This window comes from Methylophilus sp. DW102 (genome assembly GCF_037076555.1).
GTDB classification, from domain to species: Bacteria; Pseudomonadota; Gammaproteobacteria; order Burkholderiales; family Methylophilaceae; genus Methylophilus; species Methylophilus glucosoxydans.
This window is the reverse complement of record NZ_AP029023.1, coordinates 1726396-2187768: the sequence shown is the minus strand read 5'-3', so window position 1 is coordinate 2187768 and position 461373 is coordinate 1726396. Positions and strand designations below refer to the sequence as shown.

Sequence of the window (461373 nt, the reverse complement as noted above, 5' to 3'; positions counted from 1 at the left end):
TCCATAGCATCGGCGATGATCTGACCAATGGCGGTATCCGAGTTGGCAGAAATAGAGCCTACCTGGGCAATCTCTCTATTGGTGGTGATGGCTTTAGACATGACTTTGAGCTCATCCACCAACGCAGCCACCGCTTTATCTATGCCGCGTTTGAGGTCCATCGGGTTCATGCCTGAGGCGACCGACTTCATGCCTTCTTGCACTATCGCCTGCGCCAGTACGGTGGCGGTAGTCGTACCGTCACCTGCGACATCCGCGGTTTTAGACGCGACTTGTTTCACCATTTGCGCGCCCATATTCTCCAACTTGTCTTGCAACTCGATTTCTTTGGCGACCGAAACACCATCTTTGGTAATCACCGGGGCGCCAAAACTGCGTTCCAGCACCACATTGCGGCCTTTGGGGCCCAGGGTGACCTTGACCGCATCGGCCAGGATATTCACGCCTTTTACAATTTTTTGACGGGCGTGGTCATGAAACTTCACATCTTTAGCTGCCATTGTTCAATTCTCCTTTCTCTCTTAGCAACAAAGTGATTAAGCGACTTTTTTGAGATCGGCAGAGGCGGGTTCAATCACACCGAGAATGTCTTCTTCGCGCATGACTAATACCTCTTCGCCATTGAGTTTGACTGTTTGTCCGGCATATTTGCCAAATAAGACATGGTCACCGACCTTCACTGCCAGGGCTCTCAGGCTGCCGTCTTGAAGGGACTTGCCGCTCCCGACAGCGATGACTTCGCCTTGCTCGGGTTTTTCTGCAGCTGTGTCTGGTATCACAATGCCGGAAGCGGTCGTACGTTGTTGTTCGACTCGCTTGACTATGACGCGGTCATACAGGGGACGAATATTCATGTTCAATTCTCCTTAGCGAATAAGTTCAACAAAAACCACCACTGGAGACGTTTGCAGACGCAACTGGCAATCATGCCTCCAGTGGCGAAAAGGTATCAGCAGAGTTGCTGATACCGTGAAAATAGGGATGCGCAAAAAAATTTCAAGAGGGCTAGAGCGCTCTTTTTTTGACTAGAAACTGATTCACCAATTGGCTGATTTCAAACTTGCGGAAATGTTTTTTGATCGTGACTGCATAGAAATTCTCAAAAATCCCTTCCAGTTGCGTGAAGGATTTGAGCACACCATTTTTTAACTCGTCTTTAACCACCACCTCCGGCATGACGGTGAGTGCCCGGCTGTCGCGCGCTAACAGCCGCAACATCGCCATGTCATTCGCTTCGGCCACGATGTGAGGTTCTAGGTGATGCAAGGCGCACAAGCCATCAAAGGCCGCCCGAATCGGGCTGTCCTGATTGGGCAAAATCCAGTTGTACTCCGCATATTTGGCCGAAAATCCGTGTTTGATCTCAATCTCTGCCGGGCCGATCACACTGATGGGTTGCCGATCTAGCAGAATACACTCCCATAACTGGTCAGTATTGCCTCTCACCTCGATATTGGTGAGCGCCAGGTCTATCTGGTGATTCGAAAGCGCATTGAGCAAGTTGGTTTGCCCGCTGGCAGAAATTTCGAGTTTGATCTCCGAGTGATTCAGTAATGGCTCCACAAAGCTCTCGATGAAGTTTCTGGACATGGTAGAGAGCACACCAATCCGCAACGTTTGACTCTCAGACGCAATACCTTTTCTCAGCAGGTTTTCGAGTTCTATGCCTTTGGTAAAAATAGAATCTGCATAGGAAAACGCCAAATTACCGAACTCCGTCAACACCAGTTTACGCCCTTGTCTTAAAAACAATGCGCAGTCCAGGCTTTCTTCCAGTTGCCTGATCTGTGAAGACAGCGCGGATTGCGAGATATGCAATTTTTCTGCTGCCTTGGTCAAGCTACCCACTTTCACGATATGCCAAAAATATTGCAAGTGATGATAATTGAGTCTCGCCATATATAAATAAAATAGAACATAAAATTAATATTTATATATTTTACCTAATTAAAATCATCCGTCAAAATCTGCATCACCCGCTATTTGGTTTTTTAATATAGTTAGATAGGTGAAATGGTGATGATGAAGCGGCTTGAAATTGATGGTCGAACAGTGACGGTTTATCCCAAGAACGTAGAAATAAATGGTGAGGAGGTGGTTACCCAGGGCGAAATCCTAATTGAATTACTGCCTGAAGTCTGGGCGCCAATAGAGGGTGAGCCGACGACAAGCGCGTCGGTGCAAGAGGTGGTCACCCAACAATCTGTAGCGATTGATGGGCCTACCTCCGGTTAATCTTTATCTTCTATTAAAGTGTGTTTTATGTTCTGTTTTATCAATGTATTTTTTGGTCATGAAAGGCCGTGTTAATGGACGTTGTCATTTATTTTGCACTGGTACCCGGAGCCATTATGTGGCTGGCTGGGCTGCTGAGTGGAGTGCTACCGTGGCAACATGACCGTGGCTGGCAACTGTTTAAGCATCTGCTCAGCGTGGCGCTTGTGGCGGCGGGTATATCCGCCGCAGTCGTGTGTCTGCATGTCCAGTCGTTGCCTGGCAATTTTTTCAGTGCGTTTGCCATTGCTGTTTCCCCGCTGCAGGCGCTGATGGCTTGTTTGGTGCAATTGCTGGGGTGGGTGATCGGACATTTTTCTGCCAGATACCTCGAAGGTGAGGCCAATCAGAAAAGCTTTGTCACCGCTTTAAGCCTGGTCCTTGCCAGTGTGCATGTGCTGCTGATTGCTGATCACTGGTTGTTGTTTGTCGCGGCATGGTCAGCCATTGGCGTGTGTTTAAAGCACTTGCTGTGTTTTTATGCAGACCGTCCGTTTGCACTGTTGGCTTCGCACAAAAAGACCGTGGCGGATGTGTTGGCGGATAGTCTGTTGCTGCTGACGGCCATGATCGCCTATGTTGAAACCGGAAGCGTACAGATTTCAGTCTTTCTTTTACATGTCAGCATGCATGGCTTGTCGCAGCTCAGTAGCTGGTGTGCCATGCTGCTGGTGGCGGTGGTAATTTTAAAAACGGCATTACTGCCGGTGCATGGCTGGTTAATCCAGGTGATGGAAGCACCGACGCCTGTTTCTGCCTTGTTACATGCCGGTGTGGTGAACCTGTCTGGTTATGTTTTGATCCGCTTTGCCCCCTTGTTCGAACAGGCAACACTGGCCAGACATGTATTGTTAGCGGTTGGGCTGGTGACATGCCTGTTTGCCTCGCTGGTCATGTTTACCCGGGTCAGTATCAAGGTCAGGCTGGCATGGTCCACCGTGGCACAAATGGGCTTCATGATAGTGGAATGCGCGCTGGGGCTATACACCTTTGCGGCGCTGCACCTGATCGGACACTCGATTTACAAGGCTTATGCCTTTTTGTCCGCCGCCGACATTGTCACACACACACGCTTGCAGCAGATGGCGGGTAAAGCGGCCTTTGCCAAGTTGAGCATGTTGCTTGCCCCGGTGTTGACCATGTTGATTGTGTTCGGGGTACAGGCGGTCTCGGGGACCCAGCTGTGGCCAGCCTGGTGGAGCCTGATACTGGCGCTGGCCTGGGCTCCAGTGTTGTGGCAGCAGGTCGGGCAGGCAGTGACTCTGCGCCTGCAACTGCAAGCCTTGCTATTTGGCAGTGTGCTTGCCATGGGGTTGACCGCCGTTAGTGTGGTATTTCACCTGCTTCCCCTCGGGATACACGATCAGCCTTCCCCTACGGGCGGATGGATAAGTGTGCTGGCCATGCTCATGCTGTACCTTGCCACGACCATGATCCAGCAGATGCCTGCGCGGTTGGCTGTGCTGCATCGCTCAGTCTATGCCGGGTTTTATCTGGATGAGTTTTACACGCGATGGGTCTTGCGTTTATGGCCGGTTAGTTGGGGCAAAAGCACGCATGCCAATGACTAGGCGCGCTTCTGAAATGAATGGATAAGGAACCAAAAGATGTTTTTTATTGAAGACCAAGTATTCCCAGGGCGTCACCATGGGCAAGCACAGTCTATCCGTGAGCAGGTGATAGACCAGGCCTGCCAGCGTGCGTGCGACAGTATTGCCCCTAACTGGCCGCTGGATCAGTCGATTGCAGTCAACCCGCATTGGAAAAGAGTCCACTTGCCAGTGAGAACTGTAGCGGCACGCATGGCTGTGCTAGGCGATCTGCAAGTGTTTCCGGCCAGAGGTCATCTGTTACATGCCTGGCAGCAAGGACGCATGTCTGCACAGGACTTAACCCAGGCCATAACACAACTCGGGCTCAGGCAGACCACTATTGCAGAGGCAGTGGCCCAGCTATCGGCGCCGCTTGCCATTACCCAATTACCGCTATTGATTGATGTGCTCGATGACGATGCCCAGCGGTTTCAGCGCTTGACCTGGCGCGATGCGATTACGCATCAGGTCAGCCAGACTTGTGCCGCGTATTTTGACCGGGACCAGTCAGACTGGCAGCCTGAGCGTGCAGGTGGCTTGTACCAGTTCTGGCGTGACATGATCGTGCATGACCATGGCATCGGTGTGTTGATGGGCTTGCCCAACATCCATCAGTTTCTGGATTATTTGCCACGCAATCGCCAACAGGCTGAGCGCTGGGTGGTCGAGGCGCTAGGCCTGGATGAGGCCGTGCTGGCCGATTATTTTGAGGCGGTATTGCTCACGGTGAATGGCTGGGCATCCTGGTGTGCTTATCTGGATTGGCAAGCCAGATTACAAGGCCAGAGTGATGACAGCTTGCGTGATTTGCTGGCGATTCGGTTGGCATGGGGCGTGATTTTAATGCAATGTAAAGGTCTCAATGCAACCAACAGCGCCATTAGGGTCATCCAGCAAAAATGGCAGCATGTGGCTGAAAAAATTCAAGCTGCAGAACAGGCATTGCAAGTGGATGAGGTCTGGCAACTGGCACTGGAAATCGGTTATCAGCGCCAGCTGGCGCAACAACTGAGCCAGATGCCGGAGGCTGCAACACCGACACCCACGCCACTGATTCAGGCCGCATTTTGTATTGATGTGCGCAGTGAACCGATCCGGCGGGCAATAGAATCATTGTCACCCAATATACAAACGCTGGGCGCGGCGGGCTTTTTTGGCTTGCCGATTGCCTATCAGCCTTTTGCTTCCGACTATCAGCGTCCACAGTTGCCGGGCCTGCTGGCCCCTAGCTTAACTGTCCGTGATCAAGTCCTTGCCGGTTCAGAGGCGATAAGCGAAGTGGCACAGGCCGGTAGCAAAGCGCTACAGCTAAAAGTCGGCCAAAAGCGGCTCAGCAATTTTATGCTGTCTGGCCAGGTCAGCCGACTGAGCAAATATCCTGGAGCGGCCTTTTCGCTGGTAGAGAGCGCAGGCCCCCTGTTTTTGAAACCCTTGTTAGCCATGATCAAGCCGCAATTGCATGCCCGCAGTTCGCTTGATCAACATGGCTTGCCGAAAAAATACCGCGCATTGACCCGGCCTCAGTTACAAGCGGTGAGCGTGGTCGAAAAAGCCGAGCTTGCCGCGCGGGTACTCAACAGTTTAGGCCTGACCAGCGGGTTGGCGCCGCTGGTATTACTGGTGGGGCATGCCAGCCAGAGCAAAAACAATGCGCATGCCTCCAGCCTCGATTGCGGCGCATGTTGTGGACAGTCTGGTGAGGTAAACACGCGTGCCTTGGCTGCCGTGCTCAATGATGCCGAGGTGAGGGCACAGCTGGCTAGTATGGGTATGACGATCCCCGCCGAAACCTGGTTTGTTGCCGCCTTGCACAACACTACCACACAAGCGTTGCAAGGCTTTGATCTTGATCTGCTGCCAGCCGCAACGCACACTCGCTGGCAGCAAGCGGCTGAGCTGTTTACCGCTGCCGGTGAAGTTGTACGGGCACAGTTAGCCTCTACCTCAATGCAGTCAACACAAGCCAGCGATGCCGGTCGTTTGTTCAAAGCCTTTCGCCAGCGTGCCAATGACGCTGCGCAGACCCGGCCGGAATGGGGCTTGGCCAACAATGCGGCATTTATTCTGGCCCCCCGGGCGCGTACCAGACATTTGAATTTGGCCGGGCGGGCATTTTTGCATGAGTATGATGCGGCGGCGGATATTGAAGGGGCGTTATTGGAACAACTTATGACGGCCCCGATGCTGGTGACGCACTGGATTAACTGGCAGTACCATGCCTCGACCTGTGAGCCAGTCAAGCTTGGGAGCGGAAACAAGCTGTTACACAACGTCGTCGGTGGCCGCATCGGCGTGTTTGAAGGCAACGGTGGTGACCTCAGAATCGGTCTCTCCAAACAGTCATTGCATGATGGCCAGCAGTGGATGCATGAACCGCTCCGCTTGACGGTGGTCATTGTGGCAAGCTGCAGACAGATTGACCAGATTATCGGCAGGCATGCGGTCATTAGCCACCTGGTCAACCATGGCTGGTTACATCTGTGGTGTGAAGAGGATGGGCAGCGTTGGCGGTATGTTGCCGGGCAATGGCAGGCACTGGATTTTGCTGAAATGACGCAGCCCGTTTGAGTCTGTCATCATCTTGTCAGTGTGCATGCCTGAGGTCGTTTACTAAAGACCGGTCATGGATGCATGCTGGCAAGTGAGTGATTTTTTAGCTATCTTGGGTCAGGTGAGCGAGCCAGGCTAAAACAGTCTTCAGCCACGGTTGGCAGCCCTTCAAACAAGGGCTTGGCAAAATAATAGCCTTGAAACAGGTCGATGCCAAAATCGACCAGTACCGTCAGTTCAGCGCGGGTCTCGACGCCCTCTGAAATCACCTCGATATTGAGTCCGCGACACACATCCAGGATGCTTTTCATAATCAGTTGTTTGGTTTTATTCTGGTCTATGTCGCGGATCAGGTTCATGTCCAGCTTGATAATATCTGGCTGCCATTCAGCCAGTAAGTTCAGGCCAGAATAACCCGCGCCAAAATCATCAATCGCAGTCAGAAATTGATGTTTTTTGTATTCGGTAAAAATGTTTTTTAAATGCGCATGGTCGGTGATTTTTTCTGCCTCGGTCACCTCAAACATGATGCGCTTTTTATCAAAACCGAGTTCATCACACACGGCGAGCGTGGATTGAATACAGTTTTCAGGGTTGTAGACTGCGTTTGGTAAAAAATTGATGGACAGAATCTGGTCAAAATGTAACTGATTGGCGAGCCTGATGGCTTTTGAGCGGATGGTTTGATCAAAGCTATGAATACTGGAGGCGTCAATTTGATCCAGAATGAACGCCGCTGGCTGGTTTTCCAGGCCACGTACCAGTGTTTCATATCCCCAAATCTGTTTGCGCTCGAAGGCAATAATGGGTTGAAACGCCATTGAAAAGTCTATCCCCAGGTGTTGAGGATTACATTTTCCACATTGCATTTAGGGTTCTCCTGTACGCAGTCACCAGCTTCTTGCTACCTGATGGGATGCGGTCGTTCCAGCTAGGCGATGAAACTCAAAAATAAATTTAATACTTTAGGGATATTAATACGCACCGTTGCAGCTTGATCAGTTGAAAAGCATTATATTTGATGCTCATATAATTCAACAAAGCTTGTATATGTATGCTTTGTTGATCCGCTCACGACAATTCCTACGCACTGCAATCTCCATTCAAATAGGCGAGCTCAATATCGGTGAAGCCGGCAAGCTTGCGTGCTGCAAGATTGAAGGGTGGGCGCAGTTTGGGCGCATGGTATTGTTGGCGTAATTGCTCAAAGGTATCCACCAGGTCGAGCTGGCGTTGATCACACAAATAGCCAAACCAGCGATTGCCTATCGCGACATGGCCGATTTCATCGCGCAGGATAATATCGAGGATGGCGGCGGCGGCCTGGTCGCCAGCTTGTAACAGTTTTTGTTTGAGCGGTGGGGTGGCATCCAGGCCACGGGCTTCCATGGTGCGTGGAACGAGCGCCATGCGGGCCAGGACATCGACCTGGGTTTTTTCGACCATCTCCCACAGGCTGTTGTGACCATCAAAGTCGCCGTAATCAAAGCCCAGCTGCTGCAGATGTTGGCGCAGTAGCGAAAAATGATAAGCCTCTTCTTTGGCCACTTGCAGCCAGTCGCGGTAATACGCTTCAGGCATGTCGGCAAATCGCCAGACCGCATCCAGGGCCAGGTTGATGGCATTAAATTCGATATGCGCCAATGCATGAATCAAGGCGGCGCGGCCTTCGGCCGTGTTCATGGCTCGCCGCTGAACTTTGGCCGGCGCCACCAGGGCCGGGCGCTCAGGCCGGCCGGGAATACTCTGGTCGTCTGCGGATAATGCCTGCTGTGGCCGGATTTGCAGCGCGCCAGTGAGGCAGGCTTGCCACAGGGCAGCGACCTCAAGACATTTTTGTTGCGGGTCCCTTAGGGTCAGAGTTTGCAGGGCGCGGGTTCTCAGGCAGTCGTTCGTCATAGCGCTCGAATTTTACCGTGAATTGGCTGCCAATGTGACCACTGACAGGATGTGCCAGCCCCGGGGTAACCGTGATGCTGGCGTTATGGTGTTCGGCAATTTCGGCCACGATAGCGAGCCCCAGGCCGCAGCCATTGCCCTGATTCGGGTCCAGCCGGTGAAAACGCTCAAAAACCAGGGTGGTTTGATCGGCAGGAATGCCGATGCCACTGTCTGCCACTTCAAGCACCAGAAATTTGCCCGCTTGCAATAAACGGATCTGCAACAGGCCTTGTTTTGGGGTGTATTGAATGGCGTTTTCCAGCAGGTTGTTTAAGAGTTCAGAGAGCATGAGCGCATCGCCCAGCACCTGATCCTGCTGGGTTTCAATCATGACATCGAGCTCTAACTGTTTGTTACTGGCTGGCCCAATCCAGCGCGCACATTCATCTGAAATGATTTTGGTGAGTGACACTGGCTGAAATTGCAGCTGCGAAACAGCAGCATCGGTTCTGGCCATGGTCAACAGCCGCTGTATCAGGTGTGACAAGCGGGTGGTGCTGCGCAGCATGTAATTAAGCGGCTCTTGAATGGCCTCAGGCGGCTGGCTGCGCAAGGCCAGTTCAGCCTGGGTTTGCAGCCCGGCAATCGGTGTGCGCAACTGGTGTGAGGCATCGGCAATAAATTGCTGCTGCTGTTGCAAGCCTGCCTTGACCCGTGCGAGCAGCGCATTCATCGCTTGCAGCAAGGGTTGCAGTTCGTTTGGCGTCGCTTGCGTATCCAGCGCGCTCAGGTCACGGTAAGAGCGTTGGTGCAAAGATTCCCTGAGGTCTTGCAAGGGTTTGAGGGCAAAATAAATGCCCAACTCAATCACAATGGCAGCCAACAGCATCATGAGCACTTGTGGCAACAGCATTTCTTCGACCATTTCGGCCACCATGGCATCCCGTTTGCCCGTGGTCTCGGCCATGCTGATCAGAATGTTGCGCGCATTGGCCGCCTCGCTCTCTGGCAGGCCAAAGGTCACGGCGCGGATCGCTTCGCCCTTGTAGTGGCTGTTATAGTAAACCTGCTGGTTGCCCGCAGGCAGTTGCTTGGGTAAGGGTAAATGCGCTTCGCCAAACACCAGTTTACCCTTGGGGTCGCTGATTTTGATGTAAATGTGATCGCCTTCGTTATAGCTGAGCAAATGGCTGGCGACCTCGGGGATCTCAATTTTGACTTGATTGTGGCTGTCAATAATCACCTCATCTGCCAGCGCGAGCACGGTCCGCAACAAGGCCTGGTCGTAGGCCTGTGTGGCGTAGAGCAGGGCGCGCGAGTAAGACAAGGCGGCAGAAACGCCCAGCACAACCAGCATGGGCAGTAACAGCCACAAGCGTAGCTGGCTTTTGAGTGAAAGCGGGGGCATCATGGTCTGCTCACCCTTTAGGACTGCGCATGTTGTTCGGCTTCCAACATATAGCCCAAGCCACGCACTGTGCGGATATTGGCGCCACTGGGCTCAATTTTTTTGCGCAGGCGATGGATATACACTTCAATGGCATTATCGCCCAGTGTCTCATCCCAGTTGCATAACGATTCCATGATCTGCTCTTTGGCAATGATCTTACCCATGCGCATCATCAACGTTTCTAGCAAATGCAGTTCGCGTGCAGACAGGGTGACTGGTTGGTCATTGATGGTCGCCAGTTTGTTGGCGACATCCAGTTTCAGGTTGCCGCATTGCAGTGGCAGGTTATTACCCAACTTGCTACGACGGATCAGGGCACGCACCCGCGCTTCGAGTTCTTCAAGGTGGAACGGCTTGGTGAGAAAATCATCGGCGCCGATATCGAGCGCTTGTACGCGTGTCGCGACATCTTCTCGCGCGGTTAAAATGAGAACGGCAATCGGGTTGGCTTGCTGGCGCAGGTGCGACAATATCGTCATCCCGTCCATGGTGGGCAAGCCTAAATCCAGAATTACCAAATCATACACATCATCATTAATTGCCCGTAAGGCTTGCTTGCCGTCTGTCACGTGGTCAACGGCATATTCCGCTTGCGTCAATGCACGTACCAGACCGTTTGCAATCACCAAATCATCTTCCACTATTAATAGACGCATCGCTTTCACCTGCTGGTTTGAATACGCTCAGTTTACCTCAATGCAAGCCGGATTGACGGGTTGTAAGCTTGGTGCAAGGCGCGCGTAAGTTAGCTGTAAGGCCCGAGGCGTATCGTGTGAATCGTTGACAGCGCAGAAGTAAAGACGCTGACCAAGAAACACTAAGGATCAACGGGTTGGAACCTGATAAGGAGTGATCATGAAAAAACGCATGTTGCTGATCATAGGAATGACAGGATATTTACTTTCGATGCCCGTGTGGGCGGGGACAAATCCCTCACCACATGATCAGGTAGAAATGCAAAGGCATCTGAAAGTCGCCAAACACGCTGGTGCGCAGCCAGCGGTCAGTTCCCAAAAGGAGATTGACAAAAAAACTGCGCAAACCAAGTAACTGTGAAGTTGCCTAAGCGCGCTGAATTCCCTGCAGCGTCGTTTAGGCAATCAGCGGTTTCGTGTGTATCCTCTCACTTTAACCACGCTCTGCGTGGTTTTTTTTGCCTGTTACAAGCCACAAAAATGCCAGGCCACGGCCTGGCATCCGTGCTGATTAGCGCAAAGGCAGAATATCCAGTTCGCCTGCTTTCATATCCGGCACTAGCAGATGATGGTCATCCTGGCTAAGCGCGATATCGGCTGCAGATTGGTAACCTTGTTTGATCAAGGTAACTTTATGTTGTGCATCCACCTTGAAAATCTTGCCGGATTTCCAGTCGCTGACATAAATCGTACCATTGGCCTGCCTGACCAGGCCATCGCCGCCGCCAAATCCGCGTGCCATCTCTTGCAGTGATTTGCCTGCCAGATCGTAGCTGTATAGCACCCCAGAGGTAAAGTCGACCAACAGCAGGTGTTCGCCCTTGGCATCGGCTAGCAAACCATTTGGCGCCAAAATGCGCTCATCGATCTTGCCATCCAGCAGCAGAGTCACCTGGCGTTGCGGGGTCACTTTGTAAACGGCACCACCTTTTCCTGTGCCCAAAATGTCGCCGCTATCGCTGATATACAGATTGCCATTGGCATCTGCCGCCAGATCGTTGAGGAATTGTGGCGGTTTGGTGAACTCGTTGGCAGATAAAAACACTTCTGCAACCGCGCCCGGCTGATTGAGCGCGACGCGCAGTACCCGCGTTTTGTCCGCAATATACAAGTCATTGGCAATGATCACCAGGCCTTTGGGGTCATCCAGCCCTTGCACCAGGACGGAGGACTGGCCATGGTCCAGTACACGGATTTGCCCGTCGCCATCCTGGCCAAAGCCATTGATTTCTGACACATAAATTTTGCCATCGGCCGCTTGTACGACGGACTCGGGCGTCAGCAGACCTTTGACCGGCTCCAGGGGGTGCGCATGGCTGGCCAGGCTGGTCAGGGTTAGGCTGCTGGCCAACAGCCATTGTATCCATGACGGTGTGTTCGAGATGAATGATTGCATATTTTCTTTCTAGAACAGGGCTTTAGGTTGTGATAGCGTATCAATGCTGTTGCACAAGGCTTGGTAGGTTTGAACGGGCGCGGCTACGACAGAGGGCTCATAAGCCGGGTTTTGCTGGATTTTCTGGATCACTTGCTCAAATGCCTGCTGGTAGGACTGTCGGGCAAAATTCTCTACATTGTAGGTCAGCCAGCCACGCGACTGGCCTTCGCCTTTCACCGTCATCAGTGGTTTGCCTAGCGCGCTATCCGCAGCCGGGGTGTTATAAACTCTGGCCGTAATCTCGCTATAAAACACCCCAGTTTGCGGGTTGTAAAACATATTCGGTTCGATCACGACCAATGCCTGGCCTTGTGCTTCGGCTTGGCAGCTGGATGTGGTGTAATGTTGTGCCTGAAAGCTGTTCAAGCCAACCGACTCTGCAATTTCAGCGCGATTGTGCCAGTAAACTAAATAGGGGTTGAGCAAACGCACCGGATGCTGGTAAAAAGACTCTGGCACCTGAATGACCAATGAAGGCTGGGCACCTGCCTGGGTAACAGGCGTCAAAGCCAGGCACAGGGCGCCGCTTAAGTACGTTAAAAGACGTTTCATTTCAATCTCCTCAAACAATTCACCCAGACCAGAACGGGTCTGTGGCATAAATTTTTTATTGCAGCGTTTTCTCACGGATACGGTAAATCCAGCCGGTCAGGTCATCACTCACATAGAGCCAGCCATCGGCACCGACGATCACGTCTACCGGTCGGCCCCAGGCCTGATTGTCTTGCAGCCAACCCTCAATGAATGGGACGGTTGCGACAGGTTGTTGGTTCCTGAATTGTACACGCAGCAAGGCGTAGCCGCTGGGCTGTTTGCGATTCCATGAACCGTGCAGCGCGACAATGGCATCCTCACGCATTTCTGCGGGAAGCCGGCTGTGCTGCAAAAAAGTGATGCCTATCGGTGTGCTGTGGGCGGGGAGTTGCAGGGCGGGCGCCTGCGATTGTTGGCAGGCTGCTGCGGCGCCTGGCATATTTGGGTCTGCAAACAGCTTGCCTGGTTGTGCCGGATCGCCCCAGCAATAGGGCCAGCCATAGGATTTTCCGCCTTCAATCTGGTTCAAGTGCTCTGGTGGCAGGTCATCATCAACGGCACCATGAGCCTGGCTGCTGCGATTGTCGGCACCATTGTTGGTGGCAAACAGCGCACCTGTTTGTGGATGCCAGGTGAACCCCTGCGTGTTACGCAGTCCGGTCGCCCAGACCGCGCTTTGGGCATGCCAGCCCAGCGTGACCAGCGCACCGGCAGGTCGGCCATCTGCGGCAAAGCGCAGTAATGTGGCGCGTAGCGGGTTGTCTTCCACACAGACATTACAGCTGGAGCCCACGTTGACAAAGACATAGCCATCTGGCGACACCTTGACCGTTTTGAGGGGGTGGCCGCCACTGGGCAAGTTGCGGATAAATGGCTGTGGCGGCCCCCAATGGCTGTCTTGCCAGGGCAATTTCACCACGCCGGTTTGCTCTGCAACCAGCAGGTCTTTTCCTAGCAGGGTGAGGCCTTGCGGGCTATTGAGTCCTTGTGCGATCACCTCGGCATGACCCGCTTGGTCCAGTCTCAGAATACGGCCAGTGTCCGCCAGACTCACCAGTAACTGACCTTGCGGATCCAGCGCCAGCATGCGAGGCATGCCCCAGGCGCTCACATCACTAAAGCGCTCAATTTGCAGCCCGTCAGGCGCCTTGAGATTGCGCAGGGCGTCTGTCGCCAGAGGTTGCGCGGTGGCGTCATGTAACCCGGTTGCCATGCCCAGGCTAATCAGCATCAGGCCAGCCAACAGTGACCGCTGTTCTCTGACAGCACTGAGCGCGGCAGTCATCATGTCAGCGTATCTGCCCAGATATTCTGCGCCCAGGCCTGGGCATATTCCCCTTCCTGCACGCTGGCCTTGGCTGAAACGCCGCCGCCCTCCGCAGACGCCATGCTTTTCTTAACAGAGTCATAACGATAAACATTGGCGACATGCATGGCCTGCTGGTCATCGACAAAGCTGTAGCAGGTATTGGCAAACACCGGCAATGGATTGGGCACGTGACCGCTTTGCATGGCGATGATGGCTGCCGCACACACCTTGGCCTGTGAGGTCGCCATATGGGCGGATTTGGGCAAGCCGGCAGAAATACTGTCACCGATAATATGCACGTCCGGTTGCAGCGTAGAGGCATAGGTGACAAAGTCCACCTCACACCAGCGCTGATCCACATTGACCAGCCCAGCCACTTGCGCAACCTTGCCTGCCAGCTGCGGCGGGATGACATTCAGGACATCGGCCTTGACCGATTCAAAGTCAGTTTTGACTGTTTTGCTCACCGGATCCAGCTGCAGAATGGTACTGTTGTTGTGGTATTCGATCAGGTCTTTGTATGCGCCCTGAAAACTCTGCAAAAACAAGCCTTTTTTCGACACGATGTCTGCATTGGCATCCAGAATAACGACTTTGCTACGCGGTTTGTGTTGTTTGAAGTAATGCGCCACCTGGCAAGCGCGCTCATAGGGGCCGGGCGGGCAGCGATAAGGGCCGGGCGGGATGGTCATCACAAATACGCCGCCATCCGGCATCTGCTCCAGTTGCTGCCGTAATTGCAAAGTTTGCAGGCCGGCTTTCCAGGCATGGGGGATGTCGGTCACTGGCGTGGTCATGCCGGTGATGCTTGCGTAATTGAAATCAACTCCGGGGGCCAGAACCAGGCGGTCATAATGCAGATGACCGCGCGTCAGCTGTACTTGTTTGTTGGTCAGATCAACACTGGTGACCGTATCTTGTACCCAGTCGATGCCATGCTGTTTGCGTGACAACGCATAGCTAAAACTCAAGTCGTCCAGTGTGCGGCTGCCACCCAAGACCAGATTGCTTTGCGGGCAGGAAATGAACTGTGGATTCGGTTCGATCACAGTGACTTTAAGATTGCCCATGCTCCAGTCGCGTAAATATTTGGCGGCCGTGAGCCCTGCAAAGCCTGCACCAACCACGACGACATGGCCAAGCGGTGGTTTGCTCGCGCGTGCAAACGCAGGCAGACCATAAAAGGCCAGACCGCCATAGACGATGGAACGTACAAATTGTCTGCGGCCATTGGGCGTCAGTGGGGGGTGTTCAAATGCGGCGGTCATCACTGTCTCCCTAAAAAAGATTGCTTGGGCAAGGCGGGAGGCGTCTGTCTGGGTTGTTGTGCAAAATAGGCCGCCAAGTCCGCAATCTCTTCTGTTGTGAGTCCTTTGGCATGATGGTGCATCACCGTCGCGCTGACCGAGCCGTCTTTAAAGCCCTGCATGCGCTGGATAAAATAGGCTTGATTGAGCGCAGCCAGTGTCGCTGTGCCGCCCAGGCTGTTGCCGGCCGGGCCATGGCAGGCGGCACAAGATGCTGCCAGCGTTCGGATCGCCTGCGGGTCTTGCGCATGCGCGCCGAGGCCGGCGCAGGCAAGATAAATGAAAAACACACTGCTGAATAATGACTTCATGCTACCCCCGTCACACATGATGAATTTGAGCCCACATTATTCTGAATGGGCATGGTGATGTGAGTGACTGCGGTTACACAGCGGATGCCATGATCACCCATACTGGCACCTGACCCGCAAACAAAAAAACGGCCATGAAACTCATGACCGTTTTTATCAACACCCCCTCGCCAGTTCGAGGATTAGAAGCATTTTTCTTCCTGGCAGCCATCATCTTTGGTGCCTAACTGGGTCAGTAAATCTACCATTTTCTGGTTATTTTCTTCTCTGAAGTAACGAATCAGCGAAACATCGCCTTTGAGTTTCTTGTTTACATCTGCGCCTGCAGAGGCCAGATATTTCATGGTTTCAGTATCGCCAATAAATGCGGCCATATGAAACGCGGTATTGCGGCTGGCCGGATGCACATAGTTCAGATCCGCCCCTTTGGAAACCAGGTATTTCACCACATCCAGCTTGCCTTTGGATGCGGACATTTGCAGGGGTTCCCAGGCAAAGAACTTCTGGTTGACCAATGAAGGGTCAGCTTCGACAAACTTTTTCACGACTTTGATATTGCCACCCGTCAGCGCCTCGGTAAACTCCATATATTCATCATCGGTCAATGCAAACGCTTGCAAGGCAAATGACAGTGAACACAAGGCCAGTAAAAACTTAATTGATTTCATAATCTCTCCAAACACCTGATTTTCATTTTTTAAAAATAACCACTTTTTGGGCCTCGTGAAGTCGCCGGTAAGGGCCGGTCGACTCCGCTTAACCTACAAACTTACGTGCGTTTCTGAACATGCGCATCCAGGGACCATCTTCCTGCCAGCCATCTGGCCGCCAGGAATGCTGTACCGCTCTAAACACACGTTCAGGATGTGGCATCATGATGCTGAAACGACCATCTTGCGTAGTAAACCCGGTCAAGCCCTGAGGAGAACCATTCGGGTTAAACGGGTAAACTTCGGTCGCTTGCGCAGCATGGTCCACATAACGCACGGTTGCCAGTTGCTGTTGTAGCACACTTGTGACCGCGCCCGCATCAGTAAATTCCGTAAACCCTTCGCCATGTGCCACAGCAATCGGCATGCGGCTGCCTGCCATGCCGTCAAAGAAGATAGACGGCGAGGCCAGAATCTCGACCAGGGCAACGCGTGCTTCAAACTGTTCGGACTTGTTGCGCACAAAGTGCGGCCAGTGCGCGGCGCCTGGAATAATGCTGTGCAGGTTACTCATCATCTGGCAACCATTACAGACGCCCAGTGCAAAGGTGTCTGCACGGTTAAAGAAGGCGCTAAATTCATCGCGTGCCCGCGCGTTGAACAGGATGGACTTGGCCCAGCCTTCGCCTGCACCAAGTACGTCCCCATAAGAGAAGCCACCGCAAGCCACCAAGCCTGCGAAATCCTTGAGTGCCACACGGCCGCTGATGATGTCGCTCATATGCACATCGACGCTGTTAAAACCTGCGCGGTCAAACGCAGCCGCCATTTCGGTCTGCCCGTTGACACCTTGCTCACGCAAAATCGCCATGTTGGGGCGTTTGCCGGTGTTGATATATGGTGCCGCAATATTGTCGTTGAGGTCAAAAGTCAGCTGCGCATGCAAACCGGCATCGTCGGCATTCAGGATGCGGTCATATTCCTGCTGGGCACAGGCCGGGTTATCACGCAGGCTCTGCATGCGGTAAGTGGTTTCAGACCACATACGGTGCAGGTCGATGCGTGATGCCTGGTAGCGTGCCTGTTTAAGCGCGATGACAATGTCCTGGCCGGCAGTGACGTGGCCGATGGCGTGCACACAGTCACCCAACTGCTGTTGCAATTGCTGGACGATGGTTGCCGTATCGCTGGCGCGCACTTGCAGTACCGCCCCCAATTCTTCGTTAAACAGCAGGGCAATGTTGTCGCCAGCCAGGGCGCTGAGGTCAAGATTGAGGCCACAATGACCGGCAAACGCCATTTCTGCCAGTGTGACAAACAGGCCACCATCTGAGCGGTCATGATAAGCCAGTAGTTTGCCTTCGTGATTCAGTTGCTGGATCGCGGCAAAAAATGCTTTCACTTGTGCCGGTTGGTCGACATCGGGCACGCTGTTGCCTAACTGTTGATAGACTTGAGCCAAAGCCGAGCCGCCCATGCGGTTTTTGCCATTGCCCAGGTCGATCAGGATCAGCTGACTGTCGCCGAGATCAGTGCGCAGTTGCGGCGTCAGGGTTTTACGCACATCTGGCGTGTTGGCAAAGGCAGAAATTACCAGTGAGATGGGGGCTGTGACTGCTTTGTTTTCACCTTGATCTTGCCAGACCGTTTTCATACTCATGGAGTCTTTGCCGACCGGGATGCTGATGCCGAGCGCCGGACATAATTCCATGCCCACGGTTTTCACGGTGGCATACAGCGCGGCATCTTCACCGGCATGACCGGCAGGTGCCATCCAGTTAGCGGACAGCTTGAGGTTGCCAATGTCACTGATTGCGGCGGCGGCAATGTTGGTGATGGCTTCACCAATGGCCATGCGGCCGGAAGCCGGTGCGTCGATCAGCGCCAAGGGCGCCTTTTCCCCGATGGCAAATGCTTCGCCGATATTGGTTTCAAACCCGGCACAGGTCACCGCCACGTTGCTGACGGGCACTTGCCACGGGCCGACCATTTGATCGCGGGCGATGAGGCCGGTCACGCTACGGTCACCAATGGTAATCAGGAAGGTTTTATCTGCCACACCCGGTAAGCGCAGTACACGCGACACGGCATCATGCAATACCACGTTGCCGGTATCAAACGCTGGCAGCGTCTTGTTCACGGATTTGACATCACGCAGCATTTTTGGGGGTTTGCCCAGCAGAACAGACAGATCCATATCCACCGGCTTGTTGTCAAAATGACGGTCTTCCACCGTCAGATGACGTTCTTCCGTGGTGACGCCGACGACGGCAAACGGACAACGTTCGCGTTCACAAATTGCTTCAAATAAGGGCAACTGGTCTTGCGTGACGGCGAGAACATAGCGCTCTTGCGCTTCGTTGCTCCACAGTTCGCGCGGACTCATGCCAGGCTCTTCATTATGTACATCACGCAACTGGAACACGGCGCCGACTTTGGCATCATTGACCAGCTCAGGGAAGGCGTTGGAAATACCACCGGCACCCACGTCGTGGATGCTCAAAATCGGGTTGTTATCGCCCATTTGCCAGCAACGATCAATCACCTCTTGCGCACGGCGTTGCAACTCCGGGTTGCCGCGTTGTACAGAGTCAAAGTCCAGGTTTTCCGTGTTGGCGCCGGTATCCATACTGGAGGCCGCGCCGCCGCCAAGGCCAATCAACATGGCCGGGCCGCCCAGCTGAATCAGGGCTGAGCCGGGGGGAATGCTGTTTTTATGACTGTGGCTGTCAGAGATATTGCCGACCCCACCCGCCAGCATGATCGGCTTGTGATAGCCACGCATTTCGCGCTTGCCATCGGCGGCAGGCGTTTCGAGTTCAAAGGTACGGAAGTAACCGGCAATATTGGGGCGGCCAAATTCGTTGTTATAAGCAGCCCCGCCTAAAGGACCGTCTATCATGATTTGCAACGGGCTGGCGATACGGCCAGGTTTGCCGTAATTGGTTTCCCAAGGCTGTTTAAAGTCAGGCAGGTTCAGGTTGGAGACCGAGAAGCCGGTCAAGCCTGCTTTCGGCTTAGAGCCTATGCCGGTGGCGCCTTCATCACGGATTTCACCGCCTGCCCCAGTCGCAGCCCCGGCAAAGGGTGAAATGGCAGTGGGGTGGTTATGCGTTTCCACCTTCATCAGATAATGCATGTCGTCTTCGACAAACTGGTAGCTGTGATCGGCTGCCGGATAAAAACGCTTGGTTTTCTGGCCTTGTACAATTGAGCTGTTGTCAGAGTAGGCAACCACGGTGTTGCCAGGATTGAGTTTGTGTGTGTTGCGGATCATGTTGAACAGCGACAGCTCTTGCTGTACGCCATCAATCACCCAGTCTGCATTGAAAATCTTGTGGCGGCAATGCTCGGAGTTCGCTTGGGCGAACATCATCAGTTCGACATCGGTCGGGTTGCGGCCCATTTTGCGGTAGTTTTCCAGCAGGTAATCCACCTCGTCTGGCGACAAGGCTAAACCCATCTCGCTATTGGCAGCTTCAAGCGCCGCTTTGCCGCCAGCTAAAATATCCACACTGGATAAAGGTTTAGGGTCGGCATGGTGGTAGAGTTTTTCTGCATCCGCCAGCTGGTAGACCACCGTTTCTGTCATGCGGTCCTGGATGGCAGTGCGCAAGGCTTGCTTCTCAGCTTCGGTCAATGCCTGTCCGTTCGCAGTGGTCACGTAATAGGCAATGCCACGCTCCAGACGCAGCAGATGACCCAGGCCACAGTTGTGTGCAATATCCGTCGCGCGTGAGGCCCAGGGCGAAATCGTGCCTATCCTCGGAATCACCAGCAGCAACTCGCCTGTCGGGGACTCGATATCCGTGTGCGGTCCGTAAGTCAGAATCTGGCGCAGGGTGTCTTGCTCGCTCACGCTCAAGGCGGACTCGCTAAACGCAAAGTGCACGAATTCGGTGTAAATATGGGCGATATTCGGTGCGCTGGCTTTGAGGGCGCGATACAGTTTATCGAGACGGAATTGAGAGAGGGCGGCGCTGCCGCGCAGGCTAAGGAATTGCGCTTGACTAGACATGAGGCGGTTGGATTTTTCAATGAAAATTCAAACCGCCATTTTAACAGAAAGCGCGTCTGATATCGAATGCGCCAAAGCGCCTGCCCAAATAAAAACAGCAACCATGCGGTTGCTGTTTGACTGACTGCGGGGACGATAAAAAATTAGTCTTTGCCGATTTCGTAGACTTCTTCTTCGGTTTCACCAATTTTGCCGGTCACTGCATCAACTTCGACTTCAATTTCCTTGCCGTTGGCTTGCTTGATATCAAACTCATAGACAGGGTTGCCGTTTTCAAGCTCATATTCGATGCTTTCCACGTCACCTGGATATTTGTCCAGCGCAGTTTTCTTGGCTTGTTCCATCGTCACTTTGGCTTTGGATTTGAATTCGTCGCTGTTAGGGTCAACATCCACTTCTTCTTCAAATACCTTGCCAGTTTTGGCTTCACATTCTACTTCCCATTCTTTGCCATCGGTGCCGACAATGTCGAACTCATAAATCGCACCACGGCCTTTTTCAATCTCGGCTTCCAGTGAGACGACTTTGCCCGGATGTTTGGCCAATGCGGCTTTCATGCATTTTTCCATCGGGCCATTATGGCTGTGGTTGTTAGCCTGTGCAGACAGGCTGAACAAAGCGGCAACGGCTGCAATCACTAAAGACTTGTTCATGGGTAGAGTCTCCTTATTTTTAAGTGGAAGATTCACTTTAACATAGATTATATTTCCCTGTTTCTGTTTGAAATCAAGAAATTTCAATAGCCAAGTGCACGAGCCGTTTGGTAAAAGGCAAAGCTGACCAGCCATGCCAGCATCAGGGACCACGCCAAAGACAGCCACATAAAACCGCTGCTTTTACTTTCGGATTTAAGTGTGGCGATGGTCGACAGGCAGGGCGTATAAATCAGTGTAAACAGCATAAAGCTCATGCCTTGTACCCAGTCGATATTGCTGGCAATTTGTTGGCTGAGCGCATCCCCTTGCAGGCCATAAATCACGGCCAGTGAGCCGACCACGATTTCTTTGGCAACAAAACCAAAAATCAGGGCAATCGCCAGTTGGGTGTCAATGCCAATGGGGTCCAGCACGGGCGCGAAAAAGCGGCCTATGCTCCCGGCCCAGGTTTCAGGGCTGGCTGGCGTGGCAGAAAAAGGTAAATGCGTGAGTAGCCAGACCAGCACCACCCCAATCACAATAAACTTGGTGGCGCGTGCCAAAAAGTGTTTCACCTCTTGCCAGCCACGCATCCAGATTTGTTGTGGGGTAGGGAAGCGATAAGGCGGCAGCTCAAGCACAAAGGGCTCGCGGCTTTGAAAGCTGCGTTTGAACAGGACCGCCGTGATAAAAATGGTGGCAAAACTGACCAGATACAGCGAAAACAGGACCAACGCGGCTTGTGACGGCGGGAACAGAATGGCGATGATAAATAAAAATACCTGTAATCTGGCTGAGCACAGTGACAGCGGTATCGTCAGCATGGTCAGTAAACGCATGGGGCGGCTGCGCATGACGCGAGTCCCCATGAGTGCGGGCACATTGCAGCCAAACCCCATCAGCATCATGACAAAGCCACGGCCATCCAGTCCCATTTTGGCCATCAGCGTATCCATGAGAAAAGCCGCGCGTGAGAGATAGCCGCTGTCTTCCACCATGCTCATGACCAGGAAAAATAGCACAATGATGGGCACAAAAGCGGCCACCGTACTAAACCCGGTATACAAGCCGTCCAGCAACAGCCCGTTGAGCCAGCCCGGCAAGAAGGCCAAAGCTGGTTCCAGCGCCTGGCTACGCAGCGTGTCAAACAGCCAGCCCATGCCTTCTTGCAAAGGTGCGCCTACACTGAAAATAAACTGGAACAGCAAAAATACGGACAGCAAAAACAGCGGCAGCCCAAACCAGGGATGGAGCAGAACCTTATCGAGACGGTCGGTGAGTGTGTGGTTCAGTTGAATAGGAAACTGCACGCTCTGATCGATAATGTGGTGCATTTCCTGCTCAATGGCATTCTCGAGTTCGAGCTTGCGGGCAATACTGTCAGGCGAGGTCAGATTAGGGTGTTGCAGCATGGTCTCTGCTGCCAGCTGTAGCGCTTCTGGGCAGCCTTGCCCGTACTTGGCGCTAATGGTACGCACCGGCATGCCTAGCTGCTTGCTCATGGCCTGGGTATTGATGGTGATGCCGGCCCGTTTGGCCTCATCCTCCATATTGAGCAACAGGACTGCAGGCAAGCCCAAGGCGCGGATTTGCAAGGCCAGTGAAAGCTGGCGGTCGATTTGCGCACTGTTGAGGATAATCAGCACCAGGTCAATCTGGTGATGGCTCAGGAAATGCCTGACCACGTGTTCATCATCAGAAAAGCCGTGCAAATCATACAGGCCGGGTAAATCGATGAGCTCGGCAATATGTCCCCCCAGCAGCAGCTTGGCACTCATCAGGTCGACCGTGATGCCAGGCCAGTTGCCGACGCGCGCAGACGCACCACTCAGGCGGTTAAACAGGGTGGATTTGCCGGTATTCGGCATCCCAAGTAAGGCGACACGTTTCATACGGCAGGGGAGTCTAACAGGTCAACGGGGTGTAAATGAATGGCACTGGCATCGTGCAGACGAATGATCACATCCGTGGAGCCGATACGGACATGTAACGGCCCATTAAACGAGGCCTGTCTGATCACCTCTATGCGCTTACCGCTACGAAATCCAAGGGCATTCAGGCGTTGGGCCAATGCTTGCTCTGCATGAATGCGGTCTACGATGGCAGTCTGCCCTGGTTTCAGTGCGTCTAGATGCATGGTTGCGTTCAAATGAGAATAATTCTTGATTGTAGCTTAGAATGACAATGAAAGAAATTGTTCATTCAATCTTTTCTCAAGTTGCGCGCTCAATCGCGACATCCATCACACACAACAAAAAAGCCAGCAATGGCTGGCTTTTTGCAGACTCAAAACAAATCCGGCTTATTTTTTCTCAAGGCCGCTCACGTCAATTTTGGCTTTGTCTTTGAGGCTCAACATGTATTTTTCGAGTTTACGTTGTTGAATGGTGCGCTCAAGACCTTCCTGAACTTTATCATAAGCAGGAGCTTGCAGAGCTCGGGTGTCTACCAGCTTGATCACATGCCAGCCAAACTGCGACTGCACTGGCTCAGGCGTTGTTTCCCCTTTCTTGAGGGAAACCAGCGCGTCGGCAAAAGGTTTGACCATGCCAGCTGGTGAGAACCAGCCCAGATCGCCCCCTTTGTCTTTGGAGCCTGGGTCCAGAGATTTTTCCTTGGCCACTTTGGCAAAGTCAGTCCCTTTTTTCAGGTCAGCAATAATGGCTTTGGCTTCGGCTTCTGTTTTCACCAAGATGTGGCGTGCATTGTACTCTTTATCACCCAGTTCTTTTTTGTATTGCTCGTAAGCTTCTTTTTTCTCGGCATCGGTCACAGGATTTTTCTTGATGAAATCTCCCAGGAAAGCATTCACCAGTAACTTGCGACGAGCCAATTCTTCACTGACCACAAAGTCAGGCAATTTATCGATGCCGGCTTTTTGCGCTTCCTGATAGGCCAATTCAGAGCCAACCAGTTCATTCACCACGGCTGCTTTCATGCCATCGTTGGCTTTTTGGCCTGTACGCGCTTCAGCATCCTTGAGGATAAACTCTACCCAGGATTTCTTGATCGGTTTGCCATTGACGGTGGCTACCGCGTCGGCATCCGCCGCATACACATGTGGCATTGCGCTTAAGCAAGCAATTGCCAACAATACTTTCAAAAATTTCATGCAATATCCTTAAAATAACGTTTTGAATTAGGTGCGATATTAAAAAACAGGATTGTTTCAAATAAATGACTCATCGGTCGATAAGGCCGTAATACTGAGCGCGTGGATGCGATGAGGCATTAAATCTTGCAAACATTGATATACCATGCGATGGCGCATTATCTGTGATTTTCCTGAAAATAGCGAGCTTTTTACCGTGATGGTAAAGTGTCCGCCGCCAGTATTTCCTGCATGTCCGCGATGCAAATCACTGTCATCCTGAATCTCGATGTGTTCCGGTGTCAGGCTTTGCAACCGCTGCTCTATTTCAGCGCGCAGCATCACGGCAAAGTCTTTCTAAACGGTTTGACGGTCACTTGGCCATAGACGCCTGCATGAACAAACGGATCGTCATTGGCCCAGTCTGTGGCCGCCTGCAATGAGTCAAATTCAGCGACAATCAGGCTACCACTAAAGCCCGCTTCACCAGGGTCTACGCTGTCTATGGCTGGCAACGGGCCTGCTAAAACCAGGCGGCCCTCGTTTTGCAATTGTTGCAATCTGGCCAGATGCGGCGGGCGATGTTGCAGCCGCAATGGCAAGCTGTTCGGGGTGTCCTGTGCGTAAATCATGTAAAGCATGATGGCATTCTTTCGCTGCGGCAGTCGATAAAGTCTGGCTAAACATTTAGTCAGGCGGGCGGCTGATTTTGTTCAACCCAATGCGCTCTTAGCGCAAAGACTTGCACGATCATAAAGATAAACATAAGGCTGGTGGCCCCAAACAACTTGAAGTTGACCCAGTCGTCTTCGCTGTAGTGAAAGGCAACGTAGAGGTTCAATATGCCCATGCCGATTAAAAAGGCAATCCAGTAGAGGTTTAGCTTGTCCCAGGTGACAGCAGGCGGCGACATCATTTTGCCCAGCATGCGCTCAATCAGGTTGCGCTTGAAGGCATAGCGACTGAAAAGCAGGGCCAGTGCCCCGATCCAATAGATGGCAGTCGGCTTCCACATGATGTAGGTTTTGTCATGTAACAACAAGGTAATGCCGCCGAGAACGGTAATCACGGCGCCGTTGATGGCCAGCATCTTGTCTATTTTGCCGCGTTTGAGCCAGATCACACCGATCAGCAACAGCGTACTAATCATGGCGACGGCTGTGGCTGCAAAGATGCCTGCTTTTTTATAAGCGATAAAGAACAGGATGACGGGGAGTAAATCGGTGATGATTTGCATGCTTGGCTTCAGTACACTGAATTCTTGCTATCTGTGAGGGCACTATTTTGCTATGATTCTTGTCATAAAGTAAAGTTTATATGTAGACAATCCTGTCCCCGCACAACAGCGTAGTCTCTCTCATTCAATATGTCCGTTCCGATAGATTTGCATTGCCACTCCACACTCTCAGATGGCCTGCTCTCGCCAGAGGAGCTGGTTGCCCACGCCGCGAGCAAAGGCGTGCGTGTGCTGGCGCTGACGGACCATGACGAAGTCGGCGGCCTGGCGCGCGCACGGATTGCCGCTGAGCAGCATGGCATTACACTGGTGAATGGTGTCGAAATCTCGGTGACCTGGAAAAAGCGGACCTTGCATATCGTTGGCTTGCGCATTGATGCGAGCGACCCGCAATTAATCACCACCTTTCAGCAAGTACATGCAGCGCGCGATACGCGTGCCCGGCAAATGGCCGAAGGCCTGGCTAAGGCTGGTATCGCTGGCGCCTACGAAGGTGCCAGGCAGATTGCGGGCAATAGTGTGATGACACGCAGTCATTTTGCCCAGTTTATTGTCAAGCAAGGGCATGCTAAAAACATCAAGTCTGTCTTTAAAAAATATATGGTCAAAGGCAAGCCAGGGTTCGTCAACCATGAGTGGATGAGTCTGGAACAAGCAGTGACCTTGATTCGCCAGGCTGGCGGTGTCGCCGTGCTGGCACACCCTGGCCGTTATGACCTGGGCTTCGTCAATATGCATTTGCTATTGCACGAGTTCAGGGGCTACGGCGGACAGGCTATAGAAGTCGTGACTGGTAGCCATCAGCCGCCGCAGTTCGATCAGTTCGCAAAACTGGCCCATCGCTTTGACTTGAAGGCATCTCAAGGCTCTGACTATCATGGCCCGGGACTTTCGTTCATGGAAATGGGCCGCTTGCCCGCCTTACCGGCCAATTGTGTCCCCCTCTGGCAGGATTGGCCCGAGGCCAGTCTGCTGCAGTAGTGCTTGATGGCCCAGTTCTTTATTATTCATGCGCAAAACCCGCAGGCGCGGTTGATTCAACAAGCGGTACAGCTGTTGAAGCAGGGCGGTATTCTGGCTTGTCCGACTGACTCCAGTTACGCCTTGGTGTGCCTGATGGAGTTCAAGGACGCGCAAACACGCATCCGCCGGTTGCGTGGTGTGGATGATGATCACCCCTTTACGCTGATCTGCCGTGACTTGGCCGAGATTGGCACCTATGCCAAAGTGAACAATAGCCAGTTTCGGCTACTGAAAGCCTTGACCCCTGGCGCTTATACCTTTTTGCTTGAGGCTAGCAGAGAGGTGCCGCGCCGCCTGCATCACCCCAAACGTAGCACCATCGGTTTGCGCGTGCCCAAGCATATTGTCACGCAAACCTTGCTGGAAGCGCTGGATTCGCCCATGCTGAGCATGACCTTGCAATTACCCGGTGACGAGGCGCCCCTCTCGGTCGGATGGGAGATTCGGGAAGCGCTGGAACACCAGATTGATGCGGTGATTGACAGTGATATCGTGCACGTGGGGCCCACCACGGTGCTGGATTTGACCGAAGATCCGCCGTCGCTGGTCCGGGCAGGTGTCGCACCCTGGCCTTAATGTTGTCTGAAAGCTATTTGCATGGAAGAACTGACCGTCGTACAAAAAATTGCTGCCTACGCACTGCCTATCCTGTTTGCGATTACAGTGCATGAAGCTGCCCATGGTTACGCCGCCAAATATTTTGGCGACTTGACCGCCGAGCGCATGGGCAGGATTACGCTTAATCCCTTCAAACATATTGACCCTATTGGCACCATTTTATTGCCTGCCATCAGCATTATATTTGGCGGTATCCTGTTTGGCTGGGCAAAACCGGTGCCCGTGAATTTTGGCCAGTTACGCCGTCCCAAGCAGGATATGCTATGGGTGGCCCTAGCCGGCCCCGCGTCCAATTTTGTCATGGCATTGCTTTGGGGCTTGGTGTTGGCGAGAGTGGGACAATTTCCAGACGCTGCCCAGGCATATGTGTCGCAAATGAGTCTTGCGGGCGTACAAATTAATCTGGTTTTGCTGGTGCTTAACCTGTTTCCACTGCCACCACTGGACGGTGGCCGCATTGCGGTGAGCTTGTTGCCCATGTCCGTGGCCATCAAATTTGCCCAGCTTGAGCGTTACGGCATGCTGATACTGATTGCACTCCTGTTTACCGGTATTTTGGGGATAGTGCTGTCGCCGGTACTGCGCTTTTTTCAGCATTTGCTCACTGTGCTGGTGTTCTAACAGCGAGCCCAGCTTGGTTGATTCGTTGCGGCTTGAGTCCTGTCTCTGCCTTTCAAGTCCGAGTTAAAGCAGGTTTTGATCATTAATCTTTGCTATATTTTTAAGCCACTGAGGACTCAGAGGGCACAATAGCCAAATCGACTCGCTTTGGGAGTAAATTCAACGTTTCAGCCGTCATGACACCGCTCACATTAATGCTTGATCGCCTCTAGCGTTAGCTTGGTTGGTACCAAAGCGCGCTCTGCTTTTGCGGCGACTGGCGGTGCGAGGGCGATGCGATCCTGGCTCAGGCCCGCGGCCAGCAATTGCTGCTGAATTGCGTTTGCTCTTGATTTGGCTAAGGCCTGTAAGTCCGCTTCTGAAACCGGGATACTGGTCGTCAAGGTCTCTTGTGCCTGTTCATAAAATCCGGACGGTGTTTTTTCCAGCTTTGAAGCAAGCCGCTTTAGCAGGCCTTTGTTGGTTAAGCGGTCATGCAAGGCCTTGAGCGCAGATTGCACCTTGGGGTTGTTGAGGTCTATCGGTCCCGGTGTCTGGTCTGCCTTCAGGACGATGCCCATTTCCGCAGCCACTTGCTTACGCAGGCTGCTTTCCTGCAGGGCGCGCGTATCTGCAGCGATATCGTAAGCCGGCACCACCCCCAACTTCAATTGCTGGCGTTTGTTAAGCGCGCTGCTCACTGCCTGCAGTTTTTCCTGCTCAGGCGGGGATAAAGCCGCCGTACCGGGATCAAACACGATGGCCTCCAGCTTTTCACTGCTGCCAAACAGCTTGCCCAAGGCGCTAAATGGCGCTGTTACGATTTTGGTCAGGATATTGGTAAAGGCTTTCCAGACAATCCCGCCAACGCTGAACTTGGGGTCATCCAGGCTGCCAGTGACTGGCAGGTCGAGGTCAATGACGCCATTGCTGTCTTCAAGAATGGCAATCGCCAGATCCAGGGGCAGGTTGGCGGCATCCTTGCTGTCTACGCGCTCGCCCAAGGTCAGTTTGTGGATGACGAATTTGTTTTCTCCAGCCAGCTTGCGCTGCTTGATCTTGTATTCGAGATCGACAGACAGCTTGCCTGAGGTGATCTTGCGCCCGGCAAATTTGCCGGAATAGGGGGTTAGCCGGTTCATTTCCAGATTAGTGAACGCCAGTTTAAGGTCGGTAAATTCGCCGGTGTTAAATGGCTGCAAGCTGCCACGGATGCGGGCAGCGCCATAGTCATCCACCTTGCCATCCATCTCCACCTGAGCTGTAGAGGCAGGATTGCTCGAAATGCCGTTAATTACTCCGCCCAGATTGTTAATATGCGTGCCAAACGGTTGCGGCAATGACAAATCGGCAAAGTCCAGTTCGGCATTGTTGATTCGCACACTGTCTATATTGACCGGAAAATCACTCTGTTTACTTGCGTTTGCCACCGTGGGTGCTGCGCTTGTACTGGTCGATGTTGTTGCATTGCTTGCAGGCGGGTGGTCAGAAGCGGGCGCAGTACGCATGAGCTTGCTTACGTTCAGGCTGCGATCGGCAGCAATCATAAACTTGGTCTGCGGTTGGTTCACACTCAAGGTGTCGATTTGCAATTTGTTCGGTGCCACTGATAGCGATACACCGTCTGCCTGTAAGGTTTGCCAGCGCAAGAATGGTTGCTGGCTTTCTTCCTCAATAATCGAGAGCTGGTTGACGGTGAAGCCGCCATCAAAGCGGGTTGAGCCTTGCGTGGATTGTTGTAACCTGCCTTCTAAACCGACTGCGCCATCTTCCAGTTTGAGTAAGGCGACTTGTGCTAGGTAGGGCGCAAAGGGTTTTAAAGATAACTGACTGAGCTGTGTTTGCAGGTCTGCTTTAAACGGGGCCGCCGCGATCTTGCCTTGCAGGTTCAATTGACCGCCTTGTTTGACCTTGAAACCAGCCTTGACCGGAAGCCAGCGTGTCAGATTCTGGGTCAAGTCAGTCAGCGAGAGTTGACCATCGGTCACATCCAGGATCATGGGGCTTGAGGTCGATTGATCCTCAATATGCACCTCAGCCTGCTGCAAGGCTAGCTGTTTGAGACTATAGGTCCATGCAGTTTTCTGCGTTGTCGCGGTGGGTGAAGTCGCCGTGTTCTTGGGGGCTGCTGCCGGGGGTGTTGCGAGCAGGGTTTGCCAGTTCAAGCGCTGGTCGGCCTGGCGAATCACCGAGGTTTTCAGACCGCTTAACTGGATCGCCGCGACCTCGGCTTTTTGTTGCGCCAGTGCCAGATGTACTTTGCCTACCGATAGCTTGCCGAGTTGTGCCAGCGTTTGTTTATCTGATTGCAGCGCGAGTTGGCTGGCATCCAGTTGCATGTTACTGAGCGTCAGGTCTTCAGCATGATCCAAGGCCAATTGCAGATTCATGTCGCCTACCGTTGCCTGCAGCGGTTTGACGAACTGGTGGCTGGTATAGGTCAGGTGCCAGTGCGCGAGGGCTAATTCGTCAATGCTCAAATGGAACGGCTTGCTTTCAGTTGTTTGAGCTGTTTGCTCGGCTGTGGGTTGGGTGGTTGACGTATTTTTTGCGACGGTTGGTTCGAAGCTCTGTTGCCAATCCAGCAAGCCAGAGGCAAGTTGCGTGGCAGATAATTGTCCCTGATTAAGATGGACTAGCCCGATCTTCGCACGACGGTCAGCCAGGTTGAAACTGGTGTGTTCCAGCGCCAGTTCGGGCAGGCTGAGCAAGGTTTGCTGGCCATGCTGTACCTGCGCCTGTTGCAGATGAACATCCAGATTTTCAAACTGAAGCTGTGCTTGTTTATCCAGCGTGAAACTGAGACTGGGCAGTGACAGCTGGCTGCTGGCCATTGAGACGACCGCTTGCGGCTTTTGTAGCTTGAGCTGATTCAGGGTCATGTCGATACCATGACCCTGCAGGCTGAGTTGCGCAGCAGGGAGTAGCGTCAGCTGTTTGGTGGTAACCGTGAATGAGGCCCAGGTAAGTTTGTCCGCTGGCGCCATTGTCGCCCCCAAGTCCTCAATGCGTAGCTGGACATCACTGAGCTGCAGTTTTGGTTGTTGCTGATGCATGGAAAATGCATAGTTCAACTGACCAGAAAAAGCGCCGGTCTCAACTTTAACGGGCAGCGCCGCTGTGTTGACCCACTGCATCACCTTGGCAATTTGTAACGCCTCAATCGCCAGTTGCCCTTGCGATGCGAGGGGATTGACGCCGAAATTACCTTTCCACTTCACGGTGCCGCCCTGATAGGGCAGTTTTGCCGCGATCAGGTAGTCGCCGCGGTCTTGGGGCAGGGTAGAAAAGCCTTCCAGTTCAAAATCCAGCGGCTTGAGGGAGGCGCGCAAAGGCTGGTCGTGCTGTGCATCCAGGTATTCAATATTGCCCTGGCTCAGGATGATTTTTTCAATGATGACTCGGGGCAGGTCCTGATCTGGCGGCGAGGGATTTTCATTGAGTTTGGCGATCAGGTCTGCCCAGTTGAGTTTACCTTGTTTGGAGACCATGACATTCACATGCGGGCCTGTCAACTGGATCTGCTTGAGCTTCCATGCCCATTTAAACAGCCCGCTGGCGTCAAGATCGACTACCAGTCGGTCAAACGCAGCCAGGGGCGCGCCTTGCTGATCAGTCAGTGAGAGTTTTTCGATGGTGGTGGTCAGGCTGAAGGGGTCAAACGTGACCTTGTCGACGCTAGCTTTGCTGGCCAGCTGTGTTTCGGCAACCCAGGGCAACAGCCATTTGGCCAGCGGGTTCACAGCCAGCCAGGCAAACAGCAGGTAAAAAACCACCAGTCCGGCGACGATCCTCAACGGTACTGATAATGCGATTTGCGCCAGTCGGCCCGAATGAGACAGGCGAAAACGAGAAGAATAGGAACGCAAGCGATTGAGCATAGGCGATAATTTAGCAGAATTTAAATGTTTATAGCGTGATCGCGACTGGCCTGGGCAAATCTTGCGCCAAATCAGAGGGCTGGTGAGGTGAAGGTGACATGGTCATCTGTTTTCATGTATGCTTAAGTCATCTCGTTATACAGGATGCTGTTTTCAGCAGTAAATATGGCTTCGGAGCCGGATAAGTTATCTCATAAACCCTCTCTTTTAGAACGATTAAGTCATTTTCTGCTGCGTGAGCCAGAAGATCGAGAGCAGCTTGTTGAATTGCTGCATGGCGCTTATGAAAACCACCTGATGGATGGCGATTCACTGGCCATGATCGAAGGTGTTTTGCAAGTCAGTGAAATGCAAGTGCGCGACATCATGATTCCGCGTTCGCAAATGGATGTGATTGATATCGCTCAACCGCCAGACAGTTTCCTGCCGTTTGTGATTGAAACGGCACACTCCCGCTTCCCCGTGATTGAAGACAACAAGAATGATGTGATCGGCATCCTGCTGGCCAAAGACCTGCTTCGTTACTATGCAAATGAGTCTTTTGAACTGCGCGACATGTTGCGTCCGGCCGTGTTTATCCCCGAATCCAAGCGCCTGAATGTATTGCTCAAGGAGTTTCGCAGCAACCGCAATCATATTGCCATTGTGGTGGATGAGTACGGCGGTGTGGCGGGCATGGTGACCATTGAAGACGTGCTGGAGCAGATTGTTGGGGATATTGAAGACGAATATGATGACGACGAAGGCGAGGGCAATATTATCCAGCAGGCGCCGGGTAAATACCGTGTCAAAGCCTTGACTGAAATCCCTGAGTTTAATGAAGCCATTGGCACCACGTTTAGTGACGAAGAGTTTTCAACCGTGGGTGGGCTGGTGGTCAACCATTTTGGTCATTTGCCCAAGCGCGGCGAGCATATCCGCATTCAAAATCTGAGTGTGACCGTGGTGCATGCTGACAGCCGTCGTGTACATGTGTTATTGATAGAGCTATTGCCAGAAGAAGCCTATCCTATTGAGTCGGTCTAGGCCACAGCGCCGCCGCCAGCCTATGCGTAGCGGCTGCAAATGGAACCTAATGATCGTTTTGATTGCCTGAGTGTTTGAACATAAGGAGAGTGATGATGAGAGCACAAACTTGGTTGCACGGGGTGTTGGCAGTTGGATTGTTATCAGTGAGCAGTGCATTATGGGCAGGGGCGACGCCAGGGATCGCTACGACGGGAGCGATTCCAGAAGACGAGCAGGCCTTTGTGGATAAAGTCGGCAAGATGAGCCGGGCCGAATTGATTGCATTGCTGGGCGAACCTGCCCGCGCAGAAGATGTGAAACTCAAGGACAGTGGACGGGTGGTTGCCTCCATCTGGCATTATCACAACATCAACAAGGATGCGAAGGGGGCTTACTACCCAACGACCGAGCTGGATATTGTGGAAGACCAGGTCAGCGTGGTGGTGTTTTTGAATAATGATGGGTCTGACGCCAGCAGTGGTCAAACCTACGAAGTGCCCAATCCCAATCCGGCAGGCATTTAATTCTTTATTGCGGGATCAAAAACAAAGGGCGCTCAGGCGCCCTTTGTTTTTTAACCCCGATAAACCCTGATTTAATTGATTATTTTTTCAGGCTATCACGGATTTCGCGCAGTAGCACAATATCTTCCGGGGTCGGCGCAGGTACGGCAGGGGCCGGTTCATCCGCGGTTTTCAGGCGGTTCATGAATTTCACCATCTGGAAAATAATAAATGCCAGGATAATAAAGTTGAGCACGATAGTCAGAAAGTTGCCGTAGGCCAGCACTGCACCCAGTTTTTTGGCTTCTGCCAATGCCAGGTCAGCCGATTGGCCGTTAAGGGGCACATACAAATTGCTAAAATCAAAGCCGCCAAAAATCTTGCCGACCACGGGCATGATGACATCATCTACCAGTGAGGCCACAATTTTGCCAAAGGCCCCACCAATAATGACACCGACTGCCAGGTCCATGACATTGCCTTTAAGGGCGAACTGCTTGAATTCTGAAATGACGCTCATGACTTCTCCCACCATTGTTATTAAAGATTAAGATTGTAAGGGGCACTTTTATAAATTCAAGTCGCAAAGCAAGACGAGGTGCGATTAAAAAAGGAGATCCAGTCTCTGGTTGCGAGGGCAGGAAATTTATTTATAAACAACACCGTATGATGACGTTAGTGGTTTCAAGAGGCCCTGCGTGAAACGCAGGCTCGCAAACTGAGTTTATAGAAGTGCCCTAAAGCGACTATAGGCAATGAGGGATGTGCTTGTCAATGCTTGGGTTAAACGCCAGGTGATGGGCCGCTGGTGCGAGAGGCCTGTGATATATTGCCGGAATTGTGTTTTTGTTGGATGAATGATTGATGCAAGTGTGTCACAGTGTGCGCGAGTTACGCGCCTTTTTAGCCCGTCATCCGCAAGCAAAGGTGGGCTTTGTCCCGACGATGGGCAATTTGCATGCAGGACATTGCCAATTAGTGACGCAGGCCAAGCAGCTCGCGGAGATTGTGGTGGTGAGTATCTTTGTCAATCCCTTGCAGTTTGGGGTGAACGAAGATTTTGGTAGCTACCCGCGTACCTTGGCGGCAGACTGTGAACAGTTGGAAGCGGTAGGGGCGGACGTGGTATTTGCGCCTACCGTCACTGAAATGTACCCGGATTTTGATGGGCAGGATTTGCGGCAAGCCGTTGTGATACAACCGCCCGCACTGGTCAATGAATTATGCGGGGCCAGCCGGCCCGGGCATTTTGTCGGCGTGGCAACGGTGGTCGCCAAGCTGTTTAATATGGTTCAGCCGCAGGTGGCCGTGTTCGGCAAAAAAGATTACCAGCAATTGATGGTGATCCGCGCGCTGGTGCGGCAACTCAATTTTAACGTCGAGATTGTGGCGGGCGAGACTGTGCGCGAGCCTTCTGGCCTGGCCATGAGTTCTCGCAATGGCTATCTTTCTGCCACAGAAAAAACACAGGCAGCGCAACTTTATCAGCAACTGCAGCGCATTAAACAGGCGTTGCTGGCAGGCCAGCGGGATTATGCAAGCTTGTGTGCACAGGCGGTGGCTGGGTTAAACCAGCAAGGCTGGCAGGTCGATTATGTAGACGTTCGCAGGCAAACAGACCTGACCTTGCCCGATGCGAGTGACCAGGCCTGGGTGATTCTGGCGGCTGCCAAGCTTGGTGGTACGCGCCTGATTGATAATTGCGAAGTAAGTCTGTAGACCAAATGCGCCACTTCTAACCATAAATTTATTTTGCGCTAAGCCCTTGATAACTTTATAATTACGTCCTTTTCCGCGCGAGCGGGTGTTCGAGTTAAGGAACGCAATGCAAAGAACCATGTTGAAATCAAAGCTGCATCGGGTACGTGTGACGCATAGCGAGTTGCACTATGAAGGCAGCTGTGCGATTGATGAGGCCTTGCTGGAAGCGGCCAATATTCATGAGTATGAGCAAATCCAGATTTACAACATCAACAATGGTGAGCGTTTTACCACCTATGCGATTCGTGCCGAGCGCCATTCCGGCGTGATCTCTGTCAATGGCGCGGCTGCCCACAAAGCCGATCCTGACGACTTGATTATCATTGCCAGCTATTCGCAATATACAGAAGCTGAGCTGGCAAACTACCATCCACAACTGGTTTATGTCGATGCGCAGAACCGCATCGTCCAACAGAAAAACCACATTCCAGCGCAAGCTGCCTGAATTTGAAACCCTCTATGCAACCAAATACTTCATTAATGTCTCTTGAAGACATGAAACTGGCCGTTGTTGACGCGCTGGAAGACATCAAAGCCTTTGATATCACCGTGATGGACGTGCGCGACATGACCGCCATGACCAGTTACATGATTGTCGCCAGCGGTAATTCCACCCGCCAATGCAAAGCCATTGCGGACAATGTGCGCGAAAAGCTCAAAGAAAAAGGCATGGATGCGCGTGGCATTGAAGGCGAAAAAGAAGGCGAATGGGTGCTGGTCGACTTGGGCGACATTGTCGTGCATGTGATGGTGCCTGCCACACGTGCCTATTACAATATCGAGCAGCTGTGGAGCGAATCACAGTCGCGCCGCGCCGCCTCGGCCGCCTGATTCTGACACAAGGTCATTCTTTTTATCCCGCATGAAACTCAATATCATCTCGGTCGGCCACAAAATGCCCGACTGGGTGGAGTCTGCCTGCGCGGAATACCTTAAGCGCATGCCGCGCGAACTTGAGACGCGCATCATTGAAATCAAACCTGACAAGCGCGCTTCGGGCAAAAACAGTGAAGTGGTCCAAGAAGCGGAAGCCAGGCGCATTCTCGAGGTGGCCGGTAAAGACTATCTGGTGGCACTGGATGAGCGTGGGCAGGCTGTCACCACCTTGCAACTGGCAGATAAACTCAAATCCTGGCAGGAAATGGGGCGTGATGTGGCTTTGGTCATAGGCGGCGCTGACGGCTTGCATCCGCAACTGAAAACTCAGGCGCAATGGTTGTTTAGTCTATCCAAGCTCACGATGCCGCATGGCATGGTCAGAGTGATGCTGACCGAGCAACTTTATCGTGCGCATACGGTTCTAAGCAATCATCCTTACCACCGAGAATAAGAATGTCCAATGCCCTGGTCTGGCTGCGTCGCGATTTGCGCGACCATGATCATGCTGCCCTCTACCACGCACTCAAACAACATGCGCAAGTCTATCTCGCATTTGTTTTTGATACTGAAATCCTGGATGCCCTGACCGATAAAGTCGATCGCCGGGTCGAGTTTATCTGGGAGAGCGTACGTGAACTCAAGCAGGCGCTGCAAGCAAGAGGTGCGGATCTGATTGTGTTGCATGGCGCTGCCAGAGAAGAGATTCCTGCCTTGGCAGCACGCCTGAAAGTCTCTGCCGTCTATGTAAATCGTGATTATGAGCCCACCGCGATTGCGCGTGATGAGGCCGTCAGACAATCCCTGGCGGCTTTAGGTCAGTCACTGTTTTTGTTTAAAGATCAGGTCTTGTTTGAACAAGACGAGATCCTGACACAGGCTGGTAAGCCGTATGGTGTTTTTACGCCCTACAAGAATGCCCACCTGGCAAAACTCAGCCCTTTTTATCTGCAAGCGTATCCAACTGACAAGTATCTCGGTCAACTGGCGCCACTGCCGCCGCAAGCGATGCCCACTTTGACCTCACTGGGGTTTGAGGAGACTAATCTGAAAGCCATGCGTTTGCCGACCGGAATGGCTGGTGCGCAGCAGCTGTTTGATGACTTTCTGCAGCGGATCAGCCAATATCACGATGCGCGTAATTATCCTGCCATCAAGGGCGTGTCTTACCTGTCTGTACATTTGCGTTTCGGCACCATTTCAATCCGCCAATTGGCGCGTGCGGCCTGGCAATTGACGCAGACTGGCAATGAAGGCGCGGCCATCTGGCTCAATGAACTTATCTGGCGCGATTTTTATTTCCAGGTTTTGTATCATCGGCCAGACTTGCAGCAGGGCGCGGCTTTCAAGGCTGAATATGAAGGGCTGGCTTTCCCCAATCATCAGCCCTGGTTTGAAGCATGGTGCGCTGGCCAAACCGGTTTCCCGATTGTGGATGCGGCCATGCGGCAGTTGAACCAGACCGGCTATATGCATAACCGGTTACGCATGATTGTCGCCAGTTTTCTGGTCAAGGATTTGCTCATCGACTGGCGTTGGGGCGAGCAATATTTCGCGCAAAAGCTGATCGATTTTGATTTTGCTGCCAACAATGGTGGCTGGCAGTGGGCGGCCTCCACCGGTTGCGATGCGCAACCGTATTTCAGGATCTTCAATCCACAGTCGCAATCTGAAAAGTTTGATCCGCAAGGCAAATTTATCCGCAAATATGTGCCAGAATTGGCACACCTGAATGATGATCAAATTCATGCGCCATGGGCAGCGAAATATCACAAGCAAAGCTTATTTAATCAAGGCGTTGCATTGAATTATCCTCGGCCTGTTGTAGATCACGCAATACAGCGGGAACAGGCGTTGCGCCTATACAAAAATAATGTGAAGCCCAAATGACATTTGAGGTAGAATGAAGAACATTTTAATCGGGATTGGGGCGGAGTCTGGATCAAGGCAAAACACAGCCAAGTGGTGGCTGTATCTCAGATATCTTTGTCAAACGCGCTTTAGTTTTTAAAAAGTGATTCCGTTAAGAATAAGCATTGCTTGGTGATTAAATGCTATTGCAAGATAAAAAACATGCAGTGTTGGGGATACAAAAAATTTAATACGCCTGAACAGCTTCTGAAATAATGACGAATATGAAAAAATTAAGAGCGATAGTACTGATTGCAACACTGGCAAGTGTGTCTGGCTGTGCAACAACCAATAAGGATCCGCTTGAAGGCCTCAACCGTGGCATCTACAAATTTAATGATGTTGCGGATCGCTATGCGATGAAGCCGGTGGCAAAAGCCTACAAAGCCATCGCCCCTTCGCCGGTACGTACTGGCATCAGCAACTTCTTTAGTAACCTGGGCACCTTGACCACGGTGGTCAACGATCTGTTGCAATTGAAGTTTGCCCAGGCATTCAGTGATGCAGGTCGCTTTGTGATCAATACCACTTTTGGGGTGGTTGGCTTGATTGATGTGGCCAGTATGGACAACATTCCCAAACACCAGGAAGATTTTGGTCAAACCTTGGGCTATTGGGGTATGGGGTCGGGTGCCTATCTGGTGCTGCCAATTTTGGGGCCAAGTACGGTGCGGGATGCCAGCGGGTTGGCGATTGATACCGTGACTTCTGACCCGATTCAATATTTGCACAATATTGGCCAGGTTCGTACTTATTATCAGGTGCGTGCGGTGCAGTTGCTGGATAAGCGTACACAATTGCTTGATGCGACTGATCTCGTCGATAATGCGTCGATTGATCCTTATGCCTTCATGCGTGATGCTTATTTGCAGCGCCGTGCCAGCTTGATTCAGGATGGCTTGGTGCCTCAGGAATTGCTGCAAGACGAGTTTGAGCCCGCTGACGAAGATGTGCCGGCCAAACCAGCGGCGTCTTCCTCTAACAATGGCGAAACCGTATTGCTGCAGTCAGTGACCTCTGTGGATCAGGCTGAACCCGGCAATATGGCTGCGGTCGTCGTGTCTGAGAGTCAAGCCGTAGAATCAATCGCTGCAACGACATTGGATGAGGTGGATGCCTTAGCTTTTGAGGCAACTGCGCAACCTGAAGAGGTTTTGCCGCCATTACTCGAGCAAACGAGCGAAACTGGCGACGAAATGCCTGTGGTTGAAAAAGAGGCGGCAGAGGTCGTGGCTGCCATAGATGAGACGCTGATGGCATTACCGGCTGAGACTGCACCACAGTAATCCTGTCTGGAAATATAAAAAAGGCTTTGCATTTGCAAAGCCTTTTTTATTGGTGACAACTTGTTTACTGATGGTAATTGGGATGAGCGAACAAGTTTATTCGGATGAGGCGACGGTCATGCGCTCTATCAAGATCGAGCCCGTCAGTTTGGAACTGTTGGGAATGATGTCATTACCAATGGCGACGATACTTTTCAGCATGTCTTTCATGTTGCTGGCGATGGTGATTTCTTCGACCGGGTGCACAATGACGCCGTTCTCGACCCAATAGCCAGACGCGCCGCGTGAGTAGTCGCCAGTGACCATATTCAGGCCGTGCCCCAGTAACTCTGTCACCAGCAGCCCCGTGCCCAGTGTTTGCAACAGCTGTTCAAAGGACTGACCAGTGGATCGGACCAGAATATTGTGCGCGCCACCGGCATTGCCTGTCGTTTTGAGCCCCAGCTTGCGGGCGGAGTAGCTGCCCAATAAATAGCCTTGCAGGACGCCATTTTCAACCAGTGTTCTGGTTTGGCAAGCGACGCCTTCACTATCAAAGGCACTACTGGCCGCCCCTTTGAGCAGAAATGGATGATCTTCAATCTGTAACAGCGGGCTGGCGATGGTTTGGCCCAGGCTATCAAGCAGGAAAGAGGATTTTCGATACAAGTTGCCACCAGAAATGGCACTCATGAGGGTACCAATCAGGCCACTGGCCAGCGGTGCTTCAAACAGTACCGGGTATTGCCCGGTTTTGATCGGGCGCGCACCCAGTCGTCTGGCGGTGCGTTCACCAGCGACCTGGCCCACCTGTTCAGGGCTGGCCAGGTCTAGTGCATCGCGTGCACTGCTATACCAGTAGTCGCGTTGCATCAGGCCATCGGCCTCGGCAATCACCGAGCAACTGATACTATGACGTGAACTGGCATAGCCCCCGATAAAACCGTGACTGTTGGCATAGGCGAAGGCGCCGCTTTGCGTATAGACACTGGCTCCCTCGCTGTTACTGATTCTGTGATCTACTGCCAGTGCCGCGCTTTCGCAACGTTTGGCCAGCGCCAGCGCTGCATCGACATCGACTTGCCAGGGATGATGCAGAGACAGGTCAGGAAACGAGGTTGCCATCAAGTCAGCGTCAGCCAGACCACAGAAGGGGTCCAGCGCGGTATACTTGGCGATATTGCAGGCCGCTTCGACCGTATCACGCAAGGCTTGCGGACTCAGGTCTGAGGTGCTGGCATAGCCTTTTTGCTGACCAAAATAGACCGTGACCGAGCAGCCCTTATCGCGGTTATACTCAATATTTTCAGTCTCGCCCTGGCGCACAGACACACTCTGACCCATGCCAAAACTGACTTCGGTTTCGGCGCTGCTGGCACCGGCTGTTTGCGTCAAACGAATAATGTCTTGCGCGATTTGTTGTAGTTGGTCTGCTTGCATGCTGGCTTGCTTGTTTTTAGCTTGGCGGTTAAAGCTGTTATCATACCGTGATTTGGCAGAGATTGCTTTTAACATGACATCTGAAACCTTTGATGATTCCCAACCCAGTAAAACCCGCCTCAAGGCTGAGGCGGATGCCGCGCAGGACATTGGCCGACAACTGGTGGCGCTCCCCAAGGATAAACTGAAAAAACTGGCGCTGGAAGAATCCCTGATGGATGCGATTGCCGAAGCCAAGCGCATTACCTCGAATGGTGCCATCCGTCGTCAAATGCAGTATATCGGGCGCCTGATGCGTGAAACAGATTTGGCCCCGATTGTTGAGCAGTTGCAAAAGTGGGAAGGCAAGCATCAGGAAGAAAATGCCCGCTTTCACCAAATGGAACGGTGGCGGTCACGCTTGCTCGAAGACAGCAAGGCCATCGAATTATTTATTGCTGAATATCCGCAGACCCCTGTGCAGCAAATGCGTACCTTGATCCGTAATGCGAATAAGGAGCATGCTGCCGGCAAGCCGCCTAAAAGCAGCCGCGAATTATTTAAAATAATCCGCGAATTGATGGAAGGTGTGGCGGTAGAGGATGACTTGCAGGCGATAGCGGGTACTGAGGAGGACGAGTTGGATGAAGATTGAACGTGATTGGCGGTCGCCAACACAGCTTGATCATGCTGACATAAGCAGCTTTTGAAAAGGGGGACAAGTATGCACACCACACCAATAGATATCGAACTCGACCTGATGGGCCTGGACAGTCCGTTGCCCATGCTGAAAACCATCGAAAAACTGGAGGAGTTGTTGCCCGGTCAGGTGTTGTCCGTGAAAACGACCTCTGCGGGCAGCGAACAGAATATCCGCAACGTGATTAATCATCACCCGGTCAAGTTGTTGTCTGTGCACAAAGAAGGCGGTGTCTTTCACTTTTTAATCCAGAAAGAAACCACTCTGGCGGCTGACTAGTCACTGAGCGGGTGGCCTTGGGCTCCGGGCTTCGGCTGACCCGCTCCAACACACGGCGCGCGCCGTGTGTTTAATGATCTGTATTGGTTTTCTTAGGGGGTAACAAGAACTTGCCTGGCTGGCGATACAGTGCACTTAACAATTCCAGCCAAAAAGCCTTCCAGTGGCGATAGCGCACTTTTCGTGACTTCATTGCAACGTAGATTGCCAGGCCGAAACTGGTAATGAGGTTGATGGTGCCGACCAGGGCAATGCCCAAAATGGTGGTGCCCACAATGTATTGGCTGACCTGAAAATCAAGCGCCGGGAACGAGTAACCGGCAAAAGCCGCAACAAAGGTCACGTGACGGATGTCGAGCGGCAATCCCAGCATGACCCCCAGCCCTGAGGCAAATCCCAACAGGCAACCAAAGTAAAAATTCCCCGCCAGTGCGCCCAGATTATGACGAATATAGTCGGTAATGCGCCCCAGACGTTCTTTGCCCAGCAAGGACTGCAACCAGCCCAAATGTTGCAGGCGTTCTGGAATCCGGTTGTAGGCGGCCAGGTTGTCGTGGTAGCCGGCAATCAGACCTGACAAAAACAAACATACCCCGGCGACTGCCGCATAAAGTGCGGTCAGGCTGATCAGCGGGTTATTGTTGTCCAGCAGGCTATGTGCTTTTTCGCTGCCAATAAAGTGATGGCCAGTGCTTTGCATAAACAGCCAGTCAATCAGTATGGCCACCGGAATCACCACCACCACGTTGCCTAAAATCGCAATCGTCTGGCTGCTCGTGGTTTGTGCCACAATATTGATCAGATTGTGTATGTTTTTACTGTCATGGCCATGGTCATCTATGGTTGAAGCAATGGTCGCAGCGGTCATCGCCGGCTGCTTGGTGGCCACCGTGAAGTGCAACAGGTGAATGATGACAAAGCCCAGGCCATAATTGAGGCTAAACAAAATGGCCTCGGTCAGCGGTGGCAGATGATAGCTGGCAATCATGATTTTAAACATCGCCATAAAGGCAATGATGAGGCCCGCGCCCATTGCCGAGCCCATGAGCTTGAAATATTCACCGCGATGTTGCGCTATGTAATGCTCGCCGGTATGGCTGGCATTTTCAGTGACGCGCAAGGCCAGCAATTCCGTATTTTGGCGCCAGTAATCCGACAGGTTGTTTTTCTTGCATTCGGCATCCACCAGCTGTTTCAGCAAGCTGGTGATTGCTTGGCTCACATCATGCTTGAGAATGAGCCCATGCAGAATGTCTACCACCAGTTGCATGCGCTGAATCTGTTGCAAAATTCTTTGCATCAGCGCCGTCAGCGAGATGCTGGTGCCGGTTTTGGCATTCGCCTTGCGGATTTCATAGGTCAGTTGCTCGCAACGCTTGAGCACACTGTAGAGATGTTGCACATCTTCAGCCTGGATGCTGCCCAGCGCCAAAAACTTTTGAATTTCAATATTTTGCGTGATAAAGGGCGAGCTGTTTGATTCGAGATCCTCATGCTGCAAAATCAGCTCGGGATCCAAGCCAGATGCAGAGAGCCTGAAAGACAGCACTTGCAGGGCATCCTTGAGCTCCTGGATGCAGTTTTGCTGCAATTGCCAGTCGCCTCGGCTGATGTCCAATGTCTGCATAAAGTCTCGCCAGACCTGGTCGGGCATGCCGGTGACCCAGTCAGCATCATCGTTTTGATGAAAAATCTGGCCAAAGATATCCTTGAGATATTTAGGGTCCGGTACGTCTGGCAGGATTTTATGCGAAAGCCGACGATAAATTTCGGTAAAAAAGCCGAGGTCTGATTGAATGCCGTGGTCTGAATACAGCGATATCACGCTCTTTTCGTTGAGCAGTCTCAGTACGCTGTTGCGCAATAACAAGGCAAACTGTGGATGCTGTTGTAGCAGGAAGCACAAGGCCTGCAAGGCATTGCTCGCACTTTCAATATCCGAAGAGTCCTTAGGACGGATATTGTCGAACAACGCTCGAATAAACTGAATATCGTCAATATCACCGGCCGCTTCGCGTGCGGCCTGGTGGTCAAAAATCGGTTGAAACATGTAAAGCGCTTTCTTGGATGCTTGATTTGGCAAGGATAACACGCCAAACGTTTAGAGCTGGGCCTCTAGCGAGAGGGGTTCACTTTGACGTTCCATCTCTAACTTAACCGCTTTGCCGCGGTATTTGCGCACGAGGGTGGAGAGCGTGGCTGCATCTTCTACTTTTTCCTGGTTGATGCTGAGTAGCTGATCGCCACGTTGCAGGCCTGCTTTTTCGGCAGACGAGCCATGAATCACGGCAATCACGCGCACGCCGGGGGTAGGCAGGCGTTCACTCTCACCACCAGATTGTTTTTGCACCAGTTTGATCACATGGATGCCTAGTAAAGGAGGCGGCAGTTTTGCCCAGAAACTTGCGTAATAACGATATTTGCCCGGGCTGGCAGCCATGTCTTTTTCCGTCAGAGACTGACCTTTTTTCACGGCTTCCTTGATCATCTCCATCTTGGAGGCTGGCGAAGTGTTGCCCGCTTTTTTCACATAGACCAGAATGCTATCGGCTTGGAGGCTGCGGCCATGTTCTAGTGCCAGTTCTGGCGGGACTTCCCCCGCTTCAAAACTGCTAAAGCCCATCAAGTCATAGCCATCTTCGAGCATTCTGATGTTGTCGTCATCCCGGCGCACGCCACTGAGCAACTGCGGCTCAGGATTGGCTTGCAAGGAGTGCAGGTTCCCCTGGTTTTGTGCCTGGTAATGTGTGACGTAGGGGTTTTCTTCGGCAGAGACGCGTTGACTCGTGAGCATACAGGCGAGGGCCAAGCACATGGACAACCACATGAGCCCGCCTAGGATGAGCGGACGTTTTAAGGGGGGGGAATGCCTGCTTGCATGCGCTTGGTTCATCTCGTTCTCCATGATCGATTGTCACATTGTAATGTTATGATGTATTGGTACATTAACACAGACCAACTTCTGATAGACCACGTTATGCAACAACAATTCACGCGTGTTGGACTTGTTTCCATCAGTGATCGCGCTTCACAGGGCATTTATGAGGATAAGGGCATTCCATCGCTGACTGCGTGGTTGCAACAGGCGCTCACTTCGCCTTACCACGTCATCCCCCGGCTGATTGCCGATGAGCAGGCCACCATTGCCGAGACGCTCAGGCAATTGGTGGATGAAGAGGCCTGCCACCTGATTTTGACTACCGGTGGCACGGGTCCGGCCTTGCGCGATGTCACACCTGAAGCTACCTTATCGGTCGCTGATCGTGAGATGCCGGGCTTTGGCGAACAAATGCGCCAGATCAGTCTGAGGTTTGTGCCTACGGCGATTTTGTCGCGGCAAGTGGCGGTGATCCGCAAGCAATGCCTGATTATCAATTTGCCCGGGCAGCCAAAGTCTATTCAGGAAACGCTGGAAGGCCTCAAGGATGGCGAAGGTAAAACGGTAGTGCCGGGCATCTTTGCGGCGGTGCCATATTGCCTGGACTTGCTGGCAACCCCTGATGCGCCCATGCCTTATTTGGAAACAGATGCACGCGTGGTTCAGGCGTTCAGGCCCAAGTCGGCGCTCAAGCCCCAGGCTTGATCTCTTCATCTTCATTCAGGATACCCATGCGTTTTTCTCTGATTGCCAAAATCATCTTTATTGCCTGCTTGGCACTACTGACTTACCTGTTGCTGATAGAAATGGCGCCTGCCGAGCAGCGCTTTCCTTATCTGGACAAGATACAGCACATCGTCGCGTTTGGCGGTGTCACTTTTTGGGCAGGATTGGCCTATCCCGCCCGCCAACAATGGCTGATGCTCGGCTTGTTGATTTATGGAGGTCTCATGGAGGTGCTACAGGGGCTGCTCACCGTGACCCGTCAGCCCAGCGTCTATGACTGGCTGGCTGATAGCGTGGGTATCTTGCTGGCATGGGGCGTTGTCATCTTGTGTCTGCGCTGGTGGCAGCATCGCCGTGGCTGAATTTGATCTGATTGCCCAATATTTTACCAGGCAAGCAGCGGTTGATCTGGGGGTCGGGGATGACGCTGCGCTAGTTAGCGTGCGTCCAGGCTATCAATTGGCGGTTTCGGCCGATATGTCGGTTTCAGGCACGCATTTTTTTGCCGAGGCACAGCCCTTTGCCATTGGTTGGAAGTCCATGGCAGTGAATATCAGTGATATGGCGGCGATGGGGGCCGAGCCTAAATGGGCCACGCTGTCCATCGCATTGCCCGGGGTGGATCATCCGTGGTTACGCCAATTCAGTGACGGCCTGTTTGCCTGTGCGGATGCCTTTGAGGTTGCTTTGATCGGCGGCGATACCACCCGCGGCCCACTCAATATCGCCATTAACATCCTGGGTGAAGTGCCTCGTGGCCAGGCCTTGCAACGTAATGGTGCTAAGGCAGGCGAGGATATCTGGGTCAGTGGTTGTTTAGGGCAGGCGGCACTGTGGCTACAAAACCGTTTAGGGCATCTGCCTCTGCATGCCGATGATATTGCGATGCTCGCCACTGCCATGCATCATCCGCAACCAAGAGTGCGTCTGGGCTTGGCCTTGCGTGGCATGGCAAGCGCTGCACTCGATATTTCGGATGGTTTGCTGGCCGATTTGGACCATATTTTGCAGGCCTCCAGGGTTGGCGCTGAACTGGATTGGCGCGCGTTGCCGTTGCCACGACTGAAAACGCCAATAGACGAAGAGACAATGCAGAAAGCCGTGCTGGCAGGCGGGGATGATTATGAATTATGTTTTACTGCCGCTCCCCAGCACCGGGAGGCGCTGCTGGCCTTGTCGCAGCAATTTAATCTGCCGCTGAGTCGCATTGGTAAAACTACTGCCAGCCCCGGTTTAACCGTGCTGAACGGCAATGTGTCTCTGGATATTGCAAAGAAAGGATATCAGCATTTTGGCTAAGCATAGTCAGTCATCTTTACCGAGTTGGCGGCTGCTGTGGTCACACCCGCTGCATTGTCTGAGTTTGGGTCTGGGCACGGGTTTGTCACCCAAAGCACCGGGTACCGTGGGCACGCTGCTGGGCTTTCCCTTGTACTGGCTGTTGATGCATTTACCTTTAACCCAGCAATGGCTTGCTTTGGCCGCACTTTTCTTGCTGGGCGTCTGGTGCTGCGCGTTTACCGGACGTGCGCTCGGGGTCAGTGACCACGGTGCGATTGTCTGGGATGAAGTTGTGGCTATGGCTGCGGTTTTGGTCACGGTCCCCTCGGGGTTCGGCTGGGGAGCGGCTGCATTTGCACTGTTTCGACTGTTTGATATCTGGAAGCCGTTCCCGATCAGCTGGGTGGATCAGCGCGTGAAAGGCGGCCTGGGGGTCATGCTGGATGATGTGCTGGCCGCGTTCATGGCAATAGTGGTACTGCAATCGTTACAAGGGATAATGTAATGCCCACCATGCTGGAACTCAGTGCAAGCCTGGGGCAGGCCTTACAGGCCAGAGGGTGGCAATTGGCGCTTGCCGAGTCTTGTACTGGCGGCCTGATTGCACAATCGATGACGGCCGTTGCCGGAAGCTCAGCCTGGTTTGACCGCGGTTTTGTTACCTACAGCAACGCTGCCAAAACCGACATGTTGGGCGTCCCGGCTGAATTGATAGACGAACATGGAGCTGTCAGCGAAGCGGTGGCACAGGCCATGGCCGTCGGCGCGTTAGAACACAGTTTGGCCAATATCAGTGGTGCGGTAACTGGCATTGCCGGGCCGAGCGGTGGGTCTGCTTACAAGCCGGTGGGGATGGTATGTTTTGCCTGGGGCACCCGGCAACCGGGACCGCCTCATGTGCTGGTGCACACCCAGTATTTTACCGGCGATCGCCAGCAGATACGTGAACAGGCCGCCAGTTATCTATTGACGGCCCTGTTACGTAGCGTGACGTCAGAACTGTGATCAATTAATCGTCGTGGTGGTGATGGTGGTGGTGACCACGTCCCCATCCGCCACCATAGTAGTTGCGCGGGCCATAGTTGTAACCGCCGTAGCCACCATTGCCATAAGAGAACTGAATAAACCCGGGACCTGGTGGCGGTACTGGTGCGGAATAGGTCACTGCAGGGGGGCTGTAGTAGTAACGGCTTTGTGGATGTGGGTAAATGACCACTGGCGGCGGTGCATAAACTACGGCAGGCGGCGCGTAGTAAGCGGGTGGGTAAGGGTTGCCTACCACCACGCCCACCGACCAGTTATCTTGTGCTTGCGCGCTGACTGCCGCGATACTCGCCAGCGCCAACGTCAGAATCAGTTTAAAGACTTTCATAAATGCTCCTCTAGCGGAAAACAAATGCATGCTCCCTGATCTATTTAACGCAGTTGCCGGGCCGCGGTTGACAGCACCATTCACGCATGCAGCTACGCAATTGCCTCAGGCCAGAATGGCTAGGCATTTATTCATGGCAACGCCATTTCACTGATGGTCGATTTATGAAATAATTAGAGGTTATTGTTTGGATTATATCGCGTTTGTGCAAGCAACGCATTTTATCGCTAAAAGAAGGTAATCAGCATGGATGACAACAAAAGCAAAGCGCTCGCCGCCGCACTCTCTCAAATTGAAAAGCAGTTCGGCAAAGGTTCCATTATGCGCATGGGCGATGCTGATATCGGCGAAGACCTGCAAGTCGTTTCCACCGGTTCATTGGGTCTGGATATCGCACTCGGCGTAGGCGGATTGCCACGCGGCCGCATTGTGGAGATTTATGGCCCGGAGTCTTCCGGTAAAACCACCTTGACCCTGCAAGTGATTGCCGAAATGCAAAAATTAGGCGGCACCGCTGCTTTTATTGATGCGGAGCATGCGCTGGACCCGCAATACGCCTCTAAATTAGGCGTGAATGTCCCTGATTTGCTGATTTCGCAACCCGATACTGGCGAACAAGCCTTGGAAATTGCCGACATGCTGGTACGTTCCGGCTCAGTGGATATTGTAGTGGTCGACTCGGTGGCAGCGTTGACGCCACGCGCTGAGATTGAAGGTGAAATGGGCGACAGCCACATGGGCTTGCAGGCGCGCTTGATGTCACAAGCCTTGCGTAAACTCACCGGCAATATCAAACGTACCAATACGCTGGTTATCTTCATTAACCAGATTCGGATGAAAATTGGTGTCATGTTTGGCAACCCAGAAACGACCACCGGCGGTAACGCGCTTAAATTCTACGCCTCTGTGCGACTGGATATCCGCCGCACAGGCGCGATCAAGAAAGGTGACGAAGTCATTGGCTCCGAAACCAAAGTCAAAGTGATTAAAAACAAAGTCGCGCCACCATTTAAACAAGCCGAGTTTGACATTATGTATGGCGAAGGCATCTCGCGGTTGGGTGAGATTATTGAGTTGGGCGTCAATCTGAAAATGGTGGAAAAAGCTGGCGCATGGTTTAGCTATAACGGCGAAAAAATCGGCCAAGGCAAAGAAAATGCCAAAGAGTTCTTGCGTGAGCATCCAGAAATCGCAGCGGAAATTGAAGCGAAAATTCGCGCCAATGCCAAAGTGCTGGCGGATATTCTGCCTTCAGCACGCGGCGAGGATGATTAAGGTTTTTGCGAGCCTGCGTGAGGCGCGCTTTTGACGTTTGGTTTTTCTCTGTGAGCGCTACTCGCGCTGAGGCCTAAAAATTCGATGGCTAATCTGGAAAAAACCTTACGCCAACGCGCTTTAGAATACTTGGCCAAGCGTGAGTACTCATACGCGGAGTTGGGGCAAAAGCTAAAGGCTTATGCAGAAGAAGCAGATGACCTCCCAGCCTTGTTGGATGATTTTAAACAGCGTGGCTGGTTGAGTGATGCCAGATTCACCGAGCAATTGGTCCATGCCCGTAAAGCCAAATTTGGCAGTGCGCGTGTCGCCAACGAGCTACGTGAAAAAGGGGTAGACGATACCTTGATAGCAGAAGCGGTTGCAGGCCTGCAGGACAATGAAGTTGCACGCGCCCGCGAAGTCTGGCGCAAAAAATTTAAAGCGGCCCCGACAACACGCGAGGAATGGGCAAAACAGGCCCGCTTCTTACAGAGTCGGGGTTTTACGTTTGATGTAATTAAACACATTTTGAATAGACACGCAGAAGATGACAGTTAAGTACGGGCAAAAACCTTCCAGCAAACAAATTCGCCAGGCGTTCCTGGATTTCTTTGCTTCTAAAGGCCACCAAGTGGTACCTTCCAGTTCACTGGTGCCGCATGGTGACCCCACCTTGCTGTTTACCAATGCGGGTATGAACCAGTTTAAAGATGTGTTCCTCGGCTTTGACAAGCGTGCCTATACGCGTGCGGCGACCGCACAAAAATGTGTACGCGCCGGTGGTAAGCACAACGATCTTGAGAATGTGGGCTATACCGCGCGTCACCATACCTTCTTCGAGATGCTGGGTAACTTCAGTTTTGGGGATTACTTCAAGCGCGATGCCATTACCTTTGCCTGGGAGCTGTTGACTGAAGTCTACGCTTTACCCAAAGAACGCTTGATGGTCACCGTCTACGCTGAGGATGACGAAGCCTACGAGATCTGGAACAAAGAAGTGGGCGTCCCTGCAGACAAGATTGTCCGTATTGGGGACAACAAGGGCGCGCGTTATGCCTCAGATAACTTTTGGATGATGGGCGACACCGGTCCTTGCGGGCCCTGTACAGAAATTTTCTATGACCACGGTGCGCATATTCCAGGCGGCCCTCCAGGCTCGCCCGATGAAGATGGAGACCGCTTTATCGAAATCTGGAATAACGTGTTCATGCAGTTCAACCGCGACGAAGCGGGCGTGATGCATCCGTTGCCTAAACCGTCTGTGGACACAGGCATGGGCTTAGAGCGTATTTCTGCCGTGTTGCAAGGCGTGCATGCGAACTACGAAATTGATTTGTTCCAAGCCTTAATCAAAGCCGCAGCGCGCGAAACCAACACCGCTGACTTGGACAGTCCTTCTCTCAAAGTGCTGGCTGACCATATCCGCGCCTGTAGCTTCCTGATCGCCGATGGCGTGATCCCAGGCAATGAAGGCCGTGGCTATGTGCTGCGCCGCATTATTCGCCGCGCGATTCGTCATGGGTATAAACTGGGTTGTCGTGCTGCTTTCTTCCATAAGCTGGTGCCAGATCTTGTGGCTGAAATGGGTGAGGCTTACCCTGAGTTGACTAGCAACCAGGCGCGTGTTGGGGAGGTGCTCAAGCAGGAGGAAGACCGTTTCTTCGAAACGATAGAGAACGGCATGCAGATTCTGGAAGCCGAACTGGCGACCAAGCCAGCCGTGTTCAACGGCGATCTCGCCTTCAAATTGCACGATACCTTTGGTTTCCCGCTGGACCTCACCGCCGACATCTGCCGCGAACGTGGCGTGACGGTGGATACCGCTGGCTTTGATGCGGCCATGGCGCGCCAAAAAGAGCAGGCGCGTGCGGCGGGCAAGTTCAAAATGGCGCTCAATCTTGAATATGACGGCGCTGCGACCACATTCCACGGTTATGACGAGCTGGAAACCGCTGCTAAAGTCTTGGCGTTATATAAAGATGGCAGTGCTGTACAAACGCTGAATGAAGGCGATTTGGGTGTGGTCGTGCTGGACCATACACCGTTCTATGCTGAATCCGGTGGCCAGATTGGCGATAGCGGAGAGCTCAAGTCTGCCAACGGTATTTTTGCCGTAGAAGATACACAAAAAATTCAGGCAGCCGTGTTCGGCCATCATGGCGTACTCAAAACCGGGTCTTTGTCTGTGGGAGATGCGTTGGCGGCTAAAGTCAATCTGCAGGCGCGCGCCAGCACCATGCGTAATCACTCGGCAACGCATCTGATGCATAAGGCCTTGCGTGAAGTGCTGGGTGAGCATGTGCAGCAAAAAGGCAGCCTGGTCGATACGGAAAAAACCCGTTTTGACTTTGTGCATAATGCGCCGATGACTCATGCCGAGATTGACAGGGTAGAAGCGTTGGTCAATGCCGAGATTTTGGCCAATGCGGCGACACAAGCGCGCTTGATGGATATTGAGTCTGCGCAAAAAACGGGCGCCATGATGCTGTTTGGCGAGAAATATGGCGATGAAGTACGCGTGCTGGATATCGGCTCTTCGCGCGAGTTGTGTGGCGGTACCCATGTCAGCCGCACTGGTGATATTGGACTGTTTAAAATTACCTCCGAGAGTGGCGTGGCGGCAGGCGTACGCCGTGTCGAAGCCACTACCGGCGAGGGCGCGTTGAAGCTGGTGCAATCCCAGCAATCGCTGATTAATCAGGTTGCAGGCGAGCTCAAAGCCCCCGCGCATGAAGTTCCTGCCAAAATTGCGCAAGTGATGGATCACGTCAAGTCACTCGAAAAAGAGTTGGCGCGTTTGAAATCCAAACTCGCCTCTTCACAAGGCGACGATCTGGCGACGCAAGCCCTGGAAGTCAATGGCGTTAAAGTATTGGCTGCTGCCTTGGACGGTGCAGATGCCAATGCCTTGCGCGAGACCATGGATAAACTCAAGGATAAACTCAAATCTGCCGTCATTGTTTTGGCGAGCGTGGCAGAGGGCAAGGTCAGTCTGGCTGCGGGCGTGACTGCTGACTTGACTGGCAAAGTCAAGGCGGGCGAGCTGGTGAATCATGTTGCAGGCCAGGTGGGTGGTAAGGGTGGTGGCAAGCCAGACATGGCCATGGCCGGCGGCACTGAACCCGCAAATCTGCCACAGGCACTGGCGAGCGTCAAAGCCTGGGCAGAAGCTAAACTAAATTAACTCAATTGATTAACAGAGCAAAATAATGGCATTAATCGTACAAAAATATGGTGGCACCTCAGTCGCCAATCCCGAGCGTATCCGCAATGTGGCGCGTCGTGTGGCACGTTACAAGGCCATGGGCCATCAAGTGGTGGTCGTGGTGTCAGCCATGTCAGGTGAAACCAATCGCCTGATTTCACTGGCCAAGGAAATCATGCCGGATCCAGATCCGCGCGAGCTGGATGTGATGGTGTCTACCGGTGAGCAGGTCACCATAGGGATGACCGCATTGGCGCTGATGGAGCTTGGCATCAAGGCCAAGAGCTATACCGGCACCCAGGTGAAAATCCTTACGGATGATGCGTTTACCAAAGCGCGTATTCTGGACATTGACCAGCATAACCTGAAACAAGACCTCGATGACGGCTATGTCTGTGTGGTCGCCGGTTTTCAGGGCGTGGATGCCCATGGCAACATCACCACGCTGGGCCGTGGCGGCTCCGATACGACAGGTGTAGCGTTGGCAGCAGCGCTCAAGGCCGATGAATGCCAGATTTATACCGATGTGGATGGTGTGTATACCACTGACCCGCGTGTGGTGCCAGAAGCGCGCCGGCTGGAAAAAATTACCTTTGAAGAAATGCTCGAACTGGCCTCGCAAGGCTCCAAAGTACTGCAAATCCGCTCGGTTGAATTTGCTGGCAAATACAAGGTTAAGTTACGTGTGCTCTCCAGCTTTGAAGAAGAGGGTGACGGCACGCTGATTACATTTGAAGAGAATGAGGAAAACATGGAAGATCCAATTATCTCCGGCATCGCTTTTAACCGCGATGAGGCGAAAATTACCGTAGCAGGCGTGCCTGATAAGCCAGGGATTGCTTATCAGATTCTTGGTCCTGTTGCCGATGCCAACATTGATGTGGATATGATTATCCAGAACGTGGGCGCAGACGGCACGACAGACTTCACGTTCACCGTACACAAAAACGAAATGAACAAGGCGCTGACAATTCTGCGCGACAAGGTTCAAGGCCATATCCAGGCACGTGAAGTGACTGGCGATGACAAGATTGCAAAAGTGTCCGTAGTCGGCGTGGGCATGCGTTCGCATGTGGGGATTGCTAGCCAGATGTTCCGTACATTGGCCGAAGAAGGCATCAACATTCAAATGATCTCTACCAGTGAAATCAAGATCGCAGTGGTGATCGAAGAGAAGTATATGGAACTGGCTGTGCGCGTGTTACATAAGGCGTTTGGCCTGGAAAACGCATAATCGCAAACGCACGAATAAAGAAATAAAACATTCTTCTTTTTTGCGTTGATTTTTGAAGGGTTTTCACGTAGTATGGCGCCCTTCAATGCAGTAGCAATACTGCAAAGAAAACAGCATCAGCTGTGTTGGTATTATTAAGGCGTCATTGTTTTAATAAGGTGAGCTGGCCGAGTGGTCGAAGGCACTTCCCTGCTAAGGAAGCATACGGGCTTAAACCTGTATCGAGGGTTCGAATCCCTCGCTCACCGCCAAATACCTGGGTTTAACGATTCAAGGGTTTGGTAAATTAGGGTGTCATCGTTGCGTAGACCCCTCCACAAAGCTGAAACTTATGTTATAATGCTGTTTTTGTTGCAAAGCAACAAACCTTGGCGCCCGTAGCTCAGTTGGATAGAGTATTTGGCTACGAACCAAAGGGTCGGGCGTTCGAATCGCTCCGGGCGCGCCAAAAATAAAAGCCTTGTTTCTTTCAGAGAAACAAGGCTTTTTTCTTTTATTGATCCCTGTTCAACATTACATTTCTTAAAGCTCATCAGTGCGTTGATACATCGCTGATACGCGCTGAACATAGCGATGATGATGGCGGTATGATATGCTTCAGCTTTTCATTTAATTGGTGTTTCAGTGTCTCTTCAGGCTTGTTTGGCGCGGATTGCAGGCGATATGCAGCAGGTGGATGCCGTTATTCGCCAGTCTTTGTCATCCCAAGTTCCGCTGATTAATCAAATTTCGGAATATATCATTCATAGTGGTGGCAAACGCTTGCGTCCAACGTTGGTATTGATGGCCGCTGATCTGGCCGGGCGTGTAACACCGGACCACCATGCTCTGGCAGCCATTGTCGAATTTATTCATACAGCCACTTTATTGCATGATGATGTGGTTGATGCTTCCGAACTGCGTCGTGGCAAATCTACCGCCAATCATGTGTATGGCAATCCTGCCAGTGTGCTGGTCGGCGATTTTCTGTATTCGCGTTCCTTTCAGATGATGGTCAGGCTGCAAAACATGCGTGTGATGGAAATCCTGGCCGATGCCACCAATGTGATTTCCGAAGGCGAAGTGCTACAGCTGCTCAATGTGCGCAATATTGGTGTTAGCGAGCAGGATTACTTGCAGGTCATTCATTTTAAAACCGCCAAGCTGTTTGAAGCGGCGACCCGTCTGGGAGCGGTGCAGTGTCAGGCCAGCGTCGCGCAAGAAGAGGGGCTGGCCAAGTATGGCATGCACTTGGGCACGGCCTTTCAGCTCATAGATGATGTGCTGGATTTGACTGGAGACAGCGAAAAAATTGGCAAAACCTTGGGCAATGACCTGGCCGAGGGAAAAGTGACCTTACCGATGTTGTATGCCATCCAGCAAGCGCCAACCGCGCAAGCGGACTTGGTCAAGCAGGCCTTGTTAGAAGGGCAGGTCACGCAGCTAGATGCCGTGCTGGAGATTTTGCATGCTGTGAAGGCATTTGATTATGTACGCGCCGTGGCGCAAAAAGAAGCAGAACAGGCCTGTGAATCACTGGCCATTTTTGAACTGACGCCCGCCAAACAGGCTTTGCTGGATTTGGCCCAGTTTTCGGTCAACCGGCAACATTAAGGTGTTGCCTGCTTGTACGCAGGCGACAACACTTAAAAAATACCGGCTGAACCAAACACCGGGTTAATTCAGGGCGATAGGCTCGCCACTCATGTGGTAGTAGCTGAGTCGCGCGCAGTCGTTGGTCGCATGGGTCAATGCGCCATCAAACAAGGATTTTCCATTGACATCGACGACGGCATAGCCGTTGTGATACAAGGTCACCTCTGCCTGCAGGTCGCTCTCTGCTGACGCCATCGCTTTTTGCAAACGATGATGATTCGAAGAGCGCATCGCAAAGCTTACGCAGTTTTCCTCTTCTTCTTCACTGTAGACTTCCCAGTGTGATTGTCCGGTCAGTTTGGTGAGCCATCCAGGTAAATCGACTTCTACTCGACAAATCACTGGCTCATCCCAGGCAGGATGTTCAACCTCGTTCAACTCAACTTCGGTTGGCGATGTAAATTTGATTTGATCAGACATAGGCAACTTCCTTCTATAGATAACAGATGCCACTTCACACAGACGCAAACCACTCAAGTTGCTGTGTCATGACCATCTTACACATAAATGGTGACTTGCAAACAGTTTTCAAGCCAGAAGAATGCGCTTTTAAAGCAGTTTTGCACTTTGTCAGCCTTGCCTATGGGCATCAACGATGAGATGATGCAGCAACCTTATTCTTTGTTATCGGCATCATGCACGAAATCCTTGAACCTGTTTTAAGTCTGCTGCGCACGCAGCCTCATGCCCTGCAAGCCGCCTGTCTGGTATTTGGTTTGCTAGTTGGCAGCTTTCTCAATGTAGTGATTCATCGTTTGCCCAAAATGATGGAGCGTGAATGGCAGGCAAGCTGTCTCGATTTGCAGGGGCAAGAGGTGCCTGATCAACCCAAATACAATCTTGTGGTGCCACGTTCGATCTGCCCGCATTGCGGACACCAGATTACGGCATTCGAGAATATTCCTGTGATCAGCTATCTATTCTTACGCGGACGCTGTAAAGCCTGTCATGCGCCGATTTCAATGCGTTATCCATTGGTTGAATTGCTGACCGGCGGTCTGTCGGTTGCGGTGGCTGTGCAATATGGCTATAGCCATTTGACCTTGTTTGCACTGGCATTTGTATTCGCGCTGGTCGCATTGACCTTTATTGATTTTGATACACAACTGTTGCCTGATGACATTACCTTGCCGCTGTTGTGGCTGGGGCTGTTGCTTAACCTTAAAGATGGGTTTACCGATCTCTCGTCAGCCGTGATCGGTGCCATGGCGGGTTATCTGGTGTTGTGGGCGGTCTACTGGCTGTTTAAACTCGTGACAGGCAAGGAGGGCATGGGGTACGGTGATTTCAAGCTGCTGGCTGCGATCGGTGCCTGGTTCGGCTGGCAACTGCTGCCAGCGGTCATTTTATTGAGCTCGGTGGTTGGTAGTGTGATCGGCATCGGCTTGATTCTGCTCAAAGGCAAAACCCGACAAACTGCGATTCCTTTTGGTCCTTTTTTAGCCCTGGGCGGCATCGCCGCCCTGTTTTATGGGCAAACTCTGGCCGCTTATTATTTAGTGCCTTAACGGGAGCAGCACATGGCAAAAGTGGTGGCCGTGACCGGCGGTATCGGCAGTGGTAAAAGCGAGGCGTGTGCAGCATTTTCTGCCTTAGGCGTGCCTGTGGTGGATCTGGACCACATTGCGCACGCCATGAGTGACCCCGGCAGTCCTGCCATGCAAGCGGTGAGGGCGGCTTTTGGCGACCACATGTTTGAGGCAGATGGACGTCTCAGCCGGGCCACACTGCGCGCGCACGTGTTTGAGCACCCAGAGGCCCTCGAACAACTGAATCAGATCATGCACCCGGCGATCCGTGCTGAGGCCGTACAGCAAATTGCCCAGTATGCCAGTCATCCGTATGTGATTCTGGCGATCCCATTACTGGTCGAGAGCCGCGAGGATTGGTCCATGATAGATCATGTACTGGTGATCGATTGCGATGAAGAGACGCAGTTGCAGCGGGTCATGCAACGCAGTCAGCTCTCTGCCGAAATGGCACAAGCCATCATGGCGTCGCAAAGTCCGCGAGAGGCGCGGCTGGCGATTGCGGATACCGTGATTGAAAACCAGCTGACACTCGCCGATTTACAGCAAAAAGTGCTTCAATTTCACAAAAATTTCTCTAAAACTTGCCTCTGAGTTAAAAGGGTTTCATAATCAAACTTTTATTGCATACTTTTCAAGTATCAGCTGACAGAAAAGGCTGCCGTGTCGAGCTACGAATTTCCATTTAACGAGCGCATCAGAACCTATCTTCGTCTTGAAGACCTGTTCAACAAGATGCTGCATCACATTGCCATTGGTCACGAGGTCAGTCATCATGTGGCGCTGATTTCCATGCTGCAAGTGTTGGATGTCATTGATCGTGGTGATCTCAAGGTAGATTTGCTGCAAGAGCTGGACCGTCATAAAGTCCAGCTTTCCCTGCTGCAACATAATCCCAATATCGACCAAGAGGCGCTCGAAAGCACCGTAAACAATCTGGACCGTTGCGCCACCACCCTGCGAGCCGATCATCAAAAGCTCGGCCAAACCTTGCGCGACAATGACTGGCTCATGAGCGTCAAGCAGCGGACCAGTATTCCAGGCGGGGTCTGCGAGTTTGACTTGCCCTCATACCGCCACTGGCTCTACCTGAGTGTAGAGCGCCGCAAACAAGATTTTACGCAGTGGTTATCCCGCTTGATGCCGATGTACGAAGCCATCAGCCTGATTATGCAGTTGTTGCGTGGCAGTGGCCAGGTGTTATCCCTGGTTGCCCACCATGGCGCCTATCAGCAACAGCTTTCCGGACACAAACCTGCCCAGTTATTGCGCATTGAAATTGACCATGAAGAATGCTTCCCGGAAGTCAGTGCCAACAAATATGCGATCAACATCCGCTTTCAAAAGCTGGACTTTGTGCAACGCCCCAAAGGCTGTGAACAGGATATCCCATTCAAGATGATCGTCTGCAACTTTACCGGAGCCAGTCACAATTGACGCAAGCAGTAGTCAAACCGCGCAAGGTGGCCTGTCCCGCCTGCGGAGAAACCACCGAGTATTCCCCTAAAAATCCATTCCGGCCTTTTTGTAGCGAACGCTGCAAACTGATGGACCTGGGCGATTGGGCTTCGGAAAAGTTTCGCATCCCCGATAGCACGCCGCCAGACTTATACGAGCCAGAATAATTTGAGACTGGATTTAAGTATGCAAACAAAACACCTCTGCCTTAAATTGCTCGCGAGCTTGTGCCTGTTAGCCTCCACGGCCTTTGCACATGCAGAAGTCAAACTCACCGATGCCTGGGTGCGCGCCTCCAATCCCGGCCAGTCCGTCGGCGCCGCCTACCTCACGCTCACCAGCCCGCAAGACGTCACTCTGGTCTACATTGAAACCGAGCGTGCAGAGAGCGTAGAAATGCACAGCATGACCATGCAAAACGGTGTCATGAAAATGCGCAGTATGGAAGCGTTGCCTGTCCCTGCGGGCAAGCCCATCAAGCTGGCGCCAGGTGGATTGCATTTGATGCTGTTTGAGTTGCCCACCCCGTTTAAAGCCGGTGAGCAGGTCAAGTTCAGGCTGTGCTTTAAAGATAAACAAGGCAACATCACCGATCAGTTTGTCACCATGCCCGTGAAGGCAGCGCCCTAAACATACTTATCTGCGATATGACAGAATCACCAGCAAAAAAGCCAGCATTTGCTGGCTTTTTTATAATGAGAACATCGGCAGTAACACACTGCCAACTCGGGCAGGCGTAAGAATCGTTTAGTTTGAAAATGTCCGCAAAAACAACGCCTCCACCTCAGCCCTTGCCCAAGGCGTTCTGCGCAAAAACTTCAGGCTAGATTTAACTGAAGGGTCATTTTTAAAACAGTTGATATTAATCCTTGTCGCCAGCGCCTCCCAGCCGTAATGCGCCACTAATTGCTCAACCACTTTTGCAAGCGTGATACCGTGCAATGGATTGTTCGGTTGTTCTGTATTCATTTGATAAAAGCCATATCTGGGTCAGTCGATAGCCCCATGGTAGCACTTTATGTGGTTAATCCCTTGATAACCTTATTTCTAATGCAAGTAGATGCATCAGAGCTGAACTGCCAGAGTTGATACCTGGGGGCTGAGAATAGTGCCTGATATTACCGTTTGTAATAATGCAGTCCTTCTCTTTTTTACTTAACATTTTCTATAGCAAAGGATACTTAATCTTCTGAAAAACTTAACACAAAAACATTTCATATAGCTATTGCTTAAAATGGGGATGCCCTTGTTTTAGGTATTGGGCGCCCTGCAGTTTGGCACGTCCAGTGTGTGTAGCTTGTAAGCATGACCGACGTCTTAACCCTGGAGAATGCCATAAACTTTGAAGATAACTCGCCAAACGAACAGAAAAGACGGCGCATTTATTAATGTTACGTCAACAAATAAGTACACCCCATTATTTTTGATTTACTCCAAATCCATTCGGCCCCGACAGGAAATCAAGGAAACTCCGTACCTTAGCTGGAAGGTAATTTCGGTCTGGATAAATAGCGTAAAGCGGTGTAGTTGGGCACAAGGTGTCAGGCAGTACAAGTTCGAGTCGCCCATCAGTAATATAATCGTTCACCAACCAGTGTGGCAAGAACACAAATCCCATACCTTCGCATGCTGCAAGTAATAACAGTGTTTCATTTTCGCTTTGCATGATCTGGCGAAAATTGATATTAACGGCATCAGCTCCCTCACCGAAGCGAATGTGGCCGCCATTTGCCATCGGAGCATAAGCAAGGAATGGCGCACCGGAAAGGTCGGTGACCGTTGTCGGTCGCCCAATCTGGTTGAGAAACTCAGGCGATGCGACTAGGTAAAAGCGCACCATACTGAGCTTACGCGCAATGAGCCCCTCGCCCAGTGCCATCGTCACACGCAGTGCAAGATCGAAACCATCCTCCACTAAATTCACCATTCGACCACTCAGGTCGAAGTCTAACGTCACTTTGGGATTTTCTGCCCGATAGACAGCGATCAAGCGAGCGAAAGCGGAGTTGGCCATCCAGACAGGCATGCTCGCCTTTAATACGCCATGCGGGGCCAGCGTTGCATGAGATACCTGAGCTTTAGCTTCTGCAAGCCCTTCTAGAAGCGGGCGAACTGCGGCTAAGTAACGTTCACCGGCTTCAGTAAGACTAACGTTGCGACTATTACGATTCAGAAGCCTCGCACCCACTTGCCTTTCGATATGCTGAATATGCTTACTGGTCATGGCAGGTGACAGACTGAAGCGGTCTGCCACAGCCGAAAAACTCTTGCGTTCGGCCACCGCGTCAAGTAGATGCAGACTAAGAAGCGTATCCATAATTGTTTACTCTCAAGAAATTCAGTATCAACTTTTTAGTTGATGATACACCATGTAGAAAGATGTAGGATGCGAATCATCATCAATCGCACCCATTAACGGAGAAGACTATGCAACAACAATCATCAATACATTACGTGCCAAGCAAGGCTTTGCGTATAGGCCTGTGGGTTGCCCAAGTGGCGGCCTTCGGTATTTATGTGTTTTCCGGTATCACTAAATTTACAACTCCTATTCCTGAACTTTCACAGATGATGCCGTGGACAGGACAGTATTCTGAAAATTTTGTAAGATTTATCGGATTGGTTGATCTTGCAGGTGGCATTGGCATTTTACTCCCATCGTTGACACGGATACTGCCAAAGTTGACGGTACTCGCTGCTCTTGGTTGTACGGTACTACAAATACTGGCTATTGCGTTTCATGCATCACGTGACGAATTCATGGTGCTGCCTTTCAATGCTGTTCTAATTTCTCTATCGATTTTTGTCTTATGGGGTAGACACAACAAAGCACAGATTGCGGCACGCTAAAATTAATCAATGTGGAGCAAAAAATGCAAAAGATGCCTGTTTATTTTCTCTCGCATGGTGGCGGTCCATGGCTATGGCTGATGGATGAAATGGGCGACAGCTATGGATTGCTCCATCGATCGCTACAGGATATTCCCGCGCACTTACCGAAGAAACCAAAGGCTATGCTGGTTGTTTCTGGTCACTGGGAAGAGGAGGATTTCACCGTTATGGCTCATCCTAACCCACCGATGATCTATGATTATTCTGGGTTCCCAGAAAAAACCTATCATATTCACTACAAAGCTCCTGGTGCACCAACCTTTGCCCATCGGATCATGGGATTGCTCGCATCAGCAGGGATAGGCGCATCTGAAAATACCATGCGTGGATATGACCATGGTGTCTATACGATTGCCTACCCCATGTACCCAGATGCAGATGTCCCCATCATTCAGCTCTCTATCCAGCGGGATTATTCACCTGAGGCACATATGGCGGTTGGCCGCGTCTTAGCTCCACTGCGTGAGGAAGGCATACTCATCATTGTCAGTGGTATGAATTACCATGATTTATGTTTTCCGAGGGATGCAAAAGAAAAATCACGTTTGTTTGACAGATGGATAACGCAAACTCTCACTGGGCAGACAGGGCAAAAGCGCAGTAAATTACTGACTGCTTGGGAGAGTGCGCCAGCAGCGCGCTTTGCACATCCGCGCGAAGATCATTTTATTCCGTTAATGATTGCTACTGGTGCTGCGGAGGATGATACGGCGACAGTAATTTATAATGAATTGCTGATGGGGATGGTATTCACATCAAGTTATCGTTTCGATGCGAAGTAATTAAATTGTTAAAGAATACGGTACAGACGGTAAGATAATCCTATAATTAAGTTGAACAAGTGCGCGGCTAAGGAGCTGTGTTGAAGTATGCCCTTGTGGTGTGTTTTAAATTCGCCTCATCGAAAGAGAGAGTTATAAGCGACTCTAATTAATTTCGAAGCTAAAGAACTTTGTGTATTCCGGAAAGATTTCTTGAGTTGTTATTCCTGATGCGTGACATGCCTGCGCGCTCTGCATCAAAGCGTGCCCTTTATACAGCGTTGACAATGAATGTCATGAAATTTTAATTAAGTAACACGTTTTACTAGACCAACCGTATTCCATAGTTGCCAACTTACCGGTTTGCCTCATTGGGATGTTGGTGTGTACAGGCGCACATCACTTGGCACTTTGTATTCTGTTGAAAACACATTGATATGGATAATTCAATCATAGCTGAACTCCCAGCTTTGATGTGTAGCTGTTTGGACCCTGCCGAACGAGCCCAATATGATTAGGTGTATTTACCTCAGTCCTTCGACTTCTAGCTTACCACTGGCTTCAGCAAATGATACTTATGCGCTAAAAAACTTAAACACACACAAAGATTGCTGATGGCTAGTGTTTAAAATGGGGAAGCACTTACAGTTTGAATTAAGGTGCTCAGCTAGGCGTCCCGCTGGATGATGAGTTAGGAAAAAACCTTATTTTTCACGAATGACTTTACCTGCAAGAACATAACGTTCTTTACCGTCAATAATGGTTGAATAGACCTTCATTGTTTTTAAGTTAATCACCTGAGAGACGCTAATGCCTGTTTTTTCTACCCATGAGGCAAAGTAAATTTTTTCGGCGACTTTAAAGCGTTCAGGTTTTTCTATACCATTCGCGCCTTTTTCAGAGCCCTCAATACACACCCACGACATTGATCTAGCATCATTTACCTTTACACGGTAAATACTGCCGCTGTCGTATTTGTAAAGAAACTGACCTAGGTAATCTGCAGCTTGTGCTGTAGAAAATGAGGCTAAGAGCAATAAGTTAATAAATGAAAACTGTATCATCTTTATTATTTTCCTGGCATCTAAGTAGAAGGACCGATCAAAATCTTAGGCATGCACATGATTTGAAACCTCAATCAGATTCATATCAGGATCGCGAAAATACACAGAAAGAATTTTGCCTGTTGCTCCTGTGCGCTGTACCGGGCCCTCGATTACAGCAACATTGCACGAAGATAGGTGGATTGCCACATCAGAGAGCGGAACTGATGTGATAAAGCACAAATCAGCCGAGCCAGGCATAGGCTGTTGGGCTTTTGGCTCCAGCTCTTTCCCGACCTGATGTAGGTTAATTTTCTGCGTGCCAAAAGACAAAGCTTTACGACCGCCACCGAAAGTAATGATGTCCATGCCTAAGACTCTCGAATAGAAAGACGCGGTGGTTTCGATGTCTTTCACGGTAAGCACCAAGTGGTCAAGGCTGTCTATTTTCATGGGCGGTGTGAAATGCCTAACGGACGAAAGGTACTTCCCTGCCTCGGGCTTGTGTTGGAAGCCGCGAGAAGTTAAACCTGCAATGATTGAGTTTCCACACTTCATCACGCCATTGATATAGGAAGTCCATGAATATTGTCACACTCGGGATTGATTTAGCCAAGAATATATTCGCTTTGCATGGCGTTGACAACCAAGGTCATGTGGTTTTAATCAAGCCATGCGTGGCACGGGATCAACTGCTCTCGATTGTCGCCAACTTACCGCCTTGCCTCACTTGGATGGAGGCTTGTACAGGTGCGTATCACTGGGCACGTTTGTTTAGCCAGTATGGGCATACGATGCAGCTGATGGCGCACAAGTTTGTTGCTCCCAGATCGCACGTTGCATGGCAATGCCACGCGCACCAAAGGATTGCGCCTGCGATACATGTTCAAAATGCATCCCACCCAGTGCATACACTGGAATCTCAAGCCCGTTTAACATTTCACCAAATTGCTCCCAGCCTAGTCCAGTTGCTTCAGGGTGACTTTTTGTCGGTAGCACAGGGGAGAGCATTGCAAAGTGTAGTTGTAATGATTGTGCTTGCGCTAACTCTACGCGGTTATGGCAAGAGGCACCTACTAACAAGTTATCCGGCTTTTTCGTGAGGGTCATCAGGCGCTGGCTATTTAAATGCACGCCGTGGTAGCCGAGTTGTAATGCTTGTTCGGGGCTACCATTGAGTAAGCAGCGGCAGTCATAAGGCGCACATAGCTGTAATACTTCCTCGCTCAATTTGGCGAGGGCTGCGTCATCAAGCTGTGATTCGCGTATTTGCAGCAATTGCAGGCCTTGGTCGAGCTGCTGCTTTAACGCTTGCAAGAATGCGTGTTCACCCATTTCCTGGATATTGCTGATGGCATACACAGGTGGCAGACTGAGTGCTTGCATGATTGGTGCATTGGCAGGTAGCACGGGGCTGACGTTGAGTGTGCGTGGGTGCTGCCAGGCAAACTGCTGGCCTTCGCGCGCTTGTAATTCGCCTTGCCAGGTATGAACAAAAAAGAAATGCAGCAGCACGGTTTTGGCTTCGGCGTCATGCGTGGCCGGGTAGTCGTAGCGGCGTTTGATCCATGGCTGGATTTGTGTGGGCGTAATGCCGAGTTCTTCCTGTGATTCACGGATCAGTGCCTGTTCCGGGCTTTCACCAGATTCGATTTTGCCGCCGGGGAATTCCCACCAACCAGCCCAGCCTTTGCCATTGGGACGGCTGGCGAGCAAGTATTCGCCATTGGGGCGGATCAGGATAGCGACGGCGACTTGGACGAGTTTTGTCATGGCTCAGGATTTCAGTTGCAGTTGGCCGGCGTAGTCTTTGGCAAACTGGTAGGCGACACGGCCGCTGCGGGCGCCGCGCGTATGGTAAAACTGCAGGGCGGCATGACGGGCTGTCTCATCCATCGTGATGCCAAAAGTCTGCAGCCAGTGGGCGGCAATATTGAGATATTCATCCTGGTCGAAACTGTAAAACGAGAGCCACAAACCAAAGCGCTCTGCCAGTGAGGTTTTTTCGTCTATGGTGTCGTTCTGGCGGATTTCGCCGTTATCTACAATCGGTTGATTGTCAGACATATATTCCGGCATCAGGTTTTTGCGGTTAGACGTGGCGTAGACCAGCAGGTTGGACGAGGCGTTTTCAATCGAGCCATCGAGGATGACTTTAAGGGCTTTATAGCCGATGTCGTTGGCTTCAAAGGTGAGGTCATCACAAAAAATAATAAACTTTTCCGGGCGGTTGCGTATCAATTGAGTGATTTGTGGCAAGTCTGTGAGGTCTTGTTTTTCGACTTCTATCAGACGTAAGCCTTGGCTGGCGTAAGCGTTGAGCACGGCCTTTACAAGCGACGATTTACCGGTGCCGCGTGCGCCTGTCAGCAACACGTGGTTGGCGGGCAGGCCTTGTAAAAACTGGCGTGTATTTCGCACCACCTCATTTTTTTGCCGGTCTATAAAGCGGATATCGTCCAGCAGAATCTGGTGTGGATGCCCGACGGCTTGTAACTGGCCTTGTCCGTTGTGCTTGACCCAGCGCCAGGCCACGGCTTGCCAGTCTGGCTCAGCAGGTGGGGTGGGCAACAGGTGCTCAAGTCTTGTAATCAGTTGGTCGGCGCGCTGTATCAGCTGTTCGATGGTATTCATGGCGAGGCTGCAAGTGTGAAACGAGGGGGTATTGTACACAAAGCGGCCGGGGCTAGCGAAACTTGCAAAGTCTCGCTAAACCAGGGTTGGAATAAGCCATAATACCGTTTTAATAATTGTGGTACCCAGCACTGGATGTCGTGCATTTGATAAAGATACAGAATGATGAACAATCGCAAGATTATTTTGGCCTCGCGTAGCCCACGCCGCGTCGAGTTACTGGCGCAATTGGGCATAAGCTGTGACATCATGCCCGCGGATATTGATGAGTCATGTTGGCCGGGTGAAGATCCTGCCCGTTATGTGCAGCGGCTGGCGGTAGCCAAGGCACAAGCGATCCATGCAGAGCATGGTCACCGCGGGTTGCCGATTCTGGCGGCAGATACCACGGTCGCGCTGGGCAACGAAATATTGGGCAAGCCGGCGGATGCGGCGGAAGCGCTGGCCATGCTGACGCGGCTAAGTGGCAGCTTGCATGAGGTGCACACGGCGGTAGCGGTGATGCACGAGGGTAAAGCGCAGTGCTTGTTGAGTACCACGCGGGTGCATATGATGCCTGTGCCATTGGCGGTGCTACAAGACTATGTGGCTTCGGGGGAGCCCATGGACAAGGCCGGGGCGTATGGTATTCAGGGCCGTGCCGGGGCCTGGATTGCGCGCATTGAGGGCAGTTATAGCGGGGTGATGGGTTTGCCGCTGCATGAAACGGCGCAGCTGCTGAACGCATGGTAAACTGCTATCAAAAAAATAGATTCGGGATTGGATAAGCACTATGTCGTTGGCACAGGAAGTATTGATTAACGTCACGCCGCAGGAAACGCGCGTGGCGATTCTGGAGCAGGGCATCGTTCAGGAGTTGCACATTGAACGCGCCTCTTCGCTGGGGATTGTCGGTAATATTTATCGCGGCACTGTTGTGCGCGTGTTGCCTGGCATGCAATCTGCCTTTGTCGAAATCGGCCTGCCGCGTGCGGCCTTTTTGCATGCGGCCGATATCATGGAGTGCCATACCGAGGAGGGCGCGGTGAAAACCGACCGCCCGATTCAGGAAGTGTTGCATGAAGGCCAGTCGATTATCGTCCAGGTGATTAAAGAGGCGATAGGCACCAAAGGCGCACGCCTGACCACTGAAATCAGCATTGCCGGCCGTTTTTTGGTGTATTTGCCTTACCAGAAACATATCGGCGTATCGCAGCGCATTGATCACGAAGAAGAACGCGAGTTTTTGCGCAATCGTTTGCTGGGCTTGTTGCCTGAAGCACGCGAAGGCGGCTATATCATCCGCACCATGTCAGAAAACGCCACCGATCAGGAGTTGTTGGCCGACATCGAGTATTTGCGCAAAGTGTGGCAAAAAATCCAGACCGAGAGCACCAAGGTCGGTGAACGCTCGCTGATTTTTTATGACCTGAGTTTGCCGCGACGCATTTTGCGCGATGTGGTGTGTACCGAAACCACCAGCATCCGTGTCGATTCGCGCGAGATGTTTGAGCGGCTAAAAGAGTTTGCCGAGCTTTATGTTTCGCACGCGGTAAAACCGCTGACGCACTACAAAGGCGAACGCTCGCTGTTTGAGTTTTACGATATTGAAAACGAAATCGAAAAGGCGCTGGCGCGCAAGGTGGAGCTCAAATCGGGTGGCTACCTGATCTTTGACCAGACTGAAGCGCTGACCACGGTGGATGTGAACACCGGTAGTTTTGTCAGTGGTAAAAACCTGTCCGATACCATTTTCAAAACCAATCTGGAGGCGGCGCAAGCGATTGCCCGTCAGCTACGCCTGCGTAACCTGGGCGGCATCATTATCATCGACTTTATTGATATGGATGAGGATGCACAACGTGCGGCAGTGCTGGAAGAGTTGCGCAGTGCTGTGACGCTGGACCGTGCGCGGATTAATGTGAACGGGTTTTCTGCCCTTGGGCTGGTGGAGCTCACGCGCAAACGGACGCGCGAGAGCCTGGCGCATTTGCTGTGTGAATCGTGTCAGGTTTGCCAGGGGCGTGGTGAGCTCAAGACCGCCCAGACCATTTGCTATGAAATCATGCGTGAGTTATTGCGTGAGTCCAAGCAGTTTAAAAATGCCAAAGAGTTCAAGATTCTGGCCTCGCCCGAGGTGATCAATATGCTGGGCGATGAAGAGTCACAAAGCCTGGCCAATTTGTCAGACTTTATCAAACGGCCGGTGTCGCTGCACCCGGATACGCAATACGGCCGCGAAGAGTTTGATATCGTTTGGGTCTAGAAAATTGTTGTTCTGGAGAGGACGGCCAGAGGTAAGGCCGTCCCCGCGATGCGCAGCACTGCGTATGCGTGTTACAGCATGCCGCCCGCCAAGCCTGGCAGCACGATACGGCTGATCATTTGCAACAACAGCAAGGCGACCAGCGCGGAAAAATCGAATCCCTGAATCGAAGGCAAGACATTACGCAACGGATTGAGGATAGGCGCTGATAACTGGTTCAGCACGCCATAAATCGGGCTGTATGGATTGATCCAGCTTAAAATGGCCATGAGCAAAATGGCGTAAAAAAACACATCCAGCATTTGCCCCAGGACGGCGACAAAGGCCTGCCAGAACCAAAACACCGGGGACACTGGGGCGGCTACAAGCAAGGTCAGCAAGGCGAACAGAATTACTTGTACCAGCCAGGCCAGCAACAGGGTTGATAAATCCAGCTGTCGGGCAGGGGGAATCAGTTTGCGGGCAGGCTTGACCATAAAGTCAGTCAGCGCCATGGCCATTTGCCCCAGCGGATTCTGGAACGAGGTCCTTGTCCACTGCATTAAAAAACGCAATACCAGTAAAAAAGTCAGAATACCAAATACTGCATTCAGTAAAAAAGTTGTCATGTTTTGCAACATTATTGTGCTCCCAATTGATCGCCGAGTTCTTTGGCGCGGCGTGCTGCTTGTGCCGCGGCATGTTGCATCATGCCATGAATATCGTGCTCACGCATACTGAGCAGGCCTTGTTCGGTAGTGCCGCCCTTGGAGGTCACTTGCTCACGCAGGGTCGCCACAGGGGTAGGGCTCGAGGCTGCGAGCAAGCTGGCGCCTTTGAATGTGGCCAGGCTGAGTTGTTGTGACTGGGCTTCGCTGAGTCCTAAAGCGACCCCTGCCGCGGTGAGTGCTTCTATCATCAAAAAGACATAAGCCGGGCCACTGCCCGAAATCGCGGTCACCGCATCCAGCTGGTCTTCAGCTTCTAGCCAAACCACTTCACCCGCCGCTTGCAACAACTGGTCGGCAACGTCACGCTGGCCTGCTGAGACGGCTGGCAGGGCATAAGCGCCAGTAATGCCCGCCTGAATTTGCGCAGGCGTATTGGGCATGGTGCGAATCAGCGTCTGGTAGCCGCCTAACCAGCGGCACAAGTCGCCGGTGCGTATGCCGGCGGCAACTGAGATCACCAATTGTGATTGTAAGTAGGGAGCCAGCGAGTGTGCCACCGCCTGCAATTGCTGTGGTTTGACCGCCAGCACCACAACTTCAGCCGCCAGTGAGGCTGCCGACAGCGCCGCGCTGGTTTGCACGCCTAATTTGGCTTGTAGCGAAGCATGCTTGCTGGTGTCCGGGTCAATCACGGTAATGTGTGACATGGCAAAGCCTCGTTGTTGCAGGCCTATCATCAGGGCTTGTGCCATATTGCCGCCGCCAATAAAGGCGATGCGGGTGGCTGACAGTGATTGCATGGTATTCAAGTTCCTTCTTTAAACTGAGTCGTTATCGGGTTTACGCGGGCGGGCGCCAAAAATGGCTGTGCCGATGCGCACCAGCGTCGCGCCTTCGGCAATGGCTGCGGCAAAGTCACCACTCATGCCGATGGAGAGGGTATCCAGCTGCAAGCCATGCGCATTCAGGTGATCAAACAGGGCCCGTACCTGCCGAAATTGGTCACGTTGCTGGTCGAAATCTTCCACGGGGGCCGGAATCGCCATCAGACCGCGCAAATGCAAGCGTGGTAACTGCCTGATATTTAAAGCCAGATCCAGCACCTCTTGAGCGCTGGCACCACTTTTGCTTGATTCCTGGCTAATATTGACTTGCAGGCAAATATTCAAAGGCGCCATGTCTGCAGGGCGCGCGTCAGACAAGCGTTGTGCAATTTTAAGGCGGTCCACCGAATGCACCCAATCGAAATGACAGGCAATTGGCTGTGTTTTGTTGCTTTGAATCGGGCCAATAAAATGCCATGCTATCGCACAGTCTTGCAGTTGCTGTTGTTTGGCGAGCGCTTCTTGCAGGTAGTTTTCACCAAACACCGTTTGACCGGCCTGATAGGCCTCCCTGAGAGCTGAGGCAGGTTGTGCTTTACTCACCGCACATAAAGTGACCGTTTGTGTGGCCTGGTAGCTTGCACGTGCCTGGGCCAGTTGTTGGCGGATGAGTGCCAGATTGTCAGCAATATCAGTCATGGGAAGCAACACGGTGCCGGGTAGAGGTAAAAAATAACATTATATAAATAATCACTGGAGTGGATTGTGGATATTTCAGATTTATTGGCGTTTTCAGTTAAAAACAAAGCCTCAGACTTGCATTTGTCAGCCGGGTTGCCACCGATGATACGCGTGCATGGCGATGTGCGTAAAATCAACTTACCCGCCATGGATCATGCTGAAGTACATAGCATGTTGTACGACATCATGAATGACAGCCAGCGCAAAGTGTATGAAGAAAAGCTGGAATGCGATTTTTCATTCGAGATCCCTGACCTGGCGCGTTTCCGGGTCAATGCATTTAACCACCAGCGCGGCGCCGGTGCGGTATTCCGTACCATTCCTAGCAAGGTGTTGACGCTGGAAGAGCTTAACGCCCCACGCGTGTTCAAGGACCTGGCCGATACGCCGCGTGGCATTGTGCTGGTGACCGGGCCGACCGGTTCAGGTAAATCGACCACACTGGCGGCGATGATTGATTACATTAATGAATCCCAGATGTCGCATATCCTGACCGTGGAAGACCCGATCGAATTTGTGCATACCTCGAAAAAGTCATTGATTAACCAGCGTGAAGTCGGGCCGCATACCATGTCGTTTGAAAATGCGCTGCGGTCAGCCTTGCGTGAAGACCCGGATGTGATTCTGGTGGGTGAAATGCGTGACCTGGAAACCATCCGCCTGGCGCTGACTGCGGCCGAAACCGGTCACCTGGTATTTGGGACCCTGCATACCAGCTCTGCGGCCAAGACCATAGACCGGGTAGTCGATGTGTTCCCGGCGGCAGAAAAGGAAATGGTGCGCTCCATGCTCTCAGAGTCTTTACGCGCCGTGATCTCGCAAACCCTGTGTAAAACCAAAGACGAGCAGGGCCGGGTGGCTGCCCATGAAATCATGATCGGAACCCCCGCCATCCGTAACCTGATTCGCGAAAACAAGATTGCGCAGATGTATTCGGCAATTCAGACGGGCCAAAGTGTGGGCATGCAAACGCTGGACCAGAATCTGCAAGATCTGGTGCGACGCAACGTCATCAGCGCCGATGAGGCGCGTACCAAAGCGGCTAACCGTGATGGCATTATCGGATAAATATTAAAGATGGATAGCAGCATGCAGACCGGCGCCGATCACGCGCAAACCGAGAAATTTATTAATGACCTGTTGAAGCTCATGGTCACGCGTAAAGCCTCGGATTTGTTTATTACCGCAGGCTTTCCGCCGGCCATGAAGATTGATGGCAAGCTCACACCGATTACCTCACAAACTTTGAGTACCCAGCAAACGGCCGAAATTGCGCGTACTGTCATGAATGACAAGCAAGCGCAAGAGTTTAAAGAAACCATGGAGTGCAATTTTGCGATCAGCATGCCATCGGTGGGCCGTTTCCGCGTCAATGCCTTTGTGCAGCGCAGTGCCGTAGGTCTGGTGATTCGGGTGATCAATACCAATATCCCCAAATTTGATGATTTGAACTTGCCGCCCGTACTCAAGGATGTGGTGATGGCAAAGCGCGGCCTGATTATTTTTGTTGGCGGCACGGGATCAGGTAAGTCGACCTCAATGGCCGCCATGCTGGGGCACCGCAATGAAAGCAGTTATGGCCACATTATCACCATTGAAGACCCGGTAGAGTTTGTGCATAGCCACCGCAACTGCATTGTCACCCAGCGCGAAGTGGGCGTGGATACGGACAACTGGCATGCCGCGCTCAAGAACACGCTACGTCAGGCACCGGATGTGATCATGATCGGTGAAATCCGCGACCGTGAAACCATGGATTACGCGATTGCCTTTTCTGAAACCGGCCACTTGTGTCTGGCCACCTTGCACGCCAACAGCACCAACCAGGCGCTGGACCGCATTATCAACTTTTTTCCCGAAGAACGCCGGCAGCAATTGCTGATGGACCTGTCGCTCAACCTGCGCTGTATTGCCTCACAACGGTTGATTCCTAAAGTGGATGGTTCTGGTCGTGTGGCTGCCGTCGAAGTTCTGCTGCACTCGCCGCTGATTTCAGACCTGATTTATAAAGGTGATGTACACGGCATTAAAGAAGTCATGGCCAAATCCCGAGAGCTGGGCATGCAGACCTTTGATCAGGCCTTGTTTGACCTGTTTGAAACCAGCCAGATCAGTTACGAAGACGCCTTGCGCAATGCCGACTCGGTCAACGACTTGCGACTCAAATTTAAACTCAACAGCAAAGTCGCCAACCCGGAAAATCAGGAACGCAGCAAGATTTCTGATCTGGATATTTTGTAAACCTTATTCAACATGCATGCCGGGTAGGCATCCGGCATGCATGCAACACTCATCTTGTAAGCTGCACGGTTTCCTGCTGAAACACCAGATTGCCCTGCGTAATGGTCGCAGTGACCTTGCCGGTCAGGCTGTGATTCACAAATGGCGTATTCTTGCCCTGGCTGAGCAGGGCGCGGCCATCTACGCGCCATTCCATTTCCGGGTCGTAAATCACCACGTCGGCCGTGGCACCCGTTTGCAAAGTGCCTGCATTAACACCCAGAATCCGCGCGGGGATTTGCGTGACTTTGGCCAGGGCTTGCAAGGGGGCCAGTTTGGCCTGCGCAGACCATTTCAAGGTCAGTGGCAGCAAGAGTTCAAGCGCTGAGGCACCAGGGTGCGACTCGGCAAAAGGGAGTGCTTTGGCGTCATCATCGACTGGCGTATGATCCGAACAAATTGCATCTAGCGTACCGTCCAGCAAGCCAGCACGTAGTGCGTCACGGTCGCGTTGGGTGCGTACAGGCGGTTTCAGATGTACCATGCTGTCAAAAAAGCCGATATCCATATCGGTCAGGTGCAGGTGCTGGATGCTGACATCTGCCGTGACCGCCATGCCGGCCTGTTTGGCTTGCCTGATCAACTCAACCGATTCAGCCGTGGATACCCGGGCGATATGCAATTTGGCGCCTGTGGCCTCGGCGATCCGCAGCATGGTTTGCAGCGCAATGCTTTCTGCCGCCGCCGGGATGCCTTTGAGCCCCAGTCTGGAGGCGACTTCGCCATCGTGGGCGACCCCGTTTTTTGCCAGGTACGGATCTTCGGCACGCATGAACAGCGTATAGCCGAAGGTTGCGGCATATTCAAATGCCCGCCACAGGACCTGGGTATCAACAATCGCTGTATCGGCCTGTGAAAAGCCCACACAACCGGCAGTGGTCAGGGCGAACATTTCTGTGAGTAAATGGCCTTCAAGCTGCCGTGTGACTGCGCCCAGTGGATAGACATGGGCGAGGGCGTGCGATTTCGCTCGGTGCTTGAGCATCTCGACCAGGCCAGGCTCGTCCAGTACCGGGTCAGTGTCTGGCGGGCAGGCCAGACTGGTGACGCCACCCGCCATGGCGGCGCGTAACTCACTTAGTAAGGTTGCTTTGTATTCGCTGCCCGGTTCCCGCAGGCGCGCACACAAATCCACCAGGCCAGGTAACACCCATTTGCCTTCGGCATCCAATGTCTGGTCTGGTTGGAAACCTTGGGGCGCTGCACCCATGCCAACAATCTTGCCTGCGCTGATATAAAGATCTTGCACCTGATCCAGCTGCTGGCTGGCATCCATCAAGCGGCCCTGTGTAATCAGGATATTCATGCGGCGTTGCCTCCTCCAAGAATTGCCATCACCGCCATGCGTACTGCAATCCCATACGTGACCTGTGGCAGGATCACGGACTGTTTGCCGTCCGCCACTGCCGAATCAATTTCTACGCCCCGGTTCATCGGGCCTGGGTGCATCACAATGGCATCCGGCTTGGCCAGTGCCAGGCGCTCAGGGGTCAAACCAAAGGTCTGGAAAAACTCCTGTGAGCTGGGCAACAAGGCGCCGGACATGCGCTCGTTTTGCAGGCGCAGCATCATGACGACGTCTACGTCTTTGAGGCCTTGCTCCATATTGTGGAACACTTGCACGCCCAGCTTTTCCACATCGGCAGGCAACAGGGTGCGCGGTGCGATGACGCGGATTTCTGGGACGCCCAGCGTGGTGAGCGCATGGATTTCACTGCGGGCGACGCGCGAATGCAAGACGTCACCCACAATCGCCACGCGCAGGTTGTGCATCTCTGGCTTGTATTTGCGGATGGTGAATACATCCAGCAAGCCTTGGGTCGGGTGCGCATGGCGGCCATCGCCGGCATTGATCACGCTGATGTGTGGCGGCACGTGTTGCGCAATGAAATGCGCGGCACCGCTTTGCTGGTGACGGACCACAAACATATCCGCATGCATGGCAATCAGGTTGTTCACCGTATCAAGAATGGTCTCGCCTTTGGATTGTGACGAGGTGCTGACATTGAGGTTGAGCACATCGGCCGACAGGCGTTTGGCGGCGATTTCAAACGTGGTGCGCGTACGCGTACTATTTTCAAAAAAGATATTGCAGACGGTTTTGCCACGCAGCAGCGGCACTTTTTTCACTTCGCGTTCAGCAACGCCGACAAAGTTTTCGGCGGTGTCCAGAATATCGGTCAGAATGCGCTTGGGCAGACCTTCGATGCTTAGCAAGTGTTGCAGCTGGCCCTGGGCGTTGAGTTGCGGGTTATACATTGGCATCCACTCCATTCGCTGCCGAGGTGGCAATGCTCAGGTGCAGTTTGCCCTGAGTATTGATTGCCAGTTCAAACGATTGATTGGCCTGCAATGGCAGATCGGCGCCAGTCATATCGGGGCGGATCGGTAGTTGGGCGCCACCACGGTTAATCAGTACCGCCAATTGCACCGAAGCCGGACGGCCATAATCAAATAATTCATTCATGACGGCACGTGTGGTGCGGCCGGTATAAAAAATGTCATCAATCAGGATGATGTGCTTGCCGTTTACATCAAACGGAATTTGCGCGGGCTGCGCAGCGGTTTTGAGGCCACGTTGCGCATAATCATCGCGATACATGGCTGCATCCAGCTTGCCATGCACAATGTCTTGCCCCAGCTCGGCCTGCAAGCGCTGCAACAGTTTTTGCATGAGCCAGACGCCGCCCGTATAAATGCCAACCAGAGCCGTTTCCGCCTGAATACGCGGTTTGAGTTGAGCGTACAGATGATCAAGTAATTGTTCGGGATCAGGTAAAGTCATGAGTATCCAGTGCTACTTACGTGCATGATAAGCATCAAAATAAGATTGTAATATAGTTTGGGCGGCAACTTGATCCAGCATCTGCTTTTGCGCACGGCCACGAATGCCTGCTTCGCGCAGGGATTGTGAGGCCTCCGCCGACGACAGGCGTTCATCCACCATCACCACCGGCAAGTTAAAGCGGCCCTCGAGACGCTGGGCAAACTTTTGCGCCAAGGCCGTCATGGCATGCGCCTCGCCATCCAGGGACATGGGTAGCCCAACCACCAGCAGCGCCGGTTGCCATTCTTTTAGCAAGGATTCAATTTGCGCAAACTTGGCGGCGTTTTCTTCAGCCTCTATGGTCAGCAGTGGGTGTGCCAGTTTGAGCAGGGTGTCACCGACGGCCACCCCGATGCGTTTTTCACCAAAATCAAATGCCAGCAGGGTGCCTGTGATATCGGGATAGCGACGCTGGGTGATCGGTAAATGGCTTTGGTTCAGTGGCTGTTTGCCAAGCCTGGTTGCATCAGGCATGCCCGGCAACCTCGGACAAGGTGGCAAAGTCCACCCCTAATTGCTGCATGGCCCAGAACAGCTTGTCATCGCTGGGTAATTTAAAAATCAACTTGTGCAGCTGGTGGTGATCTGCCAGTGGCAGGGTTAGCCAGGCATTGGCCTGGATTTCCTGTTCCAGCTGACCGGCTGCCCAGCCGGTGTAGCCGAGCGCAATAAACATGTCTTGTGGCGCTTCATCACGGGCGGCGGCTTCGAGGATATCCTTGGATGAGGTCATGGCCAGCCTATCCGATAAGCCCATAGTGGTATTAAATTCAGTGGCTGGCGCATGCAGGACAAAGCCACGCTCTACCTGAACCGGCCCGCCAAAATGCACCGGGCGCGCCTGTTGTTGCGCAACATGGCACTCCATCTCCAGCTGTTCAAACAGGTCGCCCACATTCAGTTGCAAGGGATGGTTGAGGATCATGCCCATGGCGCCATCTTCGTCGTGATTGCAGATCAGAATCACGCTTTTGCTGAAGTAGGGGTCCTGCATGGCTGGCATGGCAATCAGGATTTGGCCGGTCAGGTCCAGACGGCTTGTCTGGTCATTCAAAGTCAGTTGCTCACTCATTGGGGATAGGCTTTATGGCTGCGTTTCATGCATGCGCTTCCTCAGCGCTCAAATATCCGGTAATTTCAAAACCAAAGCCATCCATGCTCGGCATTTTGCGCGGGGCAGCCATCAGGCGCATTTTTTTCACGCCAAGGTCGAGCAAGATTTGTGAGCCGATACCGTAATTACGTAATTCCTGATTGAGGACCAGTTTCTGGTCTGCCCGCAAAATACGGTCAGTCAGGCCGAGGCCATCTTCATCATGGTTGATGAGTACGATGACGCCGCACGCGGCCGTGCTGATGGTACGCATGGCCTGGAGCAGATTCCAGCTATGTGATTGGTGGCTGCTATCAAGCAGGTCTATCATCGACAGCGGCTCATGGACCCGCACCAGCACTTCATCGCTTTGCTCGGGCTGGCCCTTGATCAGCACCAGATGGGTTTCCTGGGCAATATGATCGCGATAGGCGATAAGTCGCATCGTGCCAAACACGGTTTCTATTTCGCGTTCTGCGCTACGTTCTATGAGTCTTTCGTGTGCCGCACGATAGTGGATCAAGTCGGCAATGGTGCCGATTTTGATATTGTGCTCGGCGGCGACCTGCATCAGGTCTGGTAACCTTGCCATCTCCCCATCGTCTTTGAGGATTTCGCAGATGACGCTGGCGGGCTCACAGCCTGCCAGTTGTGCCAGGTCGCAGCCTGCCTCGGTATGGCCTGCGCGCACCAGTACACCGCCATTCATCGCCGATAACGGGAAAATATGCCCGGGACTAACAATGCTGCTTGCATTGGCCTGCTTGGCAATGGCGGCACGGATGGTGGTGGCGCGGTCTGCGGCCGAAATACCCGTGGTGACGCCCTCAGCAGCCTCAATCGAGACGGTAAAGTTGGTGCCCAGGCGCGTGCCATTTTTTTGCACCATAGGGGGCAGGTTTAATTGACGGCAACGCTGTTCGGTCAAGGTCAGGCAGATCAGACCACGGCCATATTTGGCCATAAAATTGATATGCTCAGCGGTGACAAATTCTGCGGCGATGACAAAGTCACCTTCGTTTTCACGGTGTTCATCATCGACCAGAATCACCATTTTGCCAGCACGGATATCGGCAATAATGGCCTCGATAGGACTGATTTGCGCCGACATTATTCCTGCTCCCAAGCTTGCATCCGCTCGACATAGCGCGCAATCACGTCAATTTCAAGGTTCACCGGGTCGCCCGCTTTGGCATGCTGCATCATGGTGTGCTGCATGGTATGCGGGATCAAATTGATACTGACCTCATCCTGCTGAATCTCATTGACGGTGAGGCTGATGCCATTCACGCAGAGTGAGCCTTTTTTGGCAATGTATTTGCTGATGGCATGTGGCGCGCGCACTTTGAGTAGCCAGCATTCGCCGACGGACTCCAGTGCCGTGATGCTGCCTATACCATCCACATGCCCGGTCACCAGATGGCCGCCCAGGCGATCAGCCAGTCGCATGGCTTTTTCCAGGTTGACAGGCCCAGGTTGGCTTAGGCCGGTGGTGACCTCTAGCGTGACTTTGGATACCATGACCTGAAAGCTGCGTGAATTAAAATCAGTGACGGTGAGGCAGACACCGTTGACGGCGATGCTGTCTCCCAACTGCACATCCTCCATGCCCAAAGACGGCGCTTCTATGCGTAATGCACAATCTTCGCCATGTGGAACAACTTCGGCAATCCTGCCGACGGTTTGAATAATCCCAGTAAACATGGTGTGATTTTATCAGTGCTGCATGCTAAAGTAATCACATTCCCGCAACATTTTTCATTCATACGGATAGAGGATTTCTGTGCGCCTGGACGATTTGGAAGAAAGTCAGCATGTTGAAGACCGCCGCGGTGGCGGCTTTGGTGGGCGCAGTATCGGCATAGGTTCCATTGCACTGGTGCTGGTCGCCATGTATTTTGGCGTCGATCCCCAGCTGGTGTTAAATCTGGCGCAGCAAGCCCAACCTGTGGCCGAGTCGCCGCAGCGTCCTGAGCAAAGCCAGGACCCCAAGGTGAAGTTTGTTTCTCAGGTGCTGTGGAGTACCGAGAAAATCTGGCAGCAACAGTTCTCCGCCAGTAGACGGCAATATACGGCGCCCAATCTGCAACTGTTTAGTGGCATGACCAGCACTGCGTGTGGTCAGGGGCAGTCGGCCATGGGGCCGTTTTATTGCCCGGCAGACCAAAAAGTCTATATTGATTTGAGTTTTTATCAGGAGTTGCAAGACCGCTTTAAAGCGCCTGGAGATTTCGCACAGGCGTATGTGATTGCGCATGAGGTGGGGCACCACGTGCAAAATCTGCTGGGGACTTCAGCCAAGGTACAACAAGCCAGGCAACAGGCCGGGTCTGAGGCTGCATCCAACGCCTATTCGGTCAAACTAGAGCTACAGGCCGATTGCTATGCGGGCGTCTGGGCCTATTATGCTGATCAACAGTATCATGTGCTGGAAGCCGGCGATGTGGAAGAAGCGCTGCAGGCGGCAACGGCTATTGGCGATGATGCCTTGCAAAAGCAGGCCCAAGGCTATGTGGTGCCAGATAGTTTCACCCATGGCAGTTCTGCACAGCGGGTATATTGGTTCAAGCAAGGCTTGCAGTCTGGCGACCTTAATCAGTGCAATACCTTCAACAGTTAAGTAGTCAATCAACCTTGAATATAAAAATAGTGTTAATCAGTAAAGAGAAATATGACAGAAGCAACAGTACTCAATGAGGATGCACATTTAATTGAAACAACGGTTTCCAGTGCGGTGATGGCGCAGGGAAAAATGCTCACTGTCCGCTACGACGAAGCACGCTTGCCAAACGGCGTGATCAGCGGTCGCGAGTATGTTGTGCACCCTGGTGCTGTCGTCGTAGTCGCTCTCACCGATGCCGGTGAGGTTGTACTAGAGCGCCAATTCCGCTATCCCCTCAAGCAGGTGTTTATAGAGTTACCGGCTGGCAAGATCGATGCAGGTGAGCCGGTATTGACCACAGGCCAGCGTGAGTTGCTTGAAGAAACCGGCTATGCGGCCAAGAACTGGACCAAGCTGGGGATACAGCATCCTTGCATCGGCTATTCCAATGAGGTGATTCATATTTATCTGGCGACAGACCTCTCACTGGGTGATCATGCCAGAGATATCGACGAAGCGATGGATGTGATGGTCTGGCCGTTTGAACGCATTATGCAAGCGATTGAAGACGGTGAAATTACTGATAGCAAGACGATGTCCGCCATGCTGATGGCCGAGCGTTACTTGCGCAAGCATCCTCTGCCTGGCCTGGCGCGGTAAAGGCCCACGATGCGTGTTTTGCAGATAGGCTGTGGTGCATTGGGCAAGCTGATTGCCCAGGCGACCCTGGCCCAAGGGTATGCATTGACAATCGTCAGGCGCTCTCAGCAGTCTGTGCCTGACGGCGCAGCCGCCCTCTACCTGGATGTCGTCTCTGCAAATGGCCTGTCTGCCCTGGCAGACCAGGCCCCGGAAATCCTGCTGTATTGCCTGGCGCCCGTGGCAGGGCAGAGCTACCAGCAAACTTATGTCGATGGCTTGCGGCATGTGCTGGCCAATGTGGATCAGCGCGCGTTAAAGCATGTGTTTTTTATTTCGAGTACCAGTGTGTATGGCGAGCAGCAAGGGCAGTGGGTTGATGATGATACGCCTGCCATGCCGGCTGAAGAAAATGGCCAGACGATCCTGGCAGCCGAGCAATTGCTGGACGGCTTGCCTTGCTCGCATACCGCGTTACGCGTGTCCGGAATTTACGGTCCGCAACGGCTCTATCTGCTCAAGTTGCTGCAAACCCCTGAGCGCTGGCCACAACATATCCAATGGACCAATCGCATTCATGAGCTGGACGTTGCAGGTGCGGTGGTGCATTTTTACCGCCAGATTGAACACGCACTGCCCTTGCCAGCGCATATTATTTTGACAGATGGTGCGCCAGTGCCACAACATGAGGTGTTGCAATGGCTGGCACAGCAACTGCAGCGGCTAGGGCCAGTGACCCCGACCACTGACTTGCAGCGCGGTAAACGGATTCGCAACCCGTTTTTGCAGCAATCCGGTTACCCGTTTTTATTTGCCGATTATCAGGCAGGCTATGCAGCCATACTCTCTAAAATGGATCATGTATAAAAAAAATATTCTCACACTGTTTCTTGGCTTGCTGCTGACAGCGTTTGGCCTGTCTGCACAGGCGGGTATGGCGCAAGAGGCGTCGCCGGAAGGCTTTCAGCCCTGGTTAACGGCATTGCGTCAGGAAGCGTTAACGATGCAGATTGCGCCGGCCGCGGTTGACGCGACGCTAACAGGCGTCGTCTATTTGCCAAGGGTGATTGAGCTTGACCGCAAGCAACCAGAATTCGTCACCAGTTTTTCTGCCTATGTGAACCGCCGTATTAATCCGCGCGTGGTGAGCAAGGGCAAACTCATGATGCAGGACTATGGTGGCGTTCTCTATGTGGTCGAAGAGTTGTATCAGGTGCCCAGGGAGGTGCTGGTGGCCTTCTGGGGGCTGGAAACCAATTTTGGCGGATTTACCGGGGATATCCCGTTAGCGTCTGCCTTGGCGACCTTGTCATTTGAAGGGCGACGCGCTGCGTTCTTTAAAAAAGAACTGCTGAACCTGATGCGTGTGGTCGAGCGTGATCAACGCTATGATAGCCCGGTGGTGGGGTCATGGGCGGGCGCGACCGGGCATATGCAATTTATGCCATCCACTTTGCTCAAATATGGGGTGGATGCCGATGCGGATGGCAAGATTGATATCTGGGACTCTTATCCAGATATCTTCAGTTCTGCCGCCAATTATTTATCGCAGGCGGGCTGGCAGCCTGGCCAGCCCGTTAGCTTTCAGGTCGCCTTGCCTGCGGGCTTTGATTACAGCCAGGCGCAATGGCAACAGACCAAAGCTGTCAGTGAGTGGGTGAAAGCCGGAGTGGCGGGCGTTCCAGCCAGCGCGCTGGCGTTGCCAAAAGCGTCGATTGTATTGCCTCAGGGCTTTGATGGTCCGGCATATATGGTATTCCCCAATTTTGACGTCATCATGCAATGGAACCGTTCCATTAATTATGCGCTGGCTGTGAGTCTACTCAGCCAGCAGTTGCGTCAGGACAGTTATACCTTACAGCTGCCGCCTGAGCCACCTGCGCTCAGCTATCAGCAAATGTGGCTGTTGCAGGAGTCATTAAACGCGCAAGGGTTTGATTGTGGGGCCCCTGATGGCTTTCCAGGGGCCAAAACCCAGGCCGCGATCCGTCGATATCAAGCGAGCAAAGGGTTGCCACAAGATGGCTATGCAGGCGCCGAATTGTTTAGCCGTTTAACGACACCCGTGCAAACGGCACAGTAATTTAGCGTGTTTTAAACCAGCCCGTCACGCTCACTCTTGGCTGGATGGCGGGCAATACCTGGTGCCAGAATCTGGCGGATAAAAACAGCACGAGTCGGCCGCCTAGCGGCAAGATATCCAGATGTCTGGCATCTTGCTCCGGGGTCTGGTGATGTTCATCCAGATATAGGCGCAAGGCACCTCCTGCTTGTTCTGGCCAATCCTCGTTGAGATAGATAATTGCGGTCAAGCTGCGGACGCCGCTTGGTATTTGGGTGGCGTGTTGGCGGAACTGGTCGATGTGCGTGGCGTAGCCGTTGGAGCCGGCAGGGTAGAGGGCAAAATGGGTTTCGTAAGTGGCCAGTCCCATCATCAGGTGACGGTTCGCCATTTGTTGCACCTCAGCCATCAGGCTAAAGTAGGCTTGCAAGGCAGGGTCGGGGTCGTCGGTTTCCAGCCAGGCAATCCGGTCAGCACGAAGATTGGGGTTGGTAATGGCGGCTTTACTCGTGCCCGCCTGATGCATCTGCCCCTGCTGGTCGCGCGCCAATGCCAGCGTGCGCAATGCGGCGATGGTGTCGGACGGCAAGCATTGATCGATCAGGCAATATTGGTGTTCACTGAGGGACTCTACGAGCGTGTCAGTCAATGTGGTGATCGGTGCGCCCATGGGCAACTGAAAAATCTGCATGGCAATATTATAAGCGTGATCCCATTGCCTAACGACTGGCTTTCGGATAGAATGCGCAACCTTATTGATTGCAGTCCATGTGATCAATCTTAAAATAGTCGCGTAGCTCAGCTGGTTAGAGCACCACCTTGACATGGTGGGGGTCGATGGTTCGAGTCCATTCGCGACTACCAAAATTCAAAAAGCCGTTATAATTAACGGCTTTTGTTGTTTTTATCAAATGCTTTGTATAGGCCTTGTTTCAAGGTTGTTCGCTAAAATTTTGACGGATCTGGCATGCCAAATATTCGATTACCCGATGGTTCTGTAAGACAGTTTGAACACGCTGTAACGGTGGCGGAGGTGGCTGCCAATATTGGCACCGGTTTGGCAAAAGCCGCGCTTGCTGGCAAGGTGACTTATCCCGGTCAGGAAGCAAAGCTGGTAGATACCAGTCATCAGATTGCGCAAGATGTTGAGCTGGCCATTATCACGGACAAGAACGAAGAGGGGCTGGAAATTATCCGCCACTCAACGGCACACTTGTTGGCCTATGCGGTCAAAGAGCTGTTCCCGGATGCTCAGGTGACGATAGGTCCTGTCATTGAAAATGGCTTCTATTACGACTTTAGCTATAAGCGCCCATTTACGCCGGATGATCTGGTGGCCATTGAGAAGAAAATGGCAGAGTTGGCAAAGAAAGACGAAAAGGTCGAGCGCAAAGTGTTGCCGCGTGATGAAGCGGTGGCTTACTTCAAAAGTATTAACGAGCACTACAAAGCCGAGATCATTGCCAGCATTCCCAGCAATGAGGATGTTTCGCTGTATTCAGAAGGCGCGTTTACCGACTTGTGCCGTGGCCCGCACGTGCCGAATACCGGCAAGCTCAAGGCATTTAAATTGATGAAGCTGGCCGGCGCCTACTGGCGCGGTGACAGCAATAATGAAATGCTGCAACGTGTGTACGGCACTGCCTGGCGCAATAAAGAAGAGTTGGAAGCGTATCTGCATATGCTGGAAGAAGCTGAGAAGCGCGACCATCGCAAGCTCGGCAAGCAGCTGGATTTTTACCATATGCAGGAGGATGCGCCGGGGATGGTGTTCTGGCATCCGCGAGGCTGGGTCATCTGGCAAGAAGTCGAGCAGTACATGCGTGCCAAATTCAGGGAGTACGATTACCAGGAAGTACGTACGCCGACAGTACTGGACAAGACCCTGTGGGAAAAATCCGGCCACTGGCAAAACTACCGTGACAATATGTTTGTCACCCAGTCGGAAAACCGTGATTATGCCGTGAAGCCGATGAACTGCCCCGGCCATATCCAGATTTTCAACAGCAGTTTGCATAGCTACCGCGATTTACCGTTGCGGCTGGCGGAGTTCGGTTCTTGCCACCGTAACGAGCCGTCTGGTTCTTTGCATGGCTTGATGCGCGTGCGTGGCTTCACCCAAGATGATGCCCATATTTTCTGTATGGAATCGCAAGTCGAAGCCGAAGTGGCGGACTTTATCAAAATGTTGTACGAAGTCTATAAAGACTTTGGGTTTGACGATGTGATCGTTAAATTGTCTACCCGCCCAGAAAAGCGTGTGGGTACTGAAGAAGCGTGGGACATGGCAGAAAATGCCTTGGCTAACGCGATTAAGGCGAATGGCCTTGAGTTCGAGTATCAGCCGGGCGAAGGCGCTTTTTACGGCCCGAAAATTGAATTCACCCTCAAAGACTCGCTCGGTCGTATGTGGCAATGCGGCACCATCCAGCTCGACCCAAACCTGCCAGAGCGCCTGGGCGCGGAGTATGTGGCTGAAGATAATACGCGCCAGCGGCCTATCATGCTGCACCGTGCGATTGTGGGTTCCATGGAGCGTTTTTTAGGCATCTTGATCGAAAACTTTGCGGGTGCCATGCCGGTCTGGCTGTCGCCTGTGCAGGTGATGGTGCTTAATATTTCGGACAATCAAGCCGATTACGTGCGCCAAGTAGTTGAAAAATTGAAGAAAAATGGCATTCGATGCGATTTTGACTTGAGAAACGAGAAGATTACCTATAAAATACGCGAACATAGTTTGCAAAAATTGCCTTATCTGATTGTTGTTGGCGATAAGGAAATGCAAAATGGTCATGTGGCCGTACGTACCAGAAAAGGTGAAGATCTGGGTGCGATGTCGGTAGATGCGTTTGTTGCGCGTGTACAGCAAGACATCCAAAACCGGGTCTAATTTTTTAGGTGCCGTGCGGCTTTGTTTATTGTTAGGGGATTGTTATAGCTCAGGATAAAGATACACGCATTAATGGCGATATTACCGCGCCACAAGTGCGTCTGATTGGTGTAGATGGCGAACCGTTAGGTGTGATGAGTCTCAAAGAGGCCTTTGCCAAAGCGGAAGAAGCTGATATTGATATTGTTGAAATTGCACCAAATGCTGCACCGCCCGTGTGCCGTTTGATGGATTATGGCAAATTCAAATACGCCGAGAGCAAGCGTCTACACGAGCAAAAACTCAAACAAAAACAGGTGCAGATCAAAGAGGTCAAATTTAGACCTGGCACCGATGATGGCGATTACAACATCAAGTTGCGTAACATTATTCGCTTTTTGGGCGATGGTGACAAAGCCAAGATTACTTTGCGCTTCCGTGGCCGTGAAATTACGCATCAGGAGTTCGGTTTGGCGCTGTTGAAGCGTCTGGAAGCGGATCTTGCTGAGCATGCAGCGGTGGAGCAATACCCGAAAATGGAAGGCCGTCAAATGGTGATGGTACTGGCGCCCGCTAAAAAGGTGCCACCGAAAAAAGCGGACAAGTCCGCAGAAGAATAAGTTTTTTGGAGTGATATGGCTAAATTGGCTGCCTACTCACTCTTTACTCAACCTCTAAGGAGACCAAAATGCCAAAGATGAAAACGAAGAGCAGCGCCAAAAAGCGCTTCAAGTTCTTGGGTAACGGCAAAGTGAAGCGTACACACTCTCACTTGCGCCACATCCTGACCAAAAAAACTACCAAGCAAAAACGTAAACTGCGCGGTACCGCAATTATTTCTGCGACCGACGTGAAACGCGTTCGCGCAATGATGCCAACACAATAAGGAGAACGACATGCCTAGAGTAAAACGTGGTGTCATCGCACGCGCAAAACACAAAAAAGTATTAAATGCTGCTAAAGGTTACCGTGGTCGTCGTAAGAACGTCTACCGTGTTGCCAAACAGGCGGTCATGAAAGCCGGTCAATATGCATACCGTGACCGTCGTCAGAAAAAACGTCAATTCCGCGCATTGTGGATTGCCCGTATTAACGCGGCAGCCCGTGAAGCTGGTTTGACCTACAGCCGTTTCATGAATGGCTTGAAAAAAGCTGCGGTTGAAGTTGACCGTAAAGTGCTGGCTGATCTGGCCGTGTTCGATAAAGCTGCTTTTGCCAAATTTGTAGAATTGGCTAAAACAGGTTTAAGCGCCTAATCAGACCTACCAAAAAAAGAGGCTGCGGCCTCTTTTTTTATTTTAATGTTACTTAAACCCTAAAAGAATACCGACGATGGCTGATCTTAATCACTTAATCGCAGAAGCAGCACAGGACTTTGCCGCTTGTCATGATATCCCTGCACTGGAAAACGCCAAGGCTAAATTTTTGGGCAAGTCAGGCGCTATTACTGATGCACTGAAGGGCTTGGGCAAGTTGAGTGCCGAAGAACGTCCTGCAGCCGGGGCAGCGATTAATGTGGTCAAGCAGGCGGTCGAGCAAGCCTTGAATGACCGCCGTGACAGTATTTTGGCTGCAGCCCAGGCCAAGCAGCTGGCGAGCGAAACCATTGATGTGACCTTGCCTGCGCGTGCGCAGTCCAAAGGGGGTCTGCATCCTGTGACGCTGACTTTGCGTCGTGTGGAAGAGCTGTTTCACTCTATCGGTTTTAGTGTGGCCGATGGCCCTGAAATTGAAACCGATTTTTATAATTTCACCGCTTTGAATATCCCTGACAACCACCCGGCGCGTGCCATGCACGATACGTTTTATGTGGAAACCGGTGGGGATAACATGGAATACGTGCTGCGCACACATACCTCGCCAGTGCAGGTCCATTACATGCAAGACAATACGCCGCCTTTAAAAATTATTGCGCCAGGGCGAGTGTATCGCGTGGACTCGGATGCGACACACTCACCGATGTTTCATCAGGTGGAAGGCTTGTGGGTAGATGAGCAGATCAGTTTTGCTAACCTAAAAGGCGTTGTGCAGGATTTCCTGCAAAAATTCTTTGAGCGTGACGATTTAACCGTCCGTTTCCGTCCGTCTTTCTTTCCGTTTACCGAGCCGTCAGCCGAGATGGACATGAGCTGGAATGGCGGTTGGCTGGAAATCGGTGGTTGCGGTATGGTGCATCCCGAAGTACTCAAGCACGTCAATATCGATAGCAGCAAATACCGTGGTTTTGCTTTTGGTTTGGGTGTCGAGCGCCTAGCCATGTTGCGTTATGGCGTCAATGATTTACGCCATTTCTTTAATAATGATCTGCGTTTTTTGCAGCAGTTCATCAAGTAATTTCAGCGCACGCGCACTTTAAACAGCAGAATTAAGACAAGGTAAGACAGATATGCAGTTCTCCGAACAATGGTTACGATCCATGGTGAATCCAGCGATGGATACCGAGCAGCTTGGTCATGCGCTGACAATGGCAGGACTGGAGGTTGAAGCGCTCACGCCTGTTGCGCCAGCGTTTAGCCGCGTCGTTGTGGCCGAGATTTTGGAGGCGGCCAAACATCCAGACGCTGATCGCCTGCAAGTGTGCAAGGTGAAAGTCGGCGAGGAGACTTTGCAAATTGTCTGCGGTGCGCCTAATGCGCGTGCCGGTTTGAAAGCCCCATGTGCGCTGGTTGGCGCACAGTTGCCAGAAAACAATGGGCAACCAGGCATTCAAATCAAGCAAGCCAAAGTACGTGGGGTTGAGTCTTTTGGCATGATGTGTTCTGCCAAAGAGCTGGGCATTGCTACAGAAGCCAATGGCATTCTGGAGCTGCCAGCAGACGCGCCGGTTGGTCAGGATATTCGTGAATATCTGGATTTGAACGACCATGCCTACACGTTAAAGCTCACGCCTAACCGTGCGGATTGCCTGAGCATCGTCGGTATTGCACGCGATGTGGTTGCGATGACCGGCGCGCCAATGACTGCACCAACTGTTGCCCCTGCTGCGGTGACAGGGACCCTGACCAAAAACGTGACGCTGCAAGCCAGTACGGCTTGCCTGGCCTATTATGGCCGGGTGATCGAAGGCTTGAATGCACAAGCTAAAACGCCAGACTGGATGGTCCGCCGCCTTGAGCGTAGTGGTATTCGTAGCATCAGTGCGCTGGTGGATATCACCAATTATATTTTGCTGGAGCAAGGGCAACCGTTGCATGCCTTTGACCTGAACCTGCTGCAAGGCGATATTCAGGTACGTTTTGCCCAGGCAGGTGAAAAACTGGTATTGCTTAATGACACAGAAGTCACCCTCAAAGGCGATGATTTGGTCATTGCCGACAGTAACGGCCCCGTGGCGTTGGCAGGCATCATGGGGGGTAACCCCAGCGCAGTCAGCGATACTACGCAAGCGATCTTTTTAGAAAGCGCATTCTTCACGCCAGATGTGATGGCTGGTAAAGCCCGTCGTTTGGGGTTGAGCACCGACTCCTCTTACCGTTTTGAGCGTGGCGTGGATTTTGGTAACACACTGAATGCGCTTGAACGTGCGACGGCATTGGTGCTCGAAATTTGTGGTGGTCAGGCCGCCGCCGTCACCGCAGTGACTGCCGACTTGCCGGTACGCAATCAAGTCAGCTTGCGCTATGCCTACCTGCTGTCAGTGTTAGGCATAGAAATCAGCCTGGCGCGTGTAGGGCAGTTGCTCACACAATTGGGTTTCAGCTATACCGAAAGCAATGGTGTGTTCCAGGTCAATGCACCCAGCTTCCGATTTGATATCGCGCGTGAAGAAGACCTGATTGAAGAAGTTGCCCGTTTGCATGGCTACGAGCATATCCCGGCACTGACCCCCGTGGCACCGCAAGGCATGCTGGCCTCGCCAGAAGCGCAGCGCAGCAAGCATTGGTTGCGCGATGTCATGGTTAATCAAGGCTATCAAGAAGTGGTCACCTACAGCTTTGTTGACGCAAGCTGGGAGCGTGATTTGTACGGGAATGAAGCACCGATTACACTTAAAAACCCGATTGCCAGCAATCTGAGCGTGATGCGCTCCGGTTTGTGGGGCGGTCTGCTGGATGCCCTGGACTACAACCTCAAGCGTCAGCAAACCCGTGCCATGCTGTTTGAGCTCGGTGCGCGCTATGAACAAGGTAACCAGGGCTTTATCGAAACATTGACACTGTCTGGCCTGATCTATGGCAGCGTCCAGCCAGAACAATGGGCAGCAGAGGCCCGTGCTTTTGATTTTTATGATGCCAAGGCCCACGTCGAGTCGCTGTTCGCGCAAACCGTGCGTTTTGTGGTCGAGCAGCATCCCGCCTTACATCCAGGCCAGTCAGCGCGTATTTACCTGGGCGATCAAGCTGTAGGCTGGCTGGGCAAATTGCATCCGCAATGGCAACAACAGTATGGCCTGACCAGCGCCTGTTATCTGTTTGAGCTTGATGCGGCCGCTGCGCTGGCGACGCAAGTGCCGGCGTATAGCGAGGTAAGCAAGTTCTTACCTGTGCGCCGTGATCTTGCCGTGATTGTTGATCAAAATGTGTCAGCACAAACCATGATTGATGCCATTATTGCCGAGCAAATTCCGCAATTACAAACCCTAAAATTGTTTGATGTTTATCAAGGCAAAGGGGTGCCAGAAAACAAAAAAAGCCTTGCATTTCTTGTACTTATGCAAGATACTTGCAAGACAATGGTCGATGAGGAAGTCGATACCATCGTGGCGCGAATCCTCAATAACTGGTCATCCAATTTTGCTGCATCACTAAGATAGTATCACTTAGGGACAACATCATTTAGGTAATTCATCAGGATAATGCCATTTAAATCATCATTGCATTACTCCAAGGATTAACAGTTGATACAACTCAAGCGTCATCTCGCATAATAAGAAGGTTCAGGGGATCGTTAATGACACTCACAAAAGCTGATTTAGCCGATTTGTTGTTTGAACAAGTCGGGCTGAACAAGCGCGAAGCCAAGGATATGGTCGAAGCGTTTTTTGAAGAAGTCCGGAATGCGCTAGAAGAAGGGGACAGCGTCAAACTATCCGGTTTCGGTAATTTTGAACTGCGTACCAAATCCGAGCGCCCAGGTCGTAACCCAAAAACCGGTGAAGAAATCCCGATTTCTGCACGCCGTGTGGTGACCTTTCATGCCAGCCAGAAATTGAAATTACGCGTAGAAGAACACTACGCAGAACATCCATTACAAGCACAAGCCTGATCTGATTACACCCTATGCTAGAAACGCAAAAAGTGTCGTTGCCCCCCATTCCCGCCAAGCGCTACTTCACGATTGGTGAAGTGAGCGAACTATGCGGGGTGAAGCCACACGTCTTGCGTTACTGGGAACAAGAGTTCACTCAGCTCAAGCCTGTCAAACGCCGCGGCAATCGTCGCTATTACCAGCATCACGAAGTCCTGCTGATCCGTAAAATTCGCGAACTCCTATACGAGCAAGGCTTTACCATCAGTGGCGCCCGCAATCGCCTGGATGGTGTGGAAGAAAAAGCAGATAAACCGCGCAGCAACACCGAATCAGCGGTTTCAAGCAGTCCACAATCTCAGGGCTTGATGGCAGAAGAAATATCGCAATCCGCTATTGATGTGGCGGCGCTTAGAGAACAAATTCAACAAGTGCTGCAATTGCTCAAAGTGCCTGCATAAGCGCACAACGTAGCCATAAAAACCGCATATTCTGCTTAGCGAATATGCGGTTTTGCTTTATAATGCCACCTTCTTTTTCAAACGGTTTTATCGTTTGATTTTGAATCTTCGGGGCGTAGCGCAGCCTGGTAGCGCACTTGCATGGGGTGCAAGGGGTCGCGAGTTCGAATCCCGCCGTCCCGACCAAACACATATCCAAGGTGGTTCAATACCATCCAAAGAATAGCCTTGAAACGACCTTTCAAGGCTATTTTTTTTACGTATCAGCCATCCAAAGTAGTTCATTGATATCCACGAGTAAAGTGGGGTAAATGACGGGGTAACAACACTTAGCCCCAGTGTGAGTTACCCCAACATTAGCAAGTGGTGGCGGCTCTAGTGTCGCTTTGCAGCAAAGAAAAGCTGTTTTCCCCCTAGGTACTTATCCAGATATCTCCCTACAGCAAGTCAAGCAAAAGCGTGAAGAGGCCATAAAGCTAGTGGCTGAGGGCATGGATCCCAGCTTGGAGCAGTAGCGGAGCAGAGGCTTTTTATTGGGTTCAATCCAAGGGTAAGTTTAATTCGACAGTGTTGGTGGGGGAGTACTTTTTAAATAGTGATTTTGATTGCATCCAATCATCATTTGCAGTTCATCTTGGCTTGTTTCTGCATGCCTCAAGTCTTAAGAGTACTGCAGCACCTAATACTGAAGATTTACGTCATTTCAAGCTGTCAACGAGGTTGATCATGTGAGGAGATCAAACTCTCTGAGGCTGCGTAGATTGCGGCTTTAAGTCTGATCCAGATCGTCTTGGGTGTGCAATTAAACTGCTAGATCGGGGGCAATGGTTACTGCTACTTGAGGTTGTTGGCTGATGGTCCCAATATGGCGGGCCAGGGCTTCGTTGAGTGGCATCGGGCGGTTTAAGTAGAAGCCTTGTGCATAGGCGACGCCCATTTCTTTGAGGCAGTCCAAGGTGGCTTGGTCTTCAACATATTCTGCAATGTTCTTGATTTCCATGGATTGGGCAACGCTTTGAATGGCTTTGGCCATGGCTAAGTCTACCTTGTTGCTGGTGATGTCTTTGACATAGGCACCATCCATTTTGAGGAAGTTGACGGGCAGGTGCTTGAGGTAGCTGAATGAGGACATGCCGCTGCCAAAGTCATCCAGCATGAAGCGGGTGCCCATTTTTTGTAGTTCTTTGATCAGTTTGATCGTGTTGTCGATATTGATAATTGCCGAGGTTTCAGTAATTTCGAAGCAGACATGGCCGGGCGAAATCTCGTAGGTTTCAAAGCAGTTTTTGATGTAGGGCAGTAGCTGTGGATCTCCAAGAGACATGCCCGAGAGGTTAATGCTGACAATAAACGGTTTGATGCTGGATTGCAGTTTGAACAGGGGTTGTAATGCCATAAAGGCATGTTGAATGACCCAGCGATCAATTTTGGTCATGAGATTGTAACGCTCTGCCGATGGCAGAAACTCGGCAGGCGGGATAATGCCGCCGTTTTCGTCACGCTTGCGGATCAGGATTTCATAGAAGGGGGGCAGTTCTTTTTGCTGTAGCGGAAAAATACCTTGGCAATACAATACAAATTCGTTATGTTCGATGGCTTCGTTGATGCGCAGTACCCACTCCATTTCCGCATGGCGCTTGAGCATCACGTCATCTTCATTATGGAACAGGTGAATCTGGTTGCGGCCGTTGTCTTTGGCAACGTAGCAGGCGGCATCCGCATGGCGCGTAATCTGGCCAACATCCTTGAGGTCTGCGGTGATTTCAACGATGCCTATGCTAATGCCAGTTTGAAATAGCCGACCTTCGTGCATGAAACGAAAGGCCTCGACCATTTGCCGCAGCTGGGCGGCGATTTCAATGGCTTTTTCAACCTGGCAATAACTCAGTAACAGGCCAAATTCATCGCCACCCAGGCGGGCAAAGGTGTCTTCGGCACGAATGCGTTGGCTCAGGATCATGCTGATCTGCCTTAGCATTTCGTCGCCTGCCAGGTGACCGCAGGTGTCGTTAATGACGCGGAACTGGTCGAGATCCATGTAACAGAAGACATGATTGGCACGATGCTGTTTGACGTCTTGCAAGGCTTGCTGCAACCGTCTTTCGAGTTCTTGACGATTGACCAGCCCGGTTAAGGCGTCGTGCCGCGCCTGATAACGCAATTGCGCCTGTGCATCTTGAATGCGGTGACGCATGTCTGCCTCGACGTGCTGCATCTCACGAGAGATCTGGTTGATCGTACTTTGTAGGGATTTGATCTCTGGCAGGGTGTTTTTAACCTGGCTGACCTGCTGGCTACCGATCACAAAGCGCTTGAGTGCCGCGGTCATATCGCGAATTGGCTGACTGATAGAGCGGCTGACCCAGCTGACAAGGATGGAACACAAGATCAGGGTCAGCGTGATATAGCCGACATTTTTAATAAATGCCTGCCTATGGTCTTCGATGAGGGCGGCTTTGTCTACGGATACAAATACATACCCCAAAAGCTGATGCGCGGGCGTGGTGGAAAACACTTTCACCATGGTGATGTCGTGCGTGGCTTGCTGCATCACCATCGTGTCTTGCTGGAGCAGGCCGTCTTGCATAGTGAAGACTGCACCTACATTGGCGATCGGTTGTTTATTGGCGTCTGCAATGATCAGTGAAAGATAGGGCTCGCGGTTAAGCTGGCTTGCCTTGAGCAAGCGATCAATATAAGGCTTGCCATGTAATTGATCTTGATTATGGATGACCGCAGACAAAAATTTTGCAGTGGTCAAGGCATGCTGACTGAGTTTTTCTTCTTCATGTTGCAGTTGTTCTTTAAAGTCGAACAACAGAAAAATGCAGGAAAGCGCGAAGACGGGGCCGATGACTAGAAGCAGTAGTCTGGACTGTATACTCAGGTTTTGGAAGAATTGCATGGATTCCAGGTCAAATACTAAATAACATCAGCACAAATACAAATGGGTTGCACTGCCGTCGCCGGTGATTCATGACATCCCCCCCAATTTCGTGTATAAGTTTAATGTTTGTCACTGCAAAAATTGCTTACTCACGCGTGTTCAGCCTAGGTTTGACTCATTCCGGTGACATCCGCAAGCATTCAAGTTTTCGATTCGTTCTAGTGTATTGGTTTTCTCATGATTCAGCAAATTTATATCACAGATTACTTGTCTGGAGCGGCTGCGCAGCCTGTTGCGCAAGTTGAATCACTCTTGAATCAGTGTCCGTCGTTGCAATATGCAAGCTGGCAAACAGTTGCACAGCCACCCTTAAATGCCTTATTTACGCAGTTGGTCGCGCCTGATTCCCGCGCACCACACGCTCCAGTCAGTCGCGTATTGTCGTCAAGAGTGGAGGAGACTGTCCTGCCGGCTTTTTGTCTGCTGCCTGTCCATTTGGCAATGCGACGTGATACGTTTAGTTTGCAGTCTGTCGTGCCCTTGTCGTCAGCGATTTATCAAGCGCTCACAACGCGGCTACAAGCCCATTTTGCAGCCGATTTTGAGCTGCATATTGATTCAGGTCAGCGGTACTGGTGGCTACAACCTTTGCGACAGGTTCAGGCGCAGTGCCCCTGGCCACAGGATTGTCTGTTTCAGCAAGCCATGCACTGGCAGCCGCAAGGGCCTGATGCCGGCCTGATCCGGCAATGGGCCAACGAGATGCAAATGCTGCTGCATCAACTGGCCACCGAGCCATCCATGGCTGACTGGCCAGGAGCGCTCAACAGCCTTTGGTTTGCCAGCGTGGACCCTGTGCCAAATTGGCAGCATAGGTTTGATTTGGTTGCCGGGCAAGGCGAGGTCTTTGCTGGGTTGAGTGCCTTGCAATTACCCAGATGCAAAGCGACCACGCTGGCTGAGGTGATGCAACTGCCGCGTACGCAAGAGACGCTGTGGATCACCGATGAGCTTGAAACGCTGGATTGGCCTGCGCTCAACCAGGCCTTGCAAGCTGGCACGCTTCAAGCACTTCACATCGTGATCCCATTTGCTGAACGCAGTGTGCAGATTCATTACCAGAAACGTCCGCGCTGGCAGTTCTGGCGCAAGCCCACCACGTTAAACAAGCTATTGCAGCAACTCGAGCAATCGCTATCTTCCGCCACTGAGCAAGCGGGATTCAACCCATGAAGATTCAACAGAGAGCTTATGACATCGCTGCGCTGGAGGGCTTGCAAGCGCAGGGCTTGCCGCCATTAATGGCGAGATTGCTCGCAGCGAGAGGCGTGACAAGTGCTGACTGGAGCCTGCAAGACATGCCGCATCTGCTTAAACCGGAGGCCTTGACCGGCGCAGCGGAAATGGCAAGGCAATTGGCTGATGCGATTGCGCAACAACAGCGCATTTTAATCATCGGCGATTATGACGCGGATGGTGCAACAGCGACCAGTGTCGCCATGCGCGGCTTGCGCATGATGGGCGCCGAGATCGACTTTCTGGTGCCTAACCGCTTTGAATATGGCTACGGACTCACGCCGGAAATTGTCGCACTGGCAGCCACGCGGCAGCCGCAGGTGCTGCTGACCGTGGATAACGGCATCGCCAGTATAGAGGGCGTGGCCGCGGCCAAGGCACTGGGCCTACGCGTTCTGATTACCGATCATCATTTGCCCGCCGAGCAAACGCCTGCTGCAGATTGCATCGTGAATCCCAACCAGCGTGGCTGCGGTTTTCCTAGCAAGCATCTGGCTGGTGTTGGCGTGATGTTTTATGTGCTGATTGCCTTGCGTGCTGAGCTCAAGCAGCGCGGCCAGTTGGCTGAAGACCAAGTTCACTTGGGGCGCTTGCTCGATCTGGTCGCGCTGGGCACCGTCGCAGACCTCGTGCGGCTGGATGCCAATAACCGTATTCTGGTTAGGCAAGGCCTCAAGCGTATCCGTCAGGGCCAAGCCTGCCATGGCATTCAGGCCATTCTTAAGCTCGCCGGGCGTGATCCGCAACAAGTGAGTGCGCAAGATTTGGGCTTTTATGTCGGCCCACGTCTGAATGCTGCTGGTCGCCTGGATGATATGACCATCGGCATTCGCTGTTTGCTTGCCGAGAACCCGCAAGAAGCCATGCAATACGCGCAGCAGTTACATCACCTCAATGCTGAGCGCAAGCAGATTGAAGCCGAGATGCAATTCGATGCCATGGCTGATTTGAATCAGGACTTTCGTCCAGAGCAATACACGATTAGCGTATTCCAGCCAGACTGGCACCAAGGGGTGATTGGCATTCTGGCATCACGCATCAAAGAGCGCTTTCACCGCCCCGTCATTGTCTTTGCCGATGCCGGAGATGGCTTGATTAAAGGCTCAGGCCGCTCTATCGCCGGCTTGCATTTGCGCGATGCGCTCGATTTGGTCACCAAACAGCAACCCGATCTCATCGTCAAATTTGGTGGCCATGCCATGGCCGCCGGCTTGACTGTCCGCGCTGAAGATTTTTCACGTTTTCAGCAGGCATTTGAGCAGGTCGTGCAAAGCCTGATCAGCGCAGAAGTCTTGCAAGAGATGCTGGAAACCGATGGCGGCCTTGCGCCAAATGAGATGTCTTTGCAAACGGCAGAATTACTGACCCAGCATGTCTGGGGCCAAGGCTTTCCGCAACCGGTGTTTTATGATCATTTTGACGTCTTGTCACAAAAATTATTGGCCGAAAAGCACTTAAAACTGCGCCTGCAAAAACATAACCAGCAATTTGATGCGATTTATTTTCAGCACGCTGAACCGTTGCCAGAACAGGTCGCGCTTGCATACTCTCTACAAGTGAATGAGTACAACGGTCACCGCAGCGTGCAATTGCAAGTGGTGCATGCAGTCGTTTGAAGAAACTTGGTGATGCAATGAAGTGAAAGTAACCAATAGCTTATGTAAAATTAAATTTTGAAATATATAGTTTCTTTGCGCCCAAGAAATAAATATGAAATTTAATAGAGATAGAGTTGATTAGTGAATCCTAATGACGAATTTTTCAGTAATCAACTCTGCTCAATCGACTGACTTTACTTATTTCAACGGCAGGTAAATATCTGTGATGAGGTCAGCTTCAGCAATATCCGGCAGTAGATTCAAATAGTGAAAGTAAAGAGGAAAATCACGTAACTCTTCACCACTCTTGGGCAGCCAATCTCTGTATATTGGGTAAATTGATTCCCCGAGACGGGCGTGAGAACCTAAATGTCTAACCACTGCGCAACGACCACCAGGAATCGTTTTAGTGACAATTCCGTAGGAGTTTTCTGGAATGTCACTTTTCACTTCTCCTCCAATATCAAAACGAAACTGCATAGGCTCGGTTGTGTCTGGATTATCGTATGCAATACCGAATGTCCTACTCGTGTTTTTGGGAGATAAGCCGGTTTCTTTGCGCCATTCGATGAATTGACTCACTGCGTTGTTTAACTTTTCTACAGGGCCAATATGTTCTTTGACTGCAATGCGTGTCATTTCAACATTTATAGTATCAACCTTCACTTTGTTATTCCTTTCTGGTAACCGAAAATCAAATACCTTGTGCCAACTATCCCAATCTGGATTTTTTCTAAAAGCAGATGGGGATTGTCCAAATGTGTTTTTGAAAGCACGGGTAAATGACTCTGGGGTTTCAAAACCGGCATTCAGTGCGACATCAATAATTGTTACTGAATCTTGAAAAGCGATCTTAAACGAAGCTTGTTTTAATCGAAGCAGTAATACATACCGAGCGACATTAATACCAACATAATCGGCAAATTGCCGATGGAAATGGAATTTAGAGAAGTGAGCAATAGCGCAAAGTTGATCCACATTTAACGGCTTATCAAGATTATGCTCAATGTAATTGAGTACCTCTTGAAATCGTGCAGCGTACAACTTTTCTTTTTGCTTGTTCATGTTTTTTCCTTATCCACGAACAGGAGTATGCTTATTTATATGAAGTAAAGCCTGACGAAAATTGCTAACTTCACAATATTTTTTATAAGCTGATTTCAATCTTGGCGCAGGCTTGTACATGTCAACAACCCAGCAAGCGTAACCTGTACCAAGTAGGGCGACACTTGCACAAGGCGCAGGGCGCTGAATGTTACTTTGCTTTAGTCAACAGTCATTGGAATCTAAGTAAAATGAAGCTTTCTTTATCATTACTCAACGTCAGTTCAATGACCCAAGCATTTGCCCAACTGTCTGTCCTAAGCATAATGCGATACCAGCCGTGTTGCGTCTTAGTTTACGCACTAAGTGCGAAATGCATATGGTGTAAAGCCTCTAATTATCTTGCTAAAGCCGCTGGTATCATTTCTGGGTAGGGGGCTGTGGCTACGTTAAACCAGCTTTAGGCCCTTTACCCTAAATCAGTTAAAATAGAGCCTTCATTCAAGAGGTTGAAGTATGGCCCGTCCGTTTAAAGCTCCCAAAAGTCCGATTCGTCCGCCACGTGCACCCAAAGTTACTCCGCCCACAGTAGAGGACGGCGAAGAAGGAGTGCCTGCGCCGCGTGAAGGGCAGCGCTTGCATAAACTGCTGGCGATGGCCGGGTTTGGCTCACGTCGCGACATGGAGGCTTTGATCGAAACCGGCCGCATTACCATTAATGGCCAGGTGGCGCAGGTGGGCGCGGTGGTTGATGAGCATGATGTGGTGCGCATGGATAGCCGGATTCTGCATTTGCCGTTTGAGGCGGAGTTACCGCAGGTGTTGCTGTACCACAAGCCGGAAGGCGAGATTGTGAGTCAGGATGACCCGGAAGGGCGTGCCACGGTATTTGACAAGCTGCCACGCATCAAACAGGGCAAGTGGATTGCCGTGGGGCGTCTGGATATGAATACTAGCGGTTTGCTGATGTTTACTAATTCCGGCGAGTTGGCCAACCGGTTTATGCATCCACGCTATGAGGTGGAGCGCGAATATGCGGTACGTATTCTGGGGGAACTGACTGAAGAGCAGATGGCGCAACTCAAACACGGTATTGAGCTCGAAGACGGCCCAGCCAACTTTGAAAGTATTTTCCCTAACGGGGGCGAAGGCGCCAACAAGTGGTACCAAGTGGTGATTAAAGAGGGCCGTAACCGTGAAGTCCGTCGCCTGTTTGAGGCATTTCACCTGCCGGTGAGCCGCCTGATGCGTGTCCGCTTCGGCCCGGTTGCGTTGCCGCCCCGCCTCAAGCGCGGCACCATGCTCAAGCTGGAACAAAAACAGGTGGTGGCCTTGCTGGAGTGGGCTGGCTTGCCTGTGCCGCGCAAACCGCTCAAGCAAATGAGCCCGCATGACCGTGACCGTGCGACGCGCGTGTTTACGCCTAAAGTTCGCAAGCAGCGCCGTAGCTTGCTGGATACTGTGAATAATCCCGTTGATACGCAGCAAGAGCGTCCCGCACGCGCGCCAACTGGCAACCGTCGTATTCGTCAGGATTCAGATTTGAAGCAGGCCTCCATGCAAAATGCGCGTATCAATAGCGGTGCTAAAAAACGCACTGACCGTAATCGGGGGCGTGGTTAATCTGCGCGTCGTGTGTTGACGGAAAAGCCGATCGCATGACTGACAGTCGTATGCAGGAAACTCTGGTCACGCACCGATATCCGCGTGTGCTGTCCATCGCTGGCTCTGATAGTAGTGGTGGTGCCGGGATTCAGGCCGACCTCAAAACATTCTCTGCCCTTGGTTGCTATGGCATGACGGCCATTACCGCGCTGACGGCGCAAAATACGCAAGGGGTGCGCGCCATTCATAGCGTGCCGGTCAGCATGTTGCGTGACCAGATTGATGCGGTGGTTGAAGATATCGGTGTCGATGCCGTCAAGATCGGTATGCTGCATTCTCCTGAAGTGGTGGAGGCGGTGGCACAAGCGCTGGATGCTCATGGTCTCAAGCAAGTGGTGCTGGACCCGGTGATGGTGGCAGCCAATGGTGCCAAACTGATTTCTGATGAGGCGATTGCCGTTCTGGTATCCGAGTTGTTTCCACGGGCATTGGTGGTGACCCCGAATCTGGATGAGGCGTCGTTGTTGCTGGGCCGTCCGCTGACGCAAAGCGATGCACTTGCCGAGGCCGCGCAAGCCTTACTTGCACAAGGCGCGCATGCCATTTTGCTCAAAGGGGGGCATCTGCCTGGCCATGACGTGCTGGATATTCTGGCGCAAGCCCATGCCAATGGGCAGGACAATATATTGCAGCGCTTACATTCAGTGCGTATTTCTACCCATAACTTGCATGGCACCGGATGTACGCTTTCATCCGCGATCGCTGCCTATCTTGCCTTGGGCTGTAACCTGTCAGAGGCTGTGTTGGCGGCCAGAACCTATGTGCGCGGTGCCTTATATGCGGGCGCGAATGTGCGCACAGGCGAGGGCGTCGGGCCACTCAATCATGGCTTTGCACCCGAAGCAATGAAGGTTTACGGCGAATAGCGTTTAATCGCTACCAAGCCAAGAAGAGCAGCGTAGGCCTCAGTATTGCTGTGTGCCTACGCTGATAAAACGTTATTCAGTGTGCAGCCCGGCTTCCAGCAAGTCTTCTTTAGTGAGCATAAACACAAACTGGTCGCCGCCGCTGGTATCCAGCCAGGTAAAGGGTAAGTCTGGATAGGCTTCATGTAAGGCGTCACGGTTGTGGCCGATTTCTACCACTAACACGCCGCCATCATTCAAGTATTCAGCTGCCTGCGTCAATAGGACGTGGGTATGGTCCAGCCCGGCAACACCGCTGCCCAAAGCCAGTTGCGGCTCTTTGCGGTACTCTTCTGGTAACTCAGCCATGCTAGGGGCATCTACATAAGGCGGATTGCTGATAATCACGTCATATTTACGGCCTTTGAGTGCGGTAAACATATCGGATTGCACCGCTTGCACCTGATGTTCAAGGCCGTAGCGCTGGATGTTGATATTACAGACCTCAATGGCATCAGAGGAGATATCCACCACATCAATATGCGCATTGGGAAAGGCCTCGGCCAGTAACACGCCCAGGCAGCCCGAGCCGGTACAAATATCCGCCGCGGATTCCACCATTTCCGGAAACTCTACCCAGGGCTGCAAGCCATCTTCAAGCAATTCGGCAATAAATGAGCGTGGCACGATGACCCGCTCATCGACGTAAAACTTGAACCCGCGCAGCCAGGCTTCATTCACCAGGTAGGCGGTTGGCGTATGTTCTGTGACCCGCTTGTCGATCAAGGTTGCCAAGTGTTGGCTTTCCTCTGTGGTTAAACGCGCATCCAGAAAGTTATTCAGGGTGTCATGCGGCAAATGCAGTGCGCTCATGATCAGCCAGACAGCTTCGTCATAGCTGTTATCGGTGCCATGACCATAAAAAATGTCAGAGTTTTCAAAACGGCTGACGGCATAGCGCAGCCAGTCGCGGATGGTATGTAGGTTAGTTGTCATTATTTTAGCCACAGATAAACACGGATAGACACAGATTAAACCCTTAACAATTAGACTCAATAGCCATTTACAACACGTTTAACTTCTACTTTTGGTTTGCCAAAATTGATAATTAAACCAAAACGATGTTGACTGGCTTTAAGGTAGTTCATACATTGCACAATATGTGCGTTATCAATGCCAGAGCAAGCCTTTAGTTCAACAATCACTGACTGATTGACACGTAAATCGCATACAAAATGTCCGACGATTGTCGACTGATAAGTAACATCAAGAGGGACTTGTTGTTCTACTAACAAATTTGCATTTTTAAGCTCGATAGTGAGTGCATTTTCATAGACCTTTTCTAAAAAACCTACCCCCAATGTATTACTCACTTCGTAAGCACAGCCGATTATCCTATTTGTCAACGCAGTTTCTAACAGCATCTTATCTGTGTCCTTCTGTGTTTATCTGTGGCTTAATCAGCTGTTAGCAATAATTCCATGGTGCGCTTGTAGGTTTCCTTGAGAGGCTCGATATCGGCCACGGCGACGCATTCGTTCAATTTATGGATGGTGGCATTTAACGGCCCGAATTCAATCACTTCTTTGCAGATATCGGCAATAAAACGCCCGTCGGAGGTGCCGCCAGTGGTAGACAGCTCGGGCGTGACCCCGTAACTCTGCACAATCGCGTTGCTGATAGCTTCTACCAGCTTGCCGCGTGGCGTGATATAGGACTGGTTATGTTCCCAGTCCAGGCTATATTCAAAGCCGTGGCTGTCCAGAATCGCGTGGACGCGGGTACGCAAACTTTGCTCAGAGCTGCCTTGCCCATCGACTTCAGGGCAGTAGCGGAAGTTAAACAATATCTCGACATGCCCAGGCACCACATTGGTCGCGCCGGTGCCGCCGTTAATGTTAGAAATCTGCCATGAAGTCGGCGGAAAATATTCGTTGCCGTTGTCCCATACGGTTTCAACCATGTCTTTAATGGCCGGAGCTGCCAGATGAATCGGGTTTTTCACCAGATGCGGATAGGCAATATGGCCCTGAATGCCTTTGACGATGAGTTTGCCGGACAGGGAGCCACGTCTGCCATTTTTAATCATGTCACCGACCACTTTGTTGCTGGTGGGCTCACCCACAATGCAGTAATCAAAGCTTTCGCCGCGGGCTTGCAACGCCTCCACCACTTTGACGGTGCCCTCAATCGCAATACCTTCTTCATCTGAGGTGATCAGCAGGCCAATCGAACCAGGATGGTCAGGATGTTCGGCGATAAATTCTTCGATGCTGGTGATAAACGCAGCGAGCGAGGTTTTCATGTCTGCCGCGCCGCGTGCATACAGCATGCCGTCTTTAATCGTAGGCTCAAACGGTGGCGTATGCCATTGGTCCAACGGGCCAGTGGGGACGACATCGGTATGGCCGGCAAACACGATCAGTGGGCCGGTGGTGCCGCGTCTGGCATAAAAGTTATCGACCTCGCCAAAACGCATGCGCTCAATTTTGAACCCTAGTGGCGCCAGGCGGGCAATCATGGCCTCCTGACAGCCAGCATCTTCTGGCGTCAGCGAGCGGCGTTTAAGCAAATCAATGGCAAGATCCAGTGTTTTTGACATAGTGGTTATTCTTGAGCAAACAGTTGGCGGTAATCGGCTTCATTAAAACCGAGGGCGATGATTTTATCGGCATTGACCAATACCGGGCGTTTAATCACAGAGGTTTTGGACTGCATCAGAGCAAGTGCAGAGGCAGCATCTACTACGCTATTTTTTTCCGGTTCGGCCAAGTTGCGCCAGGTCATCCCGCTGCGGTTCACCAGTTTTTCCCAAGGATATTGTTGCAGCCAGGTTTGGCCGGTGACGCTATCCAGGCCCTGTTTCTTGAAGTCGTGAAATTCGTATGCAATGGCGTGTTGGTCCAGCCAGTCACGCGCTTTTTTGACGGTATTGCAATTGGGGATGCCGTATAGTTTCATGGCTGATCATCAAGCTAAAAAACTTATTTTACCAGCCACGGCAGATGGCGTCGCCATTTATTGCGGTGTTCACATAACCTCAGAACAGGTTTTGGGTTGCTGACTGCGATTGCAGTTTGCTAAATACATCAAACAGGTATTGTTGCTCTACCGGTTTTGAGAACAGGAAACCCTGCATTTGGTCACAGCCGATGTTGACCAGCGCTTTACGCTGCTCCTCGTCTTCCACGCCTTCGGCGACGACGTTCAGATTGAGGGCATGCGCCAGTTTGACGATAGCCTCAACAATCGAGAGCGAGGTGTGCGAAACCGCCACGTTTTTGGTGAGGGAGCGATCCAGTTTGACTTCGCTGACTTCCAGGTCTTCTAAATGTGTGAGGCTGAACGGATGCAAGCCAAAATCATCCAGCGAGATTTTAAGGCCCTGCTGTTTAAATTGGCGCAAGGTGTCCTTGAACTGGCCCTGATGATGAATGGCGTTAGTTTCAGACACTTCAAGAATGAGGTTGCGGGATTCTACGGCATGCGCTTCAAGAATCGATTGAATCAGCGCGCCCAACTGTTTGTTGCGGAACTGCTGGTTGGACATATTGACTGAAATGCTTAGGTCTATGCCGCGATCGCGTGCCTGGCTAATCGTGCGGCAGGCCTGGGAGATGACCCAGGCGTTGATTTCTTCAATCATGCCAAAGCGCTCCGCCGCCTCAATAAAACTGTTGGGGGAGAGCAGTCCGCGGGCCGGATGCTGCCAGCGTAACAGCGCTTCGGCACCATGGACCATGCGCGTGATGGCATCCACTTTGGGCTGAAACAGTAGCCTGAACTCTTGCTCGCTAATGGCTTGCTTGAGCTCAATACGGGTTTGTTGCATCTCGTCAGAGGCTTGCTCGATCTCGGCATCAAAGAATCGATACTGGTTTTTGCCGTTTTCCTTGGCCTTGTACATGGCGGCGTCTGCATTCAGTTTGAGTTTTTGCAGGTTGCCGTCTTGTGGATACATGGACACGCCCACCGAGCACGAAATCTCAATCACGTGATCTTCAATCACAAACGTTTCGCGTAACGCATCCACCACACGCTGAATCACGGTGACCACGCTCTGGTGATTTTCAATCTCACTCAACACGGCAATAAACTCGTCGCCACCGGCACGTGCCACATAATCACAATTGCGGATGGCATTGCTGATACGCTTGGAGACTTCAATCAGCAGCAAATCGCCAATATGGTGACCAAACTGGTCATTGACCGGTTTGAAGTGATCCAGGTCGATATAAGCCAGGGCCAGCGACTCCCCGTTACGGTCACAGCGCTTGGCACTCAGGATCAGGTGCTGGTTCAAGGCATCCCGGTTGGGCAAGTGCGTGAGTGGGTCATAGGCCAGGAATTTTTTATTGACGGTTTGCGTATTGCGGAAGGTCAGTTTGCTTTGCGCTAGATCGATGTTGCGCTCATAAAAAATCACCAGAATAAATGAGGTGATAAATAGAAAGACCGGGACCAGAACCAGCAGCAGCATTAAATAATTATCGGCTTGATCGCTGGGCTGCCCAATCAGCATATTGTTATGCACAATACTGAGGTTGATGGCCGTGTGCGAGGCTAAAAAGCCCAGTGCAATTTCTATCGAAAACATCCACTTCAAACGTTTTTCGAGTTTGCCGCTATAGCCTTTGAGCCAGAGGATGGTGACAATCGCCAGGGCGGCGGTCAGGCAGGCCAGGAACAGGGAAAACAGGGCGGTCCAGCTGTCTATACGGATATTGATGGCCCCGGCACTGATCTGATAAAAATAAGACAGCAGGTAGCCACTGATGCCGGTGGCCGCAGAAGCGGAGAGCAGATCACGTAAGGGCAGTCTTTTTTTATGGACCGTTTTGAGGATAGCGGCGGCCAACAGATAGCTGCACAACATGCAGCCAATCAGGTCGATGGGGTGTTGGCTAACCTTAGGGATATTATCTGCGAGAAACTGGTAGCCAGCATGCAGGCTGAAGATACCAGTTGCCATGACGACGGCATATTTTTTGAGCATGAAGTCATGCTCTTTGGGAGTGGCAACACGCAAACGATCAACCAGTTTGAACGCAAAAAAGCATCCAACGACGCTGGATGTAAAGAGTGCGACCAATAGCATTTGCGTTGTTATCATAAGTAATTGCACGTTTATTTTGATTGTTTAATGTGTGGCACGACTACTTGTTCTTTGTGCTTGCTCTGTATTGCTCATTGCTTTACTGCTGGGATTGCTCGGACTACTGACTCTCCAACGGGTTAATACTCAACTATTCAAGAATGCTCACGCTGTCTTGCTTGCGGGACATCTTTACGGTATTGAGAGTCACTCCTTTATCGGAACCGGCGCGCAATAACTTGAGCAGGCCGGTTGAAGTGACTCTTTATTTTATGTCGCCAGGCGTATTAAATGCCGCGCAACAACTCGTTGATGCCAACCTTACCCAAGGTTTTGGCATCCACTTTTTTCACGATGACGGCGCAATACAGGCTGTACTTGCCATCGCTGGAAGGCAGGTTGCCTGAAACGACCACAGAACCTGCAGGCACGCGACCATAATGCACTTCGCCGGTTTCGCGGTCATAGATTTTAGTGGATTGGCCGATGTAAACGCCCATGGAAATCACGCAGTTGTCTTCAACCACCACGCCTTCAACCACTTCTGAGCGCGCACCGACGAAGCAGTTATCGCCAATGATGGTTGGACCGGCTTGTACAGGTTCCAGTACGCCACCAATGCCAACACCGCCGGATAAGTGCACATTTTTACCGATTTGTGCGCAGGAACCTACGGTTGCCCAGGTGTCTACCATGGTGCCTTCACCAACGTAAGCGCCAATGTTGACGTAAGACGGCATCAAGACAGCATTTTTTGCAATGAAAGAGCCTTTGCGCACTATGGCGTTAGGCACCACGCGGAAGCCACCTGCCTTGAAGTCTTCTTCGGTGTAGTTGGCAAATTTTGGATCCACTTTGTCGAAGTAGCGGGTGACGCCATCATCCATCAAATAGTTGTCTTTGAGGCGGAAGGACAGCAAGACCGCTTTTTTGATCCACTGATGGGTTTCCCATTGCTGGCTATCGCCAATCCGGGTAGCTACACGCAGTTTGCCCGCATCCAGATCATCCAGAATAGAAGCCACGGTGGCTTTGACGTCTGCCGGAGCATTGGCAGGGTTGATGTTGGCGCGGTCTTCAAAGGCCGCTTCAATAATGCTTTGACGTGGATCCATAATCTTCTCTTGTTCGATTGAAAAACAGTAAACCCGAAATTTTAACCTAATTTTGAAAGGGCAGGGGCCGTCGATGAAAGACGGCCCTTTACGCCAGCACTTACTTGCCTTTGGCAGCTAAGTAGAGCGGCATGACCTTGGGCACCAGTGCCTGCAGGTCTTTAATACGGTTTTCACTGGAAGGGTGCGTACTTAAGAATTCCGGGGGCGCTTCCTTGTTGGCCGCCATCATTTTCTTCCATAAGCTGACTGCGGCTTCCGGGTTGTAACCGGCGCGCGCCGCCAGCTCCAGCCCTATGCGATCCGCTTCACGCTCCTGTTCACGGCCATTGGGCAAGGAGAAGAACAGCTGGCTGCCCATGCTGGCGCCTTGTGCCGCCATATTGCCCGCGGTGCCGCCTATGTAGGCCGCGAGTGCCTGTAAACCGAACTGTTGTACATAGGCTTGTGACATACGCTCACGGCCATGCTCACGCAAGGCATGCGAGATTTCGTGGCCAATCACCGCGGCTAACTCATCATCGGTAGCATTGAGTTTTTCGGCCAGACCGGAAAACACCATGATCTTGCCGCCAGGCATGCAATAGGCATTGAGCTGGTCATTTTTTTCGACATTGATTTCCCATTTCCATTTGGTGGCATCTGGCCGGAACACGCCGACCTGGGCGATCAGGCGGTGAGAAATGGTAGTCACGCGATTCAGCAAGGCCTTATCCGCGTTAAGGGTATGGTTCTTTTGCGCATCTTGCAGGGTTTGCGTATACGATTGCGCAGACATTTTATCCACGGTCGCTGAGGGCAACAGCAATAGTTGACTACGCTGTACGCCCGAGACGCTATTGTTGGTGGTGCTGGCGCAGGCAGACAACAAGGCGCACAGGCAGGCGATTCCCAGGGTTTTAATGGTCGGCATGTGTTTCTCCTCTTGTTTCTAGGTCACGTATTGGCAGTGACCATTCGTTTTTATGATCATTCCATTCAGGTGCTGCGATCAGTCTACCCATTCAGTGCAGAATGCATGTCGTTGCTGATCGCTGAATGCCTGGTTCTTAAGTATCAGTCATTCCGGTTAAATTTTGACTTGCGAGCCTAGCTCTACCACCCGGTTAGGCGGTAATTTGAACTGGTTGGTAATCGACTCTGCTGTTCTAAACAAGCCAATAAAGATTTTTTTACGCCAGAATGCCATGCCGGGTTTATCCGAGGCCAGCAGGATTTCCTTGCCGATAAAGAACGAGGTATCCATGGTGTCCAGCGTGAGGCCGAATGGTTCGGTCAATGGCAGGTCACGTGGCAAATCTGGTTCGTCCATATAACCATAACGCAAGGTCACACGGTAAAAACCGTAAGGCAGCACCTCCATCGAGGCGCGCTCTTCCAGCGTGGTGTAGGGGTAATCAACAAAACGCACCGTCAGGATCACCACTTTGTCATGCAGTACCTTGTTGTGTTTGAGATTATGCAGCAGCGCATGCGGCACGCCATCCGGGTTGGGGGTCATAAACACGCCTGCACCATTGACGCGGGCGGGCGGGTGCGCCCCAATCGCTTGCACAAACGGGATCAGCTCCATGGATTCGGACTTGAGAATTTGGTAAAGCAGTCTGCGCCCGGTTTTCCAGGTGCGCATCAGTGTGAAGATGATGATGCCGATCAGCAAAGGCACCCAGCCACCATCTGGGATTTTGAGAATGTTGGCCGCAAAAAACGAGAGGTCAATGACAAGAAATAGCGAAATCAGGCAGGCCGTTTTGAGTTTGCTCCAGCCCCACAGGTGGTGGAACACCACGGCCGCTAGCAAGGTTGTGATGACCATATCGCCGGTCACGGCAATACCGTAGGCTGCCGCCAGGTCACCAGAACTGCCAAAAATCAGCACCAGGCCCATAACTGCGACCATCAGGCCCCAGTTGACACGCGGCATGTAGACCTGGCCCTCTGTTTGCTCTGAGGTGTGCGAAACATGCATGCGCGGAATAAAGCCAAGTTGCAAGGCCTGGCGCGAAACAGAGAACGCGCCGGTAATCACGGCCTGCGAGGCAATCACGGTCGCCAGGGTTGCCAGGATAATCAGCGGGAACAAGGCCCAGTCTGGGGCCAGGTGGTAAAACGGGTTTTGAATGGACTCTGGCTCGGCCAGAATAAGTGCGCCTTGCCCAAAGTAGTTGCAAATCAGTGCAGGCAACACGAACAAAAACCAGGCCAGGCGAATCGGTTTACGGCCAAAATGACCCATGTCGGCATACAAGGCTTCGGCACCGGTCACGGCCAGCACCACCGCACCGAGCGCAATAAACGCAATTTTGGGCTGGGTGGCAAAAAACTGATAAGCGTAGAAGGGGCTTAAAGCCTTGAGAATTTCGGGATGATGACTGATATTGAGGATGCCCAAAATGCCTAATACCGAGAACCAGGTCAGCATGATAGGACCAAAAAAAGCACCGACGACAGCGGTGCCTTTGCTTTGTGCCCAGAACAGTACAAACAGGACGCACAAAGTAATGGGGACGATCCAGCTATCCAGTTGCGGTGCTGCCACCTCGAGGCCCTCAACCGCTGAGAGCACGGAAATGGCGGGGGTGATCATGCCGTCGGCATAAAACATGCAGGCCCCGATAATGCCTAGCAGCATGATGCGTTTGCGCTGGTCGGGTTCGCCGCCCGCATAGCGGCTAGCCAAAGACAGCATCGCCATGATGCCGCCTTCACCACGGTTATCTGCCCGCATGATAAAGGCCACATATTTGAACGACACAATCAGCAATAGCGCCCAGGTGATTAGCGACAAGATGCCGTAGACATTGGCTTGTGTCAGTAACAGCGGGTGGTGCCCGACTGCAAAGACTTCTTTCATGGTGTAAAGCGGGCTGGTGCCAATGTCACCGAAAACGACACCTAGCGCGGCGAGAGCCATGGTATGGAGCGCCGTTTGCTGATTTTTTGTATGGTCCATTGTGTGAACAGCTAAAGACAAACGATTATTATCGGGTAATTTTAGAGCTTCACCAAAGATTTTGACGCAAATTATCTTGATGACCTAAATGCATGTGGACGATTACACGAAAAGTGGAGCGCCTAGTCGAGGCTGATTTGCGTCACCACTACCTCTGCCTGACCTTGATGTAAGGTCAGTCTCAAGGGCGTCTGCAGACTAAGTTCACTGGCAGTGGTCACTGCGCGGCCATCAGCTTTTTGCACAATGGCATAGCCCCTGGCCAACACCTGATGCGGATTGAGTTGTTGCAGGCTGGCGGACAGGTATTGCAGTTTGCGTTGTTGCGTTTGTAAACCTTGCTGCATGGCCAGTTGCAGTCTGTGTTGCCATTGCTGCAGACCGCGGCGCTGTTGTTGCAGATGCTGGGTGGGGGAGATCAGGCGTCTGGACAAATAGTCCAGGGTCTGGCTTTGCTGGCGCAAGCAAGATTGCATAGCCCGGCCCAGCCTTAATTGTAATTGCCTGAGTTGATCGCGAAGCTGCGCCTGATCCGGGCAGGCCAATTCGGCTGCCGCTGTCGGTGTGGCCGCGCGCAAGTCAGCGACAAAATCGGCAATGGTGAAATCTGTTTCATGGCCCACCCCGCTAATGGTCGGCAGGCGACAAGCGGCGATTGCACGTGCAACCACCTCTTCATTAAATGACCATAAGTCTTCTATGCTGCCACCACCGCGGCAAATCAGCAGCGTATCAACCTCTTGCCGCTGATCAGCCAGATGAATGGCTTGCGCAATCAGTTCGGCAGCGCCTTTGCCTTGCACCGGCGTCGGGTAGATGATGACAGACATGGCCGGCGCACGGCGGCGGATGGCGGTTAACACATCGCGTAAGGCGGCGGCATCCGCTGAGGTCACCACGCCTATGCGTTGCGGATTGGCCGGAATGGCTTGTTTACGCTCGGCAGCAAACAGCCCTTCGTTTTGTAAGCGCTGCTTGAGTTGTTCATAAGCTTCATACAATTTGCCCAGGCCAGCGGGCTGCATAAATTCCACCGTCAGTTGTACATCGCCTCTGGCTTCATACAGCGTGACCGTGGCACGCGCCTCAATCAGGTCCCCTTCGCGCGGCACCATGCCTAATACGCTATTGCGCCCTTTAAACATCACACAACGGATTTGTGCGCGTTCATCCTTGAGCGAAAAATACCAGTGGCCACTGGCGGCACGGGTGAAGTTTGAGAGCTCGCCCGAGATCCAAAAGAGGGGAAAACTGGTTTCCAGCAACTCTTTGGTGAGTCGGGTGAGGTCGCTGACACTCAAGATTTGTTTGAATGATGTCGATAACAAGCTAGCCATAGCTGCACATTATCCCTCAGCCCCGCTGGATTTGGCTATGTCTTTCATCGAATGGCCGGTGTCTGAGCAGAGGCGCTCTGTGGGGATGCTGAACACTGATTCAATATAGAGGGGCACTTTTGGGTAAAAGCGGCGTCTTGATATGAGCAGCATGGGAATGGTTGATGACTGTCTGACCTTGAAGCAAGGTCATTTCCCTCAGGATTGTATGCGAATGAAAAAATATTTATTTTTTGCGCGATCATTTTTTATGTGTTGTCTGTACACAAGTGCTGTGCATGGCTTGGGACTTGTTGCGCAGGCGCAGGCGGATGAAACGTCTGACAAATCGCCGCCCGAGACGGAAGTAGCCGCGGTCGAGACCACGAATCCTGTCATGGCCAGCTACAAGCGCGAGCAGGCGGTGATGCAGAATGACGCCTACAAGCAATTCATTAAATTACAGGTGAGTCTGGCGACAGGCACAAAAAATGCGCTTGGGATCAGCAGTTATGCCGAGGCGCACGCCCATTACTGTGCGTTGGCTGCAGAAACCCGTGATCCTGATGCGCAATTTGCCATGGGCTGGTTTTACAGCATGGGCAAAGGCGTGGAGGTCAATCATGATATTGCCGCGCGTTTTTTCAGCCTGGCGGCGATTCAAGGCCATCGCGATGCCCGGATCTGGCTGGACCAGGGCACTGGTGATGCCTCCGTGGCCAAGCTGCCCGCCTGCATGCAAAATCAGGGGCAGTCAGCGGCTGAGGTGCTGTTCCGTAAACGCGGCCCCATTTACACGCTGGTCAAAAAACATGCGCCTGCTTATGGGGTAGACATTGATTTGGCGATGGCCGTGATTGCAGTGGAGTCCGGCTTTAATCCTAAAGCAACTTCACGCAAAAAGGCCCAGGGCCTGATGCAATTGCTACCCGAGACGCAGGCCAGGTTTCACGTCAAGGATGCTTATGATCCCGAGCAAAATATCAAGGGCGGCTTGTCCTACCTGCGCTGGTTGATCAATTACTTTGATGGCGATGTCGAGCGCGTTGTAGCGGCTTACAATGCGGGGGAACATGCGGTGTCCAGGCATCAGGGCATCCCGCCTTACCCGGAGACACGCGACTATGTGAAGCGCGTGGCGCGGTATTACAAGAAAAAACATCACGAAATCAGGCAAACTGCGGCCATGCGTGACGGGCAGAGCCCGGCGGCCAACTCCTGAATCTTTCTGCTGGCTGTTTGTGCTGTTTGACCGGGAGATCCCGGCCAACTTAAAAAACCGGGAACCACCCACACCCAGGCTGCCTCTTAGCTGCGTTATCCATTACAATTTGCATTTAATCATTAGGCAGGAGCGGGCAATGGCAGCATGGTTTAAAGGGCGTGGCGGCTATGTATTGGGATTTTTGGCCGGATTTGGCATTGTGGCACTCGCTTTGTATATTCAAGTACAAAACCAGCTTGAACCCTGCCCCTTGTGTATCTCGCAACGCATCATTTTCATGAGCCTGGGCATGTTGTTTTTGCTGCACGTCTTTGTCTCCCCCAGATCTTGGCTACATGCCGGATTGGCCCTGATCGAGGTGTTGACGGCGCTTGGCGGCGCGGGGGTGGCGATACGCCACTGGTGGCTACAGGCACACAAAGAAGAAATCTTTGCCGATTGTGGTGTCGGCTTTGATTACATGTTTGAAAACTTCCCGCTGAAAAAAGCACTTACCCTGGTATTTCGTGGTACGGGCGATTGTGCCGCCATAGACTGGACGTTTCTGGGCTTAACCTTGCCCCAATTGGGTCTGATCAGTTTTATTCTGTTTGCGGTGTATGCTGGCTGGTTATTTCGTAGCCGTCGCGCTGGATAGCAAAAGTCTCGATCTCAACTTCGGGTGTGCTTTCATCCAGCATGGCCGCTTGTTTTTCAATCGCGTCATGCCAGGCTTTAAAATGCGCTTCGCATGACTGTTCGGCGTGTTGCGAGATGCTCTCTGCTGGCACGCTGGCGGCCTTAAGCTTGGCTGTCTCGCGCTTGAGGCAACCCAGATATTTGGCTTTGGCATACACCTCTTCGGTTTGCAGACTGGCGATTGCCTGATCCGCCTGATTCAGCGATTGGCACAAGGGTATGGGTTCGCTGGGGATGGTCCAGGGCTTACCTGAGGTCTTTTGCATATGGATCACACTGGCAATATCGCGGCCACGCTGGTTAATCCAGTATTCCAGAATTTCGTTGCCACAGCGTTCATCCTGACAGCGCATCACGCTTTTTAACAACCAGGCCGCCTGCTTGGTCATGCGTTCGTCAGAAATGCCACAGTTATGGATGACGTCGTGCGAGCGGGATAGATACAATTTGTAATTGGCCCGCCAATTGGGATGGCTGGCACAGGCGACTTTATACAGCGGGTTAGAGACGCTGCACTGGTCTTGCTGCATGCTTTGCAGACGTTCCGGTGCGCGATTGCCCGTCATGCGGCATGCCAGCGAAATGGCCTGGCCGTAGGCTTGCGTCACCCCCCAGAACGACAGTCTGGCAGAGGCATAATCTGGCCGTTGCTTGAGTGTCTGATCGTTTTTCCAGTCCAGGGTCTCTGAGGCAAGTTCGGACTTGTGAAACACCACTTCGCGTTCAACTTCCATCGAAAACTCGCTGCAGGAGGCTTGTACCAATTTGGTGGCAATCGTATCGTCATGATCGTCTGTACGCAGCTTGAAAAGGATAATGTCTTCGTGCTGGCCGACTTGCATGGAGTCTAAATCAACCGACACCGTCAGAAACTTTTCCCGTCCTTGCACCGTATGCCATTGTTCGGCATGCAGGGGTGGGCTTGTAAACAGGCAGCTTGTAAACAGCGTCAGACAGGCGGGAAGTGCGTTTTTGAATAGCATAAAATCAATGGTCATAAATAGAAAGCAGCGGCAAGTGGCCGCCATTGTAATGATTATTCTGCGGCGGAGATAGCGACCTGATTGCGTCCGGCCTGCTTGGCCTCATATAGTGCCTGGTCTGCTCGATGCAGCAATTGTGTCAAGCTGTCCCCCATCCGCAACATTGCCACGCCGCAACTGATGCTGATCTGGCCAATGTCGGGCAAAGATCTGGCGTGTACCTGCTGCCGGATTTTTTCGGCCAGCTTTGCCGCCTGAGCAAGGGTGATGCGGGGCGCATAAATCATCATTTCATCGCCTCCCCAGCGCACGGCAATGTCAGACAGGCGCGTATTTTTCTTGATGCATTCGGCGACGGTTTTAATGACCTGGTCACCGATGACATGGCCGTGCGTGTCATTGATGGATTTAAAACGGTCTATATCTATCAGAATCAGCGCATCCGAGATTTTCCTGCCGACCGTGTGGGTATGCTCAGCAAAGACTGTTTCAAAGTGCTGACGATTGCTCAAACCAGTTAAAAAGTCGGTGCTGGACAGCGTTTTTAAGTTTTCTTTTTCAACTTGCAGGGCCGTATTGGCCGCAGCAAGTTGTTCGGTCCTCTGTTTGACCAGTGCTTCGAGATCGGTATTCAGGGCTTTTAAATGATTGGTCTGGCTTTCACGCAGGCATTCGTAATTGCGGATAATGAAAAACTGTCCAAGCAGGTAGAGGCACAAGCTCAGAATATCCAAATGACCATATTCTGAGGGGAAGAGATGCGTTAAGTGATTGCCCACCACCAGCAACAGTAAAATCGCCAGCATCTGGTAGCCCATCTGCCTGCCTTTGAGGTAAAACGCTCCAGCAAGAATAAGGAGCAATAATCCGCTCCGGGTACTGTTGCCAGTCGCCAGAAAATAGACCGTCAAAAACTGGAGAAAGCATAACCAGAGGGCAATGCCAGAGATCAGCTCGACGCGCTGTTTGTTGCGGCGCAAGGCCCATAGCAAGACAAACGCAATCAGACCAAACACAATATCCACGATGCCGATGAGCGGATGCACGCGCCAGCGGATGATGCCCATGCTAAAAGACACGATGCCAAAGAAGGTGAACACGTTGTTTAGGAAAACCACCTTGTAACGCATGTGGTCCGCATCGCCGGACACTGGAAAAAGCTTGATGGGATGCAACATCATGACAAGCACTTGGCTAAACCACTTTTTCAACATCCGGTATCCTAAAGAATAATTGTTTTTGTGATGCGATCAGATTATGTAAAATTGAGACTTTGTCGTTAGCTGTACATTACCGCTGAATTTTACATATATTAAGCTGTTGCGTGTCATCGTACGCGCGCATTCACAAATTTTTATGTTTCGGGGTGGTCTTACTTCATCCCCGAAAACAGATTATCGGTCCCTATGAAACCTTACCTGACCCTGGACAATTTTGTTGGAAACACGCCGCTGGTGGCTTTGCAGCGTATGAACCCTAATCCGAGCAATACGATCTTGCTCAAGCTGGAAGGCAATAATCCGGCCGGGTCAGTCAAAGACCGGCCTGCCTACAGCATGATTGTGCGGGCAGAGCAACGCGGGCAAATCAAGCCAGGCGATACGCTGATTGAAGCGACCAGTGGCAATACCGGCATTGCACTGGCCATGGTGGCGGCCATGCGCGGTTACAAAATGGTGTTGGTGATGCCGGAAAACCAGTCCGTTGAACGCCGTCAAAGCATGAAGGCATATGGTGCTGAGCTGATCTTGACACCCAAAGACGGCAGTATGGAGTTGGCACGCGATGTGGCACTGAAGTTGCAAGCAGAGGGCGAGGGCATTGTACTGGATCAGTTTGGCAATCTGGATAATCCGCAAGCGCATTATGAAGGGACCGGGCCGGAAATCTGGCGTGATACCGACGGAGCGGTGACACACTTTGTATCCAGCATGGGCACCACTGGCACGATTATGGGCACTTCGCGCTTTCTCAAGGAGCAAAATCCTGCCATTCAGATCATCGGCGTGCAGCCGGAGGAGGGGGCGCAAATCCCGGGGATCCGCAAATGGCCAGAAGCCTATCTGCCTAAAATTTATGACCCCAAACGCATAGACGGGTTGCGGTATGTGAGCCAGAAGCATGCGGAAGAGACCACGCGCAAACTGGCAACCAAAGAAGGCGTTTTTGCCGGGATTTCCAGCGGCGGTGCCTTGTATACGGCAATGCAACTCTCCAAAGAAGTGAACAATGCGGTGATTGTCACCATTGTGTGCGATCGTGGCGACCGCTACTTGTCTACAGGTGTGTTTCCCGATTGATGCGCCTGTGGGCACTGCTGCTGTGCTGTTGGTCTATGCCGCTTTGGGCCATGACCGAGCTTAGCCTCAGTGCCGAGAGCATCCAAGGCGATTTCTTTCAACTCGACCACCCGCATGCGGTGGTCAACTTGCAGCGCAAACAGCATGTACAAATTCATGCCGAGCGCTTGCAGTTGGGCAATGCCAGCATTGATCACCCGGATATGACACTGGAGATCAGTACGCGCCCCAGCCTGCTGATTACCTCCGAGCAGTTAAAAATGCCTGATTACCAGGTACGCCGCCCGCGCATCTATCTGGATTACCGTCTGCAAACTCGGCAACCGTTGATGACGGTTGATGCTGAAGTCAAAGCGATGCAAGATGAGGTCTGGGGCAAATTCCACGTGTATTGCCAATTGCCGACACAAGCCAGTCAGGAGACTTGGCTGTGTAATGATGGCTTGTATCATGATGTCCGTTCACATATCCCGTTTAATCTGACGGTGATGCCGACCTGGCACACTGCATCGAACACAAAGTCCAGCAGAGGGCTTGAGCTGCAACTGGCGGTGAAAGACGCCAAATTCAGTGATGCCGCAGGCTTGCATGCGGCGGAGAGACTGACCGGCGTGATGCATATTGCTGCGCATGAGGTACCGAATGGCTGGCGCTGGCAAGGCGTATTTGAATGGCAACAAGGCGAGTTGTTCTGGCAACCATTTTATTTTGCCGAGGGCAACAAGCGATTTGAAATCCGTGGCCTGTATGCATCGCCCATTCTGGAGATTGAAGCAGCGACCTTGTCATTGCAAGGCGTAGGCACTTTACACAGTCAAAGCCGGTTTAATCTGGATAGCCAGCGCTTTGAGTTTTTAAAGCTGGATGCCAAAGACGTCGATTTTAACGGCCTTTACCAGTCGTTTATCCAGCCTTTGCTGCCTGATTCCGTGTTCGGACAGCTCAAGGTGAATGGCAAAGCCGACTGGTCTTTTGAGGCCAAAGGCCTGCAGCCGGTGAAGTTTCAGCTGGATGTTGCGGATGCCACGGTTGAAGATCAACGTGGCAAGTTTGGCTTTGCCCATCTGAATGCGCATATTCCCTGGGATTACGATCAGCCGCAGCAGATCAGCATGGGCTATGCCTCTGGCCATGTGCTTAAGATTCCGCTCGGAAAAACGCAATGGCAGGCAAACGTGAATCGGTTCTCGATTACCAGTCCAACTTTGAGATTGCCTGTGCTGGATGGCGCCTTGATCTTTGAAGACGTGTCTGCCGCCTGGATACATCAGAGCATGGTCTGGCACCTGAAGATGGACATGCAGCCCATCAGCATGCGCACCTTTAGCCAGGCGCTCGGCTGGCCTGCCATGCGTGGTGAGATCAAAGGCCAGATTCCACTCGTGACTTATGCCAACCATGCCTTGCGCATGGATGGGGAGATGCAGCTGAGCTTGTTTAAAGGGCAAGTCGCGCTCTCTGATCTGGAAGTCGATGATCCGCTGGGGGCTGTCCCCAAGCTGCATGCCAATCTGCGCATTCGAGAGATTGATATGGGCGAGATCACGCGGACGTTTAATTTTGGTTCGATTACCGGCAAACTGGAAGGTGATGTCCAGCATTTGCGCTTACAAAACTGGAAGCCTGTCTCTATGAATGCTGTCATACAGACTGCGGATGGCCCTTTTGAGAAAAAAGTGTCTCAACGCGCGGTCGAAAACATCACTGCCTTGGGTGGTGAGGGCACGGCGGCAGCCCTGCAACGGACGTTTTTGCGTTTTTTCAAACAGTTTGGCTATGAAAAAATGGGTTTAAGCTGCGAGCTGCGTGGGGATGTTTGTAAAATGGGCGGTGTTGAGCAGATTCCGGGCGGATTCGTCATCGTCAAAGGTGAGGGGATTCCCTCAGTCAACGTGAATGGCTATACCGAATATGTCAGCTGGAAAGATATGCTGGCCCGCATGCGGCGGATCACTGATAGCAATAGCAAAATGATCGTCAAATAAGCGCACTCAATGGCGATAGTTTTAAAGAAAGGAATTCGCGTGATGGGTAGGCAACAACAAAACACGGTTCAAAGGCACAGCGTCGTTTTCAAGCGTTTGATACTCAGCCTGGCCATGCTGCTCAGTGCATGTGTCACCATTAATATTTACTTTCCCGCCGCTGCCGCTGAAAAAGCGGCTGACAAGGTGATTGATGAGGTCTGGCAACTGCCAGCCAGCTCGACCGCACCGACCCCGCCTGCGACGACTCAAGACTCTGTGTCACCCTCTGTTCAGGAGATCAAACCATGATCCATGCACTGTTTAATGCGTTGTGCCGTTATCGTCAGTCTGCAATCTCTGTGCTGACTACCATTTTGCTGGTTGCCGCACCGACTGCCGCACTGGCAGCCGCAGATTTGGATATCAACACGCCTGCACTGGCCGCAGTTAAAGCCAGCATGCAAGCGCGCCATCCGCAATTACTGCCTTACTACCAGTCAGGCGCAATTGGCTTTACCGCGGATGGCTATATTGCCATCAAAGAGGCTAGCGGAGTGCCATTATCACAACGTAACATGGTCACCAGCTTGGTCAATCAGGAGAACAATGATCGCACCCAGCTCTACCAGGGCATTGCTGCCGCCAATGGTCATCCAGAATGGACAGGCGAGATTCAGCGCACCTTTGCCCAACGCTGGATGGATAAAGCGCAAGCGGGCTGGTTTGTGCAGAAGGATGGACAGTGGCTTAAGAAATAAGCGGTCTGAACATGCAAAAGCCGAAATGGAAAGCTCCATTTCGGCTTGATTGTTTTGTGCAGACGATGTTAGCCGCCTGCCAGCAGAAGCTTAAAAGTGATACTGGAAGCCCAGAGACAACAGGTTCAGGTGTGAGTCACTGTCGCCAGCCACTCTGCCATAGTAGGCATAGGTCGCTTTAATATCGACCACTTGATTGATCGGATACTTGTAGCCAAAGCCGGCGACATAGCCCCAGCCTTTATCGTTTACTGAGCTACTTCCTACATTGTTACCCGCCGATGCGCTAATACGTGCATCCAACTCTGAGTAAATGGCACCCGCTTTAACAAAAAAATTGGGGAATTGGCTAGGGCTGAATAAGCCTGATAACTCAACGCCTTTGGCATCGTATTTGATGCTCGCTGATCTGATGTTATCAGAGGCGTCGATTTTTTCTTTAGTGGTCTTGAAGTACGCAAGTTCCAGGGAAAGATTTTCATTGACGCTATAGCCCGCAAATATCCGTCCTGCGCCTGCATTTCTATCCTGTTTTACCGAGGGGGTTGTGCCAAACTCATCAAACCACGCTTCCTTGAAGTCACGTGTTTAATTTTTTTGTCGAAGGTAAGCGACATCCAAACCAAAATAAAACGGTGTTTGTTGCAAGCCATGCTGACTTTCTGGCTCAGCGGCACTCACAGCGCTGGCGGTTGACATCAGCAATAGTCCCAAGAGAGAAGTTGTACGCAATAGTTTCATAGAAGTGCCTTTACGGTCTGATTGAGGAATGATTTGTTTTTTTGTGACTTTAGCAGAAAAGGTTAAATTACGTAACTTTTGGTATGACTATGTTTGTAGGTCTGGGCTGTCACAAATCGGTCATCTAAGACCAAAGAGAGATAAAGTGTCAGGATGGTGCATAAAGCCGCGCTAAATGACTAAAAAGGCAACTTATCTACTGCCATAGATGGTCACAGTGGTGCTGTGGCTGCACAGGCCGGCTCAAAATGACCACGATGCTTATTTTTGGCTTGCCTCGTGGTGAACCGTAGGTATGTCATCAATCAAATCAATTGCTTAAAGCAAATCACCACTGCCAATAGCGCCCCCAAAGTGTGCCGCATTGAACAACTCCGGCAGGTTGCTTCTCTCATCTAGATTGAGAACAAACAGGTAAAAGTCATTGATTTCAGTTTCAGGCATGTTCATTGCATACAATCAAAGTGCGTGTCCCAATGAAAGGAGTTTGTTGTGCCAACTAATCTTTTCGTTCTACCCCGTCTGGGTGAAAGCATTCATCAGCAAGACCTGGGGATTTACTACATTCTGAATCATCACACCGGTCGGGTGCGATCATTGATCCAATTAGCGCGCGAAAACGTGCACTGGTATTTGATGCAGCTGCAACCGATTGCGGATGGACTGGATTATCGCTGGTCGGTGCTGTCGCGTGAGCAAGACTGCGCGCTCAAGGCCGCCTCCGACAAGCAAATTGCACATTACTTTTCCAAGCCTGAATACACTGAACCCTCTGGTGCATGGCAAGTCATGCGCAATGCGCACTTTGGCTTTGGTAAATTCACGCCGATGGCCGCGCCCCAGGAAGTCAGTTACGCGATTCTAACGTTTGACGGTGAAGAAATGCAAACGCCTATCCGATTGCATAAAGCGCCTGCGGAATGGCTGGAGGAAGATTCTGAGACGGATATTATGCAACTGGAATTTGCCTGATCGCGCTTTAATCAGGGGGCAAGCTTGATTCCAAATTATCGGAATCAAGCGACAACTACCACCATTACAGAGTCTCTCACAGTGGTAGTTGCGGTGGATCTGGGGCCAGATGCTGTTATCTCTAAGCCTCAGTGCTGACGACGTTCCCTGCTGGACCACGATTTTGCATGTTGGAGGATAAGGCCTGCAAAAAGCCACTCAAGCTGGCATTGCTGCTACTGCCACCGAGTGCGCTAACCAGTGACTGAAAACTGCTCTCCAGCGCACTGTTCTGGTTTGTTGATCCACTGGAGGTCGTGTTACTGGCCGTTGTGTTGCTGGAATCACTACTTGTATTTAAAGCGCTAATCAAGCTTTGTAGTTTTGCTTCCATATCTTGTTTGCCATGGCCGCCGAAATGACGGTGTACGCCTGCTGTTGTGTTGGCATCAACACTCGTCTTGTCTGTACTGTCACTCGTACTTTCTGTATTGGTGCCAGCCGTCCCCTGTGATTGCAGGGCGCCCATCAGGTTTTGTAAAAAACTGCTCAATGCATCACTGGCATCTGTACTCGTGCTTGTTGTGCTACTTGTATCTGTGCTCTCTGTGCTGGTACTTGCACTGTTAGTCCCCTGACTGCCGAAGAGAGATTCCAGACCGCCTGAAATGCCAGCACTTTTCAGCGCTGCGTCTATCGCCCCCAAAAATCCGCCGCCATCCTTACCTTGTTTGTCGCCATCTGGGGGCGGAGGCGGCGGTTGCATGCCATTACGCTGCCCCACTTGCGAAAGCGATTGAATGTAGTTGTTACTGCCGATTGAACTGATAGATGTCATGATGAGTACTCCGTAAGTTTTTAAAGGTTCAGGGCTCAAGCATTGCTTCCTGGCAATGCTCTTGTTGACTGAACGGATACAGAGTAATACGGCATCTCTAGGTTTGATAGACTGAAAAAACATAAAAAACCTTTATAAATCATATATTTAAATGTATCAATTGATACAAAAGTGCACTGATTGTATCTTTTGATACAAACGCAGTCTTTTTTCTACAAGCTGACTGCATAGATTGCTGTCAGCACTGGCGCTGTGCTATTTTAAAAGCGACTCTTTAACAGGAAATCCGATGCTTAGTTTGGTGTTTGATATTGAAACGATTCCCGATGTTGCCGGGATCCGCCAGTTACATGATCTGCCAGCCAGTTTGAGTGACGACGAGGTGGCGAATATCGCTTTTCATCAGCGGCGCCAGCACAATGGCACGGAGTTTTTGCCGCATCATTTGCAGCGCGTGTGTGCGATTTCCTGCGCCTTGCGTGAAGGGAACCAATTTCGTGTCTGGACGCTGGGCGATGAGCAAGCCAGTGAAGCTGAAATTATCCAGCGCTTTTTTGACGGGATTGAAAAATACACCCCTAACCTGGTGAGCTGGAATGGGAGTGGTTTTGATTTGCCGGTGCTGCATTACCGCGCCATGGTGCATGGCATTGCTGCGCCACGCTATTGGGATCTGGGCGAAGACGACAAGGATTTTAAATGGAATAACTACATCAGCCGTTATCACATGCGCCATCTGGATTTAATGGATGTACTGGCCATGTATAGCGGACGTGCCAATGCCCCACTGGATGACATGGCCCAGCTGTGTGGCTTTCCAGGCAAGCTTGGCATGGATGGCAGCAAGGTTTGGCAGGCCTATCTTAACGGTGAAGTCAAGGCGATCCGCGATTATTGCGAAACGGATGTTGCCAATACGCATTTGGTGTACCTGCGCTTTTTAAAAATGCGTGGGCATTTGAATGAGGCCGGTTACCAGTCAGAAATCCAGCTGGTGCGGGATACGCTGGCAGCCTATCCTGGCGAACACTGGCAGCAGTTTATGGCTGCCTGGGACGCAATGGATTCCACTGTTTAAGGCGTCGCTGTCGGTGCGGGTTCTTCAGCGCTTTGATCGTCAGTCACCGGCTCGACAGTATCCTCATCAATCTTGTTTTTCCAATTAAGAATGATGCGTTTAGATTTTTTTGCGTCGTGCACAAAACGGTAGCGCTGCTCGCTACCCAGATAGCTGGCAACCGCCTGATATTTGCCACTCGGCAAGTTGAGCAACAGTCTCGGTGCGGCATGGTCTAGCGTAAATACTTCCTGATTTTTACTGTCCAGAATGGCCAGCTGGATATCATCAATGACGCGACCCGCCTTGCCCTCGGAAAACAGAAAATACAAATTGAATTGTTTTTTAAAGGCTTCCATGGCCTCTACTTCTTCTGAGCCTATGCCGCCAGTGACGTATTGCACCCCATGCACATCCTGCTGGATGGAAATCTCATCGGCATGGCACACCCCGGCCGCGAATAGCGAGAGGCAGATGGCGGGTGAAAGGCAATATTTTTTTAACATGGTGACCTCCTCATTTTGATTAGACCTTGAAACGATTGTATGCCCAAATCAGGTAAAATAACAGGTTATGAGAAATAGCCGTCAACGATCATCCAATTTATCCCCCGCTGCCAAGGCAGCGCAAACTCCGCGCCGTGCCAGCATTGAATCACTCGACCAGGAAGGACGGGGCGTTGCCCATGTCGATGGTAAGGTGATTTTTATCGAAGGGGCCCTGCCATTTGAAGAAGTCCTGTTTGTTTCGCACCATGTCAAATCGACTTATGAGCTGGCGACCGCGACTGAGGTGCTGAAAGCTTCGAGTCAGCGCGTAACCCCAGGCTGTGCTTATTTTGGCATTTGCGGTGGCTGTGCCATGCAACATCTGGAGTTTTCGGCACAGGTCGCAGCCAAGCAACGCATGCTGGAAAATGATTTATGGCATATTGGCCGCGTCAAACCAGCCAAGATTTTACCGCCTATTCAGGGCACCCCTTGGCACTACCGGCACAAAGCCCGTTTACGCGTGCGCTATGTCGAGAAAAAGGGTGGGGTGCTGGTGGGCTTTAATGAAAAGGGCAGCAGCTATGTCACTTTTATGGACAGCTGTGAAGTCCTGACCCAACCGGTGTCGGATTTGATCTTGCCGTTGAAAGCGTTGATTGGACAGCTCTCAGTTAAACAGTCGCTGCCACAGATTGAACTGGCGGTAGGTGAAGATGCTACGGTACTGGTGCTACGCATTCTGGAAGCGCTGACCGAGGACGATGTGGCCTTGCTGAAAACCTTTGAAGAGGCGCATGGTGTGCAAATGTGGACGCAAACCAAAGGTCCCGACACGGTCAAGCCTTTGTTTGATCATGGCGATAAATTGCACTACAGCCTGCCTGAGTTTGGTTTGGAGTATCCCTTTAATCCGACGGAGTTTACGCAGGTCAACCCTGCCATCAACCGCGTCATGATCCGTCGTGCCATGCAGTTGTTGCAGCCGCAGGCGGGTGAGCGTATCGCCGATTTTTTCTGTGGGCTCGGTAATTTTACCTTGCCGATTGCGCGCAGTGGCGCCACGGTATATGGGGTGGAAGGTGCGCAGGCGCTGGTGAAGCGGGCGATTGAAAACGCAGGCCTCAATGGCGTGACCAATGTCGAGTTTGCCGAGTCTGATCTGTTTGATATGACGCCTGAGTCATTATTGGCCTTGGGCGCGTTTGACAAATGGCTGATTGATCCACCGCGTGATGGTGCGATTGAACTGATCAAGGCATTGCCCGAGGCTGAGGATCCGAATGACAGTCACGCGCCCTCGCGCATTGTTTATGTCTCTTGTAACCCTTCCACGCTGGCACGCGACGCTGCCATTCTGACTCAGGTCAAGGGTTACCGCTTAGAGGCGGCCGGGGTGATGAATATGTTTCCGCATACGGCGCACGTTGAATCGATTGCTGTGTTTGAGAAGGATTGATGTGCTAGCTGTTCCTCTGCGCTGGCTCAAGCTGGCGCACCTTTTGGCGTTGATCTGTTTAGGGGTAGGGGTGGCCAGCTGTCATTCCTCCAATGCACCGAATACACTGGTGTTTGCAGTGGCGCAGGCGCCACTCAATCTGGATCCGCGCTATGCCACCGATGCGGCTTCAGAGCGGGTCAATCGCCTGGTTTATCAGCGTCTGGTCGAGTTTGATGCGGCTTCACACGAGGTCGCCGGGTTGGCTTCGTGGCAGCAACTGGATGCCCTGCATTACCGTTTTCACTTGCTGCGGGCCCCAGTATTTCATGATGGCCAGCCCTTGACGGCTACCGATGTGAAAGCGACGTACGATAGCCTGCTCACACTCAAAGACTCGCCCCATACTGCCGAATTCAGGCATATTCGCAACATTAGCACCCCGGATGCTAAGACCATAGACTTTACGTTGGCGCATGCTGATCCCCATTTTGCGGCGCGTATGATTGTCGGCATCCTCCCCGCACGATTAATTGCGGCTGCGCATGACTTTAGCCATGCGCCAGTGGGCAGTGGGCCGTTCAAGTTCGATGGCTGGTCATCTGCGCTGGTGCTGGAGCGATTGGGAGATGGACTCAAGGTGCGCTTTGAAGAAGTCAAAGACCCGAATGTGCGCGTGCTCAAGCTCAAGCGTGGTGAGGCCGATTTGATTCAGGGCGATTTACCGCCTGAGCTGGTCAAGTATCTGCAAACACAAGCGAATATCACGGTGAATACCGGGGTGGGTGCCAATTACTCTTATCTGGGCATTAATGCCCAGGCAGCTTTTTTAAAGGATGCGCGCGTGCGGCAAGCGATTGCGTATGCGATTGATCCTCAGGCCATCATCGATAAAGTCATGGTCAGTCAAAGTCGGCAAGCCAGTGCTATCCTGCCGCCCGAGCATTATGCGGGCAATGCGCAATTGCAGCCATATCATTACGATCCTGCTCGCGCCAGGGAGTTATTAGCAGCTGCCGGGGTCAAGCTGCCGTTGACGCTGATCTATAAAACCAGCACAGACCCGCAACGGGTGCGGCTGGCGACGATTTTGCAGGCACAGATGCAAGCCGCAGGCATAGACTTGCAAATCAAGAGCCTGGATTGGGGCACTTTTTTTGCCGATGTGCAAAAAGGCAATTTTCAACTTTACGGCTTAACCTGGGTGGGCATTAAAACCCCGGAAATCTACGGCAAAGTCTTTGGTTCCAAGAGTATTCCGCCCACAGGCTTTAACCGAGGGCGGTATCAGGATGCCCAACTGGATGCCTTGCTGGAGAAAGAAGACTGGCCTGCCGTCACGCAACGTGTCCACCAGCAGTTGCCCGTGATTCCACTCTGGTATGAAGGTCAGTTTGCCGCCTATCGAGGATCAATTAAACGCTATACCCCGGCGCCGGATGGCAATTGGGATGGGTTGACCAAAGTGGCTTTTCACGCTGCGCCACATTAAGCTTGCTTAAACCGGGGCCTGAACACCAAACCAGTGGCCAATCAGCGCCGTGGCGACCATCGCCAGCGCGCCCCAGATCACCACGCGGATGACGCTTTTGCTGACACTGGCCCCGCCAGTACGTGCGGCCACCATGCCTAGCAAGGCCAAAAATGGCAAGTTGCTGAACATCAGCCACGACTGCACTTGTGCATGCGGGGCGATCAGCGTGGTCAGCAATGGCAATAGCGCCCCGCTAGAAAAGGCTAATGCGGAGGCAAATGCGGCTTGCAGTGGTTTAGCCTGGTTGATGTCATGCAAGCCTAATTCGTCACGCGCATGTGCCCCTAAAGAATCATGTTGTGACAGCTCCTGGGCGACCTGTTTTGCCAGCGCAGGCGACAAACCGCGCTGGATATAAATGCCAGTGAGTTCGCGTAACTCGCTTTCAGGGTTTTGTGTGAGCTCTTGCGCCTCACGCGCTAGGTCGGCCTGTTCAATATCGGTTTGCGAGCTCACCGAGACATATTCGCCCGCAGCCATGGATAGCGCCCCCGCGACCAGCCCGGCAATGCCCGTCATCATTAATGCCTGTTGCGCAGTCCCTGCTGCTGCCACGCCCATCAGCAAACTGGCGGTAGAGATAATGCCATCATTGGCGCCTAATACGGCTGCACGTAACCAGCCACTGCGCTGTAAAAAATGTTTTTCATGATGTTGCATGGCGCACCTGTACGATTGAGGGGTTGCGATAGAGGGTAGAGTTTAAAAGCATTGGTGCAACGATTGTAATGCAATTTATATTGCCCCAGACGCTCGACTTGCAAATCTGCGGTCAACGGCCATGCAATTGCGATTAAATGGCTTAGAATAATAACTATGCATATTGATATTTCAATTCCGGCGCAAACGCTGACCTTGTTTGATGATCAGGGCCAGCCGCGCAAACAGTACGCAGTGTCAACGGCGGCGAATGGGGTAGGCTGTGTCAAAAACAGCGGTTGTACACCGCTAGGTACCCATATTGTTCGCGCCAAAATTGGCGAGGGCGCGCCGGAAAACACCGTATTCGTTGGCCGCCGGCCCACGGGAGAGATTTTTACACCAGCCTTGAAACAGGCGTTTCCTGAACGTGACTGGATTCTGACCCGCATTTTATGGCTCAGTGGTACCGAGCCAGGTAAAAACCGCCTCGGAGAAGTAGACACCATGCAGCGGTATATTTACATTCATGGCACGCCTGACAGCACCGAGCTCGGCAAGCCCGGTTCGCACGGCTGTGTACGCATGCGTAATACTGACCTGATTGAGTTATTTGATCTGGTGCCTGTGGGTACCCCAGTCCATCTGCACGAGGCGGATGATTAAGCGTTTATTGACATTGCTGCCTGTGGTACTCGGGGTGCTCTGCCTGACATTCCTGCTACTACATCTGGTGCCGGGCGATCCGGTGGATGTCATGCTGGGCGAGTCTGCCAGTGTGGCCGACCGCGAGGCACTCAAAGCAGAACTCGGCCTGAATCAGCCAATGCGGCAGCAGTTTTTGCAATATACCGCCCATCTCTTGCACGGTGACTTTGGTGTCTCCATACACACGCATACCGATATTTCAACCTTGTTGCTGCAAACCTATCCAGCGACCATGCTATTGGCGGTGTCGGCCTTGTGCATAGGCATCAGCATTGGTGTTCCGCTGGGCGTTTGGTCTGCACTCAAGGCAGGACATTGGCAAGACATGATGATCACCTTGTTCAGTATCCGTGTCGCGGCCATGCCGGCATTTTGGCTAGGACCGTTACTCATGCTGGTGTTTGCCGTCTGGCTGGGCTGGTTGCCCGTGAGCGGGATGGAAAGCGCGGCAAGTGTAGTGTTGCCCGCGCTGACTCTGGGCTTGGGCTTAAGTGCCATTCTCACGCGCATGACACGCACCAGCTTGCTCGAGGTCTTGCATGAAGACTATATCCGCACGGCGCGCGCCAAAGGCTTAAGTGAGCAACAAGTGATCCTTAAACATGCCCTGCGGGCGGCCTTGTTGCCGCTGGTGACCATTGTTGGTCTGCAAATGGGCAGTTTGCTGGCCGGGGCGGTGATCACAGAAACCATTTTTGGCTGGAATGGCGTCGGCCGCCTGCTGGTGGATAGCATAGAAAAACGCGACTACCCGGTGACGCAAGCCTGTGTGCTGGTGATTGCCTTGAGCTATGTACTGATTAACCAGGGCACAGATTTGGCCTATCGATGGCTGGATCCTCGCACGCGAGGTCAGGCATGAAGACCTTTTCGCTGCTGACCCTGGCGTTTTGGCTGCTGGCGGTACTACTTGGTCGCCTGGTCGAGATGAACCCCAACCAGATTGATCTGGATGCGATTTTACAATGGCCAAGTGCACAACACTGGCTGGGGACTGATGATCTGGGCCGTGACATTCTGGCGCGCGTATTACATGGCGTAGAAGTGTCATTCATGGTGACGGTGATCGTGACGACCATGACCATGGCGATAGGACTGACGATAGGCTTGCTGGCCGGGTATCATGGCGGCAGGCTGGATGACGTACTCATGCAAATCACCAGTATTTTTCTGGCGTTTCCCGGGATCTTGCTGGCGATTGCGTTTGCCGCCGTGCTGGGTGCGGGTCTCAATAACCTGATCCTGGCCTTGTGTCTGACCGGCTGGGTGACCTACGCCAGACTATCGCGCGGGCAAGCTCTGGCACTACGCCAGCGCCTGCATGTGCTGGCGGCTGAGTCATTAGGTGCTGGCGCATGGCGTATCATGTTGCGCCACATCTTGCCGCTATTGCTGTCGATTTTAATGGTTGAGGCTGCCTACAGCATGGCCAGTGTCATGATTGCCGAAGCTTCGCTGTCCTTTCTTGGCCTGGGGATTCAGGCCCCGGAAGCCTCCTGGGGTGCCATGTTGCGTGATGCGGTGCGCTTTATGCTGGTCGCCCCCCATTATGTGTTGACCGTAGGCCTGTGCATGATGAGCCTGATCCTGGCAATTAACTTGGGGGGGGATGTCTTGCGGGACAAGCTGGATGTGCGTCAGGGAGTGCAAGCATGAAAAAACAATACCGTTATTACGACCTCATTATGGCCGCATTTGCGGTTGTGCTGGTTTGTTCCAACCTGATCGGTCCCGGCAAAATCACCGAAGTCCATGCGCCGTTGCTGGGTGCGCTTACATTCGGCGCGGGCATCATGTTTTTCCCCATCAGTTTTATTTTTGGCGATATCCTCACTGAGGTGTATGGCTATGCCGCCTCGCGCCGCGTCATTTGGACCGGTTTTATCTGCCTGGCTTTTGCCAGCCTGATGGCCTGGGTGATTGTGGCCTTGCCACCCGCCCCGGACTGGCATGATCAGGCGGCCTATCAATCTGTGTTTGGTTCGACTGCCCGCATTGCGCTGGCCTCGCTGGTGTCTTTTGTGGCTGGTGAGTTTGTGAATTCCTTTGTCATGGCCAAAATGAAAGTGTTGACCAGTGGCCGCTGGTTATGGAGCCGCACCATAGGCTCGACCATTTTTGGCGAGGCGGTTGATACCATGTTATTTTTTCCGCTGGCCTTTTATGGCTCAGGCGAATTCCCAGATGCCATGATGCCGCAAATTGTGCTGGCGCAATTTACGGCCAAAGTGCTGGTAGAAGTCGCTTTTACGCCCGTCACCTATAAAATCGTCGCTTTTCTCAAACGGGCAGAAAAAGAAGACTATTACGATACCCATACCGACTTTAGCCCGTTTAAGCTTTAAACTGGCTACCTTTGACAACTTCTGATTATCGGAACCCCATTGACCCTGATTAACTGGTACGAAAAAAACAAAACACAAGCCGCTGACTGGCAGTCAGAAGCGGGTAACCCTGCGCCCAAAGCCGTGGTGATTGCAGACGACACCACCAAAGCGGATGAAGCCTACCGTCTGGCGTGTGAGGGCACCGCCTTGCTATATCGCGGTGACTTTCAAAACGCCAAGCAATTGCTGCAAGCGATTACGCGGCGTGTAGACCGGAAACCAGTGAAGCCAGCGGCTAGCCTGCTGGAAGCATTTCACCAGCATCGCGCGCGCCAGATCGGTCGTGCCAATATTACGAATAAAGTATTAATCGAGCTTAAATATGGTGCCTGCGATTTACCGCGTGCGCCAGACGTCAAAGCGGCTGTGCAGGCGGCTTTGATTGTGGATGACAACACAGGCAAACTGCCTGCAAGGCTTGTGCTCTCATTGCGTGAGTTGCTAGGCATGGTGGGCGCGCATGAGTGGCGTAAAAAAGGCGTGCCGATTCATGCGCTGAATGCCAATATACATGCGCATTACGGGGTGTATTCGCCCGTACGTGGTGAGTATCTCGACCTCATTGACCAGGCGCCGCTTAATAGTCCGCAGGTGGCCTGGGATATTGGTACCGGCACGGGGGTGATTGCCGCCATTTTAGTGGCGCGGGGCGTCAAGCAAGTCGTCGCAACGGACAACCAGCCGCGTGCATTGGCGTGTGCCACCGAAAACATCCAGCGGTTGAATATGCAAAGCAATATTCAAGTCATGCAGGCAGACTTGTTTCCAGCGGGCAGTGCGGACCTGATTGTCTGTAATCCTCCCTGGCTACCTGCCAAAGCGAATGCGCCGATTGAGCATGCCGTGTATGACCCCGAAAGCAAGATGCTGAAAGGCTTTTTAAGTGGCTTGAAAGCGCATTTAAATCCTGAGGGCGAAGGGTGGCTGGTGATGTCTAATTTGGCTGAGCAGATTGGCTTGCGCCAGCCTGAGGCCTTAAATACATGGATCCATGAAGCAGGGATGCAGGTGGTCGACAAGCTGGATATTGCGCCAACACATGCCAAGGCCAGCGATCAATCGGATCCGTTATATGCTGCCCGTGCCAAAGAAGTAACCAGTCTTTATCGGTTAAAATGCGCTTGAATTTTGAATAATAGGAATTTGTTATGTCTTTAGGTCCCGTCATGCTGGATGTGGTCGGCAAGGAACTCACCGCCGACGATATCCGCCGCTTGCAACATCCGCTAGTCGGCGGGGTGATACTGTTTGCGCGTAACTTTGAGAGTTGCGCGCAGCTCAAGGCGCTCACTGCCAGTATACATGCGGTGCGCCAGCCGCCGCTGCTAATTGCCGTGGATCATGAAGGCGGCCGGGTGCAGCGCTTCCGAGAAGGCTTTACCAAAATCCCGCCCATGCGCGAGTTTGGCCATATTTGGGACAAACACCCACGCAAAGCGAAAGAGCTGGCGGTTGAGGCCGGGTATGTGCTGGGCGCAGAGTTACGGGCGCATGGCGTGGATTTCAGCTTTACGCCAGTGCTGGATATGGACTATGGCGACAGCCTGGTGATTGGGGATCGCGCGTTTCACCGTGATCCGCAGGCGATTAATGAGTTGGCGTTTAGCCTGATGCAAGGCCTTAAAAAGGCTGGCATGGCTGCGGTGGGCAAACATTTCCCCGGGCATGGTTTTGTGGTGGCAGATTCGCATGTGAGCATTCCGGTGGATGACCGCGAGTTTGACCAGATTGCACAAAACGACATGCAGCCGTTTGTACGCATGATAGACGAGGGCTTGCATGCGGTGATGCCCGCACATGTGATTTATCCCAAGGTCGATGATAAACCGGCCGGGTTCTCGTCCCGCTGGCTGCAAAAAGTGCTGCGTGAGCGCTTGGGTTTTAATGGTGTGATTTTCAGTGATGACTTGAGTATGGAGGGCGCCACCGTGGCAGGCGACGTCACTGCACGAACCATGGCTGCCTTGAACGCCGGGTGCGATATGGTGTTGTTATGCAACCGCCCGGACTTGGCCGATGAGTTGTTAAGCAAGCTAGAGTGGAAGATTTCTGCACAAAGTATTGCACGCCTGGCACGTATGCATGGCGGTCATCATCCGCAGGACATGGTGGCGTTACGTGAGTCTGCGGCCTATGTAGAAGCGGTCAAGCGTGTGGCCATGGTCGGTCAAAAAGAGGCGGATTTGTTTGCTTGAAGCCGGATGGTTGCGGTAAGCTAGACAATTATTGATGACAATCTAATCACGGCGTAAACATCGGTATCAATTATGAAATGGATCATTCTTGGCATTTTCTTGGCTTCGGTCAGTTATGTGCACTTCAGGGGCAAGGTCAGGCACCGCTTTTATCGCCAGATATTTGACCATTCCGGCATTGTTTCGCCATTCAATGTATTTTTATACCTGTTCTCCAAAGCGCCGACCACGCCGTATTTGCCGGTGCATGACTTCCCGGAACTGAAAGCGATCACTGACCGCTGGCAGGAGATCCGTGAAGAAGCGTTGTATGTACGCGAACAGGAGCGCATTGCTGCGGCCAAGACCAATAACGATGCCGGGTTTAACTCGTTTTTTAAAACCGGCTGGAAACGTTTTTATCTCAAGTGGTATGACGCACATCATCCCTCTGCCAGCATTTACTGCCCAAAAACAGTCGCCTTACTGCAAAGCATCCCCAGCGTCAAAGCCGCCATGTTTGCCGAGCTGCCGCCTGGCGCGCATCTGCGCCCACATCGTGATCCCTATGCGGGCTCTTTACGCTTTCACCTAGGGCTTGCCACCCCTAATGACGATCAGTGTTTTATCCGCGTCGATGGCGAGGATTACAGCTGGCGTGATGGGCAGGCCGTCATGTTTGATGAAACCTATATCCATGAAGCCTATAACAAGACCAATGAAACGCGTGTGATTCTGTTTTGCGACATTGAACGCCCCATGCGCTATCGCTGGGCGCAGGCAGTCAACCGCTTTCTGGCCAATACCATCGTCACTGCAGCCAGTTCGCCAAATGAAGCCGGGGACCAGACCGGCGTCATTAACCGCCTGTTTCATTATGCCTGGGTGATCGGTCAATACCGCCGCCGTTTTAAAAAGTGGAATAAAACCGTTTATCAAATCACGCGCATCGTGCTGATTGCGGTAGTCATTTACGGGCTGTGGAAGCTGTAAACTGAACGATTGTTCACACAAATGTCACGCAAAGCCTTGAAACTTTAGGTGTTTGCCATTATCTTAACTACAGAAGCTGTTTTTAGTTTTAATTGAAAAGAGGAAATACACTATGTCAGATATGCAAGTTTTAGGTCGTGACGGTCAATTATCCGAAACGCAAAATCGCGTACTGCGCAATACATACGCCTTGCTGGGTTTGAGCATGGTGCCAACCGTGATCGGTGCATATGTTGGCCTGCAGATGAATTTTGGCTGGATGGCAGCACACCCGTTCATGTTCTTTATCGGTTTTATGGCTGTCATGTTTGGTATGTTTAAACTGATTGCGGTTAACCAGAACAGCGGTGTAGGCGTGTGGTTGCTGTTGGCACTGACGTTTGTCTTTGGCGTGATGCTTGGCCCTATCCTGCAATTTGCCCTGCATCTGCGCAACGGCGCTGAAATTGTCGGCTTGGCAGCTGCGGGTACTGGGATTACCTTCCTGAGTTTGGCAGGTATCGGCTCATCCCCAGCCCGTGACTTCAGCGGTATCGGCAAGTTCCTGATGATAGGTCTGATACTGGCCATTGTCGCTGGTTTGGCGAATATGTACTTCCAGATTCCAGCCTTGTCATTGGCAATCTCTGGCGTCTCAGTGCTGATTTTCTCCGGCTACATTTTGTACGACGTGAACCAGATCGTGCGCGGCGGTCAGACCAACTATGTGATGGCGACCTTGAATCTGTATCTGGATATCTACAACCTGTTTGTGAACCTGTTGAATATCTTGCTGGCAGTATTAGGCAACCGCGACTAAGTTCTGAGTTTTTCCATCTCAAAAAACCCGCCAAGAAGTTGGCGGGTTTTTTATTTGCATCAATTTAGTTAATGCGAAAAAAGAGTTTGTGATTGGTTGTTTTTAGCCAGCGTGGTTTATTTCAGCCATATGCATTACTGCTTTTAATGTGAGATATTTTTAAATTATTGATTTTATTAATAAAAAATACACTTAATTAAGTGGTTCGGTTTTTGCAGTATCTCCTCCACATGGAGGGGTGAAGTGCTTAATAAAAAAATAAAATCAGTATTGCTTTTAGCGGTTTATTCTTGTTTTTCAATCGCGGCAGATACCAATGATGCTGTTGTCTCTAGTAAAGAAGTCAAAGCTATTGAGTCAACAAAGGGCATTGAATTAGATGAGGTAGAGGTCAAGGCTAAGCGAAGAACTGTCATTACACCTTTGCCCGGATTAGTCATAGACCGGGAGCAAATGACCACTAATGTTCAAAGTATCAGTGGTAAAGAAATTGCGGATTCTAAATCAGTCAATATTACTGACTTAATGAATAGCACAATGCAATCTGTGACTATTAATGACTACACCGGTAATCCTTTTCAACAAGATCTAAATTTTCGTGGCTTTACAGCTTCACCTCAAATCGGTACGCCGCAGGGTATCTCTGTGTATTTAGATGGTGTAAGGGTTAATGAGGCTTTTGGAGAGGTTGTAAATTGGGATTTCATTCCCATGAATGCTATAGCCAGTCTTGACTTAATCCCTGGCTCTAATCCTTTATTCGGATTGAATACACTTGGCGGTGCTTTAGCAATTACCACGAAAAATGGTTTTACGCATAACCAGTTGCATGCAGAAATAATGGGAGGATCTTGGGGAAGGGAGCAGGCTCAGTTCTCAAATGGCTTCAATAATGGCAAGTTAGGATTATTTGTAGCCTATAACCATTTCAAAGAGGATGGCTGGAGAGATAACTCTCCTTCCAATGTACGTCAATTATTCACCAGCGCTAATTTACGAAGTGACTATGGTGAGGTTAGTTTGACGGCTTTGAATGTTGACACCGCTTTAACGGGTAATGGTGTAGTGCCTTATGAAATGTATGAGCAAGATAGGCGAGCAGTTTTTACATCTCCTGATCAGAACAAGAATGGGCTTGAGCACTACAATCTTACGGGTAGATTTGATCTAAATGATAATCTAACACTTTCTGGGTTGACGTATCGTCGCAGTGTTAAGCAGGGGGCTATTGGTTCAGACTTTTACGATGGCTTCCCGGCGATGTCTAATCGTATCGGCATTTCAACGCCATTGTGTGCTGATGGGAGCTATCCTGATGGCGGCACTAACTCTGATAGTCCAGGTTCTGGTTGTGCAGGTTTATTGCCTAATGGTGTATTAAGTAATTCGAACTTGGATCAGGGCTCAAAAGGGCTTGCATTTCAGTTAAATCACGTCACCGATAAAAATCAATTCACTGCTGGTGTCACTTATGACACGAATGATATTAATTTTAAGCAAAGTGAAATGTTTGCCGATATTGGCCCTGACCGTCGGTTGATTGAAAACTCAAGTTATTACACAGACTATGGCTTGATTGCCGCAGAATTTCCGATAGTCAGAAATCGTCTAACCGGTAGTAGCACTACAAAAAGTATTTTTTTGAGTGATACTTGGTCACCTGTCGAAACTGTTCATTTCACACTTGGAGCAAGGTTCAATCATACTCGAGTTAAGAATTATCTTGAGTCAGAGCGTGGTAAGGCGTTATATCAGTTTGATAATCCAACTAGTTATTTTGATTCTGACAATGACAGGTGTGCAGAGAATGACAGTGACTCTGAAGCGCGTTTCATTTGTACAAAAGGAAATTATTTGTACCGAAGCTTCAATCCCTCTGCAGGCTTTGCATGGGAAGTTAAGCCAAATTTGGTAGCTTATGGCAACGTAAGTAGGGGTGCACGTACCCCTTCGGTCATTGAGCTTGGTTGTGCTATTGACAGAACGCAAATCGTTAACGACCTAAATTTCCAATTTGGTTGCGCGATCCCAACATCACTTACGGCTGACCCTTATCTCAAGCAGGTACGATCTACATCTTACGAGGCAGGAACCAGAGGGGTATTGCAGAGCTTTTTAGGCAATCAACCTCTCAACTGGAATCTGAGTCTTTTTAGAACAGAGCTCTCAAACGATATTCTATTTGTACCCTTAGGTCGTAAGAATCGAGGGGTATTTGATAATTTTGGGGCAACCCTTAGGCAAGGAGTTGAAGCAAGTTTTTCGAGTACTTGGAACGCACACCGCTTCAGCTTTAACTACACCTGGATGAAAGCGACCTTTGAGTCGCCCGCATCAATAATTAACCCCAATAACAGTTCTAACGTTGTTGTTGATTCCCAGAATTATGTATATGTGAAGCCTGGTGATGAGTTGCCCGGAATGCCTAACCATATTATCCAAGCGAGTTGGAATTATACGCCTACTAAAAAGTTTGATATGACATTGAATATGGTGTTGCACTCATCATCTTATGTCCGGGGAAATGAGAATAACGAACACCAGCCACGTGCAGCAACAAACACTGTAGTGTCTGGCACAAACCGTGATCCTTATGACTATATCGGCAAAGGAACCATTCCCGGTTACGCCGTTTTTAATATTCGCGCCAATTACAAGTTTGATAACGGATTTTCCGCATTTGCGCGACTCGATAACTTATTTGACCGTGAATATGCCACAGCGGGAAATCTTGGTCGAACCCCATTTACCCCAGCCAGTGGTGGGGCTGCAACTGATTCTGCAGGATTTAACTACAACTCTGATCAATGGAAGAACACCACGTTTATTGGTCCTGGTGCGCCGCGAGCCATATGGTTTGGATTGAGTTATGACTTGGACTGGAAGTCAAGAAAAACAAAGCTTGATTAGGTGGTTGTTTTTATCAACCAATTGGCTCTCGGAAGTTGGTTTAAAACAACCTAAAAAATAGGCTTTTAGCTCGATATTATTTTTGACTCTATTAAATATATGATTTTATTGATTATTTGTATTTTTTATCTATTTGGCATGGCTTTTGCAAAGTCTCTATTTATAACTGATTAGTACAAAGGTATGTGAGGAGAATTATGAAAACGGTAAATATAACCAGTCTGCTGGCCGCAGTGTTCGGGTCATTTTTGGTGGCATCGGAAGCAAGTGCTGCTTTCGTTGATTTGCCGACTGCAAGAAATACACCTGGCTGTGGAAGGGCCAACTCTGTGTTGATTAGATGTGGCGGTGTTGCCAACTCAACAAACGATCCCTTATACATCCCGACCGGGACTTTGAAGGCGGATGGTACCTATAATTTCCCATCATCCTTGTCTTTAATTAATCAGGTAGATACAAACTTTTTGAGTGGTAGTGGTGCTACCTATTATTCAGGAAAGTTTTCGGATTATGTATTTATTGACTCCACCACAAATTCTGTTGTGATTGGTTCAAGATTGTTTTTCGGAACTCGTCCAGATGGTTTGAGAAATGTTGCAGAAGCGAACGACATTTTTCGTTATGGCTACAGCGGATTTAGCGTACAGGCTGGTTGGACACGTCTATCAGATTCAGATTTAAGACTTTACAGCGTTGCCTCATCCAATAAGGGGCTAGGCCAAGGCGCCGACGTTTATGATCCAAATGTTGTTGATTTTAGATCTGATATTAATGCCTCTGAGGGTAATCCATTATCAGGCTTATATTTAATTCGAACCAACGCCACTGCTTTTAAAGTCATTAACAACGCTATCGAAATTCGCCAGGGTGGTGAAGAGGGTCAATCTGTCCTATCAGTCAAGTTGTCAGGATATGCACCAACTAAACTAGAAGCAGGCATCCTCTCGGGTGAAAAAATTAATACTTATGGTGGAACTTACGCGAATGATATGAATATCAGTGGTGGACTGAACGTAAGTTACGGAAACACTCAGTTCAACGGTGCCGTAGTTGCAAACTCGAGTGCTGTTATCACAACCACACCCCAAACAAAAGTAACGTTCAATGGAGAATTCAATCAGCGTGTTGGCGCTCAGTTGGGTGGTGGTGGAGTTTTTGAATTCAATGGCGGGTACTCAGCAGGGAATAGCCCAGGTGCAGTAACTATTGATGGTGATGTTGTCTTTGGTACCGCTAATGAAACGCTTGTTGAAATCGGCGGATTAATACAGGGCACTGATTATGATCACTTGACTGTTAATGGCAACTTGACATTTGGAGGCATTCTCAAGCTTTCCTTTATCAATGGCTATTCAGGTAATGCCGGTGATTCGTTCGATTTATTTGACTTCACAAGTTCAAGTGGTGCTTTTGCTCAAATTGTTGCGCTTAATCCTTTGCAGAATGGCCTTAGTTGGAATTATGACGCTACCTCAGGTGTGCTCAGTGTGATTTCAGTAACACCGGTTCCAGAACCATCGGAGCTGGGTATGCTGCTTTGCGGTCTTGGTTTGGCAGGACTTATGGCAAGACGCAAAAAATAATTAGCCATTTTGTAAAGCTAAACAGCCATGAATTTATAACGTTTAATTTTGTTGATTTAAAAATTGATAGGAGATCAAGCATGAAGCTTAAATTATTAATCTGCTCAACGTTGCTCGCAATGACTGCGATGTCTGCAGAAGCTGGCAACTTTCAAACACTGACCAATGGTAATGGCACTAATGTTTCTGCTGCTTTAGGAGGCTTCGTTCAGGGCTCAAATAACCAAAACGCCGATAAGCTCTATATAGAGACAGTTTCCGCAACTTACTTAACTGGCTACGATGATGTTTCCACCTCATTTGCTGATGGTGGTACCGGCGATATTGTCGCTAGCTTAATTAATTACCGTACATTTAGCGCTGGCACTACTTTATCGACTGGGACATTGACTTTGGTGGACTGGAAAGTCACTCGCGGGGTCGATTTGGCACCAGGGTCTGCACAAGCTGACATTTTTGATTTTGTTTATCGTGACAGTGCAGATAACACCTTGGTATTTGGTACCCGCTATTTGAACCGTGAAGACAACAGTGAAGAAGCTAACTATCTCTATCGTTACGGCTTTACTGGCTATAACACAGCAGCAGCGTGGACATACTCTTCTGATTATGATTTGAGAATGTATCAAGCCGCTAAAACAGACTCTACAGCAGGTGGATCAGTGTTTGCACTCTCTGAAGGTACCGTTCGTCAAATGGGTGACTTCAGCTTGACAGAAGAGAATCCATGGTCCGGCCTTTTCCTAGTAAAGACTGATGCAACTGCATACACCCTTGGTGCTAAGGCAATTGGCTTTTATCAGGCTGGTGAAGAGGGTCAAGACCCTGCAGGTGGTTTTATTGGAGGGTTTGTGCCAACTACCGTCACGCCAGTGCCTGAACCAGAAAATTTTGCTTTGATGATGTTAGGTTTAGGCGTGATTGCTGCAGCGCGTCGTCAAAAGAAACAAGCTTAATAACTAAAAAAGCATACTCGCTTTAACTTGAAAAATATTTTTTAAATAAGGGCGGTAACTCCGCCCACTTTTTGAGGGGAATCTCTATGAAAAATGTAATTAAAACTTCTGTACTGGCTGCATTATTGGCTCTGTCAACTCAAGCCTCTGCTAAAACTGCAACCTTTGATTTGAACTTTATTGCTACAAATAACTACGGCACAACTTCAAGCAGTGTAGGGTCTATTACGATGACTGATTTGGCTGACTTGAACTTAGGTGATGGTGCCAGTGGTGTTCGTGTTACTGTAAGCTTGAATAATCTGAGCCAGTTTGCTTCTGGTAATACCGGTGCAGTTTGGATTTCATCTTACGAGATGAACTTTGCAGGTACAGAAAATTTAGGGAATGATAACTACCGTAATGTGGCTGGTTTAGGCACAAACGATATTGAGTGGGAAGAAAACGGTTGCGTCAGTTATGGCGCCAGCTGTGGTACCCCTCAAAAAGGTTGGGGTGGTGCGACGGGTGATGCTGCTTGGGGACAAGAAATCAATTTTGCAACCAGCACTTTTACCAATGGTCAATTCTCAACGATTGATTATCTGAACGGTGGTGTTGCTGGCTACACAGGTTTCTCAGTGGATCAGTTTCTGGCAAATGCTGTAAGCAATAATGGCGACACTAATGCGCCTGATGCATATTTCTGGATTCGTATCCGTGGTAACACCGCTCAAAACGGTGGTGGTATGGCTTCAAGTGGCTACTGGGGTAATAGCATCACTAACAGTTCTGGTAATGGTTTGAACTACCGTTTGAACGTGTTGGCTACATCTGCAACCGTTGTACCAGAAGCTGAAACATTTGCCATGATGATGGCAGGCTTGGGTCTGATTGGTGGCATCGTTCGCCGTCGCAAAGCTATTTAATTTTAAGCTGTATCCGTTGTAAAAAAAACCCGCCTTTGGCGGGTTTGTTGTTTTATATGGTTGTGATATGCGCTTGTGATCTGGTCGTTATCCATTTGATTTGGCTAAGCGACGTTGCCTGAAGAAATCACTTAATAACGCGCCACACTCATCAGCCAAGACGCCATGACTCACCTCACAGTGATGATTAAGTTTCTGCTCCGCCATCAAATTCACTACACTGCCGCAACAACCCGTTTTGGGGTCGCTGGCACCGTAAACCAGACGCGCAATTCTGGCATGTTGTATGGCGCCGCTACACATGGCACACGGCTCAAGGGTGACGTATAAAGTGCAGCCAACCAGTCTGTAGTTACCTAAGTGCTGTGCGGCTTCACGCATGGCCTGGATTTCCGCATGGGCGGTGGGGTCATTGAGGCTGATGGGGGCGTTGCGGCCTTTGCCGATAATTTGCCCCTCTTTGACCACAATCGCGCCGACTGGGACCTCGTCCAGGCTTGCTGCCTCATTTGCCAGCGCGATGGCTATACGCATAAATGCTTCGTCTTGCATGGTTATTTACTACTATTTTTATCGGCGAGACGGATCAGTATGTACACCAGGCCCATGACAAATGCGCCGGCCAGCCAGATGGCGATTTCTTCATAAGTCGGTGTGGCATCTTGTACAGGTAGCACAATCAGTTTGCGCAAAAACATGACCAGCACCACCTCGACAAAGGTTTCTACCAGTAATTTGTGGCCGCGCAGGTAGCGAATTTCTGCCGAGATGAGGGCAGAGATTGACCACAGCAACATCAAGGTGCCCAAGGCACGCAAAAAGCCATGAACCAGATTGTGTGCGTAAGCGGCTTCCTTCACGTCGAGGAAAAATAGCCAGGTAAACATCAGCACAGAGGTTGCCAGAGCAAGGCCGATAATAATATGCGCGAACCCATTGAGCCAAAGCATGGCTTTGATGGCGATGCGGTTGAGGGGTGCAAATTCTTCAGGTAGTTGTTCTTGCGACATATTGGATCCAATCAATGCGACAGCAAGGATGATAAATCATTTGCTCAGCAATTGCTCCAGTGGAATCTCGCAACAGGCTTTGAGCAGCCATTGCATGGCTTTGCCCATTTCGCTGGGCCGTTTTTGGCGCCAGGCAATAAAGGTAGGCCCCACCGGTTTCGGTTCTGACACCTGTTTTAGTACGAGCTTGCCCTGCGCAGCGGCCGCTTGTGCCATAAATTTGGGTAGATAGCCGATGGCAATTCCTGCCATTTGCGCCTTTAATTTTGTCTGCATGTCAGGCACGGTGAGTACATCCTGGCCAGAAAGAATGCCTGAGGTCCTTGGGGGCAGGTTGCGTGAACTGTCTGCGGCCGCTACAACGCGATACTGCACAATATCACTGGCGCTGAGCGGCTCTGGTAATGCGGCAAGCGGATGATGCGGGGCCACAGAAAACACAAATTCCAGTTGTCCGAGCAAATGTGTAGAGAAGCCGCCGCCAGGCGGCGCATCTCCTGGAGCGCCGATAGAGATATCAGCTCGCCCCGACTGTAATGCATCCCAACTCCCGCCATAGACCTCACGGACCAGCTTCACACGGGTGCCAAAGCCCTGCTGGTAAAAGGCTTGTAGCAGATTGAGTACCGGGTCAAAGTCGAACAAATCGCTAATCGCAATGGCAATATCAGTTTCAATACCGGTCGCAACGCGTTGTACGCGGCGCTCCAGCGCATGGGCGGCATCTAGCAAATAACGGCCTTCTTTGAGCAGTTCGGCACCGGCTTCGGTCAGCGTGGCGCGGTGGCCACTGCGGTCAAAAAGCTCCAGCCCCAAATCTTCTTCCAGTCTGCGGATGGTGTAGGTGAGTGCCGAGGGGACGCGGTATAGCGACTCTGCCGCGGCGGCAAAACTGCCTTTGCGGTCAATCGCATCAATGACTTCAAGGGCTTCCAGACTCAGTTTAATGGCCATAGCTGAAGGGATAAGGTTGAAAAAGGGCGGGGTGGTTCATCGCAGTTTAAGTGCTAACAGCTTCATCAAAAAATCTGAACAAGTGATGCAAAATGTTTTGCTATCTAAAGATTAAGTGTTTTTTTATCATACATTTAAACTTTCAAATGGAGTGAATAAATGTTGCATGTTCGCCCTTCAAATAGTCGTGGTTATGCTAATCATGGCTGGTTACAAAGCTTTCACAGTTTTTCTTTCGCCAGTTATTACGATCCTGAGCATATGAGCTACTCGGTGTTGCGGGTGATCAATGACGACAAAATCGCCCCTGGCACGGGGTTTGGTATGCATGGCCACCAGGACATGGAAATTATTACCTACATGTTGGCGGGGGAGTTGCGCCATACAGACAGCATGGGACACAGCGCAGTGATTCGCGCGGGGGATGTGCAGCGCATGAGTGCGGGAACGGGTATCCGTCATAGTGAGATGAACGCCTCCTCGCAGACCACGGCCCATTTGCTACAAATCTGGATCACCCCTGATACGCAAGGCTTGGCACCGGCGTATGAAGATAAAACCATCCCGCTGGCTGACAAGCAAAACCGCTGGGCCTTGATTGCTTCGTCTGATGCCCGCGCCGGGTCATTAAAAGTACATCAGGATCTGTCATTGTATGCCACGGTACTGACAGCAGAGGCTGCTTTGCCGGTTGAGGTTAATGCGGGACGTTGTGCTTACCTCCATATTGCATCCGGCACGGTGGTGATCGATGGCCAACAGTTGCAGAGCGGGGATGCTCTCAAGGTAGATGCCACGGTTTCTCTCTCGATACTTGCTGTGCAAGACAGCGAAATATTATGGTTTGATCTGCCTGAAATGGTCGAATAATCGTTTTTACATTTTTTAAAGGAGCAATGACATGACTCAAGTTTCAATTGTTTATCACAGTGGGTATGGTCATACCGCTGAGCAAGCCAAAGCCGTGGCCCGTGGCGCGCAAAAGGTTGCGGGTGTGACCGTCAATCTGTTAACTGTGGATGAGGCGCAGCAGCAGTGGGATCTGCTCAAGGCCAGCGACGCCATTATCTTTGGCAGCCCAACCTATATGGGTTCGGCTTCAGGCCAGTTTAAAACCTTTATGGATGCCAGCTCCAAGGCCTGGTATACCCGTGACTGGAAAGACAAGATTGCGGCTGGCTTTACCACTTCTGCCAGCCAGAGTGGTGACAAGCTTAGTACCTTGATCCAGTTGGCTGTGTTTGCCGCACAGCATGGCATGATTTGGGTAGGCCAGGATTTGCTGCCGGGGAACAATAACAGTAATGGTTCGGTCAACGACTTAAACCGTTTGGGCAGCTTTTTAGGTGCCATGGCGCAGGCGAATGCTGACCAGGGCCCGGACTTGGCGCCGATTCAGAGTGACCTGCTCACGGCAGAGCACCTGGGTGAACGTGTGGCCAGTGTTGCGTTACGTTTTGCGAAAGCCGCTTAACTACGGCCTCATTAAAAACCTATCCTAATTCACGATCTAACAAGGAGAACTCAGTGAAAAAGTTAATTTTGACGCTCGGCTTGATGATTGCTACTCAGGCCTGGGCGGTGACCGATACCTACAATATCGATGGCACCCACAGTTTTGCCAATTTCAGTATCCGTCATGTTGTTTCCAAAACTTCAGGGACTTTTAATGATGTCAGTGGCGTCATTACCCTGGATCCTACCAATCTGAATACGGCGACCGTACGTGCTGCGATCAATGTCAGCAGTGTGAATACTGGGTTTGGCAAACGTGATGAACATATCAAGGCGGATAAGTATCTGGATGTGGGCAAATATACCCAGATTTTGTTTGAGAGCACCAAGATCACGGCCAGCAACCAGACGCAGGCAGTGATGCAGGGTAAGCTGACCATGCATGGCGTGACCAAACTGGTGGATATTCCCGTGAAAGTGTTGGGCTATGGCGCCGATCCATGGGGTGGCCAGCGCGCAGGTTTTGAGGGGCATTTGACTATCAAAGCTTCTGATTATGGTTTTGGCTGGGCGACGGGCGCCAATGCGCCGGTCGGTGACGACATTGAAATAACCTTGTTGGTTGAAGGTGTGAAAGCAAAATAATTTTAAATCCATGCGCGGACGTTTTGTCCGCGCAATGTTTATTGTATGCAGGGAATGAGGAGCGAGTATGACATTGGATTTATTTTCCCCGGGCAAACTGGGCAGCATTGAGATCAAAAACCGTATTGCAATGGCCCCACTGACACGTAACCGTGCAGGCGAGGGCGGTGTACCACAAGCAATGAATGTCACCTATTATGAGCAGCGGGCGACTGCCGGGCTGATTATTACCGAAGCGACCCCGATCTCACCGATGGCGCATGGCTATCCTGCTTTGCCAGGCATTTATACTGATGCGCAGGTGGCTGGTTGGAAAAAAGTGACTGATGCTGTGCATGCCAAGGACGGAAAAATCGTCATTCAGTTGTGGCATGTAGGCCGTATTTCACACCCCAGCCTGTTACCCAATCAGGCATTGCCAGTGGCGCCTTCAGCAATTAAGCCTGCCGGCCAGGCATTTACCTACCAGGGTTTACAAGATTACGTGACCCCGCGCGCACTGGAGGTGTCCGAATTGGCTGTCATCGTGCAGGATTATATTCATGCCACAAAATGTGCCATTGCAGCGGGTTTTGATGGTGTAGAAGTGCATGCGGCCAATGGTTATCTGCTAGACCAGTTTTTGCGCGACGGTAGCAATCAGCGCCAGGATCAATATGGCGGGCCGGTAGAAAACCGTATGCGATTACTGCTCGAGGTGGTGCAGGCGGTGGTGGATACAATAGGCGCAGAAAAAGTGGGTGTGCGATTGTCACCGGTGAACCCGTTTAATGATATGCATGATAGTCAGGCGCAGCAAACATTTAATCATGTCACGGATGCCCTGAATCGCTTCAATCTGGCCTATCTGCATGTGGTGGAAGGGGGCATTCATGGCGGTGGCAAAGCTGAGCCATTTGATTTTGCGGCGATGCGTAAATTATTTAAGGGTAGTTATATCGCAAACCTGAGTTATGACAAGGCGCGCGGGAATGCGGCGATTGCCAGTGGCCATGCAGATGCAGTCGCTTATGGTGTTCCGTTTATTGCCAACCCGGATCTGGTTGAGCGGTTTGCAAAAAATGCTCCCCTGAATGAGGCTGATTCCAAAACGTTTTACGGCGGTACCGAGCATGGCTACACCGACTATCCTTTCTTAAGTGCGTGATTGTACTCGTGTCTACCTTGTGTTGACGGGGTAGACGCGCTCTACTTGACGACTAATGCTTGCTGCTCAGGAGGCGCGAGCGTAAAATCCGCACAACCGAATATTTGCGGGCCTCTCTGGCTCGTTATATATGCATCCACATCATGCCTCTGCGAGCTTAATTCTGCATGTCTAGCACCAGCACTGTTTCATCTACTCCAATATCCCTCGCCTCAAGAAAACTGGTGGTTGCCAACTGGAAAATGCATGGCAATCTCATGCGTAACCAGCAATTGATTCAGGCCTACCTGCCAGCTTTGGCCGCTTGTACGCGCACTGAGGTCGTGGTCTGCGTGCCTTATCCCTATCTTGCGCAAATTCAAACCCTGTTGACGGGAACTTCTGTCGCTTGGGGCGCACAAAATGTTGCGAAATATGAGGAAGGTGCCTACACCGGTGAAGTAGGGGCGCAAATGCTGACCGATTTTGGCGCCAGGTATGTGATTATTGGCCACTCGGAGCGCAGCACGGCTTATTGTGAGTCCGATGAAAACATTGCTGAAAAATTTATGATGGCCAAACGGCATGGCTTAACACCTATTTTATGTGTGGGTGAAACGCTGCTGGAGCGTGAAGCAGGCGTTATGGAACGTGTGGTTGGCAAGCAGCTGGAAACCATCATCCGCTTATTTGGCGGAGAGGCCTTTGCGGGCAGCATTGTTTCTTATGAGCCGATCTGGGCGATTGGCACCGGGTTGGCGGCCACTTCGGAGCAGGCAGTCGCCATGCACCAGTTTATTCGAGAGTCGGTTGCCGCCTCCGATAAAACGGCGGCGGACACGCTAAAAATCCTCTACGGGGGCAGCGTAAACCCGCAAAATGCGGTACAATTGTTGAATCAGAAGGAAATTGATGGCGCGCTGGTCGGTCGTTGCTCGCTAGATGCAGAGCAATTTATAAAAATATGTCAGGCCGTCCCTGAAAATAGCGTCATCTAGATAGCGAAAGAGCCAAAAGCCAAATCGTTATTACTTAATGGATTAAAGAAATATGGAAAACGTCATTCTCGTCATTCATGTGCTGGCAGCTGCTGCCGTGATTGGCCTGGTCTTATTGCAGCATGGTAAGGGTGCCGATATGGGCGCCGCTTTTGGCAGTGGAGCCTCCGGAAGTCTATTCGGCGTGTCTGGGTCCTCTAACTTGCTGAGCAAGCTGACATCGATTTTTATTTCAGTGTTTTTTGCAACTAGCTTGACGCTGGCCTTTATGTCCAGCCATAAAGCAAGTTCTGGCAGTGTGGTTAAATCCACAGTGACCCAACAGGCTCCGGCCAAAGGTGAGGCTATAGAAGTGGCCAAGCCGGTTGAAAATACACCCAAAGATATTCCTAACTAAACATTGGCCGTCGTGGTGAAATTGGTAGACACGCTATCTTGAGGGGGTAGTGACGAAAGTCGTGCGAGTTCGAGTCTCGCCGACGGCACCAGATAGAGTTGCTTGCAACTTTGCTCTGGCAGGGAATAGATGGTTTGGGAGTGTTTTAATGGGCGGCTAGCTGCATTGAAATAACTTGTTAACATGATCGATGAAGGCAAATCAGTGTTAGAAAACTATTTCCCGATTTTGATGTTTATCCTGGTGGGGCTGGGCGTTGGTCTTGGTCCGTTGCTTGCCGGTAAAATTCTCTCTCCGCACAAACCTGATGCGGAAAAAAACTCTCCATACGAATGTGGCTTTGAAGCCTTTGAAGATGCGCGCATGAAGTTTGACGTGCGCTATTACCTCGTCGCTATTCTATTTATCCTGTTTGATCTCGAAATCGCTTTTCTTTTCCCTTGGGCCGTAGTGATTCAAGAAATTGGGTCTGCCGGTTTTTGGGCAATGATGGTCTTTTTGTTTGTATTGGTGGTCGGCTTCATCTTTGAATGGATGAAGGGCGCCCTTGAATGGGATTGATGCAAAATGAGCATTGAAGGCGTATTAGAAAAAGGCTTTGTTACCACCACGCTGGATACGGTGATTAATTACACCCGTACCGGTTCATTGTGGCCGATGACGTTCGGTCTGGCTTGCTGTGCGGTTGAAATGATGCATGCCGGCGCTTCGCGTTACGATCTGGACCGTTTCGGGATTGTGTTCAGGCCCAGCCCACGTCAGTCTGACGTGATGATTGTGGCGGGCACGCTGGTGAACAAAATGGCGCCTGCGCTGCGCAAAGTGTATGACCAGATGGCAGAACCGCGCTGGGTAATTTCCATGGGCAGCTGTGCTAACGGCGGTGGCTATTACCATTATTCTTATGCAGTCGTGCGTGGTTGTGACCGGATTGTGCCGGTGGATGTGTATGTGCCTGGTTGTCCGCCAACTGCAGAAGCCTTGCTGTACGGCATTATCCAGCTGCAAAAGAAAATCAAGCGTACCAATACGATTGCCAGAACCTGATGGTGACGCGCTCTGACAACATACTAAGCCCTAGAAAATAACTATGTCTGCAAAACTCGAACATTTGTCTGCTCAGCTCAAGTTAGCCTTGGGTGAAGGGGTGGTCAGGCTGGAGCAACAGCTGGGTGAACTCACGGTGGAAGTCCATGTGAAACATCTGCTGGCCGTGGCTGAAAAATTGAAAACCCATGCGGAGCTCAAATTTGAGCAACTCATTGATTTGTGTGGTGTGGATTATCTGGAATATGGTGATGGCCGCTGGGAAGGTCAGCGCTTTGCTGTGGTGCTACATTTGCTTTCGGTCAGTTTGAATCAGCGTGTGCGTATCCGTGCGTTTGCAGCTGACGATGACTTTCCTGTATTTCCGACCTTGGTCGATATCTGGCCGGTCGCCAACTGGTTTGAGCGTGAAGCCTTTGACCTCTACGGCATCATGTTTGAAAATCACCCCGATTTGCGTCGTTTGCTGACAGATTACGGTTTTGTCGGTCATCCTTTCCGTAAAGACTTCCCCATGATTGGTAACGTTGAAATGCGTTATGACCCTGTTCAGCAGCGCGTCATCTATCAGCCAGTGTCGGTAGAGTTGCGCAATAATGTGCCAAGGATTATTCGTGATGAAGGTGCTCACCATGGCTAATCACTTGCAAGCTTCAATCCAATGCGGCGTTGTCATTGCTTGCCGTATTGACTCATACAGTCTGTGCAATTCCGCCTTGTTTTGGGCTGAATCTTGCAAGCTGAGGAATGGTTAGTATGGCTGAAATTAAGAATTATACGATGAACTTCGGCCCGCAGCACCCTGCGGCACACGGTGTGTTGCGTCTGGTGCTGGAGCTGGATGGTGAAGTGATCCAGCGCGCCGATCCACACATTGGCCTGCTGCACCGTGCCACTGAAAAACTGGCTGAGAACCGTACTTATTTGCAAAGTGTGCCTTACATGGACAGGCTGGATTATGTCTCCATGATGGCCAATGAGCACGCCTATGTCATGGCAATTGAAAAAATGCTCGGCATTGAGGTGCCAGTGCGCGCGCAGTATATCCGCGTCATGTTCGACGAAATTACCCGTATTCTCAACCACTTGCTGTGGCTGGGCGCACATGCGCTGGACGTCGGCGCCATGACGGTTTTCCTGTACGCGTTCCGCGAGCGTGAAGATTTGTTTGATGTGTATGAGGCCGTGTCTGGCGCCCGTATGCATGCGGCGTATTACCGCCCGGGTGGCGTATATCGTGACCTGCCGGAAAAAATGCCGCAACACGAAACCACCAAATTCCGTAGTGCAGAAGAAATTAACAAGCTCAATGAAAACCGTCAGGGTTCCATGCTGGATTTCATTGAAGACTTTACCAATCGCTTCCCGACCTATGTAGATGAATATGAAACACTGTTAACCGATAACCGTATCTGGAAGCAGCGGACAGTGGGTATTGGCGTGGTGACACCGGAGCGCGCATTGGCATTGGGCATGACCGGTGCCATGTTGCGTGGTTCTGGCATTGCCTGGGATTTACGCAAGAAACAGCCTTATGAAGTCTATGACAAGATGGACTTTGATATCCCGATTGGCGTCAATGGCGACTGTTATGACCGGTATCTGGTGCGTGTGGAAGAAATGCGTCAATCCAACCGTATCATCAAACAATGCATAGACTGGTTACGCAAGAACCCAGGGCCAGTCATTACAGATGACAATAAGATTGCCCCGCCAAACCGCGAAGGCATGAAAACCAATATGGAAGACTTGATCCACCACTTCAAGTTATTTACCGAGGGTTTCCATGTTCCCGCAGGGGAGGCCTATGCTGCGGTTGAGCATCCCAAAGGCGAGTTCGGGATTTATATGGTTTCAGATGGTGCCAATAAACCCTACCGCCTGAAAATCCGTGCGCCGGGCTTTGCCCATTTGGCTGCATTGGATGAGATGACCAGAGGCCACATGATCGCCGACCTGGTAGCCATCATTGGGACACAAGATATTGTGTTCGGTGAGATCGACAGATAATCCGAACAACGTGATAGCGCGGATCGAAAAGATAGTAAGGTAAAAGCATGCTCAGTGCAGAATCGATTGAAAAGATTGAATACGAACTGTCCAAATATCCAGCTGACAGGCGTCAGGCAGCGGTGATGTCTGCATTACGCATCGTCCAGATGGAGCGTGGCTGGTTATCCAAGGAAAGTATTTCCGAAGTAGCCAAGTACTTGCGCATTCCGGAAATCGCGGCGTTAGAAGTCGCTACCTTCTACAATATGTATGATCTCGAGCCAGTCGGAAAATACAAAATTACAGTCTGTACTAATATTTCTTGCATGTTGCGTGGCTCGGATGAGATTGTCGAGCACTTGCAGCACAAGTTGGGTGTGGGCTTCAACGAAGTCACAGCGGATGGTAAATTCTGCCTGAAAGAAGGCGAGTGTATGGGCTGTTGCGGTGGCGCACCGTTACTACATGTGAATAACAGTGAAATGCATGAATTTCTGACCACCGAAAAAGTGGATGCCCTCATTAACGAGCTAAACAAGGGCTAGGATACGGAATATGGCTAAGACTTCAAATGCTTCCTTGAATAGTAAACCAGTGATCAAAACTGATTTGGCCGGCCAGACATTAGTAACTTTGCGCACACTTAGCGAAGACAACCCTGCCGCCCTGGCAACGTATGAGAAATTAGGCGGCTATGCCCAGCTCAAGCGCTTGGTGACCGAAAAAGTGAAGGCCCCGGATATCATCAGCCAGGTCAAGGTATCCAATCTGCGTGGTCGAGGTGGTGCAGGCTTCCCGACTGGCCTCAAATGGAGCTTTATGCCGCGTTATTACGACGGCACCAAATATCTGGTTTGCAACACTGACGAAGGCGAGCCAGGCACATTTAAAGACCGTGACATTATCCGTTATAACCCGCACCAGTTAATCGAAGGCATGGCGATTGCCGCTTATACGCTGGGTGCTCGCGTGGGGTATAACTATATCCACGGTGAAATCTGGCAGGATTATGAGATTTTTGAGGCTGCGTTAGCTGAGGCGCGTGAAGCTGGCTACCTGGGTGAAAACCTGTTCGGCACTGAATTTAGCTTTGATCTCTATGCTGTCCATGGATACGGTGCTTATATCTGCGGTGAAGAAACGGCCCTGATTGAGTCGATTGAAGGCAAAAAAGGCCAGCCTCGTTTCAAACCCCCATTCCCGGCCAGCTACGGTGTATTTGGTAAGCCGACCAACGTCAACAATACCGAGAGCTATGCTTCTATCCCCTGGATCATGCAGCATGGCGGACAGGCATTTGCTGATTTAGGCGTGCCTAATTCTGGTGGCAGTAAGTTGTTCTCGGTGTCTGGTCATGTTGAAAAACCAGGAAACTACGAGATCAAAATGGGGACACCTTTTAAGGACCTGCTGGCCATGGCCGGTGGTGTTTGGAAAGGTCGCAAGTTAAAAGCGGTGATTCCTGGCGGCCCTTCCACTGCGGTCATGCCAGCGAGCGCCATTGAAAATGCCACCATGGACTATGATGGCTTGAGCAAAGCCGGCTCCAGCCTGGGTGCGGGTTCCATGATTGTGATGGACGAAACCACCTGCATGGTGAAAACACTCAAGCGCTTGAGCTATTTCTTTTATGAAGAAAGCTGTGGGCAATGCACGCCTTGCCGCGAAGGCACCGGTTGGGTGTATCGCATTATCGAGCGTATTGTCGATGGTAAAGGCAAGATGGAAGATCTCGACTTGCTGACTGATTTAAGTAACAACATTTCTGGCCGAACCATCTGTGCTTTGGGCGATGCTGCAGCAACGCCTGTGTTGAGTTTCATCAAGCACTTCCGTCCCGAATTTGAGTATTACATCCAGCATGGCAAATCCATGGTAGATGGTAAATAAACGGTTTTAAGCTTAACGGTAATCACATGCTAAACATCGAAATTGACGGCAAACCTCTAGAAGTCGAACATGGCAGCACCATTATTGATGCGGCCGATGCGGCAGGGATCGCCATCCCGCGTTTTTGTTACCACAAAAAGCTGTCGGTGGCCGCCAACTGTCGTATGTGTCTGGTGCAGGTAGAAAAATTCAATAAGCCATTGCCTGCCTGTGCCACCCCGGTGGCGGACGGCATGAAGATTTACACCCGTAGTAAGTCTGCCGTGGAAGCCCAGCAAAGCGTGATGGAGTTTTTGCTGATTAACCACCCGCTGGATTGCCCAATTTGCGACCAGGGCGGTGAATGTGACTTGCAGGATATTGCCGTCGCTTATGGCGCATCTGGCTCACGCTATACCGAAGAAAAACGTGTGGTCTTCAATAAAAACATTGGTCCGCTGGTCAGTACTGACATGACCCGTTGTATCCAATGTACCCGCTGTGTGCGCTTCCTGAAAGAAGTAGGCGGCATGCAGGAGCTGGGCTTGGTCAATCGTGGCGAGCATGCCGAGATTACCGCTTATGTTGACCAGTCTGTGAACTCTGAGCTCAGCGGCAATATTATTGATTTGTGCCCGGTAGGCGCGCTGACCAGCAAGCCTTTCCGTTACTCTGCACGCAGCTGGGAGCTGGTGCGCAGACCTTCGATTGCGCCGCACGATGGCTTGGGCTCGCACATTGAAGTCCACGTCAAAGATCATAAAGTCATGCGTGTGTTACCGCGTGAAAAAGAGTCGATTAACGAGTGCTGGCTGTCTGACCGTGACCGTTTCTCCTACGAGGGCTTGAACAGTCCGGACCGCCTCCAGGTGCCCATGATCAAGCACAACGGGCAATGGCAGGAAACTGACTGGAAAACAGCCATTGAGTTTGCAGCGGGTCAGCTCAAAGACATTACCAAACAATATGGCGGCGATGCCTTGGGCGTGCTGGTTTCTCCGAATAGCACCATGGAAGAAGGCTACCTGATCAAGCAGCTGGCAGATGGCCTGGGCTGTGGCAATGTCGATTACCGCCTGCGTCAGACAGACTTCCGCCTGGATGGCAAACGTACCGGCACCCCATGGATGGGTTGCAATATTCAGGAAATCGAAGAGCTGGATCGCATCCTGCTGATTGGTTCGAATATCCGCAATGAACATCCTTTGCTGGCACAACGTATCCGCAAGGCCGTTTCCAGAGGGGCTGAATTATGTATTGTCAGCCCGCTCGATAACGATCCATTGATGGACATTGCACATAAAGTCATTGTGCGCCCGAACGACATGGTGAATGTGTTGGGTCAGATCCTCAAAGCCATGTCTGGCTTGCAAAAACTGTCACTATGCTTGCCACCCACCCTGAACAAGTTACTCGAAGAAATTCAGGTGCGTCCCAATACGCAAAAAATTGCAGAGTGCCTGGCAGGTATCAGCGACGATCTGATCCTGATTGCACCCAAGGTTGGTATTTTTCTTGGCAATATGGCCTTGAGTGATCCCCGTTTTACCGAAATGTACAGTATGGCTGAAGCCATTGGCGGCATCAGTGGTGCGAAAGGCGGTATTTTGCCACCTGCGGCAAACAGTACCGGCATGCATTTGATGGGTGTCATGCCTACAGCCACTGGCATGCATGCGCGCGCCATGCTGGAAGTGCCACGCAAAGCGTATCTGCTGCTCAACATTGAACCTGAGCTGGATTGTCAGCATGCCGCACTGGCAGCCGATGCCATCGCCAAAGCCGAGTGCGTGATTGCTTTGACGGCTTACAAGTCTGAAGCACTCGACAACGCCGATATCCTGTTACCGATCACGCCATTCACCGAGACATCAGGCAGCTTTATGAGCATGGAAGGGCGTGTACAGAGCTTCCAGGCTGTGACGCGTCCTCTCGGCGAAGCGCGCCCAGGCTGGAAAGTCCTGCGTGTGCTGGCAAATACGCTGGACTTGCCTGGCTTTGAATACAACAGTTCCGACGAAGTGAAAAATGCCATCTTTAATGGTGAGAAACCCTCGGCCGTGGTCTGGCGCAGTCTCAACAACAACCTCAAAGAGCTGGTAGAAATTCAAGTGAATATCAAGAAACAAGGCCTGCAGCGAATTGGTGAAGTTCCACAATACGAGTCTGACCCGATCGTGCGCCGTTCTGCGCCCTTGCAAAAAACCAAATACAACATCCGTCCGATGGCGCGGATGCATGCTGACCAATTGGCAGAGCTTGGCTTGCAAGATGGCGACATCGTCGTCGCCCGTCAGGATAAAGGCAGTGCTGTGCTTAAAGCGCGTCTGGATAACCACGTTGCCAAAGGCTGTGTGCGTGTGGCTGCAGCGCATCCACTCACTGCGGGTCTGGGCGATTTGATGGGGGACATCACCATTGAAAAAGCGTCTGCCGAGCAAGTGGCAATTTACGAAAAACAACTGACCGAGATGGCATAACATGCATTTCTTTGCTGAATTATTTGGTTCCTACTGGACAGACGTACAACTGGTCGTGTGGACACTGATTAAAATTGTGGCGATTGTGCTGCCATTGATGATAGGCGTTGCCTACCTTACACTGGCCGAGCGTAAAGTGATTGGTTACATGCAGGTGCGTATCGGTCCCAACCGTGTGGGCTACTGGGGTTTGTTGCAACCATTGGCAGATGGCCTCAAATTGCTGTTTAAAGAAATTATCCTGCCGACTGCGTCTAATAAAGCATTGTTTTTTATTGGCCCAGTGCTGGCAATTGCTCCGGCGTTTGCAGCTTGGGCTGTGGTGCCTTTTGATGCCACACTGGTGTTGGCCAATGTCGATGCAGGCTTACTCTATATACTGGCGATGACTTCGGTGGCTGTCTACGGCGTGATTATCGCCGGTTGGGCGTCTAACTCAAAATATGCGTTTCTGGGGTCCTTGCGTTCCGCAGCACAAATTGTCTCGTATGAGATTGCCATGGGGTTTACACTGGTCGGTGTGTTGATGTGTGCCAACTCACTGAATTTGGGCAAGATCGTGATGGGGCAAGAAGGGGGCTTCTGGCACTGGTATTTCCTGCCGTTGTTCCCGCTGTTCGTCGTCTATTTTATTAGTGCGGTGGCTGAAACCAACCGTGCGCCGTTTGACGTCGCCGAAGGTGAATCTGAAATCGTGGCAGGTTTCCATGTAGAGTACTCGGGCATGGCCTTTGCGGTGTTCTTCCTGGCTGAGTATGCCAATATGATGCTGGTGTCCATGCTGGCCGCATTGATGTTCTTGGGCGGTTGGTTATCACCGGTGCCGTTCTTGCCTGACAGTATTGTATGGTTGCTGGCAAAAGTCGCTTTCCTGTTGTTCCTGTTCTTGTGGTTCCGCGCTACCTTTCCACGTTATCGCTATGACCAGATCATGCGTTTGGGTTGGAAAGTATTTATTCCCATCACGCTGGTCTGGATTATTGTGGTCGGTGGCATGATGCAAACCCAGTGGGCTTATTTATTCCACTAACTGGACAATCGCACGGACAACGTATTTGGAAACCTTACCATGTTGAACGCAATTAAAAATACATTAGGCAGTTTGATGTTATGGGAGATGCTTAAAGGCATGGCCCTGACCGGACGCTATTTCTTCGCTAAGAAAATTACTATTCAATACCCGGAAGAACGTACACCGCAGTCCAACCGTTTTCGTGGCTTGCACGCGTTGCGCCGCTACCCTAACGGTGAAGAGCGCTGCATTGCCTGCAAGCTGTGTGAGGCCGTCTGTCCGGCGATGGCGATTACGATTGAATCCGAGCAGCGTGATGATGGCACCCGCCGTACCACGCGTTATGACATTGACCTGACCAAGTGCATTTTTTGCGGTTTTTGTGAAGAATCCTGCCCAGTGGATAGCATCGTGGAAACACGGATTTTTGACTACCACGGCGAGCAGCGCGGCGACCTGCTGTATACAAAAAAAATGTTGCTCGAAGTGGGTGACAAATACGAGGCGCAAATTGCAGCAGACCGCGCCCAGGATAAAGCTTATCGATAAGCGCGGACAGGAATCCTAAATGTTATTTACCGATATTGTTTTTTATGTGCTGGCAGCGATTCTGCTGTTCTCTGGCATCCGCGTGATTACTACGCGTAACCCCGTGCATGCTGCACTGTTTCTGGTGCTGGCATTTTTTACGGCGGCAGGCATCTGGTTGTTGCTTGAAGCTGAGTTTCTCGCCATTGCCCTGATTCTGGTGTACGTGGGGGCGGTGATGGTGCTGTTCCTGTTTGTGGTGATGATGCTGGACATCAATATCGACAAATTGCGTGAAGGCTTCTGGTCTAACCTGCCATTGGCGTTGACCTTTGGCGTGGTGATGATGGCCGAAATGGTGATGGTGCTTTCCGCCAAAAACCTCAATCCAAGTCAGGCGGTGTCTGCACCGGCAGGCTTCAGTAATACGGCTGCGTTGGGCAAGGTATTGTATACCGACTACTTGCTGCCGTTTGAACTAGCGGCGGTCGTGTTGCTGGTGGCGATGATTGCCGCCATTGTGTTGACCTTGCGCGAGCGTAAAGACAACAAATCCATGAATCCGGCCGAGCAGGTCAAAGTGAAGCGTAACGACAGATTGCGTATTATCTCTATGCCTGCTGAAGTTGAAGTGCCAGCACCGTCTGCAGAGGAGAGTAAATAATCATGGTCGGTTTGTCTCACTACCTGATTTTGGGGGCGCTGATGTTTGCCATCAGTGTGATTGGCATATTCCTCAACCGCAAAAACGTCATTATTTTGCTCATGGCAATTGAATTGATGTTGTTGGCCGTTAACCTGAATTTTGTGGCTTTTTCGCATTACCTCAATGATATTGGTGGTCAGGTATTCGTCTTTTTCATCTTGACGGTGGCTGCGGCGGAGTCTGCAATTGGTCTCGCGATTCTGGTCGTATTGTTCCGCAACCTGCGTACCATCAACGTCGATGATCTGGATCAATTAAAAGGTTAAGCGTCATGACAATAAAACAAATCCTGATCTTGATTCCGATGTTGCCTTTGCTGGCTGCGGCCGCTGTTGGCCTCTTCAGGAATTACTTACCGCGCTGGGCCGCACATGTGTTGACCATCGCTGGCGTCGGCGCGGCATTCGCCTTGTCTGCCTACATTTTTAACCAGACCCTGAATGGCTTCACGCTCAACGAAGCGGTGTATACCTGGCTCAACTCGGGTGACGTGCATTTTGAAGTGGGCTTCCTGATTGATAACCTGAGTGCCATGATGATGGTCGTGGTGACTTTTGTGTCACTCATGGTGCATATTTATACCATCGGCTACATGGAAGAAGACCCAGGCTATAGCCGCTTCTTCAGCTACATTTCGCTGTTTACCTTCTCCATGCTGATGCTGGTCATGAGCAACAACTTCATGCAGTTGTTCTTTGGCTGGGAGGCGGTCGGTCTGGTGTCATATCTGCTGATTGGTTTCTGGTTTACACGTCCCACCGCCATTTACGCCAATTTAAAGGCCTTCCTGGTTAACCGGGTAGGGGACTTCGGCTTCCTGTTGGGCATAGGCATGGTGCTGTATTACTTTGGTAGCCTGGATTACGCCACCGTGTTTCAGCGCACCCCTGAGTTTGCCAATACACAAGTTAACTTGATTGGTAGTTGCAACTGGTCCCTGATGACAGTCACTTGCCTGTTATTGTTTGTCGGCGCCATGGGTAAATCTGCACAAGTTCCGCTGCATGTCTGGCTGCCAGACTCCATGGAAGGTCCAACACCAATTTCTGCGCTGATTCACGCGGCGACCATGGTGACCGCCGGTATCTTTATGGTGGCACGCATGTCACCTTTATATGAATTGTCTACCACGGCCTTGTCGACCGTGATGGTGATCGGTGCGATTACTGCCTTGTTTATGGGCTTCCTGGGTATTATCCAGAACGATATCAAGCGCGTGGTGGCCTATTCGACCTTGTCGCAACTCGGGTATATGACTGTTGCATTGGGTGCATCAGCCTATTCCGTGGCCATTTTCCACCTGATGACCCATGCATTCTTTAAGGCGTTGTTATTCCTGGGTGCCGGTTCTGTGATTATGGGTATGCACCACGACCAGGATATCCGCAACATGGGTAACCTCAAGAAATACCTGCCGGTCACCTGGATCACCTCTTTGATCGGTTCTCTGGCCTTGATTGGCACGCCGTTCTTTGCCGGTTTTTATTCCAAAGACAGCATCATCGAAGCGGTTGAGTTGTCACATATCCCTGGGAGTGGTTTTGCCTATTTTGCGGTGATTGTCGGTGTGTTTGTGACCGCATTCTATTCATTCCGTTTGTACTTCCTGGTATTCCACGGTGAGGAAAAGTGGCGCCACGCCAAACATGATGACCATGCACATGTCGCACATGCAGACGCACACCATGACGATGCGCATCATGATGATCATGCACACGACGAAGGGCATCATCATGGCCTGGGACCAAACGATGATCCGCATGAGCCAGGCTGGGTTGTTACCTTGCCATTGGCGTTGCTGGCAATCCCCTCACTGGTGATTGGTTACATTGCACTGGAACCGATGCTGTACGGTGATTTCTTCAAAAATGTGATTTTTGTGAATCCTGAAGCACATCCTGCCATGGAGCACCTCGCCCATCACTACCATGAGTTCATGCATAGTCCGGCAGGCATGGCGATTCATGGCTTTACCAGTCTGCCATTTTTCCTGGCGGCCTCCGGGGTGGCACTGTCATGGTTCTTCTATATGAAGCGTCCGGATATCCCTGCTGCAATCAAAGCCCGCTTTATCGTGATTTACAACATCCTTGAAAACAAATACGGTTTTGACAGCTTTAACGAGAAGTTTTTTGCCGGAGGTTCACGCTGTCTGGGCGGCTTGTTGTGGAAGTTTGGTGACATCACGTTGATTGATGGCGCCATGGTCAACGGCACCGCCAATACCATGGGCAAGATTGCTGCCAAAATACGCACGTTGCAATCCGGTTTAATTTATCACTACGCCTTTGCCATGATTATTGGCGTATTCCTTCTTATGACTTTCTTTATCAAAATTAACTAATGATGCAAGCCGACCTCACAAGTATTTCCTGGTTAAGTCTGGCCGTCTGGCTGCCGGTATTGTCTGGCGTGCTAGTGTTGTTGCTAGGCGGTGACCAAAAGGCCACATTGACTCGATGGCTGGCATTGGTAGGTAGCCTGGTCAGTTTTCTGGTGACTGTGCCGCTGTACACGCAGTTTGATATTCACGACGGCTTCTTCCAGTTTGAAGAATTGCTGCCCTGGGTACCGGCCTTCAATATGCATTACCACCTGGGGGTGGACGGCTTTTCAATGCCTTTGGTGCTGTTAACCAGTTTTACCACGGTGATTGTGGTACTGGCAGGTTGGGAAGTGATTACCAAACATGTGGCACAGTACATGGCGGCCTTCCTGATCATGAGCGGGATCATGATTGGTGTGTTCACCGCGCTTGATGCGATTCTGTATTACGTCTTCTGGGAAGCGATGCTGATTCCGATGTTCCTGGTGATTGGCATCTGGGGCGGGCCTAACCGCGTCTACGCTACCATCAAGTTTTTCCTGTATACCTTGCTAGGCTCCTTGTTGATGCTGGTCGCTTTTATTTACCTGTATCACCAGACTGGCAGTTTCGAGCTGGCTGATTACTATTTGTTACCGCTCAGCCTGCAAGCGCAAATCTATATTTTCATCGCCTTCTTCATGGCATTTGCGGTGAAAATCCCGATGTGGCCAGTGCATACCTGGTTGCCGGATGCGCACGTTGAGGCACCTACGGGTGGTTCTGTGGTGCTGGCGGCCATTGCACTGAAACTTGGCGGCTACAGCTTTCTGCGATTTGCCATGCCGATTGCTCCGGATGCAGCCCATTACTTCACTTCAGCCATGGTCGCGCTGTCGCTGATTGCAGTGGTCTACATCGCACTGGTCGCGCTGGTGCAAAAAGACATGAAGAAGCTGATTGCTTATTCTTCGATCTCGCACATGGGCTTTGTCACTTTGGGCTTCTTCATGTTTAGCCAGTTGGCGCTTGAGGGGGCCTTGGTGCAAATGATTTCACATGGCTTTATTTCTTCTGCGATGTTCCTGAGCGTAGGTGTGTTATATGATCGCGTACATAGCCGTGAAATTTCCGCGTATGGTGGCGTGGTTAACAAGATGCCTGTGTTTGCCGCCTTTGCCGTGTTGTTTGCCATGGCCAACAGTGGCTTGCCTGGCACCTCCGGCTTTGTGGGCGAGTTTATGGTGATTCTGGCCGCAGTCAAATTCAATTTCTGGGTGGCTTTCTTTGCTGCGACGACCTTGATATTTGGTGCCGCCTATACGCTGTGGATGACCAAGCGTGTGTTCTTTGGCAATGTGACGAATCATCACGTGGCCGAACTGAGCGACCTCAGCAAACGTGAGTTCCTGATCTTGGGTATTCTGGCCATCTTGGTGATTGGTTTCGGCGTCTATCCACAAGCACTGACCGAAGTGATGCAGGCAACCAGCACAGAGTTCCTGAAACATATGGCGATTTCCAAATTGCCCGTCACAGGCTATTAAAAGCAGGATTTTAAAAAATGGATAATATGCAATTTGACTTGCTCGCCCTGTTGCCGGAAATGGTTGTATTGGGCATGGCCATGCTTATTTTGTTGCTGGATTTGTTCATCCTGCCACAAAACCGCTTCATGATTTATGGTTTAAGCCAACTGACCTTGCTTGCGGCCGCCTTCCTGACTTTTAAAACACATACACCAGCGGTGGGCTTTGCCTTCTCGCATATGTTTATCGACGATACGCTGTCAGACGTCATCAAAATGATGATGTATCTGGGCACCTCGTTGATCCTGGTATATACGCGCAAATACCTGCAAGACCGTAACCTCTATCGTGGTGAGTTTTATGCCATGGTCCTGTTTGGCTTGCTCGGTATGATGATCATGGTGTCAGGCCACAACCTGCTGACCATTTATATGGGCCTGGAATTGCTGTCACTGTGCCTCTACTCTCTGGTAGCCTTTGATCGAGATAATCCAAGAGCGTCCGAGTCGGCCATGAAATACTTTGTGTTAGGTGCACTCGCTTCAGGGATGCTGCTATATGGCATGAGTATGCTGTATGGCATGACTGGCAGCTTGGATGTCAGTGATATTGCCAACAGTATTAGTCAGCAGCCTAAGAGCCCCGTGCTCATCATGGGCCTGGTGTTTCTGGTCGCCGGTATTGCCTTCAAGTTTGGCGCTGTCCCGTTCCAGATGTGGGTGCCCGATGTCTATCAGGGGTCGCCAACTCCGATGACACTGTTAATTGGCTCCGTGCCAAAATTGGCGGCTTATGCGATGACCGTGCGTCTGTTGGTGCAAGGCCTGCACCCGCTAGCCATGGACTGGCAGGATATGCTGATGTTAATGGCGGTGTTGTCCATCATCATCGGTAATTTTAGCGCGATTGTGCAGACCAACCTCAAGCGTATGTTGGCATATTCCACCATTTCGCATGTTGGGTTCATTCTGTTCGGCATGATGAGTGCCAATGCCAATGGCTTTGCTTCCAGTTTCTTTTACATCAGTGCCTATGTCCTGATGTCAATTGCCGGCTTCGGGATCATTCTGCTATTGAGCCGTCAGGGCTTTGAAGCCGAAGAGATCAACGATCTCAAAGGGCTTAACCAGCGCCATCCATGGTTTGCTTTCCTCATGTTGATCATTATGTTCAGCATGGCCGGTATTCCGCCTACCATTGGTTTTTATGCCAAATTCACCGTATTGCAGGCCGCCTGGCAGGCTGGCTTCACCTGGCAGGTGGTGTTTGCCGTGCTGATGGCGACTATTGGTGCGTTCTACTATCTCAACATCGTACGTAAAATGTATTTTGATGCACCGGAAGAGCATACACCGCTGTCCGCACCGATCGATATGCGCTTTATCCTCAGTGTGCATACCTTGGCGTTGCTGGGCTTGGGCTTGTTCCCTGAAATTCTATTAGGCGTCTGCGGGCATAGCTTGCTGATGAGTCTGCAATAAAATGGCTACCAAACTCATTTTTTTGTTGCTGATGTTGTTTTTGGCAAACCTGGCCTGGATTTCGGATAAGTGGCTGGGTTTGATCGGCAATATTCAGCAGCTATGGCAGCGTTTTGCCGCCATGTTGCCTGCCTACTTCATCACGCTGCTGATTGGCTATCTGGTTGAGCGTTATGTGATGGGACAAGTCTGGCCGCAAGGCTGGGAGTTTTACAGTGTCACGCTATGCCTGTTTCTGGTGTTGTCATTCCCGGGCTTTGTCTATCGGGTACTCTGGAAATAAAGCCTGCGTGAATGTACAAGGGCTACTCCTTGGCATGCGCTCATCGCATAAGCACCCGTCATATTTAATTCATCAATCTTTCACGCTAATTTAAAGCATCCGGTTCAGACTATGCTTACCCAACAAGCATAGTCGGGGGAAGCCCCGGAAAGGACCTGCGATGCTGAAACTACAACAAACACTGGGATGGGTGCAGTCGGTCGATAGTCGACTGTGTGTCAAAGTCAGCCATACCGGACAATATCGCCTGATACGCAACCTGTTTCGCGCCATTTCGCGTATGGGCGATGGCATGTTCTGGTATTTGCTCATGTTGGTGATTGCCATCAGCCAGGGCCAGCACGGTCTTTACGTCTGCCTGCATATGTTGACCGTAGGACTGAGCGGTACACTGGTCTATAAATGGTTGAAACATCGCACCAGCCGTCCACGACCCTTTCAGGTGCGTCAGGATGTCTTGTTGAGCGGCACACCGCTGGATTACTTCAGTTTTCCTTCAGGGCATACCTTGCACGCGGTGGCGTTTGGCATGGTGGCCGTGCATTATTACCCGCAACTGTTTCCTGTCGTTTATCCGTTTGTCGTGTTAGTCGGCATCTCACGTGTGGTACTGGGTTTACATTATCCGAGTGATGTCTTGGCAGGAGGATTGATTGGGTACACGCTGGTCGCTTTGTATGCACCGCTGTTTTAATCGCCATGCACATGCTGCGGCATGCGTGAAAACGGATACCTTGGTATCCGTTTTTGTTTGTGGCATCTCACGCCATCAATGGGTGTCGACCAACTGATTCACCAAATGCATGACAATAGGCCGCACAATCAGCACACAACAGAAAGCGACAGGCATCGCGAGTGTATAAGCGTGGATGACACGCGTCACATAGCCGGCTTGTAAGCCACTGTTGGCGGCCACAATGACCATAGACATTAAAAAGGCCATGATGCCTGCCATAAAAAAGGCAAACACATAAGGCGTAAATTGCTTTGGGATCTTGCGGAAAGTCGTTCTGGTTTGATTCATGGTGGTTCTCCTAATGTGTGGTGACACTATAAAAGCTCACACAGTTGCCGGGTAGAGGCTTGAAGATTTAATCACTATAAAGTTAAACTATCGAATCAATCATACTATTCGATAGTTTATGGATACCTTAAGAAGCATAGAAAGCTTTGTAAAAGCGGTACAGGCCGGCAGTATTGCGGCGGGTGCGCGTTTGCAAGGCATTACAGCGGCAGCGGCCAGCCAGAATATCCAGCGGCTGGAAAAGTCATTGGGGACGCGCTTGTTGATGCGAACCACGCGCAAGCTGGCGCTGACAGAAAGTGGTGCGCTTTATTATGCAGAGGTCCAGCATCTGGTAGACGTGCTGGCCAGGGCACAATCGGCCATTACCGAGTTTCACGGGCAACCGCAGGGGCGCTTACGGATTGGTTCCTCGGTGGCTTTTGGCCGTCATGTCTTAATGCCGTTGATCCCGGCATTTAGCCGCCGTTTCCCGCAAGTGTCTCTGGAGCTGATTCTGTCTGATCGTAGCCTGGATCATGTGGCAGAGGATATCGATATCAGCATCCGTTTCAAACAGCAGCTAGAGCCAGGACTGATTGCCAGGAAAATCGCGACCGTCCCCGTACTGTTTTGTGCTGCACCGGACTATCTGCAACGCAAAGGCCTGCCTCAGACCCCAGAAGACTTATCGCAACATGATTGCCTGTTGTTCCGCATCCCGGTGGATGGACGCTTGTTGAACTGGAGTTTTAACCGCAATGGCATGTTATACGAGCCTGAAATCATCCCTAGCATCGTTTGCAATGATATCGACTCCATTTTTCAACTTGCTTTGGCGGGGGCGGGAATTGCGCGCCTGGCCGCATTCGTCGTCAATCACGCGATTAAAAAGGGAACGCTGATCCCGCTGTTTCAGCCTTCCGCCCAACAGCCGGAGGCGATGGCAGCCGAGAGCGTCCCCTTAGAGTTTTATGCCTGTTATCGCGACAAGTACGCCATGACCAACAAGGTACGCGCATTTATGGATTATCTGGTGAGCGCGATCCCGCAGTCTTGGGAATGAGGCCCAATGCGGCACGCCAAGCCTGAGCCTTGATCAAGGCAATATGCTGTTTTTGACGAAGATTGTCGCGGCATCTTTCAATTTGTCAAATACTTGTTGCTAATATTTGATATTACGTGCATAGTACCAACTCACGAAGTTCAAGTAGTGTTGTTGTTCCCCGGTTCTATCTTTTGGTTCTATCGTTACTTCTCGCCATCTTGATCCTCGTTTTAATGGGCAACCGCCCGCATTTTTATTTTTTGTACAAGGATTTATTATGGTGACAGGTTCTGTTAAATGGTTTAACGACTCTAAAGGTTTTGGTTTTATTACTCCGGATAACGGCGGCGAAGATTTGTTCGCGCACTTCTCTGCAATTCAATCTGCTGGCTTCAAAACACTCAAAGAAAACCAACGCGTGAGCTTTGAAGTGGCAACAGGCCCTAAAGGCAAACAAGCGGCAAACATTCAAATCATTGAGTAATTCAATGGTTTTCGGCAAGGCTGTGTATGCAGCCTCCGAGAAAAGCCCGGAGTTTCCGGGCTTTTTTATTTTGAAACGACTTACTTTTTAGGGGGATAGCGATGGCTAAAGAAGAATTAATCGAAATGCAGGGTGCAGTGACGGAAATTTTGCCTGATGCCCGTTATCGGGTGAAGCTGGATAATGGTCACGAGTTGATCGCTTATACCGGCGGCAAAATGCGCAAACACAAAATCCGTATTTTGGCTGGCGATAAAATCACCATTGAAATGTCCCCTTATGACATGGACAAAGGCCGGATTATTTTCCGCCACCTTGAGCCGCGTAAACCTTTCTAAGCGCTGCCACCTAGCATACGCGCTTCTTAACTGAATTGACCTATCTGCTGCAAGACGGCCTGTAGCGCTACTCTGTCCTGATATATTGTGCTTTCCAACTTGAGGAAGGCTTCAATACGCGTGCGCAGAATCCGGTAGGCTTGCTCAAAGCTGGCCGCAATCTCAGCCTCGGTGCCAGTCGCCTTGGCTGGATCATCCACCCCCCAATGTGCACGAAGCACATTGCCTAGATAGGCAGGGCAGGTTTCACCGGCTGCGTTGCTGCAGACGGTGACGACAATGTCAGGTGTTTCCCCAATCTCGTCCCAGGACTTGCTGAAATAGCCTGTTGTGGCAATGCCTTTGGCCTGCAGCAGGGCAATTGAGCGAGGATGCACCTCACCCGTAGGATGGCTGCCGGCACTTTGTGCCCGCATGCCTGCCGGCGCAAGGTGATTAAAGGTGGCTTCGGCAATGATGGAGCGGCAGGAGTTGCCGGTACATAAAAACAGGATGCGCATATTACACACTTTCATACCAATGTTTGGAACGGTTCACGATGGCGACGATAGACAGCATGACTGGCACTTCTATCAACACACCGACCACTGTTGCAAGTGCGGCGCCCGAGTCAAACCCGAACAAAGCAATCGCTGTCGCCACAGCAAGTTCAAAAAAGTTAGACGCGCCAATCAGTGCAGAGGGGCCCGCCACACAATGGGCGACCTTGAATTGTTTATTCAGCCAGTACGCCAGCAGGGCGTTGAAATAGACCTGGATCAAAATCGGCACCGCCAGCAAGGCAATCACCAAAGGTTGCGACAGGATTTGCCCGCCTTGAAAAGCAAACAGCAACACCAGCGTCAACAATAACGCTGACATGGAAAAGGGTTGGATGGTTTGCAGGGTGGCTGCGAATCGATGAGGCCCTTTTGCCAGCAGCCAACGCCGTAGCAGTTGACTCAATATCAGTGGCACAACGATAAACAGGCTCACTGACACCAGCAAGGTTTGCCAGGGGATGATAATGCTGGATAGCCCCAGCAAGAGTGCGACCAGGGGGGCAAACGCGATCAGCATGATGGCATCATTGATGGCCACCTGCGACAAGGTGAATTTGGGCTCGCCCTGACATAAATTGCTCCAGACAAATACCATGGCCGTACAGGGTGCGGCGGCCAGTAAAATCAGCCCGGCAATATAACTGTCAATCTGCTGGGCGGGTAACCAGTCGGCAAACAGGTGACGAATGAACAGCCAGGCGAGCAAGGCCATGGAAAACGGCTTCACCAGCCAGTTAATCACCAGGGTGACCGTGATGCCCTTGGCATGCCCCAGTACCTCGCGCATGGCGCCAAAATCCACCTTGAGCAGCATGGGGATAATCATGAGCCAGATCAGGGCGGCCACGGGCAAGTTCACCTCTGCCCATTTCAACGCTCCCAGCGCTTGAAAAAAATCTGGGGCAAGTTTGCCCAGTGCGATGCCGGTGATAATGCACGCCAGTACCCACCAGGTAAGATGGCGCTCAAAATTTCCAATACCTGAAGCTTGATTTGTCATCGGCTTAAACATCCTTCTTTTTGATTTGAATACTGACTGGCTGTGCCATCGGGGTGCAGCAGGGGGCTGAAGCAGTTGTTTTCCCTGCATCGTTAAACGTAGGTGCACTTTCCAGCGTCAGATAGCTTTCCCAGGCCAGGCCAGAGGGGTCCTGCACCCAATGTTTATCCGATTTGGCATAACAACAAGTGGTGTCGGTTTGTGATAACACCGCCATGTCTGCCGCTTGCAATCGTGCCTGAATCACTTCCAGTTCATTGGCGGTTTCTACTTGTATGCCAACGTGATCCAGCCCCGGCGCCTGGCCGCGGGCACTGATGGCAAAATTCACGCGCGGATCTTCAAGCATCCATTTAGCATAGTCAGCCTTTTCAACGCTAGGACCAATCCCAAATAGCGTCGAATAAAAGCGGATGCTCTGTGGCAGATCGGTCACGCGGATATGCAGGTGCATACGTTTCATTGGGTTTCCTTGGAGGTTGGTAAACATTGCAGCTCAGGGCAACAGGTGCTATCGCCGCCACAGCAGTTTTCGGTGAGATAAGCCAGCAAGCCATTCATCTGTGCATAGTTGGCCGTGTAATAAATAAAACGGCTTTCCTGGCGGGCGCAAATCAGGTTGGCATGGGTCAACGCCTTCAAATGAAAAGACAGCGTGCTGTTCGCAACCTGTAATAAGTCTGACAACGCGCCGGCCGCCAGGCCTTCCGGCCCTGCCTGGACCAGGCATCTAAAAATGTCCAGTCGTGCTGATTGGGCAATGGCAGACAGTGCAATGAGCGCTTGTTCTTTATTCATGTTTCTATATTTCCATAAATATGGAAATATATCAAGTGCTGAGCCTGCTGAAAAAATACAGCAGGGATTGCATCGAAGAAAAAGCCCTGCAAGGCAGGGCGGGTGTGTTTATTCAGGGGAGGGCAAGAGCCCATTAGTTTAAGCGTAGCAGCCAAGCTGTGATCAACAAAATGCTGACAGAATTGGCAGTTTTCTAGTGTCAGCTCGAATGATGAGTATTCTCACGCAGTTGACCACTGAATTGCATTAAGACTGACCACTCATTCTCACTTGGGCTGACCATTTCAATTTTTAATTTCTAGTCACTCCAACCTCAACCATTGATTCACCTCATCCAGATCATCCTCACTCTGAATCGCCCCGGTTTTCGAGGAGGCATGTTTGCCTAAGTTAATCAGCTTCTGACTGAGTTGTCAGTTGCTGGTAATAGTTTGCCTCAGCTTCTGCCGGTGGTGGACAATAGCCGATTGAACTGAGGAGACGATGGTGGTTATACCAAGTCACCCATTCCAAGGTGGCAATTTCCAGCCCGCGTAGGGCGGACTCGCTTGCAGTCCGCCGTATGTTTTCTTTCCAATAACCTATCAATCTTCATAACTCAAGCTCCCTTCCATGCCACCACCCCAATCTTGCGCATAAACGCCTTGTTCCACCATTTTATGAAACGTTGAGTAAGGCCAATATTTAACAGACTTAACCAAGCCATGCTTCACAAGGTTGATATGCACATAATCCACATGCGCCTGATAATCCCGCTCGTCTCGAATTAAGTGCTCCCAATAGCGCCTTTGCCAAATGCCACGCTCACCCCTTTCGATTCGCGTGTCTGAACGTCTTTCACTTTTTGGTATGCCCTTTGAAAAAAGCATTTTTATCAACATCCACCTAGTTGCAAAATCGGCATCGCCTTCAGGTAGCTCAATCACACAATGCATGTGTTCTGGCAACACTACCCATGCATGAATCGTAAATGGATGTGATTTTTTTACCTTTGCAATTACGTCTCGCAACAAATCAATATTCCGCACTAAACAATCATTATTTTTACGCTGCAAGCAATTCACAGTGAAAAAATATGTGCCTCCTTTGTGCCATGCGCGACGGTAGTCCATAGGTTTAGGTTATTGGTGCATCGTTTTCATACGGCGGACTGTAAACGAGTCCGCCCTACGCGGGCTGCATGCTTACGCCAGCGTGACGGCTGCGAAACAAGGATTGGAAAGATACATCTCAAAATACAACCGCGACCGCCCGCACAGTTCGCTTGACAGGCTGACGCCTGATGAGTTTTACTTTAAACACCTGCCCGCAACACCCAAGGCAGAGGGTGTCCTGAATTTTGTGTAAACGGCGGTTGATTACTGCCGAGGCATTCTGTCCTCGAACTGTATGGTAAACCTGTTTAGCGCAGGTTTCCAATCTCGCAGTGGCATAGACCACTTTTCACTGATGTTCTGCAAGGCCAAATAGAACAATTTAATCAGTGATTCATCATTCGGAAACGAGCCTCGATTCTTGGTGATTTTACGTAGACTCATGTTCACAGACTCAATGGCATTGGTGGTGTAAATCACTCGCCTGATTTCTGGTGGATAGTCAAAGAACGGGATGATACGCTGCCAGTTATTTCGCCAGGATTTGGCGATCAAGGGATAGGCATCACCCCACTGATGTTCAAAGTCCAGCAGTGCCATTTCAGCTTCAGCCAGTGTGGCAGAGCTGTAAATCAGCTTGAGGTCAGCCGCAACCGCTTTACGTTTGTTCCAGCCCACATAGTTCAGGCTATTGCGCACCATGTGGACGATACAAAGCTGGACAGTGGCTTGTGGGTAGACAGTTTCAATCGCTTCCGGGAAACCCGTTAACCCATCCACGCAGGCAATGAAGATGTCTTGTACGCCACGGTTCTTGAGTTCGGTGACTACGGCCAGCCAGAACTTGGCCCCTTCAGTCTGGGCGATCCATAAGCCCATGACTTCCTTGTGACCTTCCATGTTAACGCCGATGGCAAGGTACACCGCTTTAGCACGCACACTACCTGCATCTCTGACTTTGACATGGATGCAATCTAGGTAGACGATGGGGTAGATACTGTCGAGTGGGCGAGACTGCCACAGCTTCACTTCATCCATCACCGCATCAGTGACATTGGAGATTAACGTCGGTGAAATCTCTGTGCCGTACATTTCGGATAAGTGCTGTTGAATCTCACGTACTGTCATACCTCTGGCGTACAGGGAGATAATCTTGTCATCAAAACCCGTCCAGCGGGTTTGATGTTTGGGAATCAGTTGTGGCTCGAAGCTGCCTGCGCGGTCTCGGGGGATTTCAATCGGTAGTTCGCCAAAATCACCTTTGAGGGTTTTACGGCTTTTACCATTACGGGTGTTGCCAGTGGCATTCTTCACTGGCTCATGTTTATCGTGGCCAAGATGTTCGGCCATTTCTGCTTCAAGAGCACGTTCAACCAGCGCTTTGGTTAATTGCTTGAGCAGTCCATTCTCACCAATTAAATCTTCAGGCTTTTCATAGTTGGCCAACAATCCATCAATCAGATCGTTGGGTAGGGATTTTGATACGGTCATTTCTACTCCAAAAGTACGTTCGCAGTTTCCTGCAAAATGACCGTTTACACAAAATTATTTATACCCTCCCAAGGCAGCTTAAACAGAATCGCAAGGTATTCCCCTTAAAAAAGCAAACATTCTGTCCAATTAAACGGGGCCACCTCTTTATGAATCGCTTGATCACTCCTGCAATAGCTTGAAACTTACGGGGTCAATTTTCACTTTGGAGTCTTTAAGCTTAAAGTCATTAGATAGCTCTCTGCCCGTGTTAATTTCATAAACGCCTCTCCGATAAGCCTTATAACACTCTTTATCACCATCTTTACAGAGCAGTTGCACTACAGAAATAACACCATCCTTGTTAGATTTACAACCGACCAGGTCGTCTGTTGCACCATACGCATTAGAAGCCCAGGTAGAGGAATGGTTGAGTGAAGTTGCTAATTCGCGCGGAACCATGGCATTTTGTCTGCGCCACAAAAAGCCTGGAATCGACCAAACCTCCACTGAGGTCCAACCACTGTAGGTTTTAATGTAGTCCGCTTCTGAGATTGATGGTGCTTTATCTTTATTAAAGGTTTCGGCAATTTTCACATAAGACTTATACTCTTTTTTAAGATCAGCCTCATCCATAGCTCTATAAGGCCCTAACTCGCCCACAACAATTGAGCCCCCTTGCCTAGACTCGACAGATGAAGTCATTAATTGATCTGCGGCAGCCTTGGCGGCATTGCTCTCTAATTTACTTTTCATCTCCTCCATGCTTTTTTTAGAGCCCGAAGGGCCTGAAAGCTGAACGCCATCACGCGTCATCGCACAACCGCTTAACAAGATGTTTGAAATGATCACCAGAGTGATTAGTCGCATTTTAATAACCCCTTTAATATTAAAAAGATTGTTCGCACACTACGCAATGGCGTGCTTTTGATTGCGCTGGTTCACTTGGCTATTAAGTGCAAACAGCCCTAACCAAGTAATAATCAAGCCTAACTCGTTGGCTAATATGATTAATAAACCGAACTCGCTGCCTTGCACTGAGACACTTGTACCCAGCACGATGGCAAAGCCTTTTAGCACCGCTAAAAATGCTCCACATCAGCAGCGAGATATTTAAAAATTTTCCTAAAACTTTCATCGATGATCTCTTGTGCAACAAAAATTCAATGGGTGTTTATGGAAACTTTATTTTTTTACTGGTTAACAATTTGGTGTCGGAAATTGCATCATTCCCGAGAATGGATCGACTGTTGGGTTTACGCGAACTCTCATTGTGCAACCGTTTGTATACGTCACAAGGCAATTTCCATTTACACAGCTTGATTTGCATGTGAGAGAGTTAGTTTTGGGTCTGCAATCTTCAAGGTTGGCAAGTTTAGTAGGTTTTTTTTCAAGTTTTGCCATTTTGACTTTGTATGCTTTAGCTTCTTTCTCGGCTAACTTAAGCATTGTTTTGTATTCTTTAGGGGCAGTGGTACTGGATGGTTCATAAACCTGTGTCTTCCAATCTGACTGATTTAACCCTTGTTTTTCAGAATACTGTTTTAAGAAATTGATAGCCTCCTCTTTTGAGTTGGTAGAATATGAGCTGTAATACTCACCCGTATTTTTATTTTGTATATATCCAACCCACCATTTGCCTGTAAGCATTGTTACATGGTCACAATCTGTGCCATTAAAATCCTCAGTACATTTTTTTAAAACATGGCTGACATTTTCATTTGTATCTTTAACTCCCGAGTACGCAACAATGAACTCATCATTCTTTGTGTAAACTGCCGCTGCATATGTTTTCCCCTCATCCCAAACTATGAGGTTTTCTAATGGATGACAGTTAGAACGTTTCTCTTTACATTGAGCTGCGGCTTTTTTATAGGCTTTCATCGGGTCTGGGTCACACGCAGTTTCAACTCCATTGTCCCCTCTAAAAATCACATGTGCTGTGGGTCCATTGCATGTGGTTAATAGTACACAATCAGAAGCTCCTGAGTTTGATGTACATCCTTTATTTGCTAATGCTATTGCCTCTTGCTTTGAATTCACCGCTGAATGAAGATGGTAAAACCCGGTGGATGGGGAGAATGAGCCTGCTAACCATGCGCTTGCGGGGAGGGCATAGGAAAGTAATCCAAAAAGTACAGTCTTTATTATCTGGTTGAACATTTATTATCCTTTATCATTTATTAAAGCTTTTCACTGAGGCATTTAGCTCTCACGAGAAAAATAAAGCGTGGTACCGCACTGGGCACAAAAGTGCTCACGGGTATATGTTCGATTAAACAAGTTACGGGTATGCACTTTCCCAGATTTGCATGAGTAGCAGTGCACGCGATTTTGTCGAAAGCACGATGGGTAGGTTTGAATGTACCAGCCGTAGTTTTGGCGCTCATATTTAGCGAATTCACGCCAAGAGCCAATGACAGAACGTATTAAGAGTGCAGGCGAAATTAGAAGAATGATCGGCAATACATATATCATGTCTTTACCGCCTACAAGACATAATAAAAGTATGGATGAAACAATCCATATGAAAATCGCACCAATCACAGTACCAATTTTTTGTGATGTATATCCCACCAGCGCTCCTTAAAAAGTAACTCTATTAAGTATTCATGGAGATCTGCGACAGTTAGGGTGTCAACGTACTGGTCTTAGTCACTAACCAAGACTTCTTGACTCCAAGCGCCAGTAACATGAATCCCATGATGGAGACCACTAAGATGCCAATGCCGGTGTATAGCTCTTTTTGCTCATACTCAATGGCTTGTTCAAGGTATTGCGGATTTAAACCAAGTTGCATCCCCAAGGCCGCAATCATTAAGGCTTCTTGCAAAGGTAGGTCATCCACTTTGATCTGCTTATTTTTGATCTTAATCATCGTCTCTTTAATCGTCTGCGCTTGGCTAAGCTCTTCTTGCGCGTAAACTGTTTTAACCGCGCCTTGATATAGACCAATCACACACACAATACTGATTGCAATGGCAATCAGAACCCGACCATCAAACTTGATGTTCAATTCCATGACAATTTCCTTTTTTGATTTTGTTAAAGTTCAAATTACGCATGACAGACAAGCGCATGCCTCATACCCAACAGGGCATAGTCGTATTTGAATTAAAAGCCAGAGCTAATTAGAGAAGACGGCCAAAGTGTGTGTGGGGGGATAAAGCTCAGAGAGGAAAATGCTGTTTTCATAAACATACTACACCCTTATTATTTTTAATTAATGATCATTCATGGGAAGAATGGATAAAATTCCCAGCCATCAACTTTGTTAACGGATGTTCTTTTAGGATATTTAGGGTGAAATTAAAAAAAATTGTACGATATATTTTTTGCTTATGATTATCGCCCAACTTTTAACCTCAGTTTCTAAAGAAATGCAGCGACATTAAGCCTGGCCTCTTAGGAGCCAGCATGTTACCAGTCTCAACCTGGCACGAATACCTGGGCGAACCAATTATTGCGGATGCGATCCTTGACAAAATTATTCATAACGCCCACAAGATCGAGGTGAATGGAGAGTCGATGCGTCGAAGCAAAAATAAGTTACTGTAACCCAAAGCCATTATTCAATGAGTAGTGGCTTTTTAATATCATCACTGGTCAGTGGCAATGCAATTGACCGGTCAGTCAAAATGATAACGCTGGTCAGACGTAATGCAATTTGGTGGTCAGTTGGTAGGAGCAAATGACTTTGCCTGTAAAAAGAAAGGTAGCCAAGGCTTGCGGTAAGGCGAGCAGCTAGGTATCGTCATGTATATATTTTTTTATGTCTACGCTTTTTTCAGTGTGGCCTCCTGAGTGCTCCCCCTTGCTGGCATCTCTGCCAATATATTTATGAATATGGCCGTAAGAGTACGCTGATGGAAGCGATGCAGATGAACAAGGCACGGCCTATGCTTGCAAGGAAGCGTTGTGCCAGTAGGCCGTCGAGCGATACGTGCAGGGCCCTGCCGCCTTTCTGGTAGCGGCGCTGAGCCAGCCGACCACGCGACAGGTGATAGAAGCACAACCTTACGCAAGCCGCCACTATGCTGGCTAAAACCCACCATCCTGCAGGGTATCTGGTTATACAAAGGCTGCGGCATCGAGGCCAAAGCCATGAAAGCCTCATTGCATGGCTATCGCATGACCATGGAGCAGAAATTAGGCGAGCGCTTTGCGATTGCGGTACAAGCGGGAGAAATTGCGGCTAGTGTAGAGGTGGGCTTGCTGGCCAAACTGGTAATGACTGTCCATCAGGGCATGACCATACAAGCCGTACAGGGGGCGAGTCAGGAGGCGCTTGCGTCGATAGCCAGTACCATGAGCCGGTTATTGACGCAAGACTTCATGCCGACCCAAACAAAGACTGAGCGTGGTTAAACGGCATTGCGTACCAAGGTCATGGCTGCCAGTTTGGCGCGGTTGGCGGCACCGGTATTGGGCGTGAGGCGCTCCACCAGGGCGGCACCTTCAAACAGAATGGTCAACTGCTGGCCGAGCGCCTCTGGGTCTTTGGCCCCTGCGTCGCGGGCAATCTTGCATAAAAAGCCTTGCAACTCCTTGGACAGCACCACTGAGTATTGATTGATAGGATGATCTTGCTCAGGAAATTCGACGGCGGCAATGTGAAAGGGCAGGCCGCGAAACTCGGGCTGGCTGATCCATTGCTCCATCAATTCACACAATAGCAGCAATAACTCCAGCGACTCGGCCTTACGTGAGGTGAGTTGAGCGGTAAGCCAGGCATAAAACTTGTCCGATTTGTCACGCAAATAGGCGGTAATCAGCAGATTTTTGCTCGGAAAGTGTTTGTATAGTGTCGCCTTGGCAACCCCGGCTTCGAGGATAATGGTATCCACGCCAGAAGCCTGGATGCCGCGGCTGTCAAACAGCGTGCTTGCAATGTTCAGAATTTTATCTCGCATGTTCATCTGGTATATCCCTTTTTTTCCCGATTCAGGGCTAGTATTTTTATTCTCTTGGTAAACGATCCCGTCCTTGCGGACGCATCAACTCTTGCGGATACAAGCAGCTGACATAGCCCAGGGCTTGTCTTAAATGCTCCACTTGGTCCACATCCACCTTGCCTTCAGTCACAAACATCAAAAAGGCCTGACGCTGGGCTTCTGGTAACATCGCTGCCTGCGGTAACTGGCAACTGCCACTTTGCATTTTCTGGTAGGCCAGGTTGAGTAAACTCAATGTCACCGGGTCCGCCGTGCCGCCGCTAGCATGGCTGACTGCGGTCTCTAATGGGGAGGCCTCTTCTGTGACGGGCTTGTGTGGGGCCGTACTCAAGCTCATCCAGATCACGCAGAGGCTGACCAGCGCACCAAATGACCAGCTGCGCTGCCATGTTGTGCTGCCCAATTGGCTATGCACAGACTGCTCAAACAATTGCCATGCACGCGCTGAGCCTGTTTGTGTATGCACCTGTATGGCGCCAACGGCCAGGAAAAACCACTGGTCGAGCAGGGCGGCTGGCAGGGCTGCACTGGATTGCTGTTGCGCCTGCTCCAGTAATTGCCGCAATGCCGCAATATCCTGCGCATTTAACGCAACCGCCTTGCCGCTGCGTTGAATGCGTTGCTGGTTCCAATCCATCAGTGCATCACGCAACTGGTAAAACGGGGCATGTTTTGCCCATTGCCGCAGCCCCAAGCGCCACAGCGCCTGGCTGGCATAGGTCATGCCCCTGCGCGTCATGGACTGCCTGGTCTGATTCACAATCGCTAAAAAATTCACCCGGTGACCCCTAAAATTCGCTTGCTTTTTTTTTGTTGGCTGAAGTAGACTGGAAAAAAGTGAACAGACCTGTCTGCATATTATCGTGTGACTGGCTAAAATGCAAGCAGGGGTTCATTCATCTTTTCAGCGGCCCGATTGGCATCATAGCCCTGGCTGCATTGCTTAACAAGGGATAGACAATGACATCTGCATCTGTAGCAAGCCAACTGGCGGACTGGCGCGATCATGCGCTGACGCTGGAGCATGAAGTGAAAAAAGTGGTGGTGGGTCAGGACCAGGCCATCCGCGCCATTAATATTGCCATTTTTGCCCGCGGTCATGTCTTGCTCGAAGGTGGCGTGGGGGTGGGTAAAACCACCTTGCTGCAATCGATTGCGCGGGGGCTAGGCGGCGCTTATGAGCGCATTGAGGGCACGGTAGACCTGATGCCCCATGACCTCATTTACCATACTTTTCTCGGTGAAGATGGTCGCCCCAAGGTCGAAGAGGGGCCATTGCTGCGCGCCGGTGAGCAACTGTCGGTCTTTTTCTTCAACGAAATCAACCGTGCCCGCCCGCAAGTTCATGCCTTGATGTTGCGGGTCATGGCCGAGCGTCATGTCACCGCCTTTAAAAAAGAATACCGCTTGCCGCATATGCTTGTCTTTGCGGACCGTAACCAGGTCGAGAAAAATGAAACCTTCGAGATTCCTTCCGCGGCGCGCGACCGGTTCATGATGGAAATCCCGATTGATATTCCAGACGATCGCGATTTGCGCAAGGCCTTGATGTTTGATGTCAAATTCCAGCATGCAGAGCGCCTCACGCAGCAAGTCCAGTCCGGCGTGCTGGCCTATGACCAGCTGAATGCGTTTTCAGATGTGCTGCAAAGCCATATTCAGGCCAGTGACGTGTTACAGGAGTATGCGCTGGATTTGTGGCAGGCGACGCAATCCCCGGCAGCGTTCGGCGTGCGTCTGGAGAGTGTGGATGTTAACCGCCTGATTCATACCGGCGCTAGCCCGCGCGGCATGGGGATGCTGCTCAAGGCCGCGCGTGTGCATGCCTGGCTCATGCAGCGCGAGCATTTGTATCCAGAGGATATCCATGCCGTCTTTCATGAAATCATCGCGCACCGCCTGGTATTGAATCCGATGTTCGAGAGCCGCCGTACGCAACTGTCCCGTGAGCTGACCCAGCAGATTCTTGCCACGGTCAGCGTCCCGGAACGGGCCAAAGCCGCATGATGCCAGACCATGATGCCCGATAAAGTACAGTCCTTTTTTTACCAGGTGCCGTGGCGTTCAGCCAGTGTGCATAGCGGAGCGCATCAGGGGGTTCAGCGCGGCATTGGCGATGAGTTCAGCAAGCATGTCTCGCTGGTCGATTATCCAGATGCCAGACGGCTGGATTTGCGGCAAACCTTGCGTGACCCTTATGAACAGATCCAGATCCGGGTCTTCAAGCAAGAGGCTTCCACGCCGCTGTATGCCTTGTGTGATTTGTCCAGTTCCATGCAGTTCAAGGGGCACGTCAGCAAATATGAAACCTTGCAGGCGATAGCGGCCGCCATTGCCTGCTCTGCCCATGAAAACAGCGACTTGTTCGGCATGGTCTGCTACCAGCATCGTGTGCTGCCAGAGCTCAGCCTGGCGCCCGGGCACCACGCCCAGCAATCCTTTGACACCATTGCGCAACTGACAGAAGTTGAGGCGGGGCCTCAGGATGGACAAGGGATTGTAGAGGCGACGGCCTGGCTGGGGCAGCAAAAAGGACTGGTGTTCTGGATCTCGGATTTTCATCTGCCCTTGTCGCTGATTGAGCAAAGTCTGAACAGTCTGTCTAACCATCAGGTGATTCCGCTGGTGTTATGGGATCCACAGGAATATGAGCGCTTGCCACGGTTGGGCTTTGGCAATTTGCAAGATCCCGAGACCGGGCAGCAAAAAACTATTTTTTTCCGGCCCGCTTTGCGTGCCCGCTTTGTGGCGCAGTTTGAGCAGCGCAAGCAAGCGCTGGATCAATTATTCGCCAGGTTTGAGATTCGCCCGTTGTATGTCACAGGCGCGTTTGAAGCGGCGATGCTTTCCGATTATTTTGAACAACTTATTCAATAGCGTGTGGCGATGAATCCATTTTTGATAGTTTGCTTAACCGGCTTGATCTGGATGGCACCAGTCAAGGCCGAATCCCTAGCCAAAGAGGATGCGGCTGCCCCTCAAGCGGTCGCCTCCTCTGCAGCCCAGGCCATCCAGGTGTTGCATCTGCAAAATCCTGCGCACTATGCAGGCATTCAGATTGGCGATGTCCTGCAACGGCGCATCACGCTGTCTGTCCCTGAGTCGCTGCAACTGCAGCCAGACAAGCTGCCAATCAAGGGCGTGCAGCGTAACGGTATCGAGTTAAGGCAGGTGCAAGAGACGCATGCCAGACAAGCGGGCAAAACGGTGTATACGCTGACGTTTGAGTATCAGGTGTTTGCCAGCAGCGGCCAGCCTGTGCAATTAGCCTTACCGCCCGAACCGATTGTTTTTGCGAGTGGCGCTAGCGTGACGCTACCCGCCTGGCGCTTTTGGCTGATGGCGCAACTGCCTGACCGCATGCAACCGGCCAAACCTACCTTGCTGGGCCAGCACCGCGCAGCCTTACTGGACACACACTCCTTAAGCCTAGGCTTGCTGGTCAGTGGGGGGCTGGCTTTGCTGGGCAGTTTCATTTTGCTATACCGCAATGCCAGCTGGGCCTGGTTGCCCATGCTGAATGGCCCGTTCGCTCAGGCCTATCGGCGCCTGCAACGCTTGCCCGCCACCCAGGAAGGGGCAACCCGGGCGGCACTGTCGATGCAGCAAGCCTTTAACCAGCATTTTGGCCAGCAGATGCTGGCCAGTCAGGTCCCTATGTTTGTCGCCAAACAGCCTGCATTTGCGGCGTATACCGACCAGATTCAGCAGTTTTATGCGCAATCCAATACGCTGCTTTATGATGACCAGCTGCCTGCGGCAGACGATTATCTGCAGCAATGCAAGATGTTGACACGTCAGTTGCGCAGTTGTGAGCGGGGCGTCTGATGCACAGCCTGAGTCCCTGGTTTTTACTCCTGTTGCCGGTGATTGCCGTCCCGTTTTTGCTGACTAGCCGCCATGCGCAAACTTACTCGTGGCTGGAGATGGTGCCGGACGATCCGTTCTCCGAGCGCATTCATCTGCTGGTCAAGGCCGCAACGAGTCTGATGTTATTGTGTCTGGTGCTGGCCCTGGCCGGATTGCAGGGCGATAGTCATCAGGAAAAGAAAATTGGCAAGGGCGCACAAAGCGTGTTTGTGATTGACCGCAGCGTCAGTATGGACCATCCGTTTGCCGGGCAAAGCGTGGGCGGGCGCGCCGCTGAAATCAAGTCTGCGGCGGCCAGACGGCTGATTACCGCCTTTATTGACTCACGGCCTGATGACATGATGGGGGTGGTGGGGTTTACCAATTCAGCGTTGTATGGCATGAAAATCACCACCAACCGCGACGGTATTCATGCTGCGATCCAGGCAGCGACGGGGCCCGCCATCAACCAGACCAATATCGGGGCAGGTATTACGCATGCCGTGACCCTGTTCGAGCAGATTCCAAGTACCGGCTCACGCGCGATTGTGCTGCTGTCCGACGGCGCCGGTAAGTTAAGCCCGCGCGTCAAATATCAGATCCGCAAACAGCTGGTGGGTAAAAAGCTCAATTTGTACTGGATTGTGTTGCGTGAGCCGGATGACATCAGCATTTTTACGCAAAACAGCTATGACGATGACCATCTGCCCGAGGCGATTGCGCTGGACCGTTTTTTTCAGTCGCTCAATATCAAATACAAGGCATTTGAAGCGGATAACGCCACCGCACTTGAATCCGCCTTGCGTGAGATTGACGCCAAGGAAAAGAACCTGATTCAGTACGACATCATGATTCCGGGCCATGATTACGCCAGGGATTTGATCATCGTAGCGTTATTGCTGGGGCTGGCCCTGTTGTTGATTAAACAGATAAAGGTATACGAATGAGCATCTATCGCAAACATGCCAATACACTCTGGCTGGGCCTGACGCTGGCAGGCCTGGCAGGAACACTGTATTTTGGCTGGCAATTACACGCTACACGCGTACTCAACGCCCAGATCGCCGCTGGCGAGGTGATTAAAACGGGCGGCCATGCTTATCTGCAGAAATTTACTGCGGCATATGACCAGGGCCAGCATGGCGACTATAAACATGCGGTGCAAACCTACGGCCAGGCCCTTGAGGCATCGCCACCTGCCAATGCACTGCCGCATATCCACTTTAATATCGGCAACAACCTGTTTTTGTCCGGCCTTGTACGCACGGTCAACGAAGATGGCTCGTTTCAGGATGAAGCCCGCTATGCGTTTAGCCAGGCCAAAATTGCTTATGAGCAGGCCTTGCGTTTGCAACCGGATGACCAGACGGCAAAATTCAACTTGTCGCTGCTGCATTCGGTCATGGCTCGTGGCATGCAAGCCGGTAGCAAGGAGCAATCGCATATGGAACTCAGTAACTTACCGATAGGATTACCCTGATGCGTGGATGGGCGTGGTTAAGCAAACATTATGAGCCGGTCTGCTACGGTTTGGCCCTGGGCCTGCTCGGCTTGGCGCTGCTCAAGCCTGAGGTCCAGCTCAAGCAGCAGGTGCAGCATTATTTGATGATTGCCGATGTGTCACAAAGCATGAATGCAGAGGATGTGCTGCTGAATGAACAGACTGTGAGTCGCCTGGCCTATAGCCAGCATTTAATGAAGCAGTTGGTGCAGCGATCACCTTGTGGCACATACTTTAGCCTGGGCATTTTTGCCTCGGATAATATCGCCATGCTGCAAACGCCGCTGGAGGTATGCAAAAACCTGGATGTGATTAGCGACGGCATCGACCACCTGGAATGGCGCATGGCCTGGAAAGGCAACAGCCGCCTGAGCTTTGCCGTGCACGCGGCGACCCATGTCTATGATGCGCTCAATCAACCGGCGCAGATGCTGTTTTTCACGGATGGCGATGAAGCGCCGCGCGTCAATGTGACGATCAAACAGGATTTGAGCGGGGTACAGATTGGGGAGTTTTTCACCTTTGTCGGTGTAGGCGGCGCAGAAAAAGTGGCGATTCCGCGCTATAACTCTGCCAATAAACGCGTCGGGGACTGGCCGGTGAGCGACAACAATAACGCGGGGGCTGTTGGCGTGACTTATGCCGACCCCAGCCAGGATGAGCCAGACCCTCCTGTGGCTTACGCCGAGTATGACCGCATGCTGTCGCAACTGGAAGAAGACTATTTAAAATCACTGGCGGCCGAGTTTAAAGGCAGTTATGTCAAAGGCGTAGACCAGCCAGCTTTTTACCAGGCATTGGCCGCCAAGCCAGCCACCGCCAGCTTTGTCACCGATTACCCTTTACGCAGCTTTTACCTGCTGTCTGCCCTGGTGCTGATACTGGCGACGTATGTGCCCGATTTGCGCATGCGGCGAACGGCAGGGGCGCGCAGTTAATCCTGTGCAGGCATCAAGGTCAGGCAGGTAATTTCAGAAGGGGAACCAAAGCGGTTGGGGGGTCCCCAATAGCCGGTGCCGCGACTGACATAAATCCATAAGTCTTGCAGGCGGTGCAGCCCGGCAACATAGGGTTGTTGCAAGGGCACAAAGTATTTCCAGGGCCAGAACTGGCCACCATGTGTATGCCCGGATAGCTGCAAATCAAAGCCGGCCGCCTGGGCGGCTTCGGCAGAGCGTGGCTGATGCGCGAGCAGGATTTTAGGCGCCGCGGCAGGCGCACCGGCAATGGCGGCCTGAGGGTCGCTGTGGTGATCCTCGTAAAAGCTGCCAGCCGTATAGTCTGTCACACCCGCCACCACCAACGTGGCTTCTCCGTGCAGCAGTTGCACATGCTCATTGAGCAAAACGCGTATACCAAGACGTTCCAGTTCATGAATCCAGGCCAGGGCCCCGGAATAGTACTCATGATTGCCGGTGACAAAAAAGCTGCCATGGCGCGCCGATAACTGCGCCAGTGGGCGCGTGTGTTCCGCCAGTTCATGCACACGCCCATCCACCAGGTCGCCGGAAATCGCGATCAAATCCGCTTCCAGCGCATTGACTGCTTGCACGATGCGTGACAGATAGGGCTGCTTGATGGTCGGGCCGACATGAATATCACTGATTTGTGCAATCTTGAAGCCATGCAGGGCGGCCGGCAAGTTGCGTAACGGCACGCTGACATGGATGACGCGAGCCAGTTTACGTGCGTGAAAAAACCCAATCAGGCTGATGACGCAGGCAATCAGCAAGCTAGCGAACGCGGTTTGCCGTTCCAGCCATAAAAAGTCCACCTTAACGACTCCTGTCGCATGTAAGCCGGCGACGGCCAACAGCAATCCATCCCGCAGCACAGTGAATACAAGCAAAGACGAAAATAGCCCCATCACCGTCATGGCGATCCAGCTCACTCGGTCTCGGAGGGTTTCGCTACGTAAGCCCCGTGCCAGGAAAGCGACAGGTTGTAGCAAGGCGGAGAGTGCCAGTGCCAGCCATCCCAGCCATAACACTGTGCTTGACCAGTCCAAGCCAGACAACAAGCGGCTGCCAATGTAGTAATGCAGTAACCCGACCAGGGTTGTGGTGATGATTAAAAAACGCAGGGGAGGCATGGTTGAGCTGGAATCTTTTATGAGGAGGTCTTAGCTTAGATGGCGTTTAAACGTTAAGTTTCAAGCCATGCGGTGTGGATGACCGCTTGAGCGGCCTGATTGCGTGGCGTCAGCAATCAGGCTGGTTAAACCATTGGTGCTGATATTGCTCAAAGGCCTGGATCGCCCTCGTAGGCCTTAAACGGGCATCTTGCAGGCATTTGCGGCGCCAGTCATCCAGCTGCTCCATGCTCAGGTGAATATGTTCAGCATGCAAAGACGGAAAGTGGCCATTGAGCAGCTGCGGCATATCGTGCAGGGCGAGCGAGACCTGGCTGCGGTAATACGCCAGTTTGTGTTCAAACTCGTTATCCAGCCTGCGATAACGTTTTAACAGGTAATTCGGGATGCGAGAAAAACGCAAGGCCTGGTCGGCACTGGCCAGGCGGCTAACGGCGCGCTGGACGATGCTGGCATCACAATGCAGGCCCTGGCTCAGGGTGTCGACAATGGTATTACGATGTATGCGCAACAGTTTGCCTGGGGTCGGAATCTCGGGCTGGTGCAAATAGGCATCCATGGCCCATTCGGCCGCGGCGTGCGTGAGCAGGCTGTGGTGTTGCCACTTGGCCTCAAAGGTCGGCACAAAGTGCTGGTGGGCCACTACGTCTGTGAGCAGATGCAGGTTATAGCCCACGCCCAATGCACGCTGGCGCTCATTTTTGCTTTGCAGGAGCTGCTGGCCGATGCCCCAGCCATGGCTATGGCTGAATGAGCGTGAAACCACAGCCAGGTCGGGCAGACAGGCACCAGCCATCACCAGTGAAGGGTAACGCTGGATCACGCCCAGCCAGGACAAAGGAAGCAAGGGCAGTGTTTGTAGCGGCAGGCTTTGTAACCACTGGTGAGTGTAAGCCACATGCGAATACAATCCCCATGCATGCGCTTCACCAGGCAGGGCGAATAACAGGCAACAGGTGATCAGTAAGGCTCGCAGTAACATGGGCGCACTTTGCGCCTGCTAAGTGACAGTTGCATGAAGTCTGTATGACATTGATATGAAAGTGATTTTGGTCATAAAACCATCATGAAGCGTTGTTAGACTCTGTAAAGTTTTTAATATGGAATCTGTGCAATACAGCATTTGTCATGAAAATATTAATGATTTCAGATGTCTACTTTCCACGCGTCAATGGCGTATCCACCAGCATCCGCACATTTGCGCAAAGCTTGCGCCAGCAAGGCCATGTGGTGCATCTGATTGCGCCCAAATATCCGGTGGCGATTGAGCAGTCTCAAACAGAAGACGAGCAGTGGATTACGCGCATCGATGCCCGCAAAATCGTGTTTGATCCTGAAGATTATTTGATGAAATGGTCTGCCTTGATGGACTATGCCGGGCATTTGCATACGGGTGACTACGACCTGGTCCATATTCATACGCCGTTTATTGCGCATTATGCGGGGCTTAAAATTGCCAAACAATTGCAGGTGCCTGCGGTAGAAACCTATCACACCTTTTTTGAGGACTACATGCACCACTATTTGCCCTGGGTGCCTCGCAGTCTGGCGGTGCGGATTGCACAATCGGTCTCGCGCAAGCAATGCCAGCAGGTGGATACCGTGGTATCGCCTTCGGCGCAAATGCGTGATGTGTTGCAACAATACGGGGTGACGACACCGATTACCGTGATCCCGACCGGGCTGGATGCCTCACGTTTTATTCCCGGTGATGGTGCCGCTTTCCGTGAGAAGTATGGCATTCCCGCTCAGCGTCCGTTGTTGCTGTTTGTTGGCCGCGTTGCACATGAAAAAAATATCCAGTTCCTGCTTGAAATGCTTTCTCTGGTGATTCAGGACCATCCTGAAGTCTTGCTGGTGATCACGGGTGAAGGCCCGGCAGAAGCCATGCTGAAGAAAATGAGCCGCGACAAGGGCTTGCAACAGCATGTCATGTTCCTGGGCTACCTGGACCGTGCCATTGGGCTCAATGCGGCCTATCAGGCGGCTGATATTTTTGTGTTTGCCTCCAAGAGCGAGACTCAAGGCCTGGTGCTGCTTGAAGCCATGGCGCAGGCCACGCCCGTGGTCGCGATTGCCGAGCTGGGCACGGCTTCTATCCTGCGTCAGGAGCAGGGCGCCCTGATTGCCAAAGATGACGAACTGCATTTCGCCGAACAAGTCCAAACCCTGCTCATTGATCGCCAATTGCGCGAACGCATCGGGAAACAAGGCAAGCGCTATGTGGAGCAAGTCTGGTCCAGCGATGCGCAGGCGACCAAGTTGATTGAGTGCTACCAGCGCCTGGTGCTCTCGCATTTGAGTCTGGCCGCTTCCGCAACGGCTTAATACGCGGACGCGCGCCTTTGTCTACGATCGGGAAGATTGACGCTTGACGCTCGGGCATTGCCCAGCCAAGATGTGTGCAAGTTTGTGTTTAACAAACTCAATACAAAACACATCAGGAGAATCAAACATGTTTACAACCGATCAATGCTGTACGCTGGTGCCTTATTTTGAGGTACAAGCCGAACATCTGGCAGCATTCAAAGCACTGGGCGCAACATTCGTGGAAAAAACACGCCAGGAAGCAGGTTGCCTGCACTACGCTTTTTCGTTCAATGGTAATATCGCGCATTGCCGTGAAGGCTACCGGGACGCTGAATCATTGCTCGCACATCTTGAGAATGTGGCCGCCCCCTTAGCCGAGGCACTGAAACTGGCCAAAATTATCCGTCTCGAAGTGCACGCGCCTGCCGCCGAGATTGAAAAACTGAAACAGCCGCTGGCAGCGTTGAATCCTGACTTTTTTGTCCTTGAACCAGGGTTACGCCGTACTGCCTGAATCACGATCATCATCTGATCCTGGTTGAGCGTCCAATAAAAAGCGCCACGAGTTTCGTGGCGCTTTTTATTGGACGGTCTTCACGCAGACTAAGCGTTGTTTTGACAAGAGTGTTGTTAGGAAAAGGGATGTCGCATGACGTTGCAAGCGATGCAAAATATTAATCTGGTGTCGTTGCTAGACTCATTGTTGAGCTTGTCGACGGCTTTTGTTTGCGGGGCTATTATCGGCTTTGAGCGGCAATACCGCCAACGCACCGCCGGTTTGCGCACCAATGTGCTGGTGGCCATTGGCGCCGCCATTTTTGTGGATATGGCCAATCGGCTCATGTCGCATGATGGCGCGGTGCATGTGGTGGCCTATGTGGTCTCCGGTATCGGGTTTCTGGGCGCGGGCGTGATCATGCGTGAAGAGGGCAATGTGCGAGGCTTGAATACGGCGGCTACGCTATGGGGTTCTGCGGCCGTGGGGGCGTGTGCCGGTGCTGACCTGTTGCTGGAAGCCTTCTTGGGTACCTTGTTTGTGCTGGCGACCAATACCTTGTTACGCCCGGTCGTCAATCAGATCAACCGCAAACCCATCAATACCTTGCATGTGGAGGCGACAACGACGGTGTATGTGATTGCTGCGCGCCGTTATCAGAAAGAGGCGATGAGCTTGCTTGAAAGCAGGCTGGAGCAAGCCAAATATCCGACCAAGCATTTGCAGATGCATGCATTTGGCAACGATTGTGTTGAAATTGAGGCCATGTTGCTGGCCAGTGCCATCCGTGAAGCCGAGCTGGAAGCGGTGATTCAGCAATTGTTGACCTCACCCTATGTATCACAAGCGTTCTGGAGCCCAAGCATGCTGGATTAGCTATTGGGCTGAAGGCGGCTCAATGCGCATCACGTGTTGTGAAAGCGCATGATTAACGCGCATAAAAAACGCCGCAATCTGCGGCGTTTTTTATAGCACGGGCAATTAACCAAACTTGCCGGTGATGTAGTCTTCGGTTTCCTTGCGGCTGGGGTTGGTGAAGATCTTGTCAGTGTCATCGTACTCGATCAACTCACCCAGATACATGTAAGCGGTGTAGTCGGACACACGAGCTGCCTGCTGCATGTTGTGCGTCACCACCAGAATAGTCAGTTTGCTGCGCAGTTCGACCATCAGTTCTTCAATGTTGGCTGTTGCGATCGGGTCCAGCGCAGAGGTGGGCTCGTCAAACAGCATGATTTCTGGATCAGTGGCCAAGGCACGGGCGATACATAACCGTTGTTGCTGACCACCAGACAGGTTAAAAGCGAGGTCATGCAAGCGGTCTTTGACTTCGTTCCACAACGCCGCGCCTTTCAAAGCTTCTTCAACCTTGTCATCCATAATGCGTTTGTTGTTTTCACCACGCACACGCAGGCCATAAGCCACGTTTTCATAGATGGATTTTGGGAAGGGGTTAGGCTTCTGAAACACCATGCTGATGCGCATACGCACTTCAATGGGGTCTACGCCTGAATCCAGCACATTGGTGTTGTCTGGATGCATCACGATCTGGCCCTGGTATTTGTTGCCAGGATACAAATCATGCATACGGTTGAAGCAGCGCAGGAAAGTGGACTTTCCGCAGCCTGAAGGGCCAATCAGCGCGGTGATTTTGTTCTCGTACAAAGGCATGGAGATGCCTTTGAGTGCGCGTGCGCCGTTGCTATAAAAAAAGTTTAAATCGCGTGCTTCGGCTTTAATTGCAGTAGTGACAGTGGCCATGAAGTTTCCTAATTCTTGTGTGGCATTACCATTTAATATTTTTACGGATTTTATAGCGCAACCAGATGGCTGTACCATTCATTAACAGTGTGACGATGATGATCAGCGCCCCGGTGGCTGCCGCATTGACATGGAACGCATGGTCAGGGCGGGACAACCAGTTAAACATTTGAATCGGCATCACAGTAAAGCCTGAAGATAACCATTCGAAATTCAGGAAAGGCGGCTCCAGCGTGATCGGGCTGGGTGGCAGGAAGGCAATAAAGGTCAGCGCACCAATAGTAATGATGGGGGCTGTTTCACCCAGTGCACGTGCCATGCCAATAATAATACCGGTCAGGATACCGCCATAAGAGTATTTAAATACGTGGTCATATACGACTTGCCATTTGGTTGCGCCAACGCCGTAGGCCGCCTCACGGATAGACAGCGGGATAGAGCGGATCGCTTCTCGGGTTGAGACAATGACAATCGGTAAAATCAGCAACCCCAGGGTGAGACCTGCGGTCAGGATGCTTTGACCAAAGTCCAGCATGTAGACAAACAGACCCAGCGCCAGCAGGCCGTAGATAATCGAAGGCACACCGGCCAGGTTGGACACGTTAATTTCAATCAGGTCAGTAAACCAGTTTTTCGGCGCATATTCTTCGAGATAAAGGCCAGCAGCAACTCCGACAGGGACTGCGGTCAGGAAAGTAACGGACATCACTAGCAAAGAACCTACCCAGGCAGACAGCAGGCCGGCTCTGGCCGCACGGCGTGATGGGAACTCAGTCAAAAAGTCCAGATTGAATTTTGGATAGCCATCCGCAATCAGTTGCCAGAACAGCAGCATCAGCGTAATCAGGCCCAGCATGAGGCAGATCAGGCCGATGGCGGCAAACAGAGCGTCATTACGCTTATGACGTTTAATCATGGCGCGGACTTCGGCCAGATTTTCGAGGACTGAGGCTTTATGTTCCATTTGGTATAACTTCCGCAAGTGCCGGTAAGCAAGGGTTACCGGCAGTGTATGGTGGTGATATTTCAGTAATAAGACAACGGGCAGACTTTACGAGTCTTTGTTTAGTAATTCTCGCGGTATTTCTTGCGTACCCAGTGACCCACGATATTGAAAGACAGTGTCATGATCATGAGTACCAGGCCGGCGGCAAAAATACTCTGGTAGCCTATGCTGCCATGCGGCAAGTCACCCATGGCCACTTGTACGATGTAGGCGGTAATCGTGGCAGCGCTGTCTAGCGGATTAAAGGTCAGGTTAGGCTGTTGGCCTGCTGCAATGGCAACCACCATGGTTTCACCCACTGCACGAGAAATCGCCAGAATATAGGCCGCCACAATGCCTGAGACTGCGGCGGGTGTGACCACTTTAATCGCGGTCTGGAAACGTGTTGCACCCATGGCATAAGAACCTTCACGCATGCTCATGGGCACGGCGCGCATGGCATCTTCGGACATGGAAGCAATGTAAGGAATAATCATGACGCCCATGACAATCCCGGCGCCCAGCATGTTAAAGCTGGGTAGCTGAGGGTAAATGGCTTGCAGCATGGGAGTGACAAAAAACAAGGCAAAGTAACCAAAGACAACGGTAGGCACACCCACCAGCAATTCCAGAATCGGCTTGATGGTTTCACGGGTTTTATGTGAAGCAAATTCGGACAGGAAGATTGCCGAAACAGTGCCAATTGGCACAGCCACGGCCAGCGCAATCGCGGAGGTGGTCAAAGTGCCGGAAACCAGTGGCATGATGCCGTAATGCGCATCTTCAAACAGTGGCGTCCATTGGCTATCGGTTAAAAAATCGATGACGGACACTGTTTTAAAAAAACTCAATGATTCAAACAGCAAAACCCCCACAATTGCAAACGTGGTTGCCACTGCGACCAGCGCGGCGGTCATCAGGATGAATTCAATAATACGTTCTTTGACGTTACGGCGAATGTTCTTCGCCAGTCGTGGGCTGATAGTCAGTTGCGCAGGTACTTGCATTGCTTGAGTCGCCATAGTGTGATCTGTCAGGGGTGGATTTTAGCGGATAATCGGTTGTTCAGGCCGGCTTGTCAGTAAAAAAGGGGCATTTAAGCCCCTTTGTCATCATTACTTGATTCGGGACAACAAATCAGTAATTTTGATACCGACTTCAGATGTGCCGTTAAACCCTGTCCCTGGTTTCATGGCTTTAAAGTGTGTTTTCACTGCTTCGTAATCTTCTTTTGGCAGTGGCACGTATTTCACTTCTTTCACCAGTTGTGGCGCATTTTCCAGGTAGTAAGTCACAAACGCTTTCACTTCTGGTTTAAACGCTGCAGCTGTCGCGTTCACGTAAATGAACAGTGGACGTGACAATGGCTGGTAAGTCCCGTCCATCACAGTCGCTTCAGAAGGCAACACTGGTTTAGCCCCTTCTTTGGCAACCACTGGCACCGCTTTCAGCTTGTCAGTGTTTTCCTGATAGTAGGCCATGCCGAAGTAGGCCATGCCACCCGCGTTACCGGCAACACCTTGCACCAGCACGTTGTCATCTTCTGACGGTGTGTAATCTGTGCGGCTGGCTTTTGCCTTGCCGTTAATGGCTTCGGTAAAGTAGTCAAACGTACCGGAAGCCGTGCCAGGACCGTACAGGTTGATGGCCTTGTCCGGGTAAGTGGCGTTCACTTCTTTCCAGTTTTTCACTTTGGAACCTGGTTCCCAGATTTTTTTCAGTTCGGCGACGGTGATTTGTTTCACCCAGTCGTTTTTGCTGTTCACAACCACAGTCAGTGCATCATAAGCGATAGGCAGTTCGATGAATTGAACGCCACCTTCTTTACAGGCGTCGATTTCTTTTTGTGAGATCGGGCGGGAAGCATCGGAAATATCGGTTTCGCCGCGGCAGAATTTTTTGAAGCCGCCACCAGTGCCAGATTCGCCAACAGTGACTTTCACGCCTTTGCTGCGTTGAAACTCTTCGGCAACAGCTTCGGTGATTGGGTAAACCGTGCTGGAACCATCAATTTTGATGATTTTGTCCGCAGCCGCTGCGGTGTGCGCGAAGGTAAAGGCCTGTGCGACCAGTGCGGCTATCATGGTATTGCGGAACAAACGGGTTTTCATCTAAGGACTCCTGTATTTGAGTGTGGTTTGTATGTGATGACGGAATCATAAAAACTTAATATGACAGAAATGTGACAAAAGCCAAAAAAGACCTTGGGCAGGTCCTTTTTAGCTTACGTCAGACTTACAGCACACTTTCGCCAATATGGTAGGCGATGGCTGCCATGATGGCGGCACAGGGAATCGTCAGCACCCACGCCCAGACAATGCGTGACGCCAGGCCCCAGCGCACCGCGGTCATGCGGCGCGAGAGGCCGACGCCGACAATGGCGCCGGTAATGGTGTGCGTGGTCGACACCGGGATGCCCAGGCTGGTGGCCAGGAACAGCGCAATCGAGCCTGAGGTCTGGGCCGCAAAGCCGCCAGTGGGGCGGATTTTGGTGATACCCATGCCCATGGTGCGCACTATGCGCCAGCCACCAAACAGCGTGCCCAGCCCCATGGCCAGCTGACAGGCAATCACCACCCAGAAGGGCACATGAAAGTCACCTTGCAGATAGCCATTGGCAAACAGCAGGACGGTAATGATGCCCATGGTTTTTTGCGCATCGTTGGCGCCATGGCCAAGGCTGAATAAAGAAGACGAGATAAATTGCAGCTTGTTAAAGCGGCTTTCGATTTTATAGGGCGAGGATTTCTGGAACGCCCACATGATGCCGATAGAGAGCAACAGCGCCAGCAACATGCCAAATAACGGCGACAAGATAATGGCAATGCCGGTGCTGATGAGCTTACTGCCGAAAATGACGCCTTGGGTGCCGGAGTGGGCCATGCCTGCGCCAATCAGGCCGCCGATCAATGCATGCGAGGACGAGGAGGGGATGCCGAACCACCAGGTAATGACATTCCAGGCAATCGCCCCGAACAAGGCACCAAACACTACGGTATTGTTGACGATGTTGGGGTCTATGATGCCTTTGCCAACCGTGTCGGCCACATGTAGCCCAAAAAACAGAAAGGCAACAAAATTAAAGAACGCAGCCCAGATGACGGCTGCCTGTGGCGTCAGTAAGCGGGTAGACACCATGAGCGCAATCGAATTGGCGGCATCGTGAAAGCCGTTCATAAAGTCAAAGATCAGCGCCACGATGACCAGCACTGCCATGACCACAATCACATGATCCATGGTCGTGTCCTAGATGCGTTCTAGCACGACACCGTGAATCACGTCAGCGACGTCTTCGCAGCTGTCGACCGCTTCTTCAAACAGGTCGTAGAGTTTTTGTGAGCGGATCAAACTGCGTGCGTCACTGTCTTCGGCAAACAGCCTGTGCATGCCTGAGCGCATGATGTGATCGGCTTCGCCTTCGATCTGGCTGATCTCTTCACAGGTGCGCAGAATGCGTTCGGCATTTTTCATGTCTGACAGCATATGCACCGCATCCCTTACCTTTTCTGCTGCCCTTAATAAGATCTGTGCCAGGGCGACCATTTCGGGGGTGAACTTGCTGTGACCATAAATCTCGGCGCTTTGCGGAATGGCTTCCATAAAGTCAATGATGTCATCCAGTGCCATCGCCAGTTCACGGATTTCGCGGCGGTCAAACGGGGTAATAAAGGTTTTATGCAGCGAAAGCAAAATTTCCTTGGTGTATTCATCTGCCTCGGATTCGATTTTGCGAATTTCGGCAAAATGCGTTTCAAAGCCTGCCTGATCAACAACGGCCGCCATCAGCGCAAGGACTTTGGAGCCACGGACTGCACAATCAGCCAAACGGTTAAACAGGACAAAATAGTTATCGTTTCTGGGGCTGATCGCGGCCATGATGCGGCCGAAAGTGGCATTCGCCATTGAGGACTCCCTATACGTTCAAAAGTTTTGTGACAGTAATTTTACTATTTTGTGACAATGATTGTGACAAAAATATGGGGCCGTCTGAGTGTGGGCAGCGTAAGTTACGCCTGAACCAAGGACATTGCTGCGGTATAATGCTGGTTTTTACATTTTTATACTCACAGAAAATGGAAGCCGAACACCTTAATAGTATTGCCAATGCACTGAGCGACCTGACCCAACGCCACGAAGCGCTTCGGGGGTATCTTTGACTACGAGAACAAGCAGCAACGCTTAGCCGAAGTTAACGGCCTGCTCGAGGATCCTAAAGTCTGGGATAACGCCGAAAAAGCGCAAAATCTGGGCAAGGAAAAACGCATGCTTGAAAGCGTGGTCATGACGCTGGATGATGTGTCTCAGTCATTGTCAGACAGCCGTGAATTGTTTGACATGGCGCGTGAAGAAGGTGATGACGACACATTGCTGAGTGTGGAGGCAGATGCCCAGAAGATAGAAAAAATCGTTGCCGAGATGGAATTCAAGCGCATGTTCTCGCAGCCGATGGACGCCAACAATTGCTTTATTGAGTTTCAGTCCGGCAGCGGTGGCACTGAAGCACAAGACTGGGCCGGCATGTTGCTGCGCATGTACTTGCGTTACGTAGAGCGCAAAGGTTTCAAAGTCGAGGTGCTTGAGGAATCTGAAGGCGACATTGCCGGGATTAAAGGCGCATCGATTAAAGTGACTGGGGATTATGCGTTTGGCACCTTGCGTACCGAAAGCGGGGTGCATCGCCTGGTCCGTAAGTCGCCCTTCGATGCCAACTCCAAGCGACATACCAGCTTTGCCAGCGTGCAAATCTTCCCGGAAGTGGACGATTCGATTGAAATTGAAATCAATCCTGCAGATTTGCGCATTGATACTTACCGCGCCAGTGGTGCCGGTGGTCAGCATATTAACAAGACTGATTCTGCCGTGCGGATTACCCACTTGCCAACGGGAGTAGTCGTGCAATGCCAGAATGACCGTTCACAGCATAGAAACAAAGAAGAAGCGATGAATATGCTGAAAGGCGCCTTGTATAACCTGGAACTCAGCAAGCGTAATGAAGAAAAGCAGGCGCTGGAAGATGCCAAAACCGATATTGGTTGGGGTCACCAGATTCGTAGCTATGTGCTGGATCAAGGACGGATCAAAGACTTGCGTACCAATGTTGAAATCGGCAATACGCAAGGCGTGCTCGATGGTGATCTCGATCCATTTATCATGGAAAGCTTAAAGCAGGGCCTGTAATAGATGTCAGAAGTCAGTGATGTAAACGCGTTTGAGGAGTTCCTCAAACCGGGAGTCTATGTTCAGGATATTGATGCATTGTTTCCCCTGTTGCAGTCCTCACACATCATCGATGTGCTGATCGGGCTGTTCCGCGGCGGCCGTGATGAAGTGATGATTCGCCTCGCCGTGATGCGTGAAATTGCAGCGCGGGCAGAGTTGCCCGAGTGGACGCCAGCCCAGTTGCAAAATCACCTTTCTTTTATTGATGCTACCAAGCTGGAAACCGTGTTGCACCGCTTGCGCAGCCACGACTTGCTGCAATGGGACGCAGACCGCCGCGTATACCAGATTTCTGCCGCGGGCCGCATGGTGTTGTCTGCCATCAGTGGCTTGTTGCGGTTTGGCGAGGCCGATGACGAGTTGGGCTACCTGATGTCGCAGGCGGCAGGCGGCAGTGCCGTCGGTGAACTGAGTGCCGAGCATCTGAGTCACGTACTGGCCAAACTCACCGAATACGAACATTTCTTCCAGGAAGCGATTGCCTCAGGTTCCGAGTTCAGGCTGAAGTCGGCGCAGGCCAGATTGAGCAAGGCGCAACCCTGGATTGAAAAAGCCACGGCACTGATCAATACCATTTCAGAAAACGGCATGGATGATGCCGGTTGGCAAATTGTGCATAAAATTGCTAGCCAGCAGTCGCGTTTACTCAATATGGCCTCGGTCTTTCAGCGTGAACTGGCCAAAGTGGCCAGGCAGCGGGTCATGCTGTCGCAAGGCGGCCTGAGCTCCACCGAGTTATCCGCCTGGTTGCAGCAACGCAGCGTTGAGTCGCTGGCGCAAATGGGCGCGCGGATGGCAGTGACACCAGAACTGCTGTTTGTGCTGCCCGACGTGATGCTGGATATTTCCGATGACGTGCTCGAACGTGAAGTGGCAGTGCCTAAAGTCTCTGTCATGCCCCCGGATGTGGAAGTCGCCCCTGCGCAAACCGAAGCCTTTTCTTACCCGCCACAACTCACCGACCTTACGCGTGTGCTGGCACAACTCGAGGACGATAGCGCATTGCCAGACGTGGTCGTTGGTGGTGGTTTTGCCCAGGCGTCTTACCGCTATTCCCTGCTGACCTTCTTAGGTGAAAAACATGAGGATGCCGACTTGAATGCGCTGGCAGAACAACCGTTCCGTCTAGCGCACGCACTGGATGCGCCATTGCAAGCCGTACATCGAAACGAGGTGGCCGCCATGACCGCCGGTCAATTAATTAAACATACGCCAGCCAAGGAGGGTTAACCGCATGCAACAAACAAGCGAACAACTGGCCGCCAGACTGATTGCTCATCGTTATTTACCACGTTCTGATGAAGTCATCAGGCGCGTGCTGTTCGACCTGGATTTTCGGGTCTCGCTCGAAAACAACCTCAAGGTCTGCGGTTTGCGCTTGCTGGACAACCCTTATGCCAGCCACGTGGCGGTAGGTCTGCACCAGGACGCAGAGCGTGCCGTGATGGATGATGGTCAGCAATGGCTGAGTAACAATATTGGGTTGCCCAAAGATACATTAGCCTTGACCGTGGTGCTGTGGGCCTTGATTATCCTACCCAAGCGCGAACGTCAGTTGGGGCGGGAAGCCGCACTGGAGTCACAAGGCGAGTTGTTTGGCACGCTGGTTAAAGCCGAGCCGTCAGAGGAGTTGTCACGCGGCATCCCCGAAAACGTGTTGCTTGAGGATTTTGGCAAGTTGCTAGGCGGCAAAGGCCGTATCAGTAATTTTGCCTTGCCACAGTTATCGCGCCTGGGACTCATCGAACGTCGTAACAAGATTATTTACGAAGGTCCTTTACTCGACCTTGTGTTTGACTATGCCGAAATGGCCCCGCGCATCATCCAGGGCGCCCTGGGTGATCTGATCCGCGAACAGTCGCAGAGCGCTGGCGCGGGTCAGGCAACTTCTTAAATCAATGAACACACAGAAAGACGATCAATAAGATGTTCAGGTTAAATCGACTGGAAGTCGTACATTGGGATTACTGGCAACGTTTTGTGGTGCCGCTGGATGCTTCCATTATTACCATTGTCGGGCCCAATGGCTCGGGCAAAACCACGCTGCTGGATGCCATGCGTACCTTGCTGGCGCTGGAATGCTCAGGCTCTGGTTCAGGGAAACGGGATTACAAGCGCTATGTGCGTCGCAACGGCGAAGATTTTTGCTGGTTGCTGGGCGTGGTTGACAACAGTCGCCCTGTCGGGAGCAGCAAGCGCCCATTCGGCATTCCGTTCATGCAGGACAAAATCACACTGGCTTGCCATATCGAGAAAAAAGGCGGTGACTGGGTACGGCATTACTGGGTGGCCGATGGTGAAGTGGCACTCAAGGACATGGCGCAACAGGGCCAGGAATTTGGGGTGCGCGATTATCAGCGTCTGCTGCATGAGGCCGGATTGTCGCCCGCCATTGCCCGTGTGCTGTCACTCGAGCAAGGCCAGACCGACAAGTTATGCGAATACAAGCCACGCGAGTTGCTCGATTTGGTGTTTGATGTGTTTGGTGACAAAGAGATTCTGACCCGCTATCAGGAGGCCAGGCAGCATCAGCGGGCCACCGAACAGGAGTTGCAATACACACAAAATAACCTGAAGGCGCTGGAACACAGCCTGCAAACCCAGGAGCAGCGTGTGAACCGCTATCTGGAATGGCAGCAGCTGACCCAGGAGCAGGCCTTGCTGGTGGAAGAGGTGAAACCCCGGCTGGAGTTTTACCAGTTGCAGGAAGAAGCGGAGCGTGCAGCCCGAAGTCTGGATGCCAACCGTAAAGAGCGTGAAGGTCTGCAGGCAGACCTGTCGGCCAAGACCAGTGAACTGGACTATCACAAAACCCAGGCCGAGCATTTGCAGAGCCAGCAGCAAGCCACGCGTCTGCATGAAGCCGACTTGAGCCAGCAGGTTAACCAGCTCAACAAGGAAGAGGGCAAGCTGGAAGCGGTCCTCGAGCAGAAGAAGCAGCTTGAAGCACAAGCGGCATTGAGTGCGGACGTGGTGCAAGCAACGACCGAGCTGGGGCAGCTTGAGCAGCAGCGTAGTGCCTTGCAAAACCGGTTATGGGCCAAGCAGCAACAGCAGCAGCAATGGCAACATACCCTGGAAAACCTGAGCAGCGGGCGCCGGGCAGATCCACACGAAGTGACGGAGTTCAGGCAGGCGCTGAGTAAGGCCAATATTGCGCATGACACACTGGCCGATATTCTGGAAGTGACGGATGCCGGTTGGCAAACAGCCGTTGAGGCGGTATTGGCACCGTTTGCGCATGTCATCATGCTGCACAGTGAAAAACAGGCCGAGACGGCCTTTGCGCTGGGTGAAAGTCTGAAGTATCGTCACCTGATTGTGCCGGAAAGACAGTTGGCCGGTTTGCCGCCCAAAGGCTCCTTGCTGGAAGTGATTAAACTCAAACAACCGGTGGCGCCCTGGATGCTGGCGATGCTGGAACGCACGCAACGGGTGGAGGATACTGCCGCCGGCGTTGCCTTGCCACGCGGTGAGGACTGGGTGACACGTCAGGGCTACTTGCGTGAGCGTCGTGGTGGCCGGCATGCGGCCCCGAATGAACCCAGGTTTGGTAAAGCCAGGCTGGACAGCTTGCGCCATAACCTGCAACAGATCGAAACCGAGATCAATGCCTTGCAGGATGAACTGCATCCGTTGCGGCAGCAGAGTCAAACCCTCAAAAATGCGCTGGCCGGGGTCGATGCAGCCGCACAACTGGCGGCACGTGCCGAGCAGTTTGCCAGCGTTGAGCGGCAGTATGCGGACGTCAAGGCACAACGGCAGGCGGTCGGCGAGAAGTTGTATGAATTGTCGCAACTGAATACACAGCTGGAGGAACGTATCCGCGAGTCTATCCGTGCTCAGGAAAGCATACGCAACAAGATTGCCCAGTTGCAAAAAGACATTGTCGATAAAGAAAACCGGGAAGGCTGGGCTGAACAAGAGCGTCGGTTGGAGCGTATCCGTCACGACCAGCAGAAATTGCCCGCAGATTGGCAGGAAACTGCGGCCAACAAGCAGTTGCTCGAAAAGTGGGAGAGCCCACGCTTGGTGGATATTCAAATTGAACAGATAGCCAAGCGACTGGAAACGCAAAGTTGGGAGACCGACCCTTATGTAATCGCCATGCGCGACAAGATGCAGGCGGATTACCTGACGCAAAAAGAGGATGTTGAAAGCCGCGAACGTGACAACCGCGCTGCACAAACGCAAACCGAACATGCCCGTGAAGCCTATATTGGCCGCTTGCGTTACTCGGTGAGCAAGTACAGCAAAAACCTTAAAGAGCTGGCCAAAATGGCCGATGTCGACGTCGATTGTGCGCCGGTCGCGCTGGAGGCAGATGATCTGACCTTGTCACAAGCTGGGCTCGAAGTGCGGTTTGGCTTTGACGACAAAGGCTTGTCTGGCATGAATGATGGGGATGCTTCTGGCGGTCAGCAGGTCATGAAGTCACTGATTTTGCTGGTGGCGCTGATGATGGAAGAAACCCGGCCAGGTGGGTTTGTCTTTATTGACGAGCCGTTTGCACACCTGGATATTTTCAACATCAAGCGCGTGGCCAGGTTCCTGCAGGCGACCAAGGCACAATACCTGCTCACGACGCCGGTGACCCATAACGTCGATGTGTATGACCCTTCGATGTTGACGCTGGTCACCGCCAAGAAGCAGGCGAATGCCGGCTGGGCGCCGCGGGTTGGCGTGCTGGTGCGCGAGCATTAGTCTCCGATTGTCCGGTCATGCCCGGGCCGGACAATCGCCATTCGATACAAACCGCTACATTACGATACACCGTTGCCGTTATGCCGCGCTTACAATGGCCTGGTGATGATGACATCAAGCAGGAGGTGGCGACATGGCGAGTATTCTTTGTACTGTGAGTGCGCAAATCACACAAAACATCTTTTCGCGCATCGATTTGGAACACTGCGGCTTTTTGGATCAGCGTGCCTTGCAGCGCGCGTTGAAAGACCTCAGTCAAGCAGAGGTGCGCAGTCTGCTCCACAGGTTGGACCAGGATGGGGATGACCGCATTTCCCCTTATGAACTCAATCTGGCGATTATCGACTGGTTGAGTCAGACGCAACTGCAGTCCAGGCAGGCACCGGTCAGTCCTCTGTTTGCCCGATTGGTCAGTGATTACGGTCCTGCGCACTAATCTGTTTGTATCAGGCGCATAGCAGCCGTTTTTAAGCCTCTACCTGGCCGCAATACAGCCAGCGCCCGTCTAGATATTCAAAACGGCTGTGTTCAGTCATGGTCGTCTTCTTTTGCTGACCACTTTGATAAGTCGCCACAAAAGTGACTTCAGCATGGGTGGCATCCTGTTGGTGATGCGCAAGCACCTCGAGTTTTAACCATTTAATTCCCTGTAAATCTGCTTGTGTCAGGCTACTCGGCCGTGTCTCAGTGTGCCAGGTTTGTAAAATATAGTCAGGCAATCTGAGGGCATAAGCGCTGTAGCGAGAGCGCATCAGGCGCTCGGCATCGGGGGCGGGTAAGCCTTGGTGTAAAGGCTGGCAGCAGGCTGCATAAGCATTTCCGCTGTAACAAGGGCAGGCATGTTTCAAATTTGGGTATCCCGGTAAGTAAAATACATTCAGCCGTGATCAGCACTGAATGCTGTTTTAAAATGTTTAAATCTGTTTACTCGTTTGAGAGAAGATTCTAAACTATCGCCCACTCAGGTGTCCTATGCATATTTTTAATTTTCTCCCCGCAAACCGCCGACCATGTTTATGTCGCTGCAATCCTCTGCATGGACACGCTTTCAATCTATCCCCGCGGGTTGCCCCTGTTCTTAAGCATCCTTGAACATCCCTTTGGTTATTTATGCACAAAAAACGGATTGATTGGATGAAGCACGTGAGGTATACGCGGCTTGGCTCTGTCTGGTTATCCTTGAGGGTCGTTGTGTAATGGGGCTGGATGCACTGATGCACAGCGTGCGTTTGATCCGTCAGTCAGCTCGACTGGTGCGACTTCTGGCACGCTGGCAGATGGCCAGGCCGGCTAGAGTTTCAACGCTAGTCTCAGGCATGCGCACAACGACGGTGAGTGTGCTGGTGGCGGTCAGCTTGAGTGCGTGCCTTCATACAGAGATGCCTGCGCTGGATACGCCAGCACCGGCTCAGTGGCGTCAGGCGCACACCACATCGGCCACGCAACTGTCAGCGGCCGAAACAGCGTGGTGGCTTGCATTCAAGGATCCGCTGCTAAACCAGCTCATGCAAACCGCCCTCAAGCAAAATCTTACGCTACAGCAAGCCAGTGAGCGGATCAGCTATGCCCGTTCTTTGCAGGCACATGAGCTGGCGACCGAAAAACCGCAGCTCAGTTTATATGCTGGTCCGAATAGCCTTTCGCGCATGCTTGCAGTGGGCAATAGCTCCTCCGGTCAATCGCGCCATGCCGCTTCTGGGGCATTTCTGGCTGGCTTTGACCTGATTTGGGAGTTGCCTATCTTTGGCCAGGGCGCCGGTCAGCGGCAAATCACGCAGGCTGATTTACAAATTGCAGAGGCGGACGTCTCCAGCAGGCAATTGTCATTAGCGGCTGAATTGGTTCGCGTTTACGCTGAGCTGGAAGCCGCTGTCCAGCGTGAAAAACAGCTGGCACTCGCCGAAGCGGGATATGCCAACTTGCGGACACTGTCGAATAAAGGCGTGAGCGGTGGGTTTACTTCTCCAGAAACTGCTGAGTCGTTTATAACGGAAGTTCAGGCTGCCCAGCGCATGCGCAGGCAAAACCGCCTTAACCAGGAAATGGCCTTGCAAAGACTGGCTGTACTCTGTGGCCAGGCGGAACCAGCTGAGGCTTGGTTGACAGAATTACAGTCACGTCCGGCTGGCAAGCTTGCCGAGGATGTGCAATCCATCTCGTTACCAATGCGCGTCCCTGCAGAAATTATCCGCCAGCGTCCAGATATCAAGATGGCCGAGTCACAGGTGTTGAAAGCAACCGGGGCGTTGGGTATCGCCAAATCTGACCTGTATCCAAAATTATCTATTGAGGGCGCTCTGATGGTTGCCGGGCGGGTGACGGGTGAAAGCTTGAGGCACACTGGATCATTGACCTATATTGCCCCTTCTATCAATATCCCCCTGCTGGATTGGGGGTTAAGACGGGAAGTGGTAAATCAGCGTGAGTCGCAACTGCGGGAGGCATTGCTGGCTTACAAGGAGGCTGTATTACTGGCGATTGAAGAAACTGAAAATGCGCTGGTGAATTTTAATGAAAGCCGAGCACAGCTACTGGCGGAAGAGCAAGCTTTGAGTCGGTGGCAGGCACAGTCTGCCAAGTTACAACGTGCGGTGGATGTCGGCTATCTGAGCAAGATGGATGTATTCAAGCAGGATATGCGAAACCAGCAGACCTTATTACAATATATAGACGCCAAACAGGCCTGGATGAGGGGGTATGCTTTTGCAAATAAAGCGCTCTCCGGGGCTTTCAGTCTGAATCCTGATCAACAGGCTACGGAAAATACACAATAAGGTACGAATGAACAATCGGCTCATCGATCAATTGCCCCTGTTTTTGCGCACACGCATGGCCTTAGCCATTGTGGTGCTGACCTCGATCTTGATGGTCTGGCACTTTAGCACGCACTCAGAATCTGCCAGGCCTACCAATGCAGGACTGACGGTGACAGCCATCACCGTGGAAAACAAACCGCTCAATTCGACGCTGGAGTTGTTTGGTAAAGTGGTTGCCCAGGAGCAGGTGCCGGTGTACGCGGACATGATGCAAGGCCGCATTACCAAAGTGTTAGTTGACGAGGGCGATCACGTCAAGGCCGGTCAGCAACTGGCGGTGGTGGATACCCAATTGGCCAAAGTGCAGCGGGTACAATCGCTTGCCAGCAAGCAGCGGGCGATTGTGGCGTTTAGTGAAGCGGAAGCGGCGCTCGATGATGCCAAGAAAACCCTGGACCAGGCGCGGACTGAACGCGTCCGCGGTGAAAAAGTCGCAGAGGATGGGCTGATTTCAAAAGAATTACTGGAGCAACGTATCCAGACCGAACAGGCCGCAGAGAGCAAGCTTAATACGGCCCGCAACCGTTTAAGGATGGCCTTATCCGATCTGTTGTCAGCCAATGCGCAGGTGGATGAAGCGGATCTCAAAATCAAACAGGCAGAGTTGGTCGCCCCGGTGTCAGGGCTGGTGATTCAAAGAAATGCGGTGGTTGGCCAATTGCTCAGTCAAACCAATCAATCCCAGTTTTTACTGGCCAAAGATGGCACGCTCGAGGTCGACATCGAAACCAGCGCGGAAGTGGCTGCGTCCTTAACGCATGGCATGCCAGTGCAGGTAAAAATCAAGGATGCAGAACGAAGCTATGCTGGCCATATCCGTAAAAAAGGCATCATGGTGCACGATGAAAACCAGATGTTGCATCTCAAAGTTGCTTTTTCCAAAGCCCCGGGGCTGAGCCCAGGGCAAGCCGCCACCGTGCTGGTCACCCTGCCGCAACGCAATGCCATCCGTGTGCCAGATAGTGCGATTGCCGTAGAAGGCGACCAGTATTATGTCTACAGCGTCGAGCAAGGACATGCCAAGCGCATTGCCGTTACTATCGGGCAGCGTTTGGATGGGGAAGTGGAGATACTGGCAGGGGTCAGCCCTGGCATGCGCCTCATTGATAAATTTGCCGGGTTTATCCGTGAAGGTGAACCAGTCAACGTCATTGCGGCAGTACACTAAGTGAAATTAAAGCTTTCTTCCTGGGCGATCGCCAACCCTTTGCTGATTGCCTTGGCGACCTTCATTCTGCTTGTTTGGGGCGCGGATTGTTTCCATCGTTTGCCGGTGAACGGCATGCCCACGGTCAGAATTCCAGTCGTCTCGGTATCGATTGCGTTGCCGGGCGCCTCCTCCTCAACCATTGAGCGGCAGGTGACCATCCCGGTAGAAAATGCCGTGGCCAATATCCCGAATATCAAGCATGTCACGTCCTATATCGAAAACGGCGTCTCGGTCACGCAGATTGAGTTTCGATATGGCACCAATATCCGTACTGTGTTGTCACTGGTGCGCGAGAAAGTTGCCAGCCTACGCCGTCAATGGTCCAGCGATGTGGGAGAACCCCTGATCCAGCAGTCCGAAGATGACAATACGCCATTAATGACCTATGCCTTTCAATCCGGCACGCTTTCACTGCCCTCGCTGACGCAACAGGTAGACAAAGGCCTGGTCAGCGCTTTAATGGCGGTGGAGGGCGTGGAGAAAATTGAACGTCAGGGCGGCTATGACCGCGAAATTCACATTGAGCTGTTACCGGAGAAGCTATATGCACTCGGTGTCAGTGCCGCCACGGTGAATAAGCAAATACAGGCCTATATTGCGCAGGCTCCGGCAGGGCAGTTTAGCCTGGGCAGCAAACAGACATCGCTACGCGTGCAAGGGGATCCGCAGTCCGTGGATGCCCTGGCGCATCTGGAAATTGCTGTGGGAGAGCATCGCTATGTCACCTTGTCCAGCCTCGGCAATCTGCTTGATACCTTCAAACCAGCCCAGCAATTAACGCGGCTTAATCGTCAGCCGGCCATTGGCATTGCCATTTACAGAACGGCAAAAGCAGATGAATTAAAAGTCGCAGAGGCGATAGAGCAGGCCATACAGCGCTGGCAACAGACGCAGCCGCATATCCAGGCCGAGCGGGTGCAGACGCAGATCGACTTTACCAAAAAAACGTACTTTTCTGCCATGATGTCCTTTTTGGAAGGCGTGTTGTTGGCAGGTTTGGTGGTCTACGCCTTTTTGCGCTCCACCCGTGCCACCCTGATTGCCGCCATTGCCATTCCCCTCTCTGTGATCCCGACGTTTATTGTCATGCACTGGCTGGGGTTTTCCTTGAACTTGGTCAGCATGCTGGCCCTGTCACTGGTCTCCGGGGTCTTGGTCGATGATGCGATTGTCGAGATTGAAAACATTATCCGCCATATGGAAAACGGCCAAGCGCCTTATCCAGCCGCCATGCGCGCGGCGGATGAAATTGGCCTGGCCGTGATTGCCACCAGCTTTGCCATTATTGCCGTCTTTGTCCCGGTCAGTTTTATGGGCGGGCTGGTAGGCCAGTATTTCATTCAATTTGGCATCACGGTCGCAACGGCGACTTTTTTCTCCTTATTGGTCGCACGTTTCATCACACCGGTGATGGCCGCCTACTTTCTAAAGTCGACTCCGCCAGTGGCACAGCAAGGCCGCTGGTATCACTTTTATCAAGGATGGTTGGAACAGTCGCTCAAGCATAGACGGATCAGCCTGTTGCTGGTGGGGCTGTTGCTGCTGCTTTCGGCCAGTCTGTTATTGATCTTGCCAGCAGACTTTATGCCGCAAGAAGATAAAGCCTTTTTCATGTTGCAGGTGGAGCTGCCTGCGGAAGCACAGTTAAAACAAACCGATGCTGCGATTGAGCAGGTGACTGAAGCCTTGCTAAGCAAGCCTGAGGTCAGCAGCGTCTATTCCTGGATTGGTGGACGTGACGCCGAGACCATGGTTGCAGGACAAGTCAATCGCGCGACCCTGATAGTCAAGCTGGTGGCGCGGTCACAGCGCAACAGCAGTGTCGATCAGTTCAAGCTGCAAGCGTTATATGAATTGCGCCGCGTACCCAATGTGAGATTGAGTGCTTTAAATGAAAATGGCAGCAAGGCTTTTGGTCTGGTATTAACCGGGCATGACTCGCAACGTTTGTACCGCACTGCGCTGGCACTGGAACATGACATGCGCAAATTGCCAGCGTTTTCTAACGTGTTGTCCACGGTGCCGGCCATGAAAAGCAATCTGGTGGTGACGCCCAAGCCGCATGAAGCGGCGCGTCTGGGCGTCACCACCAGTGCGATTGCCGAGGAGCTGCAGATCGCCTTGAAAGGCGGAAGTGAAGAGCAACTGGCACATGTGTTGCTGGATAATCAGTCCGTCCCGGTCCGCTGTGCTGTCAGAGTGCCTGAACAGTCTGCGCTGGCATTCTTGCGTCAGCTGCCGGTGACGACCAATACCCAGCAAATTGTCGCGCTGGACGCTGCGGCCAATTTGTCATTGATGCATGACTATGCCAGCATCACGCGCTATGACCGTATGCCGCAAATCGTCATTTCTGCCGACCTGAATGGTATTTCCTTGGGCGATGCGATGCAGACGGTGCGGCAGTTACCGACTCTGCAGCAGCTGCCTGCGGGCATCAGCCTCAGCGAAACTGGCGATTCCGAAATGCTGAGTGAAATGTTCAGTACCTTTAGCATGGCCATGCTGAGCGGCTTGTTCCTGGTATGGATGGTGCTGGTACTGCTGTTCAGAAAGCTCTTGCAGCCCTTCACCATCATGATGGCCTTACCCTTATCCATCTGTGGCGCGCTATTGGCGCTGGCACTCACCCATCAGGCGCTTTCTCTGCCTGCAGTGATCGGCATCCTCATGTTGATGGGCATCGTCGGCAAAAATGGCATCCTTATTGTCGACGCCATCATTGAATGCCGCTCCGCAGGCTTGTCCAGAGTTGAGGCGATCATTGCCGCCTGCCAGCAGCGTAGCCGACCGATTATCATGACCACGATTGCCATGATTGCGGGCATGCTGCCAGTGATCATCGGCGCCGGGGCGGGGACTGGATTCCGTACGCCCATGGCTTATGCGCTGATAGGGGGGCTGGTGACCTCCACCTTGTTAAGCCTGATTGTCGTACCGCTGATTTATACGCTGATGGATGATCTTGAGCAACGGGTCAAAAGTCGTCTAAACACTGCGCACGAGTAAAAGAAACGCCCCGTAAGCGGTGCTTGGCGGGGCGATGGAAGAGGCTATACGAATAATAAAGCGATTCGCTAGGCGATTTCGCGCGTTTCCATAAACTGAATATCCGGGTAACGTTCCTGCGCCATTTGCAGGTTGACGCGGTTGGGTGCCAGGTAGACATAATCATCCGCGCTATCCAGGCCAACGTTAAAGCCATATTTATCTGCAATGGCTTTCAAATCCGCATCCGAGCCTTTGAGCCAGCGCGCGGTATAGCAGTCATAGGGCTCAAATACCATATCGACGCCGTATTCATGCTCCAGACGGTGTGCTACCACGTCAAACTGCAGCATCCCCACTGCGCCCAAAATCAGGTCATTCGACAGCAGCGGACGGAATAATTGCGCCGCGCCTTCTTCGGATAACTGTTTGAGGCCGATTTGTAACTGCTTCATTTTCATCGGATTTTTAATCCGTGCACGCCGGAAAAATTCAGGCGCAAATGACGGAATGCCAATGAACTTGAGAGCCTCATTTTCGGTAAAGGTATCGCCAAGTTTGATGGTGCCGTGGTTGGGAATACCAATAATGTCACCAGAATAGGCTTCATCCATGATGGTGCGGTCTTGCGCCATAAAGGTGATGGCGTTGTTAACGTTGAGCATCTTGCCAGTGGCGACTTGCTTGATTTTCATACCACGTTCAAAGCGGCCAGAGCACACGCGCAAGAAGGCAATGCGGTCACGGTGTTTGGGATCCATATTGGCCTGAATTTTGAAGACAAAGCCGGCAAACTTGTCTTCGTTGGCGGCGACTGCGCGTGTCGCCGTGTTGCGTGCCTGTGGCGGTGGCGATAAATCTACTACTGCATCCAGCAAGGATTGCACGCCAAAGTTGTTCACCGCGGAGCCAAAAAACACAGGCGTTTGCTTGCCGCTCAGATAGCGCTCTTTGTTGAATTCGTTGGAAGCACCGCGGACCAGCTCAATATCAACGCGCAATTCTTGCGCCTGGTAGCCAATCAGCTCGTCCAGACGTGGATTATCCAGGCCTTGAATTGTTTCAGAAGTCCCTTTTTCAGCACGGGGATCAAAGAACAGGATGCTGTCATTCACCAGGCTGTAGACGCCTCGGAAGGTCTTGCCCATGCCGATCGGCCAGGTCATGGGCGCGCATTCCATCCCCAAGGTGGTCTCGATTTCATCGAGTAACTCTATCGGTGCGCGGCTTTCACGGTCCAGCTTGTTGATAAAAGTGATGATGGGCGTGTCGCGCATGCGGCAGACATTGAGCAGCTTGATGGTTTGCGCTTCGACGCCGTTGACCGAGTCAATGACCATGACGGCCGAGTCCACGGCGGTCAGGGTGCGGTAAGTATCTTCGGAGAAGTCATCGTGGCCGGGGGTATCCAGCAAATTCACCATATGTTCACGATAGGGAAACTGCATCACAGATGAGGTAACGGAAATGCCGCGTTGTTTTTCCAGTTCCATCCAGTCCGAGGTGGCATGACGGGCGGCTTTACGACCACGCACTTCACCTGCAACCTGAATCGCGCCACCAAACCACAGCAGTTTTTCGGTGAGGGTGGTTTTACCCGCATCCGGGTGCGAAATAATGGCAAAGGTACGGCGGCGTTCAACTTCTTGCTGCAAACTGGACATGAAAAAATAGCACTTTGGAAAAAAGTGCTATTTTAACCCAGATTTTATATTGGGACTTGAAAAGGCAACGACGTGCAGTTTGATGGGTTTTTGTGCAATTTTTTTGGCAATAGTCATTCTATTGCGAAAAAAATTAAGCAGAAAAGACGCGAACTGCGCAAGTTGACATTCAAGTAGGTCTGCCGCCAAGATATAAAATCTGGGTTGGCTAATCAAACACTTAGCCGGATTATTTTCGCATGAGGAAGATCGCCACCGCTGCGAAAATAATCAGAATAATTAACCCTTCCATCGGCAGCAGATGGTTAATTGACGGCCTGTTTCAACTGTTCGAGGATGGCCGGGTTATCCAGGGTCGAAATATCAGAAGTGATTTCCTCACCCTTGGCCAGGCTACGCAACAAGCGGCGCATGATTTTGCCCGAACGCGTCTTGGGCAGGTTGTCGCCAAAGCGGATTTCATCCGGCTTGGCAATCGGGCCAATTTCTTTACCGACCCAGTCACGCAATTCGGCCACGATCTTCTTGGCTTCTTCGCCTTCTGGGCGCTTGCCTTTCAGCACGACGTAAGCCACCACAGACTCGCCTTTGATCGGATGTGGTTTACCAACCACCGCAGACTCGGCGACCAAATGGTTGGCGACCAGCGCAGACTCGATTTCCATGGTACCCAGGCGGTGGCCGGACACGTTCAATACGTCATCAATGCGGCCCATGATGGTGAAATTTCCAGTGTCGGCGTCACGCACGGCGCCATCCCCGGCCAGGTACAGGTTGCCACCCAGTTCGGCCGGGAAATAGCTGGCTTTATAACGCTCGGGATCGTTGTAAATGGTGCGGATCATGGAAGGCCACGGCTTTTTAATCACCAGTAGACCGCCATTGCCCCAGGCAATGGCTTTGCCGGTTTCATCTACGACGTCGATATCAATGCCAGGGAAGGGCAGGGTGCAGGAACCTGGCACCAAGGGAGTCGCGCCTGGTAGCGGGGTTATCACATGGCCGCCGGTTTCGGTTTGCCAGAAGGTATCGACAATCGGGCAGCGATTGCCGCCCACTTGTTCGTAGTACCACATCCAAGCTTCGGGGTTGATAGGCTCGCCGACGGTGCCCAGCAAACGCAGGCTGGCTAAATCGAAGTGGTTGGGGTGCGTGGTAAAGTCGGTTTCACCGGCTTTGATCAGGGAGCGGATCGCGGTGGGCGCGGTGTAGAACACGCTGACCTTGTGGCGCTGAATCATTTCCCAGAAACGCCCTGCATTCGGATAGGTCGGAATACCTTCAAACACAATCTGGGTCGCCCCCATGGCAAGCGGGCCGTAAGCGACATAGCTGTGACCGGTGATCCAGCCCACATCGGCCGTACACCAGTAAATATCGTTGGGCTTAATATCAAAGGTCCAGCGCATGGTGTTCATGGCGTGCAGCAGATAGCCCGCCGAGCTATGTTGTACGCCTTTGGGTTTACCGGTCGAACCTGAGGTGTAGAGCAGGAACAACGGATGTTCTGCGTCTACCATCACCGGCTCACAGGTGTCGGCTTGGCCTGCAATCAGGTCATGCCACCAGACACAGGTACTATCCCAGGCGACGTCCATGCCGGTTTTCTTGAACACCACCATATGGCGGATGCTGTCACAGCCGCCCATGGCAATGCCTTCGTCGACTGCTTGTTTGAGCGGCAGCGTTTTACCGCCACGGTATTGGCCGTCTGAGGTAATCACCGCCACCGCGCCAGCATCGATAATCCGCTCATTCAGGCTTTTTGCAGAAAAGCCGCCAAACACCACCGAGTGAATAATGCCCAGACGGGCACAGGCCTGCATGGCGACCACGGCTTCAATGCCCATGGGCAGATAGATAATGACGCGGTCACCCTTGACCAGCTTGAGTGACTTGAGGCCATTCGCAAACTGGCAGACCTGGTGGTAGAGTTCTTTGTAGCTCACACTGCGCACATCACCGTTATCCGCCTCAAAAATAATGGCGGTTTTGTTGGGGATGGTTTGCAGGTGCTTGTCCAGGCAGTTGGCGGACACATTTAACTCGCCATCTTCAAACCATTTGTAGAAGGGGGCATGGTCCTGATTGAGTGTCTTGGTAAACGGTTTGTGCCAGATTAATAGCTCGCGAGCCAGTTTGGCCCAGAATCCTTCGTAATCCTGTGCCGCTTCCTGGCACAGGCGTTGGTATTCCTCCATGCTGCCGATCGCGGCCTGGCTTGAAAACTCTTTGCCCGGCGCGAATACGCGGTGTTCATGAAGTACAGATTCGATAGACATAGCGTCCCCCAAAAATCAATGTCAAAAAATGAAAGTGTGAGCGAACCTCAGGTGTTATTATTTTGGTTCTGATTGACAAACTCTCCGAGCACACATCCCGTTACTAGAGCCACAGCCCATGCAACAGCTTGCCCAAATTCTAACAGAAAAGCAGGTCGCGTCTACAGAGGCCGCCTATTTGCTGCATGCGGCTGCTTGTAGCCCCTTTTTTGCCAGATTCGTTACAAAACATCCAGATTTTGTAACTGATCTGTTAGATAACTTATATAAGACATATAAGACTCAAGATGTCAAAGATCTGTTTTTAATTGAAAAAAATAGTGAAGAATCTTTTTTTCTGCAACAAATCCGCTTGATCAGGCAGCGCTTGATGGCACGTTTGATCGTGCGTGACCTGAATGGTCTGGCGGATTTTGCCGAGGTGGTGGAAATCACAAGCGCGCTGGCCGAGTCGGCAATTGCTGCGGCTATCACCTTCTACCACGCCCGCCTGGCTGATATCTATGGTCAGCCTTGCTCAGCCAAGGGCGCGCCGCAGCAACTGATCGTGGTCGGCATGGGCAAACTGGGCGGGCGTGAATTGAATGTCTCCTCTGATATAGACCTGATTTTTGCCTATGAAGAAGAGGGTAACACCAACGGAGAAAAGTCCATCAGTAACCAGGACTTTTTTACGCGGCTGGGTAAAAAGGTCATTGTGGCGCTGGATGAAGTCAGGGCGGAAGGCTTTGTCTTTCGCGTGGATATGCGCTTGCGCCCGTTTGGCTCGGAAGGCGCGCTGGTTTGCAACCTCGATGCGCTGGAGGATTACTACCAGAATTATGGGCGGGAGTGGGAGCGTTACGCCTGGATTAAAGGCCGGGTCATCCATGGGCCAGAAGCTGCGCTGACCAAGCTGATCAAGCCGTTTGTGTTCCGCAAGTATCTGGATTTTAACGCTTATGCCTCCATGCGCGACCTCAAGCTGCAAATTCAGCGTGATGTGCTGCAGCGCAAGCTCTCGGACAATATCAAGCTGGGGCGGGGCGGCATCCGCGAGGTCGAGTTTATCGCGCAGTTGTTCCAACTGATCCGTGGTGGTCAAGTGCCGGATTTGCAAATCAAGCCAACGCTGGCGGTGCTCGATTGTTTGGCGATGCGCGGCATGTTACCCGCAGAAGAAGTCTCTGCGCTCAAGCAAAGTTATGTCTATCTGCGCAACCTAGAGCATAGACTCATGTATATCGACGATCAGCAAACCCAGGATTTGCCTGAATCTGAGACCTACCGTGGTTACTTGCTGCAGATGCTCAAGCAGCCCGACTGGCCCAGCTTTATGGCAGAGCTCAATCTGCATAGAGACCGCATACAACGTTTTTTTGATGAAACCTTTAAGGACGAACAGCAACAGGATTTACAACAGGAAACGGCTGTTTGGCAAGGGACACTGAGTGCCGCTGACAGTGAGCAATGGCTGGCTGCGCAAGGGTATACGCGTGGCAGCGATATCGTGCATTTGTTGCAGCAGACGCGGACGAGCCAACGCATCCAGCAATTACCCGAGCAAAGCCGTCGCCGGCTGGATCAACTGATGCCCTTACTGTTGCGGGAAGCTGCACAGCAACAGAGTACCTCGCCGGATACCGCGCTCATTCGCACGCTGGACTTGCTGGAAAGTATTTGCCGCCGCGCCAGCTATCTGGCTTTGTTGGCAGAGTTTCCTGATGCCCTGTCGCTGATCGTCAAACTGTGTGCCGCCAGCCCTTGGATTGCACAGTATGTCTCTGCCCACCCCATTTTGCTGGATGAGTTGCTCAATAAGCAGACCTTGTTCAAGCGACTGGATGCCGCACAATTAAAAAACGAGCTGCTAAGCCAGATGCAAGCCTTGCACGGTGATGTGGAAGCGCAAATGGATGCGATGCGGCATTTCAAGCATGCTAGCGTGCTTAAAATTGCGGCACAGGATGTGATGACTGCGTTGTCGCTGGAGGCGATTTCGGACGACTTAAGCGCACTGGCCGACGTGATCTTGCAGGTCAGTGTACAGACCGTGTGGCAAAACCTGGCGATCAAACACCGTGATACGCCCCAGTTCGCCGTGATCGGCTACGGCAAGCTGGGCGGCAAAGAATTAGGCTATCTCTCTGATCTGGATATTATTTTTCTATATGAAGATGACGCGGAGCAGGCCCCGGAGGTCTATGCGCGCTTTGCTCAGCGCCTTAATACCTGGTTTAACACGCTGACCAATGCCGGTTTGCTGTATGAGACCGACTTGCAGTTACGCCCAGATGGCAATAGTGGTTTGCTGGTCAGTACGGTGGCCGCGTTCAGGGAGTATCAGCATCATAAAGCCTGGGTATGGGAGCATCAGGCACTGACGCGTGCACGTTTTGTGGCGGGCTTGGAACACATCGGCGCGGCCTTTGAACAGATCCGCCGTGAGATCATCGTGCAGCCACGAGACGCAACTGCGCTCAAGCAAGATATTGTGCACATGCGCGAGAAAATGCGCGAAGCCCACAAGTCCAAGCTTGGCCGCTTTGATCTCAAGCAAGGGCCAGGCGGCATTATTGATGTCGAGTTTATGGTGCAATATCTGGTGTTATTGCACGGGGCTAAGCATCCCGGCCTGGCCGAAAATATTGGCAATATCGGCTTGCTGGAGCGCTGTGCCGAATTGGGGTTGATTGACTCTGCAACCATGGCAGAAGCGGTTGCCGCAGCCTACCGTGAATACCGGAGACTGATCCATCACACCAAGTTGCAAGGGCAAGATGCCATTGTTGAAGATGCGGAATTACTGCCGCAGAGAACCGTGGTCAAGGCACTTTGGCAGCAGTTACTGGGTTAGTCTGACTGAGAAACGCGTTATTCGCCTGCATTCCAGGCTTGCGCATCTGCGACGGGTGGTTGCCATTGGCTGTTGTAGCAAATTACCCGGTTACGTCCGGTTTGCTTGGCCTGATAAAGGGCCAGGTCGGCATGCTTATAAAGCAATTCATAAGCATAAATCGTTTCATTCGCGCACGAAATACCTATACTGATCGTCGTGCTGAATTCATGGCCGCCCTGTGGGGTAAAAAAGCGTAACTCTGCGATCGAGGTACGGATGCGTTCAGCAATCACGCGCGCTTCTTCGGCTGTTGTGGCGGGTAAGACCACGGCAAACTCCTCACCGCCCAGTCTACCTAGCAAGTCCTTGTCGCGGATGGCATTTTCAATCGTCCGTGAACAGGCAATCAGCACCTGGTCGCCTTGCGGATGGCCGTAAGAGTCATTGATCACTTTAAAGAAATCAATATCCAGCATCAGGAAGCACAGTGGTGCACCGGTATGGTCTGCTTGTTGCAGTATGGCTTTGGCACGGTTATAAAAAGAGTGGCGGTTGGGGATTTGCGTCAGGCTGTCTATGGTAGCCTCTTTTTCTGCTTTGTCTTTTGCCTGCTGCAACGCCCGGGTTCTGATTTTTACTTGATCTTCCAGCGAATGGTTCAGGCGTTGCATCTCATTGCGGTATTGTTGCAAGCTGCCAGACATGCTTTTGAACATCCTCGCCAGCTTGCCAATCTCGTTTTGCAACTTAAAGGGCAAGGGTAGGGTATGGTTGGTGATTTTTTCATACTGCTGTGCTTCAATGGCGCTGGAGGCCGCCATAAACGTCTCCAGCGGTTGAATGACTTTTTTCCTCATCACCAGATACAGCATGATCAGCTCTATCACCAATGCCAGTACACTGACAATCAGGATAAACCTGGCGGCACTCATGGACGGTGCAGACAATAAAGATTTTGGGTAGACCGTGACAAACCACCAGCCAGGGCCTTCTATTTGTGTGGCTGCCAGAAATGCGTCATCATCCTCAACAATAAAATAAGCCTGTTGCCTGTTTTTGATGGATTGAGTCAGGACCTGAAACTGCTGGCTCAAGTGCGCGTCTTTGAGGTCAGGGATCATCAGCATGCCCCGTGTAAGGTTCATTTCTGTCTCTTTGGCCGGGTGGGCAATCAAGCGCCCATCTTCGCGGAAGATAAAATTGTAGGTCCCTGACAGATGGTCATTAAACACGCGGTCAAACAGGGCATTGAGCAAAATGTCATGCCCCACATTCAGCGTGTTTGTCTCAGTGATATCAATAGGGGTCTCCAGTGACACCATCCATTCATTGGCGGTCGGGTCAAAGTAGAGGCCAGTCCAGACACTCTTGCGCTCAGGATTGCTCTGCCGGGTGGTGATGTAAACCCACTCTTCAGTGAGAACATCCAGTTTGCTACTGGCGTTGTCAGCCCAACGCATGCCTGGCCAGTACACAATATTGACATTTTCTGGCATGGAGACATACAGGTTGGCAAACTGCTTGGTCCACGACGTGCCAAAGTGATCGACCATGACATACGACAACAGTAATTTCTTCCTGAAATCCTCATTGGCAATCGGGGCCTTGGCGCCGATATATGCGGTGACGTCTTTGCTGATCAGGCCGGATTGGTTATAAAAGCCATCGTAGGCTTTTTTTTGCAGGTGTATGGTGTGGTCTGGCATGCGCTGGAAGACTTGCCAGAAGAAGCGGTCATTGTAGAAAAAATCTTGTTGCCAGTGCGCGAGAAACGTAGCCCTGAAAATCTGGTGATTGGACTCGGCCAACTTGAAAATGGCACTTTCACGCTGGCCGCGTTCCTGAATGTAATGTTCTAGGCCATCAATGGTGGAGGCCACCAGCGTTTTGTAGATGTGCCAGTAAGTGAGCGCACTGACCGCGACGATGACGATGCTGACCCTGATCGCCATTTGCAACATGACATCCAGCGTCAGCGATTGTTTGTGGTTGAGCAGGCGCTTCATCAGGCGGTCCAGTCTGATTTGCAGAAAAATGAAGCCGAGACTGAATCTGAATTCAGGAAGTCTGCCACAGGTTTGTTGCTGCCATGCATCATCACTCAAATATACTGCTTTTGTTTATTGTTATGTCCACACTGATATGAACAGTGGATTTGCATCCCTTGGATTAACATACACCTGCCGCAAGCAGGAAGCAATCATAATGTGAGAGAAAGTGGCGATTTAAAATAAATTAATGCAGGTGCCTTTGCTGCCTGTGAGCGGACTGACTATGGTCAGCGTTTAAGGTAGCTAATCGTGTTAGCAGCCCCAGCGCAAGCCAGCGGTATGCACTGGGCTGTCCCAGTGCTTTAGGATTTCCTGATCCAGCAGGCAAACCGTGATTGAGGCGCCTGCCATGTCAATGGCGGTGGTGTAGTTGCCAACCAGACTGCGGGTGACTTGATAACCTTTGGCGGTCAGCTGTTCTGCGGCTGCGTGATAAATCAGGTATAACTCCATTAGCGGTGTCGCGCCCAGGCCATTCACCAAAAGCAGGATATCGCCCGCACCAGGCAGTTGCTTGGCTTCAATATCATGCACAATCGCGGCGACCATGTCCGTGACGATGGCGTCTGCTGCATGCATGGCTTCACGGCGACGACCTGGTTCACCATGGATGCCTACCCCCATTTCAATTTCAGCTTCAGTGATATCGAAGGTGGGTCTCCCTGCCGCAGGAACCGTGCAGCTGGTCAGGGCGACGCCTATGCTGGAAGTGCGTAGATTGATTTTATCGCCAAGCGCCTTGCAGGCAGCGAGGTCAGCGCCGCTTTCCGCCAGGCTACCGACGCATTTTTCGACAATGACGGTGCCTGCCACGCCGCGGCGACCTGAGGTATAGGTGCTATTGACGACGGCACAGTCATCCGAGGTCAGCACCGTGGCATGCTCAAACGGCAGCATTTCAGCCGCCATTTCAAAATTCATGACATCCCCGGCGTAGTTTTTCACGATAAACAGGACGCCTTTATCCGCATGCACCGCTTCGGCTGCCGCCAGCATCTGATCTGGGGTAGGTGAGGTGAATACCTGGCCTGGACAGGCGGCATCCAGCATGCCTTTGCCCACATAGCCCGCGTGCAAAGGTTCATGGCCTGAACCGCCACCGGAAATCAGCACGACCTTGTTTTGTGCTTTTTGTTTGCGGCTGACAAAGGTCGGCTCAAATTGCACTTGCACCAGCTCGCGATGTGCAGTGGCAAAGCCAGCCAGACTTTCAGTCAGCATCTGGTCAACCTGATTTAAAAATTTTTTCATTTTTCGCTCCGTGATTAAAACCGTGCACAGCTGGCTAAGCTAAGCCTGATACCCAGTGCGCCGCGTAGAGGGGTGAGTGGGGAAAACTTGATCTGTAATGCCCTTAACCGGCAACCACGAGATCGCACACTGCATGAATCATGACCTGGCAGCTTTTTGCCCCCGCATCGAGATGACCAATGGCGCGCTCACCCAATCCAGCCGCGCGACCTTTGGTGGCCAGCATATTACGCGTGGACTCAAGACCTTCACTGGCTGTCTTTTTCAGGGCGGCTGCAATTTCCGGGCGGGTGTGGCCTTGTTCTGCCATGTGTTTAAAGGTCTGGGCGACGGGGACCAGCACATCCAGCATGGTTTTTTCACCGGCCTGGGCTTTGCCCCGTTGCATAATGGCTTGTACGCCAGCGTCAAATGCGGCGGCAAAGTGGTTGATGCTGATTGTTTCACTGGTTTTAAGCGATTTACCCATGGCCATAAAAAAGCTTGCAAATAACGGCCCAGATGCCCCGCCTATGGTGCTCAGTAATTTCATGCCAATTTTATTCAGGGCATCAGATGCGTCTAGGCCATTGAGTTCGTTTGCCAGTCCTGCAATCGCTTCACAGCCACGCTTCATATTAATGTAGTGGTCGCCATCGCCTATTTCGCGGTCCAGGCATTCGATATCCGCTTCATGCGCAACAATTGCCTCGCGTATCGCCGAGGCATAACGATTGATAGAGTTAGTATCCATATCTCTGTCTGTCAGTTAGAAAGTTTGTAGGTGCATGTTACTCACAGCCATCGGGCTCGGCAAGCTGGCTGAGAGAGGCGTCAGCGATTTTGAATAACAGGGTGGTCGTTTTGCAGACAAGCGTTTAAAATAGCGCCGCTGTCCTCGTGGTGAAACAGGATATCACCAGCCCCTCCTAAGGGCTAGTTTCAGGTTCGAGTCCTGACGGGGACGCCAGCTTAGCTGGAAATGCTTAAGTGCTTGATAGTATTCGGATTAAGCGCTATAATTTTGGATTGACTTTTTTGTCAAACACTTGCTTGCAATCACATTGGGTGCCGTTAAATACGGTGTTTTTGATTGCAAGTTTATGAATAACCCTTTGAATGGAAAGATAAAATCATGTCCGTGACTATGCGTCAAATGTTGGAGGCCGGTGTTCACTTTGGTCACCAAACTCGTTACTGGAACCCGAAAATGGCAGAGTTCATTTTTGGCGATCGTAACAAAATTCATATTGTTAACCTGGAAAAAACCCTGCCACTGTTTGAAGAAGCACAGAAATATGTGCGCACTTTGGCAGCAAACAAGGGCCGTATTCTGTTTGTGGGCACCAAGCGTCAAGCCCGCGATATCGTGAAAGAAGAAGCACAGCGCGCTGGTTGTTCGTATGTGAACCATCGCTGGTTGGGTGGTATGCTGACCAACTTCAAAACCGTGAAGCAATCTATCAAGCGTTTGCAAGACTTTGAAGCCATGATGATTGATGGCAGCATCGACAAGTTCGGTAAAAAAGAAGCTTTGGGCATCAAGCGTGAAATCGAAAAGCTGGAGCGTTCCATCGGTGGTATTAAAGAGATGGGTGGCTTGCCAGATGCGATTTTTGTGATCGACGTTGGTCATGAAAGCGGCGCGATTACTGAAGCACGTAAACTGGGTATTCCAGTGATTGGTATCGTGGATACCAACAACTCACCAGATGGCATCACTTATATCATCCCTGGTAACGATGACTCTTCACGCGCAATCCGCTTGTACGCACGTGGCATGGCTGATGCCGTGTTGGAAGGTCGTGCAAACGCGATTTCTGAAATCGTGAAGGCTGCACAGGAAGAAGCTGCACCTGCTGAGGCAGTGGCTGAGTAATTCCCGGTGGCATGAAAAGGGGCGCATCGCCCCTTTTTCTATTGTGTCTTCTGTTGCATAGGCTGACAGAATGGGCACGTAAATGCGCTGGTGTCTGGCGCAATCTGGCTGTCACACAGTCTCTGTATAGTGAAAAGAATATTGATGGCGGCCGCTCAGGTCGTTGAATAAAAGGAGCAAATAAATGGCTGAAATTACCGCAAGCATGGTGAAAGACTTACGTGAGCGCACCGATGCCCCAATGATGGACTGTAAAAAGGCTTTGACAGAAGCTGAAGGCGATATGGCTCGTGCGGAAGAAATTCTGCGTGTACGCTTTGGTAACAAGGCAAGCAAAGCGGCTGGTCGTGTGGCTGCAGAAGGCACCGTAGGCATCAGCATTACCGCTGATGGCAAACTGGGTACACTGATCGAAGTGAACTCTGAAACTGACTTCTGCGCCAAGAACGAAGAATTCCTCAAGTTTGTAAGCGACTTGGCACAAACTGTGAACGAAAACAATCCTGCTGACATTGACGCGGTAGGGGCTTTACCATTGCGTGGCGAAACAGCGGAGTCTGTGCGTGCGCAACTGGTTGGTAAAATTGGCGAAAACATCACCCCACGTCGTTTTGTGCGTACACAAGCACAAGGCCAATTGTTCAGCTATGTGCATGGTAGCAAAATTGGTGTGCTGGTTGATCTGGTGGGTGGTGACGAAGCGCTGGGTAAAGACATTGCAATGCATATTGCTGCAGCCAAACCAAAATCGCTGGATGCCAGTGGTGTGGATGCTGCGCTGATTGAAGCCGAGCGTCGTGTGGCTATCGAAAAAGCCAAAGAAGCTGGCAAGCCAGAAGCCATGCTGGAAAAAATTGCAGAAGGTACGGTGCAGAAGTTCTTGAAAGAAGTGACTTTGCTGAGCCAGGCCTTTGTGAAAGATGACAAGCTGAGCATTGAGCAATTGCTGAAATCCAAAGGGGCAAGCGTGGCTTCTTTCAGCATGTACATCGTGGGTGAAGGCATTGAAAAAGCCGTAGTCGATTACGCGGCTGAAGTGGCTGCTGCTGCAAAAGTCTAATTGACTGGCTAGTAGCGTCTCACAAAAAGTGGAATCTTAGGATTCCACTTTTTTTATGGCTGAATTTTGTTTTATGGCTGAATTTTGGTTTTTATGGATCAGCCTTGTGGTTTTACCGCGAATCACTAGTTTTATTTCTAATTGCGCCTGCAACATCCAAAAAATGACGTTTTTGTGATTAAATAGGCACATTTTTGAGTTTGGGAAAATAATTATGGCACAACCTGTTTTCAAGCGCATATTACTCAAGTTATCAGGTGAAGCGCTGATGGGCGATGACGCATATGGCATTAATCGCGAAACAGTGACGGCTATTGTTGCGCAAGTCAAAGAAATCGTCAGTATGGGCGTACAGGTAGGCATAGTCATCGGCGGTGGCAATATTTTTCGCGGTGTTGCCCCTGCCGCAGAGGGTATGGACCGGGCAACTGCGGATTACATGGGTATGCTGGCCACGGTGATGAACGCGATGGCCTTGCAGGATGCCATGAAGCACGCAGGCTTGCCAGCACGTGTGCAGAGTGCATTGAATATTGAGGCGGTCGCTGAGCCTTATATCCGCGGTAAAGCCATTCGTTACCTGGAAGAAGGTAAGGTGGTGATTTTTGGCGCGGGTACTGGTAACCCGTTTTTTACCACGGACACGGCAGCTGCTTTGCGCGGCGTTGAGATTGATGCCGAAATTGTATTGAAGGCGACCAAGGTCGATGGCATTTACACGGCAGATCCGAAAAAAGATCCGACAGCGACCCGTTATGATATGGTGACCTACGACGAGGCGATCAATAAAAACCTCAAAGTGATGGATGCAACTGCATTTACGCTGTGCCGAGATCAGAAAATGCCGATTGCGGTATTCAGTATCTTTAAAGAAGGCGCGTTGAAGCGTGTCATTCTGGGTGAAAATGAAGGCACGCGCGTGATGGCTTAAGCCCCGCGCGTCGATTGGAGAATCAAATGGTTGAAGACATTAAAAAATCTGCCGAGCAGAAAATGCATAAATCGCTGGAGTCCCTGAAGGTGGATCTGGCAAAAATCCGTACTGGCCGTGCACACACCGGCTTGCTGGATCATGTGATGGTGGAGTACTACGGTTCTATGGTGGCAGTCAATCAGGTTGCGAATGTCAATTTGGGAGATGCACGTACCTTGAATGTGCAGCCTTACGAAAAAAACATGATTGCCAAAGTTGAAAAAGCGATTAGAGACTGTGATTTAGGGCTTAACCCTGCTACCAATGGTGATTTGATTCGCGTACCTATGCCAATGTTAACCGAAGAGCGTCGCCGCGACCTCGCCAAAATTGTGCGTCAGGAAGGCGAGGGCGCCAAAGTGGCGATCCGTAATGTGCGCCGTGATGCAAACGATGCGCTGAAAAAACTGATTAAAGACAAAGCTATTTCTGAAGATGATGAGCGCCGCGCACAAGATGAAGTGCAAAAAATGACAGACAAAGCCGTGGCGGAAGTCGATAAAATTCTGCAACAAAAAGAAGCGGACCTGATGGCTGTTTAACAGCCATTTGCGCGAACGGAAACTGTTTTGGGTTTTTTCTCCAGCTCTACCAAAGAAGTCCCGCCTGTTCAGGAAGTGCCCCAGCACGTCGCCGTCATTATGGATGGCAATGGGCGCTGGGCCAAAAAACGTTTTTTGCCCCGTGTCGCCGGGCATCAACGTGGCCTGGAATCTGTGCGCGCCATGGTCAAGGCCTGTGTCCGGCTGCAAATCAACTACCTCACCCTGTTTGCGTTTAGCAGTGAAAACTGGCGCCGCCCGCAGGAGGAAGTGACTTTTCTGATGAGCCTGTTTCTGGAGGCCCTGGACCGCGAAGTCAAGAAACTGCATGACGCCAATGTGATCCTGAAACTGATTGGTGATCGTAGTGCCTTTAACGCGGCATTACAGCAAAAAATGATCGAGGCCGAAGCAAAAACGGCTGCCAATACCGGATTGGTGTTGACGATTGCTGTCAATTACGGTGGGCGCTGGGATGTGGTCAATGCCATGAACCAGTTAATGCAGGCACGGCCCGACCTCAAGCAGATCGAGGAGTGTGATCTGCTGCCTTACCTTTCCATGCCATATGCGCCAGAGCCGGATTTGTTTATCCGCACCGGCGGTGAAACCCGTATCAGTAACTTTTTACTCTGGCAGTTGGCTTACACTGAATTGTACTTTACACCCACCTTGTGGCCCGATTTTGATGATGACGCCTTTGAAGCCGCACTCTCTTCATACCGTCAACGTGAACGCCGCTTTGGCCGCACCAGTGAGCAACTGGTTGATGGTAGCGACGCCTAGAGAGACTAAAAGCAAGGATATGCTAAAAACAAGAATTGTGACCGCGGTTGTCTTGCTGGGATTGTTTTTGCCAGCCTTATTTTTGCTGCCATTGCTGGCTTGGGCCCTGATTATGTTGGGATTGTCGCTGGTCTGCCTGCGTGAATGGTCTGGCTTTTTGCGGTTTAATCGTGTGCAAACCACGGTGTATCTGGCAATTTCTAGTCTGGCGGGCGTAGTCCTGTTGTTTGGCCTGCTTAACCTGGGCTTTCACTGGTTTTTTTATCAATCGTTACAGGTATTTGCACTTGCCAGCCTATTCTGGCTATTGATTGTGCCAGTGGCCTTGTACTTCAATACTTTTTTTAACAGTGCCTTTGTGAATGCATGGGTGGGTGCCGGACTGATGCTGTCGTTATGGATGGCGCTGGTTGTCGCAAAAGCGGTGAATCCCTATGTGCTGCTGGTGATTATTTCCACCATTTGGCTGGCTGACAGTGCGGCTTATTTTGCGGGTAAACAATTTGGTCGTCACAAACTGGCGCCGGCGATTAGTCCAGGCAAAACCTGGGAGGGCGTGCTTGGGGCGTTAATCGCCGTCACAGCCTATGCGGGGATTTTGTATGGCAGCGGCTGGGTGGCTACAGGCTGGATTTTCCCAGGCTTGTGGCTGGTGATGGTGGTGGGTATTTATGGCGATTTGTTTGAGTCATTTTTCAAGCGCCGAGCCAACCTCAAGGATAGTGGACAGTTTTTGCCTGGGCATGGCGGCTTGCTGGATCGGGTCGATGGCGTTGTGCCAGCGTTGCCGGTCGGGCTGTGCCTGCTGTTCTGGTTTCACTTCTGCGCGCAAGCTCATTCATTTTAAGAGGTTGATTTGCAATACGTCACCATACTAGGCAGCACTGGCACCATCGGTCAGCAGACGCTGGATGTGATTGCCCAGCATCCTGAGCGCTATGGCGTGTTCGCGCTGGCAGCACACAGTCGAGTTGACCTCATGTTGCAACAGTGTGCCCAATACCAGCCAAGATTTGCTGTGATGCAGGATGCGGAAGCCGCGCGACAACTAAAACAATGCCTGGCTGCCGAGCAACTGCCGGTGGAGGTATTGTCTGGCGTAGATGGCTTGAGTGAAGTCGCTGCGCATGAAGACGTCAGCATCGTGATGGCGGCCGTGGTTGGGGCTGCCGGATTGTTGCCTGCCTTGGCCGCGGCGCGTGCGGGTAAGAAAATCCTGCTGGCAAATAAAGAAACCCTGGTGATGGCTGGCCAATTGTTTATGGATGCCGTCAAGCAAGGTCAGGCCACTTTGTTGCCGATTGACAGCGAGCATAACGCGATCTTTCAGGCCATGCCGCGTCAGAGCTATCAAGCGCTGGCAGATGTCGGTGTGAATCAGATTATTCTCACCGCGTCAGGCGGCCCGTTCCGCGGGTATACACAGACACAATTGCAGGAAGTGACGCCTGCCTTGGCGCTCAAGCACCCGAACTGGGTGATGGGTGCAAAAATTACGATAGACTCCTCCACCTTGATGAACAAGGGGCTGGAAGTGATCGAGGCGCGCTGGTTGTTTGATGCGCGTCCAGATCAGATAGAAGTCGTTGTGCATCCACAAAGTGTGATTCATTCCATGGTCTCTTATGTGGATGGCAGCATTCTGGCGCAACTGGGTAATCCAGACATGCGTACGCCGATTGCCTATGGCTTGGGCTATCCAGACCGAATTGCCTCTGGGGTCAAACCCTTGAGTTTGATTGACGTCGCCAAGCTGGAGTTCGAGGCGCCTGATACGCAACGTTTCCCCTGTTTGCGTCTGGCTTATGAGGCCTTGGCTGCAGGTGGCACGGCGCCAGCAATCCTGAATGCCGCCAACGAAGTGACGGTCGCTGCCTTTTTGCAGGAAAAAATCCATTATCTGGATATTCCATGCCTGATAGAACGTACCTTGCAATCGCTGCCGGTCGAAACAGTCAGCTCGATTGAGCAATTGCTGGCGGTTGATCAGCAGGCCAGACAGTTTGTCGAGCATGCGCTGGCTGCGCAGGCGGTCAGCCCCTTGCGCAAGGTGGCGAGTGTATGACCTCGGTCTGGGCTTTTATTGTCGCCATAGGCGTGCTGGTGACTATCCATGAGTTTGGCCACTATTTGGCCGCCCGCAGTTGTGGCGTGCGTGTCCTGAAATTTTCCATCGGCTTCGGTCGGCCGATTTTCAAGTTTCAAGCCCATCCCCAGGCCACAGAATGGGTGCTTTCCTGGATTCCGCTCGGCGGCTACGTCAAAATGCTGGATAGCCGTGAAGCGATTGAAATGCCTTCTCGTCCTGATGTGGATTGGTCACAAGCCTTTGACCGCCAGGCCATTGCTGCCAAAATGTGGATCGTATTTGCCGGCCCGCTGGCCAATCTGCTCCTGGCATTCGTGTGCTACTGGGGATTGATTGCACAAGGGGAGACCGGCCTGAAGCCCTTGATTGGTCCGGTGGAGCCTGGGTCCTTGGCTGCGGCTGCCAAATTGCGCCAAGGCGACCTGATCGTATCGCTGGATGGTCAACCGGTGGCGACCTGGCAAGAGGTGCAGTGGCAAATGCTGGAGCAATGGATGGCACACCGTAGCCTGCGTGTCGTGACCAAAACCCCGCAAGGCGAGCTGCATCAGCATCAATTGCCGCTGCAACAGTTAGCGGGCGAGCCAGATGGCGAGGTGATGCAGAAAGTGGGATTGGCCGTATTGATGCCGACGGTGCCAGCAGTGATTGGCGAAGTCTTGCCTGGCTCGGTGGCTCAGCAAAGTGGCTTGCAGCCTGGGGATCGTATCCTCAAGGTGAATCAAAAGCCGATTGCAGACTGGCAGCAATTCGTCAAACTGGTCCGTGCGAGTCCCGAGCAAGCACTCAAGCTGGAATACCAGCGGGCTGAAAAGTCCTATGAAGTCAAACTGTTGCCAGAACTGACCCTGCAAGGCGGTCAGAAAATTGGCCGTCTGGGGGCGGCTGTGGATATGGCAGCGGTAGATTTGACGCCTTATCAAGTGGTCAGGCACTTTAGCCTGATGCAGGCGGCGGGCCGTGCATTGGAAAAAATGCAGGAGACCATTGCCTTCACCCTCAAAATGCTGGGAAAAATGGTCACGGGTCAGGCATCACTCAAGGCGATCAGTGGCCCGGTCAGTATTGCCGATGCAGCTGGTGAGTCGGCCGATATGGGCATTAAACCCTACATCGGCTTTATTGCTTTGCTCAGTATCAGTATTGCGGTCATGAATCTGCTACCGATTCCAGTATTGGATGGCGGTCATTTGTTGTATCATATGGCGGAGTTGATACGAGGAGAACCGTTACCTGAACGTGTGCTGGCGATTGGTCAGCGACTGGGTTTGGGTATATTGGGCGCGTTAATGTTAATTGCTTTTTTTAACGACATTAATCGCTACCTGATTGGTTGAAAGCATAGTTAATGAGAATAAAATCAAGTTCCAAATTGTGGTTGGGTTTGTTAGCTGGGGTGATGCATTTCAGCGCTTACGCCACAGAACCGTTTGTCATTTCAGATATCCGCGTTGAAGGTTTGCAACGCACCGAGGCTGGGACTGTATTTAACTACCTGCCCATGCAGGTGGGCGATGTCATGAGTGATGAAAAAGCTGCGCAAGCGATTAAATCCCTCTATGCCACTGGATTTTTCAAGGATGTGCGTATTGAAAATGAAGGCGATGTGCTGGTTGTCACCGTTCAGGAACGCCCCTCTATCTCACAAATTGATTTTAGCGGAAACAAATCGTTTCAAACGGACAAAATCAAAGAGGGCCTGAAGCAGATCGGCATTGCCGAAGGGCAGATTTTTGATAAAGCCCAGTTAGATCGCGCCGAACAGGAAATCAAGCGCCAGTATCTGTCACAAGGCAAGTACAGCGCAGAGGTCAAAGCCACGGCAAGTCCCCTTGAGCGTAACCGCGTCGCCATCCGCTTTGAGATTACCGAAGGCCCTGCAGCCAAAATCCGCGATATCAATATCGTGGGTAATCATTTGTTTACCACGCAGGATTTGCGTGCAAACTTTCAACTGACGACCCCAAACTGGATGAGCTGGTGGAACAAGGATGACCAGTATTCCAAGCAAAAGCTGACGGCGGACCTGGAAGCCTTACGTTCGTTTTACATGAACCAGGGCTATCTGGAGTTTGCGATTGATTCCACCCAAGTTTCCATTTCGCCAGACAAGCGGGACGTGTATATCACCATCAATATCACCGAGGGTGATAAATACAATATCAGCAAAACCAAGCTGGCTGGCGAGACATTGCTGCCAGAAGACGATCTGCGCAAACTGATTAATATTCAGGATGGCGAAGTATTCAATCGCCAAAAAGTCACCGACGCCAGCAAAAACATCAATGACAAGCTGGGCGAAGAAGGCTATGCCTTTGCTAATGTCAACGCTGTGCCCGAGATCAACAAGCAAGAGCATACTGTTGCATTTACCTTCTTTGTTGATCCCGGCCGTAAAGTTTATGTCAGACGGATTAACGTACAAGGGAACACACGTACGCGTGACGCGGTGGTCAGACGCGAGATGCGTCAACTGGAGTCTGCCTGGTATGCAGGCGATAAAATCAAGCGTTCAAAAGAGCGTATCCAGCGCTTGAACTTCTTTGACACGGTCGAGCTGGAGACGCCTTCTGTCCCTGGCATCAATGATCAGGTCGATATGAACGTGACGGTTGCAGAAAAGGCCACCGGTAGTGTCCAGTTCGGTGCTGGTTTGTCCAGTAGCAGTGGCGTGATTCTGGGCTTCAACGTCAACCAGCCGAACTTCCTCGGCACCGGTAACCGTGTCGCGTTGGTGGTTAATACCAGTAACTACAATAAAACCTACTCGTTATCCTATACCAACCCATACTTCACCCCAGACGGGATCAGTCGTGGTTTTGATATTTACCGGCGTGACGTCAACACTGGTAATACCAATAGTAGTTTGTTAAATGTGGGTACCTATAGCAGCCGTTCTTATGGCGTGGGTGTTAACTTTGGTATGCCGCTGTCAGAAAGGGACTTTGTCAATGCCGGGCTGACGCTAGACTTTACCAATGTCAGCTTGAGTAGCAGCAGTCCGATCCAATACATTAACTTCTGCGGTAATACCAGTGGCTGTGACAGCAACTCCTTAGTGGCCAATGCCAGCTGGACCTTTGACTCCAGGGACAGCATTCTTTTCCCGCATCGCGGTGTGTTACAAAGACTCTCTGGCGAGGTCAGTGTGCCGGGGCTCAATCTGCAGTATTACAAAACCACTTACCAGCATGCCTGGTATAAAGAGTTAAATGATAACTTTACCTTCATGCTAAACGGGCAAGTTGGCTATGCGAACAGTTATGGTGGTAAAAACTATCCTTTCTTTAAAAACTTTTATCTGGGTGGTGTAAACAGTGTCCGCGGTTTTGTGAACTCTTCATTAGGCCCTAGAGGTATAAACCCAACGTCAGGTTCAACCTATGCGCTGGGCGGCACCAAAGAGGTTTTAGGCAATGCGGAATTGTTTATGCCAGTGCCGTTCGTCACCCAGTCTAGTCAGTTCCGTCTGAGTGTGTTCTTGGATGCGGGGGGAGTTTACGGGCAAGATGATCCGATTAACTCGGAATATTTGCGTTTCTCAACCGGTGCAGGCGTGACCTGGGTGTCGCCATTTGGACCGTTGAAATTGGTACTGGCCAAGCCTTTGAATAGTAAAAGTTATGACAACACACAAGTGCTGCAATTCCAGTTTGGACAGCAGTTCTAACGCATGCAGTGTCAAATCACTCATCATGCTGGCGCGGAAAGGAGGACTCTCATGAGAAGCATCTGGTTTAGCGTGCTAGCGATTGTATTGTGTTGTGCTCATGCACAAGCCGCCGATTATTACAAAGTCGGGTATGTACAGGTGGACAAGCTTCTGCAAGAGGCACCGCAAACCGCCGAGACGGGTAAAAAGCTTGAAAAAGAGTTTAGTCCGCGCTCACTCGAGCTTGATAAGCTGCAAAAACAGATTCGTGAGTTGGAAACGCAGCTCGATCATGATCGTTCAAACCTGACTGAGTCAGATCGCCGCCTGAAAGAGCGTCAATTGAACAATTCACGCCTTGAATTTCAGAGCAAGCAGCGTGAATTGCGTGAAGATATTAATTTGCGCAAAAATGAAGAGCTGGCCTTGTTGCAAGAACGCATCAATAAAGCGGTTCAGACCGTGGCTGAGAACGAAGGCTATGATCTAGTCGCCTACAGTGGAGTTGCTTATGCCAGCAAGCGTATTGATATCACGGATAAAGTGCTGAAATTGCTAGGTAAAAAATAGAGATTTTGCCTGGCTTTGGGCTCTCCGCTGCTCAGTCATGTTGTTTTCGAGTTATTTTTCTAAAGTTGTTTTCTAGGGTTGTTTTTTATGGCGCAACACTATACATTACAAGAGATTGTTGCGTCTCTGGGCGGTGAGCTATGGCTAGGCGAGCAGTCACAACATGCGAGCGCTCTGACCGTGTCTCGCATGGCTTCCTTGTCGCAGGCGCAGCCAGGCAGCATTGCTTTTTTTAACGATACCAAATACACACAATCCTTACAGGCCACCCAGGCATCTGCCATCATTTTACGGCCTGAGCATCAGCATTTAACGGCACTGCCGTGTATTCTGACGGATAATCCTTATGTCTACTTCGCAAGGCTGTCCGCGCTATTGAATCCGCCGCGTACTTACCAAAACCAGATTCATGCAACCGCCGTGCTTGGGAAAGGAGTACAGCATGGGTCCGAGTTAACCGTTGAGGCGCAGGTCTATATTGGGGACCGCGTTGTTCTGGGCGAAGGGGTCAGAATTGGTGCCGGTTGCGTGATCGAAGACGATGTAAGCATTGGTGCGCATACCGTACTGGAACCGCGTGTGGTGGTCAAACATGGCAGCCAGATTGGCAGCCATTGCCATTTGTTTTCTGGCTGTATTATTGGAAATGATGGCTTTGGTTACGCAGAAGCGCAGGGCGAATGGGTTAAAATACCGCAGATAGGCCGGGTAGTGATCGGAAATCACGTGGATATCGGTGCAAATACCACAGTCGATCGCGGTGCTTTGGATGACACGGTCATTGCAGACGGTGTGAAGTTGGACAATTTAATACAGGTCGCCCATAATGTCCGCATTGGCGCGCATACGGTGATTGCTGGCTGCGTGGGCATCGCAGGAAGTGCAGTGATCGGTGAACATTGCAAAATCGGTGGCGCGGCCATGATTTTGGGCCATCTGCAGATTGCAGATGGTGTCACCATCTCGCCTGGTTCCATGATTATGCGCTCTATCCAGCAGGCAGGCACTTATACGGCGCTCATGCCATTCCAAAAACATGCAGACTGGTTGCGGACCGCGGCCAATATCCGGCATCTGGAACAATATCAGCTCAAGCTAAAGCAGCTTGAGCAAGCAATTAGCAATATACAGAGACATTCAAAAGATTGAGAGAGACTATGGCTGAGAACCCAATGAATAGCATGGATATTCATGAGATACTAGAACATTTACCGCACCGTTATCCGTTTGTGCTGGTTGACCGCGTACTGTCTATGGAGTTGGGTAAAGAGATCACCGCCGTCAAAAACGTTTCGGTCAACGAGCCTTATTTTCCAGGCCATTTTCCATACCACCCTGTGATGCCGGGCGTGTTGATTGTTGAGGCCATGGCACAGGCGGCAGCCATCCTGTCATTTAAAACGATGGGTACCAAGCCGACCAATGACTCCGTATATTATTTTGCTGGCATAGACAATGTGCGCTTTAAAAAGCCGGTGTCCCCAGGTGATCAGATCGTGCTCAATGTCAAAATTGACCGTATCCTGAAGGGTATCTGGAAATATGTCGCCGTGGCCAAAGTAGGAGACGAAGTGGTGGCCGAGGCCAACATGATGTGTATCCTGAAAGCCATTGAAAAATAACGATATGATACTGCGCTCATGAGGGCGTAGCAGGCGAAACATGCAAAGTTTGATTCATCCTACCGCAATTATTGATCCCAAAGCCGAGCTGGATAGCTCGGTCGAAGTGGGCGCGTATAGTACCATAGGTGCGGGTGTCCGTATTGATGCGGGTACCAAAATCGCCTCACATGTGGTGATTGAAGGCCCCACCACCATTGGTAAGCATAACGAGATTTTTCAATTCTCATCGCTAGGGGCAAAGCCACAAGACAAAAAATTCAAGGATGAGCCTACGCTGCTTGAAATCGGTGATCACAATGTCATCCGTGAGTTTTGTACCTTTAATCGTGGCACGGTTCAGGACAAAGGCACGACCAAAATCGGCAGCCATAACTGGATTATGGCTTATGTACATATTGCCCATGATTGCATCGTTGGCAACCATACCATCATGGCGAATAACTCCTCGCTGGCAGGGCATGTCACTATTTATGATCATGCCATTCTTGGCGGCTTTACCTTAATCCACCAATATTGCCAGATCGGTGAGCATATTATTACTGCGGTTGGGTCTGTGGTGTTCAAGGATATTCCGCCCTATGTGACGGCAGCGGGGTATGACGCGCAGCCGCATGGGATTAATGCCGAGGGCCTCAAGCGTAGAGGCTTTAATGCTGAGACCATACAGCAAATCAAGCGTGCCTATAAAGTGCTTTATCGTCAAGGCTTGTCGTTAGAAGAAGCAAAAGCGGCCTTGGCTGACATGGAAACATCCTGCCCGGAAATTGGCTTGATGACCCGTTTTCTCGCGCAGACCACGCGCGGCATTGTCCGTTAATTCACACACATTATGGCTAAGATTGCAATGGTGGCGGGAGAGGCCTCCGGAGACTTGCTGGGCTATCACTTGATTCAGGAGCTGAAAGCAGCGCAACCTGACGTCGAGATTTTTGGCATTGCGGGTCCTAAAATGATGAGCCTGGGTGCCAAATCCTTATTTCCGATCGAACGTTTATCGGTACGTGGCTATCTTGAAGTGCTCAAGCATCTGTGGGGCCTGCTCAAGTTACGCCGCCAGTTGTACAAGCAGATTCTCACTGAAAAGCCCGATGTATTCATCGGTATTGATGCCCCAGACTTTAACTTTTGGCTGGAGCGTAAGCTCAAAGCCAAGGGCATCGCGACTGTGCATTATGTCAGCCCCTCTATCTGGGCGTGGCGTAAAAACCGGATTCACAAAATCAAGCGGGCGGTTTCACATATGCTGGCCTTGTTTCCGTTTGAACCTGCGCTTTACCAGCAGGTCGGCGTGCCTGTCACCTATATTGGACATCCTCTGGCGGATGCGCTACCGATGGAGCCGCCTGTTGAGCAAGCCCGCGAGAAACTCAAACTCAAAAAAGACACGGTGGTGATTGCCATGCTACCAGGTAGCCGCCAGTCCGAGGTGACGTTTCATGCAGAACTTGTCCTGGAAACTGCGATTGTATTTGATCGCCTGATGCGTGAAAACGGCCAGCAAGCACAGTTTCTGGTGCCATTGGTGACGCGTGAAACCCGTGATATTTTTACCAGTGCCTGGCACCAGTTATTAACGCAAAAACCTGAGACCAGCATAGATCTGCAAATCATGTTTGGCCACGCACATGATGCGATGACAGCCGCAGATGCGGTGCTGGTCGCCTCAGGCACAGCAACACTGGAAGCTGCGTTGCTCAAGAAGCCGATGGTCATTACCTACAAGATGTCTAATATGAGCTGGCAATTGCTTAAACGCATGCGTCTGCAGCCTTATGTTGGCTTGCCTAACATCCTGGCTGGTGAGTTTATTGTGCCTGAATTGCTGCAGGATGACGCGACTCCGGAGCGCATTGCGCAAACACTCTACAATCTGCTGGCTGATAAAGTTGGCTTGAGTGCGCTACAAGAAAAGTATCGCCATATTCACGCGCAGCTCAAGCAAAACAGCGCGCAAAAAGCGGCGGCTGTAATTAGACAATTTCTACAGGCTTAACTGCGATGCATATCCTGTGTGGTATTGATGAAGCAGGTAGGGGGCCTTTGGCTGGCGCAGTGTTTGCCGCCGCAGTCATTCTTGATCCGTCCAGACCTATCGCAGGCCTGGCAGACTCGAAAAAGTTATCTGAGGCCAAGCGTGATGCACTGGCGATCACCATCAAACAACAGGCTTTGGCCTGGGGCATTGCCAGCGTCAGCGCGCAAGACATTGATCGGATCAATATCTTGCAGGCCAGTCTGCTCGCCATGCAACGCGCTTACCAGGCCATGTGCGACCAGTTTCATATACAGGCCACACTGATCCAGGTGGACGGTAATCGTAAACCTGTATTCCAGATCCCTTGTGAAGCCATTGTCAAAGGCGATAGCAAAGTGGCTGAAATTTCGGCAGCCTCTATTTTGGCCAAGACGGCCAGAGATGCTTCATTGCTGGAATTAGACGCGCAATATCCAGAGTATGGCTTTGCCCAGCATAAAGGCTATCCCACCGCGTTGCATCTTGAGCGACTGGCCTTACATGGCGTCACGCCTGAGCACAGGCGCAGTTATGCACCGGTTAAAAAACTGCTCATAGCCATGGACAGTTAAACACTTGGATGCCAGTCGCAATAAAAAAGCCGCTTTTTAAAAAGCGGCTTTTTTGTGACCTCAAGGCCAGAAAAACTTATTCGACCAGCAGTTCAGTCTTGCCGGATTTGCCATTCATTTCATCGGCATTCGGCAAGGGTTCCTTGCGTGCGGTAATGGTCGGCCAGACTTTTGCCAAGCGGGCATTGAGTTCGATAAAGTGCTGCTGGTTGGCTGGCACATCATCTTCAGAGAAAATGGCTTCTGCCGGGCATTCGGCCACACACAGCGTGCAGTCAATGCACTCATCCGGGTTGATTGCCAGAAAGTTAGGGCCTTCAACAAAACAGTCTACCGGGCACACATCTACGCAGTCGGTATATTTGCACTGAATACAATTTTCGGTTACTACATAAGTCATGTTTTAAATCCTTTGTGGGCTTTTAGGGCCAAAACGATATTTTATTGCAATTTAGCCAAATTGACGATGGATGGCTTTGTGTGACATCCGCTTGCGCTAGTTTAGACAATCATGCCTGCGCCAACCGTGTTGTTGGTGCTCTCGTCAATGACGATAAAGGCGCCGGTGGCACGGTTTTTATCATAGCTGTCTACCATCAGCGGTTGCGCCAGTTTAAAGCTTACGCGGGCGATATCATTCATTTTGAGATCAGTAGTCGCCTGTTGCTCCAGCGTGTTGACGTCCACCTTGTATTGAATGCTGCCGATTTTCGCTTTGGATTCACGTGTGGTGTGACGCACTATGTAAGTCCGTGCCGGCGACAATGGGGTTTCTGACAGCCAGCAGACATGTGCTTCAATGTGTTTGACGGCTTCAGGCGCTTGACTGGTTTTCACGATCATATCGCCGCGTGAGGTATCAATCTCATCTTCAAGCAGCAGGGTTACGCTTTGCTCCGTTTGCGCACGTTGCAGTTGCTCGGCGCCCAGTTGAATCGCCTTGACTTTAGACTGGTAACCGTTCGGCAGAACTGTGACCGCATCACCGACGGCGATTTCGCCGGACTCAACGCGCCCCATAAAGCCACGGAAATCATGCAGGTCGGGATTGGCTGAATCATGTGGGCGGCAGACAAACTGTACCGGGAAGCGGAAGGCTTCTGATGCCTCGCTATTTGAAGCCGGGGCCGCTTCCAGCAGCTCCAGCAAGGTTTCGCCCTGGTACCAGTTCAGATTTTCCAGACGGTCTACCAGCATGTCACCATTGAGTGCAGACATGGGAATGAATTTGATGTCACGCGCTTGCGCCAGACCGATCTCGGTGGCGAATGCCGTGTAATCCGCCTTGATTTTGTCAAAGACGGCTTGGTCATAATTGACCAGATCCATCTTGTTCACTGCCACGACAATATGGGGAATGCCGACCAGATGCGCCAGATAACTGTGGCGGCGGGTTTGGGTCAGTACGCCTTTACGGGCATCGATCAGGATAATCGCTAGGTTAGCCGTTGATGCGGCGGTCACCATGTTGCGGGTGTATTGCTCGTGACCAGGGGCATCGGCGATGATGTATTTGCGGGTGCCAGTGCTGAAGTAGCGGTAAGCCACATCAATGGTAATGCCTTGTTCGCGCTCGGCTTGCAAACCATCGGTCAGCAAGGAGAGATCCACGGCTTCCATACCGCGTTTTTTCGAGGTACGTTCAATGTTGTTGAGCGTATCTGCCAGGATGGTTTTAGTGTCATACAGCAAGCGGCCAATCAGCGTGCTTTTGCCATCATCCACGCTGCCGCAGGTCATGAAGCGCAGCAAAGAGTCGTTGTGTTGTGTTGTCATATTAGAAATAACCTTCTTTCTTACGCTGCTCCATGGAAGCCTCGGAAGTTTGATCGTCCAGACGCGTTGCGCCGCGCTCGGTAATGGTGGTGGTGGCGGTTTCTACCACGATTTTGCTCACATCATCGGCATCAGAAATGACGGGCGCTGTACAGGTGACGTCACCGACGGTACGGAAACGTACCTGCATGTTGATGACTTCTTCACCGGCCTTGGGCTGGTTGATCAATTCGCCAGAAGTCAGCGGCACGTTGACTGGGAAAATCGCACCATGACGCATCACCACATCGCGCTGGTGGGCAAAGTAGATGCTAGGCAGCTCCAGTTTTTCACGCTCGATATATTGCCAGACATCCATTTCTGTCCAGTTCGAGATCGGGAAGGCACGGATGTTTTCCCCTTTATGCACACGGGCGTTGTACAGGTTCCATAATTCCGGGCGCTGGTTTTTCGGATCCCATTGGCCAAACTCGTCACGGAAGCTCATGATCCGTTCCTTGGCGCGCGCTTTTTCTTCATCACGGCGGGCGCCGCCGATGCAGCAGTCAAAACCGAACTCCTCAATGGCTTCCAGCAGCGTCACCGACTGATGTTTGTTGCGTGGCTCATCCGGCGTTTTCAGCACCACAGTGCCACGCTTCATGGAGTCTTCCACTGAACGCACAATCAGGCGCTCGCCCAGCTCGGCAGCGCGCTGGTCACGGAAATTGACCACTTCCTGATAGTTGTGACCGGTGTCGATATGCATGAGCGGGAAAGGGAAGCGACCTGGGCGGAAGGCTTTTTCTGCCAGACGCAAAATGCACAACGAATCCTTGCCGCCGGAGAACAGCAACACAGGGTTGGCGCACTGACCAGCCACTTCACGCAGGATATGAATGGCTTCAGCTTCGAGCCAGTCGAGATGTGATAAAGGTTGTTTCGTTGTCATCTTAATTTATTACCAATCAAATTTTTACCGCCGATCAACGTAGATACACGCTCATTACTGCTTTAACGTTTACCGGCAGTTAACTATTTCTTTACGTGCAAACCGCACTCTTTGCTGGTCGGATCTTCCCACCACCAGCGACCGGCACGGATATCTTCACCCATGGCGACGGCACGAGTACAAGGCGCACAGCCAATGCTGGGGTAAAACTGGTCGTGCAGGGCGTTGTAAGGCACTTCATACAACCGGATATAGGCCCAGACTTCTTTTTCTGTCCAGTCACTGAGCGGGTTGAATTTTTCCAGTTTGTTGCCTGCGTCAAATTCACGCACAGGCAAATTGCTGCGGGTGGTGGCTTGTTCAGCACGCATGCCGGTGATCCAGGCTTGTTTGCCAGCCAGTGCACGTTGCAGCGGCTCCACTTTGCGCATATGGCAGCAGGCCTTACGCAGTTCTATGCTGTCATAGAAGGCATTGATGCCCTGGGTACGCACATACTGCTCTACGGCTTCATGCTTGGGGAAAAATACCACCGGTTTGGTGGCATAGGTGTGCTCAACTTCCCCCATCAGGGTGTAGGTTTCTGCGGGCAGTCGACCCGTGTCCAGTGAGAAAATCTCGATGGGCAGGGCCTCTTTGGCGATCAGGTCAGTCAACACCATGTCTTCAGCGCCATAGCTATTGGCAAAAGTGATGGCCGGAAACTCTGCCGCCGCAGACTGAAGCAGGGCTACTACTTGGGCGCGCTTGGCCTGGACAGAAGCAACCAGGGCTTCTGTCAGCTCAGGGCGTGTCGCAGGATTGCTGGCTGCCGGTTTGAGCATGCTGACGCCGAAACTCATGCGCGCTGTATCCTTCTCCACACTGGCACATCACCTACCGCGCCCTGATAGGGCTGGCTGAAGTCATTCAGGCTGGCCAGTGCATCTTCGGCCGAGCGGTCAGCACGAATTAAAAAGCTGGTGAAGCCTGCGCGTTTGTGAAAGAACAATTGATCACGCAATACATCGCCAATCGCGCGCAATTCGTTTTTAAACCCATAACGCGTGCGTAGCCAGTTGCCCAAGGTGAAAATGCGGCCATCGGCAAAGCGTTCCACATAAATCGCAATGATTGGCAAGGTATTCAAATCTGCAAATTCGGCTTGCAGTGTTTCGGCTGTTTCGTTGGTGGCCAGCACAATGCCGAGCTCGCCAGCCGCCAGGCGCGCTTGCAACTCTGCCTTGCGGGCCTGCCAGACAGCGAGCGGCACCAGAATTTTGCCCGTGGCTGGAATCTGCGTATTCGCAATTTGTTCTGGACTATAGGTTTGCTCGCCAGTCAGTTTGAACAGCACGACTTTCCCAGCCTGCTTGCGGACAGACTCTTCAGCCGGGGCCGGTGGGACCACGCGGGTCCAGGTATCTGCCACAATGCTGGCCTGGCCGTTGCTGCCCAGTTGAATTAATTGACTCATTATGCAGACTCCTTCTCAGCGTAGACGTGGGCCTTGAACGGCGCTACGCCCAAACGACGTACCGTGTCGATAAAACGCTCCTCGTCGCTACGCTCACGCACATAGACCTCAATCAGGCGCTTGACTACGCCTGGCATTTCCTCTGCCGAGAATGAAGGGCCGATCACGGTACCTATGCTGGCATCATTGCCTTGCTTGCCACCAATGGTGACCTGGTACCACTCCGAACCATCCTTATCCACACCCAGAATGCCGATATGGCCGACATGGTGATGGCCACAGGCATTCATGCAACCAGAGATATTGAGCTCAAGGTCACCGATTTCATACAGGTAGTCCAGATTGTCGAACTGCATCTGAATGGCTTCGGCAATCGGAATCGATTTGGCATTGGCCAGGCTGCAGAAGTCACCGCCAGGGCAGCAGATAATATCCGTCAGCAAGCCGATGTTAGGCGTGGCCAGACCGGCTGCGCGGGCTTTTTCCCACACGGCAAATAGGTCGGACAATTGCACGTCGGCCAGGATCAGGTTTTGCTCGTGGGAGGAGCGCAGCTCGCCAAAACTGTAGGCATCGGCCAAGTCAGCCACCATGTGCATTTGCTCGCTGGTGATGTCTCCAGGCGCTTTGCCGTGTGGTTTGAGCGACAGGGTCACCGCGCGGTAACCCGGGACACGGTGTGCGTGGACACAACGTTTCACCCAGGCGGCAAAGGCAGGATTGCATGCGACCGCAGCGTCGAATGACGCATCATGCGCAGGCAGTGTTTTGTATGGCATGGGCTCAAAGTAATGCGCCACGCGGTCTAGTTCGGCTTGAGTGATGGTGAGTGGACCATCTTTGAGGTGGGCCCATTCCTCATCTACCTGGCGTCTGAAATCATCAATGCCCAGCGCCTTCACCAGAATCTTGATGCGGGCTTTGTAGATGTTGTCACGACGGCCGTGAATGTTATAGACACGGATCACCGCTTCGCAGTAAGACAACACATGTTGCCATTCCAGATGTTCGCGAATCACGGTGCCCAGGATCGGTGTACGGCCCAAGCCACCACCCACCCAGACTTTGATTGCCATCTGGCCTTGTGCGTCTTTGTAAAATTCGAGGCCAATGTCATGCGCCTGCACAATCGCACGGTCTTGTTGAGTGCCTGAGACGGCAATCTTGAACTTGCGTGGCAACAGGGCGAATTCAGGGTGGAAGGTACTCCACTGGCGCATGATTTCAGCGATGGCGCGCGGATCAATGATTTCATCTGGCGCAATGCCGGCAAACTGGTCGGTCGTGATATTACGGATGCAGTTGCCTGAGGTTTGAATCGCGTGCATTTCTACCGTCGCCAGTTCAGCCAGAATCTCTGGAGTATCTTCCAGCTTGGGCCAGTTGAGCTGCAAGTTCTGACGGGTACTAAAGTGACCATAGCCACGGTCATAGCGCTTGGCAATGTCTGCCAGTTTGCGTAATTGTTTGCTGGACATGAGTCCGTAAGGTACGGCAATCCGCAGCATCGGTGCATGGCGCTGAATATACAGGCCGTTTTGCAGACGCAGCGGGCGGAACTCTTCATCCGTGAGTTCGCCTGCCAAATAGCGGCGGGTCTGGTCGCGGTACTGGGCGACACGTTCATTAACAATTTGTTGGTCTATAGGATCGTATTTGTACATGCTTGAGTCACTTTGTTCGCAAAAAGCGAAGAGGCAATATTTTAATGGAAAACTAGCTTAAAGCCTACATAAATCAATATCATAGCCAAGGCAATACGTACCCAGTGTTCTGCAACACGTGAGCTCATATGGCTACCCAGGTAAATGCCCGGTATGGAACCGATCAGCAAGGTGCCGAGTAACTGGTAGTCTATGGTGCCCAGGGAGGCATGGCCTAGACCAGCCACCAGCGTTAGCGGGACGGCATGCGCAATATCACTGCCGACAATCGTGGTGATTTTCTCCTTGGGATATAACAGAATCAGCGCTGTTACCCCAAGCGCGCCCGCACCGACCGAGGTCAGCGTGACCAGTGCGCCCAGTACCACCCCGAGTAATACGGTGGCCGGAGGTACGTAATGGGCTGGAATCCATTCGTCTTTGGAGACTAAGGCGATTAATTTGTTACGTAACAGCACGGCCGCTGAGGTTACCATCAAGGCAATGCCTAACCAGAATTTGATTGTGGATACCACTTCGCCTGACTGTAAATCCATGCTGTGCAAGGCCCACAGGGTTAACAGAGACGCTGGAACGCTACCCATGGCCAAGCGTTTGACGATACGCCAGTCAATATTTCCCAGTTTGCCATGCGCAAAAATCCCCACAGATTTTGTGATCGAGGCATAGAGCAGGTCTGTCCCTACGGCGACGGCGGGCTTGATGTTATAAATAAGCAACAGAATCGGCGTCATTAATGAGCCGCCGCCAACGCCCGTCAGACCAACCAAAAAGCCCACGACAAAGCCTGCCAATATGTATCCGAATTCCATGAGGAGTATCTTGAAAAGTTAAGCGCGGCATCATAACAAGTTTTTAAGTGTTGATTTAATAATAAATTCTTCTATGATATAGCTTTTGGTTATAAAGGGTGATCTATGAAGTTTCACCAGTTACGGTATGTGCATGAGGTGGTGCGGCAGCATTTGAATATTTCTGCTGCCTCTGAGGTATTGCATACCTCCCAACCTGGGGTCAGCAAGCAAATTCAGCTGTTAGAGGAAGAGTTGGGGTTGCAGATTTTTCAGCGTAATGGCAAACGCCTCATCGGCGTGACTGAGCCTGGCCGTAAAATTGTCGAGCTGGCCGCACGTGTCATGCTGGACATGCAGAATATCAAACGGGTGGGCGACGAATACAGCCGCGAAGACAGTGGTGAACTGACCATTGCCACTACCCATACGCAAGCGCGTTATCGCCTGCCTGCTGCAGTCAAGCAGTTCATGGCGCAGTATCCCAATGTGAAATTGACGATTCATCAGGGCAACCCGTCGCAAGTCACCGAACAGGTTGCTGCCGGAGAAGCCGATATCGGCATTGCGACCGAGAACATCAGCAAGGATGACCGTTTGTCGTGCTTGCCATGCTACAGCTGGAACCGGTGCCTGGTCGTGCCGTCGCAACATCCCTTGCTGGAAAAGAAAACCATCAGCCTGAAAGATCTGGTCAACTATCCGCTGATCACCTATGACTTTGCCTTTACTGGCGGCACACTGGTGTCTAAAGTTTTTCACGATGCCGGTCTGCAGCCCAATGTGGTGTTTACGGCGATTGATGCCGACGTGATCAAAACCTATGTCAATCTGGGGCTGGGTATTGGGTTGATTGCCAATATGGCTTATGAGGAAACCCGCGATGCACCGCTAAAAAGCCTGGACTGCAGCCATCTATTTCCTGACAGTACAACTTATCTGGGTGTGCGCAGGGATGCTTTTTTGCGTGATTACATGCTTAACTTTATTACCATGCTGTCACCGCAATATGACAAGCGCAGTGTGCAACGGGCCTTGCATCAGGACTTGTGATGCGCGTCACATTGGTCTGCGTAGCGGCATGCTGTAATGCTGCATAGTCTTCACAGATAGAGAGGTCTTTCATGCGTTTTAGTCACCTCAAGGGATGGTGTTGCCTCTGTTTTTTTATCCATTGCTCAGTTTGGGCCGCGCCGGCGCATGTCCGTGTCATTGGTCATGGCATGCCAGACGTGGATCTCGATAACGCCATTTATGAAGTGCCGGTGCAGCCTGGCGTGAGCTACCAGGATCTGGTGGATAGCCTTAAATCGCTCTCTGAGGGCATGAATTTTGTAAACCCTGCCAACTTCCCGATTGGTGACCATATGAAACAGCGCGGCCAGGATCCGCAAGGCATCAAAGAAGTCCGCACCTTTTGTAACCTGAGCATGGGCACCGAAATTATCCTCGATCACCCCGAATTTCTGGTGTTTGCGCCTTGCCGCCTGGCCATTTATGAAAAGCCGGATGTGCACGGCAAGCGGCAACTTTATCTGGGGCTGGACAGACCCACGCATGACTTGAAAAATATCAAGCATCCCACCGCCAGGGCGCAAGCCTCGGCACAACAGCTTGAAAATGCCTTGATTGAGTTGATGGAAAAAGCCCGACGTGGGGATTTTTGATAGTTCTTAATAAAAACATATTTAACCACAGAGAACACAGAGGCCACAGAGGGAACAACATCAATCCGCTATGTTCTGATTTACTGTGGTGCACACTCATCGCTTTTCTCGGTGTTTCTGTGGTTAAAAGTTTTTTAAACGATTTCTCATGTAAGGCAAAACAACAATCTTCCCCTTTTTAGAGCCATCCCCTATACTCAACTTAACTTTAATTGTTAAGAGTGCATTCCATGGTTCAACCTATGCTCATCGCAAAAAATAATGACATCGAAAGTGTGATGCTGCCCAAAATGGCCAACCGTCATGGCCTGATCGCCGGGGCTACCGGGACAGGTAAAACGGTCACTTTACAAAGCCTGGCGGAGCAGTTTTCGCGTATTGGTGTGCCGGTATTTATGGCTGATGTGAAGGGCGATTTGTCTGGCATGAGTCAGGTTGGCGGTGGCAACGCCAAGGTCGAGGCGCGTGTGCAGCAGCTGGCGCTGACTGGCTATGCGAATAAAGCCTATCCAGTCATGTTCTGGGATATGTTTGGTGAAAAAGGCCATCCGGTGCGCACCACCTTGAGTGAGATGGGGCCGTTGCTGCTGGCACGCATGCTGAACCTTAATGAGGTGCAGGGCGGTGTCTTGAATGCGATTTTCAAAATCGCCGATGACAATGGCATGCTACTGCTGGATTTAAAGGATTTGCGCGCCATGGCGCAACATTGTGCCGAAAATGCCGCCACCTATCAGACCCAGTACGGCAATATTTCTACCGCCAGTGTTGGTGCCATTCAGCGAGCCTTGTTGCAACTGGAGACAGAAGGTGGCGATGTGCTGTTTGGTGAGCCGGCCTTGAATCTCGAAGACATGATGCAAACCGATGGCAAAGGATTGGGATTTATCAATATTCTGGCTGCGGACAAGCTGCTGAATTCGCCGCGTGTGTATGCGACGCTTTTGCTGTGGTTGCTCTCCGAGTTGTTTGAAAAACTGCCTGAAGTCGGTGACCTGGATAAGCCAAAACTGGTGTTTTTCTTTGATGAGGCCCATTTGCTGTTTAATGATGCGCCGACCATTCTGATGCAAAAAATCGAGCAGGTAGTGCGCCTGGTGCGCTCCAAAGGCGTGGGCGTCTACTTTGTGTCGCAAAACCCGCTGGATATTCCGGATGTGGTGTTGGGTCAATTGGGTAATCGGGTGCAGCATGCCTTGCGCGCGTTTACCCCGCGCGACCAGAAAGCGGTACAAGTGGCGGCTCAAACCTTTCGTGCCAATCCCAAGCTGGATGTTGCCACAGCGATTACCGAGTTAGGCGTGGGCGAGGCGCTGGTGTCATTTTTGGATGAAAAAGGCGCGCCGACGCCGGTTGAGCGCGTGTTTGTCTGTCCACCCGAGAGCCGGATCGGACCGGCGACCGATGTGGAGCGCAAGCAGGTGATGGCGCAGTCTCTAGTTGTGGGCGTATACGACAAGCTGGTGGATCGTGAATCTGCGTATGAGATTCTCAAGCAGCGGGCGGAGCAGGCCAGTGCTGCGACGCAGGCACAACAACAGGAAGAAAGTTCAGGCTTTGATTTGGGCGGCATTCTAGGCGGTAAAACCAGCCGCTCAGACTCGGTGCTGGAGTCTGCGGCCAAATCAGCCGCGCGCGCCATCGGCTCACAACTGGGGCGGGCGATTATCCGTGGCGTGCTAGGCTCCATCATGGGGAATGGCAAAAGCAAGCGTTAACCGTGAAGTCAGTCAGGAAGAGACATGCTCAGTGATATCGCGATCGCCCAGGCCGCCACGCTAACGCCCATCGTTAACATAGCCAGCAAACTTGGGCTGGTGGCGGACGATGTGCATGCCTATGGTCAGCATATGGCCAAACTGACGCAGGCCACCGTCAACCGCTTGCAGGCGCAACCTGCCAAAGCCAAATTGATCCTGGTCACGGCGATCAATCCGACCCCGGCAGGCGAAGGCAAAACCACGACCACGATAGGATTGACCGATGCCTTGAATCAGGCGGGGTATCAGGCAATGGCCTGTTTGCGTGAACCCTCTCTGGGTCCGGTGTTTGGGATGAAAGGCGGGGCGACCGGCGGCGGCTATGCGCAGGTGGTGCCGATGGAAAATATCAACCTGCATTTTACCGGTGATTTTCATGCCATCAGTGCCGCCAATAATTTGCTGGCTGCCCTTGTAGATAACCATATATATCAGGGCAATGCGCTGCAGTTTGACACCGTCAGCTGGCGCCGCTGTATAGATATGAATGATCGCGCCTTAAGACGGCTCACGCTGGAAAATAATACCCATACCGGCTTTGATATCACCGTCGCCAGTGAGGTGATGGCCATTTTTTGCCTGGCGACCGATCTGGCCGATTTGACGTCTAGACTGGGAAGGATTCAGGTCGGCTTGAGTACAGCAGGCAGCCCGATTCTGGCGAGTGACTTGCAGGCTGAAGGCGCCATGGCCGCCTTGCTTAAAGATGCTTTTCAACCCAATCTGGTACAGACCCTGGAAGGGTCGCCGGCGCTGGTACATGGGGGGCCGTTTGCCAATATTGCTCATGGCTGCAACTCTCTGGTAGCGACACAAACCGCCTTGCGTCTGGCGGATTATGTGGTGACTGAAGCTGGCTTCGGTGCCGACCTCGGTGCAGAAAAATTCATGGATATCAAATGCCGCCAGTCTGGCCTGCGGCCGGATGTGGCGGTGATCGTTGCCACGGTGCGCGCCTTGAAATATCACGGGGGGGTGGATGTGGCGGACTTGAACCGCGAAAACCTTGCCGCTCTACAGGTAGGCGTGGCCAACCTTCGCAAGCATGTGACGAATTTACGCCAGCATTTCAATTTGCCGGTGGTGGTGGCGCTGAATCATTTTACCGCGGATACCGAGGCCGAAATCGCGTTAGTACAGGCAGCCGTGCAAGCCTTGGGCGCCAGTCTGCATGTCTGCCATCACTGGGCACAGGGCGGCGCCGGGGCGATTGCGCTGGCGCACGCGGTGGCTGACCAGGCCCAACAAGCATCGACGCCTTCGTTATTGTATGCAGACGATTTGTCCCTGACTGAAAAGCTAGACACTATTGCGCAAAAACTCTATGGCGCCAGCGGGGTGACCTTTAGTGTGCTGGCACAACAGCAACTTGCCCGTCTGGCAGAAGTCAGCCAGGGCCTGCCGGTGTGTGTCGCCAAAACGCAGTATTCGTTCTCGTGTGACCCCAAGTTGCGCAATGTGCCCGCGGATCATGTATTGCATGTGCGAGAGCTGCGTTTGTCGCGTGGTGCAGGCTTTGTCGTCGCTATCTGTGGAGACGTGATGACCATGCCCGGCTTGCCCAAACAGCCCGCCAGCAGCCGGATTAGCGTCGATGCAGATGGTAGAATACAGGGGTTATTCTGAAGTCTGTGTCATGCAAACGTTTAGCCAACTCGGTCAAGCCGATCAAACCATTAATAAATCCCGCTTTATCGCACGGGCCAAGCGCTGTGAAAACGAGCGCGAACTGGCCCTGTTTTTACGGCAGTTTGCCAGCGAACATCAAACTGCCGGCCACTTGGCGTATGCATTTCGCATGAAAACTCCTGAGGGCATGGTCGCGCGTTTTTCAGATGCCGGTGAGCCGGCAGGCACGGCCGGTAAACCCATCATGCAAATGCTGGATGGGCAGAATTATGTCAATTGCTGTGTGGCGGTGGTGCGCTATTATGGTGGCATCAATTTAGGCACTGGCGGCTTAGTGCGCGCGTATGGTGGCACGGCCAAACAGGCCATGGATCAAGCCGGAAGCATGCCTTTCGTCGAGATGGTGCAACTGAAGATCTCAACCAGTTATAAACGGGTAGATGAACTGACCCGCGAAGTACAAAAGTGCCAGGGCGAAATTCTGGACAAGCAGTTTGATGAGGCTGTGCATTTTCTGCTCAAGCTGCCCATGGATGCCGCCCAGCAAATACGCGCCAAGTTTTAGTCGCGCAATAGACTGAACAACTGAGGAACCGGAGTTCGACGTGAACCAAACCCAACGACTGGATACTGCCACCTGTTTGCTCATGCTAGGGTTAATGTGGCTGGTATTGCAGGTGCAATTATTGCCCGCGTTACTGGTCGGCATGCTGGTGTTTGAGCTGATACATGTCATTTCGCCGCTGATTGCACGCAAATTGCCGGGTAAATATGCCAAATGGCTGGCAGTCATGCTGATTGCCACGCTGGTGATCGGCCTGCTGGTTGCCTTGGGCATGGGGATTGTAACGCTGATCCGCAGTGACAGCGGTGGCCTGGCCATGTTGTTTGATCAACTGGCTAAAATCATTGAAGACTCGCGCAAAGTGTTGCCGCCCTGGCTCAACGAGCGTTTGCCGGATGATGCGATTACCTTGCAGCAAACCGTGATTGAGTGGTTACGTTCACATTCGGCAGATTGGCAATTGCTGGGCAAGGAGGCCGGGCATCATCTGGCGCATATTCTGATCGGCATGGTGATCGGTGCCATGGTCGCCTTGCATGATGTGCAAACACACGGTAACCATAAACCGCTTGCGCAAAGCCTGCTCAATCGCATCACGCTGTTTGCGCTGGCGTTTAAAAATATCGTGTTTGCGCAGGTGAAAATTTCCGCGGTCAACGCCAGCCTGACCGCGATTTACCTGATCGTGATTTTGCCGTTGTGCGGTGTACATCTGCCATTCACCAAGACCATGATTGCGATTACCTTTTTGGTTGGCTTGCTGCCTGTGGTGGGCAACCTGATGTCCAATACCGTGATTGTCATAGTCAGTACCAGTCATTCCTTTGTGATCGCCATGGGCTCGCTGGCTTTTCTCATCGTCATTCACAAGCTGGAATACTTTTTAAACGCGCGTATTGTTGGCGGGCAAATCCGCGCGCACGCCTGGGAGTTGCTGGTCGCCATGTTACTGATGGAGGCCACCTTTGGGCTGCCGGGCATCGTCGCTGCGCCGGTTTACTATGCCTACCTTAAAAGCGAGTGTCGGGCACGGGAGTGGGTTTAAGGACTGCAATGTCTGGATATTCGGTAAAAACATTAATCAGCCATGGCGGTCATGCTCACATTTGCCAGTCTGGCCTGGCGTGGTCGGAGGTTGAAACAGATGACCCGAACGGGCCATTGTGGCGGCTTAGTCAGGCAAGTATTCTACACACATCGCAAGGACACAAGAAATGACAGGGTTTAATCTAAAAGTATTATGGTTTGGATTGCTCATCCTGCTCATTGTCAGCATTTTGGATGCTTTTGTGTAATTGTGGCGTGTTTTTCAAGTTTAAAGTCTCTTTGGCCCCGACCCGTCGGGGCTTTTTCTTTTTGGGGATAGCGCGCTGCGATTATGGTGCTCTGGCCAGGCGGCTGCCAGTGCGCGCTTCATCGTTGAGCGTTTTTAAAAAGGCCACAATCGCGTCGATCTCCTTTGCATCCAGCGGAGCGGGGTCACCAGGCTGCTGGCCAAATGGGGCTTTCATCTCGATATTGTCTTGATACTTTTCTGGCAGGTCATTGAATTTGAGGCGCTTGCCGGTACGGTCATGCGGATACCATTTTTCTGGCGCGGTATCGCGTTCGGCATAAAAGCGCACGGCATCTCTGAGGGTGTGTACCACGCCATTATGGAAAAAGCTTTTTTTGCGCGCCACATTGCGCAGCGTCGGCACCTTAAACAAGCCACAGTACTCTGCATTCAAATCCTGTCTGGCCGGGCCGCACAAGCCGAGGTCGTAATAGTGCCGGTCATGATTTTGCGCGATGTGTGGATTGCGTGGCAGACCCAGCGCAGCATAGCCATGATCGGTAAATTGCGGCAGGGCACCATGGACGACTGCTGCCTGGTGACAACTGGTACAGTTGCCTTTGTTGGGATCCATAAATAAGCGTAGGCCTTTTTCTTCCAATGGGGTAAAGCGGGCCTGGCCTTGCATGACGTGATCAAACTTGCTGGAATAGGGCGCAAATTCTGTCGCGTCTTGCTGGTAGGTTTGCAGTGCCAATAAAACCGCATCCGTGATGGCGGCGTCGGATTGCAAGCTGGCCGTGCCAAACAACTGGCTGAACGCCTGGGGATAAGCCTTGCGTATTCTTTTGGTCAGCAGGCTCGGTGTCGAGGCCATTTCATTGCTCGAAAACAAAGGGATTTTTGCTTGCTCGGCCAGTGTATTGACGCGGCCATCCCAGGTAAAACCGCCTGCCGGACCATTATCCAGGCCAGGCTGTAAGCCTTCATCTTCCGTGTAGTGTTCTGTGAAAGGCGGGGTCGATTGCAAGTACATCAGGGTAGGCACTGCCCGCGTCCCCATTAACTGTATATGGTCACCGCCCTTTTGAACCGGCTGCGGGTTGCCTGGCGTAAACGCGTGCTGGGCCTGATGGCAGCTGGCGCAGGATAATTTGCCCGAAGCCGATAGTTGCGGATCATGAAACAGACGTTTGCCCAGCGCCGTCAATGCCTGGGTGCGTGAGGCGGGTGACAGCGTACTGGCCGCCTGGGGTTCTTGTACCAGCGGCGGGACTAAGGCTTCATCTTCCTGAGCTGACAATTGCAAAGAAGAGAAGCAAAGCACGGTCAGCAATAATGTTTTCAAGTTGAGCATGGTTGTGAATGAGGTGAGTAAAAAAGCGGATAAACAGGCTGCTCATCCGCTTTGTTGGGCACAAAATGTGATTATTTGGACTGGCGTCTGCGCAGCATCAGGCCAGTCAAGCCCAGGCCGGCCAGCATCATCGCAGTGTTGCTGGCTTCTGGCACTGCGGCGGCGGTTACGCGTACAGCCGTGCCGGACAGCGCGCTGATGGTCACGCCTGCGTCGGTACTTTGGAACATATTGCTGGTGCTGGCAGCATCTTGCGTGTCAACCAGAGCGCTGTAGCCGGTCGCGCCAAATTGACCGGAACCAAAGATGATGTCATAGCTGCCTGCGGCCAGATGAACGGTGCTGCCCAGTGAAGCGAGTTGATCGCCACCGGTCGCTGCAAAGACGGTATGTGCCAGGCTGTTGGCAGCAAGGGTGCTACTATTCCAGTCACCGGCTTTGACGATCGCCCCAAAGATATTGCCATCGGAGAATTGGCTGAAGTTACCGCCAATGTAGGAAATATCCATGCTGCTGCTCAAGGTAAGGCGTACACCCAGATAATCCGTGTTATCGATGATGTAACTACCGAAAGCGGCAGATTCGCTCACATAGTCAGCACTTGAAAACACGATGGTAGGGGTGGCCGCAACACTGCTGTTGGATGCGAAGGTGAAGGCCAGCAGGGTGGCAAAGCCCAAAGATTTGATCATGATTCTTCTCCAGAAGTTAAGATTCAGTCAGCGCAATTGGGGATACCCAACTGCGCCGTATGTTGTAATGATTAGAATGCCAGGGCGTTGGTCAGGTCGCCCATGATGTTGGCACCATTGCTTTGCAAGGTTTCATCACGCTTTTTCAGGCCGTCCAATTGCGGCAGTGAGTAGCGGTGTGTGATAAAACGCAAGGCAGAACCGGTGTCATACTGGGTATGATCGACGGTGCCTTTTTTGGCAAAAGGTGAAATGATCAAGGCCGGAATGCGTGTGCCTGGCCCGATCAAATCGCCTTTAGGAGGCACGGCATGGTCAAACTGGCCGCCAAATTCATCATAGGTAATCAATACCAGAGTGTTGTTCCATTGCGGGCTGTTTTGCAACTGGCTGATGATGGTCATCACTTCATCATCCGCATTGGTGACGTTGGTATAGCCTGGGTGCTGGTTCAGGTTGCCAATCGGTTTATAGAACGACACGGCTGGCAAGGTGCCTTGTGTAATGTCATTCAACAAATCTGCACGGTCTTGCAGGTGGCTGTTACGGTAGGTGCCATGGGCCACTGGGTCAAAATTTGCATAGTAGTTAAATGGCTGGTGATGGGCCTGAAAGTCGCCATGGGTCGCATCTGCCACGCCAAAGCTGTTTGACTTGTAGACATTGCTGCGATCATTGACCGCGTCGCTCCAGCCGCCTGAGTACCATTTCCAGCTGATTTGCTTGCTATCCAGCAGGTCTGCAATGGTGGTGATGGTTTGTGCTGGCAAGGTGGTCGAAGCTGATGGGTTGGCGTACAGCAACTGGTTACCTGAGGCACTGGTCACCGGCGCATTGCCACTGGGTTGGAACGGTGGCTGCATGGTGTTCACGGCGCGATAGCCGTCACCCGCACCAAAGTAGTCCAATGGGGCAATATTGCCGCTCTTGAATGAGGTGTTTGTCGCGTTGGTGCCAATCGCAGAGGCGCTCATGGAGCTGTTGCGGGCCAATTGTGGCACGCCGTTGACTGGGGTAGTCAAGACGTTGAGAGAAGCTTTGTTATTGGCGACGGTATCAGCGGAAATTGCCGGTGCGCAAGCGCAGACCAGATACTGGTGGTTCAAGAATGAACCGCCGTATGCGGCCTGGTAAAAGTTATCTGCCAGGGTGTACTTTTTCGCCAGCCCCCAAAGTTGCATTTTGCTACCATCAAAATAACCCATGGATAAACCACCGGCATCACTAAAGGCCGCATAAAGATTATTCTGGCCGCCATTGATTTGCATGGCGTTCTCAAAAAAGCGGTGATACAGATCGCGGGTGATGTTGTTACCAGTCACCAGGCCATAGCCAAACTGGTCACTCGTGGCATCGACCTGGAAGGGCGCATTGGGCCACACCCCGGTGGTTTGTGCCTGGGTGATGGCCTGGCCAGCGGTGTTTTTCTGGCCATTGGCCAGCATGCCACCCCACGCCGGTGGTAAGGTGGTCAGGGTGGTGGTGTAGTCGCGGTCTACCTGTTTGATCGCTTTAGCCTGTGGTGTATTCAGGCCGTTGGCACCTGGATATTTGCCAAAAAGGTTGTCAAAACTGCGGTTTTCGAGGTAGATCACGACAAAATGCTCGATTTTGTCCAGATTTAGACGGTTGCTCAGCGCTTTATTCAGATTGCCTTTGCTGCCAGCTTCGCGCACCGCTTCGGCAAGGCGATTTTGCAGCTCATCGTTTTCGGTCATCAGGCTGTCAAGGTCGGCGCCAGTGCTCGTTTGTGTGAAGTCAGCTTCGAGCTGTGATCCGCTGACGTGTAGTCTGGCGGCCAGACGATCGCGTGCGGTCATATAATCAAGATTGCTGCCTTCCATGAGCGCCAGGATTTCGGTGCTCAACGCGCTGACAACGGTCGTGTTTTCGGCAGCTGCGCGGTACACTGACTTTCCTGCTTGCGCCACCAGAGCACCATGGCCTGCCAGATTAAACTCGCCGTTGGCATTGGTCTGTGTGCTGACTTCACCGCTGTCACAGCGGGCATTCAGGTTGGCGTCAATGCAAACCAAGGTATTGGCAAGCTTGGCGCCATGCAAGCCGATCACAACACCAGAGGCGCTGGCCGCGGCGAAAGCTGATCCGCTTAAGGCCATCCATACTGCAGCAGAAATTGGTAACAAACGAAAAAAATTCATAAATCATCCCCATATCAAGAGCACAAGAACAATTCTTGAGCCCGGAAATCGTAACCTGGCTGTGTAACAGGCATTCAGTGGTCCTGCGCCTGAAACGTAGCTCATCATGACTAGTGGGCGTGATGGTTTTATGAAGGTTGCGTGAACCCAACACTGACTTACATTTTTTAATGTTTTATGGGGTGTTGAACAGCTCAAAACTAGTCAGGCATGTCACATAAATTTCATGTTTCCGTAACCTGTCTGACACAGATGTTTTCAAGAATGCATGAGCTAACACAAGCAAATGACTTGTGACATGACAAACACTTAAATGTGTACAAAAACATAATATAACCATCTGTGAGAGGATGAATGATGACATTGAAACCTTGGCTCATGGCGGGGGTGATGGGAGCGACTTTGCTCTCTCAAGCACACGCCGCTGAATTAATCCAAAATGGTGGCTTCGAGGTGCAGGGCGTAGACGCCTATGACATCGTCGACTGGCAAGTGGCTGAAGCTGGCCTCCTTGGTAGCGTACTGGCACAGCAGGGCACCACGACTGAAGTCACCGGAAACACCACCGTTGGCGCTTATCAGGGCACACATTACGGTTTGCTTGATAATAACGGCCTGGCCAGCAACATCTTGTATCAAAATTTTACGACGTCGGCGGTCAGCCAGGCGACCTTGACCTTCCAAATGTTTGTCAACAATCAGTCAGCCAGCAGTGCTGTCGATGCAGGTGGCCTTGATTACACCGTTGACGCAACCGATCATCCAAACCAGCATGTCCGTGTGGATATCTTAAAGGCGGGCAGTGATCCTTTTTCTACCAGCCAGGGCGATGTCCTGCAGAGCCTGTATCTGGGCGGTGCCAATGGCACGCTGGCTGCCAACAACTACCTGAGCTACCAGTTTGACCTGACCTCCATCCTGTCTGGCGGAGGCCAATTCATGTTGCGCTTCGCCAGTGTCGCCAACCAGGGTTCTCTTCAACTGGGCGTAGACAATATTAGCTTGCAAACGGCTTCTGCAGTCCCAGAAGCGGATAACAATGCCTTGATGCTGGTGGGGCTTGGTTTGATTGCCGCCATCATGCGTAGACGCGCACAATAACTTATAACGAATATCTTTGAGGAAACAATCATGCAACTGTTTAACTTAAAACGTACTGCTCTGTTGGCCATGCTGCTGGGTACACAAGTCTCCCTGACACAACCTTTGATGGCTGAGGAAAACGCCCAGTTCTGGCTCAACGATGGCGCAGCCAGCCTGAGCGACAGTAAAAAACTGGTACCGAATGCACGCAAAGCCAAAAACGTGATTTTGTTTGTCGGCGACGGTATGGGGATTTCGACGGTCACTGGCGCGCGTATTTTTGAAGGTCAGCTCAAAGGCAAGGATGGTGAGCGCAACAAACTGTCTTTTGAAGAGTTCCCTTATGTGGCCCTGTCCAAAACTTATTCGACCAACCAGCAGACCTCTGACTCTGCACCGACCATGACCGCCATTATTTCTGGCGTGAAAACCAATGACGGCATCATTTCATTGAACCAGTCTGTTCCGCGCAACGAGGCTAACCCTGCCGTGATCAATGCGAATAAAGTAACCACCCTGCTGGAACAGGCCGAGCAAGCTGGCAAAGCCACTGGTGTGGTGTCGACTGCCCGTATCACGCATGCCACCCCGGCAGCCACCTATGCACATATTTCCAACCGTGACTGGGAAGCCAATGCTAACCTGTCAGCGGCGGCGGCTAGCAATGGCGTCAAGGATATTGCCGCACAACTGATTGATAACTTTGGCAATGGCAAGCTTGGCGATGGCGTTGATGTCGTATTTGGCGGTGGCCGTAGCTACTTTTTGCCTAACAGTATTAAAGATATCGAAGGCGCCAAAGGCCGCCGTACCGATGGCCGTAACCTGACGCAAGAATATGTGAACAAGTTTGGTGGCATCTATATCGAAAATCAATCGGCATTCAATGCCTTGAATCCAGCCACGACCAATAAAGTCTTGGGCTTGTTCAACCCCTCCCACATGGAATACGAGCAAGACCGTCCTAACGATATCGCTGGTGAGCCTTCTTTGGCAGAGATGACTGGCAAGGCCATCGACATTTTGAAGAAAAACCAGAATGGCTTCTTCCTGATGGTGGAAGGTGGCCGGATTGACCATGCTTCTCATGCAGGCAATGCTTACCGTACCTTTAAAGATGCGGTGGCGCTGTCAGATGCGGTGCGTGAAGCGGCTTCCAAAGTGAATCTGAACGACACCTTGATTATTGTCACAGCTGACCATAGCCACACCCTGACCATAGGCGGCTATCCAAAACGTGGTAACCCGATTTTGGGTAAAGTGGTTGAGCCAGGTAAAACCACGCCAACCCTGGCGGCTGATGGCAAGCCTTACACCACCGTGAGCTTTGCCAACGGCCCAGGCTATCACACTAACTCACCAGGTGATGCGGTTTACAATGAGGCGATTGCTGCAGGCCGCGTGGTCGACATGTCAGGCGTGGATACTGAGGACCCAGATTTCCACCAGGAGGCACTGGTGCCACTGAGCTCTGAAACGCATGCTGGTGAAGAAGTTGCGATTTATGCTGTTGGCCCTAAAGCCTATCTGGTCCATGGGGTACAAGAGCAAAGCTACATTTATCAAGTCATGAAAGATGCGTTCGGTTTTTAATCGACTGTCTTTAGAATAGACCTGAATATCAATTGTTTTAACAGTGGGGCAGCGCAAGCTGCCCTCTGCCTTTAGTAAGAAATGGAATTATCATGAGATTGAAACAAACCGCTGGCCGTTTTGCGCTGGTGATGGCGATGGCAAGCGCTGGCGCGCAGGCTGAAGAAATCGTCACTGCACGCTATGACACCGTGCAGTGCGCCTTGCCATGCCAGGCCGATGCCGCCAAGCACTTACAATGGTGGCTGATGCGTGACCAGGATGAGGTGGAAATTCGTCAGTTGTATCAAAATGGCGAGCCAGCACACCACAGCAGCTTGTGGCAGAAAAAACCGGGTGGGCAATTCAGCTATATTTACCTGATGCATGACGAGCAGCGCACCATTGATTACAGCGATGTGGATTTAAAACTACTGGCGATCAAAATGGATGATGCCGCATGGCAACTGAAGACGCAATTGGTCACCGATAGCGAGTTGGCCAGCCTGCAAAAAGTAGCAGAAGAAGCCAGCGAACAGTATGGCTATGCTATTGAGAAGTATCGTGGCACCTTGGGCAATGGTATTCGTAGTCAGGTCTGGTGGATTCCGGCCTTAAAATTGCCCTATAAGGTCGAATATACCTATCCACAACACACGGTCAGCATACAGTTGCAGGCGCTGCAACCGGCAGCCAAGTCTGGTCAGCCTGTCGAAGTCGCGCCTAAAACCTCTTTGACTGCGTTGAGTCAGTACCAGCATGTGGATTATGCCGATTTGGGCGATATGGAACACAACCCTTCCGAAATGCAATGGCTGGCCAAAGCGCACGATGCGCCTGGCTTGCAGTCGCATCATCATTAGTCGCATCGGCCTGATCGCTGGCGATGTCTGGACTGCATGCCCAGGCATCGCAAAGAATACGTGTTGATTGCTCTGATCGCATGGCGCATGCGATGGGCCTGCCACCCGGCGGCCGAATTTGCAGCCGGGCAGTGTGACCCTCCCAGTCATCGGCTATAATGCCTGCATGACGTTTCAAATTATTCAGCTTCTTTTATTGGTGGTGATTATTGCCATGCTGGTGTGGCAATCTCGCAGGCAACAACAGGCTGCGCAGCAGGCGCTGGCACAGTTACTGGCGCAGCAGCTTGAAGAAAAGCACCGCATGATGATGCAGGAGATGCACCAGTCACTCAATCATCTGGCTGATCGCTTGCAAAGCCTTAATACCGACCAGCAAGACCGTTTGCGGGCGCAATTGTCGCAAGAGCTGACCGCGACGCGTGAAGCGATGCAGGCGTTACAGGTTGCCCAGCGCGACCACTTGAGCCAGAGCACTGAACAACTCAGCCTGAGCTTGCGTAATGGCTTGTCGGAGCAGGGCATTGCCCAGCAAAACTTGCTTAAAACCGCCTTGCAAACAACGACTCAAAGCCTGACGCAAAGCATTGAAGCACTGACCAAAGTTGTCGATGGCCGCCTGGAGGAGATGAGTGGCAAGGTGTCTATTCGCCTGGAAGAAGGCTTCAAGAAAACCAACGAGACCTTTGTGAGTGTGATGGAGCGACTTGCCACCATTGATGAGGCCCAAAAGAAAATTGATGGTCTCAGTGTGAATGTGGTCAGTTTGCAGGAACTGTTGGGGGATAAGCGTAGCCGCGGTGCTTATGGGGAAGTGCAACTGGAAGGGCTGATCCGCAATGTGTTGCCCAATAGCAGTTTTGCCATGCAACATACGCTGAGTAACGGCGCACGCGTGGACTGTGCTTTATTTTTGCCCGAGCCAACTGGCACAGTGGCCGTTGACAGTAAGTTTCCGCTGGAAAACTACCATCGCATGATAGATAGCAGCCAGGGCGATCTGGTGCAGGCGCAAGCCGCCAAGCTATTCAAGGCCGACATCAGAAAACACATTGATGATATCAGCAGCAAATATATCATCGCCAACGAGACCTCCGATGGCGCGGTCATGTTTATCCCGGCTGAAGCGGTGTTTGCCGAGATTCATGCCTATCATAGGGATGTGGTCGATTACGCGATGCAGAAACGCGTGTGGCTGGTGTCGCCGACCACCCTGATGGCGGTGCTCAATACGGCACGCGCAGTGCTCAAAGATGTGGAAATGCGCAAACAGGTGCATATCATCAAAGACGAGCTGGGCAAATTAAGTAAAGATTTTGACCGCTTTGATACCCGCATGAAAAAACTGGCTGATAATATCCGGCAGGCGCATGAAAATGCGCAAGACGTGCATATCAGCAGTCAGAAGATTTCCAGACGCTTCGCCCAGATTGAAAAAGTCGAGCTGGCAGAGGCTGGTCTGGAAACGCTGGAGTTGCTGGATGAATTAGACGAGGTTGGAAAGAGCACCCCTACATGAAGATCACCATTTTATATTTTGCACGCATCAAAGAGGTGGTGAATTACTCCTCTGAAGACGTTGAGCTGCCGGATGAGATAGAAACCATCGTCGCACTCAAGTCCTGGTTGTCTGGCCGCGGCGAGACCTGGCAAAAACTGTTTAACGGCAGCGGGGTAGTGCGAGCGGCCATCAATCATGAACTGGTCGACGATATGGCAACCTTTGAAGAAGGCGATGAGGTGGCGTTTTTTCCACCTGTGACCGGAGGCTGATTTGAGCAAGCCACCATTTCTGGATATTTCTGTTCAGTCTGAGGATTTTGACCTGGCCAGCGAGTTGCAGCGCTTGCGCCTAGCCTCGCCAGAAGCCGGTGCGCTGGTGAATTTTGTCGGCTGGGTAAGAGAGCACGCCAGTGAAGGTCAGCTAAGCCAGATGTTAATCGAACATTATCCTGGCATGACAGAAAAGGCCTTGCAGGGTATTGCGCAACAGGCGGCCAGTCGCTGGCCATTGCTTGGGGTGCGTATCATCCACCGTGTTGGCCTATTGGCTGCTCAGGCGCAGATTGTGCTGGTGGCCGCTACCAGCTTGCACCGCCAGGCAGCCTTTGAAGCCTGTGCCTTTATGATGGACTATTTAAAAACCGATGCGCCGTTCTGGAAAAAAGAAATCGGCGCGTTTGGCGAGCACTGGGTAGAAGCCCGTGCCTCTGATGAACAAGCAAAACAACAATGGAAACAGCCCTAAATGATGCAAGTCCTCAGTCCTGAAGAAATGACCGTTTCCTACAAACTGTCACCCATGTCATTTGAGTCCACCGCCGACCTGCTGGATGCGAGTGAGCTTAGCCTGACCGACTACGGCTGGAAACTACAGCCAGAAGCACAGAAAACACTGATGATGGGCCTGTCGCTGCAACAGGATGGCTGTAATGTGCTGGTGCTGGGCACGCCTGGTTCTGGTCGAGCCGGACTCACGCTGGCGGCGATGAAAGCCTCTGCCATGACCGGGATTGATACCACGCTGACCGACCTGGTGGCGCTGTATGATTTTAGCCAGCAATCCTGCGCCAACTACATCAAGCTGCCGGCCGGGCTGGGCGCCCAGTTGCGGACTGTGATGGAGTCGTTTATCAAGTCGCTGGTGGCAGAGATGCAGCAATGGGTGGATGCCAATGGCCAGGTCAATTTTTCGCAGGCCGAAACCTGGCTTGAGGAGCGCGTGGATGGTTTGCGCTCGCAATTAAGCAGCGCCAAGTTATCGCCATTTTTTAATCTGATTAAACCCGAGGTGCTGGGGTATTTGCAAGCCTGGCAGCAAGTCGGCAGTGAGGGCGACAGCGGCACTGACGGCTTGGTCAATGACGGCTTCTTATCGCGTTTTCGGGTAAATCTGCTGGTCGATCAGCGCGCTAACCTCACCTCCGGCATCAAGCAGCCTGTGGTTGAGGACAAAGACCCCGGCTTTGCCGCCTTGTTTGGCATGCTGGAAACCGCGGCAGGAGAGTCGGCGCAATGGCCGGAGTTTTTACGCTTGCGCGCCGGCAGTGTGCACCAGGCCGATGGAGGCATGTTGCTGCTGCATTTACGTGATCTGATGCAAGACGAAGGCAACGGCAGCGCCTTGCTCGAAAAGCTTTACCGTCTCATGCGTAACCGCGAGGTGCAGATTGAAGACTGGGCAAACCATGCGCAGCAAGGGGCTGGTGGCAATCGTCATGGCGCCTTGCCGGTCCATGTCAAAATTGTCATGATTGCCAGCCGCGAAGATTATTACGACTGTCTTGAAGCACAGCCCGATTTCTTTGACTTCTTTCCGGTAAAAGTCGAATTTGAGGACCGCGTTGCCGCCACACTAGACAATTATGCCTGGGTGGCCGGCTATATTGCGCGTAAATGCCAGCAACAGGTGATGCCGCATTTTACGAGCGCGGCGGTGAATGTGCTGTTGCAGTTCATGCACAGGCTGGAAGAGGACCAAGGCCGTATCAGTACGCGCTTTGTGCATCTGGATCAGCTCATGCATGAGAGTGCTGCGGTGGCTGCTGAAGCACGTCTGGTGACCGATGCGCATGTCAAGCAGGCCCTGTCTGCGCGCTTGTTGCGTCAGCAGTTTTTTGAAACACAGATTCGTGACTCGATTATTGATAATGAGTTATTGATACAGGTGCATGGCAGTGTGGTCGGGCAGGTCAATGGCCTCACGCATATCGAGTTGGGCGATGCCAGTTTCGGTTCGCCTATCCGGATTACCGCCCGTTGTTATCCAGGCCGCAGTGGCGTGATCAATATTGACCGCGAAGTGAATATGAGTGGCCCCACGCACGACAAAGGCATTTATATTCTGCAAAACTGGCTCAGTGCGAGCTTTTGGGCGCTGGCGCCGTTAAGCCTGAACGCTTCGCTGGTGTTTGAGCAAGAGTATAATGGCGTAGAAGGCGACTCTGCCTCCTGTGCCGAATTGTTTGCGCTGTTATCTGCGCTGACCGGCTTGCCGATCAAGCAAGGCATGGCTGTCACCGGCGCTCTCAACCAGTTTGGCGAAGTGATGCCGATTGGTGGCGTCAATGAAAAAATCGAGGGCTATTTCCGCGTCTGCCAGGCATTGGGCTTAAACGGCGAGCAGGGCGTCATTATCCCCAAACGTAACCAGCGTCACCTGCTGCTGGATGAGACCGTCGTCACGGCCGTGAATAATGGCATGTTCAAAATTATTGCGATTGACCATGTGCTGGAAGGCATTGCGCATTTGACCGACTGCGAAGCAGGCGTGCAAGAGGCGGACGGGACCTATCAGGGCGAATCGCTCATGGCACGTGCGCAAGCTGCACTCGCCAGCTACCGGCAAACACTGGAACGTAATCAGGCGCGTATGGCCTATATCCAGCAACAACAAGACCATCAACATTTCTGATTTATGCCACGCACGCATCACCGCAAGCAAGAAGCGCCGCCAGAAAAAGACGACGGTTGCCGTCTAGACAAATGGCTATGGGCCGCCCGTTTTTTTAAAACACGCAGTCTGGCGGCCGACGCCGTCGACGCCGGCAAGGTGCGCATTGATGGCGACCGCGCCAAAAATGCACGCGAAATGAAGCCCGGCATGCGCGTGAGTATTAAAAACAAGGATATGCAGATAGAAGTGGAAGTGCTGGCGCTCAGCAATGTACGACGCGGCGCGCCCGAAGCCGCCTTGCTATACCGCGAGACTGAAGAAAGCCAACGAATACGCCAGCAGATGAAAGAGAGCGGGGCGGAGCATTTTGCCGAGCGCGACCGTGGCATGGGGCGTCCGACCAAGCGTCAAATGCGCGAGATTCAGCGCTTTACTGGACGCGGTTAGGCTAGCTTGGCCTGCGAGCACCATTACTCAGCCCGGTTTTGGCTACCGCCTGTGCCCGGCAAGAAACATCCAGTTTCTGGAAAATGCGTTTGAGATGGTTTTTGACCGTATTGGCACTGATATTCAGAATCATGCCTATCTCCAGATTGGTTTTGCCACTGCGCACCCAATGCAGAATCTCCTGCTCGCGGTCTGATAACCCGCCTTGCGCCATGCTGTCCAGCAGGTCCTCGTCTTTAATCACCGGTTTCAGGTGTCCAATACGGCGGATCGCCGCATCCAGGTGCGGCATGATCATGCCCAGCATCTGGTCTGGCACATGAAACTCTTTGGTGCGGTCAAAAAACACATAAATACAGTCTGACTTGCCACGGGTATCGCGTACGCCGTATACCATGAGCGAATGCATTTTTATCAACTGCTGCGTGAACGGGTTGGGTGACTGTGCATGAATGCCCGTGGCATCAAAACGGTTAATCACAAACCATTTTTCATCGTTTTCTACCCAGCGTTTGTACAGGTTGCACATCAGGTAGTTCACAATGGCAGAGTCTTCCAGCAAGCGTTGGGTGGACATTTCCGGGAGGGCAGAAGAGACATCAAAATGCAGTTCACCGGTGCTGAAGTCGCCCCACGCTGCCAATAGTGCATCATGTCGCATCAGCGGATGAATATCTTGTTTCAGCCATTGAAAGAATTCAATATGCCGTTTAATCGCATATGATTTCTGTATGGCTTGCAAAATGCCTTCCCAGTGGGTTTGTTTTTTTTGTACCAGCATGCAATGACCTCAAACGGTAATGAGCAGGGCAGCATTGCCCGATGTTTCATGGTTTAAGGGTTTTACGGCATAGGCTGGCAATTCTTTAACCATGCATGGGGGAATCCTTGCAAAGTGCGCACTTGATATGGCGCAAGGGTTGAACGATTTGGCCACATCGCTTTCCTACTACTTGGGGCCTTAAGGTAAAATAAGGCTGGTGTGATGAGATGGCTTTAAGGTCCAGACATTCATGGGTATTCTGAAAAAACTTCCTGGTGGCGTGCGTTACCCTAGCTATAAAGAATGGCAGCTGCTCAAGAAACTGCCTAAATGGTGGCTATTGGGGAGCGTGGTGTTTGCTGCCCCCATTGCTTATGACTGGTGGCAGTCAGGTGATTTGCTGGCTCATGACCTGGAACGCAACTCGATGTTTTTGGGCTTGCTGTTTACCTTCTGGTTCTTTATCGGTGCCGCCATGATAGGCCTGATCGTGATCATTATCATGAAAGGGCCTGGCTACGTCGCTGACCCTTATTACCTGCCAAAAGAAGACAAATCTCTAGAGAATCCGCCTAAAACATAATCGGTTCTTGATCAATCCTTCAAAAAGGGTTTATAATCGCGTGCTTTGCAACCTTGCCACACTTTGATCAGGCATTCTTAAGTTTGATCCGAAGGTGGCTTTAACCATAAGGAAATCTCATGCGACACTATGAAATCGTGTTTATTGTTCACCCTGACCAGAGTGAACAAGTGCCTGCGATGATTGAGCGTTACCGCGCACAAATCACAGGTAATGGCGGCAACATCCACCGTCTGGAAGACTGGGGCCGTCGTCAACTTGCCTATCCAATCCAAAAAGTACACAAAGCACACTACGTGTTGATGAACATTGAGTGCAGCCAAGAAGTGCTGGAAGAGTTGGAGCATGGCTTCAAATTTAATGATGCTGTATTACGTCACCTGACTATCGCGACGAAAACAGCGGTCACAGCACCAAGCCCAATGATGAAAGAGGAAAAATCCAAAACCATCGTGGGTGACGCACCTGCTGCGACCACAGAGGCGGCTGCTTAAGTGTTGTGAATACGCTGGTGATTGCAGCGACGGTTCAAGCAGTTGAAACGTTGCGATACACACCGGCAGGCTTGCCCTTGTTGCGATTGCAATTGCAACATGACTCAGAGCAGCTAGAGGCTGGGATGAATCGGAAGGTGCAGTGTCAGTTACCCGCGGTGATTATTGGTGAAAAAGCCAATCTGCCATTGCAAAGCGGCGATCAGATCAAAGTGAAGGGTTTTCTGGCACAGCGCAGTGCAAAAAGCACACAAGTGGTACTGCACATACAAGAGTTACAGCGAATACAGTATTAAAGAATTTAAGGAGTTTCACATGGCAAGAGATATGTACAAACGTCGCCGTTACTGCCGTTTTAGCGCAGAAGGCATCAAAGAAGTTGACTACAAAGACGTAGATCTGTTGAAAGATTTCGTTTCTGAAAACTTCAAAATCATCCCAGCCCGTATGACTGGTACCAAGGCTAAATACCAACGTCAATTGACAACCGCGGTAAAACGCGCACGTTTCCTGGCGCTGATGCCTTACACAGACAAACACCCAGGTTAATTGGCGGCTTAGGAGAACAACATGCAAGTAATCTTATTGGAAAAAGTAGCAAACCTGGGTTCCCTGGGTGACGTGGTTAAAGTGAAAGACGGTTACGGCCGCAACTTCCTGATCCCACAAGGTAAAGCAAAACGCGCGACCGAAGCGAACAAGGCAGTGTTTGCTGCTCAGCGTGCCGAGTTGGAAAAACAACAGGCAGACCTGTTGGCCGCAGCGCAAGCGCGTGGCGAAAAACTGGCTGGTTTTGTACTGACAGTCGCTCAAAAAGCGGGTGTGGATGGCCGTCTGTTCGGTTCCGTGACTAACATGGACATCGCTGAAGGCTTGCAATCACAAGGCCACGAAGTGAAAAAAGCTGAAGTGCGCCTGCCTAACGGCCCACTGAAGACCATTGGTGATTTCGCTGTGAGCGTGGCATTGCACCACGACGTAGTGGTTGATATCACTGTGACTGTGACGCCAGAAGCCTAATCAGGCATCTGCATGCATGACAGGAAAAGGCTACTTCGGTAGCCTTTTTGCTTTTTTGCCACAAAGCGTTATTTGATAACGTACCAATAAAGTACATGAGGTTTTTCTCTGTCTCCTCTGCGATCTCTGTGGCTAAAGTATTTTTAATCTTTCATCTGTTCTGAAACCCAAAAATGCCAGTCAGCTTTTCGGTATAATCGCCAGATGGCTGATGAACAACTCGAATTCTTAAAACTCCCTCCACATTCCATTGAAGCTGAGCAGTCCGTGCTGGGCGGCCTGTTGCTGGATAACGAAGCGCTGGACAAGATTGCCGATATTCTGGCCCCGCAGGATTTCTACCAGCATGACCATAAATTGATTTATGAACATATCGCACGGCTGATTGAGCGCAACCAGCCAGCCGATATTGTGACGGTTGCTGAATCGCTTGAAAACAGTGGTGAGTTGACCACGGTTGGCGGTGTGGCTTATCTGGGTGCGCTGGCGCAAAATACGCCCACTGCTGCCAATATCCGCCGCTATGCCGAAATTGTGCATGAGCGCTTTGTCATGCGCCAACTGGTCGCAGTGGGCACTGATATTGCCGAAAGTGCTTACCAACCAAATGGTCGCGATGCACAGCAGTTACTGGATGAAGCCGAAGCCAAGATTTTCCAGATTGCCGAAGGTGGTAACCGCAAGAGCCAGGGCTTTTTGGGCATGCAAGTGCTTTTACCACAAGTGGCTGACCGCATTGACTACTTGTACTCACGCGAAAATCATTCTGATGTGACGGGGATCCCCACCGGCTTTACCGATCTTGACTCCATGACCTCCGGCCTGCAAGGCGGTGACATGGTGATTATTGCCGGTCGTCCGTCCATGGGTAAAACCGCGTTTGCAATTAATATTGCTGAGAATGTGGCACTTGAGACCAATAAAGCGGTCGCTATTTTCTCGATGGAGATGGGGGCGACGCAGTTGACCACGCGTATGATCGGCTCAATTGGCCGCCTCGACCAGCACAAGATGCGTAACGGTAACCTTGAAGATGAGGACTGGGAAAAGCTCACCACAGCGCTGGGCAAATTGAACGAGGCGCCGATTTATATTGATGAAGGGGCCGGTTTAAGCAGTTTTGACGTGCGGGCGCGTGCCCGTCGCTTGCATCGGCAAACAGGCGAACTAGGTCTGATTGTGATCGACTATTTGCAGTTGATGAGCTCACCAGCCGGCCGTCAGGGCGAAAACCGTGCAACCGAGATTTCAGAAATTTCACGTTCGCTGAAGGCATTGGCCAAAGAACTCAATGTGCCGCTGATTGCGATTTCGCAGCTTAACCGTAGCGTGGACCAACGGCCAGATAAGCGCCCGGTGATGAGTGACTTGCGCGAATCCGGCGCGATTGAACAGGATGCTGACTTGATCATGTTCGTATATCGCGATGAGTATTACAACCCGGACAGTGCCGAAAAAGGCACGGCCGAGATTATTATTGCCAAACAGCGTAACGGCCCGATTGGCCGGGTGCGCCTGACCTTTATGGGTGCGCATACGCGCTTTGCCGACTATGCCAATGCGGCCTACATGCCGGACGAGTATTAATGCGTCCGATTGTTGCTCATCTGTCTTTGGCTGCGCTTAGACACAATCTGGCGCAGGTCAAACGTTACGCACCAGCTGCGAAGATCATCTCCGTTGTCAAAGCCAATGCTTATGGCCATGGTTTGCTCAATGCGGCACAAGGGCTCAGTGAAACAGATGCTTTCGCTGTGCTCAATCCTAGTGAAGCCATCGCGTTGCGTGAAGCGGGTTATACGCAGCCAATATTATTACTTGAAGGGGTGTTTGCGCCCGAGCAATTGCTTGAGGTCGACAGATACCGGCTGGATATTGTCGTGCACCAGGTGCAGCAGATTGCCTGGTTGCAGCAGGCCGCGTTGAGTGCCCCCATTCGAGTGTTTCTCAAGCTGGATAGCGGCATGCACAGGCTTGGCTTGTCGCCAGTAGAGTATCCGCAGGCGTTAGCTGCTCTTGCTGCATGCGCCAATGTGCGCGAGATCGTCATGATGACGCATTTTGCCAATGCGGATCTCGCGGATGGCGTTGAGCAGGCCATGCACACCGTGGAGGCGGTCATGGCCAATCAGCCTTATGCGCGCTCCCTGGCGAATTCGGCCGCCGTGATTCAACAGCCGCAAACCCATGCCGATTGGGTGCGGCCTGGGATCATGTTGTATGGTGCCTCGCCGATTGCCGACCAGCATGCTTCCATGCTGGGCCTGAAACCTGTCATGACCTTGCAGTCCGCTATTATTGCCTTGCAGTCAATTCAGGCCGGAGAAAGTGTCGGATATGGCAGCTTGTTTACCGCAGATCGGCCTACCAAGGTCGGTATTGTCGCTTGTGGTTACGCCGACGGCTATCCCCGGCATGCGCCAACAGGGACGCCGATTGCCGTTAATGGTCAATTGACCCGTACGCTGGGGCGCGTGTCTATGGATATGCTGGCGGTAGATGTCACCGATATCCCTGACGCAACCGTTGGCAGTATTGTGGAATTATGGGGTGAGCAAGTCCCTGTAGATGAGGTTGCACAAGCAGCGGGGACCATAGGCTACGAATTATTGTGTGCGGTCACCGCCAGGGTCCCATTTAAGCACTATGGCTAAAGCAAAAACGCAATACAGCTGTACCGAATGCGGGGCGGTCGAACCTAAATGGCAAGGCCAGTGCCCGAGCTGCCATGCCTGGAACACGCTGGTAGAGACGGTGCCGGAAGCGGCAACGACAAGCCGGTTTGCCAGTCTGGCGCCAACGGCCCAATTACAAAAACTGGCTGATGTTGAAGCGCAGGATGTGTCCCGTCAGGCGACCGGCATTACCGAGTTTGATCGGGTGCTGGGTGGCGGGCTGGTGGCGGGCGGTGTGGTCCTCATCGGTGGCGATCCTGGCATTGGTAAATCGACCTTGTTGCTGCAAACCGTGTGCAAGGTTTCGCAATCGCTCAAAGCGTTTTATATCAGCGGTGAGGAGTCTGCGCAGCAAATTGCCATGCGGGCACATCGCCTGGGGCTGGATGCGAGCCAGGTCGATGTGCTGGCGGAAATCAATCTCGAAAAAATCAGCCAGGTATTGCAGCAGCATCAGCCGGACGTGGTGGTGATAGACTCGATTCAGACCGTGTATTCCGAGGCTTTGCAGTCTGCACCAGGCTCGGTGGCGCAAGTGCGTGAATGTTCTGCGCAACTCACTCGGGTGGCCAAGCAGCTTGGGATCAGCATGATTCTGGTCGGCCATGTGACCAAAGAAGGCTCGCTGGCGGGCCCGCGAGTGCTGGAGCACATTGTCGACAGCGTGCTGTACTTTGAGGGCGACCAGAATTCGAGTTTCAGGCTGATTCGCGCGTTTAAAAACCGGTTTGGTGCGGTCAATGAACTCGGTGTGTTTGCCATGACCGAAAAGGGGCTGCGCGAAGTCAGCAATCCTTCCGCCTTGTTTTTATCGCACCATGAATCGCCGGTGCCTGGCTCTTGTATCACGGTCACGCAAGAAGGTACACGGCCTTTGCTGGTCGAAATCCAGGCGTTGGTGGATACGGCACATGCGCCCAATCCCAAGCGCTTGTGTGTGGGTCTGGAGCAGAACCGGCTGGCTATGTTGCTGGCAGTGTTGCATCGACATGCAGGCGTGGCCTGTTATGACCAGGATGTGTTTATCAATGCCGTCGGTGGTGTCAAAATCAGTGAACCTGCGGTGGATCTGGCAGTGTTACTGGCGATTGTTTCATCGTTGAAAAACAAACCGTTGCCAAACAAGCTGATTGTCTTTGGTGAAGTGGGCTTGGCTGGCGAAGTGCGGCCCGTGCAGCGGGGCCAGGAACGTCTTAAGGAAGCTGCCAAACTGGGCTTTACCCATGCCATTATCCCCAAAGCAAATGCGCCCAAAGGCGGCATTGCCGGTATGCAGGTTGAGGCCGTGGATAGGCTGGAACAGGCCATAGACGTCATGCGTGCATAAAAAAATGGCAACGATAGATGGGAGTCCTATCGTTGCCTAAGGATGAGGTTGCCCAGAAGAGGGTAGGCAACCACAGGGAAGTCGGTTCACTCAAGCGGCTTGATGGCCGTGTCAAAAAAACTCGTTTTGATTCGGGTTATCTGTCTTTAATTTTTCTATATTTCTGGCTGTTCTTTGTTTTACAGACGGGTCACGCGCGAGTGGATCCTGGGTGAGTTGGTGTTGGCTAAGTTTCTCCTGGCAATCGCGCAAAGCCTGCTCGTTATCAGCCAAACGGATGCACTCTGCATGTTCGCCCAGTTGTTTGAGGATGCGTACTTTTTCCCCTGTCAGGTTTGCGTAATCTTCTGTCGGTAATATATCTGAAGCGAAGATTGACATGTGGACGAATAAGCCGGTGGCCATGACGGTCGCATATTTCATGCTTAACTCCTTTCAATCAATGACATTGAAAACAGTATAAAAAACCCACTGGGTTATGTCAGTTACAAAGGCCGCGCATTTTGTAGGCATTTGTAGCGAGTTCGATACAGAGCAGAGATCGCGTGCATCACCAATAATTTTAATTTATATAAAAGTAATTGTCATAAAAATTTAATGCAACTATTCCTACAAAATGTAGGACGAAATAAAGTCAGATTCACAAAAATATGACAATAAGATGACGATATGTATTAAAGGAGAAAAAATAATGAAAAAAATCATTTTTCTTTTGCCACTGTTAATGACGGCTTGTGCCAGTGTCAGCCCGCAGCAATATACAGGCAACAATGGTAAAACGGGCTATACCTTGACATGCAGTGAATTCAACACGACCTGGGAGCAATGCCAGCGCAAGGCGGGTGAACAGTGTGCCGGGGGGTATGAGCTAGACAAACGTTTGTCTTACACCGAAACCTTCCCTGATAGCGGTGATGGGATTTACAGACCAGCGAATAATCACCTGGCGGTGGTGTGTAAAGGCTAATCGCCTGTCTTGGCGCTGCTAGCCCAGTAATCGCGCAATTGCTTGCGCAGCGGCCTCGCCGCTACGGATCGCACTTTCTATGGTGGCCGGATAAGGGCTCGCGACATAGTCTCCGGCTAAAAAGATGCGGGCATGTGCGGTTTGAGGGCCAGGCCGCTTTAAAGCCGGGCTGCAACTGAAGGTGGCGCGTTTTTCTGTGATGATTTTTGTCCACAGAGGCGTTTGCTGCAATGTCATGTCGTAGTTGCCGAGCGCAGCATTAATCTCATTAAGGCAATGTGTGACCAGGACGGCCTTGTCCATCTCAAAGGGCGCATGCGCACTGATGACTACGGCGAGCAATCCGGCCTGGTCACAACACTGCCCGCGGTCAAACACCCATTGTGCCCAGCCGCCGCATAAGCCCATGATGGGGTGCGGCAAGCGCATCTGCTCGCTGAATTGCAGGTAAATGGTGGTAATGGGTTGATACTCGCGCCAGGGCAACGTAGGTGCGCCTGCGATGGTTTTCAGTTGGTGTGGTCCGACCGCAAGCACCACCGCATCAAACACTTCTTGTTGCTGATGTGTCAGTTTGCAACCATGTTCAAAAGCCTCGATGGCGGTGACAGTGGTCCCTAGCCTGACTGTAACCCCCCGTGTTTGTAGCTGCGTTAACAGCGGCTGAATGAGGGCGGTGGACAAATCAGATCTAGCCACTAGAAAGTCACTGTCCTGACGACGATGCTGAAAACTATCCCTGAGTACATTTAAAAATACCTGTGCACTGGCAAGCGCTAGCGGCGTGTTCAGTGCAGCCAGGCATAAGGGCTCCCACAAGTACTTGATCGCCAGTGGCGTTTGTTGTGCTTGAGCCAGTAAGCCGGATACCGGCATATCCTGCGCAAGCGTAAAAGCGGTTTTTTGTAACTGCCGCATCCAGCAGATGGCGCGCCATTTACTTTGCCAGTCCAGTCCCGTCGCGGTGATTAAGCCCCACAGCAGATGCAGCGGGGCGGGTAGCCATTCTGGGGTGACCAGCGAAATACGATGCTGGCCATCGTGCATGTGCAATGCCAGCGCCAAGCGCTTGAATACATGCCTGTGATCCAGGCCGGCATCGCGTAGCAAGGCCAGCGTGGCATGATAGGCGCCCAGGCAAAGATGTTGGCCGTTATCCAGCGTGGTTGAAGAGTGCAATACCCCACGTGCACGGCCACCTGCCTGCGGGGCGGCCTCAAAGACGCATACTTGATAGCCTTGCTGACCTAAGCGCAACGCCGTAGACAACCCGGCCAGACCGGCGCCAATCACCGCTACTCTGCGAAGCTTCGCGGTGGCGCTAACGGTTTGGGATGTTTTCTGATTAGCCCTGGATAACACTGCACTCATGAACGGCGGGATTTAAACCAGGCGCCCAGCGCCAAGGTGAGCTTTCTAAATGGCGGCAACGCAATTTTATGGTTAAGTACCAGGTTGGGATCTTGTTTGATTTCCTGCAGCAGTGTTCGGTAAATGGCCGCCATCATCAATCCTGGTAATTGGGCTTTCCGATCTTCTGGCGGGAGCTGCTGCAGGGCTTTGTCATAAAACAGTTCCGCGCGGGCAATCTGCTTGAGCAGCAAGGCCTGCGTTTGCGGCGTGGCTTCGCTATTAAGCAGTTGTTGCTCGGTGACACTGTCACGCTCCAGCTCATCCAGTGGAATATAAATGCGTCCGCGCCGCGCATCTTCGCCGACATCGCGGATGATATTGGTCAGTTGAAACGCCATGCCCAAGTCATGCGCGTATTGCAAGGTTGCCGGATTTTTATAGCCAAAAATTTGCGCTGAAAGCAAGCCGACCACACTTGCCACACGGTAACAGTACAGGCCCAGCTGTTCAAAATCCGCATAGCGATTGTATTGCGTATCCATTTGCATGCCATCGATGATTTCAATGAAATGGCTTTCTTGCAAACCATAGGTTTTGATGACGGGCTCTAAGGCTTTCGTCACCGGATGTTGCGGCGTGGCATGAAACAGCCGCTCAACTTCCTGTTTCCACCAGCCAAGCTTGGTTTGGGCGATCTGGTAGTCGGTACACTCATCCACCACATCATCCACTTCGCGGCAAAAGGCATACAGCGCCGTCATCGCCTCGCGCTTGGCTTTGGGTAAAAAAGCAAAACTCAGCGTGAAGCTGGAACCGCTTTCACGGGTTTTTTGCAGGCAATATTGTTGCGGCGTCATCGTTTAAACAGGGCTTTCAGCAAAATCAGTGGCCAATCATAGGCTTTCAAGGTCGGGCGGTGATGGTAAATATCGCCACGACAGGATTTTAATTTATGCACGATACGTTCGCCACCGGCAATCATCATGCGCAACTCAAAACCGATCCGTCCAGGTAGGGCGCGACCTAACGGTTTGCCAGCCTTTAACATGGCCTCAGCACGCCCCACTTGTGACAAAAAGAACTGTTGCCAGTGTCTGTCCAGCCGTTGAGCTCGCAAATCCTGCTCACTGATGCCTGCCGCCAGCATGTCCTCCTGACTCAGGTAAATCCGTCCGACGGTCCCATGCTTTTGCAGGTCTAGCGCAATGTCCTGATAAAAGTTAATCAGTTGCAGCGCGCTGCATATTTGATCGGACCACAGCCGATGTTGCGTGCTGTCACTGCCATACAGTTGCAGCATCAGGCGGCCAACCGGATTTGCCGAGCGGCGGCAATAATCCAGTACTTCCTCAAAGTTAGCATAACGGGTTTTCACCACATCCTGTTTGAAAGCATCGATGAGGTCGATTAACAGTTGAACATCGAGAGTGTGAGTCCGGATCACCGCTTGCAACGATTGAAACAATGGCTGTGAGGGCTGTATATAGGCCTGGATCAATAATAACTCATCTTCATAAGCCTGCAGGGCTTGCAGGCGCTCTATTTCGCTCGCGTTGCCTTCGTCTGCAATATCGTCTGCCTCGCGCGCAAACTGGTAAATGACCGTCACTGCATGACGTAAATGGGCCGGTAACAGCAAGGATGCAACCGGAAAGTTTTCGTAATGCGTGTGCGCCAGTGTCAGGCTAGGTTGGGGCTGGGCGGGCTTGGAAAAGGCATGCATGGCTTAAGTATGCCATAAATCCATGATACGCTTACGCCTTGCAGATGAACAATCATAAAGAGAACTTATGTTAGGCATTATTGGGGGCACTGGGCTCACCGCACTGGATAATTTGAACATTTCTAAGCGCTTGATCGTGCGCACGCCATATGGGGAACCTTCGCAGCCCTTAGTCTTTGGCGAAATCAATGGCAAAGAGGTGGTGTTTTTAGCCCGTCATGGTGGTGGGCATACGATTCCGCCACATGCGATCAATTACCGGGCCAATGTCTGGGCCCTGCATTCGGTCGGCGTCTGTGATTTGCTGGCAGTGGCCACGGTGGGCGGCATTACGCGTAATCTGATCCCGGGAGATATCGTCTTGCCTAACCAGATACTCGATTACACTTATGGCCGCAATAACACCTATCACGATGGCATAGAGCTGCCTGTGCGGCATGTAGACTTCACACAACCTTATTCACAAGCCATGCGTGAACGCTGTCTCAAAGCCGCTGCCGATGTGGGCTGCAGCGTGGTGGATGGTGGTGTGTATGCTTGCGTGCAAGGGCCGCGGCTGGAGACCGCCGCAGAGATAGACCGCTATGAGCGGGATGGTGCCACCCTTGTCGGCATGACCGGCATGCCGGAAGCGGTATTGGCGCGTGAATTGGGCGTGTCTTATGCGGCCATCTGCCCGGTAGCCAATTTTGCGGCTGGTCGCGGCGATAGTACACAATCTATCCAGTTTGAGCAGGTCATGCCTTTGCTGCAGCAAACCATGGATAAAGTCCGTGCCGTCATTGCGCAATACCTGTCAGATAATGATTGTTCTGTGGCTTAAACGGCAGTCAGAGGAGCAGAAATGGCAGTCAAACCTGTGCTGAGAATGGGCGAGCCTTTACTTTATCGGGTAGCAGACAAGATCACCGAGTTTGATACGCCCGAGTTGCATGCCTTGATTCAGGATATGCACGACACGATGACGCATATGCAGGGCGCAGGCATTGCCGCGCCACAAATTGGTGTCAGTTTGCAGGTGGTGATGTTCGGCGTCGGTGCCAATCCGCGTTATCCAGACGCCGAAGCCGTGCCTTTTACGATTTTGATCAACCCCGAACTCACACCTGTGGATGAGGCAGAAGAAGAGGGGTGGGAAGGGTGTCTGTCTGTGCCTGGCATGCGCGGCCTGGTGCCGCGTTATCAGCACCTGCATTACCGTGGCTTTGACCCGCAAGGCAACGTGATTGACCGCACAGTGAGCGGCTTTCATGCGCGGGTGGTCCAGCATGAATGTGACCACTTATTTGGTGTGCTTTACCCCATGCGTATCCGTGATCTGAAAAAATTTGGCTTTAATGATGTACTTTTTCCTGGAATAACGCTTCCAGATGACTGATTGTTTGCTATAATGCGCGCTTTCGGGAAGAGTGGCAGAGCGGTTTAATGCAACAGTCTTGAAAACTGTCGAGGGTTCACGCCCTCCGTGAGTTCGAATCTCACCTCTTCCGCCAGACATGAAATGCCGCAGTTTTGCGGCATTTCTATTTGCAGTTTTTTATATTTACATGAAGGAACCGTCATGGCTCAAATCATTATCGATAGCAACCCATCCCAAGAGAAATTGAACGAGCTGGGCGTGTCCAGCTGGAACATTTGGGATTGCCCTCCATCAAAATTCCCACTCGACTTCACCATGACTGAAAAAGCCTATGTGTTGGAAGGTGAATTCAAAGTGACGCCAGCTGGTGGCGAAACTGTTACCATCAAAGCAGGTGACTATGTAGAGTTTCCAAAAGGCCTGAAATCCCAGTGGGAAGTCGTCAAGCAATTGAAAAAACACTACAAACACTTTTAATTGAAGTGGTAGTATGATGAAAACCCTGTCAATCCGGCAGGGTTTTTTGTTGATGGGCCTCCGTTATCCTAAGCAAGAAAGGAATACACATGAGTCATCATCCAGTGAATCAAATTAAGGTCGAGCGTCCCAGCGCCGAGACACTCGCCGCACTTGGTGTGGATCAGTGGCCAACCTGGTCAAAAGAAGTCTCTATTTTCCCCTGGCAATATAGCAGTAGCGAGATTGCTTATATCTTGCAAGGGGAGGTGACCGTGACACCTAAAGATGGCGAGCCGGTGAGTTTTGGGGCGGGTGACTTAGTCACCTTTGCCAGTGGGCTGGATTGTGTGTGGGAAGTCAAACAGCCGTTGAAAAAGCATTACCATTTTGAGTGATTTCAACGACAAGTGCCAAAAAATCCCTAAGCCTATACTGTTAGGCTATCAGAAACTGATTTGAATCGGGAGGCGCGTTGCTCGCTAGGCCAAATGGGCTATTGCCATTATGTGCTGGTCTCTATAAAATGGCTTTAAAATCAATTAATTATTTGGTGAGGTTAGCATATGAAGATCGCTTCAGTTCTCGCAATGGCAGCTTTGATATTCTCTTCCGGTGCTTATGCCGGACTCAATGGGAGTACGGTAAATTCTACATACTACTACAACGGCGGAGCTTATGCTTTTGGCAACTCAGCCACCACATTCAATGCAGCGGGTACCTCCGCAGACTTGGTATTTGGTTCTTTTAACGTTAGTGTGACAGATAACCAAATTACTTATACCTTTCTTAAAGATACTTTTTTTGATTACTCAGCACCGTCCTATACCAGCAATGGGATTGTAATCAACAGTGGTAATTTGTTGAGCTTTACGGGCGCAGATCGCATTACTAGTGTGACCTATGACTCACAGTCTTTCCAAACTACAGATCTCAGCTTCACTTTTAATGATAATCAAGTCGGCCTGAATTGGGAGAATGTCTCTTTTACAGCGGGTTCAAAAGTGATTTTAAATTTGGTGACAACCCCAGTGCCTGAGCTTGAAAATCTTGCATTGTTGTTGGCTGGGCTGGGTTTGATTGCCGTACGGCGTCGACAACTATAAGTGATGGCACTTCTACAAAAAGCCCTTGGCATTGCTTGCCAAGGGCTTTTTGCTTGTCTTAAGACCAACCACTATCAAAGCGTGTTCAATGCAGATTTGAGATCCTCTAACTGTGCTTCATCGAGCATAGACCCATGGCAGTTTGAGATTAAAAAACTATCTTCTACCCGGTTGCCTAAGGTGTTGATTTTGGCATTATGTAATGCAATGCCATGTTGCTGAAAAATCAGCGCCATACTGGCCAATAATCCTGGGCGGTCATTGGCGATGATATCCAGCTGTTGAAAAGGCTGGTCTGCGTCCTGTGGATTGGGCACGGCTTTAAAACTCACTTGCGTGCTAATCGGCATATGTTTGACTTGCCTGCTGACCCGGCCGCGAATTGGCGCGGGAATCGCCTCATGGCTGATCAATTGCGTATTCAACCCTTGTTCAATATGCTTCAATAAGCCGTTATAGCTGATCTGCCGTGTTTCAGGTTCCAGCACAATAAAGTTATCCAGGGCATAGCCGTGAGCGGTGGTGTAAATCTTGGCCTGCACAATGTTGTATTGCATGCTGTCAAAAAAATGGCAGATACGGGCAAAAATCTCTTTTTGATCTCGGCTGTAGATCATCACCTGAATGCCATCCCCTTTGGGGCTGAGCCGGGCACGCACAATGGCTTGTTCGGTATTGAGATGCGGAATCAGTAATCGGCTTTGCCAGGCGATTTCATCACTGTCAAAACGACTGAAATAGCCATTGCCAAAGGCTTGCCACAGGGCTGCCACGGAAGACTCTTTAAGGTTGAAACTGCTAAGTTTCTGCAACACTTCCTGCTTGCGTAAGCTGAGCTGGGCTTCGGTATTCAGTGATTGTTGCAGCACTCGCCGCGTTTGCAAAAACAGGCTCTCGAGCAGTTTGGCCTTCCACGCATTCCACACATTCGGGCTGGTGCCGCGAATGTCGGCCACCGTCAGTAAGTACAACGCTGTCAGGCGATATTCTGTCCCCACCAGATGCGCAAAGGCTTCAATCACATCGGGGTCGGATAAATCACTTTTTTGTGCCGTGCTGGATAGTTTTAGGTGTGCCTCAACCAGCCAAGCGACTAGCTCTGTATCCGTTTTGCTTAAGCCATGTTGTTTGCAGAATCGGCGCGCGTCCAGGGTGCCCAGCAGCGAATGATCGCCGCCACGGCCTTTGGCAATGTCGTGAAAAATGGCCGCCAGATAGAGCAAATGTGGCTGGCTGAATGCATTAAATAGTTGGCTGCACAGCGGAAATTCGTGTCTCAAATCGGGTTTGGCAAAGCGTCTGAGGTTGCGTAAGACATTCAGCGTGTGCTCATCTACCGTATAGACATGAAACAGATCATGCTGCATTTGTGCGATGACGCGGCCAAATACCGGGATATAGCGGCCGAGGATGCCATAACGGTTCATGCGCCGCAGGCTGCGGTGCACACCTTCGCGGCTGTGCAAAATTTGCAGGAACAAGGCTTTGTGATTGGCGCGTTGTCTGAATTGATGGTTGATCAGCGGCTGTGCCGCCTGCAATGCACGTACGAGCGGCGCACTAAAGCCGGTAATTTCCGGGTATTGCTGCAGGAGTTGAAAACATTGCAAGATGGTTTCGGGCTTGCGTTGAAACAGGTCTGGCGCATTTGCACTCAGCAAGCCCTGAGACAGGCTAAAGTCTTCTGTTAATGCTTGCGGCGGCTTGGTTTCTGGCTGAATGCGTGCATGCAGTAATTTCAGCAGGACTTCATTTTCTATGATGACCGCTTTGGCACTCCGGTAAAAGCCTTGCATTAACTGTTCGCTGGCACGTTTTTGCGGATTGGTCTCATAGCCCATCTGCTCCGCCAGCGTGTTTTGAAAGTCGAATACCAGGCGGTCTTCCCGGCGCTTGGCCATCAAGTGCAGGCGGATGCGCAGGTTTTGCAGCAAACGTTCGTGTTTTTTGAGTTGAATGGCTTCATGCCGACTTAATAACCCCGCCTGGGCAAGCGCGTTCCAATCACTGCCCAAGCCCTGGCTTTGCGCGACCCAAAGAACCATATGCAAATCCCTGAGGCCGCCTGGACTCTCTTTGACATTGGGTTCTAGGTTGTAAGCCGTGTCATGAAATTTGGCATGACGGATTTGTTGCTCACGCAGTTTTTCAGCAAAAAAACGGGCTTGGTCCAGCTGTGTATGCAGTAACTGCGTCAGGGACTGGAAAGTTTTTTTGTCTCCGCTCAGCCAGCGGGCTTCCAGCAGGTTGGTCATGATGGTCACATCCAGCTGCGCTTCGTCCAGGCACTCTTTGAGGCTGCGCACGCTATGACCGATATTGAGACCAATATCCCACAAGGTGCCAATCAGCGATTCAACCAGCGTCTGTAGCGCAGCATCGCTGTTTTCCGGCATCAGGATCAGCAAATCAATGTCCGAGTAGGGAAACATATCGCCACGGCCATAGCCGCCGACCGCAACCAGGCAAGCACTCTCTGGCAGGGCATAAGCCTGCCAAATCTGTTTAAGCAGTAGATCGAGTGAGCGCGTATGTTGTTGTAGCAGGCGTTTGGCTTGCGGCTTGGCCAGATAAGCATCGGCCAGTTGTTGACGTGTCAGTTGTACTGACGCTCGCCAATGCTTGAGATGTTCCTTGCCAATGACTGTCATGCGGGACTGACCATCGACATGCGTGCCTTAGAGCGTGGGCCGGGCTGGCGTACCCGCTGAGACGGTCATGATTTCAAAGCCCTCTTCAGTGACGAGTACGGTATGCTCCCATTGTGCCGACAGGCTACGGTCCTTGGTGACCACGGTCCAGCCATCCGGCATGAATTTGATGTCGCGGCGTCCAGCATTGATCATGGGTTCGATGGTAAAAATCATGCCAGGCTTGAGCGTCAAACCTGCCCCGGGTTTGCCATAATGCAACACTTGGGGCTCGCAATGAAATTTTTTGCCGATGCCATGTCCGCAAAATTCACGCACAATGCTGTAACCATTTTTTTCTGCAAATGACTGAATCGCATAGCCAATATCGCCCAAGGTGTTGCCAGGTTTGACCTTTTCTATGCCGCGCCACATGGCCTGGTAGGTGAGGTCGCACAGCCGCTTTGCCTGTGGTGAGACACTGCCGACCATAAACATGCGTGACGTATCGCCATGATAGCCGTCTTTGATGACTGTGATGTCCAGGTTGACGATATCACCATTTTTAAGCTCTTTTTCGCTAGGGACCCCATGACAGATTTGCTGGTTAATCGAGGTGCAAATAGACTTGGGGTAGGGTGCATGGCCATCTGGTGCATAGTTTAATGGGGCCGGGATCGCTTGTTGTTCATTGACGATGTAATCATGGCAAAGCTGGTCCAGTTTGTTGGTGGTCACCCCCGCCACGACAAACGGTGTGATGTAGTCCAGCACTTCTGAGGCCAGACGACCTGCGATGCGCATTTTTTCAATTTCTTCGGGGGTATGCAGAACAATTGCCATAAACGAGTGACCGCTCTTACGTTAATCCGTTTCCCAGACAGGCTTTCGGAATCATTAACTAAAACAACATTCTAACATAGACACATAGCAGTCATGATGTTTGGCCTACTTCGCTCAAGGAATGCGCAAGAACGCCGTTAATAGAGTTGAGTCATAAAAGAAACTGACTGGCATTAGTGTAATTGATCCCGACATGGCACTTGATGGCAATGATTTATACTCGGGCATGATTTTAGCTGGAGCACACTTATGGTGACACTCACCGATGCAAGAGCCAACCGCACCGTTAAAGATTGGGTGGCTTTTTTTAAGGCGGCAGAGATTCCGGTCTTGCGGCAGACGGCCAGAGAGATCGCTCAATTACAGGCGCGTGAAGATGAAACGGGCGCCCGTGACATTACCCGTGTGGTCATTAATGATCCGCTCATGATGTTCAAGGTGTTGGCGTACGCCAATAATCATCGCAGCCGTCATCAGTTACAGGACCTGGTACAGGTCGAGCAGGCAATTATCATGATGGGCACTGGCACGTTTTTCGCGCAGATTCCTACCGTTCCGCATGTGGAGGATGTGTTGCATGAGCATATGTCCGCCTTGATCGATTTGCTCAAGCTCATGATACGGGCTCACCGTGCCGGTTATTTTTCCGCAGAGTTTGCCTCGCATTTGATGGATTTGCACGCAGAAGAGGTGAGGGTGGCAGCCTCGCTGCATGATTTTGCCGAAATGCTCATGTGGTGCTTTAACCCGGATGCGATGGGCGAAATCAGCCAGCGCCAGGACGCAGATAAAACGTTGCGTAGCCGGGTCGTTCAACAAGAGGTGCTGGGTTTCAGATTGCTGGAGTTACAGGCCGAGCTGGTGCAGGTCTTTAACTTGCCGCCATTGCTCAGTGACCTGATGGACGAAGCGCGCGCAGACCTGCCCAGGGTGCGCAATGTGCAGTTAGCCGTGAATCTGGCCAGACATTCTGCCGACGGCTGGGATAATGCTGCCTTGCCCGATGACTACAAAGATATTGCCGAGTTGCTGCATGTTGATGTTGAGCGCGTCAAACATATCGTCGGCGTGCCACAACATTAGTCTTGTGCGGCTTGTTCGCTTGCGATCAGGCGCTCATGACGCTGGGCCAGCACATCGGTGACGGCCTGATGTATCCGGTCAATCACTTGCTCCCAAGCTTCGTCATCCCCCTGTCTGAACAGGCGCATGCCTGGATACCACGGACTGTCTTCGCGCTGTTGTAACCAGCGGAAATGCGCATGTTGCGGCAGTAATAACCAGACCTCTTTGCCTAAGGCCGCAGCCAAATGCGCGACGGCCGTGTCGACTGATATCACCAGATCCATTTGCATGATCAGCCCCGCAGTGGCGGTAAAGTTTATTAATTCCGGGTGATGACATTCCAGCATGGGAAACCGTTTGAGCATGATATGGTCTTCGCGCCTGAACTCTTTTTGCAAGCTGTGCCATTCGACTTCCATATTCAGCAGAGGCGCCATCAGAAAGAGCGGAATACTGCGCCACTGATCATATTTGTTCGTCGCCTCGCCACACCAGTTGAGCCCGATGCGCAACCGACGGCCAGGCCCCAGTAATTGTTGCCAGGGTTCACTGTGGCGTGCCTCTACCCCCAGATAAGGCAAGCCGGCCGGTATCGTATCCAGTTGCGTGTTAAACACCGCTGGCAAGCTCAGCATGGGGCAGAATACGTCAAAATGCGGCAGGCTACGTCCATCCTGGCAAACGACCAGAATCGTTGCATCATGCGCCCAATACTCATTAAACAGGTCAAATAAAGCCTCAGGGACGGCTAATACCAGATGGTTAGGTTTGCAGGCTTGAACCATAGGCAGATAACGGCAATATTGCAGGGTGTCGCTCAACGTCTGCTCGGCCCAGATCAGAATGGTTTTGCCGACCAGAGCGCCTGCCGATGACCATAACAAGTTTAAATCTGGCCGGTGTTTGTCCGCAAGCACTTGAAAACGCGCCGCATACAGCGGCCAGCCGGCTTCGAATTCTCCGCGTGCCAATCGCAGCATACTCATGGTATATCTGGCTTGCGCATGATTCGGCGCCAATTTAAGCGCCGTCTCCAGGCAGGCGTAAGCCTCATCGTGCTGCCTGTTTTCATACAGCGCCAAGCCCAGGTGGCATTGGGCAGCCGCATACCCAGGGTTCAACTGCAAGGCCAGGCGGAAATCGGCAATCGCTTCAGTGTACTTCCCCAGCTGGCATAACACCACGCCACGGTTGTTGTAGGGTAAATGCAAATTCGGTTGATAGCGGATAGCTTCATCAAAACTTAGCACGGCCTCTTGTGGCTTGCCCTGTGATTGCAGAATCAAGGCGCGCTGATGATAGGCATCGGCAAAGTCAGGCTGTATGCGGATCGCCTCGTTCATGCATAACAGTGCATCGTCTGTTTGTTGCAGTTGCATGCATAACACCCCCAGACGATAGTGAAAATGGGCATGCTCCGGATGCGCCACCACCGCCTGTCGTAAAACATTGGCTGCCTGGTCGACTTGCTGCAGTTGCAGCATCAGGTCAGTACATTCGGTAAAGGCGGGTAGTCGTTGCGGGTCAAGTTTGATGGCGGTACGCAGGCGCAAAATGGCTTCTTGCGTTCTGCCCAGGTTTTTCAGTGCGCGTGCATCCAGGTAATAAAGCTGTGCCTGTTTGGCATCCAGGGCAATGGCTTGTTTGTAGCACTCATGCGCCGCCTTGAACTGTTGTGTGCGCATATGCAGGTTGCCTAGCTGCACTCGCAGTTCCAGCAGGTCAGGCCGCAAACTGATCGCTTGCAGCAAATATTGCTCAGCCGCATGAAACTCCTGGTTTTGCAGCATTAGGCCTGCCAGCTTCTGATAGGCATCCCACTTCTGCGGATCGGCAGCAATCAGTTTCAGCAGTTTTGCAATGGCTTCATTGTTCATGGGATAACTGGCAACACTTCAAGCGATTGCGGGCGACCTTAAATGGATGGATGGCGGATTAAGGTACAATAAGCAGCTGTCAGCGTCAACGACCTGAATGTCATTTACCCAAAGAAAGGAAACTCAATGCTGATCAAACTGATCATGTACGGCCTGTTGTTCTGGTTAGCCCTCTGGGGCTATCGCCAATATCAGCAGCCTTCTACACGTGTCAGCGTCGGCATGAAAGCTCCGGCATTCAGTCTGCCCGATGCCCAGGGAAACCTGCGGCAACTCTCCGAATGGCAGGGTAAATGGCTGGTGCTTTATTTTTATCCCAAAGATGACACCCCTGGTTGTACGCGCGAAGCTTGCCAGTTCAGGGATGATATCCAGCAGATCCATGCCCTGGGTGCCGAGGTGGTAGGGATCAGTGTCGATACCGTTGCCAGCCATGCCGCATTTGCGCAAAAACACCGCTTGTCTTTTCCGTTGCTGGCGGACAGCAATGGTCAGGTGGCTGATGCCTATGGCGCCTTGTTTAACCTTGTCGTCTTCCAGGCCGCCAAACGCATGACCTTTATTGTTGACCCGCAAGGCGTCGTTGCCGAGTCCTACAGCAACGTCAATCCTGACGGGCATAGCGAGGCCATCATTCGTGACCTCAAGCGCCTGTCGGCTTTTTAGTGAGTATCGCCATGCAAGCCCTTTCCCTGATCGTCGCCCATGCAGACAACCGTGTCATTGGTCAAAATAATCAGTTGCCCTGGCACCTGCCCGAAGACCTCAAGCGCTTCAAACAACTGACCATGGGCCATCACATTATTATGGGCCGCAAAACCTATGAGTCGCTGGGTCGCTTGTTGCCCGGGCGCACCACGGTAGTCGTCACTCGTGATACTGAATACGCGGTTGAAGGAGCCAAGGTTGTACATTCACTGCCACAAGCGCTTGCAGCCTGTGCCGGTGATGAAGAACCCTTTCTGATTGGCGGCGCGGAGTTGTATGCACAGGGCCTGCCTTATGTTACGCGGCTATACATTACGCGGGTATATGCTCATGTCGGCGGGGATGCATTTTTCCCGGAAATCGAGATGCATGATTGGGAATTGGTGAGTGAGGAAGGGCATACCTCGGAGAATGGCTTGCATTATAGTGATATGGTTTATCAGCGGCGATGATAGAAGCCTTTGGCTTGATGCATCGAAAAAAGAATAAGGTTATTCTTTTTTCGATGCTTAATCTCAATCCAAGTTAGTCCAGTTTTTCGTCATTCCGGCGTAGGCCCAATTCATGCAAGGTTAATACTAATCTGATTAAAATTGAAGAGCGCGTATTGAATTTGCTGCAAGTCTTCTTAGATATTTACGGAATTCCACCTTTCTTTTTCGCCTGTAGGCGAGTTACTTTCTGTTGCTTGTCCCACAGAAAGTAACCACAACTAACGGAGTGTTGCGGCGTAGGCTAACCTTTAGGTTAAGCCACAAAGTGGCGTCCGTAGCCAAAGAAGAGGGCACCCAGCCATCACGGCCTACGGCTTCCTTGTGTTGTTGGCTACGGCCGCTACGCTTAACATTGCTGCGCAAGTTAGCCTACGCCGTAACAGACTGCGCTGCAGTCTTAGTTATCAACAAAGTGGGCGTCCATCGAAACTCGCCCTAGCAGCTTGCACACCCCGCAAGCTGCCACGGAGCTCGCACAGTCGCTCCCTTGTTTCTTACTTTGTTTCCGCTACTCAGCGTGATGGGATGGGATTTGTCGCGTCAAACTCACAGCCTAAAAATTTGGACCGTTCAAAAACTCAAATTCTTTTCTTTTTAGCCCACAAACGGTGGCGCTGATGGGTTTTCGGGCCCCTATCTGCCGCGCCGAGTAGCGCAGCCAAAACAAGGAAGAAGGGAGCGACTGTTCGAGTCCCGCAGCAGCTCACGTATTTTGTGAGCTGCCAGGTCGAGTTTCTTGACCGCTTGTTTTGGCGAGCAACGCAGGAAACAAGCGGAAGCTAGGGTGTCTTGTTCTTTGCCTTCTTTCTTATGGACAAGCATAAGAAAGAATGGTCGCCTAAAAGGCGAAATAAATCATTCACCCATCCTGTTAATGCCTAATACAACCTTGTTCAATGTACGCAAAGAAAGGTGACTAGCTCACAGGCGAAACAGAGGTCTCGGTAAAATAGCAAAGGCAACCATTAAGTTGCCTTTGCTGAAGCTCACAAAAAAGAAAGCTCAGTAAAAAACAGCTGAGTGAAGCTAAAGAGCTAATCTTCCTGCTGCACACAATCCACGTAATACACGGCTTTACCATCCACGACTTGCTTCACCAAACCATGGTTATCGGTCTCAAAGCCCGGGAATTTCTCGTTGAATTCGCGTGCAAATTTGAGGTAGTTCACAATGACCTTGTTAAAGCGTTCACCTGGAATCAGCAGTGGAATACCTGGCGGGTAGGGGGTTAAGAGCACAGCAGTCACGCGGCCTTCGAGTTCATCAATGGCCACGCGCTCAATTTTGCGGTGCGCCATTTTTGAGAAGGCGTCCGTCGGTTTCATGGCTGGCACCATGTCAGACAGATACATTTCTGTAGTCAGGCGGGCGACGTCATTGGCTTTGTAGACTTCGTGAATTTGTGTACACAAATCTTTGAGGCCGACGCGTTCATAGCGTGGATGCTTCTGCACAAATTCCGGCAGCACTTTCCATAATGGCTGGTTTTTGTCATAGTCGTCTTTAAACTGTTGTAACGCGGCGACCATGGTGTTCCAGCGGCCTTTGGTAATGCCGATGGTAAACATGATAAAGAACGAGTAGAGACCGGTTTTTTCGACGATCACGCCGTGTTCAGCCAGGTACTTGGTCACAATCGCTGCCGGGATGCCGAATTCTTCTGAGAATTCACCATCTACATCCAGCCCGGGCGTGATGATGGTGGCTTTGATCGGGTCCAGCATGTTAAAGCCTTCGGCCAGGTTGCCAAAGCCGTGCCAGCGCTCATTGGCTTTCAGCATCCAGGCATCTCGTTCTTCCAGACCGTCTTCGGACAAATCGGTCGGGCCCCAGACTTTAAACCACCAGTCGGTGCCCCATTCTTCGTCGACCTTGCGCATGGCGCGGCGGAAGTCCAGGGCTTCTTTGAGTGATTCTTCTACCAGGGCGGTGCCGCCTGGGGCTTCCATCATGGCGGCAGCCACGTCACAGCTGGCAATAATCGAGTATTGCGGGCTGGTAGAGGTGTGCATCAGATAGGCTTCGTTGAACACATCGCGGTCCAGGCGGTTCTGGTCAGCATCCTGTACCAGAATTTGCGAGGCCTGGCTTAGGCCAGCCAGCAGTTTGTGCGTGGACTGGGTGGAGAACACCATGGATTCTTTACAGCGTGGGCGGTCTGCGCCAATCGCGTGGTAGTCACCATAAAAGTCATGGAAGGTCGCGTGTGGCAGCCAGGCTTCATCAAAGTGCAGGGTGTCGATCTTGCCATCCAGCATTTCCTTGATTTCTTCAACGTTGTATAGCACGCCGTCATAGGTGGATTGCGTGATGGTCAGTACGCGTGGCTTGGCGTTTTTGTCGGTGGCAAACGGGTTGCGTTCGATTTTCTTCTGGATATTTTCCCAGGCAAACTCGCTTTTCGGAATCGGGCCGATAATGCCAAAGTGGTTACGCGTTGGCATCAGGAATACCGGCACCGCCCCGGTCATGATGATGGAGTGCAATACGGATTTATGGCAGTTACGGTCAACCACCACGATGTCACCAGGCGCGACGGTGGAGTTCCAGACGATCTTGTTCGAGGTCGAGGTGCCGTTAGTGACAAAATAGAGGTGATCGCAGTTGTAAATACGTGCGGCATTGCGCTCGGAAGCGGCGACCGGGCCGGTATGGTCCAGCAATTGGCCGAGTTCATCTACCGCGTTACACACGTCTGCCCGCAGCATGTTCTCGCCAAAAAACTGGTGGAACATCTGGCCGACCGGTGATTTCAGAAACGCGACGCCACCGGAGTGACCGGGGCAGTGCCAGGAGTAGGAACCATCAGCCGCGTAATGCGTCAGCGCCTTGAAGAAGGGCGGTGGCAGGCTGTCCAGGTAGGCCTTGGCTTCGCGGATAATCAGGCGTGCCACAAACTCTGGCGTATCCTCGTTCATATGGATAAAGCCATGCAACTCACGCAGCACATCATTTGGAATGTGGCGGCTGGTGCGGGTCTCGCCATGCAAAAAGATCGGAATCTCTTCGTTACGGTAACGGATTTCCTGTACAAAATTACGCAGCTGCTCGATGGCTTCTGGTTTCTCTTCAACGATCTCCTCATCGTCAATCGACAGGATAAACGCCGAGGCACGGCTTTGCTGCTGCGCGAAAGAGGTGAGGTCGCCGTAGCTGGTCACACCAAGCACCTCCAGACCTTCCTCTTCAATCGCTTTGGCCAACACCCGGATGCCCAGGCCAGACGAGTTTTCTGAGCGAAAATCTTCGTCAATAATCACAATGGGAAATCTAAATTTCATAAAGGAATCCTTTTACCGCTTAAGACACAGAGGCACAGGGAAAGTCAGCGCTTAACCCTGTGCCTCTGTGGTGAAATGTTCTGATTGTGTTCAAGAGTGTGATTATATCTTTGGTAATGTGACACCAATTTGACCTTGGTATTTGCCACCACGGTCTTTATAACTGGTTTCACAGACTTCATCAGACTCCAGGAACAGCACTTGTGCACAGCCTTCACCTGCATAAATCTTGGCTGGCAACGGCGTCGTGTTACTAAACTCCAGCGTCACATAGCCTTCCCACTCAGGTTCAAACGGTGTCACATTGACAATAATGCCGCAGCGCGCATACGTGGACTTGCCCAGGCAAATCGTTAACACGGAACGCGGGATGCGGAAGTATTCGACCGTACGTGCCAGTGCAAACGAGTTGGGAGGAATGACGCAATAGCCTTTGCCTGAGACCTCGACAAAAGACTGTGGGTCAAATGCCTTGGGGTCGACAATGGTGCTGTTGATGTTGGTGAACACGCGGAATTCGTCCGCACAACGGATATCGTAGCCGTAAGAGGAGGTGCCGTAAGACACAATTTTTTGACCATTCACCTCGCGGACCAGCGTGGGCTCGAACGGCTCTATCATGCCGTGTTGTTCAGCCATCCTGCGTATCCATTTATCAGACTTAATGCTCATTACGATATCCAGTCATTTGCGTCATTAACGCATGCAATAAAGAGAAAAAAGCGGAGTTTAAACTCCGCTTTTAGTGAATGCAAATAATAACAACAATTACAGTTAAATTTGCAAATTTTTTTGGCTTTGAGGCGAATTAATCTACCGAGGAGGCATGAGCCCCCAAGGTTTACTTATCGCCGCCTAATTCAATGCTGTAACGCCAGAATTGATCTTCCGCTTCAAAAATCACTTTGGACGCTTCAGGATCGCGGCTGCCAGCAGGGTACTGATGGACCGGGCGCTTGTCTTCTGCCCAGGCTTTCACCACTGGATCCACCAGGCGCCATTGTGCTTCGGCTTCAGAAATATGCAGGTAGTTGGAGTTGTCACCTTGCATCAGGTTCAGCAGCAAGGCCTCGTAAGCATCTACGGAGTCGTCTGCGTCCCAACGGTTGGCTGCATCCAGCTGGATAGTACGGGTTTGTACATCCAGGCCAGGAATCTTGGACTGGATTTCGAGCTTGATGCACTCACGTGGCTGGATGCCGATGATGAGCCAGTTTTGGTCCTGGTCATTGATTTGCAATGGCGCTTTTTTGAAGCGGATAGCAATACGCGTATCGGCTTCGTGCAGGCGCTTGGCGGTGCGGATGTAGAAAGGCACCCCTTTCCAGCGTGGGTTATCAATAAACAGTTTCAAGGCAGCATAGGTTTCTACTACGCTGTCATTGTTGCCCAGTTCTTCGAGGTAGCCTGGCACTTTTTCGCCATTGATTTCACCGGCACTGTATTGCGCGCGGAAAGCATGCTTTTCCAGTTCGTTGACTGGGATAGGGCGAATCTGCTCCAGCAACTTGATTTTAGCGTCACGTACGCCTTCCGGTGACAGGTCTTTTGGCAGCTCCATGGCGGTCAGTGCCAAGGTTTGCAGAATATGGCTTTGCAACATGTCGCGCAGAGCACCTGTGCTGTCGTAGAACTGCGTACGGTCGCCTACACCCAGCATTTCGGTGTTGGTGATTTGCACATGGTCAATGTACTGGTTGTTCCAGATCGGCTCTAACACGGTATTGGTAAAGCGTTGCAGCAAGATGTTTTGCAGCGCGGATTTGCCCAGGTAGTGGTCGATACGGTAAATCTGGCTTTCTTTCAGGTGCTTGGTGATGGCAGCCTGCAGTTCTTTGGCAGATGGCAGATCGGTACCGAATGGTTTTTCGATCACCACGCGGCGCCAGTATTTGTCTTCCTGAGTCAGGCCGACATTGGCCAGTGATTCAACGACTGGTGCAAAGTCTACCGGACGTACTGAGAGGAAGTAAGCCAGGTTCTGCGGAAATACTTTTTCGTCGCTCAGCGTGGCTTTCAGTTTGTTGAACGCGTCTGGGTCAGTCGGTGGGTTGGCATGGTAGAAGTTACGGGCGATAAAGCGCTCGAAGACTTTCTGGTCATACCCTTTTTTGAATTTGGTATCCAGCATGGATTTGATGTCTGCACGCCAGGCATCCAGATCAACCACTTGACGGCCAACGCCGATAATTTTCATGTCATCAGGCAGGCGGCCCAGCAGGTCTAGCCTGAACAAACCAGGATACAATTTTACGCGGGCAAGGTTGCCACTCGCGCCAAATAATACCAGGGTGCATGGATCAATTTTATTCGTCATTTCTAACCTTAAGATAAAAATGTAAACGGGAAAGGGCAGGCCTTTCCCATATGTTTATGACTAGCGCTAATAAGTTCTTAAACTTAGTCGTGTCAGCATGTGGCTATGAACAAATAAGCAAAAGCCTCTCATCATGAGAGGCTTATATCACTTACTTGGTTTTCACTGAGTGGCCACCGAATGCATTACGCATCAGTGACAGCAGCTTGTAGCTGTAGCCTTCAGAGTCTTGGCTTCTGAAACGTGCTTGCAATGCAGTGGTCAACACTGGCGCTGCCACACCTTGCTCAACCGCTTCAACCACGGTCCAGCGGCCTTCACCGGAGTCAGCAACGTATGGTGCAATTTCTTGCAGGCTTTGGTCTTGTTTGAGTGCTTCAGCCGTCAAGTCGAGCAACCAGCTGCGTACCACGGAACCATGACGCCACAGTTCAGTGATTTGTGCCAAGTCCAGGTTGAACTCTTCTTTACCTTTGATCAGGTCCAAACCTTCAGCAAAGGCTTGCATCATGCCGTATTCGATCCCGTTGTGGATCATTTTGGTGAAGTGACCAGAACCGACAGGGCCAACGTGTGCCCAGCCGCGATCCGCGTGGGTCAATGCCTGTGCATAAGGCGCCAATACATCAGCATATTGTTTTTCACCGCCGTACATCAGGCAGTAACCGTTATCCAGGCCCCAAACGCCGCCGGAAGTACCACAGTCGATAAAGCCGATACCATGTTCGGCCAACATTGCGCCACGGCGCTGACTATGTTTGTAGTTTGAGTTGCCGCCATCGACGATGATGTCGCCTTTGTTCAGCATCGGGATCAAATCTTTGATTTGATTTTCGGTGATTTCGCCAGCGGGCAACATCAACCAAACAATTTTTTGGCCTTCGAGTTTGCTAACTGCATCCGCAACGGAGGTCGCTGCTTCCAGGCCTTCTTCTTTAACCAGTCTGTTAACGAATTCGGTGTTAAAGTCAAAACCAACCACGTTAATTTTGTGACGCAGCAAGCGAGCAGCCATGTTACCGCCCATTTTGCCCAAGCCAATCATTGCTAATTTCATTCGGATTTTCCTATGGTGTGAGGATAGTTTAAGAGACACCCATCTTTTGGATGGCATGAACCCGATCAGTGCTTCGGATAATTTTGCAGAATTATCATGTCGAGTCAGCTATAATTATAACAAATGCAGTCACGGTCTAAAAGGCTGCGCAAGCTTTTTTGTATTGTTTTTTACAGGTTTTCTATGTCTTTGAATGCTCAAACCCGTTGGCACACGTTTCAATCCCAGGAAGAAATCAACCAGGCAGCACTTAACAGAATTCTGGCGGCTGCTGACGCCGCCATTGCCAAGCATGGCAGTTTTCTGATTGTACTGGCAGGCGGCAGTACACCCAAGGCGGTGTATCAGTTGTTGGCAAAAGCTGATGCCGACTGGTCCAAATGGCATGTCTATCATAATGATGACCGTTGTTTGCCAGTCGATCATGTGGATCGCAACAGCAAAATGGCGCGCGATGCGTGGTTAAGCCATGTGGCGATTCCTGAAAATCAGATTCATGATATTCCGGCCGAGCTCGGCAATGTGGCTGGCGCGCTGGCTTATAGCGAGATCCTTAAAGGCGTGCGCACCTTTGATCTGGTGATTTTGGGGCTGGGTGAAGATGGGCATACTGCTAGTTTATTCCCAGGCCAGGCGGTTGATAACAGTGCCGATGCCGTGCCAGTGTTTAACTCGCCCAAACCGCCCGCGGATCGCATTACGATTAGCCAAAAGCGGCTGAACGATACGCATGAGGTCATGTTTCTGGTGACGGGGGCGGGCAAGCAGGAGGCGGTGGATAACTGGCGTAAAGGTGTAGCGATTCCGGCGACATTAATCCAGTCACCGAATGGTGTGGATGTCTATTGCTTTGGTGTGGTTTTGAGCTAAATCGTTTTAAGCTCCCGAGAACATAAAGGCCACAGAGAGAACTCTTTGTGGCCTTTTTTATCACCTTGTGCGTGCTGTCGCTAAGATGGTTTTTTATTTTGCTCGGCCAGTAACTGCTCGAGCAAGCCAATTTGCTGTTGCTGCAAGTCTATAAGTTCCTGCCACTGTTGCTCGCGCAAACCATCCATTTTTTCATGCAGCAGCAAAATCTCCAGTTCTGCTTTCAAGTTCACTTCATAGTCATGCTCTGCATGTTTGCGGTCTATTTCTGCCTGCCGGTTCTGTGACATCAGGATGATGGGGGCTTGTATCGAGGCCAGCATAGACAAAAACAGATTGAGCAGAATATAAGGATAGGGGTCAAACGCACGGTCATATTTGAGCAAAATGACCGAGTTCAGCACGACCCAGGCGATCAGCACCAGAGCAAACACAAAAATAAACGTCCAGGAGCCGCCAAAACGAGCTACGGCATCGGCGGCCCGTTGAGCGGTGGTCATGCTACCGTCACTCTCATCTGCCGTATTGCGTGACACATGCCTGCGCTCGGTCAGGTGCCGGGCGACGCGCTGGGTGTGCGCGTCCATGGCGTCATAATCCTTGCCGATCAGCGTTTCTGCAATCTCATGTTCACTGGCGGTCATTGCAGTCTGTCGGCTTGATTGATTATGTATTTTGAATGACGATGTTGGGGAACTTGGCGCTATGGTCCAGGCTGGCAATGGCGATTTTGCTTGCTGCTTTGCGTGCAATTTCTTTATACGTTTTTGCAATGGCGCCATCCGGCATGGCGACTACGGTAGGCTGGCCGCCGTCTGCTTGCATGCGGATATTGATATCCAGCGGCAAACTGCCGAGCAACTCCACGTTATAGTCTTTAGCCATCAAGGCGCCGCCGCCTGCGCCAAAAATATGCTCTTCATGGCCGCAGTTGGAGCAGATATGCGTACTCATGTTTTCAACAATGCCTAAAATCGGGATGCCGACTTTTTCGAACATTTTCAGGCCCTTGCGCGCGTCGAGCAAGGCGATGTCTTGCGGGGTGGTGACGATAATCGCGCCGGTGACCGGAATTTTTTGTGCCAGAGTCAGCTGGATGTCGCCGGTGCCAGGAGGCAGGTCAATCACCAAATAATCCAGATCCTGCCAACGTGTATCGCGCAGCAATTGCTCCAGAGCGCCGGTCACCATCGGACCGCGCCACACCATGGGCGTGTCGGTATCGACCAGAAAGCCGATGCTCATGGCCTGGATGCCATGCGCACGCATCGGTTCTATGCTCTTGCCATCGGCGCTATCCGGTCGGCCGGAAATGCCTAGCATCTGTGGCTGGCTAGGCCCGTAAATATCCGCATCGAGCAAGCCGACGGTGGCGCCTTCAGCAGCCAAGGCCAGTGCCAGATTGACTGACGTGGTGGATTTGCCCACGCCGCCTTTACCAGACGCCACGGCAATCACGTTTTTTACGTTAGGCAGCAAGTTGACGCCGCGTTGCACGCTATGCGCCACAATGCGGCTGCCAACATTGACGGTGATTTTGCCAATGTCGGCAATGCTTTTTAATGCCTCGGTAATTTGTGCACGTATCAGGTCCAGTTGTGTCGCTGCAGGGTAGCCTAGCACCACATCCAGGCTGACATCATTGCCATTGACTTGTATATTTTTGATTGATTTGCTGCTGACAAAGTCCTTGCCAGTATTGGGGTCTATGCTCAGTTTGAGCGTGCTTTGAATCACAATATCGCTGATGGCCATGCCTTGAATTCCCGCAGAAATGCCTGACTAATTAAATCAGGAATTCTACTCCATCCCCCCTGATTCGTCATGCAATCTCTGCGTTAGTCGTAGCTGGCTGTGAGCGTACACAGGGGCTATGGTCAGGATAGTGCTTTTGAAACGTCTCAAAGCAATGCGCCCAGCTCCACTGGCTGCGGGCCTGCTCGCGTATCGCCTCCTTGTCCAGCAATGAACACTGCGCAATAGCTTGCGCAAGATCCTCGGTCAACATGCCTGAAAAACCATGTTTGATCACATCTCTGGGCCCCGTCACATCAAATGCTGCCACGGGCAGGCCGTTACACATCGCCTCTATCATCACAATGCCAAACGTATCGGTGCGGGAGGGGAAAGCAAACACATCATGCTGCGCATATAACGCCGCCAGTGCCTTGCCATATTGATAGCCAACAAAATTGACGCGCGGGTATTTTTGCTTAAGCTGGCTTAAATAAGGGCCATCGCCAGCGATGGTGATGTCAAACGTATCCTGATGCTCACATAGCGCATCCAGGTTTTTTTCACGGCTCACCCTGCCGACATTCAAGACGCGCAATTTTTGTCCGGCCACTGGCGGCTGCGCAACGCTCAATAACTGTTCTGAGACGCCCCGCGACCAAATCACCAAGTGCTTGAATCCATGCGTCTGCAAGGTCTGGCGCATACTTTCGGTGGTGACAAAGGTGGCATGTGCACCTTGGTGAAACCAGCGTAAATAAGCATAAGTCCAGCGTGCGGGGATCCACCACATTAATTCGAGATATTCAGGAAAGCGCGTGTGATAGGAGGTCGTAAACGCAATCCCGCGCGATTTGCACCAGTGGCGCGCCACCAGGCCCATGACGCCCTCGGTGGCAATATGCAATTGTTTAGGCTGGATGCGGTTGAGTGTGCGCCACAGGCGCAAGGGTTGGATATTGAGCTGGATTTCAGGATAAAACGGCAACGGTATCCAGCGATACAGGCTAGGGTGCAAAACACGAAAACGCAAGTTGCGTGATTTGGCCACCCGCCGCAGGTTTTTGTAGGTCGTAGAGACACCATTGGTTTGCTGAAAAGTGTCCGTCACAATCAACATCGTCATCATGCAAGCTCCGCAACAAGGTGCCATGATCTTGCCAAGCCAGCATGACGAGTTTATGAACATCTCGCTTTAAAGCTGCGATAACCATTGCCCAACTGATCATCCCTGCGCACATGCTTCACGGGTGTTCAGCTCGCTGTAAGTTTTGACCATGCCCCGGTAAGTTAAGCGTAAGGCTGGCTTGCTAAGGTAAGCACATCGACGACAGCAGCACGCAAGCCGCTAAAAGTCTCGGTAATACACGCTTTAGTTTCAGTTAAACAATAATTCTGGAGAACACGCATGAACAAACTACTTGCACTCACCTTGTTAGCCATCAGCTATACCCATCACGCCAATGCAGATACCCTGCTGCAAACCGCGGATCAGGAAGGCAACTTCAAAACCTTTTTACAAGCAGTTAAAACTGCCGGCCTGGAAAGCACCCTCAACGATAAAGGCCCGATTACCCTGTTTGCCCCTAACGATGCCGCCTTTGCCAAATTGCCCAAAGCCAAGCTCAAAGCCTTGATGGCTAACCCAGCCGAGCTCAAAAAAGTGCTCAGCTACCATATCTATCCAGGCAAAATTACCTCGGCAGACGTGAGTGCTGGCAAGGTTAAATCGCTAGAGGGCGCTGACTTGAAACTCACTGTGACTGATGGCGTAAAAGTGGACAATGTCAAAGTGATTGGTGATGAAATCAATGCTGATAACGGAGTGATCCATACCATGAGTGCGGTGCTGATTCCAAAAGGCTAAATGGATCGTATCGATTAGCTATTTAAGAAAAAGCCTTGCTTACGCAAGGCTTTTGCTAATCTGGGAGAAAGTCTCGCCTAGTGAAATGCTTACTTACCTGCATCAAAATCATAAGTCAGCGTAAAGAATGCAGACCTCGGCGCCCCTGGTGCAAGAAAGGTTGTCGCTAACCAGTCATTGCTGTTGTAGTTGAATCCGCCTGGGCCAATGGCACCATACACAGAAGGGGAGAATGGATTTGTACCCAGGCGCCCCGCGCTGTAATACTCACGATCAAATAGGTTGTTAACCAGCAGCCCCGCCGTGAGGTTTTTGGTGAGTTTGTAGCTGGTTCTAAAGTTGAACACCGCATAACCGGGCACCTTGCCTGGATAACGAAAATTCGGCTTGGTCGCAAATACTGCACATCCGGCATCGGCATACATAATGTCACCGTCCTTGATGGAGCTTCCTGTTTGTCCACAGTTATAAGTGACGTTAGCAGCACCTGCTTGGTGCTTGTTATTTTCATTGCCGCGTACAAAGCTCTCGGAATGCATCACCCCGGTTAAAGCCACCATCCAGTCTGGTGTCAGTTCATAGCTCAAAGTGAAATTAAAGTTATGTAGCGGCACGCCTGGCATACGGTCACCAGGATGCACGCGAATTTGTTGATAGCCTGTTGCTTTATAAACAGTTCCTTCAGGTTGAAATACATTACCGGCACTGCTGTTATTCGGGCTGGCCACACTAAAAGAATCCTGAAAGGTGGCGTCTGTGAGGGAGTAGCTGGTTCTAAAGCCCCACTTACCTACCTTGCCTTGCAACCCCATTTCTAAGCCTCTGCGGCGGGTATTGCCGATGTTCTGAAAAAAGCTACGCTCAGGCGTAAAAGAAACAAAGTAGATGTCATCCGTCAGGTCCGTCTGGTAAATAGTTGCGTTCCACTGCACTTGTGGGGTGAGATAGCCGCGCCCACCAAACTCCAGTGTTTCCGAACGCACTTGTTTTAAATACGGATCCCCTGAGAGAGTGCTGGGCAGGCTACAAAAGCGCCGTTGTTGCAAGCTCCGAGGCGCATAGACAGGGGTGCCATCCTGCTGCTGCCCAACTTGAACCGGGGTATCATCGAAGGCGCAACCTAACTCAATAACACTTGGCGTACGTGCACCACGATTCAAATTAGCATATAGATTCAGAGTTTCTGTAGGCTGCCAGGTCGCACCCAGGCTTGGGTTGAATGAACGATAGGTAAATTTTTCTGTTTCGCCTGGCCCGATAGCCCCCAGGCCGTTAGCCAAGTCGATAGAAAATGGGATAATTGTGACCGAAGGACATTCGTCTGCTGTAACCGTTCCATCGTTATTGTTGTCATAACATAATTGTTGAGTTTCAATAAAATTTTTGAATGCCGTCGGTCCATTCAGACCCAAATAATTATTAACCGCCAATTCATTTTTAATATGGGTGATGTTATAGCGACCAGCAGCAGTAAATGCCCATTCTTTGGTGGGCGTCCAAGTTTCACTAAACAGCAGGCTTTTGGTGATGCTATTGCCTGCAAAGTCATTTAACCCCAACTTTTGGCTGGCGGCAGCAAACTCATAGCCAACATTGGCAGGGTCTAGGTAGGCTTTACGTTGGTTAGTTAACAACCCCAGATATTGTCCACTGGTGTAACTGGCATCTGAAGCATCCACGGAGGCACCTACCATGAATTTGTGCTTTTCCAGGTTCCAATTGAACTGCATAGCCGCGCCATCAGTTACTTGGTCAATATCAGTTTCGGTAATTAATGCGGTAGGTGTACCTTCAATATACCCAGAGCACTGACCACGAACTCCAGTGGGTGATGCACTTGCATCGCAATCAGCACCATTACGCTGAACAACGATTCCTGTGACAGGATCTCGCACTAAAATTCCAGTAGGAGAGCCGAGCCCCGGTGTGCTACTGGGGAATTGCTCTACGATATTGTTTCCTTGAGAATCTAATGCAGGGGTATAGATTGGATTGTATGCAAGTATGTTTGCAAAGCCATTAGCATCAAAATAATAAGCATCAATGACACCATTTGTTGCATTAAACTTTTCTCTTACTGTAGCTTCACCATAATTCTGAGAGAATAATTTTGGATTCAATATCTCACTTTGAGTATTGTAATTTCTAAGTGCCCATAGTTGCCGTGCTTTTTCTTTCCACGCCTCACTAGGGCCAGTGCTATTAGAGTCATACTGCCCTCCCCACAATGGCATCGTCCCTACGATATTGCCATCCTTATCTAATACATTTTGGGTTCCCTGATTTGGATCAGCGGCAACATTTGCATTCGTACCGATAACTAAGTTTCCATTTATATCAGTAATGGGGTTGCCACTTGCATCAAGTGCAACGTTGTAAATAAAGGTTTGTGTGAGATCTGGATCAGGTAAACCATCACGATCAAGATCAGCAAAACTGTTGACCAGTTGCTCACCTGGCAATGGCCGTCTGGTTGCGCCGCCACTAAAGTTCTGATTAATATCGCCTGTACTGGAGTTACGCCTACTCTTGCGTTTGTAAACTTGCCCGGTGATGTTAAAGGTTTCACTGACATCCCAGATGCCATTCAGCTGAAATTGCAGTAAATGGTTTTTGGTTTGGTCCGGGCTGGTGAAAATCTGGCTGTTATCTTGTTTGGCCATTTCAGTCGGCAGCAAACCGTTACCAACCAGCTTGTTACCTGCATAGAGCATGCTTAAGCCCAGTTGCAGTTTGTCATTGCGCCACTCGCCTTTAGCAAATATCTGATTCACCTCACTGGGTGAATTCACACGCCAGCCGTCTTCTCTGAAGATATTGGCCGCGGCAAAGCCAGCCACCACACCGTTATTGCCGCTCACAGACCCTTGAAACTGGTTACGCTTGAAAGAGCCTCCCAGGTATTCCACGGTGCCTTCGTTGCTGTCAAAACCGCTTTTGGTTTTCATACTGATGGCGCCACCGAGGGTGCCTAGGCCGAATAAGGGATTCGAGCCTGGGAAGACGTCCAGGCTGTTGAGCGCGTTCATGGGGATCATGTCCCAGTTCACCACATCCCCAAACGGTTCGTTCACGCGGATGCCGTCCAGAAAAACGCTTAAGCCTTGTGAGGTGCCTAGCTGAGGACTGGCAGTGAAGCCCCGATAAGTGACGTCCATCTGGAATGGGTTGCTTTGGTAGTCGTTAATATTGACTGATTGCAACTTGCTGTTCATGAGGTCAGTCAGGCTGACGGCTTTAGACTCTTTGATCTCTTTGGCGCTGATGCTTTGTACGTTGCCAGGGATCTCTTCTTTGGTCACTGCTAGACCGCGCAAAGGACCCACATCGTAACGACGCTTGGCAATGGTCTCGATTTTTTCGAGTTGAAGGTCTTGCGCTTCTAGTTTTGTGACGCGCTGTATATACAGCGTGTTGTCATTTAACTTCGCTTCAAGCCCGGTATTTGCCAGTAGTTTTTGCAACGCCTCCTTGCTACGCATGGTGCCACTCAACGCGGGGGCTTGTTTATCTGCCACCAGTTTATCGTTGTAGGTGATGTTTAAACCTATTTTGGCGCTCAGTGCTTTAAGTGAGGCTGCCAGTGGTTGGGCTGGCAGGTAGATGGTGATTTTTTGCGAGAGTAGAACGTCTTCTTCTGACTGCGGCAACTTGGTATTAAGCTCTGCCGCCCATAAAGGGTTGAGCCAGATCGGCTGGCTGCTAAAGCAGGCGGCGATGGCTGCGCCCAGAATCAATTTTTTTGGTGTGTGCATCTGACTTCCCCGTTACTTTTTGGCTTGTTATTGCCTTAATGCACGGGGCGTCAAAACCCTGATATCTCGATTGCAAAAAAATGTAATGATGTGAGCCAAGTTTATTTGGCTTGCGTATAGGTTTCTAGTTGAATGCCTTCTGGGCTGCGGTGCACGCGCACATTGGCGATGCGGGGCAGGGTGGCGATAAAGCTGTTGCTGTCTTTAATGGCGACCACGGCGCTGATTTTTTCGCTGGAGTGCTCATCGCTGGTGACGGGTTGGGGCTGGTAGCGGGAGAGTGTTTCGGCGATTTCTGACAGCGATGCCTGATTAAATACCAAGGTGCCGCTAATAAAGCGGAAGTAGTCCTTGGCACTCACTTGTGGGCGAGCTTGCAGGCCGTGCTGGTTGATTTCAGCGACCTGGTTATTTTGCAGGATGAGGCCTTGCTGATCTTGCTTGTTGAGCACTTGTACCTTGCCGTGATCGACGCTGACACGTTCAAGCTGTTTGAGTTTGTTGACGGCAAAGCGTGTGCCCAGCACGGTGACTTTCAGGCGCTGGGTTTCTACTACAAACGGGCGGTCGCGGTCTGGTTGCACTTCAAACACGGCTTCACCTTGCAGCAGGTCAATGTGACGCTGGTTGCGGTAGTACTTGATCTCAATACGCGAGTTGGCATTGAGTGTGACACGGCTGCCGTCGTCCAGCGTTTGTGTGCTGAGTTGAGCGGTGGTGGTTTGCGCGGCGAGTTGTAGCGTGGGCGCGCTTTGCCAAACCTGATATTGGTGCAAGCCAGCCCAGCCTATGCACAGCGCCGCGATCACGCTGGCCACCGTGCCTGCCAGTTTCTGCCGCGATTTTTTGCGCTCGCTCTGTTTGAAGAAAGCATCAGCCTGTTTGGCCTGCGCCAGAGATTGCAGCTCGGTGACCGAGTCTATGCCTTGCCAGGCTTCGCTGATGCTACGGTATTCTTGTTGATGCAATGGGCTTTGCATGAGCCAGGCTTCAAACTGGCTGCGTTCCGGCGCGTCTGGTGCCGCTTCTTGCATGCGGATAAACCAGCGGGCAGCTGTCTCAGCGATTTTTTGATGGGCCGACATGCGCTTATTTGAGAAACTGCTCGCGCGCCGCACGCAGGTCAAGCAAGGCGCGGATCAGGTGGCGTTCGACCATGTTGAGGCTAATGTTGAGTTGCGTTGCAATGTCTTTTTGCGCATGGCCTTCAATGCGGTACATGACAAACACCTGGCGGCATTTGGGGGGTAAATCCTGAATGATTTGGGTGACCAGTTCCAGCCGTTGTTTGATGTCTGCCAAGTGTTCGACGGAAATCGTGACGGGTTCTTCCAAGTCTGCCTGCTGCTGATACTCGGCAAAATAACGTTCTTTACGGTAATGCTCAAGCAGCAGATTTTGTACGATGGTGCGCAAATAGGCATGCGGTTCTTGCCCGCGGTTGGGGCTGGTGGTCAGGGCAAAGCGCAGAAAGCCATCATGCAAAATATCCTTGGCATGATGCTGGCATTGCGTTTTACGGCGGATGCCGGGTAGCAACGTGCTATATGCCCAATGAAGATTAATGCCATGCCATAACATGCGAATTTGCCAGTAAGGTGAACTTGTTTGGCATCAGGCAAGGATTGTACCGTGCAGCCAGCATGGGCTAACTTGTTGTTTATCATGATTTTTATAAATTCAAGCTGTGACTTTGGTTGTGAGTATATGGTTGATATCAACCATATTGGTTTAAATGAGCCAGGGAATGGTGGCCGGTTTGCTCACAAACATTATCTGCCGCTGGCATCGCTGAAATGCCGCATGGTTTGCTAAAATAGTCGTTTTATTTTGATCTGGCTGACATGACACGCAAACTTCTGGTGACCTCCGCCTTGCCTTATGCCAATGGCAGTATCCATCTGGGCCATTTGGTTGAATACATTCAAACCGATATCTGGGTGCGTTTTCACAAGATGCAGGGGCATACCGTGCATTATGTTTGCGCGGATGATACGCATGGCACGCCGATTATGTTGCGTGCTGAAAAAGAGGGCATTACCCCTGAGGCGTTGATTGAGAAAGTCCACGCTGAGCACAGCAGTGACTTTGCCGAATTTTTGGTGCAGTTTGATAACTACTATTCCACCAACTCGCAAGAAAACCGCGAACTGGCCTCTGGCATTTACAAGGCGCTCAAGGCCAACGGTAAAATCGCCAGCAAAACCATAGAGCAATATTTTGACCCGGTGAAAAGCATGTTTTTGCCGGATCGCTTTATCAAAGGCGAGTGCCCCAAGTGCCACGCCAAAGACCAGTATGGCGATAACTGTGAAGTGTGCGGTGCGACCTACAGCCCGACCGATTTGCTGAATCCCTATTCTGCCGTTTCTGGTGCGACGCCAGTACGTAAAGAGACCGAACACTACTTCTTCAAACTCAGTGAATGTGCAGACTTTTTGCGTGACTGGACACGATCTGGCACTTTGCAGGCCGAAGCGGCTAACAAGATGAGCGAGTGGGTGGGCGAAGCGGGCGAGAACAAACTCTCTGACTGGGATATTTCGCGCGATGCGCCTTATTTTGGCTTTGAAATCCCGGATGCGCCAGGCAAGTATTTTTATGTCTGGCTAGATGCGCCAATTGGCTACATGGCCAGCTTCAAAAATCTGTGTGCCAAAGCTGGTTTGGACTTTGATGAGTACTGGAAAAAGGATTCTTCGACCGAGCTGTATCACTTTATCGGCAAGGATATTCTGTATTTTCATGCCTTGTTCTGGCCAGCCACGCTGGAATATTCCGGTCACCGCACGCCTACGCAGGTGTTTGCGCATGGCTTTTTGACAGTGAATGGCGAAAAAATGTCCAAGTCGCGCGGCACGTTTATCACGGCGCGTAGCTACTTGGAACATGTCAAAAATCCTGAATACTTGCGCTACTACTATGCCGCTAAACTGAATGGCAGTATGGAAGATATCGATCTCAACCTGGAAGATTTTGTTGCCCGGGTGAATAGTGATCTGGTGGGTAAATATATCAATATCGCCAGCCGCACAGCCGGCTTTGTTGCCAAAAAATTCGATCACCAAGTGAGTAAAGCGCAGCACGCCGTGATTGACGAGATGCGCGCAGCCGCGCCTGTGATTGCCGAAGCCTATGCCGCGCGTGATTTTGCGCGTGCTTTGCGTGAAATCATGAAGCTGACCGATGCCGCGAATGGCTATGTCGCCGAAGCGGCGCCGTGGGTGGTGGCTAAAGACGAAAGCAAGGCGGCTGAGCTGCATACCATTTGCAGTAATGCGCTGGAAATGTTCCGTCTGTTGACCATTTATCTGAAGCCAGTGTTACCAAATATCGCCAGTGCGGTGGAGGCTTTCTTGAACGTGCCAGCCTTGCAGTGGTCACATGTGAACCAAGGCCTGGCTGCGCAAACGATCCAGGCTTATAGTCATATGGTGACGCGTTTGGAGGCCAAGCAAATCGAAGCCATGGTGGAAGCCAATAAAGAGAGCCTGCAAGCGGCAGCGCCAGCCAAGGCTGAAGTAAAGGTAGAAGCGAAAGCCGAAGCCAAGGCGGCAGAAGAGGGTGCGTATATCTCGATTGATGACTTTGGCAAGGTGGATTTACGGATTGCCAAAATTGTCAGCGCCGAGCACGTAGAGGGTGCAGAGAAGTTACTCAAGCTGCAACTCGATATTGGCGAAGAGAAGCCGCGTCAGGTGTTTGCCGGTATCAAGTCCGCTTATGACCCGGCGACGCTGGTGGGGCGGCTGACTGTGATGGTGGCTAACCTGGCGCCACGCAAAATGAAGTTTGGCATGAGTGAGGGCATGGTGCTGGCCGCCAGTGATGAGCGGGGCGGACCTTATATCCTCTCACCTGACAGTGGTGCGCAAGCAGGGATGCGTGTGAAATAATGGTTGCATGCGCATCAGGCGGTTTTCTTGGGCTGTCATGGACGCGATGTTTGCGCCAAATCAACAAAGAGAAGATCGTTTGCTGCTTTAATGATGGCTTGAAAAGTTCGCTAACACATTGATTTATATTATATTCAATCATATAATATAAAGTTATAGATTGTTTCACGGATGCTCCATCACCCAATGGCAACCCCTTTAGCAGTGAGCAGTGCAAATCCCTGGCAGGGGCTGGATGTCCAGTCCGAGTGGGAGCGGTTTAGTCAGCGTGATGCTTCTGCCAACGAGGTGTGGACCTCGCATGTCTGGGTTGATAGCATGCATTGTGCCGCCTGCAGCGGCCGCATTGAGCAGACATTGAAACAAATGCGTGGTGTGCTGGCTGTGCATGCCAGTGCCGCTTCCAAGCGCGTCCGTGTGGTATGGGATGCGCATCAAACTTCCCCCTCGCAATGGTTTGCCGGTCTTAACGAGATTGGCTACCCAGCGCTTCCGCTTAACGAATACAACGCCATCAGCGACAGAACCGTGCAGCAGCGCAAGATGCTGTGGCGCCTGGTGGTCGCCGTCTTCTGCATGATGCAGGTCATGATGTATGCCTATCCCACTTATTGGACAGGCAGTAATGACATGGCGCCTGACATGGTGCAGTTGATGAAGTGGGCATCATGGGTGCTGACACTGCCCGTGATGCTGTTTTCTGCGACGCCGTTTCTCTCCCAGGCCTGGAACAGTCTCAAACAACGCCAGTTAGGCATGGATGTGCCGGTGTCACTGGGCATACTGGCTGCCTTTATCATGAGTACGCTGGCCACGTTTGTACCGGGTGGCTGGTGGGGCGATGTGGTCTATTACGATTCGCTGACCATGTTTGTCAGCTTTTTGCTGGTCGGCCGCTGGCTGGATGTGAAGCTGCGCAACCGCACGGCAGGCGCGCTGGAAAACATGATGCGTCGCTTGCCACATGCGGTGCTCAAAAAGAATGAAACGGGCGAATGGGTGCAAATCGCCGCCAGCAACATCAATGTGGGCGATGTCTTATATGTACGCCCTGGTGAAGTGTTTGCCGCGGACGGCAAGGTGCTGGTAGGCAATACCAGTGCCGATGAATCCATGCTGACAGGCGAGTCAGACCCGGTATTGAAACCTGCCGGTGCGACTGTGATTGCCGGTTCGGGTAACCTGACTTCGGCGATTGAAATGCAGGTGGAGCAAGTGGGTGAGGGTACGCAGTATCATGCGCTGGTGAACCTGATGGCCTCTGCTTCAACCGAGAAACCTGGCATCGCCTTGCTGGCTGATAAAGTGGCGCAACCGTTCTTGTGGGGTGTGCTGCTGGCCGCGCTGTATGCCTTGGTTTTCTGGTGGACCACCGATCCGGCCAAAGCGATTATGTCGGCGGTGGCGGTGCTGGTGGTGACTTGCCCTTGTGCCTTGTCGCTGGCAACGCCTGCGGCCATGCTGGCCAGTGCGGGCACGTTTGCCAAAGGCGGTGTGCTGATCCGCCGTCTGCAGGCGATTCAGGCCCTCAGCGAAATTGATACCATTGTATTTGATAAAACCGGAACCCTGACCGAGAGCTTGCAAGAGGTCAGCGCGGTCGAAATGGCCGCCGGACAAGACCATCAGTGGTTGCTGGATGTGATTGCCAGCATGAGCCGTGATTCCCTGCATCCGGTGGCGCAGGCCTTGCATGTATTTGCCACCCGGCAAGACGCGAGTGACCAGCTGGAGATGCAGGACTGGCAAGAAATTGTGGGGGGTGGCATGTCTGCGACCTTGATCACACAGTCTGGTGATTCCATGCCATTAAAATTGGGCAATGCTGAATTTTGCGGGATCACGGTCAAGCCGGAACACGAGGCGTTGCGAGTGGTCTATCTGGCTAGCAATGGCCAAATGTTGGCGACATTAGCGTTGTCTGAGCAAGTGAAGCCACACGCCAAGGCGGCTGTTTCACAATTAATTGCATCCGGGCTTGATATTCAACTGTTATCTGGTGATAGAATAGCGGCCGTTAAAAACCTTGCATCACAACTGGGTATCCAGCGAGCAGCAGGGTTACAAAAAGCAGAAGATAAGCTGCAGCATGTCAAGCAGCTGCAACAACAGGGGCGGAAAGTGTTGATGGTAGGTGATGGTTTGAATGACGGCCCTGTCATTGCAGCAGCGCATACTTCTATTGCAATGGGTTCCGGCGTCCCTTTGACGCAGGCACAGGCCGATATGGTAGTGTTGGGCAATGATATCGGCGTGCTGGTTTCGCTCATTTCACACTGCAAAAAAACCATCCTCATCGTAAAACAGAATTTGTTGTGGGCGGCGTTGTATAACGCGGCTGGGGTGCCTTTGGCGATTATGGGGCTGTTGCCTGCCTGGTTAGCCGGGTTGGGGATGGCGGCCAGTTCGTTACTGGTACTGTTAAATGCATTGCGATTGACCGACTGGGATAAGTCGGCCTGGCAGAAAGGTTAGGCATCGCTCAATGGAAATTGCATACTTACTGATCCCACTGGCAGTGTTGCTGGTGTTTGTGATTTTGGGTGGCTTGTGGTGGGCTATTCAAACCGGGCAATTTGAAGACCTTGAGGAAGAGGGATCCAGAATTCTCGAGCAGGATTAGGAATTCTCAAGCAGGAACGGGGATTCTTAAGCAGTATTGATGTGAGTCAAATCAAATTTGTGACATCTCTGAGAATATCAGGGTGAACAACTAGAAGTTTTTTTAGTGTTGGGTGTTTGTTTTAATCATTGGGAGAAATCCATGCAAAATGCAACCGTGAAGGCTGCGACCTACAACGATAGTGTAGTCCGCCAGTTCGCAATCATGGCAGTGGTTTGGGGTGTTGTGGGTACACTGATGGGCGTGATTATTGCGTCCCAGCTGGTGTGGCCAGAGCTGAACCTGGGCCTGCCGTTTACCTCTTTTGGCCGCTTGAGACCACTGCATACCAACGCAGTGATTTTTGCGTTTGGTGGCTGTGCGCTGTTCGCGACTTCTTACTACGTCGTGCAACGTACCTGCCAGACACGTCTGTTCAGCGACAAATTGAGTAGTTTTACTTTCTGGGGCTGGCAAGCGGTGATTGTTTCCGCTGCGATTTCCCTGCCACTGGGTTATACCCAAGGTAAGGAATACGGCGAACTGGAATGGCCAATCGACATCCTGATTGCAGTGGTTTGGATTGCTTACGCGGTCAACTTCTTCGGTACCATCGGTATCCGTAAAGTGAAGCATATCTATGTGGCTAACTGGTTCTACGGTGCATTTATTCTGGCGGTGGCTTTGTTGCACATCGTTGAAAGTGCTGCGATTCCAGCAGGCTACATGAAGTCTTACTCTGCTTACGCTGGCGTACAAGATGCGATGGTGCAGTGGTGGTATGGTCACAACGCTGTGGGTTTCTTCCTGACAGCGGGCTTTCTGGGCATGATGTACTACTTTGTGCCTAAACAAGCTGAGCGTCCTGTCTACTCTTACAGCTTGTCTATCGTGCACTTCTGGGCACTGATCTTCACTTACATGTGGGCGGGTCCTCACCATCTGCATTACACTGCTTTGCCTGACTGGACACAGTCCTTGGGTATGGTGTTGTCCCTGATCCTGTTTGCACCAAGCTGGGGTGGCATGATCAACGGTATCATGACCTTGTCTGGCGCATGGCACAAACTGCGCACAGACCCAATCTTGCGCTTCCTGATTGTTTCCCTGTCTTTCTACGGTATGAGTACCTTTGAAGGTCCGATGATGGCGATCAAGACTGTGAACGCCTTGTCTCACTACACTGACTGGACCGTGGGTCACGTGCACTCGGGTGCGCTGGGCTGGGTTGGTTTCGTGTCTATCGGTTCCCTGTACTTCCTGATTCCACGTTTGTTTGGTCAAAAACAAATGTACAGCGTGAAAGCGATTGAAGTGCACTTCTGGATGGCAACCATCGGCGTGGTGTTGTATATCGCTGCGTTGTGGATTTCCGGCGTGATGGAAGGCTTGATGTGGCGTGCCATGAACGCTGACGGCACATTGGCGTACACCTTCGTTGAAAGTGTGAAAGCCAAGTTCCCATACTACTTCACACGTGCATTGGGTGGTTTCCTGTACATGAGCGGTTTGAACATCATGTTGTGGAATACATATAAAACAGCAACTAACGGCAAAGCAGTCACTGTAGAAGTGCCCGCTGTGGTTGCTCACGCTTAAGGAATTCACTATGGCTACGCATCAAAACAATAGTGGCAATTTTCACGAAAAGATTGAAACCAGCAACTTCCTGCTGATCGTGCTGACCTTCATCACGATCTCGTTTGGTGGTCTGGTCGAAATCGTGCCTTTGTTCTTCCAGAAGTCAACCACCGAGCCTATCCGTGGTCTGGAGCCTTACAACGCGTTGCAACTGGCTGGCCGTGACATTTATCTGCGTGAAGGTTGCTACAACTGCCACTCACAGATGATTCGTCCTTTCCACGCTGAAACGCTGCGTTATGGTCATTACTCGGTTGCTGGTGAGTATGTTTATGATCACCCGTTCCAGTGGGGCAGTAAGCGTACGGGTCCTGACTTGCACCGTGTAGGGGGCAAGTACAGTGATGACTGGCACCGTGTGCACCTGCACAACCCACGTGATGTCGTGCCTGAGTCCATCATGCCAGCCTATCCATGGTTGGAAGAAAACCTGGTTGACGACAAAACCATTGGTGACCATATGGCTGCGCTGCGTAAAGTGGGCGTGCCTTACACCGACGCGCAGATCAAGGCTGCTGGGGATGAAATCAAAGGCAAAACCGAGCAGGACGCACTGGTGGCTTACCTGCAAGTGTTGGGTACACACCTGAAATAAGGAGACGCGCCATGGATATCAACATACTACGCATATTTTTTACAGTACTGAGTTTCGTCCTGTTTGTGGCAATTTTGATTTGGGCATGGCGCAATCGCAACTCCGCGCAATTCAAGGACGCGCAAAATCTGCCGTTCGACCAAGACTAAACACTGCGCGGAAAGGTTAAGGAAAACATCATGAATGATTTTGTAAATGGTTTTTGGCCGATCTGGATTTCGACCATTACCTTGGGCGGGATTGCTTTCTGTGTCGGGTTGCTGATTTTTGCAAGCCGCGTCAAAGTGCCTTTGGATAGCGATAACACCAATGGTCACGAATGGGATGGCATCAAGGAGATGAACAATCCGCTGCCAATGTGGTGGGTAGGGTTATTTATCATTACCGTAATTTTTGGCCTGACCTATCTGTACCTGTTTCCAGGCTTGGGGACTTACAATGGCAAGTTCGGCTGGTCGGAAGTCAAGCAGTACGAAGCTGAAGTGGCAAAGAACAATGCCAAGATCGCCCCGCTGTATGCCAAATATGCAGCCATGCCGGTAGAAGAAGTGGCCAAAATTCCTGAAGCCCGCGACATCGGTAAGCGTATTTTCTTGAACAACTGTGCTGCTTGTCATGGTTCTGACGCCAAAGGGAGCCGTGGCTTTCCTAACCTGACCGACAATGACTGGTTGTATGGTGGTTCACCTGATACGATCAAGCTGACTATCAACAATGGTCGTAATGGCATCATGCCTCCTATGGCTGCTGCTGTTGGTTCTGAAGAAGATGTGAAAAACGTCGCCAACTACGTATTGAGCTTGTCTGGCAGTATTCATGACTCTGGTCGTGCCAATGCCGGTAAAGACAAATTTGTGGTGTGTGCTGCTTGCCATGGCCCAGAAGGTAAGGGCAATCAGGCGATTGGTGCACCTAACCTGACAGACAACATCTGGTTGCATGGTCAAGGTGAAGCCGCGATTATCAAGCGTATTCATGAAGGTAAAAACAACGTGATGCCAGCCTGGAAAGAAAAATTCAGCCCAGAGCAAATTCATCTGCTGACTGCTTATGTTTGGGGTCTTTCCAACAAATAGGCGAATGCAGATAACTCATGAGCGATATTAAACAAAACGCTGTGAACAAAACCACCATCCCTGAACAGGAGGTGGTTTTGTCACTTTATAAATCCGCAGATAAGATCTATGCCCGTAGCGTCTCCGGTCTGTTCAATAACTGGCGCTGGGTCATGGTGTGGGCTACGCAACTGTTTTTTTATGGCGTACCCTGGTTACAATGGGATGGTCGTCAGGCCATGCTGTTTGACCTTGATGCCAAACGCTTTTATATCTTCGGCCTGATTTTTCATCCGCAGGACTTGATCTATCTGTCGTTTTTGCTGATTGTGTCTGCGCTGTCGCTGTTTCTGTTTACGGCCATTGCCGGTCGCTTGTGGTGTGGCTACACCTGTCCGCAAACGGTGTATACCGAGATTTACATGTGGATGGAAAATAAAATCGAAGGCGATCGTATCGCACGTATGCGCCTCGATGATAGCAAATGGAATCTGAACAAGCTCACGCGCAAATCGCTCAAGCAGTTTGCCTGGATCGCCTTTGGCTTGTGGACAGGCGTGACGTTTGTCGGTTATTTCTCCTCCATCCGCGAGCTGGTGCCCAACATTGTGAACTGGCAATTGGGTGGCTGGGAAACGTTCTGGATTTGCTTTTACGGCTTTGCCACCTATGGCAATGCAGGCTATATGCGTGAGCAAGTCTGTAAATATATGTGCCCTTATGCCCGCTTTCAGAGTGCCATGTTTGATGATGACACTATGATTGTGACCTATGACGAGGCACGCGGTGAACCGCGTGGTGCACGCTCTAAAAAAGCTGGCGAGAATGCCAATGGCCTGGGCAGTTGCATTGATTGCAGTATCTGTGTGCAAGTGTGTCCGACCGGAATTGATATCCGTAAAGGCTTGCAGTACGAGTGTATTGGTTGCGGTGCCTGTATTGATGCGTGCGACGATGTAATGGACAAAATGGGCTATGCCAAGGGCTTGATCAAATACTCCACGCAGAACGGCATCACCAACCGTTGGAGCCGTCAGCAAATGCTGCAACGTTTGCTACGCCCACGCGTGATTATTTATACAACGATTTTGTTGGCGCTCACCATCGGTATGGTGGTCAGTCTCTACTTCAAGCCTGATTTCAGGCTGGATGTGTTACGTGATCGTGCCGTCATGTCTCGCTACACTGATGAAGGCATGATTGAGAACGTGTATAACCTCAAGCTTGAAAATGATACCGAAGCCGTGCATGACTACGCATTGAAGGTCACGGGGCTCGAAGGCTTGGTGGTGCATTTTGCTGACGAGAATAGCCAGGACTTCAAAGGCTTGCGGCCGTTTGAGACACGCAATGTGGTGATTGAGCTAGAGTTGCCTGATGGGGTCACCAGAGCTGGTTCGCATAAAATCTTTTTCGAAATGACGGATTTACAAACCAGCGAAGCGGTCAAAGAAAAGTCGGTCTTTATTGTGCCGAGCAACTAATGGAGCAAAGATTGTCACAACACCAAGCACAGCAGAAACCGGCCGCTAAAGCGGTTGACCAGAAAAAATGGTATCACAACCCTTATGTCTGGATGATTATAGGCGGCCCTTCTGCCGTGATTGTGGCTTCATTCATCACCTTGTATCTGGCGATTACGCATCCTGATCCAGCGATTGATGATTACTACCGCAAGGGCATAGAAATCAACAAGACGCTGGATGCACAAGCGCAAGATGGCCAGACAGATGCCATGGCGCCCGCCATCCAGGCGCGTAACCATGCGCAGACCGGCCTGAAACCTGCTGAACAGTAAACTGTCTGCCTGTTTCTCAGCGCTGACGCGCGTCTAAGCCCTGATTCAGGCGCGAACATTTCGGGTAGGGGATCAGCGTTTAGGCAAATAGGCGCACGTTGAAGCCCTGCGTGCGCAAAGCATCAGCATACTGCTGTAACAGCCGGATGTCTGGTGCTTGAATGCTGGCCAGCATGTCTTGCTGGCTAGGTCTGGCGATGCCATACAACAAAATGCCTTCAATGTTCTCTTTAAGTGGTAGCAACGCCTGCACATAGCCGGCCAATGCGGGGGTGGTGACCAGTTGGTCCGCGATACGTCGCTGCATCACAGCGGTTTGCACCCAGGTCCGGCAAGCCATGCTGCAAGTCTGCAGCCGTTGCAGGTGCAGGCTAAGTGGCAAACGCGCATCATTCACTGCCAGCATTTCCGCATCGTTGCCTGCATCCAGCTTAAACCAGACTTCTCCCCCCATCTGTTGCATTACCTTTAAGGCTTGCTGTGTCGTGATCAGATGCATTTGGCTGCCATTGGTAATGAGCCTGACCCGCGGCGGACGGTCTGTTTGCGCGCTCTGGCTCAACAATCGCTCAACCAGTGCCAAGGCTTCAGGAAATTGCGGCGAGGTGGTTGGTTCACCGTCTCCGGCAAAGGCAATATCCTGCACATCTTCCGACAATACACGCTTTGCTGAGTGCAAGTGCTGGCTTAGCCAGTGCAGGCAGGCGTTTAATTCTTGTTGCAGTTGGTCCAAGTCAATGACAGGGGAGGTGCCGCGATGCAGCCCAGGCACCTGGCAATAAATGCAATGCCAGTTGCAGCATTGATTCGGGTGCAGGTTGATGCCGATGGAAAGGCCCTGCGCACGGCGGGACCACACGGGATAAACATATTGCCAGGCTTGTTGCGCGGCCATGCGCTGTAAGGCCTCAAATAGAGACGAAGGCAGTGGCATCCCTCAGCGCTTACAGACGTCAGCAACCGCCTAGCAGGTGCTGGCGTTGAAGATGGTTTTAAGCTTTTCGTGGTCCAGAATACGGATATTCTTTTGCTTGACCTCGATAATGCCTTCTTCACTAAATTTGGAGAAAGTGCGGCTGACTGTTTCCAGTTTCATGCCCAGGTAGCTGCCGATTTCTTCACGCGTCATGCGTAAAATCAATTCGCTTTTGGAGTAGCCGCGTGCATGCAGGCGTTGCAGCAAGTTGAGCAGAAACGCCGCCAGGCGTTCTTCGGCGCGCATATTAGCCAACAACATCATGACGCCGTTTTCGCGCACGATCTCGCGGCTCATGATTTTGTGCACATGGCGTTGCAAGACGGGAATCTCACGCGACAGGTCTTCGACATGATTGAAGGGCATGACACAGACTTCGGCGTCTTCGAGGGCAATGGCGTTACAGTTGTGCTTGTCACTGACAATGCCATCCAAGCCCATGATTTCACCAGCCATCTGAAAGCCGGTGACTTGTTCACGGCCATCTTCCGAGACGACGCAGGTCTTGAAAAAACCAGTGCGGATCGCATAAAGCGTGGTGAAGGCATCGCCACTGCTATACAAGTGACCGCCTTGCTTGATCTTTTTACGGGTGGCAACCATGCCATCCAGTTTAGTCATTTCATCTGTGCTCAAGCCTACCGGCAGGCACAGTTCACGCAAGTTACAATTGGAGCAGGCAACCTTGAAACTGGATTCTGCTTGCATGGAGGGCGTCCTTGACTGACGTTGAACATGCGGCAAATTATACGCCTCTTCGGTTGCGATTTCATTGAACATGGTGTGACCTCTTCCTTTTGTATTTAGGCGCATTATGCAGCAGGCGACGCAAGCTGCATTTGACATGTGTCAAAAAGCCCTGCATTGGTTTATGGCACAGTAACGCCAGATGAACCCGTAAAGTCCAGTTTCGGGATACTGATAGGAAAGAATTTGCCAGAAACCATGAACTCCCCGTTGCTGATTACTCAAGAGCATATTGAGCGCTATGACGTCTCCGGGCCTCGTTATACCTCTTATCCGACAGCAGACCGCTTTGTTGAGGCGTTTGACGCCGCTGCTTATCTCAAGGCGGCCGAGCAGCGCAATATCAGCAACTGGACGCAGCCGCTCTCGTTGTATGTGCATATCCCGTTTTGTGCCTCGCTGTGTTTTTATTGCGCATGCAACAAGATAGTCACCAAGCGCTATGAGCAAGGCGCGGTTTACCTCAACTACCTGCAACGCGAGCTTGATTTGCACTTGGACAAGTTTGCCAAAAAGCAAACCGTCAACCAGTTGCATCTGGGCGGGGGCACGCCGACGTTTCTCAATGATGCCGAGTTGACCCAACTCATGCAGATGTTCAAGCAGGCGTTTGCCTTTGCCAAAGACGGTGAATACTCGATTGAAATTGATCCACGTACCGTCAATCAGCAACGCTTGCAACACTTGCGCGAGCTGGGCTTTAACCGCCTGAGTTTTGGCGTGCAAGACTTTGATGCCGAGGTGCAGCAGGCTGTGCACCGGGTGCAGTCTTATGCGCAGGTTGAAAGCCTGATGCAACATGCGCGCGACCTGGGGTTTGCCTCTATCAATACCGACTTGATTTACGGCTTGCCCAAACAAACCCCGGCGACCTTCCGCCAGACCATTGCCCAGATCATTCAATTGCGGCCAGACCGTATCGCGCTGTATGGCTACGCGCATTTGCCGTCACGTTTCAAGCCGCAACGCCGGATTTTGCAAGCAGACTTGCCGCATGCCGTAGATAAAATCCAAATGCTGTCAGAAGCGATTCAGCAGCTGATGCTGGCAGGCTATGTGTTCATCGGCATGGATCATTTTGCCTTGCCTGATGACCCGCTGGCGATTGCCAAGCAACAGGGCAGGTTGCACCGCAACTTTCAGGGTTACAGCACCATGGCTGATCAGGATATCCTGGCTTTGGGTGTCTCCGCGATTGGCAAGATCGGTGCTACCTACAGCCAGAATGCCAAAACCCTCGAAGAGTATTATGACTTTCTTGACCAAGGCCAGTTACCTATCGTGCGAGGGCTGGCATTAAGCCGCGATGACCTGATCCGCCGTGCCGTGATCATGGCGGTCATGTGCCATGGTGAACTGAGTTACGAATCCATTGAGCTGTCTTACATGGTCAATTTCAAGCAATATTTTCAGGCAGAAATTGCGCAATTGGCCGAGAAAGAGAAACAAGGCCTGGTCGTACTCGAAGACGATGGCCTCAAAGTCACCGAAATGGGCTGGTATTTTGTGCGCGCCATTGCCATTGTGTTTGACCGCTATTTGCAGCACGATGCCAACCGTGCAAGGTTTTCCAAAATCCTTTAAACTGCTGGCATGTTAGCCAGTTTACTCTTGACTGCTTTTGTCATGGGGCTGGCAGGCGGCCCGCACTGTGTGCTGATGTGTGGCGCTGCTTGCGGCGCCATGCAAACGCCGCCGACTCTTTCCAGTCCCCCGCGTTCCATCCCTCTGCGTGTCGTACAGACCATCCCCTGGAGTTTTTACCTGGGCCGTATGCTCGGCTATGGCTTGCTCGGCGCGATTGCTGCCGAAACCTTGCGCGGTTTGGCCTGGTTATCCAATCAGAGCCATCTGTTTCAACCATTGTGGACGTTCTCGCATACGCTGATCTTCGCCTGGGGCGTGTTGCTGCTTATCCTCGGCCGACAGCCACAATGGGCGGTGCAGCGGGCACAATTGGTCTGGGCATGGATCAAGCAACATACCAGGCATGCCAGGTCGGGCTATTTTGTGACCGGCATCGTCTGGGCCTTGCTACCTTGCGGCTTGCTGTACTCGGCGGTGATGCTGGCCTCCCTCCAGTCGCAATGGCTGCAAGGCGCACTGGTCATGATTGCCTTCGCGACCGGTTCCGCCACCATCCTCGCCTTGGCCCCCTTTTTCTGGCGCGCGGGCCAGCAAAGCCTGCCGCGCTGGTTCAGTGAAGCGGCAGGCATGCGCCTGAGTGGCGGCTTGCTGGTCGCCCTCAGCCTGGTGGCGCTGTGGATGGACGTCATGCATCACGACAAACTGTGGTGCCAGTTGTTATAGCCTTGTCTGATTGTTTGCACAAGCAGCCTCCGGGATGCTCGTTTTCGCCATCCGCATATTGCCTACCTAGTTAAATTCCGCTAACTTACGATTGTTAAATTAAATTAACAATTGGGGCGGTGATGATGATATGGATGCGCATCTGTTTTTTACTGTGGCTGATCAGTCAGTCTGGCATGCCAGCCTATGCGCAGGTACCAGAAATCCTGCTGGCACAGGTTTACCACGAAGGCATCGCTGTCAACGACTACTTGGTCAGCGAAAAGCTAGACGGCATACGCGCCGTGTGGGATGGCAAACAACTGATCAGTCGGCAGGGCCATCCCATCCACGCGCCGGCCTGGTTTGTGCAAAAATTCCCCCAACAGCCCCTGGATGGTGAACTGTGGATCGCCCGCGCACAATTTGAACGACTCTCTGCCACCGTGCGCCGCGCGCAGCCAGATGAAGCGGAGTGGCGGCATGTGGCCTATTATGTGTTTGAACTGCCAATGGCCCCAGGCACTTTCGCTCAACGTGCCCAACACATCGAGCAACTGGTTAAACGTCAGCAGAGCCCGTATCTCAAAGCCATCAAACAGTTTCGCGTGGCAGATGCCGCTGCCCTCAAACGCACGCTGGACTGGGTGGTGGCCCGCAAAGGCGAGGGCCTCATGTTGCATCAAGCCGATGCACCTTATCTGACCGGCCGTAGCCATGTGCTACGCAAACTCAAGCCACAGCTGGATGCCGAAGCCAAAGTCATCGCCTACGTGCCCGGGAAAGGTAGATACCAAGGTAAAATGGGCGCGTTATTGGTCGAAACCGCGCAAGGGATACGTTTTAAACTAGGCACCGGCTTTAAAGATAGCGATCGCGCAAACCCGCCGCCGATCGGCAGCCAGGTGACCTATACCTACCGCGATCTCACCAAAAACGGCAAACCCAAATTTGCGCGCTTTGTGCGGGTACGGCCACCGGAATAATTGACACAGAAAGGATCACACAATGAAATGGATGCTTGGATTGGTCGGCGTTTTTGTTGCAATCAACGCCTATGCGCTGGATTTAAGTGGTGTTTACAGCTGCACCGGCGATGACGCGCATGAAGGCAAATACACCGGCACAGTTACCATGAAATTGCGCCCGGAGCATAGTAAAGGCGCGGATGCCAGCTATGATTTTGAACTGGCTGTGCCGGACTATGGCACCTATAAAGGCCACGCTGCTGTGCACGGCATGCATGCGGCGATGCATTTTGCCTTGCCGATGGAAAATGGCGAATATGGCGGCAAGACGCATGATTATGGAACCGGGATTGCCGAGTTTAAGAAGAATGCCAAGGGGCAGTTGAGTTTTAGGAAGTTTTATTTTGAGCCTGGGTTTAAAGGTGGCAATACGGGAGTCGAGGAGTGCGTGAGGAAGTAATTTTTAGCATTTTAATTAGAGGTTTATGAATGTTGGATAGGTCATTTTCCTCTGTCGGCGAGTTAATTTCTTTGCCCTGCATCCCGTTCAATCTTAGGTGAAAAGTAGAAGTTGTAGGGTGGGCATGAATGCCCACGCGGATTGGTGTGTGTTGTATGTGATGTTCTGTTTCGCCTGTAGGCGAGTTACTTTTCTTTGCTTGCACAAAGATAAAGTAACCAAAAGAAAGTGCACCCCAACTTCCGCTTGTTTCCTGCGTTGCTCGGTTTAGGACTTTCGTCCGTTGCTTTACCGGACTTAGGCATAAGCGCTCGCAGAACTCATCCTAGCGGCCTGCACAAAACGCAGGCCACCGCGGGATTCGGACAGCCGCTCGCTTCATCTTATTTTGCCTGCGCTACTCGGCGCGGCAGATGGGGACCCCGAACACCTGATGGGCGCAGCGATCAGTGAAATAAATAAAAGAGTTATTTTTTTGAACGGTCCAAACTTCTACGCTCGTAGTTTGGCGAGACAAATCCCATCCCATCACGCTGAGTAGCGGAAACAAAGTAAGGAAGAAGGGAGCGACTGTCTGAGCTCCGCGGCAGCTTGCGGGGTGGGCAAGCTGCTAGGGCGAGTTTCGTGACCGCTTACTTTGTTGATAACTAAGACTGCTAAGCAGTCTGTTACGGCGTAGGCTAACTCGCGTAGCGATGTTAAGCGTAGCGGCCGTAGCCAACAACGCAAGGCAGCCGAAGGCCGGGATGGCTGGGTGCCCTCTTTTTGGTTACTTTTTTGGGGCAAGCAAAAAAAGTAACTCGCCATTAAGGCGAAAAAACATACATTAAACTAGAGAAACTTAAGTTATATGTAAGCAGCTAGGCTGCATGCCAATTAGCATGCCATGATAAAATCTCACCCCTATGACTGCCGTCTCTCCCATCCAACTCATCAGCCAACTCGAAAAACAACTCCCCCAGTGCATGCTGGCTGATCGCTTTCCGCTCAAACGTCGTTTGCAGCAGCTACGCGATGCTTTAAAACAAAATAAACCCGTGGATAAAGCGCTGGTGGAACTTGCACACAAGGTACAGGCTTCCCAGCAGCGGTTGCAGGCGCGTCAGGCGGCATTGCCCCAGCCTGATTACCCGCCAGAGTTGCCAGTGAGTGGCAAAAAGGATGAGATTGCGGCGGCGATTGCCAAGCATCAGGTGGTGATCGTTTGTGGTGAAACCGGTTCGGGTAAGACCACACAATTACCTAAAATCTGCCTCGAGCTCGGTCGTGGGGTGAGTGGCTTGATTGGACATACGCAGCCACGCCGGATTGCGGCGCGCTCGGTGGCGTCGCGGATTGCGCAGGAGCTGCAAAGTCCGCTCGGTGAGGTGGTTGGTTACAAGGTGCGCTTTAATGACAAATTGTCCGAGCGCAGTTACGTCAAGTTGATGACGGACGGCATTTTGCTGGCGGAGACGCAGAGCGATAAATTCCTTAACGGCTATGACACCATCATTATCGACGAGGCGCACGAGCGCAGCCTGAATATTGATTTTCTGTTGGGCTATCTCAAACAGTTACTCCCCAAGCGGCCAGATTTGAAAATCATCGTCACCTCGGCGACGATTGATGCAGACCGCTTCTCGAACCACTTTGATGGCGCGCCAGTGATTGAAGTGTCTGGCCGGACTTATCCGGTGGAAATTCGTTACCGGCCCTTGGGCAACAAGACCACTATGGTGGCCGTGGAAGTGCCGATTGATGATGGGTTGGATGATATAGACCGTTTTGCGCAGGACCTGATGGGCATCAAGCGCAAGCCGCCGCGTACCGAGACGCGCTGGCTGGAAGAGGATGACGAAGAGGAAGTCATGGAAGATGCCATCCTCGATACCGCCGAGGATTTGTTGCGTCTGGGGGATGGCGATATTCTGGTGTTTTTGCCGGGTGAGCGTGAAATCCGTGATACCGCCGAGCATCTGCGTAAATACCAGGGCCGCTCGCCCAAGCTGAAGTCTATTGAGATTTTGCCGCTATTCGCGCGCTTGAGTATAGAAGACCAGCAAAAGATTTTCCGGCCCAGCGGCCAGCGCCGCATTGTGCTGGCGACCAACGTGGCGGAAACCTCGCTAACCGTGCCTGGCATCAAGTATGTGATTGATACCGGACTGGCCCGAGTCAACCGCTATAGCCCACGTGCCAAGGTTGAGCAATTGCAGATTGAAAAAATCTCGCAAGCGGCAGCCAAGCAGCGGGCAGGGCGCTGCGGCCGTGTGTCTAACGGCATTTGCGTGCGTTTGTACGGCGAGGATGATTTTAACCAGCGTCCGGCGTTTACCGATCCCGAGATTCTGCGTAGCTCACTGGCCAGCGTGATTTTGCGCATGGCGGATTTACGGCTGGGGGATGTCGGTGAATTCCCGTTTATTGAGGCGCCTTCTTCACGCCTGATCAGCGATGGCTATCAGTTGCTGCAAGAGCTGGGGGCGGTGACCGAGCGTCGTGAGATCACCGAGCTGGGTCGGCAGATGGCGCGCTTGCCGCTGGATCCGCGTGTGGCGCGCATGATTCTGACCGCAAAAAAAGAAGGCTGCGTTCGCGAGATTCTGATCATTGCCAGCGTACTCAGCATTCAGGATCCGCGGGAGCGGCCCATGGATAAACGCGAGGCCGCCGACAATGCGCATGCCAAATTCAAGGCGGATGACTCTGACTTTATGAGTTATCTCAAGTTGTGGGACTGGTATGAGCAGGCGCTCAAAAGCAAAAAGTCCAACCGTGATTTGCTCAATCAGTGCCACCAGAATTTTCTCTCGTTTTTACGGCTGAAGGAATGGCGTGAGTTGCATGCGCAGTTGCTGGAAATGGTGGATGAGCTTGATATCAAGCCTAATCAGCAAGAAGCGAATTATGTGCAAATCCATCGTGCGTTACTGTCCGGCTTGCTTGGCAATATCGGCTTTAAAGATGGCGATAGCGAGACCTATGCCGGCGCGCGCGGGATCCGCTTTACCGTTGCACCAGGTTCGGTGCTCAAGAAAAACCGCCCCAAGTGGGTGATGGCCGCCGAGTTAGTCGACACCACCAAGCTGTATGCCCGTTGCGTTGCAAAAATTGATCCGGACTGGATAGAACCAATTGCGCATGAAGGCGGCGGCCGTGGCATTACACAAAGCCATTACAGCGACCCGCGCTGGGACCGCAAAACCGCGCAAGTGGTGGCCTGGGAGCGCGTGAGCTTGTACGGGCTGACCATTGTGCCCAAACGCCGCGTACATTATGGGCCGATTGCGCCGACCGAAGCGCGTGAAATTTTTATCCGTGAAGCCCTGGCCAATATGGAATTTGACACGCGGGCCCCGTTTTTTGAAGCCAACCGCCGCCTGATCGCCGAAGTGGAGGCTTTGGAGCATAAAGCCAGACGTCAGGACGTGCTGGTCGACGAACACCAGTTGTTTGTGTTTTATGACCAGGTGGTGCCGCCGATTGCAGACTCTTACCGTGTCTATAATGGCGCTGCGTTTGAAAAGTGGCGGCAGGACGCTGAAAAAGCCAATCCCAAGGTGTTGTACCTGACGCGCGAATCGCTGATGCGCCATGGCGCCAGTGCCATTACCGAGATACAGTTTCCCGAGACCATGGTGGTAGACGGCGAAGTCGTGCCACTTAAATACCGCTTTGAACCCGGGCATGTGCTGGATGGGGTGACGGCGACGATACCGCTGGCCTTGCTCAATCAGCTTGATGCCACCGTCACTGAATGGCTGGTGCCGGGCATGGTACGTGACAAGGTGACGGCACTGATTAAAGCCTTGCCCAAAACCCTGCGCCGCGTCTGTGTCCCGGTGCCGGAGTTCGTGACCGGCTTCCTCGAATCCAAGCAGACTGCGCAGCCATTATTGCCCGCTCTGGCTGAGTTTATACAGCAAAAAACCGGGCTTAAGCTCAAGCCGGAAGAGTTTGACCTGGCGGGCCTGGAACCGCATCACCGCATGAACTTTAGCGTGATTGACGAAAAAGGCCGTGAGTTAGGCATGGGCCGCGACTGGAACCAGCTCAAAAAACAACTGGGTTCGGCCGCCCAACTGACGTTTAGAACCGGCTCGCCCGGCATTGAAAAATCCGGACTCAAGCAGTGGGATTTTGGCGACTTGCCAGCCACCCTTACCTTTAGCAAAGATGGCCGCCAACTGACCGGCTATCCGGGCCTGGAAGACAATGGTGACAGCGTGGCCATCAAACTGTTTGATACGCCAGAAGCTGCCTTGGCCGCTCACCGTAAAGGCGTCTGCCGCCTGATGCGTTTTGAGCTCAAGGAGCAGGTCAAACAACTGGAAAAAGGCCTGCCAGGCTTTAACCAGTATGCCTTGCTGTTGCGCGCCATCATGAATCCTGACCAGTTGCGTGAAGACATGCTGCAATGTATTGCTGACCGCGCCTTTATTGCCGAGGACGACTTGCCGCGCAGCAATGCCGAGTTTATGCAACTGAAAACACGGGCGCGGACCCGCTTGCCAGCGGTGACCGAGGCGCTGACCCGGCAGGCGCAACTGATTGCCAATGAGTATCAGGTGCTGGTTGCCCAGTTACAGAAAATGACGCCGGTGACGCAGAAAATAAAACGCGAGTGCGAGCAACAATTACAGGGTTTGTTGTATCCCGGTTTTTTTAGCCAGACCCCGTGGGAGCAATTGCCGCACTTGCCGCGTTATCTCAAGGCGATCAAGCTGCGCATAGACAAATATCCGACCAGCATAGAGCGTGATGGCCGCCATGCGCAGGCGCTGGTACAACTGGAGCAGCGCTGGCAGCAAAAAATTGAGCAATTGCGCAAGGCGCATCTGCCTGTAACCATCCAGTTACAAGACTTTGCGTGGCAATTACAGGAGTTGCGTGTATCATTATTTGCGCAGGAATTAAGGACGCCTTATCCTGTCTCAATCAAACGTCTTGAAAAACTCTGGCAAGAAATGCAATAGTATCGCGTGACCACTGCTAACCTGTGACCAACCCTGTTCATGCAGCCTTCTCCCTTTGAACCATTTAGTACGCCTAACTGGCTAAAGCCCAAGCAACGCGAGCGCGTGTTGCGTATCCCGGCACGCCTGATGTGGGCGATTTTGGTGTCGCTGCTGATACACGCCATCCTGTTCTGGGGTTTTTTACTCGATTTGCTCAAGCCGCTTGAGGAGCCCGCGCAAGCGCCACTGAATATTGTGCTCGACTTGGGTGTGCCGGCGCCGACCAAACCCAAAGTGGTCTCGCCGCCGCCTGAGATTCCGCCCACCCCACAACCGCGGCCTGAACCCAAACCGAAGCCACCGCCCAAATCTGAGCTCAAGCTGCCTAAAAAGATTATTCAGTCACAGCGGCCGGATAGCGCCTTTAAATTGCCCGAGCCCAAGCCGCAACCCAGACCAGAGCCTACGCCAAACTTGCCGCCACCGCCGGTGGAAGACTTTTCAAGTTTTATCAAGCGCAAGCAGACCGACCGTTATGCGGATGAAATCTCAGCCAAACAGGCCAATGATGCTGCTGCAGCGGCCGAGCGTGGTCCTTCCGAGGATGAGCGCCGTACCAAAAACATCATGAACAATCTCAAGTTCGGCACCAACGGCTTGTTCCAGATCCGCCGCATGGATCCCTTGAATGCAACCTTCAGCTTCAAGGGCTGGGTCAATGATTACACCTCGGCCAATACGCAGTACTACGAGGTGGAAGCGCGCAGTGGTGAAGATATCCGCCTGGTGATGGTCAGACGAATGATCAGTATCATCCGTGAGCACTATAACGGTGATTTTGACTGGATATCCAACCGCCTGGGCCGTACTGTCACGCTGTCAGCGCGGCCTGCAGACAGCGCGGGGCTCGAAGACTTTTTGATGAAAGAGTTCTTTGGGCCCAATTATAAAAATCAGGATATTTACGGCCGCTAGCGCCCGGAGCAGCAGATGGCAGACGGCTTTGTTACCTCCACAACGTCGCATCGGCCAGACTGGCAATATCAGCTAGTACTGTGGTCGGGCATGGCCCTCACCACCTGGGTGGGTGTCTGGCATTTTGCCAGCCTGGGTGTCACGCTGGTCACCTTGCTATATATGCTATGGGTGTTGTGGGCGGCTTATTTCCTGCACTTTGCCACCGCCATGCTGACGGCGATTGCCGCTGTCCTGCTGATCAATTACTGTTTTATTGAACCGCTGTACACCTTGCGCGTGGCTAGCCTGCAATCGTGGGTGATGCTCATGGTGTTTGCCGTGCTGGCATTGACGGTGAGCCGAGCCATGCAACAGCTCAAGCGGCAAAGGCAACAGGCACAATTGGCCGCACAACAATCCCGTTTTTTTCAATCACTGGCCGAGGTGTTATCCAGCCACTTGAACGTTGCAGCGTTGTTGCAGGCCGCTTGCCAGCATGTGCAACAGGGATTTGGCTGGCAGGTTTGTGTTGTGCAATTGGCGCCCGACATGCAATTGCAGCGCCTGGCTGGTGAGTCCACGCTGCTTGTTCAGCCTTCCAGTGTGCAATGGGCACTCGATTACCAGCGTGCCATCGGCGCAGGCACTCAGGATTGGCCAGCGCTGGGTCAATGTTTATTACCGTTTGGTTTCCCGCAGCACGAAGTGCTGGTGGTGGCTGTGCCTGTCGGTCACGCGCCTGACCTGCATTTTTTACAACGGCTGGTACAGCAATGTGCTGACGCCACGCTCAAGCTCAGGCAGCAGATTGCCCTGGCAGACGCCGCCCGCGAGACCACTGAGGCCCAGTTCAAAAAATCGCTACTGACCGCCTTGTCGCATGATATGCGTACGCCACTGACGGCGATTTTAGGCGCGGCCAATGTGCTGGCCGACCAGCAGATTACGCTGGCGCCGGCACAGTCCTCACAGTTATTGCAAAGCATCCAGGCAGAAGCCGGTTATTTAAGCCAGGCCACTGAAAATATCCTGACTCTGGTCAAGCTGGAAGCGGGCGAGCGCGCCTTGCATCGCGAATGGCAATCGTTGCAAGAGGTGATCCAACATGTGATGCACCGCTACTTGCAGCGCACGCCCCCGGTATCACTGGCCTTTGCCGCTGTTGCAGAGGGCGAAGAATGGCTGGTGCATATGGATGCGGTGCTGGTGGCGCATGCGCTCTCTAATCTGGTGGATAACGCCTTGCAATGGCGCAGCACTGAGACGCCCGTGGCATTGCAGCTGGCAAGGGAAGGGGATTGGCTGGTACTTTCTGTGATCAACGAAGGCCCCGGCTTTGCACCAGATTTCGAGATTGCCTCGTTTCACTCGCGCCGTCCTGCGGGCAGTGGTAGCCGTGGCTTTGGCCTGGGCCTGAGTATCGTCAATACCATCATGCAGCTGCATCAGGGGCAATTGCAACTGACGCAGCAGTCAGATGAGTCCCCATTAAATGCAGCGCCGTTAGATAAAACGGCAGTTGCCAGGCGCACCTGTGTGCGTATGTTGTTTCCATTTGTGCCCGCCACCAGCTTGAGTGCAGGGGATGCCGGATGAGCCAACCAGTCGATCACTCTACGCACCCACATCTGTTGCTGGTCGAAGATGATCCTGGTGTTTACCAGTTTCTGCTGCCCGCGCTGTCTGCGCATGGCTATCACGTGCAGCATGCACGTGACCTGGCTCAGGCCAGACAGGCCAGCGGCTTTGCCATGGTGATACTCGACCTTGGCTTGCCAGACGGGCAGGGCGAACAACTGATTCCGCATTTGCGCAGTTATTCCGACGTGCCGATACTGGTGCTGTCCGCACGGCAGGATGAGGCAGACAAAGTGCAATGTCTTAATCTGGGCGCAGATGACTATCTGATGAAGCCGTTTGGCTTGCAGGAATTGCTGGCCAGATTACAGGCGGCCCTGAGGCGTTCTGCCATGATGCAAATGCGCGACCATGTGTATCAGCACGCCGGGGTCAGCGTTAACCGTGCCACCGGAATTGTGACCAAGGCTGGTGCGCCCTTGCACCTGACGCCCATCGAGCACGCCTTGCTCATGCAACTGGCCAGTAAACCTGGCAGCATTTTTACCCATGCTCAATTGCTGCAAGCGGTGTGGGGGCCAGAATATCTCAACGATACGCAATACCTGCGTATTCACATCGGCCGTTTACGCGCCAAGCTCGAAGATCAGCCCGCTGAGCCTAAAGTCGTCTTAACTGAGCTGGGGATCGGCTACCGGCTGGCTTAATCATTGTCGCCATGACCATAGGCGTTGTAAACATTGCATCATGTATATGCGATTGATATACGCCTGATTGCACACTTGCGCCATCAATCAACCATAAGGGGATGTGATGGAAACGTTTTCCACCAAAAAAAGCAGTCTGGCCGCCTTGGCCTTAGGGGCGATCGGTGTCGTCTATGGCGATATCGGAACCAGTCCGCTCTATACCGTACAGGTCATTTTTAGCGAGAGCACCGGTGTGCCGCTCAACCAGCCCAATATCCTTGGCGCGATTTCGTCTATTTTCTGGTTACTCATGTTTGTGGTGACGTTTAAATACGTCCTGCTCGTGCTGCGGGCTCATAACAAAGGCGAGGGCGGCGTCATGGCCTTGCTGTCGCTGGCGGTCTCCAGCTTGCGTCCACAAGACAAGCGTAGCACTGTGCTGTTATTACTCGGCGTCCTCGGGGCGGCGCTGTTTTATGGCGACAGTGTCCTGACGCCGGCCATTTCGGTGCTGTCTGCCGTAGAAGGCCTGCAAGTGGCGTCGCCCACCCTGGCTGCGCAGGTGCTGCCGATCTCAATCGGCATCCTGATCGGCTTGTTCTGGGTTCAGCGCCATGGCACGCATGCCGTCGGGCGTTTTTTTGGCCCGGTGGTCATTAGCTGGTTTCTGGCGCTGGCCTGTATCGGTGTCTGGCAAATTAGCCAGGCGCCAGAAGTATTGCAGGCCATTCATCCGCAGTATGCCTGGCAGTTTCTGCAATCACGCGGGGCTGGTGTGTTTATCGCCATTGGCGCCATCTTGCTGGCCGTGACCGGGGCCGAGGCCTTGTATGCAGACATGGGTCACTTTGGCCGTCCGGCCATTCAGTTGGCCTGGCTGGGCTTGGTATTTCCGTGCCTGATTTTAAATTATCTGGGCCAGGGCGCCTTGCTGCTGCATCATCCTGAAGCCGTCAACAATCCGTTTTACCTGTCGTTTCCCGAGCCCTTGCTGATTCCCGCCGTGATTTTGGCCACTCTGGCCACCATTATTGCCTCGCAAGCAGTGATTTCTGGCGCTTTCTCCATGACACGTCAGGCGATTCAATTAGGGTTTTTGCCTCGTATGCGCATTATTCACACTTCAGCCAGCGAGTCCGGCCAAATCTACATGCCCTCCGTCAACTGGGCGCTGCTGATCGCCGTCATCATTGTCTGTCTGGCTTTCCAAAGCTCATCGGCACTGGCCTCGGCCTATGGCATTGCCGTGACGGGCACCATGCTGATTACCACCATCCTGATGTTTATCGTTATGTGCAAGCGCTGGCAGTTTCCGCTGTGGCTGGCAGGCTTGTTGACGGCCGTATTGGCGAGCGTAGATGGTATCTTGCTCAGTTCTGCCTCCATGAAGTTTATGCAAGGTGGCTGGTTTCCGGTTGCGCTCAGTGTGGTGTTGATCCTGTTCATGACCACCTGGAAAAAAGGCCGTTTTAGCCTGCTCAACGGCATTGCGCAGTCTGACCCCAAATTGCTGCCTTTTATCGAGTCACTGGCACACTGTGCGCTGCCCCGCGTCCAGCGTACTGCTGTTTACATGGTCTCCAATCTTGAGACTGTGCCACAAGCGCTGTTACACAACCTCAAGCATAACCAGGTGCTGCATCAGCATAACCTGTTTGTAAATGTCACGTTTGAGGAGGTGCCGTTTATGAGCGCAGAAGAGCGTGTGAGGGTGACGCGGCTGGCAGAAGGCTTCTGGCAAATCCAGTTACGGTATGGCTTTATGCAACATCCTGATATCCCGCAAGCCTTGCGCTCGGTGGCGCTGGATGGCAAGACGCTGGATCCGTTCACCAATTCTTATTTCTTGAGCCGCGAGATTATTGTGCCGGATGTAGGCGGTGCCATGCCACGCTGGCGTGACCAGTTATTTTCGGTGATGTCGCGCAATGCCAGCAGTGCGGTCGAGTTTTTCAATATCCCGGCCAATAGCGTCATTGAGCTGGGTAGCCGCGTGCAATTGTAGGGTGATCCCCCTTGATTGCCAGCCAGAACAGGGCATCAAGGGGAAGCCAGCCGTTTATGCCTAAAAAGGATGCCCAGTCGCTCCGGGCATCCGTTTCATGACGGGTAGTGGCTCTGATATGCGCCGCTACGCCCGTCTTTTTTGAGTGTTTTGTAGCGTGAACTGGTTTTGTTGTCCGGCAGTATTGCCACTGTGATTCAATTTGTAGTGACTGACTTTCTCGTTTAATTGCTCGGCCTGGTCTACCAGTGACATGGCCGCAGCGGCCGCTTCTTCGACCAGAGCGGCATTCTGTTGTGTGACTTCGTCCAGTTGCGTCACTGCCGTATTCACCTGTTCGATGCCTATGCTTTGCTCACGCGAAGCAGAAGTGATTTCAGTGATTAAGTCCGAAATTTGACGTATCGCGCCTATCATCTCGTCCATCGTACTGCCTGCCTGATTGACATACTGAGAGCCGCTCGAGACTTTTTCAGAAGAATCTACAATCAGTTGTTTAATCTCTTTAGCCGCACTGGCTGAGCGTTGGGCCAGGTTACGCACCTCACTGGCGACGACGGCAAAGCCACGGCCTTGCTCCCCCGCACGGGCGGCTTCCACGGCTGCATTCAAGGCCAGAATATTAGTCTGAAAAGCAATGCCATCAATCACTGAAATAATTTCCTCAATCCGTGACGAGCTCTCGGTAATTTCGGACATGGTAATGACCACCTTGCCAAATACCTCGCCACCGCGTGCAGCAATTTCGCTGGCTTGCGCGCTCATGCTGTTAGCCTGTTTGGCATTTTCAGCATTCTGTTTTACCGTAGAGGCAATCTGTTCCATACTGGCCGCGGTTTCTTCCAGCGAGCTGGCTTGCTCTTCGGTACGTTGAGACAAATCATTATTGCCCACAGAAATCTCGCTGGCGGCGGTCTTGATGGTTTCTCCGGCAATTTTGATGGCAGCGAGAATCTCAGCCATGGTGTCGACAATACTGTTGACCCCCAGGCACAATTCCCTGATCTCCCCTTGTTTGTCATCTGTCTTGATGCGCTTGGTCAAGTCACCCGCTTTAGCTAATGCCACCACTTCTCCGGTTTCATCAACCGCCTGTTTCATGGCTTGTGCTTCTAGCATTTTGTCGGTGATGTCAGTCGCGTATTTCACCACCTTCAAGGGTTTGCCTTCCATATCCAATATCGGGTTATAACTCGCTTGTAGCCAGACCTGCTTGCCCCCTTTGCCTACACGCAGATATTGGCCGTTATCGGCTTCACCACGTGCCAGTTTTTGCCAGAACTGCTTATATTCCTGACTATTTTTATAAGCTGACTCCACAAACATACTGTGGTGATTGCCGATGATTTCCTGCGGGCGGTAGCCAGTGACGGCTGCAAAGTTGTCATTGACATGGGTGATCGTGCCTTTTAAATCAAATTCAATCACCCCCATCACTTTGCTAATGGCCGCAATTTGTCCGGCGTAGCTGGCTTGCAGCCAGATTTGTTTGCCGTCTTTGCCTTTGCGCAAATATAGGCCTTGATCTGGCTCGCCGCGCACAAGCTTTTGCCAGAGTGCCTGATATTCCGGGCTTGCCTGATACGCGGCATCCACCAGCAGCCGATGGTGCTGGCCGAACAGCTCCTGCCTGCTATAACCCGTCACCGCCGCAAAATTGTCGTTGACCGCAAGGAAGTTTCCCTCCAGGTCAAACTCAATCACGCCCATGACTTTATCAATCGCGCGCAGTTGTCCTTCTTGATCCAGCTGCCGGAGCAGTGTTTCCTGAGAAGGTTGTTTGCTAAGCTTTTTAAAAATATTCCAGTCCATTTTTCACCCTCATTGATATAAATTTATCTTGTAATTATTATCGCGATACCAATAGGATTGGAGACTAATCAGGTGTAAAGGCGTGCTGGGATAAGAGACGGGTTAGTGTCTGTGTTCAATAGATCAAACAGATATTCTGCCGCTTCTTCTCCGTTTAAAGGTAAAATGCAGGGATATTCTTTGTAGTCGTTTCATGACTCGCTACCAAGTCTGTGTTTAGCCTGTTCGGGCTATTTGGATGAAAAAAACTTTTAATCTATAATGATTAACGAAGTAAATGTTTAATTAAATCAAGGATATGACTATGTTTTGGAAACTGGCTTGTGCAGGGGTCATGTTTGCAGCTTTAAATGCAAATGCAGCTACGATTACAATCACAAATGGCTACGATGAGCCAGGAGCAGCTTCGGGTAAAACTGAAATCATTGACTTTGCTCCACAGAATACCGCTTTTAATCTGCTGGGCTCACTCGACCTAGACGGTGCCCTGCAGAAAAATGGTAACCAGGACTTTGTCTTTGGTCTTTACAAAAACAATACGCTGATTAAAGGTCTGGCAGATTTTACTGCTGCCAGCGGTGATGTCTATAGCTTCAATTTTAGCAACCTGGCCTCAGGTACTTACAGCCTGAGATTCAACATCAATGGTGGTGGTAACTACAGCTTCAATGCGAACTTGACGCCATTTTCCTCAGTTGTCACCCCAGTGCCAGAGCCAGAGAGCATGGCCTTGATGCTCGTAGGATTGGGCGCGATTGTCGCCCGCCGTTTTAAAAAGGCTTAATCAGCCGCATATAAAAAAGCCCCAGTGATGGGGCTTTTTTATTGGCTCAGGTTTTGTGGCTCCCCGCTGCACGCTTTTCATGCATGAGTTGATACACCTGCTCGATTTCCTTTTGCTCCGCCACATCCAGCACACCATCATGATTGGCATCCATATGCTCAAACATCTTTTTCTGATGCGTCGGGTCGCCTTGCAAATACTCTTGTAACGAAATCACACCATCGGTGTTTTCATCCAGATAGCTCAAACTGTAATTAGGCGGCAGCTTGTTGCAATCCGGTGTTGTCGCATGTTCGTCTGCATGCGTGTTTTGATACAGTGATGGAATCAAAAAAACAATAAAAGTGAAGACAGGAATTTTCATAGTTAGCCACCCCAGTAAAGTTGCTAATATGATTAACGCGATAGCTAACTGGTTCCTTTAAGGCTATTATTTTTGCAAGATTTAATGGGTTTCTAAGGCAACAAAAAACCCGCCGCAGCGGGTTTTGTAGTTTAGCCTTTTAAAGACAAGCAACGCTGTTCAGTCAAGCCGGGCAGGGCTTAGTGGTCATCCCCATGTCCGGCAATTTTATCCATCCAGGCAAATAACACGCCGGTGATGATAAAAGTCAGGTGGATGCCGACCAGCCAGGCCATTTGCTCGGTGCTAAACGTAGCTGTGCCCGAGCTTTGGTGTACAAAGGCCTTGAGTAGGTCGATGGCAGAAATCGCTACAATCGAGCCAATCAGTTTGAGTTTCAGGCCGGAGTAATCGACTTTACCCATCCATTCAGGGCGGTCTTCACTGTCCGCCGTATCAATGCGTGAGACAAAATTCTCATACCCGCTAAAAATCACCATAATCAGCAAGTTACCCACCAAGGTGATATCCACCAGCGCCAATAGCGAGAGCACAGTTTCTTGCTCGGTGAGCGAGCCCAGATGCCCGGCAATATGCATAAACTCCTGGCCAAACTTCACCAGTAAAATGACCAGCCCGCCAACCAGGCCGAGGTACATCGGCGCCATCAGCCAGCGGCTCTTAAAAATCAAACTCTCTAAAATTTTTTCCAAAAACTTCGCCATGAAAACTCCAAATAGAAACTACTAATTTTTCTCAATGAATGATTTTGCAGGATGAAGCGCAAGGCGCACGGAACACAGAAACCGGAGTGTACTTGTAGTACATGAGGATTTCGCGTACCGCGCAACACAGCGATTCGCCTGTTAAATCACTTCATTCCTAAAACTGTGTCAGCATGTCGCGCACAGCGTTTTCATCAATCCCCTTGCCAATAATCACCACACGGCTAATTGGCTCATCTTCATCCCAGCCCTCAAGCAAGGTGGGCGGATAGGGCGTAAAGTGCACGGCGTGAATCGCTAGCGGTGCAGGCGCATCTTCTACATGCAAAATGCCTTTCATGCGCAGCAGCTTTTCACCATGCGTCTGGCACAGCTTTAAAATCACACTTTTAAAATCCGCATAAGCCATCGGCTTGGGTAAATACACGGTAAACGTGCTCACCCCATCATGCGCAGGCGCTTTGGGTAAAGTGCCTTTTTTCGCCGCACTAAAGCCACTGGCAGGCGCCCGCAACCAGCGCTGCGGGTTGGCCTGCTTGCTGGCAAAGTCAAACAAGCCTACATCAATAATCTGCATCGGGTCTATCTCACCATGCAACACAAACTGCTGGGTCGCATTCGGGTTGATCTCGCTCAGCTTGGCCTGCAAGGCTTCAATCTGTTCCTGCGTGGCCGTGTCACGCTTGGTAATCAGTAATACATCCGCCACCGCCGCTTGTTTAAGCGCCTCTTTCTGCTCGGCAATCTGCTGCAAACCATACGCCGCATCAATCGTTACCACCACTGCGTCTAAGCGGTACACCGATTCAATCACCGGCTCATTCATCAGGTTAGCCAAAATCGGGCCAGGGTCAGCCATGCCCGTGGTTTCAATCACCAGGCGGTTAAACTCCGGCACCGCCTGCAAACTCCGCTTAAAAAACAAATCGCGCATGGTGTCAGCCAGCTCGTTTTTGAGTGAACAGCACAAACAGCCAGAACTCAATAACACCGTGTTATCGGCAATATGCTCGCTCTCAATGGTTTGCGAAATCTGGCTATTGGCAAAAATCTGGTCCAAACCTGCTTCGCCGAGTTCATTAATGATCACGGCGGTGTCTTTCATGGCCGGGTTATGTAACAGCTTGTTGAGCAGGGTGGTTTTGCCGCTGCCTAAAAAGCCAGTGAGCAGGGTGACGGGGATGCGTTTATCCATATGATTTCTAATAAAACAAGTGTGGCTGTATTTTAACGCGGATGATTGTTGGGGTTGCTAAGTGTTTCGACTTATATGGAGTTTTAGCAGTCAATCACAAGAGTGGGAAGTAACTTAACCCCAACTGAACAGACTTTTTGGAGATTCATAGCTCAATTAATACTTAATAGGTTTTAGAACGGAATATCGTCATCGAAATCATCAAATGCGCTTGGTTTCTTGAGGATTTTAAGTTCTTTTCGTTCAAGTTTGACCCAGTTGTCTTTCCACTCTGATTTTGTGTATGAAATTAAATTGCCATTTTCATCAAATAGGTCTTTATAAACCCATAAGATTTGAGTTTCCTTAGCATTTTGATTAGGGTAAGTTCGTGACCATTCAAAAAAATCTGGATCGGTAATTAGATCTTCGTCAGTGACTCTCTCAAATGATCTTGCTGCATCTAACCATTCATCTAATTCGTTAATATTCGTGAAATATATACGATACTTATTTCTAGTAGCTGTTCTAATAGAATCAAATATTGGATGGTTGCTAAAAAGTATCTCTTGAATAGCTTTATCACCTTTTGATTTTTCTTCAGTAAGAAATTTGACTAATTGATCAACTGTTTGTAAGTTGCGTTGTAACTCTTGAATGAGGCTTGTTTGACTTTTGTTTGCGTCTTCGGCAAGAAGCCTTTGGAATAAGCCAGCCAATTGTTCACGTAAAATTGTTGTTAAATCTAAGCCTGTTTCAAATGAAAAAATGGGGTTTCCCTTTGGTAAGGCATATATCTCTTCAAGAAAACTATATACTTTTTGATCATTTACAGCAGAATATTTGACGCCTGTAACTTCTTTGTTGAGTTGGTAATATTTGAATTCAGATAAAACACCTGTTTCAACAAAAATATAAACTTGCTTACCGAGTTCAATAGCTTTTTTTAGTTCAGTTTGGCTAATAGAGTAAATTGAATCTGCTGATGAAGTTCCATATTTACCCCCAATAATTGAAACGACAACGTCACAAAATTCGATCTCTTTGTATGCGTAAGCCTCTGGCTTTTCTTCTCGACCATAGGAAATGTGGCCTCGTTCGTGGCGGACTGGCTCATAACCTAAGCTACTGATAAATCTGTCGATATCCTCACGAATAGCTTTTAAATCATAGTAGGTAGAGCTAACAAAAACTCGCGGTCTTGCCATATTGTCCTCATACAAAAATTTCCCCTAGTCATGCTACGTGGGGTGGCGCTGAAAGTACAATTAATTACGGATATTAATATAAATTTCATATTAATTCGGGTCAGAGTAAAATTAAAACCTTCATCAGTTATCGCTCAAGCCAGTTCTCAACTTTGAGGCCGCGAATGCGGCTAAATTCTCGTAGGTTATCCGTTATCAGTCTTAGGTTCAAAGTATAGGCTTGTGCAGCAATCAGTAAATCGTTCATGCCGATGGTTTGACCCGCTACTTCTAATTCTGCGCGGATGCGTCCATACTCGGTATCCACTGGGTTCTCTAATGGGAGCACCATGATGGTGGCGAGTAGATTTTCTACTTTTTCTGTAAGTTTGACTGATCCTTTTTTTGCGCAGCCATAACGCAGCTCGGCGGCGACGATAATGCTGGTAAAGATGTCTTTAGCTTCAACTTGCTCAATATGGCGTGCGGCGGCCCCTGATGGATTGCGTATCAAGTCACTGATGATATTGGTGTCTAGCAAGTAGCCACTCAAAATATGTCCTCCGGCTTGGCGGGCATATCTTCAATATCCGGGAATTGATCTTCTGGCGCGAGTGGTGGCTCCTGACGCCATTGCGCCAGGAGTTCGGCGAGGTTGGCGGGACGTGCTACTGGTTCAATAATCAGCTTGTTGCCTTCACGATGAATTAATACACGATCACCTGGTAGCTCAAACTCAACCGGGATGCGAACAGCTTGGCTGCGGTTGTTGCGAAACAGCTTGGCTTCTCGGTGAGGTGCTTTGGATGGACTTGACATGATAGGTGCTCCTTTTTGCATATACAATTAGTATATGCCATATTTTGCGAACGTCAATCACTAAGAGAGCCATGGCTTTTTGAGCGTAAAACTCTTGCATTTGGTTTGCGGTGCAGGACTGACAAATCAGTGGGCTGCTCAATCCCGAGTTCAGGGGGGGCTTGCAACGGTTAGCATGCGTTAGAAATCTCTCTAAATAGTGGATAAATTGTTGGATTTACGTTGTCACACGATCATGCAAACAAAACCATTGCGGCTTAATCCTAAAAAGCTGTTACATTCTAAGTGGACAGCGGTAAAGCCCGTGAATAAAGAAAAACACTTTATGGTGACCAAGCTCATCGTAAGCGATGAGAAGATGGGTGACGAGGAGACGCAAGTGATTGAAACCGTTGAGTTAGAAGCGGTCATGACTGGGCGCGTGCAGGTGATTGACTGGCATGCGTTGCAAGACCGCGCAGTGTGGAAACAGGGGTGGGTGGCGTGAAAAATATTGCGGTGATTGGTGCGGGGATGGCGGGCTTGTCTTGCAGCCAGGCGTTGCAACAGGCCGGTTATCTGGTGACGGTGTTTGAAAAGAGCCGTGGGCCTTCGGGGCGCGTGTCTACGCGATTGGGCGAGGGCTGGCAGTGTGACCATGGCGCACAGTATTTTACGGTAAGCCAGCAGCCGTTTGTGACACAGGTGCAAAAGTGGTTGCAGGCGGGCGTGGTAGCTGAGTGGCAAGGGCGCTTTCATGAGGCGAATGAGGTGAGTTTACGCGCCAAACAGTCTGAAAAGCAGCGTTATGTTGGTGTGCCACGCAATACGCGACCGGCGCGGCAGATGGCGCAGTCTTTAACCGTGGAGCTGGAGCAGACGGTGCAGCAGATTACCTTTGCCGAGGGTAAATGGCGCGTGCACAGCAAAGAGCACGGCGCGTATCCGCAGGTGTTTGACAAGGTTGTGCTGGCGATTCCGGCACCGCAGGCACAGGCGCTGCTAGGCTTTAATCTGGAGATGCAGGCGCTGGCGGCCAGTGTAAAAATGCGCGGTTGCTGGGCCTTGATGGGGCGCTATGCGCATACGCTGGATTTGCCGTTTGATGGCTTGTTCGTGAATGCGGGACCGCTGAGTTGGGTGGCAAGAGACAGTAGCAAGCCGGGGCGTTTGCCTGAGGGCAGTGCGGTCAAAGAGGTCTGGGTATTGCATGCCAGCGCTGAATGGTCCGAGGCCAATATTGAGCTTGCACCAGAGGAGGTTGCGGTGGCGTTGCTGGCGGCATTCCAGGCCTTGGGCGGTGAAGCGCCCATGGAACACAGTGTGCACCGCTGGCGCTATGCGGATTGTGCCAATTATCTGCACCAGGGCTTTGCCTGGGATGCCGCCCAGCAACTGGGTATGTGTGGCGACTGGCTCAATGGCGGCAAGGTAGAAGGCGCATGGATGAGCGGCTACCAGCTCGCGCAGGCGATGATAAAAACCTGCGAGCCTTGTTATTGATTAAGGATTACTTGTATTCGTTGTCTTGGGGAGTTTTGGCATCACCCATTTGCGGAACATGAGCGGCGTGATCAGTGTTGTTACCACGCCCATCAACACCAGCACTGAGAACAAGTCCTGCCCGATAAAGCCGCGTTCGTAGGCGATGCTGGCGATGACCAGTTCCATCACGCCGCGGCCATTGAGGATAAAGCCGATGCCCAGTGCATCGCTTTTGCTCAGGCCGATGAGACGGCCCCCCAGCCAGCCGGCCAGGATTTTAGTCACAATCGACACCACCAGCACCACAGCGACAAACCAGACTGAATCTATGACCTGGATTTTGAATTCCAGCCCGAGATAGGCAAAAAATACCGGGGCCAGAAAGCCACCCGTGATGGAGCTCAAGGTGAGCTCTAGCTCTTTGTAGCGTTCGGGTGAAAAGAAGGTGCGGTCTATGAGCAGGGCACCAAAGAAGGCGCCGATGATAAAGTGAAACCCGAGCGCGGCACTGACTGAACCAAATACGAGTACCAATAGGAGCAGCAAGCCGAACAGGGCCTCGTTGCCGATGATGGTGACCAGCTTTTCTGACAGTTGGTCGATAAGAATGCCTCTTTGAATGACCTGCTTGATCAGCACACTAATGCTGACAATCAGCGTCATGAGCAAAATCAGCTTCCAGCTCGCGTTAAACGTGGCAGCGGCCACGGCCTGATAGGATTTTTGCTCGGGCAGGTTGAGAATCACCCCTAACACCAGCAGCGCGGCGATATCGTTAAAGATCGCCGTGGCGACTGAATAGCGTGCGATGGTGGAGTCCAGCAGTTTGAAGCTTTGCAGAATGCTAACAGTGACCGGTAGCGCTGTAATCGAGACACACAGGCCCAGAAACACCGTACGGCTGACATCCAGACCAAAGCCGACCCCGACCAGAATGCCGCCCGTGAGTGGCAATAAAAAGCCCAGCAGCGCAATGACAGCGCCTTTGCCGCGCATGGAGTCTATGACCTCCTTGAAGTTCATCTCCAGCCCGGCCGACAGCACGATTAAGAACACGGCAAACTCAGAGATGCCAGACAGCGCTGGGCTGGGCGTGATCAGGTTGAGCAGGCTGGGGCCAAGCAACACCCCGGCCAACATTTCGCCAATAATGGCGGGTTGGCTAAAGCGACTGAAGACTTGCCCGAGCAGGCGGGCGGTGACGATCAGAATCAGTAGTGATGTCAGTAATGGCATTGGTTTCTCTTATGGTTGGGCAGCGCGCCATAAGGCAAGATCAATGGGGTCGTTGCGCGAGGACTTCTTTTGGTTTGAACCATCAAGATTAAAGTCACGGACGGTGCAGGCTTAGCATAGCGCGCGTGCAGAATAGAGTGTAACGGATTTAGGTGCGGATGGCATGTATCAGGGCGCGCATTGGCGTTCAGGGTTGCATCTGTGTCAATGACGTCGCAAAAAAACCAACGGCGCTTTGTTGCGCAGGCTTAGTGCGTAAAGACCTGGACCATTTCTTTGCGATTTTTGCGTGCGCGCTTATCGGCATACATGCGTTTGTCAGCGATGCGCATCAGCGATTCGGTGTCTGTGGCTTCGTGGGCAAACACGATGCCTACGCTGGTGCCCGCGCCAACGATGCCTTCTTTTTGCAGGTGCAAATGCGTGTATTCCAACTGGTGCTGGCACCATTCCACATCATCCTCATGGCAGACGATGGCAAATTCATCACCCCCCAGGCGGTATAGCTTGCCATGCGTATCCAGCTTGTTCGTCAGGATGCGGCTAAAACTCTTGAGCAGTTGATCCCCGGCCTCGTGGCCATATTGGTCGTTGACATGCTTGAGATTGTCGATATCAAGGAACATCAGGCAACCATGCTCGGGGAAATGCAGCATCTGATTCTCTAACGCATGCCGGTTGGGCACGCCAGTCAGGCGGTCTGTCATGGCCAGCGAGCGCGTGGATTCGAGCTCGGCTAGCATGTGTTCTTTTTCTTTGTGCAGACGGTTGATCTGGTATGCCACCAGCAGTGAAAGCGCGACGGCTTCCACGGTCACTGCGATGAGGCCGAGTTGCTCTACGGTCCAGGCGTTTGAGCTGAGGCGATCTGCGGTAATCGTCAAACCACCTAGCACGCCAAAAATGGAAATGGCCAGCAGGTATAACTGCGCCACGCGCTGACCTTGCAAGCTCAAACGGATGCCACACACCAGGCCAAAGACCAGAAAAATGGCCACGCCTAGCCTGTCCATTTCCAGCATCCAGTTGGGGTAGATCATGGCGAACACCATGAGCCCCAGTAGCGTCAGCCTGGCCGCAATCGAAACCTGATAAAGCCGGCTATGGCGAAACGGGCTGATGCCGAGTAAATGACAGACAAAGCTGATATAAGCGAGATTGGAAAACAGGATAGGCAGGCTGGTCAGGTAGAACCAGTGCCAGTCAAACAATTGCTTGAACAGGCCGAGCACCGCGCTTTGAAAAATCAGGTTGCCCAGAATAAACAAGGCATACATGCGCTCGGTGACGTGGCCGGGCATGATGCCGATGGCCATGTAGTAACTGAAAATCCCCAGCAAAATGCCGAGCAGCAACAGGCTCACGGCAGTGCTGACATTGGTTTGTTGCTGGTGGCTGGCGAGGTCAGTCACAAACACTTCTGGTTGCGCCAGATAATAAGGGGATTGCAGCCAGGTAATGAGCCGGTAGGTCCCCGGCTGCAGTGCTACGAGGCGGCCATGCCTGAGCAGAAGCTGGTCGGTATGCTCGCTACTGAGTCCGCCTGACAGCACATGCATGGTGTGGTGACCATCAGAAATTTCGTGCTGGAACTGGGCCAGGGTAGAGGTGTTTTTAAAGTCAATCACATACTGACCGGCCTGCGTGATCTTGAGCACGCCCTGACACACAAAGCGGCCGCCTTGCAGCGGAATATTACCTACGATTTCGCCCTCGCTGCTCATGCAGGTTGTGCCCGACAATTGCGCGTCAGCCTGGGCTTGCGTGGGCAGCCAGGTCAAGAGCAGCATCAGGGCACAGAGGAGAAAGCGTTGCAAGACTGTTATCCATCAAGAGTAAATCTAACAAGCCAGTTTACCTGAAAAGTTCCTGTCTCTCTTGTGGGGAAATGGATTAAGAAACGCAAAGAATTACTAACGAAGGTGTGGTTGCGGGTGATGAGTTATAGGCCAAACAGCGCCCTTGTCTGGGACGCTGTTTGAGTGAAAGGGGGTGGTGTACTAACTCATGTTTCAGGGTTGGCTTGGCATTGCTTTGATCTGGCTGGCGATCTGGTCAGATAATTTGTCCAAGTCTTGCCCCAGTGCGCGTACCAGCGCCGGGTAACCGTTTTCTGTGAGCGGGGTTGTAAATTGAAACGGCTGGATTTTGAGCGGACGTTGATCGGCGGACAGCCATTGCCATTGGCCGCTCATGATCGCTTCGCCACGCATATGTCCTTGAAACTGATCTATGCGCAATTGCAAGCGGCTGGCTTGCAGTTTGGTGCCGGGCAAGGCATCGGTGACCAGCGTGTCTGGCAGGCGTTGGGCGAGCCGGCTGCGCAGGCCTTGCCGTAGTTCTTCAGACAGCGAAGCGCTCCATAAATGGTCACGCGTGGGCTGAATGGTAATGTCATCGAGCTGGATCAGAATACGGTCGCTGTCCAGCGCATCGGCCAGCACCAGATTGCCCAGAATAAGGATGCGCGTAGGGGGTGTGGTGGTATTTGGCAGACTGACTTCTGGCAGGCTGTAGCGCTGGGTATTGACTGGCGGGCGGTTGCCCAGACAAGCGGTCAGCGACAGGCTGCAGAGCAGACAAATTGTCGTACGCAAGAAAGAAAAAGGCATATGCATGAAAACTGTCCTTATGGAGTTGCCGGTGCCAGTGGCAGCGGGTCGTTACCGGGTTTGCGGTCAAACAGGATGGCATTGGGCTGCTCATTCAGCGTACGCACCAGCGGCTGGACTTCGCGCAAGACCTTTTCCAGCCGTTGCAGGGTGCTGCTCAGCTCCTGGTAAGCCGGTGACTCGGGCGACAGGCCTTTGATGGTGGTGCGCAGTTCTTGCATGGTCTGGTTCAGGTTGGCCGGCATTTGCTGGAACTCTGGTTGTGCCACAAACTGGTTCACTTGCTGGCTCAGCGCACGAATCTCCCGCAAGGTTTGCTCGGATTGTTGCAGGTTTTTATCGAGGCCGCTTAATACTGGCTCCACATTGAGCTTATTCAGTTTATCCAGCAGATCAGACAGTTTCTGTTCGATCTGTGCCAAGCTGGTCGCGCTAGTCGGCAACACAGGCAAGCCTTCAAAGGTTTGCGCTTTGTAGTTGACTTTGCGTGCATGCTTGTCCATGTTCAAGTCGACAAACAACGAGCCTGTCAGCAGGTTGCCAGATTTGAGCGTGGCATGCAGGCCGTTTTTGAGCATGATGCCGAGGCGCGATTTCCACTCGTTGAGGTCTGCCTTGCCACTGTCTGCCAGACGGCCAGGTTCGAGATGAATCAGCACCGGAATCGCATAGTTGAAGTCCTGTTTGCGCGCGGGCGAGTTGAATTTCCACGGTACTTGCATCACCGTGCCTACGCGCAAGCCGCGGAACTCGACCGGCGCGCCACTGGAGAGTCCGCGCACCGTATCATCCACCAGAAGCACATATTCCAGATATTGGTCGTAGGTTTGCTGGCGGGCAGCTTCTTCATTGGCATACAGCTCAAAGGTGGTTTCGGACGCCACCGGTTTACCCATGGGCCGGTTGTCGGCATGGCCAAAGCTAACCCCGCCTGCAATCAGCGACTCCACGGTGGGGATGCTGGCCTTGAAGCCTTCGGAATCCAGCTTGAGGTCTATGCCAACGGTGGTCCAGAAGCGCGTGTTTTCAGTGATCAACACGTCGTAGGGCTGCTCGATAAACAACTCATGCTGCATTTTGCGTTGCTTGGGATCAAAGGTGGCGCTTGCCACCCGGCCCACGCGCAGGCCCTGATAGGTGACCGGGTCACCAATGCGCAAGGCGTTGCCGACGGTACCGATCAAATTAATATGTACGCCGCCGGCGCCATTCAATGAAATGGGGGGCTGGTCGAGCACGGTAAATTCGTCTGTTTCTTCATGACCCTTGCCCGGTTGCAACTGGATGTAGGCGCCTGAGATCACGGTATTGAGGCCGCTGATGCCCTCAAGGCCGATCCGGGGCTTGACCACCCATAATTGCGTATCTTTGACCAGCAGCGGTTGCGCATCTGGTGCGATGCGGGCGATGACCTGGATGTGCCCAAGGTCTTCGGACAGTTTGACTTGCTCGACCAGACCGATATCGACGCTATGTACCTTGATTTTGGTTTTGCCGGCTTCTATGCCTTCGGCGTTGGACATTGAGAGCGTGATTTGCTTGCCAGCACGCGTATAGTTGTCATAAATGAGCCAGCAGCCTATCAGCAACGCGACAATGGGCACGATCCAGATCGGTGAAACCCTGGCCTGCTTGCCTACCCGGGCCAATAAATTGTCATCAGACGTATCAGTCATGTTGTTTTCCTTGAGTATCCCATAACAGGCGCGGATCAAACGCCATTGCGGCCAGCATGGTGGTAATCACCACGGCGCAAAAGGCCAGCGCGGCGGGGCCGGGCAATACCGACATCAGGTTGCCGGACTGGATCAGTGCCACCATGATGGCGACCACAAACACATCCACCATGGACCAGCGGCCGACAAACTCGGTTAGATGATAGAGCCGGGTTTTTTGCAGGGCATTAAGTGGCCCCGGGTGTTTGACCAGCCACGATAACAGGATTAACACCAGCATTTTGAGGATGGGCACCAGTACACTGGCGACAAAAATTACGACCGCAATCGGTTGCGAGCCATGCTGCCAGAGCTCCATCATGCCGCCGATAATGGTGGCTGCATGGCTTTGCCCCAGCGCGGTGGTAATCATCATCGGGTAGGCATTGGCCGGGATATATAAAATGATGGCGGTGAGCAACAGCGCCCAGGTGAACTGCAGGCTGTGCGGCTTGCGCGCATGCAAGAGCGTGCCGCAACGGATGCAGCTGGCATGATGGCCTTCGTTATCAGGATGACTAGCCAGGTGGTTGATCAGCCCACAAGTCGGGCAGCCGGTGACATGCTGCTCGGCGGCGGTGATGCCGCAACGGATGTCTTCCGGGGTTTCCGGTTCGCCTGCCAGCCGGTACCACAGCCAGTCTATATCCACCGAGCGTGTCGTCATCAGCAAGAGTAGCGCAAACACGCAATACGCCCAGAACGAGGCGCCCAGATGCACATCCGCCATGCCGGTCAGCTTGACCAGGCTGATCAGCGCGGCGACGATAAAAACATCCGCCATCATCCATGGGTGCAGTTGTGAAAACAGGCGCGCAATCACATCACTGTAGGCTTTGGGTACCGTGCGTAATACATTGGCCTGCATGGCAATCACCCCGGTCAGGTACAAGCCAGGCAGCACAATTGCCGTGCACGCTACAATAAAAGCCACAATGGGTTGATGCGATTGCAACAAGGTGGAGGCGGTTTGTGACAGTGCGATCTGGTTATCCAGCCCGCCGGCATCGACACGGATAAACGGGAACGCCACCGCAATCAACAGCGTGATGAGCGCGCTTGCCGCCAGCGCAATGCTGCGTTGCACCGGATGCAGGTAGCGGCGTGCCAGCACATGACCACAGCGCGGGCAACTGGCGTGCTGACCCGGCCGCAGTACCGGAATGGCACTGACCATGTCACAGGCTGGGCAGGCACGCAAGCGTCGCCATTTTGTCGGTTGCTGGGTCGTCATACAGGGGGTTGCAGGCAGCGGATTGTCAGTTTTTCAACAGGCTGGATACATGCATAGTAATGGGATTGGATTTGATCAGGCAAGAAAAATTCCGTGCTGTAGAGACTCATTAAGATGGACTGATGACAGGAATTGTCTCTTAGGGCGGTTTGATGCACACGATTTGTCAACGCATATGCGCTTTGAAATCCCTGTTGTCTCATCCTTTTCGCCATGGTGAAAAAAACAGGGGGAAAGGGGGGGCAAGAAGGATTTTCTGAGCGATGCGTGGCCGGGCGTGCACAAGCCGACGTATTCAGCAGAGGAGTGCGCGCCTGTTTTGATGAGATTCTTAAGTATGCAGGCCTGCCAGGCGCATGCAAAAGCGCAGCAATAAACTGACTACGCCCAACGCCGCAATGCTGGCGAGCCAGATCAGGCATAGCCAGCCTACACGCTTGCGCCAGTTGGGGCGTGGGGTGTCTGCCTGAACAGACTTTGTCCCTGTTGTGTGCTTAATGGTAGTGCTCATCTCTATTCACCTTGCCCCGGAAAATATAGTAGCCCCAGGCGGTGTAAATTAAAATAATCGGGATGATCACCAGTGCGCCTATCAATGCAAACATCTGGCTGATATGCGGCGCTGCGGCAGCTTGTATCGGCAAGTCGGGCGGAATGATGTTAGGCCAGATGCTAATGCCTAGCCCGGCATAGCCCAGCAGAACCAGTGCCAGGGTGTAAAGGAACGGGCGGGTTTCAGCTTGCTGGCTCAGGGCTCGCTGCAAGCGGTAAAAACACAACCCTACTAGCAACGGCACGGGAGACAGCCATAACAGATTCGGCATGCTGAACCAGCGCTCAGCAATGCTGCTATCCATCCATGGCGTCCACACGCTGATGATGACAATGATGGCAAACAAGGCGGTGGCGATGTGTTTTGACAGGCGGTAACAGCTGGCCTGTAGCGCGCCATCGGTTTTCATGATCAGCCAGGTGCTGCCGAGCAGGGCATAGGTGACCAGCAGCCCAAGGCCGGTAAACAGCGAAAACGGTGAAATCCAGTCCAGTGAGCCACCGGCATAGGCCTGGTTTGCCATGGGGATCCCTTGCAGGTAAGCCCCTAGCGTCATGCCCTGAAAAAAGGTCGCCGCAACCGATCCGCCGGTAAATGCCTTGTCCCAGAAGTGCCTTTCGCTGTCCTTGGCGCGAAACCTGAATTCAAACGCCACCCCTCTAAAGATCAGTGCCATCAGCATCAGCAGCAAAGGCAGCGCAAACGCACTCAAAATCACTGAATAGGCTAAGGGGAAGGCGGCGAGCAAGCCGGCGCCCCCCAACACCAGCCAGGTTTCATTACCATCCCACACCGGGGCCACCGTGTTCATCATGAGGTCACGGTCGCTTTTGTCTTTAAAAAAGGGATAAAGAATGCCTATGCCAAGATCAAAGCCATCCATGATGATGTACATCATGATGCCAAACAGAATGATCGCAGCCCATATGAGAGACAAGTCCATTTATTGATCCTTTGATTGATCGTCAGCCTGAGTGCCAGCCTGGTGCTTTGCTGACTGCGCCGAAGCGGGTGTCTTGGTCTCTGGGTGAAACTCAGGGGCCAGCGTAAACGCAGTGGCGTGGTCAAGCTGCGGTGAAATGGCGTCGCCGTGCAGGGCCTCCCCGGTACTGGGGCCTGCTTTGAGCAGCCGGAGCATGAAGCGCGTGCCCATGCCAAACACTAACAGGTAAATGATGACAAATAGGCCCAAGGTCAGTGCCACCTCGCTGGCAGGGTGCAGCGTCACCGCCTCTGCAGTTCGCAACACGCCATACACTACCCAGGGCTGGCGGCCGATTTCGGTGGTGAACCAGCCTGCCAGGATGGCAATAATGCCTGCAGGCCCCATGGCCACTGCAAACTTGAGGAACAGCGGCTGTTGATACAGTTGTTGTTTCAAGCGTAGCCACACGGAGGAGAATGCCAGCAAGATCATGAGCAAGCCCAGCGCCACCATCACGCGGAAGGTCCAGAAAATAATGCTGGCATTGGGCCGATCCTGAGGGGCGAATTGCTTGAGTGCAGGAATCTGCTCGGTCAATGAGTGACGCAAAATCAGGCTGCCAAGCACCGGGATTTCGAGAACAAAATGATTCTTTTCCTGTTGCATGTCTGGCCAGGCAAACAGAATCAGCGGCGTCGGTTCATTGCCTTTGTTCTCCCAGTGCGCTTCAATCGCGGCGATTTTGGCGGGTTGGTATTTGAGGGTATTCAAGCCATGCATATCGCCAATAAATGCTTGCAAGGGCGCAATCAGCAGAATCAGCCATAACCCCATGGACAACATTTTACGGATGCTGGCGTGATCCCGCTGCTTGAGCAAGTGCCAGGCAGCTGTCGCCACCACCAGCAAGGCTGTGGCCAGATAGGCACCGATGACCATGTGCATGAGCCGGTAAGGGAATGAGGGATTGAATATGATCTGCCACCAGTCCACCGGCACTACTTTACCGGCGATTAACTCAAAGCCCTGTGGCGTTTGCATCCAGCTATTCGAAGCCAGAATCCAGGTGGCAGAGATCAAGGTGCCAACCGCGACCATCAAGGTTGACAGAAAGTGCAGGCCTGGCCCGACCTTGTTCCAGCCAAACAGCATCACGCCGAGAAAACCCGCCTCAAGGAAGAAGGCGGTAAGCACTTCATAAGCCAGTAAAGGACCGGTCACGCCGCCAGCGACATTGGAGAAGCCTGCCCAGTTGGTGCCAAACTGGTAGGCCATTACGAGGCCAGATACCACGCCCATGCCAAAACATAGCGAGAACACTTTAATCCAGAAGTGGTAGAGATCCAGATACACGCTTTGTTTGGTCATGAGCCAGCGTGCTTCAAGAACTGCCAGGTAGCTGGCCAAACCTATGGTGATGGCCGGGAAGATGATGTGAAACGAAATCGTAAAACCAAACTGGATACGCGCCAGCGTCAGTGCCAAATCAGACATATTGATCTTTCTACCACCTTACCTTCCCGCCGCCGGAGAGGGATATCGCCTGCTGTTGCGGAAATCAACCATATAGACCGTGTCTCCGCCCATTAAGTTTGCCACAGGGCCGTCTGCAAGTAAAAAAATCTATCCTCGGCGTTTGCCTGACAAAGAGACGCCGTTTGATGACTTGTTGGTAAGAGCGTAGGCCCGCATAAGTAAAAAGCCTTGCAACAATGCAAGGCTTTTAGCAGACATCACTCACAAGATTAGTGTTGATCCATGTCTTTTAATAATTGCTGCTGCAGCGCGATCTCGCTAGGCAATGCGGTGGCAACCATCAACGCGACACTATCGTTAGGCGCTAAACTGGATGGACCATGTTCAGCGGCGGCTTGTTCAGGGATCAAGTCAGCGATATGCAAGGCATCCGCTTGTGGCGGATGATCCGCTGGGGCCGCAAAAGCGGCAAACTCAGGCGGTGATTGTAAGAGGGTAGAAATATCCAGTTCGGTATCGCCCGCCTGTAATGAGGAGAGGACATGTTGCAACAATTGTGCATCAATCGCATCATCACTGGCATGCGGCAGATAATCCGCCGTCAATTGCGCGCTCAGTGTCATGGTTTGCAGACCTTGCACCTGCAAGCGTTCACCAGTCGCAGTCTCCAGCGAAACCTGAGCGCCATCATGCGCCACAATACACTCACCCTCGCGTAACCAGTCGCCGGCGATCAGTGGCCGGTGCTGGCCCATTGCGTTGACTGCCTCGACCTGACCATCCAGGTGTGAAATTTTTGCCACCATGCTATGCATCTTTATTCTCCTGGAAATATTATATCCTCATAACCTTACATGCCTAAGTCTGTCAAGCTTGGACAAGCTGAATATTACAAAAATTTGCCGAAAATTTGCAGCGTGAGTGGCATTTTGCAGATGGCTGGCCTGTGGCCAAAAAAATATAAAATATTTCGCAAAAAGTGGTTGACCAAGGGGCGTGGTCTCAGTAATATAGCGCCTTCAAACGACGTACCGATTCCTCAATAGCTCAGTCGGTAGAGCGCCGGACTGTTAATCCGTAGGTCCCTGGTTCGAGCCCAGGTTGAGGAGCCAAATATAAAAAGGCCTTGCAGAGATGTGAGGCCTTTTTGCTTTTCTGCAGCATTGCGAAGCGCTTCGCAATATCGGATCACCTTATCCTGATGCATTCTTTCGTCTCTCTTTGTTTATTTTGCAAACGCCTGATCATTGCTGTTTGCTTCCAAAGGCTATGTCCATATTAAACAATAATAGCCTAAGTGAGGATGAATCACTTGGGGCGGTGGTCGCTTGCTTGGTATGATGTGGTTTTTATATTTGTATAAATGTAATTGTGAACGTCTGTGCTGTTGTTTGTGCTTATGTGTGGCTGTTAACCAGCACCCTTGTTTCGGAGGCTTCTGAAGAAGCGCTATTTCTTGAAACGGATGCTGCGCATAGTGATCATGTGTTAAGAGTGCCTGAGCCTATGGTCTATGATCTGGTGCGACCGTTGGGGGTGAAGCAGGGCGATCTGGAGGTAAATGCGCTGGTGGATGTGAGTGCGGCGACTGGGGATGTCAGCTGGGCGCCTGAGCTTGAATATGGCCTGGCGGACGACATTGGGGTGGAGTTGGAATTGCCTATCGAGAATACGCGGCACGAACGCTATAAATTGGCCATTCAGCAGACGCTGCAGGTTTCCTCTGCGCGAGGCATGGCCACCGGTTGGCAGGCTTTTGTTGATATGCATAAACATAGTAAAACTGTTTCTGTCGATGCAACCTATATTGTCGCCAAACGATGGACTGAGCCATGGTCGTCGCTGAGTATGCTGGGACTGCGTGTACAGGATGTCAATCGGCGTGCCAGGGCTGGCTATTTGCTTAATCACTCGGTGTTTTATGATGCATCGACGCGCGTGACCTTGGGCATGGAAATAAATCAGGAAGTCAGCCGCGGCGGTACTTGGCGTTACCGATTGACGCCACAAGTACATTTCGATGCGAGCGAGCGTTATACCTTGCAGATGGGTATGGCAGTCTCGACCTTGAACCCTGCGCAAAGCGCAGAAAAACTATGGAGTTTTAGGCTGATACGCTTGTTTTGAGCGCTACACTGATTTTGTGACAGGTGTTGCGATGCAAAAGCAAAAAGCGCCCGCAGGCGCTTTTTGGTGAGTCTATTTGGGACGATCTTGTTAAACCTTAAGTGCGTGCTCGATGCGGTCTAATGCTTCGCGTAAGTTTTCCATGCTGGTGGCAAACGAGATGCGGAAGTAGCCTTCTGCGCCAAACGCAGAGCCTGGGACCACGGCGACATTGTGCTCTTCAAGCAGGTATTCTGCCAGCGCCATATCGGTGGTTTCCTTGATTTTGCCAGCCTGGTGCAGGTTGGCAATGGCTTGGCGTGCATCCGGGAAGGCGTAGAACGCACCGCCCGCCATCAGGCAGCTCAAGCCTGGCATTGCATTAAAGCGGTTAACCACATATTTATGGCGTTCGCGGAAGGCCGCGACCATGGGCTTGATGCAGTCCTGAGAACCACTTAATGCTGCCTCGGCCGCATATTGCGAAATTGAGGTCGGGTTGCTGGTGGATTGGCTTTGCAGGATTTCCATCGCCTTGATGATGTAGGCCGGGCCTGCGGCATAACCGATACGCCAGCCGGTCATGGAGTAAGCTTTGGACACCCCATTGAGCACAATGCAGCGGTCTTTGAGGCCTGGCGCGGCATTGAGGATGTTGTGGAATTTTTCGCCGGTCAGGTTGACGTGTTCATACATGTCATCAGTTGCGACCAGCACATGTGGATGTTTGAGCAGCACCTCGCCCAGCGCCTTGAGCTCGTCCAGGCTATAGACTGCGCCGGTTGGGTTGGAAGGTGAGTTAAACATCACCAGTTTGGTTTTGCTGTTGATTGCTGCTTCGAGTTGCGCGGGCAGTAGTTTAAAGCCTTGCTCAATCCCGCATTCGATAATCACCGGTTTTGCCTCTGCGACCATGGCAATGTCGGCATAGCTCACCCAGTAGGGGGCAGGCACGATGACTTCGTCGCCTGGGTTTAACACCGCCAGACACAGATTGAAAATGGTTTGTTTGCCGCCGACGCCAACAATCACTTCATTGGCTGCGTAATCAAAGCCATTTTCGTTTTTGAATTTGTTGACGATGGCTTTTTTGAGGGCGGGAATCCCGCTCACAGGGGTATATTTGGTGTACCCGGCGTCAATCGCTGCCTTAGCTGCATCTTTAATATGTTGTGGCGTGTCAAAATCAGGTTCGCCTGCCGCCAGGCCTATGATAGGGCGGCCCTCAGACTTGTATTTGGCCGCTTTGGCTGTAATGGCCAGGGTGGGCGATTCTTTAATGGATAACACGCGTGCGGACAGCACGTTGGCAGCAGCTTGGTTCAAGATCACTTCCTTGTTGGGTCGTATGCTTAATAAGCAGGCTGCGTATGCAGCCTGCAAAAAAATGAAAAACGCAATATTTTACGCAAAAACAAGCGGATAGGGAAGTGAAAGGCGCGCGCGAGGCGCGCCAGTTGTTTTAAGCTGGTCGCCCCGGGCGGGGCGGTGAGGCGAAAATGATGACAGGAAGATTTAACATTGTTTGCCGCAGCCGAGATAAGCATGGTAGACAGGCACCAGGGTGGGATCTATTTGTTGTAACTGGCCCTCAATCTCATGCACGGTGTGTTGGTCGCCCAGTTTCTGGGCCATTTCACCACGTCTAAACCAGGCCTCAACAAACTGTTTGTCCAGTTTGACGGCTTGGCTAAAGGCGGAGGCGGCGACATCAAAGTGCTTGAGTGACATTTCTGCCAGCCCCAGACTAAACCAGGCATCTGGACTACTTGTTTCTTGCTGGGTCCAAAGCTGGCTGACTTGCGCCAGTGCGGGCCAATCTTGACGGGATTCGGGCACGGCAGCACGCATATAGTAGGGTTTTTTGTCTTCGTCTTCCTCCCACAATGCTTTGCCTGACACTGGAAAGACGTTACTGGCTGGCATTTTCTCCAGGGTCTCCAGCCACTCGACGGGCAATGCAAAGTGAATGCTGCCACCATTGCCTGCCGTTTTAAAGGTATTGATGCCCACCAGTTTGCCATCCATGTCAAACAAGCCGCTGCCGCTGGCTCCCATGAGGAACTTGGCGCTGCTGCGGATCATATTGCCGGCAGGCGTAGGATACAAACCCTGAATTTCACCAATAGAAGTGATCGGCGCAGGCACACCATTTGAGTGTCCAATCGCGGTGATTTCCTGGCCGCGACTCAAGGCCAGGCTGTTGCCGCGCGGGACTGGCTTGAAGGGCATATTGCTAGTGGTCACCAGACACAAATCATGCCAGGCATCTGCGCGTACGCTGGTGATTGGGTAGCTGTCTTCGCCACGGGAGACCCAGGGCTGTTTGGTTGCGCGCAAGACATGGCAATTGGTGACCACTGAATTGTCGCTGACCACCACGCCGGAACCATAGGCCATGCCACCTTCCTGGTTGTAGCCGCGGATCATCACCACACCAAAGTAAGCTTCCATCAGGGCTTGCTGATTGTAGGCTTGCGCCGCTGGTGTACCGAGTGCCAGAATGGCTATTAAAAGGAATTTCACGCGACCCCCAAAAGAATATGATTCATTGTGGTTTAACTGACTGGTACTTGCGATAAAAGTTCAGGCGCAAAGTAGTTGAGAAAATTGTAAATCATATGCCTGTCTGCGCAAAAGCAGTTAAAATAGAAACGTATATTATTTATCCCATGCACAGACTGTTGTTGTGATCGTTACTTTCCCCGGTAGTAAATATGAATTACACCAGCCCTTTCCGCCGGCTGGGGATCAACCACAGGCAATTGAAAAATTGACGCAGGGGATTCATGACGGCCTCAAGTTTCAAACCTTGCTGGGGGTGACAGGCTCTGGCAAGACCTACACCATGGCGAACGTGATTGCGCGCACCGGCAAACCGGCGATTGTCATGGCACCGAATAAAACCTTGGCTGCACAGCTTTATAGCGAGTTCCGCGAGTTTTTCCCCAATAATGCCGTCGAGTATTTCGTCAGCTATTACGATTATTACCAGCCGGAAGCCTACGTGCCTTCGCGCGACCTGTTTATCGAAAAAGACTCCAGCATCAACGAACACATTGAGCAGATGCGTTTGTCAGCGACCAAAGCCTTGCTCGAGCGCGAAGATGCAGTGATTGTGGCTACTGTTTCGGCCATTTACGGTATTGGTGATCCAGGCGAATACCATGGCATGGTGTTGCATATTCATCAGGGCAAAAAGATTGCACAAAAGGACATTGTTGCGCACCTGATTGCCATGCAGTATGACCGCAACGACTTTGACTTTAGCCGGGGCTGCTTCCGTGTCCGGGGCGACATTATTGACGTATTCCCTTCAGAGAACAGTGAAACGGCGGTCAGAATCAATCTGTTTGATGACGAGATTGATACCATTCAGTTGTTTGATCCGCTGACGGGCCAGATTTTTAACAAGATACACAATTTCCGTATTTTCCCGTCCAGCCATTATGTGACCGCGCGTGAAGCGACGGTAAGGGCCATGGAAACCATCAAGGAAGAACTGCGTCAGCGCGTCAGTTTTTTCCTGAGTGAAAACAAGCTGGTAGAAGCGCAGCGCATCGAACAGCGCACGCGTTTTGACCTCGAAATGCTTAACGAAATCGGCTTTTGCAAAGGCATTGAAAATTACAGCCGTCATTTGACGGGCCGCAACCCCGGCGACCCGCCGCCGACGCTGATTGATTACCTGCCCGCTGAAGCGCTGATGATCATAGACGAGAGCCATGTGACCGTGCCGCAAATTGGGGGCATGTATCTGGGTGATCGCTCACGCAAGGCTAACCTGGTGGATTATGGCTGGCGCCTGCCCTCGGCCATGGATAATCGTCCGCTCAAGTTTGAAGAGTTTGAGCGTATTATGCGGCAATGCGTATTTGTCTCGGCCACGCCTGCCAATTACGAAAAAGAGCATCAGCAGCAAGTGGTGGAAATGATTGCTCGGCCAACCGGACTGGTAGACCCTGAAATTACCGTCAAACCTGCCGATACTCAGGTAGATGATCTGCTCGGCGAGATCAAACGCTGTGTCGCCGTGGGCGAACGCGTGCTAGCAACAACCCTGACCAAGCGCATGGCTGAAGACCTGACGGATTACCTGAGCGAACATGGCGTCAAGGTCCGCTATTTGCATAGCGATATTGATACGGTGGAACGCGTGGAGATCATCCGTGACTTGCGCCTGGGTGAGTTTGATGTGCTGGTCGGCATTAACCTGCTACGTGAAGGCCTGGACATCCCCGAGGTGTCGCTGGTGGCCGTGCTGGATGCCGATAAAGAGGGCTTTTTGCGCTCTGAGCGGTCATTGATTCAAACGGCGGGCCGTGCGGCGCGTAATTTGAATGGGCGCGTCATTTTTTATGCCAATAGCATCACACGCAGCATGAAGCTGGCGATGGATGAAGGGGACCGCCGCCGCAAGATTCAATTGGCGTTTAACGCCGAGCATGGCATTACGCCCAAAGGCGTCACCAAGCGCATTAAAGACATCATTGATGGCGTCTATGACAAGGATGAGGCCCAGCGTGAACGCAAGGCTGCGCAGGAACAGGCCAGCTATGAAAGCATGAGCGAAAAAATGCTGACTAAGGAAATCAAGCGCATTGAAAAAGCCATGCACGACGCGGCCAAAAACCTTGAGTTCGAAAAGGCGGCCCAATTCAGGGATCAACTCAAAAAACTCAAGTTACAGGCCTTTGGTGCCGAAGTAGAAGATTTGAAATGAGCATAGTAAACACCTGTATTGGATCAATCGCTGCCGTGTGCACCACGTTAGCCTTTATCCCACAAGTTTTGCAGTCATGGCGTACCAGGGATTTAAGCGGCATCTCGTTGCCGATGTACACCATTTTCACTTCTGGCGTGGTGTTATGGCTGATTTATGGTCTCTTGATCGGAGATTGGCCGGTGATTATCGCCAATGCGGTGACGGCATTGCTGGCAGGGACCGTTCTTTGCTTAAAGTTGAAATCTATATTAAAAATTTGAGTCACACCTTTATTCTTTTGTTATAACTATTTTTATTTATTAGGATACGACCATGAAAAAAATTACAAAAGCAGTCTTCCCGGTGGCAGGGCTAGGGACCCGATTTTTGCCAGCGACCAAGGCTAGCCCTAAGGAAATGCTGCCTGTCGTCGATAAGCCGCTGATTCAATACGCAGCCGAAGAGGCGATTGCCGCTGGCGCAACCGAGTTAATTTTTATCACGGGTCGCAACAAACGTTCGATTGCCGACCACTTTGACAAGGCCTATGAACTGGAAGCTGAACTCGAGGCGGCCGGCAAGCAAAAACTGCTGGATATCGTGCACAGCATTCTGCCCAAAGGCGTCAGCTGCGTCTTTATCCGCCAGTCACAAGCATTGGGCCTGGGACATGCTGTGCTTTGCGCCAAGCCTGTGGTCGGGGATGAGCCATTTTCAGTCTTACTTGCGGACGATTTGCTGGTTGGTGATGTATCCATCACCAAGCAAATGGTAGACATGTATGAAGAGCAGCAATGCTCCATTTTGGGCATTGAAACGGTTGCACCAGAAGAAACCAGCAGCTATGGTGTGGTGGATGCCGTGGCAAAAACCGATGACTTGCTCGAAGTGAAAGGCATGGTAGAAAAACCAAAACCGGAAGAAGCACCTTCCAACCTGGCCGTGGTCGGTCGTTATGTATTGAGCCCACGCATTTTTGAGTGCCTGGAGCACGTCAAGCCAGGCAAAGGCGGCGAAATTCAACTGACAGACGGTATTTCTGCCTTGATGCAGTACGAGAAAGTCATGGCGTACCGCTACAAGGGCAAACGCTATGATTGCGGCAGCAAACTCGGCTTTATGCAGGCCAACGTTGAGTTGGGTCTCAAACATCCCGAAATCGCCGACAGCTTCAGAGCGTATCTGAAAACCCTGAGCCTCTAACGCGCATGGTTGCACCGCAGGATCAACCGCCGGCGCACTGGCTGGCGCAGTCGCAGGTGGTATTTACCGCAGAAGAGGTCAACGCCGCCATGGAGCGCGTTGCGTTACAGTTGCAGCAGCGCATGCAAGACCTTGCTAGCGAAAGCATCGTGTTGCTTTGCGTGATGCGTGGCGGCCTTTATCTGGCCGGTCAATTAATGGCGCGACTCAATCTGCCAGCACGAATAGACTACTTGCAGGCCAATCGCTATCACGGCACGGCTGGCCATGAAATTGTCTGGAGCAAGCAGCCCGAGTTAGACCTGGGTGACCAAACCGTGGTGATTGTGGACGATATTCTGGATGAGGGGATTACCTTGGCAGAAGTGGTGCGCTTTTGCCATGCGGCAGGTGCGCGCCACGTGCTCACCGCGGTGCTGACTGAAAAAGACAATGGCTTGCAAAAGCCATTGCAAGCCGATGTGGTCGGGTTGGTGGTGCCAAACCGCTACGTATTTGGCTGCGGCATGGACGTGTATGGCTGGTGGCGCAATTTGCCCGAGATTCGCGCTTTAATCTAGTCACTGCATGCCTTTCATGCGGCTTTGATCAATCCTGCTTTTCTCAAGAACGCTTCCATCTTCTTAAATAGATTTGCTAACGGAGAGGCGCGTTGCCTTTCCATTAGCAATTTATCAGGCTGATGCTCTGGCGCATGATCAATTTTTGCGCGGCGGGAAAATGCTTTTTTTCACCAACGCATGCACGCCCCAGTTGCCATCCACCACCTGCGTAATGCCAAAGTCAACCGCAATTGACATCAGTGAGATCGCCTCGTCTTCACTCAATCCTTGGGTAGTCATCAAGAAATCGCGCATTTTGCGGTAGGCATCGCGCAAGGCTAAATCGACCGAGGATTTGGCAAAAATACTATTCTGCGCATCTGGCCCCAAGTCCGCCAGGTAGTTTGGATAACTGAATCCATGAAGCAGCCATTCATCTTGCGTTTCCAGCAGTGGATATTTCAGGCTTTCCAGTGCCGTGCCGGGCAGGCTGGCTTTTTTATGCAAAATCAGCTGAAAAGTGCCGGTCAGAGAACACTCGATGGCCGTGCCACACAGCTCGGAATCGCCTTGTGACGCATGCGGATCGCCGACCGAAAATAAGCCGCCTGACACCGATACCGGGTAGTAGAGCGTGGCGCCTTTACCAATGCGCCAGTTATCTATGTTGCCGCCGGTGTAGTTGGGAGGAATCGAGTTGACCATGTCAGCTTCACTTGGCGCGACCCCCATAGTACCGAAGTGCGGACGGATAGGGATACGGACGTTTTTCAGTACATTATGATTTTCTTTGATGGTTTTATGGTCGACCGGGACGCCTGGGTAGTCAATGATGGGGTGCACAATTCCGAATGGATCGGTTTGTGGCGTCCAGCGGAAGTTATACACTGCGGACGCATAGTTTCTTTCGCCGGTCGCATCGACTTCATAAATGGTGATCACTTCACGTTTTTTCGGCTCCTCTATCGTGTCACCGTAATGAAATCCCCACCAGGCGGCAGCATTACTGCCAAAGGCCTTGCCCTTGTACAAGGGGTTAGCGCTAGGTCTGGGAGTGACATCCACAATGCGGACTTCCAGAATATCACCCGGCTCAGCGCCCTTAACTGCAATCGGCCCGGTACAAATATGGACACCTAAGCCACCCCCTGCGCCCACTTTGGCATTCATGGCGCCTATCCCGCGACGGTCTACTCCTTTGCGTTTGCTATCCCAGTAAAACACACTTTCTGCGCCCGCATCGCCTCTCACCATCCGTTCGGCATCATCATTGGCATGGTGGGTCAGGGTTTCCAGGGTCACATAGTCCCCAGACTCGACCTCAATTAACGGTTTGAGGGATTTACTGAAAAATCCCCAATGGACCGTTTTGTCATTGGCAGGGACATAAAAATGATTGGCGCGGCCCGTACCGACCTTGGGACTCTGGGCAAAGGCGTTTGACGACATGGTAATCCCCATCGCGCCAAGCGCGGCAGTGGTGCTGCCGACGGCAAAGGCATCTTTTAAAAAAGACCTCCTTGCCTCGTGAAACTCTTCTTTGATGTGTGCTTCATTACCTGGGGTAACGCCATGCTGACAACCGGGACTACAAGTATGCTCTGACATATTGAAAGACTCCACTGGGTTAAGAATGTGCAAGTGAGCTCGTTAACATGGCGCTGCTAGGCGTGATAGTCGTTGGCTCAAGGAACAAGGCTTGAGAGCGGCTGAATGACGGATAAGAGGTGTGCATGCCGCCTATTGGGGGCTGGCTGAATATGGGGAAGTTGCGCTCTATGACCTGTTACTCTTTTGCGCTGACCACCGATCTCGCGGGCCTGAAGAAAAGAGAAACAGAAGGGCTGATCACCATTGCACGGTTTACTGCCAAGCTTGTTTGTTACTATGCTCGCACCGAAGTCATCGTTGATTAATACGTTAAACAACGTAGTCGAGCTTGATGCAGGATCAGGCAGTTATTGATGCCACGGGGTTGTCGGATCAGTCAGGACGGGGCTTGCGCGCTTGCTAGAACTGTTGCGACGATCAGACGAGATCAAACATGACGCTTTAAATATATATTGATCAATTATTTATCGTATATCATTAAGTATCTCAAAACATGAGCACAGCCATGAAATTTGTTCTGTATACAAGCGTATTAAACCAAGAGCACTACGACGTATTGGTGGTGCCTGAGATCGTTAAAACTGCGCGTGCTGCAAACAGCCGTGATGGAATTACCGGTGTATTATTGTTTGATAGCTTAAATTTCACGCAATATTTTGAAGGAGAAGCGTCCAGTGTCGATGCGCTGCTAGCGAATATCCTGCGTGATCGGCGACACAAAAATATCGTGATGATCCTCAGCGGAGATCTGCCAGGTAGGCTATATGCTGACTGGGGAATGGGCTATATTGATATCAGCGACAATCAATTTGATATTGCTGCATGTCTTGCCGCGGCTGACTTTTCTGTAAACAGCTTCAAGCAAAAAATGAGTCGACTCGATGTCGAGTAGTGTGCTTGTTCTAAGCGGGTAGAATGAATGAGTGAACATTAAACAGGCGTGACTAAAATGTCATCGGAATCCAGCTACTGATTTCTCATGCCTGAGATGACTGGCGGAGAAGGGGGGATTCGAACCCCCGATACGCTTTCACGTATGCCTGATTTCGAGTCAGGTACATTCAACCAGCTCTGCCACTTCTCCGGGAGGTCTTGCGAAATCATTGCGACCAGCAAGCCTTGATAAGGGCGCTAGTCTACACTGTGGTGGCCTCGCGCTTCAACAAAAATATGCAAGCAGTGTTACGCAACGGCTGATTTAGTTCAGTGGTAGCACAATCTGCACGACCAGGCCGGTTTCAGGGGCTGTCTTGTTGTTCAGTGTCATTTTTCCACCGTGTTTTTCAACAATCATTCGTGCAATGGCCAGGCCGAGGCCGGTGCCACCTGTCTGGCGGGAGCGTGAGTCCTCCAGGCGCCGGAACGGTTCCAGCACGCTGGTTAGGGCAGATTCAGGAATGCCTGGGCCATTGTCCGAGACGGTACAGATGACTTGTTTACCTTTGACTTGAATGGATAAGGCAGGCGTTTTTGCATAGGCAATGGTATTGTTGAGCAGGTTGGTGAGGCAGCGTGTGAGCAAATGGGCTGAGCCCATGACGGTGATTGCCTGTTCGGGTAGTGTTTTTTGAATGGCTTGGCCTGCGTCTTCAAAGTCGTCGCAAACAGCCGTCGCCAGGGCGGTGAGATCCACTTTGTTTTTGTGGATGTTTTCACCACACAGGCGCGCAAAATCCAGTCCTTCCCGGACCATTTCCTGGGTGGCGGTCAGGTCTTTGATCAGTCCCTGCTTGAGTTCTGGGTCTTTGACTTTTTCGAGGCGCAAGCGCAGACGGGTCAACGGTGTTTGCAGGTCATGCGCGATGGCCCCCAGAATAAAGCCACGCTCCTGAATATGCTTGAGGATGCTGCGTTGCATTTCATTAAAGGCTTTGGCGGCATGGCGGACCTCTGTCGAGCCTTTATTTTCTGGCAGTGGCGGATGCTCGATATTATGGGCGAGCTGCAAGGCCGCATCGGCCAGTTTACGCAGGGGTCTGGTGGCCACGGAGGCTACGGTCCAAATGATCAGCAGTAAGCCGAGGAAGGCCAGTAAAATGGCTAACGGGTTGCGTTCGTGCGGTGGCGGTGGTCTATGGCCGCCATAGTGCAGAGTGATCAGTACCGGTGTCTGGTCTTCAAGGTGGGTGTAAATGGCCAGGCATTGTCCATGGGGACGGGGAGGCGGTGAAAAACCCATCGTAGGCGGCGGGACTGGCATGCGGCGCGGAGCACAATGGCTGAGCGGCACCAGATCAATCATGTCTGCTACTTCGGGCACCAGCAAGGTATTCAAGTGCGCCAGTTCTGCGGGTAAGGCGGGCACCTGTGAAGGTTTGTTGGCGCCAATGGTGACGTGGCTGCCCATACGCTTAAACACGTCTTGAATTTCGACGCGTTTTTCGGGGACGGTGGCTTCAAGTATGCGCACCATGCTCTCAATGCGGTCAAAGGCAAATTGGTCGCGCATGCGAGATTCATTTTCTTTAAAGTCCCGCTGTCCCAGCATCCTGACCGTGGTGGCGGTCAATAGAATACCGATCACCGTGATCAGGAAAATACGAACCGACATGGTGCCTAGCCATTTTTTCATCATCTTGTGTATCCGGTCATTGAATGTCACACATTATTTAATGTAACGCACTTCGGCGGTGAGTAAATAGCCTTCGTTGCGTAGCGTTTTGATCATGGATGGATTCTTAGTATCCACTTCAAGTTTCTGTCTTAATCTACTGATTTGTAAGTCTATTGACCGGTCAAATGGACCCGCCTCCCGTCCATGCATTTCTTCCATGAGCTGATCACGGCTCAAGGTGCGGTTGGCATGCAGGAGCATGAAACGCAAGAACTTGAATTCGGCATTGGAGAGGGGAATGCGCGTATGCTGGCTGTCTACCAGGGTACGGTTTTGAATATCCAGAGTCCATTCGTTAAACTCAATGAAACGCAAAAGAGCGTGATCGGTCTGCCATTCGTGATCGGGTTTGCCTGCGCTCTCCAGCATCATGCGCGACCGTCTGACCACGCTACGGATACGCGACAGCAGTTCCAGCGGCTCAAACGGTTTGGCCACGTAGTCATCTGCCCCGGTTTCCAGGCCCATGATGGTATCCAGAGAGCTGGTTCTGGCTGTGAGCATGATGATGGGCAGGAGATGATATTTGCCGGACTCGCGCAGTTCACGGCAGAGCTCAATACCACTCCGCTGCGGCATGTTGATGTCGAGGATAATGACATCAGGCATGCGCTGCTGCAACGCTTGCCACATTTGTGCATGATTGCTGGCTTGTTGTGTGCTGAGTTGATTATCCTGCAAAAAGTCGCACAATAAATCACGGATGGCATCGTCGTCATCAACGACAAGCACATGGGTATCAGGATGGCCGTCAGTCATAAAAGTGTCTCGGACTTGCAAGGGGAGTATTTGAGCACAAAAACCGGCCATTGTGGCCGGTGAGTCTATGAAACGCGTTGAGATTATTCACGCACAGGTTTTTCGTGATGCGCATTGGCATGATGCGGATGTTGCGGTAAGGCATTTTCATCAAATGCTTTCTTCTGTGCATCATTCAGCTGGGCGTAAAATGTACGGATGGCTTTGGCACGTTCAGCCTGACGTGCGTCACGCGCTTTATCCCAGGCTTCCATTTTGTCCAGGCGTTGCAAGGTATTCAGTTTGCTTAACTCTGCAAAGTCCGGATGTTCCTTGTCTTGCGGTTTGATCTGTGCCTGATAGGTTTTCCAGGCATTTTCCTGTGCGCTTGTCAGTTGCAAAATGGTATGCAATTTTTCCTGATGCTGTTCAAAGTGCTCCAGGCGCTGTGCTTGCCAGTTGGCAGGGTCAAATTTGCCTTTACCGCAATCATGGCCATGCTCGGCAAAGGCAGTTCCGCACACCAACACCAAAAGCCCCGCGAATACCAGTTTGTTCAGTTTCATGATGGTTCCTTTCAATCACCATTGCGAATTTGCAATGATGATATTAAAACACCCGATTGTATCGGGTGTTTGTCAGGGGTGGTCAGCTGTGTAACGGAATGTATCGTCAGTTTTTAGGCAATCCCCTGGCTGGCTAAATAGTCTTCATAGTTGCCGGTAAAGTCGACAATGCCATCCGTCTTGATTTCGATAATACGGGTGGCAATCGAGCTGACAAATTCACGGTCATGGCTGACAAAAAATAAGGTGCCCTTGTATTTGTCCAGTGCCGTATTCAGCGCTTCAATCGACTCCATGTCCATATGGTTAGTCGGTTCGTCCATCAGCAAAACATTGGTTTTCGCCAGCATTAGTTTGCCGTAAAGCATGCGGCCTTTTTCACCCCCGGACAGCACTTTGACTGATTTTTTAGTGGCTTCGGTCGGGAACAGCAAACGGCCCAGCATGCTGCGCACGGTGTTGTCATCATCGCCTTGCTGGCGTTGCTTGGTCATCCATTCAAACAAGTCTTCACCTTCTGCAAACTCGTATTCATGGTCTTGCGCAAAATAGCCCAGCTTGGCTTTTTCTGCCCATTTAACTTCGCCATGCTTGGGCTGCAAATCCCCGGCCAGGCAACGCAAAAAGGTGGTTTTACCAATGCCGTTTTCACCAATGATGGCGACTTTTTCACCTGCTTCGAAGATCAATTCCACGTTGTTAAACAAGGGTTTGTCAAAGCCATGGCCGAGTTTCTTGAGCTCGACGGCATTGCGGTGCAGTTTCTCTTTGTCGTCAAATTCAAAGCGAATAAACGGATACTGGCGGCTAGAGGGTTTAAACTCTTCGACCTTGATTTTATCAATCTGTTTGGCGCGGCTGGTTGCCTGCTTGGCTTTAGACGCATTAGCAGAGAAGCGACGGACAAAGTCCTGCAAGTCTGCAATCTGCTGTTTGGCCTTGGCATTGTCCTTGGCTTGCTGATTACGTGCGGCAATGCTGGCTTCCATGTAATCATCATAGTTACCTGGATAAGAGGTAATCTTGCCGTAATCCATATCACAGGTATGGGTACAGACCTGATTTAAAAAGTGGCGGTCGTGCGAAATAATGACCATGGTGCAGTCACGATTATTGACCACATCTTCCAGCCAGCGGATGGTGTTGATGTCCAGGTTGTTGGTCGGTTCGTCCAGCAATAACACATCTGGATTTGCAAACAGGGCTTGTACCAGCAGCACACGCAACTTCCAGCCTGGGGCTACGGCGCTCATCGGGCCATTATGTTGCTCCAGGGGAATGCCTACGCCTAACAGCAATTCGCCAGCACGTGCTTCGGCAGTATAGCCGTCATACTCTGCAAACACGCCTTCCAGTTCGGCGGCACGCATGTAGTCGTCCTCGGTGGCTTCGAGGTTGGCGTAAATCGCGTCACGCTCTTGCATGGCTTTCCACATTTGCTCGTGACCCATCATGACCACGTCCAGCACGCGCTGGTCTTCATAGGCAAATTGGTCCTGCTTCAAAAAGGCCATGCGTTCGTTCGGGTCCAGGCTGACGTTGCCACTGGTAGGCTCCAGCACCCCGGCCAGGATCTTCATAAACGTGGATTTACCACAGCCATTGGCGCCAATCAGACCATAACGGTTGCCATCACCAAATTTGACGGAAACATTTTCAAACAGTGGCTTGGAGCCAAACTGCATGGTGATATTGTTCGCAACTAACATGCAAGAACTCTCAATCAATAATTAAAAAGGTGCGCCTGCTTCAGGCATCGTAATTTTGCTAAAAACGGTTATAAATGACGACTTCATCCATGGCCAATTGGCCACCACGTGGCTTGGCTGCTTCGAGGGCTTTTCCTACCACGACAAACATCACGGGGACATGATCTTCAGGCAAGTTGATTAATTTGGACACAGCCTCAAAATCAAAACCATCCATCGGGCAGGTGTCATAGCCCATTTCTTTGGCGGCCAGCATCAAGGTCATGGCTGCCATACCGCAAGAACGCATGCCTTCATCGCGTTGTGCCAGAGGTTGATCAGTGTAATAGCCGTGAATGGCCTTGACCAGGTAGTCACTAACCGGCTGTGGCGCGTTGACCCAGTAGCGGGCAGGGTCTTTTTCCCAGGCCTTTAAATCCGCAGTCAGGATAATCAGCAATGAGGCATCGGTGACTTGTGCCTGGTTCCAGCTCACCGCGCGGATCTGATGACGTAACACCGGGTCAGTCACGACCACAAAACGCCAGTGCTGGATGTTAAAAGCGGTCGGGGCGAGCATGGCCAGCGACAAGAGTTGCTGGATTTCTGCCTCTGTCATGCGGTGTGCAGGGTCGTAGGCTTTAATAGAGCGGCGTTGTTCAATTGCTTGGGAAACGTTCATCGTGTTTTCAGTATTTAATGTCTAAAATATCCAGTGACAAGGGACCCGCAGGCCGTTGCCAGACCGTGGTGTCACCGACTTTACGGCCGAGCAGGGCTTTGGCCACGGGCGAAACATAGCTGACTTTGTGCTGCGCAATGTCTGCCTCGTCTTCTCCAACAATCTGGTAAGCCTGTTGCGTCCCCAGTTCGTCTTCTACGGTCACGGTCGCGCCGAAGAGCACCGTATGTTGCGGCTGTTGGACGGGATCCACCAGTTGTGCGGTTTCCAGCCGTGCGACAAAGTAGCGCAGGTCGCGGTCTATCTCGGCCAGCTTCTGTTGCGCGTTGGGATCTTCCTTGCGCGCACTATAGTGCAAGCGGTCAGCTTCCAGCGCTTTCACTGCCTGCTGCAATTGTTGCAAGCCTGCAGGCGTGACGTAATTGACATGCGCACTGATGGGGCGTTCCGGTAAATCGGTGCCCGCCAGTTCCAGATCGTCTTCTTTGACAAAGCCCCGGCTCATAGGTGAGGTGTGGATGCCTGCGTCATTTAAAAGTAATTCAGGCCCAGCGCCGCGCGCACTTCGCTCATGGTTTGAGCGGCGACTTCACGCGCTTGCTCGGTACCTTCGCGCAGCAACTGCAAAATGTAGCCTTTGTCATTGGCCAGTTCGGCCCGGCGGCTACGAATGGGTTCCAGCATTTCCTGCAATACGGCTTCCAGGCGTTTTTTTACAATGCTGTCTGCCAGTCCACCGCGTGTGTAGTGTGCTTTTAACTCGGCGACCGCCGCTTTATCCGGGTCAAACGCATCCAGATAGGTAAAGGCAATATTGCCCTCTACATGGCCAGGATCTTCAATCTTCAAATGCAAGGGGTCGGTGTAGACGCGCTTGACGGCTTTGGTGACTTCGTCTGCGCTTGCACCCAGATTTATCACATTACCCAGGGATTTGCTCATCTTGGCTTTGCCATCAATGCCAGGCAAGCGGCCGAGCTCAGGCACCAGCGCTTTAGTTTCAACCAGGATCTCTTGCTTGGTTTGAATGTTTTTATAGGTGCGATTAAAGCGGCGCACGATTTCATTGGTTTGCTCGATCATGGGAATCTGGTCTTCGCCCACTGGCACCAGCGTCGCTTTAAAGGCCGTAATATCGGCTGCCTGACTGACTGGGTAGGTGAGGAAACCGGCAGGAATGTCGCGCTCAAAATCACGCAGACGTATCTCTTCTTTCACCGTCGGATTGCGCTCCAAACGGGCCACAGTCACCAGGTTGAGGTAGTAAAACGCCAGCTCAGTCAGTTCAGGCACTTGCGACTGGATAAATATGGTCGACAGCTTGGGGTCTATACCGACTGCCAGATAATCCAGCGCGACTTCCACCACGTTGCGATGCACCTTATCAATATCATCCATATTGTCGGTCAGCGCTTGCGCGTCGGCCAACATCACATACTGTTTGTATTCATGTTGGTATTTGACGCGGTTGCGCAAACTGCCGACAAAATGGCCCAAATGCAGCGGGCCAGTCGGGCGATCACCAGTAAGGATGATGGATTTAGTGCTCATTTTTTGTTCTCAGTGTAGGCCGTCAGAATAGTGTTTAAAGCTTATTCCCACTCAATGGTTGCGGGAGGTTTGCCGGAAATATCATAAACCACGCGGTTAATGCCGCGCACTTCATTAATGATGCGGTTAGACACTTTGCCCAGCAGGCTATAGGGTAATTCCGCCCAATGTGCGGTCATAAAGTCGCTGGTGATCACGGCGCGTAATGCCACCACATAATCATAAGTGCGGCCATCGCCCATTACGCCAACAGACTTGACCGGCAGGAACACGGTAAAGGCCTGGCTGGTGAGGTCGTACCAGGTTTTGCCGCTGGTGGCATCTACGGTATTACGTAATTCTTCAATGAAGATGGCATCTGCACGTTGCAGTAACAAGGCATATTCCTGTTTGACCTCACCCAGAATGCGCACGCCCAAGCCAGGGCCAGGGAAAGGGTGGCGGTAGACCATGTCGCGAGGTAAGCCCAGCGCGACGCCCAGTTCACGCACTTCATCCTTGAACAGGTCACGCAATGGCTCCAGCAGCTTAAGGCCTAATTGTTCTGGCAAACCACCGACATTGTGGTGACTCTTGATGGTGACCGCTTTTTTGGACTTGGCGCCGCCCGATTCAATCACATCCGGGTAAATGGTGCCTTGTGCCAGGAAGGTGGCGCCTTTGTGACCGGCACCGCTGGCCTTGAGCTTGGCGGCTTCGGCCTTAAACACTTCAACGAATTCTGCGCCTATGATCTTGCGCTTGGCCTCCGGGTCACTGACGCCAGCCAGTTTACCCATGAATTGTGCAGAGGCATCCACGCGGATGACTTTGGCATGCAGACGACCAGCAAACATGTCCATCACCATATCGCCTTCATTCAGACGCAGCAGGCCGTGATCGACAAAGACGCAGGTGAGTTGGTCGCCAATGGCACGGTGTATCAGTGCGGCTGCCACGGAGGAGTCTACGCCTCCTGATAAGCCGAGAATGACTTCTTCATCGCCAACTTGTGCCTTGATTTTTGCAACGGCTTCGGCGATATAGTCACCCATGATCCAGTCTGCCTTGGCCGCGCAGATATCCAGTACAAAGCGCTCAAGCATGGCCTGGCCTTGCTTGGTGTGGGTGACTTCAGGGTGAAATTGCACCGCGTAAAACTTGCGGCTTTCGTCAGCCATGGCGGCGATGGGCGTGGTGTCGTTGCTGGCGATCACTTTGAAACCGTCAGGCAGTTCGGTGACCTTGTCGCCGTGGCTCATCCAGACGTCGATCAGGCCGTGGCCTTCAGCGTTGGTGGCATCCTGAATGTCGCGAAACAGGGCAGAGTGGCCACGTGCACGCACTTGGGCGTAGCCAAATTCGCGTTTTGCACCTGCCTCAACCTTGCCGCCTAACTGCTGCGCCATGGTTTGCATGCCGTAGCAAATGCCCAGCACAGGTACGCCTTGTTCAAACACGGCTTGTGGGGCCTTGTCAGTTTCTTCTTCGTAAACGCTGGCGTGGCTGCCAGACAAAATGATGCCGTCAGCACCGAAATTGCGGACAAATTCATCGGACACATCACAAGGATGAATTTCGCAGTAGACATGCGCTTCGCGTACACGGCGTGCAATCAGTTGGGTGACCTGGGAGCCGAAATCTAGAATCAGGATTTTTGAATGAGACATTTGTTTAGCCACAGAGTGCACAGAGGACACAGAGTCTTAGAGAAGTCATTTCTCTGTGATCTCTGTGTCCTCTGTGGCTTTGATTAAATGGATGAATTCGCGTTTATTAATAAGGGTTAATCAATACGGTAATTCGGTGCTTCTTTGGTAATCTGCACATCATGCACATGCGACTCGCGCATACCGGCACTGGTGATTTGCACAAACTCTGCCTTGTTACGCATTTCTTCAATAGAAGCGCAGCCCACATAACCCATGGAGGCACGCAAGCCGCCCATCAACTGATGGATCACGGCAACGACACTGCCTTTATAAGGGACGCGGCCTTCGATGCCTTCAGGCACCAGCTTGTCGGCGTTGGCCGTGCTGTCCTGGAAGTAGCGGTCAGAAGAGCCTTTTTGCATGGCGCCTATCGAGCCCATGCCGCGGTAGGATTTGTAAGAGCGACCTTGGTACAACTCTACTTCGCCAGGCGCTTCTTCAGTACCTGCAAACATCCCGCCCAGCATGACGTTGTACGCGCCTGCAGCAATGGCTTTGGAAATATCGCCAGAGAAGCGAATGCCGCCGTCTGCAATAAATGGCACGCCTGATTTTTCGAGGGCTTTAGCCACATTGCTGATGGCTGTGATTTGCGGCACGCCGACGCCAGCTACGATACGAGTGGTGCAGATAGAGCCAGGACCGATGCCCACTTTGACACAGTCAGCGCCATGATCCACCAAGGCCAGCGCGGCTTCTGCCGTGGCAATATTGCCACCAATCACTTGCAGTTTTGGATAGTGGGTTTTAGCCCATTTGACGCGATCCAGTACGCCTTGTGAGTGACCATGCGCGGTATCTACCACAATGGCATCGACACCGGCTTCAACCAGTGCGGCAATGCGTTCTTCAGTGCCGTCACCCACGCCCACTGCCGCGCCGACGCGCAAGCGGCCTTTTTCATCTTTACAGGCCAGGGGGTGATCTGACGATTTTTGAATGTCTTTAACGGTAATCAAGCCTTTGAGCTCGTAGTTTTCACCAATAACCAGCAAGCGCTCAAGACGGTGTTTATGCAGCAAGCCCATGATTTCTTCGCGACTGGCGCCTTCACGCACGGTGACCAGACGGTCTTGCGGGGTCATCACATTGCTGACGGCTTGATCGAGATTGGTTTCAAAGCGCAGGTCACGGTTGGTAACAATGCCGACCACCTTGCCATCTTGCAACACAGGCAAGCCTGAAATTTTTTGCTGTTGGGTGATATTCATCACCTCGCGCACACTCATGGCCGGGTGGATGGTGACCGGGTCAATGACGACGCCGGACTCGAAGCGTTTTACGCGGGAGACGCGAGAAGCTTGCATCTCTACCGACATGTTTTTGTGTATGATGCCCATGCCGCCCAGTTGCGCCAATGCAATGGCCATGCGTGCTTCAGTGACCGTGTCCATCGCAGCAGATAGCAGGGGAATATTTAAGGTGATGCTCTTGGTAAGCTTGGTGCTGAGATTGACCTCGCGCGGCATCACATTCGAATGTGCGGGAACGAGTAAAACGTCATCAAAGGTAAGAGCTTGTTGCAACAAACGCATGTGAATTCCTTATCTCCAAAATATAATTATACCGATTTCACTTTGCCTTGACAAAGCGTTTTGCGTTTTTGCAGTTCTGTTTGCTGATGTCTGGCATGGTTTGTGCATGAGGCCTTTACTTAACCTTTTTCTAAGCAAGTGTGGGTTTATCAAATGAGAATGACGTTGAGATGGATGTTGATGTTGGGCTTGTGCTGGGCCATGCAGGCGGCTGCCGAGATTTATAAATGGCGCGATGAAAAAGGCATTATGAATTATTCGGATACGCCTCCTGTCGCCGGTCCATCCACGCAAAAAATCAAGGCGACGACGGTGCCAGCGGATACGCCACTGACGCGATCCGACGCCTATTCGCGCGAGCAAATGAATCCGGCCAAACAGAAAATGCCCGAGAACTCAGCCGGGCAGAATGCGTCCCCAGAAGCTGAAGCGCTCAAGGCGATGGAAGCGCGTCAAAAAGCCCAAAATTGTGCAGCAGCCAGAAGTAACTATCGCAACTATGCCGTGGGCGGCCGCATGCAGAATGTGAACGAGAATGGTCAGCGCGAATATCTGTCAGATGAGCAAATTCGTCAGGGGCTGGCAGCCGCGCAGCAAGAAATCGACGAAAATTGTCCACCCGAGTAATGCATCTTGATGGTGTTGATCAGAAAGCCTGTAGTTTTGTCAGTGCGCTGAATGGTGCAATACGTAATTAACGGGAATTGGCCCGCTTGGCCGTGGCTGTTTTCTGTTTAGTGGCACGCTGACGGCGCATTTCTTTGGCGTTCGCAATCAGCGGGCGATAAATTTCTACCCTGTCCATCGCTTTTAGTGGCCTGTCGTGGCTGACTTTTTTGCCAAAAATGCCTAAGGGTAATTCTTTGCTTGCGGTCATCTGGTGTTGTTCCAGAATGCCCGACTGTCGCACGGCCGCGATTGCCGTGGTGCCTGGCGGCACCACGAGTGTGATCAGCGTTTGCGACGTTGGCAGCGCATAGACCACTTCTATATTGAGCATCCCGGTGAGTTCTTCAGGCATGGCTGGCGTGACCGGTTTGGTCATTACTTGAGTTGGAGCTTGCCAGCCTGTTTGACGAAGCTGTCGACGAAGGTGTTGGCAATATGGCTGAACACCGGCGCAATCATGCGTTCAATCAGGCCGTTGGCAAAGACATATTCAAGCTTGAATTCAATTTTGCAGGCATCTTCACGCAGTCTTATAAAGTGCCAGTGTCCACTCAGTTGTTTGAACGGGCCATCCACCAGCGTGATTTCCATGCGGTGAGGGAACTGTTTGTGGTTGCGTGTTGTAAAGTGCTGCTGTATGCCGTGGTAACGGATGTGGATGGTGGCCTGGGTTACGGTATCCGTGCGCTCGATGACTTGGCTACCGCCACACCAGGGTAAAAAGTCAGCATAGGTTTCAACGGCATCAACCAATTGAAACATCGCTTCACACGAATGCATGACCAGCACGGTTTTTTCTACTTGAGCCATTGCGTCAGAACGAAAGTCGGTTTTGAGTTAAAATGCTATTTTAAGTGATTTAAGCCCGCACAGCAGCGTTATGACTATCGCGCAAAACAAAAAAGCGTTTTTTGACTATTTTATTGAAGAAAAGTACGAAGCCGGCCTCGTGCTCGAGGGCTGGGAAGTCAAGGCGATACGCGATAACCGTACCAACCTCAAGGAATCCTACGTGGTGGTCATGCGTGGGGAGTTGTACCTGATCGGTTGCCACATTACGCCGCTAGGCTCGGCATCCACCCATGTGCGTCCCGATGCGATCCGTACACGCAAATTGCTGCTGCACCGCGAAGAGATCGACAAATTGATCGGTAAGGTCGAGCGTGCAGGGTACACCTTGGTGCCGCTGGACATGCATTTCACCCGCGGACGGGTAAAAGTGCAAATTGGGTTGGCTAAAGGTAAAAAACAACACGATAAGCGTGATGCTGAAAAAGAGCGCGACTGGAAGCGCGAGCAAAATGCGCTGATGAAAAACAAGATGAAGCGTTAAAAGTGACGCGAAATCAAGAGCGCTTAGCAAAAGACGAATCTTTGAAAAAGGGTTAAGTTTTTAAAAGCGCCTGCAACACGGCCGGAATCATCCCTGGCAAATCTTCTGCAATCAATCCCACTCCAAATAAACGCGCGGCTTGCGCATGCATCCAGGTGGCCGCCGCACATGCTTCGAATGCGGGCATGCCTTGTGCCAACAGACTGGCAATCATGCCCGCCAGCACATCGCCAGCGCCTGCAGTCGCCAAGGTCGGCGGTGCCTGTTCGTTGATTAACACCCGGCCTTCCGGCGTGGCAATAATAGTGTCGGCGCCTTTGAGTAAAACAATCGCCCCGCAGGTTTGTGCCGCCGTCATTACTTGTGTGATACGGGTGGGTCTATCATGCGCCGCACTCATTCCAAAAACGCTTTTGAACTCGCCTTCATGCGGGGTGAGCACGCAACTTGCACGTATTACTTGCTTGAGGGTATCCGCCTGACCGGCAAAGGTCGTCAGGGCGTCGGCATCGATCACCACCGGTTTGCCTGTGGCTAACATGGCAAGGGTGGTGAGTCTGATGTCTTGTGAGAGACCTGCGCCGGGGCCAATTAAATAGCAACTCACGCGGGTGTCTTCAAGCAGTGTCTGTAATTCTGCGGCATGCGCATAGGGCTTCACCATGACGCTCAATAGCGTGCTGGCATAAATTGGTAGTGCGACTTCTGGGGCTGCAATCGCCGTCATGCCTGCCCCGCATCTGGCAGCCGCCATTGCCGCGAGGCGGGCTGCGCCAGTGACCGGGTAGCCACCCTGGATCAGTACATAGCCGCGGCTATATTTATGGCTTTGCGCATGCGGTTGCGGCAATAATGGTTGCCACAGGGCTGGAGCGTTTGTTTGAGCGTCATACATGATTGAATTGTATGCGTAAGCGCAGGCCTTGGCGAGTCGCTGCCAGATTTAATGCCTGACTTTCATTGTGGGAGAGGGGGCTTTACGGTAAAATGTTCTCCCGTCTGTAACAATCTCAAAGTACCTGATCCATGACCAAATATGTATTCGTAACCGGCGGTGTTGTTTCTTCTCTTGGAAAAGGTATCGCGGCCGCCAGCCTCGGCGCCATTCTCGAATCGCGTGGCATTAAAGTGACCATGCTGAAACTTGATCCCTATATCAACGTTGACCCCGGCACCATGTCGCCATTTCAGCACGGCGAAGTGTTTGTGACCGACGACGGCGCGGAAACCGATCTCGATCTTGGTCATTACGAGCGCTTTATCAGCAGCAAGATGTCCAAGCGTAACAACTTCACTACTGGCCAGATTTACGAAACGGTGATCAAGAAAGAACGCCGTGGCGAATATCTGGGTAAAACCGTACAGGTCATTCCACATATTACCGATGAAATCAAGGCACACGTGAAACGTGGTGCTGAAGGCGCGGATGTGGCGATTGTCGAAGTGGGCGGTACAGTCGGCGATATTGAGTCCTTGCCGTTTCTGGAAGCGATTCGTCAGATGGGGATTGAAGAAGGCAGAAACAACGCCTGTTATATCCATCTGACCCTGTTGCCATGGATTCCAACCGCAGGTGAGCTGAAAACCAAACCCACCCAGCACTCGGTGAAAGAATTGCGCGAAATCGGTATTCAGCCGGATATTTTGATGTGCCGCGCCGAGCGTGAAATCCCTGAAGACGAAAAACGCAAGATTGCTTTGTTCACCAATGTGGCTTTTGAGGCGGTGATTAGTGCCATTGATAGCGATTCGATTTATAAAATCCCCGGCCTGTTGCACGCGCAAATGCTGGATGAGATTGTTTGCCACAAACTGAATATTCTTGCCAAAGCAGCGGATTTGTCTGCCTGGCAAAAAATTACTCACGCGCAAGCCAATCCCAAAGAGATTGTCGATATCGCATTTGTCGGTAAGTATGTCGATTTGACCGAGTCATACAAGTCGCTGACCGAAGCGCTAATACACGCCGGTATTCACACCGAGTCCAAGGTCAAGATTCACTACATCGATAGCGAAGACATTGAGAAAAGTGGCACCGATAGTCTCAAAGGCATGGATGCGATCCTGATTCCTGGCGGCTTTGGCGTACGTGGTACCGAAGGCAAGATTGCGGCTATTCGGTATGCGCGTGAAAACAAAGTGCCTTACCTGGGTATCTGCCTGGGCATGCAATTGGCCGTGATTGAGTATGCGCGTAATGTCGCAGGGCTTAAGGATGCGAACAGCACTGAATTTAACCCTGGCACCGAGCATAAATTGATTGGTCTGATTGACGAGTGGCAAGATGCTTCCGGCAAGATCGAGAAGCGTGATGAACACTCCGATCTCGGTGGCACCATGCGTCTGGGTGCGCAAAGCTGTCCGATTGTGCCGAACACGTTGGCCGCCAGCATTTACGGCAGCGAAGTTAATGAGCGTCACCGTCACCGCTATGAAGTCAACAACCACTATGTGGACCAGTTGAAAGACGCTGGTCTGGTCATTTCTGCACGCACGCCGCGTGAAGAATTGTGTGAAATGATTGAGTTGCCACAGTCTGTGCATCCGTGGTTTGTCGCGTGCCAGTTCCACCCCGAGTTTACGTCTAACCCGCGTGCGGGTCATCCATTGTTTAAAGCCTATGTGCAGGCTGCGCTGGCACAAAAAGCATCCAAAAAATAAGGAATGTTGAATGAAATTATGTGGTTTTGACGTCGGTCTCGAACATCCTCTGTTTCTGATCGCTGGCCCTTGCGTCATTGAATCCAAACAAATGGCAATTGATACGGCTGGCCAGTTAAAAGAGATGGCTGCCCGCGTGGGGGTGCCATTTATTTATAAATCTTCTTACGACAAAGCCAACCGTAGTTCGACCAAGACTTTCCGTGGTTTTGGCATGGAAGAGGGCCTGAAAATTCTGGACGAAGTGCGTGCCCAGATCGGTGTACCGATCTTGACCGACGTGCATACCGAAGAACAGGTGCCTCATGTGGCCGCGGTGGTGGATGTGTTGCAAACCCCGGCTTTTCTGTGCCGTCAGACCGACTTTATCGTCGCTTGTGCCCAGTCTGGCAAGCCGGTCAATATCAAAAAAGGCCAGTTTTTAGCCCCTGGTGACATGAAACAAGTGGTCAACAAGGCTAAAGAAGCCAACGGTGGTGCCGACAATATTATGGTTTGCGAACGCGGTGCTTCGTTTGGCTATAACACGCTGGTTTCTGACATGCGTGGTTTGGCGATTATGCGTGAAACACAGTGTCCAGTGGTATTTGATGCCACCCATTCTGTCCAGCAACCAGGCGGGCAGGGCGAGAAGAGTGGCGGTCAGCGTGAGTTTGTGCCGGTGTTGGCACGTGCAGCAGTGGCAAGTGGTATTGCCGGCGTCTTTATGGAAACGCATCCTGACCCGAGCCAAGCTTTGTCTGATGGCCCGAACGCCTGGCCCTTGGGCAAAATGGAGGACTTGCTGCACTTGCTGGTCGATCTCGACAAGCTGGTCAAAAAAGCCGGTTTCGCAGAACAAACCCTATAATTTTTTTCATCTTAGATAAGGATAAATCATGAGCGCTATTGTAGATATTATCGCCCGCGAGATTATGGATTCCCGTGGCAACCCGACGGTTGAAGTCGACGTTTTGCTGGAAAGCGGGGTGATTGGTCGTGCGGCAGTGCCTTCAGGCGCATCTACCGGTACCAAAGAAGCCGTGGAACTGCGGGATGGCGATAAAAGCCGTTACCTGGGCAAAGGCGTATTGAACGCGATTGAGAACGTCAACACGGAAATTACCGAAGCGATCATTGGCCTGGATGCTGAAGAGCAAAGTTTTATCGACAAGACGCTGATTGAGCTGGATGGTACCGAGAACAAAGACCGTCTGGGTGCAAATGCGATTTTGGGCGTGTCCATGGCCTGTGCACGTGCGGCGGCTGAAGAAAGCGGTTTGCCACTGTATCGTTACCTGGGTGGTTCTGCGTTCATGCAATTGCCAACGCCTATGATGAACATCATCAACGGTGGTGCACACGCAGATAACTCTGTGGATATTCAGGAATTCATGATTGTGCCAGCGGGCTTGCCAAGTTTCCGTGAAGCCTTGCGTGCGGGTGCAGAAGTGTTCCATGCACTGAAGAAAACCCTTCATGCCAAAGGCTTGGCGACAACCGTGGGCGATGAAGGTGGTTTTGCACCCAACTTGCCTTCCAACGAGTCTGCCTTGCAGTTGATCATGGAGTCCATCGAAGCAGCTGGCTATGAGCCAGGCAAAGATATTTACCTGGGCCTGGATTGCGCCAGTACCGAATTCTATCGTGATGGTAAATACCACCTCGAGTCAGAAGGCGCTGCACTGACCTCTGCCCAGTTCTGTGACTACCTGGCTACCTTGGCCGACAAGTATCCTATCATCACCATTGAAGATGGTATGAGCGAGTTTGACTGGGAGGGCTGGGACCTGTTGACACAACGCTTGGGTAAATCCACACAGTTGGTCGGCGATGACCTGTTTGTGACCAACCCAAAAATCCTGCGTGAAGGCATCCAGAAAGGCGTGGCCAACTCTGTGCTGATCAAAGTCAACCAGATTGGTACCTTGACTGAAACTTTCCAGACTATCGAGATGGCAAAACGTGCCAACTACACGGCCGTAGTGTCACACCGCTCTGGCGAAACCGAAGATACCACGATTGCCGACATCTCTGTGGCGACCAATGCCTTGCAAATCAAGACGGGTTCCCTGTGCCGTTCAGAGCGCGTTGCCAAGTACAACCAGTTGCTGCGTATTGAAGAAGAGTTGGGCGATGCTACCAGCTACGCTGGCTTGTCTGCTTTCTATCAGTTGTTCAAATAACTGATTTTGGGCCACGGTGCGTAAACTGACAGTTGTATTAGTGGTCCTGATTGCCCTGCTGCAATATCCGTTGTGGCTGGGCAAGGGCAGTTGGTTGCGCGTATGGCAATATTCACAGCAGATTGAGGCGCACCAAAAGCGTAACGATTATTATCGGCAACGCAATGAAACCCTGCGCGCTGAAGTGCGCGATCTCAAGCAGGGTCAATCTGCGATTGAAGAGCGGGCACGCAGTGAGCTGGGCCTGGTGAAGCAGGACGAAGTATTTTTTCAGGTGATTCAGAACAAATCTTCAGCCAGCAAGAGCCATACCGATGCTGCTGCCAAGCCAACAGATGCAGCGCCTGTGATCCCGGCGCAACCGTCCCAATAAAAAAGGCGCTTCACAAGCGCCTTTTTTATTTTTATTGACCCTGTACATTAGGGCAAGGGATACGGTAATTCTTTAAACAGCAAGGGCTGACCTTGCCAGAGAATCTCTCCGGCCTCTTTGGCTTCCAGTCGGCATTCTGCCAATACCCACCAGCCGCCACTCAAGGCATCGGGCGCAACGCGCACCAGTTGACCCGCGTCTTGTGTCTGGGCATCCTGCAAGGTGTCGCCTGCCAGTGGTACTTGGGCGGTTTTAGGCAGCTGTGCCAGCAATGTGCGGCGCTTGACCTTGCCCAGATAGTGCGTGCGGGCAACGATCTCCTGGCCGGTATAGCAGCCTTTCTTAAAGTTGATGCCATTTAATGCATCCAGATTGACCATTTGTGGGACAAACTGTTCTTTAGTGGCTGGGTAAACTTGCGGAATCCCCGCCTGAATTTCAAGCGCTTCCCAGTGAGCCGTGCTGCTTGGGGTGAAGGTCGCGCGCAGCGATTGCCAAACGGTTTCAGCCTTGTCGGCAGCGACAATCAGCTGGGCGCGTTGTTGTGTGCCAGCGTCAGCGAGGCGGATCAGCGTCCCCAGCTCGGTTTGGGCCAGTTGATGCGGATCCGCGGGCAGGCCAGTCAATGTGCTCGCAAGCGCATCACTCGCCAATCCCAGGCTGTACAGGCGCTCACTGGCATCCTCTACCACCACCTTGCTGCGGAGCACATACATGCGCAAGCGTTTCACCAGGTCTGGCACCAAGGCACGCGGACATTGCAAGTAAATGACATCCTCAACAGTAAAGGTGTAGAACAGCGCCAGCAAGCGGCCTTTGGGCGTGCAATAACCATTGAATTGCGCACCTTGGGCGAGCAGTTTAATATCATTGGTGACCTGGCCCTGCAAAAAGGTCTGGCTGTCTGCACCGCTGATGGCGATCAGGCCATTGCCCGACAGGTCAAATAGTTGCGCAGAGGCCTTTTCTATGGGAAAGCTGGCTTCACCTTGTGAATTGAAGTGCGCCCCTTGCGAGATTAAAAACGTTTGCCATGCGGTGGCTGGATTGGACATAACTCGGTTTTCCTTCTGGGCCAGAGTCGCTTGCGCGGCTTTGCCCTGGTTCATGCAATGAAAAAAGCTATTTTATCAACTGAAATTGATCTGCGCTTACGACCATCATATCTTTTATGGGGCTGGTGGTGCTTATTTTCAATGCTGGTGATGGCCTGCCTGTGGTGGAAATTAGCGTTTGTCTGGGCGTTGAGTGCAACGGCTGTCTATGGACTGGCAAGTGGCTGGCACTGGACGCAACTGGCGGCAACTTTTGGGAAACACAGTATCCAGAGACTGCGTGTGGATGTGTATGGGCAGATGACTGTCGTGAACCGCACGGGACAGGTCTATCAGGTCAGCGTGCTCCCTGATAGCGTTGTGCATCCGTGGTGCCTGGTCTTGCATATGCAGCTGCAACCGCTGCATGAGGCAGCAACTGAACCCATCTTGCGCACGCAGCGTATGCTAGTGCTCCCTGACCAGGCCGACAGGGCAAGCTTGACGGCTTTGCGCGTCTGGTTGCGTTGGGGACAGGCTTGAATGGCCCATGCTTAAAAGTGATTGTCGTGTGCGACATCGTGTCTAGCTTTAAACAAGCGCGTCTGCCTCAACTTGGTAAATCGTTTGCGTAGTGTATGCGTGAGCTGTCGTTTGGAGTCCTGGTTGAGATAGGCGCTGACGATGCATACCGCAGACAAGGTGGCGAGTATCCAGTCTATCGGGTATGCCACAATTTCATAACGTGGCGAGCTGTGTTTTTGGATATGTTGCAATACATGGTGGGGGTCATCGCCATCCAGGTATTGCGCGCCAATTTCTTCAGACAGTTTTTTCAAATAGGCCGACGCCCGTCTGGAAATATAGCGGTCATAGTCCGAGACAGCCACGCTGTCATCACGTCCACTGCTTTTACTGGCGGTGACCTGCGCGATATTAGGCTGGACGGCGAAGCTTTCATTCGACCAGTAGCCTATCATCTGATTGTTTTCTGTCAGCTTGGGAATGCCAGCCCCTTGGTCTGTCCCGACGCCGACAAAGTAAAAGTCGTCCGAGCCCTGAAAGTCTTTGAGGTTACGCGTGTTAAAGGCATGCAACAGGGGCGCTTCATCGCCATCAGTAAAAATGACGGCTTTGGTTGCCTCAGGCATTTGCCGCAATAGTTTTGCTGCCATCGGCACGCTTTGGCGTAACTGACTGTTGCCGGTCCAGGCCATGCGCCAATCGAGATGGTCTATGGTCTGCTGTATAGCTGAAAAGTGTTTGCAGACATGCAGGGGCGTATAAAGGGCGGCTACCGCATCGCCTGCAAACAGGCCGATACTGATGCGGGTCTGACAGGGCAGTTGGGCGATGATGTCATGCATCATGCGTTTGGTGTAATCGAGACGGCTGGCAGGGGCATGATCGAGCGACATATCGACCACATTCATACTTTGCGTGATATCTGCTATCAGCAGGTAAGTATGGATATTCCGCTTAATCGGTATTGAAGGCCGCAAGGCCGCCCCGAGTAAAAGCATCAGGGCAATGCCTAGCAGCAGGGTGTCGCGATGTTTCAGGCAAAAGGGTAGCCATTTTTTGTGCATGGTCAGGTCTTCTGTTTGCCTGCATCGCTGGCCTAGGATGTCAGAGGGGCGAGGCGTTAACGGTTATTGAAAATGGTTGTCGTGGGCGACGGCCTCGCTTTTTACAAAAAATCTGGATTGAATCTCACGACGGTAAAGATGCAGATTCTGCTTGATTTGCCGCCAAGGGTGATGGCTCGCATAGGTCGCGAGTATACATAAGCCTGCTAGGCTGGCCAGTAGCCAATCCAATGGTAAGGGAGCAATATCGCGGCGGGCCGGTTTTTGCTCCTTCATGGCTTTGAGGACGGTATAGGTGCTGTCACCTTTGATGAATTTTGCGCCAATTTCTTTGGTCAGGTTTTCCAGATATTCGCTGGCCAGTTTGGAGACATAGCGGTCATGGTCACCAAATGCGACGTTATCGTCGCGCACGCCCAAAGTGCTTTCGGAGATCTGTGCGATACCAGGCTGCATGGCAAAACTTTCATTAGACCAGTAGCCAATGACCTGATTATCCTGGCTCAGCTTGGGAATCGCCACGCCTTCATCGGTACCGATGCCAACAAACAGCCAGTCATCACCGCCTTGAAATTCATCGAGGTTTTTGGTGTTGAAGGCGTGCAGTTTAGGGGCTTCTTCGCCATCGGTAAAATACAGCACTTGCGCCGGCTCAGGCATGGCACGCACCACTTTCGCGGTCACAAACAGGCTTTCACGCACCCGGCTGTTACCTGACCACGCCATACGCCAGTCCAGATGGGCAATGGTGTCCTGGATTGCGGCAAAATTACGGCATACCTCAATGGGTGCATACATGGCGGCGACCGAGTTACCTGCAAACATGCCGATGCTGACTTTGGTGCCACATGGCAATGAAGCCACCACTTCATGCATCATGTTTTGCATATAGGCCATGCGCGTGACTTTTTTGCCATGCAGCATCATGTCCTCTGCATTCATGCTTTGCGAAATATCTGCAACCAGAAAATAGGCATAGATATTATGTTTAAACGGGATGCTGGGTCGTAAAATTGCTCCCAGCAGAAAGAGCAGTGCCAAGGCGAGCAGCGCCGTGTCGCGATGTTTGATAAAGTGTCTTAGCCAGATTTTCATGCCATGCCAGTCAATATGTTCAGATCCAGAGCCAGAGAAAATCGCCGCCTGTTATGGCAATCCGTTGGGAATGTTGCCCATGATCAACCCGGGATTGTCAGATTCGCCTACACCTGGCGTGGGTTTTTCTGGCAGCAAGCCAAGAACGCGGTCATAGTTGCGGCGTGTGCCCCAGTTGCTGTTATCTGCTTTGAGCGCTGATTTATAAGAGGTGGCCGCTTGCGACAACAGGTATTCAATCTCATCACGTGTGCTGTTGTCATTGCCGCCCGTCATTTGGATTGCACGCATGAAAAACATATTACCCACATTGTGCAGAATGGCCGCGCGCTGACTGGCATTGGCTTGTTCGATGAGCTTGGTAAACAAAAGTGTGGACTCCTTGTAACGCTCATTTTTGCCTAACCAGTAGGCGACTGCATACTTGGCTTCGAAACTTTGCTGGTCCGTTTGTGGACTTTTAGCTGTCGCCACGGCCTGATTAAAGGCTTCGACTTGCTTGATACGTTGCCAGCTGTAGGCGATGGTGCCCGCGGCCAAGACCGCAACAACGACCAGTCCAATCACAAGTTTATTTACGCTGAGCGCCATGTATGAATCTCCAAATATTTAACCGCCAGCAAGAGTGCAATCATGACGAAAGCCACCCAGTAACACACATTGGTGTAATCATGGCCGGGGATTTTTTCCAGATATTGAATCGGTTTTTTTTCTTTGCTGTTGATATCGGCAATCGCCGCTTCCAGTGACTTGGGATCTGCGGCTTCATAGGCGCTAAACGGGGTACGCAGCGTCTGGAAGAACTGATACAGCAACACTTCGGTTGGCATGGGGCCGTCGTAGCCACTGGCCGTATATTTGGGATCGAAGATGGTAATGCCACCTGGCTGGCGCAATACAATCCAGTACAAGCCGATGTTATAGCGTTGCAGCCAGTCACGCAGCTTCTGTTGCACCATGTCACTGACGCGTCCTGCACCATCAGAAATCAGGATAATCACGCGAGAGCCGGAGTCCGGCATATCCTTGAACAATTCAACCGCACTGGTCAAACCGCCGCCAATATTGGTTTGAAACAGCGAGTTGCCGGCAGTCGCCTGAATGGCAGACAAAATCGCTTCTTTATTTTCAGTCAGGGGTAACACATACATGGCTGAGTTACTAAAGGTAATCAGACCCATCATGTCGTTTTGGCGGCTTTGCACAAATTTGGTCATGATACGTGCGGCTGCGACCGATTTGGTTTCACCAACATTGCCATCTTTGTCTCCGGCAAACGGGTCGTCCATACTCGCGCTGCGGTCCAGCACCAGGCCGATCTGCGCACCTATGCCGGTACGCTCCACCTGTTGCTCCAGACTATGTGGGCCGGCCAGACCCAAAATAATGAAGACGATGCTAATGACGGCCAAGACCTTGAGTAAAAAACCGATGGTTTTGGACAGCGGGTCCGGTGGCAACAGGCTCACCCAGGAGTAATGTTTACTATGGGAACGATCTAGCAATAATGGTAATAGCGCCAAGGGGAGTGCCCACAACAGCCACGGATGGGTAAAAGCCATTATGCATGTACCTCTGGCTTCAAGCCGCGTTCGCAGTCGCGCATGTGCCTACAGAATTTTTTCAGCCATTCACGTGGTGGGATGCCCAGCTCCAGCGGGGTGCTGGCGTCAAAAAATACTTGGCGAGACAAGGCAAAAAAACGTTCAATTTCTGGCCTGGCAGGGGTAAAACCAGGTTTTTGCTGCAAGAAATGCTCGATACCATTACCAAATACGCTGTGCCCCGCCACCTGATGCAAGGCTTCATGTACGGTGGAAATGGCCTGTTGCAGACCTTGCGCGTCGTCCGGCAGTTTGCCAAGCTTGCGGTAGGCCTTGGCAAAAGCACCACCCATACGCGGTAACCAGGTATTGGCCGCCAAAATATAGACTAAGCCCAGCAAACAGACGGCCAGCACACCAGTCGCCACCTTTAGCGCCAGCCATTCTTTGTCGGCATGCAGTTTCAAGGGGGCGACAAACGGGCTCATTTCATTCTTCAGGTTGACTTCGCCATACACGGACAGTGGTGAGGTCCTGAAGTTAAACGAGGGCATGCGGAATTGCTTGATGTCCTGACTGCCTTGCTGGCGTAGCTTGACGATTTCGCCTCTGAGGATGGCGGGCTTGACCACGCGACCAGATTTGAAGACCTGATATTCTAGGTGTATCGTATACACGGTCTGCTGTCGCTCATGGGCTTCCTCCATGTCAATCGCCGTCAATTCAATGCCAGAAACCTGGCCGCGGTAACGGTGCTCATAACCGACAATCGGCAGCGACTCCTTGATCAATTCGTAAGGTTGCTTGACGGTCAGGATCATGGTCCGTTGCAGCTTGTCACCGACGAAAAAGCCGGCATCGCGGGTCGGGTTGATTTCCTGGACACTGACAAATTTATTGTCAACGGATGGCAAAATTACATCGGCAACACTGTTGAGTGAGGCAGACAACAGGCTGGCCGCTAACACTAAAGATAAAAGATTGTGGCGCGCTTTCATGGGTCGCTTTCCTCAGGCAGGCACGTATTGATGGAAGTATTCGGTCAGTAAATCGGCATCGAATTGGTCTTCCACAAAAAAGGGCTGCATATCAAATCTCATAAAAATATCTTCAATGGCCTGGCGACGGGCCGCGAACGCTTCCAGGATGCGTTGACGGTAGGAGGCACGTAAAAACAGCGTGCGCCGCTCGCCGGTTTCAGGGTCATTGATACTGGTGATGCCAAATTCCGGCAACTGCTTGTATTCAGTGCTATTCCATAACACGACTGGCACAATATGATGACGAAGCATGAGCACCAGCGCGGCTTCCAGTTGTTCCAGCGGCATATGGAAATCGGACACCATGAAAATCAGGGATCGCTCGCGTGGTAACAACCTGACGCTTTCCAGCAGGGCGGCGGCACCGACCTCATTGGGTAAATGGTTTTCAAGGCGGTCAGCCAGGTCAAACATGCTGTGTGGCCGTGAAGACAACGTAGACAGCCACGCGTCATGCAAATCATCATCAAAGCCGATAAAGCCAACAGGATCCGTATTGCGGCAAGCCGATTGGGCGACCGAGCGGGTGATTTCAGCCGCAGTCACCAGTTTGGTATGCGGTGTGCCGTATTGCATGGAGCCAGACATATCACACAGGACAAACACAGGCGTGGCGCTTTTCTGGTTAAAGATACGCACATACACCTGCTCCATGGGGTCACGTATGGTTTGGCGGATGTCAATCCGGCGCGGGTCAGGATAGGACAGCAGCGTGGTATGACCGCGAAACTCCATCCCCATGCCACGCTGATTGCTCTTGTGGCGGCCAGGGCGACGTGCGCGCGAACGCCAGCCGATGTGGTAGCTGAATTCCTTAATTGTCTGCATCACTTTTCAGCACTCGTTATTTGTGAATTCGTACACCATCCGTTAAGGGGCAGCGATTGCGTGAACGATACCAGACAGCAATTCGCGGGCGATTTCAGTCCGGCGCATTTCGTAGACCGGGCTAAAGACCAGGCGGTGGGCAATGGTTTCATGGAACACTGCATGGATATCTTCCGGTATCACTGCAGCGCGGTTATTGAGCCAGGCATTGACGCGGGCGGCACGCAGCAGCATACCCATCCCGCGCGGGCTGGCGCCACTCAGTACCAGGCGCTTCATGTCTACGTTGGAGACCTTGACGCCATAGGCAACCGGATCTTTGGTGGCCAGCCACAGGTCAAGTGCATATTTGCGCAGGGCAGGGCTGGCCTGAATGTTTTCCTGGATTACCTTGGCAAAACTGTTTAGCTGGTCAAACTGGAGGATGTCGGCTGGCACATTTGAAATCAGTTGGTCTACATCATGAAAGCGGGTATCAAAAATCAGGGATTCCATAATGTCGTGTGCAGGCGGCACCACGATTGGAATTTCCATCATGAAACGATCGCGCGCTGCTGAAGGAATATCAAAGGTTTCTTCGCGCTCCACCTGGTTGCGGTCAGCAAACACCAGCATGTGCGGGAAATAATGTTCCTTGTTAAACGCGGTCAGTGTCCGTTCCGCCATCACGCGCAACATGAGGGAGTGCACTTGTGGCCGCGCGCGGTTGATCTCGTTAAAGAAGAAGATCGACAAGTCCTGGCCTGACATCAGCAGCGGACCGGGGCTGACATGAGGTTTACCATCTTCGCCCAAATAAGTGTGATACACCAAATCATTCGGCATCAGGTCGATGGTGCCTTCAATTCGCTGGTAGCCACCGCCAATGCCACGGGTGAATGCGCGCAGCAAGGTGGTTTTGCCGACGCCCACATCACCTTCCAGCAGCACATGGCCACGCGCAAACACGGCCGTGGTAATCAGGCGTACCGGGGTTTCCTGACCGACGACCACTTTGTTGACTTCTGACTCGAGTGTGAGCGCATGGGTACGCCAATCGTTGAGTTGTTGTTCTTGCATGCCTGATTTCCTGATGATTTGAATGTATTAAGTGATTCTGATTGTAACTAAATTGTAACTTCAACGGGGTGAAAAATTCACGAATCCTTTTTTAAACCCCGTCAGACAGCCGGTTTTTAATATGTAAAATTCAGTAACAATTTTGGGAATGTTACCTGTGTTTTGAAGAAAAGTATACAGGTCTGTATAGTCTTTGCGTGACAAAAAGCTTTCACTAAACGCAATTTCCGGCGAAAATATTGTTTTATACTAAAAATCTAAAAATACATGACTAGAAAAAGTAGTTTCAGTAAAGAGGAGTTGCTGTCTTGCGGTCGCGGCGAAATGTTTGGTGAAGGCAACGCGCAATTGCCACTGCCTCCTATGCTGATGTTTGACCGGATCGTAAAGATTTCTGATGAAGGTGGAAAATATGGCCAGGGCGAAATTATTGCCGAGCTGGATATCCGTCCTGACCTGTGGTTTTTTGAATGCCACTTCACCGGAGACCCTGTGATGCCAGGCTGTTTGGGTCTGGATGCGATGTGGCAGCTGGTTGGCTTTTTTCTGGGTTGGAAAGGTGGGCCTGGACGTGGCCGCGCGCTGGGTTCAGGCGAGGTGAAGTTTACCGGTCAAGTCCTGCCCAAGGCCAAGTTAGTGCGTTATCACATTGATTTAAAACGCGTGATCATGCGCAAACTGGTGATGGGGATTGCGGATGCACGGATGGAGGTGGATGGTCGTGAGATTTATTCTGCCAGCGATTTGCGTGTTGGGCTGTTTACCACCACAGACAATTTTTAGTACGGATCATTTTTAGTATTCGTGACCGTTTTTTGAAGTTTAAGGGAGGCGCAATGCGTCGCGTAGTGATTACAGGATTTGGTATCGTATCAAGTCTCGGTAATAACAAACAAGAAGTGCTGGAGAGCCTGAAAGCCGGGCGCTCTGGCATAAGCTATCAGCCGGAGTATGCCGAGCGCGGTTTGCGCTCGCACGTGGCGGGTTCGATTAAAAATTTGGATATCGAAGCCCTGATTGACCGTAAGTTGTTGCGTTTTATGGCCAAAGGCCATGCTTATGCCTGGTTGGCCATGCAGGAAGCGATTGCTGATGCGCAACTGCCAGCGGAACTGGTGTCCAATGTGCGGACCGGCCTCATTGTCGGTGCCGGGGGGACCTCCACCGAGAGTATGCTGGAAGGCACCAATACACTGGCTGAAAAAGGGATTCGTCGTGTGGGACCTTACATGGTCACCAAAACCATGAGCAGTGGCATTGCTGCCTGCTTGGCGACCGGGGCGAAAATCAAGGGCGTCAATTACGGTATCAGCTCTGCCTGTTCAACCAGTGCCCACTGTATCGGGGCCGGTGTAGAGCAAATTCAATTGGGTAAACAGGATATTGTGTTTGCTGGCGGCGGCGAAGAAGAGCACTGGACCATGAGTTATCTGTTTGATGCCATGGGCGCCTTGTCGAGCAAGTATAACGAGACGCCTGAAAAAGCTTCTCGTACTTACGATGTGGATAGGGATGGCTTTGTCATCTCCGGTGGAGGCGGCATTGTCGTGCTTGAAGAGTACGAACATGCCAAAGCCCGCGGTGCGCAGATTTATGCTGAAGTGATCGGTTATGGAGCAACCTCTGACGGCTACGACATGGTCGCCCCTAGTGGCGAAGGGGCGGTGCGCTGTATGCAGCAAGCCCTGCAAGGGATTAGTCCGGACGATATTGATTACATCAATACGCATGGGACCAGTACCCCGGTTGGCGATACCAAAGAGCTCGAAGCCATTCGCGCTGTTTTTGGCACGCAAAGCCGGGCAGCGATTGCTTCGACCAAATCACTGTCTGGTCATGCGCTTGGGGCCGCCGGTGTCAATGAAGCCATTTATACATTGCTGATGATGCAGCACGGATTTATTGCGGCCTCTGCCAATATTGATCATCTGGACCCGGCGGCTGAGGGCTTGAATATTGTGCGTCAGGCCATTCCATCTGCCAAGGTGCAAACCGCACTTTCTAACAGCTTTGGTTTTGGTGGCACCAACGCCACATTGACCTTGTCAACCAAACATCTTTAAGCTTGGGTTGAGCTGTGAATAGCCGTGTGTGATTTCAACACACGGCTTTTTTATTTTTGGTGCCTGCTTGACCTGATATTAGCAACCGCTACTGTCTGTCTGGATCGTCAGAGGCTGAGTGCTGTTTGCACCGAAGGCCAGGATATATTCCAGCTTGCAGTGTGCGCTGTTTCTGGCCCCTTGCAAATAATAGGTGGCATGCTCACGATCTGACAGGGATGGCTGGATAGCAAATTTCCCAGTGTCTAGTAACTGGTTGAGGGTGCCTGCACCATCACTATTGCCCAGCCAGCCGACAGGATAGCTTTGGCTGAAGTAAATAACATTGCCCTCTATCGTGGTTGACGGTGCCACTTGCTGGCTGTCACATTGCGGATCGGACATGCATACGCCTTTGGCCATGATGGCAGTCGCTTGTACGTTAGCTTTGAAGGCTGACAAGCTGGCTTGTCTGGCCTGTGAGTCGACCTGAGAAATACGTGCATAGGCAGTCACAGCCAGCGCTGATAGAATCAGCATGACCACAATCATTTCTACCAATGTAAATCCAGGCTGGAGGCGATGTTTAATTCCCATAGCGCACGATCTTATCGTATCCTCTGTGAAGTGTTTTCGATTTTTGTTGAATGTTACAAGTGTTAAATAGGGCTTACAAATGCGTCAATTAATCGGGCTTTGCCTCAGTGTTTTGCTAGTGTTACTCCTCTCGCACTGTGTGAGTCTGGGCGAGCGCACCTTGCATATTAATACGGCACAATTACAGCAAAAGTTGAATCGAAAACTGGAAAAACCGATCACGCTTATGCGTATATTTCATCTTCAGCTTTCTAATGCACTCGTGTCGGTCGAGCCTGGCTCTGGCCGCATACATGCCTTGATGGATGCGAATGTCCGTAGCGATTTGCTGGCCAACTCTGCGACCGGCAAACTCGGTCTCTCTGGTTTGTTGCAGTTTGATCAGGCGCAACAGGCGGTGGTGCTGGATCAGCCTGAGGTGGATTCGTTACAGCTGGATGGTGCCGGCAGTGAGTGGAGCAACCTCGCCCAGCAGTTGGCTAAAGACATAGGTCGGCAATGGTTTAAGCAGGTCGTCCTATATGAAGTGAAGCCGGAAGATTTGAGTTATGCCGGTAGAAAGTATCAACCCGATCAACTCAAAGTCACCCCTGAGGGGCTAAGCGTGACGCTCAAGCCGCAGTAAGCGGCTAAGTTGCGTCCGAGAGGTGTTTTTCAAGTAGCAGGGCAGCCACGACTTTTCTATTTTCTGCGCTCAAAATGTTGAAGGTACGGCAAGCGGCTGCAGTGGTCATGCATTCCACAGCGATCAGTTCCGATAAAAAGGGCTGCAGATGTTTGGGGTGAATAAAGCGCTGTTTGTCTCCCGTCCCCAATAACACGACTTCTGGTTTGAACTCTAGAATGAGTGATAAAGCTTGAGCGTCCAGCTTTTCCCATGCGCCATGAAACCAGTCAGTGCGCAGTGCTTGATCGCTGACAATGACTGGTTGTGGATAGCGCTGCTGATTGATGGTGACCGCATCGCTATCGACGCCATGAATCTGGTATTGCTGTTCACCGGTATGCAGATGTAGTTTCATAAGTTTGAAGCTCAATTGTGAGGTGGCTGAATGTGCAAGGACTATCCAATCCAGACCCGATGCCGCGTACTAGGTTCATTGATGTAGCAAGGGTTTGCAGGTAGAATGAAAGTTTTACTTTAAGAGCTTAACACACGCCAGATGTGTTTGTTAATCCGCTATGCAGCCAGTCAATAAATCCAGCAAACTCAGTAATGTCTGTTACGACATCCGCGGCCCTGTATTACAGCGCGCACGCCAGATGGAGGAAGACGGGCAGCGCATTATCAAACTGAATATCGGTAACCCGATGCCATTCGGTTTCAATGCGCCAGAAGAAATCGTTCAGGACGTGATTCATAATATGGATCAGGCCTCTGGCTATACGGATTCCAAAGGCTTGTTTGCCGCGCGCAAAGCCATCATGCATTACACCCAGCAAAAAAATGTTACTGGTGTGACCATAGACGACATCATTATTGGCAACGGCGTGTCCGAGCTGATTGTCATGGCAATGCAAGGCTTGCTCAATAATGGTGACCAGATTCTGGTGCCCATGCCCGACTATCCACTGTGGACGGCAGCCGTTAATCTGGCGGGCGGCACGGCAAGGCATTATGTGTGTGATGAACAGTCTGGCTGGTTGCCCGACCTTGAGGATATTGAGAACAAAATCAATGCCAATACCAAAGGCATTGTGATTATCAACCCTAATAACCCCACCGGCGCCTTATATCCTAAAGAGACGCTGGAAGGCATTATTGAGATCGCCCGTCATCATGGTCTGGTGATTTTTGCCGATGAAATTTACGACAAAGTGTTGTACGACGGCAATACACATACTTCGATTGCCTCTTTGGCCGATGATGTATTGTTTGTGACCTTCAATGGCTTGTCCAAGAACTACCGGGCTTGTGGTTACCGGTCTGGCTGGATGGTTATTTCAGGCGACAAAAAAGACGCCAAAGACTACATCGAAGGCCTGAATATGCTGGCCTCTATGCGCTTATGTGCCAATGTGCCCGGCCAACTGGCGATCCAGACTGCGTTGGGAGGATACCAAAGTATCAACGATCTGGTGGCCCCTGGTGGTCGTCTGTGCAAACAGCGCGATCTGGCCTATGACATGTTGACCGCGATGCCAGGGGTGACCTGTGTCAAACCTCAGGCCGCCATGTATTTGTTCCCCAAGCTGGATGCCAACATGTATCCGATTGCGGATGACCAGCAATTTATTCTGGACTTGCTGCTCGAAGAAAAAGTGCTGTTGGTACAGGGGACCGGTTTTAACTGGAAGTCGCCAGACCACTTCCGTGTAGTCTTCCTGCCTAATGTGGATGACCTGACCGAGGCCATGACACGTATAGGGCGTTACCTCGATGGGTATCGAAAGAAACATTCAAAATAAAAGGTGTGCCAGTGGGCATGCCATCAATGGTGAGTATTAAGTATGAAAGAATTAAAAGTTGGATTGTTGGGCATAGGCACAGTAGGCGGTGGTACTTACACCGTGCTCACCCGTAACCAGGCGGAAATCGCACGCCGGATTGGGGGCAATATCCGTATTGTGCAAGTGGCTGACCGCAACCTGGAGCTCGCCAAACAGGTCACGAATGGGCAGGTTGCCTTGACTGACGACGCCTTTGCCGTGGTCAATAACCCGGAGATTGATGTGGTTGTCGAGTTGATCGGCGGCTACACCATTGCCAAGGAGTTGGTGCTACAAGCCATTGCCAATGGCAAGCACGTGGTCACGGCCAACAAGGCCTTGCTGGCCGTGCATGGTAACGAAATTTTTAAAGCTGCGTCTGATAAAGGCGTGATCGTAGCATTTGAGGCGGCGGTCGCAGGTGGTATCCCCATCATCAAGGCTTTACGTGAAGGCTTGAGTGCCAACAAAATCGAATGGGTGGCTGGCATTATCAACGGCACCACCAACTTTATCCTGAGCGAAATGCGTGACAAAGGCCTCGCCTTCGCAGATGTGCTCAAAGAAGCGCAGCGTCTGGGATATGCCGAGGCTGATCCGACGTTTGACGTCGAAGGCATTGATGCCGCACACAAGCTGACCATCATGGCCAGTATTGCGTTTGGCATGCCCATGCAGTTTGAACAAGCTTACACTGAGGGCATCACTCAACTCAGCATTCAAGATATTAGCTATGCGGCAGAGTTGGGCTACCGCGTTAAATTGCTGGGCATCAGCAAGAAAACCAGTGAGGGCGTCGAGTTGCGTGTGCATCCGACTTTGATCCCGGAAAAACGCCTGATTGCCAATGTCGATGGCGCCATGAATGCCGTTGTGGTGAAAGGCGATGCCGTTGGGCCTACCTTGTACTACGGCGCCGGTGCGGGCGCTGAGCCTACCGCGAGTGCTGTGGTGGCTGATTTAGTCGATATCGCTCGCTTGCAGGGCACGCAGGCCGAACAACGCGTGGCCTATTTGGGCTACCAGTTAGATCAGCAGCAAGCTTTGCCCGTGTTGCCGATTGCAGAAGTGTATTCTGATTACTACTTGCGTTTGCGTGCATCGGATAAACCCGGTGTCATGGCCGATTTGACCAAGATTCTGGCTGATCTGCAAATTTCGATTGATGCCATGCTGCAGAAAGAGCCGGCAGATGGGGAGTCAGAAGCGGATATCGTCATTCTGACCCATACCACCCAGGAAAAAACCATGGATACCGCGATCGCCCGTATCGAGGCCTTGCCCGCCTTGACTGGTAAAGTGACAAAAATCCGTGTCGAATCCTTGTCGCGCTAAGTCAGTCTAATGTTGACCCGGCCAAATTCAGTGAGTGTCATACAATGAAATATATCAGTACCCGCGGGCAATCGCCTGCTTTGAGTTTTAGTGAGATTTTGCTGGGTGGCCTGGCGCCAGACGGCGGCTTGTATCTGCCTGAGCAGTATCCGCAATTCAGCGATGCTGACCTCAATGCCATGCGTGGCATGAGTTACCGTGAGCTGGCGTTTGCGGTTTTGTCACGCTTGGTTGATGACAGTGATATTCCACACGCAGATCTCAAAGCCATTATTGATAAAACCTACCGGGCTGAAGTCTATCAATATGCGCGTGCTGGCCAAAATGCCGAGGACATTACACCTACACTCAAGCTCGAGGATAATCTCTACCTGTTGAGTCTCTCAAATGGGCCAACGCTGGCGTTTAAAGACATGGCGATGCAGCTGCTGGGCAACCTGTTTGAATACGTGCTGGAAAAAACTGGCCAGACCACCAATATTTTGGGCGCAACGTCCGGTGATACAGGCTCAGCGGCCGAATATGCCATGCGTGGCAAAAAAGGCGTACGTGTCTTCATGCTATCGCCTTACCAGAAAATGAGCCGCTTCCAGACGGCGCAGATGTTCAGCCTGCAAGATAAAAACATCTTCAATATTGCGGTTAAAGGGGTATTTGATGATGCACAGGATATGGTCAAAGCCGTCTCAAATGATCATGCATTCAAGGCGCAATACAAAATCGGCGCAGTCAATTCCATTAACTGGGGGCGCATTGCAGCCCAAATTGTGTATTACTTCAAAGGCTATTTGGCTGTGACCACAAACAACAGCCAGAAGGTCAGCTTCACCGTGCCAAGTGGCAACTTCGGCAATGTCTGTGCAGGGCATATTGCGCGCATGATGGGCTTACCTATTGATCAATTGATCGTTGCTACCAACGAAAATGATGTGCTGGACGAATTTTTCAATACCGGCGTTTATGCGCCGCGTGGTTCAGCCAAGACTTATCATACCTCCAGCCCGTCCATGGATATCAGCAAAGCCTCCAACTTTGAGCGCTTTGTCTATGACTTGATGGGGCAAGACAGCGCAAGGGTACGCGAGCTGTGGACCGCTGTGGATCATGGGGGCAAGTTTGACCTGAATGCAGATGGTTATTTTGAGAAAGTGGCTGACTTTGGGTTTGTTTCAGGCCATAGTAACCATGCCAACCGGATGCAAGTCATACGCACTACCAAAGAAAAATATGGCGTGACTATTGATACGCATACTGCCGATGGCTTGAAAGTCGCTCTGGAACACCGTAAGCCAAATGTGCCCATGCTAGTATTGGAAACGGCACTGCCGGCCAAGTTTGAAGACGCCATCGTGGAAGCTCTAGGAGAAAAACCAGAGCGGCCAGCCAGCCTGCAAGGCCTGGAAGACTTGCCGCAAACCTCGACTGTCATGGACGTCAGTGTCGATGCGATTAAAGCATTTATCGTCGCCAATACCTAAATTAGCGGGAGCCTGTCTATGCAACAGTATCATGATTTACTGAACCACGTACTTGCGCATGGTCATGTCAAAACTGACCGCACCGGTACAGGCACGATCTCGGTGTTTGGCTATCAGATGCGCTTTAACCTGGCAGAAGGTTTTCCATTATTAACGACCAAAAAGGTACACCTGAAGTCGATTATTCATGAGCTCCTCTGGTTTTTGCGAGGCAGTACCAATATTGCCTACCTCAAGGAACACGGCGTTACCATTTGGGATGAGTGGGCAGACGAACAAGGCAATCTTGGGCCTGTGTATGGTTATCAATGGCGCAATTGGCCCAAGCCGGATGGCAGTCATATTGACCAGATTTCGCAGGTTATAGAGCAGATCAAAAAGACCCCTGACTCTCGTCGTTTAATTGTGTCAGCCTGGAATGTGGCCGATGTTGAGCGGATGAAGTTGCCGCCATGCCATGCTTTTTTCCAGTTTTATGTGGCAGATGGCAAACTGTCCTGCCAGCTCTATCAGCGAAGTGCGGATATTTTTCTAGGCGTGCCGTTTAACATTGCCTCATATGCTTTGTTGACCATGATGGTCGCGCAGGTGTGTGATTTGCAGCTGGGGGATTTTGTGCATACGCTAGGCGATGCCCACATCTACAGCAACCATATGGAGCAAGTCAAAGAGCAGCTTGCACGCACACCACGTGCCTTGCCTAACATGCGCATTAACCCGGCAGTTAACGATATTTTTGCCTTTAAGTTTGAAGATTTCACACTGGAAAACTACGATCCTTATCCTGCTATCAAGGCGCCAGTTGCGGTCTAAAGAGGCTGGTGAAGGGCGTGAAATGGTTGATTTAAACCATTTTGTTAATAAGGTGTAATATTTGCAAAACCCCTGTTTGTTTTTGATATCCTTTGCATCGTTGTGAATGTGTCAAGATGCGTCCCTAGCGCAGTCTTGCACGATGAGTTCATGACTTAATCTTAGGAGATCATTATGCAAATCAAAGCGTCATTCATCATTGCCGCTGTATGCGGTGTATTGTCAGCGCCAGCATTCGCTGACCATGAAACTATCAAACCAAAAGCCTACGACAGCCTGGGTAAGTGCGTAAAAGCGGCCTTGTCTGTGCATGATGGCAAAATTGTAAAAGTCGAAGCCAAATCTGAGCGCAAGCAATTGGTATACGAGTTTGATGTGCAGTCCAAAGACGGCACTGCTTGGGATATCGAGTGTAGCGCCAAAACAGGTAAAGTCACAGAAGTAGAGCAAGAAGTGACCGCGGATGACGAGAAATTTAAAGCCTTGGCTAAAGTTTCAGAAGCCGATGCCAAAGCCACAGCTCTGGCGGCGCATGCCGGTAAAGTGGTTGAAGTGGAGTATGAGCTTGAACCAGATGGCAAAGCCTCTTACGAATTTGATATCCTCGAAGCAGACAACGAAGAAGTCAAAGTTGAAGTTGATGCGACAACCGGTAAGATTGTGGAAACCAGCTACGAAGTGTACCAAATCGGTCAAGAGTAATTGGGTTGTGTCTGTCTCTCCGTGAGGCAGATCCAGTCTCAAAGGCAGAATAAAAAAGGCAGCGCAATTGCGTTGCCTTTTTTATTCTGACTAAGATCAATATGCAAGTTTGGGAGTGTCTACCCCGATACCGGCGGATATGCAGTCTGCTGGTATCGGTCCTAGTGATAGCTCACTCCCGGCTTGAACTTAGCATTTCTCATGCCAACTCTATAAATTCAATTTAACTCAATGTTTTAAAAATCTATTTTTAAAGTAAATAGGATTTTTTCCCGAAAATTTGGTGGTTATTAATAGCCGATTTTCGCCTTTGTTTGGTTCCTTTCAACCAATTTGGTGCGTGGCTGATTGCTTAGTGTGCGTTTTTGTTTAAGCCATGGTGCGATGTATTGTGGTCACCAGTTTTTTATACTCACCGCGTTTAATCAGGTCACTTTGCGCCAGCATATTCAAGAGCAGCGGAGATTGTGAATGGGCATCCATTTCATTCAAGAACTTGTCTGTGAATCCTAGATTGCTCGCCACATAGCAAATGTTGAACATCTCGCAAAAGGTACCATACAGGCTGCCGAGTAGCAGGCTGCGTGCGTACTTTGCTGCTAGTGGCGGTTGATGCTCAAGGCCCAGGGGGAGGCGGCTACGCTGGTCATCAATGAGCAGCAGGCCATAATCGGACAATTTTTGTGCAATCAGGGTGTGTTCGGCTTCCAGGTGGTCTGGTGACACAATCTTGCTGCTATCACACCACACTGCGGATACCGGAAAATTGATGCAGTATTTTTCAACCTGATCAATAAACTGCTGAGTCTGGTTACATGCCATTTCAGGCAGTTTCATGACTGGAATACCGTGCTTTTTCAACGCGCGCTCCAACCCGGTCCCGACTTCGGCATCAATTAATACATAACCATGGGCTGCATCCAGATTGCAGAGGATCGCCTGTTGCAGGCCATGCCGCGCGCCACAGGCAATATGTTCCGGCGGCACCAGATAGCGCCGTTCATGTGCTAGCAAATTTGCCAGCAAATGCTTGAGATGATGCAAGCCCGTGACATCGTAATCTGCTTGCCGCAATTTGTGCAGATGCAATGCTGCCCGGCGCAGATGATGAATACTACTTTTTTGGATCAGGCTTTCTATGTTGCTGGTTTCGGTGAGTGGTGCGGGAGATGGCTGGCTCTGGCCCGCCATCACTTTGTCTGCTGAGCTGGCACGCTTGGTGGTCTCGGCCACAAAAGTGCCGCGCTTGGGTTGAGTGTAGATCAGTCCTTGTGCAGAAAGCTCTTCGTACACGCGTGAAACCGTTTTTCGGTTGATCCCAAGGCGTTGCGCAATATCGCGTGAGCTGGGCAAGGGACTACCGCCTAACCAGTCACCTGCTTCTATCATAGACCTGAAGTGATCTATGAGTTGCTGATGTATGGAGGAAGGGGAGTCTTTATCTAATACCAGTGAGTAATACCAGGGTCTCAGCACGTCTGCGTTTGCCTTATGTTCAAGAAAAGGGTGCCTGCACATCACATTGGGCACGCTTACCTGAAGGGCACACTAGGACATGGCCTTCCGTTACCAGATGATACAAAAAAAAAAGCAATTCAATAAAGTTTTCGGAAAAATTCCCGCTCTGGCCCATGAATAAAACCTTAAACTGGCTGGCTGTCATGGGCGGTTATTTATATTACAGTTACAAGCGCTTAATAAAGTGACATATATCCGTTACAGGATGTTTCAGCTCTGGAAATCCTAGTGCCAGTGGCAACTTAAGCACCGCGCAATTGATGTTAACAATTGCTACCTTGTGATTATCTCGGAGATATAACTATCATGAAAATCAAAACTGCTTTTGGTATTGCTGCCAGCGTTGCGCTTGCCATGCCAATGCTCGCATTCGCTGCTGCTGATCAAGAAGCTGCGATGAAAGATCCCAACAACTGGGCACATCCACGTGGTCAACATAATAACCAAGGCTACAGCGCTTTGGCACAAATCAACAAGGGCAACGTTAAAAACCTGAAAATGGCGTGGACATTCGCGACTGGTGTAAACCGTGGTCACGAAGGCTCTCCAGTCGTTGTTGGCAACATGATGTATATCGTGACTGCTTTCCCAAACAACGTATACGCACTTGACCTGAACGACAATCAGAAAATCGTTTGGACCTATTTTCCTAAACAAGACCCAAGCGTACAAGCAGTATTGTGCTGTGACAACGTGACGCGTGGTCTGGGTTTTGGTGACGGTAAAATCTTCTTGCAACAAAACGACGGCATGCTGGTTGCTTTGGATGCAAAAACCGGTGCTAAAGTTTGGGACGTTAAAAACACTGATCCAAAAGTCGGTGCAACTAACACCAACGCACCACATGTGATCAAAGACAAAGTACTGACCGGTTGCTCAGGTGCTGAGTTCGGCGTACGTTGCTTTATCGCTGCATACAACCTGAAAGACGGTTCTCTGGCATGGAAAGCCTACTCTACAGGTCCTGATGCTGAAACACTGCACGACGCTAACACTAACAAAGACAATCCGCTTTACAACGCACTGTCTGTTTATCAAGACGTGAATGGTGGTAACAAAGAAGGTGGTTCTTTCAAGCGCTTGTCAGCTGACCAAATCAAAGGTGGCGAAAAAGAGTTGGGTACTCGTACCTGGTTGAAACCACAAGCGATTAAAGACGGCTGGCAACATGGTGGTGGTTCCGTATGGGGCTGGTGGCCATATGATGCACGTACAAACTTGGTTTACTACGGTGCGGGTAACCCATCAGTTTGGAACCCAGATGTACGTCCAGGCGACAACAAATGGTCTATGACTGTGACTGCACGTGATCTGGATACTGGTGTTGCTAAATGGGCAATGCAAATGACACCACACGATGAGTGGGACTACGACGGTGTGAACGAAGTGATCCTGTTTGACAAAGGTGGCAAAACATACGCATGGCACCATGACCGTAACGGTTTTGCTTACACCTGGAACGCACTGACCGGTACTTTAATTGCCGCTGAAAAAGTACACCCATTCGTTAACTGGGCAAATGATGTAGACCTGAAAACAGGTGTGCCAAGCAAAGATGGCCGTTACTCAACACACCAGGACTATAATGCTAAGGGTATCTGCCCAGCAGCTTTGGGAACTAAAGACCAACAGCCAGCAGCCTACTCACCAAAAACCGGTTTGATGTACTCTCCACTGAACCACGTATGTATGACATACGAGCCCGTTGAGTCCAAATACGTTGCTGGTCAACCATGGGTTGGTGCGACACTGACCATGTTTGCTGGTCCAGACGGCGTGATGGGTGGTTTCGGTGCTTATGACCCAATGACCAACAAAAAAGTTTGGTACAACAAAGAGAAGTTCTCTGCTTGGAGTGGTGCTCTGACTACAGCTTCAGACATCGTGTTCTACGGTACATTGGATCGTTGGTTCAAGGCGGTTGATGCGAAAACCGGTAAAGAACTGTGGAAATTCCAAGTCGGTTCCGGTGCAATTGGTAACGCTTTCACTTACGGTAACAAAGGCAAGCAATACGTGGGTATCTTGTCTGGTATCGGTGGTTGGGCTGGTGTTGCGATGAACTTGGGCATGACGACTGACACAGACGCACTGGGTGCTGCTGGTGGTTACAAAGAGTTGACCAAGTACAACGCTGCGCCTGGCGGCGGTGCATTGAACGTATTCGCACTGTAATCAACTCAGCTTATGACCGATCAAGTCATTGGTCGGTTAAAAGACTAAACACCCTGCTTCGGCAGGGTGTTTTTTTGTATCTAACGCTGAGGAGTGTAGAAGATAACGGAGGTTAACCGTAGACTTGCACGCTATTTTCGCTACGGATTTGCTGGAATATTTGTAAGCGTTCGCGGGGAATGCTGCCTGCTTGGACAGCCTTTAGAATCGCGCAGTCTGGTTCGTGCGTATGCGTGCAATTATTGAATTTGCAGTGACCAATAAAAGGCCTGAACTCGACAAATGCATATTCAAGCTCGGTCTCATTGATATGATACAGCCCAAACTCCTGCAGGCCTGGTGAGTCAATAATGGCACTGTCCTGATCAAGATGATAGAGATGGGTGGCTGTCGTGGTGTGTTTGCCACTATCCAGTGTGGTACTGATTTCCTGTGTTTTGCTGCGTGCTTCAGGGAGTAGGCTATTGATAATTGTGGATTTACCCATGCCGGATTGTCCTACCAGCACACTGGTATGACCTGCCAGCAACGGTTTGAGCGCCTCTACCGATTGCCGCGCATTGAGTTGCAAAGTGAGGTAGCCAAGCGCTGCATATTGCTCCAGCTTGTGTAGGGCTTGCGGGTTAGGCAAGTCACATTTGTTGAGGAGAATGACAGCACGAATGCCTGCGGCCTCTGCAGCGACCAGGCAGCGGTTGAGCAGGTCTTCATAAAAGCTGGGCTGCGTTGCCAGCACAATCAATATCTGGGTGACATTGGCTGCCAGCACTTTGCTTTTATAAGCATTGCTGCGATAGAGCAGGGTGGTCCGTTCTGCGGTTTTCTCAATGACGCCTTCATTGTTGGCAGTGAGGGTCACTGTGACGCGGTCACCTGCCGCATTATCGACTTTTTTGCCACGCGTGACACAACTAAGAATTCGCCCATCGGGCAATTCTACGTTATAGCGCTTGCCGTAGGCAGCGACAATCAGGCCTGGATGCGACATGCTAGAAATGATAGTAGGTGTGATTCAAGTACTGTACCACTTGCTGCTCTTCATCATCGAACCATTTAAGGTTGAGCATGGTATTACAGTTGGTGACTTGAGCTTTTAAACCATTGAAAGAGCGCACCTTGCGGTAGTCACGTGTATAAATGCCGCTACCATCGCCGCCATAGCTGCTGGCATGACAACTGATACAATGGGTGTCGACCAGTTTTTTTCCTGCTTGCAGCTGGGCTTCAGTTGCGTTTGCATCATGGCTGGCGAGCAATAAACACCAACTGATCAGCAGGAGCGCTTTCATGCGTACGTTTGTAACTTGGCAATCCGCAGGCTCGCCGGTGGATGCGAGTCATAGAATGCAGAGTGGAGTGGATCCGGGGTCAGCGTAGACGCATTGTCACGATACAGCTTAACCAGTGCATCAATCAGAAACTGTGGTCTGGATTGTTGTGCCGCGTAGTGGTCGGCTTCAAACTCATTGGTTCGGGAGTAGGCCGCCATGACTGGACGCAGAATAAACATGAAGACGGGCGAGACCAGCACGAACAGCAGCAAAGCCATGTGGTTACTCGGTGCCGAAATCCCCAGTCCTGTAAAAAACCATTCCTGTTTGACCAGGTAACCCAATAACGCCAATCCTAACAGGCTTAATCCAAACATCATGATGATGCGTTTAATGACATGTTGGTGTTTGAAGTGGCCAAGCTCATGGGCCAACACCGCTTCAATTTCATCGGCACTAAGCTTTTCCAGCAAGGTGTCAAAGAACACAACACGTTTGTTTTTGCCAAATCCGGTGAAGTAGGCATTGCCATGGCCAGAGCGGGTGGATCCATCCATCACAAACAAGCCTTGGCTGGCAAAGCCGCATTTTTGCAGCAAAGCTTCAATGCGTGCCTTGAGGGATTGATCCTGCATGGGCGTAAATTTGTTAAACAGTGGCGCAATCCAGATGGGATACACTGCCAGCATAAACAGGTTAAACGCACTCCAGATCAGCCACAGGTAGAGCCACCATAAGTCGCCAGCACCTTGCATAAGCCAGAGCGCGACAAACAAGATTGGTCCGCCCAGCATTAAGCCAACAACGGTGTGTTTAACCAGGTCACTAAAAAACATGCTGCGTGACATCTTGTTAAAGCCAAATTTCTCATCGACTTTAAAAGTCTGAATGTAATCAAACGGCAGGGTCGCTGCACCCGAGATCAACATGGCCGAGCAAATGACCAGTGCACCACGAATGATTTCATGGTCAGGCAGCCATTGTTGCCAGGCCTGATCCAGCAGTTGTAAAACGCCGCCTAGCGTGAGTGCCAGCAAAATCAATGACTCCATGACAGTTTCACTCAAGCGCAGTTTTACCTTGGCGGTCGTATAGTCTGCAGCGCGTTGATGTGCCTCCAGGCTGATTGTTTGACTAAAGGCAGGAGGCACTTGTGCACGATGTTGCTGGATATGGCGAATATGGCGCAAGCCCAGCCAGACACGTACTGCCAAGCTGATTACAATCACAGCGACAAAAATTTGAGTAAATAATCCGGACATAACAGTAATGATGATGAATGATTTCAGTTAGCTATTTTGATGGATTTAACTCCACCTTGTTCACTGAACTGAATATAATGTTTCATTTTAATGGAAATCATGACGAGAGGCACACAATTGGCAACTAATCAGGACAATTTAATCTGGCTGGATATGGAGATGAGCGGTTTACTGCCTGACACGGACCGCATTCTGGAGTTAGCTGCCGTCGTCACCGATGCACAATTAAATGTGATTGCAGAGTCCCCTGTGCTGGTCATTCATCAGTCTGATGCGGTACTCGATGGCATGGATGCATGGAATAAAGGCACGCATGGCCGGAGTGGCTTGATTGATAAGGTCAAGGTATCGACCCTGGATGAAGAAGCCGCAACAGATGCCATGCTGGCATTCTTGAAAGAGCATGTGCCTGCAGGCAAGTCGCCGATGTGTGGCAATTCAATTTGTCAGGACAGGCGCTTTATGGCGCGTTACATGCCACGCCTGGAGTCATTTTTCCATTATCGCAATCTTGATGTGAGTGTGTTTAAAGAGTTATCACGTCGCTGGCGCCCGGATATTTATGCGGGATTTAAAAAAGCCAGCCGTCATGAAGCCCTGGCGGATATTTATGAGTCGATTGATGAGCTCAAGTATTACCGCGAACACTTTTTGAATATGACACCACCTGCGGCCGCTGAATAAGCGACTGAGTCTGAATTCAGGCAAAAAAAAGACGCCTATTCGGCGTCTTGAGGGAGGAGAAGTTAGCTTTGGAGAAGCTTGATTAGTAATAAGCAGCTTCCGTGCCAACTTCTCCTTTTTGTCTCTCTGGCTTTAAAAATCAGGCTTTTGGGCTTGAAAGCACGTTTTGGTACAGTGTTTGATAGTGTTGGGCGCTGGTTTCCCAGCTCACATCCTGTTGCATCGCTTGCCGTTGTAGCTGTTGCCACTGACCAGAATTGGCATAAACCTGCATCGCAGTTTGTAATGTGACCAAAAGTGTCGATGCGTCATTGTCAGCCATGACCCATCCAGTCATCTTGCCAGGAACCCCTTGGGCATTGATTTCGCCGCCATGCACTGAGTCTGCCAGGCCACCAGTATTAGCGACTACCGGAATCGTGCCATAACGCAAGCCATACATCTGATTCAGCCCGCAGGGCTCAAACCGCGAAGGCATGACAAAAATATCGGTACCGGCCATGATACGGTGCGAGAGCGGCTCGTTATAGCCGATGGTCACGGCCACTTGTCCAGGATAGCGTTGCATTAAACTCAGATACTGCCGTTGCATGCTGGCCTCACCACTGCCAAGCACGGCTAATTGACAACCGCTGCCAAGCAATGCGTCAGCAATCTCGATCAGCATATCCAGCCCTTTTTGATAGGTGAGGCGACTAACGACCCCCAACAGTGGCGTATCTGCTTGCTGACGCAGTCCTAATTCTGCCTGCAAGCCTTGCTTGATCGCTTGCTTGCCGGATAACGCACTGGCAGTGTAGTGTGCTGGCAAATAAGGGTCTTGTGCGGGATTCCAGATTTCGGTATCGATGCCATTCAAAATCCCGGTTAAATCTGCCGCACGATGCTGCAGCAAGCCTTGAAAACCAAAACCAAACTGATCGGTTTGAATTTCACGGGCATAGGTTGGGCTGACGGTTGATAAAGCATCGGCGTAAAACAGACCGGATTTCATGAATGAGACCTGGCCATAAAACTCGTAGCCTTCTGCCTGATAGTCCTCAAGGTTGAGGGTTAATCGATAGCGCCAGTCAGCATGAAAGTTGCCTTGGAAGGCCAGGTTGTGGATGCTGAACACGGACTTGGCCTGACTGCCCATTTGCTTGAGGTAGTAGGGTGTTAATCCAGTTTGCCAGTCATTGCAATGGACGATCTCTGGCTGCCAGGCCTGCAGCATGTTAGGCATCGCCAGCATGGCTGCCACTTTTGACAACACCCCAAACCGCAACGGGTTATCTTCCCACTCCCCATGTAGCGGGTGATGGTAAGGGCCGCCATCCCGGTCATAGAGCGCAGGGCAGTCTATGAGCAGCAAGGGGATATTGGTGCCTGGTAACAAAGTTTTGTAGAGCTCGCAGCGGATATCATGGAAGGGCTGTAAGCTGCCCAAGTGTTTGGGCGAACTACATTGCGCCAGCATGCCACGATAAGCCGGTAACAGAATTTGAATCTCTGTGTCACTGCTAGCGAGGGCGGTGGGGAGTGCACCACTGACATCTGCCAAACCACCTGTTTTGATTAACGGGAAAACTTCTGAAGTAACGAATAGTAAACGCAAGGCAATCTCTTTAAATCAACGGGCGGTTGAGGCTGAATGTTTTTAAACTTATGATACATTGCCTGTTCACGTTTTAGAAGGATATTCAAATGAAATCATGGCTAGCAGTCGCATTCGGTGCCAGTGTTGGTGCATGGATCAGATGGGGCCTGTCATTGAGCTTGAATCAAGGTGGACTGATCCCGATCGGCACTTTTCTCGCCAATGCCATTGGGGGCCTGTTAATGGGCATTGCGTTGGGTATCTTGCAGGTGATTCCAACCCTGTCTATGGAGTGGCGCTTGTTGATGACAACTGGTTTTTTGGGCGGGTTAACCACTTTCTCTACCTTTTCGGCAGAAGCTTTCAGCTTGTTACAAAAGCAAAATTACGGTGGAATGTTGCTTTATGTCACCTCGCATGTGGTGGTCTCTATCTTGCTGACGATAGTCGGCTATTGGAGTATCGTGCGTTGGCACTCCAGTTGGTAATGCGTTTGATGCCATAAAAAAAGAGGGCCTGACAGGCCCTCTTTTTATCAGACTCAGTTTGATTACTTCTGCGTCTCTACCATGACCAGTCCATCTTCACCGGTGCTGGCATCGTCTTTTTTCCATTTAGCCGCATTACGTGGCTTTTTGGTTTTCTGGGTGGCTTCAACACCTGTATTCACCACTTCTGCTTTGGTTTCTACCAGTTGAATGCCACTGTCTACTTGGGTTTCTGTGGTTTTTGCCGCGGACGGTTTGCGTTTACGGGCCGGTTTCTTTTTCGCTTCCGCTGGGGCTTCTGTAACCTCAGTCACGACAGAGGAGGACGTTGCAGCGGTTTCCACCAATTCAATCCCGCTGGTGTCTACCGCCTGATCAGCCTGTTTCGCTTTGGCTTTTCCTGCTGGCTTGCCTGCTCTTGAACGATTGCGCGCAGGTTTTTGTGCCTTGGGCGCTTCAGTCTGATTGTCATCTGCGCTTTGGATGGCGGTGTCTTCAACGGGCGCTTCCACTGCGGCAGCCGGGTTCTCCACTACTGGTGCGGCAGCCACTACTTCTGCTGGGCTAACTGTGGCAGTTGTTTCTGCCACCGCAAACGTAGGCACTGTGTCAGCAACAACTGGTGCAGCGGCAAGATTGACGGATGCAGCAGTTTCAGTCACCACACTGTTTTCAGACTCTACAAGGTTCTGGTTAGGTGCTTCATCACGGTTACGGCGATCACGGCGGCCATGACGGTTACGGCGGTTGCCGCGCTCACCACGTTCCTGCTTGTTGTCGCCTGATTGCGCGGTCAATGCGGGCTGATTGGTCTCTGCTTTGACTTCTTGATTGGCTTGGCGCTCTTGACGTTCTCTCTGCGCAGGTTTTTCCTGTGCCGGACGCTCCTGGCGAGGTTTGCTACCATGCTGCGTTTCCTGTTGCTCTTTGCCTGTACGTTCATTGGCTGGACGCTCATTACGCTCTTGGCCGCGGTCACGCTGACGGTCACGACGGTTACGGTTTTTGTTTCGGTCACGGCCATGCTCTTTGCTTTCGCGCGCTGGTTTTTCAGGTTCTGAGGGCACCACTTCTTTTTCGTCCAGACCAAGCCAGGACTTGATCACGCCAAAGAATGACTTTTTCTGCTCAGTCACTTGTACCGGCGCAGGCGCAGGTTTCTCTTCTACAATCGGGGCCGATGTCGCAGGCGTAATGCCTTTGACTAGAGCTTCAGCTTTGGCCGGGGCTGCAGCCTGTTCCAGGCGATGCTGATAATCAGACTCGCTTGGCAAGTCCACCATCTTGTAGCTGGCTTGCGTGGTTTCTTCGTTCACATCATCATGGCGGATACGCAAGATGTTGTAATTTGGCGTTTCCATATGGATGTTAGGAATCAGGATCACTTCCACGCCGGTACGTTGTTCAATCTTGTGGATGTCGGCACGTTTTTCATTGAGCAGGAAGGTGGCGGCTTCAACCGGCAACTGTACCTGAATGATGGCGCTGTTGTCCTTCATGGCCTCTTCCTGCGTGATGCGCAGAATATGCAGGGCCGTGGATTCGATACCGCGGATATGACCGGTACCGTTACAACGAGGACAGGTCATGTGGTTGGTTTCGCCCAGGCTAGGACGCAGGCGCTGGCGGGACATTTCCAACAGGCCAAAGCGTGAAATCTTGCCCATTTGCACGCGTGCGCGGTCGTGATGCAAGGCGTCGCGCAGGGCGTTCTCGACATCACGCTGGTTGCGCTGGTTTTCCATGTCAATAAAGTCAATGACCACCAGGCCACCCAGGTCACGCAGACGCATCTGACGTGCCACTTCTTCGGCCGCTTCAAGGTTGGTATTAAACGCGGTTTGTTCAATATCTGCGCCTTTGATGGAGCGGCCAGAGTTGACGTCGATGGACACCAGTGCTTCGGTGTGGTCGATTACGATGGCGCCACCGGAAGGCAGACGTACTTCACGCGCAAACGCAGATTCGATCTGATGTTCGATCTGGAAGCGGGAGAACAGCGGAATTTCGTCCTGATACAGTTTGACGCGGGTGACATTGCCTGGCATCACGTGGTTCATGAACTGCAAGGCTTGCTCGTGTACGTCAGCGGTATCAATCAGGATCTCACCGATATCAGCACTGAAGTAGTCACGGATGGCGCGGATCACCAGGCTGCTTTCCTGGTAAATCAAGTAAGCGCCAGGCTGGAAATTGGAGGCATCTTCAATCGCTTGCCACAATTGGGTCAGGTAATTCAAATCCCATTGCAGCTCTTCTGCATTGCGGCCAATGCCAGCAGTGCGGGCAATGATGCTCATGCCGTTAGGCACTTCCAGTTGCGCCATGGTGTCGCGCAACTCATTGCGATCTTCACCTTCCACACGACGCGAGACACCGCCTCCGCGTGGATTGTTGGGCATCAAGACCAGGTAACGGCCAGCCAGCGAGATAAAGGTAGTCAGCGCAGCGCCTTTGCTGCCGCGCTCGTCTTTGTCTACCTGCACAATGACTTCCTGACCTTCTTTGATCACGTCCTGAATACGGGCGCGTCCTTGATCTGGTTTTTCTTGGAAGTAACTGCGGGCAATTTCCTTGAACGGCAAAAAGCCGTGTCTATCAGTGCCGTAGTCGACAAATGCGGCTTCGAGAGACGGTTCAATACGGGTGATCACCCCTTTGTAGATATTACTTTTGCGCTGTTCTTTACCAGCGTGTTCAATATCCAGATCGATGAGTTTTTGTCCATCGACGATCGCAACGCGCAATTCTTCTGATTGCGTTGCGTTAAACAACATTCTTTTCATGCAGGGCTCCTAGACGAAGCCACAGAATAGAGATGTGCGCAGGGCGGGCCGTGGTCGTAAACAACCACCAGAACTTAACGAAGTGACCAAGATGTCACCGGGGATGTGCAATGGCTTTTGCGAGGTGCGCTACAAGATTGTCAGCGCAGCAGGCAGGCATCAATATGCACTTGAGTGCAGCCAACACTGAATGTGGCTGAAGACTCGGTTTCTGCAAGGGGCAGTGTGTGCGTGGCAGGAGTGTGTGACCTGTATTGTCCAGCGCGATAGACTGCAAAAATAAAACCCTAAACAGAGGGCAATTTCGTTAAAATTCGGGTTGGCTAACGCCGAGCTCATTTCTTTGGTTATTCTGCGTGAGCTTCGCGTTAAAACATTTCTAATTAATTATCGCTACTTGATGGCGAGCGGTATTCACCAAAATTTTTTTGATTCTGAATGCATTGACGAGACCCAAAATCTGGCGAGTCCGGATATCAGGGCTCACAGGTCAGAGATGAAAACAGTTTGTCATCTCGAAATCGGCATGGCAATGTTGTCGCTTTTGCCGGAAAACCATTGATTCAGAATCTCGACAGTATATCCATAAGTCCTGATAAAGCAAAGCACGACCTGCAACTATGAGCTCACAATTACGATCATCCACATCCGCGACGGCCGCAATGGCTTCCAGCCTCGATTCCGAGCCCAGGCCCGCCAGTGATCGAGTCACATTCTTGATGGTGGACGAGGCGTCTGAAACACAGCGGGTAGATAACTTTCTGACCAAGGTGCTCAAAGGCGTGCCTAAAAGCCATATTTACCGGATTTTGCGCAGTGGCGAAGTCCGCGTCAATAAGAAGCGCGTTGATGCGGAATACCGACTGCAACTGGGCGATGAAGTGCGCGTGCCGCCCATTCGCCTTGCGGAAGCCGCAGCCAAGCCAGCCGCTCCAACGGTCAAGGCCAAGTTGGCCGAGCAAGTGATTTATGAAGATGATGCCATGTTGGCGCTGAATAAACCGGCCGGGATGGCGGTGCATGGTGGCAGTGGCATCAGTTTGGGCGTGATTGAGCAATTGCGCCTGGAGCGGCCGCAAGCCAAATTTCTCGAGTTGGTGCACCGTCTGGACCGTGAAACCTCTGGTGTATTGATGATTGCCAAAAAACGCTCGGCCTTGACTGCCTTGCACGAAGCCATGCGCCATCATCATATGGATAAACGCTATTTAATCCTGGTGCAGGGGCAGTGGACAGAGGCGAAAAAGAAAGTCACCCTGGATTTGCAGAAATACGTGACAGAAAGTGGTGAGCGCAGGGTGCAAGTCGTGGATGAACCTTTGCTCAATCACGAAGCGGGCGGCAGAAAGTCACTCAAGGCAAGTGGCTTGACCGCCAAGCGACACGCGGCCAAAGGCAAGTTTGAGGTGGAAACGCAAATCTCTGAAACCTGGTTTTACCTGCAATCCGTGTTGGGACAGTACAGTTTTTTACAAGCCAAATTAATCACCGGACGTACGCACCAGTTGCGGGTGCAGTTGTCTCATTTGGGCTTCCCGATTCTGGGCGACGATAAATATGGTGACTTTGCCTTGAACAAGCAATTAAGCAAGCAGGGCTTGAAACGCATGTTTTTGCATTCCAGCGAGACACGGATTGCCCATCCGCTGACGGGAGAGCCCTTGCATTTGGTGGCACCGTTGCCGGCAGAATTAGAAAGCTTTTTGCAACAACAACGTCAACTTCAGGCCGTAAAATAAAGTTGGTCGTGTGTTCTGGCCGCATCAATGTTGAGTTTTAAAGAAAGTTTGCTGAGTGAAGAAGTCTGATTTAGTGAAACAGTTTGATTTAATTGTCTGGGATTGGGATGGCACCATTGCAGATTCTACCGGTTTGATTTCTCAGGCGCTGATCAAGGCCGCAGAACAGGCAGGCCTACCCGGCCTGACCGAAGCACGTGCGCGCAGCATCATCGGCCTGGGACTGCGCGAATCCATAGAAGTACTGTTTGGTGATATTCCAGAGTTTCAGGCGCATGCCCTGGTCGCCAATTACAACCGTAACTATTACAACAATGAAAACAATATTGTATTGTTTGAAGGCATCGCCGAAACGATTATTGCCATCGACCGCAAAGGTTGCAAGCAGGCGGTCGCGACAGGCAAAGGGCGGCGTGGCTTAAATACCGCTTTGCAACAATCGGGCCTGGCCAGGTGCTTTAATGCCACCAAAACCGTGGATGAGTGTTTTTCCAAACCGCATCCGCAAATGCTGGATGCGCTCATGGACGAACTGGTGGTGATGCCAGAGCGTACCTTGATGATAGGCGACTCACAATATGATATGCAAATGGGCAAAAACGCAGGGGTGATCACGGCTGCGGTCAGTTATGGGTCGCAAACAGCTGAGCATTTACAGCAGTATTCCCCGGATTACTTGTTTCATGATGTGGCAACATTAAGCGCCTGGTTATTGGAGCAGACATGAGCCTGAACGCCGTCACTTTTGACAGTGCCGCCTTGCCTGAAAAAGGCGATGGGTTACGCTTTGACATCCCGGCGCTCGGCCCGCATGCGACCGGCTTTGTTGTCCGCTTTGAGGGCAAGCCCTATGCGTATGTTAATCGCTGTGCGCATGTGCCGGTGGAGCTGGACTGGGAGCATGGTAAATTTTTTAACATGACACAAGAGTGGTTGATCTGTGCGACGCATGGAGCCATGTACGCGCCAGAAACCGGCTATTGTGTGGTGGGGCCATGCCAGGGCAAGCGCCTGTCATCCATCCCTGTTACTGAAGCAGATGGCATGATCACGGTCCATCTCGATCAGTTTTAGTGATGAGGATTCGTCCGTGTGACAGCCTCTGCCTCATTGCTTAAATAGCCAACGGCGAGCACACAAATATTGCTAGAATAGCTAAAAATTAATAGACGAAAGTTGAATGATGCAAGAAAACCATACGCCATCCTCAGACACACAACCGAGCCCTGCCTCGCAGGATTGGGCTTTGCGCACGGTAGAAAAAATTGCACTGGCCGGATTGCAGGAGCAAAAAACAGCCAGACGCTGGTCTGTGTTGTTCAAGTCGCTGACGTTTATTTATCTGTTCTTCCTGCTCATGATGTTGTTGGGCTGGGTCGGGCAAAGCAAAAGCACCTCTATTGCCCACACCGCCCTGATCGACATTTCCGGCGTGATTGAGGCCGGTGGCCAAGTCAATGCCGATGCGGTGATCAGCAGCCTCAATGATGCTTACGACAACAAGGGCACCAAGGGTATTATCTTGCGTATCAACAGTCCAGGTGGCAGTCCGGTACAAGCAGGCATCATCAATGATGAAATCCACCGTCAGCGCAAATTGCACCCGGAAATTCCCGTTTACGCTGTGGTTGAGGATATCTGCGCTTCGGGTGGCTATTACATTGCCGTCGCAGCGGACAAAATATTTGTCGATAAAGCCAGTATCGTTGGCTCCATCGGCGTGCTGATGGATGGCTACGGTTTTACTGAAGCCATGAAAAAGGTGGGGGTAGAGCGCCGTTTGATGACCGCTGGCGAAAACAAAGGCATGCTGGATCCATTCTCACCGGTCAATCCAAAGCAGCAGGCGTTTGCGCAAAGCATGCTCAATCAAATCCACCAGCAATTTATCACCGTAGTGCGTGAAGGCCGCGGTAGCCGCCTCAAGGAAGATGCAGATACCTTTAGTGGCCTGTTCTGGAACGGCGAAGAAAGTATCAAGCTGGGTCTTGCGGATGCGCAAGGCAGCGCAGAATACGTCGCCCGTGAAGTGATCAAGCAGGCTGAGATCGTTGATTTCACCTACCAGGAGACGGTTGTGGATCGCTTTGCCAAGAAGTTGGGGGCCAGCATGGCACAAGAGCTGGGCGTGAGCGCAAAAAATCTGCTGCCCACCTTGCGATAACCTTTGAAAGGGATACAAAGGGACCGCAAGGTCCCTTTTTTTGTTTGCCGTATGACTGAAGGACTCTCATGACACAACCATCCCGTTTCCATATTCGTCCAATCGCTGGTGAAGATCATGCCGAGTGGTCAGCCTTGTATGCTGACTACGCCAGGTTTTATGCTGTGAATCAGTCAGTCGCCATGCGGGAACAGGTCTGGCAGTGGTTACACCAGCCGTCTCCCGCCATATTTGCTTTGGTGGCAGTGGATGCGCAGGGGCGCCTGATTGGATTTGCACATTATCGTGCTTTTGTCAGACCTTTGGTGTCAGACCTGTGGCGGCGAGCATGGGCGGTTATCTCGATGATTTGTTTGTAGCATCCGCGGCCAGAGGGCAGGGTGTTGGCACCGCTTTGATCAAGGCAGTGGTGCAGATTGGACAACTGCAGGGATGGTCGGTGATCCGTTGGGTGACTGCTGAGGATAACCAGCTGGCACGTGTCTTCGATGATAAGCTGGCAAGGCATACAGGCTGGCAAACCTATGAAATCAGCTTGAAATAAGTCTGATTTCAAGTTGAGCACTCAAGAGGCGCGCTGCCTGTGCGTGTAAGCTTGACTGCGCAGGATGGAATAAAGCAAAAGCCCATCCTGAGCGCCCAAGCAATTATTTTTTTGTTTTATTTTGCTCGTTGCGCGCTTTCAGCTTGGCGCGCATTTCATTTTTACGTCTACGCATGGTGACCAGGCCTTCGCCTTTTTTGCGCTCTTCTTCCTTATCAAACGGGTTTTCACCCTGATGGTATTGCACGCGCAGCGGTGTGCCTACCAATTGAAAGGCTTTTCGGAACACCCCTTCGAGAAAACGCGTATAGCTCGCTTTGACGCCATCAATGTGGTTACCGTGTACCACCACAATTGGCGGGTTGCTGCCACCCTGGTGTGCATAGCGCAGTTTGGGGCGAATACCACGGCTGATGGGTGGTTGATGCTGGGTGGTGGCCTCGCCAAGCACGCGCGTCAGTTGTGGCGTGGCTAACTTGGCCATGGCCGCCTTAAAGGCAACATCAACTGAGTCCAGTAACTCATTCAGGCCTTTTTTACGCAGCGCCGAGATATAGTGGAATTTGGCAAAGTCGAGGAATTGCAGTTTGCGGTCGATTTCGCGTTTGATCCATTCGCGCTCATCATCCTGCAAGCCATCCCATTTGTTAATGGCGACGACCAGAGCACGTCCGGCATCGACAATATAGGCCGCAACGTGTGCATCCTGCTCGGTAATGCCCTCTTGGGCATCCACCACCAAAATAGCCACGTTGGCGTCTTCAATCGCTTGCATGGTTTTGATCACGGAGAATTTTTCAACTGCTTCAAAAACCTTGCCGCGCTTGCGTACGCCCGCAGTGTCAATAATCGTATAGTGCTTGCCGTTCTTTTCGAGCGCGATTTCAATCGAGTCGCGAGTCGTGCCTGGCTGGTCAAAGGCAATCACGCGGTCTTCTCCCAGCAGCGCATTCACCAGTGTCGATTTGCCAACGTTAGGGCGGCCAACAATTGCAATGCGGGGATTGTCCGGATTCACAGGCTCGGAAGCTTCGATTTCCTTATCGGCGATGGTTTCCAGCGCCAGTTCAATCAAATCTCTGACACCCTCGCCATGTGCGGAAGAGATGGACAGAGGTTCGCCCATGCCTAGCTCATGAAAGTCAGCGCTGACGATGGCTTTGCGCATGCCTTCGGTTTTGTTCACTGCCAGCAGTACCGGCCGCTGGGCCTTGCGCAAGGTTTGCGCAATGGTAAATTCTTGCGGTGTCAGGCCAGCCCGGGCGTCGACCAGAAAAATAATGACATCGGCTTCATCAATGGCAAGCAAGGTTTGCTTGGCCATTTCTTTCAAGATACCCGTATCTGCGGTGGGCTCAAAGCCGCCAGTATCAATGACCAGATAGGGCTGGCTGGCGCCCAGGCCTCGGCCGTAATGCCGGTCACGCGTGAGACCAGGCAAGTCGGCGACCAGCGCATCTCGCGATTTGGTCAAACGATTGAATAAAGTAGATTTGCCGACATTGGGTCGGCCAACAAGCACGATGGTAGGTAGCATTATTTATATGTCACGGCGTAAAGGTGACCGTCACGCGATTGTGCAAGAAACTGGTTGGCATTGGTGCCTGCGATCAATGCCATAAGGGGTTTGGAACCTAATTGCAGACGGCCGACAAAGCTGCCGTCATCCTGGCTCAGTAAATGGACATAGCCTTCCAGGTCACCAACAGCCACAATATTGCTGAGTGGGAGAGGCACGGTCAGGTTGCGGTAGCCCAGGTTGCCCTGGCGCCAAAAGGTTTTGCCATTGCTGGCATCCAGTGAGTAGACTGAGCCGATGGTGTGGCTCAGGTACACTTTGTTATTCTCTGCGGTCAGGCCGACATAGCTTGAAATATCGCGGCTCCACACCACTTGTCCACGCTGACGGTCAACGGCGGCGACTTTGCCCTGATAAGCTACCACATACACCAGTGGGCCATCGACAAACGGCAAACTGGTGATGTCTGCAATCCGTTCGATTTCAGTCACGCCTTTGGGTTGGGCAACCGTTGCTTCCCAAATCAGTTTGCCATTGTCGGCACGAATCGCCACCAGTTTCCCACCAGGAAAGCCAGCATAAATGGCGCCGCCATCTACGACGATGCCGGCATGCGTTTTGAGCGAGAGGGAAGGGGTGGCACGTTCATAAGACCATTTGCGGCGGCCATCTGCCGCATCAATGCCGTAAATATGGTGATCGGTGGTACGCACAATTACCGTGCCATCATAATAGCGCGGGGAGCCTTGTATTTCACTGGAGAGCACGGCGCTCCACAGCTTTCTGCCATTCAGGTTGAGTGCATAGACGTGGCCTTTGCTGGTCCCGACCAACACCAGGCCACCGCCCAGTCCTGCGCCACTGCTGATGGGCTCGCCTAATTCTGTTTGCCACAGCGTTTTGCCATTTTCTGCAGAAAGCTGCATTACGCTGCCTTCTGCATTGACGGCATACACCATGTTGTCAGCCAGGACGGGCACGTAGCTGAAACGGCCAGCTTCGCCCACATCGGTGGACCACTGTACGCGTGTCTCGTAAGAGGATTTGATCTCCTCAAGCTCTACAGGCGGGTTCGCAGGCTCGGTGCCAAAAATACTTTCACTTAAATTGGTTTTAACGTCGTTGAATGCCGTACACGCAGTCAAACTGCTCCCGATGACACACAGGGCAACCAGTGTCCATTGTTTGAGACGGTGAGACGGGGCAGGCATGGCGGCAACATTCAACTTCATTAGCAATTATCCTAAAGCATCCAGCTTCTGCTGGGTCAGGTAAAACAATTTTCCTTCAGGATCAAGTGCTTGCAATGCTTTGGTATAGGCTTGTTTCGCTTCTTTTTCCTGTTTTTTCGCCATCAGGATATCGCCAAGCAAACTGTTTTTAATGCCATCAAAGCCTGGATCATTGATGCCTTCCAAGGTTTTCTTGGCATCGTCCAGTGCATTGCGCTCAATTTGCAAGCCGGCAATTTCAATGGCGGCCATCTGTTTAATGGCGGGTTCTTTTGCTTCAGCCATCGCCCAGCGCAATTGCTTTTCAGAGGCTTCGGACTGCTTGGCTTCATGCAATGCGCGCGCTGCAAACAGGGCGGCACGGCCTGCATAAGGGGTCATGCTGTAGTCTTGCTCAATGGCTTGCGCTTCTTTGCTAATTTGCTCGGCTTTTTTGCTATCAACATCCAGCAAGGAACTGCTGATCAAGGTCTGATAGGCGGTAGAGGCTGCAGTGGCCTTGCTATTCATGTAAGACTGGTATCCTTGCCAGCCGCCATAGACGATGACCGCTGCAATCACCAGGCGGGTGACCAGTTTACCGTTTTTGTTCCACCAGGCTTTAAACTCATCTAGTTGTTCCTGTTCTTCCAAATCGTATGCCATTGAATTTCCTGCGTATTCTTGTATTAGGATCTTAATTATGCGGCAGCCCCGCGCAGGCCTTGACCAGGAATTGCGCTGAGCAGCTGTTGGGTATATTTTTGTTGGGGAACATTATAAATGGTTTCTACGCTTCCTTGCTCAATTACTTTGCCTTTTTGCATGACCAGAACCTCATCGGCAATATGCCTGACCACGCGTAAATCATGCGTGATAAACAGATAACTGAGCCCCATTTCTTGTTGCAGTTGCTTGAGTAATAACAGGATTTGCGCCTGCACTGACACATCTAGCGCCGACACCGGCTCATCGCAGATGACCAGCTTGGGCTGCAGAATCAGGGCACGCGCGATGCCGATACGCTGGCGTTGGCCGCCTGAAAACTGGTGCGGATATTTGCTGGCATCTTCAGCTTTTAGCCCGACTTTTTCCAGCATCTCAAAGACGCTGTTTTGTTGTTGTTTTTTATCGCCGATGCCATGGATCACCAGGCCCTCGGCAATGATTTCACCCACACGCATTCTGGGGTTGAGTGAAGCAAATGGGTCTTGAAACACCATTTGCATATGGCGCCGTGCATGCCGCAGGCTGCTTTGGTCTAGCGCGAGAAAGTCTTGACCATCGAACAGCACCTGGCCTTGGTCTAGCGGCAGCAGGCGCAAAATGCCGCGAGCCAGTGTGGATTTTCCGCTGCCAGATTCGCCGACCACAGCCAGCGTACTGCCGCGTTTGAGTTGCAGGCTGACATCGTCGAGGGCATGTATGGTCTGGGTATTCAGCCCGAGCGTGCCGGTCCGCTGACGGTAACTTTTGCTTAGATGATGGGCTTGTAACAGGAAATCCGTCATATCGACCTCACGCAGGCGTCAGCCAGTCATAGCGCATGGGCTGCAACACTTTTTTGCCCTCAGCATCGGGCACGCAAGCGAGCAAGGCACGGGTATATGGATGCTGTGGCGCATCCAATACCTGGCTGACCGGGCCAGCTTCTACGATTTCACCTCTGAACATGACGATGACATCGTCGGCAATATCCGCGACCACACCGAAGTCATGGGTAATAAACAGCATCGCCATATTCAGCCGTTGCTTGAGTTCATCGAGCAAGCGCAGCACCTGTGCTTGCACGGTAACATCAAGCGCAGTTGTCGGCTCATCGGCAATCAGCAGGGCAGGTTGGCAAGCAATGCTCATGGCTATCATGACACGCTGACGTTGCCCGCCTGAAAGTTCGTCGGGATAACTGTTGGCGCGCGTGGGATCAATGCCCACTTGCGTTAGTAATTCAGCGACTTTTTGTTTAAGTGCGGCACCTTTAAGCGCTAAATGCGTTTGCAGTGGCTCACCGATCTGAAAGCCGATGGTGAGTACCGGGTTTAACGAGGTCATGGGCTCCTGAAAAATCATGCCGATTTTTCGACCACGGATGGCTTGCATTTCGCGCTCGCTTAATTGGCTGAGATCCTGGCCCTGAAATACCACGCGGCCTTGCATGCGCAATTGCGGGGAAAGTAGCTTCATGATACTGAGCGCAGTGAGGCTTTTGCCGCTACCAGACTCACCCACGATACAGGTTGTCTTGCCACGGGCGAGGCTGAGCGAGGCCTGTTTGACCAAGTAGCGCCCTGGCGCATTGGCCGGGTAAATATTGAGGTCCTGGATATTTAAGATTTCGCTCATGTTGATAGATCAATCACCAGATTCACAAAATTACGGATTTATCGCCATGCCAGCGACCGTTGTTGATATTTACCAGCCTTGCTATTCAGACCAGTCATCATTCAAACAGAACACTGCCGCCAATCAGCCCGCATTAACGATGGAGGCGACTTGATCAAAGCTGACACGTGCTTGCTCGCCTTGACCCAGCATGGGTTTTAAGGTCAGTTCGTCAACGGCTGCTTCATCATCCCCAAAAATGCCGGCAAAGCGCGCACCACTGCGGTCGGCCTTTTTCATTTGTGATTTAAAGCTACCGCCACCGGCGTGCAAGACCACCTTGAGTCCCATGCTACGCAGTCTTTCGGCCAGCGTAAAGGCTTTTTGTGTCGCCAACTCGCCCACATTGACCAGGTAAATATCGGGTTGGTTCTGGGCGGTGACGCCATATTCCTGCATCAACAGGAATACGCGTTCCAGGCCGATGCCAAAGCCACAAGCCGGAGTCGCACTCCCACCAATACGTTCTACCAGCGTGTCGTAGCGTCCGCCGCCGGCAATGGTGCCTTGCGCGCCAAGTTTGGTGGTCACCCATTCAAAGACTGTGCGGTTGTAATAGTCCAAGCCACGCACCAGTCTATGGTTAATCGTGTAAGCAATGCCTGCCTGATGCAATATATTGCAAAGGCCATCAAAGTGTTTTTTACTCTCATCTCCTAAAACGTCTAAAAGCCTAGGAGCTGCTTGACACATGTCTTGCATGCGAGGGTTTTTACTATCTAGGATTCTTAAAGGATTTGTATACAAACGACGCTTAGCATCTTCATCCAATATATCTACATGGCGTTCGAAATATTCAATGAGCCAGTTTCTATATTTTGTACGCTCTTCGGCATTTCCAATGCTATTTAACTGTAATTCAACGTCGGCAATGCCCAGCGCTTGCCACAGTCTGGCCAGCAATACGATTTGCTCGGCATCCACATCGGGCCCTTCAAAGCCAAAGGCTTCTACGCCGATTTGGTGAAACTGGCGCTGACGGCCTTTTTGTACGTTTTCATGACGGAACATGGGTCCCATATACCACAGGCGTTGCGGGCCATTGTAAGTGAGATTGTGTTCCACCACGGCACGTACGCAACCGGCCGTGCCTTCCGGGCGCAACGTCAGTTTGTCGCCATTGAGCTTGTCTTCCCAGGCGTACATTTCTTTTTCTACGATATCTGTATGCTCGCCTACGCTGCGCACAAACAACTCGGTCGGCTCGACCAGTGGCATGCGGATATTGTTGTAACCATACTGGCTCAAGATCCGGCGTGCCGTATCTTCAAGCTTGAACCACAAGGGCGTGGCTTCTGGCAGGATGTCGTAAAAACCTTTAATGGATTGAAATGTTTGACTCATCTTGTACGAATGGGGGAGGTGGATGGCTTATACGGCCACAATCGGGATCACGGGCGCTTTGTTTGTGCGCAGTTTGCCACCTTCGGCATAATGCGTGCGCACATACTCATCCACGATCTGTTGAAACTCTTCAGCAATATGGTCGCCTTTAAGGGTGACGGTTTTTTCACCATCAACAAACACCGGCGCCACCGGCGTTTCGCCTGTGCCCGGCAGGCTAATGCCGATATTGGCTAATTTGGATTCGCCAGGGCCATTAACCACGCAGCCCATGACTGCCACATTGAGGGTTTCCACGCCGGGGTATTGGCTACGCCAGATTGGCATCTGATTGCGTAACCAGCTCTGGATTTGCATCGCCAGCTCCTGGAAATAGGTGCTGGTGGTCCGGCCGCAGCCAGGGCAGGCGGTCACCAAGGGCGTAAATGAGCGGATACCCATGGTTTGCAGGATTTCTTGGGCGACCACCACTTCTTTGGTGCGGGACTCATTCGGCTCGGGGGTTAGTGAGACGCGGATGGTGTCGCCTATGCCTTGCTGTAACAGAATCGCCAGTGCGGCAGTGGAGGCAACAATGCCTTTGGAGCCAATGCCCGCTTCAGTCAGTCCCAAATGCAGGGGATAATCACAGCGTTGCGCCAGCGCCTGATAGACCAGTACCAGATCCTGCACGTTGCTGACCTTGCAAGAAATGATGATTTGATCGGGGTTTAAGCCTAAATCGACGGCTTGCTGGGCACTTTCGAGCGCGGATTGAATCAGGGCTTCGCGCATCAAGGCATCGGCCGAGAGCGGGTTGGCAGATTTGCCATTCTCATCCATCATTTGTGCCATTTTGGCTTGATCCAGGCTGCCCCAGTTCACGCCGATGCGGACGGCTTTTTTGTACTGGATGGCGGCTTCTATCATCGCCGCAAACTGTTCGTCACGCTTGCTGCCTTTGCCGACATTACCAGGGTTGATCCGATACTTGGCCAGTGCTTCGGCGCAATCCGGGTAAGCTTGCAACAGCTTGTGGCCGTTAAAGTGAAAGTCGCCCACCAGCGGCACAGAACACCCCATCGCATCCAGGCCTTTGCGGATGGTGGCGACTTGCGCGGCAGCTTCGGCGCTGTTGACCGTAATCCTGACCACTTCAGAGCCGGCCTGCCATAAGGCATAGACCTGCGCGATGGTGGCAGCCGCATCGGCGGTGTCGGTATTGGTCATGCTTTGCACGACCACAGGCGACACCTGTGTACCATATAAGCCACCGCCGACCGCAACGTGTCCGACCATGACCTGACGGGTATGTCTACGGGATATCATGATTATTTCAATTGAATACGCGCAACACGACCACGTGTGGCTTGGGTTAAATCGTAAGGCTGGTTATCAATGGTCAGTTGGGTGCCTGCGGCATGTCCAACCGTGATATTGACCGGTTTGTCTGTCACTACCTGACGTTCTGAACCGGCCGGCAGTACCTCACTAAATAATTTTTTGCCTTGCATATCTTCAATGCGCACCCAGGAGTCTTCAGTCACTTTAAAGCTCAGATTTGCCTTTTGCGGATCCACGGCTTTGAGCGTGGTCGTTTCAAGCGACTGACCGGCTGCCGGTGTCGGGGTGCTGACAATGGTAGGCGTGCTGGCAACCGTATCAGCCGGGCTCGCTGGCTGCATGCCTGCGGCCGGTTGCATGGCTAGACTGGTTTCTGCGGGCGCCTCTACTGAGGCTGTACTGGCAGTATTACCGGTTTCTACGGTCGCGCTATTGCTTGTTTCGGGGGCGGTCGCAGTTGCCGGAGGCACTGGAATTTCGATTTGCTGACCCGTTGTTTCACTGATTTCTTCCACATCCAGCGCCAGTGAAGCATCTTTGAGTGTGTGCGGCTTGATATGGTTGATATAAAAATAGGCGGCAATCGCGGCCAATATCAAAAAGATCAGCAAGGTGAGCAAGCGTTGCGGACGCAAGACGCGCACCGGTTTATCAATCACCGAACGGCTGGCATTCGAGCGGACACTCAAGGGCAGCGGGGTCTTGTTAGGCACGATGCGTTGATAGGCCTCGATGATGGGTGCCACATCAATATTGAGCAAACGTGCGTAGTTACGGATAAAGCCGCGCACAATGCTTGGTTGTGGCAACTTATCAAAGTCATCCTGCTCAATGGCCTGGATTTGCTTGACGCCCAGGCGCAATTGGCCAGACACTTCATGGATACTCAAGCCCTGTGCCTCTCGTGCCGCTTTGAGGACATTGCCGCAGCCAGAACCATAAGCGATGGACGGGTTCACTGCTTGTTGCGGGATGCTTTCCAAGCCCATGGCGGCACCGTACTCTTCAGGCGCATCGGTAGGTATTGGATTGAGACTGCTAGTATCGTCAGGTGTGATATCCATGCGCGAAGCTTCTGCTGCTGCTTGCGCAACCGAGACTGCTGCAGGCGTTTGCTCCAGGCTCACCGCAGTCTCTGTTGTGGGCGCCTGGCTGGCTGCCGTCTGCGTGGTGGCAGCATTCTTGGGCCGACGGCCACGTCTGGGTTTTTCTGCCGGTGCAGGATTGACGTTGGTGGTATCTTCTGACGTCACGTGCATTTACTCCGTTTTCAGCAATTGTTTGGTTTCATTGGCATTCGGGAACAGTTTGTGCAGTTGCACACTGTAATAATTTGCATCATCGGCCAATTGTAAGGACCGGCAAATTCGGACTGCCAAAAAGAGGGACTCTGGTGTCGGGGCAACGTTCACACTATTTTGCACGGTGTTGAGTGCCAGTTGTGCCTCGCCGCGTGCAAATTGCAGGTTGGCCAATTGATAAGCACTGGCGTGGGCCAATGGGTCCACTTGCAGTGCCTGATAAAAATAGTGCTCAGCCTGTGGTTTTTGCTGGGCACGCAAGGCACAGACGCCGGCGTTATATAGCGCAATTTGCGGTGTTTTATACAACGGATTCTTCACCGCGAGCAAAAACTCTTTTTGTGAGGCGTCGTATTGACCTTGGTCACACAAAAAACGGCCATAGTTGTTGTGTGACTCCGAGTTAGCTGGTTGCAGTTGAATCGCCCGCTTGAATGCGGCTTCTGCGCGTGCTTTTTCACCGAGGGCCGCATAGACCAGGCCTAAACCGTTGTAGGCAAGGGCATAGGTCGCGCTGCGTTCAAGCGCGGTATTAAACTCCTCAAGGGCCACATCGTATCGTTTGAGCCGGAAATACTCCGCGCCAAGTTCGGTATGCACGCGGGCAGATTCCATATCGCCGCTTTCGCGTCCGATAGGCTGCTGGTCATAAGGCTGAGCTTGAGCGTTGGACGAAGGGTTTTGCGCACACCCTGACAGCCACAGTAACAAGGTCACTGCAGAGATGACCACGAAAGGCTTGTACAAGGGGGCTGTCATCACTTACTGTTCCGGGTGTATCGCTATGGTTTTCTCGGTGCGGCGGGTTTTATCGAGCACTTTACCTGCCAGTTGCCCGCAGGCCGCATCAATGTCGTCTCCGCGGGTTTTACGCACGGTGACTACAAAGCCTGCCTGCATTAACATATCACGAAACGCACGCACCTGCATGGGCTTGGACGTCCCGTAACCACTGTTAGGGAACGGGTTGAATGGGATCAGGTTAAATTTGCAAGGGACATCGCGCACGATATTCATCAGTTGCTTGGCGTGTTCCAGGGTGTCATTGACGCCGTCCAGCATGACATATTCAAACGTCACGAAATCACGTGGTGCTTTGACTAGGTAGCGCTCGCAAGCGGCCATCAGATCTTTAATTGGATATTTTTTATTAATTGGGACGATCTCATCACGTAGCGCATCATTCGGCGCATGTAACGACACCGCCAAGGCGACGGGGCAATCTTCTTTGAGTCTGTCCATCGCTGGCACCATGCCGCTGGTCGACAGGGTGACGCGGCGACGGCTTAAGCCATAAGCGCTGTCATCCAGCATGATTTGCATCGCCGTGACGACGTTGTCATAGTTGGCCAATGGCTCACCCATGCCCATCATCACCACGTTGGAGATAATGCGCTCACCGGGTGGCAGCAAGTCATAGCCAGGCGCCTGGCGCAGGGCGTGATTGGCAATCCATAGTTGGCCGATAATTTCGGAGACGTTGAGATTGCGGTTGAAGCCCTGGCGACCGGTGCTGCAGAATGTGCATTCGAGTGCACAGCCTACCTGACTGGAGATACACAGCGTGCCGCGGTCATCTTCAGGGATAAAGACGGTTTCCACACTGTTAGACGTGCCGTCTCTTAAGTTGTTTGTGCCGATCAGCCATTTGCGGGTGCCATCATCTGACACTTGTTCCAACTGCACGTCTGGCAGCGCAAATTCGGTTTCCTGACGCAGTTTTTCGCGCAGAGTTTTGGCAATATCGGTCATCTGGTCGAGGTCAAGCACCCCGAAATGATGCATCCAGCGCATCAATTGTTTGGCGCGGAAAGGCTTCTCGCCGAGACTGGTGAAGTACTCGGCGAGTTGCGATTGGTTAAAATTCAGTAAGTTAACCAAGTGTATTCCTAGTTCGGTATCAATGTGATCGTCTTTAAGTGACGAAGGGTGTGATTAACCGAAGAAGTATTTGATTTCGATGGCCGCATTTTCCAAAGAGTCGGAACCGTGCACGGCGTTAGCATCAATGCTTTCAGCGAAGTCAGCACGAATGGTGCCAGGGGCTGCGTCTTTAGGGTTAGTTGCACCCATCAGTTCACGGTTTTTCAATACCGCGTTTTCGCCTTCCAATGCCTGGATCATCACAGGACCAGAGATCATGAATTTAACCAGGTCGTTGAAGAAAGGGCGCTCTTTGTGCACAGCGTAGAAGCCTTCAGCTTCAGCTTGAGTCAGGTGGGTCATTTTAGCTGCAACAATTTTCAAACCGGCGTTTTCAAAGCGGGTGTAGATTTGACCAATCACGTTTTTTGCAACGGCGTCTGGTTTGATGATGCTGAGTGTACGCTCTAAAGCCATGAGAACTCCAAATAAAGTAATGAACAAGAAAAACAAACGACTATTCTACTATTTTTACTGTGATTGATAAACCTTAGATACGGATGACAGGCTTTTATTGCGTTAAATAGCAGGCATTCATTGCTTTATTTTTTTTATCTATTGTCAGCAGATGTTTTATGATGTGATGGTTTCCCACGGTCAGGTGGATATTCAGGATTGAATACATAAAGATCAAAACGAGAGACTATAAAGCCATGACAAATCAACAAAACAGTATGCATGCATGCCCGGCTTGCGGCTTGCTATGTGACGACATTTCGGGGGAGGCCATTGCCAAACAGCAGTTTTCGTGTGGCAAAGCCGCAAAGTTCTATGCGCGAACGAGTAATGGTGCGCAACCTCGGGTGGCGGGGCAACCTGTGTCGCTGACCCAGGCCGTACATGCCGCCGTCGAACTGCTCAAGCAAGCCAAAACGCCATTGATCGCCGGCAGCAGTACCGATGTCCACGGTGCGCGTGCTCTGGTCAGCCTTTCGCATCATACGCATGCGGCAATGACGCATCTCAATGCCAGCAGTACGCTGCGCAACATGCAGGTATTACAGCATCGCGGCTGGCAGACCACCACCTTGACCGAAGTACGCAACCGCGCAGATGTGATCCTGATGATAGGCACTGATGTGGTGAGCCACAATACCCGTTTTTTCGAGCGCGTGGTGTGGGTGCCTGAGGCCATGTTTACCGCGCCTGCCGCCCGCAAGATCATCTACCTGGGCGGCGATGACCTGAATACCAAGCCTGGCGTCTCTCCCGATGGACGCGCACCTGAAGTGATTCCTTGTGCGAGCGAACAGTTACCGGAGGTGGTCGCCACCTTAAGGGCCCTGGTGATGGGCAAGCCAGTGACTGCGGAAACAGTGGCCGGGGTAGACGTGAGCCGTTTGAGAACCGTGGCTGAGACGCTGAAGGCAGCCAAGTACGCCACCTTGGTGTGGGTATCCAAAGACCTGCATTATGCGCATGCCGAATTAACCATTGAAAATATCACTGAAACCGTGGTCGCCTTGAACCAGAAGAGCCGCGCCATGGGTTTGTCGCTTGGCGGCAGTGATGGCGATACCAGCGTCAACTACGCACATACCTGGCTTAATGGCGTGATTATTGATACACCAGACTGGGAAAGCCATGACGCGGTGGTATGGGTGAATAGTTACAGTCCGGATGCGATGCCGCCTGCAGGCACTAAACCCGTGATTGTGCTCGGTGCTGCTGACAGCCAATTTGAAGAGACGCTAGCAGTGTTTATCCCCGTTGCGACGCCAGGGCTGGACTGCAACGGCCAGCAATTCCGTGTGGATGGCTCGGTTACCTTGCCGCTCAGCGCAGCCAAGCCTTCTGACCTGCCCACCTTGTCACAAGTGATCGCCATGATAGAAACAGAACTTAAAGGAGTGGCGGCATGATTACCGTACTCAAGAACGCTAAAGTGATTGACCCCGCGCACGGCAAGGATGGCGTGGTGCAGGATATTTATATCCGTGATGGCCGCATTATTGCCAAACCGGCCGACAGTGAAAAAATTGCGCAGGTGTACGACCTGAATGGCAAGATCGTGATGGCCGGGGCGATTGATATGCATAGCCATATTGGTGGCGGCAAAGTCAATATTGCCCGCATGCTGCTGCCTGAATACCAGGCCATGCGCAAGCTGGAGGAGCCTGAAGCTCACATCTGCGGCGCCAACTGCAGCCACCATGCGACACCGAATACCACCGATACCGGCATGCGCTATATCGAAATGGGTTATACCGCTGCCTTTGAGCCGGCCGTGCTCGCCGTGAATGCGCGTCAGGCGCATATGGAAATGGGTGACACGCCGATGATTGATAAAGGCGGCTACGCCATGCTGGGTAACGATGATTACCTGCTGCGTTTGCTGAGCCAGAATGCTGACCAGAAAACCATTAATGACTATGTGGCGTGGACTCTGCATGCGACGCAAACCATAGGCATCAAAGTGGTCAATCCGGGCGGCATTTCCGCGTTTAAATTCAATGAGCGCCGCCAGGACCTGGATCAACTGCACAGTTATTACAACATCACGCCGCGCCGCATTTTGCAGGCTTTGAGCCGTGCCGTAAATGAGATAGGTATTGCCAAACCTTTGCATGTGCACTGTAATAACCTGGGCGTGGCCGGTAACTTTCAGACCACGCTGGATACCATGGGCGCCAGCGATGGCATCCCCATGCATTTGACCCATATCCAGTTTCACAGTTATGGCACCGAGGGCGACAAGAGGTTTTCTTCTGCCGCCGCCAATATTGCCGAAGCGATCAACAACAACAAACACATCACTGCGGATGTCGGCCAGATTCTGTTTGGCCAGACCGTGACCGCGTCTGGCGACAACATGATGCAGCACTTAAACGCCAAAGTGGCCAATCCGAAAAAATCGGTGATTATGGACATTGAATGCGACGCCGGCTGTGGCGTGGTGCCGTTCAAATACCGCGACCAGAACTATGTCAACGCCTTGCAATGGGCGATTGGCCTGGAAGTATTTTTAAGTGTGGATGACCCTTGGCGCATTTTCCTGACTACAGATCATCCGAACGGTGCGCCGTTTACCAGCTATCCGCATTTGATCCGTTTGCTCATGGATAAAACCTTCCGTAATGATGCGTTTGACAAGCTCAACCTCGATGCGCAAGCCATGAGTAACCTGAAATCATTGGAACGCGAATATAGCTTATATGAAATCGCCACCATGACCCGCTCAGCCCCGGCCAAGTTGATTGGCCTGCACGACCGGGGACATTTGGGCGTGGGCGCTGCGGCTGATATTACCGTCTATACCGATCAGGCTGACAAGGAGGCGATGTTCGCCAAGCCAGACCTGGTGTTTAAAGACGGCGAGCTGGTAGTGAAAGAGGGCAAAGTGGTCAAGGTGGTGTGGGGCGCAACACATACCGCCAAACCAGCCTTTGATCTGGGTGTGGAGAAAGACATCAAGCAGTATTTTGACCGTTACCACACCATGCAAATGCACAACTTTAAAATTTCGGATGACCAGATTGCGGAAGATGGCCGCAACCATGTCATTAACCATAGCCAGGGGTGAATATGCAGTTAAATGGCGTAGACATAGACGATACCTTTGCTGAAGCATTTAATATGCGCGGCACGCGTATCCTGATTACGGCGCAAAATTTGCGCTGGGCATATAACGCCGCCAATGCCATGACGGGTTTTGCCACCAGTGTGATTGGCTGTGGCGTCGAGGCGGGCATAGAGCGGGAGTTGTCCGAGGATGAAACCCCGGACGGTCGTCCGGGCGTTAGTGTGCTCATGTTTGCCATGGGCAGCAAAGTGCTTATGCAACAACTCGAAACGCGCATGGGCCAATGTATTCTCACTTGCCCAACCGCGGCCGCCTTTGCCGGGATTGAGTCAGAAGACATGATCAGCCTCGGCAAACATTTGCGCTTTTTTGGCGATGGTTATCAGGTGTCCAAACAAATCCCCGATGCCACGGGCAAGCTTAAGCGCTACTGGCGTATTCCGGTGATGGATGGCGAGTTTTTAACCGAAGAAACCACGGGCATGGTACGTGCCATTGGCGGCGGTAACTTCCTGGTCTTGGGCGCCAGTCAGGCACAAGTGCTGACGGCCTGTGAAGCCGCCATTGATGCCATGCGCAAACTGCCCAATGTGATTATGCCTTTCCCGGGCGGGGTGGTGCGCTCTGGTTCCAAGGTGGGCAGCAAGTACCCCAAAATGTTTGCCAGTACCAACGACGCATTCTGCCCAACCCTTAAAGGCGTGGTTAAGAGCGAGCTCGATCCACGGGTGGAAAGCGTGATGGAAATTGTGGTCAATGGCCTGACTTTTGAAGATATTGCTGTTTCGATGAAAGCTGGGATTGAAGCGGCCTGTAGCCTGGGTAAAGAAAATGGCATCTTGCGTATTTCTGCCGGTAACTACGGCGGCAAGCTGGGCCAGCACCACTTTAAACTGCGTCCAATTTTAAGCGGGGAGGTGACCGCATGAGCCATATCGTATTAACCGCCAAGCCAATCTCGCGCACGGTCGATTGCCGTGCCTTATTGCCGCTGGCCTTGCAAGGCAAAACCGAGACCGAGATCGGCGCCATCAAACTGGCGGCCAATTTGTCTGTTGCCGACGCGTTTGAGGTGAGCGTGGACGCAGCCACAGAGGCAACTAAGCTGACTTTTAAAAACACAACTTCTTCGCACCAATACATCGGCTTCGGCATGACGGCTGGCCAGCTATTGGTTGAGGGGGATGCGGGTGACTTTTTAGGGGCGCAACTGCAAAACGGTATTCTTATTTGCAAAGGCAACGCTGGCGCACGTGCCGGCGACCGTATGCGTCGCGGCATGCTGTTGATTGAAGGCAATGCCGGTGACTATTGCGGCTCGGACATGATGGCAGGGACGCTGGGCGTACTGGGCAGCACAGGTGTATATCTGGGTTACGGCATGAAACGCGGGACTTTATTATTGGCACAATCGCCAGCGCCGCAGGCGACCTGGATAGACTGTGGTTTGCACAAGCTGCCTTTCCTCAAAATTCTGTATAAATCCTTTAAGTTGCTAGATAGCCGCTTTGCGCAAATCAGCAGTCAGCGCGTACAACGCTGGATGGGCGATATGGGTGGCCTCGGTAAAGCCGAGATACTGGTGATTCAGCCTTAAAGCCAATCAGTGTGCGTATGAAAACGGGCCGCGTGCCCGTTTTTCTTTTTGCATCAGTGGGTTAGAGTGGTAAAATCGCGATTTTGCAATCAAGCCAGATTTCTCATGAGCCAATATCTCACCGCTGCCCTCTATAAATTTGTCACGCTGGATAATTATAAAGACCTGCAACAACCGATTTTAGAGACTTGCCAGCAACACCAGATTAAAGGCACCTTGCTGTTGGCGCATGAAGGGATTAATGGCACCATTGCTGGCAAGCCGGAAGATATCCGCGCCGTGCTCACCTACTTGCGCCAGGATCCGCGACTGGCTGATCTCGAGCACAAAGAATCTTGGGCCGATAGTCATCCGTTTTACCGCATGAAGGTCAAGCTCAAAAAAGAAATCGTCACCATGGGCGTGCCAGAGGTAGATCCTAATCTGGTCGTGGGCACCTATGTTAAGCCCGAAGACTGGAATGCCATTATTTCAGACCCGGACGTCATTGTGCTGGATACACGCAATGACTATGAAGTGCATATTGGCACCTTTAAAGGCGCGGTGGACCCGAAAACCACCACCTTCCGTGAGTTTCCCAAATATGTTGCCGAAAACCTGGATAAAACCAAGCACAAAAAAGTCGCCATGTTCTGTACCGGCGGCATCCGTTGCGAAAAAGCCTCTTCTTTCATGAAGCAACAAGGGTTTGAAGAGGTGTATCACCTGCAAGGCGGCATCCTTAAATACCTGGAAACCGTGCCCAAAGAGCAAAGCCTGTGGGAAGGCGAGTGCTTTGTGTTTGACCAGCGCGTGGCGGTCAAGCATGGCCTGGAGGTAGGGGACCATGACCAGTGTTATGCCTGCCGCATGCCACTCACCACAGAGGAAATGCAAAGTGAGCAATATGAAGCCGGTATTTCTTGCCCTTATTGCTACGAAAAATTGACCGCAGAAAAGAAAGAGTCTTTGCGTGAGCGTCAAAAGCAGGTGAAGCTGGCCAGATTGCGCGGCCAAAATCACATCGGCGACAGTCAATAACCCTTTGATCAGCGCGCTTGCGCTGATGGCATAAAATTAGTAGTGTTACAAAAAATTTAATTTTATGAATTGACATAAAAGCAAATTGACATGTCATTCATCTATGCTCTTTGCCTAGGGGGTTGTGATGAAATGCCCAGTAATACCTGCTAATGAACCGCAAAGGTTGCAAGCGCTATTTGACCATGGCCTGCATCAGCCAGAAGTCATTGCCAATCTGGAGCCGGTAGTAGACATTGCAGCACGCATGTTTCGCATGCCGATTGCGGCCGTCAATATGATCGGTAGCGACCATGTGTTTTTCGCCGCCGCCGTCGGTGCTGGCGAAATGGATATGCGCCGTGATGTTTCTTTTTGTGCCCATGCTATCAACGAAAACCAGGTCATGGTCGTCCCAGACGCCTTGCTGGATGAGCGCTTCCATGACAATCCGCTGGTCACGGGTGAGGCGAATATTCGTTTTTATGCTGGGGTCAGGTTGCTTTCACCAGAAGGCCTGGCCTTAGGCGCCTTGTGTATTGTCGACCACCAACCTCATTTTGATTTTTCTTTAGAAGACCAGGCCAGATTGAGGGCGCTGGCGCAAATGGTATCTGACCGGCTTGAATTACGCCGCATTGAAATTTCAGCCAGCCGTACCCGGCCAAACTTTGAAGAATATGCGGCGCATGCTGCGACCCCTATCGTCTGGTTTAATGCCGCCAAGCAGATCATTGCCTGGAATCAGGCCGCGGCCGATATGTTTGGTTACCGTCTCATCGAGGGTGAGGGCCGCCCACTGCAAACATTGTTTTCCAGCTCGGATGCTGCGCTTTTACAAGAGAAAATAGACACCATATTGCAGTCTCGGTCACTAGACCGTGTGGCGAGTTCGTGTGAGCTCACAGGGCTTCATAAAGAGGGGACGAGCTTTCTGGTCAATCTATCGTTATTTTCCTGGCAAGCTGAAGGCCAGCTGCAATTCGAAGCAGTGCTCAAGCCCGTGCCAGCCACTGCAGCCACGCTGCAAGCAGAAAGCAAGCAGTCGTTGCTCGATACACTCACCGGCCTGTATAACCGGGTCCGCTTTTACCGTTTTGTTGAAGAAACACTCAGCCAGCCACATGCTGCCGCGGTGTTTATGATAGATCTGGATGGTTTTAAAGATATCAATGACACCATGGGGGGGACCGTTGGCGATGCCGTATTGAGAGAAATCGCGCAACGGTTATTACGGATTGTCCCTGCGCATGGTCTGGTGGCGCGTATGGGTGGGGATGAGTTTGCGGTCGTCGTGCCCGGCCTGCAAGTGCCAACTGATGCCACTCAGTTTGCGCAGCAACTGATTGATGGCATTGAGCAACCGATGCAAATGCAAGGCCAGTCTGTGAGGGTGATTGCCAGTTGCGGAGTTGCGCTTTCGCCCTTGCATACGCTTGAAGCCTTAGAGTTAGTCAGCAATGCCGACCTTGCTTTATTCAAAGCCAAGGCACAAGGACGTGGCCGCGCCTGTTTGTTTGTGCCTGAGTTGCGCCAGGCCGCGGTATCGCGCCGCCAACATGCACTTGAATTGCATCGTGCTGTCGATGAAGGCGAGTTTTTGTTGTATTACCAGCCTCAAGTGAACCTGCAAACTGGCCTCATCACTGGCGCCGAGGCCTTGATCCGCTGGAACCATCCACTACGCGGCCTTCTGCCGCCTATTACTTTTTTATCCGCACTAGAGAGCGGACCACTGGCCGCCACGGTGGGCAGCTGGGTACTTGATGAAGCCTGTAGCCAGTTGGCTTTTTGGCGTCGCCAAGGTGCCGGGCATTTGCGGGTAGGGGTGAATTTATTTAGCGCGCAGTTTCATACCGGAGAGTTGGTCGATGAGGTGATGCTGGTGTTGGCAAAACATGGCCTACCCGCGCAAGCGCTGGAACTCGAAATCACCGAAAATATCGCGCTGGATCAAGATGAGATTGTGCTAGCCACGCTACGCAAACTCAAGCAGCACGGCGTCGGTATTGCCTTTGACGATTTTGGGACCGGTTACGCCTCGCTCAGCCTGCTCAAGACTTATCCCCTCACACGCATTAAAATCGACCGCACCTTTGTCAATGGTATGCTGCAACACAAAGAAGACGACTCCGTGGTGTGCGCGACCCTCGATATCGCCCATGGCTTTGATTTACAGTCGATTGCCGAAGGCATAGAAACGGCAGAGCAATATCAATACCTTAAAAGCAAACAATGCGAAGAAGGGCAGGGGTATTTGTTTGGCAAACCCATGCCTGCTGATAAATTTTCCCAATTAATCGGCTGTGAAAATCTCTCGATGATAAAGCAAACACCTTAGCGAGACTTGATTACACAATTGGTTTGATCACATCAAGTGGACTGGCCACGCTCCGTCCGCCAGTGTTGACCAGTTGCGCATAGACTTTAGTGTTTGCCTCATTGGCATGACCCAACAAGCGCTGCACGGTCTGCAAGTCATGGCCACCTTCCAGCAAGTGTGTGGCAAAGCTGTGCCTCAGTGTATTCGGCGTCACGGTTTTTTTAATGCCTAATTGCTTGGCCACATTTTTCACCGCCCGCTGTATTGGTTTTTCATCCGCATGGTGGCGGTAAACTCCGCCTGATTGCTGCGCAACCGATAAACGGCTTGAGGGAAACACATATTGCCACTGCCAATCCTTACCTGCATTGGGGTAGCGTTTAGCCAATCCCTCAGGCATCCAGACTTCCCCTAAACCTTTACTCAAATCCTCGGCATGTAATACCTCAATAGACGCCAAATGTGTTTTTAAAGGATGCACCAACGTTCCTGGTAATAATGTCGTACGGTTTTTATAACCTTGCGGGTCGCGCACCAAAATTTCCTGCCGATCAAAATCAATATCCGCCACCCGCAAGCGCAAGCACTCCATCACCCGCAAGCCACTACCGTATAACAAGCTCACCATCAACCACATCATCCCCTCTAACCCAGAAAGTACGGCCTGTATCTCCTGCTTGCTCAATACCACAGGCAAGTCTTTCTTTGCCGGTAACTTGGTCAAGTTTTCAAGTTTTGGGAGATTCCGCTCCAACACCTCATCATACAAAAACAGCAGGGCGCTTTTCGCCTGACTTTGAGTGCTAGCCGCCACCTTTTTCTCTACCGCCAGATGGTTCAAAAACGCCTCAATTTCAGCCGTGCCCATGTCTCTGGGGTGGCGCTTGTCATGAAACAAAATAAAGCGTTTAATCCACTGTATATAAGCTTCTTCGGTGCGGTTGCTGTAATTTTTTAAACGCAATCGCTCTACGATTAAAGGAAACAACTTTGGTGCTGGTTTTACCTCAGGTGTGTTTTCCATACTGCGATCCTTTTATTAAGGTGTAATAAAAATATAATAATAATTGATTTAATTATGATAAATCATTTTATTGAATTTACAGCCACCGGCCTATATAAAGTTTAGGTTCGTTTTTTGGGTCTACTTTTCGTTAGGCATAATCCCAAGGAGTAGTTATGAAGATCGTCGACATCAATAAACTTTGTTCAATCATTGATGAAGAAAGCAAAACGGCAACAGAAAGGGTGCTCTACAGAGATACATTTGCTCTTGCCTGTTATCTGCATTTGAATGGTCAAAAGATTGCGGGTATAAAGCTCTGCAACACGCTCTTCGATCATCTGGGCAGAAATTTACGAAGTACATATCTTTCGAGTGTCACATCTACGCTGGCCGGTAACGAAAAAACATATGCTCGTAATATTTCTGCGCATCTGGAAATCAATAAACTTTTTGCGCATAGGGAAAGCAATGTCTAACATACGGTCAAGTTCGCTATGCTGGGACTGCGCTAAAGCGCAGCCCCTTCCTCAACGTTAACCATATGAACCGCGTAGATGCTCTCAAAGCTCTTGTCTATGCTGAGTTACCAATTGCTCAAGCAATTGCACGAATGTCTGAATTTGCATGGGACAGTGAAGAGTATGTAGTTGTCTTAACTCCAGAAAACCTAGAGCGGGTTTTAACTTTATTTGCCGAGGGTTCAATCACTGGGTCAGATGTTGAGAGCTGGGCCAATGCTCTTGAGTGCAGAGATGATTTGGCATTATCCGAACCTGTCGTTAGTGAGGTTCTTTTCGAGCTTGCCAACCCATTATTAACTCATGCACTTTCGCCAGAGAGAGTCTATCATTTGCTCTCTGTTGTTAAGCATGTTGGCTAACTCATCCATGAAGCGGGATTGGCGAGAACTTACTTCGATGCGCGCAAGTTTAATAATTCCGGCTGCGCTGCCATCCTCGCTAGCCCATTAAACTAACGCTACACTTATTGAGCATTTAAATATGAATCTGCCAGTAAAAACAAAACAATACATCGCCTTTGTCTCATTTTCTTTTTGGATCATGGCAATTGCAGGCTGCACTTCTCAGTCGTGGTATGAGGGGGTAAAGCGCGGAGCTGAGAACAATTGCCGCAATCAGCCCCCGAGTGAGGTTGATCGTTGTTTAGAGAATTTGAACAAGAAAACCTATGAAGAGTATGAAAAAGAGCGCTCCAATCAAAAATAGCGGGCTTTTTACAGCGCTCCGGTTAGACCCTGTCTAAGGGCACCCAGGGTAGACGTTAGAATCCAGACTTCTTTCCAAAACGCTATGAAGCTGTTCGTCAATTTGATGCGCCGGTTGGTAATGTGGCCGTTTCGGAGGAGAGATTTTTCAGCCATTGCCAATATCGGACATCAAGAGTTTGCCAGCGTTTTGGCATGGCTTGAGCAGACGGGCTGGAAAATGTATGCGCGTTACGGTGGCTTTGATGCTGGAATTGATTACGACTGCATCCGCTTAAAACGGGCTGGCATAAAGCTAAAATGTGAGTGGGATCCTTATGATGAATGGCGCATTGAGGGGCCGGTAGAGGTTATTGCAGCAATAGCAAGTCAGTTTGATCTTGTCGCAACATCTGAGTGAGGCTTGGCAATATGCAATCAGGTTTCAGCAAAAGTCATCAACTAGGGGCTGCTGATCGTGCCAGAGTATGAGGGGCGTATGGCGGTTTCAACATTTCAAGCGATCAAGTTGGCGATTGTGAGTGTCACGGGCCTTTCAAAAGACGCATTGCATATTTATGTTGGGTTGATGGTATTTTTTGTTGCGATGTGCATTTTTCGTAGGCAGGGGCATCGTTTTATGCCCTTGCTCACTGTGTTTATCATGGCCTGCTGCGGTGAAGTGCTAGATATGCGGGATGACCTGCATAGCTTGGGATATTGGCGCTGGAATGCCAGTTTGCATGATGTGATTAATACGCTCTTTTGGCCTTTTGTGATTGCTGTGTTAATGCGCAAAAGTTGGTTATTTAAACCGTAACCTTAGCCTGAAACTTACGTGGGTGTGGTCGTGAGTTCGGGAAATCCATGCTGGACGCGTGCAAGTATAGCCTTTACCATGAGCATCAATGTATTGCGTTAAGGCAGAAAGGATACACGTGGCCATTCAGTTTTTACCCATTCTTAAAGCCGTTGCGCCTTATCTGGCGCAGGTGGCAACGGCTGCCATTCCGGCATTTACCGCCAAGCCTGAGGCGGAAAAGGTTGATCCTGTATTGACCAAGCAGATTGAGGAGTTGCAGACAGCGACTTTGCAGAATGCCGAGTCTATTCACTTGCTGGCAGAAAAAATGCAGCAGGCCATCCTCGCTCTGGAAGACGCCGCTGAGGAGGCCAGAACACAGGTAACGACATACAAGACCATGTTGTTTTTGTCGTTGGGGTTATCTGCGACAACAACCATCGCGATGATCTATTTACTGGTTAGATAGCGAAAGGGGCTGAGATGTCAACTCTCCAGGTCACTGAAATCAAGGCGTTTGTGCCTAGCAAAGACTTTGCGTTATCCAAGCAGTTTTATCTTGATTTAGGCTTCAAGATGGCCTCGGAGGGTGGCGGGGTGGCTTATTTCCACTTTGAGCATGTGAGTTTTTTGTTGCAGGATTTTTGTGCAGAAAATCTGGCAGAAAACTTTATGATGCATTTGCTGGTCCCGGATGTGGATGCCTGGTGGCAGCAGATTGAGCAAACGGGCATTGTGCAAAAATATGGCATCAAGCTCTGGCCGATACAGTTGCAGCCATGGGGGATGCGCGATTTTTGTCTGACAGATCCTTCTGGCGTGCTGTGGCGCATTGGCCAGAATGTGGATTAGGACATTTCTTTGATAAGCCGGGGAGGGCGTCAATGACGGGGGATTGGTTTTTCTGGGCGGCGCTGTCGGCCTGTTTTGCCGCCTTAACGGCAATTTTTGCCAAGGTCGGTATTCAGGGCATAGACTCAGACTTTGCAACATTGATTCGTACCGTGCTGATTACGCTGGTGCTGGCGCCCTTTGTCTGGCTAGCAGGTAAGTGGAGTAATCCCTTGAGCTTGCCGGGACGTGCCTGGCTGTTTTTGAGCTTGTCAGCGCTGGCGACGGGCGCTTCCTGGCTGTGTTACTTCCGTGCCCTGCAATTGGGTGATGCGTCGAAAGTGGCACCGGTGGATAAATTCAGTCTGGTGCTGGTTGCACTATTTGCCTGTCTGTTTTTGGGTGAGCGCTTGTCTTTGCGCGAGTGGTTGGGCTTGGCACTGGTTGCCGCAGGCGTGTTGCTGCTAGCCCTGAAGCGTTAGTTGTACCCAGGGCTGATAGCCCCAAATGGCTATTGCTTGCGCTGTGAATTTATTGATAAATGCATGCGGTGATCACGGCGAATGAAGCTTTTTATGCTTGATGACGTGATGCCTAGCCAACAAACCAGCGTTGAAAGTATTCAGCATGCCATCTTCACTGTCCTTTTACCGTGCTTTTGCTGTCACCCTGGCCTTAGGGTTGGCTGGATGTTGTACGCCTAAGCCGACCAGCATTACCCAGCCTATCCCCCTCAAATCTGCCGCAGAATCCAGCGTGGCTTTGCATGTGATTGGCGTTTACCAAGGCACATTGCCACCAGAGGCAGACCAGCGACCCTGGTGGGCGCAATGTCAGGCAGCCAGGGCGGCAGCGGGCAAGTTGGGGCCACTTGTGCCAGGCGAATGCGATGCGTTTTTACTGGCGGGTCGTGATCAGCGCATAGTCACTGTAAATATCACTGACGATAGCAAACCCATGATTCTCGGCCTGATGGCTTATGAGCCTGTCACGTGGCATATTCAGCTGGCGCCGGGCGTGGTGATTCAGAAAGTCATCCTGGGGGCTTATCACACGCAACGTATCGTCGGGCTGGATGAGGTGCAGGTGGACGTATACAGCTATGACAATATTGCTTGTCCGCGCTGCACTCAAAAAGGGCACGCGCTTTATTCCTACGAACATGTCCCACTGGAAATGGAGTTAGTGGCAGGCATGCGGGCGACTTCGTTTCAGGGCAATTATACGGGCGGCACTTACCAGATTTTTAAAGGCATGCAGTAGTCTATCCGTGCAGCCCACTTTACAATGCTGGCTTTAAGTATTTGGGATTGGGTGACGCTGTGTTGCGAGGCTTAATTTACGGGTTAACCATTTTGCATTTAGGTCCAGGCTTTGCCTTTGCCGTGGTTGCATTTGGGTGCGATGCGTCTTTTGCCGCCTTGCAAGGGGTTTGCCAGCAGGACGCATTTGCCGCCTTTATTCAGCTCACCTTGATCGCTTGGGGCGTACTGATCGCCGGACTATTGCTTAAAATTTATATCACAAATTACTTTAATAAAAATAAATAATATATTGTTTAAAAATACCTTTTAATTTTATTTTTAAACTTTTTTAGCAAAGGCTACTCGAAAAAATAAACTAATAGGGAGCCTTCATTGCATTATTCACTCAAAAGCGCGAGCCGTGCCTCGCGCGTATCTTTGATTCATTTTTTCTTTGTTTTGCTGTTGTCCGGGTGGTTGGGCCAGGTGCAGGCAGACGATGCGACAGTGCCCAAGTTATTGCTCTCTGGCAGTGATGCTGCCCAAGCAGATAAAGAGGCAAAGCAGGAGCCGGAGACACCAAAGATTGTGTCCGTGTTTGGGACGCAAGCCCTCAAAGAGTATAAATTACCGTTTGAGGATCAGTACCCGACGGGCCCGTTTGAGCGCCTGGATAAAAAACTATTACTGTTTATCAGCAAGTGTGGCGAGGTTTATTTTGTTCGCCAGAATGAAACCATGGAGCTGGTGAAGCCGGGCAAGCCGCTGGCGAAGTTTATTCCGGGTGAAGAAACTTCTGCCGATGAAAGTAGCAGTAAATCGCTGGTGTATTGCCGTGAACTGTCAGGTGTCAAGGATTCATTACTGGTGGGTAAGACCCTGTATGTGGCTTATACCGCCTGGGATCAGGCCAATAACGGCGTACGACTGGCTGTCAGCGAATTTGAGGTCGACGTAGAGAACAGCGAAGTCAGTTTTAACCGCGAAATTTATATTAGCCGGCCGGCGATGAAAGAGCCGATACTCGGACATCAGGTGGGTGGCAAACTGGCGCTGGGCGAAAACGAGCGGACCTTGTACCTGAGCATAGGCGATTTTTCCAAACCGGACCGTGTGCAGGACAAGACCACCTCGGTTGGCAAAGTGATTCGTATAGACTTGCAGCGCTTGAATGCAGAGGTGTATGCCAGTGGTTTCCGCTCCCCCTCTGGCGGCTTGTATTTTGACCGCGACAGCAATGAGTTATGGTTGACGGATCATGGCCCCAGGGGCGGCGACGAAATCAACCTGATCAAACGTGGCAAAAATTATGGCTGGCCGATTGTCAGTTATGGCACTATTTACGAGCGCGACGGTATGAGTGGCTATTATGGCAACAAGTTTAATAGCCACGAAGGCTACGAAAAACCGGCCATGACGTTTGTGCCTTCCATCGGCATCGGCCCGCTAGTGAAGTATCCGGCCACTGGCCGCAATGATTTTTGGGACCATGATTTGTTTGTGGCTGGCATGGGTAATACTACGCTGTATCGCGTGCGCAAAGAGGGCACGACTCTGGTGTATGCCGAACCTGTGTTAAGTGGTTACCGGATTCGTGCCATCCAAATTGACCAGAATGGGACGTTTTATCTTAAAACGGACCATAATCAATTACTGATTTCCGAGCAGGAGCCGCCTGAGTCCAAATAGCACGGACCAGGGAAACCAGGAGGGGCGAAAATGATAGTGGTGAAGAGCTATAAACATCGTGGGTGCTATGCAGTGGATGGTGAGGTGAGCGCATGTTCAAATCAGCGCTCATGATTACGGCTATGATAGGTGCCCTGTTGGCACTTGGCTTTGAGCTATATGCTGCGCGCGGATTTGCTTTTTTGGAAAGTGCGAGCGGTTTGCTGATCACTTTATGGACGATAATCCCTTATCTGACGCTGCATGCAGGCTATTATTTTTTTGAGCATCCGCGCATACAAAAACAATGGTTGAGCTTTAGCGTAATTGAAGTGGCTGTCGTCGCCTGGCTATATTTCCAGACCGTGGTCATGTATCCCGATGCGCAGGGCGGTCTGATTTTCCTGTTTTTGCCCGTCTGGCAGGGGACACTAAATATGCTGGTTGGCATGCTGCTGTACTGGCGTCAAACGCGCTTAAATCGGCTGCCTTAACCCGGTATCTTTTCATCTTTGCGCAACTTGCTTCCCTATGCCTAAATTTATCGTGGATTGTTTGCGCTATCTGTGGGCCGCACCTAATACCGTACTTGGATTGCTCTTTGCCAGCCTGCTCATGCTGACGGGCGCGCGAATGCGACAAGTGGCGGGTGTGCTGGAAGTCTCTGGCGGTTGGCTGGCCAGCCGCTTGGCCCGGTATAGCGGCTTTGCTGCGATAACATTCGGTCACGTGGTGCTTGGCTATTCCGCGCATGCTTTGCAGCAGTTGCGCGTACATGAGCATACGCATGTGCGGCAAGCTGAATGCTGGGGCCTGTTTTTTATTCCGGCCTATTTGCTGGCTGGACTGTGGCAGCTGTTACGCGGACGCCATGTCTATCACGATCATCCGTTTGAAAAGGCTGCCGTGGCCGCTGAATGCCGTCACTTTAAGCGCTTGCCGCAGGCGGTGATCACGAATGGGCAATAAAAAACGCCAGCAGACTGGCGTTTTTTATGGGATGGAAGGCGCTTAATACAAGCTTTCCCAGAATTTCCACCAGACTTTTTCCTCTTCCTGAACCTTACCGGCAATCATAGGATTATCAGGATAGTTGGTTTTTAAAACACGCAGCGCTTCATTTTTCAGGTCTGTCATGTCCATGGCATCGTAAGCACTGATCTCCATGACCAGCGCATCTTCGATGGCGCTGGAATTGGGATAGGTCTCAAGCACATAGCGAGCACGGTTGAGTGCGGCGACGTAGGCTTTGCGTTGCATGTAATAACGCGCGACATGCATTTCGTGCAGTGCCAGTGTATTGACCAGGTAAATCATGCGCTGGGTGGCGTCGTTTTTATAGCGGCTGGTAGGGAAGCGCTCAACCAGTTCTTTAAAGGCGTTAAACGAAATACGCAGAGTTTTGGGATCGCGGTCGTTAATTTCTTGCTTGGTATATTTTTCAATCACACCGCGCTCGTTAAAGGTGGCCAGACCCTTGAGATAGTAGGCGTAATCGAGGTTGGGGTGATTAGGGTGGAGCTTGATAAAGCGGTCTATCGCAGACAGGCAAAGAATCGGTTCTGATTTTTTGTAGTAGGCATAAGCAACTTCGAGTTGGGACTGTGTCGCATACGCACCATGCGGATAACGTGCCTCCAGCTTCTGGAAGTACTCAATCGCCTTGTCATAGTTACGGTCAACCATTTTTTCCTGGCCCGTGGCATAAAGGCGTTGTTCGCTCCAGCCTTTGGTTTCGTCAGGGGGATTCGGATTGCCGAAAATGGCACAGGCACTCAAGGCCAGCGCGCCAATCAAAATAAAAGCACGCGTGAACAGGGTGTTAAGCGGTAAAATGCGAAGCATGTTGATTTATGTTGTTTTATCAAGGGAACTCAAAGCATTATAACTGATGCTGTTTGAAAATATGAAAGAAAGCACCTCCTTACAGCTGGTCGTCCCCAGCAACCTTGGCGGGCAGCGCCTGGACCTGGCCTTGCAGCAGATGTTGCCAGACCATTCTCGCAGCCGCCTGCAGGCCTGGATAAAAGAAGGTCTGGTCTTGCTCGATGGTAAGGCGCCCACGGCCAAAACCAAGGTGTGGGGGGGCGAGCGACTGGTGGTGACTCCCCCTAAAAATGCGCAGGACAATGCGTTTGAGCCAGAAGACATTGCACTGGATGTTGTATACGAAGACGATGCACTGATCATTATTAACAAGCCTGCTGGTCTGGTAGTGCATCCGGCGGCCGGCAACTGGAGCGGCACCTTGCTCAATGCCTTGCTGTTTCACTGGCCAGCGCTCAAAGAGGTGCCACGTGCCGGTATTGTGCATCGGCTGGACAAGGATACCAGCGGTTTGCTGGTGGTTGCGAAAACGCTGGAAGCACAGACCAGCCTGGTGCGTCAATTGCAGGCGCGCACGGTTAAACGTGAGTACCGGGCCATCGTCTGGGGCCAGTTGTGGCGTAATGGTAAGGTGGATCAGCCGATAGGGCGCCATCCGCACCACAGAACCAAAATGGCGGTGGTGCGACGAGGTAAACCCGCCATCACGCACTACGAGATCCTTGAGCGGTTTGGTACCAATACCTATTTGCGCTGCAATCTCGAAACCGGCCGTACCCACCAGATCCGCGTGCATTTGCAGCATCTGAAAGCGCCTATGGTCGGTGATCCGCTGTATGGCATAGGCAATATTATTCCGCACAAGATGATGACGCCGGAATTGCGTGAGGTCATCGGCAATTTCAAGCGTCAGGCCTTGCATGCGATCAAGCTCGGCTTGATTCACCCGGTGACGAATGCGCCCATGGAATGGCAGATTGAGCTTGCTGATGACATGCGTGAACTGCTGGACGCTATGCGCACGACCGACTTGCCCGATGAGCCGCTGGCGCCTGTCGATTTCAATGTGGATGAAAACGGCTTGTTCATTGGTGAAGATGACGAAGACTGGGGCGATGAAGATTTTGACGAAGATCTCGATGCTGAGCTGGATGAGGATGCCTGGGATGAAGAAGGCGAAGAGGACGAGGCATAATGGCTGATTTGCCTGTTATTTTGCCTGATTGGCCCGCGCCTGCTTGCGTGAAGGCCTTGCAAACCACGCGTCTTGGCGGTGTTAGTCAGGGCAGCTATGCCAGCCTGAACCTGGGGGATCATGTTAAGGACTTGCCTCAGCATGTGGCGGCCAACAGACAATTACTGAGTCCCTATTTGCCGAGTGAGCCGGTGTGGCTTAACCAGGTGCATGGAGTGCGCGTAATTGATGCGGCGTTATCTTCATGTCTGGAAAGTGCGGATGCCAGTTTTAGCACCCGCAAACAGGTGGTCTGCGTCACCATGACCGCCGATTGCCTGCCAGTATTACTCTGTGATCAGGCGGGGAGTGTGGTGGCGGCTGTGCATGCTGGCTGGCGCAGTTTGTGTGACGGGGTGATAGAAGCGACGGTAAAAGCCATGCCGGTTGAGCCCGCCAGGCTCATGGCCTGGTTAGGTCCGGCCATTGGCCCGCAAGCGTTTGAAGTGGGGAGTGAAGTGCGCGCGCAATTTATGGCGCAAGATGCGCAGGCAGAACATGCATTTCAGGCGCATGGCGAAAAATGGCTGGGAGACTTGTATTCGATTGCGCGTCAACGGCTTTCCAGGCTGGGGGTGACACAGGTCTATGGTGGTGGACGCTGTACTTATCGTGAAGCAGAGACGTTTTTCAGCTTTAGGCGTGATGGCGATACCGGGCGTATGGCCAGCTTAATTTGGCTGGAGTAGTGTATTTCGCCATAGTGGATACAGCGTCAGGCACGAACGTATTGGATCCTCACGAGGATTGATACGCTGGATTATGTGAATATTGCGCTATTGCAAGCTGGTTGATAGAGATTGATCTCTGAGTGCTCTGTGGCTCAACCCAATATATTATTTAAATAATGAAAAAACATCTGATTTTTGACCTCGATGGCACGCTCATCGATTCCGCACCCAGTATTCTGCATTGTTTTGAGTTGGCTTTCCGCTCGACCAATACACCACTCAGGATGGCGTTGGGCAATGAGGTGATTGGCCCGCCGCTCATGGAGACGCTTAAACGGCTGTCTGGCAGCGAGGATGCGGCTGTGTTGAATACTTTGGCCGCAGCTTTCAAGCAGCATTATGACAGCACGGGTTATCAGCAGTCTGTGGTGTTTGATGGTGTTCCGGCCATGCTGCAGCAACTCAAGGCAGAGGGCTATACGCTGTATATTGCGACCAATAAACGCTTTGATCCGACTGAAAAAATCATGGTCTATCTGGGCTGGCAGGACTTTTTTGCGGGCGTCTATGCACTGGATTATTTCAGCCCGGCATTGAAGTCTAAAGCGCAGATGATAGGGCGCGTGGTCGCCGAGCATGATTTAAAAATCCAGGATTGCCTGTATATCGGCGACCGTCTTGAAGATGGCCAGTCGGCCGAGGCCAACCTGATGGACTTCGTGCTGGTGACCTGGGGCTATGCCGGCGATGTGGCCTTGCGTCAACCGCATTGGCAGTGCTGCGACGCTGTGCCTGACTTGCCTGCCCTGGTGGCCGGGCTATGCGTGGATAGTGCCTTATGATGAAAAGATTGCGCGGCAGACGGCACCCGGCAAATACACCGGGGGAGGTGAGCGCTACGCGTAGTACATTGCGCGCCTGGCCACAAATGGTATTGTTCGCGGTGGCTTTGCTTTGCTTGTTTTTACTGGGGCAGCATTTCCATTGGGATACGCGGGTACTGGCGGCGGTCACACTGTTGTTCGGCCTGTTGTCGGGGTTGCTGGTGTGGCTGGTCGGCGTGATCGGCCTGGTGCCATTGATTGGCCCCATCATTGTCAAGGTGCTCAGCTTTGGCTTTATCTGGCTGCTCAATGCCGTAGGTTACCTGATGTCTTACATTGCCATTCGTCGTGGTTACTCACGGGATGTGTTGACCTATCGCGGATTGACCATGGCCTTGCTGATCGGCATTGTGATTGGCTACATCATTGCGCAGTTTATTTGAGCCAGCTGACCTGGCATCTGCACGCGTTAACTAATTGTTTATGCTTTGTTTTTTTGATAACTCACGTATAATGCGCGGCTTCCTTTAATCACTCGGCATGTTTGCTTTGACCCCTTTGTTGACTGATATTTCGCCTTTTACCGGCATGATGCTGGCCTGTTTGCTAGGGGGCGTGCTCAGTGTGTGTGTCGCAGCCCTGTTTGCGCTCAATGCTCAAAAGCATTGGGTGCCTTTGCTGGTGAGTTATGCGATTGGCGCCTTGCTGGCCGCGGTGTTTCTTGAGATTTTGCCGCACGCGATTGAAAGCAGCCCCAATATCGAGGCGATGACCGGTACCATGCTGTTTGGTGTGCTACTGTTTTTTACGCTGGAAAAACTGGTGCTGTGGCGGCATTGTCATGGCGAGCACTGTGAAATACATGCCATGCATGACGAGGCCCATTGCCCCGAGTTACATCCAGGCCAGCCTGTTACCAAAAAGCCGCAAGGCGCAATCAAGTTCAGATTGCCCGCGGCGCAGCCTAGCCAGATGATAGGGCATCCTCATTTACATGGTCACGCGCACGGCCATGATGGTGGCCGCAGTGGTTTGATGATCATGGTAGGCGATACCTTTCACAATTTTGTTGATGGCATCCTGATCTGCGCGGCATTTATGGTGGATATGCAGGTGGGCGTAGTGACTGCACTGGCGATTATCGCTCATGAGATTCCGCAGGAAGTCGGCGACTTCCTGATTTTGTTACATTCCGGTTACAGTAAACAAAAAGCCTTTTTGTTCAATATCGGCTCCAGTCTGGCCACCGTGCTTGGCGGTATCATTGCGTATTTTGCGCTGCATGCGGTGCAGCACTGGGTGCCCTATATCTTGAGTCTTGCCGCAGCCAGCATGCTCTATGTGGCGGTGGCGGATCTGATTCCAGGCTTGCACAAGCGTACGGCATTGCGCGATACCATGAATCAGTTATTGTTAATTGTGTTGGGGGTGGCTTCAGTTGCCCTGACCAAATGGTTGGTAGAAGGTTAAGAGGGAAGCATCATGCAAAGTTCACCTAAAGTTGGTTTCGTCTCATTGGGTTGCCCCAAGGCAGGCTCCGATTCCGAGCGTATCCTGACCCAGTTGCGGGCCGAAGGCTATGAAATCAGCAACAGTTACGAGCAGTCTGACCTGGTGGTGGTGAATACCTGTGGTTTTATTGACTCTGCGGTGCAAGAGTCGCTGGATGCGATTGGCGAGGCGCTCAACAAAAACGGCAAGGTGATTGTGACAGGTTGCCTGGGTGCGAAAAAAGACGTGGTTACGGACGCACACCCCAGCGTGTTGGCCGTGACTGGCCCGCATGCCCTGGAAGAGGTGATGGGGCATGTACATACACACCTGCCCAAACCGCACGATCCCTACACCGACCTGGTGCCGCCGCAAGGCATCCGTCTCACGCCCAAGCACTATGCTTACCTTAAAATTTCAGAAGGTTGTAACCACCGTTGCAGCTTCTGCATTATCCCCAGCATGCGCGGCGATTTGGTCAGCCGTCCGATTGGTGACGTGCTCAATGAGGCTGAGAGCTTGGTGAATGCTGGTGTCTCCGAAATTTTGGTCATTTCGCAGGATACCTCTGCCTATGGCGTGGACATGAAATTCCGCAAAGGCTTCTGGAACGGCAGGCCAGTTAGAACGCACATGACCGAACTCAGTAAAGCCTTGGGCGAGCTGGGCGTTTGGGTGCGCTTGCACTATGTGTATCCCTATCCACATGTTGATGACGTGATCCCATTGATGGCCGAAGGGGCGATTTTGCCGTACCTGGATGTGCCGTTCCAACATGCCAGCCCGGCGGTGCTCAAAGCCATGAAGCGTCCGGCCAGCAGTGAAAACAACCTGGCCCGGATCAAGGCCTGGCGTGAGATTTGCCCGGAAATCGCTATCCGAAGCACCTTTATTGTCGGCTTCCCCGGCGAGACTGAAGATGACTTTAAAATGCTGCTCGACTTTATGGAAGAAGCGCAGCTGGACCGCGTCGGCTGCTTTGCCTATTCGGCCGTGGATGGGGCTACGGCCAACCATTTGCCTAATCCGGTGGCTGAAGAAATCAAACAGGAGCGCCTGAGCCGCTTTATGGAAGTGCAAGAGCGCATCAGTGCCGCCAAGGTGGCGGCTAAAATCGGCAGCCTGCAAACCGTGCTAGTGGATGAACTCACTGAAGATGACGATGGAAACATCATCGGTATTGCCCGTACCAAGGCAGATGCGCCCGAAATTGATGGCATTGTTTATCTGCAAGATGCAGATGGCTTGAACCCGGGTGATTTTGTGGATGTACAGATTATCGATGCGCAAGGCCATGATTTGATCGGGGCGCCACCGGAGTTTTAGGGCTGCTGGGCCAAGGCGTTGATTCAGGCCCGCTTAAATCAGGCAGGTTTTTAAGCAGATCGCTGTCGTAGTGTTCAATCAGTGTTGAGATAAAAGGTTGACGCGTTTCAGCTTGGGCAGGCAACGGCCTTGCCTAGCGTCTTTTTAAATGGCGAGCTGTGGCCGTTCGCTATCCGCGCGTTCAGCAAAAATATCGGTGGTAAACGGACAGCGTGTGAGCTTGGTGGCTGCATTTTTTTTACGTTTGTTGGCTTGTTGCAAGTTGACGTAGGGTGTTTGACTCAGGCGGATGTAGCCGGATTGCAGTAGCTTGCTTGCTGTGGTCTCAAACTGACTGAGCGGATTGTCCATATTTTGCAAGGTGATGCCCTGTTTGTGAACAGCCAGCACGTGATACAAGACGGCAATGTGGCCATCGGCGTCTGGCTTGCCATAGAGCTCGCCTACATGAATTTCCAAGTTTGTATCTAATTGCGCAGTTTGCATACGCGCATCTTAGCGTGATTTTAAACCAGCTTCAATGCGTCCTCTGCGCCCACGGCTTCAATCTTAACCAGACTAAACACGGTGTTGACAGGCGGCATGTTAAAATGCACGCCTGTTTTAATTTCAAGAGTCATCATGCAAGCTGTTAAAACCCGTTTTGCCCCCAGTCCTACCGGTTATCTGCATATTGGCGGTGCACGTACCGCCTTGTTCTCATGGGCGTATGCCAAGCGCCATGGCGGCAAGTTTATTTTGCGTATTGAAGATACGGATGTTGCACGCTCCACGCCGGAAGCCGTGCAGGCCATTCTGGATGGCATGGCCTGGTTGCAACTGGATCATGACGAAGGTCCGTTTTACCAGATGCAGCGCATGGAGACTTACAAAAAAATGATCCAGCAGATGCTGGATGCTGGCCATGCTTATTATTGCTATTGCAGCAAAGAAGAGCTGGATGCCTTGCGTGAAAGCCAGATGCAGCAGGGATTGAAGCCGCGCTACGATGGCCGCTGGCGGCCTGAGCCCGGTAAAGTGTTGCCTGAGCCGCCTAAGGATGTGCCACCGGTCGTGCGTTTCAAGAACCCGACCGAAGGCGTGGTGGCCTGGGAGGATATGGTCAAGGGTCGCATTGAGATTGCCAATGCCGAGCTGGATGACCTGATTATTGCGCGGGCTGACGGTACGCCAACCTATAACTTCTGTGTGGTGGTGGACGACTGGGAAATGGGCGTCACGCAGGTGATTCGCGGTGATGACCATGTCAACAACACTCCGCGCCAGATCAATATGCTCAAGGCACTGGGTGCACAGGTGCCGCAGTATGCGCACTTGTCCATGATTTTGGGCGATGATGGTCAGAAGCTGTCCAAGCGCCATGGTGCCGTGAGCGTCATGCAATACCATGAAGACGGTTATTTGCGTGAGGCGGTACTCAACTACCTGGCGCGCCTGGGCTGGTCGCATGGCGATGATGAAGTGTTCAGCATGGCGCAGTTCTGTGAGTGGTTTGATCTGGACCATATCACGCCGTCCGCCGCACAGTTCAATACTGAAAAACTCAACTGGCTCAATGCGCATTACATTAAAACCTTGCCTTTGGAGCGGATTGCTGATGAAGTCAAACCCCGTTTGACTGCATTAGGCGTCACAGAAACACAGTCGCCAGATTTGCTGGCAGTATTGAATTTATACCGTGAGCGTGCCAATAACCTCAATCAACTGGCCAGGGAAATTGCCTTCTTCTACCAGATGCCTGAGATCAATGTGGCGGATAAAACCAAACATGTGTTGCCGGAAACCGCCGGCTATATCGAACTTTTTTTAGAAAAAACTCAAGATTCTGACTGGACTGCCGATATGCTTCACGATGCGCTAAATCAGGTGGTCACTGAGCAGCAGATCAAGTTCCCCAAGCTGGCGATGCCTTTGCGGGTAGCTTTGATTGGCATAGCACAGTCGCCCAGCATTGATCAGGTGATGTCAATTCTGGGTAAAGAGGCATGTCTGCAGCGCATCCGCGCTTTATTTTCAAAAAAGTAAAGCGCGGGGATTGAAAAAGGAACAAATTAGTACAATCATAGTCACTATGAGGGATTGGTGTTCAAGATAATAAAACTCCAATACGATTAAAACAAACAAGGAGCAATTCCATGAATAATAAAGGCCAAATGCTGCAAGATCCGTTTTTGAATGCACTCAGAAAAGAGCACGTTCAAGTGTCCATTTACCTGGTAAACGGCATTAAATTGCAAGGGCAGGTCGATTCTTTTGATCAATATGTCATTTTGTTAAAAAACACCGTGACACAAATGGTGTACAAGCACGCCATTTCCACCATCGTTCCTGCACGTCCAGTCAGCCTCGGATCGCACGACGCCGCTCAAGAATCTTAATGCATGTTTGATAGACCAAGCGGCGGAGATGCCGTCGTTCTGGTCAGCGTCAACTTTGGTGATGCTGACTACGCAGAAAGTTTGCAAGAACTCCGCCACCTGGCCGGGACTGCTGGCCTCAATATCTCAGCGACGCTGGAAGGCAAGCGTCATGCGCCTGACCCCAAATACTTTATCGGCTCTGGCAAGGCGGATGAGTTAAAGGCCTTGATGGCCGCCTATGACAGCAAAGTCGCTGCTTTCAATCACGACTTGAGCCCCTCGCAACAGCGCAACCTTGAAAAGTTGCTTGAAGCACGTGTGGTAGACCGCACCGGCCTGATTCTGGATATCTTTGCCCAACGTGCGCAATCGCACGAAGGTAAGCTGCAAGTCGAGCTTGCCCAACTGGAGCATTTGTCTACGCGGTTGGTGCGTGGCTGGACCCACCTTGAACGACAAAAGGGCGGGATTGGCGTGCGAGGCGGCCCTGGTGAAACCCAGCTCGAGCTGGACCGACGCATGCTGCGCGTGCGCGTCAAGCAGTTGCGTGAAAAACTGGATAAACTCAAGCAGCAACGTGGCATGCAACGCCGTGCGCGCAAACGCTCCAACCTGATGACCGTTTCTCTGGTCGGCTATACCAACGCGGGTAAATCCACCTTGTTTAATCGCCTGACACACTCGGGTGTCTATGCGGCGGATCAGCTGTTTGCCACACTGGATACCACCTCTCGTAAAATGAACCTGCCGGAAGGTTATCCGGTGGTGTTGTCAGATACGGTCGGCTTTATCAAGCATTTGCCTACGACTTTGATTGAAGCCTTTGGTGCGACGCTTGAAGAGGCCGCGCAGGCCGATTTATTACTGCATGTGGTTGATGTGGCCAGCCCGAACCGTGATGCGCAAATCGAACAAGTCAATATCGTATTGAACGAGATTGGTGCTGCCAGGGTCCCACAGATTCTGGTGCTCAACCAGATTGACCGCATGGGCATGCCGCCCGGAATCGACCGCGACGAGTATGGTAATATCCGAACTGTTCGTGTGTCAGCCAGGGATGGCATAGGCATAGAGGATTTACGCCAGGCGCTGTTAGAGCATCAGCAATACCTGAAAAAACTCAGCACCGAAGAAAGTGCTTACGTTTAAAAAGATCAAAACATACGGAGTACACGCATGAAAAAATTTCCAGGCTTTTGGAATAAAAACAATGAAGGCCCGCCCGATCTGGACGAGGTGTTCAAGGATTTGAATCAAAAGCTGAACCGGTTATTTGGCAACAATAAAGGCGGGCAGGGTGGTCCGCGTGGATCAGCACCTGCGCCACAATCCTTGCCAGTGGCCCCGATTTTAGGGTTGGTGGCGCTGATCTGGCTGGGCTCTGGCTTTTATATTGTTGATCAGGGCTCTCGCGGTGTGGTGTTACGTTTTGGCAAACATGTGGAAACCACCATGCCTGGCCCGCGCTGGCATTTGCCATTTCCGATTGAGACCGTGGAAAACGTGAACCTCGAGCAGGTGCGTACCATTGAAATGGGCTACCGTTCTTATGAAGGTGAATCTGGCCGTAGCAAAGAGCTGAAAGAGTCTTTAATGTTGACCGATGATGAAAACATTATTGATTTGCAGGTGGCAGTGCAGTACAACCTGAAGTCGGTGGAAGATTATCAGTTTAGTAACCGCTCCACCGAAGAAAGCGTGCGTGGTGTGGCAGAAACAGCCATCCGCGAAGTAGTAGGCAAGAGCAAGATGGACTTCGTGCTGTATGAAGGCCGGGATGATGTGGCTGCCAAAGCGAAAAAGCTCATGCAGGACATGCTGGACAGATATCAATCCGGCGTCAATATTGTTAACGTCACCATGCAGAATGCACAGCCCCCAGAACAGGTACAGGCGGCATTTGATGATGCAGTCAAGGCCAAGCAGGATCTGGAACGCCAGAAAAATGAAGGTCAGGCCTATGCCAATGATGTGATTCCTAAAGCACGTGGTACAGCGTCGCGGTTGGCCGAAGAGGCCGCGGGTTACAAGCTGCGGGTGGAGAACGAAGCCAAGGGTAATGCAGACCGTTTCGAGCAGATTCTGGCGCAGTACAACAAGGCGCCAGAAGTGACTCGTCAGCGTTTGTATCTCGATACGCAGGAACATATTTTGGCCAATACCAGCAAAGTGCTGGTTGATCAGAAAAATGGCAACAGCATGCTGTATTTGCCACTGGATAAACTCATGAGCATGAGTGGTGCAGGCAGTAATGCCGCAGCTGGCTCTGCCGTCCCGGCGGATAAGCCAGCCATCGAGCCACCGGCTGACGCGAGTGTGCTAGACCGCTCCAGGGATGCCATGCGTAGTCGTGATCGCGAATATCGCTAGTCTGCCCCTCAAGGAAAATACATGATGAGAAATATTGGAAGTTTGTTAATTGGGGTGTTTGTCTTGCTGGTCTTGGTGACATCATCAGCATATACGGTCGATCAGCGTGAATATGCGCTGGTCTTCCGTCTGGGCGAAATTGTCTCGGTGAAAAAAGACCCTGGTCTTTATTTCAAGATGCCTATGGTGGAGAACATCCGCTATTACGACAAACGTATTCTGACGCTGAACTGGGAAGAGCCAGACCGCTTTATCACCAGTGAAAAGAAAAACGTACTGGTGGATTCGTTTGTGAAATGGCGCATTATCGACCCGGCCAAATACTACGTTTCTGTGCGTGGCGATGAAGTGCAGGCCGAGCGTCGTTTGTCGCAGATGGTCAATGACGGCTTGCGTGCCGAATTTGGTAAACACACCATCCACGATGTCGTCTCTGGCGAGCGTTCGCAGATCATGGAAATCCTGCGTCAACGCGCAGACAAGGAAAGCCGCCAAATGGGCATCCAGATTATGGACGTGCGCTTGCGCCGCGTAGATCTGCCGAAAGAAGTCAGCGAATCCGTGTATCAACGCATGGAGGCCGAGCGTAAATCGGTGGCCAATGAGTTGCGCTCACAAGGTGCAGCAGCGGCAGAAAAAATTCGTGCCGATGCTGACAAGCAGCGTGAAGTGATTATTGCCGAAGCCTATCGCGATGCGCAGAAAATTAAAGGCGAGGGCGATGCCAAGGCCTCAGAAGTCTATGCCCAGGCGTTTGGTAAAAATCCTGAGTTTTATGCCTTCTACCGCAGCCAGGAAGCTTACAAAAACAGCTTCAAGAGCAAGTCTGACGTGATGGTGATTGACCAAAGTTCAGACTTCTTTAAATACATGCGTAGCAGCGGTAAAAAGTAATACTTGCGCCATGAACTGGTGGTGGAGTGTGCTGGGCGGCGTGTTGCTGATTGAAGGCTTGATGCCGCTGTTATTAACCAAAGCCTGGCGCAATATTTTTGAGCGAATGCTACAACTGCGGGATGGTCAAATCCGTTTCATTGGTTTTATTTCCATGCTGTTTGGTTTGTTCATTCTCTGGTTAAATCGTTAACGGGTGAATGCCACCAAGCTGATATGGTTAAGCGTTTTAAAAAAAGCACACCTTGCGTGTGCTTTTTTGTTTGGATTTTAACGGAGTGCAAGGCTGACGCGACTTGCTGGCAGGTTGCTAAAGCCGTGCTTTCGGCAGGGGTTTGCAGGTATAATGGCGGGATGCATAATTGGTTACTCCCTGAATATATTGAAGATGTGCTGCCTGCTGAAGCAGCACGGCTTGAGTCCTACCGTCGGCAACTGCTGGATTTGTTCCGTGTCCATGGCTACCAGTATGTCATGCCGCCGATGATGGAATATGTTGAATCCCTGCTCACCGGGACCGGTCACGATCTGGATATCGCCACCTTTAAAGTGGTAGATCAGCTGACCGGGCGCTTGATGGGCTTGCGCGCTGATACGACGCCACAGGCGGCGCGCATTGATGCGCATATGCTCAATCATGCCGGTGTCTCGCGCTTGTGTTATGCCGGGACCGTTTTGAGAACCAAGCCGGATGGCCTGGCGCGCACCCGTGAGCCTTTGCAACTCGGTGCAGAATTGTATGGTCATGCCGGCATTGCCAGCGATATTGAAGTGCAGCGGCTGATGGTCAAAGCCTTGCAGTTGTTAGGCATGCAAACCTTGTTTGTGGACCTGAGTCATGCAGCGATTTTCGCCAGCCTGTCGCATACCGCGCAATTAGGCCTGCCGCAAGAACAAGCCCTGCAAGCGGCTTTGCAAGCCAAAGACATTTCATTGGTAGAGCAACTGGTGGTGAATTTGCCCGAAAAATCCAGGCAAGCTTTTATTGCCCTGGCCCAACTCAATGGTGGCATTGAGGTGTTGGATCAGGCGCGTGAAGTATTGCCTGACTCAGAAGGGATTGAACAGGCTTTGCTTGAGTTGGAGGCAGTCGCGAAAGCGCTGGGTGATCGTAATGTGACGGTGACCATTGATTTAAGTGAGTTGCGTGGATACCACTACCATAGCGGCATCGTCTTCGCGGCCTATGCCAAAGGCTATGCTGGCCCCATTGCACTGGGTGGCCGCTATGATGAGGTGGGGGCTGCCTTTGGCCGTGCACGCCCGGCGACAGGCTTTAGCCTGGATCTGCGTGGTGCTTTACTCGCCTTGGGCCCTGCGACCATGGACAAAGGGATTTTGGCGCCTGCAACGCAGGATGCTGACTTGTTAGCCCTGATAGAGACCTTACGCGCGCAAGGTCAGGTGGTGGTTGAAGCCTTGCCTGATGCGCAGGTGGATTATTCTGAATTGGCCTGTGACCGTCTGTTGCAAAAGGTGGATGGTCGCTGGCAAGTGGTGGCTGTGTAATACGCCGCCTCTTTAATTTGTATAGACAAGATATTGATTGAACATGACACAATTTAAGCAAGCAAAGAACGTCGTTGTGATTGGCACCCAATGGGGCGACGAAGGTAAAGGTAAAATTGTTGACTGGCTGACCGACCATGCGCAAGGCGTGGTGCGTTTTCAGGGTGGTCACAATGCGGGTCACACCCTGGTCGTCGGCCAAGGGGATGCGCAAAAAGTCTACAAGTTAAACCTGGTGCCTTCTGGTATTGTGCGCGATGGCGTCAATTGCTATATCGGTAATGGCGTGGTGCTGGATACCACCCATTTGCTGCATGAGATTTCCACGCTGGAACAAGGCGGGCTGGATGTTAAAAACCGTCTCAAAGTCAGTCCTGGCTGTCCATTAATTTTGTCTCATCACGTTGCGGTTGATTTGGCACGTGAAGCCAAGCGCAGCGCCGAGAAAAAAATTGGTACTACAGGCAAGGGCATTGGCCCTGCCTATGAAGACAAGGTCGCACGCCGCGCCTTGCGTGTCTATGATTTGTTCCACCCTGAGCGCTTCGCCGAAAAGCTGCGCGAAGTCATGGATTATCACAATTTTGTATTGACCAATTATCTGGGTGCTGCTGCGGTAGATTTCCAGCAGCAATACGATGCCAGCATGCAGCACGCTGTGGCGTTGAAACCGATGGTGGCTGATATTTCTGCGGCGTTATATGAAGCCAATGCCCGTGGCGAACACTTGCTGTTTGAAGGCGCACAAGGCACCTTGCTGGATGTGGACCATGGGACTTACCCCTATGTGACTTCCAGCAACTGTATCGCTGGCCAAGCCTCAGCAGGGACCGGTGTTGGTGCCAACATGCTGCATTATGTGCTTGGTATTACCAAAGCTTACACGACGCGTGTGGGTGGCGGCCCCTTCCCAAGCGAGCTGGATATTGAAACAGAAGGCGCACCAGGTTACCAGATGTCTCACAAGGGGCAAGAAATCGGTACCGTGACCAAACGTAAACGCCGCTGTGGCTGGTTTGATGCTGCCGCCTTGCGTCGCTCTGCGCGAATCAATGGCTTGACTGGCTTGTGTATCACCAAGCTGGATGTGCTGGATGGCATAGAGTCACTGGATATTTGCACGGGTTACAAGCTGGATGGCAAAGTGGTTGATATGCTGCCGGTCGGTGCGGATGACGTCGCCCGTTGCGAGCCGATTTATGAAACCGTGCCAGGCTGGAGCGAAACCACCTTCGGTGTCAAAACCTGGGATGCATTACCCAAAAATGCCCAGCATTACCTCAAGCGACTGGAAGCGGTCTGTGGCGTGCCAATTGCCATTGTCTCCACTGGCCCGGAGCGGGATGAAACCATCGTGTTGCAACATCCTTTCGCCTGAGCAAGGTGACTTGACATGCGTGCACAACGATTGGCATGGGCTATTACCGGTTCCGGCCATTATCTGCGGGAGTCATTGGCCATTCTGCAAACCTTGCAGGAGGTCGATATTTACCTGAGCCGTGCGGCGGCAGAAATTATTCAGCAATACGGTTTTCAGGCTGCTTTAGAGGCGACAGGGCATAAAGTCTATCAGGACAAGACTGCCAGCAGCGTGCCGGTGGAGCGATTTTACGAGGGGGTGTATCACACCTTGGTGATCTCGCCGGCGACTTCCAATACCATAGCCAAAATGGCGTATGGTTTTTCTGATAGCCTGGTCACCAACCTGTTTGCGCAAGCAGGTAAAACGCGGATCCAAAGCATTGTGTTTGCATGTGATACGGCGCCAGAGTTGGAGTCGGAAGCGCCCAGAGACAATGTGGTCAAAGTCTATCCACGCCAGATCGACCTGGATAATGTGGCCCAGTTAAAACGCTTTGCGGACACCACGGTCGTTGAAGACATGGCTGGTTTGCAGCATGCGATTATGGCGCGTCTGGCAGCCGTGCATGACTTGCATTTGCACCAGGGCGTACAGGTAGAGCACACTCACGACTAACACCATGAATCGACTGCTGTTCCTTACCGGAAAACTGGCAGAACACAGTCTGCATCAGGTATTACAAGCGATACAGGCCGACAGTAAACAGTCTCCGTTTGAATATGAAGTGAAACAGATCGGGGTGTCTGTTGCGGCATTGATGACGCCGCCCCTGATCGCCCGCCGCTTACCCAAAGTCGAGAATATTGATAAAGTCATCCTACCTGGGCTCTGTCAGGGCGATCTCGGCCTGCTGGAGTCGCAATGGGGTGTGCCGGTAGAGCGAGGACCTAAAGACTTGAAGGATTTGCCACAATATTTTGGTCAGCAAGGAAAAGTGCCCGATTTAAGCCAGCATAGTGTGCTGATTTTTGCTGAAATCGTCGATGCACCAGATCTGACGGTTGAGCAAATCATCGCCAAAGCGCAGCATTTCAAACAGCAGGGGGCCGATGTCATCGACCTCGGCTGCCTGCCGGGAAAAGCATTTGCGCACATGACAGAGAGCGTGCGTGCGCTCAAGTCAGCAGGTTTTCAGGTAAGTGTAGATTCCATGCGTGAAGACGATCTGCTGGCAGCGGGTAAAGCCGGTGCCGATTACCTCTTAAGCCTGCATGAAAACAGTCTCTGGATTGCAGAAGAAGTCGCTTCTACCCCCGTGTTGATTCCAGCCAAGCCTGGCAGCATGCCCAGCTTGCAACGGGCCATCGAGTACTGCCTTAAACGGGAGCTTGCGTTTATTGCCGATCCTATTTTGGATCCCATCCATTTTGGTTTCACCGAATCGATTGTACGTTATCACAAGCTACGCAAAAAATATCCGGATATCGCGATCATGATGGGCGTGGGCAATCTGACAGAGTTGACGGATGCCGATACCACCGGGATTAACGCCATGCTGTTCGGGATGATCAGTGAACTGAATATCAACGCTGTCCTGGCGACCTCGGTTAGCGCGCATGCCTGTGAAGCTGTGGCTGAGGCAGATATCGCGCGCCGTGTTATGTACCGTGCCAAACAGGACAAACGGTTGCCCCGTGGCTATGATGCGGGCTTGCTTGGCCTGCATGATCGCAAGCCGTTTCCTTACAGTGCGGCGGAAATTGGCGAGATGGCCAGGCAAATTAAGGACCCCAGTTTTCGCATCATGGTGAGCGAAGCGGGTGTACATGTCTATAATCGGGATGGTCTGCAGCAAGCGACGGATCCCTATGTATTTTATCCAGAACTGCAGGTACAAGACGATGCTTCGCATGCGTTTTATTTGGGGGTAGAGCTGGCCCGCGCGCAAATTGCCTGGCAACTGAAGAAACGCTATGTGCAGGATGAAATGCTGGAGTGGGGCGTTGCCTCAGTCGCTCAAAATAAGCAGGCCAAGGTTGCACATCGTGAGGCTTCCATCAAAGAGCGTCAGGAAGCGACTAAACCTGATCAAGCCAGTGGTGCCACGGTTCACGCATCAGCGGAAAAGCCCGTTGGTAATTCAACCAGCCCGGAAAACAAAGAATGATTTACGAAACCATCATCACCACGTGCTCTCCTGAAGGTGAGGTTCACATTGCGCCGTTTGGGATCCAATGGCAGGCAGGGCGCGTGCTCATCATGCCTTACCAGCCCTCAACTACCTTGCAGAATATTTTACATACCCGGTCGGCCGTCTTAAATCTGACTGATGATGTTCGTGTTTTTGCTGCCGCTATTGCCAGAAAAAAAATGTTTTCCACCTTGCCAGTCGGGCATGGCCACAGCGTGCGGCTAACTGACTGTCTGGCGCATCATGTATTAAGCCTCGATACAGTCGAGCCGGATGAAAATCGACCAAAATTATGGATGCAAGTGGTTGAAAGTCAGACACATGCGCCATTTATGGGCTTTAACCGTGCCCAGGCGGCAGTGGTTGAATTGGCCGTGCTTGTCAGCAGGCTGCATCTGTTGCCTGCTGAGAAAATTACGCAAGAAATGCAGTATTTACAAATTGCGATTGATAAAACTGCTGGCCCCAACGAGCTTGAAGCCTGGCAATGGCTGGTGGATTGCGTTAACAACCACCAGGCACAGCAAACAGGCATGCAGCAGGCATAAGGATATCTATGCGCATATTAGTCAGTGTAAATTCGGTTGTCGAGGCGCAGTTGGTACTGGCCGCTGGAGTCAGCTTGATTGATTTGAAAGACACCAGTCATGGTGCGCTCTCTGCATTAAGTATGTCGCAGTCAGTTGCCATCATGCAGGCAGTGAATGGTTACAAAAAGCAGCATGCTCATGCGGACATTCTGGTCAGTGCCACCGTGGGCGATACTGCTGAATCCGTGGCTGCATTGCTGGAGTTGATCCAATCCCGTCTTGAGATTGGCGTGGACATTATTAAGCTGCCGGAAGCCATTTGGGATCATCCTTTGTTTACAGCGGCGATTAGCCAAGTGCTTGCGGCAGGCACGCGGATGGTTGCGGTGTTTAGCCCCGATAGTTTATTGCAAACATCTACGATTGAGTTGCGCTTGAACAAGCTCGCCACAAAAGGGTATGTTGGGGTTATGGTCGACACGATAGACAAGTCTAGCTCAGTCTTGGACTGCGTTTCTATATTGCATATTCAGAAATTTACCGAGATGGCCAGACGCTTGCAGTTAATGGTCGGGGTGGCCGGCGGACTCAGACCGGCGTATTTGGCGCAATTGTGTTCGTTAGAGGCGGACTTTTTGGGTTTTCGTAGTGGTTTATGTGAAAAAGGGTTAAGGCAATCAAACCTATTGGCTGAATCAATTGTGAGCGTTGTCAGGCAGGTGTCAGGAAACTGTTGCAAAATGAGCGCCTAAACCAATAAATACTTGGGCTTGTAGCTCTCTAGGCTTGCGCCTCTTGCACTGTTTGCGTATAGTTGGGTTTGTAAGTATTTTCAAAGATGTGGCGAAAATGCCCAATAACAAAGGAGTCAATGAATGAAAAAAAGTTTTTTAGGCTTGGCAATTGCTTCTGCATTTGTTTTTGCATCGCAAGCTGCGCAAGCTGAAGACATGTACCGCGGTGCTTGGTATGTTGTGCCAGGTGCAAGCTACATGCACACTGACAGTGATCTGGATGCAGATAATGCCCGTGGTGGTTTCTTGTCCATTGGTAAAGAGCTGAGCGAGCACTGGGACATTCAAGGTCGTCTGGGTTATAACCGTGCTGATGAAGATACTGGCATTGCGGGTGCAAGTGGTAAATACAAACAAACCACTTTTGGTTTGGACGCATTGTATATGTTCAGTCGTGAAAAATTCCGCCCATTCCTGTTGGCTGGTATTGGTGCAGCCCGCAATGATTTAGATTACAACATTCCAAACGTTGATATTGATGGTAAAAAAACTTCTTGGATGGCTAACGTAGGTTTAGGTGCCCAGTATTTGTTTAATGATAAGTTTGGTATCCAAGCTGATCTGCGCCATCAATGGAGCAGAGCACGTTTGGTAGCTACCGGCCCTGGTGGAACAGCTGGTGATTCTGGCCGTGTTGATAACACATTATTTAATATTGGTGGTATCTTCCGCTTTGGCGCACCAGCGCCAGTGGTTGAAGAGCCAACGCCAGAGCCAGCACCAGCTCCAGTGGCTGCAGCTGAGCCAGCACCGGCACCAGCTCCTGCACCAGCGCCAGCACCTGTTTGCAAGCCAGTCAACGAAACAGTGACTGTTTCTGCTGAAGAGTTGTTTGGTTTTGACAAGGCTAACCTGAAAGAAAAAGGCCGCGTTACACTGGATGCAGTTGCTGCCAAGATCAAAGAAAATCCTGAAATCAAAGCTGTGATCGTCACTGGTCACACAGACCGTATCGGTTCTGAAGCTTACAACCAGAAGTTGTCTGAGCGCCGTGCAAAACAAGTGGCGGACTACTTGGTTGCTCAAGGTGTAGACAGCAGCTTGATCACTGCTGAAGGTAAAGGTAAATCTGAGCCAGTGGTTCAGTGCGAAGGTAAAAAAGTAAGCAAGAAATTGATCTCTTGCCTGCAACCTAACCGTCGTGTTGAAATCCGTGCAGAAGGTACGAAACAAGAAGGTTGCCAATAAGCACTGACTTGTGAGTTTAAAAAGCCACGCAATTGCGTGGCTTTTTTGTTGCTGCACGCAGGCGGACTTTCAATTTGCCAGCCTGCCTCAGTTATAATCCAAGCATGAGTGAATCCCAATTTATCATCAAACCACGCTGGCTCGTTACTATGGATGAAGGGCCACACGTGCGGGAGCAGCATGCAATTCTTGTGGATGCTGGAAAAATCAAGGCGATTGTACCCAAATCCGATATCCCGGATTGGGCGGTTGACTGGCCCGTCGTTGATTGTTCACAACATGTCGTGATGCCCGGGCTGATCAATTTGCATACTCATAGCAGTATGAGCCTGTTAAAGGGGTATGCTGATGATTATGCGTTGATGCCGTGGTTGAATGAGCATATCTGGCCAGCAGAAAAGAGATGGGTCTCACCCGCTTTCGTACAGGATGGCAGCTTGCTGGCTTGTGCGGAAATGCTGGCAGGCGGAATCACGACATTTAACGATATGTATTTTTTTCCGCAAGCGACCATAGAGGCTGCCAAACGCACAGGGATACGCGCACATATTGGCTTAACTATTATGGAGTTTCCCAGTAATTATGCGGCAACTGCCAGTGAATATATCCGCTTGGGCACAGAAGTGCGCGATCAGTATAAATCCGAGTCCTCTATCAGTTTTTCTTTTGCGCCGCATGCCCCCTATACGGTGAGTGATCAAACCTTTACCGACGTTGTCACACTTGCCGAACAGTTGAATCTGGGGATTCATACGCATTTGCATGAAACCCAGGCGGAAATCGCGCAAAGTCAGGAGCAATTTGGTGTACGGCCGTTGCAGCGTTTGCAAGCGCTGGGGGTAATTGGTCCCAGCACCGTATTGGCGCATGGAGTACACCTTGAAAAGTATGAACAGGAGACCCTAGCAACGTTAGGCGCGCATATCGCGCATTGTCCAAGTTCTAATCTGAAATTGGCGAGTGGGATTGCGCCGGTGGCATCTGCGTTGCGTTCGGGGATCAATATCGGTTTAGGCACTGATGGTGCCGCCAGTAATAACCGGCTCGATTTGTGGCAGGAAATGCGCACAGCGGCCTTGCTTGCCAAGGTATCAGCGCAACAGGCAGAGGCTGTGCCAGCTTATCAGGCGCTACAGATGGCAACCATTAATGGAGCCACGGCACTGGGGTTGCAAGCACAGATTGGCAGCATTAGCGTCGGTAAGCAGGCTGATCTGATTGCGGTTCGTCTGGATGAGCTGAATAGCTTGCCTTGTTTTGACCCGATTTCTCATCTGGTGTATGTGGCTAGCCGCGAGCAGGTCACCCATACCTGGGTCAATGGTCAATTACGGTATCAGCGCTTACCAGATGGCCAGCCACAATTTGCAGGCATTGAGACCGAGGCATTACGGTCTATCGCTTTGCAGTGGCAGCTCAAGATGCAACAGCCCGCAGATTAATTTTGTTTAGGAAAACATCATGGCCAATGTCGAAATTGCAGAAGTAAACAAATTTGCTGAACTGGCACACCAGTGGTGGGACCAGCAAGGTGTCTTCAAACCTTTACATCAGTTGAACCCAATACGTTTAAATTATATTGACAGTCGCGCGTTGCTTAAGGGCAAACAGGTGCTCGATGTCGGCTGTGGTGGCGGTATTCTGAGCGAGTCCATGGCACAACGTGGTGCCCACGTGATGGGGATTGATATGGCAGACAAGTCGCTGCAGGTGGCGCAATTACATGCGCTTGAGGCAGGGGCCCAGGTTTCGTATCGCTGTATTGCCGTGGAAGCGCTGGCTGCAGAAATGCCGGAGCAGTTTGATGTGGTGACCTGCATGGAAATGCTGGAGCATGTTCCCGATCCATCCAGCGTGGTGCGTGCTTGCGCTGCACTGGTCAAGCCGGGGGGGCAATTGTTTTTTTCCACGCTTAATCGCAATGCCAAGGCATACCTGATGGCGGTGGTCGGGGCTGAGTATGTCCTCAATCTGCTTCCCAAAGGCACACATGATTACAGCAAGTTTATCAAGCCGTCTGAGTTAGCGAGCTGGTTACGTCAATCTGGACTGGAGTTACAGCATCAGACTGGCGTCACTTATGACCCTTTCAGTAAACAATATAAATTGACAACAGATACCAACGTCAACTACATGCTACATGCGGTCAAAGAGGATTGAGCGCATGCAAGCCGTATTATTTGATCTGGATGGGACGTTGGTAGATACCGCTCCAGATTTGGCATATGCACTTAATTTGCAGCGTGAACGGCATGGATTGCCCTTTTTACCAGAAGCGACGATTCGCCCCTATGCCTCGCATGGGTCTCGAGGGCTGCTGGAAATCGGATTTGATCTGTTACCGGATCATGCTGAGTTTGAACAGATGCGCACTGAATATCTGGAGTTATACACGCAAGTCATGACCCGTCAGCCACAATTGTTTGACGGCATGGCAGAGGTGTTACAGGAGATTGAGCAGCGGGGGCTCAGCTGGGGCATTGTCACCAATAAGCCACGCCGGTTTACCTTGCCTATGATTACACACATGGCGCTGGATAGCCGCGCGGGTGCGGTCATCAGCGGAGATGATGCGCCCCAGCCCAAGCCGTCGCCCCAAACACTGTTATTGGCCTGTGAGCGTATGCAGCTTGATCCTGAGCAAGTGGTGTATGTTGGCGATGCCGAGCGAGATGTGCAGGCCGGTAATGCAGCGGGCATGACAACGCTGGTGGCTTTGTTTGGCTACCTGTCAGACATGGATCGGCCTGAGGCGTGGGGTGCGGATGGCTGTATCCAGCAGCCCCAGGACTTGCTGGCGTATTTATAACTGAGCAGATTCCGCGCCAATTTATCATTGCGCTTGCCGCTCAGCTAATTGCGCTTGCTGCTGAGTACCGCCATCGCGGCAATATTAATATCTGCGACTAAAATACTAGCCAGCTGGCCGTCCTCACCCAAAATTGGCAAAGAGACCGTGAGGCAGAAGTCTTCGGTTGCGGTAGACAGATAAATGCTTGAAATATAAGGCGCCTGAGTTTCTGCCACGCGACGATAATAGGCTTGTTGGCTCCGGTCTATGCCTGCACCGCCAGCCTTGATTTTTCCATACATGTTGGGATTTATCCAGTTGGCATAGCGCTGTACACCGTTTGGCTCTAACTCAAAGATCACCTCAAAGAAGGGGAATTCGGCAAAGCAGCTATCCAAATCATGGGCGCCTGTCGAGCGTTGCGTGTGTAGCAGCGACTGTAAGGCGGACAGTGCTTTTTGCTGCCAGTCTGAATAAAATTCTTTTTTCGGCAGGATGGTTTGTGGCGGCGTATCTTCTACAACCACAATGCTGCCGATATTGGCCTTGCCTATCTTTTTAAGCAGCGCTGCGCGTTCCGCGGCAATGACGCTGTTTTCGAGCTCGCCTTGTTTGCCATTCACCACTGCAATCGAGACACTGGCGACCGGGTGATCCTTACCGTCTTCAGTGGTAAAAAATCCTCGTTCCAGATCTGTCGCGTCATACAGATGCACGGCCAGGGCCTGAAACTGGCTAATGATATGCAATAAGGTGTCATTAAGGGTAGGCGCCTTATGATCATAGATCAGCACAAAGTCATCGCCACCAATATGGCCCACCATCACGCCCGCTTTATCCTGAAACTCCTGTCGGATGATTTCGGAGAGGAGTCGTATCATGGCATCGCCACGGATAAAACCGTAGCGGTCGTTATAGGCCTTGAAATGATCCAGATCTATGTAGATCAGTTGCGTATTGGGATTGTTACGCAAGCTGTTATCCAGGGTTTGCCGGAGTGTCGGGCCCGTGGTCAGATGGCTTAAGGGATGCAGATTGCCGGTAGCAGTTTTGCGGCTGATCAACTGAGCCATGATTTCCATCGGCTGCAAGATACCGACATAGCCGCCTTCGTCATTGACGGTGATCCAGATGTCGATATTGCCACGCTCCAGATAAAAAATGCGCGCCAACACCGAAGAGGGCAGTTTATGGTTGATGACCTTGGGCAAGGGGTCGCAACAAGCGCCCAGGCCTGTGGGTTTCTTGGAGAATACTTTGCCCCGCCGCAATACCCCCAGCGGTTTTTGCCCGTCCAGCACCACTGCCGTTGCAATATCGGCATGCGCGTTAAACAAGCGTCTGGCTTCAGCCAGCGTGCTGCTGACATCAATTGTCAAGCCGTGACTAATATATTCACCAATATGAAAATCATCAGGAATATGCGAACGGTGGGCTTCATCCCGTACGGGCAGTGCAGCCACCTTGTCGCTTGGCGTGCTTTGTGGCTGGGCAAAATAATGGCCCTGGGCATAATGCAGGCCTAAATCCTGGCAATAGGTAATATCCTCTACCCGCTCCAGCCCTTCAGCGATAATGGTGCATCCCAGTCGTTGCGCCATCGAAATAATCGCCTCAAGTAACACTGTCCTCACACGGCTGCCTTGTGCTTCATGCACAATGGCACGGTCTATCTTGATAAAGTCAGCCCGTACCTCAGCCAGGATGCGCAAACCGTTAAAACCGGAACCCATATCATCCAGTGCGATGCGCAGACCATGCATACGGATTTCATCGCAGTAACGCGCCAGTACTTCGGGATTGGTTTTTTCACTCTCAACAATTTCGATGACGATATCCCGTCGATCAATCTGCTGCTGGTTCAATAGATTTAAAATAAAATTGAGCCAGCCCGGACTCATGATTGTTTGTGGCAGCACATTAATAAAGAGGGGCTTGTCCACAGAAATTGATTGTGACTTGCCCATCAGCGCCAACTGTTGGCAGGCCAGGTCTAACTCGTGGCTGCGTTTAACCTCGGCGGCAAGGGCGAAAGCCTCCATGCCGTTGAGCCACTTACCTTCTGGTGTTTTCAGTCTGCACAAGGCTTCAAAGCCAAACACTTTGCCACTCTGGCCAAAGTCGACAATCGGTTGATAATGCATTTGCACATGTGGCGTCAGCTCAGACAGCAGCCACGGGTATTTATGCCTAGCATAAAAGGTATTGAATGGCATGGTGGCCTGCAAGGCTTCCATTGGATGCATGGCCTGCTTGTCCTGTGACACCAGCACCCAGGTATCTCTGAGCGTATGTGCAGGCTCCTCGGCAATGACACGGTCTAAAATCTGCAGTAGTTCTGCTTCAGTCTCATAACTGAAAGATGCGGTGTTGATGCCTGAAAAATGCGGACTTTCAGAGTTGGTATGACTATTGGCGTCAAAAGTATGCAGAAATAATTCCATGGAATACGACCTTGCTTTTATTTTTATTAGCTCACGATAATGACGACTCGCCTGATTAAAAACCGGGAGGCTGTCATTTGTATAACGACAGGACAGAGTGTTTATGAAGAGAAAAAACGAAGATAAAAGACAAGTGTGCTTAAAAACTTGTTAAGGTCTTGGCACAAGGGCATCAAATACAGCAGTTATCTTGACTGCTTGACGATTGCTTTGCTGTTAAGTGACGGCTTTTCTTTCCAGCAACGCGGTAGACAGCGTGCCACTGTCCACATACTCAATCTCACCACCCATCGGCAACCCACGCGCAATCCGGCTGACGCGAATGCCACGCGATTTGAGCATCTGCCCAATATAGTGTGCAGTGGCTTCACCCTCGGAGGTAAAGTTGGTGGCAATAATCACTTCGTTTATCGCGCTGTCCTGTGCACGTTTGAGCAGTTTATCCAGGTGAATGTCTTTGGGCCCAATGCCATCCATGGGCGAGAGTTTTCCCATTAATACAAAATATTGGCCCTGATAGCTACGCGTATTCTCCAGCATCATGAGGTCGGTCGGCATCTCCACCACACATAGCGTGGATTTGTCTCTGTGGGTATCCTGGCACACGCTGCATACGCGATGCTCGCTGAAGTTGTTGCAATAATCGCAATGCGCCAGCTTATCCAGCGCCTGTTGTAGACTGGCTGCCAGCTTTTGCGCACCTTCACGGTCACGTTGCAGCAAGTGATAGGCCATCCGCGTGGAGGATTTAGGCCCCACGCCCGGCAGACAGCGCAGGGCACTGATCAGCTGATCCAGAACTGCCGGGTGATTCACGCCTGGTCTCCGCGTCGACGATAATATGGGTGGGCGTTAGGCACTAGAACGGCAACTTGAAGCCTGGTGGCATCAGGCCACTCATTTTCGCTGAACTGGTCGCTTCGGCTTTCGCTTTCGCATCTTTCAACGCAATCATAAGCAAGTCTTCCAGTGTTTCTTTGTCATCCATGGCCGCGTCATCAATCTGTACGCGTTTCACATCATTGCTACAGGTCATGGTCACTTTGACCATGCCATTGCTGGCAATACCTTCCACCTCAGTGTTTGCCAGTTCTGCCTGGGCTTTTTGCATATTGGCTTGCATCATTTGGGCCTGTTTCATCATATTGCCCATGCCACCTTTCATCATTGTCTGCTCCTGAAGTTACGTGTGGTTAATGTAAGGGTTTAATGGAATTTGGCACTATCGTTGCGCCCATTTCCTGCATCAGGCCTTGCACAAAGCGGTCACTCATAATCGCTTGTGTAGCCTGATCCTGTAATTCTGCTTTTTCGACGGCCAGCTGTCTGGCGGGCGTATTGGCTTCCTGGCTGGTGGTGATGATCAGTTGCAAGCGGCGGCCAAAATGGCTGTTTAAAGCAGCATTGAGTTTTTCGAGATAATTGGCACTGGCCAGGTGTTTATGTGACTCGCTAATCCGCAATGTCATGGCATCGTCCTCAAACTGGACCAGCTCGCAATTTTGTGCCAGTGCGCGTACCAGGCCCAATTTGCTCAAATGGTTCTCTACCAGCGCGCGCCAGTTGCCATCCCAGTCCAATGCAGCGCTTGTTTCTTGCGTCTCAGGCATTGCAACATGTACTGCTTCACTGGCAACGGCTGTCGGTGCTGGGGCCGAAAGCGCTGGCTGCGACATTTCTGCCAGGGGGGCAGTGGTGAAAGATGCGCCTGGTTCAGTAGCACTTTCGGGAGCCTGTTCCACCGCACGCTTGCGCATCGCATGATCCGCTGTTGCAGGGTTGGTTGCGCTGCTGGCTTGATAACTTTGCGCCAAGGCGGCGCGCGCGCTGCCAACACTCGGAGCGCTGCCACGGCCATGACCTTCTGTGCTTGACGGGGGCGCGGGTGTGGGGGCCGTTGCATCGGCTTTAAATGCCAGCATACGCAACAGCGTCATGGTAAAGCCTGAATAAGCATCCGGGGCCAGGCCAATATCGCGGTGACCTAAAATAGCAATCTGATAATACAGCTGCAGGGTTTCTGCGGGCAAGGCTGCGGCAAGTTCCAGCAAGTTCTGCCGCTCGGGGTGATCGTCTGCAATTGATTGGGGCGCGTATTGCGCGACAGCTAGCACATGCAACAAAGCTGCAAGATCGTTCAGGGCACTTTCAAAGCCGATGCTGCGCGACTCCATTTGCTGTGCGATATTGAGCAGGCTGGCTGCATCTTGTGCGATCAACGCCCGCAACAAATCATACAGGTAGCTCTGGTCAATCGCCCCCAGCATGCTGCGCACATCGCTTTCGCGGACGGACTGGTTGCCATAAGCAATTGCCTGGTCGGTCAGTGAGAGCGCATCACGCATGCTGCCATTGGCCGCACGCGCTATCAGCTGTAATGCGGGCGCCTCAAATGGAATTTGCTCCTGGCCCAGAATGTCTTGCAAGTGGGCGGTAATGGTACTGCTGGCCATTTGGCGCAGGTTGAATTGCAGGCAGCGCGACAAAATGGTGACCGGGACTTTTTGTGGATCTGTGGTCGCCAGAATGAATTTGACGTGGGCAGGCGGCTCCTCCAGCGTTTTCAGCATGGCATTAAACGCCTCTTTGGTCAGCATATGCACTTCGTCTATCATGTAGACCTTGAAGCGGCCGGAGGACGGCGCGTAGATCGCCTGCTCAAGCAAGCTCACCATGTCTGCAATACCGCGGTTAGAGGCCGCATCCATTTCCACGTAATCTACATACCGGCCGATATCAATCGCACGGCATGCTTCGCACTCGCCGCAAGGCGTTGCGGTGATGCCGGTCGCACAGTTCAGCGATTTTGCCAGAATACGGGAGAGGGTGGTCTTGCCAACGCCACGGGTGCCGGTAAACAGGTAAGCATGATGCAGGCGCTGTTGGCTCAGAGCATTGCTCAGGGCCTGGACCACATGGTCCTGGCCCACCAGACTGGCAAAAGATTTGGGGCGCCATTTACGCGCCAACACTTGGTAAGACATCGCGCACTCTACTGATTAAAAGCAATAAGGCAAACCTGTACTTTAGCCTATTTTGCCGACTCATGCTTGCCACAAACCATAACATTAAGATCAACGCTGGCATGACAAACAGAAGGGCTGGAGAGAAGGGGCGAGCCCAACCCCCGGCACTTGCTTGATAGTTGTGGCTGCTTGCTTCCGCACCTGACCAGGTTGGCTACCTTACAATGCGGGGAGGCCCGCGGACGCTATTGTAACGCAAAAACGTTTTTTTACCGCCTTATTTTCGCCGTGCCTCATTTCACCTGCAGAGGTAAAGCTTCTGAAATAAACAATTATTTACCTTCTTATACACCAATAAATTCCAATCATCGCCCCGCATAATATTTGCATCCTATTAATTTTAGTGTGATTTGGCAGAAAACGATGGCAGCAAACGGATCATCCATGACAGCTTCAGAAGTTGCACGTGAAACCATCAAGCAAATGGCTGTCAGGCGTGTCGAACCGACACCGGACAATTACATGCAGATTTACTATGAGATTGCAGGTAAACCGGTGAAGGAGGATGCTGCCAGTGCGTTGCGCAAGGCATTGAAGCAGTTGCCCCACGACACGCTGGAGCAAACCAACTGGATTAACCGCTGGGAAAAAGTGCTTAAACAGGATAACTGGCAAGGGCTGGGGGAATTGCTGACTGAGGCCATGCAACAGCAGCTTAGTCATTCCACCAAATGGCCCAAGGCGATTCGTGTTTTATTGCAAGCCTGGGACGACAAGCGCAGTGGCATAGATACTGCCAGAAAGCGTGAGACGCTGGAACGTGTGCTCATTAATTTTGGTGATGACGAGAGCCTGTCCGACAAGTTGATCGGCATGGCGAATATGTGGTTGCCTTCTGAAGCCCGGCTTGAGGGGATTGCCTTGACTGATGCGGCTGACGCGTCCACAGCTTCGACGTCGCAACCTGTCTTGGATATATCCAGTGAACAAGGTTTGCCCTCTGAAGTACAGCAGTTCCATGGCGCTTTTACCATTTTGCAGACCTTGTTGAAGCAAACACTTTACCTGGGCTTGATTCCCCGTTTGCAAGGGTATCCAGACTTGCAGGCGGAGGCGGTGGCCCTGCAGGAATCTGCCGAGCGCGCTAAAAAGCTTAAAGAGTGGGAGGCTTTGGCCAAGTCACTTAAAGCGTTATTGATGCGGGTCGAGGTGATGGGCGCGCAAGAGGATGACGTGCGTGGCGACATTATCGACTTGTTGCATTTGCTACTGGAAAATATCGGTGAACTGGTGGCTGAAGATAGCTGGCTGAGTGGTCAGGTCTATGCTGTACAGTCGATTATTACCGGTCCGCTGGATAGAACCAAGCTTAAACAAGCCGAAAAAAGCCTCAAAGAGGTTATTTACAAGCAAGGACTGGTCAAGCACAGTCTGATTGAGGCGAGGAACTCATTTAAAACCTTAATCAGTACTTTTATTGATAAGCTCAAATATATGGGTGAAGCCAGCGAACTCTACAGTGGCAAAATCGAGACCTATGCCAAAGAGCTCTCTCAAACTGATGATTTGATTAAAATTAATGAGCTGGTCAACCAGTTGATGCGCGATACTTCTGTCATGCAGACCGACATCCTGCGTTCGCGCGATGACTTGCTTATCCAACAGCGCAAGGCAACGGATACGCAAGACCGTATTGATCAATTGCAACTGGAGTTGCAGCAGTTGAGTGAGGTCGTCAGAATTGACCAACTCACCGGCGTGCTCAATCGCCGCGGTATGGACGATGCCTTCCAGGCCGAGATTGCGCGTTTTCAGCGTAGCGGTGAGTCATTTAGTGTGGCTTTGCTCGACATCGATAATTTTAAATCGCTCAATGACCAGCATGGGCATGCCGCCGGGGATGCTGCGCTCAAACATCTGGCTTCAGTGGTAAAACGTGCGGTGAGGCCGACGGATATTGTGACCAGAATGGGGGGCGAAGAGTTTGTTGTCATTCTGCCCAAGACCGACTTGCAAGAGGCGGTGATCATTATGTCGCGCTTGCAGCGATCACTGACCAAAGAGTACTTCATGGGTAATAACCAAAAGCTGCTGATCACCTTTAGTGCAGGTGTCGCCTTGTTCCAGAAAGAGGACGATGTCAGTGCCATCTTGTCGCGCGCAGATCAGGCCATGTACCTGGCCAAAAAACGCGGCAAAAACCGGGTGATGACTGAAACTGATCTAGTTGGCACCGTCAATCCCTAGCTTGTGCGCTTGGTCAGCACTTTGTTGATCGACAGCGGTTTTATCCGGGATCACTGACTGTCATATCCAGCCGTGGGTTGACATGATATGCTAGCTGGCATCTTGATTGAGGTGCCATGTGTCTACGCCAGCCAGCCATTTTCCTATTGATAGTGTCCAACATGCCTTGCATGAAAGCGAGCGCAGATTCTCCGCCATTGTTTCCAGCATTCCAGGACTCGTGTTCCAGATGCATATGACTGCAGATGCTCAAGTGGTTTTTACTTATGTGAGTGAGGGCTGCGAAGCCTTGCTGGGTATCCCGGCCGCAGCATTGCTCAAGGATGCCAACACCCTGTTTGATGCCATGGATCAACCTTCCGCCCATCTGTTCAAGCAAAACTTGCAAAAATCCGCCCGGCAACACAAGCGCCTGGATTGGGAAGGACAAATCTGGATTGCCGACTGGCAAGACATGAAATGGGTCAATATCCGGGCTACCGTGCAAGACTTGGGGCAGGGCGCGGTGCAATGGGATGGCATTATGCTCAATATTAGCCAGAGCAAGCATGAAAAACAGGAGATCGAGCAAGCCAGGCAAGATCTGCAGGCACTGACGGCGCACTTGAACCAGGTCAAAGAGCAGGAGCGCGTGTCGATTGCGCGTGAAATTCATGATGACCTCGGCGGCAACCTGACCGCGATGAAGCTGGGCTTGTCGACCATCATCCAGCAAATTGAGGCCGGTGAGCCGGTCAACCTCGAGCAAGCGCATTTGTTGCAAGGGATCATCAACCAGACGTTTGATTCCGTACATCGTATTTCTGGCAATTTGCGACCCAACATTCTCGATCTGGGGCTGGTGGATGCGCTGGAGTGGCAGGTGAGCCAGTTCAAAAAACAATTAGGCATCTCGGCAAAATTTCTCACCAATTGTCATGATTTGGAGTGTGATCCCGACCAATCCATGGCGTTGTTCCGGATTTGTCAGGAGGCGCTCTCGAACATCGCCAAATATGCGCAGGCCAATGCGGTCGAAGTGGAGCTCAGCCTCAAGGATCAGCTGTTATTCATGAACATCACGGATAATGGCATCGGCATTGCCCCTGCCGACAAGATCAAATCGAACGCATTTGGCCTGAGAGGTATGCAGGAAAGGGCGGCGGCACTGGGGGGCGAGTGCCAGATTGAATCTTCCAGCGCCGCGTCTGGCACTTGTATCCGGGTGCAAGCACCGTTCAAGCCCGCAGAGTCGTGACAGAATGGCTGATCCGATTTACAATCAACAGCGCAGTTTCTGGATTAGCCATGGTGCAACCAGCAAAACAGAGGGGTCAGGTTGGATATACAAAAAATAAAAGTCATTATCGTAGATGACCATGCCATCTTACGTTCTGGCATCAAGCAAATATTGCTTGCGAGTGGGGATATTGATGTCGTCGGTGAGGCGGAGAATGTTGCGCAGGCGATTAAATGTGTACGTGAAGTGGCTGCCGATGTCATGCTACTGGACATTTCGTTGCCGGATAAAACTGGCATAGAAGCCTTAAAGCTCATCAAGCGAGAAAATGCTGCGCTCAACATCTTGATGCTTTCCATGTACATGGAAGAGCAGTATGCCGTGCGCTCCATTCGTTCTGGCGCTTCTGGCTACCTGTGCAAGCATACGGCGTCAGAAGAATTGCTCACCGCCATACACACGCTGGCCAAAGGCAAAAAATACATTACCCCCAACGTGGCAGAGATTCTGGCCGAGCAGGTGGGGAATGATTATGCGGTGGCCTTGCACGAAACCCTTTCAGATCGCGAGTTTCAGGTCATGCGCATGATTGCTTCCGGGCAGTCAGTCAGTGAGATTGCAGATAAACTCGCATTGTCGGTGAAAACGGTCAGCATGTACCGGACGCGGCTGCTCGAAAAAATGCATCTCAAACATAATGCCGACATCACCCATTACGCCATCAAGAACCAATTGGTTTAGGGTGTGCTTAAGATAGCACCGCACAATAAAAAAAGGCCTCAATCGAGGCCTTTTTTAATATTAATCAATATGCTATGAAATTTTCTTCGCGTAATTGATTAAGCCGTTGGTTGAGCTATCAAAGCTGTTTACCGGCTCGTTGGTATTCAACTGTGGCAGAATTTGGCTCGCAATCTGCTTACCATATTCCACACCCCACTGGTCATAGCTGTTAATGTCCCAGATCATGCCTTGCACAAAAATCTTGTGCTCATAAAGCGCAATCAGTTTACCCAAGGTAAAGGGTGTGAGCTGTTTAAACAGGATAGACGTGGTTGGGCGGTTGCCTTCAAACACTTTATGCGGCAGCAGATCTTCCAGTGCCTGGCCGCTCATGCCTTGTGCTTCCAGTTCGGCGCGTGCTTCTTCACGGGTTTTGCCCAACATCAAGGCTTGGGTTTGTGCCAGGAAGTTAGCCAGCAGAATTTTATGGTGCTGATCGTCTGGGCTACCCACTTTGTAATGGCTGTTGGCTGGCATCAAAAAGTCTGCCGGAACCATTTGTGTGCCCTGGTGAATCAACTGGTAAAACGCATGCTGGCCGTTGGTGCCAGCTTCGCCCCAGATGACCGGGCCCGTTTTGTAGCTGACGCGGCTACCGTCACGGCAAATAAATTTGCCATTACTTTCCATGTCTGCTTGTTGCAGATAGGCCGCAAAGCGAGACATGCCCTGGTCATAAGGCAAAATCGCGTGCGTATCAACATGGAAGAAATTGTTGTACCAGACCCCCAGCAAGGCCATGATAACAGGCATGTTCTGTTCCAGTGGCGCCGACAAGAAGTGCTGATCCATGGCGTGACCGCCTGCCAGCAACTGTTCAAAGTTGTCCATGCCGACATAGAGCGCAATCGACAGACCGATGGCTGACCACAGGGAGTAACGACCACCGACCCAGTCCCAGAAAGCAAACATGTTGTTGGTGTCTATGCCGAATGCCTGCACGGCCTTGGCATTGGTGGACAGCGCGACAAAATGCTTGGCCACATGTTGGTCTTGTTTAGCTGCTTGCAGGAACCAGCGGCGCGCTGAGTGCGCGTTGGTCATGGTTTCCTGGGTGGTAAAGGTTTTGGAGGCGACGATGAACAGGGTGGTTTCAGGGTCGCAGACTTCCAATACACGCATCAAGTGCGCGCCATCAATGTTGGAAACAAAGTGGGCTTTCAAGTTGGGGCTGGCGTAGGGTTTTAACGCATCACATGCCATGACTGGACCGAGGTCTGAGCCACCAATACCGATATTTACGATATCGGTAATCCGTTTGCCGGTAAATCCTGTCCATTGGCCGTTGCGTACTTGCTCGGTAAAGGCCCGCATTTGCGCCAGTACGGCATTCACTTCTGGCATCACATCCTTGCCATCCACATACACCGGTGTATTACTGCGGTTACGCAGGGCGGTGTGCAGCACTGCACGCTTTTCGGTAATGTTGATTTTTTCGCCGCTGAACATGCGGCTGCGCCATTGCTCAATATTTGAGTCGCGCGCTAACTGGAATAACTGGGACAGGGTTTCTTTAGTGATGCGGTGCTTGGAGTAGTCCAGCAGAATGTCGTCCACCGTTAAACTGAATTCTTCGAAGCGTTTGGGGTTTTGGTTAAACAGATCGCGCATTTGAACATCGCGCATTTCAATTTGATGCTGGTTCAGCGCATGCCAGCTCGGATGTGTGGTTAGTTTTGCCATGTCGTGTTGTTACTATCGTTTTTCAAGTCAATTAAATTTACGGGGCCAGACAAGGCAATCTCTGAATTTTCTTGTCTGGCCAAAAATCTTTACTGCCAGGCTACATCATATAGTCAGTGTAACCAGTTATTGTAACTGAAGTATGACACCCCCAAGTGGCGGCAAGTTTAGGCTGATGGAGGCTGGCTGGTTCATCCATGGCACGGGGTCACTAGGACAGCCGGAACCATTACCAACATTGCTGCCACCATAACAAGCGGCGTCACTGTTAAACAATTCCTGATAGTAACCCGATTGTGGTACGCCCAAACGGTATTGATGGCGCGGTACCGGTGTGAAATTAAGTAGGATTATAACAAAACTATGGTCTTTGCCGCGTCTGACGTAGCTTAATATTGATTGCGCGGCATCTTCGCAGTCTATCCATTGAAAGCCCTGTGCATCAAAGTCATGGGCATGGAGTGCGCTTTGATGGCGATAGAGCCAGTTGAGGTCCTTGCAAACGCGCTGTATACCTCGATGCAGGTCATGGTCAGCGGCAGTGTCTTCAAGTAAATGCCAGTCCAGGCTTTGGTTGACACGCCACTCACGGCGCTGGGCAATTTCATTGCCCATAAAGTTGAGCTTTTTACCTGGCATGGTCATTTGCAAGGTCATCAACAGACGCAAGTTGGCGAATTTTTGCCAATCATCCCCAGGCATTTTTTCGAGTAAGGACTTTTTGCCGTGGACCACTTCGTCGTGCGAGAACGGCAGGACAAAGTTCTCGGAATAAGCGTACATCTGACCAAAGGTCAGGCGATTATGGTGGTATTGGCGGTAGACCGGATCCAGTTGCATGTAGGTCAGGACATCATTCATCCAGCCCATATTCCATTTCATACTGAACCCCAGGCCCCCGGCATAGACCGGTCGCGAAACGGCGGGCCAGGCCGTTGATTCCTCGGCTATCGTCAATGCGCCGGGGAAGCGTTCGCCCACCATCACGTTCAGTTGCTTGAGAAACTCGATCACGTCCAGGTTTTCACGTCCGCCATAGACATTAGGCAACCATTCTCCATCTTTGCGCGAGTAATCCAGGTAGAGCATGGACGCCACGGCATCCACACGCAAGCCGTCAATGTGAAACTCTTGCAGCCAGTAATAAGCATTGCTGAGTAAAAAGCTGCGCACTTCATTGCGGCCATAATTGAAGATATAGGTGCCCCAGTCCATATGTTCGCCCAGGCGGGGGTCTGCATGTTCATACAGCGCCGTGCCATCAAAACGCGCCAGCGCCCAGTCATCTTTGGGGAAGTGACCAGGGACCCAGTCCAGAATGACGCCGATATTGGCGGCATGACAGCGGTCAATAAAATATTTAAGATCATCCGGGCTGCCATAGCGCTGGGTGGGGGCAAAGTAGCCCGTCACCTGATAACCCCAGGATTCATTCAGCGGATGTTCGGCAATTGGTAACAGCTCGATATGGGTATAGCCCATCTCTAGCAAATGTGGAATCAGCGCCTCTGCCATGGCGCGATAGCCCATAAAGTGGCCGTTTGGGTCTCGTTGCCAACTGCCTAAATGCACTTCATAACAGTTAAATGGGGCATGCAGCCAGTCATGCTGCTGGCGTTGCTGCAACCAGCCATCATCTTGCCAGGTGTACTCGCTATGGCAGATGCGATTGGCCGTGCCGGGTCTAGGCTCAAAGGCTCTGCCATAGGGGTCGGCCTTGAGCATGACATAGCCATGCTCGCGGTTGCGGATCTCAAATTTGTATAAATCATGTTCGGTCAGGTGGGGAATAAATAACTCCCAAACACCGGTGCTACCAATGACACGCATGGCATGGATACGGCCATCCCACTGGTTAAAGTTGCCGACCACACTGACCCGTGACGCATTGGGCGCCCAGACAGCAAACCGGACGCCCGCCACCCCATTCACCTGCATGGGGACCGCGCCCAGGGTATTGTAGGCCTGGTAAAAACGACCTTCAGCAAACAGATACAGGTCATCGGCAGACACGGTGCTGTCAAAACCATAGACATCCAGGGTTTCGTAACGGCTAGCTTGCCCCTTGGGCTGAATTTGCAGTGGGGCAGGGGTTGAAACAGGACTGTCTGACTCGTAAATAAACAAGCCCTGGGCATGCGCCTGCTGCATGGGCTGCCAATTTTTGCCATTGTTGAGCCATACTTGTTCTGCCGTTGGTATGAACACACGCACCTGCCAGCGTTTGGTTTTCGCATTCTGATGCGACCCCAAATATTCAAAGGGATTATGATGGGTAGCGTCTAAAATCCGTTGCAAATGATGATTGTCGGTG

General features: G+C 51.6%; 454 protein-coding genes, 9 tRNA genes, 1 other RNA gene and 5 pseudogenes (2 of these 469 cut by a window edge). 276 read left to right on the top strand and 193 right to left on the bottom strand.

Translation table 11 applies throughout. The features are described 5' to 3' along the window. From groL to AACH41_RS10250, 3 genes are all read right to left on the bottom strand, one after another. A protein-coding gene (gene groL, locus AACH41_RS10260; RefSeq protein ID WP_275355999.1) for a chaperonin GroEL crosses the window boundary here: on the bottom strand, window positions 1-500 show its beginning. The gene continues 1120 nt to the left of window position 1, outside the view; the window shows 500 of its 1620 coding nt (coding positions 1-500); the start codon lies at window positions 498-500; its stop codon lies off the left edge, out of view. A gap of 36 nt (window positions 501-536) precedes the next feature. Next, on the bottom strand, window positions 537-854 hold the full coding sequence (locus tag AACH41_RS10255; protein WP_313986538.1) for a co-chaperone GroES: 318 nt from the start codon (window positions 852-854) through the stop codon (window positions 537-539). 151 nt (window positions 855-1005) lie between these two features. After that, the gene (locus AACH41_RS10250; protein ID WP_194748309.1) at window positions 1006-1899 is read right to left on the bottom strand and encodes a LysR family transcriptional regulator; all 894 of its coding nucleotides are present in this window, start codon (window positions 1897-1899) and stop codon (window positions 1006-1008) included. 120 nt (window positions 1900-2019) lie between these two features. Between AACH41_RS10250 and AACH41_RS10245 the strand changes: the two genes are divergently transcribed. From AACH41_RS10245 to AACH41_RS10235, 3 genes are all read left to right on the top strand, one after another. Next, complete coding sequence (locus AACH41_RS10245; RefSeq protein WP_275355995.1) at window positions 2020-2235, top strand: hypothetical protein; 216 nt, start codon at window positions 2020-2022, stop codon at window positions 2233-2235. Window positions 2236-2309: 74 nt separating this feature from the next. After that, window positions 2310-3845 (top strand): NADH-quinone oxidoreductase subunit L, encoded by a 1536-nt coding sequence (locus AACH41_RS10240; protein ID WP_338654913.1) that lies wholly within the window; start codon window positions 2310-2312, stop codon window positions 3843-3845. A 36-nt stretch (window positions 3846-3881) separates the two neighbouring features. After that, complete coding sequence (locus AACH41_RS10235) at window positions 3882-6434, top strand: DUF2309 domain-containing protein (RefSeq protein WP_338654911.1); 2553 nt, start codon at window positions 3882-3884, stop codon at window positions 6432-6434. Between the two features lie 89 nt (window positions 6435-6523). Here AACH41_RS10235 and AACH41_RS10230 read toward each other — a convergent pair whose 3' ends face one another. The 4 genes from AACH41_RS10230 to AACH41_RS10215 form a co-directional block, all read right to left on the bottom strand. After that, window positions 6524-7237 carry an EAL domain-containing protein gene (locus tag AACH41_RS10230; protein WP_338654909.1) on the bottom strand — a complete coding sequence of 238 codons (714 nt, stop codon included), beginning with the start codon at window positions 7235-7237 and terminating at the stop codon, window positions 6524-6526. A 262-nt stretch (window positions 7238-7499) separates the two neighbouring features. Continuing rightward, window positions 7500-8315 (bottom strand): ferritin-like domain-containing protein, encoded by an 816-nt coding sequence (locus tag AACH41_RS10225; RefSeq protein ID WP_338654908.1) that lies wholly within the window; start codon window positions 8313-8315, stop codon window positions 7500-7502. Continuing rightward, complete coding sequence (locus AACH41_RS10220; RefSeq protein WP_338654907.1) at window positions 8242-9708, bottom strand: sensor histidine kinase; 1467 nt, start codon at window positions 9706-9708, stop codon at window positions 8242-8244. Before AACH41_RS10220 ends, AACH41_RS10225 begins: the two co-directional genes overlap by 74 nt. Window positions 9709-9722: 14 nt before the next feature. Then, on the bottom strand, window positions 9723-10403 hold the full coding sequence (locus AACH41_RS10215) for a response regulator transcription factor (protein WP_194748303.1): 681 nt from the start codon (window positions 10401-10403) through the stop codon (window positions 9723-9725). Window positions 10404-10602: 199 nt separating this feature from the next. On the opposite strand from AACH41_RS10215, the gene AACH41_RS10210 reads away from it, so the two are divergent. Next, the gene (locus AACH41_RS10210) at window positions 10603-10797 is read left to right on the top strand and encodes a hypothetical protein (RefSeq protein ID WP_194748302.1); all 195 of its coding nucleotides are present in this window, start codon (window positions 10603-10605) and stop codon (window positions 10795-10797) included. A gap of 156 nt (window positions 10798-10953) precedes the next feature. Here AACH41_RS10210 and AACH41_RS10205 read toward each other — a convergent pair whose 3' ends face one another. The 14 genes from AACH41_RS10205 to AACH41_RS10140 form a co-directional block, all read right to left on the bottom strand. Then, entirely contained in the window at window positions 10954-11838 is an 885-nt protein-coding gene (locus tag AACH41_RS10205) for an SMP-30/gluconolactonase/LRE family protein (RefSeq protein WP_313986521.1), read from the bottom strand. Window positions 11839-11847: 9 nt separating this feature from the next. Continuing rightward, the gene (locus tag AACH41_RS10200) at window positions 11848-12432 is read right to left on the bottom strand and encodes a hypothetical protein (RefSeq protein WP_194748300.1); all 585 of its coding nucleotides are present in this window, start codon (window positions 12430-12432) and stop codon (window positions 11848-11850) included. A 55-nt stretch (window positions 12433-12487) separates the two neighbouring features. Next, the gene (locus tag AACH41_RS10195) at window positions 12488-13702 is read right to left on the bottom strand and encodes a PQQ-dependent sugar dehydrogenase (protein ID WP_338654903.1); all 1215 of its coding nucleotides are present in this window, start codon (window positions 13700-13702) and stop codon (window positions 12488-12490) included. Further along, complete coding sequence (locus AACH41_RS10190) at window positions 13699-14991, bottom strand: NAD(P)/FAD-dependent oxidoreductase (protein ID WP_338654902.1); 1293 nt, start codon at window positions 14989-14991, stop codon at window positions 13699-13701. The genes AACH41_RS10195 and AACH41_RS10190 overlap by 4 nt, the downstream gene beginning before the upstream one ends. Next, complete coding sequence (locus AACH41_RS10185) at window positions 14991-15341, bottom strand: c-type cytochrome (RefSeq protein ID WP_338654901.1); 351 nt, start codon at window positions 15339-15341, stop codon at window positions 14991-14993. Before AACH41_RS10185 ends, AACH41_RS10190 begins: the two co-directional genes overlap by 1 nt. 182 nt (window positions 15342-15523) lie before the next feature. Then, the gene (locus AACH41_RS10180; RefSeq protein WP_194748297.1) at window positions 15524-16009 is read right to left on the bottom strand and encodes an ankyrin repeat domain-containing protein; all 486 of its coding nucleotides are present in this window, start codon (window positions 16007-16009) and stop codon (window positions 15524-15526) included. An 88-nt stretch (window positions 16010-16097) separates the two neighbouring features. Next, window positions 16098-20009 (bottom strand): phosphoribosylformylglycinamidine synthase, encoded by a 3912-nt coding sequence (gene purL, locus AACH41_RS10175; RefSeq protein WP_338654897.1) that lies wholly within the window; start codon window positions 20007-20009, stop codon window positions 16098-16100. 143 nt (window positions 20010-20152) lie between these two features. Further along, on the bottom strand, window positions 20153-20662 hold the full coding sequence (locus AACH41_RS10170; RefSeq protein ID WP_275355973.1) for a PepSY domain-containing protein: 510 nt from the start codon (window positions 20660-20662) through the stop codon (window positions 20153-20155). Window positions 20663-20745: 83 nt separating this feature from the next. Beyond that, window positions 20746-22536, bottom strand: a complete 1791-nt coding sequence (gene feoB, locus AACH41_RS10165) for a ferrous iron transport protein B (RefSeq protein WP_194748294.1) — start codon at window positions 22534-22536, stop codon at window positions 20746-20748. Next, window positions 22533-22781 (bottom strand): FeoA family protein, encoded by a 249-nt coding sequence (locus AACH41_RS10160; RefSeq protein WP_194748293.1) that lies wholly within the window; start codon window positions 22779-22781, stop codon window positions 22533-22535. The genes feoB and AACH41_RS10160 overlap by 4 nt, the downstream gene beginning before the upstream one ends. Window positions 22782-22946: 165 nt before the next feature. Continuing rightward, window positions 22947-23756 (bottom strand): peptidylprolyl isomerase, encoded by an 810-nt coding sequence (locus AACH41_RS10155; protein ID WP_275355970.1) that lies wholly within the window; start codon window positions 23754-23756, stop codon window positions 22947-22949. A gap of 57 nt (window positions 23757-23813) precedes the next feature. After that, window positions 23814-24077: a BolA family protein gene (locus AACH41_RS10150; protein WP_194748291.1), complete on the bottom strand. Its 264-nt coding sequence runs from the start codon at window positions 24075-24077 to the stop codon at window positions 23814-23816. Then, window positions 24077-24376 (bottom strand): YciI family protein, encoded by a 300-nt coding sequence (locus AACH41_RS10145; protein ID WP_275355968.1) that lies wholly within the window; start codon window positions 24374-24376, stop codon window positions 24077-24079. The genes AACH41_RS10150 and AACH41_RS10145 overlap by 1 nt, the downstream gene beginning before the upstream one ends. Window positions 24377-24426: 50 nt before the next feature. Further along, window positions 24427-24972, bottom strand: a complete 546-nt coding sequence (locus AACH41_RS10140) for a septation protein A (RefSeq protein ID WP_338654894.1) — start codon at window positions 24970-24972, stop codon at window positions 24427-24429. A 129-nt stretch (window positions 24973-25101) separates the two neighbouring features. On the opposite strand from AACH41_RS10140, the gene AACH41_RS10135 reads away from it, so the two are divergent. Genes AACH41_RS10135 through AACH41_RS10125 form a run of 3 tightly spaced genes read left to right on the top strand, consistent with a single transcriptional unit; the run spans window position 25102 to window position 27234 of the window. Continuing rightward, the gene (locus AACH41_RS10135) at window positions 25102-25953 is read left to right on the top strand and encodes a 3',5'-nucleoside bisphosphate phosphatase (RefSeq protein WP_338654893.1); all 852 of its coding nucleotides are present in this window, start codon (window positions 25102-25104) and stop codon (window positions 25951-25953) included. Window positions 25954-25959: 6 nt separating this feature from the next. Further along, window positions 25960-26571 (top strand): L-threonylcarbamoyladenylate synthase, encoded by a 612-nt coding sequence (locus tag AACH41_RS10130; RefSeq protein WP_338654891.1) that lies wholly within the window; start codon window positions 25960-25962, stop codon window positions 26569-26571. A 21-nt stretch (window positions 26572-26592) separates the two neighbouring features. Further along, a complete protein-coding gene (locus tag AACH41_RS10125) occupies window positions 26593-27234 on the top strand; it encodes a site-2 protease family protein (protein ID WP_338654889.1) in 642 nt (213 codons plus the stop codon). Window positions 27235-27425: 191 nt separating this feature from the next. Here the strand turns inward: AACH41_RS10125 and AACH41_RS10120 are convergent, their stop codons facing one another. Continuing rightward, entirely contained in the window at window positions 27426-31094 is a 3669-nt protein-coding gene (locus AACH41_RS10120) for a DUF748 domain-containing protein (RefSeq protein WP_338654887.1), read from the bottom strand. A 165-nt stretch (window positions 31095-31259) separates the two neighbouring features. Here AACH41_RS10120 and AACH41_RS10115 point away from each other — a divergent pair, with 165 nt between their 5' ends. Further along, window positions 31260-32120, top strand: a complete 861-nt coding sequence (locus tag AACH41_RS10115) for a transporter associated domain-containing protein (protein WP_338654886.1) — start codon at window positions 31260-31262, stop codon at window positions 32118-32120. Window positions 32121-32212: 92 nt separating this feature from the next. Beyond that, window positions 32213-32626, top strand: a complete 414-nt coding sequence (locus AACH41_RS10110; RefSeq protein ID WP_313986496.1) for a hypothetical protein — start codon at window positions 32213-32215, stop codon at window positions 32624-32626. A gap of 79 nt (window positions 32627-32705) precedes the next feature. On the opposite strand, the gene mscL is transcribed toward AACH41_RS10110, so the two are convergent. Next, window positions 32706-33125, bottom strand: a complete 420-nt coding sequence (gene mscL, locus AACH41_RS10105) for a large conductance mechanosensitive channel protein MscL (protein ID WP_338654880.1) — start codon at window positions 33123-33125, stop codon at window positions 32706-32708. Window positions 33126-33469: 344 nt separating this feature from the next. Here mscL and panC point away from each other — a divergent pair, with 344 nt between their 5' ends. The 6 genes and pseudogenes from panC to AACH41_RS10075 form a co-directional block, all read left to right on the top strand. Continuing rightward, window positions 33470-34324, top strand: coding sequence for a pantoate--beta-alanine ligase (gene panC / locus AACH41_RS10100; RefSeq protein ID WP_338654879.1), 855 nt, complete (start codon window positions 33470-33472; stop codon window positions 34322-34324). A gap of 106 nt (window positions 34325-34430) precedes the next feature. Further along, window positions 34431-34811: an aspartate 1-decarboxylase gene (panD, locus tag AACH41_RS10095; protein WP_194748281.1), complete on the top strand. Its 381-nt coding sequence runs from the start codon at window positions 34431-34433 to the stop codon at window positions 34809-34811. Between the two features lie 14 nt (window positions 34812-34825). Next, window positions 34826-35197 carry a ribosome silencing factor gene (gene rsfS / locus AACH41_RS10090; protein ID WP_275355952.1) on the top strand — a complete coding sequence of 124 codons (372 nt, stop codon included), beginning with the start codon at window positions 34826-34828 and terminating at the stop codon, window positions 35195-35197. Between the two features lie 31 nt (window positions 35198-35228). Further along, a complete protein-coding gene (gene rlmH, locus AACH41_RS10085) occupies window positions 35229-35696 on the top strand; it encodes a 23S rRNA (pseudouridine(1915)-N(3))-methyltransferase RlmH (RefSeq protein ID WP_338654876.1) in 468 nt (155 codons plus the stop codon). Between the two features lie 2 nt (window positions 35697-35698). Further along, window positions 35699-37132: a deoxyribodipyrimidine photo-lyase gene (locus AACH41_RS10080; protein ID WP_338654875.1), complete on the top strand. Its 1434-nt coding sequence runs from the start codon at window positions 35699-35701 to the stop codon at window positions 37130-37132. Between the two features lie 245 nt (window positions 37133-37377). Then, window positions 37378-38103: pseudogene (locus tag AACH41_RS10075) on the top strand (VacJ family lipoprotein); the annotation flags it as partial. Window positions 38104-38535: 432 nt separating this feature from the next. Here AACH41_RS10075 and pmbA read toward each other — a convergent pair. Continuing rightward, the gene (pmbA, locus tag AACH41_RS10070) at window positions 38536-39858 is read right to left on the bottom strand and encodes a metalloprotease PmbA (protein WP_338657600.1); all 1323 of its coding nucleotides are present in this window, start codon (window positions 39856-39858) and stop codon (window positions 38536-38538) included. 73 nt (window positions 39859-39931) lie between these two features. On the opposite strand from pmbA, the gene yjgA reads away from it, so the two are divergent. After that, on the top strand, window positions 39932-40492 hold the full coding sequence (yjgA, locus tag AACH41_RS10065) for a ribosome biogenesis factor YjgA (RefSeq protein WP_275355949.1): 561 nt from the start codon (window positions 39932-39934) through the stop codon (window positions 40490-40492). 69 nt (window positions 40493-40561) lie between these two features. Continuing rightward, complete coding sequence (locus tag AACH41_RS10060; protein ID WP_194748274.1) at window positions 40562-40816, top strand: sulfurtransferase TusA family protein; 255 nt, start codon at window positions 40562-40564, stop codon at window positions 40814-40816. A 70-nt stretch (window positions 40817-40886) separates the two neighbouring features. Here the strand turns inward: AACH41_RS10060 and AACH41_RS10055 are convergent, their stop codons facing one another. After that, window positions 40887-42866, bottom strand: coding sequence for a site-specific recombinase (locus AACH41_RS10055; RefSeq protein WP_338654872.1), 1980 nt, complete (start codon window positions 42864-42866; stop codon window positions 40887-40889). Between the two features lie 51 nt (window positions 42867-42917). Beyond that, window positions 42918-43643 (bottom strand): PDZ domain-containing protein, encoded by a 726-nt coding sequence (locus AACH41_RS10050; RefSeq protein WP_194748272.1) that lies wholly within the window; start codon window positions 43641-43643, stop codon window positions 42918-42920. Window positions 43644-43793: 150 nt separating this feature from the next. Between AACH41_RS10050 and mog the strand changes: the two genes are divergently transcribed. The 5 genes from mog to AACH41_RS10025 are packed head-to-tail and all read left to right on the top strand — an operon-like array spanning window position 43794 to window position 46706. Next, window positions 43794-44399, top strand: coding sequence for a molybdopterin adenylyltransferase (gene mog / locus AACH41_RS10045; protein ID WP_275355943.1), 606 nt, complete (start codon window positions 43794-43796; stop codon window positions 44397-44399). Between the two features lie 26 nt (window positions 44400-44425). Beyond that, complete coding sequence (locus AACH41_RS10040; protein ID WP_194748270.1) at window positions 44426-44782, top strand: hypothetical protein; 357 nt, start codon at window positions 44426-44428, stop codon at window positions 44780-44782. Beyond that, window positions 44775-45719: a thiamine-phosphate kinase gene (gene thiL / locus AACH41_RS10035; RefSeq protein WP_338654868.1), complete on the top strand. Its 945-nt coding sequence runs from the start codon at window positions 44775-44777 to the stop codon at window positions 45717-45719. Before AACH41_RS10040 ends, thiL begins: the two co-directional genes overlap by 8 nt. Beyond that, window positions 45709-46206 carry a phosphatidylglycerophosphatase A gene (locus tag AACH41_RS10030; protein WP_313986959.1) on the top strand — a complete coding sequence of 166 codons (498 nt, stop codon included), beginning with the start codon at window positions 45709-45711 and terminating at the stop codon, window positions 46204-46206. Before thiL ends, AACH41_RS10030 begins: the two co-directional genes overlap by 11 nt. Beyond that, the gene (locus tag AACH41_RS10025; protein WP_338654866.1) at window positions 46206-46706 is read left to right on the top strand and encodes a CinA family protein; all 501 of its coding nucleotides are present in this window, start codon (window positions 46206-46208) and stop codon (window positions 46704-46706) included. Before AACH41_RS10030 ends, AACH41_RS10025 begins: the two co-directional genes overlap by 1 nt. 4 nt (window positions 46707-46710) lie before the next feature. Here the strand turns inward: AACH41_RS10025 and AACH41_RS10020 are convergent, their stop codons facing one another. Further along, window positions 46711-47073, bottom strand: a complete 363-nt coding sequence (locus AACH41_RS10020; protein ID WP_194748267.1) for a hypothetical protein — start codon at window positions 47071-47073, stop codon at window positions 46711-46713. A gap of 246 nt (window positions 47074-47319) precedes the next feature. Here AACH41_RS10020 and recA point away from each other — a divergent pair, with 246 nt between their 5' ends. From recA to AACH41_RS09985, 7 genes are all read left to right on the top strand, one after another. Beyond that, on the top strand, window positions 47320-48348 hold the full coding sequence (recA, locus tag AACH41_RS10015) for a recombinase RecA (protein WP_275355935.1): 1029 nt from the start codon (window positions 47320-47322) through the stop codon (window positions 48346-48348). Between the two features lie 84 nt (window positions 48349-48432). After that, on the top strand, window positions 48433-48888 hold the full coding sequence (gene recX, locus AACH41_RS10010) for a recombination regulator RecX (RefSeq protein WP_338654863.1): 456 nt from the start codon (window positions 48433-48435) through the stop codon (window positions 48886-48888). After that, a complete protein-coding gene (gene alaS, locus AACH41_RS10005) occupies window positions 48878-51514 on the top strand; it encodes an alanine--tRNA ligase (RefSeq protein WP_338654862.1) in 2637 nt (878 codons plus the stop codon). The genes recX and alaS overlap by 11 nt, the downstream gene beginning before the upstream one ends. 25 nt (window positions 51515-51539) lie before the next feature. Then, window positions 51540-52769 (top strand): aspartate kinase, encoded by a 1230-nt coding sequence (locus AACH41_RS10000; protein WP_194748263.1) that lies wholly within the window; start codon window positions 51540-51542, stop codon window positions 52767-52769. 157 nt (window positions 52770-52926) lie between these two features. Beyond that, window positions 52927-53020: transfer RNA gene (locus tag AACH41_RS09995), tRNA-Ser, on the top strand. A 120-nt stretch (window positions 53021-53140) separates the two neighbouring features. After that, window positions 53141-53217, top strand: a tRNA-Arg gene (locus tag AACH41_RS09990). 215 nt (window positions 53218-53432) lie between these two features. Further along, window positions 53433-54362 carry a polyprenyl synthetase family protein gene (locus tag AACH41_RS09985; protein WP_338657599.1) on the top strand — a complete coding sequence of 310 codons (930 nt, stop codon included), beginning with the start codon at window positions 53433-53435 and terminating at the stop codon, window positions 54360-54362. A 63-nt stretch (window positions 54363-54425) separates the two neighbouring features. Here the strand turns inward: AACH41_RS09985 and AACH41_RS09980 are convergent, their stop codons facing one another. Beyond that, window positions 54426-54824, bottom strand: coding sequence for a hypothetical protein (locus AACH41_RS09980; RefSeq protein WP_194748262.1), 399 nt, complete (start codon window positions 54822-54824; stop codon window positions 54426-54428). Window positions 54825-55039: 215 nt separating this feature from the next. Here AACH41_RS09980 and AACH41_RS09975 point away from each other — a divergent pair, with 215 nt between their 5' ends. The 5 genes from AACH41_RS09975 to AACH41_RS09955 all read left to right on the top strand — a co-directional run bounded on the left by AACH41_RS09975 (window position 55040) and on the right by AACH41_RS09955 (window position 58021). Next, complete coding sequence (locus AACH41_RS09975; RefSeq protein WP_338654860.1) at window positions 55040-55912, top strand: A24 family peptidase; 873 nt, start codon at window positions 55040-55042, stop codon at window positions 55910-55912. A 12-nt stretch (window positions 55913-55924) separates the two neighbouring features. Beyond that, on the top strand, window positions 55925-56527 hold the full coding sequence (gene coaE / locus AACH41_RS09970) for a dephospho-CoA kinase (RefSeq protein WP_338654858.1): 603 nt from the start codon (window positions 55925-55927) through the stop codon (window positions 56525-56527). Between the two features lie 69 nt (window positions 56528-56596). Beyond that, a complete protein-coding gene (gene zapD / locus AACH41_RS09965) occupies window positions 56597-57370 on the top strand; it encodes a cell division protein ZapD (RefSeq protein WP_275355925.1) in 774 nt (257 codons plus the stop codon). Next, complete coding sequence (locus AACH41_RS09960) at window positions 57367-57558, top strand: DNA gyrase inhibitor YacG (protein WP_194748258.1); 192 nt, start codon at window positions 57367-57369, stop codon at window positions 57556-57558. Before zapD ends, AACH41_RS09960 begins: the two co-directional genes overlap by 4 nt. A gap of 19 nt (window positions 57559-57577) precedes the next feature. Continuing rightward, window positions 57578-58021 (top strand): copper chaperone PCu(A)C, encoded by a 444-nt coding sequence (locus AACH41_RS09955; RefSeq protein ID WP_338654853.1) that lies wholly within the window; start codon window positions 57578-57580, stop codon window positions 58019-58021. Window positions 58022-58138: 117 nt separating this feature from the next. On the opposite strand, the gene AACH41_RS09950 is transcribed toward AACH41_RS09955, so the two are convergent. Both AACH41_RS09950 and AACH41_RS09945 read right to left on the bottom strand, forming a co-directional pair. Further along, a complete protein-coding gene (locus AACH41_RS09950; protein WP_338654851.1) occupies window positions 58139-58360 on the bottom strand; it encodes a VF530 family protein in 222 nt (73 codons plus the stop codon). A gap of 448 nt (window positions 58361-58808) precedes the next feature. Further along, entirely contained in the window at window positions 58809-59708 is a 900-nt protein-coding gene (locus tag AACH41_RS09945; RefSeq protein ID WP_338654850.1) for a LysR family transcriptional regulator, read from the bottom strand. A 110-nt stretch (window positions 59709-59818) separates the two neighbouring features. Between AACH41_RS09945 and AACH41_RS09940 the strand changes: the two genes are divergently transcribed. Beyond that, window positions 59819-60241: a DoxX family protein gene (locus AACH41_RS09940; RefSeq protein WP_338654848.1), complete on the top strand. Its 423-nt coding sequence runs from the start codon at window positions 59819-59821 to the stop codon at window positions 60239-60241. 23 nt (window positions 60242-60264) lie between these two features. Beyond that, entirely contained in the window at window positions 60265-61065 is an 801-nt protein-coding gene (locus AACH41_RS09935; protein ID WP_338654846.1) for a class III extradiol ring-cleavage dioxygenase, read from the top strand. Window positions 61066-61748: 683 nt separating this feature from the next. On the opposite strand, the gene AACH41_RS09930 is transcribed toward AACH41_RS09935, so the two are convergent. Both AACH41_RS09930 and AACH41_RS09925 read right to left on the bottom strand, forming a co-directional pair. After that, complete coding sequence (locus tag AACH41_RS09930) at window positions 61749-62108, bottom strand: MoaF C-terminal domain-containing protein (protein WP_338654844.1); 360 nt, start codon at window positions 62106-62108, stop codon at window positions 61749-61751. 45 nt (window positions 62109-62153) lie between these two features. After that, window positions 62154-62540 (bottom strand): VOC family protein, encoded by a 387-nt coding sequence (locus AACH41_RS09925; RefSeq protein WP_338654843.1) that lies wholly within the window; start codon window positions 62538-62540, stop codon window positions 62154-62156. A gap of 128 nt (window positions 62541-62668) precedes the next feature. Between AACH41_RS09925 and AACH41_RS09920 the strand changes: the two are divergent. Further along, window positions 62669-62914: pseudogene (locus AACH41_RS09920) on the top strand (IS110 family transposase); the annotation flags it as partial. Here AACH41_RS09920 and AACH41_RS09915 read toward each other — a convergent pair. Both AACH41_RS09915 and AACH41_RS09910 read right to left on the bottom strand, forming a co-directional pair. Further along, entirely contained in the window at window positions 62862-63860 is a 999-nt protein-coding gene (locus tag AACH41_RS09915; RefSeq protein WP_338654842.1) for a Nudix family hydrolase, read from the bottom strand. The pseudogene AACH41_RS09920 and the gene AACH41_RS09915 overlap by 53 nt on opposite strands. Window positions 63861-63863: 3 nt before the next feature. Further along, window positions 63864-64721 (bottom strand): ATP-binding protein, encoded by an 858-nt coding sequence (locus AACH41_RS09910; protein WP_338654841.1) that lies wholly within the window; start codon window positions 64719-64721, stop codon window positions 63864-63866. A gap of 165 nt (window positions 64722-64886) precedes the next feature. Here AACH41_RS09910 and AACH41_RS09905 point away from each other — a divergent pair, with 165 nt between their 5' ends. Further along, window positions 64887-65453, top strand: a complete 567-nt coding sequence (locus AACH41_RS09905; RefSeq protein WP_338657598.1) for a Maf family protein — start codon at window positions 64887-64889, stop codon at window positions 65451-65453. Between the two features lie 40 nt (window positions 65454-65493). Beyond that, a complete protein-coding gene (gene rng, locus AACH41_RS09900; RefSeq protein ID WP_228518766.1) occupies window positions 65494-66966 on the top strand; it encodes a ribonuclease G in 1473 nt (490 codons plus the stop codon). Window positions 66967-67037: 71 nt separating this feature from the next. Here rng and AACH41_RS09895 read toward each other — a convergent pair whose 3' ends face one another. From AACH41_RS09895 to AACH41_RS09885, 3 genes are read right to left on the bottom strand one after another with little or no spacing between them, the layout of a single operon-like run. Further along, a complete protein-coding gene (locus AACH41_RS09895) occupies window positions 67038-67574 on the bottom strand; it encodes a YggT family protein (RefSeq protein WP_338654838.1) in 537 nt (178 codons plus the stop codon). Window positions 67575-67585: 11 nt separating this feature from the next. Next, complete coding sequence (gene proC / locus AACH41_RS09890) at window positions 67586-68416, bottom strand: pyrroline-5-carboxylate reductase (protein ID WP_338654837.1); 831 nt, start codon at window positions 68414-68416, stop codon at window positions 67586-67588. Between the two features lie 18 nt (window positions 68417-68434). Then, on the bottom strand, window positions 68435-69139 hold the full coding sequence (locus AACH41_RS09885; protein WP_338654836.1) for a YggS family pyridoxal phosphate-dependent enzyme: 705 nt from the start codon (window positions 69137-69139) through the stop codon (window positions 68435-68437). Between the two features lie 66 nt (window positions 69140-69205). Here AACH41_RS09885 and AACH41_RS09880 point away from each other — a divergent pair, with 66 nt between their 5' ends. After that, window positions 69206-70249 (top strand): type IV pilus twitching motility protein PilT, encoded by a 1044-nt coding sequence (locus AACH41_RS09880; RefSeq protein ID WP_194748247.1) that lies wholly within the window; start codon window positions 69206-69208, stop codon window positions 70247-70249. Window positions 70250-70258: 9 nt separating this feature from the next. Beyond that, a complete protein-coding gene (locus tag AACH41_RS09875; protein WP_194748246.1) occupies window positions 70259-71422 on the top strand; it encodes a PilT/PilU family type 4a pilus ATPase in 1164 nt (387 codons plus the stop codon). A gap of 49 nt (window positions 71423-71471) precedes the next feature. Here AACH41_RS09875 and AACH41_RS09870 read toward each other — a convergent pair whose 3' ends face one another. Genes AACH41_RS09870 through AACH41_RS09840 form a run of 7 tightly spaced genes read right to left on the bottom strand, consistent with a single transcriptional unit; the run spans window position 71472 to window position 77085 of the window. Continuing rightward, a complete protein-coding gene (locus AACH41_RS09870; protein ID WP_338654835.1) occupies window positions 71472-72767 on the bottom strand; it encodes a dihydroorotase in 1296 nt (431 codons plus the stop codon). Then, complete coding sequence (locus AACH41_RS09865) at window positions 72764-73720, bottom strand: aspartate carbamoyltransferase catalytic subunit (RefSeq protein WP_194748244.1); 957 nt, start codon at window positions 73718-73720, stop codon at window positions 72764-72766. The genes AACH41_RS09870 and AACH41_RS09865 overlap by 4 nt, the downstream gene beginning before the upstream one ends. Beyond that, the gene (gene pyrR / locus AACH41_RS09860; RefSeq protein ID WP_194748243.1) at window positions 73713-74246 is read right to left on the bottom strand and encodes a bifunctional pyr operon transcriptional regulator/uracil phosphoribosyltransferase PyrR; all 534 of its coding nucleotides are present in this window, start codon (window positions 74244-74246) and stop codon (window positions 73713-73715) included. The genes AACH41_RS09865 and pyrR overlap by 8 nt, the downstream gene beginning before the upstream one ends. Before the next feature lie 12 nt (window positions 74247-74258). Next, window positions 74259-74762: a Holliday junction resolvase RuvX gene (ruvX, locus tag AACH41_RS09855; RefSeq protein WP_194748242.1), complete on the bottom strand. Its 504-nt coding sequence runs from the start codon at window positions 74760-74762 to the stop codon at window positions 74259-74261. Continuing rightward, window positions 74755-75360, bottom strand: a complete 606-nt coding sequence (locus AACH41_RS09850) for a YqgE/AlgH family protein (RefSeq protein WP_194748241.1) — start codon at window positions 75358-75360, stop codon at window positions 74755-74757. The genes ruvX and AACH41_RS09850 overlap by 8 nt, the downstream gene beginning before the upstream one ends. Before the next feature lie 25 nt (window positions 75361-75385). Continuing rightward, window positions 75386-76492, bottom strand: a complete 1107-nt coding sequence (ribBA, locus tag AACH41_RS09845; protein WP_194748240.1) for a bifunctional 3,4-dihydroxy-2-butanone-4-phosphate synthase/GTP cyclohydrolase II — start codon at window positions 76490-76492, stop codon at window positions 75386-75388. After that, window positions 76492-77085 (bottom strand): riboflavin synthase, encoded by a 594-nt coding sequence (locus AACH41_RS09840; RefSeq protein ID WP_275355895.1) that lies wholly within the window; start codon window positions 77083-77085, stop codon window positions 76492-76494. The genes ribBA and AACH41_RS09840 overlap by 1 nt, the downstream gene beginning before the upstream one ends. Window positions 77086-77164: 79 nt before the next feature. On the opposite strand from AACH41_RS09840, the gene AACH41_RS09835 reads away from it, so the two are divergent. Genes AACH41_RS09835 through AACH41_RS09820 form a run of 4 tightly spaced genes read left to right on the top strand, consistent with a single transcriptional unit; the run spans window position 77165 to window position 80705 of the window. Next, window positions 77165-78001, top strand: a complete 837-nt coding sequence (locus AACH41_RS09835; RefSeq protein ID WP_338654831.1) for a neutral zinc metallopeptidase — start codon at window positions 77165-77167, stop codon at window positions 77999-78001. Between the two features lie 51 nt (window positions 78002-78052). Further along, entirely contained in the window at window positions 78053-78643 is a 591-nt protein-coding gene (locus AACH41_RS09830) for an NUDIX hydrolase (protein ID WP_338654829.1), read from the top strand. Between the two features lie 9 nt (window positions 78644-78652). Beyond that, a complete protein-coding gene (locus tag AACH41_RS09825) occupies window positions 78653-79489 on the top strand; it encodes an NAD-dependent epimerase/dehydratase family protein (protein WP_338654827.1) in 837 nt (278 codons plus the stop codon). After that, a complete protein-coding gene (locus tag AACH41_RS09820; protein WP_338654826.1) occupies window positions 79482-80705 on the top strand; it encodes a lytic murein transglycosylase in 1224 nt (407 codons plus the stop codon). Before AACH41_RS09825 ends, AACH41_RS09820 begins: the two co-directional genes overlap by 8 nt. 1 nt (window position 80706) lies before the next feature. On the opposite strand, the gene AACH41_RS09815 is transcribed toward AACH41_RS09820, so the two are convergent. After that, window positions 80707-81375, bottom strand: a complete 669-nt coding sequence (locus AACH41_RS09815) for a 2OG-Fe(II) oxygenase (protein WP_338654825.1) — start codon at window positions 81373-81375, stop codon at window positions 80707-80709. 96 nt (window positions 81376-81471) lie between these two features. On the opposite strand from AACH41_RS09815, the gene AACH41_RS09810 reads away from it, so the two are divergent. The 10 genes from AACH41_RS09810 (at window position 81472) to AACH41_RS09765 (ending at window position 89387) form a co-directional block, all read left to right on the top strand. Then, window positions 81472-81548, top strand: a tRNA-Val gene (locus tag AACH41_RS09810). Between the two features lie 103 nt (window positions 81549-81651). Further along, on the top strand, window positions 81652-83574 hold the full coding sequence (gene thrS, locus AACH41_RS09805; protein ID WP_194748233.1) for a threonine--tRNA ligase: 1923 nt from the start codon (window positions 81652-81654) through the stop codon (window positions 83572-83574). A 44-nt stretch (window positions 83575-83618) separates the two neighbouring features. Next, a complete protein-coding gene (gene infC / locus AACH41_RS09800; protein ID WP_338657597.1) occupies window positions 83619-84173 on the top strand; it encodes a translation initiation factor IF-3 in 555 nt (184 codons plus the stop codon). Between the two features lie 68 nt (window positions 84174-84241). Then, a complete protein-coding gene (gene rpmI / locus AACH41_RS09795) occupies window positions 84242-84439 on the top strand; it encodes a 50S ribosomal protein L35 (RefSeq protein WP_018985786.1) in 198 nt (65 codons plus the stop codon). Between the two features lie 10 nt (window positions 84440-84449). Beyond that, on the top strand, window positions 84450-84809 hold the full coding sequence (gene rplT, locus AACH41_RS09790) for a 50S ribosomal protein L20 (RefSeq protein ID WP_194748232.1): 360 nt from the start codon (window positions 84450-84452) through the stop codon (window positions 84807-84809). 76 nt (window positions 84810-84885) lie between these two features. After that, complete coding sequence (gene pheS, locus AACH41_RS09785; protein WP_275355881.1) at window positions 84886-85887, top strand: phenylalanine--tRNA ligase subunit alpha; 1002 nt, start codon at window positions 84886-84888, stop codon at window positions 85885-85887. 52 nt (window positions 85888-85939) lie between these two features. Beyond that, a complete protein-coding gene (pheT, locus tag AACH41_RS09780; protein ID WP_338654819.1) occupies window positions 85940-88306 on the top strand; it encodes a phenylalanine--tRNA ligase subunit beta in 2367 nt (788 codons plus the stop codon). Between the two features lie 137 nt (window positions 88307-88443). Then, complete coding sequence (locus tag AACH41_RS09775; RefSeq protein ID WP_194748229.1) at window positions 88444-88758, top strand: integration host factor subunit alpha; 315 nt, start codon at window positions 88444-88446, stop codon at window positions 88756-88758. A 14-nt stretch (window positions 88759-88772) separates the two neighbouring features. Beyond that, window positions 88773-89201 (top strand): MerR family transcriptional regulator, encoded by a 429-nt coding sequence (locus AACH41_RS09770; protein WP_194748228.1) that lies wholly within the window; start codon window positions 88773-88775, stop codon window positions 89199-89201. 109 nt (window positions 89202-89310) lie between these two features. Then, window positions 89311-89387: transfer RNA gene (locus tag AACH41_RS09765), tRNA-Pro, on the top strand. A 616-nt stretch (window positions 89388-90003) separates the two neighbouring features. Here the strand turns inward: AACH41_RS09765 and AACH41_RS09760 are convergent. Next, complete coding sequence (locus AACH41_RS09760; RefSeq protein WP_338654815.1) at window positions 90004-92106, bottom strand: EAL domain-containing protein; 2103 nt, start codon at window positions 92104-92106, stop codon at window positions 90004-90006. Between the two features lie 219 nt (window positions 92107-92325). Here AACH41_RS09760 and AACH41_RS09755 point away from each other — a divergent pair, with 219 nt between their 5' ends. Together AACH41_RS09755 and recJ are read left to right on the top strand one after the other, a co-directional pair. Continuing rightward, window positions 92326-93321 carry a hypothetical protein gene (locus AACH41_RS09755; RefSeq protein WP_338654813.1) on the top strand — a complete coding sequence of 332 codons (996 nt, stop codon included), beginning with the start codon at window positions 92326-92328 and terminating at the stop codon, window positions 93319-93321. Beyond that, window positions 93318-95000: a single-stranded-DNA-specific exonuclease RecJ gene (gene recJ / locus AACH41_RS09750; protein WP_338654811.1), complete on the top strand. Its 1683-nt coding sequence runs from the start codon at window positions 93318-93320 to the stop codon at window positions 94998-95000. The genes AACH41_RS09755 and recJ overlap by 4 nt, the downstream gene beginning before the upstream one ends. A gap of 180 nt (window positions 95001-95180) precedes the next feature. Here the strand turns inward: recJ and AACH41_RS09745 are convergent, their stop codons facing one another. Beyond that, window positions 95181-96047 (bottom strand): AraC family transcriptional regulator, encoded by an 867-nt coding sequence (locus tag AACH41_RS09745; protein ID WP_338654809.1) that lies wholly within the window; start codon window positions 96045-96047, stop codon window positions 95181-95183. A 495-nt stretch (window positions 96048-96542) separates the two neighbouring features. Here AACH41_RS09745 and rluB point away from each other — a divergent pair, with 495 nt between their 5' ends. Together rluB and thiD are read left to right on the top strand one after the other, a co-directional pair. After that, the gene (gene rluB, locus AACH41_RS09740) at window positions 96543-97649 is read left to right on the top strand and encodes a 23S rRNA pseudouridine(2605) synthase RluB (protein WP_338654807.1); all 1107 of its coding nucleotides are present in this window, start codon (window positions 96543-96545) and stop codon (window positions 97647-97649) included. Window positions 97650-97684: 35 nt separating this feature from the next. Then, the gene (gene thiD / locus AACH41_RS09735) at window positions 97685-98557 is read left to right on the top strand and encodes a bifunctional hydroxymethylpyrimidine kinase/phosphomethylpyrimidine kinase (RefSeq protein WP_338654805.1); all 873 of its coding nucleotides are present in this window, start codon (window positions 97685-97687) and stop codon (window positions 98555-98557) included. A 72-nt stretch (window positions 98558-98629) separates the two neighbouring features. On the opposite strand, the gene prmB is transcribed toward thiD, so the two are convergent. The 9 genes from prmB to xseA all read right to left on the bottom strand — a co-directional run bounded on the left by prmB (window position 98630) and on the right by xseA (window position 109036). Beyond that, window positions 98630-99532, bottom strand: coding sequence for a 50S ribosomal protein L3 N(5)-glutamine methyltransferase (gene prmB, locus AACH41_RS09730; RefSeq protein WP_338654803.1), 903 nt, complete (start codon window positions 99530-99532; stop codon window positions 98630-98632). A 56-nt stretch (window positions 99533-99588) separates the two neighbouring features. Continuing rightward, window positions 99589-99960, bottom strand: a complete 372-nt coding sequence (locus AACH41_RS09725) for a GxxExxY protein (RefSeq protein WP_338654801.1) — start codon at window positions 99958-99960, stop codon at window positions 99589-99591. Window positions 99961-99992: 32 nt separating this feature from the next. Then, a complete protein-coding gene (gene dapE, locus AACH41_RS09720) occupies window positions 99993-101138 on the bottom strand; it encodes a succinyl-diaminopimelate desuccinylase (protein WP_338654800.1) in 1146 nt (381 codons plus the stop codon). Between the two features lie 5 nt (window positions 101139-101143). Further along, window positions 101144-101497 carry an ArsC family reductase gene (locus AACH41_RS09715; RefSeq protein ID WP_338654798.1) on the bottom strand — a complete coding sequence of 118 codons (354 nt, stop codon included), beginning with the start codon at window positions 101495-101497 and terminating at the stop codon, window positions 101144-101146. A 79-nt stretch (window positions 101498-101576) separates the two neighbouring features. Next, on the bottom strand, window positions 101577-103565 hold the full coding sequence (locus AACH41_RS09710) for an EAL domain-containing protein (RefSeq protein ID WP_338654796.1): 1989 nt from the start codon (window positions 103563-103565) through the stop codon (window positions 101577-101579). Between the two features lie 353 nt (window positions 103566-103918). Further along, window positions 103919-104746, bottom strand: a complete 828-nt coding sequence (dapD, locus tag AACH41_RS09705; protein WP_194748213.1) for a 2,3,4,5-tetrahydropyridine-2,6-dicarboxylate N-succinyltransferase — start codon at window positions 104744-104746, stop codon at window positions 103919-103921. Between the two features lie 100 nt (window positions 104747-104846). Next, entirely contained in the window at window positions 104847-105659 is an 813-nt protein-coding gene (locus AACH41_RS09700) for a M48 family metallopeptidase (protein ID WP_313988443.1), read from the bottom strand. Window positions 105660-105815: 156 nt separating this feature from the next. Next, window positions 105816-107699 carry a potassium transporter Kup gene (locus tag AACH41_RS09695; RefSeq protein ID WP_194748211.1) on the bottom strand — a complete coding sequence of 628 codons (1884 nt, stop codon included), beginning with the start codon at window positions 107697-107699 and terminating at the stop codon, window positions 105816-105818. Between the two features lie 122 nt (window positions 107700-107821). Continuing rightward, window positions 107822-109036 carry an exodeoxyribonuclease VII large subunit gene (gene xseA / locus AACH41_RS09690; RefSeq protein WP_338654795.1) on the bottom strand — a complete coding sequence of 405 codons (1215 nt, stop codon included), beginning with the start codon at window positions 109034-109036 and terminating at the stop codon, window positions 107822-107824. A gap of 250 nt (window positions 109037-109286) precedes the next feature. Between xseA and AACH41_RS09685 the strand changes: the two genes are divergently transcribed. Together AACH41_RS09685 and AACH41_RS09680 are read left to right on the top strand one after the other, a co-directional pair. Next, window positions 109287-110237, top strand: coding sequence for a transglycosylase SLT domain-containing protein (locus AACH41_RS09685; protein ID WP_338654794.1), 951 nt, complete (start codon window positions 109287-109289; stop codon window positions 110235-110237). A gap of 139 nt (window positions 110238-110376) precedes the next feature. Further along, window positions 110377-110877 carry a disulfide bond formation protein B gene (locus AACH41_RS09680; protein WP_338654793.1) on the top strand — a complete coding sequence of 167 codons (501 nt, stop codon included), beginning with the start codon at window positions 110377-110379 and terminating at the stop codon, window positions 110875-110877. On the opposite strand, the gene AACH41_RS09675 is transcribed toward AACH41_RS09680, so the two are convergent. Beyond that, window positions 110822-111916, bottom strand: coding sequence for a hypothetical protein (locus tag AACH41_RS09675; RefSeq protein WP_338654792.1), 1095 nt, complete (start codon window positions 111914-111916; stop codon window positions 110822-110824). The two genes, AACH41_RS09680 and AACH41_RS09675, sit on opposite strands and share 56 nt — an antisense overlap. Before the next feature lie 38 nt (window positions 111917-111954). After that, complete coding sequence (locus AACH41_RS09670) at window positions 111955-113082, bottom strand: GGDEF domain-containing protein (RefSeq protein ID WP_338654790.1); 1128 nt, start codon at window positions 113080-113082, stop codon at window positions 111955-111957. A gap of 225 nt (window positions 113083-113307) precedes the next feature. Here AACH41_RS09670 and cysM point away from each other — a divergent pair, with 225 nt between their 5' ends. From cysM to AACH41_RS09650, 4 genes are read left to right on the top strand one after another with little or no spacing between them, the layout of a single operon-like run. Then, complete coding sequence (gene cysM, locus AACH41_RS09665) at window positions 113308-114201, top strand: cysteine synthase CysM (RefSeq protein ID WP_313988426.1); 894 nt, start codon at window positions 113308-113310, stop codon at window positions 114199-114201. A gap of 50 nt (window positions 114202-114251) precedes the next feature. After that, window positions 114252-116186: a hypothetical protein gene (locus AACH41_RS09660; protein WP_338654788.1), complete on the top strand. Its 1935-nt coding sequence runs from the start codon at window positions 114252-114254 to the stop codon at window positions 116184-116186. A 42-nt stretch (window positions 116187-116228) separates the two neighbouring features. Next, window positions 116229-116477: a hypothetical protein gene (locus AACH41_RS09655; protein WP_338657615.1), complete on the top strand. Its 249-nt coding sequence runs from the start codon at window positions 116229-116231 to the stop codon at window positions 116475-116477. Continuing rightward, window positions 116474-116926 carry a YdbL family protein gene (locus AACH41_RS09650; protein WP_313988421.1) on the top strand — a complete coding sequence of 151 codons (453 nt, stop codon included), beginning with the start codon at window positions 116474-116476 and terminating at the stop codon, window positions 116924-116926. Before AACH41_RS09655 ends, AACH41_RS09650 begins: the two co-directional genes overlap by 4 nt. Before the next feature lie 90 nt (window positions 116927-117016). On the opposite strand, the pseudogene AACH41_RS09645 reads toward AACH41_RS09650, so the two are convergent. The 3 genes and pseudogenes from AACH41_RS09645 to AACH41_RS09635 all read right to left on the bottom strand — a co-directional run. Further along, window positions 117017-117481, bottom strand: a pseudogene (locus AACH41_RS09645) (outer membrane beta-barrel protein); the annotation flags it as partial. 33 nt (window positions 117482-117514) lie between these two features. Then, window positions 117515-117667 carry a hypothetical protein gene (locus AACH41_RS09640; RefSeq protein ID WP_338654786.1) on the bottom strand — a complete coding sequence of 51 codons (153 nt, stop codon included), beginning with the start codon at window positions 117665-117667 and terminating at the stop codon, window positions 117515-117517. Window positions 117668-117985: 318 nt separating this feature from the next. Continuing rightward, window positions 117986-118111 (bottom strand): hypothetical protein, encoded by a 126-nt coding sequence (locus AACH41_RS09635; RefSeq protein WP_313988418.1) that lies wholly within the window; start codon window positions 118109-118111, stop codon window positions 117986-117988. 48 nt (window positions 118112-118159) lie between these two features. On the opposite strand from AACH41_RS09635, the gene AACH41_RS09630 reads away from it, so the two are divergent. Continuing rightward, window positions 118160-118639, top strand: coding sequence for a hypothetical protein (locus AACH41_RS09630; protein WP_313988415.1), 480 nt, complete (start codon window positions 118160-118162; stop codon window positions 118637-118639). 121 nt (window positions 118640-118760) lie between these two features. On the opposite strand, the gene AACH41_RS09625 is transcribed toward AACH41_RS09630, so the two are convergent. After that, window positions 118761-119456 (bottom strand): hypothetical protein, encoded by a 696-nt coding sequence (locus tag AACH41_RS09625; RefSeq protein ID WP_338654783.1) that lies wholly within the window; start codon window positions 119454-119456, stop codon window positions 118761-118763. A gap of 289 nt (window positions 119457-119745) precedes the next feature. On the opposite strand from AACH41_RS09625, the gene AACH41_RS09620 reads away from it, so the two are divergent. After that, entirely contained in the window at window positions 119746-120534 is a 789-nt protein-coding gene (locus AACH41_RS09620) for a 3'-5' exonuclease (protein ID WP_338654781.1), read from the top strand. Here AACH41_RS09620 and AACH41_RS09615 read toward each other — a convergent pair. After that, complete coding sequence (locus AACH41_RS09615) at window positions 120531-121019, bottom strand: hypothetical protein (RefSeq protein WP_338654780.1); 489 nt, start codon at window positions 121017-121019, stop codon at window positions 120531-120533. The genes AACH41_RS09620 and AACH41_RS09615 overlap by 4 nt on opposite strands. Before the next feature lie 67 nt (window positions 121020-121086). Here AACH41_RS09615 and rlmD point away from each other — a divergent pair, with 67 nt between their 5' ends. Then, window positions 121087-122460: a 23S rRNA (uracil(1939)-C(5))-methyltransferase RlmD gene (rlmD, locus tag AACH41_RS09610; RefSeq protein WP_338654778.1), complete on the top strand. Its 1374-nt coding sequence runs from the start codon at window positions 121087-121089 to the stop codon at window positions 122458-122460. A gap of 70 nt (window positions 122461-122530) precedes the next feature. Beyond that, window positions 122531-123931 (top strand): ABC transporter substrate-binding protein, encoded by a 1401-nt coding sequence (locus AACH41_RS09605; RefSeq protein WP_338657596.1) that lies wholly within the window; start codon window positions 122531-122533, stop codon window positions 123929-123931. 6 nt (window positions 123932-123937) lie between these two features. Here AACH41_RS09605 and AACH41_RS09600 read toward each other — a convergent pair whose 3' ends face one another. Then, window positions 123938-124633: a VIT family protein gene (locus tag AACH41_RS09600; protein ID WP_313988401.1), complete on the bottom strand. Its 696-nt coding sequence runs from the start codon at window positions 124631-124633 to the stop codon at window positions 123938-123940. Between the two features lie 156 nt (window positions 124634-124789). Between AACH41_RS09600 and AACH41_RS09595 the strand changes: the two genes are divergently transcribed. From AACH41_RS09595 to AACH41_RS09540, 12 genes are all read left to right on the top strand, one after another. Beyond that, window positions 124790-125278: a L,D-transpeptidase gene (locus tag AACH41_RS09595; protein WP_194748195.1), complete on the top strand. Its 489-nt coding sequence runs from the start codon at window positions 124790-124792 to the stop codon at window positions 125276-125278. Continuing rightward, entirely contained in the window at window positions 125271-126182 is a 912-nt protein-coding gene (nikB, locus tag AACH41_RS09590) for a nickel ABC transporter permease (RefSeq protein WP_194748194.1), read from the top strand. The genes AACH41_RS09595 and nikB overlap by 8 nt, the downstream gene beginning before the upstream one ends. Further along, window positions 126179-126976, top strand: a complete 798-nt coding sequence (locus AACH41_RS09585) for an ABC transporter permease (protein ID WP_338654770.1) — start codon at window positions 126179-126181, stop codon at window positions 126974-126976. Before nikB ends, AACH41_RS09585 begins: the two co-directional genes overlap by 4 nt. Further along, on the top strand, window positions 126973-127665 hold the full coding sequence (locus tag AACH41_RS09580) for a queuosine precursor transporter (protein WP_338654769.1): 693 nt from the start codon (window positions 126973-126975) through the stop codon (window positions 127663-127665). Before AACH41_RS09585 ends, AACH41_RS09580 begins: the two co-directional genes overlap by 4 nt. 39 nt (window positions 127666-127704) lie before the next feature. Continuing rightward, window positions 127705-128832, top strand: coding sequence for a class I SAM-dependent methyltransferase (locus AACH41_RS09575; RefSeq protein ID WP_338654768.1), 1128 nt, complete (start codon window positions 127705-127707; stop codon window positions 128830-128832). A 23-nt stretch (window positions 128833-128855) separates the two neighbouring features. Beyond that, window positions 128856-129902: a beta-N-acetylhexosaminidase gene (gene nagZ / locus AACH41_RS09570; protein ID WP_338654767.1), complete on the top strand. Its 1047-nt coding sequence runs from the start codon at window positions 128856-128858 to the stop codon at window positions 129900-129902. A 72-nt stretch (window positions 129903-129974) separates the two neighbouring features. Further along, window positions 129975-130874 carry a lipid A hydroxylase LpxO gene (lpxO, locus tag AACH41_RS09565; RefSeq protein WP_194748189.1) on the top strand — a complete coding sequence of 300 codons (900 nt, stop codon included), beginning with the start codon at window positions 129975-129977 and terminating at the stop codon, window positions 130872-130874. A 112-nt stretch (window positions 130875-130986) separates the two neighbouring features. Beyond that, window positions 130987-131673, top strand: coding sequence for a Bax inhibitor-1/YccA family protein (locus AACH41_RS09560; RefSeq protein ID WP_275355822.1), 687 nt, complete (start codon window positions 130987-130989; stop codon window positions 131671-131673). Between the two features lie 243 nt (window positions 131674-131916). Further along, entirely contained in the window at window positions 131917-134583 is a 2667-nt protein-coding gene (locus AACH41_RS09555) for a TonB-dependent receptor (protein WP_338654766.1), read from the top strand. 197 nt (window positions 134584-134780) lie between these two features. After that, window positions 134781-136166 carry a PEP-CTERM sorting domain-containing protein gene (locus AACH41_RS09550; RefSeq protein ID WP_338654764.1) on the top strand — a complete coding sequence of 462 codons (1386 nt, stop codon included), beginning with the start codon at window positions 134781-134783 and terminating at the stop codon, window positions 136164-136166. Between the two features lie 80 nt (window positions 136167-136246). Continuing rightward, window positions 136247-137122 (top strand): PEP-CTERM sorting domain-containing protein, encoded by an 876-nt coding sequence (locus AACH41_RS09545; RefSeq protein ID WP_338654762.1) that lies wholly within the window; start codon window positions 136247-136249, stop codon window positions 137120-137122. 86 nt (window positions 137123-137208) lie between these two features. Continuing rightward, on the top strand, window positions 137209-138030 hold the full coding sequence (locus AACH41_RS09540) for a PEP-CTERM sorting domain-containing protein (protein WP_338654760.1): 822 nt from the start codon (window positions 137209-137211) through the stop codon (window positions 138028-138030). An 87-nt stretch (window positions 138031-138117) separates the two neighbouring features. Here AACH41_RS09540 and tadA read toward each other — a convergent pair whose 3' ends face one another. Genes tadA through AACH41_RS09525 form a run of 3 tightly spaced genes read right to left on the bottom strand, consistent with a single transcriptional unit; the run spans window position 138118 to window position 139994 of the window. Beyond that, window positions 138118-138582, bottom strand: a complete 465-nt coding sequence (gene tadA / locus AACH41_RS09535; protein WP_194748185.1) for a tRNA adenosine(34) deaminase TadA — start codon at window positions 138580-138582, stop codon at window positions 138118-138120. Between the two features lie 2 nt (window positions 138583-138584). Beyond that, the gene (locus AACH41_RS09530) at window positions 138585-139040 is read right to left on the bottom strand and encodes a phosphate-starvation-inducible PsiE family protein (protein ID WP_338654758.1); all 456 of its coding nucleotides are present in this window, start codon (window positions 139038-139040) and stop codon (window positions 138585-138587) included. A gap of 36 nt (window positions 139041-139076) precedes the next feature. After that, entirely contained in the window at window positions 139077-139994 is a 918-nt protein-coding gene (locus AACH41_RS09525) for a LysR family transcriptional regulator (protein ID WP_338654756.1), read from the bottom strand. Window positions 139995-140153: 159 nt separating this feature from the next. On the opposite strand from AACH41_RS09525, the gene AACH41_RS09520 reads away from it, so the two are divergent. From AACH41_RS09520 to AACH41_RS09410, 23 genes are all read left to right on the top strand, one after another. Beyond that, window positions 140154-140864 (top strand): pirin family protein, encoded by a 711-nt coding sequence (locus AACH41_RS09520; RefSeq protein ID WP_338654754.1) that lies wholly within the window; start codon window positions 140154-140156, stop codon window positions 140862-140864. A gap of 31 nt (window positions 140865-140895) precedes the next feature. Next, complete coding sequence (locus AACH41_RS09515) at window positions 140896-141468, top strand: flavodoxin family protein (RefSeq protein WP_194748181.1); 573 nt, start codon at window positions 140896-140898, stop codon at window positions 141466-141468. A 53-nt stretch (window positions 141469-141521) separates the two neighbouring features. Beyond that, window positions 141522-142094 carry a YceI family protein gene (locus AACH41_RS09510; RefSeq protein WP_338654752.1) on the top strand — a complete coding sequence of 191 codons (573 nt, stop codon included), beginning with the start codon at window positions 141522-141524 and terminating at the stop codon, window positions 142092-142094. A 67-nt stretch (window positions 142095-142161) separates the two neighbouring features. Continuing rightward, window positions 142162-143241 carry an alkene reductase gene (locus AACH41_RS09505; protein ID WP_338654750.1) on the top strand — a complete coding sequence of 360 codons (1080 nt, stop codon included), beginning with the start codon at window positions 142162-142164 and terminating at the stop codon, window positions 143239-143241. Window positions 143242-143408: 167 nt separating this feature from the next. Next, entirely contained in the window at window positions 143409-144218 is an 810-nt protein-coding gene (tpiA, locus tag AACH41_RS09500) for a triose-phosphate isomerase (protein WP_338654749.1), read from the top strand. Window positions 144219-144270: 52 nt separating this feature from the next. After that, window positions 144271-144615, top strand: a complete 345-nt coding sequence (secG, locus tag AACH41_RS09495) for a preprotein translocase subunit SecG (RefSeq protein WP_338654747.1) — start codon at window positions 144271-144273, stop codon at window positions 144613-144615. Window positions 144616-144621: 6 nt separating this feature from the next. Then, window positions 144622-144706 (top strand) — tRNA-Leu (locus tag AACH41_RS09490). Between the two features lie 92 nt (window positions 144707-144798). Beyond that, window positions 144799-145176: an NADH-quinone oxidoreductase subunit A gene (locus AACH41_RS09485; RefSeq protein ID WP_228518757.1), complete on the top strand. Its 378-nt coding sequence runs from the start codon at window positions 144799-144801 to the stop codon at window positions 145174-145176. Window positions 145177-145182: 6 nt separating this feature from the next. Next, complete coding sequence (locus AACH41_RS09480; RefSeq protein WP_018985714.1) at window positions 145183-145662, top strand: NADH-quinone oxidoreductase subunit B; 480 nt, start codon at window positions 145183-145185, stop codon at window positions 145660-145662. 43 nt (window positions 145663-145705) lie between these two features. Next, window positions 145706-146302, top strand: coding sequence for an NADH-quinone oxidoreductase subunit C (locus tag AACH41_RS09475; protein ID WP_275355805.1), 597 nt, complete (start codon window positions 145706-145708; stop codon window positions 146300-146302). 116 nt (window positions 146303-146418) lie between these two features. Further along, window positions 146419-147672, top strand: coding sequence for an NADH-quinone oxidoreductase subunit D (locus AACH41_RS09470; RefSeq protein WP_338654742.1), 1254 nt, complete (start codon window positions 146419-146421; stop codon window positions 147670-147672). A gap of 47 nt (window positions 147673-147719) precedes the next feature. Beyond that, the gene (gene nuoE / locus AACH41_RS09465) at window positions 147720-148199 is read left to right on the top strand and encodes an NADH-quinone oxidoreductase subunit NuoE (protein ID WP_194748174.1); all 480 of its coding nucleotides are present in this window, start codon (window positions 147720-147722) and stop codon (window positions 148197-148199) included. Window positions 148200-148209: 10 nt separating this feature from the next. Then, entirely contained in the window at window positions 148210-149544 is a 1335-nt protein-coding gene (gene nuoF, locus AACH41_RS09460; protein ID WP_194748173.1) for an NADH-quinone oxidoreductase subunit NuoF, read from the top strand. A 26-nt stretch (window positions 149545-149570) separates the two neighbouring features. Next, entirely contained in the window at window positions 149571-152003 is a 2433-nt protein-coding gene (gene nuoG / locus AACH41_RS09455; protein WP_338654740.1) for an NADH-quinone oxidoreductase subunit NuoG, read from the top strand. Window position 152004: 1 nt separating this feature from the next. After that, on the top strand, window positions 152005-153033 hold the full coding sequence (nuoH, locus tag AACH41_RS09450; RefSeq protein ID WP_194748171.1) for an NADH-quinone oxidoreductase subunit NuoH: 1029 nt from the start codon (window positions 152005-152007) through the stop codon (window positions 153031-153033). Between the two features lie 39 nt (window positions 153034-153072). Further along, entirely contained in the window at window positions 153073-153564 is a 492-nt protein-coding gene (gene nuoI / locus AACH41_RS09445; RefSeq protein ID WP_228518756.1) for an NADH-quinone oxidoreductase subunit NuoI, read from the top strand. Between the two features lie 19 nt (window positions 153565-153583). Next, the gene (locus AACH41_RS09440; RefSeq protein ID WP_194748170.1) at window positions 153584-154207 is read left to right on the top strand and encodes an NADH-quinone oxidoreductase subunit J; all 624 of its coding nucleotides are present in this window, start codon (window positions 153584-153586) and stop codon (window positions 154205-154207) included. Between the two features lie 2 nt (window positions 154208-154209). After that, window positions 154210-154515, top strand: a complete 306-nt coding sequence (gene nuoK / locus AACH41_RS09435; protein ID WP_194748169.1) for an NADH-quinone oxidoreductase subunit NuoK — start codon at window positions 154210-154212, stop codon at window positions 154513-154515. A 5-nt stretch (window positions 154516-154520) separates the two neighbouring features. Continuing rightward, on the top strand, window positions 154521-156593 hold the full coding sequence (nuoL, locus tag AACH41_RS09430; RefSeq protein WP_338654738.1) for an NADH-quinone oxidoreductase subunit L: 2073 nt from the start codon (window positions 154521-154523) through the stop codon (window positions 156591-156593). After that, complete coding sequence (locus tag AACH41_RS09425; RefSeq protein ID WP_194748167.1) at window positions 156593-158101, top strand: NADH-quinone oxidoreductase subunit M; 1509 nt, start codon at window positions 156593-156595, stop codon at window positions 158099-158101. Before nuoL ends, AACH41_RS09425 begins: the two co-directional genes overlap by 1 nt. Window positions 158102-158118: 17 nt before the next feature. Further along, complete coding sequence (gene nuoN, locus AACH41_RS09420; RefSeq protein WP_338654737.1) at window positions 158119-159564, top strand: NADH-quinone oxidoreductase subunit NuoN; 1446 nt, start codon at window positions 158119-158121, stop codon at window positions 159562-159564. 1 nt (window position 159565) lies between these two features. Further along, window positions 159566-159847 carry a DUF2818 family protein gene (locus tag AACH41_RS09415; RefSeq protein ID WP_338654736.1) on the top strand — a complete coding sequence of 94 codons (282 nt, stop codon included), beginning with the start codon at window positions 159566-159568 and terminating at the stop codon, window positions 159845-159847. 160 nt (window positions 159848-160007) lie between these two features. Next, window positions 160008-160541, top strand: coding sequence for a phosphatase PAP2 family protein (locus AACH41_RS09410; RefSeq protein ID WP_313988330.1), 534 nt, complete (start codon window positions 160008-160010; stop codon window positions 160539-160541). A 75-nt stretch (window positions 160542-160616) separates the two neighbouring features. On the opposite strand, the gene AACH41_RS09405 is transcribed toward AACH41_RS09410, so the two are convergent. Beyond that, window positions 160617-160871: a DUF2798 domain-containing protein gene (locus tag AACH41_RS09405; protein WP_275355790.1), complete on the bottom strand. Its 255-nt coding sequence runs from the start codon at window positions 160869-160871 to the stop codon at window positions 160617-160619. Window positions 160872-160989: 118 nt separating this feature from the next. On the opposite strand from AACH41_RS09405, the gene AACH41_RS09400 reads away from it, so the two are divergent. From AACH41_RS09400 to infA, 3 genes are all read left to right on the top strand, one after another. Next, complete coding sequence (locus tag AACH41_RS09400) at window positions 160990-161916, top strand: LysR family transcriptional regulator (RefSeq protein WP_313988324.1); 927 nt, start codon at window positions 160990-160992, stop codon at window positions 161914-161916. A gap of 259 nt (window positions 161917-162175) precedes the next feature. Next, complete coding sequence (locus AACH41_RS09395) at window positions 162176-162382, top strand: cold-shock protein (protein WP_018985697.1); 207 nt, start codon at window positions 162176-162178, stop codon at window positions 162380-162382. 101 nt (window positions 162383-162483) lie between these two features. After that, window positions 162484-162720 (top strand): translation initiation factor IF-1, encoded by a 237-nt coding sequence (gene infA / locus AACH41_RS09390; RefSeq protein ID WP_018985695.1) that lies wholly within the window; start codon window positions 162484-162486, stop codon window positions 162718-162720. A gap of 26 nt (window positions 162721-162746) precedes the next feature. Here the strand turns inward: infA and AACH41_RS09385 are convergent, their stop codons facing one another. The 6 genes and pseudogenes from AACH41_RS09385 to AACH41_RS09360 all read right to left on the bottom strand — a co-directional run bounded on the left by AACH41_RS09385 (window position 162747) and on the right by AACH41_RS09360 (window position 166172). Continuing rightward, complete coding sequence (locus AACH41_RS09385; protein WP_338657595.1) at window positions 162747-163220, bottom strand: arsenate reductase ArsC; 474 nt, start codon at window positions 163218-163220, stop codon at window positions 162747-162749. A gap of 1 nt (window position 163221) precedes the next feature. Continuing rightward, window positions 163222-164262, bottom strand: coding sequence for an ACR3 family arsenite efflux transporter (gene arsB, locus AACH41_RS09380; protein WP_338654725.1), 1041 nt, complete (start codon window positions 164260-164262; stop codon window positions 163222-163224). 4 nt (window positions 164263-164266) lie between these two features. Then, a complete protein-coding gene (locus AACH41_RS09375; RefSeq protein ID WP_338654724.1) occupies window positions 164267-164725 on the bottom strand; it encodes an ArsI/CadI family heavy metal resistance metalloenzyme in 459 nt (152 codons plus the stop codon). Beyond that, complete coding sequence (locus AACH41_RS09370) at window positions 164722-165060, bottom strand: metalloregulator ArsR/SmtB family transcription factor (protein ID WP_338654722.1); 339 nt, start codon at window positions 165058-165060, stop codon at window positions 164722-164724. The genes AACH41_RS09375 and AACH41_RS09370 overlap by 4 nt, the downstream gene beginning before the upstream one ends. 390 nt (window positions 165061-165450) lie before the next feature. Then, window positions 165451-165588: pseudogene (locus tag AACH41_RS09365) on the bottom strand (IS3 family transposase); the annotation flags it as partial. Between the two features lie 56 nt (window positions 165589-165644). After that, the gene (locus tag AACH41_RS09360; protein WP_338654719.1) at window positions 165645-166172 is read right to left on the bottom strand and encodes a transposase; all 528 of its coding nucleotides are present in this window, start codon (window positions 166170-166172) and stop codon (window positions 165645-165647) included. A gap of 64 nt (window positions 166173-166236) precedes the next feature. On the opposite strand from AACH41_RS09360, the pseudogene AACH41_RS09355 reads away from it, so the two are divergent. Then, window positions 166237-166407 (top strand): annotated as a pseudogene (locus AACH41_RS09355) (integrase core domain-containing protein); the annotation flags it as partial. An 11-nt stretch (window positions 166408-166418) separates the two neighbouring features. Here the strand turns inward: AACH41_RS09355 and AACH41_RS09350 are convergent. The 4 genes from AACH41_RS09350 to AACH41_RS09335 form a co-directional block, all read right to left on the bottom strand. After that, entirely contained in the window at window positions 166419-167645 is a 1227-nt protein-coding gene (locus tag AACH41_RS09350) for an IS256 family transposase (protein WP_338654716.1), read from the bottom strand. Window positions 167646-167807: 162 nt separating this feature from the next. Further along, window positions 167808-168494, bottom strand: a complete 687-nt coding sequence (locus AACH41_RS09345) for a hypothetical protein (protein WP_338654715.1) — start codon at window positions 168492-168494, stop codon at window positions 167808-167810. Window positions 168495-168824: 330 nt separating this feature from the next. Continuing rightward, window positions 168825-169787, bottom strand: a complete 963-nt coding sequence (locus AACH41_RS09340) for a DUF4189 domain-containing protein (protein ID WP_338654713.1) — start codon at window positions 169785-169787, stop codon at window positions 168825-168827. Between the two features lie 466 nt (window positions 169788-170253). Beyond that, window positions 170254-170646 (bottom strand): hypothetical protein, encoded by a 393-nt coding sequence (locus AACH41_RS09335; RefSeq protein WP_338654712.1) that lies wholly within the window; start codon window positions 170644-170646, stop codon window positions 170254-170256. A 395-nt stretch (window positions 170647-171041) separates the two neighbouring features. Here AACH41_RS09335 and AACH41_RS09330 point away from each other — a divergent pair, with 395 nt between their 5' ends. Beyond that, window positions 171042-171182, top strand: a complete 141-nt coding sequence (locus AACH41_RS09330) for an ATP-binding protein (RefSeq protein WP_338654709.1) — start codon at window positions 171042-171044, stop codon at window positions 171180-171182. A gap of 360 nt (window positions 171183-171542) precedes the next feature. Further along, complete coding sequence (locus AACH41_RS09325; protein ID WP_338654707.1) at window positions 171543-171992, top strand: hypothetical protein; 450 nt, start codon at window positions 171543-171545, stop codon at window positions 171990-171992. On the opposite strand, the gene AACH41_RS09320 is transcribed toward AACH41_RS09325, so the two are convergent. Beyond that, complete coding sequence (locus tag AACH41_RS09320; protein ID WP_338654705.1) at window positions 171989-172543, bottom strand: TetR/AcrR family transcriptional regulator; 555 nt, start codon at window positions 172541-172543, stop codon at window positions 171989-171991. The two genes, AACH41_RS09325 and AACH41_RS09320, sit on opposite strands and share 4 nt — an antisense overlap. Window positions 172544-172583: 40 nt before the next feature. Next, window positions 172584-173357, bottom strand: a complete 774-nt coding sequence (locus AACH41_RS09315; protein ID WP_338654704.1) for a hypothetical protein — start codon at window positions 173355-173357, stop codon at window positions 172584-172586. Between the two features lie 182 nt (window positions 173358-173539). Here AACH41_RS09315 and AACH41_RS09310 point away from each other — a divergent pair, with 182 nt between their 5' ends. The 6 genes from AACH41_RS09310 to AACH41_RS09285 are packed head-to-tail and all read left to right on the top strand — an operon-like array spanning window position 173540 to window position 178867. Continuing rightward, the gene (locus AACH41_RS09310; RefSeq protein WP_338654702.1) at window positions 173540-174586 is read left to right on the top strand and encodes a MoxR family ATPase; all 1047 of its coding nucleotides are present in this window, start codon (window positions 173540-173542) and stop codon (window positions 174584-174586) included. A 9-nt stretch (window positions 174587-174595) separates the two neighbouring features. Beyond that, the gene (locus AACH41_RS09305) at window positions 174596-175456 is read left to right on the top strand and encodes a DUF58 domain-containing protein (protein WP_338654701.1); all 861 of its coding nucleotides are present in this window, start codon (window positions 174596-174598) and stop codon (window positions 175454-175456) included. A 21-nt stretch (window positions 175457-175477) separates the two neighbouring features. Next, window positions 175478-176407: a hypothetical protein gene (locus tag AACH41_RS09300; protein WP_338654700.1), complete on the top strand. Its 930-nt coding sequence runs from the start codon at window positions 175478-175480 to the stop codon at window positions 176405-176407. Then, window positions 176407-177375, top strand: a complete 969-nt coding sequence (locus AACH41_RS09295; protein WP_338654699.1) for a vWA domain-containing protein — start codon at window positions 176407-176409, stop codon at window positions 177373-177375. The genes AACH41_RS09300 and AACH41_RS09295 overlap by 1 nt, the downstream gene beginning before the upstream one ends. Continuing rightward, a complete protein-coding gene (locus AACH41_RS09290) occupies window positions 177372-177908 on the top strand; it encodes a hypothetical protein (RefSeq protein ID WP_338654697.1) in 537 nt (178 codons plus the stop codon). Before AACH41_RS09295 ends, AACH41_RS09290 begins: the two co-directional genes overlap by 4 nt. Then, entirely contained in the window at window positions 177908-178867 is a 960-nt protein-coding gene (locus tag AACH41_RS09285) for a VWA domain-containing protein (RefSeq protein ID WP_338654695.1), read from the top strand. The genes AACH41_RS09290 and AACH41_RS09285 overlap by 1 nt, the downstream gene beginning before the upstream one ends. Here the strand turns inward: AACH41_RS09285 and AACH41_RS09280 are convergent. Together AACH41_RS09280 and AACH41_RS09275 are read right to left on the bottom strand one after the other, a co-directional pair. After that, window positions 178864-180021 carry a metallophosphoesterase gene (locus AACH41_RS09280; protein WP_338654693.1) on the bottom strand — a complete coding sequence of 386 codons (1158 nt, stop codon included), beginning with the start codon at window positions 180019-180021 and terminating at the stop codon, window positions 178864-178866. The genes AACH41_RS09285 and AACH41_RS09280 overlap by 4 nt on opposite strands. A 109-nt stretch (window positions 180022-180130) precedes the next feature. Beyond that, entirely contained in the window at window positions 180131-181003 is an 873-nt protein-coding gene (locus tag AACH41_RS09275; RefSeq protein WP_338654690.1) for a zinc dependent phospholipase C family protein, read from the bottom strand. A 146-nt stretch (window positions 181004-181149) separates the two neighbouring features. On the opposite strand from AACH41_RS09275, the gene AACH41_RS09270 reads away from it, so the two are divergent. The 3 genes from AACH41_RS09270 (at window position 181150) to AACH41_RS09260 (ending at window position 183703) form a co-directional block, all read left to right on the top strand. Continuing rightward, entirely contained in the window at window positions 181150-182349 is a 1200-nt protein-coding gene (locus AACH41_RS09270) for a glycosyltransferase (protein ID WP_194748147.1), read from the top strand. A 127-nt stretch (window positions 182350-182476) separates the two neighbouring features. Then, window positions 182477-182845, top strand: a complete 369-nt coding sequence (locus AACH41_RS09265) for an antibiotic biosynthesis monooxygenase (RefSeq protein ID WP_313988280.1) — start codon at window positions 182477-182479, stop codon at window positions 182843-182845. 135 nt (window positions 182846-182980) lie between these two features. Next, on the top strand, window positions 182981-183703 hold the full coding sequence (locus AACH41_RS09260) for an MgtC/SapB family protein (protein WP_338654687.1): 723 nt from the start codon (window positions 182981-182983) through the stop codon (window positions 183701-183703). A gap of 105 nt (window positions 183704-183808) precedes the next feature. Here the strand turns inward: AACH41_RS09260 and pstB are convergent, their stop codons facing one another. The 6 genes from pstB to AACH41_RS09230 form a co-directional block, all read right to left on the bottom strand. Beyond that, on the bottom strand, window positions 183809-184588 hold the full coding sequence (gene pstB / locus AACH41_RS09255; RefSeq protein ID WP_194748145.1) for a phosphate ABC transporter ATP-binding protein PstB: 780 nt from the start codon (window positions 184586-184588) through the stop codon (window positions 183809-183811). Window positions 184589-184613: 25 nt separating this feature from the next. Then, on the bottom strand, window positions 184614-185552 hold the full coding sequence (gene pstA / locus AACH41_RS09250; RefSeq protein ID WP_194748144.1) for a phosphate ABC transporter permease PstA: 939 nt from the start codon (window positions 185550-185552) through the stop codon (window positions 184614-184616). 101 nt (window positions 185553-185653) lie between these two features. Continuing rightward, on the bottom strand, window positions 185654-186580 hold the full coding sequence (pstC, locus tag AACH41_RS09245; RefSeq protein WP_338657594.1) for a phosphate ABC transporter permease subunit PstC: 927 nt from the start codon (window positions 186578-186580) through the stop codon (window positions 185654-185656). A gap of 108 nt (window positions 186581-186688) precedes the next feature. Next, on the bottom strand, window positions 186689-187684 hold the full coding sequence (locus AACH41_RS09240; protein ID WP_338654683.1) for a PstS family phosphate ABC transporter substrate-binding protein: 996 nt from the start codon (window positions 187682-187684) through the stop codon (window positions 186689-186691). Window positions 187685-187808: 124 nt separating this feature from the next. Further along, the gene (locus AACH41_RS09235) at window positions 187809-188810 is read right to left on the bottom strand and encodes an inorganic phosphate transporter (RefSeq protein ID WP_194748140.1); all 1002 of its coding nucleotides are present in this window, start codon (window positions 188808-188810) and stop codon (window positions 187809-187811) included. 9 nt (window positions 188811-188819) lie between these two features. After that, entirely contained in the window at window positions 188820-189476 is a 657-nt protein-coding gene (locus tag AACH41_RS09230) for a DUF47 family protein (protein WP_194748138.1), read from the bottom strand. Window positions 189477-189646: 170 nt separating this feature from the next. Here AACH41_RS09230 and prfB point away from each other — a divergent pair. The 5 genes from prfB to AACH41_RS09205 all read left to right on the top strand — a co-directional run bounded on the left by prfB (window position 189647) and on the right by AACH41_RS09205 (window position 195933). Continuing rightward, window positions 189647-190751, top strand: a protein-coding gene (gene prfB / locus AACH41_RS09225) for a peptide chain release factor 2 (protein WP_194748464.1) whose coding sequence is annotated in 2 segments (ribosomal slippage) — window positions 189647-189727 and window positions 189729-190751 — 1104 coding nt in all. Because the reading frame shifts where the segments join, the coding sequence is not laid out codon by codon here. A gap of 3 nt (window positions 190752-190754) precedes the next feature. Further along, window positions 190755-192023, top strand: a complete 1269-nt coding sequence (locus AACH41_RS09220) for a hypothetical protein (protein WP_338654678.1) — start codon at window positions 190755-190757, stop codon at window positions 192021-192023. A gap of 4 nt (window positions 192024-192027) precedes the next feature. Continuing rightward, window positions 192028-192687, top strand: a complete 660-nt coding sequence (locus AACH41_RS09215) for a hypothetical protein (RefSeq protein ID WP_338654677.1) — start codon at window positions 192028-192030, stop codon at window positions 192685-192687. Between the two features lie 32 nt (window positions 192688-192719). Then, window positions 192720-195497 carry an ATP-binding protein gene (locus tag AACH41_RS09210; protein WP_338654674.1) on the top strand — a complete coding sequence of 926 codons (2778 nt, stop codon included), beginning with the start codon at window positions 192720-192722 and terminating at the stop codon, window positions 195495-195497. 133 nt (window positions 195498-195630) lie between these two features. Further along, entirely contained in the window at window positions 195631-195933 is a 303-nt protein-coding gene (locus AACH41_RS09205) for an EF-hand domain-containing protein (RefSeq protein ID WP_194748130.1), read from the top strand. Window positions 195934-195964: 31 nt separating this feature from the next. Here the strand turns inward: AACH41_RS09205 and AACH41_RS09200 are convergent, their stop codons facing one another. Next, window positions 195965-196345 (bottom strand): YchJ family metal-binding protein, encoded by a 381-nt coding sequence (locus AACH41_RS09200; protein ID WP_194748128.1) that lies wholly within the window; start codon window positions 196343-196345, stop codon window positions 195965-195967. A 366-nt stretch (window positions 196346-196711) separates the two neighbouring features. On the opposite strand from AACH41_RS09200, the gene AACH41_RS09195 reads away from it, so the two are divergent. From AACH41_RS09195 to AACH41_RS09185, 3 genes are read left to right on the top strand one after another with little or no spacing between them, the layout of a single operon-like run. Beyond that, complete coding sequence (locus AACH41_RS09195) at window positions 196712-198271, top strand: TolC family protein (RefSeq protein ID WP_338654672.1); 1560 nt, start codon at window positions 196712-196714, stop codon at window positions 198269-198271. A gap of 7 nt (window positions 198272-198278) precedes the next feature. Further along, window positions 198279-199481, top strand: a complete 1203-nt coding sequence (locus AACH41_RS09190; RefSeq protein WP_338654670.1) for an efflux RND transporter periplasmic adaptor subunit — start codon at window positions 198279-198281, stop codon at window positions 199479-199481. Further along, entirely contained in the window at window positions 199482-202532 is a 3051-nt protein-coding gene (locus tag AACH41_RS09185; RefSeq protein WP_338654668.1) for an efflux RND transporter permease subunit, read from the top strand. 68 nt (window positions 202533-202600) lie between these two features. Here AACH41_RS09185 and AACH41_RS09180 read toward each other — a convergent pair whose 3' ends face one another. Beyond that, window positions 202601-204175 (bottom strand): peptide chain release factor 3, encoded by a 1575-nt coding sequence (locus AACH41_RS09180; RefSeq protein WP_275355729.1) that lies wholly within the window; start codon window positions 204173-204175, stop codon window positions 202601-202603. A gap of 305 nt (window positions 204176-204480) precedes the next feature. Further along, the gene (acs, locus tag AACH41_RS09175) at window positions 204481-206457 is read right to left on the bottom strand and encodes an acetate--CoA ligase (protein WP_313988254.1); all 1977 of its coding nucleotides are present in this window, start codon (window positions 206455-206457) and stop codon (window positions 204481-204483) included. Window positions 206458-206575: 118 nt separating this feature from the next. Here acs and glnE point away from each other — a divergent pair, with 118 nt between their 5' ends. Beyond that, a complete protein-coding gene (gene glnE, locus AACH41_RS09170) occupies window positions 206576-209293 on the top strand; it encodes a bifunctional [glutamate--ammonia ligase]-adenylyl-L-tyrosine phosphorylase/[glutamate--ammonia-ligase] adenylyltransferase (RefSeq protein WP_338654664.1) in 2718 nt (905 codons plus the stop codon). Window positions 209294-209310: 17 nt separating this feature from the next. On the opposite strand, the gene AACH41_RS09165 is transcribed toward glnE, so the two are convergent. The 3 genes from AACH41_RS09165 to dhaL form a co-directional block, all read right to left on the bottom strand. After that, the gene (locus tag AACH41_RS09165; RefSeq protein ID WP_338654663.1) at window positions 209311-211380 is read right to left on the bottom strand and encodes a diguanylate cyclase; all 2070 of its coding nucleotides are present in this window, start codon (window positions 211378-211380) and stop codon (window positions 209311-209313) included. A 198-nt stretch (window positions 211381-211578) separates the two neighbouring features. Beyond that, the gene (gene dhaK / locus AACH41_RS09160; protein WP_313988245.1) at window positions 211579-212577 is read right to left on the bottom strand and encodes a dihydroxyacetone kinase subunit DhaK; all 999 of its coding nucleotides are present in this window, start codon (window positions 212575-212577) and stop codon (window positions 211579-211581) included. Window positions 212578-212680: 103 nt separating this feature from the next. Next, on the bottom strand, window positions 212681-213310 hold the full coding sequence (gene dhaL, locus AACH41_RS09155) for a dihydroxyacetone kinase subunit DhaL (protein WP_338654658.1): 630 nt from the start codon (window positions 213308-213310) through the stop codon (window positions 212681-212683). A gap of 140 nt (window positions 213311-213450) precedes the next feature. Here dhaL and AACH41_RS09150 point away from each other — a divergent pair. From AACH41_RS09150 to rnhB, 16 genes are all read left to right on the top strand, one after another. Further along, window positions 213451-213526, top strand: a tRNA-Arg gene (locus tag AACH41_RS09150). A 165-nt stretch (window positions 213527-213691) separates the two neighbouring features. Then, window positions 213692-214435, top strand: a complete 744-nt coding sequence (rpsB, locus tag AACH41_RS09145; RefSeq protein ID WP_338654655.1) for a 30S ribosomal protein S2 — start codon at window positions 213692-213694, stop codon at window positions 214433-214435. Window positions 214436-214619: 184 nt separating this feature from the next. Continuing rightward, on the top strand, window positions 214620-215495 hold the full coding sequence (gene tsf / locus AACH41_RS09140) for a translation elongation factor Ts (RefSeq protein WP_194748109.1): 876 nt from the start codon (window positions 214620-214622) through the stop codon (window positions 215493-215495). 214 nt (window positions 215496-215709) lie between these two features. Then, complete coding sequence (pyrH, locus tag AACH41_RS09135; RefSeq protein ID WP_194748107.1) at window positions 215710-216426, top strand: UMP kinase; 717 nt, start codon at window positions 215710-215712, stop codon at window positions 216424-216426. A gap of 26 nt (window positions 216427-216452) precedes the next feature. Beyond that, entirely contained in the window at window positions 216453-217010 is a 558-nt protein-coding gene (frr, locus tag AACH41_RS09130; RefSeq protein ID WP_275355714.1) for a ribosome recycling factor, read from the top strand. Between the two features lie 27 nt (window positions 217011-217037). Further along, a complete protein-coding gene (gene uppS, locus AACH41_RS09125; RefSeq protein ID WP_338654650.1) occupies window positions 217038-217796 on the top strand; it encodes a polyprenyl diphosphate synthase in 759 nt (252 codons plus the stop codon). 19 nt (window positions 217797-217815) lie between these two features. Further along, a complete protein-coding gene (locus tag AACH41_RS09120; RefSeq protein WP_338654648.1) occupies window positions 217816-218643 on the top strand; it encodes a phosphatidate cytidylyltransferase in 828 nt (275 codons plus the stop codon). 9 nt (window positions 218644-218652) lie between these two features. Continuing rightward, window positions 218653-219861, top strand: coding sequence for a 1-deoxy-D-xylulose-5-phosphate reductoisomerase (gene ispC / locus AACH41_RS09115; protein ID WP_338654646.1), 1209 nt, complete (start codon window positions 218653-218655; stop codon window positions 219859-219861). Further along, window positions 219858-221222 (top strand): RIP metalloprotease RseP, encoded by a 1365-nt coding sequence (rseP, locus tag AACH41_RS09110; RefSeq protein ID WP_338654644.1) that lies wholly within the window; start codon window positions 219858-219860, stop codon window positions 221220-221222. Before ispC ends, rseP begins: the two co-directional genes overlap by 4 nt. A gap of 62 nt (window positions 221223-221284) precedes the next feature. Next, a complete protein-coding gene (gene bamA, locus AACH41_RS09105; protein ID WP_194748462.1) occupies window positions 221285-223555 on the top strand; it encodes an outer membrane protein assembly factor BamA in 2271 nt (756 codons plus the stop codon). Between the two features lie 51 nt (window positions 223556-223606). After that, window positions 223607-224107, top strand: coding sequence for an OmpH family outer membrane protein (locus AACH41_RS09100; RefSeq protein ID WP_275355704.1), 501 nt, complete (start codon window positions 223607-223609; stop codon window positions 224105-224107). Between the two features lie 87 nt (window positions 224108-224194). Then, entirely contained in the window at window positions 224195-225256 is a 1062-nt protein-coding gene (lpxD, locus tag AACH41_RS09095) for a UDP-3-O-(3-hydroxymyristoyl)glucosamine N-acyltransferase (RefSeq protein WP_338654638.1), read from the top strand. Window positions 225257-225264: 8 nt separating this feature from the next. Next, window positions 225265-225729: a 3-hydroxyacyl-ACP dehydratase FabZ gene (fabZ, locus tag AACH41_RS09090; protein ID WP_194748091.1), complete on the top strand. Its 465-nt coding sequence runs from the start codon at window positions 225265-225267 to the stop codon at window positions 225727-225729. Window positions 225730-225769: 40 nt separating this feature from the next. Beyond that, entirely contained in the window at window positions 225770-226549 is a 780-nt protein-coding gene (gene lpxA / locus AACH41_RS09085; protein ID WP_338654634.1) for an acyl-ACP--UDP-N-acetylglucosamine O-acyltransferase, read from the top strand. 12 nt (window positions 226550-226561) lie between these two features. Further along, entirely contained in the window at window positions 226562-227725 is a 1164-nt protein-coding gene (lpxB, locus tag AACH41_RS09080) for a lipid-A-disaccharide synthase (protein ID WP_194748087.1), read from the top strand. 5 nt (window positions 227726-227730) lie between these two features. Further along, entirely contained in the window at window positions 227731-228318 is a 588-nt protein-coding gene (gene rnhB / locus AACH41_RS09075) for a ribonuclease HII (RefSeq protein ID WP_338654632.1), read from the top strand. Between the two features lie 76 nt (window positions 228319-228394). Here the strand turns inward: rnhB and fdxA are convergent, their stop codons facing one another. The 7 genes from fdxA to AACH41_RS09040 all read right to left on the bottom strand — a co-directional run bounded on the left by fdxA (window position 228395) and on the right by AACH41_RS09040 (window position 234957). Next, complete coding sequence (fdxA, locus tag AACH41_RS09070) at window positions 228395-228718, bottom strand: ferredoxin FdxA (protein ID WP_194748085.1); 324 nt, start codon at window positions 228716-228718, stop codon at window positions 228395-228397. Window positions 228719-228819: 101 nt separating this feature from the next. After that, window positions 228820-230094: a sulfate adenylyltransferase subunit CysN gene (gene cysN, locus AACH41_RS09065; protein WP_194748083.1), complete on the bottom strand. Its 1275-nt coding sequence runs from the start codon at window positions 230092-230094 to the stop codon at window positions 228820-228822. 1 nt (window position 230095) lies between these two features. After that, a complete protein-coding gene (gene cysD / locus AACH41_RS09060; protein WP_194748082.1) occupies window positions 230096-231025 on the bottom strand; it encodes a sulfate adenylyltransferase subunit CysD in 930 nt (309 codons plus the stop codon). 83 nt (window positions 231026-231108) lie between these two features. Then, window positions 231109-231867, bottom strand: coding sequence for a phosphoadenylyl-sulfate reductase (locus AACH41_RS09055; protein WP_338654630.1), 759 nt, complete (start codon window positions 231865-231867; stop codon window positions 231109-231111). Then, window positions 231864-232481: a DUF934 domain-containing protein gene (locus tag AACH41_RS09050; protein WP_194748078.1), complete on the bottom strand. Its 618-nt coding sequence runs from the start codon at window positions 232479-232481 to the stop codon at window positions 231864-231866. The genes AACH41_RS09055 and AACH41_RS09050 overlap by 4 nt, the downstream gene beginning before the upstream one ends. Continuing rightward, window positions 232481-234145 (bottom strand): nitrite/sulfite reductase, encoded by a 1665-nt coding sequence (locus tag AACH41_RS09045; protein ID WP_338654629.1) that lies wholly within the window; start codon window positions 234143-234145, stop codon window positions 232481-232483. The genes AACH41_RS09050 and AACH41_RS09045 overlap by 1 nt, the downstream gene beginning before the upstream one ends. Before the next feature lie 41 nt (window positions 234146-234186). Then, window positions 234187-234957 (bottom strand): sulfite exporter TauE/SafE family protein, encoded by a 771-nt coding sequence (locus AACH41_RS09040; protein ID WP_194748074.1) that lies wholly within the window; start codon window positions 234955-234957, stop codon window positions 234187-234189. Between the two features lie 105 nt (window positions 234958-235062). Here AACH41_RS09040 and AACH41_RS09035 point away from each other — a divergent pair, with 105 nt between their 5' ends. From AACH41_RS09035 to AACH41_RS09010, 6 genes are all read left to right on the top strand, one after another. Continuing rightward, window positions 235063-235989, top strand: coding sequence for a CysB family HTH-type transcriptional regulator (locus AACH41_RS09035; protein ID WP_338654627.1), 927 nt, complete (start codon window positions 235063-235065; stop codon window positions 235987-235989). Window positions 235990-236060: 71 nt separating this feature from the next. Then, entirely contained in the window at window positions 236061-236603 is a 543-nt protein-coding gene (locus tag AACH41_RS09030; RefSeq protein ID WP_338654626.1) for a DUF302 domain-containing protein, read from the top strand. A gap of 230 nt (window positions 236604-236833) precedes the next feature. Beyond that, the gene (locus tag AACH41_RS09025; RefSeq protein WP_313988194.1) at window positions 236834-238321 is read left to right on the top strand and encodes a helicase HerA-like domain-containing protein; all 1488 of its coding nucleotides are present in this window, start codon (window positions 236834-236836) and stop codon (window positions 238319-238321) included. A gap of 24 nt (window positions 238322-238345) precedes the next feature. Then, complete coding sequence (locus tag AACH41_RS09020; protein WP_338654621.1) at window positions 238346-239989, top strand: formate--tetrahydrofolate ligase; 1644 nt, start codon at window positions 238346-238348, stop codon at window positions 239987-239989. A 10-nt stretch (window positions 239990-239999) separates the two neighbouring features. Continuing rightward, window positions 240000-240557, top strand: a complete 558-nt coding sequence (locus AACH41_RS09015) for a YigZ family protein (RefSeq protein ID WP_338654617.1) — start codon at window positions 240000-240002, stop codon at window positions 240555-240557. A 40-nt stretch (window positions 240558-240597) separates the two neighbouring features. Continuing rightward, a complete protein-coding gene (locus AACH41_RS09010; RefSeq protein ID WP_338654614.1) occupies window positions 240598-241602 on the top strand; it encodes a hypothetical protein in 1005 nt (334 codons plus the stop codon). 331 nt (window positions 241603-241933) lie between these two features. Here AACH41_RS09010 and AACH41_RS09005 read toward each other — a convergent pair whose 3' ends face one another. From AACH41_RS09005 to acpA, 3 genes are all read right to left on the bottom strand, one after another. Further along, the gene (locus tag AACH41_RS09005; RefSeq protein ID WP_338654611.1) at window positions 241934-243181 is read right to left on the bottom strand and encodes a cytochrome c peroxidase; all 1248 of its coding nucleotides are present in this window, start codon (window positions 243179-243181) and stop codon (window positions 241934-241936) included. Between the two features lie 80 nt (window positions 243182-243261). Further along, window positions 243262-243882, bottom strand: coding sequence for a hypothetical protein (locus AACH41_RS09000; protein WP_338654610.1), 621 nt, complete (start codon window positions 243880-243882; stop codon window positions 243262-243264). 71 nt (window positions 243883-243953) lie between these two features. Further along, complete coding sequence (gene acpA, locus AACH41_RS08995; RefSeq protein ID WP_338654608.1) at window positions 243954-246044, bottom strand: acid phosphatase; 2091 nt, start codon at window positions 246042-246044, stop codon at window positions 243954-243956. Window positions 246045-246398: 354 nt separating this feature from the next. On the opposite strand from acpA, the gene AACH41_RS08990 reads away from it, so the two are divergent. The 8 genes from AACH41_RS08990 to AACH41_RS08955 all read left to right on the top strand — a co-directional run bounded on the left by AACH41_RS08990 (window position 246399) and on the right by AACH41_RS08955 (window position 254405). Next, complete coding sequence (locus AACH41_RS08990; protein ID WP_338654605.1) at window positions 246399-247145, top strand: hypothetical protein; 747 nt, start codon at window positions 246399-246401, stop codon at window positions 247143-247145. Window positions 247146-247175: 30 nt separating this feature from the next. Beyond that, window positions 247176-248720, top strand: a complete 1545-nt coding sequence (locus AACH41_RS08985; protein ID WP_338654603.1) for an alkaline phosphatase — start codon at window positions 247176-247178, stop codon at window positions 248718-248720. 92 nt (window positions 248721-248812) lie between these two features. Next, window positions 248813-249562, top strand: coding sequence for a hypothetical protein (locus AACH41_RS08980; protein WP_338654602.1), 750 nt, complete (start codon window positions 248813-248815; stop codon window positions 249560-249562). A gap of 166 nt (window positions 249563-249728) precedes the next feature. Next, complete coding sequence (gene rmuC, locus AACH41_RS08975) at window positions 249729-251081, top strand: DNA recombination protein RmuC (protein ID WP_194748054.1); 1353 nt, start codon at window positions 249729-249731, stop codon at window positions 251079-251081. Next, window positions 251078-251335 (top strand): molybdopterin converting factor subunit 1, encoded by a 258-nt coding sequence (gene moaD, locus AACH41_RS08970; protein ID WP_194748052.1) that lies wholly within the window; start codon window positions 251078-251080, stop codon window positions 251333-251335. Before rmuC ends, moaD begins: the two co-directional genes overlap by 4 nt. A 1-nt stretch (window position 251336) precedes the next feature. After that, the gene (locus tag AACH41_RS08965; RefSeq protein ID WP_228518750.1) at window positions 251337-251810 is read left to right on the top strand and encodes a molybdenum cofactor biosynthesis protein MoaE; all 474 of its coding nucleotides are present in this window, start codon (window positions 251337-251339) and stop codon (window positions 251808-251810) included. After that, window positions 251811-253976, top strand: a complete 2166-nt coding sequence (locus tag AACH41_RS08960) for an AAA family ATPase (protein WP_338654598.1) — start codon at window positions 251811-251813, stop codon at window positions 253974-253976. It abuts the gene before it with no gap. Window positions 253977-253979: 3 nt separating this feature from the next. Further along, complete coding sequence (locus AACH41_RS08955; protein ID WP_338654596.1) at window positions 253980-254405, top strand: RNA-binding S4 domain-containing protein; 426 nt, start codon at window positions 253980-253982, stop codon at window positions 254403-254405. Between the two features lies 1 nt (window position 254406). On the opposite strand, the gene epsA is transcribed toward AACH41_RS08955, so the two are convergent. After that, the gene (gene epsA / locus AACH41_RS08950; protein WP_338654593.1) at window positions 254407-255186 is read right to left on the bottom strand and encodes an XrtB/PEP-CTERM-associated transcriptional regulator EpsA; all 780 of its coding nucleotides are present in this window, start codon (window positions 255184-255186) and stop codon (window positions 254407-254409) included. 232 nt (window positions 255187-255418) lie between these two features. Between epsA and AACH41_RS08945 the strand changes: the two genes are divergently transcribed. From AACH41_RS08945 to radA, 8 genes are all read left to right on the top strand, one after another. Further along, window positions 255419-255751 (top strand): hypothetical protein, encoded by a 333-nt coding sequence (locus tag AACH41_RS08945; protein ID WP_275355669.1) that lies wholly within the window; start codon window positions 255419-255421, stop codon window positions 255749-255751. Window positions 255752-255870: 119 nt separating this feature from the next. Continuing rightward, a complete protein-coding gene (gene rpsF / locus AACH41_RS08940) occupies window positions 255871-256245 on the top strand; it encodes a 30S ribosomal protein S6 (protein ID WP_338654590.1) in 375 nt (124 codons plus the stop codon). Window positions 256246-256250: 5 nt separating this feature from the next. Continuing rightward, a complete protein-coding gene (gene priB, locus AACH41_RS08935; protein WP_338654587.1) occupies window positions 256251-256541 on the top strand; it encodes a primosomal replication protein N in 291 nt (96 codons plus the stop codon). 19 nt (window positions 256542-256560) lie between these two features. Then, window positions 256561-256794, top strand: a complete 234-nt coding sequence (rpsR, locus tag AACH41_RS08930) for a 30S ribosomal protein S18 (RefSeq protein WP_024929836.1) — start codon at window positions 256561-256563, stop codon at window positions 256792-256794. Window positions 256795-256815: 21 nt separating this feature from the next. Next, on the top strand, window positions 256816-257265 hold the full coding sequence (gene rplI / locus AACH41_RS08925; protein ID WP_338654572.1) for a 50S ribosomal protein L9: 450 nt from the start codon (window positions 256816-256818) through the stop codon (window positions 257263-257265). A 204-nt stretch (window positions 257266-257469) separates the two neighbouring features. Continuing rightward, entirely contained in the window at window positions 257470-258852 is a 1383-nt protein-coding gene (gene dnaB / locus AACH41_RS08920) for a replicative DNA helicase (protein WP_194748036.1), read from the top strand. Further along, window positions 258852-259919, top strand: coding sequence for an alanine racemase (gene alr / locus AACH41_RS08915; protein ID WP_338654569.1), 1068 nt, complete (start codon window positions 258852-258854; stop codon window positions 259917-259919). Before dnaB ends, alr begins: the two co-directional genes overlap by 1 nt. Further along, window positions 259912-261267, top strand: coding sequence for a DNA repair protein RadA (gene radA / locus AACH41_RS08910; RefSeq protein ID WP_338654566.1), 1356 nt, complete (start codon window positions 259912-259914; stop codon window positions 261265-261267). The genes alr and radA overlap by 8 nt, the downstream gene beginning before the upstream one ends. A gap of 111 nt (window positions 261268-261378) precedes the next feature. Here the strand turns inward: radA and AACH41_RS08905 are convergent, their stop codons facing one another. Further along, window positions 261379-261690, bottom strand: a complete 312-nt coding sequence (locus AACH41_RS08905) for a hypothetical protein (protein ID WP_194748031.1) — start codon at window positions 261688-261690, stop codon at window positions 261379-261381. A 268-nt stretch (window positions 261691-261958) separates the two neighbouring features. Here AACH41_RS08905 and AACH41_RS08900 point away from each other — a divergent pair, with 268 nt between their 5' ends. Then, entirely contained in the window at window positions 261959-262234 is a 276-nt protein-coding gene (locus tag AACH41_RS08900; RefSeq protein WP_275355654.1) for a hypothetical protein, read from the top strand. Window positions 262235-262252: 18 nt separating this feature from the next. Here the strand turns inward: AACH41_RS08900 and hpnE are convergent, their stop codons facing one another. Genes hpnE through hpnC form a run of 3 tightly spaced genes read right to left on the bottom strand, consistent with a single transcriptional unit; the run spans window position 262253 to window position 265310 of the window. Then, window positions 262253-263605, bottom strand: a complete 1353-nt coding sequence (gene hpnE / locus AACH41_RS08895; protein ID WP_338654562.1) for a hydroxysqualene dehydroxylase HpnE — start codon at window positions 263603-263605, stop codon at window positions 262253-262255. Beyond that, on the bottom strand, window positions 263602-264444 hold the full coding sequence (gene hpnD / locus AACH41_RS08890) for a presqualene diphosphate synthase HpnD (protein ID WP_275355651.1): 843 nt from the start codon (window positions 264442-264444) through the stop codon (window positions 263602-263604). Before hpnD ends, hpnE begins: the two co-directional genes overlap by 4 nt. Beyond that, on the bottom strand, window positions 264441-265310 hold the full coding sequence (hpnC, locus tag AACH41_RS08885) for a squalene synthase HpnC (protein ID WP_338654558.1): 870 nt from the start codon (window positions 265308-265310) through the stop codon (window positions 264441-264443). The genes hpnD and hpnC overlap by 4 nt, the downstream gene beginning before the upstream one ends. Before the next feature lie 67 nt (window positions 265311-265377). Between hpnC and AACH41_RS08880 the strand changes: the two genes are divergently transcribed. The 6 genes from AACH41_RS08880 (at window position 265378) to AACH41_RS08855 (ending at window position 268232) form a co-directional block, all read left to right on the top strand. Further along, the gene (locus AACH41_RS08880; protein ID WP_194748021.1) at window positions 265378-266133 is read left to right on the top strand and encodes an S-methyl-5'-thioinosine phosphorylase; all 756 of its coding nucleotides are present in this window, start codon (window positions 265378-265380) and stop codon (window positions 266131-266133) included. Between the two features lie 21 nt (window positions 266134-266154). Beyond that, window positions 266155-266688, top strand: coding sequence for a peptide deformylase (def, locus tag AACH41_RS08875; RefSeq protein ID WP_338654554.1), 534 nt, complete (start codon window positions 266155-266157; stop codon window positions 266686-266688). 25 nt (window positions 266689-266713) lie between these two features. After that, window positions 266714-266803 (top strand) — tRNA-Ser (locus tag AACH41_RS08870). 68 nt (window positions 266804-266871) lie between these two features. Further along, a complete protein-coding gene (locus AACH41_RS08865; RefSeq protein ID WP_194748017.1) occupies window positions 266872-267147 on the top strand; it encodes a cupin domain-containing protein in 276 nt (91 codons plus the stop codon). A gap of 104 nt (window positions 267148-267251) precedes the next feature. After that, on the top strand, window positions 267252-267524 hold the full coding sequence (locus AACH41_RS08860) for a cupin domain-containing protein (protein ID WP_275356382.1): 273 nt from the start codon (window positions 267252-267254) through the stop codon (window positions 267522-267524). A 168-nt stretch (window positions 267525-267692) separates the two neighbouring features. Next, on the top strand, window positions 267693-268232 hold the full coding sequence (locus AACH41_RS08855; protein ID WP_338654551.1) for a hypothetical protein: 540 nt from the start codon (window positions 267693-267695) through the stop codon (window positions 268230-268232). Between the two features lie 74 nt (window positions 268233-268306). Here AACH41_RS08855 and AACH41_RS08850 read toward each other — a convergent pair whose 3' ends face one another. Together AACH41_RS08850 and map are read right to left on the bottom strand one after the other, a co-directional pair. Next, window positions 268307-270883, bottom strand: a complete 2577-nt coding sequence (locus tag AACH41_RS08850; protein ID WP_338654548.1) for a [protein-PII] uridylyltransferase — start codon at window positions 270881-270883, stop codon at window positions 268307-268309. A 27-nt stretch (window positions 270884-270910) separates the two neighbouring features. Beyond that, window positions 270911-271705: a type I methionyl aminopeptidase gene (map, locus tag AACH41_RS08845; RefSeq protein ID WP_275355642.1), complete on the bottom strand. Its 795-nt coding sequence runs from the start codon at window positions 271703-271705 to the stop codon at window positions 270911-270913. Window positions 271706-271954: 249 nt separating this feature from the next. Here map and AACH41_RS08840 point away from each other — a divergent pair, with 249 nt between their 5' ends. Continuing rightward, window positions 271955-272788 carry an HDOD domain-containing protein gene (locus AACH41_RS08840; RefSeq protein WP_338654546.1) on the top strand — a complete coding sequence of 278 codons (834 nt, stop codon included), beginning with the start codon at window positions 271955-271957 and terminating at the stop codon, window positions 272786-272788. Here AACH41_RS08840 and AACH41_RS08835 read toward each other — a convergent pair. Further along, window positions 272785-274647: a tetratricopeptide repeat protein gene (locus tag AACH41_RS08835; RefSeq protein WP_338654543.1), complete on the bottom strand. Its 1863-nt coding sequence runs from the start codon at window positions 274645-274647 to the stop codon at window positions 272785-272787. The genes AACH41_RS08840 and AACH41_RS08835 overlap by 4 nt on opposite strands. Before the next feature lie 126 nt (window positions 274648-274773). Between AACH41_RS08835 and AACH41_RS08830 the strand changes: the two genes are divergently transcribed. Both AACH41_RS08830 and AACH41_RS08825 read left to right on the top strand, forming a co-directional pair. Continuing rightward, window positions 274774-275313, top strand: coding sequence for a peroxiredoxin (locus AACH41_RS08830; protein WP_338654542.1), 540 nt, complete (start codon window positions 274774-274776; stop codon window positions 275311-275313). 11 nt (window positions 275314-275324) lie between these two features. After that, window positions 275325-275807, top strand: coding sequence for a dihydrofolate reductase (locus AACH41_RS08825; RefSeq protein ID WP_338654540.1), 483 nt, complete (start codon window positions 275325-275327; stop codon window positions 275805-275807). A 1076-nt stretch (window positions 275808-276883) separates the two neighbouring features. On the opposite strand, the gene AACH41_RS08820 is transcribed toward AACH41_RS08825, so the two are convergent. The 4 genes from AACH41_RS08820 to gnd all read right to left on the bottom strand — a co-directional run bounded on the left by AACH41_RS08820 (window position 276884) and on the right by gnd (window position 282504). After that, window positions 276884-279130 (bottom strand): arginine/lysine/ornithine decarboxylase, encoded by a 2247-nt coding sequence (locus AACH41_RS08820; protein WP_338654538.1) that lies wholly within the window; start codon window positions 279128-279130, stop codon window positions 276884-276886. A 102-nt stretch (window positions 279131-279232) separates the two neighbouring features. Continuing rightward, window positions 279233-279802 (bottom strand): dCTP deaminase, encoded by a 570-nt coding sequence (dcd, locus tag AACH41_RS08815; RefSeq protein ID WP_275355635.1) that lies wholly within the window; start codon window positions 279800-279802, stop codon window positions 279233-279235. 169 nt (window positions 279803-279971) lie between these two features. Beyond that, the gene (zwf, locus tag AACH41_RS08810) at window positions 279972-281447 is read right to left on the bottom strand and encodes a glucose-6-phosphate dehydrogenase (RefSeq protein ID WP_275355634.1); all 1476 of its coding nucleotides are present in this window, start codon (window positions 281445-281447) and stop codon (window positions 279972-279974) included. Between the two features lie 151 nt (window positions 281448-281598). Further along, entirely contained in the window at window positions 281599-282504 is a 906-nt protein-coding gene (gnd, locus tag AACH41_RS08805) for a phosphogluconate dehydrogenase (NAD(+)-dependent, decarboxylating) (RefSeq protein WP_194747997.1), read from the bottom strand. 183 nt (window positions 282505-282687) lie between these two features. Between gnd and pgl the strand changes: the two genes are divergently transcribed. After that, window positions 282688-283374 carry a 6-phosphogluconolactonase gene (pgl, locus tag AACH41_RS08800; RefSeq protein ID WP_338654531.1) on the top strand — a complete coding sequence of 229 codons (687 nt, stop codon included), beginning with the start codon at window positions 282688-282690 and terminating at the stop codon, window positions 283372-283374. Between the two features lie 80 nt (window positions 283375-283454). Here pgl and AACH41_RS08795 read toward each other — a convergent pair whose 3' ends face one another. From AACH41_RS08795 to AACH41_RS08785, 3 genes are all read right to left on the bottom strand, one after another. Continuing rightward, window positions 283455-284018 carry a DUF1003 domain-containing protein gene (locus AACH41_RS08795; RefSeq protein WP_313988113.1) on the bottom strand — a complete coding sequence of 188 codons (564 nt, stop codon included), beginning with the start codon at window positions 284016-284018 and terminating at the stop codon, window positions 283455-283457. A gap of 22 nt (window positions 284019-284040) precedes the next feature. Beyond that, window positions 284041-285129 carry an iron-sulfur cluster carrier protein ApbC gene (gene apbC / locus AACH41_RS08790; protein WP_275355630.1) on the bottom strand — a complete coding sequence of 363 codons (1089 nt, stop codon included), beginning with the start codon at window positions 285127-285129 and terminating at the stop codon, window positions 284041-284043. A 67-nt stretch (window positions 285130-285196) separates the two neighbouring features. After that, entirely contained in the window at window positions 285197-286237 is a 1041-nt protein-coding gene (locus tag AACH41_RS08785; RefSeq protein ID WP_338654523.1) for a glycosyltransferase family 1 protein, read from the bottom strand. Window positions 286238-286516: 279 nt separating this feature from the next. Here AACH41_RS08785 and AACH41_RS08780 point away from each other — a divergent pair, with 279 nt between their 5' ends. Further along, window positions 286517-286975: a fasciclin domain-containing protein gene (locus tag AACH41_RS08780; protein ID WP_338654521.1), complete on the top strand. Its 459-nt coding sequence runs from the start codon at window positions 286517-286519 to the stop codon at window positions 286973-286975. A gap of 89 nt (window positions 286976-287064) precedes the next feature. On the opposite strand, the gene AACH41_RS08775 is transcribed toward AACH41_RS08780, so the two are convergent. The 3 genes from AACH41_RS08775 to AACH41_RS08765 all read right to left on the bottom strand — a co-directional run bounded on the left by AACH41_RS08775 (window position 287065) and on the right by AACH41_RS08765 (window position 292311). After that, complete coding sequence (locus AACH41_RS08775; RefSeq protein ID WP_338654518.1) at window positions 287065-290730, bottom strand: TonB-dependent receptor; 3666 nt, start codon at window positions 290728-290730, stop codon at window positions 287065-287067. Window positions 290731-290831: 101 nt separating this feature from the next. Beyond that, entirely contained in the window at window positions 290832-291815 is a 984-nt protein-coding gene (locus tag AACH41_RS08770; RefSeq protein WP_338654515.1) for a FecR domain-containing protein, read from the bottom strand. Between the two features lie 4 nt (window positions 291816-291819). Beyond that, window positions 291820-292311, bottom strand: coding sequence for an RNA polymerase sigma factor (locus AACH41_RS08765; RefSeq protein WP_194747977.1), 492 nt, complete (start codon window positions 292309-292311; stop codon window positions 291820-291822). A gap of 51 nt (window positions 292312-292362) precedes the next feature. Here AACH41_RS08765 and AACH41_RS08760 point away from each other — a divergent pair, with 51 nt between their 5' ends. The 10 genes from AACH41_RS08760 (at window position 292363) to AACH41_RS08715 (ending at window position 302317) form a co-directional block, all read left to right on the top strand. After that, a complete protein-coding gene (locus AACH41_RS08760) occupies window positions 292363-292545 on the top strand; it encodes a hypothetical protein (protein ID WP_338654512.1) in 183 nt (60 codons plus the stop codon). 29 nt (window positions 292546-292574) lie between these two features. Beyond that, window positions 292575-294626, top strand: coding sequence for a methionine--tRNA ligase (metG, locus tag AACH41_RS08755; protein WP_338654510.1), 2052 nt, complete (start codon window positions 292575-292577; stop codon window positions 294624-294626). Window positions 294627-294812: 186 nt separating this feature from the next. Further along, window positions 294813-297101: a cation-translocating P-type ATPase gene (locus tag AACH41_RS08750; RefSeq protein ID WP_338654509.1), complete on the top strand. Its 2289-nt coding sequence runs from the start codon at window positions 294813-294815 to the stop codon at window positions 297099-297101. A gap of 10 nt (window positions 297102-297111) precedes the next feature. Next, on the top strand, window positions 297112-297249 hold the full coding sequence (gene ccoS, locus AACH41_RS08745) for a cbb3-type cytochrome oxidase assembly protein CcoS (protein ID WP_194747968.1): 138 nt from the start codon (window positions 297112-297114) through the stop codon (window positions 297247-297249). A 141-nt stretch (window positions 297250-297390) separates the two neighbouring features. Beyond that, the gene (gene ccoN / locus AACH41_RS08740; RefSeq protein ID WP_338654508.1) at window positions 297391-298827 is read left to right on the top strand and encodes a cytochrome-c oxidase, cbb3-type subunit I; all 1437 of its coding nucleotides are present in this window, start codon (window positions 297391-297393) and stop codon (window positions 298825-298827) included. A gap of 10 nt (window positions 298828-298837) precedes the next feature. After that, complete coding sequence (gene ccoO / locus AACH41_RS08735) at window positions 298838-299464, top strand: cytochrome-c oxidase, cbb3-type subunit II (RefSeq protein ID WP_194747962.1); 627 nt, start codon at window positions 298838-298840, stop codon at window positions 299462-299464. A gap of 11 nt (window positions 299465-299475) precedes the next feature. Then, on the top strand, window positions 299476-299613 hold the full coding sequence (locus AACH41_RS08730) for a cbb3-type cytochrome c oxidase subunit 3 (protein ID WP_194747960.1): 138 nt from the start codon (window positions 299476-299478) through the stop codon (window positions 299611-299613). Between the two features lie 30 nt (window positions 299614-299643). After that, window positions 299644-300540: a cytochrome-c oxidase, cbb3-type subunit III gene (ccoP, locus tag AACH41_RS08725; RefSeq protein WP_338654506.1), complete on the top strand. Its 897-nt coding sequence runs from the start codon at window positions 299644-299646 to the stop codon at window positions 300538-300540. Between the two features lie 17 nt (window positions 300541-300557). Continuing rightward, window positions 300558-302003 carry a cytochrome c oxidase accessory protein CcoG gene (ccoG, locus tag AACH41_RS08720; protein ID WP_338654504.1) on the top strand — a complete coding sequence of 482 codons (1446 nt, stop codon included), beginning with the start codon at window positions 300558-300560 and terminating at the stop codon, window positions 302001-302003. A 92-nt stretch (window positions 302004-302095) separates the two neighbouring features. Further along, the gene (locus AACH41_RS08715) at window positions 302096-302317 is read left to right on the top strand and encodes a FixH family protein (RefSeq protein WP_228518788.1); all 222 of its coding nucleotides are present in this window, start codon (window positions 302096-302098) and stop codon (window positions 302315-302317) included. 79 nt (window positions 302318-302396) lie between these two features. Here the strand turns inward: AACH41_RS08715 and AACH41_RS08710 are convergent, their stop codons facing one another. Together AACH41_RS08710 and fnr are read right to left on the bottom strand one after the other, a co-directional pair. Then, window positions 302397-303251 carry a hypothetical protein gene (locus AACH41_RS08710; protein ID WP_338654502.1) on the bottom strand — a complete coding sequence of 285 codons (855 nt, stop codon included), beginning with the start codon at window positions 303249-303251 and terminating at the stop codon, window positions 302397-302399. Window positions 303252-303281: 30 nt separating this feature from the next. Beyond that, the gene (gene fnr / locus AACH41_RS08705; protein WP_338657593.1) at window positions 303282-304001 is read right to left on the bottom strand and encodes a fumarate/nitrate reduction transcriptional regulator Fnr; all 720 of its coding nucleotides are present in this window, start codon (window positions 303999-304001) and stop codon (window positions 303282-303284) included. A 237-nt stretch (window positions 304002-304238) separates the two neighbouring features. On the opposite strand from fnr, the gene hemN reads away from it, so the two are divergent. The 9 genes from hemN to AACH41_RS08660 all read left to right on the top strand — a co-directional run bounded on the left by hemN (window position 304239) and on the right by AACH41_RS08660 (window position 317926). After that, the gene (gene hemN, locus AACH41_RS08700; protein WP_338657592.1) at window positions 304239-305624 is read left to right on the top strand and encodes an oxygen-independent coproporphyrinogen III oxidase; all 1386 of its coding nucleotides are present in this window, start codon (window positions 304239-304241) and stop codon (window positions 305622-305624) included. A gap of 9 nt (window positions 305625-305633) precedes the next feature. Next, window positions 305634-306350 carry a sulfite exporter TauE/SafE family protein gene (locus tag AACH41_RS08695; protein ID WP_338654501.1) on the top strand — a complete coding sequence of 239 codons (717 nt, stop codon included), beginning with the start codon at window positions 305634-305636 and terminating at the stop codon, window positions 306348-306350. Between the two features lie 122 nt (window positions 306351-306472). After that, the gene (locus tag AACH41_RS08690) at window positions 306473-307315 is read left to right on the top strand and encodes a DNA ligase (protein ID WP_338654499.1); all 843 of its coding nucleotides are present in this window, start codon (window positions 306473-306475) and stop codon (window positions 307313-307315) included. A 22-nt stretch (window positions 307316-307337) separates the two neighbouring features. Then, window positions 307338-307757: a hypothetical protein gene (locus AACH41_RS08685; RefSeq protein ID WP_275355607.1), complete on the top strand. Its 420-nt coding sequence runs from the start codon at window positions 307338-307340 to the stop codon at window positions 307755-307757. Window positions 307758-308722: 965 nt separating this feature from the next. After that, on the top strand, window positions 308723-312715 hold the full coding sequence (hrpA, locus tag AACH41_RS08680) for an ATP-dependent RNA helicase HrpA (protein ID WP_338657591.1): 3993 nt from the start codon (window positions 308723-308725) through the stop codon (window positions 312713-312715). 39 nt (window positions 312716-312754) lie between these two features. After that, window positions 312755-313672, top strand: coding sequence for a hypothetical protein (locus AACH41_RS08675; RefSeq protein ID WP_194747944.1), 918 nt, complete (start codon window positions 312755-312757; stop codon window positions 313670-313672). A gap of 15 nt (window positions 313673-313687) precedes the next feature. Further along, window positions 313688-315250: a DUF4118 domain-containing protein gene (locus AACH41_RS08670; protein WP_338654495.1), complete on the top strand. Its 1563-nt coding sequence runs from the start codon at window positions 313688-313690 to the stop codon at window positions 315248-315250. Further along, a complete protein-coding gene (locus tag AACH41_RS08665; protein ID WP_338654494.1) occupies window positions 315247-315939 on the top strand; it encodes a response regulator transcription factor in 693 nt (230 codons plus the stop codon). The genes AACH41_RS08670 and AACH41_RS08665 overlap by 4 nt, the downstream gene beginning before the upstream one ends. Window positions 315940-316045: 106 nt before the next feature. Further along, a complete protein-coding gene (locus tag AACH41_RS08660) occupies window positions 316046-317926 on the top strand; it encodes a potassium transporter Kup (protein WP_338654492.1) in 1881 nt (626 codons plus the stop codon). A gap of 126 nt (window positions 317927-318052) precedes the next feature. On the opposite strand, the gene AACH41_RS08655 is transcribed toward AACH41_RS08660, so the two are convergent. Further along, entirely contained in the window at window positions 318053-319738 is a 1686-nt protein-coding gene (locus tag AACH41_RS08655) for a methyl-accepting chemotaxis protein (RefSeq protein WP_338654490.1), read from the bottom strand. Between the two features lie 304 nt (window positions 319739-320042). On the opposite strand from AACH41_RS08655, the gene AACH41_RS08650 reads away from it, so the two are divergent. Further along, entirely contained in the window at window positions 320043-320522 is a 480-nt protein-coding gene (locus tag AACH41_RS08650; protein WP_338654487.1) for a PEP-CTERM sorting domain-containing protein, read from the top strand. 46 nt (window positions 320523-320568) lie between these two features. Here the strand turns inward: AACH41_RS08650 and AACH41_RS08645 are convergent, their stop codons facing one another. The 6 genes from AACH41_RS08645 to AACH41_RS08620 form a co-directional block, all read right to left on the bottom strand. Continuing rightward, complete coding sequence (locus tag AACH41_RS08645) at window positions 320569-320886, bottom strand: hypothetical protein (protein ID WP_194747935.1); 318 nt, start codon at window positions 320884-320886, stop codon at window positions 320569-320571. Window positions 320887-321065: 179 nt separating this feature from the next. Then, entirely contained in the window at window positions 321066-321590 is a 525-nt protein-coding gene (locus tag AACH41_RS08640; RefSeq protein WP_194747933.1) for a TIGR00645 family protein, read from the bottom strand. 157 nt (window positions 321591-321747) lie between these two features. Beyond that, window positions 321748-322785 (bottom strand): GTP-binding protein, encoded by a 1038-nt coding sequence (locus AACH41_RS08635; RefSeq protein WP_338654485.1) that lies wholly within the window; start codon window positions 322783-322785, stop codon window positions 321748-321750. A 173-nt stretch (window positions 322786-322958) separates the two neighbouring features. Continuing rightward, entirely contained in the window at window positions 322959-323972 is a 1014-nt protein-coding gene (locus AACH41_RS08630; protein ID WP_338654482.1) for a DUF4062 domain-containing protein, read from the bottom strand. Window positions 323973-324099: 127 nt separating this feature from the next. Further along, window positions 324100-324504, bottom strand: a complete 405-nt coding sequence (locus tag AACH41_RS08625) for a type II toxin-antitoxin system VapC family toxin (protein WP_338654480.1) — start codon at window positions 324502-324504, stop codon at window positions 324100-324102. Continuing rightward, the gene (locus tag AACH41_RS08620; RefSeq protein WP_338654478.1) at window positions 324501-324770 is read right to left on the bottom strand and encodes an antitoxin; all 270 of its coding nucleotides are present in this window, start codon (window positions 324768-324770) and stop codon (window positions 324501-324503) included. The genes AACH41_RS08625 and AACH41_RS08620 overlap by 4 nt, the downstream gene beginning before the upstream one ends. Window positions 324771-325074: 304 nt before the next feature. On the opposite strand from AACH41_RS08620, the gene AACH41_RS08615 reads away from it, so the two are divergent. Then, complete coding sequence (locus AACH41_RS08615) at window positions 325075-325257, top strand: TIGR02450 family Trp-rich protein (protein ID WP_313988036.1); 183 nt, start codon at window positions 325075-325077, stop codon at window positions 325255-325257. Further along, entirely contained in the window at window positions 325254-326252 is a 999-nt protein-coding gene (locus tag AACH41_RS08610; protein WP_338654475.1) for an FAD-dependent oxidoreductase, read from the top strand. Before AACH41_RS08615 ends, AACH41_RS08610 begins: the two co-directional genes overlap by 4 nt. Here AACH41_RS08610 and AACH41_RS08605 read toward each other — a convergent pair whose 3' ends face one another. The 9 genes from AACH41_RS08605 to AACH41_RS08565 form a co-directional block, all read right to left on the bottom strand. Continuing rightward, window positions 326253-327470 (bottom strand): cation:proton antiporter, encoded by a 1218-nt coding sequence (locus AACH41_RS08605; protein ID WP_194747922.1) that lies wholly within the window; start codon window positions 327468-327470, stop codon window positions 326253-326255. Window positions 327471-327718: 248 nt separating this feature from the next. Beyond that, window positions 327719-329287 carry a diguanylate cyclase gene (locus AACH41_RS08600; RefSeq protein WP_338654472.1) on the bottom strand — a complete coding sequence of 523 codons (1569 nt, stop codon included), beginning with the start codon at window positions 329285-329287 and terminating at the stop codon, window positions 327719-327721. A gap of 195 nt (window positions 329288-329482) precedes the next feature. Then, window positions 329483-330088 (bottom strand): ABC-type transport auxiliary lipoprotein family protein, encoded by a 606-nt coding sequence (locus AACH41_RS08595; RefSeq protein WP_338654470.1) that lies wholly within the window; start codon window positions 330086-330088, stop codon window positions 329483-329485. Between the two features lie 11 nt (window positions 330089-330099). Further along, the gene (gene pqiB, locus AACH41_RS08590) at window positions 330100-331758 is read right to left on the bottom strand and encodes an intermembrane transport protein PqiB (RefSeq protein WP_338654469.1); all 1659 of its coding nucleotides are present in this window, start codon (window positions 331756-331758) and stop codon (window positions 330100-330102) included. Continuing rightward, on the bottom strand, window positions 331751-333031 hold the full coding sequence (locus AACH41_RS08585) for a PqiA/YebS family transporter subunit (RefSeq protein ID WP_313988019.1): 1281 nt from the start codon (window positions 333029-333031) through the stop codon (window positions 331751-331753). Before AACH41_RS08585 ends, pqiB begins: the two co-directional genes overlap by 8 nt. Window positions 333032-333362: 331 nt before the next feature. Continuing rightward, window positions 333363-333542, bottom strand: coding sequence for a DUF2474 domain-containing protein (locus AACH41_RS08580; protein WP_194747917.1), 180 nt, complete (start codon window positions 333540-333542; stop codon window positions 333363-333365). Then, window positions 333526-334527: a cytochrome d ubiquinol oxidase subunit II gene (gene cydB / locus AACH41_RS08575; protein WP_338654466.1), complete on the bottom strand. Its 1002-nt coding sequence runs from the start codon at window positions 334525-334527 to the stop codon at window positions 333526-333528. The genes AACH41_RS08580 and cydB overlap by 17 nt, the downstream gene beginning before the upstream one ends. Beyond that, window positions 334528-336003, bottom strand: coding sequence for a cytochrome ubiquinol oxidase subunit I (locus AACH41_RS08570; RefSeq protein ID WP_338654464.1), 1476 nt, complete (start codon window positions 336001-336003; stop codon window positions 334528-334530). It abuts the gene before it with no gap. Between the two features lie 251 nt (window positions 336004-336254). Continuing rightward, on the bottom strand, window positions 336255-336800 hold the full coding sequence (locus AACH41_RS08565; protein ID WP_338654462.1) for a hypothetical protein: 546 nt from the start codon (window positions 336798-336800) through the stop codon (window positions 336255-336257). 221 nt (window positions 336801-337021) lie between these two features. Between AACH41_RS08565 and AACH41_RS08560 the strand changes: the two genes are divergently transcribed. Both AACH41_RS08560 and AACH41_RS08555 read left to right on the top strand, forming a co-directional pair. Continuing rightward, window positions 337022-337097 (top strand) — tRNA-Asn (locus AACH41_RS08560). A gap of 289 nt (window positions 337098-337386) precedes the next feature. Beyond that, entirely contained in the window at window positions 337387-338112 is a 726-nt protein-coding gene (locus AACH41_RS08555) for a hypothetical protein (RefSeq protein WP_338654460.1), read from the top strand. Between the two features lie 90 nt (window positions 338113-338202). On the opposite strand, the gene AACH41_RS08550 is transcribed toward AACH41_RS08555, so the two are convergent. Next, window positions 338203-339417 (bottom strand): pyridoxal phosphate-dependent aminotransferase, encoded by a 1215-nt coding sequence (locus AACH41_RS08550; protein WP_338654459.1) that lies wholly within the window; start codon window positions 339415-339417, stop codon window positions 338203-338205. Between the two features lie 189 nt (window positions 339418-339606). Next, window positions 339607-340617, bottom strand: coding sequence for a tetratricopeptide repeat-containing serine protease family protein (locus tag AACH41_RS08545; RefSeq protein WP_338654457.1), 1011 nt, complete (start codon window positions 340615-340617; stop codon window positions 339607-339609). 163 nt (window positions 340618-340780) lie between these two features. On the opposite strand from AACH41_RS08545, the gene uvrB reads away from it, so the two are divergent. From uvrB to AACH41_RS08525, 4 genes are read left to right on the top strand one after another with little or no spacing between them, the layout of a single operon-like run. Beyond that, window positions 340781-342814 carry an excinuclease ABC subunit UvrB gene (gene uvrB / locus AACH41_RS08540; RefSeq protein ID WP_194747899.1) on the top strand — a complete coding sequence of 678 codons (2034 nt, stop codon included), beginning with the start codon at window positions 340781-340783 and terminating at the stop codon, window positions 342812-342814. Then, window positions 342811-343077, top strand: a complete 267-nt coding sequence (locus AACH41_RS08535) for a SemiSWEET transporter (RefSeq protein WP_313987966.1) — start codon at window positions 342811-342813, stop codon at window positions 343075-343077. The genes uvrB and AACH41_RS08535 overlap by 4 nt, the downstream gene beginning before the upstream one ends. A gap of 52 nt (window positions 343078-343129) precedes the next feature. Next, window positions 343130-343999 carry a UTP--glucose-1-phosphate uridylyltransferase GalU gene (galU, locus tag AACH41_RS08530; protein WP_194747895.1) on the top strand — a complete coding sequence of 290 codons (870 nt, stop codon included), beginning with the start codon at window positions 343130-343132 and terminating at the stop codon, window positions 343997-343999. Window positions 344000-344004: 5 nt separating this feature from the next. Further along, the gene (locus tag AACH41_RS08525) at window positions 344005-344559 is read left to right on the top strand and encodes a hypoxanthine-guanine phosphoribosyltransferase (protein ID WP_338654454.1); all 555 of its coding nucleotides are present in this window, start codon (window positions 344005-344007) and stop codon (window positions 344557-344559) included. Between the two features lie 138 nt (window positions 344560-344697). Here AACH41_RS08525 and AACH41_RS08520 read toward each other — a convergent pair whose 3' ends face one another. Further along, window positions 344698-346149, bottom strand: coding sequence for an acetamidase/formamidase family protein (locus tag AACH41_RS08520; protein ID WP_338654453.1), 1452 nt, complete (start codon window positions 346147-346149; stop codon window positions 344698-344700). A gap of 125 nt (window positions 346150-346274) precedes the next feature. Here AACH41_RS08520 and AACH41_RS08515 point away from each other — a divergent pair, with 125 nt between their 5' ends. Both AACH41_RS08515 and AACH41_RS08510 read left to right on the top strand, forming a co-directional pair. Then, entirely contained in the window at window positions 346275-346457 is a 183-nt protein-coding gene (locus AACH41_RS08515; RefSeq protein WP_338654452.1) for a hypothetical protein, read from the top strand. A gap of 200 nt (window positions 346458-346657) precedes the next feature. After that, window positions 346658-347044, top strand: coding sequence for a BLUF domain-containing protein (locus AACH41_RS08510; RefSeq protein WP_338654449.1), 387 nt, complete (start codon window positions 346658-346660; stop codon window positions 347042-347044). 101 nt (window positions 347045-347145) lie between these two features. On the opposite strand, the gene AACH41_RS08505 is transcribed toward AACH41_RS08510, so the two are convergent. From AACH41_RS08505 to guaB, 10 genes are all read right to left on the bottom strand, one after another. Beyond that, a tRNA-Ser gene (locus AACH41_RS08505) sits at window positions 347146-347236 on the bottom strand. Window positions 347237-347350: 114 nt separating this feature from the next. Beyond that, window positions 347351-348727 carry an ATP-binding protein gene (locus tag AACH41_RS08500; RefSeq protein WP_338654447.1) on the bottom strand — a complete coding sequence of 459 codons (1377 nt, stop codon included), beginning with the start codon at window positions 348725-348727 and terminating at the stop codon, window positions 347351-347353. Window positions 348728-348757: 30 nt separating this feature from the next. Beyond that, window positions 348758-349525: a response regulator transcription factor gene (locus AACH41_RS08495; RefSeq protein ID WP_194747880.1), complete on the bottom strand. Its 768-nt coding sequence runs from the start codon at window positions 349523-349525 to the stop codon at window positions 348758-348760. Between the two features lie 83 nt (window positions 349526-349608). Further along, a complete protein-coding gene (locus AACH41_RS08490; protein ID WP_275355547.1) occupies window positions 349609-350070 on the bottom strand; it encodes a Spy/CpxP family protein refolding chaperone in 462 nt (153 codons plus the stop codon). Window positions 350071-350183: 113 nt separating this feature from the next. Further along, window positions 350184-351779, bottom strand: a complete 1596-nt coding sequence (locus tag AACH41_RS08485) for an ABC-F family ATPase (RefSeq protein ID WP_194747877.1) — start codon at window positions 351777-351779, stop codon at window positions 350184-350186. A 58-nt stretch (window positions 351780-351837) separates the two neighbouring features. Then, window positions 351838-352440: a nitroreductase family protein gene (locus tag AACH41_RS08480; RefSeq protein ID WP_338654443.1), complete on the bottom strand. Its 603-nt coding sequence runs from the start codon at window positions 352438-352440 to the stop codon at window positions 351838-351840. Window positions 352441-352447: 7 nt separating this feature from the next. Further along, window positions 352448-352945, bottom strand: coding sequence for a GreA/GreB family elongation factor (locus AACH41_RS08475; protein WP_338654442.1), 498 nt, complete (start codon window positions 352943-352945; stop codon window positions 352448-352450). A 26-nt stretch (window positions 352946-352971) separates the two neighbouring features. Then, on the bottom strand, window positions 352972-353991 hold the full coding sequence (trpS, locus tag AACH41_RS08470; RefSeq protein ID WP_338654440.1) for a tryptophan--tRNA ligase: 1020 nt from the start codon (window positions 353989-353991) through the stop codon (window positions 352972-352974). Window positions 353992-354032: 41 nt separating this feature from the next. Continuing rightward, on the bottom strand, window positions 354033-355640 hold the full coding sequence (gene guaA / locus AACH41_RS08465; protein WP_338654437.1) for a glutamine-hydrolyzing GMP synthase: 1608 nt from the start codon (window positions 355638-355640) through the stop codon (window positions 354033-354035). Window positions 355641-355756: 116 nt separating this feature from the next. Continuing rightward, the gene (gene guaB, locus AACH41_RS08460) at window positions 355757-357217 is read right to left on the bottom strand and encodes an IMP dehydrogenase (protein ID WP_194747867.1); all 1461 of its coding nucleotides are present in this window, start codon (window positions 357215-357217) and stop codon (window positions 355757-355759) included. 159 nt (window positions 357218-357376) lie between these two features. Between guaB and AACH41_RS08455 the strand changes: the two genes are divergently transcribed. Then, a complete protein-coding gene (locus tag AACH41_RS08455; protein WP_275355541.1) occupies window positions 357377-357844 on the top strand; it encodes a DUF4124 domain-containing protein in 468 nt (155 codons plus the stop codon). Window positions 357845-357911: 67 nt separating this feature from the next. Here the strand turns inward: AACH41_RS08455 and AACH41_RS08450 are convergent, their stop codons facing one another. After that, window positions 357912-358262, bottom strand: a complete 351-nt coding sequence (locus tag AACH41_RS08450) for an RnfH family protein (protein ID WP_338654436.1) — start codon at window positions 358260-358262, stop codon at window positions 357912-357914. Then, a complete protein-coding gene (locus AACH41_RS08445) occupies window positions 358262-358696 on the bottom strand; it encodes a type II toxin-antitoxin system RatA family toxin (RefSeq protein ID WP_194747861.1) in 435 nt (144 codons plus the stop codon). The genes AACH41_RS08450 and AACH41_RS08445 overlap by 1 nt, the downstream gene beginning before the upstream one ends. A gap of 70 nt (window positions 358697-358766) precedes the next feature. Between AACH41_RS08445 and smpB the strand changes: the two genes are divergently transcribed. Next, window positions 358767-359219, top strand: coding sequence for an SsrA-binding protein SmpB (smpB, locus tag AACH41_RS08440; protein WP_194747859.1), 453 nt, complete (start codon window positions 358767-358769; stop codon window positions 359217-359219). Between the two features lie 52 nt (window positions 359220-359271). On the opposite strand, the gene AACH41_RS08435 is transcribed toward smpB, so the two are convergent. Next, window positions 359272-360114, bottom strand: a complete 843-nt coding sequence (locus AACH41_RS08435) for an NAD(P)H-hydrate dehydratase (RefSeq protein ID WP_338654432.1) — start codon at window positions 360112-360114, stop codon at window positions 359272-359274. 131 nt (window positions 360115-360245) lie between these two features. On the opposite strand from AACH41_RS08435, the gene AACH41_RS08430 reads away from it, so the two are divergent. The 4 genes from AACH41_RS08430 to ftsB are packed head-to-tail and all read left to right on the top strand — an operon-like array spanning window position 360246 to window position 364418. Further along, complete coding sequence (locus AACH41_RS08430; protein WP_194747857.1) at window positions 360246-361880, top strand: CTP synthase; 1635 nt, start codon at window positions 360246-360248, stop codon at window positions 361878-361880. 10 nt (window positions 361881-361890) lie between these two features. Further along, entirely contained in the window at window positions 361891-362730 is an 840-nt protein-coding gene (gene kdsA / locus AACH41_RS08425) for a 3-deoxy-8-phosphooctulonate synthase (protein WP_194747855.1), read from the top strand. A 28-nt stretch (window positions 362731-362758) separates the two neighbouring features. Then, window positions 362759-364045 (top strand): phosphopyruvate hydratase, encoded by a 1287-nt coding sequence (eno, locus tag AACH41_RS08420; RefSeq protein ID WP_194747853.1) that lies wholly within the window; start codon window positions 362759-362761, stop codon window positions 364043-364045. A 16-nt stretch (window positions 364046-364061) separates the two neighbouring features. Further along, the gene (ftsB, locus tag AACH41_RS08415; protein ID WP_338654430.1) at window positions 364062-364418 is read left to right on the top strand and encodes a cell division protein FtsB; all 357 of its coding nucleotides are present in this window, start codon (window positions 364062-364064) and stop codon (window positions 364416-364418) included. Window positions 364419-364465: 47 nt separating this feature from the next. Here ftsB and AACH41_RS08410 read toward each other — a convergent pair whose 3' ends face one another. Then, window positions 364466-365473: a folate-binding protein gene (locus tag AACH41_RS08410; protein WP_338654428.1), complete on the bottom strand. Its 1008-nt coding sequence runs from the start codon at window positions 365471-365473 to the stop codon at window positions 364466-364468. Window positions 365474-365530: 57 nt separating this feature from the next. Here AACH41_RS08410 and AACH41_RS08405 point away from each other — a divergent pair, with 57 nt between their 5' ends. Next, window positions 365531-365995, top strand: coding sequence for a hypothetical protein (locus tag AACH41_RS08405; protein WP_338654425.1), 465 nt, complete (start codon window positions 365531-365533; stop codon window positions 365993-365995). A gap of 11 nt (window positions 365996-366006) precedes the next feature. Here AACH41_RS08405 and AACH41_RS08400 read toward each other — a convergent pair whose 3' ends face one another. The 7 genes from AACH41_RS08400 to AACH41_RS08370 form a co-directional block, all read right to left on the bottom strand. Beyond that, the gene (locus tag AACH41_RS08400) at window positions 366007-367041 is read right to left on the bottom strand and encodes a VWA domain-containing protein (protein ID WP_275355525.1); all 1035 of its coding nucleotides are present in this window, start codon (window positions 367039-367041) and stop codon (window positions 366007-366009) included. 63 nt (window positions 367042-367104) lie between these two features. Next, complete coding sequence (locus AACH41_RS08395) at window positions 367105-368136, bottom strand: vWA domain-containing protein (protein ID WP_194747845.1); 1032 nt, start codon at window positions 368134-368136, stop codon at window positions 367105-367107. Window positions 368137-368187: 51 nt separating this feature from the next. After that, window positions 368188-368727: a hypothetical protein gene (locus AACH41_RS08390; protein ID WP_194747843.1), complete on the bottom strand. Its 540-nt coding sequence runs from the start codon at window positions 368725-368727 to the stop codon at window positions 368188-368190. Further along, entirely contained in the window at window positions 368712-369698 is a 987-nt protein-coding gene (locus AACH41_RS08385) for a vWA domain-containing protein (RefSeq protein WP_194747841.1), read from the bottom strand. Before AACH41_RS08385 ends, AACH41_RS08390 begins: the two co-directional genes overlap by 16 nt. Beyond that, a complete protein-coding gene (locus tag AACH41_RS08380; RefSeq protein WP_338654420.1) occupies window positions 369698-370678 on the bottom strand; it encodes a hypothetical protein in 981 nt (326 codons plus the stop codon). Before AACH41_RS08380 ends, AACH41_RS08385 begins: the two co-directional genes overlap by 1 nt. Window positions 370679-370690: 12 nt before the next feature. Beyond that, window positions 370691-371548: a DUF58 domain-containing protein gene (locus tag AACH41_RS08375; RefSeq protein ID WP_194747837.1), complete on the bottom strand. Its 858-nt coding sequence runs from the start codon at window positions 371546-371548 to the stop codon at window positions 370691-370693. A gap of 42 nt (window positions 371549-371590) precedes the next feature. Next, complete coding sequence (locus tag AACH41_RS08370) at window positions 371591-372607, bottom strand: MoxR family ATPase (RefSeq protein WP_313987919.1); 1017 nt, start codon at window positions 372605-372607, stop codon at window positions 371591-371593. Window positions 372608-372874: 267 nt separating this feature from the next. On the opposite strand from AACH41_RS08370, the gene fabA reads away from it, so the two are divergent. Then, entirely contained in the window at window positions 372875-373390 is a 516-nt protein-coding gene (gene fabA / locus AACH41_RS08365; RefSeq protein ID WP_194747833.1) for a 3-hydroxyacyl-[acyl-carrier-protein] dehydratase FabA, read from the top strand. Between the two features lie 53 nt (window positions 373391-373443). Further along, entirely contained in the window at window positions 373444-374670 is a 1227-nt protein-coding gene (gene fabB / locus AACH41_RS08360; RefSeq protein WP_338654416.1) for a beta-ketoacyl-ACP synthase I, read from the top strand. 78 nt (window positions 374671-374748) lie between these two features. Here the strand turns inward: fabB and AACH41_RS08355 are convergent, their stop codons facing one another. Then, on the bottom strand, window positions 374749-375246 hold the full coding sequence (locus AACH41_RS08355; RefSeq protein WP_338654414.1) for a type II secretion system protein: 498 nt from the start codon (window positions 375244-375246) through the stop codon (window positions 374749-374751). A gap of 79 nt (window positions 375247-375325) precedes the next feature. Between AACH41_RS08355 and AACH41_RS08350 the strand changes: the two genes are divergently transcribed. Then, window positions 375326-375871, top strand: a complete 546-nt coding sequence (locus AACH41_RS08350; RefSeq protein ID WP_338654412.1) for a DUF1439 domain-containing protein — start codon at window positions 375326-375328, stop codon at window positions 375869-375871. 4 nt (window positions 375872-375875) lie between these two features. On the opposite strand, the gene AACH41_RS08345 is transcribed toward AACH41_RS08350, so the two are convergent. Continuing rightward, on the bottom strand, window positions 375876-376268 hold the full coding sequence (locus tag AACH41_RS08345) for an MTH938/NDUFAF3 family protein (RefSeq protein ID WP_338654411.1): 393 nt from the start codon (window positions 376266-376268) through the stop codon (window positions 375876-375878). Window positions 376269-376428: 160 nt separating this feature from the next. On the opposite strand from AACH41_RS08345, the gene AACH41_RS08340 reads away from it, so the two are divergent. The 5 genes from AACH41_RS08340 to AACH41_RS08320 all read left to right on the top strand — a co-directional run bounded on the left by AACH41_RS08340 (window position 376429) and on the right by AACH41_RS08320 (window position 382004). After that, entirely contained in the window at window positions 376429-377655 is a 1227-nt protein-coding gene (locus AACH41_RS08340) for a pyridoxal phosphate-dependent aminotransferase (RefSeq protein WP_338654410.1), read from the top strand. A gap of 42 nt (window positions 377656-377697) precedes the next feature. Beyond that, window positions 377698-379011, top strand: a complete 1314-nt coding sequence (locus AACH41_RS08335) for a homoserine dehydrogenase (protein ID WP_338654408.1) — start codon at window positions 377698-377700, stop codon at window positions 379009-379011. A 44-nt stretch (window positions 379012-379055) separates the two neighbouring features. After that, window positions 379056-380489 (top strand): threonine synthase, encoded by a 1434-nt coding sequence (thrC, locus tag AACH41_RS08330; RefSeq protein WP_338654406.1) that lies wholly within the window; start codon window positions 379056-379058, stop codon window positions 380487-380489. A gap of 18 nt (window positions 380490-380507) precedes the next feature. Next, on the top strand, window positions 380508-381302 hold the full coding sequence (locus tag AACH41_RS08325; protein ID WP_338654403.1) for a thymidylate synthase: 795 nt from the start codon (window positions 380508-380510) through the stop codon (window positions 381300-381302). 174 nt (window positions 381303-381476) lie between these two features. Continuing rightward, window positions 381477-382004: a PepSY domain-containing protein gene (locus tag AACH41_RS08320; protein WP_194747819.1), complete on the top strand. Its 528-nt coding sequence runs from the start codon at window positions 381477-381479 to the stop codon at window positions 382002-382004. A 369-nt stretch (window positions 382005-382373) separates the two neighbouring features. Here AACH41_RS08320 and AACH41_RS08315 read toward each other — a convergent pair whose 3' ends face one another. After that, on the bottom strand, window positions 382374-383480 hold the full coding sequence (locus AACH41_RS08315; protein ID WP_338654398.1) for a GntR family transcriptional regulator: 1107 nt from the start codon (window positions 383478-383480) through the stop codon (window positions 382374-382376). Between the two features lie 348 nt (window positions 383481-383828). Between AACH41_RS08315 and AACH41_RS08310 the strand changes: the two genes are divergently transcribed. Next, window positions 383829-385697, top strand: a complete 1869-nt coding sequence (locus AACH41_RS08310; RefSeq protein ID WP_338654395.1) for a PQQ-dependent dehydrogenase, methanol/ethanol family — start codon at window positions 383829-383831, stop codon at window positions 385695-385697. A gap of 112 nt (window positions 385698-385809) precedes the next feature. Here the strand turns inward: AACH41_RS08310 and rsgA are convergent, their stop codons facing one another. From rsgA to AACH41_RS08295, 3 genes are read right to left on the bottom strand one after another with little or no spacing between them, the layout of a single operon-like run. Next, on the bottom strand, window positions 385810-386685 hold the full coding sequence (rsgA, locus tag AACH41_RS08305) for a ribosome small subunit-dependent GTPase A (protein ID WP_338654394.1): 876 nt from the start codon (window positions 386683-386685) through the stop codon (window positions 385810-385812). A 1-nt stretch (window position 386686) separates the two neighbouring features. Continuing rightward, the gene (locus tag AACH41_RS08300) at window positions 386687-386986 is read right to left on the bottom strand and encodes a cytochrome c (RefSeq protein ID WP_338654392.1); all 300 of its coding nucleotides are present in this window, start codon (window positions 386984-386986) and stop codon (window positions 386687-386689) included. Then, a complete protein-coding gene (locus AACH41_RS08295) occupies window positions 386983-388230 on the bottom strand; it encodes a M48 family metallopeptidase (protein ID WP_338654389.1) in 1248 nt (415 codons plus the stop codon). Before AACH41_RS08295 ends, AACH41_RS08300 begins: the two co-directional genes overlap by 4 nt. 99 nt (window positions 388231-388329) lie before the next feature. Here AACH41_RS08295 and orn point away from each other — a divergent pair, with 99 nt between their 5' ends. Then, entirely contained in the window at window positions 388330-388914 is a 585-nt protein-coding gene (orn, locus tag AACH41_RS08290) for an oligoribonuclease (protein WP_338654388.1), read from the top strand. Window positions 388915-389053: 139 nt separating this feature from the next. On the opposite strand, the gene glgA is transcribed toward orn, so the two are convergent. Beyond that, on the bottom strand, window positions 389054-390511 hold the full coding sequence (glgA, locus tag AACH41_RS08285) for a glycogen synthase GlgA (RefSeq protein WP_338654387.1): 1458 nt from the start codon (window positions 390509-390511) through the stop codon (window positions 389054-389056). 89 nt (window positions 390512-390600) lie between these two features. Here glgA and crcB point away from each other — a divergent pair, with 89 nt between their 5' ends. Then, on the top strand, window positions 390601-390981 hold the full coding sequence (gene crcB / locus AACH41_RS08280) for a fluoride efflux transporter CrcB (protein ID WP_338654386.1): 381 nt from the start codon (window positions 390601-390603) through the stop codon (window positions 390979-390981). A gap of 62 nt (window positions 390982-391043) precedes the next feature. Here the strand turns inward: crcB and AACH41_RS08275 are convergent, their stop codons facing one another. Continuing rightward, window positions 391044-393767 carry an Rne/Rng family ribonuclease gene (locus AACH41_RS08275; RefSeq protein WP_338654385.1) on the bottom strand — a complete coding sequence of 908 codons (2724 nt, stop codon included), beginning with the start codon at window positions 393765-393767 and terminating at the stop codon, window positions 391044-391046. 620 nt (window positions 393768-394387) lie between these two features. Here AACH41_RS08275 and AACH41_RS08270 point away from each other — a divergent pair. From AACH41_RS08270 to AACH41_RS08245, 6 genes are all read left to right on the top strand, one after another. Next, window positions 394388-395506, top strand: coding sequence for a pseudouridine synthase (locus AACH41_RS08270; protein ID WP_194747805.1), 1119 nt, complete (start codon window positions 394388-394390; stop codon window positions 395504-395506). Between the two features lie 73 nt (window positions 395507-395579). Continuing rightward, window positions 395580-396233 carry an HAD-IA family hydrolase gene (locus tag AACH41_RS08265; RefSeq protein ID WP_338654381.1) on the top strand — a complete coding sequence of 218 codons (654 nt, stop codon included), beginning with the start codon at window positions 395580-395582 and terminating at the stop codon, window positions 396231-396233. Beyond that, a complete protein-coding gene (locus AACH41_RS08260; protein WP_313987870.1) occupies window positions 396230-396580 on the top strand; it encodes a Rieske 2Fe-2S domain-containing protein in 351 nt (116 codons plus the stop codon). Before AACH41_RS08265 ends, AACH41_RS08260 begins: the two co-directional genes overlap by 4 nt. 109 nt (window positions 396581-396689) lie before the next feature. Next, on the top strand, window positions 396690-397670 hold the full coding sequence (locus tag AACH41_RS08255) for a S49 family peptidase (protein ID WP_194748439.1): 981 nt from the start codon (window positions 396690-396692) through the stop codon (window positions 397668-397670). A 68-nt stretch (window positions 397671-397738) separates the two neighbouring features. Then, window positions 397739-398029, top strand: a complete 291-nt coding sequence (locus AACH41_RS08250; protein WP_338654380.1) for a hypothetical protein — start codon at window positions 397739-397741, stop codon at window positions 398027-398029. Next, window positions 397999-398214 carry a GNAT family N-acetyltransferase gene (locus AACH41_RS08245; protein WP_338654378.1) on the top strand — a complete coding sequence of 72 codons (216 nt, stop codon included), beginning with the start codon at window positions 397999-398001 and terminating at the stop codon, window positions 398212-398214. The genes AACH41_RS08250 and AACH41_RS08245 overlap by 31 nt, the downstream gene beginning before the upstream one ends. A gap of 103 nt (window positions 398215-398317) precedes the next feature. Here the strand turns inward: AACH41_RS08245 and der are convergent, their stop codons facing one another. The 11 genes from der to ndk form a co-directional block, all read right to left on the bottom strand. Then, on the bottom strand, window positions 398318-399751 hold the full coding sequence (gene der / locus AACH41_RS08240) for a ribosome biogenesis GTPase Der (RefSeq protein WP_338654377.1): 1434 nt from the start codon (window positions 399749-399751) through the stop codon (window positions 398318-398320). Continuing rightward, the gene (gene bamB, locus AACH41_RS08235; RefSeq protein WP_338654375.1) at window positions 399751-400965 is read right to left on the bottom strand and encodes an outer membrane protein assembly factor BamB; all 1215 of its coding nucleotides are present in this window, start codon (window positions 400963-400965) and stop codon (window positions 399751-399753) included. The genes der and bamB overlap by 1 nt, the downstream gene beginning before the upstream one ends. A 6-nt stretch (window positions 400966-400971) precedes the next feature. Next, window positions 400972-401610, bottom strand: coding sequence for a tetratricopeptide repeat protein (locus tag AACH41_RS08230; protein ID WP_338654373.1), 639 nt, complete (start codon window positions 401608-401610; stop codon window positions 400972-400974). A gap of 35 nt (window positions 401611-401645) precedes the next feature. After that, complete coding sequence (locus AACH41_RS08225) at window positions 401646-402455, bottom strand: ATP-binding cassette domain-containing protein (protein ID WP_338654371.1); 810 nt, start codon at window positions 402453-402455, stop codon at window positions 401646-401648. Window positions 402456-402462: 7 nt separating this feature from the next. Continuing rightward, a complete protein-coding gene (locus AACH41_RS08220) occupies window positions 402463-403287 on the bottom strand; it encodes an ABC transporter ATP-binding protein (RefSeq protein ID WP_194747796.1) in 825 nt (274 codons plus the stop codon). A gap of 123 nt (window positions 403288-403410) precedes the next feature. Then, on the bottom strand, window positions 403411-404670 hold the full coding sequence (hisS, locus tag AACH41_RS08215) for a histidine--tRNA ligase (RefSeq protein WP_338654369.1): 1260 nt from the start codon (window positions 404668-404670) through the stop codon (window positions 403411-403413). Between the two features lie 27 nt (window positions 404671-404697). Then, window positions 404698-405978 carry a flavodoxin-dependent (E)-4-hydroxy-3-methylbut-2-enyl-diphosphate synthase gene (gene ispG / locus AACH41_RS08210; RefSeq protein WP_338654368.1) on the bottom strand — a complete coding sequence of 427 codons (1281 nt, stop codon included), beginning with the start codon at window positions 405976-405978 and terminating at the stop codon, window positions 404698-404700. 2 nt (window positions 405979-405980) lie between these two features. Next, on the bottom strand, window positions 405981-407252 hold the full coding sequence (locus tag AACH41_RS08205) for a RodZ domain-containing protein (protein WP_338654367.1): 1272 nt from the start codon (window positions 407250-407252) through the stop codon (window positions 405981-405983). Then, window positions 407253-408053, bottom strand: coding sequence for a type IV pilus biogenesis/stability protein PilW (pilW, locus tag AACH41_RS08200; RefSeq protein ID WP_313987990.1), 801 nt, complete (start codon window positions 408051-408053; stop codon window positions 407253-407255). 3 nt (window positions 408054-408056) lie between these two features. Further along, the gene (gene rlmN, locus AACH41_RS08195) at window positions 408057-409175 is read right to left on the bottom strand and encodes a 23S rRNA (adenine(2503)-C(2))-methyltransferase RlmN (RefSeq protein WP_194747785.1); all 1119 of its coding nucleotides are present in this window, start codon (window positions 409173-409175) and stop codon (window positions 408057-408059) included. A gap of 54 nt (window positions 409176-409229) precedes the next feature. Beyond that, window positions 409230-409634, bottom strand: a complete 405-nt coding sequence (gene ndk, locus AACH41_RS08190) for a nucleoside-diphosphate kinase (protein ID WP_194748437.1) — start codon at window positions 409632-409634, stop codon at window positions 409230-409232. 236 nt (window positions 409635-409870) lie between these two features. Here ndk and AACH41_RS08185 point away from each other — a divergent pair, with 236 nt between their 5' ends. From AACH41_RS08185 to AACH41_RS08160, 6 genes are all read left to right on the top strand, one after another. After that, window positions 409871-411079: a formylmethanofuran dehydrogenase gene (locus AACH41_RS08185; RefSeq protein WP_338654365.1), complete on the top strand. Its 1209-nt coding sequence runs from the start codon at window positions 409871-409873 to the stop codon at window positions 411077-411079. Further along, window positions 411076-412740 carry a formylmethanofuran dehydrogenase subunit A gene (locus AACH41_RS08180; protein WP_338654363.1) on the top strand — a complete coding sequence of 555 codons (1665 nt, stop codon included), beginning with the start codon at window positions 411076-411078 and terminating at the stop codon, window positions 412738-412740. The genes AACH41_RS08185 and AACH41_RS08180 overlap by 4 nt, the downstream gene beginning before the upstream one ends. A gap of 2 nt (window positions 412741-412742) precedes the next feature. Beyond that, complete coding sequence (gene fhcD / locus AACH41_RS08175) at window positions 412743-413669, top strand: formylmethanofuran--tetrahydromethanopterin N-formyltransferase (RefSeq protein ID WP_338654361.1); 927 nt, start codon at window positions 412743-412745, stop codon at window positions 413667-413669. After that, window positions 413666-414337: a formylmethanofuran dehydrogenase subunit C gene (locus AACH41_RS08170; RefSeq protein ID WP_338654359.1), complete on the top strand. Its 672-nt coding sequence runs from the start codon at window positions 413666-413668 to the stop codon at window positions 414335-414337. The genes fhcD and AACH41_RS08170 overlap by 4 nt, the downstream gene beginning before the upstream one ends. A 105-nt stretch (window positions 414338-414442) precedes the next feature. Continuing rightward, window positions 414443-415357, top strand: a complete 915-nt coding sequence (locus AACH41_RS08165) for a rhodanese-related sulfurtransferase (RefSeq protein WP_194747779.1) — start codon at window positions 414443-414445, stop codon at window positions 415355-415357. Window positions 415358-415484: 127 nt separating this feature from the next. After that, window positions 415485-417677, top strand: coding sequence for an EAL domain-containing protein (locus tag AACH41_RS08160; RefSeq protein WP_338654357.1), 2193 nt, complete (start codon window positions 415485-415487; stop codon window positions 417675-417677). A gap of 10 nt (window positions 417678-417687) precedes the next feature. Here the strand turns inward: AACH41_RS08160 and AACH41_RS08155 are convergent, their stop codons facing one another. Then, complete coding sequence (locus tag AACH41_RS08155; RefSeq protein ID WP_338654356.1) at window positions 417688-418683, bottom strand: integron integrase; 996 nt, start codon at window positions 418681-418683, stop codon at window positions 417688-417690. A gap of 155 nt (window positions 418684-418838) precedes the next feature. Here AACH41_RS08155 and AACH41_RS08150 point away from each other — a divergent pair, with 155 nt between their 5' ends. The 13 genes from AACH41_RS08150 to AACH41_RS08090 all read left to right on the top strand — a co-directional run bounded on the left by AACH41_RS08150 (window position 418839) and on the right by AACH41_RS08090 (window position 425383). After that, on the top strand, window positions 418839-419141 hold the full coding sequence (locus tag AACH41_RS08150) for a hypothetical protein (protein ID WP_194747776.1): 303 nt from the start codon (window positions 418839-418841) through the stop codon (window positions 419139-419141). A 65-nt stretch (window positions 419142-419206) separates the two neighbouring features. Further along, window positions 419207-419545 (top strand): hypothetical protein, encoded by a 339-nt coding sequence (locus tag AACH41_RS08145; protein ID WP_338654354.1) that lies wholly within the window; start codon window positions 419207-419209, stop codon window positions 419543-419545. Window positions 419546-419666: 121 nt separating this feature from the next. Beyond that, window positions 419667-419891, top strand: coding sequence for a hypothetical protein (locus tag AACH41_RS08140; protein WP_338654353.1), 225 nt, complete (start codon window positions 419667-419669; stop codon window positions 419889-419891). Window positions 419892-419975: 84 nt separating this feature from the next. Continuing rightward, window positions 419976-420290, top strand: coding sequence for a hypothetical protein (locus tag AACH41_RS08135; protein WP_338654351.1), 315 nt, complete (start codon window positions 419976-419978; stop codon window positions 420288-420290). A 78-nt stretch (window positions 420291-420368) separates the two neighbouring features. Continuing rightward, the gene (locus tag AACH41_RS08130) at window positions 420369-420689 is read left to right on the top strand and encodes a hypothetical protein (protein WP_338654349.1); all 321 of its coding nucleotides are present in this window, start codon (window positions 420369-420371) and stop codon (window positions 420687-420689) included. Between the two features lie 118 nt (window positions 420690-420807). Then, window positions 420808-421140, top strand: coding sequence for a hypothetical protein (locus AACH41_RS08125; RefSeq protein ID WP_194747769.1), 333 nt, complete (start codon window positions 420808-420810; stop codon window positions 421138-421140). 14 nt (window positions 421141-421154) lie between these two features. Further along, window positions 421155-421523: a VOC family protein gene (locus AACH41_RS08120; RefSeq protein ID WP_194747767.1), complete on the top strand. Its 369-nt coding sequence runs from the start codon at window positions 421155-421157 to the stop codon at window positions 421521-421523. A 32-nt stretch (window positions 421524-421555) separates the two neighbouring features. Then, on the top strand, window positions 421556-421984 hold the full coding sequence (locus tag AACH41_RS08115) for an EamA family transporter (protein ID WP_194747765.1): 429 nt from the start codon (window positions 421556-421558) through the stop codon (window positions 421982-421984). Window positions 421985-422129: 145 nt separating this feature from the next. Further along, on the top strand, window positions 422130-422765 hold the full coding sequence (locus AACH41_RS08110) for a hypothetical protein (protein ID WP_338654346.1): 636 nt from the start codon (window positions 422130-422132) through the stop codon (window positions 422763-422765). Between the two features lie 59 nt (window positions 422766-422824). Continuing rightward, window positions 422825-423052, top strand: a complete 228-nt coding sequence (locus AACH41_RS08105) for a hypothetical protein (RefSeq protein ID WP_275355444.1) — start codon at window positions 422825-422827, stop codon at window positions 423050-423052. 87 nt (window positions 423053-423139) lie between these two features. Then, window positions 423140-424435 (top strand): PQQ-dependent sugar dehydrogenase, encoded by a 1296-nt coding sequence (locus tag AACH41_RS08100; protein ID WP_338654344.1) that lies wholly within the window; start codon window positions 423140-423142, stop codon window positions 424433-424435. 92 nt (window positions 424436-424527) lie between these two features. After that, on the top strand, window positions 424528-424908 hold the full coding sequence (locus AACH41_RS08095; RefSeq protein WP_338654342.1) for a hypothetical protein: 381 nt from the start codon (window positions 424528-424530) through the stop codon (window positions 424906-424908). Between the two features lie 37 nt (window positions 424909-424945). Next, on the top strand, window positions 424946-425383 hold the full coding sequence (locus AACH41_RS08090; RefSeq protein ID WP_338654340.1) for a hypothetical protein: 438 nt from the start codon (window positions 424946-424948) through the stop codon (window positions 425381-425383). Window positions 425384-425425: 42 nt separating this feature from the next. Here AACH41_RS08090 and AACH41_RS08085 read toward each other — a convergent pair whose 3' ends face one another. After that, window positions 425426-426259 carry an outer membrane protein assembly factor BamD gene (locus AACH41_RS08085; RefSeq protein ID WP_338654338.1) on the bottom strand — a complete coding sequence of 278 codons (834 nt, stop codon included), beginning with the start codon at window positions 426257-426259 and terminating at the stop codon, window positions 425426-425428. Between the two features lie 46 nt (window positions 426260-426305). On the opposite strand from AACH41_RS08085, the gene rluD reads away from it, so the two are divergent. From rluD to rimO, 6 genes are all read left to right on the top strand, one after another. Then, the gene (rluD, locus tag AACH41_RS08080; RefSeq protein ID WP_275355438.1) at window positions 426306-427436 is read left to right on the top strand and encodes a 23S rRNA pseudouridine(1911/1915/1917) synthase RluD; all 1131 of its coding nucleotides are present in this window, start codon (window positions 426306-426308) and stop codon (window positions 427434-427436) included. Then, on the top strand, window positions 427436-428164 hold the full coding sequence (gene pgeF / locus AACH41_RS08075; protein ID WP_338654335.1) for a peptidoglycan editing factor PgeF: 729 nt from the start codon (window positions 427436-427438) through the stop codon (window positions 428162-428164). Before rluD ends, pgeF begins: the two co-directional genes overlap by 1 nt. A gap of 158 nt (window positions 428165-428322) precedes the next feature. After that, complete coding sequence (locus AACH41_RS08070) at window positions 428323-428988, top strand: HAD hydrolase-like protein (RefSeq protein WP_338654333.1); 666 nt, start codon at window positions 428323-428325, stop codon at window positions 428986-428988. Beyond that, window positions 428985-429413, top strand: a complete 429-nt coding sequence (locus AACH41_RS08065; RefSeq protein ID WP_338654331.1) for a hypothetical protein — start codon at window positions 428985-428987, stop codon at window positions 429411-429413. Before AACH41_RS08070 ends, AACH41_RS08065 begins: the two co-directional genes overlap by 4 nt. A 97-nt stretch (window positions 429414-429510) precedes the next feature. Beyond that, window positions 429511-430440 (top strand): ZIP family metal transporter, encoded by a 930-nt coding sequence (locus tag AACH41_RS08060; RefSeq protein ID WP_313987783.1) that lies wholly within the window; start codon window positions 429511-429513, stop codon window positions 430438-430440. A gap of 12 nt (window positions 430441-430452) precedes the next feature. Further along, entirely contained in the window at window positions 430453-431787 is a 1335-nt protein-coding gene (rimO, locus tag AACH41_RS08055; RefSeq protein ID WP_338654329.1) for a 30S ribosomal protein S12 methylthiotransferase RimO, read from the top strand. Between the two features lie 144 nt (window positions 431788-431931). Here rimO and AACH41_RS08050 read toward each other — a convergent pair whose 3' ends face one another. Beyond that, window positions 431932-432273 (bottom strand): hypothetical protein, encoded by a 342-nt coding sequence (locus tag AACH41_RS08050; protein ID WP_338654327.1) that lies wholly within the window; start codon window positions 432271-432273, stop codon window positions 431932-431934. 135 nt (window positions 432274-432408) lie between these two features. Between AACH41_RS08050 and gltX the strand changes: the two genes are divergently transcribed. The 16 genes from gltX (at window position 432409) to AACH41_RS07970 (ending at window position 447735) form a co-directional block, all read left to right on the top strand. Beyond that, window positions 432409-433812, top strand: a complete 1404-nt coding sequence (gltX, locus tag AACH41_RS08045) for a glutamate--tRNA ligase (protein WP_338654325.1) — start codon at window positions 432409-432411, stop codon at window positions 433810-433812. A 110-nt stretch (window positions 433813-433922) separates the two neighbouring features. Next, window positions 433923-434165 (top strand): RNA chaperone Hfq, encoded by a 243-nt coding sequence (gene hfq / locus AACH41_RS08040; protein WP_194747747.1) that lies wholly within the window; start codon window positions 433923-433925, stop codon window positions 434163-434165. Window positions 434166-434168: 3 nt separating this feature from the next. Beyond that, window positions 434169-435296 carry a GTPase HflX gene (gene hflX, locus AACH41_RS08035; RefSeq protein WP_338654323.1) on the top strand — a complete coding sequence of 376 codons (1128 nt, stop codon included), beginning with the start codon at window positions 434169-434171 and terminating at the stop codon, window positions 435294-435296. Window positions 435297-435323: 27 nt separating this feature from the next. Next, window positions 435324-436517, top strand: coding sequence for an FtsH protease activity modulator HflK (gene hflK / locus AACH41_RS08030; RefSeq protein WP_194747743.1), 1194 nt, complete (start codon window positions 435324-435326; stop codon window positions 436515-436517). Window positions 436518-436541: 24 nt separating this feature from the next. Further along, a complete protein-coding gene (gene hflC, locus AACH41_RS08025) occupies window positions 436542-437411 on the top strand; it encodes a protease modulator HflC (protein ID WP_194748434.1) in 870 nt (289 codons plus the stop codon). 10 nt (window positions 437412-437421) lie between these two features. Next, window positions 437422-437604: a DUF2065 domain-containing protein gene (locus tag AACH41_RS08020; RefSeq protein WP_338654322.1), complete on the top strand. Its 183-nt coding sequence runs from the start codon at window positions 437422-437424 to the stop codon at window positions 437602-437604. 161 nt (window positions 437605-437765) lie between these two features. Next, window positions 437766-438920 (top strand): ATP phosphoribosyltransferase regulatory subunit, encoded by a 1155-nt coding sequence (locus AACH41_RS08015; protein ID WP_338654320.1) that lies wholly within the window; start codon window positions 437766-437768, stop codon window positions 438918-438920. 43 nt (window positions 438921-438963) lie between these two features. After that, window positions 438964-440298, top strand: a complete 1335-nt coding sequence (locus tag AACH41_RS08010; protein ID WP_194747738.1) for an adenylosuccinate synthase — start codon at window positions 438964-438966, stop codon at window positions 440296-440298. Window positions 440299-440313: 15 nt separating this feature from the next. After that, a complete protein-coding gene (locus AACH41_RS08005; protein WP_338654317.1) occupies window positions 440314-440898 on the top strand; it encodes a flavoprotein in 585 nt (194 codons plus the stop codon). 4 nt (window positions 440899-440902) lie between these two features. Further along, window positions 440903-442390 carry a DUF6513 domain-containing protein gene (locus tag AACH41_RS08000; RefSeq protein WP_313987756.1) on the top strand — a complete coding sequence of 496 codons (1488 nt, stop codon included), beginning with the start codon at window positions 440903-440905 and terminating at the stop codon, window positions 442388-442390. Next, window positions 442387-442962: a DUF447 domain-containing protein gene (locus AACH41_RS07995; RefSeq protein ID WP_313987753.1), complete on the top strand. Its 576-nt coding sequence runs from the start codon at window positions 442387-442389 to the stop codon at window positions 442960-442962. The genes AACH41_RS08000 and AACH41_RS07995 overlap by 4 nt, the downstream gene beginning before the upstream one ends. Window positions 442963-442970: 8 nt before the next feature. Further along, window positions 442971-443696, top strand: a complete 726-nt coding sequence (locus AACH41_RS07990) for a (5-formylfuran-3-yl)methyl phosphate synthase (protein WP_338654313.1) — start codon at window positions 442971-442973, stop codon at window positions 443694-443696. 123 nt (window positions 443697-443819) lie between these two features. Then, entirely contained in the window at window positions 443820-444926 is a 1107-nt protein-coding gene (locus AACH41_RS07985; protein ID WP_338654311.1) for an OmpA family protein, read from the top strand. Between the two features lie 104 nt (window positions 444927-445030). Continuing rightward, on the top strand, window positions 445031-446368 hold the full coding sequence (locus AACH41_RS07980) for a TRZ/ATZ family hydrolase (protein ID WP_338654310.1): 1338 nt from the start codon (window positions 445031-445033) through the stop codon (window positions 446366-446368). Window positions 446369-446387: 19 nt separating this feature from the next. Further along, window positions 446388-447086 (top strand): bifunctional 2-polyprenyl-6-hydroxyphenol methylase/3-demethylubiquinol 3-O-methyltransferase UbiG, encoded by a 699-nt coding sequence (gene ubiG, locus AACH41_RS07975; RefSeq protein WP_338654308.1) that lies wholly within the window; start codon window positions 446388-446390, stop codon window positions 447084-447086. Window positions 447087-447090: 4 nt separating this feature from the next. After that, on the top strand, window positions 447091-447735 hold the full coding sequence (locus tag AACH41_RS07970) for an HAD-IA family hydrolase (protein WP_338654307.1): 645 nt from the start codon (window positions 447091-447093) through the stop codon (window positions 447733-447735). 44 nt (window positions 447736-447779) lie between these two features. Here the strand turns inward: AACH41_RS07970 and AACH41_RS07965 are convergent, their stop codons facing one another. The 5 genes from AACH41_RS07965 to ffs all read right to left on the bottom strand — a co-directional run bounded on the left by AACH41_RS07965 (window position 447780) and on the right by ffs (window position 453368). Further along, window positions 447780-450161 (bottom strand): EAL domain-containing protein, encoded by a 2382-nt coding sequence (locus AACH41_RS07965; RefSeq protein WP_338654306.1) that lies wholly within the window; start codon window positions 450159-450161, stop codon window positions 447780-447782. Window positions 450162-450377: 216 nt separating this feature from the next. Further along, window positions 450378-450977, bottom strand: a complete 600-nt coding sequence (gene recR / locus AACH41_RS07960) for a recombination mediator RecR (protein ID WP_194747727.1) — start codon at window positions 450975-450977, stop codon at window positions 450378-450380. 43 nt (window positions 450978-451020) lie between these two features. Further along, window positions 451021-451329 carry a YbaB/EbfC family nucleoid-associated protein gene (locus tag AACH41_RS07955; RefSeq protein WP_194747725.1) on the bottom strand — a complete coding sequence of 103 codons (309 nt, stop codon included), beginning with the start codon at window positions 451327-451329 and terminating at the stop codon, window positions 451021-451023. Window positions 451330-451354: 25 nt separating this feature from the next. After that, on the bottom strand, window positions 451355-453145 hold the full coding sequence (gene dnaX / locus AACH41_RS07950; protein ID WP_338654304.1) for a DNA polymerase III subunit gamma/tau: 1791 nt from the start codon (window positions 453143-453145) through the stop codon (window positions 451355-451357). Window positions 453146-453271: 126 nt separating this feature from the next. Next, window positions 453272-453368: signal recognition particle sRNA small type (gene ffs / locus AACH41_RS07945), an RNA gene on the bottom strand. A gap of 203 nt (window positions 453369-453571) precedes the next feature. On the opposite strand from ffs, the gene AACH41_RS07940 reads away from it, so the two are divergent. The 3 genes from AACH41_RS07940 to AACH41_RS07930 all read left to right on the top strand — a co-directional run bounded on the left by AACH41_RS07940 (window position 453572) and on the right by AACH41_RS07930 (window position 457334). Beyond that, window positions 453572-455374, top strand: coding sequence for a GGDEF domain-containing protein (locus AACH41_RS07940; RefSeq protein WP_338654303.1), 1803 nt, complete (start codon window positions 453572-453574; stop codon window positions 455372-455374). 118 nt (window positions 455375-455492) lie between these two features. Next, window positions 455493-456611 carry an ATP-binding protein gene (locus AACH41_RS07935; RefSeq protein WP_338654301.1) on the top strand — a complete coding sequence of 373 codons (1119 nt, stop codon included), beginning with the start codon at window positions 455493-455495 and terminating at the stop codon, window positions 456609-456611. A gap of 81 nt (window positions 456612-456692) precedes the next feature. Further along, complete coding sequence (locus AACH41_RS07930) at window positions 456693-457334, top strand: response regulator transcription factor (protein WP_275355394.1); 642 nt, start codon at window positions 456693-456695, stop codon at window positions 457332-457334. Window positions 457335-457406: 72 nt separating this feature from the next. Here the strand turns inward: AACH41_RS07930 and pgi are convergent, their stop codons facing one another. Beyond that, window positions 457407-459059 (bottom strand): glucose-6-phosphate isomerase, encoded by a 1653-nt coding sequence (gene pgi / locus AACH41_RS07925; RefSeq protein ID WP_275355392.1) that lies wholly within the window; start codon window positions 459057-459059, stop codon window positions 457407-457409. 126 nt (window positions 459060-459185) lie between these two features. Beyond that, window positions 459186-461373, bottom strand: the 3' portion of a protein-coding gene (gene glgB / locus AACH41_RS07920) for a 1,4-alpha-glucan branching protein GlgB (RefSeq protein WP_338654299.1). The gene runs 29 nt beyond the window's last position; the window shows 2188 of its 2217 coding nt (coding positions 30-2217); its start codon lies beyond the right edge, outside the window; the stop codon is at window positions 459186-459188.

Bases quoted from the DNA above. Each gene is read 5' to 3' on its own strand.
- AACH41_RS10255 (WP_313986538.1), bottom strand. From the start codon at position 854: ATGAATATTCGTCCCCTGTATGACCGCGTCATAGTCAAGCGAGTCGAA.
- AACH41_RS10250 (WP_194748309.1), bottom strand. From the start codon at position 1,899: ATGGCGAGACTCAATTATCATCACTTGCAATATTTTTGGCATATCGTG.
- AACH41_RS10245 (WP_275355995.1), top strand. From the start codon at position 2,020: ATGATGAAGCGGCTTGAAATTGATGGTCGAACAGTGACGGTTTATCCC.
- AACH41_RS10240 (WP_338654913.1), top strand. From the start codon at position 2,310: ATGGACGTTGTCATTTATTTTGCACTGGTACCCGGAGCCATTATGTGG.
- AACH41_RS10235 (WP_338654911.1), top strand. From the start codon at position 3,882: ATGTTTTTTATTGAAGACCAAGTATTCCCAGGGCGTCACCATGGGCAA.
- AACH41_RS10230 (WP_338654909.1), bottom strand. From the start codon at position 7,237: ATGGCGTTTCAACCCATTATTGCCTTCGAGCGCAAACAGATTTGGGGA.
- AACH41_RS10225 (WP_338654908.1), bottom strand. From the start codon at position 8,315: ATGACGAACGACTGCCTGAGAACCCGCGCCCTGCAAACTCTGACCCTA.
- AACH41_RS10220 (WP_338654907.1), bottom strand. From the start codon at position 9,708: ATGATGCCCCCGCTTTCACTCAAAAGCCAGCTACGCTTGTGGCTGTTA.
- AACH41_RS10215 (WP_194748303.1), bottom strand. From the start codon at position 10,403: ATGCGTCTATTAATAGTGGAAGATGATTTGGTGATTGCAAACGGTCTG.
- AACH41_RS10210 (WP_194748302.1), top strand. From the start codon at position 10,603: ATGAAAAAACGCATGTTGCTGATCATAGGAATGACAGGATATTTACTT.
- AACH41_RS10205 (WP_313986521.1), bottom strand. From the start codon at position 11,838: ATGCAATCATTCATCTCGAACACACCGTCATGGATACAATGGCTGTTG.
- AACH41_RS10200 (WP_194748300.1), bottom strand. From the start codon at position 12,432: ATGAAACGTCTTTTAACGTACTTAAGCGGCGCCCTGTGCCTGGCTTTG.
- AACH41_RS10195 (WP_338654903.1), bottom strand. From the start codon at position 13,702: ATGATGACTGCCGCGCTCAGTGCTGTCAGAGAACAGCGGTCACTGTTG.
- AACH41_RS10190 (WP_338654902.1), bottom strand. From the start codon at position 14,991: ATGACCGCCGCATTTGAACACCCCCCACTGACGCCCAATGGCCGCAGA.
- AACH41_RS10185 (WP_338654901.1), bottom strand. From the start codon at position 15,341: ATGAAGTCATTATTCAGCAGTGTGTTTTTCATTTATCTTGCCTGCGCC.
- AACH41_RS10180 (WP_194748297.1), bottom strand. From the start codon at position 16,009: ATGAAATCAATTAAGTTTTTACTGGCCTTGTGTTCACTGTCATTTGCC.
- purL (WP_338654897.1), bottom strand. From the start codon at position 20,009: ATGTCTAGTCAAGCGCAATTCCTTAGCCTGCGCGGCAGCGCCGCCCTC.
- AACH41_RS10170 (WP_275355973.1), bottom strand. From the start codon at position 20,662: ATGAACAAGTCTTTAGTGATTGCAGCCGTTGCCGCTTTGTTCAGCCTG.
- feoB (WP_194748294.1), bottom strand. From the start codon at position 22,536: ATGAAACGTGTCGCCTTACTTGGGATGCCGAATACCGGCAAATCCACC.
- AACH41_RS10160 (WP_194748293.1), bottom strand. From the start codon at position 22,781: ATGCATCTAGACGCACTGAAACCAGGGCAGACTGCCATCGTAGACCGC.
- AACH41_RS10155 (WP_275355970.1), bottom strand. From the start codon at position 23,756: ATGAAATTTTTGAAAGTATTGTTGGCAATTGCTTGCTTAAGCGCAATG.
- AACH41_RS10150 (WP_194748291.1), bottom strand. From the start codon at position 24,077: ATGCTGCGCGCTGAAATAGAGCAGCGGTTGCAAAGCCTGACACCGGAA.
- AACH41_RS10145 (WP_275355968.1), bottom strand. From the start codon at position 24,376: ATGCTTTACATGATTTACGCACAGGACACCCCGAACAGCTTGCCATTG.
- AACH41_RS10140 (WP_338654894.1), bottom strand. From the start codon at position 24,972: ATGCAAATCATCACCGATTTACTCCCCGTCATCCTGTTCTTTATCGCT.
- AACH41_RS10135 (WP_338654893.1), top strand. From the start codon at position 25,102: ATGTCCGTTCCGATAGATTTGCATTGCCACTCCACACTCTCAGATGGC.
- AACH41_RS10130 (WP_338654891.1), top strand. From the start codon at position 25,960: ATGGCCCAGTTCTTTATTATTCATGCGCAAAACCCGCAGGCGCGGTTG.
- AACH41_RS10125 (WP_338654889.1), top strand. From the start codon at position 26,593: ATGGAAGAACTGACCGTCGTACAAAAAATTGCTGCCTACGCACTGCCT.
- AACH41_RS10120 (WP_338654887.1), bottom strand. From the start codon at position 31,094: ATGCTCAATCGCTTGCGTTCCTATTCTTCTCGTTTTCGCCTGTCTCAT.
- AACH41_RS10115 (WP_338654886.1), top strand. From the start codon at position 31,260: ATGGCTTCGGAGCCGGATAAGTTATCTCATAAACCCTCTCTTTTAGAA.
- AACH41_RS10110 (WP_313986496.1), top strand. From the start codon at position 32,213: ATGATGAGAGCACAAACTTGGTTGCACGGGGTGTTGGCAGTTGGATTG.
- mscL (WP_338654880.1), bottom strand. From the start codon at position 33,125: ATGAGCGTCATTTCAGAATTCAAGCAGTTCGCCCTTAAAGGCAATGTC.
- panC (WP_338654879.1), top strand. From the start codon at position 33,470: ATGCAAGTGTGTCACAGTGTGCGCGAGTTACGCGCCTTTTTAGCCCGT.
- panD (WP_194748281.1), top strand. From the start codon at position 34,431: ATGCAAAGAACCATGTTGAAATCAAAGCTGCATCGGGTACGTGTGACG.
- rsfS (WP_275355952.1), top strand. From the start codon at position 34,826: ATGCAACCAAATACTTCATTAATGTCTCTTGAAGACATGAAACTGGCC.
- rlmH (WP_338654876.1), top strand. From the start codon at position 35,229: ATGAAACTCAATATCATCTCGGTCGGCCACAAAATGCCCGACTGGGTG.
- AACH41_RS10080 (WP_338654875.1), top strand. From the start codon at position 35,699: ATGTCCAATGCCCTGGTCTGGCTGCGTCGCGATTTGCGCGACCATGAT.
- pmbA (WP_338657600.1), bottom strand. From the start codon at position 39,858: ATGCAAGCAGACCAACTACAACAAATCGCGCAAGACATTATTCGTTTG.
- yjgA (WP_275355949.1), top strand. From the start codon at position 39,932: ATGACATCTGAAACCTTTGATGATTCCCAACCCAGTAAAACCCGCCTC.
- AACH41_RS10060 (WP_194748274.1), top strand. From the start codon at position 40,562: ATGCACACCACACCAATAGATATCGAACTCGACCTGATGGGCCTGGAC.
- AACH41_RS10055 (WP_338654872.1), bottom strand. From the start codon at position 42,866: ATGTTTCAACCGATTTTTGACCACCAGGCCGCACGCGAAGCGGCCGGT.
- AACH41_RS10050 (WP_194748272.1), bottom strand. From the start codon at position 43,643: ATGTGGTTGTCCATGTGCTTGGCCCTCGCCTGTATGCTCACGAGTCAA.
- mog (WP_275355943.1), top strand. From the start codon at position 43,794: ATGCAACAACAATTCACGCGTGTTGGACTTGTTTCCATCAGTGATCGC.
- AACH41_RS10040 (WP_194748270.1), top strand. From the start codon at position 44,426: ATGCGTTTTTCTCTGATTGCCAAAATCATCTTTATTGCCTGCTTGGCA.
- AACH41_RS10025 (WP_338654866.1), top strand. From the start codon at position 46,206: ATGCCCACCATGCTGGAACTCAGTGCAAGCCTGGGGCAGGCCTTACAG.
- AACH41_RS10020 (WP_194748267.1), bottom strand. From the start codon at position 47,073: ATGAAAGTCTTTAAACTGATTCTGACGTTGGCGCTGGCGAGTATCGCG.
- recA (WP_275355935.1), top strand. From the start codon at position 47,320: ATGGATGACAACAAAAGCAAAGCGCTCGCCGCCGCACTCTCTCAAATT.
- recX (WP_338654863.1), top strand. From the start codon at position 48,433: ATGGCTAATCTGGAAAAAACCTTACGCCAACGCGCTTTAGAATACTTG.
- alaS (WP_338654862.1), top strand. From the start codon at position 48,878: ATGACAGTTAAGTACGGGCAAAAACCTTCCAGCAAACAAATTCGCCAG.
- AACH41_RS10000 (WP_194748263.1), top strand. From the start codon at position 51,540: ATGGCATTAATCGTACAAAAATATGGTGGCACCTCAGTCGCCAATCCC.
- AACH41_RS09985 (WP_338657599.1), top strand. From the start codon at position 53,433: ATGCAGCAGGTGGATGCCGTTATTCGCCAGTCTTTGTCATCCCAAGTT.
- AACH41_RS09980 (WP_194748262.1), bottom strand. From the start codon at position 54,824: ATGTCTGATCAAATCAAATTTACATCGCCAACCGAAGTTGAGTTGAAC.
- AACH41_RS09975 (WP_338654860.1), top strand. From the start codon at position 55,040: ATGCACGAAATCCTTGAACCTGTTTTAAGTCTGCTGCGCACGCAGCCT.
- coaE (WP_338654858.1), top strand. From the start codon at position 55,925: ATGGCAAAAGTGGTGGCCGTGACCGGCGGTATCGGCAGTGGTAAAAGC.
- AACH41_RS09955 (WP_338654853.1), top strand. From the start codon at position 57,578: ATGCAAACAAAACACCTCTGCCTTAAATTGCTCGCGAGCTTGTGCCTG.
- AACH41_RS09950 (WP_338654851.1), bottom strand. From the start codon at position 58,360: ATGAATACAGAACAACCGAACAATCCATTGCACGGTATCACGCTTGCA.
- AACH41_RS09945 (WP_338654850.1), bottom strand. From the start codon at position 59,708: ATGGATACGCTTCTTAGTCTGCATCTACTTGACGCGGTGGCCGAACGC.
- AACH41_RS09940 (WP_338654848.1), top strand. From the start codon at position 59,819: ATGCAACAACAATCATCAATACATTACGTGCCAAGCAAGGCTTTGCGT.
- AACH41_RS09935 (WP_338654846.1), top strand. From the start codon at position 60,265: ATGCAAAAGATGCCTGTTTATTTTCTCTCGCATGGTGGCGGTCCATGG.
- AACH41_RS09930 (WP_338654844.1), bottom strand. From the start codon at position 62,108: ATGATACAGTTTTCATTTATTAACTTATTGCTCTTAGCCTCATTTTCT.
- AACH41_RS09925 (WP_338654843.1), bottom strand. From the start codon at position 62,540: ATGAAAATAGACAGCCTTGACCACTTGGTGCTTACCGTGAAAGACATC.
- AACH41_RS09915 (WP_338654842.1), bottom strand. From the start codon at position 63,860: ATGACAAAACTCGTCCAAGTCGCCGTCGCTATCCTGATCCGCCCCAAT.
- AACH41_RS09910 (WP_338654841.1), bottom strand. From the start codon at position 64,721: ATGAATACCATCGAACAGCTGATACAGCGCGCCGACCAACTGATTACA.
- AACH41_RS09905 (WP_338657598.1), top strand. From the start codon at position 64,887: ATGAACAATCGCAAGATTATTTTGGCCTCGCGTAGCCCACGCCGCGTC.
- rng (WP_228518766.1), top strand. From the start codon at position 65,494: ATGTCGTTGGCACAGGAAGTATTGATTAACGTCACGCCGCAGGAAACG.
- AACH41_RS09895 (WP_338654838.1), bottom strand. From the start codon at position 67,574: ATGACAACTTTTTTACTGAATGCAGTATTTGGTATTCTGACTTTTTTA.
- proC (WP_338654837.1), bottom strand. From the start codon at position 68,416: ATGCAATCACTGTCAGCCACCCGCATCGCCTTTATTGGCGGCGGCAAT.
- AACH41_RS09885 (WP_338654836.1), bottom strand. From the start codon at position 69,139: ATGACTGATATTGCTGACAATCTGGCACTCATCCGCCAACAACTGGCC.
- AACH41_RS09875 (WP_194748246.1), top strand. From the start codon at position 70,259: ATGGATAGCAGCATGCAGACCGGCGCCGATCACGCGCAAACCGAGAAA.
- AACH41_RS09870 (WP_338654835.1), bottom strand. From the start codon at position 72,767: ATGAATATCCTGATTACACAGGGCCGCTTGATGGATGCCAGCCAGCAG.
- AACH41_RS09865 (WP_194748244.1), bottom strand. From the start codon at position 73,720: ATGTATAACCCGCAACTCAACGCCCAGGGCCAGCTGCAACACTTGCTA.
- pyrR (WP_194748243.1), bottom strand. From the start codon at position 74,246: ATGACTTTACCTGATCCCGAACAATTACTTGATCATCTGTACGCTCAA.
- ruvX (WP_194748242.1), bottom strand. From the start codon at position 74,762: ATGCCTGATGCAACCAGGCTTGGCAAACAGCCACTGAACCAAAGCCAT.
- AACH41_RS09850 (WP_194748241.1), bottom strand. From the start codon at position 75,360: ATGAGTGAGCAACTGACTTTGAATGACCAGACAAGCCGTCTGGACCTG.
- ribBA (WP_194748240.1), bottom strand. From the start codon at position 76,492: ATGTCGGCGCAAATCAGTCCTATCGAGGCCATTATTGCCGATATCCGT.
- AACH41_RS09840 (WP_275355895.1), bottom strand. From the start codon at position 77,085: ATGTTTACTGGGATTATTCAAACCGTCGGCAGGATTGCCGAAGTTGTT.
- AACH41_RS09830 (WP_338654829.1), top strand. From the start codon at position 78,053: ATGACAGAAGCAACAGTACTCAATGAGGATGCACATTTAATTGAAACA.
- AACH41_RS09825 (WP_338654827.1), top strand. From the start codon at position 78,653: ATGCGTGTTTTGCAGATAGGCTGTGGTGCATTGGGCAAGCTGATTGCC.
- AACH41_RS09820 (WP_338654826.1), top strand. From the start codon at position 79,482: ATGTATAAAAAAAATATTCTCACACTGTTTCTTGGCTTGCTGCTGACA.
- AACH41_RS09815 (WP_338654825.1), bottom strand. From the start codon at position 81,375: ATGCAGATTTTTCAGTTGCCCATGGGCGCACCGATCACCACATTGACT.
- thrS (WP_194748233.1), top strand. From the start codon at position 81,652: ATGCCAAATATTCGATTACCCGATGGTTCTGTAAGACAGTTTGAACAC.
- rpmI (WP_018985786.1), top strand. From the start codon at position 84,242: ATGCCAAAGATGAAAACGAAGAGCAGCGCCAAAAAGCGCTTCAAGTTC.
- rplT (WP_194748232.1), top strand. From the start codon at position 84,450: ATGCCTAGAGTAAAACGTGGTGTCATCGCACGCGCAAAACACAAAAAA.
- pheS (WP_275355881.1), top strand. From the start codon at position 84,886: ATGGCTGATCTTAATCACTTAATCGCAGAAGCAGCACAGGACTTTGCC.
- pheT (WP_338654819.1), top strand. From the start codon at position 85,940: ATGCAGTTCTCCGAACAATGGTTACGATCCATGGTGAATCCAGCGATG.
- AACH41_RS09775 (WP_194748229.1), top strand. From the start codon at position 88,444: ATGACACTCACAAAAGCTGATTTAGCCGATTTGTTGTTTGAACAAGTC.
- AACH41_RS09770 (WP_194748228.1), top strand. From the start codon at position 88,773: ATGCTAGAAACGCAAAAAGTGTCGTTGCCCCCCATTCCCGCCAAGCGC.
- AACH41_RS09760 (WP_338654815.1), bottom strand. From the start codon at position 92,106: ATGCAATTCTTCCAAAACCTGAGTATACAGTCCAGACTACTGCTTCTA.
- AACH41_RS09755 (WP_338654813.1), top strand. From the start codon at position 92,326: ATGATTCAGCAAATTTATATCACAGATTACTTGTCTGGAGCGGCTGCG.
- recJ (WP_338654811.1), top strand. From the start codon at position 93,318: ATGAAGATTCAACAGAGAGCTTATGACATCGCTGCGCTGGAGGGCTTG.
- AACH41_RS09745 (WP_338654809.1), bottom strand. From the start codon at position 96,047: ATGAACAAGCAAAAAGAAAAGTTGTACGCTGCACGATTTCAAGAGGTA.
- rluB (WP_338654807.1), top strand. From the start codon at position 96,543: ATGGCCCGTCCGTTTAAAGCTCCCAAAAGTCCGATTCGTCCGCCACGT.
- thiD (WP_338654805.1), top strand. From the start codon at position 97,685: ATGACTGACAGTCGTATGCAGGAAACTCTGGTCACGCACCGATATCCG.
- prmB (WP_338654803.1), bottom strand. From the start codon at position 99,532: ATGACAACTAACCTACATACCATCCGCGACTGGCTGCGCTATGCCGTC.
- AACH41_RS09725 (WP_338654801.1), bottom strand. From the start codon at position 99,960: ATGCTGTTAGAAACTGCGTTGACAAATAGGATAATCGGCTGTGCTTAC.
- dapE (WP_338654800.1), bottom strand. From the start codon at position 101,138: ATGTCAAAAACACTGGATCTTGCCATTGATTTGCTTAAACGCCGCTCG.
- AACH41_RS09715 (WP_338654798.1), bottom strand. From the start codon at position 101,497: ATGAAACTATACGGCATCCCCAATTGCAATACCGTCAAAAAAGCGCGT.
- dapD (WP_194748213.1), bottom strand. From the start codon at position 104,746: ATGGATCCACGTCAAAGCATTATTGAAGCGGCCTTTGAAGACCGCGCC.
- AACH41_RS09700 (WP_313988443.1), bottom strand. From the start codon at position 105,659: ATGCCGACCATTAAAACCCTGGGAATCGCCTGCCTGTGCGCCTTGTTG.
- AACH41_RS09695 (WP_194748211.1), bottom strand. From the start codon at position 107,699: ATGGACCATACAAAAAATCAGCAAACGGCGCTCCATACCATGGCTCTC.
- xseA (WP_338654795.1), bottom strand. From the start codon at position 109,036: ATGGCTAGCTTGTTATCGACATCATTCAAACAAATCTTGAGTGTCAGC.
- AACH41_RS09685 (WP_338654794.1), top strand. From the start codon at position 109,287: ATGTGTTGTCTGTACACAAGTGCTGTGCATGGCTTGGGACTTGTTGCG.
- AACH41_RS09680 (WP_338654793.1), top strand. From the start codon at position 110,377: ATGGCAGCATGGTTTAAAGGGCGTGGCGGCTATGTATTGGGATTTTTG.
- AACH41_RS09675 (WP_338654792.1), bottom strand. From the start codon at position 111,916: ATGACCATTGATTTTATGCTATTCAAAAACGCACTTCCCGCCTGTCTG.
- AACH41_RS09670 (WP_338654790.1), bottom strand. From the start codon at position 113,082: ATGATGTTGCATCCCATCAAGCTTTTTCCAGTGTCCGGCGATGCGGAC.
- cysM (WP_313988426.1), top strand. From the start codon at position 113,308: ATGAAACCTTACCTGACCCTGGACAATTTTGTTGGAAACACGCCGCTG.
- AACH41_RS09660 (WP_338654788.1), top strand. From the start codon at position 114,252: ATGACCGAGCTTAGCCTCAGTGCCGAGAGCATCCAAGGCGATTTCTTT.
- AACH41_RS09655 (WP_338657615.1), top strand. From the start codon at position 116,229: ATGGGTAGGCAACAACAAAACACGGTTCAAAGGCACAGCGTCGTTTTC.
- AACH41_RS09650 (WP_313988421.1), top strand. From the start codon at position 116,474: ATGATCCATGCACTGTTTAATGCGTTGTGCCGTTATCGTCAGTCTGCA.
- AACH41_RS09640 (WP_338654786.1), bottom strand. From the start codon at position 117,667: ATGAAACTATTGCGTACAACTTCTCTCTTGGGACTATTGCTGATGTCA.
- AACH41_RS09635 (WP_313988418.1), bottom strand. From the start codon at position 118,111: ATGCCTGAAACTGAAATCAATGACTTTTACCTGTTTGTTCTCAATCTA.
- AACH41_RS09625 (WP_338654783.1), bottom strand. From the start codon at position 119,456: ATGACATCTATCAGTTCAATCGGCAGTAACAACTACATTCAATCGCTT.
- AACH41_RS09620 (WP_338654781.1), top strand. From the start codon at position 119,746: ATGCTTAGTTTGGTGTTTGATATTGAAACGATTCCCGATGTTGCCGGG.
- AACH41_RS09615 (WP_338654780.1), bottom strand. From the start codon at position 121,019: ATGTTAAAAAAATATTGCCTTTCACCCGCCATCTGCCTCTCGCTATTC.
- rlmD (WP_338654778.1), top strand. From the start codon at position 121,087: ATGAGAAATAGCCGTCAACGATCATCCAATTTATCCCCCGCTGCCAAG.
- AACH41_RS09600 (WP_313988401.1), bottom strand. From the start codon at position 124,633: ATGCAACATCATGAAAAACATTTTTTACAGCGCAGTGGCTGGTTACGT.
- AACH41_RS09595 (WP_194748195.1), top strand. From the start codon at position 124,790: ATGCATATTGATATTTCAATTCCGGCGCAAACGCTGACCTTGTTTGAT.
- nikB (WP_194748194.1), top strand. From the start codon at position 125,271: ATGATTAAGCGTTTATTGACATTGCTGCCTGTGGTACTCGGGGTGCTC.
- AACH41_RS09585 (WP_338654770.1), top strand. From the start codon at position 126,179: ATGAAGACCTTTTCGCTGCTGACCCTGGCGTTTTGGCTGCTGGCGGTA.
- AACH41_RS09580 (WP_338654769.1), top strand. From the start codon at position 126,973: ATGAAAAAACAATACCGTTATTACGACCTCATTATGGCCGCATTTGCG.
- nagZ (WP_338654767.1), top strand. From the start codon at position 128,856: ATGTCTTTAGGTCCCGTCATGCTGGATGTGGTCGGCAAGGAACTCACC.
- lpxO (WP_194748189.1), top strand. From the start codon at position 129,975: ATGAAATGGATCATTCTTGGCATTTTCTTGGCTTCGGTCAGTTATGTG.
- AACH41_RS09560 (WP_275355822.1), top strand. From the start codon at position 130,987: ATGTCAGATATGCAAGTTTTAGGTCGTGACGGTCAATTATCCGAAACG.
- AACH41_RS09550 (WP_338654764.1), top strand. From the start codon at position 134,781: ATGAAAACGGTAAATATAACCAGTCTGCTGGCCGCAGTGTTCGGGTCA.
- AACH41_RS09545 (WP_338654762.1), top strand. From the start codon at position 136,247: ATGAAGCTTAAATTATTAATCTGCTCAACGTTGCTCGCAATGACTGCG.
- AACH41_RS09540 (WP_338654760.1), top strand. From the start codon at position 137,209: ATGAAAAATGTAATTAAAACTTCTGTACTGGCTGCATTATTGGCTCTG.
- tadA (WP_194748185.1), bottom strand. From the start codon at position 138,582: ATGCAAGACGAAGCATTTATGCGTATAGCCATCGCGCTGGCAAATGAG.
- AACH41_RS09530 (WP_338654758.1), bottom strand. From the start codon at position 139,040: ATGTCGCAAGAACAACTACCTGAAGAATTTGCACCCCTCAACCGCATC.
- AACH41_RS09525 (WP_338654756.1), bottom strand. From the start codon at position 139,994: ATGGCCATTAAACTGAGTCTGGAAGCCCTTGAAGTCATTGATGCGATT.
- AACH41_RS09520 (WP_338654754.1), top strand. From the start codon at position 140,154: ATGTTGCATGTTCGCCCTTCAAATAGTCGTGGTTATGCTAATCATGGC.
- AACH41_RS09515 (WP_194748181.1), top strand. From the start codon at position 140,896: ATGACTCAAGTTTCAATTGTTTATCACAGTGGGTATGGTCATACCGCT.
- AACH41_RS09505 (WP_338654750.1), top strand. From the start codon at position 142,162: ATGACATTGGATTTATTTTCCCCGGGCAAACTGGGCAGCATTGAGATC.
- tpiA (WP_338654749.1), top strand. From the start codon at position 143,409: ATGTCTAGCACCAGCACTGTTTCATCTACTCCAATATCCCTCGCCTCA.
- secG (WP_338654747.1), top strand. From the start codon at position 144,271: ATGGAAAACGTCATTCTCGTCATTCATGTGCTGGCAGCTGCTGCCGTG.
- AACH41_RS09485 (WP_228518757.1), top strand. From the start codon at position 144,799: ATGATCGATGAAGGCAAATCAGTGTTAGAAAACTATTTCCCGATTTTG.
- AACH41_RS09480 (WP_018985714.1), top strand. From the start codon at position 145,183: ATGAGCATTGAAGGCGTATTAGAAAAAGGCTTTGTTACCACCACGCTG.
- AACH41_RS09475 (WP_275355805.1), top strand. From the start codon at position 145,706: ATGTCTGCAAAACTCGAACATTTGTCTGCTCAGCTCAAGTTAGCCTTG.
- AACH41_RS09470 (WP_338654742.1), top strand. From the start codon at position 146,419: ATGGCTGAAATTAAGAATTATACGATGAACTTCGGCCCGCAGCACCCT.
- nuoE (WP_194748174.1), top strand. From the start codon at position 147,720: ATGCTCAGTGCAGAATCGATTGAAAAGATTGAATACGAACTGTCCAAA.
- nuoF (WP_194748173.1), top strand. From the start codon at position 148,210: ATGGCTAAGACTTCAAATGCTTCCTTGAATAGTAAACCAGTGATCAAA.
- nuoG (WP_338654740.1), top strand. From the start codon at position 149,571: ATGCTAAACATCGAAATTGACGGCAAACCTCTAGAAGTCGAACATGGC.
- nuoH (WP_194748171.1), top strand. From the start codon at position 152,005: ATGCATTTCTTTGCTGAATTATTTGGTTCCTACTGGACAGACGTACAA.
- nuoI (WP_228518756.1), top strand. From the start codon at position 153,073: ATGTTGAACGCAATTAAAAATACATTAGGCAGTTTGATGTTATGGGAG.
- AACH41_RS09440 (WP_194748170.1), top strand. From the start codon at position 153,584: ATGTTATTTACCGATATTGTTTTTTATGTGCTGGCAGCGATTCTGCTG.
- nuoK (WP_194748169.1), top strand. From the start codon at position 154,210: ATGGTCGGTTTGTCTCACTACCTGATTTTGGGGGCGCTGATGTTTGCC.
- nuoL (WP_338654738.1), top strand. From the start codon at position 154,521: ATGACAATAAAACAAATCCTGATCTTGATTCCGATGTTGCCTTTGCTG.
- AACH41_RS09425 (WP_194748167.1), top strand. From the start codon at position 156,593: ATGATGCAAGCCGACCTCACAAGTATTTCCTGGTTAAGTCTGGCCGTC.
- nuoN (WP_338654737.1), top strand. From the start codon at position 158,119: ATGGATAATATGCAATTTGACTTGCTCGCCCTGTTGCCGGAAATGGTT.
- AACH41_RS09415 (WP_338654736.1), top strand. From the start codon at position 159,566: ATGGCTACCAAACTCATTTTTTTGTTGCTGATGTTGTTTTTGGCAAAC.
- AACH41_RS09410 (WP_313988330.1), top strand. From the start codon at position 160,008: ATGCTGAAACTACAACAAACACTGGGATGGGTGCAGTCGGTCGATAGT.
- AACH41_RS09405 (WP_275355790.1), bottom strand. From the start codon at position 160,871: ATGAATCAAACCAGAACGACTTTCCGCAAGATCCCAAAGCAATTTACG.
- AACH41_RS09400 (WP_313988324.1), top strand. From the start codon at position 160,990: ATGGATACCTTAAGAAGCATAGAAAGCTTTGTAAAAGCGGTACAGGCC.
- AACH41_RS09395 (WP_018985697.1), top strand. From the start codon at position 162,176: ATGGTGACAGGTTCTGTTAAATGGTTTAACGACTCTAAAGGTTTTGGT.
- infA (WP_018985695.1), top strand. From the start codon at position 162,484: ATGGCTAAAGAAGAATTAATCGAAATGCAGGGTGCAGTGACGGAAATT.
- AACH41_RS09385 (WP_338657595.1), bottom strand. From the start codon at position 163,220: ATGCGCATCCTGTTTTTATGTACCGGCAACTCCTGCCGCTCCATCATT.
- arsB (WP_338654725.1), bottom strand. From the start codon at position 164,262: ATGACAAATCAAGCTTCAGGTATTGGAAATTTTGAGCGCCATCTTACC.
- AACH41_RS09375 (WP_338654724.1), bottom strand. From the start codon at position 164,725: ATGAAACGTATGCACCTGCATATCCGCGTGACCGATCTGCCACAGAGC.
- AACH41_RS09370 (WP_338654722.1), bottom strand. From the start codon at position 165,060: ATGAATAAAGAACAAGCGCTCATTGCACTGTCTGCCATTGCCCAATCA.
- AACH41_RS09360 (WP_338654719.1), bottom strand. From the start codon at position 166,172: ATGGACTACCGTCGCGCATGGCACAAAGGAGGCACATATTTTTTCACT.
- AACH41_RS09350 (WP_338654716.1), bottom strand. From the start codon at position 167,645: ATGACCGTATCAAAATCCCTACCCAACGATCTGATTGATGGATTGTTG.
- AACH41_RS09345 (WP_338654715.1), bottom strand. From the start codon at position 168,494: ATGCGACTAATCACTCTGGTGATCATTTCAAACATCTTGTTAAGCGGT.
- AACH41_RS09340 (WP_338654713.1), bottom strand. From the start codon at position 169,787: ATGTTCAACCAGATAATAAAGACTGTACTTTTTGGATTACTTTCCTAT.
- AACH41_RS09335 (WP_338654712.1), bottom strand. From the start codon at position 170,646: ATGGAATTGAACATCAAGTTTGATGGTCGGGTTCTGATTGCCATTGCA.
- AACH41_RS09330 (WP_338654709.1), top strand. From the start codon at position 171,042: ATGTTACCAGTCTCAACCTGGCACGAATACCTGGGCGAACCAATTATT.
- AACH41_RS09320 (WP_338654705.1), bottom strand. From the start codon at position 172,543: ATGAACATGCGAGATAAAATTCTGAACATTGCAAGCACGCTGTTTGAC.
- AACH41_RS09310 (WP_338654702.1), top strand. From the start codon at position 173,540: ATGACATCTGCATCTGTAGCAAGCCAACTGGCGGACTGGCGCGATCAT.
- AACH41_RS09305 (WP_338654701.1), top strand. From the start codon at position 174,596: ATGATGCCCGATAAAGTACAGTCCTTTTTTTACCAGGTGCCGTGGCGT.
- AACH41_RS09295 (WP_338654699.1), top strand. From the start codon at position 176,407: ATGCACAGCCTGAGTCCCTGGTTTTTACTCCTGTTGCCGGTGATTGCC.
- AACH41_RS09290 (WP_338654697.1), top strand. From the start codon at position 177,372: ATGAGCATCTATCGCAAACATGCCAATACACTCTGGCTGGGCCTGACG.
- AACH41_RS09285 (WP_338654695.1), top strand. From the start codon at position 177,908: ATGCGTGGATGGGCGTGGTTAAGCAAACATTATGAGCCGGTCTGCTAC.
- AACH41_RS09280 (WP_338654693.1), bottom strand. From the start codon at position 180,021: ATGCCTCCCCTGCGTTTTTTAATCATCACCACAACCCTGGTCGGGTTA.
- AACH41_RS09275 (WP_338654690.1), bottom strand. From the start codon at position 181,003: ATGTTACTGCGAGCCTTACTGATCACCTGTTGCCTGTTATTCGCCCTG.
- AACH41_RS09270 (WP_194748147.1), top strand. From the start codon at position 181,150: ATGAAAATATTAATGATTTCAGATGTCTACTTTCCACGCGTCAATGGC.
- AACH41_RS09265 (WP_313988280.1), top strand. From the start codon at position 182,477: ATGTTTACAACCGATCAATGCTGTACGCTGGTGCCTTATTTTGAGGTA.
- AACH41_RS09260 (WP_338654687.1), top strand. From the start codon at position 182,981: ATGACGTTGCAAGCGATGCAAAATATTAATCTGGTGTCGTTGCTAGAC.
- pstB (WP_194748145.1), bottom strand. From the start codon at position 184,588: ATGGCCACTGTCACTACTGCAATTAAAGCCGAAGCACGCGATTTAAAC.
- pstA (WP_194748144.1), bottom strand. From the start codon at position 185,552: ATGGAACATAAAGCCTCAGTCCTCGAAAATCTGGCCGAAGTCCGCGCC.
- pstC (WP_338657594.1), bottom strand. From the start codon at position 186,580: ATGCAAGTACCTGCGCAACTGACTATCAGCCCACGACTGGCGAAGAAC.
- AACH41_RS09240 (WP_338654683.1), bottom strand. From the start codon at position 187,684: ATGAAAACCCGTTTGTTCCGCAATACCATGATAGCCGCACTGGTCGCA.
- AACH41_RS09235 (WP_194748140.1), bottom strand. From the start codon at position 188,810: ATGGATCATGTGATTGTGGTCATGGCAGTGCTGGTCATCGTGGCGCTG.
- AACH41_RS09230 (WP_194748138.1), bottom strand. From the start codon at position 189,476: ATGGCGAATGCCACTTTCGGCCGCATCATGGCCGCGATCAGCCCCAGA.
- AACH41_RS09220 (WP_338654678.1), top strand. From the start codon at position 190,755: ATGTCAGAAGTCAGTGATGTAAACGCGTTTGAGGAGTTCCTCAAACCG.
- AACH41_RS09215 (WP_338654677.1), top strand. From the start codon at position 192,028: ATGCAACAAACAAGCGAACAACTGGCCGCCAGACTGATTGCTCATCGT.
- AACH41_RS09210 (WP_338654674.1), top strand. From the start codon at position 192,720: ATGTTCAGGTTAAATCGACTGGAAGTCGTACATTGGGATTACTGGCAA.
- AACH41_RS09205 (WP_194748130.1), top strand. From the start codon at position 195,631: ATGGCGAGTATTCTTTGTACTGTGAGTGCGCAAATCACACAAAACATC.
- AACH41_RS09195 (WP_338654672.1), top strand. From the start codon at position 196,712: ATGCACAGCGTGCGTTTGATCCGTCAGTCAGCTCGACTGGTGCGACTT.
- AACH41_RS09190 (WP_338654670.1), top strand. From the start codon at position 198,279: ATGAACAATCGGCTCATCGATCAATTGCCCCTGTTTTTGCGCACACGC.
- AACH41_RS09180 (WP_275355729.1), bottom strand. From the start codon at position 204,175: ATGTCCAGTTTGCAGCAAGAAGTTGAACGCCGCCGTACCTTTGCCATT.
- acs (WP_313988254.1), bottom strand. From the start codon at position 206,457: ATGTCTATCGAATCTGTACTTCATGAACACCGCGTATTCGCGCCGGGC.
- glnE (WP_338654664.1), top strand. From the start codon at position 206,576: ATGCAACAGCTTGCCCAAATTCTAACAGAAAAGCAGGTCGCGTCTACA.
- dhaK (WP_313988245.1), bottom strand. From the start codon at position 212,577: ATGAAAAAATTTTTAAATCAGGTTGACCAGATGCTGACTGAAAGTCTG.
- dhaL (WP_338654658.1), bottom strand. From the start codon at position 213,310: ATGGATACTAACTCTATCAATCGTTATGCCTCGGCGATACGCGAGGCA.
- rpsB (WP_338654655.1), top strand. From the start codon at position 213,692: ATGTCCGTGACTATGCGTCAAATGTTGGAGGCCGGTGTTCACTTTGGT.
- tsf (WP_194748109.1), top strand. From the start codon at position 214,620: ATGGCTGAAATTACCGCAAGCATGGTGAAAGACTTACGTGAGCGCACC.
- pyrH (WP_194748107.1), top strand. From the start codon at position 215,710: ATGGCACAACCTGTTTTCAAGCGCATATTACTCAAGTTATCAGGTGAA.
- frr (WP_275355714.1), top strand. From the start codon at position 216,453: ATGGTTGAAGACATTAAAAAATCTGCCGAGCAGAAAATGCATAAATCG.
- AACH41_RS09120 (WP_338654648.1), top strand. From the start codon at position 217,816: ATGCTAAAAACAAGAATTGTGACCGCGGTTGTCTTGCTGGGATTGTTT.
- rseP (WP_338654644.1), top strand. From the start codon at position 219,858: ATGACCTCGGTCTGGGCTTTTATTGTCGCCATAGGCGTGCTGGTGACT.
- bamA (WP_194748462.1), top strand. From the start codon at position 221,285: ATGCATTTCAGCGCTTACGCCACAGAACCGTTTGTCATTTCAGATATC.
- AACH41_RS09100 (WP_275355704.1), top strand. From the start codon at position 223,607: ATGAGAAGCATCTGGTTTAGCGTGCTAGCGATTGTATTGTGTTGTGCT.
- lpxD (WP_338654638.1), top strand. From the start codon at position 224,195: ATGGCGCAACACTATACATTACAAGAGATTGTTGCGTCTCTGGGCGGT.
- fabZ (WP_194748091.1), top strand. From the start codon at position 225,265: ATGGCTGAGAACCCAATGAATAGCATGGATATTCATGAGATACTAGAA.
- lpxA (WP_338654634.1), top strand. From the start codon at position 225,770: ATGCAAAGTTTGATTCATCCTACCGCAATTATTGATCCCAAAGCCGAG.
- lpxB (WP_194748087.1), top strand. From the start codon at position 226,562: ATGGCTAAGATTGCAATGGTGGCGGGAGAGGCCTCCGGAGACTTGCTG.
- rnhB (WP_338654632.1), top strand. From the start codon at position 227,731: ATGCATATCCTGTGTGGTATTGATGAAGCAGGTAGGGGGCCTTTGGCT.
- fdxA (WP_194748085.1), bottom strand. From the start codon at position 228,718: ATGACTTATGTAGTAACCGAAAATTGTATTCAGTGCAAATATACCGAC.
- cysN (WP_194748083.1), bottom strand. From the start codon at position 230,094: ATGACAACACAACACAACGACTCTTTGCTGCGCTTCATGACCTGCGGC.
- cysD (WP_194748082.1), bottom strand. From the start codon at position 231,025: ATGACAACGAAACAACCTTTATCACATCTCGACTGGCTCGAAGCTGAA.
- AACH41_RS09055 (WP_338654630.1), bottom strand. From the start codon at position 231,867: ATGAGTTTCGGCGTCAGCATGCTCAAACCGGCAGCCAGCAATCCTGCG.
- AACH41_RS09050 (WP_194748078.1), bottom strand. From the start codon at position 232,481: ATGAGTCAATTAATTCAACTGGGCAGCAACGGCCAGGCCAGCATTGTG.
- AACH41_RS09045 (WP_338654629.1), bottom strand. From the start codon at position 234,145: ATGTACAAATACGATCCTATAGACCAACAAATTGTTAATGAACGTGTC.
- AACH41_RS09040 (WP_194748074.1), bottom strand. From the start codon at position 234,957: ATGGAATTCGGATACATATTGGCAGGCTTTGTCGTGGGCTTTTTGGTT.
- AACH41_RS09035 (WP_338654627.1), top strand. From the start codon at position 235,063: ATGAAGTTTCACCAGTTACGGTATGTGCATGAGGTGGTGCGGCAGCAT.
- AACH41_RS09030 (WP_338654626.1), top strand. From the start codon at position 236,061: ATGCGTTTTAGTCACCTCAAGGGATGGTGTTGCCTCTGTTTTTTTATC.
- AACH41_RS09025 (WP_313988194.1), top strand. From the start codon at position 236,834: ATGGTTCAACCTATGCTCATCGCAAAAAATAATGACATCGAAAGTGTG.
- AACH41_RS09020 (WP_338654621.1), top strand. From the start codon at position 238,346: ATGCTCAGTGATATCGCGATCGCCCAGGCCGCCACGCTAACGCCCATC.
- AACH41_RS09015 (WP_338654617.1), top strand. From the start codon at position 240,000: ATGCAAACGTTTAGCCAACTCGGTCAAGCCGATCAAACCATTAATAAA.
- AACH41_RS09000 (WP_338654610.1), bottom strand. From the start codon at position 243,882: ATGATCAAATCTTTGGGCTTTGCCACCCTGCTGGCCTTCACCTTCGCA.
- acpA (WP_338654608.1), bottom strand. From the start codon at position 246,044: ATGAATTTTTTTCGTTTGTTACCAATTTCTGCTGCAGTATGGATGGCC.
- AACH41_RS08990 (WP_338654605.1), top strand. From the start codon at position 246,399: ATGATGACATTGAAACCTTGGCTCATGGCGGGGGTGATGGGAGCGACT.
- AACH41_RS08985 (WP_338654603.1), top strand. From the start codon at position 247,176: ATGCAACTGTTTAACTTAAAACGTACTGCTCTGTTGGCCATGCTGCTG.
- AACH41_RS08980 (WP_338654602.1), top strand. From the start codon at position 248,813: ATGAGATTGAAACAAACCGCTGGCCGTTTTGCGCTGGTGATGGCGATG.
- rmuC (WP_194748054.1), top strand. From the start codon at position 249,729: ATGACGTTTCAAATTATTCAGCTTCTTTTATTGGTGGTGATTATTGCC.
- moaD (WP_194748052.1), top strand. From the start codon at position 251,078: ATGAAGATCACCATTTTATATTTTGCACGCATCAAAGAGGTGGTGAAT.
- AACH41_RS08960 (WP_338654598.1), top strand. From the start codon at position 251,811: ATGATGCAAGTCCTCAGTCCTGAAGAAATGACCGTTTCCTACAAACTG.
- AACH41_RS08955 (WP_338654596.1), top strand. From the start codon at position 253,980: ATGCCACGCACGCATCACCGCAAGCAAGAAGCGCCGCCAGAAAAAGAC.
- epsA (WP_338654593.1), bottom strand. From the start codon at position 255,186: ATGCTGGTACAAAAAAAACAAACCCACTGGGAAGGCATTTTGCAAGCC.
- AACH41_RS08945 (WP_275355669.1), top strand. From the start codon at position 255,419: ATGGGTATTCTGAAAAAACTTCCTGGTGGCGTGCGTTACCCTAGCTAT.
- rpsF (WP_338654590.1), top strand. From the start codon at position 255,871: ATGCGACACTATGAAATCGTGTTTATTGTTCACCCTGACCAGAGTGAA.
- rpsR (WP_024929836.1), top strand. From the start codon at position 256,561: ATGGCAAGAGATATGTACAAACGTCGCCGTTACTGCCGTTTTAGCGCA.
- rplI (WP_338654572.1), top strand. From the start codon at position 256,816: ATGCAAGTAATCTTATTGGAAAAAGTAGCAAACCTGGGTTCCCTGGGT.
- dnaB (WP_194748036.1), top strand. From the start codon at position 257,470: ATGGCTGATGAACAACTCGAATTCTTAAAACTCCCTCCACATTCCATT.
- alr (WP_338654569.1), top strand. From the start codon at position 258,852: ATGCGTCCGATTGTTGCTCATCTGTCTTTGGCTGCGCTTAGACACAAT.
- radA (WP_338654566.1), top strand. From the start codon at position 259,912: ATGGCTAAAGCAAAAACGCAATACAGCTGTACCGAATGCGGGGCGGTC.
- AACH41_RS08905 (WP_194748031.1), bottom strand. From the start codon at position 261,690: ATGAAATATGCGACCGTCATGGCCACCGGCTTATTCGTCCACATGTCA.
- AACH41_RS08900 (WP_275355654.1), top strand. From the start codon at position 261,959: ATGAAAAAAATCATTTTTCTTTTGCCACTGTTAATGACGGCTTGTGCC.
- hpnE (WP_338654562.1), bottom strand. From the start codon at position 263,605: ATGAGTGCAGTGTTATCCAGGGCTAATCAGAAAACATCCCAAACCGTT.
- hpnD (WP_275355651.1), bottom strand. From the start codon at position 264,444: ATGACGCCGCAACAATATTGCCTGCAAAAAACCCGTGAAAGCGGTTCC.
- hpnC (WP_338654558.1), bottom strand. From the start codon at position 265,310: ATGCATGCCTTTTCCAAGCCCGCCCAGCCCCAACCTAGCCTGACACTG.
- AACH41_RS08880 (WP_194748021.1), top strand. From the start codon at position 265,378: ATGTTAGGCATTATTGGGGGCACTGGGCTCACCGCACTGGATAATTTG.
- def (WP_338654554.1), top strand. From the start codon at position 266,155: ATGGCAGTCAAACCTGTGCTGAGAATGGGCGAGCCTTTACTTTATCGG.
- AACH41_RS08865 (WP_194748017.1), top strand. From the start codon at position 266,872: ATGGCTCAAATCATTATCGATAGCAACCCATCCCAAGAGAAATTGAAC.
- AACH41_RS08855 (WP_338654551.1), top strand. From the start codon at position 267,693: ATGAAGATCGCTTCAGTTCTCGCAATGGCAGCTTTGATATTCTCTTCC.
- AACH41_RS08850 (WP_338654548.1), bottom strand. From the start codon at position 270,883: ATGACAGTCATTGGCAAGGAACATCTCAAGCATTGGCGAGCGTCAGTA.
- map (WP_275355642.1), bottom strand. From the start codon at position 271,705: ATGGCAATTGTTCTGCATACCCCCGAAGAAATTGAAAAAATGCGCATC.
- AACH41_RS08840 (WP_338654546.1), top strand. From the start codon at position 271,955: ATGGTGACACTCACCGATGCAAGAGCCAACCGCACCGTTAAAGATTGG.
- AACH41_RS08835 (WP_338654543.1), bottom strand. From the start codon at position 274,647: ATGAACAATGAAGCCATTGCAAAACTGCTGAAACTGATTGCTGCCGAT.
- AACH41_RS08830 (WP_338654542.1), top strand. From the start codon at position 274,774: ATGCTGATCAAACTGATCATGTACGGCCTGTTGTTCTGGTTAGCCCTC.
- AACH41_RS08825 (WP_338654540.1), top strand. From the start codon at position 275,325: ATGCAAGCCCTTTCCCTGATCGTCGCCCATGCAGACAACCGTGTCATT.
- AACH41_RS08820 (WP_338654538.1), bottom strand. From the start codon at position 279,130: ATGAAATTTAGATTTCCCATTGTGATTATTGACGAAGATTTTCGCTCA.
- dcd (WP_275355635.1), bottom strand. From the start codon at position 279,802: ATGAGCATTAAGTCTGATAAATGGATACGCAGGATGGCTGAACAACAC.
- zwf (WP_275355634.1), bottom strand. From the start codon at position 281,447: ATGACGAATAAAATTGATCCATGCACCCTGGTATTATTTGGCGCGAGT.
- gnd (WP_194747997.1), bottom strand. From the start codon at position 282,504: ATGAAATTAGCAATGATTGGCTTGGGCAAAATGGGCGGTAACATGGCT.
- pgl (WP_338654531.1), top strand. From the start codon at position 282,688: ATGTCTTTGAATGCTCAAACCCGTTGGCACACGTTTCAATCCCAGGAA.
- AACH41_RS08795 (WP_313988113.1), bottom strand. From the start codon at position 284,018: ATGACCGCCAGTGAACATGAGATTGCAGAAACGCTGATCGGCAAGGAT.
- apbC (WP_275355630.1), bottom strand. From the start codon at position 285,129: ATGGCCATCAGCGATATTGTGATTCAAAGCACGCTCAAACTGAGCATA.
- AACH41_RS08785 (WP_338654523.1), bottom strand. From the start codon at position 286,237: ATGATGACGATGTTGATTGTGACGGACACTTTTCAGCAAACCAATGGT.
- AACH41_RS08780 (WP_338654521.1), top strand. From the start codon at position 286,517: ATGAACAAACTACTTGCACTCACCTTGTTAGCCATCAGCTATACCCAT.
- AACH41_RS08775 (WP_338654518.1), bottom strand. From the start codon at position 290,730: ATGCACACACCAAAAAAATTGATTCTGGGCGCAGCCATCGCCGCCTGC.
- AACH41_RS08770 (WP_338654515.1), bottom strand. From the start codon at position 291,815: ATGTCGGCCCATCAAAAAATCGCTGAGACAGCTGCCCGCTGGTTTATC.
- AACH41_RS08765 (WP_194747977.1), bottom strand. From the start codon at position 292,311: ATGTTATGGCATGGCATTAATCTTCATTGGGCATATAGCACGTTGCTA.
- metG (WP_338654510.1), top strand. From the start codon at position 292,575: ATGACACGCAAACTTCTGGTGACCTCCGCCTTGCCTTATGCCAATGGC.
- AACH41_RS08750 (WP_338654509.1), top strand. From the start codon at position 294,813: ATGGCAACCCCTTTAGCAGTGAGCAGTGCAAATCCCTGGCAGGGGCTG.
- ccoS (WP_194747968.1), top strand. From the start codon at position 297,112: ATGGAAATTGCATACTTACTGATCCCACTGGCAGTGTTGCTGGTGTTT.
- ccoN (WP_338654508.1), top strand. From the start codon at position 297,391: ATGCAAAATGCAACCGTGAAGGCTGCGACCTACAACGATAGTGTAGTC.
- ccoO (WP_194747962.1), top strand. From the start codon at position 298,838: ATGGCTACGCATCAAAACAATAGTGGCAATTTTCACGAAAAGATTGAA.
- AACH41_RS08730 (WP_194747960.1), top strand. From the start codon at position 299,476: ATGGATATCAACATACTACGCATATTTTTTACAGTACTGAGTTTCGTC.
- ccoP (WP_338654506.1), top strand. From the start codon at position 299,644: ATGAATGATTTTGTAAATGGTTTTTGGCCGATCTGGATTTCGACCATT.
- ccoG (WP_338654504.1), top strand. From the start codon at position 300,558: ATGAGCGATATTAAACAAAACGCTGTGAACAAAACCACCATCCCTGAA.
- AACH41_RS08715 (WP_228518788.1), top strand. From the start codon at position 302,096: ATGATTATAGGCGGCCCTTCTGCCGTGATTGTGGCTTCATTCATCACC.
- AACH41_RS08710 (WP_338654502.1), bottom strand. From the start codon at position 303,251: ATGCCACTGCCTTCGTCTCTATTTGAGGCCTTACAGCGCATGGCCGCG.
- fnr (WP_338657593.1), bottom strand. From the start codon at position 304,001: ATGCAAGCAGAATCCAGTTTCAAGGTTGCCTGCTCCAATTGTAACTTG.
- hemN (WP_338657592.1), top strand. From the start codon at position 304,239: ATGAACTCCCCGTTGCTGATTACTCAAGAGCATATTGAGCGCTATGAC.
- AACH41_RS08695 (WP_338654501.1), top strand. From the start codon at position 305,634: ATGTTAGCCAGTTTACTCTTGACTGCTTTTGTCATGGGGCTGGCAGGC.
- AACH41_RS08690 (WP_338654499.1), top strand. From the start codon at position 306,473: ATGATGATATGGATGCGCATCTGTTTTTTACTGTGGCTGATCAGTCAG.
- AACH41_RS08685 (WP_275355607.1), top strand. From the start codon at position 307,338: ATGAAATGGATGCTTGGATTGGTCGGCGTTTTTGTTGCAATCAACGCC.
- hrpA (WP_338657591.1), top strand. From the start codon at position 308,723: ATGCTGGCTGATCGCTTTCCGCTCAAACGTCGTTTGCAGCAGCTACGC.
- AACH41_RS08675 (WP_194747944.1), top strand. From the start codon at position 312,755: ATGCAGCCTTCTCCCTTTGAACCATTTAGTACGCCTAACTGGCTAAAG.
- AACH41_RS08670 (WP_338654495.1), top strand. From the start codon at position 313,688: ATGGCAGACGGCTTTGTTACCTCCACAACGTCGCATCGGCCAGACTGG.
- AACH41_RS08665 (WP_338654494.1), top strand. From the start codon at position 315,247: ATGAGCCAACCAGTCGATCACTCTACGCACCCACATCTGTTGCTGGTC.
- AACH41_RS08660 (WP_338654492.1), top strand. From the start codon at position 316,046: ATGGAAACGTTTTCCACCAAAAAAAGCAGTCTGGCCGCCTTGGCCTTA.
- AACH41_RS08655 (WP_338654490.1), bottom strand. From the start codon at position 319,738: ATGGACTGGAATATTTTTAAAAAGCTTAGCAAACAACCTTCTCAGGAA.
- AACH41_RS08650 (WP_338654487.1), top strand. From the start codon at position 320,043: ATGTTTTGGAAACTGGCTTGTGCAGGGGTCATGTTTGCAGCTTTAAAT.
- AACH41_RS08645 (WP_194747935.1), bottom strand. From the start codon at position 320,886: ATGAAAATTCCTGTCTTCACTTTTATTGTTTTTTTGATTCCATCACTG.
- AACH41_RS08640 (WP_194747933.1), bottom strand. From the start codon at position 321,590: ATGGCGAAGTTTTTGGAAAAAATTTTAGAGAGTTTGATTTTTAAGAGC.
- AACH41_RS08635 (WP_338654485.1), bottom strand. From the start codon at position 322,785: ATGGATAAACGCATCCCCGTCACCCTGCTCACTGGCTTTTTAGGCAGC.
- AACH41_RS08630 (WP_338654482.1), bottom strand. From the start codon at position 323,972: ATGGCAAGACCGCGAGTTTTTGTTAGCTCTACCTACTATGATTTAAAA.
- AACH41_RS08620 (WP_338654478.1), bottom strand. From the start codon at position 324,770: ATGTCAAGTCCATCCAAAGCACCTCACCGAGAAGCCAAGCTGTTTCGC.
- AACH41_RS08605 (WP_194747922.1), bottom strand. From the start codon at position 327,470: ATGCCATTACTGACATCACTACTGATTCTGATCGTCACCGCCCGCCTG.
- AACH41_RS08595 (WP_338654470.1), bottom strand. From the start codon at position 330,088: ATGCATATGCCTTTTTCTTTCTTGCGTACGACAATTTGTCTGCTCTGC.
- pqiB (WP_338654469.1), bottom strand. From the start codon at position 331,758: ATGACTGATACGTCTGATGACAATTTATTGGCCCGGGTAGGCAAGCAG.
- AACH41_RS08585 (WP_313988019.1), bottom strand. From the start codon at position 333,031: ATGACGACCCAGCAACCGACAAAATGGCGACGCTTGCGTGCCTGCCCA.
- AACH41_RS08580 (WP_194747917.1), bottom strand. From the start codon at position 333,542: ATGAGCACTACCATTAAGCACACAACAGGGACAAAGTCTGTTCAGGCA.
- cydB (WP_338654466.1), bottom strand. From the start codon at position 334,527: ATGGACTTGTCTCTCATATGGGCTGCGATCATTCTGTTTGGCATCATG.
- AACH41_RS08570 (WP_338654464.1), bottom strand. From the start codon at position 336,003: ATGTCTGATTTGGCACTGACGCTGGCGCGTATCCAGTTTGGTTTTACG.
- AACH41_RS08565 (WP_338654462.1), bottom strand. From the start codon at position 336,800: ATGCATAGCATGGTGGCAAAAATTTCACACCTGGATGGTCAGGTCGAG.
- AACH41_RS08535 (WP_313987966.1), top strand. From the start codon at position 342,811: ATGAGCATAGTAAACACCTGTATTGGATCAATCGCTGCCGTGTGCACC.
- galU (WP_194747895.1), top strand. From the start codon at position 343,130: ATGAAAAAAATTACAAAAGCAGTCTTCCCGGTGGCAGGGCTAGGGACC.
- AACH41_RS08525 (WP_338654454.1), top strand. From the start codon at position 344,005: ATGGTTGCACCGCAGGATCAACCGCCGGCGCACTGGCTGGCGCAGTCG.
- AACH41_RS08520 (WP_338654453.1), bottom strand. From the start codon at position 346,149: ATGTCAGAGCATACTTGTAGTCCCGGTTGTCAGCATGGCGTTACCCCA.
- AACH41_RS08515 (WP_338654452.1), top strand. From the start codon at position 346,275: ATGCCGCCTATTGGGGGCTGGCTGAATATGGGGAAGTTGCGCTCTATG.
- AACH41_RS08510 (WP_338654449.1), top strand. From the start codon at position 346,658: ATGAAATTTGTTCTGTATACAAGCGTATTAAACCAAGAGCACTACGAC.
- AACH41_RS08500 (WP_338654447.1), bottom strand. From the start codon at position 348,727: ATGATGAAAAAATGGCTAGGCACCATGTCGGTTCGTATTTTCCTGATC.
- AACH41_RS08495 (WP_194747880.1), bottom strand. From the start codon at position 349,525: ATGACTGACGGCCATCCTGATACCCATGTGCTTGTCGTTGATGACGAC.
- AACH41_RS08490 (WP_275355547.1), bottom strand. From the start codon at position 350,070: ATGAAACTGAACAAACTGGTATTCGCGGGGCTTTTGGTGTTGGTGTGC.
- AACH41_RS08485 (WP_194747877.1), bottom strand. From the start codon at position 351,779: ATGTTAGTTGCGAACAATATCACCATGCAGTTTGGCTCCAAGCCACTG.
- AACH41_RS08480 (WP_338654443.1), bottom strand. From the start codon at position 352,440: ATGAACGTTTCCCAAGCAATTGAACAACGCCGCTCTATTAAAGCCTAC.
- AACH41_RS08475 (WP_338654442.1), bottom strand. From the start codon at position 352,945: ATGAGCCGGGGCTTTGTCAAAGAAGACGATCTGGAACTGGCGGGCACC.
- trpS (WP_338654440.1), bottom strand. From the start codon at position 353,991: ATGAGCACTAAATCCATCATCCTTACTGGTGATCGCCCGACTGGCCCG.
- guaA (WP_338654437.1), bottom strand. From the start codon at position 355,640: ATGTCTCATTCAAAAATCCTGATTCTAGATTTCGGCTCCCAGGTCACC.
- guaB (WP_194747867.1), bottom strand. From the start codon at position 357,217: ATGCGTTTGTTGCAACAAGCTCTTACCTTTGATGACGTTTTACTCGTT.
- AACH41_RS08455 (WP_275355541.1), top strand. From the start codon at position 357,377: ATGACGTTGAGATGGATGTTGATGTTGGGCTTGTGCTGGGCCATGCAG.
- AACH41_RS08450 (WP_338654436.1), bottom strand. From the start codon at position 358,262: ATGACCAAACCGGTCACGCCAGCCATGCCTGAAGAACTCACCGGGATG.
- AACH41_RS08445 (WP_194747861.1), bottom strand. From the start codon at position 358,696: ATGGCTCAAGTAGAAAAAACCGTGCTGGTCATGCATTCGTGTGAAGCG.
- smpB (WP_194747859.1), top strand. From the start codon at position 358,767: ATGACTATCGCGCAAAACAAAAAAGCGTTTTTTGACTATTTTATTGAA.
- AACH41_RS08435 (WP_338654432.1), bottom strand. From the start codon at position 360,114: ATGTATGACGCTCAAACAAACGCTCCAGCCCTGTGGCAACCATTATTG.
- AACH41_RS08430 (WP_194747857.1), top strand. From the start codon at position 360,246: ATGACCAAATATGTATTCGTAACCGGCGGTGTTGTTTCTTCTCTTGGA.
- kdsA (WP_194747855.1), top strand. From the start codon at position 361,891: ATGAAATTATGTGGTTTTGACGTCGGTCTCGAACATCCTCTGTTTCTG.
- eno (WP_194747853.1), top strand. From the start codon at position 362,759: ATGAGCGCTATTGTAGATATTATCGCCCGCGAGATTATGGATTCCCGT.
- AACH41_RS08410 (WP_338654428.1), bottom strand. From the start codon at position 365,473: ATGTCCAATCCAGCCACCGCATGGCAAACGTTTTTAATCTCGCAAGGG.
- AACH41_RS08405 (WP_338654425.1), top strand. From the start codon at position 365,531: ATGAAAAAAGCTATTTTATCAACTGAAATTGATCTGCGCTTACGACCA.
- AACH41_RS08400 (WP_275355525.1), bottom strand. From the start codon at position 367,041: ATGCACAAAAAATGGCTACCCTTTTGCCTGAAACATCGCGACACCCTG.
- AACH41_RS08395 (WP_194747845.1), bottom strand. From the start codon at position 368,136: ATGAAAATCTGGCTAAGACACTTTATCAAACATCGCGACACGGCGCTG.
- AACH41_RS08390 (WP_194747843.1), bottom strand. From the start codon at position 368,727: ATGGCGCTCAGCGTAAATAAACTTGTGATTGGACTGGTCGTTGTTGCG.
- AACH41_RS08385 (WP_194747841.1), bottom strand. From the start codon at position 369,698: ATGGCTTTTACCCATCCGTGGCTGTTGTGGGCACTCCCCTTGGCGCTA.
- AACH41_RS08380 (WP_338654420.1), bottom strand. From the start codon at position 370,678: ATGAAAGCGCGCCACAATCTTTTATCTTTAGTGTTAGCGGCCAGCCTG.
- AACH41_RS08375 (WP_194747837.1), bottom strand. From the start codon at position 371,548: ATGCAGACAATTAAGGAATTCAGCTACCACATCGGCTGGCGTTCGCGC.
- AACH41_RS08370 (WP_313987919.1), bottom strand. From the start codon at position 372,607: ATGCAAGAACAACAACTCAACGATTGGCGTACCCATGCGCTCACACTC.
- fabA (WP_194747833.1), top strand. From the start codon at position 372,875: ATGACTAGAAAAAGTAGTTTCAGTAAAGAGGAGTTGCTGTCTTGCGGT.
- fabB (WP_338654416.1), top strand. From the start codon at position 373,444: ATGCGTCGCGTAGTGATTACAGGATTTGGTATCGTATCAAGTCTCGGT.
- AACH41_RS08355 (WP_338654414.1), bottom strand. From the start codon at position 375,246: ATGGGAATTAAACATCGCCTCCAGCCTGGATTTACATTGGTAGAAATG.
- AACH41_RS08350 (WP_338654412.1), top strand. From the start codon at position 375,326: ATGCGTCAATTAATCGGGCTTTGCCTCAGTGTTTTGCTAGTGTTACTC.
- AACH41_RS08345 (WP_338654411.1), bottom strand. From the start codon at position 376,268: ATGAAACTACATCTGCATACCGGTGAACAGCAATACCAGATTCATGGC.
- AACH41_RS08340 (WP_338654410.1), top strand. From the start codon at position 376,429: ATGCAGCCAGTCAATAAATCCAGCAAACTCAGTAATGTCTGTTACGAC.
- AACH41_RS08335 (WP_338654408.1), top strand. From the start codon at position 377,698: ATGAAAGAATTAAAAGTTGGATTGTTGGGCATAGGCACAGTAGGCGGT.
- thrC (WP_338654406.1), top strand. From the start codon at position 379,056: ATGAAATATATCAGTACCCGCGGGCAATCGCCTGCTTTGAGTTTTAGT.
- AACH41_RS08325 (WP_338654403.1), top strand. From the start codon at position 380,508: ATGCAACAGTATCATGATTTACTGAACCACGTACTTGCGCATGGTCAT.
- AACH41_RS08320 (WP_194747819.1), top strand. From the start codon at position 381,477: ATGCAAATCAAAGCGTCATTCATCATTGCCGCTGTATGCGGTGTATTG.
- AACH41_RS08310 (WP_338654395.1), top strand. From the start codon at position 383,829: ATGAAAATCAAAACTGCTTTTGGTATTGCTGCCAGCGTTGCGCTTGCC.
- rsgA (WP_338654394.1), bottom strand. From the start codon at position 386,685: ATGTCGCATCCAGGCCTGATTGTCGCTGCCTACGGCAAGCGCTATAAC.
- AACH41_RS08300 (WP_338654392.1), bottom strand. From the start codon at position 386,986: ATGAAAGCGCTCCTGCTGATCAGTTGGTGTTTATTGCTCGCCAGCCAT.
- AACH41_RS08295 (WP_338654389.1), bottom strand. From the start codon at position 388,230: ATGTCCGGATTATTTACTCAAATTTTTGTCGCTGTGATTGTAATCAGC.
- orn (WP_338654388.1), top strand. From the start codon at position 388,330: ATGACGAGAGGCACACAATTGGCAACTAATCAGGACAATTTAATCTGG.
- crcB (WP_338654386.1), top strand. From the start codon at position 390,601: ATGAAATCATGGCTAGCAGTCGCATTCGGTGCCAGTGTTGGTGCATGG.
- AACH41_RS08275 (WP_338654385.1), bottom strand. From the start codon at position 393,767: ATGAAAAGAATGTTGTTTAACGCAACGCAATCAGAAGAATTGCGCGTT.
- AACH41_RS08270 (WP_194747805.1), top strand. From the start codon at position 394,388: ATGAGCTCACAATTACGATCATCCACATCCGCGACGGCCGCAATGGCT.
- AACH41_RS08260 (WP_313987870.1), top strand. From the start codon at position 396,230: ATGAGCCTGAACGCCGTCACTTTTGACAGTGCCGCCTTGCCTGAAAAA.
- AACH41_RS08255 (WP_194748439.1), top strand. From the start codon at position 396,690: ATGCAAGAAAACCATACGCCATCCTCAGACACACAACCGAGCCCTGCC.
- AACH41_RS08250 (WP_338654380.1), top strand. From the start codon at position 397,739: ATGACACAACCATCCCGTTTCCATATTCGTCCAATCGCTGGTGAAGAT.
- AACH41_RS08245 (WP_338654378.1), top strand. From the start codon at position 397,999: ATGGGCGGTTATCTCGATGATTTGTTTGTAGCATCCGCGGCCAGAGGG.
- der (WP_338654377.1), bottom strand. From the start codon at position 399,751: ATGCTACCTACCATCGTGCTTGTTGGCCGACCCAATGTCGGCAAATCT.
- bamB (WP_338654375.1), bottom strand. From the start codon at position 400,965: ATGAAGTTGAATGTTGCCGCCATGCCTGCCCCGTCTCACCGTCTCAAA.
- AACH41_RS08230 (WP_338654373.1), bottom strand. From the start codon at position 401,610: ATGGCATACGATTTGGAAGAACAGGAACAACTAGATGAGTTTAAAGCC.
- AACH41_RS08225 (WP_338654371.1), bottom strand. From the start codon at position 402,455: ATGACGGATTTCCTGTTACAAGCCCATCATCTAAGCAAAAGTTACCGT.
- AACH41_RS08220 (WP_194747796.1), bottom strand. From the start codon at position 403,287: ATGAGCGAAATCTTAAATATCCAGGACCTCAATATTTACCCGGCCAAT.
- hisS (WP_338654369.1), bottom strand. From the start codon at position 404,670: ATGAGTCAAACATTTCAATCCATTAAAGGTTTTTACGACATCCTGCCA.
- ispG (WP_338654368.1), bottom strand. From the start codon at position 405,978: ATGATATCCCGTAGACATACCCGTCAGGTCATGGTCGGACACGTTGCG.
- AACH41_RS08205 (WP_338654367.1), bottom strand. From the start codon at position 407,252: ATGCACGTGACGTCAGAAGATACCACCAACGTCAATCCTGCACCGGCA.
- pilW (WP_313987990.1), bottom strand. From the start codon at position 408,053: ATGACAGCCCCCTTGTACAAGCCTTTCGTGGTCATCTCTGCAGTGACC.
- ndk (WP_194748437.1), bottom strand. From the start codon at position 409,634: ATGGCTTTAGAGCGTACACTCAGCATCATCAAACCAGACGCCGTTGCA.
- AACH41_RS08185 (WP_338654365.1), top strand. From the start codon at position 409,871: ATGACAAATCAACAAAACAGTATGCATGCATGCCCGGCTTGCGGCTTG.
- AACH41_RS08180 (WP_338654363.1), top strand. From the start codon at position 411,076: ATGATTACCGTACTCAAGAACGCTAAAGTGATTGACCCCGCGCACGGC.
- fhcD (WP_338654361.1), top strand. From the start codon at position 412,743: ATGCAGTTAAATGGCGTAGACATAGACGATACCTTTGCTGAAGCATTT.
- AACH41_RS08170 (WP_338654359.1), top strand. From the start codon at position 413,666: ATGAGCCATATCGTATTAACCGCCAAGCCAATCTCGCGCACGGTCGAT.
- AACH41_RS08165 (WP_194747779.1), top strand. From the start codon at position 414,443: ATGAGCCAATATCTCACCGCTGCCCTCTATAAATTTGTCACGCTGGAT.
- AACH41_RS08160 (WP_338654357.1), top strand. From the start codon at position 415,485: ATGAAATGCCCAGTAATACCTGCTAATGAACCGCAAAGGTTGCAAGCG.
- AACH41_RS08155 (WP_338654356.1), bottom strand. From the start codon at position 418,683: ATGGAAAACACACCTGAGGTAAAACCAGCACCAAAGTTGTTTCCTTTA.
- AACH41_RS08150 (WP_194747776.1), top strand. From the start codon at position 418,839: ATGAAGATCGTCGACATCAATAAACTTTGTTCAATCATTGATGAAGAA.
- AACH41_RS08145 (WP_338654354.1), top strand. From the start codon at position 419,207: ATGAACCGCGTAGATGCTCTCAAAGCTCTTGTCTATGCTGAGTTACCA.
- AACH41_RS08140 (WP_338654353.1), top strand. From the start codon at position 419,667: ATGAATCTGCCAGTAAAAACAAAACAATACATCGCCTTTGTCTCATTT.
- AACH41_RS08135 (WP_338654351.1), top strand. From the start codon at position 419,976: ATGAAGCTGTTCGTCAATTTGATGCGCCGGTTGGTAATGTGGCCGTTT.
- AACH41_RS08130 (WP_338654349.1), top strand. From the start codon at position 420,369: ATGGCGGTTTCAACATTTCAAGCGATCAAGTTGGCGATTGTGAGTGTC.
- AACH41_RS08120 (WP_194747767.1), top strand. From the start codon at position 421,155: ATGTCAACTCTCCAGGTCACTGAAATCAAGGCGTTTGTGCCTAGCAAA.
- AACH41_RS08115 (WP_194747765.1), top strand. From the start codon at position 421,556: ATGACGGGGGATTGGTTTTTCTGGGCGGCGCTGTCGGCCTGTTTTGCC.
- AACH41_RS08110 (WP_338654346.1), top strand. From the start codon at position 422,130: ATGCCATCTTCACTGTCCTTTTACCGTGCTTTTGCTGTCACCCTGGCC.
- AACH41_RS08095 (WP_338654342.1), top strand. From the start codon at position 424,528: ATGTTCAAATCAGCGCTCATGATTACGGCTATGATAGGTGCCCTGTTG.
- AACH41_RS08090 (WP_338654340.1), top strand. From the start codon at position 424,946: ATGCCTAAATTTATCGTGGATTGTTTGCGCTATCTGTGGGCCGCACCT.
- AACH41_RS08085 (WP_338654338.1), bottom strand. From the start codon at position 426,259: ATGCTTCGCATTTTACCGCTTAACACCCTGTTCACGCGTGCTTTTATT.
- rluD (WP_275355438.1), top strand. From the start codon at position 426,306: ATGCTGTTTGAAAATATGAAAGAAAGCACCTCCTTACAGCTGGTCGTC.
- pgeF (WP_338654335.1), top strand. From the start codon at position 427,436: ATGGCTGATTTGCCTGTTATTTTGCCTGATTGGCCCGCGCCTGCTTGC.
- AACH41_RS08070 (WP_338654333.1), top strand. From the start codon at position 428,323: ATGAAAAAACATCTGATTTTTGACCTCGATGGCACGCTCATCGATTCC.
- AACH41_RS08065 (WP_338654331.1), top strand. From the start codon at position 428,985: ATGATGAAAAGATTGCGCGGCAGACGGCACCCGGCAAATACACCGGGG.
- AACH41_RS08060 (WP_313987783.1), top strand. From the start codon at position 429,511: ATGTTTGCTTTGACCCCTTTGTTGACTGATATTTCGCCTTTTACCGGC.
- rimO (WP_338654329.1), top strand. From the start codon at position 430,453: ATGCAAAGTTCACCTAAAGTTGGTTTCGTCTCATTGGGTTGCCCCAAG.
- AACH41_RS08050 (WP_338654327.1), bottom strand. From the start codon at position 432,273: ATGCAAACTGCGCAATTAGATACAAACTTGGAAATTCATGTAGGCGAG.
- gltX (WP_338654325.1), top strand. From the start codon at position 432,409: ATGCAAGCTGTTAAAACCCGTTTTGCCCCCAGTCCTACCGGTTATCTG.
- hfq (WP_194747747.1), top strand. From the start codon at position 433,923: ATGAATAATAAAGGCCAAATGCTGCAAGATCCGTTTTTGAATGCACTC.
- hflX (WP_338654323.1), top strand. From the start codon at position 434,169: ATGTTTGATAGACCAAGCGGCGGAGATGCCGTCGTTCTGGTCAGCGTC.
- hflK (WP_194747743.1), top strand. From the start codon at position 435,324: ATGAAAAAATTTCCAGGCTTTTGGAATAAAAACAATGAAGGCCCGCCC.
- hflC (WP_194748434.1), top strand. From the start codon at position 436,542: ATGAGAAATATTGGAAGTTTGTTAATTGGGGTGTTTGTCTTGCTGGTC.
- AACH41_RS08020 (WP_338654322.1), top strand. From the start codon at position 437,422: ATGAACTGGTGGTGGAGTGTGCTGGGCGGCGTGTTGCTGATTGAAGGC.
- AACH41_RS08015 (WP_338654320.1), top strand. From the start codon at position 437,766: ATGCATAATTGGTTACTCCCTGAATATATTGAAGATGTGCTGCCTGCT.
- AACH41_RS08010 (WP_194747738.1), top strand. From the start codon at position 438,964: ATGACACAATTTAAGCAAGCAAAGAACGTCGTTGTGATTGGCACCCAA.
- AACH41_RS08005 (WP_338654317.1), top strand. From the start codon at position 440,314: ATGCGTGCACAACGATTGGCATGGGCTATTACCGGTTCCGGCCATTAT.
- AACH41_RS08000 (WP_313987756.1), top strand. From the start codon at position 440,903: ATGAATCGACTGCTGTTCCTTACCGGAAAACTGGCAGAACACAGTCTG.
- AACH41_RS07995 (WP_313987753.1), top strand. From the start codon at position 442,387: ATGATTTACGAAACCATCATCACCACGTGCTCTCCTGAAGGTGAGGTT.
- AACH41_RS07990 (WP_338654313.1), top strand. From the start codon at position 442,971: ATGCGCATATTAGTCAGTGTAAATTCGGTTGTCGAGGCGCAGTTGGTA.
- AACH41_RS07985 (WP_338654311.1), top strand. From the start codon at position 443,820: ATGAAAAAAAGTTTTTTAGGCTTGGCAATTGCTTCTGCATTTGTTTTT.
- AACH41_RS07980 (WP_338654310.1), top strand. From the start codon at position 445,031: ATGAGTGAATCCCAATTTATCATCAAACCACGCTGGCTCGTTACTATG.
- ubiG (WP_338654308.1), top strand. From the start codon at position 446,388: ATGGCCAATGTCGAAATTGCAGAAGTAAACAAATTTGCTGAACTGGCA.
- AACH41_RS07970 (WP_338654307.1), top strand. From the start codon at position 447,091: ATGCAAGCCGTATTATTTGATCTGGATGGGACGTTGGTAGATACCGCT.
- AACH41_RS07965 (WP_338654306.1), bottom strand. From the start codon at position 450,161: ATGGAATTATTTCTGCATACTTTTGACGCCAATAGTCATACCAACTCT.
- AACH41_RS07955 (WP_194747725.1), bottom strand. From the start codon at position 451,329: ATGATGAAAGGTGGCATGGGCAATATGATGAAACAGGCCCAAATGATG.
- dnaX (WP_338654304.1), bottom strand. From the start codon at position 453,145: ATGTCTTACCAAGTGTTGGCGCGTAAATGGCGCCCCAAATCTTTTGCC.
- AACH41_RS07940 (WP_338654303.1), top strand. From the start codon at position 453,572: ATGACAGCTTCAGAAGTTGCACGTGAAACCATCAAGCAAATGGCTGTC.
- pgi (WP_275355392.1), bottom strand. From the start codon at position 459,059: ATGGCAAAACTAACCACACATCCGAGCTGGCATGCGCTGAACCAGCAT.